At 58.5% G+C, this 461,373-nt stretch carries 361 protein-coding genes, 2 tRNA genes and 30 pseudogenes (2 of these 393 cut by a window edge); 174 read left to right on the top strand and 219 right to left on the bottom strand.

Annotation, left to right across the window (positions count from 1 at the left end; translation table 11 throughout):
• The 4 genes from ACNJYD_RS09360 to ACNJYD_RS09345 form a co-directional block, all read right to left on the bottom strand.
• A protein-coding gene (locus ACNJYD_RS09360) for a ferredoxin (protein ID WP_439366102.1) crosses the window boundary here: on the bottom strand, positions 1-44 show its beginning. Its footprint begins 151 nt before the window's first position; 44 of the gene's 195 nt are visible here — the first part of the coding sequence; its start codon is at positions 42-44; its stop codon lies off the left edge, out of view.
• A gap of 105 nt (positions 45-149) precedes the next feature.
• Positions 150-308 (bottom strand): ferredoxin, encoded by a 159-nt coding sequence (locus ACNJYD_RS09355; RefSeq protein ID WP_439366101.1) that lies wholly within the window; start codon positions 306-308, stop codon positions 150-152.
• Between the two features lie 52 nt (positions 309-360).
• Complete coding sequence (locus ACNJYD_RS09350; protein WP_439366100.1) at positions 361-1,248, bottom strand: cytochrome P450; 888 nt, start codon at positions 1,246-1,248, stop codon at positions 361-363.
• Positions 1,249-1,760: 512 nt separating this feature from the next.
• Positions 1,761-2,261 carry a hypothetical protein gene (locus ACNJYD_RS09345; RefSeq protein ID WP_439366099.1) on the bottom strand — a complete coding sequence of 167 codons (501 nt, stop codon included), beginning with the start codon at positions 2,259-2,261 and terminating at the stop codon, positions 1,761-1,763.
• Between the two features lie 420 nt (positions 2,262-2,681).
• Between ACNJYD_RS09345 and ACNJYD_RS09340 the strand changes: the two genes are divergently transcribed.
• The 3 genes and pseudogenes from ACNJYD_RS09340 to ACNJYD_RS09330 form a co-directional block, all read left to right on the top strand.
• Positions 2,682-4,121 carry an aldehyde dehydrogenase family protein gene (locus ACNJYD_RS09340; RefSeq protein WP_439366098.1) on the top strand — a complete coding sequence of 480 codons (1,440 nt, stop codon included), beginning with the start codon at positions 2,682-2,684 and terminating at the stop codon, positions 4,119-4,121.
• 167 nt (positions 4,122-4,288) lie between these two features.
• Positions 4,289-4,506: pseudogene (locus ACNJYD_RS09335) on the top strand (M24 family metallopeptidase); the annotation flags it as partial.
• A 206-nt stretch (positions 4,507-4,712) separates the two neighbouring features.
• Positions 4,713-5,411, top strand: a pseudogene (locus tag ACNJYD_RS09330) (amino acid ABC transporter ATP-binding protein); the annotation flags it as partial.
• Positions 5,412-5,421: 10 nt separating this feature from the next.
• Here ACNJYD_RS09330 and ehuD (ACNJYD_RS09325) read toward each other — a convergent pair.
• The 10 genes from ehuD (ACNJYD_RS09325) to ACNJYD_RS09280 form a co-directional block, all read right to left on the bottom strand.
• Positions 5,422-6,558, bottom strand: coding sequence for an ectoine/hydroxyectoine ABC transporter permease subunit EhuD (gene ehuD / locus ACNJYD_RS09325; protein WP_439366097.1), 1,137 nt, complete (start codon positions 6,556-6,558; stop codon positions 5,422-5,424).
• Complete coding sequence (locus tag ACNJYD_RS09320; RefSeq protein WP_439366096.1) at positions 6,486-6,755, bottom strand: ABC transporter permease subunit; 270 nt, start codon at positions 6,753-6,755, stop codon at positions 6,486-6,488. The genes ehuD (ACNJYD_RS09325) and ACNJYD_RS09320 overlap by 73 nt, the downstream gene beginning before the upstream one ends.
• 34 nt (positions 6,756-6,789) lie before the next feature.
• Positions 6,790-7,395, bottom strand: coding sequence for a transporter substrate-binding domain-containing protein (locus ACNJYD_RS09315; protein ID WP_439366095.1), 606 nt, complete (start codon positions 7,393-7,395; stop codon positions 6,790-6,792).
• A 36-nt stretch (positions 7,396-7,431) separates the two neighbouring features.
• Complete coding sequence (locus ACNJYD_RS09310) at positions 7,432-7,614, bottom strand: hypothetical protein (RefSeq protein ID WP_439366094.1); 183 nt, start codon at positions 7,612-7,614, stop codon at positions 7,432-7,434.
• 550 nt (positions 7,615-8,164) lie between these two features.
• A complete protein-coding gene (locus ACNJYD_RS09305; RefSeq protein WP_439366093.1) occupies positions 8,165-9,712 on the bottom strand; it encodes an acetolactate synthase large subunit in 1,548 nt (515 codons plus the stop codon).
• Between the two features lie 159 nt (positions 9,713-9,871).
• Positions 9,872-10,963, bottom strand: a complete 1,092-nt coding sequence (locus ACNJYD_RS09300; protein WP_439366092.1) for an ABC transporter ATP-binding protein — start codon at positions 10,961-10,963, stop codon at positions 9,872-9,874.
• A gap of 62 nt (positions 10,964-11,025) precedes the next feature.
• Positions 11,026-12,768: an ABC transporter permease subunit gene (locus ACNJYD_RS09295; RefSeq protein WP_439366091.1), complete on the bottom strand. Its 1,743-nt coding sequence runs from the start codon at positions 12,766-12,768 to the stop codon at positions 11,026-11,028.
• Positions 12,765-13,901 (bottom strand): ABC transporter substrate-binding protein, encoded by a 1,137-nt coding sequence (locus ACNJYD_RS09290; RefSeq protein ID WP_439366090.1) that lies wholly within the window; start codon positions 13,899-13,901, stop codon positions 12,765-12,767. Before ACNJYD_RS09290 ends, ACNJYD_RS09295 begins: the two co-directional genes overlap by 4 nt.
• A gap of 470 nt (positions 13,902-14,371) precedes the next feature.
• On the bottom strand, positions 14,372-15,769 hold the full coding sequence (locus ACNJYD_RS09285; RefSeq protein WP_439366089.1) for an aminotransferase: 1,398 nt from the start codon (positions 15,767-15,769) through the stop codon (positions 14,372-14,374).
• Positions 15,770-15,779: 10 nt separating this feature from the next.
• Positions 15,780-17,258 (bottom strand): NAD-dependent succinate-semialdehyde dehydrogenase, encoded by a 1,479-nt coding sequence (locus tag ACNJYD_RS09280; protein ID WP_439367439.1) that lies wholly within the window; start codon positions 17,256-17,258, stop codon positions 15,780-15,782.
• Positions 17,259-17,446: 188 nt separating this feature from the next.
• On the opposite strand from ACNJYD_RS09280, the gene ACNJYD_RS09275 reads away from it, so the two are divergent.
• From ACNJYD_RS09275 to ehuD (ACNJYD_RS09255), 5 genes and pseudogenes are all read left to right on the top strand, one after another.
• On the top strand, positions 17,447-17,923 hold the full coding sequence (locus ACNJYD_RS09275; RefSeq protein ID WP_225184983.1) for an Lrp/AsnC family transcriptional regulator: 477 nt from the start codon (positions 17,447-17,449) through the stop codon (positions 17,921-17,923).
• A 482-nt stretch (positions 17,924-18,405) separates the two neighbouring features.
• Positions 18,406-20,052, top strand: coding sequence for an MFS transporter (locus tag ACNJYD_RS09270; protein ID WP_439366088.1), 1,647 nt, complete (start codon positions 18,406-18,408; stop codon positions 20,050-20,052).
• A 639-nt stretch (positions 20,053-20,691) separates the two neighbouring features.
• Entirely contained in the window at positions 20,692-21,411 is a 720-nt protein-coding gene (locus ACNJYD_RS09265) for an SDR family oxidoreductase (RefSeq protein WP_439366087.1), read from the top strand.
• Positions 21,412-22,146: 735 nt separating this feature from the next.
• A complete protein-coding gene (locus ACNJYD_RS09260; protein ID WP_439367438.1) occupies positions 22,147-22,644 on the top strand; it encodes a transporter substrate-binding domain-containing protein in 498 nt (165 codons plus the stop codon).
• 538 nt (positions 22,645-23,182) lie between these two features.
• A pseudogene (gene ehuD, locus ACNJYD_RS09255) lies at positions 23,183-23,861 on the top strand (ectoine/hydroxyectoine ABC transporter permease subunit EhuD).
• Between the two features lie 478 nt (positions 23,862-24,339).
• On the opposite strand, the pseudogene ACNJYD_RS09250 reads toward ehuD (ACNJYD_RS09255), so the two are convergent.
• Positions 24,340-24,468, bottom strand: a pseudogene (locus ACNJYD_RS09250) (DUF7146 domain-containing protein); the annotation flags it as partial.
• A gap of 87 nt (positions 24,469-24,555) precedes the next feature.
• Between ACNJYD_RS09250 and ACNJYD_RS09245 the strand changes: the two are divergent.
• A complete protein-coding gene (locus tag ACNJYD_RS09245) occupies positions 24,556-25,743 on the top strand; it encodes an IS256 family transposase (protein ID WP_370090950.1) in 1,188 nt (395 codons plus the stop codon).
• Between the two features lie 273 nt (positions 25,744-26,016).
• Here ACNJYD_RS09245 and ACNJYD_RS09240 read toward each other — a convergent pair whose 3' ends face one another.
• From ACNJYD_RS09240 to ACNJYD_RS09220, 5 genes are all read right to left on the bottom strand, one after another.
• Positions 26,017-26,211, bottom strand: a complete 195-nt coding sequence (locus ACNJYD_RS09240; RefSeq protein WP_439366086.1) for a hypothetical protein — start codon at positions 26,209-26,211, stop codon at positions 26,017-26,019.
• A gap of 301 nt (positions 26,212-26,512) precedes the next feature.
• The gene (locus tag ACNJYD_RS09235) at positions 26,513-27,613 is read right to left on the bottom strand and encodes an ABC transporter ATP-binding protein (RefSeq protein ID WP_439366085.1); all 1,101 of its coding nucleotides are present in this window, start codon (positions 27,611-27,613) and stop codon (positions 26,513-26,515) included.
• A 171-nt stretch (positions 27,614-27,784) separates the two neighbouring features.
• Positions 27,785-28,597 carry an ABC transporter permease gene (locus tag ACNJYD_RS09230; protein WP_439366084.1) on the bottom strand — a complete coding sequence of 271 codons (813 nt, stop codon included), beginning with the start codon at positions 28,595-28,597 and terminating at the stop codon, positions 27,785-27,787.
• Between the two features lie 9 nt (positions 28,598-28,606).
• On the bottom strand, positions 28,607-29,431 hold the full coding sequence (locus ACNJYD_RS09225) for an ABC transporter permease (RefSeq protein WP_439366083.1): 825 nt from the start codon (positions 29,429-29,431) through the stop codon (positions 28,607-28,609).
• Between the two features lie 75 nt (positions 29,432-29,506).
• Positions 29,507-30,565 (bottom strand): extracellular solute-binding protein, encoded by a 1,059-nt coding sequence (locus tag ACNJYD_RS09220; protein WP_439366082.1) that lies wholly within the window; start codon positions 30,563-30,565, stop codon positions 29,507-29,509.
• A 176-nt stretch (positions 30,566-30,741) separates the two neighbouring features.
• On the opposite strand from ACNJYD_RS09220, the pseudogene ACNJYD_RS09215 reads away from it, so the two are divergent.
• Positions 30,742-30,924 (top strand): annotated as a pseudogene (locus ACNJYD_RS09215) (IS3 family transposase); the annotation flags it as partial.
• A gap of 11 nt (positions 30,925-30,935) precedes the next feature.
• On the opposite strand, the gene ACNJYD_RS09210 reads toward ACNJYD_RS09215, so the two are convergent.
• The 4 genes from ACNJYD_RS09210 to ACNJYD_RS09195 form a co-directional block, all read right to left on the bottom strand.
• A complete protein-coding gene (locus ACNJYD_RS09210; RefSeq protein WP_439366081.1) occupies positions 30,936-31,289 on the bottom strand; it encodes a hypothetical protein in 354 nt (117 codons plus the stop codon).
• Positions 31,290-31,431: 142 nt separating this feature from the next.
• Positions 31,432-32,511 (bottom strand): Gfo/Idh/MocA family protein, encoded by a 1,080-nt coding sequence (locus ACNJYD_RS09205; RefSeq protein WP_439366080.1) that lies wholly within the window; start codon positions 32,509-32,511, stop codon positions 31,432-31,434.
• A 629-nt stretch (positions 32,512-33,140) separates the two neighbouring features.
• Complete coding sequence (locus tag ACNJYD_RS09200; RefSeq protein WP_439367437.1) at positions 33,141-33,956, bottom strand: phosphoenolpyruvate hydrolase family protein; 816 nt, start codon at positions 33,954-33,956, stop codon at positions 33,141-33,143.
• Between the two features lie 31 nt (positions 33,957-33,987).
• Positions 33,988-35,196 carry a Tm-1-like ATP-binding domain-containing protein gene (locus ACNJYD_RS09195; protein ID WP_439366078.1) on the bottom strand — a complete coding sequence of 403 codons (1,209 nt, stop codon included), beginning with the start codon at positions 35,194-35,196 and terminating at the stop codon, positions 33,988-33,990.
• Positions 35,197-35,336: 140 nt separating this feature from the next.
• Between ACNJYD_RS09195 and ACNJYD_RS09190 the strand changes: the two genes are divergently transcribed.
• From ACNJYD_RS09190 to ACNJYD_RS09180, 3 genes are all read left to right on the top strand, one after another.
• On the top strand, positions 35,337-35,945 hold the full coding sequence (locus ACNJYD_RS09190) for a phosphoenolpyruvate hydrolase family protein (RefSeq protein WP_439366077.1): 609 nt from the start codon (positions 35,337-35,339) through the stop codon (positions 35,943-35,945).
• A 543-nt stretch (positions 35,946-36,488) separates the two neighbouring features.
• The gene (locus ACNJYD_RS09185) at positions 36,489-37,346 is read left to right on the top strand and encodes a sterol desaturase family protein (RefSeq protein WP_439366076.1); all 858 of its coding nucleotides are present in this window, start codon (positions 36,489-36,491) and stop codon (positions 37,344-37,346) included.
• A 152-nt stretch (positions 37,347-37,498) separates the two neighbouring features.
• On the top strand, positions 37,499-37,819 hold the full coding sequence (locus ACNJYD_RS09180) for a MocE family 2Fe-2S type ferredoxin (protein WP_439366075.1): 321 nt from the start codon (positions 37,499-37,501) through the stop codon (positions 37,817-37,819).
• 908 nt (positions 37,820-38,727) lie between these two features.
• On the opposite strand, the gene ACNJYD_RS09175 is transcribed toward ACNJYD_RS09180, so the two are convergent.
• The 6 genes from ACNJYD_RS09175 to ACNJYD_RS09150 form a co-directional block, all read right to left on the bottom strand.
• On the bottom strand, positions 38,728-39,807 hold the full coding sequence (locus tag ACNJYD_RS09175) for an NAD(P)-dependent oxidoreductase (RefSeq protein WP_439366074.1): 1,080 nt from the start codon (positions 39,805-39,807) through the stop codon (positions 38,728-38,730).
• A gap of 523 nt (positions 39,808-40,330) precedes the next feature.
• Complete coding sequence (locus ACNJYD_RS09170; RefSeq protein ID WP_439366073.1) at positions 40,331-42,148, bottom strand: phosphoenolpyruvate hydrolase family protein; 1,818 nt, start codon at positions 42,146-42,148, stop codon at positions 40,331-40,333.
• A gap of 1,085 nt (positions 42,149-43,233) precedes the next feature.
• The gene (locus ACNJYD_RS09165) at positions 43,234-43,719 is read right to left on the bottom strand and encodes a cupin domain-containing protein (protein WP_439366072.1); all 486 of its coding nucleotides are present in this window, start codon (positions 43,717-43,719) and stop codon (positions 43,234-43,236) included.
• A 1,690-nt stretch (positions 43,720-45,409) separates the two neighbouring features.
• On the bottom strand, positions 45,410-46,630 hold the full coding sequence (locus ACNJYD_RS09160) for an NAD(P)/FAD-dependent oxidoreductase (RefSeq protein ID WP_439366071.1): 1,221 nt from the start codon (positions 46,628-46,630) through the stop codon (positions 45,410-45,412).
• Positions 46,631-46,889: 259 nt separating this feature from the next.
• Entirely contained in the window at positions 46,890-47,084 is a 195-nt protein-coding gene (locus ACNJYD_RS09155) for a ferredoxin (protein WP_439366070.1), read from the bottom strand.
• A 303-nt stretch (positions 47,085-47,387) separates the two neighbouring features.
• The gene (locus ACNJYD_RS09150; protein ID WP_439366069.1) at positions 47,388-48,275 is read right to left on the bottom strand and encodes a cytochrome P450; all 888 of its coding nucleotides are present in this window, start codon (positions 48,273-48,275) and stop codon (positions 47,388-47,390) included.
• 2,199 nt (positions 48,276-50,474) lie between these two features.
• On the opposite strand from ACNJYD_RS09150, the gene ACNJYD_RS09145 reads away from it, so the two are divergent.
• The 5 genes and pseudogenes from ACNJYD_RS09145 to ACNJYD_RS09125 all read left to right on the top strand — a co-directional run bounded on the left by ACNJYD_RS09145 (position 50,475) and on the right by ACNJYD_RS09125 (position 53,021).
• Positions 50,475-50,996 (top strand): aldehyde dehydrogenase family protein, encoded by a 522-nt coding sequence (locus ACNJYD_RS09145; protein WP_439366068.1) that lies wholly within the window; start codon positions 50,475-50,477, stop codon positions 50,994-50,996.
• On the top strand, positions 50,993-51,220 hold the full coding sequence (locus tag ACNJYD_RS09140) for an aldehyde dehydrogenase family protein (RefSeq protein WP_439366067.1): 228 nt from the start codon (positions 50,993-50,995) through the stop codon (positions 51,218-51,220). Before ACNJYD_RS09145 ends, ACNJYD_RS09140 begins: the two co-directional genes overlap by 4 nt.
• Positions 51,168-51,326 carry an aldehyde dehydrogenase family protein gene (locus ACNJYD_RS09135; protein WP_439367436.1) on the top strand — a complete coding sequence of 53 codons (159 nt, stop codon included), beginning with the start codon at positions 51,168-51,170 and terminating at the stop codon, positions 51,324-51,326. The genes ACNJYD_RS09140 and ACNJYD_RS09135 overlap by 53 nt, the downstream gene beginning before the upstream one ends.
• Positions 51,327-51,627: 301 nt before the next feature.
• Positions 51,628-51,918: pseudogene (locus tag ACNJYD_RS09130) on the top strand (IS66 family transposase); the annotation flags it as partial.
• 8 nt (positions 51,919-51,926) lie between these two features.
• Positions 51,927-53,021: pseudogene (locus ACNJYD_RS09125) on the top strand (IS3 family transposase).
• 750 nt (positions 53,022-53,771) lie between these two features.
• Here the strand turns inward: ACNJYD_RS09125 and ACNJYD_RS09120 are convergent.
• Both ACNJYD_RS09120 and ACNJYD_RS09115 read right to left on the bottom strand, forming a co-directional pair.
• Positions 53,772-54,374 (bottom strand): annotated as a pseudogene (locus ACNJYD_RS09120) (transposase); the annotation flags it as partial.
• Positions 54,375-54,528: 154 nt separating this feature from the next.
• Positions 54,529-56,028 carry a UbiA family prenyltransferase gene (locus tag ACNJYD_RS09115; protein WP_439366066.1) on the bottom strand — a complete coding sequence of 500 codons (1,500 nt, stop codon included), beginning with the start codon at positions 56,026-56,028 and terminating at the stop codon, positions 54,529-54,531.
• A gap of 1,173 nt (positions 56,029-57,201) precedes the next feature.
• Between ACNJYD_RS09115 and ACNJYD_RS09110 the strand changes: the two genes are divergently transcribed.
• The 6 genes from ACNJYD_RS09110 (at position 57,202) to ACNJYD_RS09085 (ending at position 65,454) form a co-directional block, all read left to right on the top strand.
• On the top strand, positions 57,202-59,049 hold the full coding sequence (locus tag ACNJYD_RS09110) for a hypothetical protein (protein WP_439366065.1): 1,848 nt from the start codon (positions 57,202-57,204) through the stop codon (positions 59,047-59,049).
• A gap of 276 nt (positions 59,050-59,325) precedes the next feature.
• The gene (locus tag ACNJYD_RS09105) at positions 59,326-59,496 is read left to right on the top strand and encodes a hypothetical protein (protein WP_439366064.1); all 171 of its coding nucleotides are present in this window, start codon (positions 59,326-59,328) and stop codon (positions 59,494-59,496) included.
• Between the two features lie 905 nt (positions 59,497-60,401).
• Positions 60,402-60,656, top strand: coding sequence for a hypothetical protein (locus ACNJYD_RS09100; RefSeq protein WP_439366063.1), 255 nt, complete (start codon positions 60,402-60,404; stop codon positions 60,654-60,656).
• 602 nt (positions 60,657-61,258) lie between these two features.
• On the top strand, positions 61,259-62,308 hold the full coding sequence (locus ACNJYD_RS09095; RefSeq protein ID WP_439366062.1) for an NAD-dependent epimerase/dehydratase family protein: 1,050 nt from the start codon (positions 61,259-61,261) through the stop codon (positions 62,306-62,308).
• Between the two features lie 544 nt (positions 62,309-62,852).
• Positions 62,853-64,370: an FAD-dependent oxidoreductase gene (locus tag ACNJYD_RS09090; RefSeq protein WP_439366061.1), complete on the top strand. Its 1,518-nt coding sequence runs from the start codon at positions 62,853-62,855 to the stop codon at positions 64,368-64,370.
• Positions 64,303-65,454, top strand: coding sequence for an NAD-dependent epimerase/dehydratase family protein (locus ACNJYD_RS09085; protein WP_439366060.1), 1,152 nt, complete (start codon positions 64,303-64,305; stop codon positions 65,452-65,454). The genes ACNJYD_RS09090 and ACNJYD_RS09085 overlap by 68 nt, the downstream gene beginning before the upstream one ends.
• A gap of 421 nt (positions 65,455-65,875) precedes the next feature.
• Here ACNJYD_RS09085 and ACNJYD_RS09080 read toward each other — a convergent pair.
• From ACNJYD_RS09080 to ACNJYD_RS09065, 4 genes and pseudogenes are all read right to left on the bottom strand, one after another.
• A pseudogene (locus tag ACNJYD_RS09080) lies at positions 65,876-66,773 on the bottom strand (IS630 family transposase); the annotation flags it as partial.
• A 956-nt stretch (positions 66,774-67,729) separates the two neighbouring features.
• The gene (locus ACNJYD_RS09075; protein ID WP_439366059.1) at positions 67,730-67,963 is read right to left on the bottom strand and encodes a hypothetical protein; all 234 of its coding nucleotides are present in this window, start codon (positions 67,961-67,963) and stop codon (positions 67,730-67,732) included.
• Positions 67,964-67,978: 15 nt separating this feature from the next.
• Positions 67,979-68,236, bottom strand: a complete 258-nt coding sequence (locus ACNJYD_RS09070) for a hypothetical protein (RefSeq protein WP_439367435.1) — start codon at positions 68,234-68,236, stop codon at positions 67,979-67,981.
• A gap of 178 nt (positions 68,237-68,414) precedes the next feature.
• A pseudogene (locus ACNJYD_RS09065) lies at positions 68,415-68,732 on the bottom strand (transposase); the annotation flags it as partial.
• Between the two features lie 672 nt (positions 68,733-69,404).
• Here ACNJYD_RS09065 and ACNJYD_RS09060 point away from each other — a divergent pair.
• The gene (locus ACNJYD_RS09060) at positions 69,405-69,980 is read left to right on the top strand and encodes a hypothetical protein (protein ID WP_439366058.1); all 576 of its coding nucleotides are present in this window, start codon (positions 69,405-69,407) and stop codon (positions 69,978-69,980) included.
• Positions 69,981-70,297: 317 nt separating this feature from the next.
• Here the strand turns inward: ACNJYD_RS09060 and ACNJYD_RS09055 are convergent, their stop codons facing one another.
• From ACNJYD_RS09055 to ACNJYD_RS09020, 8 genes and pseudogenes are all read right to left on the bottom strand, one after another.
• The gene (locus tag ACNJYD_RS09055; RefSeq protein ID WP_439366057.1) at positions 70,298-71,470 is read right to left on the bottom strand and encodes a M24 family metallopeptidase; all 1,173 of its coding nucleotides are present in this window, start codon (positions 71,468-71,470) and stop codon (positions 70,298-70,300) included.
• A gap of 68 nt (positions 71,471-71,538) precedes the next feature.
• Positions 71,539-72,531 (bottom strand): ectoine utilization protein EutC, encoded by a 993-nt coding sequence (gene eutC / locus ACNJYD_RS09050; RefSeq protein WP_439366056.1) that lies wholly within the window; start codon positions 72,529-72,531, stop codon positions 71,539-71,541.
• Positions 72,531-73,517, bottom strand: coding sequence for a hydroxyectoine utilization dehydratase EutB (gene eutB, locus ACNJYD_RS09045; protein ID WP_439366055.1), 987 nt, complete (start codon positions 73,515-73,517; stop codon positions 72,531-72,533). Before eutB ends, eutC begins: the two co-directional genes overlap by 1 nt.
• A gap of 270 nt (positions 73,518-73,787) precedes the next feature.
• Complete coding sequence (locus ACNJYD_RS09040) at positions 73,788-74,972, bottom strand: M20 metallopeptidase family protein (RefSeq protein ID WP_439366054.1); 1,185 nt, start codon at positions 74,970-74,972, stop codon at positions 73,788-73,790.
• 720 nt (positions 74,973-75,692) lie between these two features.
• Complete coding sequence (locus ACNJYD_RS09035; protein ID WP_439366053.1) at positions 75,693-76,886, bottom strand: ABC transporter substrate-binding protein; 1,194 nt, start codon at positions 76,884-76,886, stop codon at positions 75,693-75,695.
• A gap of 371 nt (positions 76,887-77,257) precedes the next feature.
• A complete protein-coding gene (locus ACNJYD_RS09030; RefSeq protein ID WP_439366052.1) occupies positions 77,258-78,082 on the bottom strand; it encodes an enoyl-CoA hydratase-related protein in 825 nt (274 codons plus the stop codon).
• A 280-nt stretch (positions 78,083-78,362) separates the two neighbouring features.
• Positions 78,363-79,136, bottom strand: a complete 774-nt coding sequence (locus ACNJYD_RS09025) for a hypothetical protein (protein WP_439366051.1) — start codon at positions 79,134-79,136, stop codon at positions 78,363-78,365.
• A gap of 741 nt (positions 79,137-79,877) precedes the next feature.
• A pseudogene (locus tag ACNJYD_RS09020) lies at positions 79,878-80,104 on the bottom strand (IS256 family transposase); the annotation flags it as partial.
• Positions 80,105-80,739: 635 nt separating this feature from the next.
• Here ACNJYD_RS09020 and ACNJYD_RS09015 point away from each other — a divergent pair.
• The 5 genes from ACNJYD_RS09015 (at position 80,740) to ACNJYD_RS08995 (ending at position 85,583) form a co-directional block, all read left to right on the top strand.
• On the top strand, positions 80,740-82,665 hold the full coding sequence (locus ACNJYD_RS09015) for an ATP-dependent nuclease (RefSeq protein ID WP_439366050.1): 1,926 nt from the start codon (positions 80,740-80,742) through the stop codon (positions 82,663-82,665).
• A 14-nt stretch (positions 82,666-82,679) separates the two neighbouring features.
• Positions 82,680-82,898, top strand: a complete 219-nt coding sequence (locus ACNJYD_RS09010; protein WP_439366049.1) for a KTSC domain-containing protein — start codon at positions 82,680-82,682, stop codon at positions 82,896-82,898.
• Positions 82,899-82,925: 27 nt separating this feature from the next.
• Entirely contained in the window at positions 82,926-84,206 is a 1,281-nt protein-coding gene (locus tag ACNJYD_RS09005; RefSeq protein WP_439366048.1) for a DUF2130 domain-containing protein, read from the top strand.
• 822 nt (positions 84,207-85,028) lie between these two features.
• Positions 85,029-85,208, top strand: coding sequence for a helix-turn-helix domain-containing protein (locus tag ACNJYD_RS09000; RefSeq protein WP_439366047.1), 180 nt, complete (start codon positions 85,029-85,031; stop codon positions 85,206-85,208).
• Positions 85,209-85,507: 299 nt separating this feature from the next.
• Positions 85,508-85,583, top strand: a tRNA-Ile gene (locus tag ACNJYD_RS08995).
• 217 nt (positions 85,584-85,800) lie between these two features.
• Here ACNJYD_RS08995 and ACNJYD_RS08990 read toward each other — a convergent pair.
• Positions 85,801-86,805, bottom strand: coding sequence for a site-specific integrase (locus ACNJYD_RS08990; RefSeq protein ID WP_439366046.1), 1,005 nt, complete (start codon positions 86,803-86,805; stop codon positions 85,801-85,803).
• Positions 86,806-87,056: 251 nt separating this feature from the next.
• On the opposite strand from ACNJYD_RS08990, the gene ACNJYD_RS08985 reads away from it, so the two are divergent.
• Both ACNJYD_RS08985 and ACNJYD_RS08980 read left to right on the top strand, forming a co-directional pair.
• Positions 87,057-87,368, top strand: a complete 312-nt coding sequence (locus ACNJYD_RS08985; RefSeq protein WP_439366045.1) for a helix-turn-helix domain-containing protein — start codon at positions 87,057-87,059, stop codon at positions 87,366-87,368.
• 160 nt (positions 87,369-87,528) lie between these two features.
• Entirely contained in the window at positions 87,529-88,509 is a 981-nt protein-coding gene (locus ACNJYD_RS08980) for a hypothetical protein (protein ID WP_439366044.1), read from the top strand.
• A 23-nt stretch (positions 88,510-88,532) separates the two neighbouring features.
• On the opposite strand, the gene ACNJYD_RS08975 is transcribed toward ACNJYD_RS08980, so the two are convergent.
• A complete protein-coding gene (locus tag ACNJYD_RS08975) occupies positions 88,533-88,772 on the bottom strand; it encodes a helix-turn-helix transcriptional regulator (RefSeq protein ID WP_439366043.1) in 240 nt (79 codons plus the stop codon).
• A gap of 472 nt (positions 88,773-89,244) precedes the next feature.
• Between ACNJYD_RS08975 and ACNJYD_RS08970 the strand changes: the two genes are divergently transcribed.
• Positions 89,245-90,492 (top strand): DUF2939 domain-containing protein, encoded by a 1,248-nt coding sequence (locus tag ACNJYD_RS08970; protein ID WP_439366042.1) that lies wholly within the window; start codon positions 89,245-89,247, stop codon positions 90,490-90,492.
• 73 nt (positions 90,493-90,565) lie between these two features.
• On the top strand, positions 90,566-91,408 hold the full coding sequence (locus tag ACNJYD_RS08965) for a hypothetical protein (protein WP_439366041.1): 843 nt from the start codon (positions 90,566-90,568) through the stop codon (positions 91,406-91,408).
• A 368-nt stretch (positions 91,409-91,776) separates the two neighbouring features.
• Here the strand turns inward: ACNJYD_RS08965 and ACNJYD_RS08960 are convergent, their stop codons facing one another.
• From ACNJYD_RS08960 to ACNJYD_RS08950, 3 genes are all read right to left on the bottom strand, one after another.
• Positions 91,777-92,016 carry a hypothetical protein gene (locus ACNJYD_RS08960; protein WP_439366040.1) on the bottom strand — a complete coding sequence of 80 codons (240 nt, stop codon included), beginning with the start codon at positions 92,014-92,016 and terminating at the stop codon, positions 91,777-91,779.
• A 2-nt stretch (positions 92,017-92,018) separates the two neighbouring features.
• Positions 92,019-92,576 carry a hypothetical protein gene (locus ACNJYD_RS08955; RefSeq protein ID WP_439366039.1) on the bottom strand — a complete coding sequence of 186 codons (558 nt, stop codon included), beginning with the start codon at positions 92,574-92,576 and terminating at the stop codon, positions 92,019-92,021.
• A 163-nt stretch (positions 92,577-92,739) separates the two neighbouring features.
• The gene (locus ACNJYD_RS08950; protein WP_439366038.1) at positions 92,740-93,327 is read right to left on the bottom strand and encodes a hypothetical protein; all 588 of its coding nucleotides are present in this window, start codon (positions 93,325-93,327) and stop codon (positions 92,740-92,742) included.
• 847 nt (positions 93,328-94,174) lie between these two features.
• Here ACNJYD_RS08950 and ACNJYD_RS08945 point away from each other — a divergent pair.
• Positions 94,175-95,473, top strand: a complete 1,299-nt coding sequence (locus ACNJYD_RS08945; RefSeq protein WP_439366037.1) for a hypothetical protein — start codon at positions 94,175-94,177, stop codon at positions 95,471-95,473.
• Between the two features lie 64 nt (positions 95,474-95,537).
• Here the strand turns inward: ACNJYD_RS08945 and ACNJYD_RS08940 are convergent, their stop codons facing one another.
• The 3 genes from ACNJYD_RS08940 to ACNJYD_RS08930 all read right to left on the bottom strand — a co-directional run bounded on the left by ACNJYD_RS08940 (position 95,538) and on the right by ACNJYD_RS08930 (position 97,420).
• A complete protein-coding gene (locus ACNJYD_RS08940; RefSeq protein ID WP_439366036.1) occupies positions 95,538-96,737 on the bottom strand; it encodes a hypothetical protein in 1,200 nt (399 codons plus the stop codon).
• 10 nt (positions 96,738-96,747) lie between these two features.
• Positions 96,748-97,059: a hypothetical protein gene (locus tag ACNJYD_RS08935; RefSeq protein WP_439366035.1), complete on the bottom strand. Its 312-nt coding sequence runs from the start codon at positions 97,057-97,059 to the stop codon at positions 96,748-96,750.
• A gap of 64 nt (positions 97,060-97,123) precedes the next feature.
• Positions 97,124-97,420, bottom strand: coding sequence for a hypothetical protein (locus ACNJYD_RS08930; protein ID WP_439366034.1), 297 nt, complete (start codon positions 97,418-97,420; stop codon positions 97,124-97,126).
• Between the two features lie 413 nt (positions 97,421-97,833).
• Here ACNJYD_RS08930 and ACNJYD_RS08925 point away from each other — a divergent pair, with 413 nt between their 5' ends.
• The 5 genes from ACNJYD_RS08925 to ACNJYD_RS08905 all read left to right on the top strand — a co-directional run bounded on the left by ACNJYD_RS08925 (position 97,834) and on the right by ACNJYD_RS08905 (position 105,071).
• Entirely contained in the window at positions 97,834-98,157 is a 324-nt protein-coding gene (locus ACNJYD_RS08925) for a hypothetical protein (RefSeq protein ID WP_439366033.1), read from the top strand.
• A gap of 756 nt (positions 98,158-98,913) precedes the next feature.
• Complete coding sequence (locus tag ACNJYD_RS08920; RefSeq protein ID WP_439366032.1) at positions 98,914-100,377, top strand: Eco57I restriction-modification methylase domain-containing protein; 1,464 nt, start codon at positions 98,914-98,916, stop codon at positions 100,375-100,377.
• Positions 100,364-101,365, top strand: a complete 1,002-nt coding sequence (locus ACNJYD_RS08915) for a hypothetical protein (protein WP_439366031.1) — start codon at positions 100,364-100,366, stop codon at positions 101,363-101,365. The genes ACNJYD_RS08920 and ACNJYD_RS08915 overlap by 14 nt, the downstream gene beginning before the upstream one ends.
• A gap of 131 nt (positions 101,366-101,496) precedes the next feature.
• Positions 101,497-102,441 carry a HamA C-terminal domain-containing protein gene (locus ACNJYD_RS08910; RefSeq protein WP_439366030.1) on the top strand — a complete coding sequence of 315 codons (945 nt, stop codon included), beginning with the start codon at positions 101,497-101,499 and terminating at the stop codon, positions 102,439-102,441.
• Positions 102,441-105,071, top strand: coding sequence for a DEAD/DEAH box helicase (locus ACNJYD_RS08905; RefSeq protein WP_439366029.1), 2,631 nt, complete (start codon positions 102,441-102,443; stop codon positions 105,069-105,071). The genes ACNJYD_RS08910 and ACNJYD_RS08905 overlap by 1 nt, the downstream gene beginning before the upstream one ends.
• A 457-nt stretch (positions 105,072-105,528) precedes the next feature.
• On the opposite strand, the gene ACNJYD_RS08900 is transcribed toward ACNJYD_RS08905, so the two are convergent.
• Both ACNJYD_RS08900 and ACNJYD_RS08895 read right to left on the bottom strand, forming a co-directional pair.
• Complete coding sequence (locus tag ACNJYD_RS08900; protein ID WP_439366028.1) at positions 105,529-106,698, bottom strand: AlbA family DNA-binding domain-containing protein; 1,170 nt, start codon at positions 106,696-106,698, stop codon at positions 105,529-105,531.
• A 738-nt stretch (positions 106,699-107,436) separates the two neighbouring features.
• Positions 107,437-107,595, bottom strand: a complete 159-nt coding sequence (locus ACNJYD_RS08895; RefSeq protein ID WP_439366027.1) for a Fic/DOC family N-terminal domain-containing protein — start codon at positions 107,593-107,595, stop codon at positions 107,437-107,439.
• A 191-nt stretch (positions 107,596-107,786) separates the two neighbouring features.
• On the opposite strand from ACNJYD_RS08895, the gene ACNJYD_RS08890 reads away from it, so the two are divergent.
• The gene (locus ACNJYD_RS08890) at positions 107,787-108,026 is read left to right on the top strand and encodes a DUF1236 domain-containing protein (RefSeq protein ID WP_439366026.1); all 240 of its coding nucleotides are present in this window, start codon (positions 107,787-107,789) and stop codon (positions 108,024-108,026) included.
• 88 nt (positions 108,027-108,114) lie between these two features.
• Positions 108,115-108,270: a hypothetical protein gene (locus ACNJYD_RS08885; RefSeq protein WP_439366025.1), complete on the top strand. Its 156-nt coding sequence runs from the start codon at positions 108,115-108,117 to the stop codon at positions 108,268-108,270.
• 61 nt (positions 108,271-108,331) lie between these two features.
• Here the strand turns inward: ACNJYD_RS08885 and ACNJYD_RS08880 are convergent, their stop codons facing one another.
• The 9 genes from ACNJYD_RS08880 to ACNJYD_RS08840 all read right to left on the bottom strand — a co-directional run bounded on the left by ACNJYD_RS08880 (position 108,332) and on the right by ACNJYD_RS08840 (position 118,070).
• On the bottom strand, positions 108,332-108,796 hold the full coding sequence (locus ACNJYD_RS08880) for a hypothetical protein (RefSeq protein ID WP_439366024.1): 465 nt from the start codon (positions 108,794-108,796) through the stop codon (positions 108,332-108,334).
• Positions 108,797-108,843: 47 nt separating this feature from the next.
• Entirely contained in the window at positions 108,844-110,388 is a 1,545-nt protein-coding gene (locus ACNJYD_RS08875; protein WP_439366023.1) for a tyrosinase family protein, read from the bottom strand.
• A gap of 244 nt (positions 110,389-110,632) precedes the next feature.
• Positions 110,633-110,800 (bottom strand): hypothetical protein, encoded by a 168-nt coding sequence (locus ACNJYD_RS08870; RefSeq protein WP_439366022.1) that lies wholly within the window; start codon positions 110,798-110,800, stop codon positions 110,633-110,635.
• A 605-nt stretch (positions 110,801-111,405) separates the two neighbouring features.
• On the bottom strand, positions 111,406-111,918 hold the full coding sequence (locus ACNJYD_RS08865) for a hypothetical protein (protein WP_439366021.1): 513 nt from the start codon (positions 111,916-111,918) through the stop codon (positions 111,406-111,408).
• Between the two features lie 83 nt (positions 111,919-112,001).
• Entirely contained in the window at positions 112,002-112,997 is a 996-nt protein-coding gene (locus ACNJYD_RS08860) for a matrixin family metalloprotease (RefSeq protein WP_439366020.1), read from the bottom strand.
• A gap of 229 nt (positions 112,998-113,226) precedes the next feature.
• On the bottom strand, positions 113,227-113,796 hold the full coding sequence (locus ACNJYD_RS08855) for a phosphoglycerate mutase family protein (protein ID WP_439366019.1): 570 nt from the start codon (positions 113,794-113,796) through the stop codon (positions 113,227-113,229).
• Positions 113,797-113,916: 120 nt separating this feature from the next.
• Positions 113,917-115,035 carry a trypsin-like serine peptidase gene (locus tag ACNJYD_RS08850; RefSeq protein ID WP_439366018.1) on the bottom strand — a complete coding sequence of 373 codons (1,119 nt, stop codon included), beginning with the start codon at positions 115,033-115,035 and terminating at the stop codon, positions 113,917-113,919.
• Positions 115,036-115,053: 18 nt separating this feature from the next.
• Positions 115,054-115,659: a hypothetical protein gene (locus ACNJYD_RS08845; RefSeq protein ID WP_439366017.1), complete on the bottom strand. Its 606-nt coding sequence runs from the start codon at positions 115,657-115,659 to the stop codon at positions 115,054-115,056.
• Positions 115,656-118,070 (bottom strand): trypsin-like peptidase domain-containing protein, encoded by a 2,415-nt coding sequence (locus ACNJYD_RS08840; RefSeq protein WP_439366016.1) that lies wholly within the window; start codon positions 118,068-118,070, stop codon positions 115,656-115,658. The genes ACNJYD_RS08845 and ACNJYD_RS08840 overlap by 4 nt, the downstream gene beginning before the upstream one ends.
• Positions 118,071-119,327: 1,257 nt before the next feature.
• Here ACNJYD_RS08840 and ACNJYD_RS08835 point away from each other — a divergent pair.
• Complete coding sequence (locus ACNJYD_RS08835) at positions 119,328-120,818, top strand: NAD-dependent succinate-semialdehyde dehydrogenase (RefSeq protein ID WP_439366015.1); 1,491 nt, start codon at positions 119,328-119,330, stop codon at positions 120,816-120,818.
• Positions 120,819-121,013: 195 nt separating this feature from the next.
• Here ACNJYD_RS08835 and ACNJYD_RS08830 read toward each other — a convergent pair.
• Positions 121,014-121,148: pseudogene (locus ACNJYD_RS08830) on the bottom strand (pantoate--beta-alanine ligase); the annotation flags it as partial.
• Positions 121,149-121,553: 405 nt separating this feature from the next.
• Here ACNJYD_RS08830 and ACNJYD_RS08825 point away from each other — a divergent pair.
• The 6 genes and pseudogenes from ACNJYD_RS08825 to ACNJYD_RS08800 all read left to right on the top strand — a co-directional run.
• Positions 121,554-121,655: pseudogene (locus ACNJYD_RS08825) on the top strand (3-methyl-2-oxobutanoate hydroxymethyltransferase); the annotation flags it as partial.
• Between the two features lie 595 nt (positions 121,656-122,250).
• Positions 122,251-123,072 (top strand): hypothetical protein, encoded by an 822-nt coding sequence (locus ACNJYD_RS08820; RefSeq protein WP_439366014.1) that lies wholly within the window; start codon positions 122,251-122,253, stop codon positions 123,070-123,072.
• 1,559 nt (positions 123,073-124,631) lie between these two features.
• The gene (locus ACNJYD_RS08815) at positions 124,632-125,057 is read left to right on the top strand and encodes a hypothetical protein (protein ID WP_439366013.1); all 426 of its coding nucleotides are present in this window, start codon (positions 124,632-124,634) and stop codon (positions 125,055-125,057) included.
• 78 nt (positions 125,058-125,135) lie between these two features.
• Positions 125,136-126,323, top strand: coding sequence for an IS256 family transposase (locus ACNJYD_RS08810; protein WP_370090950.1), 1,188 nt, complete (start codon positions 125,136-125,138; stop codon positions 126,321-126,323).
• A 240-nt stretch (positions 126,324-126,563) separates the two neighbouring features.
• The gene (locus tag ACNJYD_RS08805; protein ID WP_439367434.1) at positions 126,564-126,893 is read left to right on the top strand and encodes a hypothetical protein; all 330 of its coding nucleotides are present in this window, start codon (positions 126,564-126,566) and stop codon (positions 126,891-126,893) included.
• Positions 126,894-127,042: 149 nt separating this feature from the next.
• Entirely contained in the window at positions 127,043-127,219 is a 177-nt protein-coding gene (locus ACNJYD_RS08800; RefSeq protein WP_439366012.1) for a hypothetical protein, read from the top strand.
• Between the two features lie 383 nt (positions 127,220-127,602).
• On the opposite strand, the gene ACNJYD_RS08795 is transcribed toward ACNJYD_RS08800, so the two are convergent.
• The 4 genes from ACNJYD_RS08795 to ACNJYD_RS08780 form a co-directional block, all read right to left on the bottom strand.
• Complete coding sequence (locus ACNJYD_RS08795; RefSeq protein WP_439366011.1) at positions 127,603-128,157, bottom strand: hypothetical protein; 555 nt, start codon at positions 128,155-128,157, stop codon at positions 127,603-127,605.
• A gap of 1,346 nt (positions 128,158-129,503) precedes the next feature.
• Complete coding sequence (locus ACNJYD_RS08790; protein WP_439366010.1) at positions 129,504-129,848, bottom strand: hypothetical protein; 345 nt, start codon at positions 129,846-129,848, stop codon at positions 129,504-129,506.
• Complete coding sequence (locus ACNJYD_RS08785; protein WP_439366009.1) at positions 129,845-130,078, bottom strand: hypothetical protein; 234 nt, start codon at positions 130,076-130,078, stop codon at positions 129,845-129,847. Before ACNJYD_RS08785 ends, ACNJYD_RS08790 begins: the two co-directional genes overlap by 4 nt.
• A 553-nt stretch (positions 130,079-130,631) precedes the next feature.
• Positions 130,632-131,141 (bottom strand): hypothetical protein, encoded by a 510-nt coding sequence (locus tag ACNJYD_RS08780; protein WP_439366008.1) that lies wholly within the window; start codon positions 131,139-131,141, stop codon positions 130,632-130,634.
• Positions 131,142-131,435: 294 nt separating this feature from the next.
• On the opposite strand from ACNJYD_RS08780, the gene ACNJYD_RS08775 reads away from it, so the two are divergent.
• Positions 131,436-132,020: a hypothetical protein gene (locus ACNJYD_RS08775; RefSeq protein ID WP_439366007.1), complete on the top strand. Its 585-nt coding sequence runs from the start codon at positions 131,436-131,438 to the stop codon at positions 132,018-132,020.
• A gap of 907 nt (positions 132,021-132,927) precedes the next feature.
• On the opposite strand, the gene panD is transcribed toward ACNJYD_RS08775, so the two are convergent.
• Positions 132,928-133,281 carry an aspartate 1-decarboxylase gene (panD, locus tag ACNJYD_RS08770; RefSeq protein ID WP_439366006.1) on the bottom strand — a complete coding sequence of 118 codons (354 nt, stop codon included), beginning with the start codon at positions 133,279-133,281 and terminating at the stop codon, positions 132,928-132,930.
• 864 nt (positions 133,282-134,145) lie between these two features.
• Between panD and ACNJYD_RS08765 the strand changes: the two genes are divergently transcribed.
• From ACNJYD_RS08765 to ACNJYD_RS08750, 4 genes are all read left to right on the top strand, one after another.
• On the top strand, positions 134,146-134,403 hold the full coding sequence (locus ACNJYD_RS08765; RefSeq protein WP_439367433.1) for an FCD domain-containing protein: 258 nt from the start codon (positions 134,146-134,148) through the stop codon (positions 134,401-134,403).
• 129 nt (positions 134,404-134,532) lie between these two features.
• Positions 134,533-134,877, top strand: coding sequence for a Dabb family protein (locus ACNJYD_RS08760; protein ID WP_439366005.1), 345 nt, complete (start codon positions 134,533-134,535; stop codon positions 134,875-134,877).
• Between the two features lie 116 nt (positions 134,878-134,993).
• Positions 134,994-136,385 (top strand): aminodeoxychorismate synthase component I, encoded by a 1,392-nt coding sequence (gene pabB / locus ACNJYD_RS08755; RefSeq protein ID WP_439366004.1) that lies wholly within the window; start codon positions 134,994-134,996, stop codon positions 136,383-136,385.
• Positions 136,385-136,978 carry an anthranilate synthase component II gene (locus tag ACNJYD_RS08750; protein ID WP_439366003.1) on the top strand — a complete coding sequence of 198 codons (594 nt, stop codon included), beginning with the start codon at positions 136,385-136,387 and terminating at the stop codon, positions 136,976-136,978. The genes pabB and ACNJYD_RS08750 overlap by 1 nt, the downstream gene beginning before the upstream one ends.
• A gap of 29 nt (positions 136,979-137,007) precedes the next feature.
• On the opposite strand, the gene ACNJYD_RS08745 is transcribed toward ACNJYD_RS08750, so the two are convergent.
• Complete coding sequence (locus tag ACNJYD_RS08745; RefSeq protein ID WP_439366002.1) at positions 137,008-137,895, bottom strand: LysR family transcriptional regulator; 888 nt, start codon at positions 137,893-137,895, stop codon at positions 137,008-137,010.
• Positions 137,896-137,999: 104 nt separating this feature from the next.
• Here ACNJYD_RS08745 and ACNJYD_RS08740 point away from each other — a divergent pair, with 104 nt between their 5' ends.
• A complete protein-coding gene (locus ACNJYD_RS08740; RefSeq protein ID WP_439366001.1) occupies positions 138,000-139,499 on the top strand; it encodes a CoA-acylating methylmalonate-semialdehyde dehydrogenase in 1,500 nt (499 codons plus the stop codon).
• A 263-nt stretch (positions 139,500-139,762) separates the two neighbouring features.
• Here the strand turns inward: ACNJYD_RS08740 and ACNJYD_RS08735 are convergent, their stop codons facing one another.
• The 3 genes and pseudogenes from ACNJYD_RS08735 to ACNJYD_RS08725 form a co-directional block, all read right to left on the bottom strand.
• A complete protein-coding gene (locus tag ACNJYD_RS08735; protein ID WP_439367432.1) occupies positions 139,763-140,314 on the bottom strand; it encodes a GntR family transcriptional regulator in 552 nt (183 codons plus the stop codon).
• A 30-nt stretch (positions 140,315-140,344) separates the two neighbouring features.
• Positions 140,345-140,407 (bottom strand): annotated as a pseudogene (locus ACNJYD_RS08730) (hypothetical protein); the annotation flags it as partial.
• 285 nt (positions 140,408-140,692) lie between these two features.
• Positions 140,693-142,405, bottom strand: a complete 1,713-nt coding sequence (locus tag ACNJYD_RS08725; RefSeq protein ID WP_439366000.1) for a thiamine pyrophosphate-binding protein — start codon at positions 142,403-142,405, stop codon at positions 140,693-140,695.
• 209 nt (positions 142,406-142,614) lie between these two features.
• On the opposite strand from ACNJYD_RS08725, the gene ACNJYD_RS08720 reads away from it, so the two are divergent.
• Positions 142,615-143,373: an SDR family NAD(P)-dependent oxidoreductase gene (locus ACNJYD_RS08720; RefSeq protein WP_439365999.1), complete on the top strand. Its 759-nt coding sequence runs from the start codon at positions 142,615-142,617 to the stop codon at positions 143,371-143,373.
• A gap of 215 nt (positions 143,374-143,588) precedes the next feature.
• Here ACNJYD_RS08720 and ACNJYD_RS08715 read toward each other — a convergent pair whose 3' ends face one another.
• The 3 genes from ACNJYD_RS08715 to ACNJYD_RS08705 form a co-directional block, all read right to left on the bottom strand.
• A complete protein-coding gene (locus ACNJYD_RS08715; RefSeq protein WP_439367431.1) occupies positions 143,589-144,041 on the bottom strand; it encodes a nuclear transport factor 2 family protein in 453 nt (150 codons plus the stop codon).
• Between the two features lie 854 nt (positions 144,042-144,895).
• Entirely contained in the window at positions 144,896-146,413 is a 1,518-nt protein-coding gene (locus tag ACNJYD_RS08710; RefSeq protein WP_439365998.1) for a porin, read from the bottom strand.
• A 162-nt stretch (positions 146,414-146,575) separates the two neighbouring features.
• Positions 146,576-146,761 carry a hypothetical protein gene (locus ACNJYD_RS08705; RefSeq protein ID WP_439365997.1) on the bottom strand — a complete coding sequence of 62 codons (186 nt, stop codon included), beginning with the start codon at positions 146,759-146,761 and terminating at the stop codon, positions 146,576-146,578.
• Between the two features lie 133 nt (positions 146,762-146,894).
• On the opposite strand from ACNJYD_RS08705, the gene ACNJYD_RS08700 reads away from it, so the two are divergent.
• A complete protein-coding gene (locus tag ACNJYD_RS08700; RefSeq protein ID WP_439365996.1) occupies positions 146,895-147,377 on the top strand; it encodes a MarR family winged helix-turn-helix transcriptional regulator in 483 nt (160 codons plus the stop codon).
• On the opposite strand, the gene ACNJYD_RS08695 is transcribed toward ACNJYD_RS08700, so the two are convergent.
• Positions 147,372-148,406 carry an alpha/beta hydrolase family protein gene (locus tag ACNJYD_RS08695; protein WP_439365995.1) on the bottom strand — a complete coding sequence of 345 codons (1,035 nt, stop codon included), beginning with the start codon at positions 148,404-148,406 and terminating at the stop codon, positions 147,372-147,374. The two genes, ACNJYD_RS08700 and ACNJYD_RS08695, sit on opposite strands and share 6 nt — an antisense overlap.
• A 1,182-nt stretch (positions 148,407-149,588) precedes the next feature.
• On the opposite strand from ACNJYD_RS08695, the gene ACNJYD_RS08690 reads away from it, so the two are divergent.
• The 5 genes from ACNJYD_RS08690 to ACNJYD_RS08670 all read left to right on the top strand — a co-directional run bounded on the left by ACNJYD_RS08690 (position 149,589) and on the right by ACNJYD_RS08670 (position 157,670).
• Complete coding sequence (locus ACNJYD_RS08690; protein WP_439365994.1) at positions 149,589-150,329, top strand: class II aldolase/adducin family protein; 741 nt, start codon at positions 149,589-149,591, stop codon at positions 150,327-150,329.
• A gap of 901 nt (positions 150,330-151,230) precedes the next feature.
• Positions 151,231-152,169: a cyclase family protein gene (locus ACNJYD_RS08685; RefSeq protein WP_439365993.1), complete on the top strand. Its 939-nt coding sequence runs from the start codon at positions 151,231-151,233 to the stop codon at positions 152,167-152,169.
• A 441-nt stretch (positions 152,170-152,610) separates the two neighbouring features.
• Positions 152,611-153,321 carry a hypothetical protein gene (locus tag ACNJYD_RS08680; RefSeq protein ID WP_439365992.1) on the top strand — a complete coding sequence of 237 codons (711 nt, stop codon included), beginning with the start codon at positions 152,611-152,613 and terminating at the stop codon, positions 153,319-153,321.
• Positions 153,322-154,087: 766 nt separating this feature from the next.
• A complete protein-coding gene (locus tag ACNJYD_RS08675; protein WP_439365991.1) occupies positions 154,088-156,763 on the top strand; it encodes an AMP-binding protein in 2,676 nt (891 codons plus the stop codon).
• A 43-nt stretch (positions 156,764-156,806) separates the two neighbouring features.
• Positions 156,807-157,670 carry a PhzF family phenazine biosynthesis protein gene (locus ACNJYD_RS08670; RefSeq protein ID WP_439365990.1) on the top strand — a complete coding sequence of 288 codons (864 nt, stop codon included), beginning with the start codon at positions 156,807-156,809 and terminating at the stop codon, positions 157,668-157,670.
• 564 nt (positions 157,671-158,234) lie between these two features.
• Here ACNJYD_RS08670 and ACNJYD_RS08665 read toward each other — a convergent pair.
• Positions 158,235-158,735: pseudogene (locus ACNJYD_RS08665) on the bottom strand (IS21 family transposase); the annotation flags it as partial.
• Positions 158,736-158,942: 207 nt separating this feature from the next.
• Between ACNJYD_RS08665 and ACNJYD_RS08660 the strand changes: the two are divergent.
• From ACNJYD_RS08660 to ACNJYD_RS08610, 11 genes are all read left to right on the top strand, one after another.
• Positions 158,943-159,956, top strand: coding sequence for a dipeptidase (locus ACNJYD_RS08660; RefSeq protein ID WP_439365989.1), 1,014 nt, complete (start codon positions 158,943-158,945; stop codon positions 159,954-159,956).
• A 739-nt stretch (positions 159,957-160,695) separates the two neighbouring features.
• Positions 160,696-162,291 (top strand): ABC transporter substrate-binding protein, encoded by a 1,596-nt coding sequence (locus ACNJYD_RS08655; RefSeq protein ID WP_439365988.1) that lies wholly within the window; start codon positions 160,696-160,698, stop codon positions 162,289-162,291.
• A gap of 7 nt (positions 162,292-162,298) precedes the next feature.
• Complete coding sequence (locus ACNJYD_RS08650) at positions 162,299-163,240, top strand: ABC transporter permease (RefSeq protein ID WP_439365987.1); 942 nt, start codon at positions 162,299-162,301, stop codon at positions 163,238-163,240.
• Position 163,241: 1 nt separating this feature from the next.
• Positions 163,242-164,123 carry an ABC transporter permease gene (locus tag ACNJYD_RS08645; RefSeq protein WP_439365986.1) on the top strand — a complete coding sequence of 294 codons (882 nt, stop codon included), beginning with the start codon at positions 163,242-163,244 and terminating at the stop codon, positions 164,121-164,123.
• A gap of 1 nt (position 164,124) precedes the next feature.
• On the top strand, positions 164,125-165,132 hold the full coding sequence (locus ACNJYD_RS08640) for an ABC transporter ATP-binding protein (RefSeq protein ID WP_439365985.1): 1,008 nt from the start codon (positions 164,125-164,127) through the stop codon (positions 165,130-165,132).
• Positions 165,129-166,124 carry an ABC transporter ATP-binding protein gene (locus ACNJYD_RS08635; RefSeq protein ID WP_439365984.1) on the top strand — a complete coding sequence of 332 codons (996 nt, stop codon included), beginning with the start codon at positions 165,129-165,131 and terminating at the stop codon, positions 166,122-166,124. Before ACNJYD_RS08640 ends, ACNJYD_RS08635 begins: the two co-directional genes overlap by 4 nt.
• Before the next feature lie 116 nt (positions 166,125-166,240).
• Positions 166,241-166,870 (top strand): helix-turn-helix domain-containing protein, encoded by a 630-nt coding sequence (locus tag ACNJYD_RS08630; protein WP_439365983.1) that lies wholly within the window; start codon positions 166,241-166,243, stop codon positions 166,868-166,870.
• 114 nt (positions 166,871-166,984) lie between these two features.
• Positions 166,985-168,259, top strand: a complete 1,275-nt coding sequence (locus tag ACNJYD_RS08625) for an FAD-dependent oxidoreductase (protein ID WP_439365982.1) — start codon at positions 166,985-166,987, stop codon at positions 168,257-168,259.
• 90 nt (positions 168,260-168,349) lie between these two features.
• On the top strand, positions 168,350-169,324 hold the full coding sequence (locus tag ACNJYD_RS08620; protein WP_439365981.1) for an ornithine cyclodeaminase family protein: 975 nt from the start codon (positions 168,350-168,352) through the stop codon (positions 169,322-169,324).
• A gap of 486 nt (positions 169,325-169,810) precedes the next feature.
• Positions 169,811-171,007 (top strand): M20 aminoacylase family protein, encoded by a 1,197-nt coding sequence (locus ACNJYD_RS08615; protein WP_439365980.1) that lies wholly within the window; start codon positions 169,811-169,813, stop codon positions 171,005-171,007.
• Positions 171,004-171,348: a hypothetical protein gene (locus ACNJYD_RS08610; RefSeq protein ID WP_439365979.1), complete on the top strand. Its 345-nt coding sequence runs from the start codon at positions 171,004-171,006 to the stop codon at positions 171,346-171,348. The genes ACNJYD_RS08615 and ACNJYD_RS08610 overlap by 4 nt, the downstream gene beginning before the upstream one ends.
• Before the next feature lie 1,012 nt (positions 171,349-172,360).
• On the opposite strand, the gene ACNJYD_RS08605 is transcribed toward ACNJYD_RS08610, so the two are convergent.
• Positions 172,361-173,764 (bottom strand): MATE family efflux transporter, encoded by a 1,404-nt coding sequence (locus tag ACNJYD_RS08605; RefSeq protein WP_439367430.1) that lies wholly within the window; start codon positions 173,762-173,764, stop codon positions 172,361-172,363.
• 391 nt (positions 173,765-174,155) lie between these two features.
• Here ACNJYD_RS08605 and ACNJYD_RS08600 point away from each other — a divergent pair, with 391 nt between their 5' ends.
• Positions 174,156-174,512: a hypothetical protein gene (locus tag ACNJYD_RS08600; protein WP_439365978.1), complete on the top strand. Its 357-nt coding sequence runs from the start codon at positions 174,156-174,158 to the stop codon at positions 174,510-174,512.
• Between the two features lie 560 nt (positions 174,513-175,072).
• Positions 175,073-175,807: a hypothetical protein gene (locus ACNJYD_RS08595; RefSeq protein WP_439365977.1), complete on the top strand. Its 735-nt coding sequence runs from the start codon at positions 175,073-175,075 to the stop codon at positions 175,805-175,807.
• A gap of 533 nt (positions 175,808-176,340) precedes the next feature.
• On the opposite strand, the gene ACNJYD_RS08590 is transcribed toward ACNJYD_RS08595, so the two are convergent.
• Positions 176,341-177,045, bottom strand: a complete 705-nt coding sequence (locus tag ACNJYD_RS08590) for a hypothetical protein (RefSeq protein WP_439365976.1) — start codon at positions 177,043-177,045, stop codon at positions 176,341-176,343.
• Between the two features lie 1,426 nt (positions 177,046-178,471).
• On the opposite strand from ACNJYD_RS08590, the gene ACNJYD_RS08585 reads away from it, so the two are divergent.
• Together ACNJYD_RS08585 and ACNJYD_RS08580 are read left to right on the top strand one after the other, a co-directional pair.
• Positions 178,472-179,371 carry a LysR substrate-binding domain-containing protein gene (locus ACNJYD_RS08585; protein WP_439365975.1) on the top strand — a complete coding sequence of 300 codons (900 nt, stop codon included), beginning with the start codon at positions 178,472-178,474 and terminating at the stop codon, positions 179,369-179,371.
• 100 nt (positions 179,372-179,471) lie between these two features.
• Positions 179,472-180,449, top strand: coding sequence for a cupin-like domain-containing protein (locus ACNJYD_RS08580; protein WP_439365974.1), 978 nt, complete (start codon positions 179,472-179,474; stop codon positions 180,447-180,449).
• 286 nt (positions 180,450-180,735) lie between these two features.
• Here ACNJYD_RS08580 and ACNJYD_RS08575 read toward each other — a convergent pair whose 3' ends face one another.
• The 7 genes from ACNJYD_RS08575 to ACNJYD_RS08545 all read right to left on the bottom strand — a co-directional run bounded on the left by ACNJYD_RS08575 (position 180,736) and on the right by ACNJYD_RS08545 (position 190,624).
• On the bottom strand, positions 180,736-181,038 hold the full coding sequence (locus ACNJYD_RS08575) for a hypothetical protein (RefSeq protein ID WP_439365973.1): 303 nt from the start codon (positions 181,036-181,038) through the stop codon (positions 180,736-180,738).
• A 222-nt stretch (positions 181,039-181,260) separates the two neighbouring features.
• Entirely contained in the window at positions 181,261-182,424 is a 1,164-nt protein-coding gene (locus ACNJYD_RS08570) for a M20 aminoacylase family protein (RefSeq protein ID WP_439365972.1), read from the bottom strand.
• Between the two features lie 2,054 nt (positions 182,425-184,478).
• Positions 184,479-185,339, bottom strand: a complete 861-nt coding sequence (locus ACNJYD_RS08565) for an acyl-CoA thioesterase (RefSeq protein ID WP_439365971.1) — start codon at positions 185,337-185,339, stop codon at positions 184,479-184,481.
• A gap of 1,064 nt (positions 185,340-186,403) precedes the next feature.
• On the bottom strand, positions 186,404-187,264 hold the full coding sequence (locus tag ACNJYD_RS08560; protein ID WP_439365970.1) for a MaoC/PaaZ C-terminal domain-containing protein: 861 nt from the start codon (positions 187,262-187,264) through the stop codon (positions 186,404-186,406).
• 141 nt (positions 187,265-187,405) lie between these two features.
• Positions 187,406-187,873, bottom strand: coding sequence for a hypothetical protein (locus ACNJYD_RS08555; protein ID WP_439365969.1), 468 nt, complete (start codon positions 187,871-187,873; stop codon positions 187,406-187,408).
• Complete coding sequence (locus ACNJYD_RS08550) at positions 187,874-188,134, bottom strand: hypothetical protein (RefSeq protein WP_439365968.1); 261 nt, start codon at positions 188,132-188,134, stop codon at positions 187,874-187,876.
• Positions 188,135-189,736: 1,602 nt separating this feature from the next.
• Complete coding sequence (locus tag ACNJYD_RS08545; protein WP_439365967.1) at positions 189,737-190,624, bottom strand: TauD/TfdA dioxygenase family protein; 888 nt, start codon at positions 190,622-190,624, stop codon at positions 189,737-189,739.
• Between the two features lie 1,362 nt (positions 190,625-191,986).
• On the opposite strand from ACNJYD_RS08545, the pseudogene ACNJYD_RS08540 reads away from it, so the two are divergent.
• Positions 191,987-192,244, top strand: a pseudogene (locus ACNJYD_RS08540) (ubiquinone-dependent pyruvate dehydrogenase); the annotation flags it as partial.
• Positions 192,245-192,869: 625 nt separating this feature from the next.
• Here ACNJYD_RS08540 and ACNJYD_RS08535 read toward each other — a convergent pair.
• A pseudogene (locus ACNJYD_RS08535) lies at positions 192,870-194,065 on the bottom strand (EAL domain-containing protein).
• A gap of 838 nt (positions 194,066-194,903) precedes the next feature.
• Positions 194,904-195,479, bottom strand: coding sequence for a hypothetical protein (locus ACNJYD_RS08530; protein WP_439365966.1), 576 nt, complete (start codon positions 195,477-195,479; stop codon positions 194,904-194,906).
• 889 nt (positions 195,480-196,368) lie between these two features.
• Between ACNJYD_RS08530 and ACNJYD_RS08525 the strand changes: the two genes are divergently transcribed.
• The 3 genes from ACNJYD_RS08525 to ACNJYD_RS08515 all read left to right on the top strand — a co-directional run bounded on the left by ACNJYD_RS08525 (position 196,369) and on the right by ACNJYD_RS08515 (position 199,051).
• A complete protein-coding gene (locus ACNJYD_RS08525; RefSeq protein ID WP_439365965.1) occupies positions 196,369-197,484 on the top strand; it encodes a hypothetical protein in 1,116 nt (371 codons plus the stop codon).
• Between the two features lie 242 nt (positions 197,485-197,726).
• Positions 197,727-198,656 carry a hypothetical protein gene (locus ACNJYD_RS08520; protein ID WP_439365964.1) on the top strand — a complete coding sequence of 310 codons (930 nt, stop codon included), beginning with the start codon at positions 197,727-197,729 and terminating at the stop codon, positions 198,654-198,656.
• Positions 198,657-198,778: 122 nt separating this feature from the next.
• Entirely contained in the window at positions 198,779-199,051 is a 273-nt protein-coding gene (locus ACNJYD_RS08515) for a hypothetical protein (RefSeq protein WP_439365963.1), read from the top strand.
• Between the two features lie 426 nt (positions 199,052-199,477).
• Here ACNJYD_RS08515 and ACNJYD_RS08510 read toward each other — a convergent pair whose 3' ends face one another.
• The 4 genes from ACNJYD_RS08510 to ACNJYD_RS08495 form a co-directional block, all read right to left on the bottom strand.
• Positions 199,478-199,729: a hypothetical protein gene (locus ACNJYD_RS08510; RefSeq protein WP_439365962.1), complete on the bottom strand. Its 252-nt coding sequence runs from the start codon at positions 199,727-199,729 to the stop codon at positions 199,478-199,480.
• Between the two features lie 374 nt (positions 199,730-200,103).
• Positions 200,104-200,460, bottom strand: coding sequence for a type IV secretory system conjugative DNA transfer family protein (locus tag ACNJYD_RS08505; protein ID WP_439365961.1), 357 nt, complete (start codon positions 200,458-200,460; stop codon positions 200,104-200,106).
• A gap of 1,441 nt (positions 200,461-201,901) precedes the next feature.
• Positions 201,902-202,747 (bottom strand): hypothetical protein, encoded by an 846-nt coding sequence (locus tag ACNJYD_RS08500; protein ID WP_439365960.1) that lies wholly within the window; start codon positions 202,745-202,747, stop codon positions 201,902-201,904.
• Between the two features lie 709 nt (positions 202,748-203,456).
• Positions 203,457-203,930, bottom strand: coding sequence for a hypothetical protein (locus tag ACNJYD_RS08495; RefSeq protein WP_439365959.1), 474 nt, complete (start codon positions 203,928-203,930; stop codon positions 203,457-203,459).
• Between the two features lie 586 nt (positions 203,931-204,516).
• Between ACNJYD_RS08495 and ACNJYD_RS08490 the strand changes: the two genes are divergently transcribed.
• The 4 genes from ACNJYD_RS08490 to ACNJYD_RS08475 all read left to right on the top strand — a co-directional run bounded on the left by ACNJYD_RS08490 (position 204,517) and on the right by ACNJYD_RS08475 (position 207,098).
• Positions 204,517-204,966: a hypothetical protein gene (locus ACNJYD_RS08490; protein WP_439365958.1), complete on the top strand. Its 450-nt coding sequence runs from the start codon at positions 204,517-204,519 to the stop codon at positions 204,964-204,966.
• Positions 204,963-205,718: a hypothetical protein gene (locus ACNJYD_RS08485; protein WP_439365957.1), complete on the top strand. Its 756-nt coding sequence runs from the start codon at positions 204,963-204,965 to the stop codon at positions 205,716-205,718. The genes ACNJYD_RS08490 and ACNJYD_RS08485 overlap by 4 nt, the downstream gene beginning before the upstream one ends.
• A complete protein-coding gene (locus ACNJYD_RS08480) occupies positions 205,715-206,407 on the top strand; it encodes a queuosine precursor transporter (RefSeq protein WP_439365956.1) in 693 nt (230 codons plus the stop codon). The genes ACNJYD_RS08485 and ACNJYD_RS08480 overlap by 4 nt, the downstream gene beginning before the upstream one ends.
• Positions 206,408-206,552: 145 nt before the next feature.
• Positions 206,553-207,098 carry a hypothetical protein gene (locus ACNJYD_RS08475; RefSeq protein ID WP_439365955.1) on the top strand — a complete coding sequence of 182 codons (546 nt, stop codon included), beginning with the start codon at positions 206,553-206,555 and terminating at the stop codon, positions 207,096-207,098.
• A 257-nt stretch (positions 207,099-207,355) separates the two neighbouring features.
• On the opposite strand, the gene ACNJYD_RS08470 is transcribed toward ACNJYD_RS08475, so the two are convergent.
• Positions 207,356-208,295, bottom strand: a protein-coding gene (locus ACNJYD_RS08470; protein WP_409241862.1) for an IS630 family transposase whose coding sequence is annotated in 2 segments (ribosomal slippage) — positions 207,356-207,958 and positions 207,960-208,295 — 939 coding nt in all. Because the reading frame shifts where the segments join, the coding sequence is not laid out codon by codon here.
• Positions 208,296-208,730: 435 nt separating this feature from the next.
• On the opposite strand from ACNJYD_RS08470, the gene ACNJYD_RS08465 reads away from it, so the two are divergent.
• A complete protein-coding gene (locus tag ACNJYD_RS08465) occupies positions 208,731-209,732 on the top strand; it encodes a hypothetical protein (RefSeq protein WP_439365954.1) in 1,002 nt (333 codons plus the stop codon).
• A gap of 685 nt (positions 209,733-210,417) precedes the next feature.
• On the opposite strand, the pseudogene ACNJYD_RS08460 reads toward ACNJYD_RS08465, so the two are convergent.
• From ACNJYD_RS08460 to ACNJYD_RS08445, 4 genes and pseudogenes are all read right to left on the bottom strand, one after another.
• Positions 210,418-210,528: pseudogene (locus tag ACNJYD_RS08460) on the bottom strand (hypothetical protein); the annotation flags it as partial.
• Positions 210,529-211,144: 616 nt separating this feature from the next.
• Entirely contained in the window at positions 211,145-211,630 is a 486-nt protein-coding gene (locus ACNJYD_RS08455) for an SMODS domain-containing nucleotidyltransferase (RefSeq protein WP_439367429.1), read from the bottom strand.
• 34 nt (positions 211,631-211,664) lie between these two features.
• Positions 211,665-211,865: an SMODS domain-containing nucleotidyltransferase gene (locus ACNJYD_RS08450; RefSeq protein WP_439365953.1), complete on the bottom strand. Its 201-nt coding sequence runs from the start codon at positions 211,863-211,865 to the stop codon at positions 211,665-211,667.
• A 111-nt stretch (positions 211,866-211,976) separates the two neighbouring features.
• Complete coding sequence (locus ACNJYD_RS08445) at positions 211,977-212,732, bottom strand: hypothetical protein (protein WP_439365952.1); 756 nt, start codon at positions 212,730-212,732, stop codon at positions 211,977-211,979.
• A 683-nt stretch (positions 212,733-213,415) separates the two neighbouring features.
• Here ACNJYD_RS08445 and ACNJYD_RS08440 point away from each other — a divergent pair.
• The 3 genes from ACNJYD_RS08440 (at position 213,416) to ACNJYD_RS08430 (ending at position 220,445) form a co-directional block, all read left to right on the top strand.
• Positions 213,416-216,640, top strand: coding sequence for a hypothetical protein (locus tag ACNJYD_RS08440; protein WP_439365951.1), 3,225 nt, complete (start codon positions 213,416-213,418; stop codon positions 216,638-216,640).
• A 122-nt stretch (positions 216,641-216,762) separates the two neighbouring features.
• Positions 216,763-218,118, top strand: a complete 1,356-nt coding sequence (locus tag ACNJYD_RS08435; protein ID WP_439365950.1) for a hypothetical protein — start codon at positions 216,763-216,765, stop codon at positions 218,116-218,118.
• Complete coding sequence (locus ACNJYD_RS08430; RefSeq protein WP_439365949.1) at positions 218,115-220,445, top strand: di-heme-cytochrome C peroxidase; 2,331 nt, start codon at positions 218,115-218,117, stop codon at positions 220,443-220,445. The genes ACNJYD_RS08435 and ACNJYD_RS08430 overlap by 4 nt, the downstream gene beginning before the upstream one ends.
• Before the next feature lie 597 nt (positions 220,446-221,042).
• On the opposite strand, the gene ACNJYD_RS08425 is transcribed toward ACNJYD_RS08430, so the two are convergent.
• From ACNJYD_RS08425 to ACNJYD_RS08405, 5 genes are all read right to left on the bottom strand, one after another.
• Positions 221,043-221,282, bottom strand: a complete 240-nt coding sequence (locus ACNJYD_RS08425) for a hypothetical protein (protein WP_439365948.1) — start codon at positions 221,280-221,282, stop codon at positions 221,043-221,045.
• A 41-nt stretch (positions 221,283-221,323) separates the two neighbouring features.
• Positions 221,324-222,766, bottom strand: a complete 1,443-nt coding sequence (gene rpoN / locus ACNJYD_RS08420; RefSeq protein WP_439365947.1) for an RNA polymerase factor sigma-54 — start codon at positions 222,764-222,766, stop codon at positions 221,324-221,326.
• Positions 222,767-224,177: 1,411 nt separating this feature from the next.
• Complete coding sequence (locus tag ACNJYD_RS08415) at positions 224,178-224,336, bottom strand: hypothetical protein (protein ID WP_439365946.1); 159 nt, start codon at positions 224,334-224,336, stop codon at positions 224,178-224,180.
• Positions 224,337-224,798: 462 nt separating this feature from the next.
• On the bottom strand, positions 224,799-225,584 hold the full coding sequence (locus tag ACNJYD_RS08410; RefSeq protein WP_439365945.1) for a helix-turn-helix transcriptional regulator: 786 nt from the start codon (positions 225,582-225,584) through the stop codon (positions 224,799-224,801).
• 1,152 nt (positions 225,585-226,736) lie between these two features.
• Positions 226,737-227,360: a J domain-containing protein gene (locus ACNJYD_RS08405; protein ID WP_439365944.1), complete on the bottom strand. Its 624-nt coding sequence runs from the start codon at positions 227,358-227,360 to the stop codon at positions 226,737-226,739.
• A 1,454-nt stretch (positions 227,361-228,814) separates the two neighbouring features.
• Here ACNJYD_RS08405 and ACNJYD_RS08400 point away from each other — a divergent pair.
• The 3 genes and pseudogenes from ACNJYD_RS08400 to ACNJYD_RS08390 all read left to right on the top strand — a co-directional run.
• Positions 228,815-230,167: a hypothetical protein gene (locus tag ACNJYD_RS08400; RefSeq protein WP_439365943.1), complete on the top strand. Its 1,353-nt coding sequence runs from the start codon at positions 228,815-228,817 to the stop codon at positions 230,165-230,167.
• Positions 230,168-231,317: 1,150 nt separating this feature from the next.
• A complete protein-coding gene (locus ACNJYD_RS08395; protein WP_439365942.1) occupies positions 231,318-231,737 on the top strand; it encodes an SET domain-containing protein in 420 nt (139 codons plus the stop codon).
• Positions 231,738-231,907: 170 nt separating this feature from the next.
• Positions 231,908-232,285: pseudogene (locus ACNJYD_RS08390) on the top strand (transposase domain-containing protein); the annotation flags it as partial.
• A 119-nt stretch (positions 232,286-232,404) separates the two neighbouring features.
• Here ACNJYD_RS08390 and ACNJYD_RS08385 read toward each other — a convergent pair.
• From ACNJYD_RS08385 to ACNJYD_RS08360, 6 genes are all read right to left on the bottom strand, one after another.
• Complete coding sequence (locus ACNJYD_RS08385) at positions 232,405-233,538, bottom strand: PLP-dependent aminotransferase family protein (RefSeq protein ID WP_439365941.1); 1,134 nt, start codon at positions 233,536-233,538, stop codon at positions 232,405-232,407.
• Positions 233,539-233,557: 19 nt separating this feature from the next.
• A complete protein-coding gene (locus tag ACNJYD_RS08380; protein WP_439365940.1) occupies positions 233,558-235,135 on the bottom strand; it encodes a class I tRNA ligase family protein in 1,578 nt (525 codons plus the stop codon).
• Position 235,136: 1 nt separating this feature from the next.
• Entirely contained in the window at positions 235,137-235,466 is a 330-nt protein-coding gene (locus ACNJYD_RS08375) for a cupin domain-containing protein (protein WP_439365939.1), read from the bottom strand.
• Positions 235,467-235,490: 24 nt separating this feature from the next.
• Entirely contained in the window at positions 235,491-236,270 is a 780-nt protein-coding gene (locus ACNJYD_RS08370; protein WP_439365938.1) for a phytanoyl-CoA dioxygenase family protein, read from the bottom strand.
• Complete coding sequence (locus ACNJYD_RS08365) at positions 236,260-237,540, bottom strand: MFS transporter (protein ID WP_439365937.1); 1,281 nt, start codon at positions 237,538-237,540, stop codon at positions 236,260-236,262. The genes ACNJYD_RS08370 and ACNJYD_RS08365 overlap by 11 nt, the downstream gene beginning before the upstream one ends.
• 412 nt (positions 237,541-237,952) lie before the next feature.
• Entirely contained in the window at positions 237,953-239,077 is a 1,125-nt protein-coding gene (locus tag ACNJYD_RS08360) for a SidA/IucD/PvdA family monooxygenase (protein WP_439365936.1), read from the bottom strand.
• 355 nt (positions 239,078-239,432) lie between these two features.
• Here ACNJYD_RS08360 and ACNJYD_RS08355 point away from each other — a divergent pair.
• A pseudogene (locus ACNJYD_RS08355) lies at positions 239,433-239,943 on the top strand (helix-turn-helix domain-containing protein); the annotation flags it as partial.
• 169 nt (positions 239,944-240,112) lie between these two features.
• Here the strand turns inward: ACNJYD_RS08355 and ACNJYD_RS08350 are convergent.
• The 4 genes and pseudogenes from ACNJYD_RS08350 to ACNJYD_RS08335 all read right to left on the bottom strand — a co-directional run bounded on the left by ACNJYD_RS08350 (position 240,113) and on the right by ACNJYD_RS08335 (position 246,171).
• A pseudogene (locus ACNJYD_RS08350) lies at positions 240,113-240,913 on the bottom strand (HipA domain-containing protein).
• Complete coding sequence (locus ACNJYD_RS08345; RefSeq protein ID WP_439365935.1) at positions 240,813-241,394, bottom strand: HipA N-terminal domain-containing protein; 582 nt, start codon at positions 241,392-241,394, stop codon at positions 240,813-240,815. Before ACNJYD_RS08345 ends, ACNJYD_RS08350 begins: the two are co-directional and overlap by 101 nt.
• Complete coding sequence (locus ACNJYD_RS08340) at positions 241,394-241,678, bottom strand: helix-turn-helix domain-containing protein (RefSeq protein WP_439365934.1); 285 nt, start codon at positions 241,676-241,678, stop codon at positions 241,394-241,396. The genes ACNJYD_RS08345 and ACNJYD_RS08340 overlap by 1 nt, the downstream gene beginning before the upstream one ends.
• A gap of 2,078 nt (positions 241,679-243,756) precedes the next feature.
• Positions 243,757-246,171, bottom strand: a complete 2,415-nt coding sequence (locus tag ACNJYD_RS08335) for a prolyl oligopeptidase family serine peptidase (RefSeq protein WP_439365933.1) — start codon at positions 246,169-246,171, stop codon at positions 243,757-243,759.
• A gap of 1,558 nt (positions 246,172-247,729) precedes the next feature.
• Between ACNJYD_RS08335 and ACNJYD_RS08330 the strand changes: the two genes are divergently transcribed.
• Positions 247,730-249,439: an outer membrane beta-barrel protein gene (locus ACNJYD_RS08330; protein ID WP_439365932.1), complete on the top strand. Its 1,710-nt coding sequence runs from the start codon at positions 247,730-247,732 to the stop codon at positions 249,437-249,439.
• A gap of 294 nt (positions 249,440-249,733) precedes the next feature.
• Here ACNJYD_RS08330 and ACNJYD_RS08325 read toward each other — a convergent pair whose 3' ends face one another.
• Positions 249,734-250,042 (bottom strand): hypothetical protein, encoded by a 309-nt coding sequence (locus ACNJYD_RS08325; RefSeq protein ID WP_439365931.1) that lies wholly within the window; start codon positions 250,040-250,042, stop codon positions 249,734-249,736.
• An 846-nt stretch (positions 250,043-250,888) separates the two neighbouring features.
• Positions 250,889-251,476 carry a hypothetical protein gene (locus ACNJYD_RS08320; protein WP_439365930.1) on the bottom strand — a complete coding sequence of 196 codons (588 nt, stop codon included), beginning with the start codon at positions 251,474-251,476 and terminating at the stop codon, positions 250,889-250,891.
• A 1,325-nt stretch (positions 251,477-252,801) separates the two neighbouring features.
• On the opposite strand from ACNJYD_RS08320, the gene ACNJYD_RS08315 reads away from it, so the two are divergent.
• Entirely contained in the window at positions 252,802-254,148 is a 1,347-nt protein-coding gene (locus ACNJYD_RS08315) for an MFS transporter (protein WP_439365929.1), read from the top strand.
• A gap of 1,838 nt (positions 254,149-255,986) precedes the next feature.
• Here ACNJYD_RS08315 and ACNJYD_RS08310 read toward each other — a convergent pair.
• Positions 255,987-257,228: a cytochrome P450 gene (locus tag ACNJYD_RS08310; protein ID WP_439365928.1), complete on the bottom strand. Its 1,242-nt coding sequence runs from the start codon at positions 257,226-257,228 to the stop codon at positions 255,987-255,989.
• Between the two features lie 370 nt (positions 257,229-257,598).
• Here ACNJYD_RS08310 and ACNJYD_RS08305 point away from each other — a divergent pair.
• Positions 257,599-257,776 (top strand): annotated as a pseudogene (locus ACNJYD_RS08305) (IS5/IS1182 family transposase); the annotation flags it as partial.
• A 470-nt stretch (positions 257,777-258,246) separates the two neighbouring features.
• The gene (locus ACNJYD_RS08300; protein WP_439365927.1) at positions 258,247-259,047 is read left to right on the top strand and encodes a glycoside hydrolase family 12 protein; all 801 of its coding nucleotides are present in this window, start codon (positions 258,247-258,249) and stop codon (positions 259,045-259,047) included.
• A gap of 712 nt (positions 259,048-259,759) precedes the next feature.
• On the opposite strand, the gene ACNJYD_RS08295 is transcribed toward ACNJYD_RS08300, so the two are convergent.
• The 7 genes from ACNJYD_RS08295 to ACNJYD_RS08265 form a co-directional block, all read right to left on the bottom strand.
• Positions 259,760-260,641 carry a pantoate--beta-alanine ligase gene (locus ACNJYD_RS08295; RefSeq protein WP_439365926.1) on the bottom strand — a complete coding sequence of 294 codons (882 nt, stop codon included), beginning with the start codon at positions 260,639-260,641 and terminating at the stop codon, positions 259,760-259,762.
• Positions 260,642-260,843: 202 nt separating this feature from the next.
• Positions 260,844-262,325 (bottom strand): pentapeptide repeat-containing protein, encoded by a 1,482-nt coding sequence (locus ACNJYD_RS08290; RefSeq protein ID WP_439365925.1) that lies wholly within the window; start codon positions 262,323-262,325, stop codon positions 260,844-260,846.
• An 869-nt stretch (positions 262,326-263,194) separates the two neighbouring features.
• Entirely contained in the window at positions 263,195-264,916 is a 1,722-nt protein-coding gene (locus ACNJYD_RS08285; RefSeq protein ID WP_439365924.1) for a dipeptide ABC transporter ATP-binding protein, read from the bottom strand.
• The gene (locus ACNJYD_RS08280; protein WP_439365923.1) at positions 264,917-265,780 is read right to left on the bottom strand and encodes an ABC transporter permease; all 864 of its coding nucleotides are present in this window, start codon (positions 265,778-265,780) and stop codon (positions 264,917-264,919) included. It abuts the gene before it with no gap.
• Positions 265,777-266,730 carry an ABC transporter permease gene (locus ACNJYD_RS08275; protein WP_439365922.1) on the bottom strand — a complete coding sequence of 318 codons (954 nt, stop codon included), beginning with the start codon at positions 266,728-266,730 and terminating at the stop codon, positions 265,777-265,779. Before ACNJYD_RS08275 ends, ACNJYD_RS08280 begins: the two co-directional genes overlap by 4 nt.
• A gap of 4 nt (positions 266,731-266,734) precedes the next feature.
• On the bottom strand, positions 266,735-268,423 hold the full coding sequence (locus tag ACNJYD_RS08270; RefSeq protein ID WP_439365921.1) for an ABC transporter substrate-binding protein: 1,689 nt from the start codon (positions 268,421-268,423) through the stop codon (positions 266,735-266,737).
• Positions 268,424-268,456: 33 nt separating this feature from the next.
• The gene (locus ACNJYD_RS08265) at positions 268,457-269,797 is read right to left on the bottom strand and encodes an NtaA/DmoA family FMN-dependent monooxygenase (protein ID WP_439365920.1); all 1,341 of its coding nucleotides are present in this window, start codon (positions 269,795-269,797) and stop codon (positions 268,457-268,459) included.
• A 2,332-nt stretch (positions 269,798-272,129) separates the two neighbouring features.
• Here ACNJYD_RS08265 and ACNJYD_RS08260 point away from each other — a divergent pair.
• A complete protein-coding gene (locus ACNJYD_RS08260; RefSeq protein WP_439365919.1) occupies positions 272,130-273,038 on the top strand; it encodes a hypothetical protein in 909 nt (302 codons plus the stop codon).
• Between the two features lie 973 nt (positions 273,039-274,011).
• Here the strand turns inward: ACNJYD_RS08260 and ACNJYD_RS08255 are convergent.
• The gene (locus ACNJYD_RS08255) at positions 274,012-274,455 is read right to left on the bottom strand and encodes a VirK family protein (protein ID WP_439365918.1); all 444 of its coding nucleotides are present in this window, start codon (positions 274,453-274,455) and stop codon (positions 274,012-274,014) included.
• Between the two features lie 694 nt (positions 274,456-275,149).
• On the opposite strand from ACNJYD_RS08255, the gene ACNJYD_RS08250 reads away from it, so the two are divergent.
• From ACNJYD_RS08250 to ACNJYD_RS08230, 5 genes are all read left to right on the top strand, one after another.
• On the top strand, positions 275,150-276,127 hold the full coding sequence (locus tag ACNJYD_RS08250; RefSeq protein WP_439365917.1) for a hypothetical protein: 978 nt from the start codon (positions 275,150-275,152) through the stop codon (positions 276,125-276,127).
• Positions 276,128-278,170: 2,043 nt separating this feature from the next.
• Complete coding sequence (locus tag ACNJYD_RS08245) at positions 278,171-278,860, top strand: response regulator (protein WP_439365915.1); 690 nt, start codon at positions 278,171-278,173, stop codon at positions 278,858-278,860.
• A 69-nt stretch (positions 278,861-278,929) separates the two neighbouring features.
• Positions 278,930-280,345 carry a type II and III secretion system protein family protein gene (locus tag ACNJYD_RS08240; protein WP_439367428.1) on the top strand — a complete coding sequence of 472 codons (1,416 nt, stop codon included), beginning with the start codon at positions 278,930-278,932 and terminating at the stop codon, positions 280,343-280,345.
• A gap of 10 nt (positions 280,346-280,355) precedes the next feature.
• Positions 280,356-281,018: a CpaD family pilus assembly lipoprotein gene (locus ACNJYD_RS08235; RefSeq protein WP_439365913.1), complete on the top strand. Its 663-nt coding sequence runs from the start codon at positions 280,356-280,358 to the stop codon at positions 281,016-281,018.
• 1,439 nt (positions 281,019-282,457) lie between these two features.
• On the top strand, positions 282,458-284,566 hold the full coding sequence (locus ACNJYD_RS08230) for a hypothetical protein (protein ID WP_439367427.1): 2,109 nt from the start codon (positions 282,458-282,460) through the stop codon (positions 284,564-284,566).
• A gap of 318 nt (positions 284,567-284,884) precedes the next feature.
• On the opposite strand, the gene ACNJYD_RS08225 is transcribed toward ACNJYD_RS08230, so the two are convergent.
• From ACNJYD_RS08225 to ACNJYD_RS08175, 11 genes are read right to left on the bottom strand one after another with little or no spacing between them, the layout of a single operon-like run.
• Positions 284,885-285,922, bottom strand: a complete 1,038-nt coding sequence (locus ACNJYD_RS08225; protein ID WP_439365911.1) for an EscU/YscU/HrcU family type III secretion system export apparatus switch protein — start codon at positions 285,920-285,922, stop codon at positions 284,885-284,887.
• Positions 285,919-286,740, bottom strand: coding sequence for a type III secretion system export apparatus subunit SctT (gene sctT, locus ACNJYD_RS08220; RefSeq protein ID WP_439365909.1), 822 nt, complete (start codon positions 286,738-286,740; stop codon positions 285,919-285,921). Before sctT ends, ACNJYD_RS08225 begins: the two co-directional genes overlap by 4 nt.
• 10 nt (positions 286,741-286,750) lie before the next feature.
• Positions 286,751-287,026, bottom strand: a complete 276-nt coding sequence (locus ACNJYD_RS08215; RefSeq protein WP_036014823.1) for an EscS/YscS/HrcS family type III secretion system export apparatus protein — start codon at positions 287,024-287,026, stop codon at positions 286,751-286,753.
• A gap of 2 nt (positions 287,027-287,028) precedes the next feature.
• Positions 287,029-287,694, bottom strand: a complete 666-nt coding sequence (gene sctR / locus ACNJYD_RS08210) for a type III secretion system export apparatus subunit SctR (protein WP_172787701.1) — start codon at positions 287,692-287,694, stop codon at positions 287,029-287,031.
• A complete protein-coding gene (sctQ, locus tag ACNJYD_RS08205; protein ID WP_439365907.1) occupies positions 287,687-288,808 on the bottom strand; it encodes a type III secretion system cytoplasmic ring protein SctQ in 1,122 nt (373 codons plus the stop codon). Before sctQ ends, sctR begins: the two co-directional genes overlap by 8 nt.
• The gene (locus ACNJYD_RS08200) at positions 288,805-289,341 is read right to left on the bottom strand and encodes a hypothetical protein (protein ID WP_439365906.1); all 537 of its coding nucleotides are present in this window, start codon (positions 289,339-289,341) and stop codon (positions 288,805-288,807) included. Before ACNJYD_RS08200 ends, sctQ begins: the two co-directional genes overlap by 4 nt.
• The gene (gene sctN, locus ACNJYD_RS08195; RefSeq protein ID WP_439365904.1) at positions 289,317-290,669 is read right to left on the bottom strand and encodes a type III secretion system ATPase SctN; all 1,353 of its coding nucleotides are present in this window, start codon (positions 290,667-290,669) and stop codon (positions 289,317-289,319) included. Before sctN ends, ACNJYD_RS08200 begins: the two co-directional genes overlap by 25 nt.
• Positions 290,666-291,286, bottom strand: a complete 621-nt coding sequence (gene sctL, locus ACNJYD_RS08190) for a type III secretion system stator protein SctL (RefSeq protein WP_439365903.1) — start codon at positions 291,284-291,286, stop codon at positions 290,666-290,668. The genes sctN and sctL overlap by 4 nt, the downstream gene beginning before the upstream one ends.
• Positions 291,283-291,921, bottom strand: a complete 639-nt coding sequence (locus ACNJYD_RS08185; protein WP_439365901.1) for a nodulation protein NolU — start codon at positions 291,919-291,921, stop codon at positions 291,283-291,285. The genes sctL and ACNJYD_RS08185 overlap by 4 nt, the downstream gene beginning before the upstream one ends.
• A gap of 11 nt (positions 291,922-291,932) precedes the next feature.
• The gene (gene sctJ, locus ACNJYD_RS08180; RefSeq protein ID WP_439365900.1) at positions 291,933-292,799 is read right to left on the bottom strand and encodes a type III secretion system inner membrane ring lipoprotein SctJ; all 867 of its coding nucleotides are present in this window, start codon (positions 292,797-292,799) and stop codon (positions 291,933-291,935) included.
• An 8-nt stretch (positions 292,800-292,807) separates the two neighbouring features.
• Entirely contained in the window at positions 292,808-293,308 is a 501-nt protein-coding gene (locus tag ACNJYD_RS08175) for a nodulation protein NolB (protein ID WP_439367426.1), read from the bottom strand.
• A gap of 183 nt (positions 293,309-293,491) precedes the next feature.
• Here ACNJYD_RS08175 and ACNJYD_RS08170 point away from each other — a divergent pair, with 183 nt between their 5' ends.
• Both ACNJYD_RS08170 and ACNJYD_RS08165 read left to right on the top strand, forming a co-directional pair.
• Positions 293,492-294,187: a secretin N-terminal domain-containing protein gene (locus ACNJYD_RS08170; RefSeq protein WP_439365898.1), complete on the top strand. Its 696-nt coding sequence runs from the start codon at positions 293,492-293,494 to the stop codon at positions 294,185-294,187.
• Positions 294,188-294,495: 308 nt separating this feature from the next.
• Positions 294,496-295,362 (top strand): hypothetical protein, encoded by an 867-nt coding sequence (locus ACNJYD_RS08165; protein WP_439365896.1) that lies wholly within the window; start codon positions 294,496-294,498, stop codon positions 295,360-295,362.
• A 353-nt stretch (positions 295,363-295,715) separates the two neighbouring features.
• On the opposite strand, the gene ACNJYD_RS08160 is transcribed toward ACNJYD_RS08165, so the two are convergent.
• A complete protein-coding gene (locus tag ACNJYD_RS08160) occupies positions 295,716-295,988 on the bottom strand; it encodes a hypothetical protein (RefSeq protein WP_439365894.1) in 273 nt (90 codons plus the stop codon).
• Positions 295,989-296,357: 369 nt separating this feature from the next.
• Here ACNJYD_RS08160 and ACNJYD_RS08155 point away from each other — a divergent pair, with 369 nt between their 5' ends.
• Complete coding sequence (locus ACNJYD_RS08155; RefSeq protein WP_439365893.1) at positions 296,358-296,561, top strand: hypothetical protein; 204 nt, start codon at positions 296,358-296,360, stop codon at positions 296,559-296,561.
• 601 nt (positions 296,562-297,162) lie between these two features.
• Here the strand turns inward: ACNJYD_RS08155 and ACNJYD_RS08150 are convergent.
• Entirely contained in the window at positions 297,163-298,608 is a 1,446-nt protein-coding gene (locus tag ACNJYD_RS08150; RefSeq protein ID WP_439365891.1) for a DUF1521 domain-containing protein, read from the bottom strand.
• Positions 298,609-299,534: 926 nt separating this feature from the next.
• On the opposite strand from ACNJYD_RS08150, the gene ACNJYD_RS08145 reads away from it, so the two are divergent.
• The 11 genes from ACNJYD_RS08145 to ACNJYD_RS08095 all read left to right on the top strand — a co-directional run bounded on the left by ACNJYD_RS08145 (position 299,535) and on the right by ACNJYD_RS08095 (position 311,118).
• Positions 299,535-299,843 (top strand): hypothetical protein, encoded by a 309-nt coding sequence (locus tag ACNJYD_RS08145; RefSeq protein WP_439365890.1) that lies wholly within the window; start codon positions 299,535-299,537, stop codon positions 299,841-299,843.
• Positions 299,844-299,885: 42 nt separating this feature from the next.
• On the top strand, positions 299,886-300,077 hold the full coding sequence (locus ACNJYD_RS08140; RefSeq protein ID WP_439365889.1) for a hypothetical protein: 192 nt from the start codon (positions 299,886-299,888) through the stop codon (positions 300,075-300,077).
• A 114-nt stretch (positions 300,078-300,191) separates the two neighbouring features.
• Positions 300,192-301,085 (top strand): SctD/MshK family protein, encoded by an 894-nt coding sequence (locus ACNJYD_RS08135; RefSeq protein ID WP_439365887.1) that lies wholly within the window; start codon positions 300,192-300,194, stop codon positions 301,083-301,085.
• A 33-nt stretch (positions 301,086-301,118) separates the two neighbouring features.
• Entirely contained in the window at positions 301,119-301,655 is a 537-nt protein-coding gene (locus ACNJYD_RS08130) for a hypothetical protein (protein WP_439365886.1), read from the top strand.
• A 2-nt stretch (positions 301,656-301,657) separates the two neighbouring features.
• A complete protein-coding gene (locus ACNJYD_RS08125; RefSeq protein ID WP_439365884.1) occupies positions 301,658-302,089 on the top strand; it encodes a tetratricopeptide repeat protein in 432 nt (143 codons plus the stop codon).
• A gap of 9 nt (positions 302,090-302,098) precedes the next feature.
• The gene (sctV, locus tag ACNJYD_RS08120; protein WP_439365883.1) at positions 302,099-304,198 is read left to right on the top strand and encodes a type III secretion system export apparatus subunit SctV; all 2,100 of its coding nucleotides are present in this window, start codon (positions 302,099-302,101) and stop codon (positions 304,196-304,198) included.
• A 30-nt stretch (positions 304,199-304,228) separates the two neighbouring features.
• The gene (locus ACNJYD_RS08115; RefSeq protein WP_439365881.1) at positions 304,229-304,819 is read left to right on the top strand and encodes a tetratricopeptide repeat protein; all 591 of its coding nucleotides are present in this window, start codon (positions 304,229-304,231) and stop codon (positions 304,817-304,819) included.
• Positions 304,820-305,669: 850 nt separating this feature from the next.
• Positions 305,670-307,118: a M16 family metallopeptidase gene (locus tag ACNJYD_RS08110; RefSeq protein WP_439365879.1), complete on the top strand. Its 1,449-nt coding sequence runs from the start codon at positions 305,670-305,672 to the stop codon at positions 307,116-307,118.
• A 59-nt stretch (positions 307,119-307,177) separates the two neighbouring features.
• Positions 307,178-308,551 carry a M16 family metallopeptidase gene (locus ACNJYD_RS08105; RefSeq protein ID WP_439367425.1) on the top strand — a complete coding sequence of 458 codons (1,374 nt, stop codon included), beginning with the start codon at positions 307,178-307,180 and terminating at the stop codon, positions 308,549-308,551.
• 1,039 nt (positions 308,552-309,590) lie between these two features.
• A complete protein-coding gene (locus tag ACNJYD_RS08100; protein ID WP_109145653.1) occupies positions 309,591-310,340 on the top strand; it encodes a hypothetical protein in 750 nt (249 codons plus the stop codon).
• 58 nt (positions 310,341-310,398) lie between these two features.
• Complete coding sequence (locus ACNJYD_RS08095) at positions 310,399-311,118, top strand: hypothetical protein (protein WP_439365877.1); 720 nt, start codon at positions 310,399-310,401, stop codon at positions 311,116-311,118.
• A gap of 275 nt (positions 311,119-311,393) precedes the next feature.
• Here ACNJYD_RS08095 and ACNJYD_RS08090 read toward each other — a convergent pair.
• Positions 311,394-313,035, bottom strand: a pseudogene (locus ACNJYD_RS08090) (NEL-type E3 ubiquitin ligase domain-containing protein).
• Positions 313,036-313,510: 475 nt separating this feature from the next.
• Between ACNJYD_RS08090 and ACNJYD_RS08085 the strand changes: the two are divergent.
• The 6 genes from ACNJYD_RS08085 (at position 313,511) to ACNJYD_RS08060 (ending at position 319,907) form a co-directional block, all read left to right on the top strand.
• Positions 313,511-313,924 carry a hypothetical protein gene (locus tag ACNJYD_RS08085; RefSeq protein WP_439365876.1) on the top strand — a complete coding sequence of 138 codons (414 nt, stop codon included), beginning with the start codon at positions 313,511-313,513 and terminating at the stop codon, positions 313,922-313,924.
• 287 nt (positions 313,925-314,211) lie between these two features.
• The gene (locus ACNJYD_RS08080; protein WP_439365875.1) at positions 314,212-314,541 is read left to right on the top strand and encodes a hypothetical protein; all 330 of its coding nucleotides are present in this window, start codon (positions 314,212-314,214) and stop codon (positions 314,539-314,541) included.
• Between the two features lie 311 nt (positions 314,542-314,852).
• Complete coding sequence (locus ACNJYD_RS08075; RefSeq protein ID WP_439365873.1) at positions 314,853-315,053, top strand: hypothetical protein; 201 nt, start codon at positions 314,853-314,855, stop codon at positions 315,051-315,053.
• A 1,508-nt stretch (positions 315,054-316,561) separates the two neighbouring features.
• Complete coding sequence (modC, locus tag ACNJYD_RS08070) at positions 316,562-317,755, top strand: molybdenum ABC transporter ATP-binding protein (protein WP_439365872.1); 1,194 nt, start codon at positions 316,562-316,564, stop codon at positions 317,753-317,755.
• A 1,042-nt stretch (positions 317,756-318,797) separates the two neighbouring features.
• Positions 318,798-319,352, top strand: coding sequence for a peroxiredoxin (locus ACNJYD_RS08065; RefSeq protein ID WP_439365870.1), 555 nt, complete (start codon positions 318,798-318,800; stop codon positions 319,350-319,352).
• Positions 319,353-319,358: 6 nt separating this feature from the next.
• Positions 319,359-319,907, top strand: coding sequence for a carboxymuconolactone decarboxylase family protein (locus ACNJYD_RS08060; protein ID WP_439365869.1), 549 nt, complete (start codon positions 319,359-319,361; stop codon positions 319,905-319,907).
• 242 nt (positions 319,908-320,149) lie between these two features.
• On the opposite strand, the gene ACNJYD_RS08055 is transcribed toward ACNJYD_RS08060, so the two are convergent.
• The 7 genes and pseudogenes from ACNJYD_RS08055 to nifH all read right to left on the bottom strand — a co-directional run bounded on the left by ACNJYD_RS08055 (position 320,150) and on the right by nifH (position 327,988).
• The gene (locus ACNJYD_RS08055) at positions 320,150-320,446 is read right to left on the bottom strand and encodes a ferredoxin family protein (protein ID WP_439365867.1); all 297 of its coding nucleotides are present in this window, start codon (positions 320,444-320,446) and stop codon (positions 320,150-320,152) included.
• A 38-nt stretch (positions 320,447-320,484) separates the two neighbouring features.
• On the bottom strand, positions 320,485-321,792 hold the full coding sequence (locus ACNJYD_RS08050) for an FAD-dependent oxidoreductase (protein ID WP_439365865.1): 1,308 nt from the start codon (positions 321,790-321,792) through the stop codon (positions 320,485-320,487).
• A gap of 11 nt (positions 321,793-321,803) precedes the next feature.
• Positions 321,804-322,913, bottom strand: coding sequence for an electron transfer flavoprotein subunit alpha/FixB family protein (locus ACNJYD_RS08045; RefSeq protein ID WP_439365863.1), 1,110 nt, complete (start codon positions 322,911-322,913; stop codon positions 321,804-321,806).
• Positions 322,914-323,885: 972 nt separating this feature from the next.
• Entirely contained in the window at positions 323,886-324,227 is a 342-nt protein-coding gene (gene nifW, locus ACNJYD_RS08040; RefSeq protein WP_370156227.1) for a nitrogenase stabilizing/protective protein NifW, read from the bottom strand.
• A 477-nt stretch (positions 324,228-324,704) separates the two neighbouring features.
• Positions 324,705-325,910 (bottom strand): homocitrate synthase, encoded by a 1,206-nt coding sequence (gene nifV, locus ACNJYD_RS08035; RefSeq protein WP_439365862.1) that lies wholly within the window; start codon positions 325,908-325,910, stop codon positions 324,705-324,707.
• Between the two features lie 396 nt (positions 325,911-326,306).
• Positions 326,307-326,981: pseudogene (locus ACNJYD_RS08030) on the bottom strand (nitrogen fixation protein NifQ); the annotation flags it as partial.
• A gap of 122 nt (positions 326,982-327,103) precedes the next feature.
• Positions 327,104-327,988, bottom strand: coding sequence for a nitrogenase iron protein (gene nifH, locus ACNJYD_RS08025; protein ID WP_027571409.1), 885 nt, complete (start codon positions 327,986-327,988; stop codon positions 327,104-327,106).
• A 573-nt stretch (positions 327,989-328,561) separates the two neighbouring features.
• Here nifH and ACNJYD_RS08020 point away from each other — a divergent pair.
• Both ACNJYD_RS08020 and ACNJYD_RS08015 read left to right on the top strand, forming a co-directional pair.
• The gene (locus ACNJYD_RS08020; RefSeq protein WP_439365860.1) at positions 328,562-328,975 is read left to right on the top strand and encodes an ArsC/Spx/MgsR family protein; all 414 of its coding nucleotides are present in this window, start codon (positions 328,562-328,564) and stop codon (positions 328,973-328,975) included.
• Positions 328,976-329,443: 468 nt separating this feature from the next.
• Positions 329,444-330,175 carry an OmpW/AlkL family protein gene (locus ACNJYD_RS08015; protein ID WP_439365859.1) on the top strand — a complete coding sequence of 244 codons (732 nt, stop codon included), beginning with the start codon at positions 329,444-329,446 and terminating at the stop codon, positions 330,173-330,175.
• 440 nt (positions 330,176-330,615) lie between these two features.
• On the opposite strand, the gene ACNJYD_RS08010 is transcribed toward ACNJYD_RS08015, so the two are convergent.
• From ACNJYD_RS08010 to ACNJYD_RS07965, 10 genes and pseudogenes are all read right to left on the bottom strand, one after another.
• Positions 330,616-330,963 (bottom strand): (2Fe-2S) ferredoxin domain-containing protein, encoded by a 348-nt coding sequence (locus ACNJYD_RS08010; RefSeq protein WP_439365857.1) that lies wholly within the window; start codon positions 330,961-330,963, stop codon positions 330,616-330,618.
• 61 nt (positions 330,964-331,024) lie between these two features.
• Positions 331,025-331,192 carry a hypothetical protein gene (locus ACNJYD_RS08005; RefSeq protein ID WP_439365855.1) on the bottom strand — a complete coding sequence of 56 codons (168 nt, stop codon included), beginning with the start codon at positions 331,190-331,192 and terminating at the stop codon, positions 331,025-331,027.
• A gap of 1,093 nt (positions 331,193-332,285) precedes the next feature.
• The gene (locus ACNJYD_RS08000) at positions 332,286-332,645 is read right to left on the bottom strand and encodes a DUF3024 domain-containing protein (RefSeq protein WP_439365854.1); all 360 of its coding nucleotides are present in this window, start codon (positions 332,643-332,645) and stop codon (positions 332,286-332,288) included.
• A 14-nt stretch (positions 332,646-332,659) separates the two neighbouring features.
• Positions 332,660-332,899 carry a nitrogen fixation protein NifZ gene (locus ACNJYD_RS07995; protein WP_439365852.1) on the bottom strand — a complete coding sequence of 80 codons (240 nt, stop codon included), beginning with the start codon at positions 332,897-332,899 and terminating at the stop codon, positions 332,660-332,662.
• Complete coding sequence (locus ACNJYD_RS07990; RefSeq protein ID WP_271596642.1) at positions 332,896-333,210, bottom strand: nitrogen fixation protein NifZ; 315 nt, start codon at positions 333,208-333,210, stop codon at positions 332,896-332,898. Before ACNJYD_RS07990 ends, ACNJYD_RS07995 begins: the two co-directional genes overlap by 4 nt.
• Positions 333,211-333,552: 342 nt before the next feature.
• A pseudogene (locus tag ACNJYD_RS07985) lies at positions 333,553-333,777 on the bottom strand (4Fe-4S binding protein).
• Positions 333,778-333,787: 10 nt separating this feature from the next.
• The gene (gene nifB, locus ACNJYD_RS07980) at positions 333,788-335,341 is read right to left on the bottom strand and encodes a nitrogenase cofactor biosynthesis protein NifB (protein WP_439365849.1); all 1,554 of its coding nucleotides are present in this window, start codon (positions 335,339-335,341) and stop codon (positions 333,788-333,790) included.
• Between the two features lie 681 nt (positions 335,342-336,022).
• A complete protein-coding gene (gene nifT, locus ACNJYD_RS07975; RefSeq protein ID WP_439365847.1) occupies positions 336,023-336,244 on the bottom strand; it encodes a putative nitrogen fixation protein NifT in 222 nt (73 codons plus the stop codon).
• A gap of 5 nt (positions 336,245-336,249) precedes the next feature.
• Positions 336,250-337,422 carry a cysteine desulfurase NifS gene (gene nifS, locus ACNJYD_RS07970; protein ID WP_439365846.1) on the bottom strand — a complete coding sequence of 391 codons (1,173 nt, stop codon included), beginning with the start codon at positions 337,420-337,422 and terminating at the stop codon, positions 336,250-336,252.
• A 329-nt stretch (positions 337,423-337,751) separates the two neighbouring features.
• On the bottom strand, positions 337,752-338,072 hold the full coding sequence (locus ACNJYD_RS07965) for a HesB/IscA family protein (protein WP_439365845.1): 321 nt from the start codon (positions 338,070-338,072) through the stop codon (positions 337,752-337,754).
• Positions 338,073-338,324: 252 nt separating this feature from the next.
• Here ACNJYD_RS07965 and ACNJYD_RS07960 point away from each other — a divergent pair, with 252 nt between their 5' ends.
• Positions 338,325-338,915: a hypothetical protein gene (locus ACNJYD_RS07960; RefSeq protein ID WP_439365844.1), complete on the top strand. Its 591-nt coding sequence runs from the start codon at positions 338,325-338,327 to the stop codon at positions 338,913-338,915.
• A 9-nt stretch (positions 338,916-338,924) separates the two neighbouring features.
• Here ACNJYD_RS07960 and ACNJYD_RS07955 read toward each other — a convergent pair whose 3' ends face one another.
• Together ACNJYD_RS07955 and ACNJYD_RS07950 are read right to left on the bottom strand one after the other, a co-directional pair.
• Positions 338,925-339,320: a Rieske (2Fe-2S) protein gene (locus ACNJYD_RS07955; protein ID WP_439365843.1), complete on the bottom strand. Its 396-nt coding sequence runs from the start codon at positions 339,318-339,320 to the stop codon at positions 338,925-338,927.
• 1,402 nt (positions 339,321-340,722) lie between these two features.
• A complete protein-coding gene (locus ACNJYD_RS07950) occupies positions 340,723-341,853 on the bottom strand; it encodes a host specificity protein (protein ID WP_439365842.1) in 1,131 nt (376 codons plus the stop codon).
• 56 nt (positions 341,854-341,909) lie between these two features.
• On the opposite strand from ACNJYD_RS07950, the pseudogene ACNJYD_RS07945 reads away from it, so the two are divergent.
• Positions 341,910-342,063: pseudogene (locus ACNJYD_RS07945) on the top strand (IS5/IS1182 family transposase); the annotation flags it as partial.
• Between the two features lie 610 nt (positions 342,064-342,673).
• Here ACNJYD_RS07945 and fdxB read toward each other — a convergent pair.
• The 33 genes and pseudogenes from fdxB to ACNJYD_RS07780 form a co-directional block, all read right to left on the bottom strand.
• Entirely contained in the window at positions 342,674-342,973 is a 300-nt protein-coding gene (gene fdxB, locus ACNJYD_RS07940; RefSeq protein ID WP_109142610.1) for a ferredoxin III, nif-specific, read from the bottom strand.
• Between the two features lie 12 nt (positions 342,974-342,985).
• Positions 342,986-343,186 (bottom strand): CCE_0567 family metalloprotein, encoded by a 201-nt coding sequence (locus ACNJYD_RS07935; RefSeq protein WP_271596649.1) that lies wholly within the window; start codon positions 343,184-343,186, stop codon positions 342,986-342,988.
• Between the two features lie 12 nt (positions 343,187-343,198).
• The gene (locus ACNJYD_RS07930; protein ID WP_439365841.1) at positions 343,199-343,663 is read right to left on the bottom strand and encodes a NifX-associated nitrogen fixation protein; all 465 of its coding nucleotides are present in this window, start codon (positions 343,661-343,663) and stop codon (positions 343,199-343,201) included.
• A 6-nt stretch (positions 343,664-343,669) separates the two neighbouring features.
• The gene (gene nifX, locus ACNJYD_RS07925) at positions 343,670-344,065 is read right to left on the bottom strand and encodes a nitrogen fixation protein NifX (RefSeq protein ID WP_439365840.1); all 396 of its coding nucleotides are present in this window, start codon (positions 344,063-344,065) and stop codon (positions 343,670-343,672) included.
• Positions 344,062-345,471: a nitrogenase iron-molybdenum cofactor biosynthesis protein NifN gene (nifN, locus tag ACNJYD_RS07920; protein ID WP_439365839.1), complete on the bottom strand. Its 1,410-nt coding sequence runs from the start codon at positions 345,469-345,471 to the stop codon at positions 344,062-344,064. The genes nifX and nifN overlap by 4 nt, the downstream gene beginning before the upstream one ends.
• A gap of 9 nt (positions 345,472-345,480) precedes the next feature.
• Positions 345,481-347,124: a nitrogenase iron-molybdenum cofactor biosynthesis protein NifE gene (gene nifE, locus ACNJYD_RS07915; protein ID WP_439365838.1), complete on the bottom strand. Its 1,644-nt coding sequence runs from the start codon at positions 347,122-347,124 to the stop codon at positions 345,481-345,483.
• A 91-nt stretch (positions 347,125-347,215) separates the two neighbouring features.
• Positions 347,216-348,772 carry a nitrogenase molybdenum-iron protein subunit beta gene (gene nifK, locus ACNJYD_RS07910; protein ID WP_439365837.1) on the bottom strand — a complete coding sequence of 519 codons (1,557 nt, stop codon included), beginning with the start codon at positions 348,770-348,772 and terminating at the stop codon, positions 347,216-347,218.
• Between the two features lie 66 nt (positions 348,773-348,838).
• Positions 348,839-350,341, bottom strand: a complete 1,503-nt coding sequence (gene nifD, locus ACNJYD_RS07905; RefSeq protein WP_439365836.1) for a nitrogenase molybdenum-iron protein alpha chain — start codon at positions 350,339-350,341, stop codon at positions 348,839-348,841.
• A gap of 110 nt (positions 350,342-350,451) precedes the next feature.
• Positions 350,452-350,895, bottom strand: a complete 444-nt coding sequence (locus ACNJYD_RS07900) for a hypothetical protein (RefSeq protein WP_439365835.1) — start codon at positions 350,893-350,895, stop codon at positions 350,452-350,454.
• 428 nt (positions 350,896-351,323) lie between these two features.
• A pseudogene (gene sufC, locus ACNJYD_RS07895) lies at positions 351,324-351,666 on the bottom strand (Fe-S cluster assembly ATPase SufC); the annotation flags it as partial.
• A gap of 5 nt (positions 351,667-351,671) precedes the next feature.
• A complete protein-coding gene (locus ACNJYD_RS07890) occupies positions 351,672-352,304 on the bottom strand; it encodes a cupin domain-containing protein (protein WP_439365834.1) in 633 nt (210 codons plus the stop codon).
• 322 nt (positions 352,305-352,626) lie between these two features.
• Positions 352,627-352,830 (bottom strand): 4Fe-4S binding protein, encoded by a 204-nt coding sequence (locus ACNJYD_RS07885; protein WP_036014930.1) that lies wholly within the window; start codon positions 352,828-352,830, stop codon positions 352,627-352,629.
• A gap of 737 nt (positions 352,831-353,567) precedes the next feature.
• On the bottom strand, positions 353,568-354,680 hold the full coding sequence (gene ald / locus ACNJYD_RS07880; RefSeq protein ID WP_439365833.1) for an alanine dehydrogenase: 1,113 nt from the start codon (positions 354,678-354,680) through the stop codon (positions 353,568-353,570).
• Positions 354,681-355,364: 684 nt separating this feature from the next.
• A complete protein-coding gene (locus ACNJYD_RS07875; protein ID WP_439365832.1) occupies positions 355,365-355,631 on the bottom strand; it encodes a DUF3551 domain-containing protein in 267 nt (88 codons plus the stop codon).
• Between the two features lie 552 nt (positions 355,632-356,183).
• Positions 356,184-356,333, bottom strand: a complete 150-nt coding sequence (locus tag ACNJYD_RS07870) for a transposase (protein ID WP_439365831.1) — start codon at positions 356,331-356,333, stop codon at positions 356,184-356,186.
• Between the two features lie 70 nt (positions 356,334-356,403).
• Entirely contained in the window at positions 356,404-357,075 is a 672-nt protein-coding gene (locus ACNJYD_RS07865; protein WP_439365830.1) for a hypothetical protein, read from the bottom strand.
• Positions 357,044-357,592 carry a DUF5695 domain-containing protein gene (locus ACNJYD_RS07860; protein ID WP_439365829.1) on the bottom strand — a complete coding sequence of 183 codons (549 nt, stop codon included), beginning with the start codon at positions 357,590-357,592 and terminating at the stop codon, positions 357,044-357,046. Before ACNJYD_RS07860 ends, ACNJYD_RS07865 begins: the two co-directional genes overlap by 32 nt.
• A gap of 19 nt (positions 357,593-357,611) precedes the next feature.
• Positions 357,612-359,060, bottom strand: coding sequence for a DUF5695 domain-containing protein (locus ACNJYD_RS07855; protein ID WP_439365828.1), 1,449 nt, complete (start codon positions 359,058-359,060; stop codon positions 357,612-357,614).
• A gap of 675 nt (positions 359,061-359,735) precedes the next feature.
• The gene (hypE, locus tag ACNJYD_RS07850; RefSeq protein WP_439365827.1) at positions 359,736-360,782 is read right to left on the bottom strand and encodes a hydrogenase expression/formation protein HypE; all 1,047 of its coding nucleotides are present in this window, start codon (positions 360,780-360,782) and stop codon (positions 359,736-359,738) included.
• Positions 360,779-361,921, bottom strand: coding sequence for a hydrogenase formation protein HypD (hypD, locus tag ACNJYD_RS07845; protein ID WP_439365826.1), 1,143 nt, complete (start codon positions 361,919-361,921; stop codon positions 360,779-360,781). The genes hypE and hypD overlap by 4 nt, the downstream gene beginning before the upstream one ends.
• Positions 361,918-362,106, bottom strand: coding sequence for a HypC/HybG/HupF family hydrogenase formation chaperone (locus tag ACNJYD_RS07840; RefSeq protein WP_439365825.1), 189 nt, complete (start codon positions 362,104-362,106; stop codon positions 361,918-361,920). The genes hypD and ACNJYD_RS07840 overlap by 4 nt, the downstream gene beginning before the upstream one ends.
• A 49-nt stretch (positions 362,107-362,155) precedes the next feature.
• Positions 362,156-364,411, bottom strand: coding sequence for a carbamoyltransferase HypF (hypF, locus tag ACNJYD_RS07835; RefSeq protein ID WP_439365824.1), 2,256 nt, complete (start codon positions 364,409-364,411; stop codon positions 362,156-362,158).
• On the bottom strand, positions 364,408-365,355 hold the full coding sequence (gene hypB, locus ACNJYD_RS07830; protein ID WP_439365823.1) for a hydrogenase nickel incorporation protein HypB: 948 nt from the start codon (positions 365,353-365,355) through the stop codon (positions 364,408-364,410). The genes hypF and hypB overlap by 4 nt, the downstream gene beginning before the upstream one ends.
• Positions 365,355-365,696 (bottom strand): hydrogenase maturation nickel metallochaperone HypA, encoded by a 342-nt coding sequence (gene hypA, locus ACNJYD_RS07825; protein WP_439365822.1) that lies wholly within the window; start codon positions 365,694-365,696, stop codon positions 365,355-365,357. Before hypA ends, hypB begins: the two co-directional genes overlap by 1 nt.
• Positions 365,689-366,780, bottom strand: a complete 1,092-nt coding sequence (locus ACNJYD_RS07820; RefSeq protein WP_439365821.1) for a hypothetical protein — start codon at positions 366,778-366,780, stop codon at positions 365,689-365,691. The genes hypA and ACNJYD_RS07820 overlap by 8 nt, the downstream gene beginning before the upstream one ends.
• A gap of 95 nt (positions 366,781-366,875) precedes the next feature.
• Positions 366,876-367,733, bottom strand: a complete 858-nt coding sequence (locus tag ACNJYD_RS07815) for a hydrogenase expression/formation protein (RefSeq protein ID WP_439365820.1) — start codon at positions 367,731-367,733, stop codon at positions 366,876-366,878.
• Positions 367,734-368,347: 614 nt separating this feature from the next.
• Positions 368,348-368,638: a HypC/HybG/HupF family hydrogenase formation chaperone gene (locus ACNJYD_RS07810; RefSeq protein ID WP_439365819.1), complete on the bottom strand. Its 291-nt coding sequence runs from the start codon at positions 368,636-368,638 to the stop codon at positions 368,348-368,350.
• Between the two features lie 16 nt (positions 368,639-368,654).
• A complete protein-coding gene (locus ACNJYD_RS07805; RefSeq protein WP_439365818.1) occupies positions 368,655-369,239 on the bottom strand; it encodes a HyaD/HybD family hydrogenase maturation endopeptidase in 585 nt (194 codons plus the stop codon).
• A gap of 11 nt (positions 369,240-369,250) precedes the next feature.
• A complete protein-coding gene (gene cybH, locus ACNJYD_RS07800) occupies positions 369,251-369,967 on the bottom strand; it encodes a Ni/Fe-hydrogenase, b-type cytochrome subunit (RefSeq protein ID WP_439365817.1) in 717 nt (238 codons plus the stop codon).
• A gap of 4 nt (positions 369,968-369,971) precedes the next feature.
• On the bottom strand, positions 369,972-371,762 hold the full coding sequence (locus ACNJYD_RS07795) for a nickel-dependent hydrogenase large subunit (RefSeq protein ID WP_439365816.1): 1,791 nt from the start codon (positions 371,760-371,762) through the stop codon (positions 369,972-369,974).
• A gap of 12 nt (positions 371,763-371,774) precedes the next feature.
• Complete coding sequence (locus tag ACNJYD_RS07790; protein WP_439365815.1) at positions 371,775-372,875, bottom strand: hydrogenase small subunit; 1,101 nt, start codon at positions 372,873-372,875, stop codon at positions 371,775-371,777.
• A gap of 779 nt (positions 372,876-373,654) precedes the next feature.
• Entirely contained in the window at positions 373,655-374,914 is a 1,260-nt protein-coding gene (locus ACNJYD_RS07785; RefSeq protein WP_439365813.1) for a serine hydrolase domain-containing protein, read from the bottom strand.
• Positions 374,915-374,990: 76 nt separating this feature from the next.
• The gene (locus ACNJYD_RS07780) at positions 374,991-375,680 is read right to left on the bottom strand and encodes a molybdate ABC transporter permease subunit (protein WP_439367424.1); all 690 of its coding nucleotides are present in this window, start codon (positions 375,678-375,680) and stop codon (positions 374,991-374,993) included.
• A 1,136-nt stretch (positions 375,681-376,816) separates the two neighbouring features.
• Between ACNJYD_RS07780 and dctA the strand changes: the two genes are divergently transcribed.
• The 4 genes from dctA (at position 376,817) to ACNJYD_RS07760 (ending at position 382,747) form a co-directional block, all read left to right on the top strand.
• Positions 376,817-378,139 carry a C4-dicarboxylate transporter DctA gene (dctA, locus tag ACNJYD_RS07775; protein ID WP_439365812.1) on the top strand — a complete coding sequence of 441 codons (1,323 nt, stop codon included), beginning with the start codon at positions 376,817-376,819 and terminating at the stop codon, positions 378,137-378,139.
• Between the two features lie 782 nt (positions 378,140-378,921).
• Positions 378,922-381,594, top strand: coding sequence for a PAS domain S-box protein (locus ACNJYD_RS07770; RefSeq protein WP_439365811.1), 2,673 nt, complete (start codon positions 378,922-378,924; stop codon positions 381,592-381,594).
• Complete coding sequence (locus ACNJYD_RS07765) at positions 381,591-382,274, top strand: response regulator transcription factor (RefSeq protein ID WP_439365810.1); 684 nt, start codon at positions 381,591-381,593, stop codon at positions 382,272-382,274. The genes ACNJYD_RS07770 and ACNJYD_RS07765 overlap by 4 nt, the downstream gene beginning before the upstream one ends.
• A gap of 86 nt (positions 382,275-382,360) precedes the next feature.
• Positions 382,361-382,747 carry a response regulator transcription factor gene (locus tag ACNJYD_RS07760; protein WP_439365809.1) on the top strand — a complete coding sequence of 129 codons (387 nt, stop codon included), beginning with the start codon at positions 382,361-382,363 and terminating at the stop codon, positions 382,745-382,747.
• An 854-nt stretch (positions 382,748-383,601) separates the two neighbouring features.
• Here the strand turns inward: ACNJYD_RS07760 and ACNJYD_RS07755 are convergent.
• Together ACNJYD_RS07755 and glmS are read right to left on the bottom strand one after the other, a co-directional pair.
• Entirely contained in the window at positions 383,602-384,006 is a 405-nt protein-coding gene (locus ACNJYD_RS07755; RefSeq protein ID WP_439365808.1) for a hypothetical protein, read from the bottom strand.
• Positions 384,007-385,078: 1,072 nt separating this feature from the next.
• Positions 385,079-386,905: a glutamine--fructose-6-phosphate transaminase (isomerizing) gene (glmS, locus tag ACNJYD_RS07750; RefSeq protein ID WP_439365807.1), complete on the bottom strand. Its 1,827-nt coding sequence runs from the start codon at positions 386,903-386,905 to the stop codon at positions 385,079-385,081.
• A gap of 1,231 nt (positions 386,906-388,136) precedes the next feature.
• On the opposite strand from glmS, the gene gmd reads away from it, so the two are divergent.
• The 7 genes and pseudogenes from gmd (at position 388,137) to ACNJYD_RS07715 (ending at position 392,873) form a co-directional block, all read left to right on the top strand.
• The gene (gene gmd / locus ACNJYD_RS07745) at positions 388,137-389,222 is read left to right on the top strand and encodes a GDP-mannose 4,6-dehydratase (RefSeq protein ID WP_439365806.1); all 1,086 of its coding nucleotides are present in this window, start codon (positions 388,137-388,139) and stop codon (positions 389,220-389,222) included.
• Positions 389,203-390,201: a GDP-L-fucose synthase family protein gene (locus ACNJYD_RS07740; protein WP_439365805.1), complete on the top strand. Its 999-nt coding sequence runs from the start codon at positions 389,203-389,205 to the stop codon at positions 390,199-390,201. The genes gmd and ACNJYD_RS07740 overlap by 20 nt, the downstream gene beginning before the upstream one ends.
• A gap of 353 nt (positions 390,202-390,554) precedes the next feature.
• Positions 390,555-390,812: a transposase gene (locus ACNJYD_RS07735; RefSeq protein WP_439365804.1), complete on the top strand. Its 258-nt coding sequence runs from the start codon at positions 390,555-390,557 to the stop codon at positions 390,810-390,812.
• 45 nt (positions 390,813-390,857) lie between these two features.
• Positions 390,858-391,109, top strand: a complete 252-nt coding sequence (gene tnpB, locus ACNJYD_RS07730; protein ID WP_439365803.1) for an IS66 family insertion sequence element accessory protein TnpB — start codon at positions 390,858-390,860, stop codon at positions 391,107-391,109.
• Positions 391,110-391,145: 36 nt separating this feature from the next.
• On the top strand, positions 391,146-391,832 hold the full coding sequence (locus tag ACNJYD_RS07725) for an IS66 family transposase zinc-finger binding domain-containing protein (RefSeq protein WP_439365802.1): 687 nt from the start codon (positions 391,146-391,148) through the stop codon (positions 391,830-391,832).
• A pseudogene (gene tnpC, locus ACNJYD_RS07720) lies at positions 391,777-392,624 on the top strand (IS66 family transposase). Before ACNJYD_RS07725 ends, tnpC begins: the two are co-directional and overlap by 56 nt.
• A gap of 45 nt (positions 392,625-392,669) precedes the next feature.
• Positions 392,670-392,873, top strand: coding sequence for a transposase domain-containing protein (locus ACNJYD_RS07715; protein WP_439365801.1), 204 nt, complete (start codon positions 392,670-392,672; stop codon positions 392,871-392,873).
• A gap of 126 nt (positions 392,874-392,999) precedes the next feature.
• Here ACNJYD_RS07715 and ACNJYD_RS07710 read toward each other — a convergent pair whose 3' ends face one another.
• The 5 genes from ACNJYD_RS07710 to panB all read right to left on the bottom strand — a co-directional run bounded on the left by ACNJYD_RS07710 (position 393,000) and on the right by panB (position 400,184).
• Positions 393,000-393,155, bottom strand: a complete 156-nt coding sequence (locus ACNJYD_RS07710; RefSeq protein WP_439367423.1) for a transposase — start codon at positions 393,153-393,155, stop codon at positions 393,000-393,002.
• A 302-nt stretch (positions 393,156-393,457) separates the two neighbouring features.
• Entirely contained in the window at positions 393,458-394,339 is an 882-nt protein-coding gene (locus tag ACNJYD_RS07705) for an Effector protein NopP (RefSeq protein WP_439365800.1), read from the bottom strand.
• A 319-nt stretch (positions 394,340-394,658) separates the two neighbouring features.
• Complete coding sequence (locus ACNJYD_RS07700) at positions 394,659-397,757, bottom strand: efflux RND transporter permease subunit (RefSeq protein WP_439365799.1); 3,099 nt, start codon at positions 397,755-397,757, stop codon at positions 394,659-394,661.
• A 674-nt stretch (positions 397,758-398,431) separates the two neighbouring features.
• Entirely contained in the window at positions 398,432-399,298 is an 867-nt protein-coding gene (gene panC, locus ACNJYD_RS07695) for a pantoate--beta-alanine ligase (RefSeq protein ID WP_439365798.1), read from the bottom strand.
• A 13-nt stretch (positions 399,299-399,311) separates the two neighbouring features.
• Positions 399,312-400,184: a 3-methyl-2-oxobutanoate hydroxymethyltransferase gene (gene panB / locus ACNJYD_RS07690; RefSeq protein ID WP_439365797.1), complete on the bottom strand. Its 873-nt coding sequence runs from the start codon at positions 400,182-400,184 to the stop codon at positions 399,312-399,314.
• Positions 400,185-405,691: 5,507 nt separating this feature from the next.
• Between panB and ACNJYD_RS07685 the strand changes: the two genes are divergently transcribed.
• Positions 405,692-407,584: a recombinase family protein gene (locus ACNJYD_RS07685; protein ID WP_439367422.1), complete on the top strand. Its 1,893-nt coding sequence runs from the start codon at positions 405,692-405,694 to the stop codon at positions 407,582-407,584.
• Here ACNJYD_RS07685 and ACNJYD_RS07680 read toward each other — a convergent pair.
• The 4 genes from ACNJYD_RS07680 to mnmA form a co-directional block, all read right to left on the bottom strand.
• Positions 407,541-407,617 (bottom strand) — tRNA-Met (locus ACNJYD_RS07680). The two genes, ACNJYD_RS07685 and ACNJYD_RS07680, sit on opposite strands and share 44 nt — an antisense overlap.
• Positions 407,618-407,893: 276 nt before the next feature.
• Positions 407,894-408,247 (bottom strand): hypothetical protein, encoded by a 354-nt coding sequence (locus ACNJYD_RS07675; protein WP_212254348.1) that lies wholly within the window; start codon positions 408,245-408,247, stop codon positions 407,894-407,896.
• Positions 408,248-408,515: 268 nt separating this feature from the next.
• Complete coding sequence (locus tag ACNJYD_RS07670) at positions 408,516-409,154, bottom strand: class I SAM-dependent methyltransferase (protein WP_172784657.1); 639 nt, start codon at positions 409,152-409,154, stop codon at positions 408,516-408,518.
• 193 nt (positions 409,155-409,347) lie between these two features.
• Positions 409,348-410,529: a tRNA 2-thiouridine(34) synthase MnmA gene (gene mnmA / locus ACNJYD_RS07665; RefSeq protein WP_439365796.1), complete on the bottom strand. Its 1,182-nt coding sequence runs from the start codon at positions 410,527-410,529 to the stop codon at positions 409,348-409,350.
• 349 nt (positions 410,530-410,878) lie between these two features.
• Here mnmA and ACNJYD_RS07660 point away from each other — a divergent pair, with 349 nt between their 5' ends.
• From ACNJYD_RS07660 to ACNJYD_RS07620, 9 genes are all read left to right on the top strand, one after another.
• Positions 410,879-412,486, top strand: coding sequence for a flagellar hook-length control protein FliK (locus ACNJYD_RS07660; RefSeq protein WP_439365795.1), 1,608 nt, complete (start codon positions 410,879-410,881; stop codon positions 412,484-412,486).
• A gap of 13 nt (positions 412,487-412,499) precedes the next feature.
• Complete coding sequence (locus ACNJYD_RS07655) at positions 412,500-413,207, top strand: flagellar hook assembly protein FlgD (RefSeq protein WP_212254345.1); 708 nt, start codon at positions 412,500-412,502, stop codon at positions 413,205-413,207.
• Between the two features lie 385 nt (positions 413,208-413,592).
• Positions 413,593-413,868, top strand: coding sequence for a CtrA inhibitor SciP (sciP, locus tag ACNJYD_RS07650; RefSeq protein ID WP_002714638.1), 276 nt, complete (start codon positions 413,593-413,595; stop codon positions 413,866-413,868).
• Positions 413,869-414,046: 178 nt separating this feature from the next.
• Positions 414,047-415,657, top strand: coding sequence for a flagellar basal-body MS-ring/collar protein FliF (gene fliF, locus ACNJYD_RS07645; protein WP_212254344.1), 1,611 nt, complete (start codon positions 414,047-414,049; stop codon positions 415,655-415,657).
• Between the two features lie 29 nt (positions 415,658-415,686).
• Positions 415,687-416,784: a flagellar motor switch protein FliG gene (gene fliG, locus ACNJYD_RS07640; RefSeq protein WP_172784662.1), complete on the top strand. Its 1,098-nt coding sequence runs from the start codon at positions 415,687-415,689 to the stop codon at positions 416,782-416,784.
• On the top strand, positions 416,784-417,407 hold the full coding sequence (locus ACNJYD_RS07635; protein ID WP_172784663.1) for a FliH/SctL family protein: 624 nt from the start codon (positions 416,784-416,786) through the stop codon (positions 417,405-417,407). Before fliG ends, ACNJYD_RS07635 begins: the two co-directional genes overlap by 1 nt.
• Positions 417,408-417,410: 3 nt before the next feature.
• The gene (fliN, locus tag ACNJYD_RS07630) at positions 417,411-417,761 is read left to right on the top strand and encodes a flagellar motor switch protein FliN (protein WP_172784664.1); all 351 of its coding nucleotides are present in this window, start codon (positions 417,411-417,413) and stop codon (positions 417,759-417,761) included.
• A gap of 51 nt (positions 417,762-417,812) precedes the next feature.
• Positions 417,813-419,198 carry a sigma-54-dependent transcriptional regulator FlbD gene (gene flbD / locus ACNJYD_RS07625; protein ID WP_212254343.1) on the top strand — a complete coding sequence of 462 codons (1,386 nt, stop codon included), beginning with the start codon at positions 417,813-417,815 and terminating at the stop codon, positions 419,196-419,198.
• Positions 419,199-419,452: 254 nt separating this feature from the next.
• A complete protein-coding gene (locus tag ACNJYD_RS07620) occupies positions 419,453-420,601 on the top strand; it encodes a M20 family metallopeptidase (protein WP_172784666.1) in 1,149 nt (382 codons plus the stop codon).
• A 115-nt stretch (positions 420,602-420,716) separates the two neighbouring features.
• Here ACNJYD_RS07620 and ACNJYD_RS07615 read toward each other — a convergent pair whose 3' ends face one another.
• From ACNJYD_RS07615 to ACNJYD_RS07575, 9 genes and pseudogenes are all read right to left on the bottom strand, one after another.
• Positions 420,717-420,872, bottom strand: coding sequence for a hypothetical protein (locus ACNJYD_RS07615; RefSeq protein WP_212254342.1), 156 nt, complete (start codon positions 420,870-420,872; stop codon positions 420,717-420,719).
• A 98-nt stretch (positions 420,873-420,970) separates the two neighbouring features.
• Positions 420,971-421,552 carry a flavin reductase family protein gene (locus tag ACNJYD_RS07610; protein WP_212254341.1) on the bottom strand — a complete coding sequence of 194 codons (582 nt, stop codon included), beginning with the start codon at positions 421,550-421,552 and terminating at the stop codon, positions 420,971-420,973.
• A 33-nt stretch (positions 421,553-421,585) separates the two neighbouring features.
• Positions 421,586-422,221 (bottom strand): annotated as a pseudogene (locus tag ACNJYD_RS07605) (ABC transporter ATP-binding protein); the annotation flags it as partial.
• A gap of 233 nt (positions 422,222-422,454) precedes the next feature.
• Positions 422,455-423,261 (bottom strand): aliphatic sulfonate ABC transporter permease SsuC, encoded by an 807-nt coding sequence (gene ssuC, locus ACNJYD_RS07600; RefSeq protein ID WP_172784670.1) that lies wholly within the window; start codon positions 423,259-423,261, stop codon positions 422,455-422,457.
• Positions 423,258-424,421 carry an FMNH2-dependent alkanesulfonate monooxygenase gene (gene ssuD / locus ACNJYD_RS07595; RefSeq protein ID WP_439365794.1) on the bottom strand — a complete coding sequence of 388 codons (1,164 nt, stop codon included), beginning with the start codon at positions 424,419-424,421 and terminating at the stop codon, positions 423,258-423,260. The genes ssuC and ssuD overlap by 4 nt, the downstream gene beginning before the upstream one ends.
• 135 nt (positions 424,422-424,556) lie before the next feature.
• Positions 424,557-425,507: a sulfonate ABC transporter substrate-binding protein gene (locus tag ACNJYD_RS07590; RefSeq protein ID WP_439365793.1), complete on the bottom strand. Its 951-nt coding sequence runs from the start codon at positions 425,505-425,507 to the stop codon at positions 424,557-424,559.
• Positions 425,508-426,034: 527 nt separating this feature from the next.
• A complete protein-coding gene (locus tag ACNJYD_RS07585; RefSeq protein ID WP_439365792.1) occupies positions 426,035-427,201 on the bottom strand; it encodes a cytochrome P450 in 1,167 nt (388 codons plus the stop codon).
• Between the two features lie 229 nt (positions 427,202-427,430).
• Positions 427,431-428,588, bottom strand: coding sequence for an ABC transporter substrate-binding protein (locus tag ACNJYD_RS07580; protein WP_439365791.1), 1,158 nt, complete (start codon positions 428,586-428,588; stop codon positions 427,431-427,433).
• Between the two features lie 401 nt (positions 428,589-428,989).
• Positions 428,990-429,190 carry a hypothetical protein gene (locus ACNJYD_RS07575; RefSeq protein ID WP_439365790.1) on the bottom strand — a complete coding sequence of 67 codons (201 nt, stop codon included), beginning with the start codon at positions 429,188-429,190 and terminating at the stop codon, positions 428,990-428,992.
• A gap of 339 nt (positions 429,191-429,529) precedes the next feature.
• Here ACNJYD_RS07575 and ACNJYD_RS07570 point away from each other — a divergent pair, with 339 nt between their 5' ends.
• Positions 429,530-430,642, top strand: a complete 1,113-nt coding sequence (locus ACNJYD_RS07570) for a helix-turn-helix transcriptional regulator (protein ID WP_172784676.1) — start codon at positions 429,530-429,532, stop codon at positions 430,640-430,642.
• Between the two features lie 342 nt (positions 430,643-430,984).
• A complete protein-coding gene (locus tag ACNJYD_RS07565) occupies positions 430,985-431,158 on the top strand; it encodes a hypothetical protein (protein ID WP_439365789.1) in 174 nt (57 codons plus the stop codon).
• 37 nt (positions 431,159-431,195) lie between these two features.
• Here ACNJYD_RS07565 and ACNJYD_RS07560 read toward each other — a convergent pair whose 3' ends face one another.
• A complete protein-coding gene (locus tag ACNJYD_RS07560; protein ID WP_172784678.1) occupies positions 431,196-431,978 on the bottom strand; it encodes a helix-turn-helix transcriptional regulator in 783 nt (260 codons plus the stop codon).
• A 221-nt stretch (positions 431,979-432,199) separates the two neighbouring features.
• Between ACNJYD_RS07560 and ACNJYD_RS07555 the strand changes: the two genes are divergently transcribed.
• The 4 genes from ACNJYD_RS07555 to ACNJYD_RS07540 all read left to right on the top strand — a co-directional run bounded on the left by ACNJYD_RS07555 (position 432,200) and on the right by ACNJYD_RS07540 (position 434,847).
• Positions 432,200-433,474, top strand: coding sequence for an SDR family oxidoreductase (locus ACNJYD_RS07555; protein ID WP_439365788.1), 1,275 nt, complete (start codon positions 432,200-432,202; stop codon positions 433,472-433,474).
• Complete coding sequence (locus tag ACNJYD_RS07550) at positions 433,474-433,953, top strand: DUF2269 family protein (protein WP_172784680.1); 480 nt, start codon at positions 433,474-433,476, stop codon at positions 433,951-433,953. The genes ACNJYD_RS07555 and ACNJYD_RS07550 overlap by 1 nt, the downstream gene beginning before the upstream one ends.
• Before the next feature lie 137 nt (positions 433,954-434,090).
• Positions 434,091-434,543, top strand: coding sequence for a YidB family protein (locus ACNJYD_RS07545; protein WP_172784681.1), 453 nt, complete (start codon positions 434,091-434,093; stop codon positions 434,541-434,543).
• Positions 434,544-434,583: 40 nt separating this feature from the next.
• Positions 434,584-434,847, top strand: a complete 264-nt coding sequence (locus tag ACNJYD_RS07540; RefSeq protein ID WP_172784682.1) for a GlsB/YeaQ/YmgE family stress response membrane protein — start codon at positions 434,584-434,586, stop codon at positions 434,845-434,847.
• A 187-nt stretch (positions 434,848-435,034) separates the two neighbouring features.
• On the opposite strand, the gene ACNJYD_RS07535 is transcribed toward ACNJYD_RS07540, so the two are convergent.
• The gene (locus ACNJYD_RS07535; protein WP_439365787.1) at positions 435,035-436,240 is read right to left on the bottom strand and encodes an LLM class flavin-dependent oxidoreductase; all 1,206 of its coding nucleotides are present in this window, start codon (positions 436,238-436,240) and stop codon (positions 435,035-435,037) included.
• A 267-nt stretch (positions 436,241-436,507) separates the two neighbouring features.
• Between ACNJYD_RS07535 and napE the strand changes: the two genes are divergently transcribed.
• From napE to ACNJYD_RS07505, 6 genes and pseudogenes are all read left to right on the top strand, one after another.
• On the top strand, positions 436,508-436,693 hold the full coding sequence (napE, locus tag ACNJYD_RS07530; protein ID WP_018318384.1) for a periplasmic nitrate reductase, NapE protein: 186 nt from the start codon (positions 436,508-436,510) through the stop codon (positions 436,691-436,693).
• Between the two features lie 26 nt (positions 436,694-436,719).
• Positions 436,720-437,064, top strand: coding sequence for a chaperone NapD (locus ACNJYD_RS07525; protein ID WP_439365786.1), 345 nt, complete (start codon positions 436,720-436,722; stop codon positions 437,062-437,064).
• A 16-nt stretch (positions 437,065-437,080) separates the two neighbouring features.
• Positions 437,081-439,593, top strand: a pseudogene (gene napA / locus ACNJYD_RS07520) (nitrate reductase catalytic subunit NapA).
• On the top strand, positions 439,590-440,060 hold the full coding sequence (locus ACNJYD_RS07515; RefSeq protein WP_260382177.1) for a nitrate reductase cytochrome c-type subunit: 471 nt from the start codon (positions 439,590-439,592) through the stop codon (positions 440,058-440,060). Before napA ends, ACNJYD_RS07515 begins: the two are co-directional and overlap by 4 nt.
• Positions 440,057-440,710: a NapC/NirT family cytochrome c gene (locus tag ACNJYD_RS07510; protein ID WP_172784687.1), complete on the top strand. Its 654-nt coding sequence runs from the start codon at positions 440,057-440,059 to the stop codon at positions 440,708-440,710. The genes ACNJYD_RS07515 and ACNJYD_RS07510 overlap by 4 nt, the downstream gene beginning before the upstream one ends.
• A gap of 284 nt (positions 440,711-440,994) precedes the next feature.
• Positions 440,995-442,110 carry an ATP-dependent DNA helicase gene (locus ACNJYD_RS07505; RefSeq protein ID WP_172784688.1) on the top strand — a complete coding sequence of 372 codons (1,116 nt, stop codon included), beginning with the start codon at positions 440,995-440,997 and terminating at the stop codon, positions 442,108-442,110.
• A 130-nt stretch (positions 442,111-442,240) separates the two neighbouring features.
• Here ACNJYD_RS07505 and ACNJYD_RS07500 read toward each other — a convergent pair whose 3' ends face one another.
• On the bottom strand, positions 442,241-443,929 hold the full coding sequence (locus tag ACNJYD_RS07500; protein ID WP_439365785.1) for a caspase family protein: 1,689 nt from the start codon (positions 443,927-443,929) through the stop codon (positions 442,241-442,243).
• 266 nt (positions 443,930-444,195) lie between these two features.
• Between ACNJYD_RS07500 and msrA the strand changes: the two genes are divergently transcribed.
• The 4 genes from msrA to ACNJYD_RS07480 all read left to right on the top strand — a co-directional run bounded on the left by msrA (position 444,196) and on the right by ACNJYD_RS07480 (position 446,127).
• Complete coding sequence (msrA, locus tag ACNJYD_RS07495; RefSeq protein ID WP_439365784.1) at positions 444,196-444,900, top strand: peptide-methionine (S)-S-oxide reductase MsrA; 705 nt, start codon at positions 444,196-444,198, stop codon at positions 444,898-444,900.
• A gap of 30 nt (positions 444,901-444,930) precedes the next feature.
• On the top strand, positions 444,931-445,350 hold the full coding sequence (gene msrB / locus ACNJYD_RS07490) for a peptide-methionine (R)-S-oxide reductase MsrB (RefSeq protein WP_439365783.1): 420 nt from the start codon (positions 444,931-444,933) through the stop codon (positions 445,348-445,350).
• 106 nt (positions 445,351-445,456) lie between these two features.
• Positions 445,457-445,621: a DUF3309 family protein gene (locus tag ACNJYD_RS07485; RefSeq protein WP_172784692.1), complete on the top strand. Its 165-nt coding sequence runs from the start codon at positions 445,457-445,459 to the stop codon at positions 445,619-445,621.
• Positions 445,622-445,833: 212 nt separating this feature from the next.
• Positions 445,834-446,127, top strand: coding sequence for a hypothetical protein (locus ACNJYD_RS07480; RefSeq protein WP_024337713.1), 294 nt, complete (start codon positions 445,834-445,836; stop codon positions 446,125-446,127).
• 224 nt (positions 446,128-446,351) lie between these two features.
• Here ACNJYD_RS07480 and ACNJYD_RS07475 read toward each other — a convergent pair whose 3' ends face one another.
• Together ACNJYD_RS07475 and ACNJYD_RS07470 are read right to left on the bottom strand one after the other, a co-directional pair.
• Positions 446,352-446,894: a DUF4112 domain-containing protein gene (locus ACNJYD_RS07475; protein ID WP_212254323.1), complete on the bottom strand. Its 543-nt coding sequence runs from the start codon at positions 446,892-446,894 to the stop codon at positions 446,352-446,354.
• 45 nt (positions 446,895-446,939) lie between these two features.
• Positions 446,940-447,365, bottom strand: a complete 426-nt coding sequence (locus ACNJYD_RS07470; protein ID WP_172784695.1) for a DUF5413 family protein — start codon at positions 447,363-447,365, stop codon at positions 446,940-446,942.
• A 143-nt stretch (positions 447,366-447,508) separates the two neighbouring features.
• On the opposite strand from ACNJYD_RS07470, the gene ACNJYD_RS07465 reads away from it, so the two are divergent.
• From ACNJYD_RS07465 to ACNJYD_RS07455, 3 genes are all read left to right on the top strand, one after another.
• Positions 447,509-447,751: a cysteine rich repeat-containing protein gene (locus tag ACNJYD_RS07465; protein ID WP_172784696.1), complete on the top strand. Its 243-nt coding sequence runs from the start codon at positions 447,509-447,511 to the stop codon at positions 447,749-447,751.
• A gap of 35 nt (positions 447,752-447,786) precedes the next feature.
• A complete protein-coding gene (locus ACNJYD_RS07460; protein WP_172784697.1) occupies positions 447,787-448,002 on the top strand; it encodes a hypothetical protein in 216 nt (71 codons plus the stop codon).
• A gap of 259 nt (positions 448,003-448,261) precedes the next feature.
• Positions 448,262-448,534, top strand: a complete 273-nt coding sequence (locus ACNJYD_RS07455) for a hypothetical protein (protein WP_246570588.1) — start codon at positions 448,262-448,264, stop codon at positions 448,532-448,534.
• 127 nt (positions 448,535-448,661) lie between these two features.
• Here the strand turns inward: ACNJYD_RS07455 and ACNJYD_RS07450 are convergent, their stop codons facing one another.
• Positions 448,662-450,251, bottom strand: a complete 1,590-nt coding sequence (locus ACNJYD_RS07450; RefSeq protein WP_439365782.1) for a hypothetical protein — start codon at positions 450,249-450,251, stop codon at positions 448,662-448,664.
• 37 nt (positions 450,252-450,288) lie between these two features.
• Positions 450,289-451,581, bottom strand: a complete 1,293-nt coding sequence (locus ACNJYD_RS07445) for an adenylosuccinate synthase (RefSeq protein ID WP_172784700.1) — start codon at positions 451,579-451,581, stop codon at positions 450,289-450,291.
• 423 nt (positions 451,582-452,004) lie between these two features.
• On the opposite strand from ACNJYD_RS07445, the gene ACNJYD_RS07440 reads away from it, so the two are divergent.
• A complete protein-coding gene (locus ACNJYD_RS07440; RefSeq protein ID WP_212254321.1) occupies positions 452,005-452,937 on the top strand; it encodes a DMT family transporter in 933 nt (310 codons plus the stop codon).
• Between the two features lie 167 nt (positions 452,938-453,104).
• On the opposite strand, the gene ACNJYD_RS07435 is transcribed toward ACNJYD_RS07440, so the two are convergent.
• Positions 453,105-453,506 carry a DUF1330 domain-containing protein gene (locus ACNJYD_RS07435; protein ID WP_439365781.1) on the bottom strand — a complete coding sequence of 134 codons (402 nt, stop codon included), beginning with the start codon at positions 453,504-453,506 and terminating at the stop codon, positions 453,105-453,107.
• Positions 453,507-453,599: 93 nt separating this feature from the next.
• On the opposite strand from ACNJYD_RS07435, the gene ACNJYD_RS07430 reads away from it, so the two are divergent.
• Together ACNJYD_RS07430 and ACNJYD_RS07425 are read left to right on the top strand one after the other, a co-directional pair.
• Positions 453,600-454,535, top strand: coding sequence for a DMT family transporter (locus ACNJYD_RS07430; protein WP_439365780.1), 936 nt, complete (start codon positions 453,600-453,602; stop codon positions 454,533-454,535).
• A 98-nt stretch (positions 454,536-454,633) separates the two neighbouring features.
• Positions 454,634-455,611 carry a Bug family tripartite tricarboxylate transporter substrate binding protein gene (locus tag ACNJYD_RS07425; RefSeq protein WP_212254319.1) on the top strand — a complete coding sequence of 326 codons (978 nt, stop codon included), beginning with the start codon at positions 454,634-454,636 and terminating at the stop codon, positions 455,609-455,611.
• Positions 455,612-455,722: 111 nt separating this feature from the next.
• On the opposite strand, the gene ACNJYD_RS07420 is transcribed toward ACNJYD_RS07425, so the two are convergent.
• Positions 455,723-457,408: a methyl-accepting chemotaxis protein gene (locus ACNJYD_RS07420; RefSeq protein WP_439365779.1), complete on the bottom strand. Its 1,686-nt coding sequence runs from the start codon at positions 457,406-457,408 to the stop codon at positions 455,723-455,725.
• A gap of 250 nt (positions 457,409-457,658) precedes the next feature.
• On the opposite strand from ACNJYD_RS07420, the gene ACNJYD_RS07415 reads away from it, so the two are divergent.
• The 4 genes from ACNJYD_RS07415 to ACNJYD_RS07400 all read left to right on the top strand — a co-directional run.
• Positions 457,659-458,702 carry a C-terminal binding protein gene (locus ACNJYD_RS07415; RefSeq protein WP_439365778.1) on the top strand — a complete coding sequence of 348 codons (1,044 nt, stop codon included), beginning with the start codon at positions 457,659-457,661 and terminating at the stop codon, positions 458,700-458,702.
• 85 nt (positions 458,703-458,787) lie between these two features.
• Entirely contained in the window at positions 458,788-460,128 is a 1,341-nt protein-coding gene (locus ACNJYD_RS07410; RefSeq protein ID WP_212254316.1) for an ABC transporter substrate-binding protein, read from the top strand.
• Positions 460,129-460,261: 133 nt separating this feature from the next.
• Positions 460,262-461,218, top strand: coding sequence for a carbohydrate ABC transporter permease (locus tag ACNJYD_RS07405; RefSeq protein ID WP_212254315.1), 957 nt, complete (start codon positions 460,262-460,264; stop codon positions 461,216-461,218).
• Positions 461,211-461,373, top strand: the start of a protein-coding gene (locus ACNJYD_RS07400; RefSeq protein ID WP_212254314.1) for a carbohydrate ABC transporter permease. 740 nt of this gene lie beyond the right edge of the window; only the first 163 of its 903 coding nucleotides appear in the window; it begins with the start codon at positions 461,211-461,213; its stop codon lies off the right edge, out of view. The genes ACNJYD_RS07405 and ACNJYD_RS07400 overlap by 8 nt, the downstream gene beginning before the upstream one ends.

Genomic DNA, 461,373 nt, shown 5'->3' with positions numbered 1-461,373 from the left:
TGTCCACCGCCCACGCACTTTTCCTTATCAACTTCGATCCGCATCCGCGAACTCCTTCCATTTTCTCGGTCACGTCCAACGACTAGGCCGCGCGCCGGGCCGAACATGTGGCGCTGCCACACTCACGCGCGGTTCGCCGGTCCTTACATCTAAGGTTTGTCACGGAGCGACAATGCTCCTGATGGGCATAACGCGACCGCTTGACGAGCAGCCTCGAGCTCCGCCCCATTTATAGCGCTTTCGGCGAGCAGCAGTACTCGACCACCCTTGTCCTGATCGAACAGATGCGGAGCTGTGAGCGCACACATGCCTGCCCCTACACATCGGTCCCGGTCTGCAATGACTCTCGTCACCATCGCATCACCAAGTAACGGACAGCCTGTCCGGCGCGTAAATGTCCCGATCTGTGTGCCAAGGTATATCTTCGGCTGGCACCGCAAGTCTGAGGCTTGGAAAACGCTGCGCGAGCTGGCAGAGCGCGATCTGTAGTTCCAGTCGCGCGAAGTGTTGGCCGAGACATTGGTGAATGCCAAAGCTGAACGTGAGATGCCTCCCAGCTTCATGTCGCGCTAAATCCAGCCGGTCAGGCTCGGCGAATACCGCAGGATCGCGATTCGCTGCTGAGAAAGAGATCGCCACAGTTTCGAAGGCCTTGATGACGGTGCCACCGAGCTCCACATCTTCCAGAGCCATTCGGACACTAAGCTGGGCAGCAATCGCGTGGCGCAGCAGCTCCTCGACAATTGTGCCGATCGAGCCCGGCTTGGTCCTGAGCACGTTCCACCGCTCTCGTTCTTTCAGGAGCATGTAAACCGAAAATGCCATAGTCCTGGCGATCGCCGCGTGAGCTGCCTGCAGCAGGGTGACGGCGGTAGCCACGAGCTCTTCATCGGTCAACGCGCGGCTGCGGACCAACTCGCTGAATATATCATCGGACCGCTGCATTCGCTTCCGGGCGAATACACTCCTCATAAACGCACGAAACTCTTCGTTCGTCTCTAGAATGTTCTCGGAGTCCGCATCCTTATTTAGCGCGAGTCCCGTAAGCCGTTCGAAAACGTCACGCTCACTTTCCAGTATGCCGAACATTTCGCAAGCCATTAACGATGGCACTTGACGCGAGAAGACTTCGACCAAGTCAACGGGCGGCTGTAGTCGCTCCATCGCATCGAGACGGCTGGCGACGATCCGCTCGATCGCAGCGCGATGCTCTGCGGCCTGTCGGACGGTGAAATAGCCCGCAAGCATACGACGAATCCGAGTATGCTCGGGCACGTCCTTAAGGAAAAAGGGTAAGTTGGTTAGGGGGCACTCACGAACCGTTCGGAGAACTTCCGGGTCCCGGAACGCGTCCGCGAGCCGGCCATCGTTCCGATAGCGCTCAACGAGCGCACGAAGGGCGTCCGGAAACACTGGGTCATGAGAAATTGCATAGTAGGCCTGGGATGAACCGCCCGCCGGAGCCAAACTCTGCGCCCCTAGCCGCGTGAAGCGATGATCACTCAGCACTGCGCGTGCAAGCTCCTGATTCGTCACTAGCCAGCCAGCGCGACCGTCGGGAAACCGAAACCGGCTAAGCGGTTGCGTTTCGCGTAGTTTATTGAGCTCGCTCGAGGGATCAAGCCACTCGCGCTCTGCCGGAAGGCGAACCGGTTCGGAGCGCCTCGCATCAGACGGCGGCGGAGTAGTCATCATCAAAAACCCTCCCTTTTCCCCGCGATAACGCGCTGATACGCCACCGCCGAGCATGTCAAAACCTATCAAAAAGGGGTGCGTGATTTCACGAAATCGGCGACATCAGGGAAGATTTGCTGTAGGTGCCGGCGATATTGCGCAGAAATGCTGCATGACTCCCTGGTTTGGCTGCCTCGTTGCAAGTCTCCTTCATCACGCAAGGGGCTGGTTGGATTGTCAGATGCTCCCAGCTCCTCACTGTCCGCCGAGCGATAAATCGAGAGCTCCCTTATCAGGGATACCATCCTGATTTGCGCGGTCAAAAAAGTCCCTTCCCACTCGGCTGCCCCGCATTGAAGCGATGCGGGGAAGAAGCAATTGGCCCGCATATCGGTGAAATCCGAAAGCCAAAGCCGGAAGGGCTTGTGAGCCGCCGAAATGGGACCTTCTGCTCCGCCTCGAGAGTGCGCGACGCGCAAATCTGCTGTTTGAGCGTGCGGCCGGTACCATGCGTTACGACAAAGCTTCACGATGTCCCCGCCGACATCGCCAACTAACGAAGCGGCGTGCCGGGAAGCTGCATCCACTCACTTCTTGTTGGAGAAAATGCGCGAAAGCAGCGCGAGGATTACTGCTAAGCCACGCGGCAAGAAGGCTATACGAGCATTATCGGAGCCGGTTGCAGCCGCCGAGGGTGCACCCTTGAACAGAGGCTGCTGTGAAGCGCCGGCGCCTCAGTGCAGACCTGCATCTGGGGGCGGGGCTCCGCTGGTGGAGAGCGTGCGATAATGAGTTCAGCACAAAGCGTAGGTCAACACCACAAACTTTGCCCAGAGGCTCAAAAGGCACTCTTAGGCGATTTTCTCCGGGACTGGTCTGCTCCATAGAGAGCCGCCATCCTTTTTAGGAAATTATGAGCCTAAGCGGACACAACTGAATCTAAAGAATGCAACCGCGATTCCGGGTGGTGGCGCCGCGCAAACTTCTAACCGACTCGAGAGGACAACATGGTCAATCGAATGCAATTTTACATTGACGGCGCGTGGGTTGACCCCGCCGTTATGAAAACGACGCGCATCGTCGCTCCGACGACTGCGGAGGAGACGTACGAGATTGCGCTCGGCTCAAAATCGGATGTCGACAAGGCGGTCATCGCAGCCAGGCGCGCGTTTGATAGCTTTTCTCGGACAACTCGCGAGCAGCGCGTCAGCATTCTCCAAAACATTCTCGAGATTTACAAAGGTCGTGCGAAGGAGATTGGGGATTCCATTTCGGACGAAATTGGCGCCCCGCTAGCGATGGCGCAGCAAAAGCAGGCTGGTTCCGCCATCGCTCACCTAGCTTCCACGCTTGACGTGCTCAAGAGCTACTCTTTCGAGGAGCGGATCGACAGTACAATCGTAGTTCGCGAGCCTATCGGCGTTGTCGGAATGGTCACGCCGTGGAATTGGCCAATAAACCAAATAACGTGTAAAGTAGCGCCGGCACTCGCTGCAGGCTGTACAATGATTCTCAAGCCGTCGGAGTTCGCTCCTACTTGTGCACTGATATTTGCGGAGATCCTACACGAGGCTGGCGTGCCAAACGGTGTATTCAACCTGATCAACGGTTTGGGACCTGAAGTGGGCGCCGCTATGAGCGAGCATCCAGACATCGATATGATCTCGTTCACCGGATCGACATGTGCGGGGATCGACGTCGCGAGGCGAGCCGCTTACACGATCAAGCGCGTTAGCCAAGAACTCGGCGGCAAATCCCCGTACATCGTTCTTGAGGACGCCGATTATGAAAAGGCCGTTAGCAAATGCATCGCGACGCTTTTTCAAAACTCCGGCCAATCTTGTGACGCACCATCGCGCCTCATTGTCCCAAAATCTAGAATGGCGGAAATCGCGAGGATCGCGAAAGCTATAGCGGAGAGGTACAGCGTTGGTCACCCGCGCGCGGCGGGCATTCATATGGGCCCCGTCGTACACCGCAGCCAATGGGAGAAGATACAGGCATTGATTCAGAGAGGAATTGATGAGGGGGCCACATTGCTCACAGGCGGACCAGGGCTCCCGGAAGGCATCGACAAAGGCTTCTACGTTCGCCCCACCATCTTTGCCGATGTGACAAACGAAATGACTATCGCGCGCGAGGAGATCTTCGGGCCGGTGCTTGCGATCATTGGTGCCGCGGACGAGGACGACGCGGTCCGCATTGCTAACGATACACCATACGGCCTCGCTGGTTACGTATTCTCAGGCTCATCAGAACGCGCGCGAAGCGTTGCCGGGCTAATTCGAGCTGGCACCATATATCTACAGGGTGGATCACTCGAGAGCTCCGCTCCCTTTGGCGGGTACAAACAATCCGGAAATGGTCGTGAATGGGGGCGCTTTGGCCTTGAAGACTACCTGGAAGTTAAGTCGGTCGCTGGGTTTGTTGAGCTGGATAAACCTTAACCTCTCTAGATTTTACATTGCTAGCTTTCGACTGAGTGACTTCGAAAGCTTGCAACCTGACGCTGGATTCTTCGGATGGGCAAGCTGGACCTGAGAGAGCTTGTGCGGAGCTCCCCTTACGAGTCAAACCAACCACGCTTATCACAATGCTCGAGAACGACTTGGGGTGGGGCTACGCAGTCGGAATCGAGTGGACTGAAACAACCGCTAGCCTCAAGCACGGGATTCGACGGTGCTTAAACCAAATATGACTTTCCACCTGATGCTTGGAAACTGGATTGATGAAGACCTCGGGTACGTGATTAGCGAGACTTTCCGCATTACCGAAACTGGCGCAGAAACATTCTCTCGCATTCCTCGGGAGTTATTCGAGATACCCGTTTGAAGCAGTCTGCTGGTGGCATCGCAAATGTGCGAGGCCGCCGGCTCAAGCCGCCGATATTTTGACCCGGCTTCGCCGCCTGCGCGAGCCCTGTAAGCTGGCGCTCGCCGACTTCATTGGTAATCACCAGCGTCCAAGAACGAGCCGAAACAGGACTATGGCTCCTCCACGTCCCGGCGCTCTATGCGAGGCACCGGTGTTACCCAGGCTTGTCTGATGGCGGTGGATTGAGCCAAAGGCATTTTCCCAAAAATCGGCTCATTCCGGGAAAGACGACGCTGCTGAGGGCTCTGATGACCCTCGAGCCGATAGACGGCGGACTAATCAGAGTAGAGGGCGAGTCGTTTACGCATGAGTCCGTCGACGGCCGCCTGGTGCCAGCGAAGGGAGGCGCATCTCCGCCGGAATCGCGGCAAGATCGGAATGGTGTTTCAGCCGTTCAACCTGTTTCCACATATGACAGCCCTGCAGAACATCATCGAGGCTCCTGTTCACGTCCTTGGTTTATCCAAGGAGGAAGCGACTGAGCGCGCAATTTCGTTCCTTGGCAAGGTCGGCCTTGTTGACCGCAAAGATCACTATCCTGCGCAGCTCTCCGGTGGCCAACAGCAGCGCGTTGCTATTGACCGGGCCCTGGCGATGCGGCCCAAAATCTTGCTTTTCGACGAGATCACATCGGCCTTGGATCCTGAACTCGTACACGAGGTTCTACAGGCATGCGTCAGCTCGGAGAGGAGCAGGACCTTACGATGTTGATCGTGACCCATCAGATGGGCTTTGCTTCAGAAGTTGCCGATAGGGTTTGCTTTTTCTCGGAAGGTGAAATTCTCGAGCAAGGCCCGCCCGAGGTGATCTTCCACAAGCCTGCACACGAACGAACGCGAGCGTTCCTTCGCGCGGTGCTTGAGGCTCGATTGCTCACACGCCGGCCAGGCCGACCGGCCGCTTGCCCCGGACTTGTCCAAATAGCCCCTCGAGTTGCCGGACAAAAAAGGACGCTCCCAGCGTCATGATAAGGAAGAAAGCGCCGACGATCGTCGTTGGCTCTGTATAACGGAAGCTCTCGGAGCCGATCATCTTCGCCCGCGTCATCATTTCCAGTACTGTGATTACGGACAAGATTGGCGTCGCCTTAAAGATGTCGATCAAATAGTTACCGAGCGCCGGGATCATAGGCGGAATCGCCTGCGGCAGAATGATCGCTCGGTATGCACGCCAGCGCCCAATGTTGAGGACCATGACGGCTTCCCATTGCCCGCGCGGAACGGCGTCGATACCGCTTCGGTAAACCTCTGCGATAAAACGAACCATAGTAAAGCCGATCGCCATAAGGCCGGCGGTAAGCGGTGAGAGCCTGATGCCGAATTGCGGCCCAACGAAAAAAATGAAGTAGAGCTGGATGAGGAGTGGGGTGGATCGAATGAATTCGATCACTGCCGTCGCAGGAATGAAGAGCAGGAATGATCGGCTGCGGCGGCCCAATGCCAGCGGTAGTCCGATTGCGAGGGCCAAGACGAACCCGATCACCGTTGACTCGAACGTGACCAAAGCGCCAGACGCGAGCAGCTGAAGGATCGACCAGGCAAAGGCCCAGTCAAAGACATCGCTCACAGCCCCCCTGGTCATTCCACTGCTCAAGCGCCGGTATAGGAAGGCGAGAGCCGGAGCGATTGCCTGCGCCAACACAAAGTACATGACAAGGGTCAACAAATAGAGCTCCCATGTCCGGAAGGTCAGCACGTTAAGATTATAAGCCTGAAACGTCAGGTCTTGCAGCGTGTTCAGGGAAACAAGAGTTGTGGATTTCAGAATGATTAGAAGATTGCCCCATGGCAGTAGCATCGTGATCAGGGCTTGTGGAGCGATGATACGACGCATTCGAAAGCTTGGCGACAGGTTGAGCGCGATCGCTGCCTCCACCTGCGACGCAGGTACTGCAACGATGGCTCCGCGCACGATCTCGGATCCGTGCGCACCAATATTCAGGCCGAGAACGAGCACCGCCACTGGAAAAGGATCCAGTCGCACTCCGAAGTTTGGAAGAACGAAGAACATCCAAAAAGTTGGACAAGTAAGGACGTGCCGCGAAACAGTTCGACGTAACCGACCGCGAGCCAACGTATCCCGCGGTTAGATGAAAGCCGGGCGAGGCCGGCCGTGAACGCCAAGGCAATAGCAACTACCGACGCGGCTGCGGTGATTTGGATTGTCACCACGACCCCTTTAAGCAGAATCGGAAGGAACTCGATCATTTCCGTATCGAAAGACTTTCAGCGTCGAACTTGCCTAATCGCGCTTACACAATTCTTCAGAAGTTACGTTTCCAGCCAGGACTTCATCGCCTCGACCAATCGTCGCGTTGATTGCTTTGTGTTCAGCAGAGCCCACGAACTCGCTGAGTGCCTTGTTGAAGGCTTTCAGCAGCGCCTCGTCTTGCTTGCGAAACGGAGGAGAGCTGTAGGAGATCGCCCCAGGGGGCCGAGTGGAACGGCTGCGCCTCCTCCACGTCGCCGCCGCCTTTTTCGGCCATGGACTTGGCTGATCCTGGCGAAACAGCGGCACATCGGCTCGCCCGGACTTTACAGCAGAAAGCAATACCCGAGGATCCTGCAAAGGCAGAATCCGATCATCCGGAACACCGGCTTTGCGAGCGCAGCCTTGCTCGGCTGCGCCTGACATGACCGCGACAATGACGCCCTTGTTCTTTGCGGCATCTTCATAGCTTTGGATCTGCTTGGGATTGCCATTCTTGACGAGCATCGCTGCTCCTGTCTTCGAAATCGGGTTTGAGAATGCGACTTCCCGACAGCGGTTGGGCAAGATGAACATTGGTACCACGACATCGAAGCGGCGAGCTTTAAGCCCAGGGATCAGTGATGCCCATTCAGTCAAGACAGGGCGAACTTCCGTTACCCTGCGACGGCTATCTCAGAACCAGGTGCCAGCAGGTTTGCCCTCAGCACTTAAGGACGCATAGAGCGGCTCATTCGAGAAGCCGAATACCACACCGTTCTTCTCGGCGCGCGCTAAAGAGTCATCTGCATGCGCCGTAGCAGCGAAAGCGACCGTTGCTGTGAACGTAAGGGTGGCTACCCGAATAAATAAACCCATTCTGAGCGTCCTCCTTCTCCTGTCTTTATTCAGGCTGGATGTTGACATGCCAGCGGCGCAAAACTCTATAGTTCTTGCGATTTGGAGGAAGGAATTTCGGCGCACCTCGGATTGTTTCCTCGAAGAGAGCTTTCGTAGTCAGTCTAGTTCAGACCTGCTACGTCCCGCGCCGGCGACGTGGCGGTGGATTCCGCCGCATGCGAGGTTTCTGGTTTAGCTGTTTTCTCGGTTTTCTTCGAGTGTTGCCGAACTAACCCCGATAGTACGGTCGCGCAGATACGGGGGAGCTTCGATGGCGTTGCTTGTCCCGAAGGGTCTGCACAGCTGCCCCGCTGAGACCTGATCAATCGCGGTCCGTAGCAACAGCCCCAAAAGCATGATGTACAGAGACGGGCAGTAACATCACTGGTTACGATCTCCGCCCACGTTTTTCTGAGCCAAAAAGCCGCCGCCTCATTCGGCAGCAGCTTACTCGCCATCGAATTCATCTCACAAGGGATAAAATGGGCTCTGATCCGACGATCGCGCGTGGCCCAACACCCAGATTTCCTCAAGCGATCTGCACCTCGACCAGATACGGCCCCGTTGTCGAAAGTCCGCGGGCCACTTCGATATTGAACTCATCCATCGTAGTCACCCGCACTGCCGCCATACCCATGCTTCTTGCAAGTCCGGCAAAGTCGAGGTCAGGCCGGCTCAAATCGAGCATGTCCAAAGCTTTGCGGCCGACATTTTGCGCCCCGACATTGGCGAGTTCATCCCGGAGGCAAGCGTATGACTTGTTGTTGAACAGCACTGTCGTAATGTTCAGACATTCGCGCACCTGTGTCCAAAGCGATTGAATAGCGTACATCGAGCTGCCGTCTGCCTGAAGGTTGAGCACAGGCCGATTTGGGCATGCGATCGCAGCGCCGGTTGCCATTGGCATGCCAAGCCCGATCGAACCGCCCATGTTCTGTAGATAGGTATGTGGCTGCGAATTCCAACTTGCAGCGAAAAAACTGGCGCTCGCCGAGATTGATTCATCGACGACGATCGCGTTTTCCGGAATGAGCGCGGCGAGTGATTGTGAGATATTGGGGCCGGTAATTGCGCCGGAAGCGAGCGATGGCGGTGCTAGTTTCGCCGCCTGGCTTGGAAATGATTGAGCATCCAGTTCGTCTGCAAGTCTCTCAAGCGCATCCAAGACGTCCTCTTCAGCACGTGCAAGCGTCAAAAACTCCGTATCGTCAGAAGCCATCAGGCTTGGTTTGTCCGGATAGGCAAAGAAGGCCACCGGAATGCGGCTACCCACCAGAACGATATGCTTAAGGCGGTCAAGTGTCGCGCGCGCTTGGTTGACCGGATATGGAAGCCGATCGACAGGAACGCGGCCAGCCCCGCGCTCGATGCGACCGGGAAAGGTTTGCGACATGATTTTCGCGCCTGTCTTGGCACATATGCGCCCCGCCAGATCAAGGCCGCGTTCTCGCAACGCAAGCCCCCCCAATAACATCATCGTGGGCTCTCCGGAGCGGAGCGCCCTGGCAATATCGTTGATGCACTCCTGCGAAACACGCGTTCGCTTTGGTGCCCCGGCCACAGCAGCCGGTCCACTGCCCTCGTTCCAGGCAGTGTCGGCCGGAAGAATAAGGGTTGCCACTTGACCGGGGGCGGTGCGCGCGGCCGTGATAGCCGCCGCACCATCGGCCGCAACTCGCGTTGCGTTCGGGGAGGTACGGACCCAACCAGAGAACGGCTTCGCTGCCCCCTCGATGTCGGACGTGAGCGGTGCATCGTAGCTGCGGTGGTAAGTTGCGTGATCTCCCACAATATTGACTATTGGCGTGGACGCTTTGGTAGCGTTGTGCAGATTGGCAAGACCATTCGCCAAGCCCGGCCCAAGATGTAGCAGGGTGGCGGCCGGCTTGTCGGCCATACGCGCATAACCATCCGCAGCGCCGGTTGCAATCCCCTCGAAGAGCACGAGCACGCAGCGCATACCGTCGACGCGGTCAAGGGCAGCGACAAAGTGCATCTCGGATGTGCCTGGATTTGCAAAGCAGGTGTCTACTCCTCCCGCAACCAGTGTACGAACTAGGCTTTCAGCGCCGTTCATGAATAGGTTCCTCGCATAAGTTTGCGCATCCCGAAGCATCGGGCAGAGCGTTGAAAAGGCTATCGCTGGCGAAAGCCCGCTACACTCGCCTCAAGCGGCGGTGCGGGTGCGAGCGGATTGAACCGGCACCACAGTGTGGCGCGGGTCCGATTGAGAAAGTTATTCCGTCAGAATCGTTGCGTCGTGAGCAGCCCACGATGCGACGCAGGCGTCGCCCACCTCCGGCATTGTCTCGGCCGACACGTTCAGCACCTTGGATAACAAGTGCAATCCAGCTTCGCTCCGGAATTCGAAGAGGGTCGCGTCGCCAACGAACGTCATGCCACTGATGCGCCCTTCAATTCCGCCGGAGCAGCCGGAAGCGCTGGCTTGAAGATGCAGGTGTTCAGGTCGCACGCACAGCGTCGCGTCCCTGTCTGCATGCTGCCAGGCTGGAGCCGGGAGGCTTTCGCCCGCAGGACCTTGCACGGTCCCGGATTTAAGCTTGACCGGAATCAAATTGACTTCACCCACGAAACCAGCGACGAACAAGTCGGCGGGCCTGCGATAGATGTCCTTCGGCGCCGAGACCTGGCGAATCCGGCCCTCGTGCATCACCGCGACCCGATCGGACATGGCGAGCGCCTCATCCTGGTCGTGCGTGACGTAGATCATCGTCTTGCCGACCTCCTTGTGCAGGGTCTTGATCTCGTTCCTCAGATGCTCGCGCAGCTTCTTGTCGAGCGCGCCCAGAGGTTCATCGAGGAGGAGAACGGGTGGATCGAAAACCAAAGCCCGCGCGATCGCCACTCGCTGCTGTTGACCGCCGGACATCTGGTGAGGGGAGCGCGAGGCCAAGGCACCAAGATGTACCTGATCGAGGATGCGCCGCACCCGCGTTTCGACCTCTGCCTTTGCCATACGCCGCATCCGAAGCGGATACGCGACGTTCTCGGCGACCGTCATGTGTGGGAATAGGGCATAGTTTTGGAAGATCACGCCGAGTTCGCGGCGGTGAGGCGGCAGGCGCGTGATATCCTTCTCATCGAGCAGGACCTGACCGCTGTTAGGCAGCTCGAAACCGGCTATCATCATGAGAGTAGTTGTCTTTCCCGATCCGCTCGGGCCTAGCAGCGAGATGAACTCGCCGGGTGCCACGGAAAGACTGATATCGTCGACGGCGATCGCGCTACCGTAACGCTTCTGCAGGTTGCGCAGGGCGATGCCTCCGGTTTTCACATCAGTGCCGCTCGCGGTCGCTTTCATCAACATTTCAGCTCCCTAGGGTGAATTCATCATTGGTTTGCAGGTTGACCCGCGCCCAGACAGGGCCGTCAGGTGGTCTTGCTTCGTCTGAGCAGGGTCCCGACGACAATTACGATCGTCGCAAACAGCATCTGCAGCGTCGCTACGGCAGCAATGGTGGGACTGATATCCTGTCGGATCCCCTCCCACATGCGCATCGGCAAGGTCGTAATCTTTCCAATGCCAAGGAACAGCACGTAGACGACGTCGTCGAATGAGGTCAGGAACGCAAAGAAGCTGGCGACGAGGAGCGCCGGCATAACAAGCGGGGCGACGATGGTGCGAAAGGTCGCCCAAGACCCGGCTCCAAGACTGCGGGCCGCGCGCTCGTAGCTCGGGTTAAGGTCGCGCAGATTGGCAACCACAATCACCACCACGTAGGGGATGGCGTGGACCGCGTGACCGAGTGCCAGGCCGAACTCGGTGCCCTGCAATCCGAACCGTGCCAGGAGGAAATAGGTCGCGACGGCCACGATAACAGTCGGCATGATAATCGGCGAGAGCAAGAGAGCGACCATTGCTCCCCGACCAGGCATAGCGCCGCGCGAAAGACCGAAGGCAATCATGGCGCCCAGCGTCGTCGCCATGGCAACCGCCATAAGCGCAATACGGATGCTGGTGACGGTCGCACGCACCCATAGCGTGTCAAACAGAAAGGCTTCGTAGTTGCGGAGCGAGTAGCCAGGCAGCGGAAAGACAAAGTAGGACGAGGCGCTGAACGACAAATAAGCGACGATCAGGACTGGCAGCAGGAGAAGCACAGCCAGAACGCATGCCAGGATCGGGACACCTCGCCCTCCTAGCGAAGGAAGCCAGCGATCAAGAGCGTTTGACGCGGAGCCGATCCGCATCAACATCTTGGCACCCATCTGGCGGCGGGCAGCGCTCGAACCGAGCTTGCCATCGGAGAAGCCCAGCAGTTGCTCTATCGGGAAAAAGCGCGAGCCAATCCACAATATGCTCAGAACGGCCACCAGCAGGACCACTGAAAGCGCAGAGCCAAAATTCCAATTGAGTTGCTCCAGGATCTGGGAGCTGATCGCCATCGTGATCATGACGTCCGATAGCCCACCCATCAAGGCAGGTGTAATGTAGAACCCGAGACAGTAGATGAACACGAGCAGCACTCCTGCAATCAGGCCCGGGAGGCTGAGCGGCAGAAAAATAGTGAGAAAAGCCGCAACTGGGCTGGCTCCGTTCGCCCTTGCAGCACGCATCAGCTTTGGGTCAATGCTGGACATGACCGTGTACATCGGCAGGATCATCATAGGCATGACAATGTGGGTCATGCCTAGAATCACACCAAACCGGTTGTAGAGCATTGAGATCGGTTGAGATGCCCAGCCGAGCTCGAGCAGGTACTGGTTAATGACGCCATTGCGCCCGAGTAGGACGATCCAGGCAAAGGTCCGAGCCAGAGTGCTGGTGAAATAGGGCAGCACGACTGCAATGAGCAGGAAGGTACGCAACGTTGTTCCTGCCGTCGTGAGAGCGTAGGCGATCGGATAGCTAAGCACGAAGGCGAGCGCAGTGACCGTAACGCTGATCTCGAGCGTGTTACGCATCACGGTCAGATAGACGGGGGTGTCGCCGATCCGCAGGAAATTGGCCAGAGTCCAGTTTGGCATCCCAAACGCGAGCAACAGAAGCCCCGTGAGCGGCACGACAAAGAGCACCACGAGGAAGATAGTGCCAGGCAGCAACAGCCAAGCCCACGGCGTAGGCCATGGCCGCGAATATTGCGTTTGGTCTTTGATTGCGATGGAACTCATTGTGCCCGCCATGATAGCCAGCGCTCCTGGAGGTGGTCCAAATTCGTCTTTCCGTCCGATCGCCTGTTCGCGAGCCAAGCGGAATCCTGTTCAACCACCGCCGATGCAATTGCCTGATTGATGTTAAGCAACGGAAGAAGATCAGACGGCAAGTGCTGAAGCTGGTTCGTATTAGGACCGGGGAGAAACGTCCCGAGTGTGAAATTGGCGGCGCTCTCGGCACGATTAACGAATGCGATTAACTTCTGCGCATTCGCGGTATTAGGACCGCCTTTCAGTACCGCCCAGTACACGTAAACCAAGTTACCGCCATCCCAGACGATACGAATGGGTGCACCCTGACGGATGGCCGCTAAAGCACGATTGTCTCCGCAGCTCGTCATCTCCAGTTCACGGTTCAGCAACAGCTGAACCGGCTCACCTCCCGCGCTCCACCACTTCGTGATATGCGGCTTGATCTGATCGAGCTTCTTGAAAGCTCGATCGAGCTTGTCCTCCGTCAAGGGCCACCGATCCGCTGCTGGTAGCCCATCGGCTAATAGCGCGAATGCCACATTGTGCCGGACGTTCGAGGCGAGCCCGCGCGGCCCCCGAAACGATTTCACGTCCCAGAATTCCGCCCAGCTTTTTGGCTGCTTATCTCGGAAGGCGCGAGCATCATACGCAAGCACAGTTGTTGCCCGGTAGGCGACAGCCGCATCCTTGAGACGATTACCCGCCGGAACGCCCACCAGGGATTCCGGATCCCACCAGCTGTAATCGATGGGCTCGAACATGCCGGCTTCGGACATAGCCGGATAACTCTGCGCGTCGATGAAAGCCAGATCCCAATCCATGCGCCCAGCTTCTTTCATCGCCTTTACTTGGGGTTCAGCAAAGTCTCCCGTCACATCGACCACAGCAATCCCTGTCGCCTTCGTGAAGGCCTCATAAACGTATTTTCGCACCCCCTGCGTGAACGATCCCCCGTAGCTGAAGACTACAACTTCCCCACTGCCGGCAAGCTTTTCCTGCGCCCAGGCTGCAGTCGCCTTCGCAACAAACGGCGCACTCAGTAAAGCCGCGGCTGATCCAACAAACGAGCGTCGGCTCAGGCCACGACATAACTGACCAAGACAGTTCTGTTCGGTCATTGCATCCCCTCCCTGCCGCAAGCACTACATGGTTTAAAGCATACATTTTCACCATCTACCGCGGCCCTGACGCTCAAAGACAGCACAGGAGGGCATGGCACTGAAGAAAACCTGCAGGTGCAGCGAACGTAACTGCGATTTCCCCCCGCGGTTATGGCGCCATGCGCCCGGGCACCACACACCACTCCATCCACGCTGGGAACTAAGATTGGGCGATATCGCGGACCGGCGCGCCCCACTGGTCAGGTGTCGCTGCCATTGCAATCATAGCACCGCCTTCGATGCGATGGTCGAATGGAGCGGAAACTCCGGCAACTCATCCATCATGGCACCGACGTGCGGGTCTTTGAGCACTTTACAAGGACCTTGCTGCAGCCGCGATCGAAACGGATCCTGGTTGTGGCCAAAGCAAGCGAACATGAACGAATCGACGAACCGGTCCGTCGCATCGGCAAGAATAGGTGTCGAGCTCAGACCGCAAATTCTTTGGTAAGCTCGTCCATTACTTGCTTCGTGGCGCGATAGGCGAGCTCAACGATCTCATCTATTTCATGTTCGGAAACGATGAGAGGCGGGGCAAACCCCAGAATGTCCCCATGCGGCATTGCCCGCGCGATTAGCCCCCTGTCGCGCGCCGCCTTGGAGATCCGGGCGCCCACCTTGAGCTGCGGATCGAAGCGCCGTTTGGTCTGGCGGTCGGCGACAAACTCCACTGCACCGAGCAAGCCCACGCCTCTCACTTCACCGACGATCTCTAGCTGCGCAAATCGCTCATTGAGGCGCTTCAAGAAATGAGCACCAACGGTTCTCGCGCGGTCCTTTAGTCGCTCCTTCTCCACGATATCGAGAACGGCATTCGCGGCCGCCGCTGCAATCGGATGACCGGAATAGGTATATCCGTGGGAGAACGCACCGACCCGATCGGCGGCCTCTTCCATGACCGCGTAGACCCTCTCGCCAACGATTGCTGCAGAGAGCGGCATATAGCCGGACGTCAGACCCTTGGCCACCGTTACGAGGTCAGGCTCCATCCCGTAAAGAGTGCTGCCGAACTCAGCGCCTGTGCGGCCAAATCCACAAATCACTTCATCTGCGATCAAAAGCACATCGTAGCGTCGCAGTACGGCTTGAATTTCACGCCAATAACCGTCGGGCGGCGGTGTGATGCCTCCTGTACCCAACACCGGCTCGGCAATGAAGGCTCCGATGGTTTCTGGCCCCTCACGCACAATCATGTCTTCAAGTTCGGCTGCACGTCGGCGAGAGAACGCCTCTTCCGTTTCACCTGGCTCCGCGCCCCAGTAGTGATGGGGGACTCCGGTGTGCAAAATGCCTGGAAGCGGAAGATCCATGTGATCATGATAGAACGACATTCCGGTCATTGAGCCAGAAACGACAGAGCAGCCGTGGTATCCGCGCTCGCGCGAGATGATCTTCTTCTTTTTGGGCTGCCCGCGCAAATTATTGTAATACCAAACCAGCTTCGCCTGTGTTTCATTAGCGTCTGACCCGGACAGACCGTAAAAGACTTTGCTCGCTTTGCCCGGCGCCATTCGCACGAGGCGATCGGAGAGGTTGGCTAGCTCGTCCGTCGTATGTGCCGCATACGTGTGGTAGTAGGCCAGCTTGTAAGCCTGCCGCGCAATTGCCTCGGCTATCTCGGTCCGGCCGTAGCCAATATTGACGCAGTAAAGGCCGGCAAACCCGTCGATGTAACTATGTCCCTGCGCATCCTCAATGCGGATTCCTTTCCCTGCGGTGACAATCGTCGGATCACCAGCTTTACCTGTGGCGAACTCCTTGAGCTGGGTGAAGGGATGTAGAACAGTCGCGCGATCTTTCTCCGCGATCGTCTTGATATCGTTCATACCAATTCTCCTAAGCCACCAAGTCGCCGAAACAGACGTACTTCAATTCCATATACTCCTGAATGCCATGCCGCGAACCTTCGCGACCAAGGCCGGACTGCTTCCAACCTCCAAACGGAATTGGCGGCCCAGTGAATGACGCCGTGTTAATGCCGACCATTCCGTACTCGATGTTCTCAGAAAGTCGCAGCGCACGACGCAAGCTGTCGGTATAGATGTAGGCGGCCAAGCCCATCTCACTGGAATTGGCTCTGGCCAGGACTTCTTCCTCCGAGTCGAATGGAAGCACTGCGGCGACCGGACCGAACGTCTCCTCCTTCGAAATGAGCATATCTTCCGTGACATCGCTCAGCAGAGTTGGAACGACGAAATTTGGCCCGAAGCCCTGATCCTGGCTCGCAGAAATAACGCGCGCCCCTTTTGCCGCCGCATCACTGATTTGACGCCTGCACTTTTCAGCCACGGACGACTTCGTCATCGGCCCGATATCAGTTCCAGCCTCAAGACCGTGGCCAACCTTGAGCCGAGTGATTGCCGCAGCAAACTTTTCGACGAAGGCGCTATAAATGCTTCTCTGTACGTAGATGCGATTAGCCGCCAGGCAGTCCTGGCCGGAGGTCGCAAACTTTCCGTCGATTGCGCCTTTGACAGCTTTCTCGATATCAGCATCATCAAAGATGATGAAGGGAGCATGCCCTCCAAGCTCGAGCGACACCTTCTTTACAGTCCGCGCAGCCCCTTCCAGCAGCAGCCGGCCAACTTCTGTAGAGCCTGTAAACGATAGGGCTCGCACTCTGGTATCTCGCAAGAGCGGCGTCGACAGTTCGACTGGATTACCAACCAGAACTTGGAAGACGCCGGGCGGTACCCCGGCCTCCTCGGCCAGTCTTGCTAGGGCAAGAGCGGAGAGCGGCGTTTCAGGGGCGGGCTTCACAATGACTGGGCAGCCGGCCGCCATAGCGGCGCCGGCCTTGCGCGTAATCATAGCGACCGGAAAATTCCAAGGAGTAATTGCGGCCGCAACACCAACGGGCTGCATTCTGACCTGAAGCAAACTTGCGGGCTTATGGCTCGGAATCGTCTCGCCATAAGCACGCTCTCCCTCTGCGGCAAACCACTGGAGAAATCCCGCACCATAGCTAATTTCGTACCTCGCCTCCGCAAGCGGTTTGCCTTGCTCGCTCGTGACTAGGACGGCGAGCTCTTGCGAATGGGCAAGCACTAATGAGGCCCAAGACCTCAGAATCGCGCCCCGCCTCTCTGGCAGCAGCCCCCGCCATTGTGCAAAAGATCGTTCGGCGGCCTCGATCGCAAGATTCATATCAGCAGCGCCGCAACGAGCAACTTGGGCGATCACTTCGCCAGTTGCCGGATCAACGACGGCATCTTTTTTGTCGCCCTCGATCCAGCGTCCGCCGATCAGAGCGGCCCCGGCGACAAAATCCCGACGACTTAGACTCTCCAGACGCCCTTTTGCCAGCCCGACCAGAGGTGGACTTTTGGGCCGAGCAACTTGCAAAACCATTTAGACGTCCCTGTCGGTCATTTTGTTGAAATTCTGCTGCCAATCAGGATACTAATGTTGCGAATAGATTTGCGTCGCTTATTACCGTCGTTTGGACGGTTTCCTGCAGAACCTCGCCATTTCGCGGCGGAATTCAACTGGAGCTCCGACTAATGCAATACGACCGAACAGACGCCCGCATCTTGGAGATTGTTCAAAAAAACAATCGCCTTACCTCTGAGATCATCGGAGAGCTTGCTGGATTGTCTGCAACTGCGTGCCAACGACGCCTGAAGAGGCTTCGCTCTGACGGAATCATCGAGGCGGACGTATCGATCGTTTCGGCGAAGGCCGTAGGAAGGCCCATTCAGATGCTGGTACTGGTAAGTCTTGAACGTGAGCGCGCAGATATCATCGACAGATTCAAAAAAGCGATTAGGTCATCAGCTGAAGTCGTCAACGGCTTCTACGTCACTGGAGACGCCGACTTCGTCTTGTATATTACGGCACGGACGATGGAAGATTATGAGCAGTTTACCAGGCGATTCTTCTACGAGAATCCGGATATCAAGGGGTTCAAAACGATGGTCGTCATGGATCGCGTGAAGGCTGGCTTTGCGATTCCGGTAGAGGCTCCCAACGAAGATTGAGTTGTGTGTCTTTGTCGGCGTTGACCCATGGCTTCCCGCCTTTTTTCATCGATTAGTCATGCCGAACGCACAAAAGTCGTGCAATCTCTGTGCTAGAGTTCTGGCGATGTTAAATTCGCACCAAGGTAGGGGCATGATTGCTCCAAGCCAGTGAATGGATGTCGCACATCTGTACGCGCACATCTGCAAGAGAAGGCAAAGGCCGTTCCTCTCAGATCGGCGCTGACAGCGTCGCGTCGGTTAGACGCTAAATCGGCTATCAGAAACACTCGGGGAGACCTCCGATCAAAGCGAGACAGATTATCACGAGATCTCGATATGGTGTTTGCGGGTTAATGTTGGCGGCAGCAAAGCGAAGAGCGGCACGGCGCGTATATTTCAAATGTTTGGGCGCATGTCAGAGCCGCTCGTCCACCTCCGCCTCAACGTTTCGCGAGTTTCTGAGCTGGGATCAGATTGCCGCGCGCGGGCCGCGAACCTAGATGCCAAAGACTTCTTACTTTCAGACATCCAACAGCATTGCCACGCCTCTGCAATATCCCACGTTCCGGCGCATTTGGTTGGCGAGTCTCCTATCGAACCTCGGTATACTTGTCCAAGGCGTCGGTGCGGCCTGGGCGATGACCGAGATGACGTCTTCCGCTGATAAGGTAGCTCTCGTGCAGACAGCCTTGTTGCTGCCGGTCATGTTGGTGGCGATGCCGGCCGGCGCTATTGCCGATATGCACGATCGGCGGATCGTAATGCTGGTTGCACTGTCGATCGCGCTTTGCGGGGCCACAGCCCTCACCGCGATTGACTGGTTGGGTTTCACGACACCAAATCTATTGTTGGTGCTTTGCTTTGTAGTCGGCACTGGCATGGCGTTGATGGGACCGGCCTGGCAATCCTCTGTCAGCGAGCAGGTGCCGGCCGAGAGCTTGCCTTCTGCGATCGCCCTCAATGGCATCAGCTACAACATCGCTCGGAGTTTTGGACCGGCCGTTGGTGGCCTAATCGTTGCGACTGCAGGCGCAGTTTTAGCATTTGCCGTCAACGCGCTTCTTTACCTCCCGCTGATAACTGCGCTGTTCCTGTGGAAGCGTGTGCCGAAGCCCTCGCGGCTACCGCGGGAAAACTTAAGCCGCGCCATCGTCTCGGGCGTGCGCTATATCGCCAATTCGCCGTCGATCAAGGTCGTGATTGCGCGCTCGATGATAACCGGAATAGTTGGCAGCGGAATCCAGGCATTGATGCCGCTGGTCGCCCGCGATCTGTTGCACGGAGGAGCGCAAACCTACGGCATCATGCTCGGTGCTTTCGGCGTTGGAGCTGTAATAGGCGCGCTCAACATCGGTGAATTACGCGCGCGGATGAGCAGCGAAGCCGCGGTTCGGGCCTGCACGATATCGATGAGCGGCGCGATAGCCGCGGTCGCGCTCAGCCGCGAGCCGATATTGACAGTCGCGGCTCTGGTTCTAGCCGGTGCCGTGTGGACAATCGTGTGGACGTTGTTCAACATCGGTATGCAGCTGTCAGCGCCGCGGTGGGTTGCGGGCCGATCGCTTGCGGCGTGGCAGGCATCGTTCTCGGGCGGACTTGCGATCGGCAGCTGGGCTTGGGGACGGCTCACCGATGGAGCGGGGGTCGAGATCGCGCTGCTTCTATCCGCTGCACTGATGCTGCTCTTGCCGCTGCTTGGCCACTGGCTGCGCATGCCGTCCGTCACGGAGAGGAGAGAGGACGCGGAGATGCTTGCCGATCCTAAGGTGCGGCTTCCGCTTACCTACCGCAGCGGGCCGCTGGTGGTTGAACTCGAATACAGGGTGGCTTCCGAGAATGCGCGCGCTTTCCACAACGTCATGCAGGATGTGCAGCTCTATCGGCAGCGCAATGGCGCCTATGGCTGGTCAATCGCGCGTGACATCGCGGATCCCGAGCTATGGACCGAGCGGTATCACTGCCCTACTTGGTTGGATTATTTGCGTCAACGCAACCGGTGGACCCAGTCGGAACGCGCGTTAGAAGAGAAGGCCATGGCTTTCCACGTCGGCCCTCAGCCTATTCGTATTCGCCGCATGCTGGAACGCCCATTCGGATCGGTACGCTGGAAGGAAGAGGTGCCCGACTGCGTTCCGAATGAGCTCTAGGCTAGTACACGAAGAAGCCCGATTCGGGCGGAGGTGGCGTCCGCCTCGGAAAACGGAGGTGGGCTTTATGGCGCATTGTCTAACGGAGTACGATGTTCGGCATCGCCTCACCGGGCGGGCGCAGACGATCTCGACTGAAGGTTCGTCTTGATCTGCATAAGCAGAAGAGCGGCCAGCGCACTGGATTTGCATGACACCTGCCAGTTGAATGCAGATTTTCACCCAAAATGGGGCTTAGCACGAGCGGATTCTGCCTCCTTTGCGCGCTATGCTCTCTTTATGCCGTCAGAAAACACACGATCTCCCGAAATCGTCAATCTCGAACGCGGACTGTCGCCGGGTGAGGTGCCGCCTCGGGGGCTGACTCCCGCGCGCCGAATCCGGCCACTTACGATTTCTCCGCTAGGGAAAACGTCAGCGCAGCTCAGAGCGATATCGTCATTGCTGCGATCGGACGCTGGAGCTCGCCTCCCCCTAGCCACCAGGCGAAAGAGGCCCAGTTCGGGTGATTTCGGCCCGACCGGGAGCTAGCACCTAAGAAGCCTAAGCTGGCGTTTGCCAAAGCTTCGGCGCTTGAAAGGCGTTCGAGTTCACAGATTTGCAGGCGCGAGGCGCGGCAATCATAGAGAGGTATTCCACATGAGGAGAGTTCTAATCACGGGTGCAAATCGAGGCATTGGCCTTGCTCTCGCGCGTCAATACGCCGCCGACGGCGCCGAGGTCATCGCGTGCTGCCGCGATCCGTCAACAGCCGTTGAGCTCAAGGAACTCGTGGCCTCGTTCGGTGAGAAGGTGCGGATCGTTCAGCTCGACTTGGCCAACGACGCCTCCATTACCTCGCTCAAGCGCTCAATCGCCGACCTGCCTCTCGACATTCTCATCAACAATGCGGGAATCAACGGAACACCTAAAGCACAGTCGGCTGAGCAAATTGATGTCGAAGGCTGGATGACTACGATGCGCATCAACGCACTGGCGCCCATGCTGATCGCGCAGGCGATGCGGGACAACTTATTGCGCTCCTGCGAGAAGAAGGTAGTGGCCATTAGCAGCGACTATGCTTCCACCGGCAGAAATTACGGCTCGAGCCGTGACAGATATGCTTACCGAGCCTCGAAGGCGGCACTCAACAATGGCATGCGCGGCCTCGCGCGCGACTGGGCCGAAGACGGGATACTCGTAGGAATACTCTACCCCGGATGGGTGCGTACCGATATGGGAGGGGAACGCGCGTCTGCCTCCCCCACTTCGATCTCTGCCGAACAAAGTGCGCTCTGTCTCACCCGACGAATTGCAGAGCTCACACCCGCCACTAGCGGTGCTTTCCTGGACTACAATGGCGAGACACTCGACTGGTGACCCGATTTTGGCGAACACCTCGATCGCCGAGAGCCAGACCGATTGAGGTCTGGTAAATGATTATTAAGCGCGGCCTTTTCCTCCAGCCGGATTGTCCGGCGAGCTAAGGCCGAGCTACCCCATTCCTTGGATCGAGCCGCCTGAGCGGAAAGGCACTACATGCTGTAAAAAACGCGACTGGCGCGCAGGATTCCTACAACAGGTAGCTAAAAATGGAGAATCCAGCGGCAGAGCTTGGCAATACTATTTAAGAAAAGCCCCATTTTCATCCGCGCATGACCGCGGGACAATGGCCATTCGGCGAGGTGCAGATGCACGACGCAACCGAATTCCTGTGCACTCGTGGGCGGCAGGCTCATCTCCATGAACAGCGACGCGTCAAAGCAAGTCGCTTGCCTTTTCCTCGAGATAATCTCACCAGCAGGTAGGCCTCCCTGCTTTGCTCGCGGGGCAAGCGACATTCATTCGGACAGCGATCCGCCCCAAGCTGCCCTCTCCTCAATAAGGCGCTTGAACGCACACCTCTACTTGCCCTGACTCGCGGAAATCGAAGGATGCGCAAATGATGAACCGAAGTGACGTTTCATGTTCGCTCCAGACTAGCGAAGGTGGCTATTAGCTGCGATAGCGGCCGGATCAATCTTCAGTTCGCAAGCCTACTCCGTTTCGGCCACAACGTTGGACGAAGCACAAACAAACGGAGTCATTATCGCAATTGCCAATGAGCCTCCCTGGATGAAGCTGGATTCGGATGGGTCGCCCGCCGGTCTCGGCCCTGAACGCGACAAGGCTATCCTACAGGAAGTCGGAGTGACCAAATTCACCGGCCAGATGATGGAATATGGCGCGATGATCCCGGCGATCCAATCGAAGCGAGCGACGCTGTCGTTGTCAGGCGCTCTCTTCATTCGGCCTGAGCGCTGCCAGGCAGTCATTTTTTCTAATCCCGTGAGTTGTGAAGGGGAAGCGTTTGTTCTCCCCGCCTCACTGGTCGGCAAAGTGAGCTCCTATAAGGATGTCGCCGAACAATCCTTGAGGATAGGTGTCTGTGGCGGCTGCACTCAACAGAAGCTATCGATCTCCGCAGGTGTGAAGGCTGGCAACATTGTGATATTCCCTGATGGCACTAGCGGAATGAAATTGCTGGCTGACAAACGTATCGATCTTCTGGCCCACGATACTGCAACTGCCGCTGACTTGCAGAAGCGACTTGGCGATCTCTTCCTGACATAAGTCATGCATGTGGCCGATACAAAACTTCCTGCGCCGCGGCTGCCTTTAGCAAGGACAGCGTGGAATTGAGAAACGCTTACAATGAGGGCCTCCGAAAGATCATCGCTAGCGGGAATATCTCGAGGGAGGATGGCACAGTCGGTGCTGGGACAATCACAACCGAAGAGCTGTATCTAAGTAGCTGCTCAGCAGAGCTTGAAACGCACGTCGAGGCGGGCGCGTCACTAAGGGCGAGCAGCTGGTGTGGTTGGCAAGCGTGATATCAGGGTCATCGGCTCTGCTCTGGCGTTCATACAGAGCTCTGTGTTGGAGGAGGCGCAATGACGCAGCCGATGATCCAGTTCAGCGAGGTCTGTATTGATGCGTCTGCTCGAGCAACGCCTCTCGCAGAACAGCGACAGGATGCAACTTTCAAAAGCTCCGGGGCGGTCATCCCGTGTATCGACATTCTGGAGCCGCGCCTCGGTCCGGCTTCGGCTATTTCGACGTTGACGCACTTCTTGAGCAACAGTGCACCCAAGCAACGGAAAGATGCAGAATGGATTGGAGCTGGTCCTTCGCTTTCGAGATCGTTCCTAAGCTCGTTGAGGGCGTAAAGATCACCGTATTCGCGAGCTACTTGGCTCCGCAGTCGCTATGGTAATGGCTTGTGCAATCGCGATCGGCAGACGGTCAGACTTGCCCCTGGTAGCCTCACTTCTGCGGTCCTTCGTGGAATTCGTACGAGTCACGCCGCTTCTTGTTCAGCTTTACGTCGTGTTTTACATGGTGCCAGACATTTGCATTTCTCTCAGCCCCCTGGCCGGCGGGTGATCACGCTTGGGGTGCATTATTGGAGTTACACGTCGGAAGTCTACCGCGCTGGCATCGACAATGTGGAACGCGGCAGTGGGAAGCTGCCAAAGCGCTGAACCTGACCCGTTTTCAGGTGTGGTGGCACGTCATCATTCCGCAGGCCGCACCTCCGATGGTTCCTGCACTCGCCAACTACGTGGTTTCCAGGTTCAAAGAGACTCCGCTATTGTCTGTGATCACCGTCGTCGAATTGATGTCTCAGGCGCGCATTGTTGCTAACATCAATTATCGGCATCTTGAGCCGATCACGATGGTCGGTGCCTTCTTCCTGGCTTAGTGTACCTGCTGTTGCAGACCTTCGTTTTCTCGAGCGACGCTATGCTTTGGGACGCAAGCGCAGTAGCGATCTATCGGTGCTCTGAAATCAGCTCAGCGTCTTCGCTCGAAGAAGCGTCGAGTCTGTTTGCGATCAATATGCTTTAGCGTCCTGCAGCCGAGCACCTTTTGATCAACGTTTTAGATGCGCCCCCTGCAGATCAGAGGCAAGACGATAAGCGTAGTCGTCTCGTGACTCAGCGAGCGAGAGTAAGTATCTCTCAAATATCACACAGAAGGGCGGTGTTTCGTCAACGTAGCGCGATAGTTGTTGAAATCAGCTGGGCGGGGAATCTACGGCTTCTCAGGTTCGAGGTAGACGCGCCCTCGCGTCGGCCATTGACGACCACGTGTGCGGCTATTCAACCCTACCCCTCTATCGAGCCGCAGAACTGCGACGGCGATCCATAGCAGGAAAACAGGATTGTGAGTGTCGGTGTCTCACCGAGTACGCCCACACAGTTGCTTGACATAGCAGTCCGGCAGCAGGGCAGCGCCATGCTCTAGGCGATAGAGACCGAAGCGGGCAAGGTGGTTGGCCAAGAGCGCGGCAGCCATCCGCATGACAGGCAGCGCACAGCCCAGCGACAGCATCGTCTCGATACCTTCACCGACAGCGAGGACCTTGTCGACCATGCCAAAGCGGACGGCATCGCAGGATAACGTACAGAGTCTTTCGCACTTTCAGGATTGACGGCTTCTTCTAGAATGAAGGAGCTTTGAATGAACGATGGGAATGCCATGGGTCAGGTGATCCAAATTGATGAGGCCCGGATTCGAGATCACCTGGGCGAGATGGTCCGCGGGACAGTGGAAGAGACACTGAACGCGATGCTGGAGGCCGAAGCGGACCAGCTGTGCGGTGCTGGGCGGTATGAGCGCAGCCCGGCGCGGCAGGACACGCGGGCAGGCAGCTACGAGCGAACGCTGCAGACCAAGGCGGGCGACGTCAATCTGAAGGTTCCGAAGCTACGGCGGCAAACCTTCGAGACGGCGATTATCGAGCGCTACCGGAGGCGGGAGAGCTCGGTTGAGGAGGCGCTGATCGAGATGTATCTGGCGGGGATTTCGGTTCGGCGGGTCGAAGACATCACGGAGGCGCTGTGGGGCACCCGGGTCAGCCCGAGCACAGTGTCGAACCTGAACAAGAAGATCTATACCAAGATCGAGGCGTGGCGGAATCGCAGGATCGAAGGCGAGCATCCGTATCTCTACCTCGACGGCATCGTGATGAAGCGCAGCTGGGCTGGTGAGGTTCGCAACGTGTCGCTGCTGGTGGCCTCGGCGGTCAATGCTGAGGGGTTCCGGGAGATCCTCGGCATCTGTGAAGGCGCCAAGGAGGACAAATCCGGCTGGTCCTCGTTTCTGCGGCATCTCGTCGATCGCGGTCTCAAGGGCGTGCAGCTGGTGATTTCCGACGCGTGCCGAGGTCTTGTCGAAAGCGTTGCGGATTATCTGCCGGAGGCACGCTATCAACGCTGCATGGTGCATTTTTATCGCAATGTCTTCAGCCACGTGCCGTCGACCCGGGTCCGCGAGGTGAGCCACATGCTCAAGGCCATTCATGCCCAGGAGAGCCGCGCCGCGGCCGACGAGAAAGCCAGGACCGTCATCGCGGATCTGCGGGCCAGCCGTATGGCCAAAGCTGCTGATCTCGTCGAGCAGGCGGTTCACGAGACGCTCGCCTACTATGCTTTTCCGGACATCCATTGGCGGAAGATTCGAACGAACAATCCGCTCGAGCGCATCATGAAGGAGATCCGGCGACGAACCCGTGTCGTCGGCGCCTTCCCCGACGGTCAATCCTGTCTCAACTTAGCGGCGGCCCGGCTGCGGCACATTGCCGGAACGGCGTGGTCGACCAAATGCTACATGAACATGCGACCGCTCTATCAGCCACAACTCTCTGAAACCGGAGCCGTCGCCTGATCAAAAGTGCGAAAGATTCTGGACAGTACCCATCGCAGACCAGCCCCCATTTCGCGGCGTCTCGATCGGTGCCTTCGAGCCATCGGCGACAGCCAGGATCGATGCACGCCAGTCATGGCGCCGGAAGGATCGGTGGCGGCAGCGATGATCGCGGCCAGGTCTCGGTCGCCTGTATTCGTCGAGACGATAGTAGCAACGCGGATGAAAGCGCAACGCCCACCTCGATGCCGCCATTGGTAGGTAGATCTCGACAAGAGTCCACCGGATCGGCCGCTAGACGGCAAAGAGCCGCCGTGCCGCTTCCAGCGATCCGACGGGACAGGCGCGCACGCGCGCTTCGGACTGGCCCCGCGGTTCTGCGCGGAGCAGAATCAGAAAACGCCGCCCTTCCTCAACAACATCGCGAAAGTGGGTGAAACTCCTGCGCATCACGTCAAGCAGATCGCCATGTTCGGTGGACATCGCCATGTTGACTCGGAATCGATCCAGCGCCTAGCGGCGCCAGGCCGGATGCCGGAGCGGCCCTGGCTCCTTCCGTTCGATAGCTAGTGACGACAGACTGCCTCGGCATCACGGGGCGACAGCTCGGAAGCGTCTGGAACAGTCCACCGCGATAGAGGTTTGGCTATTGCACTTAGCCGAGATCGACTATCGGAATGGCGCGGCGTAGCGGGAGCAAGAAAGTGCCCAGCTGAGTAAATTCCAAACGATCGAAATTGCTTATTACAAGTCATCTCCTTGGTAATTAGTGCTGTGCAAGAAAGGATCTTCATTTATCGACCACCACCATATCGACCGCAGACCAGTACAGTCGTACACGCGCGCCAGGTTCAGGCCGCGAATTGGCGCGGTTGGACATCATCTTGGCCGAAATGTTAAGGCCGTTGTCGGTCTTGACGGTCACGCACGTCATGCCGCCTATGAACGAAGTGCTTGCGACTTCGCCATCAAGAGCATTGCTGCCAATTGGAATACCCTCACCGAAGCCGCTAATGCATACTCTTTCGGGTCGAATCATAAGTAGCAGTCTAGAGCCTTCTGTCCATTCCCTGCTAGGAACTGCAATTGGCCGATTTCCGGCGATCAATACCTTGTCTTTGCCGACCACCTGACCGGTGATCAGGTTCGACTCGCCTATGAACTCAGCGACGAAGCGGTCGTTGGGGTGGAAGTACAATTCGTCCGGCGTCCCGAGTTGGGCAATTCCTCCCATCCGCATCAGGCATATGCGGTCGGACATATTCAAGGCTTCTTCCTGATCGTGGGTGACGTAGATGAGCGTCGTTCCCAAATCCTTATGGAGACGCTTGATTTCCCCTTGCATCTGTTCGCGCAGGTTTTTGTCCAGCGCACCCAAAGGTTCATCCATCATAATTATGGCCGGAGAATAGACGATGCAGCGTGCAATCCCGACGCGCTGTTGCTGACCGCCAGAGAGCTGGCGCGGTTTGCGATTTTCAAAGCCACGCAGGCCGACGCGCTCGAGCGCCTCCGTTACCTTGGTGCAGATCGTCTTTGCAGATTGGTGGCGGCAACGCAGAGGATATGCTACGTTGTCAAATACATTCATGTGCGGCATCAGAGCGTAGTTTTGGAACACCATCCCGATGCCCCTCTCACGCGGGGGCATATGGGTGATGTCGCGCCCGTCTAGCAGTATTGTGCCTGTGCTGGGGCTGGTCGCTCCCGCGATCAGGTTGAGCAATGTCGTTTTGCCGGACCCGGACGGACCGAGCAGAGTCAAGAATTCTCCCTTCACCATACTTAAATCGGTGGGGTGCAACGCCGTCACTTGGCCATAAGTCTTCGAAACCCCCTTCAGCTCGATCCCGTGGGCGATTGAGCCAGCAAGAATGGCGCTGTTATGCATCCGGATTATCTCTCGACCGGGACCGTTAGGGAAGTGCGTCCACGTCCGTTCATGTTGGCGAATGTCTTCATTTGATACCCCCTTTTCCATCCCTAGAACCATGCGAACTCATCCCTGAATCCATGCAAATCATACTGTAGTGTCCGTTCCGATCCATCGGGCCATTTTCGATCAAATATGGACCGGTGCCCCCTTCCTCAATACGATGGCGACGATGCTGACCAGCAGGGAAATTCCTGTGAGCAAGGCGGATATGGCTGCGATCACTGGCGACAGCTCCCACTGGAGGTCATTGTACATTTTGACCGGCAGGGTGATGGTATTGGGACCAGCTAAAAACCAGGAAATGACCACCTCATCGAAGGAACCCAGAAAAGCGAGAAAGGCAGCGGCCACGAGCGAGGGAACGAGTTGTGGTATCACGACAGTTAGGAACATGCGTATCGGTCCGGCCCCCATTAGTTCGGCGCCGAATTCGAGATTGCGGTCCAATTTGTTCACCCCTGCCAAGATCATGAGGATCACAAGAGGCAAGGTCCCCATCACATGGCCGAGCACAATCGACAGGGCCGTTCCGCTGATGCGAAAATAGGAGAAATACAAAAAAAGGCCCAAGCCAATAACGATGTGAGGAACGATCAGCGGGCTCATGATGACCCCGCTAATGAGTCCCTTCCCCATGAATTCATGGCGCGCGATCCAATAACCTGCAGGAACGCCGGCGAGAATCGCCATCGACATGGACGCCAGCGCAATCTTAAAGCTTTCGGAAAGTGGCCCCTGCCAACTAGCAGAATTGAAGAAGATCCTGAACAAGTCGAACGAATAGCTCGTCGGCGGAAAGGTCAGCGCATTCGTCGGACCGAATGCCATGGGAATCGCCACCAGCAGCGGCACCAACAAAAACAGATATATGGCTATCGCCAAGCCGGTACCCAAGGCCCGATAGCGGCGCGAGTGCGAATCATGAATGATGGCGGACATCATCCTCTCCTAGACCTTACGTCGGCGCCAAAGCGCCAGGGGCGCAGCAAAAATAATGGTCATGCCGAACAGAACCACGCTGATTGCCGAGGCTTTCGGCCAGTCTAATACATCGCGATTGTAGAAATTGACTAGATTCGACAGCATCTGGTCCTGCGGTCCGCCCAGCAGGCTGGGGACGATGAAGGCACCGAGCGACATAACGAAAATGCTCAAGAGGCCGGCGAATACGCCCGGCAGGCTCATCGGCAATGTGATCGTCCAGAAAATACGGGCAGGCTTGGCGCCCATGATCGAAGCCGCGCGGTAGAGCGCGCCGTCGATCGCGAGCAGGCTTGCGAGAACCGACAGGACGACGAGCGGAATGAGATAATTGGTCATGCCGATCAGGAGGCTGACCATGTTGAACATAAGCGGCAACTGGACTTTCGTGCGAAAGATCCAGCTCAGGAAAGTGTTCACGATCCCATCGCGCCCCAGGATAACGGTGAATGCGAAGCATTTGACCAGTACGCTGGTCCAGAATGGTAGTAGCACCAGGATCATGAGGAACGCTCTTCGCTGCGCAGGCTGGCGCGCAAGATGCAACGCAACGATGAAGCCCAATAGCAAGCTTAGCAATGACGAGAAGCCGGCAACCAAAATTGTCGTGCCCAGCGTTTGCCTGAACAACCTGCTGGTTAGAACGGCATCGAAGGCGGCCAGCGACAAAACTGGCCCATGGACGCTCGTGAACAGGACGTATAAAAGCGGCGGGAGCACGATAGCTACGGCCACCATTGTGGCCGGCGACATGAATATGGCGTGCGCGCGCAGAATGCTTGTTCGGTTCATGGGCGGTCCGACCGGAAAAGGTTGGCATTTCCGGGATGAGCCGAGTTGACCCTTTACCGGCGGCGACAGACGCAATCAGGTGAGTAGCCACTCTTGGAAGATGGGGTTTACCGCATCGTAGTTATCCGCCCAGTAGGCTCCATCGATGATGAGATTGTTGGGGCTATTCGGGTTCGGCAGCCATTTGTTCACCTCTGGTGACAACATCGTTGCAGCCTTCTTGGATACCGGCTTGCATACTACCAAATTCTCAAACCTCGCCTGCACCTCAGGGCGCAGGATATAGGCGATCAATTTGCTTGCGTTTTCCTTGTTGGGCGCGCCTTTGATGATTGCGAGGCAATCGTCATTAATTAAGTTCTGCTCGAAGGAAAAAGCTAGAGGCACGCCGCCGCCCGGGTCCGCGGTCAATTTGACCCTACCAGCGTAGCAGCTGCCGAAATCGGCCTCTCCGGTCTGCAAGAAAGAGATTAACTGGGGATTGGTCTGCGCCCAAACTATATTCGATTTGATCCGATCAAGCACCCTGAATGCACGATTCAAATCCAAAGGATAAACGTCCTTTGGCGCAACCCCATCAGCCAGAAGCGCCGCCTCCAGCGCAGCGCCGGGATTTTTGCGAAGCAGCCGGCGCCCAGGAAACTTTTTCACGTCGAAGAATTCCGCGAAAGTCGAAGGATGTTTGCCTGGACCGTATTTCGCCGGATTCCACGCCACGCCTTGGACGTACATGTCGTATGAAACATAGTCGTCTTTCGGCGGAATTACCATATCCTGGACATCGAACAATGCAGGATCCAGTTTCTCCCAGAAGCCCTTCTTGGATCCCGTAGCAGTGTCTAGGCCACCGCCCAGATAAATATCTATGTCGACATTACCCGTGAGCTGCATCGCCCGAATCTTGTCGAGTCCGGGGTACGGGGTAATATTGACCGCAACTCCTGTTTCGTTAGCGAATGGATCGTACACCTCTTGTTTAATGCTGGCATCGAAAGATCCACCAAAACCACATATTGTTACTGAATTGGATTTGGCTGCACCACCGCGGCCCCCGAGCACCATAGGCGCGGCAAGGAGCGCGGCGGAGCCGGCAAGGACCGCGCGACGGGATATTTTCGTGAAATATTTGCCCACTGATGCCCTCCCTGCGTTTTCACAAGAATGTTGTACCAAAAGCATGCGCATGATTTCGCCAAATTTTTCGCAGCGAAGCAGATTTCGCGCAGTGACTGCGCTATACCGCAGCAATACTGCATTCCTATCTTCAAGCCTCTAGGCGTGAGTTCGGTAGCCGTGACTGAGCGTGCAATGCCATGGAGAGCTCCTTCTCCTCGCTCAAAACCAAACGGACCGACGGCGAAACCCACAGGACCAGAGACGAGGCGCGAGCCAATGTGTTCGACGCCATCGAACGATTTTACAATGGGTCCCGGCACTCGGCCGTCCGTTGTCTCAGCCGGGTTGAGTTCGAGCGCAAGCTAGGACTAGCTTAGCCTGGTGTCCATCAAACTACGGCGTGCTCGACCATCCAACGCCAGAACTGCTCGCTGGTGTCACTGGCTGCTCTGGTCGGAGTGGTGCAACGGGCGTCCGACTTCGCCCCTTTGTATGAGGCAGGCGTATTCTCGTGGTGCCTTAAGGAATGGCGACCAGGTGCCAGAGTGCCGTTGAAAACCTGGATGCGAAAGTCCTCGCTGCTGTTGTCAGTTTCTGGAAACCCTTCCGAACCATTTTCGAAGCCCGGAGGAATCATCCACACGTCGCCAGATTCCAAATTGAAGTCTTGCCGCATACCATCGTGATCAACCCAGTAACCCTTGCCTCTCCTGAGAGAATTAGCCAATTTCTTCATAATCATGGAAGTGCTTCTCGCATGTCGGTAGCTCGAAACCTCCCCGCATCAGCCCCTTGTGCAGCGCCATTCGCTCAGTCTCCTTTGATTTAATTCGGGGTGGCAGCGGCATTTGGGCCTTCGGCCGGGCCCCCAACCCACGGTGATATTAGGCGCGAGCGCCCACTCGAAACGATTGGAGGAATTCCTGTACTTTGACAGGATGGCCGCTCCGTGCACTTTCGATGGCGGAGAACACGATCGCCGCAGACCGCAGGTTGTCCTCTACGTTTGTAGCCATCGGCGGGCCGCCGTCGAGCCAGCGGCAAAATTGCTCGATCAAGAGTGAATTCTGCCACTTTTTTCCGGAGAGCAGGGACACCTGCTGTCCCTTCCCTTGTCGGCTCTGTTGATAAATCCGGTTCGGATCCCGGTGGAATACCTCTACCTCGCGATGGTCGAGGATAGCCGTCCCGGATGCCGCTTCCACCCGAAAATACTCGAAGGACCAGTCGTTCAGCCCCGTGGATTGTGCTGCAGAGCCTTCATACACTCCATGCACGCCGTTGGCGAATTCTATCAATGCTATGACATCAGTGTCGCCCTTGTACTCCGCCCATTCCGGCTTCCAACTACGGGCGAAAATTGACGTGCAGGGCGCTCCCGCCAGATCGGCCAGGATATCGAGGTGATGCACCGCGCCCTCGATCAGCGTAGGGTAGGCCATTTCGTGACGGAAACGCCTCCAGGAATCGTGCATCCGGTAGTCACTCGCGTGTCGACACGATACCGTATTGATACGTCCGAGGGCGTCCCCACTTACGAGCTCCCTCAGCGTCGACTTGTCTTGATCGAACCGGTGACTCATGGTTACTCCCATTTTACGGCTGGCAGCTTTCACTTTATCCGCAATACGAACGGAAGCCTCAATGGTATTGGCGATCGGTTTCTCCGACAGGATATCTATTCCCCGATCGAGAGCCAAGTCGACGATGGACTCGTGCAGCGGGGGCGGAATCACGATCGTGCAGAAGTCGGCCTCTACGCTCTGGAAAGCCTCTTGTGCTGAGGTGAAGCACCGCTCCGGTTTTAAGCCGAGGTGACGCCGGCCCTTCTCCAGCGCTTTGTGATCGATATCCACCACGCCAACTATATCGATAGTCCCGTCAGCTATGTTCGCCGGCAGGAATGTGTCACACCAGCGCTCTCCAAAGCCGCCGGCTCCAATATGAAGGACTTTGTAGGTCATGAATGTTTCGTTTCCTTCAGATCTGTCGAGTCAGACTCAAACCCACTAGGCGCGAACGTCGGCAGGTCCGTGCTTGTGCTCCCAAAGGTGCTCAAATTGCTTTTTGGGCTTCGAGACTGGTCTCGAAATAGACCCTCTTAACCTCGGCCCGAAGTTGAGGAAAATCGCCGTGGCGCCGCAGCGGGATGGCAACGCAGTCACCCATCTCGACCTCGAAACTCCGCCATCCGACAACGATGTCTGCCCCTTCTATGATCACCCAGTACTCATCGCACTCGCGAGAAATCGAAGTTGGTCCACTTGGGATAGCTAACCGGGTCTCCCTTGCACCGAGCTGGGGTGCTCGGACTGACATGCCGCAACCGCCCAACTCAGCGCCCCGCTTCCCGGAAAAGATGAGGGCTTGCGCGGTTCGGTCGCCCACGTCCGCCCTAAGCGGACCATCGGCCTCTTCGAGCTCGCAGAACTGGCGTTAACTATGCGCCCCTACTCCGCTCGCAAATCGGCAAGATTCGGTCGGAGCTGCTCGGTGAACTCGGACAAATCGACCTCCGCGAATCCGTGACTTCGCAGGAACTCGGTGGCTGTGGTTGTTGTGTACTTGATATAGCGTGCCTCTCGATCTGAAATCAGGCTGTTTGGCGGCGGATTGCCTTGAAGGCGGCCGTCTGCAACTTGATTGCCTCCTCAGTAGGCAATCGCTCCATGCTGCTTGCTCCGTAGAACCCGTGGGAGCCCGGGCAGGCACTGAGAATGAAGCGAGCATCTTCCGGATTGGCAATCGGACCGCCATGGCAAAGAATGATGATGTCGTCGCGAATCGCTCGCGCTGCCTCTATGCACTGTCCAATCAGAACGACGCAATGATCCAACGACTTGCCCGAACGAGCACCGATCGCGCCACCCGTAGTTAGTCCCATGTGGCACACGAGAATATCCGCCCCCGCTTTCGTCATTGCTGCCGCATCTTCTGGACTGAAAACGTAGGGAGTGGTCAACAAGTCGAGTTTATTCGCCTCGGCAATCATATGGACTTCCTCCGCATAGCTCATTCCGGTCTCTTCGAGGTTTTGGCGGAATATTCCATCGATCAGACCGACGGTAGGGAAGTTCTGCACGCCGGAGAACCCGATCTCCTTCAGTTCGCGCAAGAAGCTCGGAACGACAATGAACGGATCCGTGCCGTTGACGCCGGCAAGAACTGGAGTGCGCCTTACAATCGGCAGGACTTCGCGCGCCATGTCGACGACGGTCTGATTGGCGTTTCCGTACGCGAGAAGGCCGGCGAGCGAACCACGGCCGGCCATGCGATAGCGGCCCGAATTGTATATAACGATGAGATCGATACCACCAGCTTCTTCGCTCTTGGCGGATAGGCCGGTGCCGGCTCCGCCGCCTATGATCGGCTCTCCGGCCCTGATCTTATTTTGAAAACGATCAATCAGCTCAGAACGAGTGGGACGTTCGAAGTAAGTATCAGCAGTCACGAACGACCTCCTGGAAGTTTGCAACAAGCAGCTCCGCAAATAGCGGATCGTTTATGTGGAGAGAGACCCGCGTAATGCGTCTTTTGTCGGTCCTACGCACTGTGCGCTCAAGCGCCGAAAATAGCGCAGCATCGGCTTCAGGATCATAGAAGGGCTGACCTGGTGCATCGATCGCCGAGACACCCAGTTCTGGAATCAGGAAGCGCACTGGCCCAGCACAGAGATTGAGTCGCTCCCCGATCCATTCGCCGATGCTGTTGCACTCGTCTGGTGTTGTCCTCATCAGTGTGACCTGCGGATTGTGGACGTGCAGCTGGCGATCACGAAACTTGCCAGGAACGGTCTCCCTTGCTCCGAAGTTGACCATATCGAGAGCGCCACAGGAGCCAACATAGGGCAAAGCAGTTCTAGCGAACGCACCGAAGCGGTCAGAAGTGCAGGGGAAGACTCCACCCACCAGGTAGTCGCATATCTCGGTAGTGGTCACGTCAATTCCGCCAGCCAGGAGCCCAGAGTCGGCGAGCTTCTCGAACGATTGCCCTCCAGTTCCCGTGGCGTGAAACACTAGACAGTCAAAGGATTTGTCCAGCGCTCGGGTCACAGCCTGAACACATGGAGTTGTGACACCAAACATCGTAAGGCCGATTGCCGGCCTGTCGTCACACGCAAGGCCGACCTTGTTGAGCACCATGCCGGCAATGGAGTGGCCCGCATTGGCGAGGACCACCCGAGAAATTCGGTTTAGGCCGGATACGTCGGTTACCGAATACATCATGCTGATGTCGGTGGGTCCTACATAAGGGGCGACATTCCCAGAGGCGACCGTCGAAACGAGTACCTTCGGGGTGCCAATCGGAAGAGCGCGCATAGCTGGGGATATTAGGGCAGTCCCACCAGAGCCGCCAGCACCGATAATGCCGTCCACCTCATGTCGCGATCGGATGAACCCCACGAGCGCCTCGGACATGGCAGCAACAGCCTTGCCGCGGTCCCTGAGTTCTTCGTACTTCGGCAGATTCGGATGGAAGCGCGCCACCTCAGCCGGATGGACGTCGACATCATCGATCTTAGTTTGGAGGTCAGACACTGAAGCATCGACGAGAACGACGCGGCAACCTGCATCTCGAATACAGTCGCGGAGATACCGCAGTTCGCTGCCTTTGGTGTCGCAGGTGCCGACCACATAGACTGTTTTCATTGGCTCTCCCCCACGCACTGCACTCGGCAGTATGTCCGCAAAAGCTACATGCCATGTCCGACAAAGCAATTGGCGCAGGCTGCCGACTTGGGTAGAATTGAGTAAATGACCTCATTGAGTAAATGACCTCGCAGAACGCAATGCAGCTCTTTTCAACTCTTCAACCGGTCAACGTCGTGACTAATCTGGTCGCCGGCCCTGACGAGTTCGCTGACCTCGTCACTGTTTACTGCCCTTCTTGTGAACGGCTCGGCTGCAGTTCCTTCGATAGTCTCGTTCTGCTTCCGATTCACGACGCGAATGGGCGTCTGCTTGCGGAAGTAAGGAATGGAATTACCCCCCGGCCACGCTTCTTTGCGGGGGTGTTCGCGCTTGATCCTTTCCGCCGCCACTCAGACATCCTGAAGGCTCTCGAGATTGTCGGCTGCCCAGGCATCGTTAACTTCCCGAGCGTCACTGGGATTGACGGCGAAATGCGTGCAAGCCTCGAGGACTTCGGGTTTGGGGTGAAGACCGAGATCGAATTATTGCGTAGGGCGGTCGCCCACGGGTTCAGCGCGCTCGCCTTGGTTGACGGTTTCGCTATGGCACAAGAAGCTGTCGCTGTTGGCGTAAGCGGACTAGTCGCTGCGCGGCACACGAAAGAGAGCGTGCTTGTAGACCTGCCCGAGCTTGCACGGGAAACGGCACTGGGGCTGTTCCGACTTCCTGACGCCGTTGGAGGGATTGAACAAGTTCTCGGCTCGTGATCCGGCCTTGTAGTATGGGACCAATATGTAATCGCACTCAGGTTGGGCGTCCAGCCGGATTTGCTCGCCTGGTCGAGCGCCTATCCGGATGCCAGGATTTGACCGCCACGACCAACCATGCCGAAGTGCTATGGACGGCAGTTCTGAGCAAACATCGAGCGGCACGTCCCGGGCGTTGGGGTAGCCATTGAAATCCGTCAAAAAAAACAGCGTCAGACGCAGGATTAAAGCGTCAAGAGCAGATCCCTGCAATAAACCACATTTAGGGAGTGCTACCTTCAACGCTGTCTTATGCTGGCGGATGGACCCACCACAAGTCTGAGTCTGGTGGCGGCGCGCTAGGGCGAACAACGTCCTTCGGAGTTAGTATTAGCGCTACCGATGACGTTCGCTCATAGAAATGGAGAGTAATGTGGACGACACTCTATGCGGCACACGTGACAAACGGGGAAACTGGGCGCCCAATACGAGGGCAACGCGCGCTCCGATCTTCGTCTGGCCGGTGCGGCCGAAAGCAATCCTGCGCTGGCTGCCGGGTTATTTGTGGCCACGGGCGCGATCTACTTTGCGACCGCTCTCGTCTCTTGGTATCTGACACCCTCGCTTGAAACGATGCGAGACTTTAGCCTCGGGTGGATTTCGCTCATTCTTTTGCGGAATGCTGCGCTTACACTGCTGTTCTATGGCAGCCTCCACACCTTGCTGTACATTCAGAAGCGCCAGCAGACAAGCTTCAAGTACAATGCTAAGTGGCCTGATACGAACAATTCAGCACTCATGTTTGGAAGCCAGAACGCCGAGAACGTGTTCCGGACAATGTGCAGCGGCGTGCCTGTTTGGACGGCGTACGAAGTGCTCACTTGGTGGATGTTTGCCAACGGCTACATGCCCTACATCGATTTCCTGCAACAGCCGGTCTATTTCATAGTGCTGACGTTGCTGGTGCCGATGTGGTATGATCTGCATTTCTATGTGACCCATCGCCTGATCCATATGGGCCCGCTATACCGCATTATTCACGAGGTTCACCACCGCAACGTCAATCCGGCTCCATGGTCCGGCCTATCGATGCATCCGTTTCAGCACATCATCTACTTCTCCGGTGTACTTATCTTTTTCCTTCTACCCCCGAGCCCGGTGCATGCAGTATTTTACCTTGTGCGTTCGGCGCTGGCGCCGGCGGGCGGTCACTCCGGGTTCGATCGGATCATTACGAGTGACGATAAATGCTTCAAAAACGGTCACTACTATCATTACCTCCACCACAAATACTTTGAGGTGAACTACGGCTCGGAGTGGATCCCGCTGGACGAGTGGTTCGGTACTTCGCATGATGGTTCGCCGGGAGCCGACGAAGCTGTGTGCAAGCGAATTAAGGCTAAGAAGTACGCTCGCGGGTAGTGCATGCCGAATTGTGTATGGGCCGCCCATCCAGCACGAGGCCTTCCACAGGGCCAACCGCATTCTGCCTAGGCGAACTCAAGCCTTCGTAGCCAGCGGTCTCAGTGTTAACTCTGGCCTCTATCGACAATCGAGATCAGAGGAAAGCCAAATTGACTTCCGAGGGAAATTGGGTGGTGGCCTGCGCCGCCGATGCATTGGAGCCAGAAGCGGCGCTCAGGTTCGACCACGGAGGGCGCACATTTGTTATTGCTCGCTCCCCCGAGGGCGACTATTTCGCGATTGACGGCCACTGCTCCCACGAGAAGGTCCATCTAGCGGACGGAATTGTCGACGGCTATATCATCGAATGCCCTAAGCACTTCGGAGCCTTCGACTACCGAACCGGCGAGGCACGCGCCCTGCCCGCATGTATCGACTTGCGCGCCTACGAGGTCAAGGTCAAGGGCGACACCGTCTTCATCAAGATCTAGCTGGACCAGCCCGGGAGCTTTTCATATGTCCACGCACCGCCTGATCGTACCGCAGTGATTTTGGCATGGAGCGGCGCCATGGCTGGCACGGGGCCCTCGGCGATCGAGGGCACGCGCCTCCCACAGAAGATCAATGAGGTGAAAAGGCGATCGATCTCGCCCCGCAACTCGGCGCTTTGCATCTAATCGTGCAAACCCAACGTCTGGCCACGCCATATTGGGATTCTCATACATTACTGAGGGCTGGATCAAGATGGCCGGCATCACGTGGCTGACTTTGGCCACGAAGTTCGGATCGGTCGAGAGCTTGAACGTCTCCATCCGGTGCGGCTGAAGTCAAGACCCATCAGATGCGCTGCAGCGTCGACACTGGCAGGCTGCTGGCCTTCTCGCGGGAACTCCAATGCGTCGCGTTCTCGGGGCAACCAACGTCTTCATGATCACAGCTTCGATGCGAGCATAGTCAGTCGTGCGGGGCGCCCCGTACCGGGCTCGTCGGGCCGCCATTCCACAAAACGCCGCCGCCACTTGCCGACCGTGCCCGTGTTCTGACCACCTTCCGCGCAGGTAAGCACGATGCGGGCTCTTAGAGCCAGTGCCTGGCGGTCTTCCGCCGCGTGGTCAGCGACGTCGATTCGGCACGCTCTTCATCGCTCAACGTCAGGGCGCAAGTTGCTCGACCGCTATAAGAGACCCCATCTACGTTTGCGTCCGTCCTTCAGCGACACGAATCTATTGCGTGTCTATGATTGCAAACTTGTGACTCGGGACATTAGGTATCCGCTTAACAAGGGCGAGTGATGAGATGGAGCAGGAAGTGACCACCCTGCGAGAGTAGGAGATGGCCCGGCTAGTCGAGAACGACAAAGTCCATCTGGGTTAGGTGATGGGCACACCCGCCATCGGCATCAGTTTGGCTCCTGCTGTTCTACCCTTCCGGATTGATCGATCCCGATGTACAGTGTTGCGTCAATTGGTGTAGCCTCAAAGCGTAGCTTACCGCCCTCGATGACTGCGAGCGCATCGCTGCATGCATCGGTAAAGCAGCGCTCGTGGCAATAGACTGCTCCTCCTGCAATGTGCGGCGTTGTCAACACGTTCGGATGGAACCGATAGGGTGCGTCGGGCGGGAGTGGCTCGGTCGAGAAGACATCAATTGCTGCGCGCAATTTTCGTGTGTTGACTGCCTCCCACAGTGCAGGCTCGTCAACTACCGCCATGCGGCTCACCAGCACGAAGATGCCACCCACCGGCAAAGCGTCGAAAACTGCTTTGTTCACTTGACGCAGCGAAGATTTGAGCGGCGGAATACCTACGACGAAGATCTCAGAGGCAGCGGCCAGCTCAACGAGCGACGACGTATATGCGAGTCCGATTTTTTGCGCGGCGGCTTTGTCGAGCATTGGATCATACACCGCAGTCGGGCACCCGAACCCACTGAGCAGCTCGTGATACCGGCGGTTGATGCTGCCGTAGCCGGCTAATCCTACCTTCTTTCCCGCGAGGTCGCCATAGATATAGCCGAAGCTATCCCAAGGACGCCTCCAGCCACCAGCACGCATCAAGGCTATCGCGGCGGGAACATCGCGTAGGAGATTTAAGGTTTGGGTAAGTGCGAATTCGGCCACGCTAGGTGTCATAGAACGCGAGCTGTCGATCAAACGGATATTGCGGCGCTGCAGCGCCTCAATCGAAACGAAGCTGGTGAAGCGGTTATCGAAGGTGCCTGCTATAGCGCGCAGCTTGGGCGCAAGATCGAGCAATTCTTCACTCATGAACATATTCGGTGTCATCCATGGCCCGACCAGTAACAGATCAGTTTTCGGCAGCTTGGCGCGCAACTCCTCTTGCCAGGCCGGACTGTCGAGCATGATGGTCGCGGTTGAGCCCTTGCTCTCGAGTAAGGTCTTGCCACGCTTAACCCAATCTTCGCGCAGCGCGTCAGAGAAGATGATGGATAGGAGCTCCGGATGTACCGCCTTTGACATAATTTCCTCTTTTCTGTGTACCGCATTGGTGGTGTTAATATCGAACCTCCCTTCGCCTGAACATGGCACGCGAGCTGGTCCTTGGGTAAAAACGTGTAGTGCTTAGCCCTCGCCCTATTGGTAGTCATCTAAAGCGGGATGAACTTAGGTTGAATCGATTCGGGAGCCCCAACGATCGCGGTCGAGTAGCTCGGCCATTCGGCTTTGCCCTCACAGATCCGTGCGGGCGGCTTTCCCGCCCGCGGCTCTTCCCGAGGGTAACACGCGTCATATCCGCGCCTGCGCCCATGTGCGAGTGATGCGTGGAGTTGGCAGTCGGAAATGTGCCGTCAGGGGTTTCGAACTCCGGCTAGCTCACGCGCCAACTTTTTGACTACGTCGTTCTGCGCTCCGCAGGAGCCAAGCTCTTCTGCCCAAATACTCTCCAGATCTGAATCGCATCGAACGGGCCTTTGCCAAGCTGAAACAGTTGCTCTAAAAAGCGACCGCCCCACTGGACGATAAACACCGCTAGAAGGCTCGATCATTTAGGTCCAAGCAGACTGTAGGCTTTCATTTTGGTGTATAGGGTCTTGCGCGATATACCGAGATATCGCGCAGATTCCCCGCGACGGAAACGATGTCGCTCCAAAGCGTCGAGAATCCATTTACGTTCGTCTTCCGGGTGCGACGGTTGTGCGATTGAGCCCCCCAAGGGAGGCAGATGCTCGGCCTGAATCCAATCGCGTTCGCAATTCATGGCACCAGTCTCCAGCACGGAGCGCAACTCACGAATGTTTCCGGGCCATTCATATCTCATGAGAGTGCGGTAAGCTGAGTGGTCAACTAATAGCTTGCGACTGCGACGATCCTTTCGGAGGCCTTGGAGAAAGTGTTCTGCGAGAAGTGGCAGGTCTTCAAGGCGGTCTCGCAGATTCGGAAGGAAGACGTGTGCAGGGGACAAAAGGGACGCTAGCGACGGCTTCAACAGCCCACTAGCGGTCAATGTTGAGAGCGGCCTCGTCGCAGTCAGGATTAAGCGGCCCTCGAACCGACCCTTCTCGTTATCGCCCAATCGCCGATAGACCCCCGTTTCAATGAGTTCTACCAACCGCTCTTGGGTCTCGACGCACAGCCGGTCGACATTCTCGATGAGTAGGGTCGCTTTAGGGTAGTATTGTAGCAGTCCAACTACTTTTTTGCGGCCGTCACAGGGGGCGCAGCCGAAGAGCGACACTTTCATTTGATCTGCACAGCTCTGACGAACCAGCGCGCTGTCAGAACGTCTAGCGACTTCGTGAAGCCCTCGCACCAGAAGCTTTTTGCCGGTTCCGCTTTCCCCAGTGATTAGGACTGGTAGAGCAGAGGCCGCAAGTTTCTCGATTCGATGCTTGATCAGCTGGATCGATGGTGATCTGCCAACTATGGAATATTCGCGCTGCACGGGCTCTAGCTGCCGTTCCAGTTTATCCATCCGCCTTTGCAAGGTGGCTACGGACTTGAATGCGGATGTCACCTGCTCCATCGAGGATTCGACAGGGAGCCGGTCAATTGTCGAACCACCGATATAACCGTCTGCTTTCGAGTTTGCCGAAACGTCGTACATTTGTTCGGGATTGACGATGGGGCCGCCCTCCAGGACGCAGAGTACATTCGGCGAAATGGCCCGTATCTGACGGAAGACGATCTTTGCATACTCAGCTGCTTGGGTCAGGCTAAGCCGGGTGCGGCTCCCGAGCGCTCCTCCGACGTTCCAACCAAGATTGAGATTGATGATGTCCACACCGGCTTGCGCAGCCTGTTGGGCTTCTGCAACTGTTCGAACGTAGGCGAGAGTCGACATGTCCCTCCGCTGAGCGGCGCGCAGCATCTCGAGCTCGCGACGGAATCCTAGCCCTGCCGCCTCGATGTCGGCCCGAAAACAACCGTCAAGAAAGATGGAGGAAGGGAAGTTTACGATGCCACCGAAGCCCGCATGCTCGATTCTCTCGACTTCAGCTTCAATTGAACGCCGTGGATCGCAAGCACTTGCACCAAAGAAAACCGGGATTTTGGTGAATGGCAAGATTTCGGACTTGGCAAATTCCATGACGAAGTCATTGCTGTGGCTTAGTGCGAGCAGGGAAAAGATCGACGGCGCGCCCATGCTACGTAAACGGCCGGCGTTCAGCGCGAGGATGAAGTCTGCGCCGCCCCTAGATGCCGCCTGGGCGGCCAACCCAGTGCCGATGGCGGCGCCCACCAGAGTGCTGTTAGGCTTGCCGAGAGTAGCTTTTAGTGTGGCTACTATCTCTGATCGGGCATGCACGGCAGCGCACCGCGTAGAAGGTGGTCGTCCTGAATGAAGGATCACATCAACCATTTAGCTGACTCCTAAACCAACCGTGGTGCACTTAAGCGCCCTGTCGGAATGATCGCGGGAATTCCTGCAATTTTGGAGGGGCTGACCGACCCGTGCACTTTACATCGCGGAGAACACCACCGCACTCATTGAAGATTATCGTCAACGTTTGTAGTCATTGCCGGACCGCCATCCAGCGATCGGCAGAATTATTCGATCAACAAAGAATTGTTGCCAGTATCTGCCGGTGAGAAGGGACACCTGCCGCCCTTTCACTGGCCGGCTCTTCTGACAAACTCGCTTTGGCTCCCCACGGAAAACTTCAACCTTGCGATGAAATGATATAGCCGACCCGGATGCCGCTTCCACCGGAAAATATTCGAACATCCTGTCATTGAGCCCGCTGGATTTGGCCGCGCACCCTTCACAGAAAGGGTGTGCGCAGTGGCAAAATCCATCAACGCTATGACGTCTGTGTCGCGATTGTATTCCGCCCATTCCGCTTCCCAGCGAAACAACAATCGAGGTGCTCCGCACTCCCGCTAGATCCGCAATGATGTCGAGGTGATGGTCTTCGTGATCGATCAGGGTAGGATAAGCTATTTTCGTGACGGAAATGCCCCAAGAGTGGAAAATCCGATAGTCGCTCGCGTGCCGGCACGATACCCTGTTAATACGTCGAAAGGCATTCCTAGTGACGAGCATTCTGAATGATGATTTGTCTTGGTTGAAACGATGGCTCATCGTCACTCCCATTTACGGCCCGCCGCATTCACTTTGTCTGTGATGCGAACGAAAGTTCGATGGTATCGCCGATTGGCATCTTCGACAGGATACCATGAGACTGTACGCGCCGACTTCTGTACGATCGTGATGTCGCCTGCGCTGCACGAGTCCACCGTCCGATTTGACCCTTGCTCGGGGCACAAGCCAAGGTGCCCGGCCCCTTTTCCAGAGCTTCAGAAGTGATATTCACAACCTAATCACCTCGATATTGTGCCCTACGTCGCCGCAGGAACGTGTCGCAGCAGCGCTTTACGAACCCGCAGGCTCCAATATGCAGGACCTTAGGTTATGAAGCGTTCCTTCAGATCGGGAAACCGGAATCATACACGGTCGGCGCGAACGTCGGCCGGTCCGTGCTTGTGCTCCCAGAGATGTCCAAACCGCTTCTTGCCTTCAAGAGTGGTCTCGAAATAGGCAGCCTTTAGTTCGTTCTTAATTTGAGGAAGATCGTGATGATGCCCCATGCCGATGGCAACACAATCACCCGCCTCAACCTCGAAACTGTGCGATCCGACAACGACTGTGCCTCCTCCTTCAATGATCACCCAGTATTCGTCGCAGTCGTGAAAGTGTGAGTCGAAGTTGGTCGACTTGGGATAGCTAACCGGGTCTCCCTTTGACGCAATTGGGGTGCTCGGAATTGCGTTGAAAACGCCGCATCCGCCCAACTCAGTGCCCCACCTGCCGGAAAAGATAAGGACTTGCGCCGTGCGATCGCCGGCATCCGCAGTAAAGGGACCATTCGCATCATCGAGTTCGCAGAACTGGCCTTCACTGAGCACTTGCGCTCCCTTCTCGCTCGCCACCCGACACAATCCACGCGTCACGAGTAGACGCTGCTTCTTAGCAGGGACTGCTATCGGCCGGGGTTGTCCTGCGACTTCGACCAACTCGAACCCCGTGACTTCGCACCAACGCGGGGGCTGCTCCCCACTTCTGAAAACTGACATCTTGTTCCTTTCTTTGTACAATCAGATTGCTTGACGACGAATTGGACCTGAAGCTGAGTGCCTGAGCCTCAATTGCTCCTTCGGCGCGTAGGCGCTCCATGCTGCCTGCGCGGTAGAAGCCGTGGCACCTAGCAGGTTTCGCGGGATTGGAAACTCATCGAACGCGCGTTGCAGATCAGACACTGAAGCATCAACGAGAACGGCGCGACAGTCGGCACCGCTCTACCGCTCTTGGTATCGCACGTACCACCTACATAGACGGTGTTCATTGTCTCTGTCACACCCACCGGCAGTCCTCCTCGTCAGCAAAACTAGGCACGTCGATACGCTGCCGCGCCAGGCCCGAGCGTAACGACTTTTCAGTTTTAATTGATGCATCAGGAGGGTGTTGGCGCCTTAATCCTGCGTTTGCCGCCCGTCTTCGCCAACATTTCAGCCGGCCCATTCAGGGGCGTATGTAAAAGCGCTCTCCAGGACGTAGACCGAGCGTTTAAAAAACGCTGGATCAAGCCGGCCCCCTTCCGCGCTAACGCGGCATCACTCGCCAGACTGTGGTCTGCCTACCACATTTGAAGCACGACCTTATGCTCGCGCCCAAGTAGCTCGATTGGCTTATTCAAACTGCGCTTGAGAGCGTCTCCGCCAATTGAAACGAAAACGTATTCGGCCGCCATATTGTCACACAGCGGAAACGATCTTACGTAGTGCGCCTGTCGGTTGATCGAGGAAAGCTGCAATCTCTGAAGATCGGGCTGTGATAGCCCGGGGAGGGCGAGACGCACCTCGCGATCATGCCCGAAAACCGGCCGAGCATTCGCTGAGAGCGATGCCAAGTGGCCGCACCTTGCGGCAATCCATGCGAATGGCAACGCCACAGACAGTCCCGTCCGCCTGCAAGGTCTCATCAACCAGACGGCCCCTCGCGTGTACGCCGCGGACCTTCGGCCCCAAAAGACCTTGCCTTCGCTAGGTGCCGAGACCTGAGGTCACATCCTCAGAGTGGCGACCAAACTACTCAACCGGCCACCGCCGGAGGGATACTTACGCCAAGCCAGGTCTCGGTCGCGGCGCAATGGCCCTGTCGAGTCATCCGTTGCAGATGTGTGTCCGATGCTGTTCAACGCTCTGAACGTTCGCCTAATCCCTAGCACGTCAGGAGCTTCGCAGCAGCCCATGTATACACACGGGTTCGGTCTCGAAGTCGATTTTATTATCATTCCGTTCTCCCAAATTACCCGGACCGGCCGAACCGGCGACGACCGGGCTCCGCCTTCTGTCGATGACAACGTCAGAGCGCGGCCATACAGCGCATGAGGCGGCCGGCTGGTGCCGCCAACTGCGCTTTTTTCGACAGCAATCCTTAGCTGTCATCGCTTTCGGTAAGCCTCGATGCTGCGGGTCCCAGTGATTGCCTGCTCGTCGTCCTTTCGGCGCAGGCTGTCAACGACAATTCGATTGAATACGTCCTTGCGCAGCCGTTTCGTTGCATCTGGCGGACGGGCGGAACGCTATAAGGACAAGTCCGCGCTGCCCGCCAATTTGCATCCTAGGCTAGCGCTCTCTTGAGCTCGAAGCTCTCGTCCGCGGCTCTTTCCGGAGGGAGTGAACGGTTCATTCGGAGCAGGCGGCGGCCGTACATGTGGTCCGATGCGCGGTTGACCGACTCGATACCTACAAGCTTGCCGGCCGTGTAGCAAAACACTGAGAATGCCTTTCGCGTGCGTGCGCCACGTAGAACAACCTGGTCATAACCCGTTATCAATCCTGCAATCTGCAACTTACTATCTCCTTGATCGCTCCAGAACCAAGGCTGTCCGTCATAAGGCTTTCTGTCGCCGACCAGTCGCGCCGCCACGCAGCGCGCGTGATCCATGGCGTTCTGCACGGATTCCAAGCGAAGTGACCCACCGAAGCGCAAGCTGGCGAAACGCGCGCAATCGCCGATGGCCGAAATATTTGGATCGGCGGTTAACAGGTACTCATCGACGACGACGCCTGATGCAACCGGCAGACCAGCTTCTGCTGCGAGCTCAACCCTGGGCATAACACCGACGCCGACGACAACCAAATCGGCCGCCAAATGCCGATTGTCGCTTAGCGAGACGCCCGTAACCTCCCCCCGATCAGCCTCAATGCCGGTGGCGTGCACACCGAGATGAATGCGGATGCCAGCCTCGCGGTGCCGTGCCTGGAAGTAGTCAGACACTTCAGCCGTCACGGTGCGCGCCATGACTCGCGGCGCGAGCTCGATCACGTCGACCTCCAAACCTTTGGCGCGTGCGACGCTGGCGAACTCAAGCCCGATGAATCCGGCACCGATAACCACCACGCGCTTTTTGGACGGAAGAATCCTGCGCAAGGCCTCGCTTTCTTCGAAGATGCGCAGATATCTTACATCGGGCAGATCGGCGTTCGGAAGGTCGACCAGACTATTGCGCGCGCCCGTTGCCAGCACTACGTGGCCGTAGTCGAGCGATTCGCCGGACGCAAGCAACAGCTTTAGGCGCTGTCGATCGATGGCGACAACACGGCTTTGGATAAGGTCTATGCTCTCTTCGCGATAGAAACTAGCTGGCCGGAACAGGAGGCTATCCGGGCCTACGGAGCCATTGACGTAAGCTTTCGAGAGCGGCGGCCGCTGGTATGGCGGATGCGTTTCGCCATTGACAAGACAAACGGGTCCCTTGAATCCGAACTGGCGTAAGTATGCGCCGACGTGGAATCCCGCATGGCCCGCGCCGACGATAATCACCGGCCCGTCCGTCATCGGAATAGCCGCAGGAGCCCACCACGGGAGCTACTCATGCTGTCTTCTCTCCACTGAATTTCGCCTGCTGCCGACGCCGCGCTCGCGAGCGCAGCAAGCTCCTGCGTATCCGAAAGCCTTAAACCCGAAAGGTTCGCAGCCAACGAAGAAAGCGATTTCTGGAATGCCGTCTTTGCACCTACCGGCTTATTAACGTGTTAGCCAGAGCCTCAACCGGCGTCCGACCAAACGGGGGCACAAAGCATTTCACGCCTGCTGTTCACTCGATAATTCGAATCGCAACAGCCGGGCACAGCGCCGCCGCAAGCCGAACCTTCTCATGCAAATGGGCGCGTGGCGATTCAGTGAGCAGTACAACAACACCGTCCTCATCGCGCTGGTCGAACACCTCCGATGTGGCGAGCACGTATTGCCCACCCCCTACGCACTTTTCCTTGTCAACTTCGATCCGCATGCGCAAACTCCTTCCATTTTCTCGGTCAAGTCCAACGACTCGGCCGCGCGGCCGGCCGGCCACATTCACGCGCGGTTCGCCGGTTCTTACATCTAAGGTTTGTCACGGAGCGACAATGCTCCTGTTGGGCACAACGCGACCGCTTACGAGCGGCCTCCAGCTCCGCCCCCTTTTACAGCGCCTTCGGCGAGCAGCAGTACTCGACCATCCTTGTCCTGCTCGAACAGGTGCGGAGCTGTGAGCGCACACATGCCCGCCCCTACACATCGGCCCCGGTCCGCAATGACTCTTGTCACGATCGCGTCACCAAGTAACGGGAAGCCTGCCGGGCGCGTAAATGTCCCGATCTGTATGCCAAGGTATATCTTCGGCTGGCACGGCAAGTCTGAGACTTGGAAAACGCTGCGCGAGCCGGAAGAGCGCGATTTGTAGCTCCAGTCGCGCGAAGTGTTGGCCGAGACATTGGTGAATGCCAAAGCTGAACGTGAGATGCCTCCCAGCTTCATGTCGCGCTAAATCCAGCCGGTCAGGCTCGGCGAATACCGCAGGATCGCGATTCGCTGCTGAGAAAGAGATCGCCACAGCTTCGAAGGCCTTGATGACGGTGCCACCGAGCTCCACATTTTCCAGAGCCATCCGGACACTAAGCTGGGCAGCGATCGCGAAGCGCAGCAGCTCCTCAACAATTGCGCCGATCGAATCCGGCTCCGTCCTGAGCACGTTCCACCGCTCTCGCTCTTTCAGGAGCATATAGACTGAGAAAGCCACACTCCTGGCGATAGCCGCGTGAGCTGCCTGCAACAGGGTGACGGCAGTAGCCACGAGCTCCTCATCGGTCAACTTACCGCAGCGGACCAACTCGCTGAATATATCATCGGACGGCTGCGTTCGCTTCCGGGCGAATACACTCCTCATAAACGCGCGAAACTCTTCGTTCGTCTCTAGAATATTCTCGGAATTGGCGTCCTTATTTAGCGCGAGCCCCGTAAGCCGTTCGAAAATATCACGCTCACTTTCTAGTATGCCGAACATTTCGCAAGCCATTAACGACGGCACTTGACGCGAGAAGACTTTGACCAAGTCAACGGGCGGCTGTAGCCGCTCCATCGCATCCAGACGGTTGGCGACGATCCGCTCGATGGTTGCGCGATGCTCGGCGGCTTGTCGGACGGCGAAATAGCCCGCAAGCAACGACGAATCCGAGTATGCTCGGGCGCGTCCTTAAGGAAAAATGGTAAGTTGGTTAGGGGGCACTCACGGAGCGTTCGGAGAACTTCCGGATCCCGGAACGCGTCCGCGAGCCGGCCATCGCTCCGATAGCGCTCGACGAGCGCACGAAGGGCATCCGGAAACACTGGATCATGAGAAATTGCATAGTAGGCCTGGGATGAACCTCCGACCGGGGCCACACTTGCGCCCCTAGCCGCGTGAAGCGATGATCACTCAGCACTGCGCGTGCAAGTTCCTGATTCGTCACTAGCCAGCCAGCGCGACCGTCGGGAAACCGAAACCGGCTAAGCGATTGCGTTTCGCGTAGCTTGTTGAGCTCGCTCGAGGGATCAAGCCACTCGCGCTCTGCCGGAAGGCGAACCGGTTCGGAGCGCCTCGCATCAGACGGCGGCGGAGTAGTCATCATCAAAAACCCACCATTCTCCCCGCGATACGCGCTGATACGCCACCGCCGAGCTTGTCAAAGCCTATCAAAGATCGGCGCGTGATTTCACGAAATCGGCGACATCAGGGAAGATTTGCTGTAGGCGCCGGCGACATTGCGCAGAAATGCTGCATGACTCCCTGGTTTGGCTGCCTCGTTGCAAGTCTCCTTCAGCGCTCATTAGGCTGGTTTGATTGTCAGACGATGCTCCCCACTCCTTACTGTCCGCTGAGCGATAAATCGAGAGGGCCGTTATCAATAGATCGGCTGCCCGGCATCGCCGCGGCGCGGGGAAGAAGCAAGTGGCCTCGCATGTCCGTGAAATCGGAAAGCCAAAGCCGGCCGGACTCGTGAGCTCGCCGAAATGGACCTTCTGCTCCGCGCGTCGAGAGGGCGCCACGCGAATCTGCTGTCTCAGCGAGCGGCCGGTGCCATGTCCCCCTCGGGTTTTCCCCTGTACGAATCCGCATCACGCTGCCGATTGCGACCGAGATCTCATCATATTCTGTCGTAGGGTCCAGCAACAGGAAGCGACTTACTGACGGTTAGACGAATAAGGCTGCATTCAGATGCATAACCGGCCGCTAGACTCGCTTATGCGCATAGATGGCAGGATACTCAGGTGCGGCCTCGTGCAGCGTCGAAGATCTCGGCGACGATCGCGGCGGTGCCGCGTTTCTGCAACAGTAGCGCCGGATCCGCTTGAGGCGGCCTGCGGTGCGGATAGACGCTTTCGCCGGAGGCAGGGCCATCGGTTGCTCTCTCTGAGCCTCAGTTAAAGTCTCCTCTGAACCACAACGCTCCGCGGATGTTCCCGCCGATATCGTCAAGTAACGAAGGGGCGTGCCGGGAAGCTGCATCCACTTACTTCTTGTTGGAAGAAAATATGCGAAAGCAGCGCGAGGATCACTGCTAAGCCACGCAACAAAGGGGTTGTACGGGCATCATCGGAGCCGGTTGGCCAGAGACCGCAACCACCGGGGTGCGCCCTTGATGGGAGCTGTCGCGAAGGGCCGGCGCCCCAGCGCACGGCAAGACCTGCATCTGGGCGAATGGAGGCTCAGCTAGTGGAGAGCGGGCGCAATGAGCAGCACAAAGCGTAGGTCAACGGCACGAATTGTCCTGGAGCCTCAAAGCACTCTTAGGCGTTTTCCTTCCCGGACTGGTCCGCTCCATAGAGAGCGGCCATCGTTTCTAAGAAACTATGAGCCTAAGCGGACACAACTGAATCTGGAGAATGCAACTGCTATTCAGCACGGTGGCGCCGCGCAAACTTTCAACCAACTTGAGAGGACAGCATGGTTAACCGCATGCAATGTTACATTGATGGCGCGTGGGCTGATCCCGACGTTGTGGAAAACGATGCGAATGATCGTCCGGCGACCGCAGAGGAGACGAGATTGCGCTCGGCTCAAAACCGGACGTCGACAAAGGCGCTCATCGCAGCCGCGCGCGCTTGATAGCTTTTCTCGGACAACGCGCGAGCAGCGCATTCCATTTCGGACGAGATAGGGGCCCCGCTAGCAATGGCGAAGCAGAAGCAGGCTGGCTCCGCCATTGCCCACTTGGCTACCACGCTTGACGTGGCTCAAGAACTACTCTTTCGAGGAGCAGATCGACAGTACAAACGTGGTTCGCGAGCCGATTGGCGTGGTCAGGAATGGTCACGCCGTGGAATTGGCCAATAAACCAAATAACGTGTAAAGTAGCGCCGGCGCTCGCTGCAGCGCTGTACAATGATTCTCAAGCCGTCGGAGTTCGCTCCTACTTGTGCACTGATATTTGCGGAGATCCTTACACGAGGCTGGCGTGCGAACGGTGTATTCAACCTGATCAACGGTTTGGGACCTGAAGTGGGCGCCGCCATGAGCGAGCATCCAGACATCGATATGATCTCGTTCATCGGATCACACGTGCGGGGATCGACGTCGCGAGGCGGGCCGCTTATACGATCAAGCGCGTTGGAAGAACTTGTGGGCAAATCCCCGTGCATTGTTCTTGAGGGCGCCGATTATGAAAAGGCCGTCAGCAAATGCATCGCGACGCTTTTCCAAAACTCCGGCCAATCTTGTGGCGCACCATCGCGCCTCATGGTACCGAAATCTAGAATGGCGGAAATCGCGAGGATCGCGAAAGCTATAGGGGAGAGGTACAGTGTTGGTCAGCGCGGCGGGCATCCATATGGGCCCCGTCGTACACCGCAGCCAAGGGCTTCTACGTTCGCCCCACCATCTTTGCGGATGTCACAAACGAAATGACTATCGCACGCGAGGAGATCTTCGGGCCGGTGCTTGCGATCGTTGGTGCCGCGGACGAGGACGACGCGGTCCGCATTGCTAACGATACACCATACGGCCTCGCCGGGTGCGTATTCTCAGGCTCAACAGAACGCGCGCGAAGCGTTGCCCGCCTAATTCTGAGCTGGCACCATATATCTACCTGCTGGCTCACTCGACAGCTCCGCCCCCTTCGAGGGCTATAAACAATCCGGTAACGGTCGTGAATGGGGGCGCTTCGGTCTCGAAGACTATCTGGAAGTTAAGTCGGTTGCTGGGTCTGTTGAGCTGAACAAAACGTACGCCCATTAACGGCCGCCTGCTTGACGGAGGCGAGCGCTGCAGGTCTAGGGGTAGTCCTAGGAGAAGCGCTATGACGATTTCGCGGGGAGAGGGATCACATCGCTCGAGCGGCGGAGTCGGTGGTCGCCGAGACGAGAAGGAACGGCAAGTTGCGGAATCGCTCGGGCCCGGAGCCACTGTTTCCGAGGTGGCTCGCCAGCTGTTCAGGTGGCGCAAAGAGTTTTGCAAGCAGGGTCAGACGAGTATAGCTCGGCTCGTGCCGGTCGAGATTGGACGGTCTGTGCCGCGGCGGGATCTGACCGAAGCGCCGCTGCCGATTGCGCCTGCGTTTTGCTTTCCCCATGCGTGGCGAGGCTTGTTCGAGCTGGCTGACATCGAGAAAAATGCTCGGGAAGGTAAGAAGGGCAAACCGGTCTCTCCGATCGCGCTGCAGGCGGTCAGACGCGCCTGGATGCATTCTTCGAGGAGCGTGCCATGAACGGCAGCGGCGCCGAGGAGCGGCGCGTCGTGCGCCAGGAAAGTGCAAGCCGCTTATCGAGGACATGCACGCCTGGTTGCTGCGTTAGCGCGGAACCTTTCGCGCTGCTCTGAGGTCCTGAAGCTGAGCCGATGAAGGCCTCAAGATTTTCGGACGCCCAGAAGGGGTTCATCTTGAATCACGGCGATGACGGGGTTGCGTGGCGGAGATCTGCCGCAAGGCGGGGATCAGCCAGCCGTCCTATTTCAACTGGAGGAGGAAGTATGACGGTCTGCTGGCGACCGAGATGCGACGGTTGAAGCAGCTGAGGAGGAGAACGCCAAGCTGCGAAAGCTGGTGGCGGACCTGTCGCTCGACAAGGAGATGCTGCGGGACGTGATCCGCCGAAAACTATGAAGCCCGGCCGGAACCGCAAGCTGGCCGACCAAATGTGCCGTGAGTGGCAGGTGTCGATCCGTCGGGATTGTGACGCTCTCGAGTTCGACCGGTCAGCCTACCATTACAGGTCACCTCGCTCCAGCCAGGCTGCTCTTGAAGATCGGATCAGGGGCGATCTGCCACGTTCGCTACGGCTATCACCGTGTCCACGTCTTGCTGCGCTGCGTGGGATGGCGCCACGGCCAGAACAAGACCCGTCCCATCTATCGCAAATTGGGCCTGCAGTTGCGCAACAAAACGCCGAAGCGTCGGGTTAAGGCCAAGTTGCGCGACGACCGCAAGCCGGCGACGCGGTCGAACGAGACCTGGGCGATGGATTTTGTCCACGATCAATTGGCGACGGGGCATAAGCTGCGCGTGCTCACGATCGTCGATATCTTCTCCCGCTTCTCACCGGTGCTGCAGCCACGGTTCACGTTCCGCGGCAGCGACGTCGTGGCGATCCTGGAAAGGGCCTGCAAGGAAGTGGGATTCCCGGCAACGATCCGCGTCGAGCAAGGCAGCGAGTTCGTGTCGCGCGATCTGGACCTATGGGCCTACCAACGCGGTGTCACGCTGGACTTCTCCAGGCCCGGCAAGCCAACCGACAACGCGTTCATCGTAGCCTTCAACGGCCGCTTCCGGGCCGAATGCCTCAACACTCACTCGTTTCTCAGCTTTGCGGACGCCCAACAAAGAGTGAAGACTTGGCGCAGATCATGCAGCGAAGAACGGCCCATCGCGCGATCGGCAACAGACCGCCGATTTTGCTGCGAAACCACGTCGGCGCATCTAGCCCGCTAACGTGATCAAGGCGAAAAACTCTAGTTCTGGATCGTCCAAAGTTCGGCCTCGCTGCACAATACGCTGCTGACGGCACCGAGGTGACGTTACTCTCGATGATTCAAGCGAGGCGGGACATTCGGGTCTTCCGAAGGCGAAGGTCACACGTGCGAATCGTGTCGGTCGCCAATTCCCCAGGCTCGGTGAACAGCAAAGCCCAAGTCGGGCCGCGCGCATCCTCATCGCCAGCCCGCGGCTGCTCTGTATACTGCAAACAGTGCTGAGACTTGTCCGATGGCAGCGTGGCCGTGCGGATCGCCGCGTCAGTGAGCCTCAAGTAGTTCGTCGTCACTCCAGCGCTGAGGCCTTTATCGCTCGCTTCCATCGTCCCTGGCCTCTCTCCTTGCCCCCGTTACACGTTGCCTACAAGCCGGCTCCATGTTCCCACCCGTATTGTGCCCGGAGGGAAAATTCACGGAGGGGCACAGCCGGGGCATACAAGATATGGGATGTTCAGCCATGGCCGATTCCGTTGAAAAAGCCGGCAGTACTCCGTTGTAACGGTTGGGCCGGCGAAGAGATCGAGGTGGGCCATATGCGGGCCTTGCTATAGGCATCGCGATCAGCTTGTGTGCGGTGGCTGCGAGAGTGAACTCGTCGCGTGCGCCGTTTGGGCCTGGTAATCGTAAACGGTCGAGCTTGAGAATGCGCTTGAGGTGCGGACACAGCATCTCGAGCTTCCGCAACCCGCGTGAGGTACGGCCCTCCCATGACCGTGCTATCTCGCGCGCCATGTCGCGAGCGCCCTCGCAGATCGAACGAGACACTTTGAGGACAACTTTTTGGAGCAGCAGCGAGCCTTCAAGGCGGTCAGCATCTTGCCACCGGGGCAGCTATAGATGTCGCTGGTGTGATCCTCGCGCGAAAATGTCCCGTCTGCGCGGGCTGACTTGTCGACCACAGCCACGTGCGGCTCGCTTCCGTGCTCGTAAACCAGCCGGCCGAGCATCTCGGCCGAGCCATAGCCGCTGTCGCCAACGAGCCGGGTGGGATAAAGGTCAAGCCGTTCGAGCGAGCGCTCAATCATGCGCTTGCGGCCAACACCTCCGCCTGCCCGATTGCCGTGGTTGCCTCGACATCGACGATGATCGCGTTCTCGAGGGTCCGACAAGGCAAATTCTTGAGCGCCGACCAACCACTCCTCGATACGAAGGTGCAAGACGTTTTCGAACACGCACGGAAGAGATTGCTTTCTCGGAAGCGACCACGTCTGTTCTTTGAGAACGTCGAGTGATCCGGCACCGCACCATCCAGGCCAAGCCGGCAGAACCACCGGTAGCCAAATTGAGGTGAACCTGATCGCTTGTTCGACTTGCCGATTATCATCATGATCTTCAGTCCTGCCGATCAGAGAGACTGAATCACTGCTATCTACGTGTGGCAACTGCGGCCTTGGACCGAGCACAACCGTGGCTTACCGCTATGAATTTGAACGCATGATGGCAACGCCACTCCGGAAAGGTGTAGAATGCCTCAAATCGCGATCACAAGCGCGAGAGCGATTGATGCGATGGCAATTGCACTGAAGCGGTCCCTCAGCGCAAAGACGACGGGGTCATCGTGCATTAGACGCCGATGCGCCATCATGAGCGCCCTGCCTATCCAATAAAGAAGGATCGGACAGATCAGCCATAGCACCTTCGGGTGTCGATAAAGTACCTGCACGTCGGGTGACGCAACATAGAACGCAAAGACCGTGATAGCGTTCATACCAGACGCGGCAGCGAGAGCAGCAACAATATCAAGGTCGCCAATACTGTAGTCACGGCCTGAACAATCCGGGAGGTCGCGGTCGACTTTCTTCGACAGCTCAACGTATCGTTTTATTAGCGCCAGGGACGTGAAGATGAACATAGAGAAGATGAAGAGCCACTCCGAGATTCTGATTTCGGTTGCCACACCGCCTGCGACAATGCGTGTCGTGTAGAGCACTGCTAACACAATTACGTCCAAAAGCATCTTGCGCTTCAGATATACAGAATATGCGCTCGTTAGCACAAAATAGCCGACCAACACCGCGACAAATTCAGGCGAGATTGTCGTCGCCAGTGTCACGGAAATCAGCAGAAGGGCCGGAACCAGGAGCAGACCGGTCCGAAGTTGGAGAAACCCACTCGCAAACGGACGGGCTCGTTTGGTAAGGTGCACACGATCAGACTTGAGATCTAGCAGATCGTTCAGCACGTAGACCGCCGACGCGCAAGCGCAAAATGCGAAAAAGGCAATCACATCGCTGACGATGTTAACTATCGCAAATTGATGTGAGGCTGCCAACGGCACAAAAACAAGGATATTCTTGACATATTGATGAACACGAAGTGCCTTGCACCACACTCGTCTGCCCGCGTTCAGTTCATCTAATGCGACATAGCCACCTTTGAGTGCGATGAGCCGATCCTTTTCCGAGTTAGAGAGGCCGACGGCATAGGCTTTATCGGCAATTTCCCACACTGGAAAATCTGAAGGACCGTTGCCAACATAGTCAAATCCATCCTTACCGAAGGCAGCTAGGAGTATGTCAACTTTCAAGGATCGCGAGAAATTTGTTCTTGCGTCAGAAGCAAACCAGCCATGGAAGATGCCGAAATGATCAGCGATGGCCTTCGCGTGCTTCGCGTCGGCTGCGGTAGCTAGGTAGACCTTTCTGCCGTGTGCTTTGGCCGAGCGAACTAGATCCACCACGCAACAATTATACGGGAGAGTGGAATAATCGAGTTGGGAAGCCAGAGCAACATGATGTTTTACGGCTGCTTTGCCGTTGATCAGAGCTCGGATTGCACCACAGTTCGCGTGAAATCCCGTAGTCACAATATTTAACAATGATTCATATAGCAGATCGGTTCGCAGCAAAGAACCGTCTAAATCTACGACTAGCGGCTTGTCGCTGTGAAACGCTGCGTAAGCGACAGTAGGATCATCTCTGGCTCGCCAGACGCAGCTCAGATTTTTCGGTAACTGGCCTTCGAGATGCATCGGACTGACCTCGTTGCACGCCTACTCGGCGGGAAGCTAGGGCATACGCAAGTAACAAACCGGGCGACTCACTGTTCGGACTTCAATCGGGATATCACTTTCTCGCGCAGGTCGACCGGCTCAGTTGCAACGTGGCATGTTTTGGAGATGTCGATCAATTACTAGCCTGGGTAGTTGACTACAGCCCGCATCGTTTGCATTTAGCTACTCAGGCCCTGCAATCAGCGGACTTCACCCGTCGTTGACGGAATTTCAAGGTCGCGCGCGTTACGGCCGAGAAAGCCCGACCAACGAGACTCCTTTATCGGCTTCAATATGATCCCGAACTTCTGAATTGCTCTTCGCTATTCGAACTCTGTTCCGCACAAAGCTAAAGCCAAAGCTGCCCTGGCGCTTTCCGGGCCGCCGGCGTCAAAGCCGAGTATCTCCCTGCCGAAATGGAATTAGGGCGGACGTTGGCAGCCATCCGTCCTTACCGGCCTACGCAGCCGTTGCATCGATCCCTCGTGCGTCGGCGCGCGACCGGTCGGCACTTGGCAAGAGCATTGGTTCGCTCTGCGCAATTCGTTATCAAACAGCTGCCGGATCTCCTGCCCCGCATGTTATTGTAAAGGCTTCTCGATCCAGCGCGCATGCCTCGAACCGATGACGGCGAGCCGCTGGCAAAACGAGTGCCAGCTCGCATCATCATGCGCGTGCCGATGTCTAATCAGACCTGAAACTTACCTAAATGTGACCCGCTCAAACCTTACGCTCCCCATTCACTGACCTTATGTGCGGCCTGCAAGTGGACGGCTGCCTCACGGTTGAGAGTGGCGGATCTTTTTGGATAGCGACCATGGTGAGGTCGAGCGTCGCCTGCAGCTCATTTTCTGGTTACCGGCGCCTTTCGCCGCTGGGCAGGATTTCCAGTCCGCCGCTGTTTTCCTACCATTTACACAAAGGGCTGCAGATTCCGTTTGCCGGCACAGGTCGGCTGCTTTCGCTAGTACTCATACTGCCACGCGCTCCGATGATCTGCTCTTCAGCGAACCGGCTGATATAAGGTCCAACCCATAGGGCGAGGGAGCTCACCAATTTTAGGAGGAGCTTGTAAGGTTCAATCCAGATAAAAGCTCCTGGAGGCCGACATTTCATTAGAATGGACTAGCTCAGGCTGTCGGGAAGGAGCCCATGCCCAAAGATAATTGCTTTGCTAAGGGACGGACGCCATCAATATTCCTGGATCAATCTTTGCTGAGCCTATCCGCAGTAACCACAGCGATCCTTTTCGGTCAGCTGTTATATTACTGTAGTTACGGGCTCGATATCAGCTCCGAAGGTTTTTACCTCACCTCCATCGCGAACCCATTCCCCTACGTAATCAATGTTTCGGCGTCCCTTTTCGGGTTTGTTTATCACTGGCCATATCAGTGGGCGGGTGGCGACGTCGCAGTGCTTCGTATGGCGAACGTCACGCTTACCATGGCATTGGGCTGGGTTCTCAGCTTCCTTTTGATCCGACTTCTGTGGACGACAGACCCGCTACAGACGACGGTGCTGTCGGCAGGAATCGCCTGCCTAACACTGTGCCATTTTAATGGCTGGGGGCTCTGGGGACGAACGCCCACCCACTACTCGCTAACCTTTCAATCGCTCTTGGTGGTGATGATCGGCCTCCTTTTACTCCACCAGCCAGGGCGTGTCCGTCAGGTCTTAGGCTGGATCTTGGTCGGAGTTGGCGGCTGGTGCTGCTTTATGGCCAGACCGCCAACCGCAGCGGCCGTTGCCATCCTGGTGGTGCTCTACGTTATCGCCTTGCGCCGAAAGTGGCTGCTGCCGATGCTTGGCTCGGCACTGATCGCTCTGGCTCTGCTGGATACTACCGCCTATTTGATTGATGGCAGCGTCACCGCGCTGGTGACTCGCATCGTCAAAAGCGCTGAAATGGATACCCTGAAAGAAGACGGACACGGGCTGGCTCTCATGTTTCGGATCGATTGGCTCCCCACCAGTCGCTCAGAAGTCGCTATCGCTATAATAGTCGCGATAGCCCTTCTGGTCAGCATTCTCAGTGGAGCTAAGCACAACGTGATCACGTCGCTTGTTCTCGCCGCTGGGTTGATCGCAACAATCGCGATTACGCTACTGGGGATCGATCCGATCAGCATCCAGCCCTCGACCCTGTTCCTGGTTGCGGCCTTCACATGCCTTGGCGCGATACTCTATCGAGTGGGATCGGTTCCGCGCATCGAAGCTCCCACTAGCATTGCTCTGGCGCTGGCCCTTTTGGTCCTACCGCACCTGTCCGCACTCGGTTCCAACATGAACTATTGGCTCGTCGGTTCGATGGACGCCTTGTTCTGGATACTCGCTGCCCTGGCTATCCTGAGCCTTCTTACACAACATGGACGCAGCGTCACCATCCTGCTCCCCTTGGTGGTCTTGGCACAGCTGCTCACTGCATCAATCATCAATGCTGGCATTCTCAGGCCGTACCGTCAGGTGAAAGATTTGCGTGCCTATACAGCTGTCATGCAGATGCCGAGCGGTAATGGATTGGTGCTCTCGCAATCATTCTACGACTATCTGGCCATGGCCAAGGCCCAGGCTCGTACGGCCGGCCTTGAAGTTGGTGCACCAGTCATCTATCTCACTGGCTTTGCGACGAGCCTGCAGTATTTGCTCCAGACTCGGCCGCTCGGTCTACCATGGCTGACCGGAGGATCTTCCGGCAGTAATGCAGCCGCCGTTGAAGCCCTGCGACTTGAAAGCTGCGCTGATCTAGCCAAGGCTTGGATAATAATCGAGCCGGATGGTCCAAATCATCTCGACCACGCGAATGTCATAGCCTCTTTTGGAGCCGTGCACGCGGACTACGCCACCGCGGCTAGGCTCACTCCTCCCATGCTGGAGGCGGGTTACCCAAATGCTGTGAGCCAGTTTCTGCTCAAGCCCATCCGCCCGGCCGAGTTGGCGCAGCAATCCTGCCGTGACGCCAGACGCCCCTGGCCGGATAGCCAGAAACTCAACCGATGGTGAAGCTCAGATCTTCCGTTAAGCCGCTAACATACGAGGATGTCCACCTTAAGTCCCAAAGTCCGCCTTACATAATATTGGTCTTCAGCCTCACCATTCGTGCCGCGTGCGCGACTCTTGCGTGTGGCGCTCGATCAGGACACAATGATTGGTCATCCGGCCCATGGAGCTGCCCATCGCCCTACTTCATGAGCAGATCCTCGCTCCTGGTCGCAAAAGTTGAGGCGGTTGAGCCGAGAGCCAGTGGGTTTGCGCAAAATCCATTCGCGGGTGGTGTGAATGTTGCGGCCGGTCGAGAGGTCCATCACGGTATCGGCGCTTGAGCGGATCGCCCATCATCTTGTCGTGTTTTCCTCGATGCAGCCCGATGTGCGAGGCGACACTGCTATCGTCGATGAAGTCGATCTTGTCGGCATCGGCCCAAAGGTCGCGTCGCGCCGGTGGCCGTAGGAGCATGATGGCCCCGTTTCGTCGTTTCGTTGTCCGTGAGGTGAATGCCGTCGTTCCGCAGAATCTCGGCGTTATGCAACCGTCGCCGTCACGCGTGCGTCGAGGGCGAGTTCGGTTCGGGTTCGGGGGGGGGGGTTCGGGTTCGATGAAATGCTCACAGTCGCCAAGAGCGACTTGTTTCAATCCCAAACTGCCGCGCCAAACGTGCTTCCAGCTCCACACCCGGCGTTCATGTGGCCGGCGAGAACGCGCTGGTTGTCGGCAATGTGGCACCGGGAAGTCCTACATCGCCAGAATGATTGCCTATAGGGCGATTCTGCAAAGCCAAAATGCCGAGTGTTTTAAGACCGACGACTCCTTCCACGCTACCCCATTAACTCTCCGAATCGAGGTCTGGCTGCGAGCCATCAACTGCTGCGATCTCCTCTTTCTGGACGATCTCCTGCTCGGACGCGCCATCTCTGACGGTACCGGCGCATTGCGGCAGACGCTGATCTATCGACGCTACATACTCAACCGCAGCATCATCTTCACCTCTATCGCTCCGTGCATGATTGGGAAACATATATCGCGGATAATACCATGAGGGCGACAATCCTCGATCGCTGATGCCACCAGCATCTGCTAGAGTTCGACGGATGCAGCTATCGGCTCGAAGAAACCGCTGAAGTCCTTGCCTATATCCACACCGGCGCAACCACCCCACCAGCTTGGTAGAGGCGCGAACTCTAGTACTGGGTAATCCAAACTCCCGTCTCGGCACAGAGGTGCACACCCAATTCCGGGGCCGTCTACACCTCAGTCTCGCTCATCTGAGTATGGCTTCTATCAATCCTTGGAGGCGATTGCGGGCTAAGGTCAGCTATAAGCTCGTAAGGCTGATACCGATTGGAATGGGCCCAGATATGACCCAGAAGAAGCTTATGCCCGAACTTGACGACTCTGCACAACGAACGCAGGTTGTTCAGTCTTGGTCATCGGTATTTACCCGTCTGTCCGCGACAGCAATTCCATTCGTGTACTACAGCATCGGTCTCACGGACGAAGGTTTCCACATCAAGACCTTCGCAAACCAACTCGCCTATGTCATGCCTTCGGAAACCAATCAACATTTTGCGCGATCATTAGGTGCTAGTGTGCTCGGCCAGCGGCCCTATTAGTCATTTATAGCAGCTCACGAATTCTACCAGCTCACAAAATAGTGCCGCGATCTTATATCTACTACTTAAGATACTTCAGGTCCGCGCTCACTTCTTCTAAGGCCTTTAGCCCCTCCACGTCACCGTGTCCGCGAGCTTGGCTATCAGGCCTATTTGAACAGATACACAGTTTGCACCGCAATCAACTACCAAGTCTAGTCATTGATCCAAATGACAAACCTATGTCAGGTTCAGCGAGAACCGCATCTGGGAAACATCACCCGCGTCAATTCGACTCAAAACATCTGACCATCAATTCCCAGTAACAAACCACAGATCCTCTCACTCAGCCCACAGAAATGGTAGGCCTCCACCCAACTTGAATAGCTGCCGTTCTTACCGAGGAACGGGCTTCTTCGCCAAATCGTCTCGAACGAAAGGACATCATAGATGAAAAATGTCGCTGCACGTACAACGTCTCGATGCGCGGTGTCAGTCCACTGGCGACACGAACGTCGTTCTCCGGAACAGGACCCTAACTTCTACCCCCAGCAGTCCTATGAACGACCCATCGGACGACACGCGTTGCCGGTCGTCTCTTTAAGATTTGTGTAGTCACAGAAATGGCGAATACAGCTCTAGTTACCGGCGGCTCGGGATATTTCGGGCAAGTGCTCAGCAAACAGTTGCTTGAGCGAGGAACCCACGTTCGCATGATCGACCTCAACTTTCCCGGCTTCCGTCATCCCAATCTGGAATTTTTCAAAGGCTCGATTCTGGATCGCAACGCGGTTAGACAGGCAGTCTCCGGCATAGATAAAGTATTCCACAACGCTGCTCAAAACCCTTTGGCCAAAGATGTAAACTTGTTTTGGTCAGTCAACAGGGACGGCACGCAGACCATTGCTTACGAATCGGCTGCGGCAGGGGTCGAGAAGTTGATATATACTTCCTCCACCGCTGTTTATGGCGCGCCGAAATTGAATCCCATCACAGAGAATACTGAACCCAAACCAGCCGAAGATTACGGACGCGCGAAGCTCGCTGGAGAAGTCATTTGTCGGAAAGCAATGCAAGACTACGGCCTCGATGTAGCAATCGTGCGTCCACGGACTATTCTTGGACCCGGCCGGCTTGGCACCGCTCATATCCTATTTGAGTGGGTTCAACGTGGTTTAGACATTCCGGTCTTGGCTAGCGGGAACAACAGATATCAATTCGTCCACTCGGATGATTTGGCTTGGGCATGCATTGCAGCATCGGGTGTGAAAGGGTTTGCAGAATACAACATCGGCGCCGCTGAATTTGGCACAATGCGTGAACTTCTGCAGGCACTAATCGATCATGCTGAATCCAAGAGTCGAATAAAGTCTATTCCCATGTGGCCGACTCTCCCAATTGCGCAGTTGGCAAGCACGCTCGGTCTTTCCCCCTTAGGCCCGTTCCATTTGCTGGCGTACGGGCGATCAACATATTTCGATATTTCGAAGGCGCAGGAGGAGCTTGGTTATGCGCCGAAGTATTCTAATTCCGAGATGATCATCGACACCTACGACTGGTATCAGGCAAACAAGTTCTCTCTGCACAAAGGCGGCGCTTCGTACCATAGGTCGCCAGTCAAACAGCAGATATTAGCACTGATTCCCTATCTACTGCGGATGATTCCGGGGTGAAATGATATGTCAGGTCCAGCCTATTTCCGCGGGTTCAGATCCTACCGTAATTTGTTCGTGGGAAGGGACCTTACTGCCTACCAAGCGGCAGCCAGATTCACAGCTGCACAAAAGAGGTTGGCCTAGGTTTGTTTTGACGGCGCCATTTCCCGCCTCAAGGAGACAACAATGGTCTTGGATCGAGCGATCGTGATAACACTGATGCCCGCGTGGCCGTTACTAGACGCGGATGAAATGTCAGCGGCAGTCGCTGACGTCGTACCAAACGTCACCCGGGCCATCGCGGGCGCCCCCTTTTATGTCCGGCTAGGAGTTCGCAGCGCCTCGCTCTTCCTGTACCTTTGCATATTATTTATCTCAATTGGCGCAGGTGGCCCATTAGCCACCGCGTTCCGCGCAGAACCGTTCTACACTTTTCTGCAGAGATGGCCTGGCCCCATCAGGTCCATCGTTCGCCTTTATCGATCGATGACGCTGCTTTCATTCTATGAGCAGACCTACGTGGCGGCAAAGCTCCTGTCTGCACGGAACTGAAAGGCTCACAATGAAAGGAAGTTTTCAACCGAGCAAGGCGCGGCACCTGGAGGCAGACGCGTTGATTGTCGGATCCGGTGCAGGCGGCGCCAGCGTCGCGGATGTTCTGACAGCCGCCGGCCTGTCTGTCATCATGCTGGAAGAAGGCAAGCACATAGCGTCGTCGTCAGCTTCTCCTGTTGCGACGGAAGCATTTTCGATGGCCTGGCGTAGCGGAGGAATAACCGCGACGATCGGGCGTCCTGCGATTACGTATGCGGAAGGCCGCTGCGTGGGGGGAGGCACAGAAATCAACAGCGCTATTGCACAGCGAGCCGACAGCGACCTCATTGATCAATGGCGCACGCTCAATAAGATCGAAAATTTTACGCCCGACGACTTGGCACCATATTACGAGCGCGCAGAGAGGGCGGTGAATGCAAGCCTGACCCCAGGACCACTCGGGCCTGCCACCGATATTCTGAGGCGAGGGGGCGAAGCGCTCGGCTGGAAGGTATCGGAGCTGAAACGGGCACAACGTGGCTGCAATGGCACCAACCGGTGTTCTTATGTTTGTCCGAGCGGCGCCAAGCAGTCCATGGCGGTGACCCTTTTGCCGAAGGCGGTGGACCGAGGCATGCGACTGCTCGCGCAAACGCGCGCGGACAAAATATTAATTGAAAAAGGCCGTGCGAAAGAGGTCCTTGCCCATTCCATCGAGGAACAAGCCATGCCGGTGCGAATAAGGGCCGGCATGGTGTTTGTTTGTGCAGGTGCAATTCGGACCTCAGCACTTCTACGCTACTCCGGCCTGCGTGAAGGCATAGGCAATACGTTGCGCGTTCACCCCACAATCAAGGTAACGGTGCTGTTCAACGAGCTCTTCGATGCGCATCTATCGCGACTTCCTCTGGCAGCAATTACCGAGTTTATGCCCGAACAACGTATCGGTGGATCAGTGTTCACGCCCGGGGTCTTTGGCCTTTCGCTCGCGGAAGACTGGAAAAATCGCGGCGATCTGATGCGCGACTGGCGTTTTTGTGGCTCATATTATGGCATGATACGGCCGCGCGGGGTGGGCTCGGTGCGATTGCTTCCCGGCGTAAATGAACCACTTGTCAGCTTTAAGCTTGCGCCTGAGGATTGGATTGCTCTGGGCCAGGTTCTTACCCGTGCTGGCCAAGTCATGTTTGCGGCGGGCGCTCGCAAGGTATTCCCGAGCATATTCGGCCATGAGGGCTGGACGAGCCCTGATCAAGTGCATGAGTTCTGGGACAAGCCTCTGCCCATAAGCTCAACAGAGCTGATGACTGTACATTTGTTTTCAAGCTGCCCACTTGGCGAGCATCGGAAAGCGTGCGGTGTCGACAGTTTCGGACGGGTCCGAGGGGTCGAAAACCTTTTTGTCGCCGATGCTAGCCTGATTCCAGAAGCGCCAGGCGTCAATCCTCAAATGACCATAATGGCCCTGGCGTTTCGGGTTGCGGAAGCAGCTCTCTCGCATTCCACTGAAGAACGCGCTCGATCAGCGGCAAGAGAAAGAAATTAAGAGGATCATTAATGTGCAAGCGACAATCCCGATAGACCTGAGTACGCCGCTTGTGCTTCTGACAGGAGCCACCGGCTGGCTGGGCCGGCGCATCGTGGCGGCGCTGAGGGGGGGGTTGCCTGAAGCAAAACTTGTCCTGAAAGAAGGCTTCCGTTTGAGGGCTCTCGTTCTTGCGAGAGAAGATGTATCGCACCTGCGCAAGCAAGGTGTAGAAATCGTCACAGGCGATATCGTAGATATGGAAGCCGTCCATGCATTCATGGCTGGAGCGGACGGAGCCATACTGATTCATATGGCCGGAGTCATTCACCCGAAAATAGTCTCTCAATTTGAAGCGATCAACACGCAAGGGACAATAAATCTCATCACGGCCGCGCAAAAGACCGGCGTGCGGCGCGCGGTTGTCATATCCTCGAATTCGCCGGTCGGCTGCAATCCGCATCCGGACCACCGATTCACCGAAGAAAGTCCCTACAACCCATATATGGCATATGGCCGCTCTAAGATGCTTATGGAGAAGGCGCTGCGTACGGAAATTACCGCTGGCAGCCCCATGGAGATTGTTATCGTCCGTGCACCTTGGTTTTACGGACCCGGCCAGCCGTCAAGGCAAACGCTCTTCTTCAGAATGATCAAAGACGGCAAGTTTCCTATAGTTGGTTCTGGGCGGAACCGCCGCTCGATGGGCTATACCGACAATCTGGTGCAGGGCATCGTGCTTGCCGCAGCACACAAAGATGCCGCGGGAGAGATTTTCTGGCTTGCGGACGACACTCCATACACCATGAACGAAATTGTCGAGACGGTCGGCAAGGTTCTGAATGAAGATTTCGGGATGACGGTCAAACCTAACACGATCCGTCTGCCAAGCGCTGCGGCCGAAATCGCTACGATGGTGGATGCGTCCCTTCAGTATGTCGGCATCTATCATCAAAACATCCATATCTTTTCTGAGATGAACAAGACGATTGCGTGCGATATCACCAAGGCCAAAAAAGTGCTCGGTTATGCGCCCAACATAGCCTTGCAGGAAGGGATGCGCCTCTCGATCGCTTCGTGCCTGAAGACCGGCCAGGCGATTTAGTCGGTCGTCCCGCCATGAAGCGGGATCGATTGCTGTCCATCTGCACCTTTGCCACTACTAGCGCCCGGTTGGTGGCAACGCCGAAATTCGTGGCCATGGAGGCGAGCATTGAGATGGAGTGCGTTTGTTTGAATGCGCCGAAGATGGGCGGCGCGGTGCTGAAACCTGCAAATTAGCACGCGCAACAACTTTCGTCTTTTTGAGATATCTACCGTGAGCTTGGGCGACTGATGCATAGCGGCGAGGGCTTCGGCGTAGAGCGCCGCGCGGGCCTCATCGACTGCGTCACACCGCGTTTTCCGGATTGCCGATCGACTCGTCGTTGCCGACCTCCACGCGAACGTCTTGTCGAAGGCGTGCAAGACGTCCTGGGTCACATAGCTCCCAATGCCCTCGGCGTGCAAACAAAGGGCTTCGCTTAGTCTTTGCACGCGTTGCCGTAGGCATCGATGTGATCCTGAAACTGCTTGAGGCTTGTGAAGGGTTCCGCTAAGCGACTGTGACCTGCAAGACAGAGCACTATACCTCGACCTAATTGAGCCAGGACCGCAGCTGTCGGCGTGAGTGAAGTTGCACGTTGGGATTGCCCTTCAAAGAATGTTCGCTTTCTTGTGGGTGTGATTGTTGAGGACGAAGTAATCTTTCGGCCCAGAAGACGCCACGACGTCGTTTTGGATGAGCGACAATGATCCTCCCGGTGGCCACTTCTAGCGCCGCAAGGAATGTTGTGGTGCGATGCCGCTTGTAGTGGTGGGTCTGGCCGATTAAGGCGGGGCCACCGGATAGCTTCAGATAACCCTGCGCTCGCTCCGAGATCGAGGGCTTCTAGCACAATGGCCTTCGCGGGTCGACGTAGCGCCGACGGCGGCTTTGGCGTAAGTTCAGGTCGGTGCTCTCGCGCCAGGACTTGGCCAGCCGCGAGATCAATTTTGTGGCTGCGCAAGAACCGTCAGGCATGCTGCGCGTGGACATCGCCCAGCGCCTCGGTCAGCGGCAAGACCGCCGGTCCAGCGCTCAAACCCTTGAGGCGGCTTATCCAGCAGCTTCAGAATCCGCTTGTCGGTCCCTCTTCCTATAAACCGGCCGCTTGCCAAACCTCGGCTTCTCTTGCAGCCCTTCTAACCCGCGGTCGGCATAGCCATGCGCTAAAGACTGAGAATTCGCGGCTGTACTTCAACTTCCTTAGCGATAGACGGGGTGCTACGCCGTCCGCTACCAACAGAACGATCCGGTCCCGTCCAAATCGCGCTCCGACATTCAGTGAACGACAAGACGTCTCAAGCACGTTGCGATCTTCTTCAAAGGTGGACTTCTCTTGCTTAGGGTATTATCAATATCTCGAATCGCGACTCACCGTATAAGAAACTTAGGTACTAGGCCGCGAGCTCCGCGCAAACTCCCTGCTGCGACCACCGGTCCCGGCAAATCAAATTGCCAAGCTCAACACGGGGCACAACGAAATGTTTCCAATCTAAGAACTCCTGAAGACGCCGCTTACCTTTTCCTCGACGATGACACACGCGAATCTCTTAGGTCGTAATAGCTCGCTGGGTGGCGTCTCAATTCGCGAGCCACATTCGAGAAGGCTGCCCTTTGCTAGCCTCTTCTCCAACGCCTCGTCGGACTTGCCTGTGGTGCGCAACAGTGATGGATGGGGTAGTATTGCCAATTTAAAGCCGTAGATCATTATCATTCGTAGCTCTCCGGTGGCCAGCAGCCCCGGTCGAAAAACATCGCTCACACGCCCGGTCAATTCACTGCTCAGGCGCTAGGAAGGGCGGCAGCGAGAGCGATGGTCTACGCCGGCACAAAGTACACGACAAGCGTCAGCGAATAGAGCTCCCACGTCCGGAGCGTTAGCACACTGAGGTTATAAGCCTAGAAGGTCAGGTCTTGCAGCATGATCAGGGATACGAGCTGTGGATTTTCAGAAGTATGATTGCCTCATGGCAGTAGCATCGTGATCGGGGCTTACGGAGCGATTCGAAGGCTTGGCGATATGTGGAGCGCGTCGCTGCCTCCAGCTGCGAGGCAGGTACTGCGACAATGGCGCCGCGCACGATCTCCGATCCGTACGCACCAATATTCAGGCCGCCGTTGGACTTAAGCCGGGCGAGTGCGGCCATCAATGGCAAGACTATAGCAACTACGCAGACTGCTGCCGTGATTTAGATTGTCAGCACGGCGCCTTAGGCAAAATCGGGGAGAAACTTCATCGTTTCCATGCCGAAGAAGCTCAGGTGCCGAACATCACGCTTGCACAATTCTTCAGAAGTTATGTTTCTAGGCAGGACTTCATCGCCTCGACCAATCGTCGCGTGTGTTCAGCAGTGCCCACGAACTCGCTGAGTGCCTTATTGAAGGCTTCCAGCAGTGCCTCGTCTTCCTTGCCAAACGGAAGAGCGCTGTAGGACATCGCCCAAAGGGGCGAGTGGAACGGCTGCGCCTCCTCAAGCTCGCCCGCCTTTTGGCATGGACTTGGGAGATCCTGGCGAAACAGCGGCAGCATCGGCTCGCCCGGACTTTACAACAGAAAGCAAGCCCCAGGATCCTGCAACGGCAGAATCCGATCATCCGGAACACCGGCTTTGCGAGCGAAGCATTGCTCGGCTGCGCGTGACACGACCGCGACAATGACGGCCTTGTTCTTTGCGGCATCTTCATAGCTTTCGATCTGCTTGGGGTTGCCCTTCTTGACGAGCATCGCTGCTCCTGTCTTCGAAATCGGGTTTGAGAATGCGACTTCCGGACAGCGGTTGGGCAAGATGAACATTGGTGCCACAATATCGAAGTGGCGAGCTTTAAGCCCAAGGATCAGTGATGCCCAATCCGTCAAGACAGGGTAGCTCGGCCATTCGGCTTTGCCCTCACAGATCCGGGCGGCTTTCCCGCCCCCGGCTCTTCCCGAGGATAGCCCGCGTCATATCCGCGCCTGCGCACATGTGCGAGTGATGCGTGGAGTAGGCCTCCTGTACCACGCCTGTGAGCGCCTTCTCGGCCATGCGGCGCGGCTCCAGGAAGCCCGGAAAGTAGGAGCCCTTGCGCAGCTTGGGGATGCGCAGCTCGACCGCGCCGGCGCGGGTCTCCCAGACCCGGTGGCTATAGCCGTTCCGTTGGCCCAGACGCTCGGGATTCTTCTCGCCGTAGACCGCCCCGGTCTGGCTTTCGACCTCCAGCTCCATCAGCCGCTGGGCGGCAAAGCCGATCATCTCGCGTAACAGATACGCATCAGGGCTCTTCTCCACGTGGGTGCGTAGGTTCATCATCTCGTCGGTCATAGGTGGCTCCTCGAAACAGGTTGGTGTCAGCAACCAGACCCTACCCACGAATCATCGATGACCACCGCAACGGGGCCTGCCCGCTACGGCGCTGTTTAGGGGCGCCCGTGCAGGCGGCTTTGCGCTACCGAGCTACACCATCGCTGGGGACACGACCGACTTGGGGCTTCGGGCATCTACCAGCCCTACAGTTTGGCGATTGATGGTTCGAGAGAACCGGAGCACCTGATTTGAGCGATGCGATTTGGGTTACCGGATGTCGTGCTGGTATTCCTCGACAGGGCAATTCGCTGGTTTGTATTTCGGAGCGTCTGGTGCAGCCTTGCGGAGAGGGCGCCTTGGCAACCCCATGGCACCAAGTCAAACGCCGCAAAGCGGGAAGGCCAAAGTGCGCGACGCCCCCGAACGCGGGTGCGGTCTCACCGTCTCCTGGAGGTTACGTGTGGCAAATGTGCAAAGTCTGAAGAACCCACAATGTGGTGCAGATTTCCGGCAAGATCCCCCTTAAATCGGTAAGTTACGTCAGCAAAGCGACGCTATACTTGTCACATGGCACCGACACCTTCTCTCGGAATTCTTAACCTTGAACAAGGATTGACGCCCGGCGCTCCTTCTCGGGCACCCCGCGCTCACTCTATTCTGAACCCGACTTCGTACGATTTCCCAGTCATCTTGGAAACCGTCGCAGGAGCTTGGGCAGAGATCGTCATTCGGGGAGATCCAGCACTTGAGCCAGCTTACATCTCAGCCGCCCAAAGATTGGTCGACCGTGGAGCTATTGTTATCACGGCGAACTGCGGCTTCTCTATTCGGCATCAGGCCGCAGTGGCCGCGTCCGTTGACGTTCCGGTCGTTACCTCCAGCCTACTCTTACTGCCAACCCTTCTTCGCCAGCTGCCGAAGGCTGCGAACATTGCAGTGCTGACAGCGGACTCCACCCATTTGAGCGAGGATCTGTTAGGGATTGATCCCAGCGACAGGTCGCGGGTTGTCATTGGCGGCATCGAAGGCGGCGAGATGTGGCAAAACGAGATGAGACGTCCGCCGCCACAGACCGATGTGAGCGTGATTGAACGGGAAGTTGCCGCATGCGTTGCGCGGCTTCGAAGTGAGCATCCAACGATTGCTGCCATCCTGTTCGAATGCACGGCTTTTCCCTTAGTCGCGCCCGCCATGCGTCGTGTGACGAAGTTGCCCATCTACGACATCACGAGCCTCTGTCGCTTGACACTCGCATCTGTTGAATGAGGAGCAATTTACCACGGCTGACCGATTGCGTGGGGGCCACACCCTCGGTCATGCGAACGTGCCGAGTGACGCGGCAATAGCTTGAAACGATGTTGCTGCCTTGATCTGGTAGCCACGCGCGAGGTCGTGGCGAATAGCCACGCCGACACGCGTCCAGAACGTTTGGTTGTATCTCGCACTTTGCAGCCCTCGTGAAGGCGACGGACACGGCACGCTCGAGTACATCCCAGAAGCGAAAACAGAACCTAGATAGGCGACGATGGGTCAAATGCCACCGCGCCAATTAGCAACATCCCCGTGAACTATGAGAACTTCAATTAAAGCTCGAACAGCTTTCGCGGCGCCTTAGTCAAAACCTCGACGCCAGACTCCGTCACCCGAAATGTCTCGCTGAGCACGTAGCCAAAGTCCTCATCGATCCAATTACCCAGCATCAAATGGAAGGTCATGTTCGCCTGCAGTCCTGTCTGATCCCCGTCCTGCAGGCTAGCAGTTGGCTCCAACCAGCCTATTCCGTGAGCGTAGCCGCACCGCGAGTCCTTCTTGAGGCCGTGCTTCGCAATCGTACGGTTAAATGCGTTGGCGACATCGCTGCAGGTCGACCCAGGCCGGATCACATCGAGGGCGGCCTCAAGACCTTCCATCTCGGCCTCGTGGACCCGACGAAGACGCTCAGAGGGTGCGCCGATCGAGAAGGTGCGCATGATCCCTGCGCAATACCCATGGCGTACCCCGCCGAGCTCGAGATTGATCTGCGAACCGTCGCGAAAGACGTCCTCGCTCCACGAAATATGCGGGGTGCCAGTCCGAGGAGAGGAGCACAAGCTGACGTTCGGAAATCTCGTCGTTCCGGGCTTGCCATTAGCACCGCGGGCCAGCGTTCCCATGATTTCGGCGATCACGTCAGCTTCCCGCACACCAGGCCGAATGACTTCGGCAGCGCGCATGATTGCTGCATCCGAAATAGCGGCCGCTTCTCGCATGACCGATATCTCGAGATCGGATTTGACGATGCGAATCCAGGTTACGACATTCGTACAGTCGACAATCTTGGCCTTGGGCAGCCGCGTCCTGAACTTCTCTGCGGCTTGCGCGGAAAGGCCCCTTAGCTCGAGGCCGATGCCGCGGTTTCCTGAGCCTATATCGCTGAGGAAATCGATGACTGTGTCGTAACCATCCATCGTCGGATTGCCAATGAGCGCCTCAGGATAGCCGATGATCTTGTCACGATCCATAAAGGTCTGATGGATCGCAGCCGGTGCGTCTTGGCGGCGCAGGATAAAGGTAGGCTCCTCTTTGTGAAGAGAAACCACCAGTGCTTGTGGCACATAGCCTGAGTTGGCCGTGTATCCAGTAAGGTAGGTAATATTATGCGCATCAGAAACGACAAGTGCTTCGATCTCGCGCCGCTTCATTTCTGATTTTACCGCGGAGAGCCTCCGCAGAAACTCCGCCCGCGGGAACGCCTGAGGTCCTTTGCTGATCGCCATTATCGTAGCTCCATTGCATCTGATTGATTGAGATTAGAAGTCAGAGATCGACTTCGTATGGCCGATCATCAACTCTCGAATTCCGAGCCGACTTTTGCAGCCACAGATCGCGCAAACGCAAGTGATGCGATAGCCGTGTCCTGGATCCCCGTCCCGGTAAGATCGGCGATCGTGATTTGCATGTCGTTCGCGCGCGCAGCCTTCAGGCCAGCGACAATTTCGCCGAGTTCTGGAAACCTTGCATCCTCGCGGACAGTGCCCACGGCTATGGCATGGTGCAATTCGCCAAGCCGTCGCGTCTGCTTGAGGCTGTCAGCAACATAAAGGTCGGCACGCTTGATCGCCTCTGGCTCGATCTCATTTTTGTGTTCGGCGTCAGATCCCATTGCGGTTACGTGCTGTCCAGGTTCAAGCCATGACGATCTGAGAATTGGTTTGTCGGCCGGCGTCGTTGTAATGACAACGTGCGAGCCGGTCACAGCCTGAATCGCGTCTTCACATGCGACTACAGGAAACTTCAACAGCGCCGAGAGCGCCTGCGCCACGGATTTACCCTTGGAAGCGTCGCGCGCCCAAATCCGTGCCCCACGGATCGGCCGAACCAGAGCAAGCGCCTGCAACTGCAGCTTTGCCTGAATTCCGGCACCGAGCACAGCAGCGACCGAAGCATCCTTGCGAGCGAGATACTTTGCAGCAACGGCACCCGCGGCGGCCGTGCGGATATCAGTCAAATAGCCATTGTCAAGCAAGAGAGCCTGCACCAGACCGGTTTTGCTTGAAAGTAGCACCATCATGCCGTTAGTGCTCGGCAATCCAATCTTTGGATTGTTGAAGAAGCCAGGGCTGATCTTAATGGCAAAGTTGTCGAGACCGGGCACATAGGCTGTCTTGACGTCAACCTCGCCTCGGTGTTCGGGAATATCGAGCCTTAGAATGGGCGGCATCGCCACGGCCTTTGTGGCGAGCGCAGAGAATGCGCCCTCGACACATTGCACTGCCATCAGGTCGAGAGGAACGATGTCTCTGAGCTCGCGTTCCGTGAGCACTTTCATTCTTGGCATCACATCTCCTGCCCCAAAGGATTGCTCTCCCTGTTTACGACACGGCAGTGCAGTTTCATATCGATATTGCGGCCTGAGAGCACCAGTACCACAGGCCCCATCAATCTTGGGATCTTGTTGGCTATCAGCGCGGCGATTCCAACAGCGCCGGCGCCCTCTAGAATTTCTCGTTCGTGCTCGTAAGCATGACGAATGCCCGCCGCAATCTCTTCTTCGCTTAGCAACACCACGTCATCGAGCAGAGCTCGACACATCGCGAAGGTCACCTTGTTGTTGAGACCGATGCCGCCGCCCAAAGAATCGGCCAAGCTTGGAAATTCCTCCACTTGCACCGGTCGACCAGCATCAAGGCTGGCCTTCATCGCGGCGCCGCGCGCCATGGTGAGCCCTATAACTCTCGTATGTGGTCGGATGCCTTTGACCGCTGCCGCGATACCAGCGGCGAGGCCGCCGCCAGACAGCGGCACGAGCACGGTCGCGACGTCTGGCATCGCTTCGACAATCTCGAGACCAATTGTTCCCTGTCCGGCGACAATGTTCGGATGATCGAATGGTGGCAGCATCACGAGCCCATCTTCATCGGCGAGGCGCTCGACCTCCTTCTGCGCCTCGTCTTGGGAACTGCCGATAATGCGCACCTCGGCACCGAGGCGCCGGACTTCGGCGACCTTGTTTTCTGGCACGAGCTGCGACATGCAGATCGTCGCACGCGAACCTACTGTGCGGGCCGCATGAGAAAGCGCTCGGCCGTGATTTCCGGTCGAGGCGGCCACGACTCCCCGCTCCCGCTCGGCGTTCGTGAGCTTGAGAATCGCATTTGTGGCACCACGCAGTTTGAAGCTGCCGGTCGTTTGACGATGCTCGAGCTTTAACCCCACGGTGACGCCGCAGATGTCGGACAGCGTCGGCGAGCCTACGAGCGGTGTGGAGAGAATGCGTCTGGCGATATGATTGCGCGCATCCTGAATAGCAGCCAGCCCAATCATAAACATCCCTTAGTCAAAGAGGCCAAGCATTAGCCAGCTGCACGATCGGCTGGTGGTTGCCGGCGTCAGTACCCGTCGGGCTCCGCTGAGACCGCGAACGTCGACGCTACTTGGTCTGGCGTCGCGCCCCCAAGGCATGTTCGTGATCACAATAGTGGGACGAACAAGGTGGCCAGCGAAGCAGGCGCAAAGTTTCTCGACATACTCGTCTCTCCGGTGGGTTCGGTCACCAGATGGGCCTCTTCGGCGTTTTTGACACCAAAATGAATCTCAAGCGCTCAGCAGATCGAAGATATAGCTCACCGTAAGCTCAGTAGCCGGAATGATGAGCTCATCGGACGCCCCAAAAGTGGGGGTATGCACATGCGATTCGTTGCCCGGCGCGCGTGTTCCCATCCAGAAGTAAATTGATGGCACGCAGGCCGAGTAGAAGCCAAAGTCGTCGCTTCCGGCTATCTCCTTCTTTCCGTTGAAGAAGGCGTCGTGCCCGACGCTCTCATGAACGGCGCGGCGGAAGCGCTGCACCATTTCGGCGTCATTGACAACGACGGGCTCCCCCATCCGGATGATACATTCAGCGTGTCCGCGATGCATCGCCGCGACACCTTCCGCTACTTCGCGCACGCGCTGGAACAATAGAGCTCGACGCTCCGGACTACGAGTCCTGATCGTACCTTCCATGACAACAGACGGGCAGATAATGTTCGTTGCCTCGCCTCCATGGATGGTGCCGACAGTGACAACAGCGGCGTCATCGGCCGGCATTTCGCGCGAGACTACCTTCTGCACCTCATTGACGAAGGCGGCCGCCATGGCAATTGCGTCGACACCCTTGTGGGGTGAGGCGCCGTGCGCCATTTTGCCGGTGAGAGTGAGCTTGAACTGGTCGGCGGATTTGGTCACGGCCCCTTCGCGCGCACCAAACATGCCCGCTGGAATATCGGGACTGACATGGAATCCGACGGCCTTGTCGAAGCCATCCAGCAAGCCCTCGTCTTGGATCGTGCGGCCGCCGAGGGGCTCCGCCTCCTCGGCCGGTTGGAAGAACACACGTACCTTGCCCGCAAAATTATCGCGCAGCCGGTGGAAGGCGAGCGCAGTTCCTAGCGCGATCGAGCCGTGCACATCGTGACCGCAGGCATGCATGACACCATCAACTTGCGATCGATAGGGCAGATCGGCGCGCGTCTCCTGGATCGGCAAGGCATCGATGTCGCCGCGCACGGCGATCGACCGCTTCGGGCCGGAGCCTGCGCCCTCAATATCAATAAAAAGCCCAGTAGTATGAAAGGTCTTCGCGCCGGTCAGCCCGAATTGCTGCAACGCGACACGAATTCGTTCCTGAGTCTTCCATTCCGCGTTGGAGAGCTCAGGCTCACGGTGCATCGCGTGCCGTAGCTCGATTACGGCATTGCGCTCGACATCCGATAGAAAGCCGTTGCTGTTCTTACTCATCCTAGATTGTTTGATCCACCTTGTTGGCTGGGCGCTATTCATCCGAAAACTACCGGCTAACGACGAAGGAAATCGCTAAGTTTAGGCCGCCTCCGCATGGAATTGAGCTAGTTTTTCACTTTTCACGCAGGAGTTCGCCTCGAAAATGGACTGTATTGAGCACCCGGCGCAAAGTCGGAAACGGTATAAGGGACCGCAATTTGAGTTTCGCTCCGGATCTTTGGCTGCATCTTCAGCCGGCTTCAATCGAGACAATCCACGGTACAATACGCGTAGTCCAACCGAATTCTTCAAGATTGCCTGTCGGCATTGCCGAATCTAAATCGCACCAGGCCGAGCCACTTAGTGATTTACGATCCGGTACGTGATGCCTCCACATTGGGCCATAGCGCAGCCGGTTGTGGTACTGAGCGTGTCGCCCAGATCCGCAGGTCCAGTTCGACCAGTCTGGCGAGTGCCTGAACTGCTCATTATTCGGAAATTGGCAATGCGCTGGACGGGCCCGCCGATCCTTCGATTTTTGTCGCAAAGCGCACTGTGGAAGGCATAGGGACACCCTTCGGCAACCGAGAACTCGTCACGATGGGACTCGGCAATTTGACAGCCGGTAAGAAGAACTCTGCCAGCAAGCACGCGGGCGGACGCGAGATGCATCTGCGGCTGCCTTTTCTTCAGCGGCTGCTAAGTTTGCTCACACGCCCGGCATTGAGTTTGCCCCGACTAGGACGATCGCCAAGCTAGCCACCGCTCCTGGATGTAATCTATGTTCGTCTTCCCGTCGGGACGTTTGGCGACGAGCCAGGCGTTATCCTGAAGCACGAGCTTCGATGCATTTTCGTCGAAGATGCTGAGGTTCGGGACAAGATCAGGCGGCAAATGTTTAATTTGGTTCGTATTCGGGCCTGGATACCCGACGCCCATTGTATAAGCCGCAGCGATCTCCGCCCGATTTACAAATGCTATAAACTTTTGCGCGTTCGAGCTGTTGGGACCGCCCTTGAGCACAGTCCAGTAAATGTAGTTTAAGTTCCCTCCGTCCCATACAATGCGCAGAGGAGAGCCCTGACGAATTGCCCCGATGGCGCGACCGTCCGGGCAGCTCGTTGCCGCGTATTCGCGGTTCATGAGCAGGGTAACCGGCTCCCCGCCGGCCACCCACCATTTCGGTATTTGCAGCTTGATCTGGTCGAGCTTCTTGAAGGCCCTCTCGAGCTTGTCGTCAGTCAGCGGCCACAGATCTGATTTTGAGACGCCGTCGGCCTGAAGTGCGAACACGAGGTTATGCCTCGCGTTGGGACCAAGACCGCGCGGTCCTGGGAAATTTTTGACGTCCCAGAACTCTTCCCAGTTTTTTGGTCCGCCCTTCGGAAATGCACGCTGGTCGTAGGCGACCATTGTGACAGACCGGAATGCGACCACCGCGTCTTTGATTCGGGCATCTTGCGACGTACCCTTCACCGCCTCATCGTCCCACAGACCATAATCGATGGGCAGAAACATGCCAGCCCGGTCCATGGCCGGGTAATTCTGTGCGTCGATCATGGCGATGTCCCAGTCGACGCGCCCAGCTTCGCTCATTGCCCTGACTTGCGGTTCGGCAAAGTCGGCCACCACGTCAAGCACAGAGATGCCGGTCGCCTGCGTGAATGGCTCGAACACGGCCTTGCGCAACGCCTTCGTATAGGTCCCCCCGTAAGAGAACACTACGACCTCTCCACTGCCGGCAAGCTTATCCTTGGCGAAAGCTGTGTTTGACCGCGCGATTGCCGGAATGCTCATAGCGGCAGCTGCAAACTGCAAAAGAGTTCGGCGATTGAGGCCTGAACGTCGGAGCCCTGTGGTGAGTACCTTCGGTGCTTTTGCAAGATCAACTGCGCGATTTCGAATGAAACCAGACGGACTTGAGCGCTTCATTAGTGCCCCTCCTCGGTCAGCTGAAACTCACGGTGATGGCACTACAGGGCGGGCCGAGATCAAATTACGCAGCTGTCACGAGCTTTTCGAGATTAATTTGGAGATTACGGGATGAACTTCTGCAAAACATCCGCCGTTAGGGCAGGTTTTCAACTTCTTCGCCTCCCACCAACTATCCGCACGAAGATGACCCGGCTCAATGGCAAATCACCACGCCCGCCAAACGCGGTCTGGATGCCATTCCCGCGCGCCACACCGTCTAAGCCTGCAAGATTCAGGATCGCAACCGCAACGGAATTCCGGTTGCCTCGAAACAGGTCACGGGCGGCGCAGGCCCTCCGCTAGCCAAGGCAACGCAGTTGTTCGGGTCGTTAGCTTCCCTGGAAAGCAGGATTACGCTTTTCCCCGAAGGCGCGGACGCCCTCCTTGTGGTCGAGACTTAGTTCGGTCCGGATCAGATTTTCCGCCTCATAGTCCATCGACTCTAGAAACTCGGCATTCACGGCGTGATCGAGGTTATTCTTCATGCAACCGAATGCAAAAGTCGGCCCTCGCGCAAGGCAAGTTGCGAGCGCAAACGCCTTCTCCTGCAAATCCGCGTCAGGAAGGCTTTGGTTGATAAGGCCCAGCGATTCAGCCCGACGTGCATCAACGCGCTCAGACAAGAACATCAGTTCGCGCGCGCGGGAGAATCCAACCAAGCGGGTCAGTAGCCAGGAGATGCCGCAATCGCCGGACAGACCGACGCGCGAATAGGCCGTGATCAGAATAGCTGACTGTGCGGCGACACGGATGTCACATGCTAGCGCGAGCGCGAGGCCCGCGCCTGCAGTCGCTCCCGGAATCGCCGCCACAGTTGGCTTCCTCAGACCAACCAACGCCCCCCACACAGCACGCTGGTTGGAGCGCAAATCGGAAACCCGCTGATCGGATGTTAGTGCGGCCGCGGGCGAATTCTGGCTCATCCCATTCACGTCGCCCCCCGCACAGAAGGCGGCTCCAGCGCCAGTTATAAGGATCGACCGGACTTGCGAATCCTCGCCGCAGCGCTTGATCACGTCGCCTAATGCCGCGCTTAGACGCCTGGATAAGGCGTTCCGGACCTCCGGTCGATTGAGTGTAAGGACCGCAACATGGTCGCGGACTTCCGCGATAAGCTCGTCAGTCCCCGTGTCGATCTGAAGTCGCTGCGACATGAGTGTTATTCCCGTCGTCTCTGTTTAAGCGCGTGGCTCTCGTCCAGTCCTGGATAGGCCGGCGCAAGCCTTCGATCGAAGAAAAGCTGGCTGTGTCACAGCCACCCTAGAAGGCGAGCACAGTCTCACCTCCCGCCAAGAATTGACGCCCGCGCAGCCCACCACAGAAGCCCATGAGCATCAATCTGGCGGAGATCGCGTCAACGCACGCCCATAACTCGCCCCATCCATTCAGGGACTTTCGCGACAGCAACAAACGCTTGTGCTGTCCGAAAGCACTTTAGCGGACCGACGCAGGCCACGGCTTCGGCCGGTGTGGCTGGCTGCGCAAGCGCCAATCCACCGGATATGGAACGAAGAACATGATTCCTTTGTCGCCCTCGTACTTGAGCGGAGTGCCCTTGGGAAGCCACACTACGTCCCCGAACTTCGCGTTGATTGTACGGCTGTAGTTCTCGCCTGTGCGGATGCGTAGGACCCCACCCAGGCAAATGGAGACTTGGTCGTACTCAGTCGTCCAATCGGCAGAGCTTTCGTTGTACGTAGCTATCGTGGCAGCAATGGTCTTACTAATTTCTGACGTGACTAGGCTGCAGGTAGAAGCAAATCCACCCGCATGGATTTGGATTTGCGAATAGATCATGTCCGTGCTTCGGAAATGATAGACCTCGGTCAGCGGTTTTACGCCTTCCATGGACTCGCTGCGTGAGCTCCAATCAACCGGGTAACGCGCGTAGAACACCTTTGCCTTGTCGCCCTGGTACTTCAGCCGAGTGCCCTTGGTAAGCCAAATCACATCACCAAATTTCGCTTCAATAGTGCGGCTGTAATCTTCACCCCAGAGTATTCGATATGTCCCACTAAGCACAACGGCAGCCTCATCGTAATTTACTGTGCGTTCGATCGAACAGTCGTCGTAGATGGCGATGCCGGCATCGATCGTCTTGCTGATTTTTGGACCGATCAATTCACAGCAAGCTGCCTTGCCGCTAGCATCGCCATGCATTGGCGAAAAATCCATCTCGTCGCTCTTGAAATGGAGCGCTTCAGTCATCGTCTTTCTCCTGTCTTAGATCACTCGCCCCCCTAAGACACCACGTCCTGCTTCGGAGCGCGGAGTTCACTGCCGCAAGGGAGCCACCGTTAATCCCTTTGGATCGTGCAATCGCTGCCTTCAACACCACTACCCGCTGGCACTGCGCTTACAGCTATCGGCGAGGCACTGCCCACCGTACGTTGCGCGAGGGCCCCCAGGTACCCCGTGGCTGATGAGGATGCCCTAGACAGGCACCGCCGCAGGCTCCTCGACAATCCTCTGGTCTGATTGCCCCACACGCCTGAATGCCTAACAACTCCGCGATCGGACATGAGCCTGGCCAATCCGCATTTCTTTCCCATTTACGCAATGCGCCACTTTGCGCCGACGACGAACAGACGTTTACGTGCTTGGTGTTACCAAACTAGATCTATCACAGCAGGATGGTGATGGATCCTCAGAAAACAGACGGAAATCCGCAGGAATACTGCGAAAATGGGCGACCTGCGTACGAATTTCGAAGCCGAACGGCAACGCGGCAGCGCTCCACGCTTCAATCTAGCGGGAGGAATTGTTAGCCACGCCATGTAGCTACCGGAGATTCAGATCCAATAGTCTGGTTGCGGAAGCGATATCTGGAGATCAAGCCGCTTGCAGGTTGTCGGTGGGCGGTGAGCGCCAGCAGCACCAAATTCGATGTGCCAGATCGATCAGCACCTCCTGGCGCGTCTGCCAGCGCTCATACTCGCTGTGGCATTACGCCTTTAGGCCTGAGATCGCTAATGGCCACAGATTCGGCGCATCCTTGCCGAGCCCCGCCGAGAGCGCTTCCTGGAAATCGCCGGTCCAGATGCCGCGCAGACAGAAGACCGGCAGCAGCGCACTCAGACCTCTTCGTCCGGCGCGCCCACAGCGGCAGGATCAGCCGAGGTGAAGCAGATCAGATCAGCTCCGGCCGCACCACGGTCTTTGACCTCGGGGCGAGCGCCATCGCTCTGACCCCCTTGGCCAATCCTACGAGCCTGCAGCTCGATCTTGACCAGCCGCGAACAACTCACGAGCTCCGCAGAATTTCTGTCAGTGACTGTCAACCGCAGACGGCTGACGCGAGGATCTTGTTAGTCTCATTCATGGCGTATCGCTCCTTGAGAGGTTCTCGCAGGTGCGACACCCGCCTCGATACGCCGCCTCTCTCAACCCGTCATTCCCCACTTTCTCGCATAGCTCTCGCAAGGCTCTTCTCTCGGTATAGGCTTTCGCCTAAGGGCTAGTACACGGCGAGGCACGTCGAGCTTCAACTGTAGCGAACTAAGACTGAAACGGTCCTCTCACCCCAGGAACGCGGGAAAGCTGCGCCGACCTCGATCTACGTGTTTCGGTTAAGCGTGCCCGACCGCAATTTGGTGAAAATGATGCGCCGCTGAGCAGTAAGTTCACGGAGCTCGTGCCAAACCCATGCTGCTATAGACGAAGAGCGGGAGAACGAACGCGCAAGCATTCTCGAGTGATGCATCGATTGCTCTCGCTTGCGGCGGCCGAACTCCACCTGGGTGTTGCCTGCAACAAGCAAGTTCGGTAAAGCTTCCACTACTTTAGGTTGTTCGACACTGGGGAACGACCCTTGAAAATAAAGTCTATCGCTATCAAGAATTTTCGTTCTTTCAAGAACATGGTGGTTGATCTGGATGACTATACTGCTTTCGTTGGCCCTAACGGCGCCGGAAAATCTACCGTTCTGTGCGCGCTGAATATCTTCTTTCGTCAGACAGAAGAAGCTCCGACCAATCTCATCGAGCTGGATATCGAGGATTTTCACAACGGCAACGTCAAAGAGCCGGTCGAGATTACGTTGACGTTTTACGATCTCGAACCGGAGGCTCAGGCGGACTTCTCCGAATATTATCGGTCAGGTATTTTGGTCGTGTCCGCGCTGGCCGAGTTCAGTGAAGCCACTCGCAAGGCGCAAGTCCGCCAGTTTGCGAAGAGAAGCGCAATGAAAGAGTTCAGTGAATTCTTCCGCAGGTACAACGATGGGGCGCCGGCGGGCGAATTGGCAGGAATGTATGAGGAGGTTCGACAGACGCACCCTGAATTTGGTCTGCCCAAAAAGGGCAGCAAAGAAGCGAATCGACAAGCCCTTCGATCCTATGAAGAAGATCATCCTGAGCGGTGTGTTCTGATAGACAGCGAAGATCAGTTCTACGGCTTCAGCAAGGGAGGCGATCGCCTATCCCGCTATATTCAGTGGGTTTACGTTCCTGCCGTCAAAGACGCGACGAAGGAGAACGTTGAAGGCCGCAACACTGCGCTTGGCAAACTCCTCGCCCGGACAGTGCGCTCAAAGGTCAATTTTGACGGAGAGATAGCCTCGCTCAGGGATTCTACACTCGAATCTTACAAGAAAATAATCCAGAAGCAGCAAACTGCACTAGACCATCTCTCGCAGGCGTTGACAGCCAAGCTCGGTGAATGGGCACATCCGGAGGCGGTTGCGAGGCTGGAATGGACCGAGGATCCGATCAAATCTGTACAAATAGCCGACCCCATTGCGCGGCTCTTCGCCAGCGAGGGAACGTTTTCCGGCGATCTTGCCAGATTTGGGCACGGCCTTCAACGGTCCTATCTCCTGGCTCTCCTTCAGGAGCTTGCCGCGACGAACGAAACAGCCCAGCCTCGGTTGATCCTTGGGTGTGAAGAACCGGAGCTTTATCAGCATCCGCCCCAGGCACGCCATCTGGCCTCTGTCTTTAAGAAGCTCAGCCAGAAAAACGCACAGATCCTGGTTTCGACCCACAGCCCTCATTTCGTGTCGGGGCGGCACTTCGAATATGTACGCCTGGTTCGCAGGGATGAGACGAAAAAGGAATCCGGCATACGTTGGACCACCTGCGAAAAGGTTGCCCATAGACTATCCGAAATCTCCGGAGACAAGATAGCGCCCATTGAAGCCGAGCGCGCCCAGCTCCACCAAGCCCTGCAACCCCACATAAACGAGATGTTCTTTACGCAGAAGCTGGTGCTCGTGGAGGGACTGGAAGATACGGCTTACATCACGGCGTGGCTGGCATATTCGAATCTGTGGGATGATTATCGTAAGTCTGGATGCAACATCGTCGCCGCGAACGGAAAGAGCTCGCTCATAGAGCCGCTTCTAATAGCAAAGGAACTTGGGATTCCGACGTTCGTCGTCTTTGATGCCGACGGCAATGTTCAGGACCCGGGGCGACGAAACCTTCATAAACTGGACAATCTGAAAATTCTCACCCTGTTAGACGGTGATGTAAACACGCCTTTTCCAGACAAGCCGCTGTGGACCAGCAGCTATGCGGTATGGCCGGAGAATCTCGGCTGTATTCTCAAGCAAGAGGCTGGCGCAACGCAGTGGGAGAGCTCCTATTCGGCGGCGACGAAGGGGTTGGGCAATCCGTCGGGCAGCTTCACCAAGAATACGGTCCATATCGGCGACCATTTGGCCATCTTGAGAAGCAAAGGCGCAAAGCTTCCCACGCTCGACCGGCTTTGTGCAGCGATCCTGGCGCTAACATAGGAGATTTTCGAGAAATGATGGATTACGTGAAAGTAAGGTCCAGCACCGTGGCCGCGGTCGGCTACGATGACTCGGCAGGGGCTCTCGGCGTGCAATTCCTCAATGGCAGTGAGTACCACTACTTTGCGGTCCCTAAGTCCCTGTTTGACCGCCTTAAAGGTGCGTCCTCGATCGGGAGCTACCTGAACAAATTTGTCAAGGATGCCGGTTACCAGTTCAAGCGAGTCAGATAGAGGAGCATGGAAGGACAGAGACACAATATGATCGAGCCAACCATCACCTGCCCGAAGTGCAGCAGCGAGATAAAGCTGACTGAGTCGCTTGCGGCTCCGCTACTTGCGCAGGCCCAGAAGCAATTCCAGCATCAGCTTGCTGCCAAGGAAACGGAGTTCGCAAGGAGATCCGAAGAACTTCGCGCACAGCAGGATGAGGTGGCAAAAGCACGGGAGAAACTCGACGAGCTGGTCGCGGCCAAGTTAAAAGGCGAGCGCTCGCAAATCATCGCAAGCGAAGCCAAGAAGGCCCGCGATGCAACAGCCGTTGAGCTCGAGAATAAAGACAGAGAAACGTCAGAGCTTCGGGAGCTACTGGCAAAGAATAACGTGAAACTTGCCGCCGCCCAGAAGGGCCAGGCAGACCTGCTGCGCAAACAGCGGGAGCTCGAGGACGCCCACAGGGAGCTGGATCTCACGATTCAGAAAAAGGTTCAGGAGGAACTTGCCAGTGTCAGGACGAAGGCCAAGCAGGAAGCCGAGGACGAGCTGAAGCTCAAGGTCTCGGAAAAAGACCAGCAGATCGCCGGTATGACCCGCACGATCGAGGAGTTGAAGCGAAAGGCGGAGCAGACCTCACAACAGGCTCAAGGCGAGGTCCTGGAACTTGAACTGGAAGAAGTGCTCAAGGCACGGTTTCCGATGGATGTGATTGAGCCAGTCGCGAAGGGCGAGCTCGGCGCCGATCTTGTTCAGCGTGTCAACGGCGCGATCGGGGTTCCTGCGGGGGTGATCTTGTGGGAGTCAAAACGGACCAAGAACTGGTCGGATGGATGGCTTCCCAAGTTGCGGGATGATCAGAGACGCTGCGGGGCCGATATTGCGTTGGTGATCTCGAACGCCCTTCCCAAAGACATCGAAAACTTCGACCTTGTGGACGGAATTTGGGTCGCCCATCCGCGCTGCGCAATCCCGGTCGCCATAGCCTTGCGGCAGTCTCTTGTAGCGGTCAACGGTGCTCGGTCGATGCAGCAGGGGCAACTCAGCAAGGCTGAGGAGGTTTATCAATATCTCACCGGAAAACGATTCCGGCAGCGCCTCGAGGCGATTGTTGAGCGCTTTAACGACATGCGTGAGGACCTGGATAAAGAGCGGAAGTTCATGACGCGGGTATGGGCCAAGCGCGAAAGTCAATTGACGAGCGTCATCGAGTCCACGATTGGAATGTATGGGGATCTGCAAGGTATCGCGGGCAAAGCCATGCCTGAAATAGAAAGCCTCGACACGCCACTTCTCGACGGTCCCTCACCTGGCTCTTTGGCCCAGTAGCGGTTGCGGTCCAAAACACTTCGGGCTTGTCAGGTGCGCAACCGCCAATCGGGATAAAATAGCCAGTACCGTCAGCCCCCCTCTGCAGCCGGGCCTAACGGCCGGGCTCCCTGCGCCGTGACTCGGCGTTACGCGGGCCCGAGCCGGTGGGCTGTAACCTGCCCAAGCAGAAAGGGAGCCGGTCATGGCTAGCCATGGCGGCCGGCCGAAGTCTGTTTACGTCAGCGGCTATTTGCGTTGGCGTTTTGGCTTGGAGCATGTTTGCTCCCATTTCCGGTCTCTTTGGGGACAACTTAACTTCGGCTTTTAACAATTTGGGTCCGGCTCAAATTGGCCATTGACGACACCGGGGACAGTCCCCGGTGAGAGTGCTGCGTGGCGAGACCTGGCCGATCGGTGCGGTCTCGTTCCGCTGCACCAGACATCCTTTTCGTTTCCGGCCCTTCCTGACGTTGCGCTTTAGCATGATAAGGTCACTGTTGGCCGTGAGGTATCGACCCAGAGACTGAATCGCTAAATGGTGCATCAACCGGATTTCGAAGAAATCCGCCCACGCTGAGATCCGGCGCAAATTCGGACATATGAGCCGCATTCCATTGGCGACCGCGCCAGATAAGAGCAGAGAACGGGACGTCAAGTCGTACCAAACTCGTGATGTGAGTTCTTACTCTTTCTCCGATCTCAAATTGGGCCTTCGAAATGACGAGACTTCTGGGGTTCTTGCTTCTCGCCCATTCGTTCTTTCTTTCCGCCGCGATCGATTCGCTCATTGCTTGGGCATAAGACTGCTCTGGAGCGCGTTGCCCCTTTCTTGCCGACGTTATGTCACTGCCAATATCTGAACGAGACTTCGCGGATTACCTTACCTTGACGGTCGAAACCGTTTCATGCGCAGTGTCGCAATTGCATAGTGATGGCGTTCTCGAACTTCAGCGGCAATACTCAACGCGAGTCATGGTTCTAGGCCGGCAGCGGCTCGCTAGATCCGGCCTGCAAAGTTGAGCGACGACCGGATGCATGCAAGTCCTAGTTCGGGACGCGGATAAGCGGCGCAGCACGGGCTTGTCAGACTCCCGCCCTTCGGAGGACGGCGATGTCAATGCGGCGGTGTGGCGGTGACTGCGCCAGCGCTTCCTCGATCCACGAGAGAGGCTCGCGTCGGCCTGTCGAACCATCATCAGCGAAATGAGAAGGCACGGCTTAATCGGCAGTCCTTTCAACTGGCATTGCCAGAATGCAAGCCGCGCTGTAAACGAGCCCCGCACGGTTCCGGGCTCTGTTTTCAGAACTCACCCGCAACGGGGCCTGTAGCTCAATGGTTAGAGCCGGCCGCTCATAACGGTCTGGTTGCAGGTTCGAGTCCTGCCGGGCCCACCAATGATTTCAAGAGCTTGGTCCGGCTTTTCTCGCTTCGCCTTTTCTTCAACCAACGAAACAACCAACCCTACGTTCTTGCTCGGTGCCGAGTGCGTTCCAATGACATTCGCAGCGCCTCGTAAGTGGTCGGGATGATGATGCCCATAGGTATCGCGAAGGGTCTTCTCGCTCATGCCAAGAAAGCCAGCAGCTTCCCACATGGGCGCTGCACGCTGCATTAACCAAGTCGCCGCGGTGTGCCGAAGTGTGTGTGGCGTGACATTGCCGCTGGACACATCAAGTCCAGCAATTCGGACCCCAGATGCAAAGCCCGTTTGACCGACCCCACAGGCCGGCCGTTCCATTCCACGAAGTAGCTCTTTGCAACGCCGAGCCGTGCCCACCTTCTAAGATGAGCAAGGAGCCTGTCCGGTAACGGGACCGGCGTCTGACGTTTTGTGCTGGCCCGCTTGCCGATTGCGAGTCGATTGAAGATGCCGCTTTCAAGATCAACGAACGATTTGCCCTCCGCGCGGAAGGGCGAAGCCGTCGCTATCGCGCCGGCACGTGTGCCAGTGTAGAGACCAATCAATGCGAACCGCGCCACGTGTCTTAGAGGCCGCTTACCGGTCTCAATTCTTTGCCCCTTGAGGGGCCCGACGTGGACTGTTTGGGTCTCGCGATACCTCCAACAAGCCCAAAGAAACTTGGCGGCCTCGTTGCGAGTCAACCACCGCTCACGCGGCAGCCCCTTCTCTGGCAAAACGACGCGAACTACTCCGCGATGAAACCCCTCCTTGGCGTGGTGATTAATGGCGGCGCGAAAGTCTTCTAGATCGCGGCGTGCCCCACCGTTGCTGCCACGGGACTTAGTGTATGCCCGGCAATTGGCGCCGTTGACCTCTGACAGCGTCTTGCCGCCCCACCATTTGTTTAGGCGCGCTATTCGCTCGTCAAATTTGACTTTGTTCGCGTACGTCTCGCGGCGGTCGTCGTCATAGATCGAAAGCACGTCCGCGATGTCGATTTCCTCGATGTCCTTGAGGCGCCGCACTGGGGCGTACTTCTCTCCGATGTAAGCGGCTAAGCGCTCCTGCGCTTTTCTATCTTCGCCTGCAAAGCATCCCGTGGCGATATGCTCGCGACCGTCGACAATGATCCACGTTCCCTTCGCGATGACCTTGCCGTGGTTGCGCCGCTCCCTTCGCCACCAAAGGCGCGGCCCTCTGCTTTGACGCGGCATAGCTTCCTCATTTCCCCGATATCGCGAAGAGTGGTGAAATCCTTATTGGCGATCTTTTCTATCGTGAGGCGGCCGGCCCTAGCCTCCCGTCGCAGTCCGCTTTCAGTCATGCCGCCGAACGGGAAGCCGTATGCGACCGCGTCCTTGAGCCGTAACGGGGCGTCAAGGCCAATATTGTCGTTGGCATGAGTCGGTAATGGACTTACGGACATGAATTCCCCAGTATTGCCGTCAAATATGTACCCGACATTTTGTCGGATTTCAATCGCGTTTCCACTCTAGAGGCGACCAGTTTGCGCGACCTGTCCCTGTTAGCAGCACAAATCAGAGCGGCACGCGGCCTGTTGGGCTGGTCGCAAGCCTACTTAGCTGAAGGCTGCAACATTCATCGAGGCACGCTCGTTGATTTGGAGTCTGGGAAGCGAGAGCCGCACGAAGCGACGTTAGCGGTGCTCATGAACGAATTGGCAGCGGCCGGGATCGTCTTTACAGAACGCGGGGTGGAGTTTCGGAAGTGGCCGCCGAAGTCGTATGTTCCGGCTGGAATCAAAAGCAAACGGTGAAGTCGTGGATTTGTACGCTGTCAAAGGATTTCGCCGCTCCCTTCGCTACTGTAATCGCCACGGTCACTTGCTGCAGGCGGCCATATGTTTCCGAGCGACGACCATGCGAAGGCCATGGACGCGAATCGCTAAGGAGCTGTTCAGTTAAAGGAGAATCGCCTTGGTAAAGGCCTCGCTCTACCGTACTGGCGCTGGACAGTTTGAGGGCTGGGGACGTGTCCACGTCCAGGAGCCGCGTGGATACGCCTATGCTGTCGGAAATCACTACGTGCATATCTACGGCCGCGGCGACGGGTTGTGGGGAATCTCACCTGGGCTGACCGTTAGCATGGGGAAACAATTTGCGCTGGTTGATTGGGTCAAGCAACAGTTCGGCGCGGAAGACATTGAGATGTCGCTATTCGATGTTGGCGAGTCGATAGAAGGCGTCTGGCGGCCGGGCATTTTCTTCGACAGTGATATGTTTGCTGGTCTTGGTCAAAACGAAAATGACCTGCGGTCGGCGGAGCAGCGTCTTTTACTGCTAATCCAGAGACTGGACGAAGTGCTGCTTTATATCGAACCTAGCACTCAGTCTTTGGAAGCCTTTGGCCAGAAAACGAGAGAGCTTCTCATCCTGGCCTGCACAGATGTCGAAGCCCAGTGGAAATATTATCTCGACAAGGCAGGTGCGGCCGCAACCGGCCAAGGATTCAAAACGACGGATTATATCCGATTGAAGGATCCGCTGTACTTATCGGAATACGAAGTGGCGTTCCCGCTGCATTCGGCCGTGCAGCCGATTCGGCCGTTCCTTCAATGGACCACTGTCCGCCCAACGCAGAGTTTAACTTGGTATCATCAGTACAACGAAACCAAACACGACGGACTCAATAAGTTATCGTCAGCCACGGTCTTGGCGTGTATCCAAGCCGTAGCGGCGAACCTTGTGATGTTTAGCGTCCGTTTCGGACCAAATAGGCTATTCGGCGGGCAGGGCATGCTATCAGCATTTGCTAATAGTCACTTTTCAATCTCGCTGCGTAACCCCGATCCGAAAACATTCTATACACCGATCGTCGATGTATCTGAGAGATTACCTTCAATGACTTGGGGGCATGCAAAACAGCTTTCACCGACCCCGAAGCCATTTCAACTTTGATCGGCACGCCAGCCAACCCTACCCTACGGCGCGAAATCAATAATCTCATCATCGAATGGCGTACTATTTTCTGGATCAAGCGCATCGAACGCCTTGTCGACGGCCTTTTTGTCCCAGATCGTGCGCCCATAGAACCGCTTAGGCTTTGGCATGTCACCGGCCGCAACCATCTTGTCCCAAATCGCGTGCGACACACCCACGTAGGCTGCAGCGTTTACGCGCGACAGCCCACGCGGCCAGTTTGGCAGAGAACGTTCAGCCATTTGTGCTTTCGCTATACACCACACCGCTGAATTCGATCCTGAGCGACTCGGTAGGCTGTTCACGCCGTTGGCTAGCTCGCACTTCAAAAACTATGTTTCCTACCGCGAGAGACTCGCCGTCTCTTATGTGCATGTCGGCGGCCTGTTGATCTATTCGACCGACTCTAACCAGGTCCGCGAGAAGCTCCCTGTTGGCTGCCAGCTGTTCTTCAATGGTGCTTTGCATTTTCTCAATCTTCCCCATGCCGTAATCGGCCCCATGCCTGAATCGGCTGAGAAAAGTTTGCGATGCTCAACGAGCCTCTACAACTACAACTGTGTTCCGATTCTAGCTAATTATGTCTGGTTGCCGCGGATTCTGTAGCCTTTATCGGTACAGACGCCCTCGCGCGGACGCTTCGCGCTCGTAGAAGCCCGTACTTGCCTTCCCGCGCAAGTTGCGAAACAATCGTCGCCGCTGGGGAGCGTTTTCATGTCAGATATTGCACCGCCAACGCCTAAGCGTTGGTATGTCGACGTAGATTCTAAGGTCTATGGACCGTACAACGAGTCCGCTATCTCGCAGATGGTGGAGCGGGGCCAAATATTACCCGGCGACTTCGTTGCGCCCGAAGGTTCTTCGGACTGGATTGAAGCAAAGAGCGATCCCATATTGCGCCGTCTGCTTGCTAGGCAGCCAACGCGCACGGACTCTGCTGAACCGCCAGTGCGCCGCAAGCGAAACGGATGGGGCGGAAAGCTTGCCGCGATCATCGGGCTGGCCACAGCCGGGTGGGTAGCGTGGCCCTACTATGCGGTCCTTAGCTTGATGCAAGCGGCCCGCGATGGCGACGTGTCGACGCTTGAGAAACGCGTCGACTGGACCACTTTCCGGCAGGGGTTGCGCGGCGACCTAAATGCACAACTCTTGCAAAACGTGAGAAGTAAGGACGCAAGCAACGCAACGGCTAACGGTTTAGCAGCGGTGGTTGGCCCGGCCGTGATAAACCAAATGATTGACGGTTACGTCACCCCTCAAGCTATCGCCGCACTGGTCAAATCAGAAAACGACAAGTCTTCCGGCGACAAGACACCTGAAGGCATCGACAAATCCGCCAGCCTTGTGCGTCGAATCCAATGGGATCAGGTCAAGTATGCGTTCTTCGCTGGAAGCCCGTTCAGCTTTAGAGTTGACATTCTTCCAAATAATGACTCGACCATCCACACACCCATTGGGTTCGAGTTCGCTTGGAGCGGAGATTGGCAACTTAAGCACATCGCCTTGCCAGAAGACGTTTTCAAGCCCGAGGGAAAGCGCTACGGCCGACCAGCGGCGAACGAAACTACCCCGAAGGGTCCGCCAGCTACGGTCGAACCTCCGCAAATCGCAATATCTATGCAAGCTAAGCGCTTCAAACCCACCGACGTCCGAAACAACGAGTTCGAAGCTGCCATTGTGTTCGACCTCTCTATTGTCAATAAGTCCAAAAAGCCCATCCGCGCTTTCGATGGATTGCTAACGTTTACTGACCTTCTCGATAACGAGGTTCTCTCGACAAAGCTTGCTATCAACGATCCAATAAATGACGGCTCCACCTACAACTGGACCGGTCAGATAAAATATAATCAATTCATGGACGACCACAACAGACTTAAGAACGAAGACCTTGCGAACCTCAAAACCCGGTTTACTGTGCGAAAGATTCTATTCGCAGATGGCACCTCGAAAACGTATCCCTAAGCTCTTGCTCGTCGCAGCATATTTTAACGCGCTTACAGCGCAAGCCTCTGCAATCGAAGGCTCGATATACATGATGGCTCCTTCGTCAGATGGAACGCTTATTGTGATAGCCGCGTCGAAGGATGGACTGGTCGTCGCATCCGACAGTCGTCAAACTCTCGGCGCCGGACTCTATTGTGATGGTGCGGAGAAGGTCTTGAATCCTTCTAGACCAGACCGATTTCTAGTTGCCGTGACGGGACGCCGCGGCTTCTATCCAGTTGCGATCAACGCCCATGTCGACGACATTTGCGCTTATGTTGCATCCACTCCACGGGAACTAGACATTGGAGAAATAGCAAGGACGTTCGTTGAAGAGACGTCTCCGGACGTCGACTTAAGAAAGCTGAACGTCCGAGAACTAGCTCAGCGCTGCAATGATGCGCTAATCGCGTACTTCACAACCCATCCGTATTGGTCGCCCGCGATATCCGGACAGGGGTTCAGCTCTTCCGTTGTGATTGCATCGTACGACCCAAACACGTCGCAGGCCTTCGTCCGCACAATAGAGATTTCCTCAAGCGCTGATCTAAAGCAGCTATCTATCAATGACAAGCTAAACGAAGTCTTCGGACCAGATGATATCGCAGAGCCGGTATTGTGTGGCGAAGGCGACTACCTTCGCCAACACGTACTTCCAACCATCAAAACTCAGCCGATTAGTCAGACGACTATCGATCAAATTGGAGACTTTCCGCTCGTCAACTTTCCGAAAGTTCGTGACGCTGCGCCCGATGACGCCGTCGCTTTAGCTGGTGACCTAGTTACTTCTGCATCACGAATGACAGCGAAGGTGCCAGCAGCTTCGGGCATTGGCGGCGCTACAGTAGTCTGGCGCATCGGAAATGAGCCCCGACCATCTAAGCTGAAGCCGTAGCACCAGCCCGTGTGTAGCCGCTGTTATCTCAGAGCCGTCGCGTCTGCCTCGCTCTAGTCACCGCACGCTCCGCGCGCCTTCATCCGCTAATTAGTTTCGGTGTCTCAAGACCCCCACGCGGCACGTAGTTGTTGACCGTAGCCACGACGTTGCGAAGACTTTCGAGCGCCGCGCCAGACTGCCGAGTCTGTTGCGCGTTCTCAATCATGAGCGCCGGCAACCACCTGTCGGAGCAATCGTGGGTGTCAACCGGCTGGCCCGTATTGGGATGTGAGCCGGTGACATGAATCCACTTTGGACAGTTGTGCTTAGTCACGCCGTCAAAGCAAGACGTTTTGAACGCGGTGTAAGGACACTTGATCTTCTTATCAGGCAACATTCTTTTGAGCCTCTAATTCCCACGCGTCTACTAGGTGTTGATAAGCGGCGAAGTCCGTGATGGTTTCGTTGGCCTTCACCGTCCCGGCCGTGTTCACGAATTCGATTTCGCCATGCTCGCCGTACCAATGGACCACATGAATGGCGGGGTCGAGGGATGAGCAATCAACGGCCTCGGAGAAGCCCTCGACGATGATGCGGTTTTCCAGCGGAATGATAGTGACTCGCATGGTCAATCCTTTGAGCAAATGATCAGGTCGACGTACTGGATGTCGATATTGTACGCGTGCGCGTGTGCGCCATCGCCGCCGGCGCTGCCGGTAGTCGTGCCGCTACCACTGTTCGGCAGGTAAAGGTTACCCGTGCCAGAAACGCGGGCACCCGAGTCGCCTGGATAGAGATAGCTATGATTATGCGAAGGCATGGTTGCAACCGTGATAGTCGTGTTGCCGACCACTCTTGCGCTATTCAAAGCCGCCGAGAACGCGTTGCTGCCGCCATTCCCGGCTGTGCCAGAGACGACTCGCAGTGCCTTATCATTGTGCGTGACTTGCTTTGTCCAGTAGAGCGGCGCGTTCGTTTGCTGGGACAGCATCAACGTTCCCGATGGGAACGTGTTGTCCATCACGTTCCCCTTGGACGCTGGCAACGCCATAAAGATGTCTTTGGTGCCGGCGCCGAAATTCGCCAGCGCGTTGCCGTTCGACGAGCGGAGGACTGTCGTGCGTTGCAGGATGTTGCCGGCTACCCAAGTGCCGATCCCCGTTTCCCACGCGCCTCCGGGCAGCACGCACGCCTAAGTTTGCATGAAGTCCTCGTTGTGAGTGTGCATCTGGCCTTTCCAACAGGCCGAAAAAGAACACCCGCCGCAGCCGCGAGGCTGGGCGGATCAAGTCTGTTGGGATGTGAGGCCCCTATGTTCAAGAGCCGCACGAAGTTGGAATAAGGGACAGCTAGGCAGCAAGTCGCTCTTTTAACTCAGAAAATGAGTTGCACGCTTCCAAAACGAGCCGTTTGCCCCAGCGCTCTGCCGTCTTTCCAGCCGCATACCCTAACCGAACGCCGACAGTTTCGAAGTTTGGGCTGGTAATGGCAGCGTCGAGCGCGCGGATGTGCTTGGGGTCGAGATTGTCGTTCATGGCAGACCTATACTCGCGTTCGATCAGGTGTTCTTCGGGGGTCAATCGTGGGGGCGGTGCAGCCGCGATCTTACGATTCTTGGAACCGAGCACTCGTGGTTTGTTCTTTTTCTGCTGTTCGGCTTGCCGACCCCAACTGATGATTGAGCCCAATGGCCTTAATTCGTCACCATCGATATCCGATATCTTTACATAATTGAGTTTGACGCTGGAATGCAGCTTACCGCCAAGAACGACGCGTGGTCGCGTGCGTTTCTCTCCCTTGTAAAGATACGTGATTACAGCCTCCCGATTTTCGGGCGCATCGAGGTCTACAATCAATCGTTCCCGCCAAGCATATTCTAATCCATAAAGGACGAGGTCGTGGGTCTTCTTGAACGCGATGTCATCAACCGATTTCACCATCTGTTCGGCTGTAGGGCCGTCATTCAAGCTACCAAGAAGGTCCCGCTCGACACCCTTTGTTTCATCGTTCTCGTCATCGAAATCTTCGTCTTTAGGGTGCTAAAGATAGTTCGTCTGCAATGGATCACCGGTATCATCCCGTATAACTTTCCATTCCTGGAGCGCTCGAAGGTCAGCACACAAGGCGGCGTGCCTTGGATTCTCAGAAACCTTCGGCTTGTCGGGTATAATGTCTGAGTCGTTAGGTGGAGCAGTCTTCTTCCACTCATTATAGAGCGTTCGATATTCGGTTGGGCCGAAGTTATCGTTAGCGTGAAACCGCAGCCTGATCACGTCAGGCGCGAGCGCTTGTCCTATCAAAATAGCCTCATGAAATGATCGCCCGCTGCCGTTCTGGCTAGTCAGGTCGGGTGGCAATGAATCGAAAAATTAGATCGTCGCCCACCAACACGGACGTTGAGCCTCCTCTGACAATGGCACGACGAAGCCTCCGCTTAGGCGGGTGCGCCGGCTAGTTGGTTCTCTTGGTGGCGTCCCGTGCCGCCAATGGCGGCGAAATCAAATAATCAATGTCGATACGCGTAGCCGAATCACTGGCCAAAATCCAGACTGTTCAAGGTCTTCACCTTGCGCTTTCCGGGGGGCGACCGTTCTCGATCGCGCGTGTGAGTGTATAGCCGCAAATGGAACCAAAATCGACCCCGTTTCCACTTCTAGGAGCCGCCGGTCTCTGGGGTTGCGAGTAACGAGTAAGAGCTATTCGACAGCTCGGAATTTCGCACTTTCCTCGTTCATCACCGTATGTTAGCCCAAGCTCGGGCAACGCAACCGGGGGGTGCAACCAATGAACAAGACCTTATTTCAAATTCGTGAAGCGCTTGAAAAGGTTATTGCAGCGCTACGATCCGCGATTCCAAGCGACGAGCCATTTTCGAACGCCCATGGCACTTGGACTAATCCAGGTGTTACTCGAAACGACTTGATACGCGAAGCTCAGTCCATTCTCGATCTAATCGAGAGCCACAGCATCGACGATCTTGGCGACAGCGAAGCACAATTGGCCGACTACGTTCGCCGTCTCGACTTCCTAGCGCAAACCACCATTCCAAACATCTGGGGTAACGCCGCACCCGGCGTGCCTGCGTTCATGTTCACAATGGATGCACTTCGCAACGCTCTCGAACCTGTTTTGAATCCTGACAATCAGAGAGAGGCGATCGTCAAGCTTAGGAAACTGACTGCTCAAGTGCGTGGAATGGAGGCTCGGCTGAATGGGCTGGAACCTCGCACAGCCTCTATCGCCTCGATGGTCGACGCAATCGAGCGCGCTTACAATGCTGCCGACCAGCTTCCGACAGATTTGGAATCTCTCGCCGAAGCAAAGAATCGGGTTGATACGATCCTTGCTGGCGTTAGGCAGGGTGAAACTGACTTTCAGCGACTGCGGGAAAACGCTGAGAAAATTGACGAGAAGCTCCATCGGAGCGCCAGTGAAGCTGAGGCTGTGCTGAAGCGTTCTGAAACTGCGTATTCAGCAGCCACGAGTGTGGGCTTAGCAGTCGCGTTTTCGGAACGATCCAAGCAACTTTCAACCTCAATGTGGGTTTGGGTGATCGGCTTGATCATCGCCCTCGCCGCTGGCGGGTATTTCGGGACACACCGACTTCAAGCTTTGGTCGAGCTGTTTAAGGACCCAAACCAACCGTCGTCCCTCATTTATCCAAATGTCCTCTTATCCTTGTTGTCGGTTGGTGCTCCAATTTGGTTTGGTTGGCTGAGTACGAAACAAATCGGGCAACGATTCAGACTCTCTGAGGATTATGCTTTCAAAGCTTCGATATCCCGCGCCTATGAGGGATTCCGAAGGGAAGCCGCGAGACTTGATCCAGATTTGGAGCATCGACTATTGTCATCGGCGTTAACCCGCTTGGACGAGCAGCCCCTTCGCTTGGTCGAGGCGGAAACTCATGGCAGCCCATGGAACGAACTCGCTAATTCAGACCTCGTGAAAGACGCGGTTAGATCGGTTCCGGGATTCGTTGGACAAGTTAGAGATTTGGCTGAGAAGACGATTGCCCGTGTAACCCCGTCCAAAGCCGTCACGACAACTGCCGCGCCAGAGGCAGCAAAAGCAACGGAGTAAGTTACCCAGAGACTGGGAAGCGCTCTAAAAACGCATCCCTTTAGTCCCGTGGGCTGATTGGGCTCTATAGCGATACGTACTCGACCCGTCCCATAGACTTCACGATGGCGCGTAGGGACTTGCCGTGGAAGTCGGAGGTGTCGTCAGGTTCCAGAACTCCGGTGGCTTCTCGAATCTGCCGGTAAGTGGCCATACCTTGATCCTGTGCGCTTTCGTCGGCGGACATGAGTTTGAAGGCATGCGAAAACTCTTTTCCTGCATGGTCTCCATCTTCGATCTTGAGTGACAGGACTAGTTCCCTTTCCTGATCCCAAGCGCCGCCCACTACTTCAGAGTTCACAATTTTTACGCTGTGTCCCCCGATCGGTGTTTTCGATGAAAGGCCCGACTTGCCGGCTTCGTTTTCTCTGGCCTTTCGAGGGCCGTTCTCTTTTGCGCGGGCTATCGCCGCCTCCTTTCGGTTTTCATATGGCTCTGGCAAGTCTTCAAGGTATCGCTCTTCAACAAGCCATGTGTGTAGGTGCTTCCACCATTTCTTTTCGGTGGCCGTTTGCTGATAGTGGGAAGCCCAAGCAGCGGCCCGCGTCACGAGGGTGGCATGGAGAGCCGCCGAGGGCGCCAACGCCCTGTACGCTGCCTGAGCCTTGGCCCTTTGGTGCTTACGAGGGAAGACGGCCCAAAGCTCTTCGAAGCCTCCCGGGTCCCCAGCCGTCTCCGCCGTGTCGGCGTTCACGCCGGACACGGGCGGTGCCGTAGGCACGGCGGGGGTATTTTCAGTTCTACTTACCGTAAGCCCGCTTGTCAGCGGGTTACGTAAGCAGGATTCGGTACTGTCTACAGGACCACTAGGCACGCTAGCGGTATTGCCTACGGGACCGGCAGAGGTATCGTCTACAGGACCGCTAATAGCGGTATCCTCTACAGGACCTCTAGCAATCTTGGTGACGAAATCAAAGTTCAGGCTGTATTCCGTCGGGCGGGTACCGATGCCTTGCCGTTTGACGGTGATGGCTCCTTGGTCGGTGATGCGGCGCAGTGACTCAATAATATTGGTTCGGGTCGCGCCAGTTGCCAATTCTAGGTAGCGAAGGCTTGCGCGAGCGACTCCGTACTTGCCAAAATAGCGATCTATGATGTGGCTCGTGATCTTGTGGTCTAAACGGGTTGCCCATGGTGCGTCGATGACAGCGCGCAGCAACTTGTATTGACTCAACAGAGAACCGGGAGCGGCGACTATTGTTTCGCCAGCTGGTGATTGCTTCATCTGTTGGCGATCAACCGCGCATCAGGTTCGAATGCAGGTTCTCAAGCCAACCCGCGAAGTTGGCAGGATAGGTTCGGAATCCAACATCTCGGTTCGTCTCCGAAATCGCTGCTAAGCAGGATTGATCAACCAGCAACGGAGCCAGCTTTGTCCAGTCCTCGTCTGAGACGAAAATTTGAGTTCCTAGTTCCCTGAGACGGTGAGCTGCGGCGGCGTTGCGCTGATCATGCTTATAGCGGCTCGCATTGCTATCGCGCCACCTCGCGGAAGTTTGGATTTGATCAGAGAGTGCAGCACTAAAATTTGCTTTGTTGTGAAACATAACTTCTTTCAATTTTATGGTGTTGTAGGACCCCCGCCGCTAACGCGGCGGGGTGGTCTGACCGTCAGCTCTGCAATTCGGCGACGAGCAGTTCGATGTATGAATCGAAGTCACGCGCAATTTTCTGATCGGCAATGATATCCGCATTCAGATGCATCACGGCCAACTGCAGCTTGGGCGCAAACGGATCATACAGCTGCGCGATACGTGCCCAATAGCCGTCTGAAATGTTCTCAGCCGTACGCACGATCTGATCAAGACGGCCGGCTGTCGCCCTGTCGGTCGGATTGCCGGCCAGCAGCTTGGCGGAGGCGGCGGTAAGCGTGGACTTAAGGTAAGTAATGAAATCGAGTTTGCTCATATCTTCTTGTTGGTGGTGCGCACGAAAAAACCCGCTCGTGGCGGTGCGGTGTTCTTGGGCAAAAATAAAGAGGCCGCCTCAGTTGGCGGCCTCTTACTGTCATTTGGTACTTTTCGCACTTCGGCGATGGTGTCGCGGCAGCGGCATTCTATTCCGCTTTTCCTTCCGACTTGCTCGGACTTCTCCGCGTATCGTCACTATCAACGTAACGACAGAGCTGATCACACCAAGGACCCCAATGAGGGTCGAAATGGAGTCTGATAACAATTTTCATTGCTCCAGCACCCCGCGGCCAGTGCAACTGCTTCTTATAACACACGCGACCTTGATTCGCCTGTGTCCGTCGTGTGCTAATGATCCGGGCCGTCGGCTAAGACGACCAGCGATACTCAATCATCGCTATCCGAGGCTAAATGGCGGTTTACCGTCCCCAACCAATGGATATCGCTTCCTATCTCCTCCTCCGAAGACTCGCGTCTTCCAAAGATAGAGTCGAAGAGGCGTTCCAACACAGTCCGCTTCTCTTCATTCCAGTCGCGGTCACTCATCAGAAGTCTCCTTTGATGGGTAGCCCCGCAATGATGCTCGGCGAGTCGATCGAGTTTCGCCAATCACAAAAGCCGGCACCAAAACCGTATGACTACGGTGGAGAAACCTGCCGCCAACCAATCAATAACCAATACTACGGCGCAACCAAACGCGAACGAACGCCACTAATCATCGCCAAATTCATCTGAGTTTTAAGTATCTTTCGGGCGCCCCTTCCCGCTCATAACGGTCTGGTTGCAGGTTCGAGTCCTGCCGGGCCCACCAACTTACCCCGCCTCCTCCTGCCGCCAAGCGAGTTGGCTGGCAGGCCCACCAACTTACCCCCTGGGTTAAGTTGGCGGTCCCTCGCTTGTGAGGTCCTCCGCTTGATTGGCTTCAGAGCGGTATCATCGAGACCCGCGACAAGTTTGATTTCCCGGAGTTGCTCTTCATCGCACATCGGTTCGTTATCTCCATTTGCAACATTTAGAATAAGCGCAAGATGTGTGCTGTAATACAGCACGCATCTTGGCAAAGGGGCGCGCTGGCGCGCCCCCGTTGCACCCCCCCCGACGCATGACGTTTGGCCGTTTCATCACCAGCTCGGGCGGAGCCTCCATGCTCCCCCGGCCCCCCATGGTAGGGGTCTTGCCCCTGAACCACGCGCGGGAGATTTCGCTCTCCCTGCACCCATCGACATGAAGGGCTCGCCGCCGCCCCTCATGAACCCTCTGCTAGACTTGGAGCCTTCCCGCTCCACCGGCACCCAACCATGGAGGACCGTTATGGCCGGTCCAACGCCCATCCCATACCGCGCGGTCATGCCCGAGCTTTTCACCCGGGGGAATTTCGGCTCCGACTTTTCCACATGGCGGAGCGAGCGCCAGAAATGTCTCGACGCATGCCACGTTGTGGGTAGCTCCACGATATGATCTGACATACCGCGATTCGTCGAAGGAGCTCTGGTGGTTCAGCCCCTCTCACAAAAAGCAGCCGGGGCGTATTACACACCCGACTGGGTTGTGCGCTGCCTGCTGAACTGGGCCGTCCGCTCGGACGAGGACCGCATGCTCGATCCCTCGTGCGGGGATGGACGCTTCATCGCGGGCCATCGGAACGCTGTGGGCATCGAACAGGACGCCCGGGCGACGCAGGCCGCCATTGAGCGCGCGCCGTGGGCCCTCGTCCACGAGGGCGACTTTTTCAGCTGGGCCGCTGAAACCTCCGAGCGCTTTGAGTGCGCTGCTGGCAATCCACCCTTCATCCGCTACCAGACCTTCAAGGGCGAGCAGCGGGCCCGGGCGTTGGCCTTGTGCCAGAAGCTGGGCGCAAACTTCTCCGGGCTGGCCTCATCATGGGCACCGTTCCTTGCCGCCACCGCAGGGCTTCTCAAGCCGGGAGGACGGATGGCCTTCGTGGTACCGGCAGAGATCGGTCACGCCCCTTACGCGGCGCCGCTGCTCGACTACATGGTCGAAAACTTCGCGACCGTTCACGTCGTGGCTGTGAAGGACAAGCTCTTCCCCGAGCTATCGGAGGATTGCTGGCTTCTCTATGCCGACGGATATTCCCGGAGGACCTCGCAAATCCGGCTTTCGGTCGTGGATCACTTCGAGCCGTCGCGTCGCCCTCCCGCGCCCACCCACACGATCGCCGTGCAGGAGTGGCGCGAGGTCTGGAACCGACGGCTCAGGCCGTTCCTGCTCTCCAACTATGCACGGCACGTTTATCAAGACGTCGCACGCGACAGTTCGATCCCGCGACTGGGTGACTTGGCTCAGGTCGGCATCGGATATGTCAGCGGTGCGAATGACTTCTTCCACCTCCGCCCGAGTCTCGCGGACCAATGGGACATTCCCGAGCAGCTCCTCCATGCGACCGTTCGCAACGGACGAGCACTCCCTGCCTCGCGGCTCACCCAGGGCGTTGTCAGCAAGTGGAAGCGTGCCGACGACCAGATCCTACTTCTGCGGCTCCCCAAGGGCGGCGACCTGCCACGCGGCGTCAGGAAATACCTCGAGACCGACCAAGGCCAAGAAGCGCGGCAGGCTTACAAATGCCGCGTCAGAGATCCTTGGTATTCGGTGCCGGACGTTCAGGTGCCGGACTTCTTCCTTTCATACATGTCGGGTCGCGAAGCGAGTCTCGTCCGGAATGATGCGGGCTGCACCTGCACGAACTCGGTTCACAGCGTTCGGCTAAGGTCCCCCGGTGCCGCAAAGTATCTGGACTCATGGGGCACCGACTTTGTCCAGCTCAGTTGCGAGATTGAGGGGCATCCACTTGGCGGCGGGATGTTGAAACTCGAACCACGCGAGGCGAGCCAGATCTGCCTTCCGCGTCTTGCTTCGCTTAAAAGGATAGACAAGCTCGCCGTCGCCGACGCGCTGCAAACCATGCGCAGTTGGAGGCATTATGCCGAAAGCTGATACATCCCCGTGCCAGTGGGTCAGCGGACCGCAAGCGTTCAACGCCTTCGCCACGCACGAGGGCAAAACGCAGAGCGCCCGGCATATCAAGCCGCTTCACTGGTACATTGCATGCCGCCTCCTCATTGAAGGCGGTTTCCCACCCGACGACATTACGCCGCGCCCCCCGTTCAGGATTGAGACCAAGAAGGTTCGGAAAGTTACACGTCACATCCTGCACTACGACCCGAAGCTTGGGGGCACCGGCGAGGAGGTGATTTTGGGTGGTCTGAAAACCAAGAATGTAGATGTCGTCTTGAATCGTCGTCCCGTTGGGCCTGTCCTTGCCGTGTCATGTAAAGGCGTAACGAAGGCGTTTCGCAATCTCACCAACCGCATGGAAGAGACCATCGGTGAGTGCACGAATCTTCACATCACATACCCGGCGATGGTGATCGGCTACTACGCACTCATGAGGGCGAACCGAACCGTCGAAGACGCCAAGTCGGCGGCAGACCTCGAAAAGGACGATACTCCGACCGAGGTCAGCAGCGATGCAGAAGAAACTGGCGAAGGAGAGACCAGCGAGCGCAGCATTGAAGCGATCAAGAAGAACGACATCGCAATCCACGAAAACGACCGGATCGCAGAAGGAATCGTTCGCTTTCATTCCGCGTTGCGCGAAATGACGGGCCGTCGTGGCATTCGCGACGAGATAAGCCGTTACGAGGCCATGAGCATCGCGCTCGTGGAGCCTCAAGGACCGACTGCTGGTTCGGTCTATCCCTCGTTCCCGCCATCCGATAGCCCGTTGCTCTCAACCAGCTTCTTTCAAACGCTTTATCAGCGTTACGAAGAGCGGTTTGTGTACGGGGCAGCATTGCTGGCCGAGCGTGGCATGACGACGAGATATGAATGGGATCCGTTGTCTCCGATATTCACGCGCGATACTACAGAAGCCGCGAATTGGCCGGTGCTCGATTATGAGCCGCGATTGGCTGCCGTCTAGTCATTGCCGCCGAGGGTCTCTCCTGGGGCAGCGGCCCCATCGCTTTCCATATTATTTCTGAATAAAAGAGCGACAGTTGCATCACCACTCCTCATAGTTGCAAGCCATTGCTATTCTTAGAGATGAAACTTTTGCCAGACATTTCGGTCGCGCAACTAGAAGAAATTTTGAGCGGCGACCCCGAAGAGCTAGGCGTACACCTCTCTCTGGTAAAGCGAGATGTGGCTGTCGCAGGCTGCAAGGCGGTAATGCATTGTCACTGCTTGTCCGTGGACGCAATGGGACGAGTTAATGTTGCGCGGCTTGCCGAATTCATGCGCGACACTCTCGCCGACTATGCCATCCCGAGGACAAAGCTGAAGGCTGCCCGGGATCGAGATAGCAAATTTAAACAAACGAGCGCTGTAGCGAAACTCCATCACGAGGCAATCAACCTGTTCACCGACCTCGCCAACACGGGCGAAGGCGGCGAGATGCTATTGTACCTACTTACCGAAAGATTTCTCAAGATCCCTCAGGTCCTCTGCAAGATGGATCTAAAAACAAGTTCTGCGATGCACTATCACGGCTCGGATGGCGTCTATGCTCACGTTGCCGATGACGGCGTGATCAAGCTCTACTGGGGCGAGTCGAAGATCTACAGTGATCCTTCGGACGCGATACGCGATTGCCTGGCAAGCCTTGCGCCTTTTTTAATCGAGCCGGAAGGCGAAGAGGCAAAGCGCGAGCGTGATCTAATCTTGCTCAGCGACAAAGCCGATTTGAGCGACAGCCAGTTAACAGAGGCGTTTCGCGAATACTTCACCACAAGCTCGCCCAAATCCAACCGCAGGCGTTACTGCGGCGTCGCGCTGGTCGGCTTCGATTGTAGTTGCTATCCGAGCGGAGACATCAAAGCCGTCGCAGCCGAGGTCGCTGCGAAGGCGGAGGAAGCTATCGCGGCGTGGAGCAAGCAAGTGCTAAACCGCGTGACTACCGAAAAGGTTGATCAGATAGAGATACAATTCTTTTGCGTCCCTCTGCCATCCGCGGACAAATTCCGCGAGGCATTTCTCAAGGCGCTGGGGAAGACCTGATGACCGAGCAAGAGCTGCACAACTGGCTTCTCGATAACGCGATCGCAGACGAGCTCACAGTTCTAACGAGCGCGTCGGTGCTATCGGAATTGGACAACGTCGATGACGAAGACAGTCTCGACGCGAAGATTGCGGAAATTGACTGGCAGAGACTGCTGCTCGCAGGAAGTATTCTTGCCAAGTCCAAGCGGCGCCCGCCCACGGAAGCCGCCCTCAGGATTGCGACGTCAGCCTTGACATTGCAGGACGCACCCAAGGTGAAAGACGCAGGGTCTGTATTGCTTCAAAAGCTGTCGAATTACCGCTCGGTCGAGTTAGCTCAAAAGCGCGGCCTTTTGAACGAAGCCGTGGAATCTCGGCTCGGCATCTCCATGCGCGTCGAATCTGTGACCCGCGCGCTGGAAAATTCTGTACTGGTCCAACACTCCGGCGAATGGCTGACAGTAAATCCGTTTCAACAAGAATTTTGGAACGAGGCCAACAGTCATATCTGGATTTCCGCATCCGCGCCAACGGCATCTGGCAAGACTTATATGGTTCTTCAGTGGCTCCTCGACCAGATAACCACGAGTGATACTCGCGTCGCTGTGTACTTGGCGCCCACCCGGGCGCTAGTTAGCGAGATTGAGGACAGTCTATTGTCCCGTATCGCAGGAGAGAATCTCTCTGGAATTGCGGTCACCTCTCTTCCGCTGATCGAAAAGTACAGCGATGCGAGGCTTGGCAAGGACAGAATAATCTTCGTACTAACGCAAGAGCGACTCCATTTGCTTGCCAATGCCCTTAACGAAAACCTTTCTGTTGACCTTCTTGTCGCAGATGAGGCACACAAAGTCGGCGACAAGCTAAGAGGCGTAGTCCTACAAGATGCTCTCGAGCGAGTTCTACGTATCAATCCAAAGGCCAAGTTCGTTTTCGTTAGCCCGGCCACACAAAATCCTGAAGCGCTACTCGATGACGCGCCTGCTACTTCCGATACCTCGTCAGTCGATAGTGATGCCCCTACCGTGCTGCAAAATGTTATCTTGGCGTCACAGAGGCCCTTGCGACCGGATCGCTGGCGGCTCGCTTTGCGATATTCGAACGGCGTCGAGGCGGATCTTGGAACTCTACGGCTGTCTGCTCGTCCAACGACCATAAAAAAGAGACTTGCTTTGATTGCGGCCGCTGCCGGCGCAAAAGGCGGTACACTTGTTTATACAAACGGCGCTGCCGAAGCGGAAGAAGTTGCCTCGCTTATCGCGCAAGCCGCCTCGTCTCCGGAAGCCGATATCGATGACGAATTGGTTGCCTTAGCCGACTTGGCAAAGCGTGGAGTGCATGACGCGTATTTACTCGCCCCGTTGGTCAAGAAAGGCGTGGCGTTTCACTACGGCAACATGCCTTCTCTGCTCCGCGAGGAGATCGAGCGATTATTCCGCCAAGGAAAGATTAAGTTTTTAGTTTGTACATCGACGTTGATTGAAGGCGTCAACTTGTCTTGTCGCACAATCGTAGTGCGGGGTCCGCGCAAGGGCAAAAAACAACCCATGGAGCCTCACGACTTTTGGAATCTGGCTGGTCGCGCCGGAAGATGGGGCAACGAATTTCAGGGGAATATTATCTGCGTTGACCCTGAAAATACGACTGCTTGGCCAAACGGCGTCCCACAACGTCAGCGCTACCCAATCCGTCGCGAAACCGACACGGTACTCTCAGATTCAACGTCGTTAGTGTCGTTTTTGGAAGCAAGATGGGACATCGAAACAAACGCTCTCTCCCGCTTTTCGCAGCAAGAGCAAGTCGCATCGTATCTGCTCACCCACTTTCTTCGCGAAGGAACGCTGAATTCTGCCACCTTCGTCAAACGGCATAGCCCCGAACTGGTCCAGAGGCTGAACGATGCCTCGGCAACGTTGGCAGGGAAGATTGAGATCCCCGCATCTGTCGCCGTGCGGCATGCATCGGTCAACGCCGTCGGAATGCAGAAGCTCCTATCTGCATTCCGCGCAATGGATAGCAATCCAGAAGATCTGCTCCCAGCTCCGCCGGAGAGCACCGATGCGTACGAGCGTATGACGAAGATCATGGGTTTGATCAACTCGTACCTCTATCCTGCATTTCTGCCAGCCACTCTTATTCCTCTGCACACAATCGTCGTTTTGGAATGGCTAAAGGGGTATTCACTCTCTGCTATCATTCGTGCCCGGATTGCCTATTACGAAAAACATGGAATCCCCTACCAAAACCCCAAAGTCATACGTGACACGATGGAGATGGTTGAACGAATTGCTCGATTTACAGCACCAAAATATCTTGCAGCTTACATGGACGTATTGAAGCACTATCTAGCCGAAATTGGAAAACTGGATTTGCTTCAAACCAACCAGCTCGACGTGGGCGTGGCGTTAGAATTCGGCGTTTCGACCCGAACGCTTTTGTCGTTAATGGAGCTCGGCCTTTCGCGAATGAGCGCTGTGGCAATTTCGGAGAAGATTGTTTTGGACAGTCTTGGTCGTGAAGAAGTGCGGTCTTGGATCGAAGAGCACAATGCTGAGCTGGATGGCCTCGAAATCCCGGCGATTATACTGAGGGAGATACGAAAGAAAATTTTGGGATTGATACCGGAGACCGATGTTGATCCTACATGATGCCCTGCATGTCATTCACGCTGCGGCCACAGTACTCGGCGTCGCTTCAACAATGGATGGCGTAGAAAATGCTCTAAAAGGGCCTCACTGACAGCCTTTTCCTTGCCTTGTTTCGCAAGTGCGAGGATTTGCTGGCCGTCTTTCCAGTCAATGCGCAGCCGCGTCCTCCGCTGTTTCTCAGTTGCTAAAAGCTGGAGCGCGTCCGCCCTAAAAATTCCGGATGTCCAAAGTTCAAAACAGCGACCAGCTTTTCCCTCAGGGGCTGATGGCCTTGTAGATAGCGCATTGAATGTCGGTATGCGCTTAACCAGTCCTCGACCTCATTGACGTGCACCACTCCGCCGGGCTGCTTTCCTTTCGTCGAAATGAAGACAGCGGCTGTCGTGCACGGCAGATCGAAGTGTGCGCCGGGCGACGAGCCTTCGTACTATTGACTCGCCAATAGTACGAAAGACGCCTAGCTTCCAAAATCAACCCGAAATTTCTTTTCGAATTTCGCTCTCAAGTCAGTTGGCAAATTCTCATATCGCTGGCGCCGCCCCGGCTCGCTGTCAATGACCCCGAAAATGCGATGCAGCGAAATGGCCTCATCCGTCGAGATATCCAGCAGGATCTTGTATCCGTCCCAGTCAAACTCATAAGGATCAAAAAATTGCTCGACATTCTTTAAAGCCTGCAGCGTGCGCTGCGACAGACGCAAGCCGCTACCATCCACCATCTGCGTGAGTTTTTCGGTGTCGCTCCTTAACCGCTCCAGGTGTTTTGTGAGCTTTTCGACCTTTTCGCTGAGCTCGTTGAGAGCCTTTACCTCGGGCGGCTTGATGATCGCCGACTCCAGTAAGTCTGTCATGTAAAACGAAGCATGATCGGTGACCGGCTGTTCCCGGAATTCGTAGTTCACGCGTACATGCAACTCAGCTTCAGCATTTTTCTGTAACATTCCAGGGATGGTGTCGAGTAGGAAGTAGCGCTGGACATCGGGTCGCAGCTCTCGCAATCCGCGTTGACAAAGGTGTTCTATCCCGTCCCGCTCAAACCTAAAGTTCGTTTCGACGCGGCATTTGAGATTTTTAATGATGTCTGTGGTCGAGTCATTTCGAAACCGCAGGAAGCCAAACGTATCCTCCGTAAAAAGGCTGATGCGCAATGGTGCTTGCGCCGACTTTGGCCGACTCCGGACATCCTCAATCTCGTAATGCTCCATTGGCTCGCTGTGCGAACCCTGACGCTTATAGTATCGACGGTCTTTGCTCTGATGGGGCGCATGAACGCTTGCAGTTGTGCTGATAACGTAATACGTGCCGTCGCTGTCCGGGATCTCAATGACCTCGACTGATTCCAACGGAGGGAATGTGTTCGCATTGATCGTCTTGTGGATCCAGTCGAGCTTAGAAGGTCCGGGGAGACCTCCATCAAGCTTCATCGGGCCGCCCGCGGGCGCTTCGATTCCGATGATGAAATGACCACCGACTGAGTTGGCGAGTGCAGTCACTGCCTTACAAATGGCACTGTCATCACGGTTCCTAAGCACGCTCGACCCTTTATATTCCAGCGTCACGCCTTCAGGGATGCTGTCAGCAATGATTCCTTGCAGGTCAGCCAAAGTTCTATAGGAAACATGCGCCATCGTTTGCTCGCCAGACCTCGCCTATCGGAAAACAAATACCAATTTATCTCCCAGCTCCCAGCCAATCAATGAACCCAGATTAGCGCCTACAGTACTTGAATTAACTTCCAATGAATTACGAATGTTTGCGCGTCCCTCCGGGACCGGGCTCTATTCGCTTTCGCTCACCAAGCCAGGCCGTTGCCGCGAAGGCGCGGAACGGCTATCTCGGCCAGGCGGTGACGATCCCTCGCGCGAGGGCATAATGAACCGCTCGCCGGAGGCACTCGGCCTCGGTCCCGCCGTGCCGGTCGTCGCTATCACTGCCCTTCGTCCGGGTGTCTTTTTAACCGGTCTCGCGGTCACAGTCGGTCCCGCGCCCTCAAGTGGCGCTCTTGCGGCTGCATATTCCCGCACTCTGCTCCTTAGAAGCTTAGGGGTACCGCCTCGAAATGGGTGTGCGCGATCGCCATGCGCGTGAACCCTTGCGTCAGCTGCTGCATTCCTCGTTCCGTGGTACTCAACCGTTTGGGCGAGACAATCGGCGACGTCCGCAGGAGGCGGAGGATTCAAACTGGAATATGCGATGTCTTTGTTTCCGCCGATCCAAACGACGCGCGTGCGGAGGTCGCCGGGAATGTCCTGGTAGTCAGGATTGTCCTTCATCACGGCGCGATGGAGGTCCTTGATCAGCTCCATCGTGAAGACGCCGTAGCCGCTCTTGGCGGCTCTCGGGATGAATCCGTCCAAGGCAACGGCTTAGTTGCGGACCTGGCGCGCTTCGTCCCGGGCGCCGTCGTCCCCCGTCTCTTCGACCGAAAGCAGTTCGTCGAGAGTGCTCTGGGTGCCCTCGATCGACGAGGAACTGACTGCCACGCGTCTGGTAAGGACCCGGCTGACGACGTAGGGGTCCTTCATCTGCGCCGGATGTTCCATCGACCACAACGGCGGCTACGTCCCTTCGCGCGCTCCGCGATCATGCCTCCTCCTCTGACCCGATCAGGGAGGCCACCCGCCCCCTTAAGTGGCCCGGAAAGCAAGCCGGCCGACTATCACCGCGACAGTTTCGGGCGCTCGTCACCACCACCGGTACCGGCCATGCCGCCGCCATGCAGATCGTGCCGGAACACGGCTCGAAAATCCGCACCTGCGTCACCGAGTACAAGGTGCGGCTGCTTCAGACCCGCGAGAAGATAGGGGTCGATCAGCCCGTGCCGCGCGAAGTCGAACTCGAGGCGGTGCCTGCCGACTGGGGTCCTTCGCTCACCAAGTACCGCTATGTCTACTCGGGCGAGCGCGGGATGCTGGTCAATCCGTCGACCCGCACGGTCGTCCAGGAGATCGAGTAAGCCTTCCCGGCGGGTCGCTGATTGCAGCGGCTCGCCCCTCCAATCCGGCCCCGCCGATAACTGATTTCTCATTCGCGAGCGGCCGTCCATGCCCATCATCCGTTATTTCATCTTCGTCGGCGGGCTGCTGCTGGCGTTGCTCTTCGCTGTGGATCGGTACCTGCCGGTTCGCGTGGAGCGCGCGGGCCCGTCTGATCCAGCAAGACCATCAACCGGATCGCCTCAGGGCGAACGCTTCCGCTAGCTAAGCGGATTCATGGCGCGAACACCCTCGCCGAGCTCAGCACCGTCCAATATCGCGCGGCTTACTGGATTTCCGCGTGCCCGATCTCTAGGCGCGCGCCCTCTCCTGTTCCGCGTTCCTTGTCGGGAACGACCTCGATTTTCAGCTTCACGGAGTCGACCGCCAACTCCTTCGGAAGCGGGAAGCTGAACGCCCTCGCTCGGGACGTCTCGGCCTTGAAAGCCGTGTCCGGAAACACCCCGAACGTTCCGATCTCCTGCTCCTTCCCGTCCGCCCTCTGCACCTTCACGACACCGCGGACGTTGCCCTTTTGTGCGGGCTGGTAACCGGTGACGAGCACCACGACGCGGGACGGTACCTTGTCTGCTGTCAGGCCTTCTCGCGGCTTCGATAGCTTGGCCGTCACTATCGCGGGTTTGCCGACGGTTGCGATCAAGGGATCTCCCTCTGCGGGAAGTGCTCCGATCACGACAAGGGTCGCGAGTGCGCTTCCCATACCCATTATCGAAAATCGACGAACTTTCATGACCTTAGTCCATCAGCTTTGCGTCACCCGCAACGCCTGATGTGGGATCACCCCGAGACAATCGCAACTTCGACGCTGGCAGGTCTGGCGCTGCCGTCCGCATTGCCGCCGGCCCGCAAGGCTACCGGCTGGATTTGCAGGCGCAACTTGCCAGGCGGCGTTGCGACTGGACCGTAAACGCGCGCAATCGTCGCCGTCAGATCGACGCTGATGGAAGGCTTTTTCGGCTCACCGCCGCCGTGGGAATGGCCACCGTGGCTGCCGAAGAAGCCGAACGACCCGACATAGTGCCGGTCAGTGGTCGGCGTACTCGCCGACAAATAATCGCAGTTCAAGAAGAGGCGATATTCGGTGTTCTTGTTCTTCTGGAAGTCGAAGTCGCGCAGGAAAGCAAAGCAGCGCGGTCCGTCGAGATAGTGCTGGCGGGCCGTGGCGAGGCTCAAACTCTCGAAGCCGCTTGGCAACGATGGCCGGGCGGCGACTGGCGCAAGTGCTGCGGCATCCACATCGATTGGAACCTCCAGATATTTCGCGAGGGTTGCAGCAGGCTGCGTCACCTGAGCAGAATAGGAAGCGATGCCTGCTGGCCTCGCGCCCCCCCTTGGCGTCGACCAAAGACTGGTGAACTTGTTGGATCGCATGACAAGCGCCGTCGACATTCCGCTGAGGGACACGGTCGCGATTGGCGTCTCGACGTAAGTGTAGCCCAACGGCTCCGGCGTCAGCATCTCGGAAACCCTTGGCGAAAAGCGCGTGCCGTCGGGGTTGAAGAAGTTGTTCTGGAATGTCATGCCGCTCCATAGCGGATCGGGAGAATCCGCACCGCCGCCCTGTCTCCACAGCCACCAGATGCGATCGATATTGCAGTGGTGCATCATAAAAATCGGGTCCCGCGACGAGCCGGCTGTTGCCATGATGCCACCGACAAAATTGTGCACGTTGTTGTGCGGGGTACCTTCTAACGTTCCGGACACGCCGCAGAACTCACAGACGATCCATGATTGGTCGACATTGTCCTGTCCGTCAGGGCGGCTAGTGCCAAAAGTCTCGAACGGCGACTCTTGGAGCATCTGGTTGATGACCGCCTGTCCGACCACGCTGTCCGGCAGGGAATCCGTCGGCGTCGCGTCGCGCTGCGGCTCGAACAGGGGATTCGGCTGTCCGTTGTAGGTCTGATCCGTGAACGCCTGCGGCATCTGCCGATCCAATGTCCAGTCCCAGTAGGGCAGCGCAAAATCACTATTGCCGGTGAGTTGCCGTACCGCACGCTCGTACATGAGAAGGTAAGCGCGATGCCAGGGCAAGAAATACCAGTTGCCGTGCGGACACAGACCCCAACCGGCGTCGTTGCCATGAATGGCAGCAAAGCTCGCCCAACTGACATCGCCATTGGCAGACTTCAGGAGCCGCACCCCATCGCGCCACGTCTGCAAGATTGGATCATTGAGCGACATGCCATGAAGCGAGCGCCGCAATTTTGGCGCAGGCGGCCCGTTCTGCGCCCACGCTTCCATGCCGGTCGTGTTGGCCGCGATAATACCTGCTCCGATCACTGCCCCTTGCAGCAATACGTCCCTGCGCGAATTTGCCATGACACCCCTCCCTAAAAATGCATTTAAGAATATTGCACGTTCATCATACGCTACCAAAAAGTGCATACAATAGTAATATATCTTTGAACTCGAATCGTCGAAGTGGCGTTGACGATTTAACGACTAAGAGAAGCGGCACCCGCGATCCTGCGGTGACAATCCGGGGCACCTCGGAGAAGCGGGCTGTCAGCGACGCGAATTGGCATCAACAATGGCAGGCAGCTTTCGCCTTCACCCATCGAGATTAGTTGGCGACCATCAAGGTCACCTCGACCTGCTTCAGATGCATCGTATTGCTCGCTGGGGCCAGCGGCTTGATTTCGATGATGGCGCCGCCCACGCCTTTTTTCCAGTGCTGACTTGACCTTGGCGATGCGAGCCAGGGCCGTTCCCGGTGCCGTTTGATCGGCATGCGCCAAGATGCTTGCGTGCTAGGATCTATGAAATCGCGAACCGGTTCAGCAAAAATTGTGGAGTTCTACCGGAGGATCGTCACCGGCAGCGGCATAGTTGAGGATGACAGGTGCTTGCAACAACGGCACCGGACTGGCGGACCGAGACGCCACATAGCACAGCTCGCCGTCGCGACGTTTGCAGAAACACCCAGTCGCTGGAAGACGAGATCAGAATGCCACGCGTCCCCTTATATGACTTTCCAACGGCGGCGCTTTCGATCGGCGAATCCCGCAGGGCGGTACAATCTTCCAACATTTCGACCTGCGTCGGGTGCGGGTCGGTCACAGGCGACGGGGCGGAATCCCTTTTCGCGCGCGCTTGAGCGGCGAAATACCCGGCCGGAAACTGTTGCAGGAAACGCCGATAGTCGTCGGCGCTCGCATTCGCCGGAATTGCATTCCAATATTTAATCTCGTCGGCAAAAGTCTGCACACTGGCCGGAAGAAGAAGTTTGCCCTCCATTGTTGGAGGAGTACGGATTCTGCGGGCCTTTGGCAAATGGTGGCATAATGCCGTGGCCTACAACGAGCAGTCATATTCCCCTGGCAAGTGAGACGGTACTCAGCACTTCTCTGGCTTTAGCTGCACGAGGTCAGCACCGGCTGAAAGGCGCTGCATTTGCATCCACGCTTTCCCCGCCAGATCTGAACTCACGAATTTGGCGCATACCCTCGTTTCGCCCTCGAGCCCGATTCTCGTGTCCGAAACTTCGACAACCTGACCTTCCGCCTTCATTTCACGCAAGAGCTGACGAAATCCTTCGAGGGCCTTCCGGCCATCGTCGGACAACCCCTTGCCCCGCGATAGCGCGTACAACGCAAAGCTCTGAAACTCGAGAACGGTGTCAGGGGCACCGGTGTCCCCACCCGAGTCAGCAGATCCAGCCGTGCGCGTAATCCATCCGCCGTCGATAACCGCAAAGTTCGCGGCGCGATCGGTTGCCGGATCCTGAGGTGCAGTCAAGTCCAGCGTCTTACGTAGCTGTGCAGTCTCAACCGTCAGGTGAGCGTGGCAAAGTTGCCAAGGAAACGATAAACTAACAAGTCCCGAGAGAAGCAAACGCGCCATCTTCATAGCGATACCTTGGGGAGGCCTCAACCGTTAGCAGCCCAGGCACTGGCCAGGCTGCTAACGGCATCATTCGTCAGGTCGCCGGATCACTGCTTCGGTTTGCAAATAGTCGTGTCAATCGTGAATCCAGGTGCCGGCCCGTACAGGCAGGCGATTCCATTCTTGTCCTGCACGGTCAGTGTCAGCGACCAATCGCCCTTCCCGTTACATTGGGGATAGTGCATGACCGAGAAGGCATCATAATCGGTCACACCTCTCCAATCGTTGTCCTCAAAACAAGTTCCTGACTCTGGTCGGGTTTGTTCATGTCGTGCGCCCAACGTATGTCCAAGCTCATGCCGGAGAATGCCCGTCAACGAGAGCTTTCCCCCAGCCGGGATCTCGAATGCCGAGTTATCAATGAGGACATTTCTGGCCTCGCGGTCATCGTTCGGAAAAAATGCACGCGCCAAATATTGGTTGAGATTGACCGGCCTGACGTCAAATTTGACGTTTGAGTTGGCCGGCGTACAGTTAGAATCTTCTGTATTTACGTGAACGTATTTGACGTCGGCAACTGCTTCCCATGCTCGCGTCGCATCGGCCATGGTGCTCACAACGGTGTTATAGCGGTTTCCGAACCCACCCGAATCCGCCGCAGCATTGCTCACGCAGTATGTGAGTGCTTTCTTATCCGCCGGTTTCCAAATGACGTCTACTCCCAGTATGCTCATGACGGCAAACTCAGTGGTCGCATGTCCTGCGACAACCACGTTCTGCTTGTAGAACTCTTCGAGGCCTTTGTCGGTGGAAATGGGCGTGTCCCCGTTCACAATGTATTTTCCGTTTTGAAACGGCTCTTTGGTGACGGATTTCTTGAATTCTTCAAACGTCTTAGCGGCCTCCTTCTGCTTCACTCTCGCCTTTTCGGCGGCGCTTCGCAAAAAAAGCTTGCCTTCGTCGGGGCTGAATGCGGGCTTATTGTCTTGCGCAAGAACATTGGAACCAGCAATCATTGAGACGGCCAAGACCAGGGCCGTCCCGGTTAGCGGGCGGCGAACTCGTTGCGGCAATACCGGCGAAAGACAAAATCCGACAATCATGATCTACTCCTTTCCAGAAGAACAAAGGTGGTAAAATTGATTCAAGGCAACCTTGATGATCCTATCACCGTATTGAGTTTTTGCCAGCGCGCTCTCGTCGCATGTTGCCCACGCAGCGCAACACACACGGTGAGTCCAGAGCAACGTTCAGCATAGTCCAAGCTTCGACGCCAAGGCCGCGGGATATAAAAAACCGGCCGGATAGTCTGGTCCGATGACAAAGCAGTCCTCAGTTGCAGTCGGCCTGCGAGTTGTGATCGGACGCTCCATAGTGAGACCGAACCACGCGTATTTTGGGGCCCCCGACCAGGACAAACAGGTTGGAATACTCGGACTCGGAAATCTCTCCCATATCAGGTCCGCCTAGACCGGCAATAATGCCGGGAATTGTGACAGTATGACCCACAACGAGCACGGCACCCTCGTTGGATGCGCGGACGGCATGCACAACCCGCCCGATGTGAGCGGGCAGATCGGGCGGGTCGTTCTTCAAATTTATGATAACGGGTTGAAGCGCAAGTGCCTGCGCCAAAGGTCCCGCGGTTTCGTTCGTTCGCCGAAAATCCGTCGTGATCACACGCCTCACCGCGGCGCTGGCGAGCGCAGCCGCAAGGGCCTCTGCGCGTTTCTTGCCGGCTTGCGACAATGGCGGATCGTCTGAATTCGTGCAGGCTTTTTCCGCGTGCCGGACGAGAATGACCAACGGAGCGAGGTCGGTCGAGGCTTGCGCGAGCGGGGGCGATACAAATCCCACCAAGAGCTTGGCTGCAGCCAAAGCGATGAGAAACTTCACGAGCATGCTTTGCTCCACACTGGCTCTCTGGCGCGCTGCTCTCTCGGAGGGCCTGCAGCTCTCCTCGTCACGGCAACTGCTGAAGACTTCGCGGCAAATCGGTCTCAAGCGCATCCATTGCGCCAGCTAAAGACCAAATCTTTCCCTGATGAAGCGTATCTGCACGGCCCTGTTCTCCGCACTCCACTTCTCGACCTGATCGACAAATCCCCAGTGATGGAGGCCCATCACCTTCAGATCTGCTCGCCTGAGTACCGGAGATCCGGAGCTACCATCCATGGTGTCGCACGAGTGACCGAAGTCGCTTTCCTTGCCAATCTTCACTCCGTCTGCCGGCATTGTGGATACGACGCAGTCTATGCGTGAAACAAATTTGGGAAAGCCTGCGGGGTGCTGGACCACGACAGCCGCCTCGTTGAGAGTTGGTATGGAGTCGCTGAACGAAAGGAAGCCCCAACGTTTGCCCGGCGAACCGGCGACCTCTATCAGGGCCGCGTCAAGGTCTTCGTCGTTGTCAACGAGCCGCAGGCATTTCTGCATCTCATCGCCGAGCGGAGAGTCGGATTTGTTGAAGCCGAAGATTACGTCCGCTGACTTGCAAATCTCGTCGGTGTTGATGCAGTGATGGTTGGTGAGCATCCAATCGTCGGTCACCATAAATCCCGTGCAAGCTGCGGGCCCCTCGCTGCTCACAAAAGAAATCTTTGCTACAGGACGACTAGCAACGAACATTTCAGGCTGATTTACCCGGATGTACTCGATATTCTCCAGGTCGAAGTCCCTGACAATATTGAGCGTCGGCTTTAAGGGTGGAACGTTGGAAGCGACGGCTCCGATCAAAACACGAAATTCGGCCCCCGCCTGCGGCTGCCCCGCCACTTCCACCTGAGCCGACGTCCCCTTTATCAGCGGGGTCCAGATCCTGCGTTCTTTGACCAGTTCTGCGCCGGCGTACCGGGCCACTTCGTTATTGCTGGCATCCCGTATGACAACGATCGCGCCGAGTGGGACATTCGCTCCGCTGATATGATCTAACCGGAGTTTGATCGTCGTGGCGCTAGGAAGCCCTTGCACGACGGCCGTTCTGTTTGCAGGCTGCGCATCTGCCAATGCAATCTCGAGCCTGACGTCCTGTGTCTGTCCAACAACGAGCGGGGCGCGTCCATTCTGGAAGGTTTGGGCCGCAACCTGCCGATTGAGTGACGCGGTCAAAACTGCAGCCACACAGAATATTGTCCGCAACATCGAACATTCCCCTGCGCACTAACGGTTCAGCATGGGAGCGACAAACCGGGCTATGTTGCCGACCGAGAACGTCCTGGGCCTCCATGCTCCGGGAGCGGGCGGGGTCTCTTCCCACACCTCTACCCTAAGCTGCGCACCCGCTTGGACCGACATACGCTCATCCTTTGACAGCGAGGCATTGCTGTTCTCAGGAGATCTTTTGTAGAAGATCGTGAACTCTTCCGGATTGCTGCTTTCTCGCAAACCACGAAGCTGCTTCGGAGGGATCACAAGGTGATAATTGTAGTCACTGACGACAGGGTCGAACCCAATATCCGGTTGCGCCGCAGCGATCACACTCCTGACGCGAAAAATTTCGTTTGAGTTCTTTTCCCGCAGTATGCCCTCCCCGTCGGAGCGAAGTGTGCAAGTCGCGTCCACTCGACCACCGAATATTGCATTTGTGGCTGCATTGGGGGTGTCCGGTGGTGCCGGTACGGGTTGTGAGCAAACGATGAGCCGCTCCTTGATGTCCCCCGGGGTGGCGCGCGGTTTTATCGTTCGCAGGATAGAAGCGATCGCCGCCACTTGGGGAGCGGCCTGGGATGTGCCGCTCAAAAGCCCGAGGTAATTTCCGTTGATCACGCCCAGGATATCGGCTCCGGGCACCGCAACATGCACCCGGCCCCCATAATTGCTTCCCCCAGCATTTCCTGCGAGCAATCCGGCAGTCTTGCGTCCAGCGCGGCCACAGAAATAACGTTTGCCAAATCCAGGCAAGCCGGTCTCATGTCGCAAATCGCCGTGAAATCCTCCCCATCATTGCCCGCAGCGACGACGAACAAGGTCCAATAACCGGCGCCAGATTGGATGACATCGAGAACCGGATCGCCGCGAGGACGACTCCCGGCACCACCGGGTCCCACGGGAGTTATACTCTCTTTCTGATAAAACATGCTGAGATTGACGACATCCAGACCGCCTGCCGAGCCCGCCTCATCGAGCATGTTTCCCAAGAGTTTAGCCAGTTCAAGACTTGAGACTTTCACCTGCTGGCCTATTGTCGTGGTCTCGATTTGTCCGGCAGAGAGCGTTGCAAAGGGGTTCAATCCCCACGATTGGTCGCTGATCTTACCGACCATCAGCCCGGCGACATGCGTTCCATGAACACCGGGGTCGATTTTCCCATTCGGCATTATCCACTTGCAGGGTACGTGCCCTGCACTCATCGGCGCCGGATTCGATATTATAGTGGTACCGATAAGCTTGAGGCGGTTCGCTGTCCTCAGGTGGTCAAATGCGCAATGTCCGAGTTCCAACCTCGTATCGATGACCCCCAGACGCTTCGCCTGGGTCTTAACGGCCGGTGGAAAGTCGACAAGGGTTCGATATGGAAAGTTGACGCCATCGAGGAACCGCTTTTGCAATTCAGAAAAGTCGATCGGGTCCAATTCGCATGGGCCGGCCTCGTTGCCATTGCATCGAGGCTGCCATCTGGAGTTCTGCTCGATGCGTGCCGAGCCGGAGGCCGTCGAACCGAGCGATTTGAGTACCCCGTCCAAACCTGTCGATATGCTGGCCTCGGCGGGAACCTGCAAAACGCGATAGTCGGAGTCCGACGATTGCGATGTCTTCCCGGGTGCTGCTTCGCTTGCGCGCAATATCAACGGACCGGTCTGCTCGGAGGATACCGGCTTAATTTCTTTCGTAGGGCCCGCGCCTTTCTCTGAAGCAGTCGAGATGTCGATATCCCGCGCGCTGAAGGATACCTTGGGCAGCAAAACCGTACCCGTATAGTCGCGGTTGAGTCTCTCGGCCTGGTTACGGTTCATTCCGAGTATGAGATTCTTGCACTGATCGTCGAACTGATCGCAAGCTCCAAACTCACGTACGATTTCGCTGATCTCCTGGCCCGCGCGTTTGCGATAGACCACCCAACCCCGCTGTTGCTCAAACCTGATACTAGGAAGCCACAACGACGTGGACGGTGCCACGGACCATTTACCGCCGGACGGCTTTGACATTCCACTCGGCCTGCCGGTATCAGGAATGACATCACGTATGTACACGCCCGACTTCAGTTCCTCCAAAGTCGCCGCGACCCTCTCTCGCGTGCAGACATTCGGATTTACATCACAAGCTATACTGTCGAGTTCTAGCGGGAACGGAGATCCATAGAATAGCTGATTGGATCGGAATGCGTCTTCAATACTTGTGAAGCTTCCCACTTGATAGGGCTTGAGAGGAAGTCGGCCATCATTGTAAAGCGACAGGTAGAGGCGCTTGAAATCGGAAGCTATCTCGCCAGGCTTGCCGCCGACCGTCCGGAAATCGATGATCGGAGTGGTCGAGGGTCTGATCGTCGCAATGTTGCGAATTAGATCGCTCTCAAGAGCAATCGAATACATTGCCGACGCTTGGTTGGATCGAGTATCGGCAGGCCCCATATGCAGACCGAGGATTGCCAGATCGTTGGCGGAAAACAGTAACGCGCCACTGCTGCCGGCCGTCGTGTCACAATCGTGAAGAACCAAGCCCCGGTCGTTTGTTCCAAGCACCGAACAATTTCTAGATATCGTCTGCTCACCGTCGGTATTCACAGCGAGGATGAATGCGCTTTCCCCTTTAACTGGGATGCGAAGCAGCAGCTTCGCAGCGTTAAATTGCCGGGACGGCGTCCCCTCGACTTCCAGGACGGCATAATCCCGATCCTTATTGATTTCGATTGGGCGCGTTACAGCAAACTTTGCACTCTCCTGGCCGTGGCCGAAAATGGTCGTCAGGCTTAGCGCATCAACAGCACAATGCGCTGCAGTCAGGATGTAGCCGTCGGATATGATCGCAGCCGTGCAGGCCCTTATCGAGCCACCAGGTAACTCTGCACGCAACAACCCGACTGGTTGCGCGACCTGTCGTATCGGATCGTTCGTTGCCAGCCCCGCGACCGGTCGCATTGCGCCGGCCTGGCTAACACTTTGAGCGTGGCCGGTCTCAGCGATAAGCACGGCAAACGCGACCAATGGAATACGGATGGATATTTGGATCGCGCGGAACATGGATCGCTCTCCGCAAATCGCGCTGCGAGCCGTAAAGTATTAGCATCGGACAATGAATCCAGCTTATCGACTCCCGGCAAATTCGACAACCACAAATCGTCTTAGGCGGCCCTGACGCCAGTACGCGCCGTTGTTATTCCCAATGCCGCGGACACCAGATGATCACGCGAGGAGGACCCTGCATCAATTGTTGGTTCGCATAAGTGGAGCCCGCTCTAGGCTAGCGCCCCCGGCTCTCGCGAAACGAAACGCGTCAAGTTTGCTTCCCTATTCGGCACCAGCGTTCGCCGTGATTCTGCTCAAACGTTTGCGGCAGCCGCAGCCTTGATCACCTGCAGGCACCCAGTTCCACGGCAAAAAGCTGCGGGGCGTGGCGTCAGCAGCAATATGCGCTCAGCCCTCGCTGATAAAATCGGTCGGCCTTAAGCGGCCTCAGGAAAGCAGATGGTTCTGTTCAGAGTACTTCATTGCTGTCACTATATCCTCCTGCCCTCACTCGGGTTGATCAGATATACCGAGCAAAGATAAAGATGGAGAACACAGAGCCGAGCGCACTTGAAAGGCACAGGTGCCCTCAACTCTGCCACGGCTGATCACTTATCGACCCCCTACTCCGAGGGCCGTTCCGGCGCTTCTGGATTGCGAGCCTGATCTCAAAAGTGCAGGAAGGCGGAGTAGATGGACCATGACCGAAATTCGTCGCCGGCGGACAAGGTGGCGCTGGCTCAAACTGCTCTCGGATCGCCCGTGATGCTCATGGCAATACCAGCGGGCGCGAATCGCAGCTTCGCTCATTCAGCCTTTCAATGACTTTGTCCGACACACGAAGCTGTCTGCGCTGTCGCCACACGCAAATGGTGCTAATTCGGGGCGCGCAGATTGATTTTCCCTGAAGCCGACGCCGCCACGCGCTGTCGAACGACTACTCGATGTCCTTCGAACAGCGCCCGAGCTCGACGCTTCACCTGCGAAAAGTTGCGTAGATGCAGTTGCTGCGAGCTTTGCTGCATTCGCGCACAAAAGCTGCAAGATCTCCCAGCGAACGCCGCCAATACTCGTGAGGAAATGAGTATGCGATGGGTGCTTGCACGAATTCACGACGTTTCGTGCCAGATTGGAGTTGCCGCGAGTTCATCTACCTTGCTGGAGCTCCTGTGCCCTTTGGGCCGTTTCCTCCCTGACTTGGCCGCGCGGTATGTCGCGCGGCCATTTTTCTAGAGCCGCGATCGAATCCACGCTTCCCTCAGGACCAACGCCATGACGCCGACGGCCGCCACACACACCCAACACACCTCCGCCTTGCACAACCGCCTTAAGGATCCGTCGCTGCTGCGGGACGCCTGTTACATCGATGGTACCTGGGTCGGATCGCCTTCACACGCGGTCACCAACCCGGTCGACGGCGTGGAACTTGCCAGGGTCCCGGTGATGAGCGCCGCCGAGACGACGCAAGCGGTCGAAGCCGCCGCACGCGCCTTCCCCGGCTGGGCCAAGTTGACCGCCAAGCAGCGCTCTAACATCTTGCGCAAATGGTTCGAACTGATCGCCGCGAATCGCGAGGACATCGCGCTGATCCTGACCTCCGAACAGGGCAAACCGCTCACCGAGGCGCTCGGTGAAGTCGACATTGGCGGCGCCTATGTTGAGTTCTTCGCGGAGGAAGCGCGCCGCGTCTACGGCGAGACGATTCCAACGCAGCGTGCCGATGCGCGGCTGCTCGCGATCAAGCAACCTATCGGCGTTTGCGGCGCCATTACGCCGTGGAATTTCCCTTGCTCGATGATCACCCGCAAGGTGTCACCGGCACTCGCCGCCGGCTGCACCGTGGTGCTCAAGCCCGCCAACGAAACCCCTCTCACCGCGCTGGCGCTGGTTGCTCTCGCCGAAAGAGCCGGCGTCCCGAGAGGCGTTTTCAACATTCTCACCGGCAATTCGGCGGCGATCGGCAAGGTTCTATGCGAGCATCCTGCGGTGCGCTTCATCGGCTTCACCGGCTCGACCGAAGTCGGCAAGATCCTATATCAGCAGGCTTCCGCGGGCGTGAAGAAGCTCGGCCTCGAGCTCGGCGGTAACGCGCCTTTCATCGTGTTCGACGATGCCGACGTTGATGCTGCGGTCGAGGGCGCCATGGTTTCGAAATACCGCAACATGGGCCAGACCTGCGTCTGCGCCAACCGCATCTACGCCCAGGACAAGATCTACGAGGAATTCGTCGACAAGCTGTCAAGGAAGGTCGCCGCGATGAAAATCGGCAACGGCACGGAAAACGGCGTCACACAGGGACCACTGATCAACATGGAAGCCGTTGACAAGGTCGAGAAGCATATCGCGGACGCGGTCAAGGGTGGCGCGAGGATCGTGACCGGCGGCAAGCGTCACGCGCTTGGTGGCAGCTTCTTCCAACCGACCGTGCTCGCCAATGTCAGGCCTGACGCTCTCGTTGCACGCGAGGAGACCTTCGGCCCGCTCGCGCCCGTATTCCGCTTCAAGGACGAAGCCGACGTGATCGAGATGTGCAACGCCTCGCCGTTTGGTCTGGCTTCTTACTTCTACTCTCGTGATATCGGCCGGGTCTGGCGTGTCGCAGAGACGCTGGAATCTGGTATGGTCGGCGTCAACACCGGTCTGATCACGACGGAGGTGGCGCCGTTCGGAGGTGTCAAAGAAAGCGGCCTCGGGCGTGAAGGCTCCCACCATGGCATGGAAGAGTACGTTGAGATCAAGTACGTTATGATGGCGGGGCTCTGAACTACAGTGGTGGTGGTGCATGGGTCCGCTTGTGTTCCGGCCGATTGAGGCATCGCCCACGGCGCTACCCGCACATCATCTCTGGCGCACAATAGCTGGGGACGTCTTTTGGAGCTCACGCCGGCAGCGACGATACCATATTGTCGATCAGCCGAGTTGAGCCGACGTAGGCGACCCTGACATCACACTCTGCGCCTTGCATGCTTCGATGAGGGCGAGGTGCCCGTCGTGCAGATAGCCTATGGTCGGAACGAAGCCGACCCGCTTGCCGGCCTTACGACTTTCAATAAGCGCCGGCCGAAGCTCCGCGACTGTCCTGATAGTTTGCATTTGAATGCTCTCACGTCTGACTGAAGCGTGTCCATTGTGCGGTCGCGTCGCCAAGACCCTCGGGAGTGGATGGGATTCTTCCGGGCTCGGAAATGAGCCGTCTCGAACATCGCTGGCCCAGCGCGACAGCACGTCTTGCAACAGCCCAAACCCTCTGCATAGGTTCGAACGAATTTGGGCACGGTGATCTGCGGTACGCCCCAACACATCGTGGAGTACCACCACCTGACCGGCCCGCGAGCTCGGCTAGAATGCCCTCAAGGACGAGAGCGAAGCATCCAGCTTCCTGCAAACTTTGGGCATCCTCCAGCAAGCGCAACGCGCTGCAGAACATGACTCTTTCTTTGCAAATCCTGTCTTGCGCTGCGTCGCGCTGACTGAGCGGCCGCACGGAGGAGCGACAGCTATCTCAGCTTTCACCTCAGCCCAGAGGAGACGATCCGAAATGCAGGTGGCTTTTTGCAGCGGGGCACCGACGCTGTGAAGCTCGAAGGTGGTGCCAGGCGCGCGGCACTCGACGTGCAGGACGGTCTTGCCGTGCGAAATAGCGCGCAGGCCGCCGAATGATTTCGGCAAGCGGCGCGTCGTCGGCCCGACTGCTATTTTGTCGGGCAGTCCTTCGTGCCCCAGGATGCCCCCCCTATCTTGCAGCGCCAGCTCACAACTTCGTCAACTCTGCAAAGCCCCAACGGGTTACCCGTCACTTTCCCCTGCCGAAATCCGGAAACGATAGGCGTTCGTCACGCCCCCCAGGGGCAGGAACCTACACGGCCGAAGGCGCGGCCCCCGCTGCCATTGTCGCCACCCCAGAAAAGTTCGCCGAATTCAGCGCGCGCCTGCGGGGCGCGTTATTCGGCGGCGAAGCGCGCCCAAGAGAGAATATCGAAGAGATGAGCTTCTTAGCTTTCGAGAGACACCGGGGAAAGCGACGAGCGAGGGGTGGCTGTCAACGTTGAAGCGGGCGTCGTCGTCGCCAACTTGGCGACGATTGCGGCCGCCAGCCTTGCACGAACCAAACCACGTCCTTGTCTTCGGCAGAAAATGCTTGGCCCCGCAACTAATAAGTGTGGTAGAAAGGATCGTTCACGACATGGAGCCTAGCATGTTTCACAATACATTGCTTCCAGTAGGTGTCCTCACGTCATTGCTTACGACCATTTTTACCGCTGCTGCTCAAACGGTCCGGGATGCGCAAGTAAGCGCCATCCGGCTGACAATCGCGGAGACCGTGCTGGCGACGAATTCCCAGCTCAGCGACAGGCCAGGCTTGCTTTTAAAGGAGATGAATTGGCACGCACAGCTGAATGATCGAAGCTGGTCTCTAACAATGACAGGCTTCGCAGAGACCGGACGAATTGAAATTGGCTTCGGTGGATTTCTTTGGGGCAGTGACACAGAGGACTGGATCGTGACCTACGCCGGAGCGGGGCAGGTCGCGGGCGAGCCGATAGAGATAAATGGCAAACTGGATTGGCCCTTCGACAAGCCGTCGTCCGACCGTCTTAAAGCCAATTTCAAACAGGTGGCGAAGTTTGGCAAGAATTCCACATGGGCTTGGATCGTCGGCACGGAAGTGATTGTCGGTGGGGCATTGGGCGGAGGTGCGGCAGTCCTTGTGTCTGCCGCCGCGCCGCCAGCCGCCATTGTGCTGGGTTTAGCGGGTGCGTTAACAGGAGCGAACGCGGCTGTTACTGTGAGCAACGCGGTTCGCAGCGCGATTGACGCAGACAGGCCGACTGCGCCGCCGGCCGCGCCGCCTGAGCCATCCCCAGGCAAGGATGAGCGTCTGTTGCCGAAAGATGGCATCCTTTATGCCGCCGTAGCACGAGACGGAAATGTGGTGGGAAGCGGGTCGGCCGCACGGTACATTCTCACCGGAACTGCACAGGTCGGTTATATGTCAGGTAGGCTGACGCGGCAGTGAAAGGACGTTTGGTCCGACTACTGAAAGCCACCTCCCAGCAAAGCTATTGGAACTAAACCTTGAGAGCTTTCATTTTTCTTTGAGAGTTTTCATTGTTCCAGGAACAACTTGCTGGAGGCATCCCGGTTGCGACAACCATTTCAAAGGAGGAACGTGCAACTCACAATGTTTATTGGCTCGGTCGCGCTCGGATCGGCTGGCATGTTCTGTGGTAGCTGGCTGCTGGCTAACGGCGATCTGTCCTTTGCGACAGGAGTTATCGGCAGCGTATTTCCGTTGGCAATCGGTTGTATTGGACTGCGCAAACTGTCCAAGTCTTGAGCGCCCAACCACAGGTCCGTCAAAACCAGCGGCTCGCGTCTTCGCGGCTTAACTGCGTGGCTTGACGCGACGACTTCGCCTTGGGTGGCCCGGACGGGGCAATGTCCGCTGTTTGAGAAGCTAGCGCTCGGCAGCATCGCCAAAATCAGCATAAAGCTTGCCGATCGCTTGGCTTCGGCAGCTGGTCAGGCACCCTTGCCCCGCTGACTATCGCGCAGGGCGAAGCTAATCGTCGTTGACGATGTCGAAGCTGTGAGCGACAGCCGCTTCGCCCAACGTCATTGCCCGGCGTCCAAATGCAAGAGACTTTCGCAGAACGTGTCGCCTGCGCGAGCATGACGTCGCCTGCCACCAAAGCCTTTTCACGAACGAAACACCACCCGGTCTCCGGCTGTCCGGCTCCGTGGATCTGCACAACATTGCTCACGGTACCATATTGAATTAGATACCGTCTGGCCGTGTGAGAGCCAGTGGCTTCGAAATAAAGATGACCGGCCAAGGATTTACACCCGTGACCCGAATTCCAGAAGGTGGCGATCGAAACAGACGAGATGTCAGTGCTCGCACTCGCCAACTGGATGATCTCGCCGAGACTGCCTCGATTGCCTCCGAGTGGTGCGCCGGGCCTATCAGGCTTGCTCATGGGCGGGGCCGCCGACGAAAGCGGCCGCCCCTTGCCGCGAAGGCATCAGTACGCGAAACAAGGACGCTCTTTGCGACTGCGTTAGCATTGGCGCCGCCGCCGGCAAGTGCATTAAGATACGATCGTAGCGTTACTTGGATGGCTTACGGGTCGTGTCGCTTCGTGCCGGCCTGCGCGAGGTGATCGCATCCACCTTCTTCAGCGTCTGTGCAAACTCAGATCGGAGAAGCTGTTCGTGCTTCGGGTCTGTAGGCTCCGAGAGGAATGTAATCTTCACGAGGAAGCGGTTCAGTAGCGATGCTATCACAAGATTGTCCGAGTGCTGCGAGCGCAGGGCCTTGAGTTGCCGACGCATCCCGATAAGGTCAAGCCTTCCGTAGTCTGACTGCTGTTTCAAATAGAATGGTCTGCAATCAAACGAAGCCGCCGCGTCGAACATATTGGCGCGACGGCTTCGCATGGGGCCCGGACCAAGGAGCAATGTCCAGCCATGAGAAGCTGGCGCCCCGCAGCTTTGCTGCAATCAAAGTCTGGAATTAAGCTTGATGTCCCCCTGGCGGGTTAATTCTGGAACTTCGCGCCTTCCGCTGATCAGTTGGGCTTCGGTAGCCTGATCGGCCAGCGTGGCGCCGCTGCAATCGCGCAGCGTCAGATCAGCATAGCCGGCGTCGAAAGGGGCGCGATCATCGTCCAACGGTCATTGTCCCTCATCCAAATCCAAGAGATTTTCGCTGAACGTGTCGCCTGTCTCGACAGCGGCGTTCAGGTTGATTTCCGAGATACGGCCTGGGTCAAGCGAGTGCCGCACCGCAAGCCGTCTCAGAAGGTCCGCGTTCTCGACACCGACGCGATAGACGCGGGCGCCAGCGTCTTCCTGTCGCGGCCGTCCACCCTGCCCCGACAGCTGAATATCGCAGGGCTTGCAAAGTCCGAAAATGCGCGGCGCTTGGTTCGCCGCCAGTCCGATGTCGAGCGCGATCTCGCGCGCGGTCAGCCGATGCTCTTCCGCGAGGAAAGATAACGTACAGAGTCTTTCGCACTTTCAGGATTGACGGCTTCTTCTAGAATGAAGGAGCTTTGAATGAACGATGGGAATGCCATGGGTCAGGTGATCCAAATTGATGAGGCCCGGATTCGAGATCACCTGGGCGAGATGGTCCGCGGGACAGTGGAAGAGACACTGAACGCGATGCTGGAGGCCGAAGCGGACCAGCTGTGCGGTGCTGGGCGGTATGAGCGCAGCCCGGCGCGGCAGGACACGCGGGCAGGCAGCTACGAGCGAACGCTGCAGACCAAGGCGGGCGACGTCAATCTGAAGGTTCCGAAGCTACGGCGGCAAACCTTCGAGACGGCGATTATCGAGCGCTACCGGAGGCGGGAGAGCTCGGTTGAGGAGGCGCTGATCGAGATGTATCTGGCGGGGATTTCGGTTCGGCGGGTCGAAGACATCACGGAGGCGCTGTGGGGCACCCGGGTCAGCCCGAGCACAGTGTCGAACCTGAACAAGAAGATCTATACCAAGATCGAGGCGTGGCGGAATCGCAGGATCGAAGGCGAGCATCCGTATCTCTACCTCGACGGCATCGTGATGAAGCGCAGCTGGGCTGGTGAGGTTCGCAACGTGTCGCTGCTGGTGGCCTCGGCGGTCAATGCTGAGGGGTTCCGGGAGATCCTCGGCATCTGTGAAGGCGCCAAGGAGGACAAATCCGGCTGGTCCTCGTTTCTGCGGCATCTCGTCGATCGCGGTCTCAAGGGCGTGCAGCTGGTGATTTCCGACGCGTGCCGAGGTCTTGTCGAAAGCGTTGCGGATTATCTGCCGGAGGCACGCTATCAACGCTGCATGGTGCATTTTTATCGCAATGTCTTCAGCCACGTGCCGTCGACCCGGGTCCGCGAGGTGAGCCACATGCTCAAGGCCATTCATGCCCAGGAGAGCCGCGCCGCGGCCGACGAGAAAGCCAGGACCGTCATCGCGGATCTGCGGGCCAGCCGTATGGCCAAAGCTGCTGATCTCGTCGAGCAGGCGGTTCACGAGACGCTCGCCTACTATGCTTTTCCGGACATCCATTGGCGGAAGATTCGAACGAACAATCCGCTCGAGCGCATCATGAAGGAGATCCGGCGACGAACCCGTGTCGTCGGCGCCTTCCCCGACGGTCAATCCTGTCTCAACTTAGCGGCGGCCCGGCTGCGGCACATTGCCGGAACGGCGTGGTCGACCAAATGCTACATGAACATGCGACCGCTCTATCAGCCACAACTCTCTGAAACCGGAGCCGTCGCCTGATCAAAAGTGCGAAAGATTCTGGACAGTACCCGAGGAAACGAACCCATGCGACGCTATCGTCGCTCCATTCAATGCGACGATGGACGGCGCTGGGGCTTCGACATTTGGGCCCCTCTTTTGCGGGGTCCGCATCGTGGCGCGATTGACGAACCCTGCGGTTTAGTCGGGCGAGCCGCGGCTTCCGGATCGGCGCTTGGACGTTCTGCGGTATGTGGTAGCGAGGCGGCTACGTTGGGACGCATGATGGGCGGGCGCGTACAACAGGAACTGATTGGCTGCTCCGACTGCGGCGGCAATGTCTCATTTTCGGCCGTCGCCTGCCCGCACTGCGGCTCGCGTGAGCCAGCCGGTCCTTATGTGCAAAGCTCCAAAGAGCAACGCCTGCACCGGATCCAAGAGCTGAACGATCAGACACTGATCGGAATGATTGTCTTGTGTACAGGTATCGGCTTCTTCTACGGCGCGGGGTTAATCGGTCCCGGTGGCGCCGCCCGCTATGGCCTAATCGGCGCTATCATCGGCGCACCGTCCGGTTTCATCATCAATGTGAGCCGCCGGCTGTTTGAGTGATCCTGCACAGGTCACGCCGCCGACACAAACACCGGGAAATATCCCGGCGTCACAACCAATGACCCAGTACGCCAATGCCGCCGCTGCTCAATACAGTTGTCGCCGATCTGGCGCCCTCCGGTCCGACCTTACCGTCTACGAAAGAGCACATGACCACGTATTCGCGCCTGCTCGAGGCCAATGCCGAAGGCGCTGACTGGCGCGAGGTATCGCAGATGCCCAAGCGGGCCCGGAAGGCGTTTGAAACCCATCTTGAGCGCGCGTTATGTATGGCCAACAGCGGATACCGTCAACTGCTGCGAGGCGGGCCTTCGAAGGCTCCGTAACGGCAGAGAGCGCGGACAGTCTCTTCGAGCAAAACGGCCGGCGGAGGTGTCATCCACCGCCGGCCATCTTACGCTGCCTTTGGGCTGGGGGGCTGATTAGGCAGCGATAACAGTGGCTGCAAGCCTGCCGAACGGCGGTTAATAACCCACTAACCAATTCGGGCGGGCTCCGGATCATTCAAAGGCCGGAAATGGGCCGCCTTGCGTCTTCAGGCGAGCCCCATTGTAATCGGCATTCAGCGCAGCATGGACCTGGGGCGGCCAAAATGTTCGGATGGGACGATCAAAGAAGTCGGTTTTGGCCTCTGCCGAAGAGACTTATAGGCGATCTCTTCGAACCTCTGACGCACCTGTCAGCCCTCGACAGGCTGCTTCCATGGTACCTAAAAGAGACCGACGAAGGGCGACTTGTGTATCCGGCGTGTAAACGCACCCTGAATGACGCCGATGGAAATGTTCGGGCAATTTGGGAACACATCCGGCTCGAAGCGTGCCGCTACGTGATCATGGTGCCGAGGCGCGACGTAGAACTTTTGGTTAGCGCTGTGCGCCAGCCCGAAATGATGGATGCCTTTCTCCGGTAGCCTCCACACGAAGAAACGATCGTCGATTTCAAGGGCGTTCCCGTTGTCGATTATTCGAGTGCAATCACCGCAGGCCTGAACTGGCTCGACCATTGCGCCTTCCTCGGCGGCGTTGACCCTGACAAGTTCAGCCGGACGAGACGGGACTTCCGGCGTCTCGTGGTGCTCGCGCAACAATGGTGGGCGATCGAAGATGCGGGCCCACGCTCCTACATGATGCTTGCGAACCGCGAGCTCCCGCCGCTGATGTTCTATCTCATGTGGCAGAGCTATACGCGCTTGGCCAAGGAGATTGCGATTGCGGCGATCTATGGATCGTCGCTCGATCGCGCTATAGAGCAGCAGCGACAGCATCTTAAGAAGACGCTCACTTCGCAGCCCGGTCAAATGCAAGCTGCCCTCTCTGCGCTGGCCGAAACCACGGCGAGATTCAAAAGCGCTTCCGATCCAGACGACTTGGTTCGATCGTAGCCTCCTCGATTTTTGCAGCTGGCAGGGTCGGCGCCTTTCGTGGTCGTGGATCCTCAGCAGGGCCCTAAGGTCTTAGGTCTTAGTCGGGACCCACCGGATCGTCCGTCTGCGGTCGCGGCTGAAGGAAAACGTAAGCGGAGGCGTCGCTCCCGCTTTTGGAAGTTGCACCCCCACGCGCGCTTTGCTCTCAGCCGATCGCAGCGACGAACGAAGTTCGCTGCTGGTCTTTCGAAGGACAAAATGGTGAGCGAGGCCGGCTTGATCGTTCAGTCCTATTGCGATCCCATCAGGTTGTTCGGTCGGGTGCGCCTGCACCCGACTGGCCGGCGTCATTCTTGTGAAGCCGGGCCCTCTAGTGGCCACGCTACTAACGCCCGCTGAAAGGGCGGTCGTCATGTCGTGGGCAAGCCGCGCCCCGGCGTCAGCGTCAAATCCAATATTGACAATCTTGCCACTCGCAAACGTGAATTGAAGCGCGCTCGTCTTTCCGTCTGCGCCGACCAGTGAAACTGCACTCGAATCAGTTAGATAAGCAGACTTTCTGCTGTGGGCATGTGTTGCGCTTCCTTTGTTAGGCCGGGAAATCCTTTTCGCGCGCAGAAAGCTCGCTGAGGAAGGACCATTGGTTTTCGGTTCGTTTTTCGCGCCCTTCTCGTGACTGTTTCAGAACCTTTTGGAGGATGCTGTAGTAGTCGAAGACGATATCGGCACGGACGCCCATATGCTTCGCGGAGCGCGGACGCGATCTCCCACGCCTCGGCGCCGCGCGCAGATGCTTGCTCGTCCAACGTTATGTCGAGATCGTCCATCGTATGTTCGCCGCACCCGACGATGGCGTTCTGACTGGTGTGAACTCGGCTGGGAAAATCCAAGCATTTCGCCAGGAGATTTCGGTCCAGCGCCCGCCAGGCCTCAGTGTCGGCAGGGTATTCGGGCAGCTCGGGCAATTTCGTGCGCCAAGATGGATAGGGTTCCTCCGGCAGCTGCTCGGCATTTGAGTTTTCGAAATAAAATCGCAGCACTCCGAGGCGTACGCCTCCAAGAGCACGGCTACCCGGAACGCGAGATATGCCGCCTTCTCGTTCTTCACGGCGCGTTCTCGATACAGTGTGACGCCGCCTTGTACCACGGCTGTTCCTATGCCAGCTCCGACCGCCGTCTTAAGCAAGGACAGCAATTCCAACGTGGTCGGGTCGAACATCGGGCTCACTTTGCGAGCTCGCACAAGGTCATTTATGGAAGATCGCCCAAGCGCAGCCGATCACCGCGGCGGCCGCGGCGACGGTCGCGGCCCAGGCCGCAACACTTGTCCAGAACACATGGTGACTGTGTCTCTCGGCTTCCAAGGCGTCGCGCTTGCGGTCATGCCACGCGAGCCATTCCTGCGCGAACCCGATCGTCACAACCTGCAATTCGCCGATAGCAATAGCACCGGCAGAACCGGCGTCAGTTTGCGCCAGTCGCGCCCGAACGTTTTGCGGGCCGAGCGTTTCAACTTCTTCGAACCATCGTTTGGCTTGTTCCGGTAGGTTACTCCACCGGGACCTCTCATAGGGAAAGCGGTCCGTCTTCATCGCGGTTGGTCCTTTGCGACGATGGCGCAGCCGCGTTTCAGTGCCGCCTCGAAGACTTGCTTTAGGCCGGGATCCGCTAGGATGGCCTCGCCGGGCAGGAAGTCCGCCATGACGTGCCACTCGAAGCCGCTGTGGGGATCGGGCAGCTTCATCGGATTGAGCACGTAGGCGGTGCGACCTGGACCTTCTCCGAAGGCGCCTCGCTCGACGAATTTCTGCAGCCTGTTCATTCTGTCCCCTTTAGACGAAGCGTTCAGCGGGCCGCGAGATCATGGTCGTTCTGATGCCATGGGCCTCTCAGCGAGAAGCCTCAGGGCGATCGGTTCGACGTCTTCGCGCCAGTAGTCGTCACCGTTCCGAAGGACGCTTCCCAGCATTCCGGGAGAATAGACAGCTGGCTCCGGCCGGCCGGGGTACGCCCTCCAGCGAGCATTGGTCGGCGTGTGGATGACCTCGTTTTCGTCGAGTTGAAACTGATCCCTGGTGACCCGCGTTCGCGCCATTACTTTGTCCCGGTTTGTGGGGCGACACTACACGCGCGGTCACCGGCCGGGCATGCTCCCGGCGCCGTTATCCCCGGCAAAACTCCGCCAACCTCCGGAATGTGTTGGTAGCGACTTTGGTATGCCGTCGATTTGCTTTAGAAATTCGTGTGAATCATTGGTATCTTACATCTTAGTTTCGATCCCATCAGCCGGCGTCGTGTAGCGTCGGAGGTTGGAATGCGAGCATCGAGTCGCAAGGAATGCTTTTCGCGAGCGCTGCTGATAATCAGCGCTAACATTACGGCCCCGCTTGCGGAGACTTAAAGTCAGCCACAGACCCCAAAGTGCCTTTAATCGCAGCCACATCGGCCGATATCTTTGTATTGAGCGAAGTGATCTCGCCCGCATGATTGGATGGAACGCCATTGGATCCGCCCGGACAACTGTCTTCCACGGCCAACTTGTTTTGAGCGGCTAGATCCTGCAGAATCTTTTCGACGTTCGAAGCCGCATCCTTAATAGCCCTACTTTGACTCGCCGCGATGGAGGCGTACTGTGTCGACGTGGCCGCATTCCCGCTCGATGTGGTAAATGCACCCGCCTTTGCCACGTTGTTCGTATACTCCAAGATCGCCCCGATAATTACGAGGACGATGGCAAATCCCTCGAACATATAGATCGAACTCAGGATCGACGATCGCGGCTTGACCATTCCCTGCTCCTTCAGAAGGAGCCTATACGCCAGCCAAGCAAGCAGAAAGCCCAACCCAATAGCGCCATAACTCAAGATGGATGATGCATAAGACATTCGCTGGCCCTCCGACGAAACGGTTGAACCTTAGCCAAACGCTGGAGCGTCCCACTTTGCAACATATAGAACCCACTTGAAAGAGATTTGAAACCTAAGCGGTCAACTCTTACCCCTCGCACCGGCGCCTCGCACTGCTTCGAACCCCTTCGCCCGCCGTGCTTCGCACCTTATATTCTTCCGGCCGGTGCGAAGCCCGGCCCCGGTCACCGACTGGCTTGCACGCTTTCCCCCATTTGACATTCATTAGAAACGTCAAAGCCGGAGGCCGGGATATCTGGAGTGTTACCAATAATGACGATGACGGATGATCAAGACGAAAGCGAGTTCCAGTTGCTGGGATTGGCACTCTATGCCGCGCAGCGCGTGGAATTCACCCTTTACGGACTCGCTGCCCACGCAGCTCACACCCCTACAGCTAAGAAGGAACGACGCTTTCGCGACCTGACACCAGAAAAATTTTTAAGAGGAGATGCTAGCGAGCTTAAGGCCACCCTGGGGCAACTAGTCACGACATTCGGAGAGGCTTTCCTTATCCGGACGCCCGAACTCATTTCATTCTACGAAGATCGCAATCTTCTAGCGCACGACTATTTCCGCACGTTTCGTACAAACATTCGCGGCACGCCAGATCGCCGTCAGGAAGGGCCTGAGTTCTTGCGAGACTTCATTAAGCGAGCCTTGTATTGGGAGACCGTGTTGCGCGGCCTCTTAGCCGAGATGATGAAAAGCGCGGCGCAAAAGGAAGGCCGAGAAGCCGAACTCGCATGGACGGCGGAAGACTTCGCAAGAATCGATCTATTCCGCGAACATGTAGCGAAATACCTAGCTGGCAATGGAGTCTCCGCAGAAGGATTGACTCCACGAAAGGATAGGTGACTAGCGCTCCATCGATGACGTATCGCAACCACGGCAGCGCGGCGTGCTAGTTTCAGCGGTGTCTTCTTCGCGGGTTTTTGGAAAACGAGAATTGCAGGGATCGACTACGATCTAGACCACTTGGATCCGTTCACGATTGAAGCGAAGGCCAAGGAGGAGGATGCTCCGCCATACATTGTCCGTGGCAGCTTTGGCTTTCACCGATCACCCGAGAAATCACCCCGGAAGATAGCCCGGCCCTCCATATGGTGCATGGTAAGGAGAAGCGTTGTTTCTGCCATCATCGCTATAAGCTCTCAAAAGACCAAGGCTTTGCCCTAAGAAATCATAATTGGCGAATTACAAAACAGGCCCCTGGAGGGACAGCCGGGCGCGCTGTCGCCGGGGCAGATCCCCCCACTGACGCCACCACCAGGCTGCTCCATAGCGCTGAGCCACGCCTGCACGCATGGCGCCAGCGGGGCCTGGGTCAACGCTACCGCACGAAATTCCGCCTCCGCCGCGCTTCGCGGAGCGGCGACGGTGAGAGTGCCAGGCTGCGAACTGTCTGCGTTGCGACCGCGGCCGACTGCGTTGCCGCTGGTCCCGTAGTCGGCGAACTCCTGCCGTTCTCTGCTGACGCGATTGACGTCCTACCCGAAGTGCTCGGTTGCCCAGCTTCCCCCACCCGCTAAGATTGCGCCGTGTCGCAGACACTCTTCAAGACGGATTGCAAGACTTGGTCCACAGCCGAAGCCTTATGGTGGTAAAATTGATACCTGCGCGCGGCTTGAGGACTCACAGCTGGCGGTCTCGTGCTGGGCTCCCACGTGCGCGGGCTACTCTCCTCGGAAACACCATCCGGATTCGTGCGAGCGCTTGGAACCCCTTGGGTAGGTTCTACGAAACCGATCGACGCGATCTTCGCTCAATCCGACAAAATCCGGTTGTCCCGATCAACTCTCACGACGCGCGGGCTAAACGTTCGTGCCTCGTTGTCGTTGAAGGAGGCGTATGCCACGATGATGAGCTTGTCTCCTGGTAGGGCCAGCCGTGCAGCTGCTCCATTCAGCCCGACTATTCCTGACCCCGCGGGTGCCTCGATGACGTAAGTGGCAAACCGTGCGCCAGTCTCGACATTATAGATTTCCACGTGCTCATTGGCCAAGAACCCCGCTGCGGTGAGCAGGTTACGATCAATCGAGATCGCACCTTCAGGGTGCAGATCGGCCTCAGTGACCGACGCGCGATGGATCTTTCCCTTCATCAAGGTAACCTGCATGTCCGACCTTCCAAGGACCTTTGCACACTACCGGTTACTGACGTCACCGGAACAAGTCGGAGGTGATGCCTAGCCTGCCCAATAGATATGGGGTTTGCATCGGAAATGTTCGCGATGAGCGCTCTGTGCTTGGAACATCAGATCGGGGCAAGGCAAGCCATACAGGCTTTCGGCCTCTACGCGCGTCCAATCACTGCGGACGGACCGGCTGTCGCCGAACGCCGCCGCTCCCACCGATACACGAACGTTCATAAGTCTCGCTTCTTCATCCACGACAGGCGATAATACTCGGGATTACGATAATCTCGGACCGGATGGATGCGGTGTGGGACGTCGAAGACAGCCCTTGGCAAACGTGCCGCCGAATGCCTTTGTTCGGTCCCGCAAGCTAATGATCGCATCATTCTAACACTAGTGCGATGCGAAACACCGCGAAAGCCGAGCAGCAATTGCAGAAATCCTGCGCGGACGCGCGTGTCCGTCTCTTCCGGCGTTGTGCCACCACGTGATAGATCATCTCAGTGAATGTGAGAATATCACAATCGCTGGGCTACCAACGCGATCGGAGAGCGGATCATCAGCGGGGCACTGCGGCCCGAGGCGCCGCTCCGTCAGGATGATATTGCGCGGGAAGCCGGTTCAAGCCGTGCTCCGCGATGCTTTTCGGCAACTCGGAGCCAAACACCCTGTTGTCGCTGCCGCGAAGGTGTTCGCGTCGCTCCCTTGATTACCCAATCGGTGAAGGAGATCGCCTACATCGCGCGGCGCTTGAGGTGGTTGCCTTGCGCAATTCGGCGCAAGACTCACGGCTTGGGAGCGCAAGAGCTGGCACTTCTTGATGGACAAGCTCGCAGCATCGAGGGTATGAGACCCCAACCGAGCATTCCACCAACGCTGGTTGCGCGTTGCCGCATGCCGCGTTCTCTTGAGAGTCTTCATGGATTGCAGCTTGCGAACTCGCGACTGGTTTTCGCGACGGCACGAAGTGGCGGTTGGCAAGCGCGATCCCATCAGGATCACCGCATGATTTTCCATGCTTTGCGTGCGTACGACGTCCATCGGGCTTGCAATCTGCTCGCCCGCCATATTCAAACGATCGAACGGCTTTCGCTTCCCCCCTGAACGTGAAATCGATCTTGTAGGCCCATTGCATAGAGACGAGACGCTGGGACGCGGCGGATCGCCCCTTGCTGCAGCGACCACTATCGAAGCTAATGATCTGACCATTCTTATGAAATCCGCCCAGACACCATGATACGTCACATCGTCTTGTTCAGCGCCAAAGATGACGCCAACATCAGCCAGATCATCGCTGGGCTTTCCGTTCTCACCCAAATCCCCCATGCAAATCGGCTCGAGATCGCTCGCAATCGCAAGAGCGATCAGATCGGCAACGATATCGACGTCGTCGTCTACGGAGAGTTCGAGAACGAGACGGAACTCGCGGCGTATAAAGCTCACGATCGATATCAGGAAGCGATCAGGCGCGTACGCCCCTTGCGGGAGCTGCGGTTTGCCGCCGACTATGAGGTACCAACAGATGCCCAGACCGGCCCAACGGTGGGGATTCCATTCGGTCCACACGCTACTTCATAAGCCTGTACTCGAGACGAGTGTACGGAGCCCCACGACACGATCGACTAGACGAATGCGCCCCGGAGTGCCGCGATCGAGCTACGCTACGCGCCGGCCTCCGACATTGCTGATGCCCGATGCATATTAGCGAATTCCAGTGGATCGAGCCCATCCACGCGATGCAACGGCTGGCGGGCCTGGCAAATCTGACATTTCTCGACAGCGCTGCTGGGCACGATGCGCTTGGGCGCTATTCGTATCTGGCTTGCGACCCGTTCGGCACGTTTATCGTCGTGGATGCTCAGGCGAGCTGGAATGGCCAGTTTGTCGAAGGCGATCCGTGGGACGTTCTGCGTGGTCTGCTGGCCAAATACCCGCAGGATCATCGTCCTGAACTCCCGCCGTTTCAGAGTGGCGCGGCCGGATTCTTTGGTTATGATTTGAACAGAACTTTGGAGCGCTTGGCCCCGCCGGCTACTTCGGGACAGCGCTTACCTGAGGCGATCTTGCATTTTTATGATGTGATCGTCAGCTTCGATCAAAGGTCTCAGAGATGCTTCATCGTGTCGACGGGCTGGCCCGAGCAGGATCCGGCAGCTCGCGCCGAGCGAGCGCGCGCCAGAGCCGATGAGCTAGCAGCGCTGCTTGCCGCCCGAACTCCACTGTTGCCGCCGGTCGCCGGCCCAGTAGCCGCATGGGAATCCAATTTTTCGCGGCGGGACTATATCGCCGCAGTCGAGCGGGTGATCGAATTGATTCTGGCGGGCGACCTCTTCCAGGCCAATGTTGCACAGCGATTCACGGCTCGCCTGTCGAGCTCGTTCGATCCGCTCGCCTTCTACGGTCGCCTTCGGTCAATGAACCCTGCTCCTTTTGCGGCGCTCTTGCGCTACGGCAAGCTCACGATTGCATCGAGCTCACCGGAACGTTTTCTCAAGCTCGATGGGCACGCTGTCGAAACGCGGCCGATCAAAGGCACGATCGCGCGCTCCGGCGATGCCAAGGAAGACCAACGCCGGGCCGAGCTCCTCCAGAACTCCGAAAAGGACCGCGCCGAAAATATCATGATCGTTGACCTTTTACGCAACGATCTGTCTCGCGTCTGCACCGCGGATTCGGTGGAGGTTCCAGTGCTGTGCGGTCTGGAGTCTTACGCCTCAGTACACCATCTCGTGTCGGTCGTTACCGCTGAGCTTGCACAGGGACAAGATGCCGTAACGCTCCTCAATGCGTGCTTCCCCGGGGGATCCATTACGGGGGCGCCCAAGGTGCGATCGATGGAAATCATCTGTGAGATCGAGGATGTCGCGCGGGAAATCTATTGCGGGTCAATTGGCTTTATCGGTTTTGACGGGCACATGGACACGAATATCGCAATCCGCACCGTCACTATCCGCGAGGACATGGCTATGTTCCACGCAGGAAGCGGCATAACGGTGCTATCAGATCCCGAGTCCGAATATAACGAGACGATCGCCAAAGCACAGCGCATCTTCGATGCATTTGATGATAACAATCATGGTGCTTGATGATTGTCATCATCGATAACTACGATTCGTTCGTTTTCAACATTGCTCGTTACTTCCGGAAGCTTGGTGAAGCAACCGAGGTGATCCGGAATGACGCTATTAGCGTCGGCGACCTCGCTCGCCTCACGCCACGCGCCGTGGTGATATCGCCAGGACCATGCACACCTATGGAGGCCGGCATATCAACTGCCGTTGTCCGGAAGCTCTCCGGCGTCATTCCAATTCTGGGGATCTGCCTCGGACATCAGTGCATCGGGAGTGCTTTCGGCGGAAATGTGAGGCGTGCAAGGCGGCCAATGCACGGCCGGTCCTCATCTCTGGCGCATGACGGTCAAGGACTGTTCGATGGACTCCCTTCTCCATTTAACGTCGGGCGGTACCACTCCCTAATTGTCGAGCTGGACGATTCTTGCGCGCCAAAGCTCGCCGTGCCGGCGCGCTCCGAGGAGGGCGAGATCATGGCGCTTACCCATCGCGACCATCCAACCTTTGGCCTACAGTTTCACCCTGAATCTATTCTGACGCAACAGGGGGAGGAAATCCTCAAAAATTTTCTTCGGCTAAGTATGAACTTCGGCGCGAGAGGATTGTAGAACAGGCGGGGGCTGGCTGGCGCAGCCGGTTAGTGCGCATCAAAGCTGGGGCGACACGATTTTACAGCAGCCACTATGAAGCGATGAACTTCCTGAACCCGCCGCACGTCGTGGGTATCGGGATGCGAGGTCAGCCAGTAGCTTCGAACGAACCGCACATCAGGGAGCAGACGCTGAAGCTCCGGATAGCGGCGGGCAGCATAGTCGTGCAGGATGCCAACGCCATGGCCGCTTCTCACCGCTTCCATTTGAGCAACCACGCTGCCACACTCGTAGCGGCGCGACATGAGCCGACCGAGTGCTGAGGCGTAGTCCAGGGCCCTGCTGTAAGCGAAATCCTCAACATGCGTCACGAACAATCGACCCGTCAGATCGCGCTGTGTCTCGATTTGGCCTTCGCGCGCGAGATAGCTCTCAGCCGCATAAACGCTGAGCGTGTAATCGGTCAATTTCGACAGGATCAATCGCCCCTGCTTCGGCCGGTCAAGAGTTATTGCAATGTCAGCTTCTCGGCGGGACAATGAAAAGGTGCGTGGAAGCGGCACCAATTGAATGATCAGACCGGGATGTCTGGCCGCGAGTGCCCCCAGCTGATCTGCTAGAAAGTAGTTGCCCAGTCCATCCGGGGCCCCAACGCGCACAGTGCCAGTGATCGCTTCAGCGGCGCCTCCGATACTTGCGCCCACCTTGAGCAACTCGCTTTCGGCGCGTTCCGCCGCCACGACGAGGGCGTCTCCTGCCGCTGTCAACACGCAGCCAGAAGTGTGGCGCTCAAGCAGCTTAACCTTGAGACTCCTTTCCAACGCCGTGACCTGGCGAGCGACCGTCGCATGGTTCAGCCGCAAATGCTTTGCCGCTTTCAAGAATTGCCCGGCACGCGCGACTTCAAGAAAGATCCGAACGCTTTCCCAATCCATCGACTACACTTTCTGCACAACGGAGTCGCGAATTTGGCCGTTGATGCGCAAATCTATGCATCCATTATGAGACCCGATCAAGCGATTTACAGGGGAGCGCTGCCGTGTCGGCAACCATTCGGAACTTCATCAATGGCGAACTGGTGCAAGGACGGAGCGGCAGGACTTCGCCGGTTTTTAATCCTGCAACTGGCCAACAATCCGCGACGCTCGGTTTGGCTTCGGCAGATGACGTGAGAACTGCTGTAGGTGCCGCGCGTGCCGCCTTCCCGGCCTGGGCCGCTACGCCCCCCCTCCGGCGAGCGAGGATTCTCAACCGGTTTTTGCGCATCTTGGAAGAGCGGACTGACGAACTCGCCCACGCGATCACAGCCGAACACGGCAAGGTGGTTTCAGATGCCAAGGGTGAAGTTCAGCGCGGAATGGAAGTAGTGGAGTTCGCCACGGGCGCACCGCAGCTCTTGAAGGGTGAAATTACGGAGAACGTCGGCTCGCGGGTTGACAGCCATTCGCTGCGGCAGCCCTTGGGTGTTGTGGCCGGCATCACGCCGTTCAACTTTCCGGCCATGGTCCCGATGTGGATGTTTCCCGTTGCGCTCGCCTGCGGCAACGCCTTCATTCTCAAACCATCCGAGCGCGATCCGTCTGCTTCGCTGATCATGGCGAAATGGCTCGAGGAAGCAGGCCTGCCCCGTGGCGTCTTCAACGTCGTGCAGGGCGACAAGGAAGCGGTTGACGCGCTTCTTACCCATCCTGATGTTGCAGCCGTGAGTTTCGTGGGTTCGACGCCAATTGCCCGCTACATTTACGAGACCGCGACCCGGCACGGCAAGCGCTGCCAGGCGCTCGGCGGAGCTAAGAACCATATGATTGTCATGCCGGACGCAGACATGGATCAGGCGGTCGATGCGCTAATGGGCGCTGCTTATGGCTCGGCCGGCGAGCGTTGCATGGCCATCTCGGTTGCTGTCCCGATCGGCGAGACGACTGCCCAGCGCCTGATCCAAAAGCTGGCCCCGAAGGTGCGCGCATTGAACATCGGACCCGGCACCGATCCCAATGCCGAGATGGGGCCCTTGGTGACCAAGCAGCATCTCGAGAAGGTTCGCGCCTATATCGATGCGGGTGTTGCCGAAGGAGCGGAGCTCGTGGTCGACGGACGCGACTTTAAGCGTCAGGGTTATGAAGACGGCTATTTCATCGGGGGCACGCTCTTCGACCGCGTCACGACGAAGATGAAAATCTATCGAGAGGAGATCTTCGGTCCGGTTCTAGCGGTCGCTCGCGCAAACTCGTATGATGATGCAGCGAACATGATCAACCAGCATGAATTTGGCAATGGCACAGCGATCTTCACCAGGGACGGCGATGCGGCCCGGGAATTCGCTCATCAGATTCAGGTGGGCATGGTCGGCATCAATGTGCCGATTCCGGTTCCGATGGCATTTCATTCGTTCGGCGGCTGGAAGGCATCTCTGTTTGGCGACCACCACATGCATGGCCCGGAAGGCATTCGCTTCTATACCAAGTTGAAGACAATCACGACGAGATGGCCAACGGGTATTCGAGCCGGAGCCGAATTCGTGATGCCGACGATGGGATAACCTTTTCCTTAGACAACAACCAAGTGCAGCGTTGTCGCGCGAACGAAGCAGAGAAGCAGGCCCCCCGTACGGTGGCTGAAGAGATGCCCAGAACGGTTATCCAGTGTCTCTTCGGCCGGGCAAATACGCGCCACAGCAGGTTTGCCGTGACGGCACCTGCGATGACCATCTGACCTACGAGATCCAGCTCGATCGGTCTGATGCGCGCTTGTTACACCTTGCCAAAGTGCCTTCAAATGGCGGTTAGTTGATCGAGCTGGTCGTCAGTTCGCGCCAACGGATGCAATCGAATTCCGCTTTTTCTTGTCTTCGACCGGCTCGTTGAGCCTGACGACGGCTTTCTCAAGATATCTGCTTGCCCACATGATGTCGTTTGCCAGCGCTAGCCGCGCGCCTGCACCATCACCTGCCGCCAGGCTCGCCAGGATCGATCGGTGTGGATGATCCCTCGCTGTTGCGGATGCACTGAAATCATTGAGCGTGAGAAGCGGGCCGATCTGAACCCAAAGGTTTACGATCAATCCGCAGACCACAGGCAAGTCTGACGATCTGTAGATTCTGAAATGAAATTCTTCGTTGATCGCCAAGACGGTCTGCACGTCGCGCTGCCGTCTTGCGACCATCAGCTGCTCCTGCATTTTCTCCAGCGCGAAGATGTCACTCGATGAGACGTTCTTTGCCGCAGCTTCTGCTGCACGACCTTCCAACTCAATTCGAATGTCGCGAATTTCCTTGAACTGGGCCACGCTTAAGACTGGAACCATCATCGTGCGCGACTGATGCGGAACAAGCCCGCGCTCGGAGGCGAGGCGCAAAAGCGCCTCCCTTACAGGAGTTACACTAACTCCAAGCTCTTCGGCCAATGGTTTCAGAAGTAGCCGCTGCCCCGGGCGAAACCGACCAGCCATAAGGGCTTTGCGAAGCATCAAATATGTTCGCGCGTGTAAGTTGTCGCGTCCGACGTGCAGCCAATCAAGTTCGGTGGGCATGGGCAATGTGGATGAGGAAGCAAGGGGGTCTGCGTTAGATCCTACCTTCCTCATTTTCTCTTCGTTCCCGTCTCTACCCGCGCGACTTCTAATAGACCCGCTCCTCATAGCAACTCCGTGTACCATGACAGTGCAGAGCCTCAAAAGGCAAAAGGGGCCGCGCGGGCCCCTTTTAGGCTATGTCTTTGGCCAGGGAGTACCGGCCTAGCTTCCGGACGGCGGGCTCCATGGCAATGGAGCAAGCGCCTCAAACTCCGTCACCACGTCGATGACTGCGGGCTTACCGGACCGGCGCGCATCGTCGAATGCCTTAGCCAAGTCACCGGGCTTCTCGACGCGCACACCGAAGCAGTCGAAATCGCGCGCGATTTGCGCAAAATCCGTATCTCGATAGGCAAAGATCTCCTCCTTGTTGCCCTTCCTTCCTTCGTAGGCCATGTCGATGTTTCTTCTGCCCTGTCCAAGGCAATGATTGTTGTTCACGATCGTGATCACGTTGAGGCCATACCGCCTGGCCGTTTCCAGCTCGGGCAGATGATACATAAAACCACCATCGCCGGTTAAGCAGACGATGGGACGATCCGGCATCGCGCATTGAACGCCGAGCGACGCAGGAAAAGCCCAGCCCAATGAGCCTGCGGCTCGCAGGTAGCCTTGAGCCGGGTCGGTCAGATAGACGAGCGTCCCGCTCCAGTGCGATGCGTATCCGGTATCGGCCACCAGCATTGCGTTCTTCGGAAGCCAGTCCGAGATCTCCCGGCACAGACGCTCCGGCCTGATCGGCGTCGCCTCAGAGGATCGCGCGATCTCAGCTTCCGCCCGCCATTCGGCGACGTAGTCAGCAACCTTCCGCTGCCAACCAGGTCTCGAACGGGATGGCAGTTCCGAGCCAAGACGATCGAGAGCCGCTTTCGGGTCGCCGTGTACACCAATGGCTTCGGGGAAGTTGCGACCAAGCTCCGCCGGATCGATGTCGATCTGTACAATTTGCGCCTCGGGCCTCGGCAGCTTCCAGTGGTTCGTAATCATGTCCCCGGTATCGCTCCCGACAAACAAGACAAGATCGGCGTCGTTCAGGATCTTGTTTGCACAGCTGCGCGAGTAGGTCCCGGCCACACCCCCATTTTGCGGGTGAAACTCCGGAAGAGCGTGTTTTGCGTCAAGCGACATCACAACTGGAATCTGGTGATGTTCAACGAATGCCTTCAGGGCACCCTCGGCGCCTGACATCATCAAGCCGGCGCCTGCAAGGATCACAGGGCGCTCTGAAGCCGCGATTGCGGCCGCGGCACGGCTGACCGATTCGGCATCCGGAGAAGGACGGAAAGCTGGTACCTTTGCGTAGGTCTCTTCGGGAAAGATGCTAGCTGTGAATTCGGCAGCACCAACGATGTCGCCCGTATAGCCGGTGATGTCGAGATGGACAGGGCGGGAGGCACCGGTGGTCGCCTCCCTGAATGCTTGACGAAGGAGATGGGGCAATTGCGCCACCTCATCGACTCGACCTCTAAACTTCGTGACCGCGGCGTAAAGCGGCTCGTGCGGAAGCTCCTGATACGCGTTTCGGTACTGGTAGTTGGCCGCGTGGCGCCCCGTCAACGCGACGACCGGTGCGTAGGCAAACCAGGATTCCTGGAGGGCCGCGGCAAGATTGGCGGCTCCCACGGATTGCGCCATGCAAACGGCAGGCCGCCGCAATGCACGCGCATAGCCGTCCGCCATGTATGCGATTCCCTTCTCGGAGTGCCCGAGAATTCGCTTGATTCCAAGGTCTTCCATTTCGGTGAGCGCGCGTCGCAGAACGGCATCCATGAAGAAGACGTGCGAGATACCCTTCGCCTTGATGGTCTCGGCAATGAAGCGACCTCCGGTCATGCGGCGGGCCGGCTCAGCCGTCGGCAACTTAAAATTGCTCATAGTGTCCTATCTCTCTAGTCGGTTTGGCGCTGAAATAGAGGGCTCAGGCCGGCATTTAGCTTTTTCTGACAACCGGCCGTCGAGCATTATCTCGCGTTGCACGAGCTTTTTATATGATATAAAACGTCTGTCAATTCGCGGTCAGTGCCAGTGGGGGCGCTGAGCTGCGCCCGCGCGGCTCGCTTATGAGAGAAACCAAAGGAGAGATCATGATCCGCTACGACCTGTCGGGAAAAAGAGCGCTCGTCACCGGTGCCGCCTCAGGCATCGGCTTGGCGACTTTGAAGCGGCTGGCAGAGTCGGGGTGCAGTGTTGCGCTGAACCACCTTCCAGATGATCCAAGGGCGCCTGAAGAAGTAAAAAAGCTTCGCGCGGAGGGTTACGATGTCTTCGGCGTGCCGGGCGCGATCGGTGATGGAAAGGAAGCAGAGCTGGTGAACGCCGCCGTTAACAAAATGGGCGGGCTTGACCTTCTCGTTAACAATGCTGGCACGCCGGGAGCACGACAATCCATTTCGTCTTCCGATCTCGACCTCATTACTGACGAGCTGTGGTCGAGGGTATTGGACACGAACCTCATCGGGCTTTTCCGATGCACGCGCGCGGCTGCACCGTCGTTGCGAGATACCAGAGGTGCTATCGTAAGCTTGGCGTCAGTGTCAGCATTGACCTCGAGAGGATCCAGTTTGGCCTATGCAGCAAGCAAGGCCGGTATCATTGCGATCACGCGTCATCTTGCGCAGGGTCTCGCTCCAGAGATCCGGATCAACGCGGTGGCTCCGGGCGCGGTTGACAGCACCTGGCAGATCGAATGGACCGAAGCGCAACGGCAAAGTTCTATTGAGCGAACTCCCCTGCGGCGCAGATGCATTCCCGAAGATATTGCCGAAACCATCGTCTATCTGGGCTTTGCAGCGCCCATGATCACAGGACAGACCATCGTGATAGATGGCGGTCTAACACTGTAGCTACCGCCCAATTCAATTCTGAAGCTTACGACATCATTGAACATCGTTCTGCTTTGGATTGGATCGAATGGCCGAGGCCGACCCTGAAATAGCTGCACCAAGTCGGATCGCGGCACCCAACATCCGACCCAGCCGCGCAGGGTAGCTGGTCGCTGACAGCAAAGTCGCTGGACCGGCTTTGCCGTCCCGAGCCTTGGTGTGCGGAGAAATCCTGTCTAACGCGTTTCCGCCACGCAGCTACCGATGTTCGGCAGATGAATTGAGCGGCCGAGGGCCTGCTCAACGAGGTCAAACGTGTCGATGAGCGCCCGCATATTGATGAGCCGGGCGGCCTCGAACTGGACGAACTGGGCAAGGCGCAACGCAATTGGTTTTTTGGAAGCACGCGTTAGTAGCGAAAATCGCAAAATGGAGGCCGCAGAATCCAACCCGAGTATAGTCGTCTCGCGGTCGAAACGCCGCACCTGGATATTGCCGGCAACATGACGGATGACTTCCAGCACGGCATGCTTGCCGTGCCGGCTGCCGAGAAACGGAAACATGTCAACAGGCCCGTAGAGCGACCACTCGACATTTTCATGAAGCAGACCTTCTATTTCCGCAAAAGATTGATCGTTGATCGCGCGATGCAAGGCCCGCGAGAAACGCCAATAACAATGTTCTGTCATGCGGGTACTTCCTGCAGATCCGACTTGAGAAGAGAAGCGGCTGTGTTGTCGTAGGAACTCAAACGTCATCTGATTTCATTGATTCGGGGCGCGTGAATTGTGCGTGTAGCAAAGCGGCGGCCGGTTAAGCCGATCGAGAATTGAATTGTGGCGCGTGATCGTGGATCGGTTATCGGAATCGACCCCAGACGTGAAACACTGACCAGCGGATACTCACACCGCGGCAATCCGGAAAGACGCCGCTATGGTGGCCCGCGTGAGTTCTGCGTTTCGCTCGATGCGCCCGCGCGCCACTCTTCGCCCGAGATGTAGGCAGTCTTTCCGCAGGACATTTCCCTCTGGACCCAGCCGGGATTTAGCAAAGAGACCAAAATGCCGTCTAGGGTCGGCGGCGTGACAGCCCGCGCATGCATCGGACTTATTTTGTCTGCTCGCGCGCGGAGAATATAGACAGGCGTGAGGCCGAATAGCTGCGGAAAATAAAACCAAGGTGCGGAAATTATGCGGATGCGACACCGGAATTTCCTGAGAGACGGTCCGGGGCACATGGTCCGCGGTAGCCAGCAGCGGTTGAGCGACATCCGGGGCTACAATGGCTCGCAAGAGCGGCCGAATTTCTTCTGCTCACGCCAAGGCTTGCCGGATCGAACCGTTTAGCACGCTCTATCGTTTTACGGGATAAACCGGATAGTCCATCATCGTTGGACCTAGTGGACCGCTCCTCATGGCTGTAATCAAACAAAACTTCGACGGCCTGCTTCTGACGGAGAAAGGCCTCCGGCGGGCATGCCGGAGGCCTTCTTGGAGGTTAACTCAAGAGCCTGTTGTTTGCTCCTTTCCTATACAGCGACGATCTAGAAATTGCGCTGAGCGCGGAGCAGCAGTACCAAGCTGTTCTGGTCCTTCAGCTCATACACTGCAGCCGGCTTTGCGACGCCCGACTGAAGCGGAAGCGTCACCGTGCTTCCGCTCGCATGCTTCTGGTCGAGCATCATATACGCAAGCTCACCGGTAAAGGTCAGGCCCTTGACCGGGGTCCATGACGTCTTTGTGCCGACCACTGCATAATTGAAATCTGGGTTACACCCGGCCGCGCCGCTCGATAGGGCGAGAGTGGTGACCATCGCGCCACAGATGTAGCCCTTAGCCGTGTTGTTATACCTCACAGCCGCCCACGCCCCAAAGATCGAACTATTCCAATATGGGTCCCAATTATGGGTGTATCCGCCATTGAAACCATAGGTCGTGGTCAGCTCCTGACCAGCGCCAGCGACAAACACCGAATCCGAAACCCCCGCGATACCCAAGCTCTGGTAAGCACCCGGCAATCCGGTGCTGCCATACATCGCGTATGACCGCGACATGTAGTCATGGAAGTTGTAGCTGCTCGCACCATGCGTATACACACCCGTCAGGTTGATTGTGTCACCCGGGCCGGTCGGGAGGTTCTTGATTGACAACGCCAGCTGTCCAGCCCAACCCCACTTGTCGTTGGGATGACCCGTGGGCTCGGACGCCCCGTAGTAGGCAGCATGGTTGTCGTGGGCGGCGACCGAAGCTTGGAAAAGGCCCCAGGCCTGATCAACACGAACCCTCGCGACGAGGTCAGGGGCTCGGGTCCCGCCAATGTCATTAGCACCGTAGGCTCCCACTGCAAGACCCGCGGCTGTCGCACCGGTGACGTTCCAGATGTTAGTCGTGTAAGCCTGAACCTGATCCTGGGCCGAGAAGGACGCCGTAATGCCCTGACCGAAGTCTGCGGTGTACGTGATCTGGTTGACAGGATCCCAACCGGCGCTTCCCGGCAGCTCGAAACTGTTCGCCGGATATTCGGCCCAGGGTGTCCTAAACTGCGACTCCGCCTTACCAAACGTGAACCCGGCGAACTGAATAAATGCGTAGTAGAGACCGACTCCACCTGTAGCAATCTGGGAACCGAGCGAGGTGGTGTAGCTTGTCGCCCCATTGACAGCGGACGTGCCGGCGCCAGAGTAGGTGCCGCTTGTCCACGTGAACGTCAGTTCAGCGAAGGTGCGAACGACACCGTACTCGGTGGCCGTTCGCGTATCAATCTGCAGATCTTGGCGAGCCCGCGCCGTGTAGTAGTTGCTGAGCCGATTGTGTGCGCCAGCTACACCACCAACGGCAGCGTCGAAGTCAGCGTTGGTCGCCAGCATGGTGTCCACACGCAGATACCCGCCGAGCTTGATACACGTCTCAGTGCCTGGGATGTAGTAGAAGCCAGCACCATACAGCGAGCAGATCTTCACGTACTCGATCGCCTTGGCCTTGACCGGGAGATCGGCGGCCTGCGCGCCAGCCCCCACGAACATTGCCGCAGATCCAAGAACAATACTCTTCATGACCTTCATCGATGAACCTCCAAGTTGGAAACCGCGTTTCCGTCCTTCAAAGATCCGCTACCAGCTCCACCCCAGGCGGACCGCTTGACGGAACGACTTCGAGGACCCCCTCGCTGTCCCAACGAGACATACTTTCGATCATCAATTGCTACAATCAATTAATTTTCGAAACTATACGTTTATGCCGCGCCGTTGCTGATTGGCAACACGCGCAGCAATCAAAACCGCCAAAGGACGGACTTCGCAAAAAACAAAGCCCTCGGGGGGCATCCCGAGGGCTTTCTTGGAGATTTTCATTGAGCAGACCGTGTTGAGAGCCTCAATGATGGTAATATTGATATCACCAATCAATTGCATTAGTCAATTGATAAATTCGATGGCGGGCATGCTCCGAGTACGCTATTTCAGACTTCCCGACATTGGATAGGATGCAGCGGACTCCGCTCAGGCTCGCCGCCGCGGACAATCAGAACTGGCACAAAGAATGAAGATGGCCACGCAACAGCAATTTGACAGGGCTGTAAGGGACCTGATCTGGAACATCGTCGAGATTCGCGCTCAACTGGAAGAGATCGATAAGAGTTGGGCGGAACTAATCGGTATAAGCGAACCTCAATGGCTGATGCTGATGGCCATCGATGAACTGGACGATGGCAGCGGTGTTTCGGGCATTGCAGTGGCGAATAAATTGGGGTTTCACCCCGCATTCATCACGACTCAGACGAAGAAACTTGAACAGCTGGAATTTCTAATCCGCGCCACCTCGCCTGATGATGCAAGATACTTGCAGATCTCGTTGACCCCAAAGGTGCGGACGGAAATTGCTAAGCTGTCGGACAAGAGACGAGCCGTCAATTCGACGATTTTAAATGGCTTGGATGAGGAGTCGCTTGCGTATCTCAATAAGCGGCTAAACGCGATTGCCAAGAACACTAGATTGGCATCTCAGAAACTAAGCCTGGGGCTGCTATGAAGCTGGCGCGCGATCGAGTTTGCGCTCGAGCCATTCGAAGACGGCCTCATCGCATGTTATGAAGTTCTCGAAAGCCCCCTCTGCGGTCTGTGGCATTAACAAATCCAGGTCAATGCTCGCCCAGGCGCAATCAGCCTCTAATTTGATTGCCTCAGACGCGTTGAAAACACTGCGCTCGCCAGCAACGACGAGAATGGGGCATCTTAACTTCCTCGCCAAACGCGATCGTTGCGTCGTGGACAGCCCCGCGCCGGGAGGCTCGGCAGTCCTAGTCATCCACTCAATAGATGACCGAGTCCGGGTCCAGCTCCAAAGCCCCCCGTCGCAAATCGCCGCAGACACGCGGCGGTCAGTCGCAGCAAAATTGGTCGCGAGCGCGGCTGAAAGGCCTTCTCCGTAGATTGCCATTCGAGACGCATCAATCTCCGGCAGGGTCGACAAATGATCCAAGCAACAAGAAAGCAATATGTCTGACGGTCCAACCCAATGACTTGAGACGTCATCGTAAGAGACGACGAGAACCGCCATGTTTCGACCAGTTATAAGGGGCAAGAGTCTACCAAGCAGGATCCCTGCCGTTTCTTCTTCCCGGCTGATGCAAACAATTGCGGGGACGCACGAAGTAGAAGTACCGGCGGGCACGTAGTAGGCAGACAACTCGCCGTGATCATAGAGTGTGATTTGAACACGCTCCACCCTCTGATCTAAGGATCCGAAGCCCTCGACGCTGGCCTCCAGCTTGGCCACAACGTCCACCCTTTGCGGGTCGTCTTCATCCGATAGTCGCCTAGCGACTTCAAATGCGGTCAGCGCGCAAAGCCAAGCATGGGCAGCCTCATCATGCGCACCTCTTTGGACGCTAAGATTGGCAAAGAGGCAATGAGCGTCTCCGATACTTGTCCATTTTGCAGCACAGTTTCTCCGGCTTGCAATGTCGCTTTCCTGATCAACACCATCAAGGAACACGACAGCACTTTGCCGCGTGGACGTAAGATTGCCTGTCAGTTCAGGCCAAGCAGCGCGCAACATCCGTTTCATCCCTTCAGCGCGAGTCCTCAAAACCGCTCAGGATTGCTCTAGACAACCCCAACGGGAGCTTCGTATAAGGCTAATCAATCCACGGTGACTGACCGGCCGGTGGGTTCCGCTATGCTTATTTTTCGATGATACGATTCCTCCGAGCTGAGGATCGCCGATGTGCGGCCATTTGCCGCCGAAATTCCGCTTCATTTTCACGAAATGCGCATTTTTCGAGTTCGAATCGGGTCGCACGCTCGATCGATCGAGAACACATCAAGTGCCGGTGCGCGTCCTGCGTTTCGCAAAAGCCCGCGTCTTATGCGCTTCCCGAATGGAGGCCTCTGATGGCGCAAAAGCGCGTAGGACAGTCTTGCGTCCCCACTGCCAAGCCGATCGTTCTAGCCGGTATCGTGCAAGATGCGCCGGTCAGATGAGCTATCGGCCGTCGAGGTTCTCAAATGACCCTGCGCCGTTGCCACATTCGTCGCCCGATGAAATCGCCCCCTTCGTCTGCGAAAGAGGCTTGATCTCAAAAACTGCAATTCCTCGTACGGGTATGCAGATTTTCGGCTACAGCAGTGAGAATATTCGGGGAATCCCGCCTGAAGCCGCCCTAAGCTGTGACGACACGACGATCGCGACGGCCCCGCGCGTAGGCACATGAGGCCGGTCGCGGCGATGCGGCACGTCGTCCCCGTAGCTGTCGATGTGCTGACGAGTAGGCGAAGGAGGAGCGGTTGCGGATCAGTTCGGCGCGTGGGTTCTCAAGCCGACGTCAGTGGCGATTGCGGCATCAGTAAGCATGTCGATGTCACCAGCGCCGCTCCGCCTATGGCCAGCCCTTGGCAAACTCGGCGCGTCAGAAGCGAACAATGGTGATCAGCGACATCGAAGGGGGCTAGGTCTTCAACGATGACTTAAACGTGCTCTGTATTGGTCCGATCAAGGCGGAATTTGCCACGTGCGCACGGCCCCACCCGTTCTGAGCTTACGGTCATCTGTTCGAGCGCGCGGCGCTAGTGATCGCGGCTCCGGCGTCTTCCTTGCCCCGGCGCATAGCAGTCGGACTTTCCAGCTGAGGTCCCTTGTCAAAGGCAGAAACAGACAAGTTGCGAGTTCTGAGTCGGAGGCCGCATTCTGCCAGGAAACACCCCTCGTGCAATGACAGGCTTATTTCAAAAGGAGATGAATATGCCCAATTTCATGCCCCAGGAATGGGAGATCCGCTGTGATCTGGCTGCGGCCTATCGACTGATTTCCCATTTCGGCATGGACGATTTGATTTCGACTCATCTGTCGGCGCGCTTGCCGGGCGCAGAACCTCGCTTTTTGCTGAATCCTTACGGCCTTATGTTTGATGAGATTACGGCTTCGAGCCTGGTCGCCGTCGATCCGGAAGGGCATGCGATCGAGAGGGAGGACGAGTCCAAGATTAACAACGCCGGTTTCACGATTCATTCGGCGGTGCATATGAATCGTGATGACGCTCACTGTGTCATTCACACACACACGCTCGCCGGCATGGCCGTGGCCGCACAGGGGCAAGGGCTGCTACCATTGAACCAGAAATCAATGTGCTTTTTCGGCGGGGTCGCTTATCACGAATATGAGGGCGTTGCGCTGGATCTTAGCGAGCGCGATCGCCTCGTACTGGATCTCGGAAAGAAGGATGTAATGATCCTCAAGCACCACGGTTTGCTCACGATCGGGCGGACCGTCTCCGAGGCCTTCCTAAACATGTACCTCTTGGAGCAATCTTGCCGCATTCAGATCGCGGCTACCCAGGGCGGTCAACAAATCGTCCTACCTTCCGAAGGTGTCGCCGCTCACACGGCATCGCAGTTCCACGAACACGGATATAACAGAAGCCCGCGCCCTTGGGCGGCACTCAAACGTCGACTCGATCGGATCAGCCCGGACTACGCAAGCTGACTATTCCCATCATGGACAATCCTCCGGCCCGACTGCTCGGTCGTTCCGTGCTGTTTCCAGGTGACGCTGGCCAAACAGCCGGAGCTCTCTGCAATTTGGCAATCGTCTCGTGGTGGCACCAGTGGAGTCCGGCGACCGATGCATACGATCGTTCTTCCAAAGTGGTTTGATGGCGCGTCACCTAGGGGACTGGAGGGCATCCAACGTAAGTGCTCGGATCAAGCTTGAGGACTCGAACTTGGAGAGCGGAGCTGGTTTTGCTATTCCGCCAAACGTCCTTCTCCCTCGACAGGTTGCATCATTCGCGCCGCTGCTGGTCGTTTTGCACGCTCGCTCCGCGAAGCCCTTCGGAGCCGGCGTGTTCAGTTCTGGGACCCTACACCGGTAATGAGCTAACAGCCGTCTCCCTTTCTGTAAGCTCTATGGCGATAGGGCTCTACTCGGATTGGACGATGAAACAGACGTCGGCGATCCTACAAGCAAAAAAAGAGCATGCGGCGATGCGGACCGGCTTTGGGATCGTAGAGTCCGCGCGTACCGAAAGAGCGCGCGCGGATGGATCTCCGCCGGTGGCTTTCTCGAACTGATATTGATCCAATCTTACTTACATGGAGCGCTTGATTTGTCCTCCTCGATCTCTGACAGCTCCTTACATTTCGATGCCGCGCGCTTTGATGAAATACTGCACGTCCCCTGCTCTGGCGCAGAATTTTCTTGTTAGCATCACCGATTTGAACAGCTTGGTGCCTCGGTAACCGATAACGTGCCTCGAGCAAAGCATGTTTGCATGGGAAGTGGTTTGTTCGCAGCGGGCTTGCGATGAACGAGCTCCTGTTGAGATGGGCATTTTGCCAGATCATCTGACGCTTCCCAAGTTGAAGACGAGAACAGGAGCTTCTCAATGCGGCCGGCCAATTTCGATCATCTCGCCGATAAGCTGCGCAACTGGGGGCGGTGGGGCGAAGCGGACCAGCGGGGTGCACTTAATCACATCGGACCCGAAACGTTGAGGAACGCAGCCGCCGAGGTGCGCCACGGCAAACTCTTCAATCTCGGCCTGCGGTTCGACCGCAATGGGCCCCAATTGGGACGCAAGCGGTTCAACCCGATGGTCTACGCAACGGACCTTTTTACGCCGATGGGCCCCGGAGCAGCGCCAGGTGTCTGTTTTTCCGACGACGTCATCCACATGCCTCTGCAGTGTTCCACACAATGGGACGCTCTCGGTCACGTCCACTATGACGGCCAGCTCTACAATGGGTGCAACGCACGCGAATGTCTCACCGAAAATGGTGCGCTAAAGATGGGCATCAACCATTTGGCAGCACCTGGCATTGTTTCGCGAGGCGTACTCGTTGACGTCGCGCGGCTAAAGGGCGTTGAGCGGTTGCCGCTTGACTACGCGATCACGGCTGATGATTTGAACGCCGCATGCGAGAAACAAGGCACAAGCGTCGGCACGGGCGACATTCTTTTAGTACATACCGGCCACATGCTTCGGTTCACCGCGGACGGGGACCGGGATAGCTTTATGGGGATGCAGCCGGGCCTCAGCTATACTTGCGCCGAATGGGCTTATGAGAAGTCGCTAGCAGCCGTAGCTGCCGATAACATGGCGGTGGAGATATTGGACGTCGAGAGCACGGGTTCGGAAATGCCCCTTCCTTTCCACATGCTGGCGCTACGAGACATGGGCCTTCCGTTGGGCGAGATGTTCAATCTTGAGGCGCTGGCTGCCGACTGCGCTGCCGACGGCCGCTACAGTTTTCTGCTCGCAGCTCCACCTCTGGAGGTGACTGGTGGCTTTGGTTCGCCCGTCAACCCGCAGGCGTTGAAATAGGCTGCACGTAAGATCGACGGACTGGCGGGCCTTTCGAAGTCGACGCTCATAAGGTTCACGTTTTACCCGGCGTTTGGTCGTGCCCCTTTTCGCAGGCCCACGTGGTTCCAGAATTCGCAGGGACCCTCTCGGAGCTCGCGCAAGGCCTTGCGGTGGACATGTCAACCGAATGTCTTGCCGAAATTTGCAGCGAGAAGCTCGGCATCGCCGTCGGCCGTCGGAATCCCTCGTAAGAGACACCCGCAATGAGAAATGGCGCTCGAAGATTGGCCGACTCGCATTTCGGTGATGAGAGAGATCGCTGTTTCTTGCGGATCTTGCCGGGAACTAGCTGTGATCACGGAGTGGCATAGACAGGAACGTAAGCTGAGCTATGCGGGAGAGGCGGCGCATCGAGGCGGGTGTCGAACCTGCCAAAACCTGTCAGGAGAGCGATACGGCATGAACGAGATTACCAGCATCCTCGCTTTCCGTCAGCCGTCTGCGGTTGAAGATCGCTGCCAGACATTTCTGCGGAACGGAGCTCGTCAGTTGCTCGCCGGCGGTCGAGATCGAGTTGCAGGCGTTTCTGAAGACGACGGCAGAGCTGAAGCTGGCGGATGGCCGTGCCCGGGCGGTGCGGCACGATTTGGTCCTGCGCGTAAGATCGCCACGGGGATCGGCGCGACCGTGGTCGGCCGGCCCAAGGTCAGAGACCGTGGTGCGACCGAGCTGATCGAGATCCGCTTCACCTCGGGCGATCGTGCCGCTGTGGGCGCGGCGGACCAAGTGCCTGATTGCCTGCTGCCGATTGACTATCTGCGGCATCTCGACCCCGATTTTAAGGACGCCCCTAGGCGCTGCTCGGCACGGATACGAGAAGCTGTCGCCATCGTGATCTCAGGCCTGAAGCCCCATGGCAGGGCGAGTACGAGCACTTGCAGAAGAGCGATGTGTCTGCGCGGCGCTATGTCTACGTCCCGGCGGACTACGTTTTCCTGCAGGCCCGGGATGAACGACCGCAGCGAGTGCACGCTGGTTTTGATCGGCGCCACGCCCGAGGGCAAGAAGGAGCTGATCGGCTTTGAGGTCGGCGTGAGCGAGAGCACCCAGAGCTGGCGCCAGCGAGCTCTGATCCACATTCGCCGGCAAGGACCGCAGGTAGGCGCCTGATTTGGCCATCGGCGAATGGCGCACTCGGCTTGCGGAACGCGATGAACGAAGTCTTCCCCGGCACGCGGCGGCAGCGCTGCTGGCAGCACAAGGCCGTCAACGTGGGTAACAAGGTTCCGAGCTCCGTGCGGAGCGGCATGGAGAAGGCTTTGCAGGACATCTCCATGGCCCAAAACCGAGCTGCCGGGAGCTTGCACTCGACGTCTTCACCGAGAAATATATCTCAAGATACGCGCGCACGTTCGATTGCCTGGTCAACAATCGCGAGGATCTGCTCGCATTCTATGACTTTCCTGCTGGGCACTGTGTCCACTTGCGAACCACGGTCCGATCGAAGGTGTTCAGCACAGTGCGACACCGACGGTTCGGACCAACACATCGTTGTCGCCACAGACGGCCAGGCTGATGGTGTTTGAGCTTATCGATGCAGCCTCGAAAAACCTGGCGTCGAGCACGAAGATAAGTGGCATTCGACGAAGTTGTCATCACGAGCCCCAGGAAAGAAGCTGGCCGTGACGTGTTCGCAAGTTGGACGGCCGAACGATCCGAAGCGTCCGCATCATCAATGGGCGGAACACACCAGATTTGGCAGTTTTTTGAATCGTCAGTACGCCATAATTAAGTCTCGTTAGCGGCCCTTCCAGCCAACTATGAAACGATGAGATTAGCTGTGCACTCTGCCGGCCTGCTCGTCTGCAGTTTGGGCCTCCTACGCACACTCGTTCCGATTGAGGAAACACCACAAGGCCGTCGAGGAAGAAACGTAATGGAAACCGTGGCGAAACAGATTCTGATACCAACTCTGCCCGGTCCTCTCCGGCCCTTACGTTTTGGCCGCGACAAAATGGCCGACGTTATCGCCAAAACATTTGAAAAGTATCCTTCGAATACCGCTCTACGTACTCACGAGAGGGATTTAACTTACCGGGAGCTGCGGACTTCCGTGCGGAGTCTTATGGAGCGGTTCGAGGCTAACGACGTCCTCGCTGGGGATGCCGTTATTGTCAAGCTTGCTCGATCGGTCGAATTGGTCACGGTCATTCTTGCTGCTCAGATGCTTGGCGTAGCCTTCGTGCCTGTTGATCCATCGGAATCGCATCAGCGATTGGACCACATTGTTAGAAATACGAACGCCCGTGCCATGATCAGTCTGAGTCCAAGTGGTTCGATGCGCATTGAGCACGTTTCGAAACGCCGGGGTGTGAATCCAGCCTTCTCTAACATCGCGTATATCATGCACACCTCCGGGAGCACGGGAATCCCGAAAGGGGTGCCAGTTTCCGGAGCTGCTCTTCTAAATTTAGTCGACTGGTATATCGATATGATCGATTTTTCGGAGAGCGATAGTATTTCGCAGCTTACGCGGCCAACGTTCGATGTCTCAATCCCGGAGTTCTTCGTGCCATTTGCGACTGGTGGAGCAATTGTCCTGCCATCTACCCAACTTCAATCGCAGATCGTTCAAACGATCGAGTTTCTAGTTCAAAGCAGAACTAACGTTGTTCAGATGGTTCCAACGCTGCTGAGACGCTTCCTAGCGACCCTCGAGCGTCTTCCCCACTTGGCGGAAAGGTTTACAGCTCTAAAATGTCTCGTGTGCAATGGTGAAGTGTTGCCTGATTCAATCAGGCGGCGTTTTTACTCCAGATTCCCAACTGCGACACTAATAAACAGCTACGGGCCGACCGAATGCTGTGTTGCCGTTAGTTACCACCGTTGTGCTCGTGGTGATGCGCCTATTCCGATGTTTATAGGGAAACCAGCGTGCAATACCGACTTCTATGTTCTTGACGAGACCCAGTCCAATGTTGGGCTTGGCGTCGAGGGCGAGCTCTGGGTTGGAGGCGTGCAGACTTCTGAACGTTATGTGGCTGACGAAGCCCAATCGAAACTCCGGTTCGTGCGGTGCATGACGCCCAACGGTGAACAAATGTTGTATCGCACGGGTGACTATGTCGTGGCGTCAGCGAAACATGGCTTGCGGTTTCTCGGACGGAAGGATGATCAGATCAAGTATCGAGGAACGCGACTCGAAAAGGGGGAAATTGTCAGCGCGATCGATAAAACGGGCCTGTGCGCGGATTCAGCCGTTGTCGTAGTGGATAGAGACGACGGTAGCGGCCAGGAGTTGGTATGTATTGTGACACCCGCGAGCGCCGATGTGGACCAAATTCGCGCACGGCTGTCGGGTTTGCTCCCGGCCGACCGTGCGCCGAGGTTCATTGTGCCAGTTGTTGAGCTTCCATCTACGCCTAACGGAAAGCTCGATCAGCTCGCTCTTGGGAGAACTGCCAAGGAGGCGCTCACATCTAACGTGCACGGTGCCGCAGCCGAGATCAATGATGCGGCTGCGTCAGCATTGCACCATCTGTTGAAAGCGGTGCAAGCCGTCACGGGAAGACCAGTGTCGTCCGCCTCTATAGTTCGGGAGTGCGATATTGATTCACTGAATTTTCTGGAGCTGCAAGTCAAGCTCGCCGAAACTGCCCTCGGGTTCAGCGAAGATGTGTTTCAACAGCAACACCTGTCACTCAAGGAGTGGGCAAAGCTACTTCAACCGATTGAACGCAGCTTAGATCCAGCGGCGGACAAGAGCGGACACGTCGCCGAATTTACAGACGAGCTCGCGCCAATCATCAAATACATTGAAACACGGGCTCCGAGCACGATTCTGTTGCATTCATCGCTTCTAGCATTGAGGAATGTAGCTGCAAGTGACATAGCATCCATTCTGCTTGAGGCAATAGAGCGCGTCTCCGCGTCGTCCACGGTGATTCTACCGGCGTTCACATTGAGCTACTACCGCACCCGGTGTTTTCATTGGATGAGCACTAAGTCCGAAACGGGAGCTCTGGCCGATCTTGTGATGCGACAGCTTCCCGCTGGGCGTACCAAGCATCCAGCGTATTCGATGGTCGTGACCGGCCCGAGAAGGCTCGAATTGTGCGAGATAGACTGGTGGAGATGCAGCCCATTCGGCGAAGATTCAATGTTCGGCGAGGTAAGCCGCTCAGATGGATTGATCGTCGGCTTGGGTACATCAAGTTTTACTCATGTTCACAGGTGTGAACTCTTAGCCGACGTGCCTTACAACAAGACAGTCACCTTGCGGGGGCTCGCCGACTTTGGAGGCGGGCCCGTTGATTTATCGACGGAGGTTTACGTTCGCGACATCGAAGGCCGTCCTGAGTATTCGTTTCTTGCGCACGATACGACGCGGGATGTCTACGAAATGAGAGATGTTCTGCGGGAGTTCGCAATAGCCGGAACTTACGCGAGGTTGGTAGATGCAAGAGACATGGAATCCAAGTTGGTGCCCCTCATGCTGAACGAACCCTATGGGTTCTTGCACGAAGGGGCTAGAGCGGCGGCGCAGCACGCATATCCGACCGAACTCCGGGGCAAAGGATCGTTAAGCTTTGACACTCAGAGCAGCGTTTGATGCAAGTGGTAGTTTCTGTATCGACGGCCTTAGGGGTTGAGACATGACAGCCAGAAAAAGGGGTTTCACTCTATTTCCGGCCTCAAGCGAGGAAATGTTGGATGCGAAGCGTAGCGAGTCTCCGCCAGTGGTGGTCTATGCGTTCGCGGATGGCCGCTTCGCTGGCAATCCTGCGGCAGTTGTGCTCTATCATAGGTTTCCAGCGACCGCCGAGTGCCTTCAGCTGGCGCAGCAGTTTCGTCAGCCGGTGACAGTGTTTCTTCGCCCTCTCCAAGAGACAGGCCATTTCGAGATTCGCTGGTTCACGCAAAATGCCGAACTGGATCTCTGTGGACATGGAACACTGGCAGCGACACATTGGCTTTTTCGTGCCGGCTACGTCCGCTCCAATCGGATCTCTTACCATTCCCCGAGCGGGATTCTCGATGCTTGGCTGCAAGGCGAGAATGTTCACATTGCGTGTCCTGCCATCGACACGACTCCGGTAGACCCGAAGGAATATGGAGCTATTCAACGATATTTGGAAGTGCCGGCTAAGGAAATTCGTAAGGCATATGACGATTACCTCGTTATCGTCAGCAACGAACGCGTCGTTTTTGATTATGAGCCAAATTTTAAAACTATAGCTCAGATCGACTGCCGCGGTGTCGTCCTCACGGCTCTCGCTGATCCGGAGGGAGTGTTCGGAGAATTTAATATCGTATCAAGGATGTTTTCGCCCAGAATCGCAATTGACGAGGATCAAGTCTGCGTGTCGGCGCATTGCAAACTGTACCCATATTGGGCGAGGGTTCTGGGTAGGACCGACCTACGCGCGCTGCAGGCATCTAAGAGCGGTGGCGTCCTCGAGCTTTCATCATTGGATGGTCGTGTCATCATCGGGGGAAAAGCGAAGTTGCTCATGTAACCTCGGCGTTTTAGTGCTCGATCCAAAGCTTTTTGTACGGGTGAGGTTCTGCACACCGATCCAAAATGAGAGCGCTCCATCGAGCGATATGCACTGCATTTGGGTATGTGGGAATCCCCCTCAAGCGGAGTGATTGAACTACTATGAGCAAACTCTGTTGCGTGATTAGCCGACCGCCGAATCGAGCGGGCCATACACGTGCTGGACGCCGAAACTTTGTACAAATCTATGACGGAGCCGGTGCACTGGCTCGAAGTGTTTACTGGGATCACCTGACGCCGGGCCTGCAGGGTGGAACGGAAAGCGCAGATGCTCTCCGAGCTGTACGCTGATGATGAGATCTAAAGGTGGCGGCGCGCCGACCTGATCTGACGCCCAGCAATTATTTGATTGGTGCTGGCAGACTTGCCGGGAGACTGTATGTGAGTCGGATAATAGCGGCCCGGGCTTTGCTTCCGTTCTCATCGAAGGGCGTCAGGGAGCTAGAGATACGTCCGTGCGGTAGCAGCACCGTGCAGCTCACATTTTTCTTGCGATCGTAATGGAACGGCCAGCGTACGCGCTCGCCTCGACCTGACGACGCGTGCTGCCCTGGATGCGCTTGGAGGCCGAATTTTCCTCTCGTGCCTCAAGCATTCGTTCTGGCCCCCAGGGTTTCGAAGCGCCGTCCGGCCGGCGCGTGCCCTTGTATGTTGAGTCGCATTCTCGACGCATCCTTTCCGATTGGATCGGCCACCCGAGCGGGATTGGCGACCGTAATGATCCGGCATCGCGCTGTAAATCGGGTTGAGCTGGGGCTAGTCCAAATCCGGGTTGAAGACGCCTCCCTTCAGGTCGTCGAAGACTTAGCGCCCCCAAAAAATACCGGCCCCCTCTTCGTAGAGTTGCGCCTAGATCTTGTTGGCTGAACGTCCAGACTAGCCGCGGGAAGCTGCGCCGCGAGTAGCGCAGCGTCAGCACGAACAGGCCGGGCGGCGATAGCGGCCACTCCTGGGATTCAATCGTCAGAGCGCCCTCCGCCACAGTCACTGTGGCCTCCTCGCGGGCGAGGAACTCAAGTCGATTCATCAGCCTGCGACGCCAATATTGCACCCTCGGCAGGGTTGGCTTTTGTGCGCTTTCAGTCAAGGCTGACTTGATTACGACAAATATGTTGCGAATAGGACAAAAATTTCCTAAAGGAAAATTCTTCCGATTTCGGTGCCGTCGCTGCTGTGATCGTATTTTGGCTGCTTCGACCCGACGGATGACAACGAATGGGAGAGGGGTTGGATGGGTTGCGCCGAGAAGGGGCTGCACGAGGCCGCCATCATCGTCGATGCTGTATGTCCGCTGCTGGACGATACGGGCAAGATCTCTGCATACAGGGCGGGTGGTCTGACCGCAGTCGCGCCGACCGTCGGGGGGTGGCAGGGAGCTGAGGTAACGCTGCAGAAGATTGGTGCGTGGCACAAACTTCTACGCGAGCGAGACGACCTGATCCTCGTCCAGTCGGCGGGCCATATTCGAATGGCCAAGGAGACCGGGAAGACCGGGATCATCTTCCACTTCCAAGGGCCAGAGCCGATTGAGGACAAGTTGAATCTGATCGACGCCTTCAAGGCGCTAGGCGTCGGCGTCATGCAACTTGCGTATAACGTGAAAAACCGGATCGGAGATGGGTGCGAAGAGCGTACGGATGCCGGTTTGAGTCGTTTTGGGGTGCAGGTAGTTGAGCGGATGAATCAAGCACGCATGATTGTCGATTGCGCGCATACTGGCGTTCGCACGACAATGGATGCAATCGAGCATTCTTCGGCGCCGGTAATAATTTCGCATGCCAACGCCAAATCAGTCTACCCCTCCCCTCGCAACATTTCTGACGAGTTGATCAAGGCAATCGCAACGAATGGGGGGACGATTGGTGTGGTGGGCTTCCCGGGTTTTGTCTCAAAAGATACACGGCCGACAATCGATCAGTTCATCGACCATCTCGCGTATATGAGCGACCTGGTCGGAACTAAGTATATCACGCTTGGCATCGACTATTACAGCGGTCAGTGGCCATATGCCGACGACGAGACGGCGCTGAAGATTTACGAGAAAGCGCTCGCCGATAACAGCTGGAGCCCGAAGGCTTATCCGAAACCTCCGCACTATTATCCCGCGGGCATAGAAACGCCCGAGGGCATGCCGGTTCTCACCGAACGGCTTCTTAAGCGCGGCTTCACGGAAGCGGACATTCGTATGGTCTACGGCGAGAACCTGTTGCGGATCTACGAAAGCGTCTGGGGTGAACAGCGCTGAAGAACAGAGTGTGTCGCATTAGGGCAGAAAAAGTAATTGCAATGAAAGAATACAATGCCCCTTTATTGCCGCCGCGTCGCCGCGCCGCTCCTCGACCATGCACGTGTGTAGATGCAACGGGGTGGAGTTACGGGAAACGCTTTCGGCGTTTGCCAGAACGGCTGCGCCGCGACGGCCAGACTAGCTGTAATGTTTTTGCTGCATCCGCAGCCGGTCGTCGGCGACACATTGTTCACCGTTACCGTCCTCTCGCGGCTCGTCGAGCAGGGGAGGCGCAATTTGGACGACCCGATCCGCGCCCAACTGGCCGAGTTCGCCATTGGGAATCCGGATGTCTTACCCTCTGCCACCATCCGCGATTGTTTAACTCACAGTTGCGGCTGGGGGGAGACGCCTTCGAGGACGCCGGCTCGGACGATGGCGCTCTGGCCGCCACGCTGGCTCGGATGGACAAGCTGGTTCAGGTGACGCCGCTTGGCTCATCGCGTCCAGCGCGGGCGGCCGGTCGGAGCCGCCTTGCGAGGCGGACAGCACGAGATCTGTTGGCTGGGCGTCAACCGCCGGGCCGTGCGCAAGTGAGCCGGAGCACGACTGGCGCGGCACGACCACCAACTAGACATCAGCAGGAAGGGTATCGTGATCGCAGATCGAATGACCAAGCCGGGCCGAACTACGCTCAGAGGCGGTCCAAAGAAATTTAAATTGAGTTGCAAGACACAGGGAATGGAGGAAATGGACCATGACAATTTCTCGACGCAACCTTGTTAAAGCCGCTATGGCCGCCGGAGCGGCTGCATTGATTCCCTCGGTCGCGCGGGCGCAAACGGCGCCGTCCGCCGCGCGGACAGTGCGCATTGTAAAATCCAATATTACCACCTTCGATCCATACTCTACGACCTCTTATGATACTGTCGACCATGCCTTAGCAATTTACGATATGTTGTTTGCTCTCGATTCCAAGTTTTCGCCGCAGCCGCAAATGGTGAGAAAGTGGAGTCTCTCCGAGGACAAGAAAACTTATACATTTGAGCTGCGTGACGGCTTGGGCTTTCATGACGGCACGCCCGTCACGGCGGCAGATTGTGTGGCATCGATCCATCGCTGGCTCCAGACCCCCGGCGGACAATTAGTCAAGGAACGGGCAAAGGACGTCTCGAAAACAGACGACAGGACTTTTGCAATCACACTCAAGGAACCGCTGGCGCTTTTGATCGATCGGCTGGCGCAGCCGTTAGCCTACCAATTGTTCGTCATGCGCGAGAAGGATGCAGACCGCCCCCCGACGGAGCCGGTAACCACACGGATCGGATCGGGCCCGTTCAAGTTCAACGAAGCGCTTTTTAAGCCGGGCGCGAGCTTTGTGTATGACCGAAACGAAAAGTATATCCCTCGCGATGAGCCGCCCGATGGGTTGGCCGGTGGCAAGGTTGTCAAGATCGACCGCGCTATCTGGGAAGTGATCGCAGACCCGCAGACCGCTGTGGCCGCCCTGCAAGCGGGCGAGATCGATCTCCTTACCCCGAGTGCCAGTCTCTTTCCGATTGTCGAGAGGGATCCTAATCTTGTGCTCGAAGATCTCCACAATTCGGGCGAGGATTGGATTGTGCGCATGAACTGCTTGCAGAAGCCGTTCGACAATGTGAAGGCCCGCCAGGCGCTACTTCATCTGATCGACCAGGACGCGTTCCTGCGTGTTATTAATCCAAATCCAAAATACCACCGGTCCATCACGTCATTGTTCGGAGCCGGTACCGCCTATGTCAATGATGTAAACACCGAATGGTATAAGAAAGGCGGCGATCCGGAAAAGGCCAAGCAACTCTTCAAGGAGGCTGGCTATGCCGGGGAGAAAGTCCTTATCCTCCAACCCACCGATTGGCTCTCGGCTAGTAATGTTTCGCAGCTCTTGGCGGCTACGCTGCGCAAGATCGGAGTTAATGCCGAGCTTGCGCCGTCCACCTGGGCTGCGCTTGGCCCGCGCCGAGCCAAAAAGGATTCGGTTGAAAATGGCGGCTGGAGCATTTTCGTCACGACCCCCTCTGATTTTAGCCAGAGCGACCCGCTCTCATCATCGTGGATGTTCTTGAATGGAGAAAAGGGTTGGTACGGCTGGCCGAAGAACGACGAATACGAGATCCTTCGAGCTAAGTGGGTGGACACCGAAACGCTCGAGGAGCGCAAGGCGCTTGCCCGCAAGATGCAGCAAATTTGGTGGGACACCGTTGGCTTCATTTTCTTGGGCCAAGTTATTTCGCCCATCGCACGCCGCAAGACCCTAGCCGGCCTCATTGGCGTGCCGGCGTTCAACCCAATGTGGAACATGCAGAAGGGTTGATGGCGCTTTGGGCACTTACATCCTTCGCAGGCTGATCTCGGCCATCGCAGTCATGGCGGCGGTCGGTATTTTCGTCTTTCTGCTTCTCAGGCTGGCGCCTGGCGATCCGGTAGCCATGATCGCCGGCGACATGGCTACGCAACAGATGATTGACGGCATCCGCGAACAACTGAAGCTGAACGAACCGCTGCCGGTTCAGTTCGTCCGTTGGGCGTGGGATATAGTGAGAGGCGATCTCGGCACCTCGATTTTCACTGGGCTGCCAGTTCTCAAGCTGATCTCACAGCGGCTTCAGCCGACGCTTTCGCTTGCGATCTTAACGATGATTCTTTCGGTCACGGCCGGTGTCTTTTTCGGTATTTTTGCTGCGTGGCGGGCTGGCGGCCTGGTCGATCGCATGCTCTCCGCGTTCGCGGCCATTGGCTATTCCGTCCCGGTGTTTGTCGTCGGTTATTTCCTTATTTATTTTTTCGCGATCGAAGCGCATTGGTTGCCAGTCCAAGGCTATATAGCGATAGACCAGGGCTTCGGCCCCTGGTTCGTGCATCTGATTCTGCCGACAGTGGCATTGGGGCTGCCCTATATTGCCTTCATCGCTCGCATTACGCGCGCGAGCATGCTCGAAGTTCTATCGGAAGATTACATGCGCACGGCGGCCGCCAAAGGCGCTTCGACCTATGCCATGCTTTTTCATCATGCTTTGAAGAATGCAGGCGCCCCAATCCTCACCGTGATCGGAACGAGCCTCGCCTATCTGATCGGCGGCGTGGTGATCACTGAAACGGTGTTCAACATTCCCGGCGTCGGCCGCTTGGTCGTCGATGCGATCAACAATCGCGACTATCCCGTCATACAGGGCGTGCTCATCCTCGTTTCGGGCCTTTACGTCCTGATCAACCTGGCTATCGATCTTGCCTACACGCTCGTCGATCCTCGTATCCGGTACTGATATGCCACTTCTCTCACAATCGATTGATGCCGCGCCCGCAGGCCGAGCTCGGCTGTTTGATCTTCCCCGTCGGGCAAAGCGGTACCCTTTGCTCCTTACCGGCGGCGGCCTGTTGGCTCTGGTAATCGCAATGGCGGTAGCCGCTCCACTTTATGCTGGCGACCCAATCAACATGGATCCATCCACACTCCTGCAACCTCCTTCGGCTGCACTATGGCTTGGAGCCGACAATCTGGGGCGCGATGTCTTTGCGCGAACCATGTTCGGCGCACGGATCTCCATTGTGGTGGGTTTGGCGTCCACCGCGCTGGCGGCCTCGGCTGGCCTCCTGATAGGACTCATAGCCGGCTATAGCCGCAGCTTCGATAACGTCATAATGAGAGCCATGGACGGCCTGATGTCGATCCCAACCATTCTGCTAGCCATCGCACTTATTTCGCTGACGGGTCCTGGGATCGGCATTCTTATCGTAGCGATTGCGATTCCCAGTACCCCATCGACCGCCCGGCTGGTCCGTTCCGTGGTCCTGAGTGTCCGGGATTATCCCTATGTGGTGGCCGCGATCTGCGGCGGCGCGCGGCTGCCCAAGGTGCTGTGGCGGCATGTCCTGCCCAGCGCCGTACCGCCGCTGATGGTCCAAAGTGCCAACGTTTGCGCTAGCGCGATTCTGACCGAGGCTGGACTGAGCTTCCTCGGCGCAGGCGTGCCGCCCGACATTCCCAGTTGGGGCAACATGATCGCAAGCTCCCGCTTGTATCTCTCCATCGCTCCATTGATGGTCTTCGCGCCCAGTATCTGCCTCGCCGTCACCGTCCTTGCAGTCAATCTGCTCGGAGACGGTTTGCGCGATTTGTTCGATCCCCGCTCGAAAGGCAGGCGTTGAGATGCCAGTACCCAAACCCGCAAGGGATAATGTGCTGCTCGAGGTTCGCGATCTCGAGACGCATTTCTACGGGGAGGACAGTGTAACGCGTGCGCTCGCGGGCGTCAGTTTCCAGGTCAAAAGCGGCGAGACGCTTGGCATCGTCGGCGAATCAGGATGCGGAAAGAGCGTCACCGCTCTCTCCATTTTGCGCCTGCTGCCGAAACTGACCGGCAAAATCGTGGGCGGCGAGATCCGCTTTCATGGGCGTGACCTGCTGAAATTCCCGGACCAAGAGATGCGAAAGATCCGCGGCAATCGGATCGCCATGATTTTTCAAGAGCCTATGACGAGCCTGAACCCCGTTTATACCGTCGGCAGTCAGATCGCCGAAGCGGTGCGAATTCATACGAAGGCCTCCCGTGCGGAAGCGATGGCAAAGGCACAGGAAATGCTCGGCCTTGTCCGCATCGCGGACCCCGACCGCCGGATCGAAAACTACCCACACGAAATGTCGGGGGGCATGCGCCAGCGCGCCATGATCGCCATGGCGCTGGCCTGTTCGCCGGAACTGTTGATCGCTGACGAGCCGACGACCGCGCTCGACGTCACCATCCAGGCGCAGATCCTGCGGCTGATCGTCGATCTGAAAGAGCGCATGGGCACGGCCGTGATGTTCATCACGCATGATTTGGGTGTTGTCGCCGAAACCTGCCAGCGCGTGATCGTGATGTATGCCGGCCGGATCGTCGAGCAAGCGAATGTGAGGGACCTGTTTGCACATCCTGCACACCCCTATACCCAGGGCCTGATGCGCTCGGTGCCCAATCCGCGGCTCGGCCGGAGACAGCACCTTCCGGAAATTCCCGGTATGGTGCCGACTCTGCGTCAGCCCATCGTCGGGTGCAGCTTTGCGCCACGCTGCCCTTTTGCAATCGGAAGGTGCTGCGAAGAAACGCCTACGATGCGCGATGTCGGTCTCGGCCATGCTGCGGCCTGCTGGCGCTCCGAGGAGGTCGCGAGCGCATGAGCAATCCGCTGCTGAAAGTCGAGAATCTAACCAAGCACTATGCGCTTGGGACGAGCCTCCTCAGGAAGTCCGGCCCGATGGTGCGGGCGGTGGAGGATGTCTCCTTTTGCGTCGAAGCCGGCGAGACGCTCTGCATCGTCGGCGAATCCGGCTGCGGCAAATCCACCGTCGCGCGGCTCCTGATGCGGATCGTCGAGCCCACGGGCGGGCGCGTGCTGGTCGACGGCAACGACATTGCGGGTCTCGATGCGCGTGCGCTTCGCGCATGGCGCCGTCGGATGCAGATGGTGTTTCAGGATCCCTATTCGTCGCTGAATCCGCGCCTCACGGCCGGGCAAATCATTACCGAGCCAGTCGAGAATTTCGAGCGCCTCAGCCGAAAACAGCGCCACGCGCTTGCCGCGGACCTTCTCCAAAGGGTTGGCATGCGGCCCGAAATGATGCACCGGTTTCCGTCCGAATTGTCGGGTGGGCAGCGCCAGCGGCTCGGCATCGCCCGGGCGCTGTCCCTTGAGCCGTCGCTCATCATCGCCGACGAGGCGGTCTCAGCCTTGGACGTCTCCGTGCAGGCCCAGATCTTGAATCTGCTGCAGGATCTCCAGCAGCAGATGGGCATCGCCTTTGTCTTCATCTCGCATGACCTCAGCGTCGTGGAGCATATCGGCCATCGCGTCGCGGTCATGTATTTGGGGCGGATCGTCGAACTCGCGCCGTGCGAGGCACTGTTCGCCAAGCCAGTCCACCCCTACACCGAAGCTCTGATTGCGGCGGCTCCGGTGCCGGACCCCACGCGGGTTCGCTCAGAAGTTCCGGTGGAAGGCGAGGTGCCAAGCCCCATCAATCCGCCGAGCGGGTGCGCGTTCCACCCGCGCTGTCCGCTCGCGGTCGAGCGTTGCCGTATTGAGACGCCGCCTCTGGTCCCAATGCCGGATGGGCGTATCGTCGCCTGCCACGTCCGCGCACCCACCAAAGAGAGGTCGACGTTGCCGTGACGGTTGCTTCTTTAACACGGGATTTCCCGATGCGATGCGTGGCATCTCATCCTACGTCCCTCCACAGTGCGGCGAAATGCCTTGGCCAATTGACCACCAATGGGAACGAAATAGAAATGGCGCAAGTGGATCATGTGGCACAGAATAATCACCCCCCGATTGGGATGATAGTTCAAAAATTGCGCAAGCACTCTGGGCTCACGTTGAACGATCTCGCTCAAAAGTCGGGCTTATCTCTTTCCGCTGTATCGAAGATAGAGAATGGTCAAGTTTCGCCGACTTACGAGACGATCCTGCGCCTTGCCGTCGGGCTTAACGTAGATGTGACGAAGCTCTTCGGTAGCACCACCGACAAACCCGGTGCGGCAGGACGGATGGTCGTGACCAGAAGGGGCGAGGGCATCCTGCAAAAGACCCCTCATTACGAATACGAAATGCTCAGCGCTGAGCTTTCAACGAAACAGTTCACTCCCCTGCTGACGAAGGTGCGCGCGCACTCAATCGAGGAGTTTTCTAAGATTGAAGGACATACAGGAGAGGAGTTCTTTTATGTAATATCGGGCGAAGTACTGTTATATACCGAACATTATGCGCCTGTTCGTCTTTCTCCAGGAGATAGCAGTTATTTCGATTCAGCGATGGGGCACGCTCTAGTCTCGGTAAGCGACGAGGATGCGTTGATATTGTGGATCGCGACCCGAGTTCATGGAGTTCTCGTTCAGGTGAGTATGTCCTCCGACAATTGAGAATGCCCTTGTCGTTCACAAAACGGCAGTGAACAGTTCTCGCGAATTGTTTCCGGCAATCTCGTTCAAATGTCGTGTATCTGCGCGTAGACGTCGATTTCTTGAGTGCTGGTTATGGATTACGCAACTCGCAAGGGCAGCATTGTCGTGGTCGGAGCGGGCGTGGCGGGGATTATGACCGCTTACGCGCTCGCGAAGCGTGGCTTAGACGTGACCGTCGTTGATGCGTTGTCCGGCCCGGCAGAAATGTGTAGCCGCGCAAATGCCGGTATTATCGCTGTAGGCCATGCAAAAGCTTGGGCGGGGCCTGAGGCGATCGGAGCCATGATAAGGGCCCTTGCCGGAAGCACCTCATCGGTGCGAGTAACTTGTTTGATGGATCCCGCGCTCTGGCGCTGGGGACTTGAGTTCCTCCGCAACTGCACCCGGTCGGCTCATCACTCAAATACCGAAAAGCTGCAGGATTTGAGTCGGTACAGCCGCGATCTGGTCGCGGTAGCCGAGGCGCAGATGAATCTGCCGAGGGAGACGCGGCATCAGGGATGTCTTTATTTGTTTCAGAATTGGACACAGTTTGGCGCTTCTATCGCTTCGATCGAAGACCACGGGGGTGGCTCCATTGAGGTGCTAGATTGTGCCGCGCTGATCGAGCGCGAACCGGCACTGTCCGGAATGTCCGACCGATTGGTTGGTGGGCTATTCAGCCCAACAGATTGCGTGGGTGATTGCCGGTTATTTACCCGGCGCACGGCTGACTATTTGATGCAGGCGCACAAATTAGATATGCATTTTAACACGCGTGTTACCGGCTTCCGCCGCACAAAGAATACGATCGAGGCCGTCGAAACCAACCGTGGGGAGATATCGTGTGGCGCAGTGGTCTTGGCCACCGGTGTTGAAACAGCTCACATAACCCGCCCCCTCGGCTTCCAGCCCAATATATACCCCGTCAAGGGCTATTCCGGCACGTGGAAGATTATCGATCCTGCTCGAGTACCTTCGCTGCCCTATGTCGATGAGACTGAACTTCTGGCAGTGGCGACCTACAGCGGGAATCTCCGTGTGACAGCCATGGCAGAATTTGCGGCGTACGATCGTTCCGTTCGCGAAAGCCGCACTTCACAGATCACGGATTATGTGCGGCGGTCTTTCGGGAACGCGGTGGATCTGAATACGACGGAATTTTGGGCCGGTCTGCGGCCGACTACAGCGGCTGGGCCCCCCTATCTGGGTCGGGTCCGCACATTCAACAACCTTTGGATCAATGCGGGGCACGGACAGCTTGGATGGACCATGGCTTTCGGTTGTGGAGAGTTCATAGCGCAGACAATGACAGGCGAACACACATCATTGAAAGACGTGTCGTCTACCGCGCAGTGGCTTACTTGATCTCCATCTTTTTGAGAAAACTAGAGGCGCTGAGCCGCCAGAGCTGTTTCATACGCATTCAACCGAAGAGGGAGCCGGAGAAATATTCGAATGACTGATGCTGAATTTAGATTCGTGGATACTGAGACGACAGCTGCGAACCTACCGTATGGCGCTCTTATCGATGCGCTGGAGGCTGGCTTTTCTCAAGGCTGCGTGCTGCCAGTACGGCATCATCATTATATCGAGAAAACCGGCGAACCTAATGCTACTCTTCTCCTTATGCCCGCTTGGTCCAAGCCGGACGATGCAAGCCAGTTCCTGGGAGTTAAGCTCGTTACAATCGTTCCGGGCAATACCGCTCGAGGATTATCCGGTTTGACGTCTACCTACATGCTTTATAGTGCCGAGACAGGGCAACAGTTAGCGTTGATGGACGGCAACGTAATAACATCAAGGCGGACGGTAGCGACGTCGGCCTTGGCAGCCCGTTTCCTTGCCCGCAAAGATGCACGGACGCTGCTCGTCATTGGTGCGGGTCGAGTCGCCAGCCTCATCCCCGAAGCCTATCTTGCTGTAAGGCCAATCGAGAAAGTGTTAGTTTGGGATATCAGCACTGAAAGTGCTGACAGGCTCGTGCGATCACTGAACGAGCGGAATATTGCCTCCGAGCTGGCCACTGACCTGGAGCACGCGGTCGACGCATCCGATATAATTAGTGCCGCAACGCTTGCGACGAGTCCGATCATCAAAGGAACATGGATCCGAAAAGGAACGCACGTCGACCTTATTGGTGGCTTCACTCCCAAAATGCGAGAGGCAGATGACGCGGCATTGGCTCTTGCTAGGGCTTTTGTCGACACCAAAGAGGCGCTGCATGAGGCTGGTGACCTTGTTCAACCCATTGAAAGCGGCTTGGTGGCCGAGGGTCACGTTCTAGGAACACTTTCGGATCTCGCTAGTGGCAGGGTGAACGGGCGAATTACTTCAGACGAGATCACTTACTTCAAGGCCGTCGGATCCGGACTTGCTGATCTTGTCGCGGCCCGCATGGTGTACGAACAAGTCTGTGTAAAGTGGCAGTGAGGATGGGCCTACGTAACGTCTTGCGCCCGCGCTTGGGCCCTACGTCTGATTATAAGCGGACAGCATCTTTGATATGTTCTGCTCGACACGGCGTCTCGATGTGCCAGATAGCCATGGGCTTGATCAGTATTGGGCATGGCATGTGAGGCAGCATCGAGAGGCATTCGCAACCGGCTGTTCGCATGTGCTTGCGAGAGGCCGCGCCAAAGGCGGACCGTGCAAAAGTCATATGAAAACTTCAAACGAGCGGGCCGATGTTCGCGGATCAAAAAGCCACGGAAAACACCTCAAGGCGTCACATCCAAGCAGCTCGCAAGCCGACCGCATCAGACAAGGTTTGTATAGTTTGGCATTGAGCTGCCCCTCAGCAGCTTCGATATGCCGCGCACACAAGCCAGGGGCGGGAAATCACATCCGGTCTCCCGGTATGAATAGCCGTAGCGTTTTCCGCCATTGCCGCGGCCGCGTTCCATTGAGGAGAGAACCATGAAACTCATAGACTCTATTGTGCGCGAAGCTCCACAAATCGCGGCGTTGCGTCGCGACATGCATGCCCATCCCGAACTATCGTTCGAGGAAGTGCGCACCGCCAGCCTGGTGGCCACGAAGCTTGCGGAATGGGGAATCCCTGTCAATCGTGGCCTGGGCAGGACCGGCGTCGTGGGGATAGTGAAGAACGGCTCCTCGTCGCGCGCCGTTGGGCTGCGTGCCGACATGGATGCGCTGCCGATGCAAGAGCTCAATACGTTCGAGCATGCGAGTAAGCATAACGGCAAGATGCATGCGTGCGGTCACGATGGCCACGTCGCAATGCTGCTGGCGGCCTCACAATATTTCGCAAAACATCGCAATTTTGACGGCACAGTATACCTGATCTTCCAGCCTGCCGAGGAATTCGGTGGCGGCGCGCGCGAGATGATCAAAGACGGTCTGTTCGAAAGGTTCCCGATGGAGGCCGTGTTCGGCATGCACAACTGGCCGGGGCAGCGGGTCGGGAGATTTGGCGTTGCGCCTGGGCTTGCTTGTGCGTCCAGCAATGAATTTAGGATCCTCGTCTGCGGCCGTGGCGGCCATGCGGCGCAGCCGCACAATGCGATCGACCCCGTGCCAGTCGCATGCGAGATCGTTCAAGCGCTCCAGACCATCATTAGCCGGAACAAACGACCAATCGACCCAGGCGTGGTCTCCGTCACCATGATCCATGCCGGCGAGGCAACTAACGTGATGCCAGATAGCTGCGAACTCCGGGGCACTGTGCGCACCTTCACTCTCGAGGCGCTCGATCTAATTGAAAAGCGAATGCAGCAGGTGGCTGAGCATGTGTGCGCAGCTCACGAGGCAACCTGCGAGTTCGAGTTCATCCGCGGCTATCCTCCCACCGTGAATTCGGCCGCCGAAGCAGAATTTGCACGGCGCGTGCTTGCATCCATTGTCGGCGAAGAGAACGTGATGCTGCAGGATCCAGGCATGGGCGCTGAGGACTTCGCGTATATGTTACAGGCGAAGCCGGGCGCTTACTGCGACATTGGAAATGGTGACGGCAGCCACCGGGACGTGGGCCACGGAAGTGGCCCATGTATGCTGCACAATCCCAGCTACGACTTCAACGATGAATTGATCCCGCTAGGCGCCACATATTGGGTCAGACTCGCGGAAGCTTGGCTGGCAAAAGATCGCGCATGACTGCCATTCTCGTCAGTTCTATCGCTGTAGCGGTCGGCGGCCGCGCGGACCCAATCGGGCTATCGGTCATTCTCGCATCGGTGATCAGATTTCCTCGCTCAGTTTCTGCGCTTAAGTATGAGAATCGATCCAATGCAAGCTCATGCCGCCCAGAACTCGGTGATTTTCTTCTTTACGGCACCGGTACGTTTTTCCTTTTTAAGCGGCCGCATTCGTGTTGCCGATCCTCGAAGTCAGTTACCCGCAAATCCGATGGACAATTGTCCGCCCTCTGCAGTCAACAGGCTTCAAGTTCGACGGAACTGGCGCTCGCGATTGCAGAACCGCTGTTGCGCGATTGAATCAAGTAGCGTTCGGACAGAGCCTTCGGAGCATATGCCATTTCCGAACTAGGATGCACGAGAGATCCGGGTCCTGTCCCCTCCATCGATTCGGCGCCGATCGGAGCGTCATCAAGTTGGGCGATCGCAAACTCAACGGTCTCTCGGCATCCTGCTCCTTGAACGCGGGCTGCCCCCCTGCCCCGCCCCAGCGCCGCTGGCCGACTGGTTGGTAGGCATTCGACTTTCACGTTGGGTAAAGAATGTTGTCCGCGGCAATCCGTCCTTAAAGGCGCAACCAGGTGCCACGCTTCCGCATGCGCTCGGCAAGGATGACATAGACATCGTCGCCCGTTCCTTGAGTTTTCGGAAATTCACGGCTTGGCTTCTTAGGATCATCGCGCATTGGCTTCGACAACAGTTTATCACTGGTTGCTCGCGAGTTCGTTCCTATCACCCTAGTCAAGACCGAAAGGAAGGACACGCATTGGTCGTACTCGGCTCAAGGTCTGGTGGTCCCGCCGAACGTGTGGGAGAAGCTGCAACGCAGCGACAACTCCAATCATGAAAATGTCCCCGGCACTCCTGACCGCACCCGACACCTCGAGACCTTCATCGGCGACAACGGGAAACCGCATGAACGGATGACTGGGGGCTCCGCTTCACCGCAACTCAGATGATCTCCACGGCGCCGGCGAGATCGCCAGTCTTGCAGCGCGCTTTGCCGCGCTTCTTTGGATTTCATCCACAGCAGCCGAAATTCCCGGGTCGGTCCCCGCGGGTGGCCGTGTTGGCCTTGGTATTTCATTGTGCCGCCTGCGACCTCTGCCCCGCCCGCCTTTTGCTCGGCAGGGGAACGGCCGTCGTCGTGTTCCAACGCGCCTGGTCAGCGATCGATTTCAGTAGCGGTCTGGCGCCAGCGCGAAACGGCATAGCTCGGCGCGCACCAAAGCGATTTATGCCGATGTGATCGGTTCCGAAGAACGGGCCTTCGTCGCCAAGGTGTTACTCAGTGGTTCTTCCGCAGGCGAGCTCATGCAATGGAGTTTCGACGGTGAAGAGCACGCCTGCTTGTCAACAACTGAAAGCGCCACGCGAGAAGTCCCGCGTAGATGATCGTACCGCTACATAAACCGATCCAGATACCAATCGCGCCAAGGCCTATCTTCAAACCAAGTACGTAACTTACAGAGAGGCCGATCAACCAATAAGCGATGCCCGCGAACAGAACCGGTACTCGCGTGTCCGTCAGTCCGCGCAAGGTGCCGGCCAAAACGTTCGCCACGGCATCGGGGATATAGAAGCTCGCGCCGACCAAAAGGAGGTCAGCAGCGAGTCGGATCGTCGCGTCGGCATCGCCGCCCGATTCTCCAAAAACGAATTCGGCGATCTCAAAACGAGCGGCGACCACTCCGACCGTCAGAGTTGCACCGACTACGATACTGAGCAGTGTCGCGACAAGACCTGCTCGCTTGGCGCCCAGGCTGTCGTTGCGGCCAACCGCATTACCAACGCGCACGACTGCCGCCATGCTGATAGCTAAAGGAATCATAACCAGTATCGCGGCGACCTGAACCGCTATCTGATGGGCGGCGACCGCAGTGGTGCTGATCAGGCCCGCTAGCAGCGTTGCGACGGAGAAGGATCCATTGACGATCAACCAAGTGACTGAAATCGGCATCCCGATTGCAAATAGTCGCCTCAGCATGGACCAATCGAATTGCCAGAAGTGTCCAAGCACGCGGTAATGTCGGAAAGGACGTCGCATTACGGCGACGCACAAACTGGCCGAAAAAGTCCCACAGTTCACGATCGTAGTCGCAAGACCCGCCCCGAACAACTCCAGCCGGGGCAGGCCAAGCTTCCCATAGATCAGCAGATAGGCCAGCAGAGCGTTGAGTGGGGGAGCTATAAGCGTGATCCACAAGAGTGGCCCAGGCCGATTGACTGCGGCCATAAAGTTACGGATGCTGTAAAACCACAGCGCTGGCGCCATGCCCCAAGCCAGTCCCGACAAATACTGGTGCGCTAGCCGTGCTGCGTCGTGTGGCAGATCAAGGGAGAGCAGTATCTGCTCTCCTCGAAATCCAAATGCCACCATCGGGAGCGAGAGCAGCGGCGCCGCCCACAGGCCCATGCGCAGCGAGCGCCGTACTACGCCTAGATTGTTGACCGCGAACGCCTGAGCCGCCAAAGGAGCGATTGCCGCCAGCGGGCCCGCGGCGAAGGTAATGCTAACGAAATAGATCCTGCCGGCCAGCGCAGCCGCGGCGAGTGCGTCAACACCGATCCTCCCAATCAGGGCAAGATCCGTCGTCAGCATCACGATCTGGCCAAGTTGCGTTACCACCATAGGCGACACGAGCTTCGCGGTTTCGCTGAGCTCGAGAGCGAGCCGATGGTTAGCGGCCCTCCCCAGGAGCCCCTTGCGCCACATCACCTCGCGCCTTCTCTCAGCCACACTGTCCATGAGATCTTGGCGACCGGCTTGAGGCTGAAGGCATCGACGTCTCGTGATTGAGATGCACTCCCGTGTCCTGCATTCGCGGCGGTCCGTTGGCTCTTAGATGAAATCTTCTTCAAGGCTCGTGCCAGTTTCGAAAGCTCGACTTCTCAACACTATTTGCTCCACCATGTGGTCGGGTAGACAGCAATGTCGTAAGCATGACAATCAGCAAAGAAGTCTGCATCTAGATGCCGCTGTTGCTTTCCAAGGCTTCAAGATCGGTGCTGACCGTTTCGGTGGCTCTGATCCGGGGCGAATAAACTGTACTATTTCGCTAGAGTTCTCGCTGCCGAATCCCCTCGGTCGGGAGGAGCGCATACCGATGAAGGCCTCAAAATCTCGGACCCAGAAGGCGTTCAGCTGGAAGAAAAGCCATGACGGCGATGGGCATAAGCTGCGCGTGCTCACGATCGTCGATATCTTATCCCGCTTCTCACCGCTGCTGCAGCCACGGTTCACCTTCCGCGGTAGCGATGTCATGGCGATCCTGGAAGGGCCTGCAAGGGAGTGGGATTCCCCGGCAACGATCCGAGTCGATCAAGGCAGCGAGTCCCTGTCGCGCGATCTGGACCTACCACCGACCCACGCGGTGTCACGTTGGACTTCTGCGGCCCCGGTGAGCCACCTGACAACGCGCTCATCGGAGCCTTCAGTGGCGGCATCCGGGCCTAATGCCTGAACCACTTGGCGCACGACCCGTCTAATGTCATCCTCTGTGCCGCCGGGCAAAACATCCGCTGCATCCTCTTCCGGCTCAGGAAGCTCTTGCTTTTCATCCTGACCGTTGTTTGGCCGCCTTCGAACCCGCAGTCGCTCTCACAGCCGCTTGTTGTCGGACGACTAACGAGGACTTCCAAGGCTCGGTCCCAATCGCGACTAACCCAATCGCGACTAATTAGTACTCATCGGTGGTCATGACCTTCCCGACAGGTGGCGTCATCGTTGTAGTATCCATCGCCTTTGAGTTAAGCGGCCGAGTTGAAATGCCCACGGCAGTACGGTTGTTGGCGGTACCGACTCCAGGCTTTGACGCCGATCTATGGACCATGCCTGTCCTGCAAGATGAAGCCGACAAAGCGATGTGGCGGCCCGAGCCAATCTATCCGTCGCCCAAGAGATGCTGTGTCGTGATTAACACGTCGACACGGTCACACAAGGACAGCATCCAATATCACCAGAGCAGGTAGTGTCGAACTCATTGCTAACGCAGTACCATCATTAATAACTCCCGATACCTAGATGCAGCTCATCAGGATAGAATATGGTGCAGCTATGACAGGCGTATCAAAGCTGCTTCAAGCCACACGTCTCATTCGAGTGCATGATGACGTCGCCGCGAAACACGGCATCGAGCTCTCGATAGGATTCGACTTTCGAGAGTATGTCTCAATCACGCAGGCCACAGCGACAAAGGTCGCCACACCTTCAATCTTCCAGCCGGATCGTTCACCAATTAAACCGGGTGAGGGATATTGGATTGTGGGCGTCGACAAGAATAACGACGTCGCACTCGTAGAGGCCGCTCGACTCTACGATCTCTCACACAGCAACCTTGCAGAACATTTTGAGTCTCTAAGGGCTTTCTATGCCGACCCGGCCATGCATGCACATCCTCAGGACTATTGTACTTGCACGGCACCGAGCGCGAGGAAGATTAAGGGGAAAGTCGCATACCATGGCGATCTTTGGGTCCGCGAAGACCTTAGAGGCCGGGGCATACCCAAGATCACGACAAGAGTAGGCCGCAGCGTCACATGCGCCATGTGGGATCCTGACTTCGTATGTTGGATTGTGCTGCGCTGCTTGCTGGATAAAAACATCCATAGATCAGCGCATCATGAAGCCGCCGGGGCGATATTGCGGCTGGTGGAACAGCAAATTGTAGGCGACTATTGGCTTGTTTGGCGAACCGGGGAGGAGTCGAGGAGCTTTGTTGATCGTCACGACAGAAGCGGGCCGATTTTTGCCCCGTAATTTCACCGGCGTCGTCGGACGAAAGCTAACCTTGCTTTCTTGAGGCTGCAAATGCTCGCCACGAGACCTTTTTGTGCCTGCACGAACATCCGCTTGCGGCGCGCCGACGGTGACACTTGTTTCGACATCTTCTCGCCGTTTCCTGGCGACAACGAGGTTCAGCCAACTAGAGCGGCTGAGCTCCAACTAAACGAAACTCAGGCCAAGATCGGTGCGGATGGTGGTCGGGCGGGCGGATCGTCCCTCTCGCCATCGGTGATCTGAGGCCTGAAGGCGCAATAGGACGCGGAAGATAACATTAAGGTCGCCGCGACCAACGGTTAAGTCAGAATGATGCGTAAGCCGCCTGAGCCGTGCGCCCGTCTTCTGACAGTTCCGAACCTAGGCAGTCCACGAGTAGAGGACCAGTCATGAGGTTTCGTGAAGCGCGCTCGAGTGGCCACATCCGAGCTTCCCAACATCACCCCCTTGACGAACGGTATGCTGTCATAACGCGCAACGTATCGTGTTGTTTGGGTGACACGTAAAACGCCTCAGGCGACGGACGCCATCGTGATCCGGCACAGACTTGTGATGTCGTAAATTGGCAGTTTTGTGATATGGCGGGTTGTCGCCGTTACCAACGGAAACGCTGTACATTCAAAAAGGAGTGCTGCGATTTCAGGATGCGCAGCACGAAGTCGCGCAGCGCAGGCGGCGACATCCGCCTGAATATCGGCGACATCGGTCGGCGATGGCGGACGTTTCATCTCGTTCTGCCACAACTTCCCACCTTCGACCCCTCCGACAACTACCCTCATCCGCTCGCCTTGATCACTGATCCCCAGCAGATCTTCGCCGCAATGCCTCGCGTCAGCGGTCAGCACTGCGAGCTTTGCGGCCGGCGGCAGTTGCCGGAGCAATGCCGGCACGAGCAGCAGGCTCGACATCACCACAGGGACATTCACCGACGCGGCAACTGCCCCCTGATGCCGCATAGAGAAACCGCAATTTGAGCTTATTGCGACAGCGCCTCGTTCGATCAGGCGCTGGGCAGCTGCGATGTAAGCCGGCTCGAGCGATGGATCGCCGTGGATCACAGCATCCGCCCAAGCTCCCGCGACAGTTTCCGTGATGACTGGGAAGTCGAAGGTGGTCGGATGCAGCAGCGAACCCGGCCGCGGGACCGGCGGGGCGGCATCCCGCGACAGTCCGATTTCGAGTTTTAGGACTCCGAGAGAGCGTTGGGTCGACGCCACTAAGGTCTCCTGGGCGTGAGGTCTACGATGATAGTGTTCCACCACCAGTCACATACCAGAGCAACAGAGAACACACCAACCATTAGTCTGAAAGTGCACCGAGCCCGCTGGACCCAACAAACATAGTGAAGGTCGCGAGCGCTTCAACGCGTCGGTCAATCCGCGGACCGGATCAACCAGGTTGCCAAAATGAGCATCGACAAATGGTAACGCATTCTGCGCATGTGCGTAAGAGATGCCCGTGCCTTCCTCTAGTGAGATGTGCCGTCATATTGTCCAGAAACGCCTCATTTGGCTTCTTGAGGCCAGGGTCACCAACAGCGCATTGATTTCCTAAGCTCCGATACTGAAACCTTGGCCTGATGCGCAGGCTGGTGACCACGCGTTTTACGACTGAGATGATCTCCGCAGTCCTTAACGAGCGGGTTCGCTCCGTAACCTCAAGAGACGAGATGGCTTGCACTTTAGATGCTTGGGCGGCCACCATTTGCTTGCTACGGTTGTGCATTGTTTAAGATGCTGGTGGCACGATTGAGTTCGTCATGCCCCGAATGCCACGCGTTAGGCCTAGGACGCGAATGCATCGTATTCATTCTAGCACTCCCCTCACGGCACTGTCCTTCGCAGGTAGCACCAGGGGAGTGCCCGTTGGCAGCGGTTCATTTCGGCTGAATTCATGTTGTAATACGCGCCTGCCGGAATGGCTCCGCCTACTTACCTGAGAAAAGAGAACAACGAAGCTACTAGGGCTGATAGTCCAGGGATCCGGCAGCACCTCCGAGTCCCGCCATCATCTGGAGGCCCTCTCGTGTTTCTGAGCGGTGCGTTTCGCTGAGCGGCTCTCAGAGCCCGAGCTTCAACACTGAATGTGCAGCTAACGTAAGCTGCCCGCGAGTTATCGATGTTGGGAGCCGTCACAGGCTCTCACGCTTTGCCCGAGCCTGTAGCTCTTGAGCCGAGCATTGGGACAGCCCTGCTTGTGAGAAAGCCGCGGAACCTTTCAAGGCATTCGAGCTCCCCACTCTGGCCCAGTGTTGTTGCCGCTCAGCAGCGAGACGCGAGCAGGTCACCGCCTTGAACTTTCTTTCGTGCTGGAAAAGAGCTCGCTCGCAATAGCGATCGACCAGTGATCTTGAACCCTGGCGCCATGTATTTTTGTCCGAAACCTGACAGATCAGCGGCTTTTGCGTGGACGTCTGTGATCGCGCCGATCCGCACTCCTGTCGCGCGAATTCTTACATGCACGGCCTTCATGCCTTTCTTAAAGATCTGACGAGCCGCAGCATTCGATTCGCGCCGTCGGATTCGTAAATCATGAGACGGAAAACTCTGCCACCCTCCCCAAGCTGGGCGTCGGCAACCGCGGACGTGCACGATATATTCTTATCTCCTGAGGCTTGTTGTCTTTGTTAGTCTGGAAACGCAAGTGCAGCATCTAGACCCCGGTCTTCTGCGGGCCTTCGTGATGGTCGCAGAGACCAGCAGCTTCACGAAAGCGAGCGAACACCTATTCCGGACCCAGGCGGCGATCAGCATGCAGATCAAGCGACTAGAAGAGCGCATCGGAAAGCCGCTCTTTGTGCGAGGTCCATGCGGCGCTCAGCTCACCACCGCGGGCGAGCTGCTGATCCATGACGCCCGCCGGATACTGCGTCTAAATGACGAAGTGCTTGCCAAGCTCTCGGTTTCTTCGTCGGACGACGTAGTGCGCATCGGCGCATCGGACGACTGCGCTCGGATTCTTTTGCCCCAAGTATTGCTGTTGTTCAATAACTTTTGTCCAAATGTACAACTGGATATCGTTGTCGATAATCGACTCGATTTGTTTCGGGAAGTTCGGGAGGGAAGGTTGGACCTCGCCCTAGTGGTCCGGCATTCGGAGACCAGTGACGGCGAGCTGCTCCGACGAGAGAAACTCCATTGGATTACGTCGAAGCAAAGCTCGCCGCACGGGTACGATTTATTGCCTCTAGCGTTCTTTTCTAGTGGTTGCATTCGTCGTGAGATCGCTCTGCGGGCACTCAAGGAGGCCGGCCGAAGGTTTAAAATCGTCTTGTCGAGCGGCACAATGGCTCCCATTTTCACTGCAGTGTCGGTCGGCGTGGCCGTCTCGGTAGCGGAAGAGTCTGTCATACCAGCCGGTGTGCGCCAGCTTACGGAGGCGGAGGGGCTTCCATCACTCCCTACGGTTGACCTTGTTCTGTATCGCGCTCCAGGCCATCAGCCTCGTTCCGCAGCAATGCTCGCGGAGCACATTCGCTTATCGTTAAGGAGATCGACACCGTCGTCGGAACCCTTCCAGGCGGCGCGGTCGGCGGCCGAATAGCTCGCCCATTAGCGAGACGTATGTTCCCATAAGTGCTTTTGATTTCTATCGATGAACGAGATTAGCTACCTTCAGCTGAAGGTTGCGGCTCAATCTGATCATGATGAAGGCGCATAGAAAAGTGGTGAACATGAAAGAAGCATCAACTCAAGCGTCACGGGATCGATCATCGTCGGCGCAAGGAGCCCCGGGCTCATCATCGATTGCTATTTTGGCGCAGCTTACTGAGTCGGACTTTGCGACGAATTACCGAGATGCAATGCGGCCAGTTCTCCTACGTGGCGGTTGCGCGACTTGGACGGCGTGCCGGCGCTGGTCCCCTCAGTATTTTGACCAGGTCGCCGGATCGCTTACTGTGCCAGTCAAGACGCTGAACAGTGGCGACATCAAAGTCTCGTCTTGGCGACTCGCAGAATACGTGCGGCTCATAATGGAGCAGCCGCCGCGCGAGGATGAAGTCCCATCAAATGCGGGGGCAATTCCGTATTGCCACGACATTCCATTACTGGGGTTAGTGGAAACGCTGGCGGCAGATTGTCAGCCCTTTCCCGCCGAGCTTCTTAGTCCCTGGTATCGTCAGCATTGGTGGCGGTATTCACAGTTCTTCATGGGCCCAGCAGGCACGATTACCCCGCTTCACTTCGACAGCCTACTTAGTCACAACCTCTTCTTCCAGATCTACGGCACGAAGACGTTCACAATCATACCTTCGACCCAAGCCGATCTTTGTGGACGCCGCGGTTGGAGGTGGTTTGATGTGGATCCGGAGCAACCGGACTATGTGCGGTTTCCGCAGTACCGGGATGCAACGCCCGCCGTAATCACCGTAAGTGCAGGCGATATGCTGTATATGCCACCTGGTACCCTCCACCATGTCCGTAGCTTATCGGCCTCGATTTCCTTCAACATCGATTGGCACAATGAGCAGAGCGTATTGGACGCGTTAGCGCAGCCCCCCGATGAAATCCCGACAGAAGTCAAATATTACAATGCGATCACAGCATTGGCCGTCATCGCCAAGATACCTGAAGCCATCACGTTTCCATTATACCGGCCCTATTTGAGCTATGTAAGTTGACGAGGCGAGTTGCAGGCGAGAGCGTCACCTCGGCCTTGCGGGTTTAGCTCGGACGAGCTGAGGCCAAGTGATAGGTGACGCGCGTATTTCGAGCAACAACACTTCGGCCCCAGATTGCATCCCGCCGACGTAAGATGCTGTGGCGTGCTGCTAAGGCATGCAAACGTTCAGGCGGTGTGAGCGTAGCCGCCCGGCAGCATTCTGCGGCATATGCCTGGCGCGATTTGTGTAGGGGACGTAGCGGTATATTGGGCGCGAAGTTCTCCGCTTGTTCATGGAGCAGAGGTCAATGCGCCCAGCGGCCTCTGACGAGGGCTGACTGAAACCCGGCTGCAATGCTCGTATGGATGGGATAGTCGATTAGCCATCGTGCCTCTGCTGCTTTCGCCGCTTCGCAGACGACATTCGCCCGGCTGGGTTCGTCGATCGGAATCTCGAGCATGATCACCGGAATCTGACGCTTCTCCGACGGCCCTTCCATCGTCGTACGCACAGACGTGCGGCACAAAAGGTGATGACCAGAGGATCTTGAGCCGGCTTCGCTCGGCACGCCCGCCTGCTCGCAACCTATCCCCTTGATGGTTCTCATAACCAATATCGTCAACCTTGCGCGGACTTTTTACATCGAAAGGTGGTGGCTAACCGGTCGAGCATCAAGAGGGCCCCAGCTTAACCACCGGCGGTCACGCGCGCTCACCTTCCAAGATTTGATCATCGCCTCAAGTCATTGAGGCAGTGACGTTTCGGAGCGTACAATCGATTTACTCCGTTCAGAGGATGGAGACGTGGCAGTGCCAGCGAAGTCGAACGTTCAGAGAGCCAGCACTGTCTCGACCAGGTTCACCCAATAGCCGATGCCATATGGCAAGATGTCATCATTAAAATCATATGCCGGGTGGTGCAAGCCAGCTGTCGATCCGTTACCAAGAAAGATGATGGCACCCGGCCGCGCCTCAAGCATGTAAGCGAAATCCTCTGATCCCATCCGCGGCAAGATCTTGTCATCTACTGAGGTCGGTCCGACAAGATTGCGTGCTGCCTTGATCGCCAGATTGGTTTCCTCCACGTGATTGATGGTGACCGGGCCGGATCGGCAGTACCTAAATTCGACATCTGCACCAAATCCGCGCGCAATGCCTCGAGCGGACGACAGAATCTGTCGTTCCGCGAAGTCACGCAGGTCGGGCACAAGAGTCCTGACACTGCCCGCCATTTCTACTTGGTCGGGAATGACATTGTAAGCCCGAGCTGCACTGAGTTTGGTGACTGAGATCACCAGCGCCTCGATTGGATTCGTGTAGCGAGAAACTAAGGTTTGCAGGCCGACGATGATCTGTGCTGCAATGACGACTGGATCAATGGCCTCGTGTGGTTTCGCGGCATGGCCGCCTCTCCCTTTTACGATCAGGTCGAACTCGTCCAGAGCGGCCATGATCGGCCCATGGCAGATGCCGAACTTGCCAACTTCAATTCCTGGCACATTGTGCAGTCCGAACACCTTGTTTATTGAAAAACGATCCATGATGCCTGCCTGGACCATCCTTTTGCCGCCCACCCCATCCTCTTCAGCGGGCTGGAAGATCAGGGCGACGGCCCCCCTGAAGCGCCGAGTAGCCGCAAGGTATTTCGCGGCGCCCAACAGCATGGCCATGTGACCATCATGCCCACATGCATGCATCTTGCCCGATACTTTCGATGACCAGAGCTTCTCTGACTGTTCAAGTATCGGTAGCGCGTCCATATCCGCGCGCAGTGCAATCGTTGGCCCGGCTCCGCATCTGCCGCTCATCAAGGCGACGATACCAGTTTCGGCTATCCCCGTTTCGATATGATCAACGCCGAAAGAACCTAGCTTCTCCGCTAAGAATCTGGCCGTATTGTAAAGCCGGTAGTCCAGCTCGGGATTTTCATGAAGATAGTGGCGCCAAGCAGTTGCCTCGGCCTGCAGATTTCGGAACGCTTCAACGCCATTCATGTGGATCCCACCTTATTGAGTACGGCGCCACCGAGCGGCCCCGTAGCCGTGCCTCACGCCACCAATTCGATCATCCTGGCTTCAACCTCTTAGATAGCATGAAGCGTCGGAAGGCCGTGCGGCATCTTCGTTCGACCACGAATAAGAGAGTAGCGGATTGCCAGTGCAAGATTCCAGTAGCCAAGTTCGAGACCTACTCTCCGATCTCGCGGCCGATCCTGACGAAGAACATCTGGGCAAGTTTGATAACATCGCGCTCGTGCGTACAATAAACGATCTTGTCGATGCATCCTTCGCCTTCTCATCGTACTCTCGCACAACAAACAATGGCGCAAGCCCCGGTGCTAGAATAAACTCGAACGGGCGTCGTCCCCACCAAATCCAGGATAGCCGGTAAGATACTTCGGGTGACAGGAGTGGTAATCAAGCTTGCATTAAGCTTGGCGAGCGCTACTGCATCCAGCACCTTTTTCTGCCGGCAACAGTACTCCCACTTGGAAGTGGAAGCCCCGCCCGAGGAATCTCCGAACCCGCCGTTGTGAGCATATATTGAAATCTCCATCTTCGGGCCGATGTCGCGCCTGCGCTTTCCTGTGACGAGCACGCGTTCTCGTCAAAAGCTCGGCGATCTGATAGAGCCAGTCTGATCTGTGTCCCGGCGGCTCCAGCTCACGTAGCGAACACTGAAGCGTTCCGCGACAGACATATCAACTGCTGGGTTTAGTAGTAGAATGGACCCGCATAGCTGGGCCGCTTGAACGATTTCTAGTTTGAGGCTGACCGTTCTCCCACTATTATGCTGCAAAGGCTATCGTCTGCTGTAGTTGCCGCTGTGGGCATGTGGGCCCCGGCGGCCTTGTACATTATGTCCAGACGGGGCATCCCTATTGCCGCGCGCCATACGCGATCGGCCGCCGTGTTTGGCCCGACCGTCGCCGAGCGCCGTCACGCAGAACGAGACATTCATCGTTTCGACGATCGCCACGCCAGCATTGCGCCCGCTCGCCAGGTCAACAATTACCACCAGATTGAGGACGCCCTGTCGGACGGAGATGTAGGTGATGTCGGCCGCCCAGACATGATTGACGCGCTCATTGTGAGGTTGCGCCGCAGATACGGATAGAGATCTTGTGGCCGGCGGCAGGCCTCGTTGTGCGAGGTCGTGGCCCGAGCGCCGCGATCCCCATCGTGCTCATAGCCGTTCTACACCCTTGCGGTTGATCCGCGGGCCTTGGGTGCGCAGCATCGGCGTCATGCGGCGCGCGCTGAGAAACGGCGACATCGTGAACCGCTCATCGAGCGGGCGCATCGGTGCGGCGTCATTGGCCGCGGTCGCGGCCGGTAGATGCCGGAACGCGCGACGCCGACCGGGCGCATCTTCTTTCTAATCGACAGCGCCCGAGCGCCGCGGTCGAGCATCGCTCCGGCGGTACAGCGCGGCTCATCCTCCGGACCTCCTGGCTTAAAACCTCCCGCTCTACCGTGAGCTGGCCAAACTTCGCATGCAGCTTGTCGACCTTTCGCTCGCGAAGGACTCGCCATCTCGGCCGATGCCCGCGTCGAAGGCTCGCCCTGCGTTCTCCAGCAGCTGCTGCTTCCAGGCACGAATCTGCTGGCGTAAACTTATAGCACTAGGCCAGATCGGCAAACGTCGCCTACTCGCGCACCACATCCACGGCAATCTTCGCGTTCATGGGCGACCTCAATCTTGCGCATCGTCTTCGTCATCGTTCGCTCGTTTATGAAACGGAGCGGGTCAATCTCCAACTTAGCCCCTGGTCCCCAAACCGGGTCCATTTCAATCCGAAGCACCTCAATCGGACCATTGCGTGACTCAAGTTGAGCGAGGATGACGCTGCGGTTTCAACCGCGACGGCTTCCGTACGATGCGGGAACGCTTAGACGTAGGTCGGGAACTAGCTGCTGAGAGTGGGGTGGCGACGCGGCGCTTAATAGAAAGAGCTGGAGTACTAGCGCCGCGGCATGCAAAGCAAGCTGGACGGGCTGTTTGCCGTTGGCTCACCCAAGCTACAATTTGCCCGTGCTGTGTAAGCTCAGCGTCGCTCGCGCACCGAGCCCTCTTGGGCGACCGAAGCTACAAGCGTGCCGTCGCGCCTGAAGATCAGCCCACGGGTAAAGCCACGTCCGCTCTGCGCGCTCGGCGATTCCTTGGCATAGAGTAGCCAATCATCGGCACGGAACGGGCGATGGAACCACATTGCATGGTCAAGGCTTCCGGACAAGATGCGTCCATCGAATAGCGTGCGCCCATAGCGTGCCATCACGGCATCCAGCAGGGACAAATCCGAGGCATAGGCCAGTGCGCATATGTGCAGCGCCGGATCGTCGGGCAGCGTTTGCGCGGCCTTCATCCACATATGCAGCCTTCCGTTCTCGATTTTTTGGCCAACATACCTACCGATCTCAACGGGACGAAGCTCGACTGGACGATCCGGTTCATAGTAGCGCCGGACAATTTCGGGCAGATCCGCATAGAGTGGCAGATTCGACAACTTTTCGGCTGCGAAATGTTCGGGCGCTGGCACCACAGGCATTTTATCCTGGTGTTCGAACGCCCCTACTTCGCCCTTGTGGAAGGAGACCATGATCGAAAAGATTGCGCTATCATGCTGCGTCGCCGTGACGCGCCGTGTCGAATAGCTCTTGCCATCGCGTAGGCGCTCGACTCTGTAGATCAAGGGTACCTGAGGATCCCCGGTGTGGAGGAAGTAGCAATGCAGCGAATTCGGCAGCCTGGCTTCGACTGTGCGAGATGCTGCAAACATCGCCTGACCAATGACTAGACCGCCGAATACTCGTTGCTCGCCGACGTTTGGGCTCTTGCCGAGAAATAGGTCGACCCCGATCGTGTCAAGGTCGAGAATGGCTGCAAGGTCGGTCCGGCTTTTTTGCATTCAAGAACTCTTAGCGTGTTCAGCGTCATCGCTGGAGCGGTGCGATCATGGACACCAGTGTCGTGGGCCTTCGAGAGATGAATCGCTGCAACCCGCGTTTTGGAGCCGGTAGCCGGACTGCTTCCCTCCCGTTACAACACACCGTACCACCGACAGTTCACATGACGGATTTTTCTAGTAAGGCTGATGCAATCGGCGTGCCGCTCCGCGCATCACCTGACGAGATGCACAATGAGGAAGTTTGTCGCGTCAACATTGGTAGCGCTGTGAGCGTTTGGTTTCGGACACGTCGTGAAGCAAACAGCTGGGATGCGATTGGCTTACGTAAGATACGATGCGAAACCGATTGAGCTGCTTCCTAGAGGCACACGTTGCTGCCGCAACGGCTCAAGGACGTCCTGATCTTCTAGGAAAGAAGCGGACGGCGGTTCAAGCCGAACTTAGCTCCAGCTCGACCGGGCTGATATAGCAGATGGCTGAATGTCCGCTGTGATTAGGCCCTCGATGTACGTGACGATGTCGTGCTCTGCATTATTGCGAATTGCATATTGGCGTCCGGTCTTGAGCCTGTGGAAGACGCTTTCCACAGGGGCACTGTCGCAGCATTCGACTCTGCGGCTCGTCTAAGGCCGGCAGCTCGCGGCCAGAAGGTTGAAGTCTCTTGGATGCCGCAATCGGGAGTGACGGAGGAGGTCGGCACCGGACTTTGCCCCTTGATCGCCTCTCCTCAATGGGGCGAGCGGCAATTCGGCACGCATATGCTGCGGATCTGCAAGCCCGCGCTTCAGAGAGTTTAAACCGCGCTTCGGCGTCGACCCACGCGTCTGCCTCGCTCCGAGAACGGCGAAACGCCCTACCGCGCTCTCTGTTGAAGCCCAAGAGCGCGATCAGCCGGGACGGTCCACGCATGAAGGCCGCAATTGGAGTGCTTCCCACATCTTCGGTTAGTAAGATTTGCGCTGCGCGGCGCATCCATGCGGACGTTGCCTCGGACCTTTGTATATCGGCAAGAACCGCTGAAGCGCGGCAAACTGGCGGCCGATTAGGTGACGGTCCGCCCCTGCTCAGTGCAGCACCGTGAGCCCATTCTTGACGACTGTAACCCGACGCTCTCGCACGCAAGCTTCGAATGAGATCGAATTGCCATCCTTCCAAAGATTGACGGTAACAACTTCTCCCGGGAACACCGGCGCCGAAAAGCGGGCGCGGTGGCGATGAAAGGCAGACGGATCGTAATCGGCGTAGCTCTGCAGGACCGCTCTGCAGGTCAGCCCATACGTGCACATTCCGTGCAGAATGGGCCTTGGAAAACCGGCCCGACAGGCAAACTCCGGATCACTATGCAAGGGGTTTCGGTCACCAGAAAGACGATAGATAAGGGCCTGGTCAGGTCGGGTAGGGATATCGAGGGATCTATCTGGTGGTCGGCGGGGCACTTGATGTGGCTCAGGCATCCCCTCCGATGGACCGCCAAAGCCGCCGTCCCCCCTCGCGAAGGTCGATGAAACGATTGTGACGATCTTATCGCCGCCCCTCTCTCTGACAACCACCTCGTTCTGAATGATCGCTCCTTTCTCCTTACCTTTGTCATAAATTCCCCTCACACGCGCATCCGCTGTCACGTTCGCCGCGACCGGCATTGACTTGTGAAACGTGATGTCCCGCTCGCCGTCAACAACCATGACGCGATTGAGATCAATGACTCCGGGGCGGGCGCCCCAAACGCAAACGGAAGCAAACGTCGGCATCACCTTTAATGGCTTGGAAGTTGCAAATGCTTCATTGACAAATTGCAGCTCCTCCTCATTCAAGGGATCTGAGCCCATGCCCACTCCAAGCGCATAGAGCAGTACCTCCCTGTCAGTCCAGGAATAGGGAGCCCCACAAGTCTTTAAGTTCAGTGCAGCGGGATAGTCGATCGGCATCCGCGTCTTTCTACCGTTGAGACCACGGCGCCGCCGGTGGCTCAACTTGAATGTCCTTCGTGGGGCGGCGCGCGTACCGAAGGCGCTCCATGTTCGTTGCGCTGGAGCGCGTGCGGCGGATCTCATTATGCGGGCAGATCATCAAGCCAGCAGGCTGTCGCGACGTGCGGTCGGGAAAAAGTTCTCACCGATCTTCTCGGGAACTTTATTCTGGTGGTATCGCATATACACGTGACCTTGTCCTAAGTCCAAAATCTCCATTTCTCCTGTGTAATGGGACATGATGTATTTAAATGTCTTCTCGATCCCGCTCAGACGTTGGTTGATGCCGCGCACAATTTCTAGTCCGCGCCCCAGTGCGACTTGGAAGTGCGAGGCGCCCTTCACCGCCCTCGCTTGAAATAAATAGTAGGGCCGCACTCCGATTTCGTGGCACTTGGCAAATGTCGCAGCCAATATCTCGGGATCATCGTTGACTTTGGCGAGAAGCACGGACTGGTTGAGGAATTGCACGCCCTGTGCTCGCAAAGCGCGCACTTTGCGCTCCGCGCTATTCCAGCGTATCCACAAGGCGGGTAAATCTCCAATCATCGCCGGATGAGATCTCACCTACGTGATCGAAATGCGCGACGGGGCGTACTTGTGCTGAAGTCCCGGCACGACCGTGTTGTCGTGCTCGCCGCTCGTATCCAAGGTGCCTGCGCTGTCGAACTCTCGGATTGATGGCTCCACAATGTACTTCAGCTGATCGTAGTACCCGCTCTTGACGATCTGTTCGCGATAAGACTTTGTGACATGATAAGGTATGATGTTGTTAACTTGCAGTTCACTCTCGCTCACGATGCGTGTTTCTTCGATGAGCTTCAACACGTGTGCCCTGCAATCCAGCTGACTAGCTGTGGTTTCCATTGCACACCTCGCCCGCGCTTATCAGCATGTTTCAGATTCACTGCTATCTTCCTCGTCTACAATACAGAACCATCAGTGGATCGATACCTACCTGGTGTGGTGAGGACCTATCGGGATCGACAATTGAGAAGAGTGCGCTGATTGGCCGCGAAGGACCGCAGCGACCTAAGTTGCGGCCAAAGAGGCGTGATGAGATCGAACTGAATTTCAAGGGATAACCCAAATCGGGCGAACCGTGATTATACCTTCGCGAGCATGGCCGATAGGAACGCTCTTCCGATTTGAGTGATCAGGGCGGTTTGAGGAAAGCCCCCCGAAGCAGCTTTGCCGATCGGGCGCTGGCCGACGCTTTCCCGATACCGAGATTAGCTCCTGCAACTGCGACCTAGTCTAGGAGCACGATCTCACGCTCGATGCGATCGCCGAACGCCTGCGTCCGCCCGCGCAGAGGGCAAGCCAACAAGTCGATGCTATCGCGGTTCTTCGCCGGCGAGGAGATCAGCTTCGAATAAAACCGTGCGGGCCAGGGATTGGCATCCTTTCGAAGTCGCTGAGCAACGGGAAGCGTGGCGGGGTGCGGAGGATTTTGGTCGCCGGTTGAGTATGCTCGATGAGACTTGATGACAAGCGTGACAGCACGCCGTTACACCCCGGGGCCGATGTCGGCGCAGGCGCCATGGGAGTGCGCCATAAGACGACCACGGTCATCGGGACCTCATTGCGAAGGGCCTGATTGCGCCTCGTGCTCGACGCGGCGGTCAATGCCGACTGGTTCCCGGCCGATGGCAAGCAAACCTCTTCTCCGTGGTGCACCAGAGCGACGCGGTGAGTCCTCACAATTTGCCGAGCAGACGAACGACGAGGCTACATGCCTCATAGCACGCGCTGGCGCGCCCCCATTGCTTCTGCCGTCGACAGCTCGGATCTCAATTAGGCCGAGATGACATTCGCCAAAGCCCAAAGACCTTTGCGCGGCAAGCGCGCGCTCGCCGTGGTCCCTACAAACACGCGGCCATCCTCATAAGCGAAGTCAGCGCTATCCTAAACTGCGCGAGGCGCGCGCTGCGCGATCTCGACCTGTTCCGTCCCGATCGCGACGCCTTCGCCTCGACGCGATGCTGTGCTCGATCCTAACCCACCGGATCCCGTCACCGCTTCGCCGCTGTGTTTCTCGCTCAGCGCATAGCTGCCCTTGTCGTCACCTTGAAGGTATTGATCAAGAATCAGGACGCCTGGTGTGCCGGGGCCCGAAGAGTTATTCCGGTGTGCGAGGTCGCCTTCAACTCGAATAGCGCCTCGAGCATCGCCGAGCTCGATGCGCTCCAGCTTTTCAACACCCCAGCACCGATAGGCAGGAGCCGGCTCGCATTGCACTCGGCTCTGACACGAGAATAGCACCGACTGCTCGCATCTTGAGTAATGCTACGGACAAGAAAAGAAGCAGCTTGCCCGCGCCGGTTAGCCAGTCCTGGGAACAAGAAGCCCCGCTCCGCTTGATATGTCGGGCCGCAACTCAGTCGCTGACCGCCTGGCGTCGTACGAATTCCGGACGTGCTGACTGCGCTAGGCAGCCTTAGCGGCCCGTGACTTCGGCCGTTTCATGTGCGGCACGCCGGCGTCGATTACACGCTGGTCCATGGCCCAATACGGATTGCCGGTTTTGTTGAGGGGGTACGGCTCAGCCGCGCGATTGTCCCAGATTACGACGTCGCCTGATTTCCACTTCCAGCGCAGAGTGTTCCGCGGCGCGACAAGGTAGGATCGTAGCAGTTCAACTAATTTTTGACTGGGATAGCGCCGCAGGCCGACAAAGTTCTGCACGGAACGACCAAGCGAGAGCATACGTTCGCCGGTTTCGGGGTGAACACGAACCATCGGATATGTCGTTTCGTGGATCGTTCCGGTAGATACGCCGTCCCATCCGCTCTTGTTGGCTTCGGTGACCCTCTCTGGCGAAGTGAGATCGAATGCGGCGCAGCTCACAGCCCAAAGGTTATCGGCCAACATCCGCAGGGGATTGGGAAGGTCGAGATAGGCGGCCGCCTTGCTCGACCAAGCGATGTCCGCGCCTAAAGATGGGCTCCCAGCGCCCCACAGCATTGAAATTGCTGGGCGGCCGGCGCAGAAGACGACCGCATTCTCCATTTGGTCGATATGACTGCCGGCGCGGTCAGGCAGCGTCTTCCCGGCTGTGAAGCCTCCCCTTGTATCCGCCATTGTGGGATTCGGTATCAGCGAATCGAGCCGAAACAAAAAGCGCTGTTGCAGGGCATCATCGAAATGTCCCTGATCACGGAAGAAGATAACCTTATGCTCCAGCACCAGCCGGTTGAAGGCTATGAAGACCTCGTCGGGTAAATCATCCGACAATTTAAGGTTCTTGATTTCGGCACCAAGCCGGTCCGCGTGCTTGACGATGTCTGCTCGCGAAATGACGTTATCAACGGTCATTGTGCCACTCATGACGGCGCCTTTCTCTGCGGATTGCTACAAACGCCCGCGTTTTGTGGTCGTGTTCAGGTCGTACGAACATGGCAAGGCCGTGTCGCGGACACGGATCCGAATTGTCTGATCGTGGGGGTCGCCGCGCCCACAATTAGGCGGCTGAAGTCTAATGCACACGACCATCATCTCAGGATCTCACTCCCTCTGAGTGCGGACTCGGCAATGCCGTTCCATGGAGGACGCTCGCATATACGGCCACCAGACCGATCTGCCGCCTGATCAACACTACAGATCATAGACGCAACACATGTCCAGTCCATGAAACGAAACCAGCTTTCTTTTCGAGCTTGCGCGACGTTCGCTTCGTCTAAGAGCTCGTGCGTGGAAACTCCTCCAATCAGCGACCGGGACGCGCCTCATACCAACCCGCACGGCCTCATCGGAGCGATGAAGATTGGAAGTGGTTCGCGGCCGCACCGGCGGCGGGCCTGCGCTTGCGAAGCGTCCAGGATGGACCGCCTCTCAGCCCTATCTACCTATAGATGTATAATATTTTTACGACTACTTCAACGGGCTCACAACTATTTGTTTATCGACCTTAAGTTGTTTTCATGGCGCGGCTTGTTTCGTCGGCCGATCTATTGGCTTGCTGCGATAGCTTGGAATAGCCGGAGAGCCGTGCAAACTAGAAGGCTGCAACTTCCGATGCAGTTTAAACAACGGGCTCAATCCCTCAATTTTCGAGATTTGCACTCGGCACGAATGCAGGTCGTCCCGCTGGGACCTGCCTTTTTGAATCTGCTCGAAGACGGAGATTTTGCTTATGGAGTACATGCTGTTTGACTTCGTGGCAGTTGAGCACACCACTAGAAACAGAGCGCCGACGGCCCGGAAATATCGCTCCTCTGAGACAAAAAGGCGTCTTTGCGCTCTTAGACTGCAAGCCGCAAATTCCGGCTCGCTATTTTTACCTCAGTATGAGCCATACGACACCGAACGCCACGTCGGATTTCAGATCATAGGCCGGGATTTCTTCTCCTTCATGATCGCTGTCTCTTACTCACCTCTATAACTTGAAGCACGTGAATGACCACACACGATCAAGGCCCGCACCATAAGCTCCAGCCTGAACTTTGGCGGTCGCGGCTCGAGGAGCGTTGGACAAGGCAGCTCAACAAGGTCAGTCTTTCAGGAGCCGTCGCGGCTCTTGCTCCTAGACCAGCTGTCTGGAATGAATCAGCACCGGCTCCGAGACCTTCACATTTAAGGCGGACAAGTCTATTTTTGTTTTGGTGGTGGCGCAGTAACCGGGAGCAGCGCAGGCGAGACGCTGTCGAAAGAAGGAGCTCCAAGTAGCTTCAAACTCACTATTTCCAGGAGACGCATCCGCAAAACCCGTTCCGCGAATGCAGCCATTATTGCGAGCTGGTGTCGGACACGAGCCAGCTGCCTTACGTGCTGGAGAACGCCATTCGCGCGGCGGTGGGCCTGCGCGGCGTTGCCGTCGTCGTCATGCCCGGCGATGTCGTGTTCCGTAGTCCTCCGAAGCGTGCGCTGTCGACCACGCGCAGCCTTGCGCCGGCTCCGCAGAGGATCGTGCCGCAGGCGGATGAGCTGAAGGCGCTGGATTGGCTTCGATACTGAAGCAGACAGTCACTCATGTTCACCAGGACTCAAGCAGGCGGGAACGATCCGCGCGGTTCATACGAATGAACTGACTACTATGGGCTGTCAGTCTCATAGTTACAGCATTCGCTGAAGGGTCAGCATAGCGCCGCCGCAAGGTGCCGGTGACCCCTCCGATAGTTCGGGGAAACCGGCTTGAGGCGGGCAGCGTGACGAGGGAGAAATATTGACCGGGCAAACTCAACCGCCGGATGCAAGGCATCGGGATGTTAGGTTGTCATCGGCTCCAGACCTGAGGGACGTCGCACCAACCCAAGCTTTTCCACGAGCGCGCCGCCCAATTCCATATGGGCGTATGCTCTCAGTGCTCGAACAGCTGCATTGCATGAGGTATCCGCAACGTAGATGAGGAAACGTGGATAGTCGCTCAGTTGTCGACAATGGGGTACACTGATGTTTACATGTCTTTGGCGCAAACAAATACGTGCGAGCATCAGACCAATCGCGTGCCTTATGCAGACAGCGGACGCCACGGGGCCGGTCGCCTGGAGCATAGTCGCCGCGGCAGCGCTGTTGGTCGTCTGCGTGTTCTTCGCGCGGCGCGATGTGTGAAGCCCTCGCGCCCTCACTGCTTCATCACGGTCCGTGTCAAAGCGCTTCTAGCAAACTTCTTTAGCGGCATCGGCTTGCCGAACAAATAGCCCTGGACGAGGTCGAAGCCGAGCTCGCTCACCGCCACCAGATCAGTCCCGCTCTCGACGCCTTCCGCTACGGCGCGCGCGCCGTACCCCTGTGCGAGCTCGACGATGTGACGGCACACCGTGCGTTTCAGCCGGTCCTTGGCACAGCCGGCGACAAATTGCCGGTCGGCTTTCAGCTTGATAAAGGGAATCCTGTCCAGTCCCATCAGCTCCGGCCAGTTGGCACCGAGATTGTCGATCGACAGGCCGATATTGTGGAAGCTCATCTCGCGAGCCAGGAAATCGAGCTCGTGGATCGCCTCATTGCTGGCGATCTCAATCGTCAGCCCACCGAAGGCTGGATGCATCGGCATCCGGCGGCACAGGTCACGGACGGCCTGCGGCTTTCTCAGATACGGTGCCGGCAGGTTGATCGATAGATCGACCGCGCTCTGCCGTTCCAAGATAATGCCAATCCTGCAGGGCGCGCTCAATCACGAACTCGGACAAGTCGCAGAAATATGGATCGTGCCCCTCCGGAATGAAATAAGCTGGCGGGATCACGCCCCAGGTCGGGTGCCGCATTCGCACCATCGCCTCGGCGCCACGGCGAACCAGCGAGCGCGCCTCGATTTTCGACTGATACCAGAGCTCGAGCCAGCCCCCATGCAGCGCCTCGCCGACGTGCACAGCCGGGCTCGGGACCGGCTCCTCGGGCAACAGCATCGCCACGCGCTCCCGGAGCGTGTCGGCGGCAAAGGGAGTGAGCGGCGGCAGCATCGTAAGCCCATATTCCTCGCCAACCTGCTGCACCGCCTTCACGATGATCGAATCGGGCGCGCCGACAGCGAGAACCTTTCCCTCGAAGGCCTCGCGTACAAGAATTTCGAGGAGTTGGCCGGGCTCGATGCGGTCGGCGGCAATGCTAAGCACGATCAGGTCCGGCAGATCGGCGGTAAGGATGGTTTGTAGCTCGCTCGCTGCTGCATTCGCTGGTGACGAAGCCGAGATCCTCGAGCACCTCGCTCATGAAAGCGCGCAGATGACGCTTGCTGTCGGCCACGCATACGCGCGGCGTCATCTTCAGACGCCCGAAAGTCTTCAGCCTCGGTCCGGCAATTTCACTAATCACATTGTCCATCGCTAACTACTCCCCGCTTCGCGGCGGTGTGTTAACGCCCCGGCGGGCTAAAATATGGAGAGCTTTCAGCACGATACTTGAATCGTCCAGATAGCCAACATTCTTAAAATTGTCTGGAATGCCGTGGCAAATGTTTACGGTTGCCCCATCCGGCGCTTTCGCGCCCCGTAGCCTCCCTTATATTTTCACCAGGGCCGTTGGTCGATGCTAGCGCGCGGGGTGTCCTGCAATTGGACGGGACCGCAAGGCGCTTCTGCGCGTGTTTGTTGGCAGGGTACTCCCGACTCTGGTCGAACGACACGTCCGAGGCATGTCGGGGGCGCGACGCAGTCGCGAACCCGGAATCCATCGGGCAACCGTCTCTGCGGCCGCAAGTCTGGCGCGAGGGATCGTTACCGGAAGTAATTTGGGGAGCAGGGATTACCAAGTCTCCTTCCGGCGGCTCACAACATCAAATCAGTTTTCTGGCGGCGCGAAGTGCGCAACTCTTGTTCAAGTTCCGACAGCGGCACAAAGCCATCGGGTTCAAAACACTGGTCGCGGTGAACTGCCGTTGAGCTATTCATGCGCAATTAGGCACCTAAGGCGCGCAGACGATCCTGGCACGGACGTTGCTACTAGGTGCAGCAGTACTGAAAGTGCTGAGCGCACCCAGGAGCGAGTCGAGCGATGCTCTCCCTCCTTGAACCGAGGCCTGCCGATCATTGGCCCGGGCCGCGCAAGCGGCCCGGCTCACCCATCAAAAATTAGCCGCGCGCCTCTCAAGCGCACTGCGTCGGGAGGGCAGAGTCGAACCGAGTGTCGCGAGAGCAAGGCCGACATGTTCGCCTACCAAGCTCTATGACTTGGCATTGGATGGCATCGCCTTTAGCACAATGGACAGGAGCGCGAACACTACAGCTCCGACAATGGATATGCAGATCGTTGCGAACTTCAACCACGTAAGAGCAGTCGCTCTCTTGGCATCGTCATCGCGGATAGCGCGTCCAGGCTGGAGAAGCATCCGAAGGATGATATCCTCACCCAGGTCGGACAGACCGTAGATGACGCCCGCCATTCCGCAGAACATCGCGAGGGACGACACGAACGACGAGCCGGCTTGCTGCGTAGCCACAACCCAAGACAGCAGGCTGAAAAGGCCCAAGGCAACGGCGAAACCCATATCAAGTAGCAACACACGGTCGCGATACAGATCGAGCGCAGATTTCCCGAGCGCTGTCGGCTGTTTGAGCGCGGCTATCCTGAACTCGTTCAGGTCCTGGGCGCTATATCCGCGCCATCGCCGCTCAGGGACCTTCATCGGGGCGACCGCCCGGTCGACCGCCGCCCTGAACTTATGGTTTGCACCGAAGAAGCCGATCGTCGCTACGCCAGTCACAACCAGGCCGACGATACAAACCGCGCTGAAATCCATCAGACCCCCAGCATAACCTTGCTAGACTAGTCCGCGACATGATTAGCCTGCAAGCGGCGCAGAACTTCAGCGATTCTCGCCGGTGTCGCGCAGTATTTCAACAAGCGAAGCCGCTGCCGACATCAACGTTGCCATTCGCGCGCTTCCAGGCGCGTTGACTTGAACGAATTCTCGCAGCAGGTTAACAACCTTTGCGAGACCGTGCTTAGATTAAAGGTGGTTTGAGTATCGATCGTTGATTGCGTCAGACCAGGGAGGCCTACAGCCAGTGGCTTGACGGCTGGCCGAATGCCATGGCTGGGCGCCTGAAACGTCGTGCGTTTGTGGCTAGGAATGTGCGTCGCATCCGCTTACAACGCAGTCTTTCGCATGTAAAATTGGCTTATGAGGCTGGGATTGAACGTCTCCTACCTGGCCAGTCTTGAGCGAGAAGCGAAAAATACAACAATTGACCTTCTCGACCTCATCTCCGGAACGCTGGGCGTCCATTTATCGAAGCTCTTTGATCGGCCACCCGAGCGTACGAGAACTCCCAAGAGCGTCCCTAAGGGCCTTCAGCCGTTGCGTCGCAGGAAGCGCGTATTACGTGGCCGATGAATTTGACGCCGGGTCGGCTCGGCCTACTTCTCAGGGGCGGCGCGGCTAGTGAGCTTTAACGCCGACTGCGGCCCCACCTTCACGAGCGCCTAACATCGCCTCGCTTCAAAAATCGCCGGAGGCAGCCAGGCCAGCGGAGAAACCAGAAGTACTATCGCCATCGGTACCGCGCGCGGTAGCACGGTTTGTATCTCCGATTTCTGAATTTCATTGCCTGTTGCGCGAATACGACATACACAACAACCAGAATGTGCGTACAATCAGAGGATTAGACGTTGCCAGGGGACATCCGATGTTTATTCGAATACTTGCCGCGAGTGCGGCCGCATTTCTGTTGGTGAGTTGCTCTATCCATCCGCTGCCAGAAGACGTCACAGGTGTAAATACGTATCATATTGCTCGACAAATCCGCTGTGAAACGCGCGAGGCCGCGTTACAGTTTCTGATCCGACAACTTACGCGACTTGCCACCGATCATGATGATCAACTCGGCGATCCAATCGCTCGACAAGTACTAGCGGATTACGAAGCGGACCCCGACTCGATTAGCAACTTCAATCCAGATCGATTTCCGGGTCCGAAATATGAACAAGTGCGAAATTTTTACCGGGTGATCTACTCGACCGCGATTGCTTACAATTTTGATCTCACCATGAGTGAACAAAATGATCTTGGCACCACCGTGAACCTGTTGGGTCCTTGGGCACGAAAATTGACACTTGCTGTGTCAGGCGATTTCAACAGGAACCGAACGAACGAGCGTTCCTTCACGATCACCGACACCTTCAGCGAGCTCTTAGTAAGAGTGAATGTGCCTGTTCGAGGTCACCGATACTGCGACGGGCAAATAAAGCAGGCCAACTACGTCTATCCTATCGCCGGCCATATCGGTGTCGACGAACTTGTGAAGACCTTCTTCGAGCTGGTTTATCTTGGGCAGTTGTCTGAAAAGGACGCCGCAGCCGGCGCGATCGGCGCTCCAACCATTGCAGATAAACTTACCTTCACGACGACAATTGACGGATCATCAACGCCCAAGGTCACCTTTACACCCGTCGGCTCAGGCTTCCAACTCGCCGACGCTTCGCTTACTGGTTCGCTAAACCGGACGGACACCCATAAAGTCACTGTGGGCCTTGCTGTAGATAAGGACGTCCTAGCTTATCTTACTTCGCTGCGTAGCTACCTCTTCTCCCGAGAACGAAGCGGCGATGCCTCCGTCGTCTCCCCTTCCGTGCGCATGGCAAGGTTGCCGCCCCGCCCTGTCCGCACGCCACGCCTACCGGCGGACGAGATATTTGTTGGAGCTACTCTTACTGCGCAGGCTCGTAATTGGGCCGAAGAACTTGCGGCCAGGGCAGTCGACCAACTGAAAAGTCGCGAGCTGCAACTCATTCGCGCTCCATAAGGGATCACCTCCGAATGGCAAAATCAACCTCGAAAGCCCAAAAGCGCGCCCCACCTCGCCCCTCCAGGCGCACAAAGAAGGCAAAAACACTGGTCATCAAGCGACCAAAGACGAAGACCCGAACGCCTAGGGTGGTGGACCCAATTCCGCGTGACAAAGATGAAGATCCATTTGGTGATTTGTGATTTCCCCCGCGCATGAAGACCTAACCCTTTTTAACCGCTACTCGAAGGAGCTTCGCGATGATTAGAGCAGCCGCATTCAATCAAGGGAAATTTCCGACCATAACTTTTGTCAATCTGGCGAAGGCACCCCTTGAGGTCGACCTCAAGAAACTGGTGGCAGCATTAGAAAAGCAATTGGAGCGAGATTTCGTACCCATATGGGGTTATCCTGCGAAGCTTCAGATTGCCGACAAGCCGAAGCCCGATGAATGGCAAATTGTCTTTCTGGATGATTCTGATGCGGCCGATGCCCTCGGTTATCATGATCTGACTAAGGACGGACAGCCTGTGTCGAAGGTCTTCGTCAAGAGTACCGTCGCGGCCGGGGAGAAGGTGAGCGTCACCACGTCCCATGAGTTGCTCGAAATGTTGATCGATCCCGGCGCGCAGATGTGGGCTCAAGGCAGCAACAGCCTTTTTTACGCTTACGAAATGTGTGACGCGGTGGAGGACGGGGAGTATGAAATCGACGGCATCGCCGTGAGCAACTTCGTCTATCCTTCTTTCTTCGAGTCCTGGCATAAGCCGCGGTCGGTCCGATTTGATCATCTTAACAAGGTCAGCAAACCGTTCCAGACTTTGAAAAACGGTTATCAAATCGTCAGCAACGGTTCAGCAGCTCGAGAAATCTTCGGCTCGCGCCACAAGGAGCGCCATTTTCATGAGGTCGAAGATCGCACTATGCATCGCAGCGAATATCGCAAACGAAGAGCGAATGTACGCGCTGCCAGAGTCGATCTGCCGACAGCACTTGTTACGGAAACCTGGTTAGCGGCCGACACGAGAACGCCTCGCGCGGCTGTACTGCATCATGCCGGGCGACTCTTGACGGAGTTGGCCGCCATGGTCGACCCGCTTCCAGGTGGCGATCCATTTGAATTGGCAAGACGCGGCCCTAAAAGCAGAGTGGTCGATCCGCTACCTGGTGGCGACCCGTTCGAATTGTGACGCGAAGCTACCGGTCGCACCGGTCTTTCCTGTGAGTACAAGAAAATCCCCTGCACCCGACGCAGAAGCCAATCAGTACTTGCAGCCGCTTATTTGAAGCGTTCTGTCGACTGGGCGAGATTGTGCTCGACCGTTCTGAGGGTCAGGAAGGAGTGCCTCGGCGAATCGCGCAGGATGGACACCTCGTTGCCGTTCCGACATCCTTGCTTGTCATCATGAAGGTGCAGCGGACCGGCTTCGAGGCGAAAGTGATCGGTGCCGGCAAGTTCTTGAGACATGAACTGCTTCTGCGCCGCTCGCAGCTGCCAGACTTGAAGAAGCTTGCGATGACCAAGGCAGCCAATCGTTTGCTGGCCGACACGGCCGGCTACCGCAGGCTGCTGCGGTTATCCTAGCGGGTATAAGCCGCAGATTTGCAGCTTATGGATCCGGCAGCCGTGCCCAGTTCAACTCAAGGGGCCTGCCGCGGACGCGCGATCCTCCCGCGGTCCCGCAGCAACTTCGGACTCCCGGATTTTCGCGACATAGTGAGCTTGACGCGCTCTCAGCCGGGGCGATGTGCCGCTGCACCCTCGTGGCCGAAGCCTGAAATTTCGAGCCGTTGAGGATAAGCCATTGAATTTGCGCAGCACGCTGACGCCCGTGCCAACGTGCGCTCCCAGGCTCGGAGCTTGACCAGTTGTTCTTTGAGCTTCTGCATCTGCGCGAGAACCAGCTTGTACGCGCAACGGTCTGGTCGAACCGCTTCGGGTACTCGCGCCAGGATCTCCCGCATCTGCATGTCAGGGGCGTGCGCGTCTTCGCTGGCGGGTGGCCACCGATCATAGGGCCTTCGCCAATGCCAGTGCGGCCAGGAGCGGTAGGTTGCCGACCATCACCCGCAGAAATCCTGCGTAGATGTCCAGCTTCTCCTCGTCGACCGCCAGGTAGATGGCCTTTACTTCCGTTATGAGCCTACCCAGGTCGCAGTCGGAGCAGCGGCTGATCTCGCTTGCGGGACCGCCTGCGGTCCAAACGCGGGTGCCTTTTTCGGCCTTGGAAAGCATGCTCCTGAACTCTTCGCTCTCGTCCATCGAGAGGAAGCTCGCGGCGATTTCGGCGGCGGCGCGGGAGCCGCTGGTGGCGTCTCGCGTAGCAGCTCCTTGAACGACTCTGGCGGCAGCGTCGACAGGGTTCGCACCTCGGCCAGATTGCGGCGTTCGTGCTCGAAGCGGACCACGTGGAGGATCAGGCAGGCCAGACCTTCGGCCTTGGCGTCCCAGTGGCTTGTCTTCTCCTTGGGGATGATCATCAGGCGCGCCAGCGCTTCCGCATCGTCGCGTTCGTGCAACGTGCCGGCGCGGATCATATCATGCGGGTTGAAGTGGACGGACCGGTCGGGAGTGGTGGTGTCAAGGATGCGGACTATGCCGACGCTGTCGCGGCGCCGCCGGGTGATGGCGCTGTTCTAGCCCTTGATGTCGGTGCAGACCACCGAGCCGCGATAGTCGAGTAGGTTGGGGATCACCACGCTGATGCCTTTGCCGGCGCCCATCGGGGCGAACAGGTGATCATGCCGTCCCAGTTGAAGCGCAAAAAAGAACGGCCTACCCGGCCGACGATGGGTCCTTCTCCTCGTCGTACGCCAGACCGGAAGAGCTCCCGCCGGCTCGCGAACCTCGCGGAGCCGAGAGCGCCCCCGGCGGCTGAGGCTGCCAAAACGAAGCAGAGCGTAGATGATCTTGCACGCCAGGCAGCCAGCCCGCAGCAGCAGGACGGCGACCAACCACGTGAAGCGCAACAAACCGCCGGCATGGAGCAACATGGCCGCAACATGCCGGCAAAGGCCGGACCCGAACGTCCGCTCAGCCGTGAACTTGGCTTCCGGCCTGAGCACAGAGGTGCACGCCCCGGAATCCGTCCGATGTCGAACCTCGGACCGCCACCTTCTCCATTCGCCGGTAGGAGGACGAGCGGTAGCGCCACCTTTCGGAAGGCGAGGCGAGATGGATTTTCGCCTCGACGTCGTGCTTACGTTTGGCTCCTCCGCGTCCAGGCTGGGTAACCTCGTCCCTGACGACAAAACCGATCCTGGCGCGGCTCTGATGCGTCCCATGGGTACTCCCGTTGTGGTCGTCCGACCCAACACGCAGCCAGAAGGACGGGGAAACTGGGCCCGAGGCGTACCCGTGCAAGGCATCCAGCCGTATTCCAGGGGAGCCCTCGGCCGAACCCTCCGTTGCGCCGCTGCTGTCTCCTCGTTCCCTCGAGATTTCCCGTCCGCCGCGATTGGCGCAGCCGGCAAAACCAAAACGGGAGAAGACAAATGAAACGCACACATCGGTGCCGCCTGGGAGCACCATGACGGCAAGGGCCTCAACATCACGCTGAGCGCCCTGCCCCTGAACGGTCGCCTGGTCGTTCGCGATCCGAAGGTCGACGAAGTGGAGGAGTAGCCCCATGCCCAGATCCCGAGCGATTGCGGAGCCAAGCCCGAATAAGGCTTGGCTCACCGCTACTGGCCGAGGCCGCGGAGACGCCCGGATCGCATTGCTCGAGGTAGAACTCGGCACCGGCTGATCCAGCTTTGCGGCCATCCGATCCGGTTGAAGCGCGAGAGCGGTCAGCCCCGCTGACGTTTCTGTCTCGTCGTACGCCGGATCGGAAGAGCTCCTATCTGCTCGCCATCGTCGCAGAGCCGAGAGCGTTAGCCAGGGTCGAACCCGCCTTCATCGACGGAGCGTGATCGCAATAGAGCTCAGCGCAGGGAGCGCGGAAGCCCGAGGATAGTCGCAGTAGCACCAAGCGTTAGACGATCACACGCCCCTACCAGGATAGCGGAGGAAAATGCGATAGCAGCCAACAAGCCGCTTGGCGATTGTCCCGCTGCAGGGTGGCCAGCAACTGCTTTCAACAACCGAACCAGCAACCGCTTGACCGGTTAGTCCACGGATTCAGATCTGCAAGAACTACGTCTTTCAAGAAAAACCCGGCTGACGTTAACTGTTTTGATCCTGAAACCTTCTAGCCTCAGTCGCAGCAAAAGCGTACAACTCCGTTGACGAGCATTGCATATTAGGTCAGCACAGATTACCTAATGTGCAAAGGGAGCCATCTTAATGAAGCAAGATGCACTGCTGTTGCTTTCTCTTTTTGGACCACTGCTAGTCGCATTCCTAACCGTGGTCGGAATGTACTTTTATACGCGGCACGAACGCCACTTGCGGCGCCGAAGCCACTCTTAGGTGTGAAGGTGGGGCGATGCCTTACCTCACAATACTATCAAAATAATCGGCATCGTTCATTTCCGCTCTCTCACGTATTCGGTAAAGGCCCGATAACACTCGGCCCGCGTTCGTAATCAAAAATTGTATAACTAAAAGCGACGAGCCTGCAGAATAAATACCCGCAAACAGTAACTGGTCGTCGGTACCGAACGAACCTCGAGAACCTTCTGCTATCGCTATCGTAGCAACCACAGAAATGGCAAAAAGAGGCTCCTTCACTAAGTAATTCCGACGCAGCGCCAATAGCAGTCGCCATTGAGTAGTATAGGTGCGATCGAGCTTTGGCTCAGGTTCTCGCTTGTAAACGATATCCTGCTCCAGCTCGAAACCTTGCGCGAGGAGCATTTTCCGAAAAGCCTTAACCCTTGTCGCCAAAAGAATCACCGTCAGCAACCAGGTTGCTGGCATAATGACCCACCAACGTGTTGGCCATTCCAGAACGATGAACAGTAAGTAGACTGAATAGAGGAATATCCATCCTAGCAGTAGGGGAAAATCATTCCTCCGTACGAAGAAACGATTCCAAACCACGTCGATGAACCTCATTAAAAAAATCCAGTAGATGAAGCTGTAAACACCGCTGCACACAAACCCAACTCCCAACATGATTGAGCGAGGCTTGTCGAAAAGATTCGCGGCCAACATCCCAGACCAATCATGCCTGATCGTTGCGGCAGCCGTATCCGGAAGAAGGGGGCGGGCATAAGAGCTGATGAAGAAAAAAATGAGAGAGACGACTATCGATGCCAACAAGGCGCTTGATGGGATCGTGTAAGTGCACTTAGATGCATCTTCTTCGGTCGGAAACAGAATATTGCTCTTCATCTGGTCGATCGGTGCTAAATAACAATGATAGCGGACGCTACAACCATCGAGCGAACAAATTCAAGGGCCGCCTCTGGACATTAGCTCGGAACGGCTCGCACCTGGCATTCCTTTCACGCGGCTCAGTCGGCTTAGTGTCGATGCCCTCGAATGGGCCTCGCACAGCCCTCAACGTGTCGGTGGGATACTGAAGATGATGTCGCCAATCTGCTTGACGACGGCGCCTCCGGCTTGGCGCTTCGCCACATCGGCCCGCGCCCCTTATGTCCCGTGCTGGCGGCTCCGTCGTACAGGGCGTCCGCTTCGCCCCAGGTTCGGGCGCGCAGATGTTGACGCGGATAGCATCGGCCAGCAAGATCATCGTCGCGGAGTGCGGCTCCGCCTCTCGCCAGAGGTTCTTTCTCGCGTAGAAGTGCCCCTTGTTGTCGAAGGCGGACGGGTAACCCGCTCTGATAAGCTGGTCGAGCAATGGCCCTGCCGCATCGTTGCCGGCGGCATCAAGCGCGCGTGCGCGCTGGTACAAGAAGCGCAGCTCCGATGGGAATTCGGCAATGGCCCTCTCGCAGGCTTCGATGGCGAGGCCGGGATTGCGCTTGAGGTCAGGCCATCTCGCGCCGAGTTCGGGCGAGACCCTCGTCGGGTCGTTCGAGTTGGCGGCGAGCAGGTCGCAATCGGCAATCCGTATCCGCGGTGTTGAAGGCACGAGCGCCTATGATTGTGGATTTGTCGGGGGCGCCGATTGTGGAGCGAGCTGCGGAGCCACGGCGGGCTGGGGCGGATTCCTGATCACCAATCTCGCGCTATCCAGCTCCTGTCGCACGGTGGACAGTTGCTGGCGCGTAGCAGCGTGAGCATCAATCTTGCGTCGGAGGTCGGCCCTGGCGTTGATTTCGTTGCACCGCGCCAAATCTCGGTCACGTTCGGCCGCATTGACGTCCTGCAGAAGGCTGGCCTTTTCCTTCGCCAACGCTTCGCGGGCGCCGACTAAGGCATCACGTGCCGATGCAAGCGAGAGATTGTCTTCACGCAGACACTCGATCTCGTTGCTCTGAATAACGAGCCACGCGAGCGCGCCGAGCAGCACCAGCAGTATCTCAGCCGATCGGGCTTCAAGGACCGCGCTTTCCTCCGCGCGTCTCCTGGCCTGCTCTTCTTCCGCGGTCCTTGCCTGATTCCACGGCATCGAGCAATCGTTCGAAGCCGGGGTCCGTCAGCAGCTCGCGGACAGCCGCCCTCGTGTGGCGGTTGACCTTTCCCGAGCAGTTGATGCCTCCCGCACCTCCAGCGGAGCATACCTCAGGATGGTCCGCAGGCGCTCGAAAAGCGCGAATTGCTGGTCGGTGATCGGCGGCTCGACATCCCTGAACCCCAGCCACCGCAGCACAAGCGAAGCCGGCCTATCCGACGAATAGACACGAGAACGGGGACGATAGCGACTTCGTCAAGCGCTTCGTCTAATCACGCTGTATGCGAGGCCCAACCCACGGTTTTCTGCAGGTGTTTTGCGCCGAGCGCAGTTTCTCGTCGTTATTGCGCCAAAAAATGCATTCTCTTTGCGCGGCTCTATGGCAACAATTACCGAAAATTGAGGGGCCGTACTGATTCCTGTTCTTCTCGGAAATTGAAAGGATCGGCTCACAGCCGCGATTCCTAATGTGTCATCCATCGGCTGCCCTATCGCCGGTAGACGCGACCTTCTCCATTGCTATCAGCGACGAGTGCGTCAATCCCGCAACACACGATCGATCCTTACGGCCTAGGATTAGTTTATGCACTATGTGTACGCGCTTATTTTCGGCGTTCTCATCAGTCCGATCGAGACGCTCGTTCGATACTTGGACGGCGCACTCTTCGGAACATGGGATTCCTTTCACGAGGCCATAACGACCGGCGCTCTTTTCGCCTACGCATCAATACTGAGCTGTGACGCGTTGATCAGGGCAAGCTTGCTCCCGCAGGCCTATCGCAAAATCGCCAAGGGAGCCCAACGCATTCACGCGACAGCACTTACGCTCTGCGTGCTTTCCCTGGTGATGTTCGTCATGCTTTGGGCTAAGCACAGCACCACCATATCGCAGGTGGTCCACGTGAGCGCAGTGGGCATTGCAGTAAGCGCCTTGATCCTGACCTTCGTGGCTATCTGGTACGACGCACAAAGCCGCGTCTTCGAGCAGATTGGATCTATCAGCAGGTCGGGCGGAGGACGTTCCACGCATTGAAAGACGCGACCGCCCTTTATGGAATCAATTTTGATAGAAGAGACGGTATGTTCGAGTTTCTAGCTGTCACCGCATTAATATTGTCTATCGGCGCAACCGTTTGGATGAGCTACCATTTCTATGGCGACTACCAAAACCGCCGATCGATAGCGGCTTTCGCTGCGCAATTCCCGAGCAGGTCAGGCGAAACCGTCGCCCTGTCTAAACTCGCGCACTTCGAACAGGAACTGCCTCCAGGGAGTACCGTGATCGTGCTCGCCCATAGAATCGAAGAGCCTCAGGAGGGACTGCGAGCCGCAGTCCAAGACAATTTCCAGCAGGGTATTCGCTACATCTTCCTGGTGTCGCAATCGCAGTACAACCGAAGCGTGACAGAGTTATCTGATTTCTTCAAAGCCATCTACGTTATCGCGAAGCGGCTTTCGCCGGCCGCAGGCCCCAATGCGAAAGTGCTGACACTGACGTTCGAAGAGCTGTTTTCCATTCTTCCGTTGAGCGGTGAGTGGACCAGCTGGCCTTACGTCCTTTACATGGAGCCGAGCGGGGAACGGCAAAGGGTTTGGGTGTTCCGCGGCAACCTCCGAAAGGAAGGCCTCGCTGAAACTTACGTCCAGCTTGGCAACATCGAGGCTGAGTCCTTCATGAACGCGATAAGGCTCGCGATGAAGGGCGCGAACCATGAACTGTTCGCGGCCGGCGCGGTAATTGACTTCACCTCCGACAAAATCGTTCGTATGAAGGAAGCAAGATGATGTCTTTTCGCGCCGACAAGCCCGATGCACAACTCAAATACTTTTGGCCGATCGTTCTCGCGTATGTAACATTCCAGCTCATTTCCGATGTCACCGCCGGAAAAGTCACAGCACTCGGACCCGCACAGTTTTCGGTCACCGTTCTCTATTTCCCTGTGACTTATGTCATTTCCGACGTACTGACGGAGGTCTACGGCTACGCACGGGCTCGCCGGGTCCTTTGGCTGGTGATGGCGAGCTCGGTCACGGCCGGCCTCGTTTACCAGCTTGTGGTGGTGCTGCCGCCTGCTGAAGGCTTTCCCAGCAATGCAGCCTACGAAACAGTGTTCGGTCAGGTGCCGCGAATCCTAGTTGCCGGCTGGATAGCCGTATTCGCCGGCGATCTAGCCAACAACTACGTTCTTGCCAAAATGAAGCTCTGGACTAAGGGCAAGTATCTCTGGACCCGTACCGTCGGCTCAACCCTGGTCGGGCAGTTCTTCAACACGACAATTTTCTACGTCGGTGCTCTTTCGAGCGTGTTGCCGACCAATGCGTTGCTGCAGGCCATCTTTTGGGGTTGGGCCGCAAAGGTTGCGGTCGAAGTGATGTTTACGCCCTTGACCTATTGGATTGTGAGTTTTCTTAAGAAGAGCGAAGGCATTGACTACTTTGACTATGATACTGATTTCACACCCTTGAGATACTGAACATCCGCTAATGACCCAGGCACCGCTTGCGCAGCCCCTTGCGACTTGTCGAGACATTCGCATAATCTTCACCCGCGGCATGCTCGATTGGCTGCCCGCCCAAGTCGTGCCAGTTTGATCAACATCTTCTTTTGGGGTCCGGCCGATGGCGAAGGAAATCGCTGCAAGGAGGATCAATTCTATTTCGACCCCCGTCTGGGCGGCCCTGTTCTTCACTTCGTTCGGCTTTCTGTTGATTGGCTTCGTGGGCTATCTGATGGCTCCTCCGCGCCTTTCGGTAGCTGAAATCGCAGCCTCCGCGCAGCATGATGTACCTGAGGTCCAGTGCCCTCCGCGCCCCGCTGGCCGGGTAGAGCAATCCACCGTTGCGAGGCAGGTTTGCACAGATGTCCCGAAGATCTCAGGCTTCCGGATCGAGACCAATCGGATTTGCACCAATATCCAAGAACCGACCGTAAGATTCGTTGACCCTCCCACCGATGAAATCAGCCGATGGGAGACGGATTGTAAGCAAAGGAAAGATGCTCGATCTGACCGTCTGCAGGCGCGAATTGCCGAGATTTCTGCGCGTCAGAGGAGCGAGCTGAAAGATTATGTCAACGACATGATCAAGATCGCGCTGGGAATTGTAGGTGTGATGGCAGCCTTCCTCGGTCTCTGGGCCGGCGGCAAAATGGCTAAAGGCGGATAAACGCAGCACTTTTTGTCAGGTGCCGGATATACTGTTCGTCATGTTTGTCTGGTCGCTTCGGGCGCTTCTCCGTTTAGGCGTGCATCGCCACGCAGCAAGGCTCGATTGCCGATCTCGGCCATCCTTGCGCCGTGCCTCGGTCGCGCCCTCTTCGCCCGTCCTACCCCAATTCTCCAGATCAATGTGGCGCAGCACAATGGGGACCGCCTAGCCAGCAATACGTAACCATTTTTTCGGCATCCTAAAGCGTGATGACATTAGGTTCGATAGCCTGAATTTTTGAGGTAGTTGGCGCATTCCTCTGAGGTAAAGGCATCGAGTGCGTGGCCGATTGCTGCGCAGACAGCGTCGACGGTTCGCGCGGCAGCTTTGCGGACCAGGTGCTTAAGCTTGGCAAAGACTTGTTCGATCGGGTTCAGGTCTGGCGAGTATTTTGGCAGGAAGAAGAGTTTGGCGCCGACCGAACGGATGAGCTGGCGAACCACTTTGCTCCTGTGGCTACCGAGATTATCCAAGACGACGATGTCACCGGGCTGAAGGGTCGGCAGGAGAACCTTCTCGACATAGGTGCGGAAGCTCACGCCATCGATCGGCCCCTCGATGAACCATGGCGCATCGATCCGGTCATGGCGCAGGGCCGCCAGGAAGGTCATGGTCTTCCAGCGGCCGTGGGGGACTTTTGCGTGGAGTCTGCTCCCGCGCGGCGCCCATCCCCGCAAGGGGGCCATGTCGGTCCTGGTCCAGGTCTCGTCGATGAAGACCAGCCGTTCAGCTTCGACGCGATCTTGATACTTTGCCCACTGGGCTCGCCGCCGCGCGACCTCGGGACGATCGCGTTCGCCAGCCGCCACGCTTTTTTTTGAAGCTGAGCTTCTCGGCATGCACGAAGTCCCATACCGAGTGATAATCGACTTTCAGGCCGCGCCCGGCGAGCTCAGCAACGAGACCGCGTATGGTGAAATCGCCGTCCTTGATCCGCTGCGACAGCCAGACCGCGTGCTCACCCGAGATTGCCTTCGGCTTGTAGCCGCCGATCTGGCTAGGCTCGACACTGCCAGTCTCATCAACCCGCTTCATCCAGCCGATGGCCGTGCTGATTGCCACCCCAAATTGCTTGGCGGCCTGATTGCGGGACATCCCGCCCTCGATCGCGGCCACAACACGCTTGCGAAGATCAAGAGAGTACGGCTTGCCCATCCATGCTGGCCTCCGTCCAGCCAGCATGGTGAATCAGAAACCGGCTGATTTGGGAATCCCAAATCGATTCAGCATAAACCCATCCCGCTTTAGAGCACCCGCGCCGGCTCGCGACGTACGGCATCCCGACATGGGCTCGAGGCCGACAAGCATTCTTAGGACGCAAACACCGACCGTCAGCGCAGGGCATGCATTCACGCGGCAGATGCTGCAGCGCTGCGGGTTGTCTACGAAGCCTCGTTCAGTCGAACCGAGGCTTTCCCCGTTGTTTTCACCGATGCATTTTGGCTTCGCCATATGGCGCGCCGCCCATTCCCTCTCGTCATGACGTCGCTGCAACTTGACGCGAAACTATCATTGACAACAGGCCGGAAACCATCCCATAAGTTGCTGTCCGAGCGCATCACAACTTTACATTGCCACGGGAGGGGAATAATGCTTGCTCAATTTTCGATGCTCGGGATTGCCGCGACTATTTCCGGAATTAGCTTTACGTCTTCGCAAGTGTTAGCCGACGATGCGCCGCCAGTGTGTGTAGCCGAACAAGCGGCTCTCGGTTCGGTGGCAAGCGAATATAAGCCTCGCCTGGATAGCATTAGCAAAAAAGGTGACGATCTCAAGAAGGATGTTGACGACAAGCACGATGTCAACTTCGAGATGAAGGTGGAGATGAAAGAGCAGAAATGGATATTCGATCTTCCCTCCGTCACGATGCGCGACCAAAGGATCATTTACTCACTTCCGGAATTTCGGATGAATACACGCGAATTCTCGTTCGACGTGCCAGAAACCGTCATGGTTCCCAAGAAGATTGGACAATACCCCGAGTTCAAGTGCAGCGGACTCAGTTGTACGGTGAAGTGGAGCGACATCATCACAAATGTCCCGGAAGTCCGCATGTCCCGCCGCTCGTTCAAGATGGACATACCAGAGACGAAAATGGCCGATCAGCAGATCATCATGGGCATTCCGGAATTTAAGATGGATCGGCAGACGTGGTTCGTGAAACTTCCCGAATTCATCTTGACGAAGATCGAGATCGGTAAAGTACCGGTCTACAGCGACTACGAAAAGCGGGGTAAGGAGCTTGAGGGCGAAGCGAACGCGCTTAAGGCCGAGATGAAGGGGACCCTGATTACAAGGACAAACGGCCTCTTTTCCTGCCTCAGGGCCGATCTTGCTCAGAAGCGCGGCTTAGCTGTGGCTCAAACCAAATCAGCCGTCGACCAACTGGACGGGACGATGAAAGCGTTCCGCGCACAAGGCGGCGATCCTGCAACGGTCAAGGTCACGGTCGACGGCAAAGAAGTCACGTTGGCGCAGCAGTACGATCAAATGGTTCGGAACCTGGCGGCGGTGGGGCAGCGATTTGATACAGCTGCCTCGAAGTTGAATGAGGACGAGAAGGCCGCAATCGCCCAAATCAGCTCGAACTGACTTGACGGCTTTTCTTCGGGGATGGTCCGTGTCGATACGGTCCCCCCCTTCACGCGAGAGCAGATGGTGGAAATTGCGACCTTATTCGAGACGAAGCTCCGTCTCGAAACCCATGTTACGGGAATACTTGGCAGTCGCTTTGATTCATCACCATCCATTTTCGTTTGATGCAGCCGCCGAAACTCAGCTGCAGAAGGCGCTGAAGATGGCGGGAGCAAATGAAGAATATTTCGTCAAAATGAATGGCGCCAGATCAATTTCTCAGTTGGCGCGCTGGCCGCCGGGTGCCTCTAGTCTTACACAAGCACAAACATGTTACCAGATATGTTCGCGGCAGCATCGAATGGAAAGAGGGATGGAGGGAAGTTACCGCCGTTGGTTGTGGAACGTCGTCGGGTGCTGAGGGTCTTCCTATGCCGTACAACATGTTTGAATGGTCGCCGACGACCAAGAAAATGGACAGCATCATTTTTTTCCGATCCTGGCCTGGGAACGCAATTTGAAGAGATATTTGTCACGCAGCATTCGGCGCACGTGAATTGAGCGGCACAGCAGTGCCGGCTGCGCACGACTCAGCTGTCCAGATCGGCGAATAAGCCAACGCTATCCCGACAGCGAAAGCAAACGAAACAATCGCATGGTGACTTGTCAAAGAGTCCTCAACGGTGAAAGGCACTGATTCCGCTCATCCGATTACGACCCGGAACGGGCCACTCTTGCCAACAAGGCGGCTATCGCGCTTACGAACAACGAAGGCTTCGACCATGTGCACGCCGCGATACGATAGCGCCTCCCAACGTCCGTTCTCCTTTGCGGGTCCGTAAAACTCCCCACGTAGCGCGTTGGCGCGATAGGCCCTTCATCCGTGTTTGTTACGCGCCAATAGACTCTATAGTCATTAGTGTTAAACGGAAGACCAGAGCTTGAAACGGCGCGGAAGTGAAGCCGCCGGCCGGCGGATAGCGGGTTAGGTCCCGAGACCGGCGCGACGAAAGCTCCTTCCTCCGATTCATGTAGATCAGCGTTGACCTGCACTGAATCCAACTGATCGGCTTCTTTCCACCTCGGCCTATCCATATAGGGCAACCGATAGAAGCGCGGCGGAAGGATTTTGAAGCCGAAGCGCTGCACAGCTTCAACGAGGTCGCCGGTGAAAGCGGAGTCTAGCGCCGTGCCGCTCTTCAACAAGGCAACGCAGGACTTCGTGATGCTGCGGGCCTCCTCTAGCACCTCGCCCTTAGCGAAGTCGCTACCGAAGACGCGGCGCCACTTTGCGATGCTCTCGTTTGGATCCTCCTCTTCGTAAGCATCATCAACCCATTCACGATACGTGTGGATCTTGTCGCGAAACTTACTGTAGTTTTCGTCGGTCCAGGTGTCCGCAAATCTTTCGCTAGAGAGGAATGGGTTCCTTACGGCCGGCTTCGTCTTGTTTGACTGAAGCCAGCTGTCCAGGCGACCAAAGTCGTTCGCAACGCCGTCGGCATGTCCGCAAACTCATCACCGTCTTTGTCAGTCGGTGCGATATGGTAGCCGCGCATCGTCGTGAGTAACACGGAGGAGCACGTGAAGCTCTCCTCAATGTCCCGCAGATACTTGATGAGGCGGGTGACCTTGCGGAAGCTGTTACTTCCAGAGTAACCGTTCTTCTCAACGAGCCAATCTGTATATTGCTTCGGCTCTGTCCGCTCGAACTCATCCTTGGTTCTATTGCAAACCTCGAGTTGATTTAGGATGGTGCGATTGGTGAGGCACGGCGCGACGTCGATCTTCTTGTCGTTTGCGTAGCTGATCGTTACGCAGTGCGAGGACCGGTTGACCATATCCTTGTATGTCGCATTCGCGCGAAACGCGGCGTAAAGCTCGTCAATATACGTTGCTGCCGTCCAACCCTGCACATGCTCCACAAAAACAATCAGATCGGCATCGAACTCACCTTGATCTACTGGCTTGATGATTCGTCTTATGCGCCCAAGATCCGTGCGCCATCCACCCCTTGATGTGGGGTTCCCAATCGGAAGCGCGTAAAGCGTCTTTGACTGCTTCAATGCTGGTTTCGAGGTCTTTGACCCGGCTTTCATTTAGATTGACGGTGTCGGTCGAAAATGCCTTGAAGATATCGACGTGCTTCATGCCGACCGCCCTTGTGCTGCCAACCCCCGCCTTTCCTCACGACCGCGCCGGTAGGTCGCCCATCCTTCGTTCAACTGATCGGCTTGCAATGAATAGGCGTATGGAACGATCTCAAGGAGCCGCCTCCACCGCGCTGTGATAGTCGGCGAACGCTAGCAATACATCCGCCTGAGGATAGTGAGCGTCCGCCGCGATCAAGCGCAGCCGGATATCTCTGATTTCTTTGGCAGCTTCTCGATGGGCACGATACGCCCCGAAAACGTCGGCAGACATCGCGAAAACAACCAGGGCCAAGAAGACCCGCGTGATACTTTGGCCTACGTCGCGCCCCACATATGGAGTTACGCCGAAGGCAATCATCGCTGAAATGATTGCAAACCCGACCAGAACCGCCAGCATTACCTTCGCACTCATCCGCTGAAGGCGCTCGCTGTAGAAGGCGGATTCTTCCAACATTTGTCCTAGCCTCGCTGGATCGGGCTCTAGTTTGGTCGTGTAATAATCGGCCTTCTCACACCTTTCCGCTTCGCTATCTTTTACGGTAAAGCGCTCGTGCAGGGCCTGGGCTTCACTTGGGGAAAGTGTTTCGTTCAAACCGCCCAACAGCAGAGCTCCCCTCAGGGCCGCCTGCCCGGCTCCCCTGATTCGCGTATACTGGGTGTTGACAAACCACCACAAGGCCGAGAGCGCGATGCTGAAGAACGCCAGCGCATAAAGCAAATCACCATAATGATCCGGGATCAAAACAGCGATTGCTGCCGGCACAGCCGCGAGCAATTGCAAGAGGAAGAGCCAAAGTCGGTATTTGGCACTCTTCGAAAATTCCGCCCGCAGGTAGCCAACTAGGTTTGCAGATGTAAGGGGCATAAAGAATTATTCTGAGTGTGGATCGCCGCCCATACGAGGAACGGTTTCAGCGGCCCATTCTCTGTCCCGAGAGCATCGCTCCTGGAATCGCTGTTATTCTTCAGCGACGGGGGCGGCACGAACCCAACGCACTTCGCCGACTGACTTCAGATCTCCTTAGAGTAGACCAGCGGCGGCGCCGTTTTTTATCGTTTCAGCCTGGACTCGCGATGAACAAGCGCGCGCGGTCTCGTTTGCACGCTGCAAGACGGCGCAATCAAAGGCCATTCTAGGAGCTTCGTCACGGACCATCTCGCACCTGTGCCTGGCAAGCGCGTATCCTTTTCTACAGTCAACGGCGCAGTTCGTACTGAGCGTCTGCGATCAGGCATTGCCAGCCTTCTCAAGGGGAGTCATACGTCGGCAATCATTTGCGCAACGATGCAAAGAAGTAGAGGCCAATCGGAGGAAAACTCTCTGATCGCCACGCAGAACATATCGACAAACCTGGCACACTCCTGTAGGGAAGTGCACAATGTTTGCCGCGCTACCTAAGAGCGTGTCCTAAAAGTCAATCGGTTTTCAAGTCGCCCGTACGCTACGGGCTAAACAATTTCAACGTGAGTGGGCGCGAATGCCTAATACCAGAGCCTCTTTCAGTGACTTGCCAGCAATCTCCATAAATATGTGAGGGAGATGACGCGATGAGTGTGCGCGAGCAGCTGTTTACACTATTGCGCAATCTTCGATGGATAATTGCTCTGTCTGCAGCTATCTCAGTATTGCTCTACCTGCCAGATCAGATCCAGGAGCTCTATCGGATAGCCGCGGACGACCTTGGTTGGGTGACGTTCAAGGAGTTCGCTGCCTTAGGTGTGATTGCCATCGCGGTTTGGGCAAGTGCGTTTCAGCTCACAACTGCATCCCTGCCGCAAATCCCTAAGCCTTCGGGGCGCCTAGCCTTCTATATAAGACTTGCGCCCGTCCTGCTTGGAGCACTGCCGATCGTCGCCGCCACAGCAGGCCAATTCGTCTCGCGACCGGCGCGAAAGATTGGAGAGGTCGAGGAAGTCGGCAGTATCTTCCGCATTCAGGACCAGGCGCTCGCGTTTGAGCGGAACGTGCTGCTCATCCTCGCGATCGCCATGCTGATCATGCTCGCCTGTTTCGTGGCATTTACTTGGCGAATAGGTTCAAGAGATCGCTCGATTGATATCGCGAGCCGCGCCAACAACGCCTACTTCATTCGCTACAGGTTTCTCGCGCTCTCGATTGGCGGCATCGTGCTGTTGACAACAGCATTCATCCTGCTGCCGGATAGGCTCGCACAATTTCTTGGATCGTTCGGCGTGATCGCTCTCTTTGCGGTTTGCGTCATTGGTCTGACAGTCCATTTTGCGCTCTTGACGATCAGATTTGCGTTTCCGTTTATTCCGGCTGTCTTTGGCGGCTTGTTTCTGCTTGCCTCCTTATTCGGAGGTGACAACCACGAACTGCGTACCGCCTCTGAAGAAAACAGCCCGCCGGAGAACGCGCGCATGTCCGCTGGCGGCGCATTCCGCGAGTGGCTTTTGCAGAAGCCGCGGGTAGAGGAAGCCAAGAGGCTCGGCGAATATCCCGTCTTCATTGTGGCGGCTCAAGGCGGAGGGATCTATGCCGCCAATAATGCGGCGCGGTTCCTTGCGCGGCTTCAGGATCTCTGCCCGGCATTTCGCCAACATCTGTTTGCGATAAGCGGTGTGTCCGGGGGCAGCGTCGGTTCGGCAATCTTCGCCGCTGCGCTCCACGCCGAAAATGCGTCCCTTGATTCGAATGCCGTCGACGGAAAGACATGCCCCAAAATCGCAGATTTCCTTGCAGGGGTTGGGCGGGCCCAAGATATTGATGCTCCCGGGCCAGTCGAGCAGCGCGTAGCAAGCGTCTTGGCGACCGATTTTCTGTCGCCTTTGGTTGCCGGCTTTCTGTTTACTGATTTCACTCAGATGTTTTCACCGTTTGCGATCCCCGCCTTCGATCGCGCGCGCTTTCTCGAATACACCTTGGAGAACGCCGGTGACAGAATGCTTGGCAGCCACAACGGCGGGGACGATCAATCCAATCTGCTAAAAGCCGACTATCAGTCCCATTGGGCGCCCGGCAACAACATGCCGGCCCTGTTGTTCAACACGACAGATGCCGGCAGCGGCAAACGGGCTGTGATCTCTCCCTTCGATTTCGATCCGCTGCATCCGAAAGACACGGACCTGTGTGTTCTTGCTGCGCTTGAACGCGCGGGCACTGGGGCTGACCAAACGGTCAAGAGCCACTCGCTTCGTATTCCGCTCAGCACAGCCGCTTTCACGAGCGCGCGATTTCCGTGGGTGACGCCGGCTGCGACCGTCTCGGTCAAGAATGACTGCATAACCTCTCATCCGCAGGCGCGCCTGGTGGACGGCGGATACGTGGAAAACTCTGGGATTGAGACCGCGCTCGGCCTGATTGAGAAGCTTAACGCCATCAAGGGCACCTCCGATGCGCCGAAATTCAGGATTTACCTGCTGTCGCTCGTGAGCGGACAATTCGGGGATCATGGGTCATTCATGTTCGGTGAGCTCATGGAGCCGGTACGCGCGCTTCTGAGCACGCGAACCTCCCGAACCTATGTCGCGCTCAATCATGCAACAAGCATTGATCGTCTGCCCGAGGCTGAGGTAACTCCAAGTGTGCAGCGCTTTCCGACGTTCGGGCGCACGGACATAACAGGCCTGTTTTACAGCCTTCCACTCGGCTGGACGTTGTCCCAGAAGACCGAGGATATCATCTCATTGAGCAGCGGTCGCTTTTGGGATTGCGTGCCAAAGGACGACTTCGATCAGTCCCGCGAGAGGCAGAGCAACGCTGATTGCCTGCAGGTGAAGTTATTCCATCTTCTGAATGGATCGGTCCCGTCCGCATTTGAAACGCTTAAGGACGCCAAGCTCGCACGGGCTGCTTACGCCGGCGAGCTAGCCAAGGAATATCAACCATCTCCAAAGATCAAGTCGCAGCCGTTGCTTGCCTGCTATGAGAGCAATTGGCTGCAGAAGCGCGGTTATGAGAAGTATCAGGAAAAACTCGCCGCCTACGAGCACCAGTTGGCCGAATCGAGCAAGGACCATTCACCGGCTCCTCCACCTGTTCCGCCATATCGCAAGAGCTACATGGCCTATTATCAGGCCGAGCAGGTGAAGGCCTTGTTGCAGGAATGGGATCGCGTCGAGGAGACGGATTCTCGTATCCTGGCCTATATTCTTGGGTCAGTGTCCTACGACAGCGCCGACTTTACGCGCAGTAGCGAGAATTTCTCGTACAGCGCGGCTTCACAACTCCCACAGAAATGGCGCGATCGCATCGACCAGAATAACGCAAAGCTTGCGGCCGCAAACAAGGCCGCGGTCGACATTAGTTCATTACTCAACCATCCCAAGGAATTGGCCAACTTCGTCCTTGGCTACGAAGGCAATCTGTTCGGCAATCAACCCGGAACGGATGACGGTTGGCTGTTTCGCCCGCGGGGAATGTATCAATTGGTCGGCCGCGAGCAATATCAGGAAGCGCAGGATCAAATGCAGCAGCTGGGCGAGCTCGACGGGTTCGATCTGCTGACGCTTCCCGACGCGCTCAGGGATGCCAAGATCTCGGCCAAGGTCACTTTCGCCCACTTCCGATTGCACCGGTATAGGGACGACCGATTATCTCCCCCCAACAATCGCCGAACACTGTTCGAGTTGCTCAAGGATCGTGCAAACGACTGGACGGCCGTACGCGCGTTGCAAGCGGACATGGCACATGCGCCGGTCGACAGCGCCCGGGTCAATGCAAGAAGTGAGATGTTCCTCGGCTGTATCGAGGAGGCGTTGCATCCGACGAAGCTCAAGACCTTGCAAAGCCAATTCTACGGTGAGGAATGAGGAGTTTAGTCCCGTCGCTCGCATTGCCGCAGCGAGAGAGTAGCGGCGGACCGCCGCTTTTGACAGCTGATGTTTGAAGTTTTTGATCTTACAGAGGGGTTCCAATGGTGGCGAGGGGTGAAATGCGCAGATTGATTTTTCGTCGGCGGCTTGCACGACTGTTTGCGGCGGGAGTGATGTTCGCATCGGCTTTGGACGTCACAACGGCTCCGGCGCAAGCTGCATCAAAGCCGCTTGCGCCTAATGATGTGTCCATTCTCTTTCCTCCGCCGAAGTCGGCGGGCGACCTCGCCAATCTGATCGCAGTGTCCGATCTCGCCGGTCCCTCGGGGTCCCTCCAGCGGCTGTTTTCCGACGCGGATTTCGCGCGCTTTATAGCCAACGCCGAAAATCCGGAGCGTCCGGGCGTGCCTGATTCGGGTGTACGTCAAATTCAGTTGCCCGATGCCGTGAAAAAGATCGACGCCTGGTTCGTGGCTGGCATCCGTATCGATCCGGGCGCGCCGGGATTGGCGCCGGATGTCATCGCCCAATTCGGCCGACAACCGCAAATCCGCCTCATCATTCAGCCGGTGACCAATGGGCCGGACGGCTTCAAGGTTCACGACACCGCCGGCCACCTGATCTTCAGTTTCACTCTCGAGGCGGATCCGCCTCTGGACGGTTGCGCGCCGTTCCCGCGGTTCAAACCGGACGACCAAGCCTTCAAGGCGATCGTTCGTGACGTCGCGACCTTGCGCGATCAGCTTGCAGCCGGACATTTTGGTAAAGTCAAAGTCTTGACTGCCGGTGATCTGAATGTGCATCCCGGTCTTGTAGGAGCATCGGCCAAGGCTTTTCGCGATGCGCTCAAGACCTTGCTTGAGAAGCATCTCTCGCCTCAGCGCCTCAACACCATGGCAGTGATGGGCATCGCACCGCCCGAGCCCTGGATTTTCGTATCGATGTTAAGGGTCCCGCAAGCAGGCCTGATACCTGTGCCCGGCCCGACGCTTGATGGCCTGCACGCAGCACAGATGTTCAGCATCATCGGCGGAAAACACGTCGTCCCGCAACCGGGTACGAACAATCACAATCCGATCACCTGTCGACACGCGGCGTTGCAAAATCCGCCCTTGCCCGCCGCTGATCGCAAGGGTGTTTCGACCTCCGAGTTTCTCGATGGCAACGTGCCCAACAGCCGAATCATCGAGATCGTCAATACCATTGCCGATCCGAACAAGAGCCACTTCTTCAATACCGATTGCGTCAGCTGTCACACCGAGACAGCGCAGCCACTCGCCAGGAAAATTGCAAACTTCGCAGTGCTTGGCGTGAACCGCGCGGTCTGGCCGAAAGAAGATTGGAATGTTCGCAATTTCGGTTGGTTCCCGTCGTTCTTACAAGGGGGCCCAGCGGCGGCGACAATAACCCGGCGCACGGCAGCCGAGACGACCGACGTGGTCGCCTTCATCAATAGCCGACTGCTGAACAAGTGACAGAAGCCGTGGCCGTTTGCGGCAGTCTGCCGGCTCGGCTTGACGCACGAAAAATTAATGGGGTACTTGCTATGGGGAGACCTTCTTTTGGCTCTCGTCTTTATTCCTGGGTGACGCGCTGGCCTCATATCACCAGCCTGTTGTTGGCAATCGCAATCGTCGTGATCGTGGCGGCCGGCCTGGTGTATTTCGCGCCGGAGAAGGTTCGCGATGCAGCCCTTAAAATCAAGAACGACGCAAATCTGGTCGCTCAATTATTGCCTGCGACCCTGCCGGAGCCATCAAAAATCGAAAGCGCTTATTGGCTGCCGCAAAACTGGAGCTCCCGTCAGCGTTACTGGTTTCACCACACGTCCCAGGGGACAGCGACCATTCCTGTCCCCTATCAGTGGTTCTTGGCCCTGGAACGCCCGGAGCTGTCCTTCTCTTACACGAGCTTGAGCGACGAGGACTATCTGCGCCGCCTGGGCTTCATCCCGAGTCCTAGCTCAAAGGGCTTTGCCGGTAATGCGCCCTCATATGGTTATCACGACGATGCACTGAATGGGGGTACCGCGACCCCCGGTTGGGCTCCAAGCGTGCCCGACAATCCGAACGCTTTGCCGGTCGGTTTTGCCATCCTCAAGGGCGGTGTCGATCCGACGACGGGCGCCCCATATGAAGATCAGATCGGACTAACCTGCGCCGCCTGTCATACGGGGCATCTCGAATACAAGAATGTCAGCATACGGTTCGACGGTGGGCCGGCGATGGTCAATCTCGGCGAAGTTGAAAGAGTCATCGGGCTATCGATCGGCTACACGCTGATGTTGCCATGGCGATTTGAGCGTTTCGCCAGCAAGCTGGAGCGGATCAAAGGGCAAAGCGTCGATCGAAAGCAGATTCGAGGCGATCTGGAGCTTGCACTTCAAAAGATCAAGAATCAAAAGGCAGCGACCGACAGACTTTTGACGGGACAGGGAGTGGCGGATCTCGACGAAGGGTTCGGTCGACTTGATGCGCTGAACCGGATCGGGAACCAGGTTTTCTATACGAACCTACTTGATCCCGTGACTGGCGAACACCGGGACCCACTCCTCAAGGGCAATTTCGCGCGGCACGATGCGCCCGTGAGCTTTCCGCCAATCTGGGGCACGCCGTATTTCCTTTGGGCACAGTATGACGCCTCTGTTCTCAACGAACTTGTTCGCAATTCCGGCGAGGCGCTCGGTGTCAGCGCGAAAATCAATATGACAGCGGCCGCGCCCGGACGGCCGCTTTTTGCCTCGTCGATACATCTATCCGAAGTCGCACGGTTCGAAGAGCTTCTTCGCGGCGCTGATCCGTTTTCGGCGGGCGATGCAGGCCGCAGAAAATTTACCGGTCTCGTGGCCCCCCGATGGAAGGACGCGCAGGAGAAGCTCCGCGGTGACCCGGCCTGGGCGATTGATGAAAAGCTCGTAGAACAAGGTCGCGATCTTTATCGCACTCACTGCTTTGAATGTCACCGGGGCCCGGTCAACGATACTGCCTTCGACAAGAAGTGGCCGGAAGATTCGTTCTGGAGCCCAGAGAACCCCGATCGCTCAGCCAAGAACGAGAAGAATTGGTTGGAGATCGGCGGACGGCATTATTTCAACGTGGTCCAGATGCCGGTCACAGCGATCGGCACAGACCCCCAACAATCCAGCGTCCTCACGACGCGGCGCGTTCACCTACCCGAATCACTCGGATTAAATCCTGCAGATGACCTCAACAAAGCCGGAGGTTGTGGCCTTCCGGCAGATAAAGGGACAGATCCTCTGTTTGTACTCGCACTTATGGACGTGGTCGGCAAGACGATTGACCAATGGATGATTGCGAACGGCACTTCTGAAGAAACCAAGCGTCAAATGTGGGGGCCGAGAAAGAACTGCCAAAACCAGCGGGTCTATGTCGGGGCGCGTGCAAGCCGCAACGGCAAGGACGAAGTTGTTCTCGCCCTTGAACCTCAGTACCGGGCGCGTCCGTTGGACGGTGTGTGGGCGACAGCTCCTTATCTGCACAACGGGTCCGTTCCGACGCTGAGAGACATGTTGGTACCGCAGGGCGAGCGGCCAACGTCGTTTTGCGTCGGCAGCCGTGCGTTCGACCCGGTCAATGTCGGACTTCTTACGAAAGCACAGTCGGCCGACAGCTGTGCGCCCGGCTTGACGAACTTCGATGTGTCTCTGCTGGGGAATAGCAATCGTGGGCATTCCTTCGAGGGCAAGGAAACCGACTTAAGGAGGTTGCCGCCGGGCGTGATCGGACCAGAATTGACCGACGCCGAACGGCGAGCGCTTATCGAGTATCTCAAGACTCTATGAGCAAGGCGTTGCTCGTCGACCTGTACGTCGGCGTGGCTACGTTGGATCTTCCGCCGAGCCGATTCATCTCTCTGTCGGCGGCGCGCACCATCGCCGCGAGGACGTCGACGCCGACTTCGCTTGGATCGCCCTCGAGCCTTTGGAGGCTTCGGATGACGCCGCCCCTCGCCTAGCCCAGAGCCCGATTGCCGCTCAGGACGTGGACACGGAATTTGGCTTCCCAACGACCTGCGAGATCCGGTGCCGGGTCGGCTGGCTCATGCGACGGTCAAAGCATAGAAGGCGTCAAGTGTCTGGCCGATTGGGGCGCAGACCGCATCAACAATGGATTACACGAATGCCGGCGCCACTCTAGAAGATGGGTCGCAAAACTCTGTCGCACTGTGTGCACCGTCACGCGTTTGTTCAGATCCGCTGCGATTTGGGCCGAGCGGCACGCAGCGTACAGAACGGCCGAATCAAGCGGGCGCTAGCTGTCCGGGTCGGCAAATAGCCTGCGTGCCGGTCGGGTTAGCCGCCAAAAGGCCCTTAGACTAGAATGTTAAGAAGTCGCGCGAGAGCATAACGTCCCTGCCGGCTTTGCCCGCGCGACCCGGATTACCATCCGCTCTGTCTGTCGATATCCGGCATCGCGAGGAAAGCCACTTCCGACACGCTTGATCCTGCGGCATAGACCTCGCCGGCGCTATGCGGCTCCTTAGGCTCAGGATTGCCTTTCAGAAAACTCACCATCTCCTCGGCAATCAGCACGATCGGCAGCTTGCGAGGCTCTCGGGCGTAGGCGATGCGCCCGGGAATCTCACTGTGGCCGAGCGTCACGCCGTCGAAAAAGTGCAACGCACAGACCATCTGGTTGAGATGCGGCCAAGAGATCCCTGTCACTCACCAAGTGAACCTGGAACGTCGATCGTTGACCACTGCTTGTCGCGGCGGCGTTGCACCGAGGAGGGTATGCGCATGGCTTCGCGGTACTTCGCGACCGTGCGGCGGGCAATATCAATGCCCGAGGCGCGCAAGCGTTCCACGATGGTGTCGTCCGACAGGATCGCGGAGGGCTCCTCCGAATCGATCAGCTGCTTGATGTGGTGACGCACCGCTTCCGCCGAATGCGCTTCGCCGCCGTCGGCCGAGGCGATCGAGGCCGTGAAGAAATATTTCAGCTCGAACGTGCCGCGGTTGGTCGCCATGTATTTGTTGGCGGTGACGCGCGACACCGTGGATTCATGCATCTGGATGGCGTCGGCGACGGCCTTCAGATTGAGCGGCCGCAAATGCGCGACGCCATGGGTGAAGAACCCGTCCTGCTGGCGCACGATCTCGGTCGCCACTTTCAGGATGGTGCGGGCGCGCTGGTCGAGCGCGCGCACGAGCCAGGTCGCGTTCTGCAGCGCATCGGTGAAGTAGGACTTGTCGCCGTCCTTGCCGACCTTCTTCGACAGCTCGGAATAGTAGGTCTGGTTCACCAGCACGCGCGGCAAGGTGTCGCTGTTGAGCTCGACATGCCAGCCGCCGTCGGGACCTGGACGGACATAGACATCGGGCACCATGGTCTGCAGGCGCGCCGAGCCGAACTTCATGCCGGGCTTGGGATTGAGGCGGCGGATCTCGCCGATCATGTCGGCGATGTCCTCGTCGTCGACGCCGCAGATCTTGCGAAGAGCGGCGACATCGCGCTTGGCGAGCAGATCGAGATGCTCGACCAGCGCCTGCATCGCGGGGTCGTAGCGGTCGAGCTCGCGCAGCTGGATCGCCAGGCACTCGCTCAGAGAGCGCGCGCAGACGCCGGGCGGATCGAATTTCTGGAGCACGGCGAGGACGTTTTCCACCTCGGCCTGCGACGCGCCCAGACGCTCTGCGGCCTGGCCGAGGTCGGGCGGCAGATAGCCGGCCTCGTCGACGAGGTCGATCAGGTACTGGCCGATCATGCGCTGCGCGGGCGCGGTGAAGGCCACCGAGAGCTGCTCGGCGAGATGGTCCGACAAGGTTGTCTCGGCCGCGACAAAAGCTTCGAGATTGTAGTCTTCGTCACCGGAGGCGCCGCCGCCCCATTCGGTATAGGTGGTCGGCGCCGCATCCTGGGCGTTTCGGGCGGTTGCCTCGGCCAGCTGTTCGCCGCTGACCTGATCGACTTCGGTCGGGGCTTCGGCGCCAGCTACATCGTCATTGGCTCGTTCGAGCAGCGGATTGCACTCGAGCTCCTCCTCCACGAAGGTCATGACGTCGAGATTGGACAATTGCAGCAGCTTGATCGCCTGCATCAGCTGCGGCGTCATGACCAGCGACTGCGATTGCCGGAACTCTAATCTCTGCGTAAGCGCCATGAAGCAAGAACCGTTACTGAAGTTGGCCCGCGTCTTGCTCATCTAGTCAAGAGCTGATCCACCCGCTTTGATGTCGCGCAAACGCAGATGCGAGGTGAGATTTTTGATGAAGGCAGCCCACAGCTGGACACCGAAACACTTGCGAAACTCCTTCGTTAAGTTCCGTTGTCCGTGAGGCTACAGAACTAGAGACTAGGACCTGGCACTTTGACCCGAGGACATGAACCAACAGGACAGTTTCACTGTGGCGACACTCCTGTGAACGACTTGGCAGTCCGCGGTAGTTTCGGTGACTTCTGAGGGTATCCGCGATCCTACACCATCCCGTAGGACCTCCGGCCATAGGTGCGCTGGGCTTCATCGGTCCCTGCCCGTCACTCCGACAGTCCATTAACATAGAGCCTTGCTGCACGCTCGGAATTGGCGCGAACTTTGAAGCCAATCATGGAAGAACGTTACCCAAACCGATTGGCACTAAGGCTGGCAGTCAAAACAGTTGAGGCGGCGGGTTGAACTGGCCGCCAGATCGGCCTTGCGCCAAAAGAGATCGCGAGGTGGTCGTCGCGTTTGGCTGCCTAAAGCCCGCCGCTTGTTAGCGCAGCGCCTTCCCCATGTGCGTCGAAAACAAGTCCCTTCCTCAAGTTGCTGAGGCCTCGGCGGAAGATCGAACAGCGGACACTATTGTGCCTGGGCTTCGGCTTATCCTGGCGAAGGTCCCAAAGTATTCGCGTTGTCGCTTCTGGGCCTCTCACGCATCCGAATCTGGGAAGAATGCCTCCTCCTCCAAATTGGCCGGCGTGACCAGGACGATCTTGTCGGTTGTCGAGAGCCTGCGCGAGTTGCTTCGCTAGCAGCAGACTGCCGACAATCACACGGGGCGAAAGGCGTCCGCATGCGCGTAGAGCGCCATGCTGTTGCCCATGACCTCGAGCACCACCTCATCGCGGGCCCGCAGAGTCTTCCCAGCCTTTGACGCACTCAGCGTCACATCAGTGCTGCCGGCGGACCCTGCCGCCACGCCAAACATCCCTCCGAAGCTTCGCTGGATACCGAGTCCAATCACTCGTCTCATCGGCATCTGAGCTGCGGCGAGATGCCAACTGCGAGTTAGCGCTCTTGCTACAACGCAGTGAGTCGCAGAGGTGGCCAGCTCCCAACTCGAACTCCCGGCTCATTTCCTGTATCGCCGGAGCCGCAATTCGTGCTCCCGCTGCCTCTGTGCCGATGGTAGCACCATACACCACGCTGCAGAACACCGCAGCGGAACGTTGGCACCGGCAGATCTCATACCGGTTACTAACACCATTGAGCGGCCGCACGAGGAGTTCAAGCGACGGATCAACATCAAGACAGTTTGCGATCAGCGGCCGCCACGGACAATATTGTCCTGGCCTGCTCACCTCCTGCCAGATCAACATGCGGCAAGGTCGATGGCTGGAGAACCCTTACCACAATGCCTAGATAGGCGATTGACCTCGCTGAACGAGCAGGTGGCTTCACGCTGATGGAAATCGCGCCACAATTGTAAGGCGGCGCTCTCCGCGGTGAAGCGCACGGCTTCGGCGACCATGGCTTCGTCCACCGGCAAGCCGCTGCCATAGCGCGAACCACCTTGCCTCGGCGAATTGCATCAGGCAGCGGCACCTCGATTGCCTGATCGATAAGGCCGGGACGGCTGGCGCGCCTCGATCGCCTCGGGACGGTTGCTGGAGAGAATGAAGATGATGTCAGCGTCTTCCGCCATCTCGTTCAGTAGCTTGTTTAGCAACATGAGATCGCTTGAGAGGCGGATTGAGTCTGGCGCAACGAGATTTGCATGCAACGACGACGCCCCAAGTCCACACCGGCCTCTGTTGAGGGACAGCGCATAGGCGCGCCTGATGCGCTTCCCTGCCCAGCTATCTGGTTTGAACCGCTTCCGTTGAAGTACATCGTCGAAGCCACTAGAGATCGATTGTCCCGATCCGCGGCAAGAACGGAAGAGCCCGCCCGAAGACGGGGCCTTTGATCGTGCCTTCAAACGGGCGCGGAGTTAAATGATGCGGCGTCGGGTTGCTTTGTGTACAGCATTTGTTCGGTTCGCCGCCCCTAGCTTTCTGACGACGTTCTTCATGTGAAAGTTGACGGTATTCTCGCTAACGTCCACAAGTCGCCCGATGACCCAGGCTGACTTTCCTTCTGCGACCCAGTATAGGCACTCCGTTTCTCGTTCGGTTAGCGGAATGTCTGTCTCGCAATCTTCATCAAGTGGTGGTGTAATCTGCGCGACAGCGTTGTGAAACGCCGACGCCAATGTCGTGAGATGAGCCATGCGATCCTGTGGATTGGCATCATCGAAGGGAGATGCAAACGATACGAACGCCAATCGGCCTTGCGATCCAAACAATGGCACGCTTATGCCATGCTTAAGACCTGCTTCTCTGGCCTCGCGTAAGACGCGCAGCTCACGGGGCTGCAGTTCATATCGACGGGTTAGTTCATCCCAAAGAAAGGGTCTTGGCAGCATTGCTGTCCGCCGGACTACCGGGTCGATCGCTCGATACTCTTGCTCAGCATAGCGTTGGCACCAATCAGACGGGAAGTTTATGGTTGGCGGTGGCGGCAGATAGTCCAGCAGACGACGCTCATTCGAGCAGGTGAGTGCTCCGTACGCGACCTTATTAAATCCTTCATGGCTCGCGCAATTCACAAGAAGCTCGAACAGCGCTTTGATTGATCTTGTCTGTGTAGCGCATTCGACGAAGCTGAATAGGTCTGGCCCGCGGCTTTCCCGTATGCTTGAAGATAGTGGCATTTCGCCGTGCGATTGGTCATCCATTTCTATTTCCATTTTACTTACACAAATGTTGGCTCTGCTTGTTGCAGCTGGACGCCCGCGCGAAGGAAAGCGCCGGGCCCGAGGTGTTTGACCCGGTCTAGGTGCGCACCGATCAGATAGGTGGAGCAAACCGGCGCGGACCGCCCGTAGGTTTGAGCCAACGCGGAGCTGACTTCGTTCGTTGCCGAGCGGTCGGATTACTATCCGAGCCGCCGAATCGTCGCGTGCGTATCCAGACTCTCGAAAGAATGACTGGCAAATGATGCAACCGTTGCAGCGGACAAGGTCAGCACTTCTCGTAAGAACATACCAGCGTCTCGAGCGGCGAGGTAAAGAAGTGCGCTCGGCACGGAATTCTTCGCGCAGCTCGGCACACCTCAGGTCACGGACCGGTGCAGCCCCTCTCAGGCGCTTGCGCATGTTGGGCCGCCGCTCGCGGACATTGACAACCAGCTGCTTGATAAGGACGACAGCGTGCATGCGATCATCAGGACTTCCAAGAACCAGCATGGTGGGCACAGCAATTCTCGTACCACTTTCCGATTTGGCAAAATGGCCCTTAAGAGAGAGGCACTCAGACAAACACGGCCTGGTCTGAGATGTTTGGAGCGGATGCGACATACGCCAAACATGCGACAACGTCTCAGGCGCGACCTCGAATTGATATGGATCAAGAGCGTGATTAAAGGCCGGTTGCCTCACCTGAATTAATGCGGAACGCGGATGGGCGCTGCCTGTGAGTGTGGTCCTAAGGCGCAAGCCAACTCCAGCAAGGGGCTTTCCGTTCTTGAAGTCGAGCAGCGGAGCGGCAGTTTAGTCTTGCGGAGTCTTTGAGCAGACGAGGAGCTGAGCTTTCGGCGTTTGCTGTGGCGCCCTTTGCGAACTGCCCCTTCAGGAGGCCTCGTGAGGACTTGCCCCCTCCTTGCAAAGCCGAGAAGAAAGCAAATGAAGGAGGAAAGAATCAAAGGCTCGTCGTTGATTGATCCGGGGCTCGCTGTTGATAAAGACTCAGGCTAACGTGACGGAGATGCTTCGCCTCTCGGGCGTAGGCGTGGGGGTCTGAAGCCGATTACACACCAGCTCGGATGCAGCCTTCACACGATAGGGCTACGTCGCGGCGTGTGGGGTGAGGCCGTTCAAGTTATGTCCGGGCTAGGTCTCGCGCACCATGGTCTTCAGATAATGGTAGGCCTTGATGATCTCGACCAGGCGATCCTCCGTAGAGCGGTCGCCGCCATTGGCATCGGGATGGTGCTGCTTGACCATCGCCTTGTACTTCGCCTTGATGTCGCCGAGCGTCGCATTGGCATTCAGGCCCATCACCTGCAACGCTTTCCGCTCGGCATTCAAAATCTTGCGCGCCTCAGGCTTGGCCTCCAAGCGGGGGCGGACACCGGCGCGTCCGTTCAGCTCGAGGAGCGTGCAGAGGGCATGCCAGTCGTCCTCGAAACCGGCCGCGCTGCCGGCCATTTTGCGGGCGCTGATGTTCTCGCCCATCTTCCAGGTCGGACGATGGCCGGTCAGCGCGTCGTTCTGGTAGCGCGCGACCGCTTCCGCGTCCATCCCCGAGAAGAAATCGTAGGACTGATTGTATTCGCGAACATGATCGATGCAGAAGTGCCAATATTCACGGGCATTGCCGCGGCCCTTGGGCGCCGGATGGGTCGCTTTGTTCTGGCAACCGGGCCATTCGCACAGCGCCGCGGTCTGGCGCTCCTGCGATTCCTTCTTGTTGATGCGAATGGAGTCGAAGATTTTCGATGTGTCGATCAGCATGACCGGGCTCCCTTGGCGGAGCGGCAGTTAACAGCGCCGCTTGTCTGCTAGAGAATTGGTTTCGACGGCAAGTTGGATCTGTCTTGGCCTTTGCGTCTAGTTAGTGGCATGATGTATCAGGCACTTCCTAGCAATCGACATGCCAGGACTCGCGAGCTTGGTTCAGGCAAGCATCTCTTTGCGATTCAGATCGACTCAATTGCAATGCTGTCGGGTTCTGTACATAGGGTCTTGAATGGGACCGGGTGAATACAAGGAGAGCGGCAGCTACACGGGATGGCTGGTGACGCGCTCAGAGAGGCAGCGTACCCAGGCGGATGGCGAACCTGCGAGAACTTCTCCAGGGAGCCGATGCGGGCCGAAGGAGACGATTAACATCCTGCCCTTCGGTCAGCCGTCTGCGGTTGATCATCACTGCTACAAACTCCTGCAACATAACGCGTGATCTGTTCGTCCGGGCCGTCGAGACGGAACTGCTGCAGTCCGGAGACGCCGGGCGAACCGAAGCCGCCGCGGATGTCGCGCCGGGCCGTGAAGGCACGGCTATCGGCGCGCACGCGCAAAGCATATCGGCGCGATCGAGGTTTCTAGGCCCAATGTGAGGACCGGCGTGCGAGCAGCTCGCCCCTTGGATCCGCTCCACCTCGGTGATTTTGCCAGTCCGAGTGGGCGTGGAGCAGGAGCCTCGATCCCCTGCTGCCCGCCCTTAGCTGGCGCTACGTCGACACGCGATCCAGGAGGCGCTCTCGGCCCTGCTGGAAAGCATGCAACGAACCTTTCGCCTTCGGTGATTTCTGGCTTGAATGACAAATCAAAGGGCGAATACGAGAGCTGGCAGCAAAAGGCCGTCAACGTGCTCAAAGATATCCCGAGCTGGTTCGGAGCGGCAAGAAGAAGGCCATGCAGGATCTCAATAGCGCCGAGCCGGGCGGTCGCGGAGCATGCACTTGATACCTTCGCCGAGAGCCGCGCCAAACATGCGCGCGACGTTGATTACCTGATAAGGATCGCCAATCTAGGCCTATCGGTTTTCTATGACCTTCCTGCCGAGCACCAGCGCCAGCTGAGAACTACAATCCGATCGAGAGCATCCGGCGCGGTGCGGCAACGGAGCGTGCGAGCCAAGGAACCGTTGTCGCCACAAACCGTAAGATTTATGGTGAAAGCTGATCGAGCTGGCGTCGAAGTTGGGTTGGCGAAGAGCCGCAATCAATTGCCGAGGTCGTGGCGTGTCGGAGTGCCGACGCCGTTGAGCTCGTCCCGAACACGCAAAGTATACCGCCCGCTCGGCGTCCTCATCAGTCGCGGTCAGGAGCGGCGAAATGACTGATCTGAGATCACAGTCCGGTAAGTATCTAAGCGCGTCAGCTTGTCGACAGCTGGTTCTAATAGAGCGAGACAGAGCGTCGCTATCGGCGGGGCATCGCCAACCGACTCAAACCCGGGGAGTTGACATGGACCCATTTAACCGCATCAACCCATTCGACCGTGACCAGGCCGCAGTGTCACAACCGCAACAGCAGCAAGCGGAGTTTGAGCCGTACTTGGATGAAGTGCCGCAGCTTGATTCCCCTGCCGTTCCAGAGCTTCCTTCTTCTTCAGATCGCTACTATCTTCCTCTGTCTGAGGAAGAGCGTAGGCTCATCGAGGCTTTGGAACTTGGGCACCAGGGGGCCCACGGTCCTCATCCCGAAGACGCTGTCACCAGACACCTCGGGGACACCGCTGCCCAGCACAGCGCGCCGCGGGAAGCTTGGACTTGGCCGATAGAGCTGCCTGCGGAGGGCCACGATCAGGACCCGCTGCGAGGGATGATGGACGAACCCATCCTAACATTGTCTCTCCCAACCGCGCGCGATCACCAGGGACCGGACCGCGGAAAAGCTGTTCTCCAGTTCAACTGGAGCGACGGCTACCAACCGGCTCGGAACGAGCTGACCGGGAGCGCTTCCTCTTCAAGTCACGCGGCGCTCATGGGTGAGGATTACACCGGGGAGTTGAACCCTGCGAAGAGGCAAAGAACACTAAGCCATACGGAAGGGGATGCCATCGGACGCCAGCTGAGCGTGCCCGGTAGTTCGGTCGTTCGCGAGCTGATGGAAGACGCCGTCGCACCGTTTCAGGCCAGCGGTCGGCTCGTCGTTCCTGCGGAAGGCTACGATCAGGATCTGCTGTCGGCGATGGTGGGAAACGCCGGACCATCGTGGTCGCTTGAGCCAACCGAGGGTTATCGCCAAGCCCTGGATTCAGAATCGGACGTTCTTCCCTTCAGTTTCCGGCAGGGCGGCCAGCACGCGTCCGCTGCGTTTGGTCGTAGCAACGTCCCGCCGAGCCAGGACAGCCGACCCAACAGTTTTATCGTTCACAATGACCGCTACACGGCGCTGTTCGTGCCCGCGGCAACGATGAGGCGAAGCACCCCACTCAATCCGCCAGGCGCTGCCATTGCTCTGGGATTTCGACCGGAAAACGTTCCGCAGCCCAGCGCGCAGCCAGCAAATCAAGCCTCATCATCGCGGCTTGGACGGTCGATGGGGCAAGCCGCTCCGGCGTCCTCCTCCAGGGGTGTGGGGACGCCCCCCGCGGCCCGCGAGTTTTATGCTGCATCATTCGCCGTTCCCGAAGATTTTTCGCACGGCACCCAAAAAGCTTCGGACGCGACGCGCTCGAAGCTCGGCCACTGGGGCCTCTTGCCGAACGAGGTGCAGCCCGTAAAACACTACGACATTCGCGGCGAGCGTTACAAAGCCCTCTTGGGGCCGGAAGGCCCCGATGACGTTTGGCTCATCCATCAGCCGAGAATGTAGATGCCGAGGGACAATCCCCCACGCTCAGAAGCGGTCCACATAGCTCCGGTATTGGAGGTCTTATTGGATCATAGCTTGCTAAAGCGAGTCTTGCGAGCTTGGCGCGGTGCCCGGGGGCGCGGGTGAGCGCTACCCTGCCCGATTAACCTGCGCGATCATCGCTGTGCGGCTCCTCGTTGAGCCGCACAGCCATCGCCCTTTGATCTTTCCGAACGCCAAAGCTGCGAAGAACACCTACGGTGTTCTTGCCGTTGCGTCTTACATGATTGGCATCGATCAGGGGCCTCGGCTCCGAGACAGGGGAAAGCATCATCCGAGTAAAGAGGCTGCTTCCCGCCCCCATCGAAAAGGCCTCGGCTGAGTTTAGCTGGCTGCAGATGGATGTGGTCGTCCATTAGCCTCAGATGCACATCCTGGTCGTGGCGTACCGCCAGAAAGCTTCTCTCGCCAACGAGGCGCTGCCCAGCATCTCGTCGACCGCCTCGAACCTATCAGCACCGTACTTGGGGATCAGCAATGGTCGGGTAGCGTGTGCGGACCTCTTGCTTACCCCAACCGACGAGTTCCGCACGGCAGCAGTTATATCTCGAGATTTTCAGGAGACCGAACTTTAGACCACCCAACAGTAGAGCTTTGTCCCGTGATCACGATGGCGGGCTGGTTGCGCGGACGTGGTCGTGCGGCAAAATCAGCATCCGACCGCCGACCGCCCACGCGCTGCGCCCTCGCCAACGATGTGCCCATGTCTCTTCTGTCCTGAGCATCCGCAAGGAACGGAACCAGTGGCCATGAGGCATTCGACGCGAAAGCTGCTTTTGAAGGCCTCGATGAAGCCGTTGTCGGCGGCTTGCCGGACCGCCGAGAAAGTAAGCGTATCGCGACGCTGGAGGCTTACAGTCTCGATCGCACGACATGAACTCGCCGCCTTGAGACGCGGATCTTTGCTCGGAATCCCACTGATTTGCAGCCCCTTCTAGCACCGCCAAGATGGCGGTACCGCGGGACGCGATCCGCAACAGCCGCTGCCGCGACGAATGCGAAGAAACTCCAATTTGGGACGTGAGGCGCGATTAGATGACCCTACCGATTTGTGCAGGAGATTTCGCGACTCAGGTCAGTTAGCTTTGCTGGGTGTTAGGAGATTTCTTCAATGTTGATTATTGAAACTATTTTGAAGCCAGACCAGTTTGGGGGTATCGGACTTTTCTCCGCTGCCCTTTTGCCCAAAGATTCGCTGATTTGGATTCACAACCCGATCGTTGACATCGCGGTGACGCCTGAGCAGTACGATACTCTAGTTCCGACATTTCAAGCTCTGCTAGATAAGCATGCCTATCCAAGAAACTACAAGGCTAATGATGGTGTTATAGAGTACAATGCTGACAACGCCCGCTTCATGAATCACAGCAGTCAGCCAAACACATATCAAGACGATCATTGCCGAATTTTAACGGCGCGTGACGTACAACCTGGTGAAGAACTTACTTGCGATTATTTGTCTTTCGATCCAACGTGTGACTTATCGTGGAATAGAGAACCATCGGTGAATGTTGATGCCCCAACGGGCTAGGCGGCACTCGCAGTGCGATGCGGCTAGGGGACGCGCCCGACGACTAGGCGCGTCCCAAGATGCGCTGATTGTGCAACGTCAGAGTCGCAGATGTGCTGTTCACAAACGCACTTGATGAGATCGCTTGCGGCTCGATCTTTGCTCCTCGATTCACTTCCGCGCGCAGCGCAGAGCAAAAAAGCAAGCCGCTTCTCGAGGACATGCACGCCTGGTTGTTGCGCAAGCGCGAAAACCCCTCTCGCGTTCCTCCGACGTCCTGACGCCTATGAACGACATGCTCAGGCGCTGGGGCGACTTCGCCGGCTTCCTCGACGATGGCAAGATCTGCTTGACCGATGCGCTGAGCGCGCATTGGAAGGCAGGGAAGGCGCAACTAGACCTTCGCTGGTAGCGAGCGTGGCGCCGACCGTGCCGCAATCACGCTGACGATGATCACGACCTGTCGTCTCAACGACGTTGATCCCAAGGCCTGGCTCGCCGAGGTCCTGGCCCCGGTCGCCGATCTTCCCGCGTCGCGCCTGCACGAATTGCTGTCCTGGGAATGGAAGCTCCTGCGCCAGGCAGATAAGCCCGCTAAGCCCGCTCTCTTCAGAAGTGTCGGCGTTTGGAGCTGGACCTGCGACCCCGCGTCAGATGGGAACACTCCGCTCAAACATACCACATGCATCTAGAGTTTAGCATGCAAATTATCTAAGCGCTCCAGCCCCTGCTCAATGAGAGATATTGGAAGATAGCTGAAACACAGGCGCATGTGACGGCCACTTCGTGGGCCATAGTTCCGACCGTTTGTAAGGTGCACGTCGTGCTCGCGGCTTGCAGCGTCAATAAACCTCTCCGGATCCGTACCCGCTGTAAGCCGTACCCAAAACGAGAAGCCCCCGCTTGGCACACTATAGTCCGGCTCGCAAAACCGGCCGCGCTGCAATAACCTATGTACGCCGTCTCGCTTCGCTCGGTAGTGCTCGCGCAAGCGAGTTATGTGCGAATCAAGAGCGCTCGATTGCAACAAACCCAAAACGACATTGCTTAGAACCGGACTTACGCCGCCGTCGCGTTTAAGGTGCGCAAGCCTGTTGATAATGTCCGACTCCGCAAGCACCCAGCCTACCCGTAGTCCCGGTCCCGCGACTTTTGAGATGCTATGGACATTGATCACGTTGTCGCCCGGCGCCAACCAATGCACTGGACCGTTATAGGGCAGCTCAGCATAGACAAGATCCTGCACCAAGAGAGCGCCACTGCGGGCTAGCAGTGCCGCCAATTTGGCCGCATGGTCGCACGACATCTGGCGCCCGGTTGGATTATGAAATGCTGGCATCGTGTAGAAAAGCTTCACCCGGGCAATGGACTGCAGCACTGCCTCCACTTCGTTCAGATCCACTCCCTCTGCAGCCAGACCTAGCTGGACGACGGTTGCACCCGCGATCGAAAACGTACGCAGTGCACCCAAGTAGGAGGGGTCCTCCGTCAGGACCACGTCACCGGGGTCAATCCAGCCATCAGCAAGCAATTGTAAGGCCTGTGAAGCTCCACTCGTAAGCATAATTTGGTCATGCCGCACACCATACCTCAGCGCGAGCCCTGTACGGAGTTCGGGCAAACCCGCCGCATCCGTATACTGGGGCAGATCGGCGAGAGCCACACCTGTACCTCCGTCAAACGCGCTTGGCCACGGCAGTTCTGCAAACATCACCGGGTCGGCCATCCCGTAGCCGAAATTGATACCATGCTTCGCACTTGAGAAGTCGAACGGCGCAAAACCCTGAGCGACAGCGCTGCGTTGTGAGATGCGGGAATTCATGGCTTCGTCATTCGGATCGTCATGATTGCGAAATCTGTTCTTTGCCAAAGCGCTTATTGTACTCTGCGGCAAAGCTTTCGGATATTGGCGCGCTGAAACGGGGAAAGTCCACCGACGGCTTTGGCTGAGCTGCTACGGCCGAAGTCTCGAGGGATGGCCGCCACGCACCGCCAAAGTAGTGCTGGCCGTAGCCCATCGCTAGCTCAGGTACTACGGGATAGAGTAGGCTCAGGAACAGCGAGATCTGCGCAGCATTCCATGTCCAATCGTCTGCATGTGCGAAGCCAGCTAGCTCGAAGTAGCTGTCGATGATATCAAGCGCATCCCAGAAACGCAGCGCGGTGACCGCATCGGCATAATCTTCAGCGAAGCGGCGGAAATTCGGGGAGAGTTCGGTGCTCTCTACTGTACGTGCGTTTTCTGCACACCGCCGTAACGCATCTTCCCAGACCCGAATGCGTGACGCTGCCGAGATGAGGCCATCGAGATCAAAATCGTTTGCGTCGGTTCCAAAGGGCTTGGCCACTCGCGCCAGTGCATAACGGAGTACGTTTGGCCCCACCTCACGCGCCACTTCGTCGGCCCAAAGAGCATGATCACGACTGGTGGAAAACTTCTCGCCTTCCAGCTTGTAGAAATCCTGGACGGAGTGATTTTTTGGAATTGGGTAGCCGCGCGCCAGCAGAGCGCCGGCCACACCTAGCGTGTAATAGAAGCGATTATCTTGCCCCATGAAGAAGACAAGCTCGCTGTTCTGGTCGTGCAACGTCGCGTTTGCGTCCAGACCTAAGCGGTCGCATTGCTCGCGAATTCCGGTGTCGAAGCACCAGAGGCCCTCAAACCATGTAAGCAGTGTTTGGCCAGTCAGAGAGTCAGGTTGTTTTACCTCAACTCCGTGCCTAAAATGGCGGGTCATCGGCAAGCCGCGCACCTCCCGCTGTAGCCAAGCGCGCGCCTTGGCGCGTATCGGCTCGGGCCACGCGCTTTCTCCAATGGCTTCGTCCAGCTGGCGAGCGAGCCGTGGCATGTCGAACACGGCCTGCTTGATGGCTCTTAGCACAAGATTGCGGCCGCAGGTGACGTGCCGTGCGTCACGGATTGTGCCGTGCTGAACAGCCAGCCCGCAGTTCTCACACAGATTGCTGTCGCAAGGCGATGAGCAGGCCGGGCAACGGCCAGTTGCGAGCGAGTCCGCAACGAGCTCATCGCAACGTTCGCAATACAGTTGGACGCCCGGCCGTACGTCGACGTAGCCGGCCTCTTGCAGCTCGCGGAATATCGCTAGCGCATTTTCCTTGTGAATCTCGCTAGATGTGCGCACGAACACATCAGGCGTAATTTGTACGGCACGCAAACACTCTAGGATCTGGTGAACGAATTGTTCTGCGACCTCGCTAAAGGATCGGCCGAGCTTTCGTGCCGTTTCGAGCGTATGTGTGCCGTGCTCGTCTGAGCCGGTGATGTAGTAGGCCCGATGGCCGGTCATGCGTTGGAAGCGGACGAAGATATCAGCGAGTAAATACACGCCGCCGATGTGGCCCAGATGTAGTTTGCCGTTAGGGCAAGGCGGCGCAGGACAGACAAAATAAGTGCGCACGTCAATCCCACCAGATCGAGATAAACTTGAGAGTGCTGTCTTGGCTGATATTGCGGATAGTGTGCGTCTGATGTGGCGACATGTAACACAAGGTCGCTTCGCTAACATTACGGACCTGGCCGTCGACTTCGAACTCTCCGAGACCAGAGATCAGCAGCCACAGCTCGTGCTCCTGATGATCGTGCGGGTCGACCGCATCGCCTGGAGCGAGCTCCACGACTGAAGCGCCAAATGCTAGGCTGAGACCCTCCGGGAGATGCTCCAAAAGGCGCCAGACCAGAACTCCGTATTCCGATCTCATCAGAGAATAATCGAGCTGCCTCGTGTACACGTTGGTCTTCCTCAGACGGGGCAATCAGTCGCGATAGAATATGCCATTGGGACGCTTTAGGTTTTCAAGATCGGCCACCGCTTCCTCTGGTGGGTTGTAGGCGCGTTTCATGCTGTTGTATTCGGTGCGTGTCGGCCCGCCAGTGGAGGCGCGCTGGAATACCAAGTGAATCGCACGACGCGACCGATCGCTCTTGTTTGGCAAGGAGTAATGGGGCGCATAATCGTCGAAAATGAAGACGTCACCAGCTTTCAATCGCACGGGCTCCCATGTGAAGGTTTCGGCGATCTCCGGGTAAATCACGCCGCCGGCATCCATCGGAAACATTCCCTCCTTATGGCGAGCTGGCGTGAAGAAGAGCCCACCGTTACCCGGATCGGAGTCGTCCACGGCGATGGATGCAATTGCGTGAACCATGCGGTCGGGTATCTTGTGCGGCACATGGTAGATGTCCTGATGAGGGCGGTATCCGCCGCTGTCCGGGTACTTGAAGATCAGAAGCTCCTTCAACATCCGTGTCTTCTCATTCAAGAGTGTCTCGACTGCCATACGAATGCGGCCATCGGCCAGGAGCGCCTCCCGTAGAGGGCCATGGTAGTGTAGGAAGTTCTCGGCCTTGGAGATAATCTTCCGGCTGTCACTCGTCTTCTCGAACCACAACATCCACTTATCGGAGCTTACATCCCAACGTGCAACTTCCTCAACGTAACGGGAGATCTTTCCGCGCGTGGCTGGATCGAAGAACCCTTCCAATCGAAGATATCCATCCTTACGCCATTTCGATTGTTGTGCCTCAGTCAGCATGTGTGAGCTCCTTCCTAAGATGGGGCGGATCGATTGCGCTTTGCCCGAGGCGAGTTGCCAGCACCGCATTAAGAGCGGTCGCGCTCAATAGGCTCAGCAACATCACGTCAAGGCCGAATCCACCGACCAACTGCCCTCCGACCAGGGGAAAGCCGAAGAGCCCGAGGAAGTATGCGAGGGTAAAGATCTGCGAGGTAGTGGGTACTGAGACGCCGTGATCGCCGGCGAGATTGACGGCGATCGTGTTCAAGGTTGAATAACTTAACCCATAGCCGACGGCAAACAGCACTGTGGCCACAATATAGAGTGAGGTGCTGCCACCGTTGAGAAGGAACAGCACCAGAGACGCAGCGGTCAATAGGATGAGAGTGATCGCCAGTCGGCGTAACGGCAGGCTGCCCATGAGGTGAGCGACTGAGAAGCGTAGCACCACGCTTGCAGCAGTAAATACCAGAAAGAACAAATCGGAATTCAAGTGACGTGATACGGAATACGCGCTCTGATATGTGGACAGCCCCGCGAAGATACAGGCTGAAATCGCAATCATGGCGATCGGGAGCGCTGTGCATTGCTGAAGCAGTGCCGTAGTCGCGGCAAGTGTAATCGCGATATCCGGCATAGCCATTGCCGATAGCTTCGACATCGCGCGTCTTGTCAGGTCTACGCAGGCGGCGGCAATCACGCACGCAATCGCAAGCACCACATAAATCGTGGCCAGCGAACCAGTGTATTTCGCAAGCAAGTGACCAAGTGGAGTCGCTAGGCCGAGCCCAGCCATTTGTGACCCGGATAGGACCGTCAAATACTGAATACGCGCTGATGGCCGTAGATGGCGAATGACCTGCAGCGGCGCCAGAATAAAGAACACTGACCAAGCAGCGCCCACCAGTAGTCCTCCAACGTACGCCGCTCGCGTATCGAAGGCAGCGCCGGCAAAGGCCAGCATGGCTACCGCCATAATGAGCGATGCGACAGTCAACGTGGGTAATAGGCCTATCTGCTTTGCCAGCCACCCAGCCAGGCAACAGGAAACGAGAGTAGTAGCCATGCCGCTGGAAATAATAAGACCCGCGGCTCCACCATCCGCTTCGAGCGCATCCATGTAGTCCGGTAATAGAAAGCTAGTGCCGTAAGCTGCTGCAACGACAATGGAGGCAATCAAAAATGGTACAAAGGCGCGGTAGTCGAGCGTGCCTGGAAGCTGGTCGGCGGGGTTGGCCGTTCCATCCGCAAACCGGCCCTGCAGCGGTGAGGTCGATCCGCCGTTCATGTGCTACCCAATACCTGTCGGGTTGATCGCATCGCAACCACACCGGTATCTCGTTCAGACGGGTCTGAAGCTGCGCAACCCTCAATCATCTGCCTGTCGGATGTATTCAAATAGAACGGTCGGCCGAGCAGGCTATTAATAATTTGGCTGTTGCGGTACGCCACCAAAGATAGATTGGCACTCTGCAATCCGTGCTGCACCCGGCTTTGATTTTGTAGATAAATTGGTCCTGGCATGTGCCGACCGAAGCGGACTGCGTAGTCCGGGCCGAGTACGGGCAGGCCATCTTCCGTACACGCGCCCTCGAGAAGGCCTTCCAAGAAGGGCGGCGTACGTGGCTGGAAACCTGTAGCAAGCACTATACGATCGACAACGATGCAGCTATTTCGCTGCGTTGCGATCTCATCTAGATCTACTCGCCAGCGCTTTTGTGGGACTTGATGTCTTTCACGACTACGCTGGACAACACACGAAAACGGTCGGCCAGCGTGCCATCCACGCTGCGTTCGTACAGCATTTCATACAGGCGATTGCACAAATCGACCGAAATACCATCGCTCGTAAGCATCTCGCCCTCGACCAGGTCCCGGCGCTGCTGAAGTGGTAGGGCGTGAAAGCGACGGCTATAGGAGGGCGTATAAGCCTCATTCACAAAGCTGTTGTCGTCGATCGAGAACAAGTTTGAACGCGACGTTGCCCACGTGATTTGGGTGGATAGAGAACGAGTAAGCATGTCCTCAATAATCTCAGCCCCGCTCTGACCACCTCCCACGACGAGCACATGCTCGTTTGCACGCGGAAGCTGCCGCTCGAGATAGTCGGCTGCATGGTAGACAGTGTCACATAGAAGAGATCTCGCGCAGGGAGGGATCTTGGGCTCTACGCCAACGCCCACAACAACAGCGCGCGCCAAGTATGTGGTTGTATTTGTGCTGATGCGGTAGCCGTTCCTAAACGGAACAACATCCGTGACGTCCTCCGAGAAGCGGAGCGTATTGAGTCGCCCTGCGACCCACCGGTAATACTCAATGAACTCCTGCCGGGACGTTGAAGCATTGCGCTTGTTGACAAAGCTGTAGAGCCGACCATGCAGTGCCAAATAGTTGAGGAATGAGTATGGGCTAGTAGGATCGACTAGGGTCACGCAATCCTTGAGCGGCGACACCTGCAGGCGGCTGTTCGGCAGTGCAAGGCCTGGATGCCAGAAAACTGCTTCTCGCTTCTCCAGGAAAAGTGCGCGGAGCGGAGTAGGTTCAATAAGCGCTGCAAGACTGAGGTTAAATGGGCCGATCCCAATTCCGATGACATCCAGCATTTCCACAGAAGTCTCTTTGAGCTCGTGTAAGTTCTTGCCCTTCGCGCTCGTGTAAACCCTCTCCGGGTCCTTCGCTTCATTACCGAAGAACGTCTGTGTGACTTGGGATGGGGCAGCGGCTTGGCCTGTAGCCGCGGGAGGCGTGGTGAATGACGCATCCGCAATAGCCGCGTCTGGCAAGACGTCTGTTGAAACCGGCAACAGTCTCATACGTGTGAACACTAAAGTCCGCCTGCTACCTTCTTCACCCACCTCATCCGGTGATCTCTGTGCTCATTAGCAACCGCCGTGCCACCCACAAAATCTCGAGCTGCGCCTTGTTGGACGAGAAGAACATGCCCACGCACAGCGTTTCGTGCGGAGTTGCTCCGACAGCTCCTGTCGGATTTACGACATTGAGGCGGCAATCGGACACAACATACAGAATACGAAGCGCGGAGGTCCGTGGGAGGAAATCAACACACCGGGAATGCCCATCTATGCCGACAATGCGCAAATCACCACGACCCTCCACGCATCATCAGCGTTACAACAAGTGTCGGTGACGATCTACATCGAGAGTGGACTCGGCGAATAGGTCTATCATGTCAGTAAAGGAGCGGTACGGGCCGACAAGCTGCCCTCCGATGGGCGACGCCAGATTGGCCCGTTTCATTTACCCGGTGATATTTTCGGATTCGAGAATGGTGGGGGACACCGATTTTGCCGCGAAGACCGTTACGCAGGGCGCTGTTCGGCTGGTTAATAGGCACACTCTTGATGCAATCGCCCACACTGACGCACTTGTCTGGCGCACGTTGCTCAGCATGACCATGGCTAAATTGCAGCACACGGAGAACCAAATGCTGCTGCTTGGACGTAAGACTGCTCTGGAGCGCGTTGCCGCTTTCTTGCATGAGATGGATGCGCGGCTCATGACTGCTGATGTTATGTCACTGCCAATGTCTCGCCGAGACATCGCGGATTACCTTGGCTTGACCATCGAGACCGTCTCACGCGCAGTGTTGCAATTGCACAATAATGGTGTTCTTGCTTTCGTCGACAACACTCAACGCGAGATCATAATTCTAGACCGGCAGCGGCTCGCTATTCGACCTGCAGAGTTGAGCGACGGCCGAGTGCTTGCAAGCCGTAACTCGGGACGAGCAAAGGTGACGCGGCTACGGCTTGTCAGGCAGCCGTTCGGCGAGCGGCGAATCAGCATGAACAAGCTCGTGGTTGCGTTAGACTCCCTTCAATTGATGGATGATCCGTATCCTAGATCCCCTTCAGAGCGTGTTCGCAATCCTTGGCTCGCGTGCCCAATGCCGTTGCCAATCGCGCGATGACAGCGTTTTCCAACCCCTCGTTTTGCGCGTCGGTGCGAATGTCCGTCACCAGGTCAGGAATCTGCCCGGCCATGGAGATCAGCCTGGTGATGAGCACGTCCGCATCGACGCGCGTCTCGCGTGCAAATTTTTGCCAGTGACGCAAGCCAATGTGATCGAGCTTATGTTCACCCCCGACTTTCATCGCGAGCTTGATTTTGCGCTGATCGACGTGGTCGTAAGGAAGAATGCTGGCGATGTCGTAAAGGGGAGCGAGACGCACGAGAGGACCGCTGCCCAGAAGCAATGAATAGTTCTTGGCGTGAGCATCGGAGCCTCCAATGAGCCAGTTGAAGATCAAAGCGCTGACGAACGTCTCAACGTCAGCCTCGCGGTCTGTCGAGTAGGTCCGCAAGAACTCGACCACATCGGCAGGCGCAGGTCCGCCCTCGCTCTGGTATTTCTTGGTCGGTGGGATACCCAGGGCCTGACAGATATCTTCCTGATGAACGCGGATAATGTCGTTCCCGCCGACCTGCCGATCGTAGCGTTAAACCACGATCGCTATTTCCTGTTCGAAGCGCATCACCTTGGTTTCGGCGGCTGGCAGCCCGAGTTCGCGTGCGAGCTGCAGGCAGATATGCTCATTCTCAGCGTGACCATCGAAATGGCCCGTCGGCGGTTTCAAAATGTGGGTGGTTGGTATGCGCCCGGACGGAATGCCCCATTTGTTGTCTTTGAGGACAAGCATCGGTTTTCGGCTGGGCGCCTGCAAGACTGAATTGACCCGTGTCGCGGAGCAGACGCCAGGCAGCGTGATCCTCGCGCAAGACTCGAAGCCGATTTGCTATTTCCGGCTTATCCAGGCATTCGATCTTGTCATCTTTGCCTATTTTCAGAGCCTCCAATCGATCAGTCGTGACGAACTGGATGGCCCCGGCGCAATCCTCTCCGACGTTAGAGATGAGGGCAAACACGTTGCGCGCCGATACCTGAAATTTCTTGGCCCAGCGCTCGAGCACCTGCTCATTGTCAGGAAGCAGCCCCCACAAGAAGGACTGAACAGTGGCTGGACCGTGCTCCTCGGCGGCAAGCGGCATCGAAAGCGGCAGGGGATAGGCCCCCTCCGAGTTGCGCCATGCATTGTCATAGACGAAGGTCAGCCGGCCGCGCGGGTCACTGCGGACGCGACCGACTTCGGTGCCATCCAAGAGTGCAATGAGCTCGGCCATTATGTCTTGCCTTTCTTGGCTTTGGTGACGATGGCGTTGATATCAACTGCGGAGGTTGACCCGCGGCTGGTGGACCCTCCACTATTGGCGTCCACCGGGATGCCGAGAACGTCGAGAGCACGGAGGACAAGGGCCAGCTCCGCGCGGGGATGACTATGCTCGACGTTAATCACCCATTGACGGCTGACGCCGATCCGCTTGGCGAGTGTCGCCTGATCTAGCTTGAGGCGTTTGCGTCTGTCTCGAATGACGGCGCCCAGGTCGGCAGGCGTACGGATAAGCATGGCAACCCTAAATGTCAGCGTTCACTTACATTAGCATATGTCGTCGCTCGTTGACAATTCAAGATGTCACCATTCGCCGACATTCTGATGTCGGCGATCGCTTTCGCCCCCGGAAATGCTAAGGTTTTCAGAGATATAAAGCAGACAACCTGGCAGGCCTTAGCGGTCCCCGCTCCGCCGGCAAGTTCCTCGCCTGTCGGTGTCTCCTTGCTCGGATGTGACACCGAGTGGCGGCACCTCGGGCCATGAGCCGCGCGCGCTCATGTGCCCCGATCAATCGGCATGAGCATTTCCTTCTCGCCGCTCGATACCTTTGCAGGGCTTCTTCACCGCTCTTCGCGGGTCTGAGAAGACGATGACGTTGCGAGCCCTGCTGTCCCCTCGCCGTTCGATGCGTGGCTGCACCCATGCCGAGGCGAGCCTCGGATCCCAAATTGCTCGTGGGATGCAAGGCGTCGGCTGCCTTAGGCACACCGCACGCCGACTATCAATCAGCATTTCCAAACGCATGGATTTCGACCATTCCGGACGCGCCTTAATCTAACCCCGGCAATTTTGAAGGATCTGGGTCATCGACGAGCAGCGTTACTCGCATCGCAAGTTTTGTCCGCTGATCCTCATGAATGGACGAGCCGTATTTCTCACCCTCAATGGCGGCTTACTAATTGCTTCTACATCTGGCTTGGTTGCCGTCCGGTAGTTCGTCGTTGCTGCACGAGGTTGCGGTCTATGTCGGCTGGAAAGGACTTGAAGTCATCAGGCTCGGCCTCGAGCCTTTCGCACACAAGCCGGACTGGCAACCCATCGTGGCGGGACGAGCGTCGCGAAGCATCTACGGACATCGTAGTATGCCAGGCGTGAGCAGGGCCGTTGCCCTCGCACGGTCGGTACGGTCGCCGCGATTTAGAGCGGGCCTCGCGCTTCAAACCCATGCATCCTCAATCAAAATGCTTGCAGCCGCCATGAATTTATCTATTTGAAACCCGTTCGAAAAATCCGCCCCGCTGTAAGTTAGATGACGCCCGGTCAATAACTTCGTCCAGAGTCCATTGGAGACCCAAGCTATTTGGAGCTAAAATGACGGGGTCCAGATCGACGAATGCCGCCGCGGCTCAGCGCACTACGAAATTTCTGGCCCGAAACCCATGCAGGAAGTCCGCCGTCCGTTGGGCATTGGACGAGATCGTGAAGATCGCGCGTCCGTTCTTCAGCACCTTGATTCAAGAAGCGATATAGGAGGCGTGATCCTCCCTCACCTCCGGTATTAATCGGCGGACAGGAAGGCCGCGCCACGAACTCGCGATTTAGGCGACTCTCGTGGCGGTATGTAGTGTCCCATTGCGCGCTGCGGCAGAAAAAGGAAGTACGTGACTCACCTAGGTGGTGTACCGACCTTCGCCAGAGTACCTGCGAAGCTTGTCGAGATAGCCACCACGATCGGTCGGAGCGAGATGTAAAGCAGTGCGGGTGCGGCTCGGTACTAACCGACCCGAGCGTGAAACCAGGCCAACTAGTCCCTACCACATCCGCACTGCCGTTGAGACTAGCGGAAAGTGACTCGGCGCGGATCGCGTCTGGAGCAAAAGCGCTGTCCCTGCCACATCCCGTTAACCCCAAGGGCTCTGTATCTGTGATAGCTTACCGCAAGCTGACATGCCTTTGCGCAATCGGTCAATGGTACGTGTGGGCTATCAATACCGGCTCAAACTGCCACGGTAATTCCTGCAACCACTCAGAACATGCTCTCAGTGCTGTTCTGGCAAGACTTTATGAGTAAGGCGCTATCCCTATCTGCATCCGCACTGCCAACGAAGTTGGCCATGGGATCGAGAGGCTAACGCACCGGCTTTGCCCTGAGGGCTGTTCACACGAAATGCCTCTTGGGCATTACGAGAACTCGGCCTTGAGTCACCTACAGAGACTGATAGGCGAGACGGCGAACGTAGCTGATCGCTGGCATTCATCGTCAGCGAGATACTATCGCCCGCCGAGAATGAGCAAAGACGGGCTTGCTGACGCCGCTGCTGATAACGTCGTCCGTCAAGCGTCATCATTGAAGTAGATCTTAGTCCTCGCCATCACTCATCGACAAGCCGCCGGGATGCGTACGTATATTCCAAAGCGATCCGGCGTGCCTGTTCAATTAGGTTGGCGGTGGCGCTATGCCCCCCGTCGGTATTCTCATAGTAGAGGTACGGTTGGCCCAACGCAGCGAGCCTTGCCGCTGCCTTGCGGCCATGCGCTGGATGCACGCGATCGTCCTTGGTGGACGTGAGAATGAAGGGGGCTGGGTAGGTCTTGCCTGGCACCAACCTCTGATAGGGCGAGTAAGCCTCGAGCCACTTGCGCTGATCGGGAATGCTGGGATCGCCATACTCGCTGATCCAGGAGGCCCCGGCGCCCAGCTTGGTGAACCGAACCATATCGAACAGCGGAACCTGTAAGATGGCCGCATTGATGAGGTCGGGTCGTTGGGTGATTGCGGTCCCTACCAGGAGGCCTCCTTGGCTACCGCCGACCACGCCTAGCCGGCGGGGAGAAGTGATTTTGCGCCGAATCAAGTCCTCCGCGACGGCGATAAAATCATCCCATGTCCGCTGCTTCGTTGCTCCTTGGGCAGTCTGGTGCCATTGGGGCCCGAACTCACCGCCGCCGCGCAGGTTCGCGACAACATACGCGTTGCCCTGCTCGAGCCAGAGTCGTCCGGTGAGGCCGGCGTAAGAGGGGATGAGCGGAATCTGAAACCCACCATAGCCGTAGAGAAGCGTTGGAGTTGATCCGTCAAACCTTGCGCTCGTGGGTCGTAGCAGAAAGTAAGGAATGCGGGCGCCATCGCGCGAGATTGCCTCGAATTGTTCGACGACATGTCTCGAGGGATCGAACCTAGGAGGTGTCGTCTTCAGGGTCTCAAGGCGACCGGTTGCGGCGTCGAAGTACCAGAGCATCGTCGGGCTAAGAAGGCTAGAGACGGTGAACATCGCCTCGTCGGTTTCACCCGATGCCGCAGCTATACCGACACTCGCATTATCTGGAAGCGGGATCGGCGTGGCCTGCCAGGCGCCTTGATGGTACTTGTAGACAAACGCCCTACTCTGAACATTGTCGAGAATCGTCAGGATTAACAAGTTTCTTGTGGCGGTGAATCCGCTGATCGCTTGTCGAGGCCCAGGCTTGAAAACGAGGGTGGGCGTGGCGCGCAGCGGATCCTGCTTCCATTCGATCAGGTCATACGAGATGATCGAGCCGGCTGAGAAGGGGGTGTCTCCGGACGGCGGCATCCAGTCTTCATTTAGCGTCACTAGCAGGCGACCACTCGCGATGCCCCCGATGGTCGACTTCTTTGGCAGATTGAGCTTAATCGGCTTGGAGCCAAAGAGAACATACTCATGCTCGAACGAACTGATGCGGCGGTCGGCGCCGGTCGCATGGATCGTGCCTTCACTGTCGCGCAGCACGAATGGTGTAGCCTCGACATCGGTCGGCTCGCCACGGAAGACCTCGTGCGCTTCCGCCAGCGACTGAGCGCGCTTGAGCTCCTTCACAACGAAAGGGTAACCGGCTTGCGTCATGGTCCCTTCGCCCCAATCGCGTGCAATCAGGACCGTGTCGCTATTGACCCAAGTGACCTGCTGTTTTCCCTCGGGAAGTGCGAAGCCGTTTGTGACGAAGGTTTTGGCAACTGCATCGAACTCCCGGACGAACACAGCGTCCTTTCCGCCCTCGGACAGGTTGAGCAAGCATAGGCGCTCTTCGGGCGGAAGGCAGCTCACCCCTTTAAAAACCCAGTTCTTCTTGTCCGCGTCAGCGAGAGCATCCACGTCGAGGATGGTCTCCCATCGGGGAGCTTGGCTGCGATAGCTTTCAAGCGTCGTACGCCGCAAGACGCCGCGCACATGGTTCTCGTCCTGCCAGAAATTGTCGAGACCGCGCCGTCCCATTGAGACGTACGGAATCCGGTCCTTGGCCTGAAGAATGTGGAGCGCTTCCCCGTAGAAGCGCTGGTAACGTGGATCAGATTGGAGCGCACTGAGTGTCCTATCGTTCTCGGTGTGAGCCCAAGCCAATGCGCGCGGCCCTTCGATCTCCTCAAGCCAAAGAAACGGATCTTCAGCCCCGCTCGCAGGCGCTAGCGTCGGGGATAGCCCCGCGGCCATCAAACAGCTCATGGATAGCGAGGCTGCGATAAAAAGAGAGTTTTTCATGGGAGTTGTCCTGAAGTAGCCAGCCTTGAGCATCTTGCTAGGTGAGTGGAAGCATTCGGAGGATGCACACTCGGCTTCAAAGCGCAGGCATGCCGGAATTGCGTCCGCTGGTTTTCGATGGAGCAAGCAGCATGCCGCTTTAAATGCGAGGTTCTTCGGCGTTCCCAACCCATTTAAGTGTCGACTTTCGGACGTCAGTCTCAAACCTGACAGGCGGTTCTTGGTAAAGGCGACATGTTGCAGAACGGCCACCTTGCACATCGTCGCGCTACGTAAATCTTCGACCATCATTAGCGCCTTTCGTTCGGCCACTCGCAACTGTGCTAGGCATAAATTGCCTTAAGCATGTGGCTCACCTCGCAAACCTTGCGCGAAGGGGGTATCGCTGAAAACGTTGCGGTAAAGGTAAACCATGCAGCGCTTTGGGCGCGCATCGAGTAGGACTCTGCTAAGCTCTCGACGAGGTCTCCGCAGACATCCGAAATGGCAGTTCCGGTCCGGCAACGATCGCGAATGCTGACAACGCCGCTTCATGAACAACAGCAATCAGCCAAACACATATCCACACGATCATTCCTGACTTCTAACGGCGTGTCACGTACAACCTGGTAAAGAACTGACTTACGATTACTTTCTTATTCGATCCGACGTGCGACCTATCGCGGAATAAAGAACCATCCGTGAGTGTTGATGCCCCAACGGGCTAGGCGGCATGAATCGAGTTCGCGGTCTGAAGAACTTGATTTCGCCCGCGAAATTTACGGGAAGAGTTTCGCCAACTCATTACGGCCATGGACCGACCCAGTTCTTCTTGTGGGCTGCCTCCTCGAGCTTAAAAATTGTTGCGAGCGCTGCGTTGTTCGACATCTCTGGCGTGCAGAGTGCGGTGGCCCAAGGCTCGGAATGTGCTTTCCATGCCGTATAGCCGCGACGTGGATTTCACAACATCTGTAGAGCCTAACGTAGGCAAGATCTCCGCAGGTGTGCCCGATCTCGCATTTACTTTACAATCTGATGATGCTCAATCAATTCCCAACCGCAGCGGACATGGCTGCAGAAACTATGCCTGATAGCATCTTAGCATACGCTGATTGTGCCGCTTGACATCAGTGTCGCAGATGTGCTGCTCACAAACAGCACCTGATAAGGGTCGCTTGTGACTCGATCTTTGCCCCTCGATCTACTTTCGCGCAGCGCAGAGAAGATCCTTTCCGATTCAGTCGCGACCCTGAGACCTGTTTTGGCTATGACATCAGCCACTAAAGAGTGATCCAGCTCGGCCCGCGCTCCATCCGATCTTGCCCTCGTTCCGGTCAACTATTCTTACGCGATCAAGGACGCAACGAAGGCGACGAAAACCGCAAGACGACGGGCGCCGCTAAAGCGGTCCGAGCAGGACTCTTAGCTTTCTTGCGCACTCACGCTTCCGAAAATTAAGACGAGCTGTACTCGCAACGACCAGCTGCTTGCCATCACCGCAGCTCGCGCGGAGACAAGAAGATTGCACTTTTGATTACGCAGTAAGAGCGGAACGGGTGCGCGCACACTTCAATGAACAGAAATAAACGTCGCACATGCGCGCGCGTTCTTGCTGCGCAATGTAGGGCTATCGACGCTCAATTGTTCGCGTTCAAACCACCGTAAGGAAGTTGACGCGACACACTCTTAGAAAACGCGTGCAGAAGATACGAATTAGTCCGGCACGCCGCTTGCTTCGTTCAGGACCTCATCAGCAATCGTAGTGCGGTGATCTTCGGAGCCGCCCCGGCGCGTCATTACGTGTCTGGTCGCTCCGACGATTTGCCGTGCGGCGATACTTAGCGAGCGGGACCGCGTTTCGGGAAAGTGCATGGCAATCATTATGCGATCAGGAGTTCTCTTTTTGGGTGCTACGACGGTGGCGCTCGTCACAACGGGTAGAGCTATGGCGGAGCTCGAGCGACAAGTACTGCCAGCAGCGGTGTGGAACTGGTCTGGAGGCTACATTGGCGGGCACGGCGGCGGCGGGTACGGCCGAACCTCATTTAGCAATCCCTTTGGTCCGTCGATCTATGGCGGCGTCGTCGATGTTCCATCGTTCGTCGCGGGTGGCCAGATCGGCTACAATTGGCAGAATAACAGTTGGGTGTTCGGCCTCGAACTGGATGCCAGCGCAGCTGCCGCCAACGGCTCAAACACCTGCCTAGCCGCCTCCCACTTGATTGTAAGCGCAAACTGCAACGCAGGTCCCAACCTCTTTGCGACCGGGACCGGCCGCATCGGCTACGCCTTCGGCGCGCTCGGGAAGACGCTTGCCTATCTCAAGGCAGGCGTCGCCTGGCAAAACAATCGGGGCGACGTCGTCAACAACGTGGAACCGAAGGACAAGCTACAGGAGAAAACCCATTTCGACTATGGCCGAGTTGGTGGCGTCATCGGGCTCGGTCTCGAGCAAGCCCTTACGCCTGCATGGTCGGTGAATGTCGAGTACGAGTATCTGCATTTCGCCGGACCGAGTGTCGCCACCGCTTCGACGGTGCAATTGTCTCCGCCTGCGATTCTGCCGGCGAACACAACCAGCCTGTCCAGCAACTATCACATCGGAAGAGTTGGTCTGAACTACCACTTTGGCGTGGACCCAGAGACCGCACCAAGGCCCGATGCGCCGTATGCGAAATCAGCGGGCAGCGTACCACCCATTCCCTACGCGCCCGGTTGGTCGTTCGAAGGCGGCTCGCGGCTCTGGCTGAGCCGGGGACGATTCCAGTGGGATCACGGCGCACTTGAGAGTAGCTATGCCGGAGACCCCAGCCTACTCCTATCGCGGCTCACTTATCACGGACTGGACGGGCTTTCGGGGGAGGTATTCGGCCGTGTCGACAGTCCCTGGGGAGTGTTCCTGAAGGGAAACCTTGGCATCGGAAGCTTCAACAAAGGGAAGATGAACGATGAGGATTGGCTGGTCCGGCACAAAGGGTACCCGTACGAAAATACTCTTTCAGGTCAGTCAAACGGAAGGTTCGCATATTACACGGCGGACGCCGGTTACGATTTCCTGCGCAGCGCGAACCACAAGGTCGGTGCATTTATAGGCTGGGCCTATTACAGCCAGAGCTCAGACTCCATGGGTTGCGTTCAGGTCGCCCCTCAGGATGAAGCATGCCTGAAGCCGGGCGACACTAGAATCATCGGTGCGGAGGATACTCAATGGAATGCGCCTCGAATCGGCTTGAGCGCCGAAACTATGCTGACCGGGCGCTGGCGGCTGAATGCTGACGTCGCTTACCTGCCCTGGACCGATTTCAAAGGCCGCGACTATCATCTCTTGCGAGATAAGACCACCTTTTCTGAACAATACGGCAATGGTGGCGGCGGAGTCCAAATTGAAGGCCTTTTGTCGTACTTTGTCACCAAGAATATCAGTCTAGGCGTTGGAGGACGCTATTGGGCCATGTGGACGAATAAGGAGGCCGAAAGCAGGAACTGCGAACCCGGCTGCGACAGGTTACCGCCAGGATTTGCGAAGTACAGCATGGAACGGTGGGGCACATTCTTTCAGGCCTCTTACAAGCTCGATTAAGGACCTCACTAAGGAGGCTCCAGACTTCAGATTCTTTATGCCGTTCTGAAGTTTGCTGATGACCAGTCCTCGGCGCGCAATTGCCGCCGAGGATTGGTATGTCGAGATCACGCTATACCCCGGGTTGCTGCGATTGCATATCACCCAACTTGGACAAGGGGAGCGCAACTCCGTCCCCCGAACAAAAGCTCGTTCCACCAATAACAGCTCGATCTCTTAGCCCGGACGGAGCTCGCTTCTGGCCGATTGTGCGCGCCATTGCGACCGAGCTGGGACGCGCTCGATGCACGATTTCTAAATTCCGCAGCGGGATCTCTCCTGGGCAACCGAGACCGCGGCGAGCCCCAACATCACGTCGCCGGTGAATCCGAAATGGAGACGATAGAGCCACCAGATTGCGCAGCACCGGTCGAGATCGTACATGGCGAACGCGCGCCTTGTTGCTGCGACCATCCGCGCCATCGGCTTCATTCCGCGTGTCATCTGGAAACCTCGACGTCTCGGGGCCAGCGCTCTCCATTTGATGACTTTTAGGGCGGTGATGGCTCGCTGTCCGGCGCGTGCACCTGCAATCGATTGGGAGCTGAGATTGATGTTCGCCATGGCGTTCTTTTCCGCGTTTCGAAGCTGTTTGCGCACACCTATGTGCATGCGCTCTTTGCCGTGATCCTAAGGCGAAGGTACTGCTTGCAAAACGCCCAGATCTGGTAGTGCCAATTGGCCGGACTGCCGACCGAAAATACGCTCACGCGATCCCACCGCTGCGCGCAGCCACTTGCGACAGTCGTTGCGGCTACGCACCTTTGCTGCCAGCTCCTTGAAAATACCTCGCGCGTCCGCCAAGGCTATCTAGGCTCGCATCGCCAGAGCCTACGCCGTTTCCGAGTAACCCCTTCCAGGTCACCGGTTTTGCTACCCAACTTGCGCGGACCTGCGGACATCGAGTGCTGGCTTGCGGCCGAGCCCGGTCTGACCGCGCATGCAATTCCCGGTCGCCTCCCGAAGCAACGCTCCGAACAGTTCGGCCTGCACCACACCATCCTGCAAAGCTTGTTGGGATCGCTCAGAAGCAAAGCAGCCGGGACGATTATGCCCGGCGGCTAAGGCTGCGGCGCTGGCCACGTGGAATGAGCATTCCGCGCGTCTCCAGTAACTTCCGATCCTGCGCGGCATGCTGCCATCCCGGACCGGCCGATAGTCGGAGCTACATCGATCAAGCGAAAGTAACATCCTCAGATGAGGCAATACCGGGGCAATATGGCAGGGTGGGATTGACGGGCCGGCGTCACGAGACGAAACGGCCAGGATGACCGTTCATCTCGTGGGCTGCCAGTGGGCCCGGGGATGCGTACCCACTGGCGGCGCGATTAATCCACTATTGGGCGGCGAAGGTCTCTCCAGCTAAGGACAACCGAAGTGATCGCAGCCCTCCAGCCCCGCGCGATCGGTTCACAGCCGGGTTGGCTCCCGTGTAAGCCTAACGAACCCTCCTTCGGTTAATTCGGCCTTGTAGGCCCGTCCGTTGAGTAGGATTGTGGTGGAGTTCTCTGCGGTCGGCATGAAACCTTCTTGGCGCAGCTTGTCCATTAGGGCAGGTGTCGCCCATTGCTGTGGTAGCGGCGTTCCGAAGCGCCGGTTCTCCGAGAAGAACGCTCCGAAGTCCGGTACCCCCGCCCGGCCGGCCCCAACCACTTGGTCCTCCGCAGGGTTAAGAACAAGACGAACACGATTGGACTCATCCAAACCGGCCGTGTAGCGGTGACCTAGGATTTCATAAGTCATCGTCCGCTGGTCCGCGTCCGGCAAGAGACCATGGTGGAATAGCCTCTCAACCATCGCGTCGGGGGCGATTTGCGAACCGTGTGAAAACCTCTGTGGAACGGCGAATGAGACATCTACCGCTTCCTCAGGTGCGGCAGATGATGATGGTCCAGCTTCATTCATGATCTGACTGAACAAATCACGATCTTCCTGCGTCCAGACGTGCGCCGTAGGCGATTCTGGTGAACGGGCATTATCGATCGGGTTCGGATCCATAAAGCTCTCCTTCCTGTTATGAGAACAACGGCCTCTTGAAGATCTCCCCCAAGGGATGAACTGGGTTCGTCACGAATTCAGAGATGGGTAGCTGCGTCATCGAGAGGCCAAGTTCAAGATGCTAAAGATGCTGGCTTTCGGGAAGCTGACAAAGGTCGAAGAAGGAGATAACCCGCGGCCGCATCTGCCACGTCGGATGCGATCTCACCGAGCCAAGTCTCATTCCGCTTGGCCTCGCAATCGGGGCGCGGGTCTGCGTCGTGCATTGCGTTCATTTGGCCATAAAGCCGGTTACGAGGTCCAGGTGATGCGGACCGCGGCCAGACCCAGTCTTGCACCGAACATGTCTATTTCGCCCGCTGCCCGCGACCTGTCGTTCTGGCTGGCGCTTCGCGCCTATGCTCGCGGCCGCTAACCAGAATGGCCGGATAGCCGCGCCAGCGCGAGAACAGACGAGAGCGAGACCTACGTAAGATTCCGGTAGCGCGGCCTGAAGTGCTCGCTTGATGAGATGAAGAACGAAGTCGCCCAGACGCAAGGCAGCCGACGATCATCCCGCATACGGCTAAAGGTGCGGCGGTGCGGGTGATCCCGGGACTGCGCCTGCCGCTGCTGTGATGGGCATTCCGCGAGGTCCCCTTTGCCTCCGATCTGCGCCTATGATGCAACCTCGGCCCGGCAGTCCGGAGCTACATCGGTCAAGCGGAAGGTTACATCCTCAGGTCAGGCAATACGACCCGCCAACTTTGTCGCGATTTCTATTGACGCTCTGCGTCGTGCAGGTGGCGCTCGTGTCAGGGTGTTGGAAAGAGAATTCGCTCGAGCCTGAATAAGGCGACCCGGCCGCGACGCAAAGGTGGAGCACCGATGACTGGTGGATCTTGTCCACAGCGCGAGCGACCGCCGCAGGCGCGCTGAGCGGCGGCGAGCGCCTTGACGACGAAGGGCGTGGCACGCTGACTGCTTCAGGCGCGAAAGCAACCTGGAATCGGCTGAAATGGCGCGAGGCACCGCCAATCGTGTTCGGTGTCCTCCAATTTGTCGCAAACTCCCCACAGCAGCGCAATGTCTGCGGCGTCCGACAACCGCAGCAGGTTTTCATATTTGTCTTGCCGGCACGGCTAGCGATCAGACCAAGGGTGAAGTGGACCACGAAAGGCGGGCATTTTTATTGCAGACGTTACCATGAGGTTCGTCGTTGCACGCTTCAGCCTACACGTGGACAGGCGATAGCTGTGAGGACGAGCTAGGGCAAGTGAAATGCAACTTTGCGGGTCTGGTCGAAATGTTCGAGCTAGGCATCGCGCTCGAGATTAGGTCGAGGAATGGCGAGGCAATTTACTCGAGAGAGGCCGGATCCCCTCCTCGGTCCGGCAGACGGACGCTTGACACGCCGCGCGGTGTTGGGCGCAACCATCGGCAATATTTTCGAATTCTACGACTTCGGGACCTACAGCTTTTTCGCAATACAGATCGGTCAGGCGTTCTTCCCGGCAACTGACCAGTTCGCCAGCCTCATGCTGTCACTCGGAACTTTCGGCGCGGGTTTTGTGACCAGGCCGATCGGGGCCGTCGTGCTCGGCTCGTATTCGGATCGGGCTGGCCGCCGTCCCGCGATGACCGCCAGCTTTGCCATGATGAGCGCCGCTGTCCTGCTATTGGCCATCACGCCATCGTACGAGACAATAGGACTCGCCGCTCCGTCACTAGCGATCGTCGCGCGTTTGCTGCAAGGCTTTGCTCTCGGAGGTGAGGTCGGTCCGACGACGGCCTACTTGATGGAAGCAGCCCCCATCAAAGCCCGGGGGCTTGCTGTCTCTTTTCAGCCCGCGAGCCAACAGCTAGCTGCGACGGCCGGAGCGTTGGTTGGAGAGATACTCTCGCTCACCATGACAAGCGAGGCGCTCAATGCCTACGGATGGCGGATCGCGCTGTTGCTCGGCGCCGCTACGTTGCCGTTTGGACTTTGGTTGCGGAGCGCCCTGCCTGAAACGCTGCACTGCCCCGAGGCGCCGGTTCCGGTCACCCGGCCTGTGGGGCGATCGCCTCCCGATGGCCGCATCATGAGCTTGGGATTCATCATCTTGGCCAGCTGCACGATCACTACTTATGTTACAGGATATATGACCACCTACGCGTTGAACACCCTCCGCGTTTCCGCGCCTCTTGCATTTGGCACTACGCTCATCAGCAACACGGTGGGGATTGCCGCAGCACTGTTGGGTGGCCTGCTCGCCGACCGCGCAGGCCGTCGACGTGTCATGATATGGCCGCAGGTCACTGCATTGCTCATGACCTATCCGGTATTCTTGTGGATTGCAGAGAGCCGCAGTGCCTTCGCACTTCTAGGAGGTCTCGGCGTCCTCACTCTGATCGGAACGATTCCGTATAGCGCCTTCTACGTGAGCATGGCCGAAGGTTTGCCCAGGCACATTCGTGGTGGCGCCTTCGCGACGATTTACGCTTTTGCAATAGCGATTTTTGGGGGCACCGCTCAACCGATCGTCACCTGGCTCATCCACCTTACCGGGAGTGCACTCGTGCCCGCCTGGTACATGCTTTTCGCGGGCGCGACCGCGCTCTGTGCCATGCTTATGATGCCGGAGACGGCGCCACTCAATTTAGTGCCCGACCATAGACGAACGTCCGTAACGCCACGACCGCTGCCCTAAGCATACCCGAACAGGTAAGGATGACATCTATGATGTCCGAAATGCGAAACATCCAGGCGGAGGACGGCTATGGGGCCATAGCACAGAAAGCAATCTGTCCCGAAGATTGGAGCAGCTTTACATTGAGCAGGGTTCCTGTCGGAACGCGGCGTCGCCGTCTGAAATGATTTGTTGCCGTTTACCCAATTTTCGCCGATGCGGCAGTTGCGCAATTGGCGGACGTCACCGACTGGCTGTAAGGGAGCCGTCACTCTGATGGTCTAGAGAACAAGAAGGCGCGGCTTGCACCATCTGCCAGCGCAACCGTACGCCATGAGGATGCGACCGCTGTCGGAGCAGCGGCCGCACGAGGCTCGATCCTCATTCTCTGCTTGACATGTTTGCCGTTGTCAGTGTCGGACGCACGAGGGATCGGTCAAGCAAAAAAACAGATCGCAGATACCGTTTAACGGGTCATCCACGCACTCAGGATATGATGTATCGGCTACCGGCGCCGGCTGCGCGGCAACTTTTGCAGCAAAAGGAGGCAGCACCGCCGTTGCAAGCGCGAGGGCGCTCGCGGTAACCAACACAGACTTTTTCATTCGAGACATCGCTTTCCTAGGTTAGCCCCAGCCGCTCTCGACGATCTATATGACGACGCTGCAAGCAGTAAAATTGATTTTCTTGATCTGATCTATAGACTGAATGGATAAGTCCGGGCATCACCGCCGAACAGTCGAGAGTGCGCAGCCTGTCTGGGTAGACCGCCTTGCTGACGACTAGCTGATCAAGAGCATTCATCCGGGTGCACAAGAAAGAAAATCTCGCCTTGAGTTCCTCTGCCATCCCAGCTCCTCGTGTTGCTGAACTAGCCGCATCAGTGCCCGAGTGATCAGCTGAGACGTGACCGGGGCCCGATCTGCCCTGCTCGCGAGATAATCCCGCCCCAATGCGGTGCCTCTGTTCACGCGAACTGGGCCACGTCATCTCCAACGGCCTTCTGGACGGCAATTTTTGGCCGAGCAGAAATGGCCGGCGTATGTCGATCGGCGGCCCTGCGCTCGCAACATGCGTCCCGCTATCAGAAAATAGATTTCGACCTAAGAGCTTACCAATACACGGTTATGGCGAGACGCCGGAGGCCGTCAGCAACAACATTCTCGCCGTCCGAACTGAGCAGACTCGACGTTGCGCAGCCTTCCAAACTATCGCCCAGGTCGGTTAAATCACCCTCATAGAAATATAGCAGCAAGCGTACTGAGCACACCGAGCGTCACCCTGATCAGCGAACCGCCTGACGGCACGGCTCTAAAGAGCAGAAAGGTGAGTTTGGGCTCCACTACCAGAATAGCTCCCACTAGTTCGGGACAATGATCCAGATATTCTTCAGATGCATGTCGCCCAGCGCTTATCGAAAAATAACGAACAGGCCACCGAAGGATATCAGGAGACACGTCGGCCGCAGGCATTGCCAAATTACTGACGGCCTTCCCAAGGTGCCTTGAGGCAATCACTTCGGGGAACAACCAAATCGCTTCGCCAAGGAGAATCGCTGCAATTCGCCACAATCTTCAGTATCAATTCGTCGGCCCCAACGGCTCCGGCTATCCAAGGCAACCCGAAAAGCCGGCGTCGGAGTTGCCGTTGAGGCCCTTTCGGCATTTCAGGCTTTTGAAGTCGAGAACCCGCGCCTGAGATGTCACTTCTCACAGGCACTCCAAACGTCTGTCCGGTTTATGAGTATCGGCGACAGCAATTGTTTCGGTCGATCGGACCATCTGCGCAGCTTGAACAAGATAGTTCAGATCAATCCACCCCGACCGCGCACCGGCGGTCCGGACTGGCGCGACCAGGGCCTAGGCTTCAATCCGCACGGGGAGCGCGGAATAGCCGTGGACGAAGTTGGATGCAATTCGTTCGGGTTCGCCGACGACCTTGACCTGCAATCTCGCACCCAAAATCTCTTCCCAGAGGACTCTCAACTGCAGTTCCGCAAGATGTCGACCAAGACAGCGATGGATTCCGAATCCGAAAGAGAGGTGCTGCCGCACATTCTTCCGGTCAATTACGAAACTGTGGGCGTTCTCAATGACCTCTTCGTCTCTATTGCCGGAGATGTACCACATGACGACCTTGTCGCCTTTCCGGATCTGTTTCCCGCCTACGATGCTGTCGACCACGGCAGTGCGGCGCATATGTGCGATTGGCGTCTGGTACCGGATGATCTCGGACACGGCGCTCGAGACCAGCTTGGGACTGTCAGTTAGTTTTCGCAATTCGGAGGGGTACTCGCTCATGAACAGGAGGCCGCCAGTAATCGAGTTGCGCGTCGTATCATTTCCTCCAACGATCAGCAGAATCAGATTCCCGAGAAACTCACTCGGCTCCATATTGCGTGTGGCGGGCGAATGCGCCATCAGGGAAATCAGGTCGAGGCGCGGCTCGCCATTAATGCGCTCGTTCCAAAGGTCTGTGAAATAGTCCAGGCACTCGGACAAGATGGCGCTTCGCTTGTCCCAGCTGTCGATCGCATGGCCTGCTTTCGGAGCTGTAACAGCTACGTCTGACCAATACGTCAGGAGTCGCCGATCCTCAAACGGAAAGTCGAAGAGCGTGGCGAGCATTTGCGTCGTCAATTCTATCGAGACCAAGTCTACCCAATTGAAGGCTTCATTGCGCGGCAAGCCATCGAGAATCGCCCTAACTCGAGAGCGGATCAAGGTTTCGAGTTTCGTCAGGCTTTCCGGTCCGACGATCGGGCTCACGGTATTGCGCTGCTCGGCGTGCTTGGGAGGCCCCATCTTGATCAAACTCTGCATCCAGTGCTCATCAGGCACGTCGACAATTGTGACACCTCGCTCTGATGAGAATGCTTTGTGGCTAGTGTCTACCGCAACGATGTCCCGGTATTTCGTCACGGACCAATATGGACCATGAGCGCTGTTTTGACAGTAGTGAACGGGATCTTCCTTTCGCAACCGCTCGAAGCAAGCCCATATGCGGTCATCCTGAAAACGCTTGCTCTCACTTACATCCAGCTTGCTGAGCGGGATAACACACGTATCGTCGGCCCTATCATCTTCCAAACGCCTGGTCATGATCATCTCTGCAGATTCTGCTCTCGAGAGCTTACGGCCTAGGGGCGCCTCATCGCTTCGAGCTGCCGCGGCGCTTGGCTGCGACGGGCTTCTCGACCAGACTACCTCACAGTCAGCTCGCCTGGCCCTACCATGTCGGGCAGCAAAAATTGCATTGACTTTCGGACTGTCTACTCAGTGGAACACTGAGAGCTGCCAGCACTGGTTGGATAAGGATTGTGCGCGGAAGACAACGTCAAGCGAACAGACACTCACAAGGCTGGCCCCATTTTTTCTACCTTTCGCCGCTTCCACGAGCTTCTTTGATCGTCCCAACTCTTCCCGGCTGCGGGACAAGCCACAACAGTCGGCTTCCATCTGTTCGCGGGTTGTTGGGCTTGGTGCGGACGATCCGGACTGAGACCCATTCGACCTTCCCGAAAACCCGCGAGCTGCTGCTCGAGGCGAGATTGCAGCCAAGTTCCTGCACGCCCTTGGAGCCCAACCGAAGGTCAAGCGTCCGCTATCGAGCGATCATTTCTCGGTGGGCGGTACGTTGATTGAGCCTGGTCTCGATCAAAAGCTCCGGCAGCAGAATGGCAGCGACAAAGGTGAGGATAGACCGGAGCCAAATTCTGAGCGCAACCTCCATAAGGAGAAGCGATTCAGCGAGACCATGAGGGCACGATCGATACTGAGGCATGACTTTACAACAACCAATTTTGAGAACTCGGGCAAATGAAATGAGAGGTCCCACTCCCAGCTTGACGTTCGCTTTGACTATGTTCGAACGAGGCCGCTCATCTAATGGAACGGTCTCTCCGTCTCAGGCCCGACGGCCCGCATCTGAGACGGAAAACCGTGATCGAGCCCAATTATTCGCCCCGAGCTCGTCAGCTTCTTGAAAGCCAACCTTCCTAGCATCCCAGCTTAGTCTCTGAGTATCGATGCCCACCTCGGGTTGAACCGCCCACGAAGCTAGGGCACGTGCTCGGCGGGGACACAGGAGACTTGTTTTTACAACGAACAGGAGACACTTTTGGAGACCAATCGGATACGTTGTGCCGGCTCGCCCGGGTCCCCCACGGAAAACCTCCAAACACAGGAACATCGTGACCCATTTATGCAGGCCGTGAATGAAGTCAAAACATCATCTGCTGCCGCCCCAGGATTGGCGAAAGCTCCGATTTGGAAATCTAGCGCTCCATACGGGAGCTTTTCACTCGGCATCTACTCTTGGAACAACGACGTATGGGGGCCGGGCGCTGGGCCTCAGACGATTTCAGTGAACGCCGCAAACCAGTGGGACGTGTGGTCGAACCAGCCTAACACTCCTGGCATCAAGAGCTATCCGCACGAGACTTTCAACATCGAAAGGCCGCTCAGCTCCATAAAGAGTTTGACCTCGAGCTTCGATCAGCAAGTGCCTAATGGCGGCGCTTGGGACACTGCTTATGATATTTGGGACAGCTCAAACGAGCACGAGATCATGCTCTGGACAAACTACACCGGAACTCCGGAAGGTGGCGGCAACGTTAAGCCAATTTCCTATCATTACGCCCCCTCCGGGGCCGCGATCCCGATCTACAGCAATGTCAACGTAGGTGGATCAACCTGGAACGTGTTTGAAGGCTTCAATGGTCACAAAGTCATCTCGCTGCTTCGCACATCGAAGACCAACAGCGGCACGGTGGACATCAAGAGTATCCTAGAGTGGATCAAGTCGAAGGGCTACTTTGGCGACATAAGGGTTGGAAGCGTCCAATACGGCGCCGAGATTACGTCGTCACCAGGAGGAATGAACTTCAATTTCAATAACTGGACGGTCACCTCGAAATGAATATCCACGGGATGAGGCTCAGCTGCAGTCTGCCATTGAGCCACGGTGACTGACGGACTCCGCTTGCTTCCAATTACTCGTAAAGCTTACCGCGATTGCGGCTCCCTGTTCGATGTCGGTCAGTCGCGATAGTCCGCGCCAGATCACGGTATTTGCTGAAGGCGGATCGTTGGCTTCTGCCAAGTATCCTCCGAGTCGCACGATCTTGACGACATAGTGCGAGAGCGTGATTCGTCGAGAAGCAGTCGCCGGTTCGGCCTTTTACCCAAAATCAAAAAGCCTGATTTCGATCTGTCACACTGTTTTGCGGTACAACATTCGGGGAGGAACGATTAAACATTGTCATACGAGAAGCCCGCCAGTTCAAAAATACAGAAGACCGCAATCAGATCGACCAGACTCGCAATTTTGACTTCTCCACCCTGCAGCGCGATTGAGGCCGCTATTGGAAGGCTTCAAAAAGCTGTTTCTGGCGCCTCCAAGGCGCTTGGCGACCGCTTCGATCATATGGAAGGTCAGAATAGGCACGCTTAGGAGCTCACGTCTGCTCACAGACCCCACACCCGATGGCCGATCGCTCATCCCCCGGCAGATGGTGGTCGCTTTGCCGCTTCACTGCCGACGATCAGCTCAGATTCTGTTCGACATGTTGCTTCAATGCCAAGCTAGCGCACTCGTTTTATGAAGATCATGCTATCAAATAACGGCCTGCCTAGGACCGCTCAGGCAGATCGATCCACAGATCCGGAGCACCGTTTTGGAGTGTATCCTGATCTGGAACGTAGATATTGTCGAATACCCTCAGGCCATGAGCCGTTGCCGCCCCAATAATTATGAAAGGGAGCTTGACCTGCTCTAGATCTTCGAAGCTGTCGGCGCCGACAATCCGAAGAAAATCGAATTTAAACCGTCGAAACTTTATCTGGGATGTAGCCGACGCTACCAGGTCCTTGACGCTCGACTCCCCTCGGACGATCTCTTCCCTTAAATGGTTGAGGGCCGTGAAGAGGCACGACAGCTCATCAAGCTCGGAACGGCTAAATCGCCTCAAGCGCGACGAAATCGGCACTCCGTTCTTGTATCTCACGGTCGGCACAAACCTTATCTCGCAATCGAGAAGGAGGTCTGCGACGGCGCGCTTCACCAGGATCGCCTGACCGATATCTTTCAGGCCGAAGTAGCTGCGAGTTGGCCGCGCATAGCAGATCCAGCGGACTGCACCGGTTACGGCTTCCTTCAAGCATGCCTCAGGCCCATCTAAACGCAAATGATAGTCACCTTGCGATACAAAGGTTCGATAGCCAGGCGGAAACATTTCAGTGTCGTTCGAGGAAATCACGGCAGTCGCTCCCGAACGTAGGGCGAGTCCAATATCATCGTCCAAATTGAAATCGTAGCTCCCACCTGGTCTAAGCTGGATCTTGTTCGGGTACACTGTGACAATAGCGACATCATTCTCCACGGCCGCTCTTCTGATCAGTTCTGCATGCCCAAGATGCAGGGCGCCGAGAGTGTGTACCGTGCCAATGGTCTGACCTGTTCTTGCGACCTCCCGGATGAACGCCTTGCCTGCGGAAAGACCTGCCAGATGCATTTTGTTACTCCAGTTTTCTTGAACGCCAAAAGAGTGGAGCGCTTGGATCTCGGAAGATGCGCGGCCGGGGCATCCCGCGTGAGGCCGCGCAGGCAGACGAGCTCCAAAGAGCTTTAACGCCCGCTTACAGCTCGAACCACCGCAAACTGTTCTAAGCGCACTGGCACGTTGGCTCCCTCTATTCTTGCGGTTCTCAAACGAGTCAGGTTGACCCTTCTCGGCCACGTCTGATCAACGATGAGAATTCAGCCAGATAGTTTGATGACTCGCTCCGCTGCCCCCTCTCCAGAGCCACCTGCAGTCCCCGGCAACGGTCAGCAAAAAACGGTGGCTCGAAAGTGGTTATCTTAGCACCTGAAAAGTCGACCTTCACGAAGCTGGCCTGGAACGGCGATATCCCACTCAGGTTCGCATTGCGTAGGGACGATTGGTTCATGCGAACGTATGCGACGCGTGTTGCCTCCAGGTTGCTATCGGTCATACCCGCGGCGACATATGCCTGAACCAGATTGGCCCCCTCGAGATTTGCATGGTTCAATGCCATTGATGGCGGCGGATCACCAGTGATCATCGACCGGTAGAGGTAAGCCTGGGACAAGTCCGCATGTTCGAGATCGCAGTCGCGTACGAAGGCGCAGCGGCCGCGAAAACCGGTGAGTTTGGCGGCTCGCATTGTGCTCTCTGTTATCGAAATGCTTTCGCCCGATGCCTGAGATAGGTCCGCCCCATCTAGCTGACAGGAATGAATAGATGCACCATTGAGCACAGCACCGCGGAGATTCGCGTCGGACAAGCCTACGGACAGAAGCCGCGCCTCGGTGAGGTCCGCATGTTCCAGCTCCGCGCTCGCGAGATTTGACAGGTGAAGATCAGCGAATGGGGCGCTCAGGGCTCTCGCCCGAATCCGCCCGCTCACCTTTGAGAGTCTCAGATACGGAAGATGAGCACCTTCCAAGAGAAGGCCATCGATGGAGGTGGGACGCACGATCGATAAACATTCTCCCTTTGACTGGAAGAACGAGCAATCCGCCAGATGCGCCTTCGTGATCGTGACTTGGCTCAGCTTTGCAGAGCGAAAAGAAGCGGAAGGAAGGAAGCATTCATTGATAGTTGAACCCTGCAGCTCCGCGCCATCAAATGCAGCATTACTCGCGTCGCACTGATAAAGGAGGAGACCGCTGAGCATCGCGTTGTCAAAGCGTGTTCTTTTCATGCTGCATCCATGAAACAGACTGCCGGTTGCATCAATTACATTGCGCAGACTGGCGTCATCGAAGTTGCAGACTTGCGCTGCCACCGCGTGCATATAGGCAAAATCAAGCTTGGCCCCGAGGAAACTTGCCCGCTCCAGCCCCGGGCAGATAAGGTTCGCCTCAGAAAGATCTGCACGATCCAACTTTGCCCCGTAGAGCTGCGCACGATTGAGAGTACAGCGTCGCATTGGAAAATCTGAGAGGTCGTGATCGCTAAAGTTCTCGGAGGATAGCTGCAAGCCAATCCCGGTCCTTTTGATCGCCTCCTCGGTTCGCCTGCCGACAGCAGCCACTGCGCGCAGCCGATCGGCAGCTCGGCTCCAGTATCGAACGAACTCGCCATCTGATGAAAGCTTGTTCTTCGGATCTGAGCAGTGCTCTGCCCCTTCATTCACGGTGCACTCGGTATCAGCGCCGATCCTATGCGACATGCCGAGGGTTCCGTATTGCCCGGATTTCGGAGGTCCTGTTATTGACCTCTTTGTGCTGGGCCTGCACCCAAGCTATGCGCTTTGTGGTGAACTCGTCTGCGAATTGGCGCCACGATGCGTCGATGAGGCTCCTGTTGCGTCGGTGTCCTTCGCAGCCGACGCTTGAACACGTCAGCCGAATTCTCGTCATGCGTCCCCACTGCTACTCGGTGCGCTTGTTCACCAAGCCCGCCAACCTCGATAACGATCCGTTGACCGTGCCCATATAGCTGACAGCGCGATTGACTGCGTCGGCTCTGGGAAATTCCACATCATTCTCCTTCAGATCGAATGCGCAAACTAGGTCTTGCTTCTTTTTCAGAATGGATCCGCGGCTTGCGGGCGGAAAAGTGACCGTTCATGAAGGGCTGCACTTAGCACGGCGTTACCTCATCGGTAGCAACGAGCGTGCCAGCCGCGTCAGTCGAAATTAGCGAGCTGAATAGGGCGTCATAAATTCGAGATTGACGCCGAATGTTTCGAATCTGACAAACACGGTCTTTGTCGGGAACGCACCATGGCTAGGCTGTCGTGAAGCGAGACCCGAGCTCGTTTGCAGGAGAGCAAGAGCCGCACTCCTTGCAGGCAGGAAATCGACAGCTTGCAACTCCACACGTGCGGATCGCCCGGCCTCTAGCTTAACCAATGTTCGAACTCGGCCGGGTCTGCTCCGTGCGCCGGCCGGTCCCCACTTTAAACCTGGGGTCCACCGATTGTCCCGACGAAGCGATGAGCGAGGGCGCAATTCGCGACCAAATCGCAGGCAAACGCGGTTGCCCCGCGATCGGCGACAGATAATTTTTGAGAAAGGAAGTCGAATTCGAAGGCATTCACACGATACCTTCTTCGAGATTCGTAGCTGAATGACCACTGCGTTGAACACGCACAAGGCGCGGCATGGCCGCGATAAGGCTCTTCGTATAATCAGACTGTGGATTACGAAATATCTCTTCAGTGGCCCCGCTATCGACGATTCTCCCGCGGCGCATAATGATGACGCGATCGCTGATATGCCGAACGACACCGAGATCATGCGAGATGAAGAGATAACTTACGCCCAGCCGGTCCTTCAGATCGCCCAGCAGATCCAAGACCTGTGCCTGGATTGAGACATCGAGCGCCGAAACCGGTTCATCGCAGACTATTACGGCAGGATTTGGTGCAATCGCGCGGGCTATCGCAACGCGCTGGCGCTGGCCGCCGGAGAGCTCGAGCGGCCGTCGGTCCAGCAACGCCTCGGATAGTCCGACCATATCGAGCAGCTCGATAACGCGCTCTCGCCGCTGCCATTTCTCGATGTCGCCCGAAAGACTATCGGATATGATGCGTCCGACCGTCCATCGTGGATCAAACGAACCAAGAGGGTCCTGGTAGATGATCGATATCGAGCGCCGCCGAAGCCGTCGTTCGCGTTCGGCGAGCGTGGTCCAGGGCCGGCCTGCAAACTCAACCGCTCCCTCGTCAGGCACATCGAGCGCCATGACCATGCGCGCCATCGTCGACTTTCCTGATCCGGACTCACCAATGATGCCCAAAGTCTCTCCGGATCGCAGTTCGAAGGAGACGCCGTCCACAGCCGCCCGTAAAGTGCCATCCAGGCCCTCAAAGCGCTTCACCAGACCAGTCGCTTCGAGCAGGATGGAACGAGCTTGCGGCAACGATTGCACGGGTCGCTGCGCTTGCCGGCCAGGTGAACGTAGAACAGTCGATGGTGACAGCCGTGAGCCGCGTGGCCGGCCTGATGGCACAGCATCCAGCAGCTGACGAGTATAGGGGTGTCGCGGATCTTTGAATATCTGGACGGCGGGGCCGCGTTCGACGACCTCGCCTCCTCGCATGACGAGGATCTCGTCCGCCACGCGGGAGACCACTGCCAGATCGTGACTGATCAGGATCAGCGCCTTGCCCCTCGTTTTGGTCTCCTCGAGGAGTGCCAGCACATGAGCTTGCGCCATCACGTCGAGAGCGGTAGTCGGCTCGTCGGCGATAAGGACGCTTGGATCGAGTGCAAGTGCCGCAGCCATGAGAGCTCGTTGGCGCTGGCCGCCCGATAATTGATGCGGCAGCTGGGCGGCCTTGGTTTCGGGCTCAGGGACACCGACGAGCTCAAGGAGAGCAATGACGCGCTGCGCGAGCTCCTCGCGCGATGATACCGCATCGTGGAGGAGTAAGCCTTCAGCAACCTCTTTGCCGATCGGGCGAAGCGGATCAAGCGCGACGAGTGCGTCTTGTAATACAAAGCCGATCTTGTTGCCGCGGATGCGCCGCCAGGCACGATCGTTGAGGCCGATCAGGTCCGTCCCCTCGAAGCTCAGCTGGCGTGCATGAACATCGGCGTGGCGACCAGCGAGCCCTATGAGAGCCCGCGCACTTACACTTTTGCCCGAGCCGGATTCACCTACGATCGCAAGACATTGTCCCGGCCGCAGGGAGAAGGATAGACTGCGCACAGCCGCATTCTGGGCGCTGCCCCGCCCGAAGGAAATGCGCAGCGAATCGACCGTGAGGAGGTCTGCCTGCTGCAAGAGAGGCTGGGGGCGGCCCTGCGACATTCACGTTTTTCCTTCCAGGCGGTCCTGTAGATGGCGCCCGACGATGGTGACGCTGAGAGCAAACGCCGTCACCGCCAAACCGGGTATGATCTCCAGCCACCAGGCGTAGATCACATAGTTGCGCCCGGCATTGAGCAGCGCGCCCCATTCAGGCGCCGGGGGAGCGACGCCAAGGCCTAGAAAAGCAAGACCCGAGGCCCATATAATCGCTTGACCTACGCCGATCGTCATCATTGCCGTCAGCGGGTTCATGGCGTTCGGAAGAATATGCCTCCAGACAATACGGGGAAATGGATGACCCATCGCCTTGGCGGCCTCCACATACCCTGTCCCTTTGATGGCAAGCATCTGGCCCCTGATCATGCGCGCATAGCCTGGCGCTGTGCCGATTCCGACAGCTATGACCTCAGTCAATACCGCCGGGCCAAAAACAGTCACGAACACAAGGGCGAGCAAGAGCGTGGGAATCGCGAAGAGCACGTCGACAATCCGGCTGAGGATGCTGTCCACTACGCCACCAGAGAGCGCTGCGCCGACGCCGAAAACGATCGCAATGGACATGCTCAGCGCCGTTGCGCCAAGTCCGATGGCGAGGGATTGGCCCGTCCCTTCGACTAGTCGAGAGTAAAGATCTCGCCCTAACTGATCAGTTCCGAACCAATGAATGATCGACGGAGACTGCAATGACGATCTCAAATCAATAGCGAGCGGATCGTGCGTCTGCAGTACCTTTGGGGCCAAGGCCGCGAAGGCAAAGAGGCCAATTATGACAAGAGAGACGGTAACCCGGAAGGGAACATGGCGCGTGATGGCCAGGACTTCTTTGAGCGAACGAGATATGGTGACTTCGGCGAACATGCTCATGTCAACTTGATCCTCGGATCGACCAGCCGGTAAGTCAGATCGACGATCAGATTGGCAAGAACGAATACGCCCGCAGAGATCAAAACAGCTCCCGAGACAATCGGAACGTCTCTCGAGGACGTTGCAGCGACGAGGACTCCACCTAGGCCTTGACGGGCGAAAACCACCTCGATCAAAATCGCGCCTGAAAGAAGTTTGCCCAGCGCCCAGCCTGACAAAGTAATCCCGGGCAGTGCGGCGTGGCGCAGGACATGGCGAAGCCTCACGCCAAAATCAGTCATACCTCGGGCCCGCGCGGACGTAACGAAGGGCTGCTCGAGCACGCGCGTGAACTCGTTCTGAACGACTTGTCCGAAAAAGCCCGACAGTTCAAGAGCCAACGCGAGCGTCGGCAGAATGAGCCCGACCGGAGAATTTCCACCGATGACCGGAAGGATGCGCAGCTTTACCGCAAAAACAACCATTAAAATTGTGGCCAGCCAGTAAGGCGGCACTGTTGCCAAAAAGACTTGCGTGTCATTGAGCAGCTTCGACCATATGTTGTCTCTGCCGGCGATGAACAAGGTTGTCAGAATGGCGATAAACCACGCGATCAGCAGTGCGGTGACCGCCAGAATAATTGTAGGCCCGATCTGCTCCGCGATGATCCCTGCGACTGGCCGATGCTGCTGGTAGGATTCACCAAGATCTCCATGCAGGATTCCCAGTATGTATTTTCCGTATTGAACCAGGAGCGGCTGATCAAAGCCATATTTCGCATTGATCGCCGCGAGTTCTGCCGAGGATGCCGGTCCGACGTTGCCACTTGTCACATTAATGATGATCTGGGCGCGATCGCCAGGCAGCACACACTGAATTAAGAACGCAAACGTTGCGGCAGCCCACACCACCACGACACCGGACAATATCCGGTGCGTGAACCAAACAATGGGATGACGGGCTATCTTCATGGCATCATTTCTTGTCGTCAAAATGAGCATCATAGAAGACAGGTTCGCCAACTGACCCACGGTCCAGCCAAACGTCTTTCAGGCTCGGCTTGGTCGCCAAAGTTACGTCCAGCACAGTAAGGCCAATAACGGGTGCCTCATCCACGATCTTCCGCTCCGCCTGCTGATAAAGCGCGGTACGTTCAGCTCCATTGAAATTCTGTTCCGCCTTTTCAATGATTTCCCAAAGCTTCAGATCCTGGTAGCGCGAGGGATTGAAGCGATTGGGCTCGCCATTCTGATCGGGCTTCCACGAGATCCGGAATATCTCAGCGCCGGGGGCAACCCAATAGAGGAGAACAACCTCATAATCATCGGGTCCGAGGTTTTTTCCGGCGAAGAAATCAGCCGGATTGGTGGGTTGGAGATGTACGTCAAAACCGACCGCCCGCGCCTGCTGCTGGATAACTTGCAGGGCTTGCTCGCCATCCGGCTTCAGAAAAGCGTTCGAATAGGAGATACGCACGATCAGCGGACGACCGTCCTTGACACGAATGCCCTTAGGATTTCTCTCAGACCAACCAGCCTGATCAAGCAGCTGATTGGCCTTTCGAATATCGTACCCATAGGACTGCCCGAGTTCACGCAGGTATTCCGGCGAGCTCTGACTTAGCGCACCGTTACCTTCAAATGGCAAAGAACCGAGGAAGGATGTGTCGACCGCGGCCTTTCGGTCAGTAGAATAGGCAAAGGCCTTGCGGACGAGCATGTCGTCAAAGGGGGGCCGAGCCGTATACAATGCGAGGCGCAGAGGGGTACCCCCGGTCAGGTGCCGCAATACTGGAAATCGGGAGTTGGCGTCCTTCCATGCGACAGCCGGAATGTCATATATGGCATCGGTCTCGCCCGCGATCAGCGAGCCGTATCGGACAGTCTGATCTGGCAGAAACTTCCAACTAATCCCGTCGACGTAAGCCGGCCCTTGATGTTTTGCGGTGGCCGGCGCCGAATTGTAGTCGGGATTGCGGCGGAAGGTGACTTCTCGCCCATGGTGCCACTTGTCGACAATGAATGGACCTGAACCGACGGGGTTCTCGCAATTGACCGAAAGTCCACGTTTGAGTGCCGATGGCGAGAGAATGCCTTGTGAGGATTGGGCGAACACGTTCAGCAAAGGCTGGAAGGGCACCTTCAATTTTACCTGCAACCTCAGAGGAGCAATTGCCCTTGCCGATTCGAAGCTATCGCCGAGATAAGGAGCGGCAGTCGGATTGCGAAGATCGGGGTCATTGCTGAGCCATCCGTTGATGTTGTCAGCGATGGCCTGCGCATCGAGGGCAGTCCCGTCGGTAAACTTTACATTCGGCTTTATCTCGAATGTGTACACCTTTTTGTCGTCGGAGATGGTCCAAGACTCGGCCAGCCATGGCAAAATCTTGCCGTCCTCGTTGCGCGCAACCAGATTATCGCTGTACTGGCGTTGCAGATACCATTGTTGGACCCATCCTCCGAACAGGCAGGCAGGCTCTTGAAAATGCCCGTAACGAATAACGCCTCCGCGCTTGACGCTGCCGGCTAAGCCTTCCTGAGCGTGAACGCTGGGCGCTAAGTGCGACAGGCCCAAGAGCATGACAAGGGTAGCCGCAACCGTTCTTGCTTGAAGGTTCGACTTGCCAGTGAAGCGCCTCGCTGACGGCGCATTTGAGAAATGCATTTCAGTCTCCAGAGCATTGGTGTTGAGGAAGCGTCAGAGCGGTGAGCTAGCTGTGGCTCGTGCCGGCACAAAAGGAATAGAGATCCCAAAATGCTCTCGCAGAGTCTGTCCCAGATACTCTTTGCGAAACAGCCCGCGCCTCTGCAGGATCGGAACCACATTGTCGACAAACGCTGAAGTGCCATCGGTCAGAACGTCCGGAATGATGTTGAAACCATCGACCGCGCCAGCGCGGAACCATGCCTCAATCGAATCCGCGATCTGCTCGGGTGCACCCACGAGCAGGCGGTGGCCAAAGGCCTGAACGCTGCTAATGATCTCGCGAACCGTCCGGCCTTGACGCGCCAGAGTTTCAATCGTGCGATGGTGACCGACGGAAAACGGAACGTGATCTGGATCAGGCAAAATCTCCTCCGGGATTGGCCTCTCGAGGCTGAGCTTCTCGACTGCCACGCCCATGCTTCGTGCAAGAGCGGCGATGGCGCGCTCCAGATCGATCAATCCATCAAGCTCGTCTTTGCGGCGAGCCGCTTCTTTCTCGGTGCCCCCGATACAGGTGACAAGGCCTGGCAGGATGAGCGGAGCCGCAGGGCGGCCGAATTGCCGAGAGAGCGCGCGTAGGCGCTCTGCCTCCTGCAGCGCCGTTGTCAAGTCTCCCGCCGCCGCAAACACGACATCTGCACTGCGGGCACCGAGCCGTAGTCCGGGATCCGAGCCACCCGCCTGAACGATGACTGGGTGACCTTGGGACGAAGCGGGATGCGTCAGCGGGCCTCGGATGCCGAAGCTATTGGTATCGGGATCGAGCAGGCGGAATTGGCTTTGATCTGCGTAAACTCCCGCAGCCTGATCGGCGATGACCACCTCGCCGCTCCAGCTCAACCAGAGAGCACGGACAGTTTCAACGAAGTCCTCGGCGCGTCTGTAGCGATCCGCTCGCCCGACTTCTCGACCGCCAAAGTTTGCTACCGTCGCCGGGCTCGACGTCGTGACCGCGTTCCACGCAACGCGGCCACAGCTGATGACATCGAGCGATTGGAAACGCCGGGCGAGATTGTAGGGTTCATTGTAGGTCGTCGACGCTGTCGCAATCAGGCCAATCCGGTGCGTTTCTCGTGCAATCACGGCGAGAACCAGGGTCGGTTCGAGCCCATTAAGCGGTGGCTGGTGCGTAATGTCGAAGCTTATCGCGGGAGTATCGGCGAGGAATACAGCATCCAGCAGACCACGCTCTGCAACCTTCGCAGCCTGGACGTAGTGCTCGATATCGAAAAAGGCGCTTGGATTTGTGCCCGGCCAGCGCCACGCGGCGGAATGACCACCAGCGCCATGAAGATTTAGGCCAAGATGAAGCATGGAGCTAACCGAAGACATCACAGCCCCTAATGCGGCCTGTGAGCCACTTGGTAGACCTTGAGGACAAGTCAAACTCGGCGACGACTCTGCCCTTTGTCGCAAGCTCACGGTGAATGTGCGCCGGGCAGCCGATTCGAGGCATGGATAACAAACGGTCGGCTGATGTTAGAGGACCCTCACCAATGTAGCCTCGGCCACGTCCTGTGATGTTCTGCGAGCGGGCGCGGCCGCAAAAGGATTCGACCACGCTGGCTGCCCATTGACGCCGTCGTGACAGCCAGCTTCCGGCGGCCAGTTGATTCCACACGAGCACACTCAATTCGGCTCTCCAGAATTCATCAAGAAGGCACCCCTTCACAGGAAGGTGTTGCCCATTCACGTTCGAACCTCGATGATCTTTAGAGGTCGAGACCACGCAAACGCAATAGTTGAGTATTTCAATCTACTCTCGTCTGGTGGGATCCTCTTCTATTGCGACTGTCCATCCTTCCATCGCTCGCTTAACCCAGACGGCCTCTGATCAGGCTCCCCGAACGCGTGCTGCGTGATTGCGCGACTTCAATTGGCAGCGTCGGCTAAAGCGAAGAACATGCATTGATGCGTTCGAGAGCACATGACAGATTTCGGGACATTGTTGATCAATCGCATGCTGCCCTCGCTGCAAAGCGACATCCGATCATTAAGGCCGCGCCAAGCCAACCATCTAATAATGAGATGAAACATTCTAGATTATAGATGCCTCGTTGCGCCAACGCTTGGAAACCGAGCTCTCTTCTGCACCACCGTCCCGCCCGCTGCATTGGAGTATGTGCATGGGTTCCGTTACCTTCGAAGACAGGCCGCCTTGGAGCGTCAAAACTCGCGGGCATCAACGTTCGCAGAATCACCTGGTTGGGTACGGGGAATGTGTCACGTAATGGCGCATGGGGTGGGGCGCGTCGCTCCCGCAGTATCGCGGGCTATACTTCAACAATGCCGGATCGAACCGCCTGCCCGGCGCCGAGGTCTGCGGCAACCGTCGGCGAGGAAGATCACGGACGACACGCTCCGCGCCAGCTTGGTGGAGGACCGCAGCCCCGGCGTTCTGAACTAAGCCATCACCGTCCTGCTACCGTCCTGCCATGAGCCCCCCGAGCGCCAAGAGCGGCTTCCTTGTGGCATCCCAGCTGGTCGATTTTGATGACGTAGGAAAACTGATGCTAGTCAACTTCTTCATGCGTTGGGTTCGGCACCACTTATTCTGCGGTTCGGGAGCAAGTCTCCGCCGCTTTGAATAGATCAGGCCTTTTTTACCTGAACGCGGCGCAGGCGGTCCATCACTGGTCTGGGGTCTGGAGCTACGTTGGCTGGAAACGCCCAGCTCAGAGAAGGGAAGGAGGGGCCGGTATGACCGACTGCGGACCGCTCTAAGTCTTTTGTTCGACTACGCCTGCAGGTCACACCACAGGCTTTCGCGGCGATATGTTTGTTAGGCGCGACCAACCTTGTTGTGCACTGTGTGGCGCATCGACTGTAAGCGTCAGCTCCCCAGTCAGTCCTGTTCGAGCTGAGGCGCCCCGTGCGCCGATCTTCACCGCCACGGCTCTCATGTACCCGAATCGCTCGGGCCTCGCCACGTCTGGTTGGCGATTCAACCTCTCGCGGCCGCGCAGCCTCTCAATGTTATGAGTTCAGCTGTTACCCACCTTATTTGCGGATGCCTGGATCGAAGTCACACGCGCCGCTCTTGTTTTTCGACCAGCGACGCGAACCCTCACGTCAGTAACCCAACAGAGGACACTGAGCTTCACACCACCATCGGTCCGGTCACGAGCCCGATGGCTGCGGCCAGATCCAGCTGTTCAGATCACAGCCAACATCTCGACGCAATTTCGAGGACATTCACTCGCACCAATGCAAGCTAACCCAGACAGACTTCTCCACGCGAGCTCGAGCTCACCGATAGCTGGGTTTGCGCCGGGCCGCCTCTCCCGGACCTTTCTCACGGCGCTGCCATCGAGCGCGACAGCGACGATGACGCCATCTCGCCAGACGTAGCTCTGCACTGAACAACAGGCTTGCCAGCACAGTCACAAGGGATCCGAGTTTCCTAGCAATGAATGTGGTCAGCTGTTCGACAGCTAAGCCTTCTAGCATACCAACATTTCTGTCCGGGCAGGAGGGCCGACTTGATTTCAAACTCTGGAAGAGAAGATTGACCAGGACCCGGGTCAGTCCCACCCGTACGCCCTCAACACAACTTCGAGAAGCAGACCGGCGTATTTTGTAGCAGCGCGCGCGGCTCGGTTTCTGCGCCTTATTGATCAACTTTGTACGAGTGAGATTGACACGCTACCAAAGGGAGAACGAAATGGACCCATTTGACAACGTCAACCCATCCGGGGCTCAGATGAATTACCTCGAGCCGCAACAGGAAGAGACAGCGCAAGCAAACCTTGAGCAGCGGATTAGAGAGGCTCAGCCAATCCTCGCGACATCGGCTTCGCCCGAGACTGGATCGAACCGGACCGTGACCGATGGCAACAAGAGAGCGCAAGCCATTCCGGACAACGAACGCTGCGCGGCTGTACCCTTTGTCAGAACACGCGCGCAGCTTGCCGCAACGCTGACCTGCGCGAACCTTCCGGAACTCAGAAGAGAAATTGAACTCGCTGCGCAAAGATCAGCAAAATGGTCAAGAGCGAGTGGATCGTCAGTCGACCGCGTTGATAGTGGGCGCGTTTACGACGACGCGGTAGCATCGTCATACATGGAGCTGAAGCGGTTTCAAAACCACGCCAGTCATTGCAAGCCACATGCGTTGGACGGTCAAAGCGCGATGGCCCATTTGCGCTTTATGGCGGCTTTGCGTTACGACGCTGCCCCCTGGAATATCTGGGGAGGACAACGACTTGATCTGGGTCGCGCAGCGGCAGAGCACATGAGGGGCGATACCAGTTCTTCGCCTTTTGTGTCGCTGTCCGAGGAGGCCTCACAAATGCTCCTTTCGCCGGACGATGACAACCAGTATGGCGCCAAAGTCATCGCAGAAAACGCGAATGAGTTGCACACCTACACGGTGCCGAGGGTCACAACTTGGACGGCGGAAGAGCTCGTCAGTAGTCTCGAGGACGGGACTGAGGATGATGAACCCGATCTGGCATGGGTGAGTGATACCCCAACTGAGGAGCATGAGGTCCTATTTCTGGGCGGGAACCTGGATGACTATCGGACCGCTAGCGCATCTAATCCATACAGAAAGTCAGGAACAAAGGGCTGATGGTGCAGGCTTGGGAAAGGGTGATTTCCTTTTCCGACGCTCAGAAACATCGAAAGCAGCGTTTCGCGCTACATTACTACTCCGGTCCAACCGGCCGGCGCGGGGACTGGCCGCGTACCGCGCTTAGAAAAATGAGAGTTTCTGCCCAAACTTATATCGTCTCCTAAGTTTGGGGCACTCCGATCATTATTCATTCTAGCTTTCCGCGCGCGGCCAGATCGGGTTCCGCGAAGCTGACATGAGTAGCGATAGAACGAGCTAGCCATGCCCGCCGACAGCAGCATGGATGGATACAACGCGATCAGCTCAACCTGGCCGCGCTCTTCTCTTCCGTTGGCCGCAATTTGGCCGAACGAGGTGCTCGTCGGCACCTCGGGCAGCTGCTCGAGCTCCCGAATCGACGGACCGTTTGCTCAGAGAGCCTAGATCTGGGCCCGAACGCGGTTTGCGAGCGGTGAGCAAACCCATAGCGGCCAGCTCACATGATCTTAAACGGGATGGTTCAATCACTTTGTGGCTGCATTCGGCAGCACTGTGATTCAGGTGAAAGGACCCCACGAGAGGCCGATGAAAGGTACGAGCGCATCGTGGGGGCCTAGGGTCCAGTGTCATCATCGCGAGCCCGCGGCTGGATCGAACTTGGACATAATGTTCGCACCAGGACCGCAGACAGTGTGCGGACGTCCTTGGCGAGCTCATCTGAAGCGTTCAACTGAGAGCCTTGACCCCACCCCATACGACGACGGCCGGAACCACCGCCGATCTACCAATCCCTGAGATCGAATGGAGATCGGCGGCCCTCATGGCTTACCTGAGCAGCAAGTTCGTGCAACTTGATCCTCGCCCCACGAAACGGCGGCCAGAAAACACCTGATCGTTCCTGACGAGCGAAAGGATCCGTATCATGCCGTGCGAAGGTGCCCGCACGTTTGAAGGATCTAGTTTTTGAACCCGCCCTGCTCTGTGCCTTTCGTTACCAGATGAACTTCGCGCCATCCGGAAGTTCGCAGATGAATTCGCCCTGGTTCACGAGTTCGGTGGTTCCGACGACCAATTTCGAGGCCCGCACCGTCAGCTTGCCTTCGCGGCTAAGGCTATGGCGGATGTACTCGGTCACGGCATGTCCGGAGCTGTCGACGGTTTGATGAGCATTGGCAAAGCTGATGCCGTGCTGGGTGGTCACCCTGAAGGCTGTGATGACCAGACCGGCTTGCGTCGCCGACGCAGGCTTGCCACCCTCCGCCGCGGTACAGCGGCTCATGTCCAGTATGAGCTTCACATTCTTCCCCGTCTGGAGCGCACTGAGCACCTCGGTGTATTTCGGCGAGGGCTGCTCATCGGCTCTCACCGGCACGGTCACGCTCGCGGCCGAAAGCAAGGCCAACAGGATCGTTAGTGCTCGGCCAGTATACTTCATGTGCTCTTCTCCCTCGGTAAGTACTGCCGATTGCGCTTTTAAAGACGTCGTGCTCGCAAGCCGTTCGTCTGAGTCCAGACACCACGCGCGCTCGCACCTGTACCAAAGCCGCCTGTTGCAACGAGGCGCAAGTCGCTGTGACGCTATTCCAACATCACAACCTCGTAGGTCAGGTTTGCTGAAGTGGCTTAGCCTCGCCCGCGTCGACTAGAACGATTTGATCCTGCGTCGTCCTCCGCTTGGAAACCACAGAACGCAAGCCGGTTGTGCTTGTCCATGGCAGTCCTAACGGGTGAGAGAATGCAGTTTTCACATCTGCATAAGGAGACGATCTACGAAAGCAATTCGACTAGCCGTAAGCGTCAGCTCGTCCGTCTTGCTGTGCAAGGGCGCCCTCCCAAGATGACGCGTCCACAATGAGGTGGTGGAGCGAAGCTGACGCGGCGGTCCGAACAAGCTCAGTCCGGGGACCCCTTCTTGGTCTGATCGACCACCAATGCCGGAAGGCACAAGGCAGCGCCCTATTATGACTGGTCGATTCGCGCGGCTTCCGTCCAGCTGACCGTTCGCCTCGTTGACCGAATCTATTCGACTCATTCCGAAGCTAATGACCTCCCTCCTGGTCCGTCAGCTTCTCGAAAGCTGCACCTGCAACATTCTACGCCGACCGCCTGCACTTCGACGGGAGCGAAAGATGAATGTCGATCCAGGAAATGCCGCAGACACTCCCTTTGAGGCTCACAACTCGCTACAGGAGCCGCGCCGGGTCCACGGGCCACAGGACGAGCTTAACACGCAGATCAGCGCACCGGCGCACGGTTCAGACGATCAAGAAAGCTTCGAGCAGCACCTGAATGACTTGAACCTAGATGACGTAGATTCTCTCTACCCAGCCTCGGCTTCACTCCCCTTAGCGGCAAATTCCGCGATCGCCAGGTCCTCGTCTGCTCCAGGCGAGGAGGCTTCGGAAATCGATCGCTATCCAGCCCCATCATTTGTCAGCGCGCGCGCCCAGCTTGCGGCAACGCTGATGGGCGCCACGCTCCAAGAGCTCAAGAACGAGATTGTCTTCGCCGAAAAGCAGTCAGCGCGATGGGCGCCAGCGGGAGACAACGGCGTCGACCGGGATCGCATTTACGACAATATAGCGGACTCGACATATCTCACGCTGCATCGTTTCCAGAACCAGAACAGCGATTGCAAACCGCGCACGGAAGCCACCACATCTGCAATCTCACACGTCCGTAACACGGCGCGAGATCATTCTTCCATTGGACATCCTCTGGAGCGATATCCCCTGGACCTGGCACGCCAGGCTGGATGGCATATGCGCGGTAAGACCGCTTCTCCATTCGTATCCTTGGTCGAAGATCCATCGAAACTCAGCGTTTCCCGTGACCACTGGGCGAGAGCGATCGCAAACGAAGTCAACACGCTGCATACCTACGTCGTACCGAAGCCTGCAGTCTGGACGCCCGACGACGTACTGAGCAGTATTGGCCTTGGAATGAATGTGGAGGATAAGGACAACATCGATGCGGACATGGATTTGATGTGTTCGCTTGGCAGAGCGCCAACCCGTGAGACGGAGCGCTTGTTCCTGGGCGGCAATTTGGAAAGCTATCGAGTCGCCAGCGAAGACAATCCATTCAAGCGGGAGACTGGACAGTAACGATTAGCCAACTGGCGACTGCGCCATGCGCGCAGGTCCCTTAATGATGACGAGATGACCATTCGAAGGAAGGGTCATCCCAACGGCGTCGCTTCACGAACAACGGCAATGGCTTGGCCACACGTTCTGATCAACCTATCTCTTCACCTACGCGGGGGACGACGGCGCGCCCGCATTGCAAGAGGTACCCTCGATAGTGTGGAGGAGGACACACTCGCGCCATTGCTCACTCTTCCACGCCCCTCATTCGAGTGCTGCGGCCTCTTCTCGCATCAATCCGGTCGCCGCCGGCACATTGGAAGACAGTTCAGATGACATGAGCCCTAAGGCCGCGCATCGATCGTTTCCGCATCGCGACCTGCCATCGATGGTGCGATCAATCTCAAAAGCTCGAACGCGATCGCATCAAAGATCAAGTCAACAGAGTCTCGCTCACGCGGCAAGTCCTGCCGTCGCACAATGGTCTATTCGCTACCTGGATGCGTTCCATCAAAACAATCGATTTTGCCGATCTTGCCCAAAAGCTCCATAGTCGCTCGTGATCTATGGAGGTAGCATTCAAGAATGTCGTTTGGCAACCCTTCCAGTCCCTTGCCGGTCAAATCAGCTTGCGCGCTCGGGCGCCTGCATTCCAGAAGTTAGCTCCTGCGCTTCACATAGAAGCATCAAGAGGCTCGCCACCGTCTCCCTGCTGCATTCGCATGCATGAGGTCGACCGGACGATCGTGACCTCGAAGCTTCACGGACAGCAAAGAGGACTGCCTTCACGCAGCGTCATCGCCTTTAGCTCGCGCTACGCTCATTGGACCGACGAAATGCTCATGACATTGGGGAGAGGGACAAGCGTTCCGCGCAGGTCAATCGTCTGGTTTCGGACGTGCAGTCATCGCTTCAGGCTCGTTGTGAGTACTAGAGCACTGCTACTTACCAGCGGTCGAAAGCACTTGAACCTCACATAGCGTCAGATTGTAGGATTTCTGACAGTCGCGACACAGAATCCGCTCGCGTGAACTCTTCCTGACAGGTAGCAAGAATTGCGAACGTCTCAAAAGCACAATGCCCGCCGCGGCTCCAAATCATGCTGCTGGTTGGCTCCTCTCCAAGGTCAGCGTCCCACATCGCCCATGTGCAGATCGAGGACGCAGCGCCGATCCTATCGCAAGCAACTCAAGATGCACGGCGCGAGAAGAACGCTTACGGCCGCAATATGGGCCCTGCCGGGCACACTCCAACTCCACGATCGAGATCGGATCATTCTGGCGCCGTGTACTCTGTGGGACGAAATGACTCTGGGTAGCCACCGGGATCTGTGCGTGATGACAACACCTTGGAGCTCGATTCGGCATTCGGTCGCAGCTTTCGCTCGGCTGGAACATATGACGGGACCTCGTGCGCGGCAGAACTTCAGCACGGGCACATCTTGCGTGCGAACAATTGCGAGCGAGAGGGTGCCCTTCCGGCGCATTGATCGTTTCGGCGCGCATCTTGGCTGGTGAAACCATTGGCCAGATGCGTCGCGTGATGTGCCTTCGAATGCAGGAAAGACTTACATTGTCGTGACTTCACGACACGAGAGGCTCGACAGCTCAGCAAAACTGGCCACAGACCAACACGAATTGGGGAAATTTCCATGTCGGTTCCGCTCATCTGTTCAGCCACAAATCCGATCGTCTCGCGCGTTCTGGTTTCGATTGCGCGGCTAGGCGCTGTTCGTACTGCAGGGGGCGGGTCGGTGCGTGCAAGAACAATTTTGATCGGCCCACGGACGCGTCGGTGGGCTGCCGCGGCAGTTAGCCTCATAAACAAGGTCAGATCTGGCATGAGGGGCATGTTGAGCGGCGCCGACACCGTAAGCAGTTGGCAGCGGCCTGGGGTCTATCCGATGACAATCGGCCCGCAGATATTGAACGCCCGTCAAGATGCCCCGCCCTCTCGTGTCGGGCTGTCCAAACTCGCACCAGTCCAGCCTCCTCTCGGTTCCACCGAACCCCATGCTCGATCGTGACGCGCTCAGGTCTTCGTGGATGGACAAGAGGCAATGAAATGCGAATTCTCCTGGTTGATCATCATGCGGACTTTGCCCGCCACGTGAAGGAAGTGCTGTTAAATTGCGGCTTCGCGGTCGACGTAACACGCACGCTGGATGAGGCGGCGGCCGCGCTCGATTGCGCGAACTACCACATGGTCCTGCTCGAATCGGCTTTGCCCGATGGAGACGGATTGGACTGGCTGAAGCAGTTGCGGCGCGAGGGACGGTCAATGCCCACTATGATGATGAGCAGTTTCAATGACCTCGGCCGGCGGATTGCGATTTTTAATGCGGGCGCCGATGATTTTCTGCCTAAGCCCGTCTCCACCGACGAACTCATTGCTCGCATGCGAGCGATTTTGCGACGGTCAACGCAAATGACGGCGCCGGTGGTGACATTCGGGAATCTGCATTTCGATCCGATCGCGCGACAAGTATCGGTCGGTGGTCGCATCCTCAGAATTGCGCGCCGGGAAGTGTGCATTCTTGAGCATCTGCTCAACCGCGCGGGCCGTACCGTACCGCGCGCATCGCTCGAAGATAGCTTGTATGCATTCGACGACGAGGTCTCGACCAATGCGCTGGAAGTCGGGATCTATCGCTTGCGAACGCATTTGAGCCAGGCGGGTGCAACGCTCAGGATCAAGACCGCGCGCGGTGTCGGTTACACACTTGAACTCATTGGCGCAGCCTCCGCTGCTTAGCCAATCGAACTTGAAAGCGATACTCCCTTGAACATCGTTGACAATGCCGCCGGCGCCGACAAGCCGTCCATGGTGGTGGCAGACCTCTCGCACCATGCCGGGTTTCGCCGCCTCTGCTACGCCCTGTGCGCAGTCGCTCTGTTATTTCCGTTTGCTGCCACAGCTCAGACAAAGCGAGATGGCAACGCAGAGCAGCCACGCGCGGCGTCTGGCAGCACCACTGGCACGCTCAGCCTTACATCCTCACAGGGCAAGACAGTTCATCTGACCGGACCGGCTGCGAGCATTTTTGTCGCGGATCCGGCGATTGCCGACTATCAGGCGCCGTCGAACACCACGATCTTCGTCTTCGGCAAAAAGTCGGGACGGACGAGCCTGTTCGCCCTGAACGACAAGGGAGAGGCTCTGGCTGAGCTGCGTATTGTCGTTACTCAACCGATCGAGGATCTGCGGGCCGCGCTGAAGGCCGAGGTCGGCGACTATCCGATACAGGTCAGCTATACCCCCCGCGGCGCGATTCTTAGCGGGATCGCGCCCAGTGCCGATGTTGTCGAGAACGCCAGGAAGGTCACTGAGCAGTTTCTTGGGGCGGGCGCGTTGGTTGCAAACAAGATCCAGGTGGCTGGCTCGTTGCAGGTGAATCTCAGCGTACGGGTGGCAGAAGTCTCCCGCAGCGCCGTCAAGGATCTCAATATCAACTTCACTGCCTCCGGCCCAAACGGCGCTTTCCTCATTAGCGGCAAAGGGGGCGGGTCCGGCGCGGCCGGCGGCGGCGGCACGATCGGGATCGGGGTTAGCGCCGGCAATACCAACCTCAGCGCTGTTCTCGACGCTCTCGCGAGCGAGCACCTCGCCTCAATCCTGGCTGAGCCGAATCTGACGGCAATGTCCGGCGAAGCCGCAAGCTTTCTCGCCGGCGGGGAATTTCCGATTCCGGTCATGCAGGACAATCGACAGGTTTCGGTCCAATTCCGGCAGTTCGGCGTGAGCCTGGAATTCGTCCCGACTGTGCTTAACAACAATCAGATCAATATACGCGTGAAGCCCGAAGTCAGCGAATTGTCGAGCGAAGGCGAAGTCAGAATCAATGGCATGGCGGTCCCTGCACTCTCGACGCGACGCGCGAGCACCGTTGTCGAGCTCGCCAGCGGTCAGAGCTTTGCAATCGGCGGCCTCATCAGGCGAAACTTCAACACTGACATCCGCGAGTTTCCCTGGCTCGGCGATGTGCCGATCCTGGGTGCGCTGTTTCGCTCCTCATCCTTTCAGAAACGTGAAACCGAGCTGGTCATTATTGTCACGCCCTACATCGTGCGACCGGCATCGAACCCAAACAAGATGAGTGCGCCGACCGACCGCATCTCACCGCCCTCAGATGCGGGGCGCATTTTGACGAACACGGTGGCCCGCCCGCCGCGAGAGCGCGATGCTCCTCGCACCAGCGCACCAGGATTGACCGGCAGCGCCGGCTTTATCATCGAATGAGGATCGTCAAATGACCTTGCGACATTTGTGTCACTTGATCGTTATTGGGGCAACATTGGGCGGCTGCGCCAATAGTGCGTCCACCCATCTCGGGCCGGCTGAACCAGCAATACAGGTCGAGCAGAAGAAGCGTATCTTGTTGCTGCAGAGCCTCCGTGGCTCCGAAAAGCGTCAGCTGCGGAGCTTCCTCGCGAACGTCAGTGGCGGTCGGCGGGATGCACTCCATGTGGATGTCACCGGCTCACCCAGGCTCATTGTCCAGGTGGCGCACGAGGCCCGCGCCATGGGCGTTGCTCCTTATAACATCCGCCTGTCCGCTTCCCCCATCGATTTGCCGCCCCGTTCCGGCGTGAGGATCGAGGCGATCACCTTTGATGCCCATCCTCCGATTTGTCCGTCGCTTTTGATCGTCGGACCAGCCGTGAACGACAATTCGTTCGAACCCGCGCTTGGTTGCTCGACCAAAAGCAATCTGGCAGTTATGGTAAACGATCCGCTCGACTTCCTGGATAATCAGTCTGTCATCACAAGTAATGGCGATCGCGCCACCATTCCTCTGGCCAATTATGGTACCTCCTCCCCGCGAAACAAGAGCAACGCAGAAGATGGAGCAGGTACGGCAGCCCCGAACGCGGCGGGAACGACAGCACAAAATGTGCAGCCGCTCAGATAGCGGCTTTTGGCGAATGTTTGGAAAAATCACAATCCCTGCTGCCATGTTGCCAAAGGAGAGGCGACTCGATCGTGACACACAAGGCCGCGCTATGTTTCGAAGTGGTGACGATCAAGCGCAGTGCTGCACAGGATTTAGCTCTCAGCGAGAACAGATCGCAGATCTGTTCACCCCGACCAATGGATCTCGTCCAGAAATTCCAGGTGGCGTGCGCGTGCTCCACAAGGCGGCCATCACCGCCCTGAGCGCTTCGGCGTGAAAGCGTGACCGGACGTGCCTCTGCGAGATCGACGCCGGAAGAGAGACCCTACGATCTGTCGGGCGTGTCCAAGAGCGTGACTTAGGCATGGCGACCACGTCGATCGTTGGCCACGCTGTGATGGCTAGGGAGCACCTATTTCTGGCTCCAGTTCAGTAACGCGCTCGGCAGCTGGTCTGCATCATCGTCGTCCTATCCGATCAGTGGAATGCCCACTTGCGCGAGCACCACACTTGCCGCCCGGTGGACACTATCATGGGTGCACATCGGGTTAAGCGAATAAAAGCATGGTTGGTCCTGGGTGTCTGAATGCACGCGGCTTCACGGGCTAGCGTTGCCTCTCAATAGCAACGACCGGGCCATCAGCAGTCAAAACGCGCTCGGCCTCTGGCTCATGGATCAATGGCCCTCGGTAATCCCTGAGCCAATCTGCCGCCCCAGCATGTCGGAGCCTGTCTTGAGAGCGAACATGGACCGTGAGGTGGCATACGAATGGCTTCGTTTCGCTGCTATTCTCGCAGCAGGCGACCACGAACCAGAGATCGCGAGCTTTGTTGAAAGCGCGCGTTCCTGCGGATGTGGTCAGGAACGCGCAAAAGTGCGCTCAACTCTGGTGCAGCCGATATCGATATCTCGTTCTTTCAAGGAGCGAGCGACACGTCGCCGCCCCACGCCCGACCTCCGAGTAATCGAAAGCCCCCCAATGGCCCGGTCCTCGCGATCATAGCGTTGTGAAGGGACGAGATCTGACGATCAAGACGATCGCGAACGACTGTGGCGCATCACACCACGCTTGAGTTGAAGAGGCTGGTTTTTATCCGGCGCTTTCCTTTTCCCGCTCGAGCGAGGCTGCAGCGCGCGCCGGCCGTTATTCACCTGTCATTCTACTTTTCCGCCCGGCCGCGTCAGATTTTGGAAAGCTAACGTGAGTAGCGAACTAGCGAAAGAGCATGCCAGCGGACTGACCATGGATCGATCCAACACGATCAACCCAGCCGATAGAGCGCCTACTGCGTCAGATGCCAGCGTGGAACAGCCGCAACAGCCGCATGTTGCGTTTGAGCAGCACCTGGCAGGCGCGCGAGAGGGGGGCCCCGTATATCCTCACGCGGCGCTATATGATGTCACTGAGGAAGACGATCGCCTCATCCAAGCGGCGTCGGCTGCTGCTCTCGATCGAGTGCCACCGTTGAGTAAAATCACTGTCGAAATTTATGATCGTCGGCTTCGCAACTTGGCGGACGCACTGAAGAAGTCTGGCAAATCAATCTCTGGACTGGATGACGATACGTTGGCCGATCACGCTAAGAAGCTGCTGCCAGGCGATAAGATCATCGCCCCAGCATTGTCAATGGTCAGTCAGTACCGCGAGCCTGACGCCGACGCTGGCCCTATCTCAACACATTATCGTCCTTCCAGGGAAGATCAGAGGCTCATCAGGAAGGCCGCCAATGCAGGTTTTGGTCGACGGATCGGCAAGAGTACGGCCGGGACCTATGCGAGCCATCTGCGGAAACTGGCGGTAGCTCTCCGACCCTTGTCCATAGCCGAGCTCAGTGATGATAGGCTGCTTGGCCACGCGAACAAGTTGTTTCCAAAGAACAATACCCTCATCGTCGCCTTGAACGGCCTCCGCGATTATCGCGCGACTACCCTGCAGAACAATTTGGGCGGGGAAGGAGGCAGCTCGCCTCATTTCATTCATCCGTCCACGCCCTCGCCCATGCCGCCGGCCGATGGGCAGCCGATGGAAAGCGTTGCGGATGGGGGCGGCTCATTGCCGCCCGGGTTTGATGTTCCGCAGGTCATGCATGCAATGGGTTTAGCGGCCTATTCTCCTATACAAAGTGTCGCCCAGGACGAGCTTTTCGATGCGGCGGATCGCGAGGGCCTCTTGCTGGCGACCACACATTTGCCAGTGCCTTGGCCAACAATGGGTTCAATCGCCCCCTCGCCGGTGCAAAGTGTCGCTCAGGAAGAGCTTTTCGATGCCGCGGATCGCGAGAATCTATTGCCGCCGCGGACCTTCGATGCACCGGTGCCTTGGCCAACGATGAGTCCAGCCATCTCCTCGCCGGTGCAAAGTATCGCTCAAGATGAGCTCTTCGATGCCGTGGATCGCGAGAACGTCTTGCCGGCCCTGACCTTCCATGCACCGGTGCCTTGGCCAACGATGAGTCTAACAATCCCCTCGCCGGTGCAAAGTGTAGCTCAGGAAGAGCTTTTCGATGCCGCGGATCGCGAGAACCTCTTGCCGGCCCTAGCCTTCGATGCACCAGTGCCTTGGCCAACGATGAGTCTAACAATCCCCTCGCCGGTGCAAAGTGTAGCTCAGGAAGAGCTTTTCGATGCCGCGACTTGGCAGCCGAGCTCGCGGCAGCCGAATTCCGCCTCTGAAGACCATCCTGAACGGATGATGATCCAAGGCGCTGCGGCCCAGACCACGCTTGAGCAGACGTTCGCGGCGGCCGGCGACGTCTTTAATGCAGCTTTGAGCGTTCCCGAGGATTTCTCCCACGGCACCCAGGGCGCGCCCAATATGATACACACGCTTCGCCGCTGGGGGCTCCTGCCGGATGCAGCACAGCGGGTAAAGACCTACGACATTCGCGGTGAACGCTATATCGCCGTCTTGGGACCGGGAGGGCTCAATGATGTTCAGCTGGTCCATCTGCGGTCGCCCGCTGTCGGCGACACGTTCGACGTTTCGTTCGCCGTTCCCGAGAATTTTTCCCACCGCACCCAGCTGGCCCCCGACATAATGCTGTCCACCTTGGGGGATTGGGACTTCTTGCCTGTTGCGGAACATCCGATCATGAACTACCAAATCGGCGGCGAACGCTATACGGCCATCTTGGGACCGGAAGGCCCCAAGGACGTTCAGCTCATTCATCACCCTCGGCCCGCTTTGCCGGGTGAAACTACGCCTGCGGCCCGGAGGACTTCCTCAGATATTTACGGCGGTCTTGCGCCCGGCTTTGATTCGCCGGCACCTTTCGAATGGCGTGAGGACCCTCCCTCGGCACCGGCACCAAACCTTCCCCTGCCATCTGCCGCACCGGCATCAGCCCATCAGCCCTCCCGCCAAGTGCCTGAACGAGGAGAATTGTTGGGGGACGACTGGACGCACGGGCCGCAAGAGGCTTCGCCTGCCGTGATCGACACATTGCAGATGCTTGGCCTTCTGCCGAGCCAGGACGTCCCCATGACCGTGTTTTTGATCCACGGTCAGCACTACACGGCCGAAAGCCTAGCGGGAGGCGGCGTTCTTCTGTTCCATCGGCCATAATTTGGCTGAACGAGCGGCTCGTCGGCAGACCGGCTGAGAGCGTGCTCCAGATCGGAGCCGTCCTAGTTGATGATCAGCAGTACCGACTCATCCAAGTGGCAGCCCCTCTAGCTACCGTACAAGTCGACGTCCTCGAGGGTGCGGGCGCGGAAGCACTCGAATCGGCGAACAAGTTGTTCCGCTTGGCGTCGCAGCTGATCCGGTGATCCGGTCGGCGAGGCCGTGGCCCAGAGGCTATCTGCGCGAGCCCATCGGCCCCTCGCGATCCGAGCGTCCATCGGGCGCACGTTGCAAATCGCAGCGTCAGGACAGGATGATCTAGACTAGCCCGGCCGCATAGAGTGCTTTTGCAACCGACTCGAAATATTGCGAGGGAACCGGGTTGCCGAGCTTTGCTTTGCCGAGCAGCTGACGCGCCAGAACATCGTCATCCACAATGGTAAGGCGCAGCGCGCGCGCCTCACCAAGCAGCTGTGAAGCAGCTTCGCCCTCGCCACGGCAGACCAAGACCGGCACGCCCGTCTCGCCGCGAACATAGCGCAGCCCAATCAACGTTGCCGATCCCCGCAATATCAACGTGGCACGACTGATGCCGAGCGGAGCCTCGTTGGCCGACTCTTGCCGCAGACGCCGGTGCTCACGCTTCACCTGCGGATTGCCTTGCTGCTCCTTGTTCTCCCGCTTGGCCTCCGTTTCCGTCATGCGCATGTCCTGCATAAACAACCAGCGCTGGATTAGGAGGTCAGCCAATCCGCCGACCAGAAAAGCTCCAGCGGCAATCCCGGTCAGCAGTTTAACCTCGGTGAAAACGAAGCCAAAACAGCTCATGCCGCAGACTGGCAGGTACACCAGCGCTTTCCAGCTGGCGGTCACCGTGAGAAGGAAGATCGCACCAAGCAACACCACTTTAACCAGTGTCTTGCCAAGCTCGATGGCCGAACGTTTCGAGGCGATACGTTTCAAGCCTTTGATGGGATCCAGTTTCTCGAGCTTCGGCTTGAGCGGCTCCGAAGCAAACATAAAGCCGCCATTGGCCAGGACATTGGCCAGAAGAGCTGCTGTCACGGCAGCGGCGAGCAGCGGAGCGACCGTGGCAATCGAAAGTTCTAGCAAGCCGCTGAGCGCTTGTGGCACCGCGTTTGTGAACGGCTGCTCCTGCAGTTTATCGACCAGTTGGACCGTCTCTTGCCACTTGTCCTTGATCGCACCCGCTCGCCACCACAGGCAGCCGAAACCGGCACAGGCGCTGACGCCGCTCACCAGATCCGAGCTGCGCGCGCTCTGCCCCTTCTTGCGGGCATCGCGCAGCTTCTTGGGCGTCGGAGGAAGCTTTTTCTCCTCACTCGTAGAGCTCATTTCAACAGCTTCTTCAGATCCTCGAGCATGTTGTTCGAAGTCAGGATATCAGCTCCGGCGTATTCAAGCAGATAAACGGCGTAGCTGACCATGATGACCCCGAATGCAACATTCTTGATCATTGGGGACAGATCGTTCAGCTTGAGCTGCGATGCAAAACGGCCGAGCATCATGACCGAGACATCGACCAGCAGCAGCAGGGCCAGCACCGGCCCGGCGACTAACAAGGTCGTCATCATGATACGATCGAGAAGGGCCAGACATTCCATTGCCCCTTCCGCTGTCACGGCAGGCAGAAACTGATAGACAGGCCACACTAGGTAGCTGCCATAGAGGCCGCTCACCATGGTCTGCAGCCCGCCGACCAGAACGAAGATCGTAACCGCCGTAACGCCGAGAAAAAGCCCGGTTCCGGACGCTTGGCTGTGCGTCGCGGGATCCTCCCCCGCAACTTGGCTTGAAATTCCGCGTTGTGTATCGATGATGTCGCCGACTGCCTGTATGCTCCATAGTGGAATACTGAGCAGGATGCCGAGCATAAGACCGACGAACACCTCCTTCAGGCCAAGCATGGTAACGCTGACTAGGCGCGTGTTCGGGTCCAGGGCCTGCAGACCGAGCTTGATGTGAGCGAGGCACGGCAGGCCGATCGCAATCGTCAGACTTCCCCGAACCAGACCGCTGATGCGCGGCCGGGTGAAGACGGGAAGCACCATCATGATGCCGAGGGCGCGGGCCGCACTCAGGCCGGTGGCGGCGACGAACTCGATCGTGCCCTGAACGAGAGCTTGCGCCTCCGCGGGTGACAGGCCAGCCATTCAAGCGCTGCTAATATCTTGCGGTGAGCGCTGGAAACTCGCTGAAGATGTGCTCGGCCTGGTCGATCAGTGGCGCGCTGAGCACGGGAGAAAACCCGGCGAGCACGGCGACGACAACCAGAAGCTTGACCGTCAGTGGCAGGGTTTGATCCTGGAGCTGAGTTGCCGCCTGGATGAGGCCAATGATCAGTCCAGAGATGAGAGCTGCGAGCAGCGGCGGCAGAACCCAGATCATGAAGAGCACGAGCGATTGACTCAGGTGCGTAAGGATGCTGGCTTCGTTCATGGTCAACCTCCTGGCGTCGTGTAGCTTAATACCAGCCCGTGCATGAGACGTGACCAGCCGTCGATCGTAACGAACAAAAAGAGCTTGAAGGGGACAGATATCACCGTAGGGGATACCATCGACATACCCATGGCCATCAAAATCGTCGTTACAATGAGATCGATCGTGATGAAGGGAAGATAGAGAAGAAAACCGATTTCGAATCCACGCTTGAGTTCGGAGATCAAAAACGACGGCACGAGTATCGCAAAATCATCTGCCGTGGCGCTGCCGCGCATGTCCTCCGACCAGACGTGTTCCGTTGAGGACAGGAAGAAGCGGCGCTGCTCTTCATTGGTGAATTTCTTCAAATGAGCTCGGAGCGGCTCCTGTCCCTCCTTGGCGGCCGTCACCCAGTCATCGAAACTTTGGTAGCGAAGTTGCGGATCGGTAAGGCGATTATAGGTCTGCTCGAAGACCGGAGCGCTGATGAAGACGGTCAGGATCAGTGCCGCTCCGTAAAGGACGATGTTCGGCGGTATCGATTGAGTCCCCAGCGCATTGCGCACGAGGAAGAGAACAACCGAGACCTTGATAAAGGCGGTCGTTGTCACGACAGCAAAGGCCAGGAGGCCAAGGCCGACGGTAATCGCAAGAAGCGCAAGGATGCTGGGTTGAACCTCAGTCATTAAGCGCCAACCTGCTGCGCAGCCTGACGGCCAGCTCGTCCCCGATCCGCACGATGTCGCCCCGGCCGATACGTTGGCCGTTGGCAAGGATATCGACCGGCCCATCCAGAGACCGGCCAAGTTCGAACACGTGGCCTTCGTTGAGGGTTCGCAAGGTTCCCAAGGGCATCGGCCAGCGGCCACATTCGAATATGAGTGTGATCTCGATGCTGTCGATATCCGCCTCTGACGGAGGCTGCTGTTGCACCTGGCTTTGGGGCATAATGTCTTCACTTGTTAGGGGGTGGGATCGCGAGCTGAATGGCCCTCGCAGCACCAGCCTGTCGCCGCCGATCTCTGCAGGGGCCCACAATCGGTCTGCAGCGAGAATGATCTGGCCTCGCGCGAGTGGAATTACGTCCGGGAGCAGCGCGTCGCCTTGCTCTGCTCGGCGAAGAATGCCGATCGCGACGCGAAGCGAACCGACTTGGCCTGCAACGATGACAGGGAGTTCGGAAGGCAGCCTGGCCGCCTGTCGCGGCAATCGGCCGAGCAGCTCGCCGAGCGCGGCGAAAGCCGGCGGAACAGGACCGTCAAGTGGCGAGAATAGAAGCAGCCGCGCCTTGCTGGCGAGCTCACCATAGGCGACGTCAAATTCAAGATAAGGCCTGATATTCAGCGCTTCCTCGGTGCGAACAAGCTGCAGATTGCGCTGCGTCATTCTTTCCAGCGGGGCAAGCAAGGGTTCCAGCGCAAGTTCCAGGACCAGCGAACGCGTCGGCTCGGAAGGTAAGGTAAGGCGATCCTGCACGGTCGCAATCAGCGCTTCCGCAAGCGGAGCTGGCAAGGACAGGATCAAGGTTTCCCCATTTACGTCGAAGACGCAGTCAAGCATCGACGTCGCAGCCGGCTCCGCCTGCCAGACGGTTCGGCTCACGCGCACAGACATCGGCCTCTCGCCGAGGCGCGCTTGCAGAGGCGCACGCGACGCTGCGATCTCGTTGAGCCACGAGGTCACGGCGTGCGAGAGGATCAGCGTCGGCATGAAGGCTGCGCCTTCCGCCGGCCGATATGGCGCGGATGCGGCTTCCGCGTCGCAGGCCCCTAGCTCGCGCGGGAGAGGATCTGCAATCATGTTCGCTCACCTCCCGTCTGCCCTGATCGGCCTCGCCGGTAGCGGAGCAAGACTTCATCATCGGCTTCGATTTCGGCGGCAGCCTCGAAATGTGCATTCGTGATGCGCCGAACGTCGTCATCGATCTCACGCCATTTCTGGCTCGCCGCTGAACGCTTGGTCCAAACGGATCGGGCCTTAAGAACCGCAGCCTCAGCTTGCTCTTGAGCAGCACGGGCCTCGTCAAGAACGCGCTGCGCCGCTTTGATCTCGTCTGTGAGCCGCCCGATGATGAGATGATAGCGTCGCTGCAGTTCGCACACAGATATCGCATCGGCCGCTAGCATCTCCCGATAGAGCTCCGCCTCGAGCTTTGCGCGGCGCTCTTCGGCATGTGCAAGATGCTCGCAAGCTTGTTGGACAGCTTGAACCGCGAGGTGGCGCTTGGCTTCCATGTTGGACAATTCACGAAGGGCGCTTCGTTCCCGCATATCCTTTACGAGCCGCAGCTTTGAGGCGTGAACGGGACTTAGGCCGTTAGACGCGATATCCATGCGACCGTCTCCTCAAAGCTGCACGCCTCACCCTGCCCCTGGCGCAAAAAGGCCCGCAGCTGCTCGATTGAGGCGATTGCTCGATCGGTCAGCGGATCAGAGCCTTGCTTGTATTCACCGACCTTGATCAAGAACTCGGCCTCAGCGTAGCGTGAGAGCAGATCACGGAAGAAAGATGCCGCCTTGCGATGCGGCACCGACACGATCGCATCCATGACACGGCTGCGGCTCGACAGCACATCGATAGCCGGAAAATGCTCCCGAGAGGCCAGCGCGCGGGACAGAATAATGTGGCCATCAAGGATGCCGCGTGATTCTTCCGCTATTGGATCGCCGGTGCCGTCACCTTCGACAAGCACCGTATAAAAGGCCGTAATGGAGCCATGCTCGCCCATGCCGGCGCGCTCCAACAAGCCCGGCAACAGCGCAAAAACGGAGGGCGGAAATCCGCGTCGGGTCGGCGGCTCTCCTGCGGCGAGGCCGATTTCACGCATGGCGCGGCTAAAGCGCGTCAACGAATCCATCATCAAAACGACGCGAAGCCCCTGATCCCGAAAATATTCCGCCAGTGCGGTCGCCATGTGGGCGCATTGGGCCCGCTCCATCGCCGAACGGTCGGAGGTTTCCACCACAACGACGGAACGATGAAGGGCTTCGCCAAGATGACGCTCGATGAATTCACGCACCTCTCGACCGCGCTCGCCGATCAGCGCAACGATGGTGACGTCGGCCGCCGCGCCTCTTACGATTTGCGATATCAGCGTCGACTTGCCGCAACCCGCATCGCCATAGATTCCAATCCGCTGACCTTCTCCACATGTCAGAAGGCCATCCAGGACACGAACGCCTAGCGGGAACGGCTGTTCAATCCCGCGCCGTTTCATCGGATTGGGCGCCCTGCCGCGTAGCGGTCTGGCTTCGCCGGCTTTTATCAGGCCCTTGCCATCGAGCGGTCGGCCAAAACTGTCGACGACGCGGCCGAGCAAATCGGGGCCGACAGCCACTTCCTGCATTCGCCCGGTCGTCACCACCTCCGCACGATTGGATAGCCCCACCATCTCCCCGATGGGCGTGAGTAGCACCCCGTCCGGCAACAGGCCGATCACCTCGGCCTCGAGCGACCAGCCGCTACGAGGATCCTGCAACAGGCATAGCTCTCCGACCCGAGCCTCCGGCAAGACGGCGTGCAGCAGCGTGCCCACCGCCCGCGTGATCCGGCCGCGGACGGCGCGTGTATCGATGTGCTTGGCGGAAGATCTCAGGGACGAGAGTGCGGCCTCTACAGTACCTTCTGCGGCCGCATCGTGGGTTGGTCGCTGCACGGTCACGATTCAGCTTCCTCTGACAAGCCAAACCCGAGACGCAGCGCGCGGAGCTGCGCGACAAGTCCAAGATCGACATTGCCAAACTCGCTCCACAAGACACATTGGTCCGCACTCAGCGCCGGATCCGCCTCAATCCTGACCTTCAGCCGGCCCTCAAGTCCGTCATAGTCCTTGAACTCACTGGCGAGCAGGTCGGCCCTCAGTGGGGATACGTGGAGGCAAACCTCCGTGTTCTTATATCTTTGCTCGATGGCATGACGAACGCCGTGGACCAGCAGCTCACCCGGGTCGAACGCGCCAAGCAGATCGCGAACGATCTCGAAGACCAGTTGCGGCAATTCCCGCTCCAGAACCGCCTTGCGCTGGGCCAGTTCACAAGTCGCTCGCGCGATCAGCCGCGCCATTTCCTCTGCGCCAGCCTTTGCACCCTCGACGCGACCCCGCGCCCGTTCCCGCTCATAAGCCTGGCGTGCCCACCCGCGAACCCGCTGCAAATGCCGCTCGGCAGCGGCTCGCGCCCGCACGGCATCGTGCCAGATCTCAAGTTGCGCAGCTGGGATCAGCGGTCCAAGTGGCCGAATCTGCGGGGCCGCGGGTGATGCGGGGTCATCGGCCGTCATGCTCCGACAGCCTCTGTACGCAAATGCGCCATGACGAGGGAAAGCAGGGGGCCTGCTGCGCTACGGTGTTCAGAAGTTGGACTCTCGGCCGCCGTCCCAACAGGCAAGCGTAGAAGCACGCGGATACGACCAAGCGATGAAGTTTCTTCCAGCCAGGCGCCGAGACAAGCGTGCCCGTCATATTCGACTTGTCGCGACAATTGCTCTGGATCCACGGTCGGGGTCGTTGCGACGGCACTGGATAAATGCCGGACTGCGAAGGCATGCGCTTCGGCACCGATCACCTGCACCAATATCGGCAAATCGTGCCTGGAAACCAACTTGAGGATGGAGCGTGCATGCCAGATGCTGCCCGCGAGCAGCGCAGCCCGCCGCGGATCATGCCCAAGGAGAGCATCTTCGTCCCAGTCGGCGCAGCTCACATCCACCTTGCTGCCCAGCAGCAGCTCGGCGAGCCTTGCCTGCAGCCTGGCACTCTGCTGTAGCCGAGCCAACGTGGAAGGCAAAAGCAGCGGGTCAAGAAGCCCAGCAAAACGACCGGGATCGACCGAGGCAGCAAGCTCGCGAAGCCGATCGGCTGCGAGCGTGAACGAATTGTTGGGTTTTGTGGATGACATTGACATTGATGCCGACATGAGCGTCCTGACTATGTCGCATCAGCAATCAACTTTTTGTCCGCCGCCTGCTCAGCAGACGCACGCGAGCCTCTACCAAACATGCTCAGCTTGCGCGATGATCGTCCAAACTGACGTATGCGCGGACCCAGCAATACGCAAGATACGATGCCGAATAGGGCTCCGGCGCCTCCCACAGCAAGCGCAAGCAACGGCGCTGAGCCGGCTCTTGCTGACTGAACCGTACGGGGTACCGGCGCGGCAGACTGCTCGATTGGAGCGCGCTCGACCGGCACGAAGACGACGGCGACCTTGTCATAGGACAGACCTTCAATGCCGTTTGCGACGAGCATCTTGATCTGCGGCAACAGTGCCGAGAGTTTCGCGCTGGAGCCATGGCGAATGAAGACCGAGGCTGAGGACGGGGTCGCATCTTGTCGCAGCAAGTCGTTCTTCGGCAGAACGACGTGGACGCGCGCTGAAAGGACGCCATCTATATCGCTGATCGTGCGCGACAATTCTTCGCTTAGAGCATAAACGTAACGTGCCCGCTCCTCGATCGGCGAGGCAACGAGGCCCGATCCCTTGAACACCTCGCCGAGATTCTTGAAGGATTGGCGTGGCAACCCCTCGACATTTAGCAGGTCAATTGAATAAGCGAGCTGCTTTTCCTCGACTTGGATTGTACTGGTTCCGTCCTTGGCGACAACGCGGACAGCATCAACGCCCTTGCTAAGGAGAAGCGCGAGCATCTCATTAGCCTCGCGCTCCTGAATTTTGGTGTAGAGATCAGCCTTACAGCCGATCAGCGAGAAGAGAAGGGGCATCGCAAGACACATGCGAAGCCACCGCCACGATTGACGGCCGCCACAGCTACCCCTTTTCATGTCGCCGGTCATCAGCTTACTCAGCCGGCCGATAGCAGCTTGTTTAGCGACGAGCTGACAGCGCTGGTGCCCTTGGAGACGAGGGAAACCTGAATAACGTCCCTGTATACGTCTCGCAGATTCGTCATCATCGATTCAAAATCGGCTCCAACCGGTTTACCAGTCGCATGTGCACCGACGTTATCCGTCTGCAGAAGCGGCTGCGTAGCCGGTCCAGGCGCCACACCAGTCACGGCAACCGACGCAATCGCCGGAGGAACGGCGCAGCCCTGGTACATACTGGAAAGGGTTTGAAGGATCCGGTCACCCGGGGGACTTGCCAGAACATTCGTGCGCTGGACCTCCAATATCGGCGGAGCCGCTACGGGCCGATCGGCGGGCGGGAAAGCGGATCCCTGATTTGCAGCTACTTGCGCCAGGGACAGCTCAAAGCGCGCCTGCTCGCCAGCAACTGCGGGCGAGCAGGCATTGGAAAGACAGTCGGCCGAGCTTGGAGAAATCGGCGTTGCGCCTAACGGCATGGAATGAGTCATTGTGCTCGTGTGATGAGACCTAGGCGTTTACCGATGAACCGATCAACTTCATAGGCCGGCGAGCTGACGAAAACCTGACGGAGATCGGTCTGACTGCGTCATCTAAAGATCATGTTTGGCTTTCAAGCTACGACGAAACTCCACTTGATGATGAGCGGAAGGCGTCCGGGAATGCTCGCGCGATCTACGATGGTACATATTCTAAAAAGAACCCTTTGTGCCGGCGTTTTAATCTGTATCGGCATAATGCGCTCGTCTGCTGCATCCCTTTCCCTGCCGTCTGCCCCATATAGCTACACCGTTCTCGATCAGGATCTTCCTGCGGCGCTGCAGGAGTTCGGCAACAATCTCAACATCAGGGTTAATGTCAGCGCCGAGGTCAAGGGCCGGATTCGCGGACGAATGCCTGACCTACCGCCACGAGAATTCCTTGACCGTTTGACCTCCCTGTACAATCTTCAGTGGTATTACGACGGGCTCGTCCTTTACATCTCCGCCGCCCACGAGGCGCAAAGCCGCCTCATCGTATTGAACCCGATCAGCTTCGATGCGTTGAACTCCGCGCTCGACGCCCTCAACATCTCGGATGTGCGCTATATCGTGAAGCCGGCTCCGGGAGAGGGCCTCATCCTTGCTTCTGGTCCACCCCGATTTGTTGCGCTGGTGGATCAGACCCTTAAAGGCCTTGTGGCGGAAGCGCAGGCCCGACGCAGTCCCGTCGCAGCCGAGAGGCCACAACGCGAGTCGGTTTTGATGTTGTTTCGCGGCTCCTCGAGCACGGTCTTGCGAGACGGGCGGCCGGAAGGTTCTCCCGAAACGCCGCACCATGAGGGCATTTTGCGCGAAACCGGTCCAGGCCAGAAGTGAGGTCGAAGATGCAAGGCCGCTCCGAGCAAAGTCGGTCCGGCCGGCGTACGCCTATATTCATCCGATCGTCAGCTTTTCGAAAGCTACGGTCCCCAACTTGAGCATGCGAGGTTTGGACGGCTGCCTTGCTTGGGGCAACCCTGATAGAGGGATCAGAGACCCAGACGCTCAAGGGAAACTTAGGTAGTGCCGTTTTTGCAGGCGGCGCGAGGCAGCAGAGATCAATGCGGACCTCCGCACGCGTGCTTCCGAGCTAGCTGAGGCTTCGCGTAACTCGATGCGCGTCATCAGTTGGAAGGAGGAACAGGGTGGATTTCAATGCAGTCGCCCCGGCGAATACGAGCCCGGAGCCCGACACAGCACAACCGGCTTCAGATGCAACCGAATTCGAGCAGCAGCTCAGCGGCGCACAGGCTCCCGCTTTGGCGCGGGGCGTCGCCCATCCAGTGCTGCAGGGCGAGGCTTATTCACCCTATCTGAACGCGGGCCATCCGTACTCTCCATACTTTGATACCGGACACCTGTATCCGCCTTACGAAGATTTAGCGCATCCCCATTCGCCAGACTCGGGTTGGCAGGATAATCTACATGCCGCGCCTGCGGCTGTCGCGGCGCCTGAGCCGGAAAACGGCCGGCAGCATCTCTCGCCGCAGACCATCGCTCAGGCGATCGAGGAACATCCCGGCTTCGATCAAGATCTGATATGGCAGAATCTGGATGCCGGCCCGTCTCATGGCGAACCACGGCACAGTGAGCCGCAAACGGGCCCATCGCATGCAGGACCATCGCACACCGCCCCTTTCCAGGGTGACCCCTCGCACGCCGGCCCATCCCATGCCCGGCCATTGCAGGCGGGACCGCCCCAACCTGGGTCTTCCGCAGCTCCGCCAGAACTTTCCGAGTTCCGCATGTGGGACGGGCATCTCGCCAAGGACACTTGGGTGTTTACGCCTCAAACAGCCACCGGCGCTCAGATCGACATGCTGGAGCGCAGCGGAGTGAAGCCAAGCAAAGACAACCCGGCAACAGTTTTCGCCATGCTCGGTGTGCCTCATACGGCCGAATGGAGAGAGGAGGACTTCATTCGTCTCACACCTTCGCTCGATCCGACCCTTTGGCCCGAAGCGTTAGAGCAAGACCAACCTGTAGATGCGGAAGATCCGCCCAGCCGCTAACGGTTGCAGCCGTGCCACGGGTGATCTCCCCGTGGCCGACCAAGACTTAGAGATGGCAGGACACCTGGTGAGAGGCGACCCGGGGGTATTCCGCGGCCACTCTTCTCTTTTCCGGCCACTCATATGACCAGCTCGCGAGGGGAGCGGCCTAGTCAAAGACCGCGCGAGCCGGATGCATTAAATAGCTTTTCATATGGTTCGCTGAGAACACAACGGCCCGCAGAGAAGAACATTGCAATTTAGCTGCGAATTCAGGACTGGCTCGCCAGCCCCGCGAGTCACGCTGCAATTTAAGAGCACCGCGAGACGATCATGCGTCCAGACGAGGGTAAGGGCGTTCCGGATCAGGAGAGTCAGGGTATGACCGCCCCCTGAGCACGTTTAACATCAAACTGCTTCGGCTGCCGCTTGTCCTCGTTCCTTGGCAAACGATTGATCATTCGCAAAGCGAGGACTCTAGCATCTGGCGTTAATGGCCTGCCGATAGCAGCTCTCAGAGAGTATGCCCCTGGATCATCCAAAGCATAAATATCATCAAGATCGTCGGATTGATCCGCGAAAACTCTGCCCGCCACCCAAGGTCTCTCATCTTCTTTTGCAGCCCGGCCGAAGGCAGCTGCTTCCACGCGCTGGCCTGCTTCAGAAGCCGCGCAAGGCGCACCTCTGTCGTGCGCTTTCTTAGCTCGTATCGTGAGATAGAGGCCAGCTCTCTATCGCAGCGGAACGCAGATGCCCATCCGATCCACAGGCTCTCAGCCGCGCCTGGAGTCGAACCGAACGCGCCGATGTTCCGCAGCTACGCAGCGGCCGAATGATTCCACCCGGCAGCGTCCTTTGCACATCAAACTCCAAGGGCGGAGCCACCCGAGTCACTGAGCACAGGGAATCACGGCATCAATCCAGCCTCACTCTTCGTCAGCTTCTTGCAAGCTGTCCCTGCTAGAACGGCCGGAATACGTCATCTCGCGGCACCGCCGCTATCTCGGTTTTATGACATGGACACAGGCGCAGCCGATATCGCAGCAACGGCGCCGGAAGCTGGCGCAAACACCGATAACGCCGCGAACGGCGGCGAAAACTCGCCCGCAGCATTGTTGCAGCGAGCCTTCGAAAAGGCTCTGGTTGCCGTCGCCACCCAGGTCATAAGCGATTCCCAGTCAGACATGGATGACGCTATGAGCGAGCTAGATGATGGGTGAAGGCCCGGATTATCAGACGCGCACAGGGAAGGATCTTCGGAGGGCAAGCCGCACCGAGAACGACCGGCGAAGCGGCCGACTTGCCAAACCAGCCGCTAGATGCGTCTTGGGTGATCCTCCAGCTCGGCGGTGCGGCCGGTCGCAATCCGATCGCACTTGGAACTCTCGGAAGACGCCGCAGCGACTAGCTTACGCGGCGGTGCGCCACATTCCTCAATGAGGGTTCATCACGAGTGCTTTTCAGTCAGCACATTTCAAAGCGGAACCAACCGCTTCCCCCTTTATGATCAATTCCGTCAGCTGGCTGTCCTGGATCGGTTCTGCAGCCGCCGCGAAATCGCGCGCCAGAGAGATCCTCTAAGATCGTAACTTCGGCAGCTTTGGCGCTCGCTGCGCAGATACGTGCATAGCTCCCGGATTGGCGCCCAAGCTTAGGCGGCCCCGATTGCGAGATGAGAGGGGCGATCCTGATCGATACGCCGCCGCATCTACTATCTTCATTTCCCTCGCCGAACACGAAAAGCGGGCGCTAACGCCCGCTTCAGTGACTTACCCGATAATCTGGGAACGCCTCGCAGGACCAGCCAGGCTTGCGGCCAACTCAAGCGTCCGACGGTGTGCCTGGATTCTCATTGCTGTCGATGATCGCCTGGTTAACCTGGCGTCCAGACCGATCAACCCAGCCCGAGCCTGGCTGTTCATAAATCGTCTGGGCTCCATCTGAAGTCAGCTGATCAAGCGTACGGCCTGCATTCGACTGCGTCACCTTAAGATTGTTCTTACCGTCGAAGCGATCTCCAAGCCCTTCGACGACCATGGCGTTGTCGCCGTTGGTAATGGTCAGCTTCGAGGCCATCGTTTTGCCATTGCCAATATCAACGGTGTCGATGGTAATTTTCGTGCCGTCGTCGAGCTGGAAGGTCATGTTCTTTTTAAAGTCAAAATCGATCTTGCCGTCGCCGTCGGCATCGACGTGGGGGTCGCCCTTGATCGCTGTGATCTTGCCCGTTTGATTGTTGCGAATGAGCACCGTTCCGTCACGTTCGTCCACGAGCATCGAATACTTGTCACCAAGCTTGATCTCAGCCCTGCTTCCCCTGACCTCATGCGACCAGACTGGCGCCGGCTGAGACGACTGCGTGGGCGCCTGGGCGACCGCAACAGGCACCATCGCAAGAGGCGGCGGCGGAGGAGGAACGAAGAAGACGGGGGCGGTAGAGGCAGGCGCCGCGCTTGCATACTGGTAGTTACCCGGCCCGCGCCCTTGTTCGCCTGCATCGATACTCGCCTGATTCACCGCGCGTCCGGCCCCATCGACCCAGCCTTGGCCACTCTCATGGATCGTTTGGGCACCATCGGACGTCAACTCGTCAAGGGTCATGCCAGCATTGGACTGCGTCACCTTTAGATTGTTTTTTCCATCCTTGTCGTCGCCGAGCCCCTCGACAACCATCGCGTTGTGGCCGTTGGTAATGGTAAGCTTTGAAGAGATGGCCTGACCATTACCGTAGTCAACATTATTGACGGTAATTTTCGTGCCGTCGTCGAGCTCAAGTGTCATATCCTTCTTGAAATCGAAGTCGTCTTTGCCGTCTCCGTCGGCATCAACGTGGGGATCGCCATGAATTACCGTGACATGACCGGTCTGGTTGTTGCGAACTATCCAGGTGCCATCCTTTTCATCGGCCGTAATCGTATACTTGTCCCCAAGGTTGATCGTGGCCTTGCCATCCTTGACCTCGTGCGTCCACACCGGATCCACAGCAGGCTCAGAATTTTGATTCAGCTGGCTCATCAGCATGGTGGGAGGAGGAGGCGCCATCATGTACGCTTGGGTCGTAACGACGGCTGGCGTTACCACGACCGGAACGGCGACCGAACTGACGAGGGCTGGTGAGGCTACCGGTAGGTACTGGTAGCTCGCCGGAGCATACTGTCCCAACAAGGCGTTGAAGGCGGGAGTGACAACCGCGCCTTCTGGCACCACTCCGTTCATCGAGTCGGGCGCGCCCACCACCGGAAGGCCAGCCACGGGAAGATACGGCATTTAGTTTACTCCTGTTGCATAGACGAAATCTGTAAACCTGCGAACGCTGCGCGCATAGTCAACCAAGGTACGCTGCTTCGATTTGCATGAGGGCGCGCCATTAGCTCATCGACGAACGACTACTTCTCTTCCCAGAACCACCAGCCCTAATGAGATCTTCTTTTCGCCGCGTCACAGTATTGCACGATCACATCACGCCCATTTAACTCACAAAGACTGTAGCCCGAATACCTGTCGAAAAGCTGACGACGATGAGCGAGCAAAGCCCCATCTACTTTGACACCGATCGAACGTCCGAGCCGCATCCTTGGCTGAGCTGTATCGCAAGCTTCAACGCACCTCTTCGCAAGATTGGTCTAGGATCAGAGCTCGCCCTATGTCTCCGCGATAAGTGACGCGACGTCTGCCCGTTATTAACCAGTGATCCCACCCTCACCGCGCAATCAGCGCTCCCGCCGGTCGCGCGCATCATCTGTGAGCAGCGATCGATCGGTTGAAGACGCGCGCGGACCAGTCTCTCCGGTATAGAGGATCTTCGCGGAACCCGACTTTTCGCAAGCCGCCTGTGTTAACGAAACGAGTCAAGCGCGGGCCGAGACCCGCACAACTCCATGGCCTTATTCCGCTTCCGCGCTCGATCCGGCTGGCCACGCGCCAGCGCAGGCTCCGCACGGTAAACTCATTCCTGAACGCGCAGCAAAGCACTGCGCAACCCGGCCTTGAGCCAAGCCGACTATGGGCGGAACTAGGAACGCCCGGGCGATGCGATGATTGCGAACAGTTGCAAGCTGCCGAAGTATCAACCCACTCGTCGCAACATGAGGCTCGTCAGCTTTTCGAAAGCTAGCGCCCCTAGCATGAGGCCGCTGAGATCTAGGCGAGCAGTCGCCTATTGAGCGCAACAAGACGAGGATTAGGAGAATGCGATGATCGGAGAAATGATCGGAAGCGCTGCCGGCGGATACCTTGGCGGCCCTGCCGGAGCGGCCATTGGTTCGGCACTGGGCGGGACCGTGGACAAGGTCTTTGACAAGGTGGTCCACACCTTGGTGCCCGACGAGGGTAGCCATGATAAGCCCGTAGACCACAAAGACGCCGGCGACAAGAGCGAGGTACAACCCAAGTCCGATACTCTCAGCAAGAGCCCGGAGCTAAACCTTGGGCTCAGCACGCTCGGCGGTACGCCCATGCTCCTTTCAATTCCTGCGATCGTCTCGCCGGCCCAAAACTCGTAACAAGTCAGAACCAAGGTTATCCCAACAGAAAGGTAAGTAGACATGGCAGTTGACAATGTTGGCGGAAATGGCGGCGCTGCTGGTGCACAGCCGACGGGCGATGCGGGCTTCCAGAACCAGATGGCTGAATTCGAGCGTGTTAGCCAGAAGGTTCAGGCCCAGGCCGTGGCAATGCGTCGAATCACGACCGAGCTCTCGTCCGAGAAGAAGGTCGCCGACGAACGCGTTCAGTAATCTGCAAGACGGCTGGCTCACCGCGTTGCTACCGTCGCCGCGCTGTGAATGACGAAATCTGGATGAGCCGTACGGCACTGCCGTACGGCTTCTCTCGTTATTCAGGAGGTTGTCGTGAAGGGCTCTGTTTCGCTCGAGTTCGAGGTGCTTTCGGGACTCTATACCGGGCTCAAGGGGAAGGCAGCGGGCGGCGACAGCATTGTTGGCAGCGGCCTCGATGCCGACATGATCTTCGTTGAACAAGGGCTTGAGCCGCATCACCTTCGTATCATCGCGCAGCACGATTCGATCGAGGTCGAGGCGCTCGCCGCCAATATCAGCATAGACGGTCTCGCGAGCATCGCTTCAGGTGAGCGCGTCAGAGTGCCCCTCCCCGCAGTCGTTCATGCTGGCGCGATGTCCATCCGCTGGTCGACAAAGGATGTCCAGCCGGTTTCTTCGAGCAAGCGCTCTCGCAGCTCGATCATCGCACTCAGTCTGGTTCTGCTCAGCTCTGTCGTGATCGGCACCGTCTCAACTATCTTCGCCCCCGGCGATAGAGCGGTGGTGCCAAGTACACAGTCGTCGCGCACGGTCGAGATTGCCACTAAGCCAACCGTCCATCATTTTGATCCGAGAGGTGCTGATGAAATCGCCGTATCGCTGCGGCAAGAGATCGAACGAGCGGGCCTTCTTGACGTTAAGATCGGGCGCGGCCCCGGCGTTTTGACCGCGGAAGGCACGATTACGCCGAACCTCGCCGCAAAATGGAAAGAGATCCAGCAATGGTTCGATCGTCAAACCAACGGCACCACGACCCTTGTGAATGCTGTCACGGTGAAAGAAGAGAAGATGCCGACTTCGATTGCTGTCCAAGCCGTCTGGCGCGGAAGCGAACCTTATCTGCTTATTGCCGGGCAGAAGTATTTCGTCGGCGCGCTCTTAAGCAACGGATGGACCGTTGATCGAATTGAGGATGGACGTGTTCTGCTCAGTCGCAACGGCCGATCCGCCGCCTTGCCATATTAAGGTCTCTACCCTGCAAGAAAGAAGGAGAAGGCGATGGCTAGGCTGCCCCAGCACTCTGTAGGGCCCGGCATCTCATCGCAGGGATTAGATGCGGGCCAGCACGCACCGGTCATCGGCTCGTCTCCCTCGCGAGGTGATAAACTCGAGGTCGGAGGCGCCCATGCGGATAGCGGCACGAAGCGCGCGTCGTGGCGGGATGCGGTTTCGCATGATCTGCCAATTGATGTTGCGAGCGACGCGGCGCTCGAGGTCAACTCCGTCGGCGCCATCTCACGCGTCACTTTATTCGAAAGCGAAGCAGGGGCAAATGAGGTAGATCCACGCGCGGTATTGGCTTCGCTCTATGGTCCCAATCTGTCCCGCGGACTACTCTCCTTCGTCGTTCCACGCCTCCGTCATCCGGACGTACTGCGCGCCGACAAGCATGGTGCTCTTCTGGAGCGCTTGACGCGAACGTTGGAGACGACGCCAGATGACAAGACGGCGCGAGAGTGTTTGGCAATCCTGCAGCAGGAACTACAGCGGTTACTAATGCTCCGGCAAAATCAAAACAGCTTAATCAAGGGCTAGCCATGGCCGATCCTGATGGATTGCAGCATGGGCCCGCTCCCCTGGTTCCAGAAGTCTCCAAATCCGGCGATATTCTGTCGATCTCCGGGCCGGAGCGCGACCTGCTTTGCGCGCTGTCGTATGTACATCTCGCGTGCGGGCAGAGCGCACAAAGTCTGGCTCTGTTGCGAATTGCAGCTCGCGAGCATTCCAACGACATCGGTTTACTCCGCATTCTAGCCTACGCGCTAATCTCCGAGGGCCTTGGCGATGAAGCGCTCCACGTGTTGGACCGGCTGGACGCACTCGATACGCAACCTTCTTCGCGCATACCGATGACGCTGTTGCGCAGTCACGCCCTGCGGCACGCTGGCCGCATGCCCGAGGCTCGCGAGATTTTCCAGCGCTATGTGTCACTGCGCGCGAGCAGGGCCGCCCTCATCAAAAAGCAATAGGGAGTTATCATGACCAACGTCTTGCGTGACTTCATCGTGCGCGCTCCGGCCCACCCGGATTTCATGGTTGCCTTGATGCTGCTTCTAGCGATCGGCATGATGATCATGCCAATCCCAATCATCGTGATCGACATGCTGATCGGCTTCAATCTTGGCTTTGCCATATTGCTGCTGATGGTTGCGCTCTATCTCACCACACCGCTTGATTTTTCGTCGCTACCGGGCGTCATCCTGATCTCCACCGTATTTCGACTGGCGCTAACGATTGCAACAACGCGGCTGATCCTTGCCGAGGGCGACGCCGGCAGCATCATTCACACCTTCGGTGACTTCGTCATTTCAGGGAATATCGCGGTCGGAATCGTCATATTTTTGATCGTGACCATGGTGCAGTTCATGGTTCTTGCCAAGGGTGCCGAACGCGTCGCAGAGGTGTCTGCGCGCTTCACGCTTGACGCGCTACCAGGCAAGCAGATGGCGATCGATGCGGAACTGCGCAACAACCACATTGATCAACACGAAGCACGCCGCCGACGTGCCGCCTTGGAGCAAGAGAGTCAACTTCATGGCGCGATGGATGGCGCCATGAAGTTCGTTAAGGGAGACGCGATCGCAGGACTAATCGTGATCTGCATCAATATGCTGGGCGGAATCAGCATCGGTCTGCTCTCAAAGGGTATGTCGCTCGATGACGCGTTGCATCAATACACGCTTTTGACGATCGGTGATGCGCTCATTTCGCAGATTCCGGCGTTGCTGCTGTCAATTACCGCTGCGACCATTGTCACGCGCGTCAACGGGCCCTCCAAACTCAAACTCGGCGCCGATATCGTTCACCAACTTACCGCAAGTACGCAGGCGCTTAGGCTAGCGGCCTGCGTCTTGATATTCATGGGGCTTGTTCCCGGCTTTCCTTTGCCCCCGTTTGTCGTGCTGGCCGTCCTGTTCGCTGCCGCCAGCTTCGTCAAGATCGGCGCCAAAGGCGACAAGCCTGCCGCTAAAATAGGAGCAAGCGCCGCTGCTTCGGCGCCGGCTCCGGCAGCGGCCCAGAAGCCGACCGCACATGCGGAAGCACTTCCGATCGCGTTGTTCCTTGCACCGAACCTGACGGATTCAATCGACAAAGACGAGCTGGAGGAGAGCATTTCGCGTGTTTCAAGGCTGGTCTCGGCGGACCTTGGCATCACCATTCCGCGCATCCCGGCCCAAATCGGCGAGAGCTTGTCCTCGTCGCAATTCAGGGTGGATGTCGATAGTGTGCCAGTTGAGCGCGATGTGATCAATCCCGGGCACCTGGCGCTCAACGACGATGTGGCGAACATCGAGTTGAGCGGCATCCCCTTTCAGCAAGACCCGGAAACCAATCGTGTCTGGATCGAAGAACGGCATGCAGCGGCCCTCAAGGCCGCTGGAATCGGATATCATCGCCTGAGCGAAGTTCTTGCCTTACGTCTCCATTCCACATTGACACGCTATGCACAGCGCCTGGTAGGTATCCAGGAAACCCGCCAATTGCTCGCCCGGATGGAGCAGGAATATCCTGACCTGGTGAAGGAGGTGCTGCGTACGGCCACCGTTCCTCGGATCGCCGAGGTCCTGCGCCGATTGCTCGATGAAGGCATTCCAATCCGCAATACCCGCTTGCTCCTGGAGGCATTGGCAGAATGGAGCGAGCGCGAGCAAAACGCCGTCCTGCTCACCGAATACGTTCGTGCTACCTTAAAGCGACAAATCTGCTTTCGGTATGCTAACGCCCATCGCGTCGTGGTCGCCTTTATCATCGAGCGTGAGAGCGAGGAAATCATCCGCGGCGCAGTACGGGAAACTGCCGTCGGCCCATACCTCGTCTTGGATGAATGGCAGAGCGAAAAGCTGCTTGCACAATTTCGTCAGATCCATGCCACCATCGCGCAAAGTAAGAGCCAGCCTGTCGTCCTTGGGTCGATGGATATCCGCCGTTTCGTACGCGGCTTTCTCACGCGCAACGGGATCGACCTGCCTGTTCTGTCCTATCAAGATCTCGCCGCCGACTTCACGGTCCAACCGATTGGATCCGTCAAGCTCCCCAAGGCGCCTTCCTCAGGAGGGCTCCTAGCAGCTGCAAACTAAGAACGCGCAGCACTTCCCCGTGAGTCGCCGATGAAACAAAATGAAACCAGGTGCCGCCGGCATTTGTGCTCCGCCAGTCGAGGGCCGCTGCCCGCTCTGCTTGCGATGCTGGCTATTGTGCTGCTCGCTGGCTGCGCTGCCCCAGATAAACATAGGCTTTCACCGCAGCAGACGTCCACATCTGACCTCGCACACAGCGAAGAAATCGATCCCGCGGTACGCGAGCGCATTTCATACGCGCTCGGCCGGGATTCTGATGAAGGGGCTCTGCTCGATGCATTGAAGCAACAGCCGAACAACATCGATGCGGCGATTCCTCTTGCGCGAGTCCTGCTGGCCCGCAACCGTCCGAATGATGCGCTCGAAGTGCTCGACGGCGTGTTATTGGCAGCCCCTGGCGACCTCCGCGCATTGAATGCCAAAGCGGTGGTCCTCGATCACGAGGGCCGCCATCGGGAGGCCCAAGAACTATACCGCCAAGCTCTCGCAGCGGAACCCGCAAACCCGATGTTGCGCAACAATTTCGGACTGTCCCTCGCCCTTGAAGGCAAGAAGGAGGCTGGCGATGCCAGCTCAGCACCGCAGGCGGGCGGCCGGAACGCATTGGCTCGTTCAAGATAAGCGTGGCGATGAGGAGCGAGGCGGAATTAGCGAAGCTTGATGCTCAGCTTGCCGACCGCTGGGCTTACCCATCCGCTCGTCGATGACGCGGGCGATATCTTGCTTGAACATCAGGTCCAGATCGACGGTAACAAACCGCTTGTGCTCTCCCACTTTCCAATCCGGAAGCGAAATCCCGCGCAGCAGCGTTGAGCTTTCTCGAGGTAAGTGACTCGATCATGGTGCTTGATCCCGCCAAGCACGGACAAATGGAAGAACAAAGAAGGCAAATGGCAGTGAGCGGGTAAATCGCCTTAGTATCTTGCCGCGATTGAAGACGATGGCAGCAATGCCAGTTTGTGGCAAAGCCCACGAACGATTCGTATGATGATGACTATGACTTTATGTAGAGCGTACACGAACCACGTGAAGAGCGATTGGCCAGATCGCCTTTGGTGAGCTGAGGCTCGCACTGAATACCTAATCTGCGCGACCGATAATCTACGTTATTCTGGCAGCCTCGTCCTGGATTACTTCGACGCAGCATACTCCAAGCTGCTGCTCGCCGAGTGCCACCTCGCGGCCACGAGAAAGATTGTCAAGCCACTCATCTTTTAGAGCGAGACGTGTGATGGCTAGCCTGCCGGGTGTTGTGCTGACGTCATATCGTGCTCGATTGACCTGAAGTCTCGATTGGACGCGAAGTTCTCCTGACGCGTTGCGCGCAACGTCGTTGTGTGCCGTTGCGTACGCGAGGCGCCATCCGGCGATTGGTCCGGATTTTGCTCCACTGTTTGCCAAGACGAGGTGCGGCTCCCCGCCGTGTCGGATTTTCTACCATAATGACGACTATGAAACGAAAGGCGATGCCATGAAGAACCGGCTTTCGGTCACCGGCAAGGCGGCAAGCAGCGCCGCTGAAGGGTCGGATTCGACGACGCGCACCGCCCCGGCGGTCGAGCGCAAAACGGAGAATGGCACCGGCTTATACCTTCCTGACGAGGCTGGCGTCTTTGCCGACACGGGCAAATCAGATCAACCAGCATGCTTCACGCTTCAGAACGGCCTGCAGGTCGTCGTGATCCCGGATCATCGCACACCCGTCGTGACTCAGATGATTTGGTATAAGGTCGGTTCCGCGGACGAACCACCTGGCAAATCGGGGCTTGCGCATTTCCTCGAACACCTGATGTTCAAGGGCACATCCAAACATCCGGCGGATGAGTTCCGCAAGGCTGTGCTGCGCGCCGGCGGCTATCAGAACGCCTTTACCGGATTCGACTTCACCAGCTACTTCCAGCACGTGCCTCGCGAGCACCTCCGCAAGATGATGGAATTTGAAGCCGACCGCATGATCGGTCTCATTCTCAAGGACGAGGATGTGCTGTCCGAGCGCGACGTCGTGCTGGAGGAATTCAATATGCGCGTCGCCAACCAACCAGGTAACCGGCTTGCTGAGCAGATGATGGCGGCGCTTTACCTTAACCATCCCTATGGCCACCCCATTATTGGGTGGCGCCAGGAAATCGAAAAGCTTACCCGAGAGGACGCGCTTACCTTCTACAAGCGCTTCTATGCACCCAACAACGCAATCCTGATTGTCGCTGGCGACGTAACCAGCACGGAGATGCTCTCGCTGGTGAAGGAGACGTTTGGCGACATCCCTGCGCAACCGTCGATTCCCGTGCAGCGCCTGCGGCCGCAGGAGCCGACGCCGGCCGCGCAGCGCAGAGTGACGTTGGCCGATTCCCGCGTCGAGCAACCAGCCCTGCACCGCTATTATCTCGTACCGTCGGCTCGCACCGCCGCCGCTGGGGAGGGTCCGGCGCTTGAGGTGCTCGAGCAGTTGCTGGGCGGCGGTGTCAACTCATATCTCTATCTCTCGCTCGTCGTCGAAAAGCAGCTCGCGGTTACTGCCAAAGCGAGCTACCAATCTGCCGCACTCGATCCCTCGCTATTGGAGATTTCCGCCATACCAAAACCTGGCGTCCACCTCAGCCTGCTCGAGCAGTCCATCGACGAGGTAATCGCCGACATTGCCCGTAATCCCGTGAGCAGCGAAGATCTGCAGAGGGCGAAGACGCGGCTGATTGCGCAAGTCACCTACGCCCAGGACAGTCAGGAAATGCTCGCGCACCGGTATGGCCGCGGCCTGACGACGGGACTATGCATCGAGGATATTGAACGCTGGCCGGACGACATCCGCGCTGTCGGTGCACGGCAGGTGCACGAGGCAGTGCGGAAATGGCTCGACAAGAAACGAGCGGTGACCGGCTATCTCATAAAAGAGTCTACTCCACGACACTGGGAGAAGCTCTAGTGATTTATCCTTGCACACGACGTGGGATCCTTCTCGGCGGAGCGTCGCTCTCCATCGCTATGCTCGCTTCGCCAAATTCGGTTGCCGACGCGCGGTCACTTGGCCGAACCAGGATCAAGCGCCTAATTTCGTCTTGCGGTATAGAAGCCTGGTTCGTGAAGGATTCTGCCGTCCCATTGATCACGATGGAATATGCCTTCACCGGCGGCGCGACTCAGGACCCCGCTCAAAAACCTGGCGTCGGTCACATGGTGTCTGGCCTGCTCAAGGAAGGTTCCGGCGACTTTGACTTCAGGACCTTTCATCAGCGGCTAGACCGTCGTGCCATTGAGTTGGGCTTTCATGTGACCCCTGATCACTTTCGCGGTGCCTTGTGCACGCTCCAGGACAACGCGGACGAGGCCTTCGAGCTCTCACGGACGGCGCTGACCTCGCCGCGTTTCGACTCGGCCGACGTCGAACGGACCCGTGCTACTGTGCTTGCGCGCCTTCGGCACGCCTCGAGCGATCCTTCGTCTCTGGCTCATCGCAAGTTTCTCGAAGTCGCGTTTAGGGATCATCCTTATGCTCGCCCCGCCGAAGGCTCGCTGGAAAGCGTGCCGAAGATCGAGGTCACGGATCTCAAGGGTTATGTCCGACGCGTGATCGCAAAAGACACGCTCAAAGTCGCTATTGTCGGCGACGTCGATCCAGCGGTCGTCTGCAACTTGCTCGACAAGACATTTGGCGGCCTGCCGAGCAATGCAGAAGCTGTGCCGGTTGCGGAAGTCATCGCAGCAAAGCCGCCACAGCGGGTCTTCATTCCGGTCGATGTGCCGCAAACAGTTGTGACTTTTGGGGGTCCGGCCGTTCGTCGGAGCGAGCCGGATTTCATGGCCGCCTATATCGTCAACCACATCCTCGGCGGCCCCGGCCTTACGTCTCGCCTGTTCCGCGAAGTCCGCGATAAGCGCGGGCTGGCCTATTTCGTCCGTGAGCACCTTGTCTGGTTGGACCATTCAGCCATTTTTCTCGGCAACAGCGGCACCTGCGCAGATCGTGCCGGCGAGACGGTCGAAGAAATCGAGAAGCAGGTCCGCCACATCGCCAAGGAAGGACCTACTCAGCAGGAGCTCGATGACGCAAAGTCCTACCTAAAAGGCTCGCAACAGGTGGCTCTCAACACATCATCTAAGCTTGCGCGAACGCTACTGCAGAATCAGATTGACAAGCTTCCCATCGACTATTTCGAAAAGCACAATGCCCTGGTCGATGGGGTGACGCTGGAGGACGCCAGGAGAGCAGCGCAGCGGCTGTGGGGCGAGGGTCTGCTCACAATTATCGTTGGTCGCTCCTCGAACGACGCAGCGCAGTGCACCCCCATGCAAACCGGGACCACACCCCCGCCAGGTGCCGATCAGCCAGACGCCGGGCCGACAAAGCGCCAAAATTAAGCTTTCTGGCAGCGCCGGCCGCCTAGCAAGCGCATCGCCTTTGCGCGTAGAGTGCATCTAGCACCCGCCTTTAGCTCGTGGAGATCCGTCGTTAAGCCATTACCATACGGCCGCTCGAGGCCGCTTCTACGCAAATGCGTTTAAACAACCTTTTCAGGTTGTCAAAGTGGGCGCTTTAAACCGGAGCGTACGCGGTCTGCCGCTTCAAGGAAGCGGCTAACGAGAGTGCCATGGCTATCGATCATTCCAGTAAGAACCTCCTTGACAGGTAGGACGTAGCTCGGCGAAATCCGTGTCCAACACAAAGATCGCCGTTCCGGCCACCAGACGCGCGCTTCTTCTATCGGAGCGTCCGATATCGCTTCACCTCCTATGATGCGGGTCCGCCGGCGCCCCGCTCCTCCTTCGATCTTGTTCTCCGTGGCCCGATAATCCCGCCGCAGAGCGAACAGACGCATGGTTGCTATTGCGTCACCGACGCGCTCCAGCTTTCGCATATCCCGATATTCATCAGTAGAGTGAGAGTGCGAGCTCGGTCGTTCAGGGTGATCTTTCAGAAATTAACCAGCCGCTTCGCTCTCTGCCGAAAAGACGACCATCTGATCCAGCAGACCTTTGTGGTCTGCCAAGCGATAGGCGCACCGCGTGGCATCGCCTTGATCTGCGCCTTCATCGAGCTCCCAATCTGACGCCACGTTAGTTTCCGTCGCTCCATGAAAAGTCGATAGCGGCAGCAACGGCATCTATGAATAACCTATGTCGTTACAACGATCACAACAGGCGGACAGTTGATTCTTGCCCGCGCATTCCAACTGCCCACAAACCTCACGTAGATCACCAATACAAGCGATTACTCCCATTCGCCGGGCTGCATCATCGGACGATGCTACTCGCTCAATGTTGAAAACGTTTATCAGTTGCAGAGCTCCAGCATCGAAGGTTCATTGCCCCTTCTTTCTGCCATGATCGCACCCAAAAGCAGAGACGCGCCGATTGCGCACTTTGCGCGCGGCAATAACGAGTGTCTCGGGAGATGTTGATGGTTAAGCCAGTTGTAATTGTGGTCGGTGCGGACAAGGGAGGAGTCGGCAAGACGACCGTATCACGAACGCTACTGGACTACTTCAGCGTCAACAACGTGCAAACACGCGCATTCGACACAGAGTCGCCCCGCGGAACGCTGAAACGCTTTTATCCCGAGATTACTGAGATCGTCGATATGACCACGACGGCGGACCAGATGAAGATCTTCGATACCTTGAACTCAGGGCTATCTGTCACTGTCATCGATGCTCGGGCAGGCCTACTGTCCTCTGCGTTGGCTTCCTTGCGGGACATTGGCTTTCTGGACTCGGCCCGATCGGGCCAGATCACATTTGCCGTGTTCCACATCCTGGGATCATCCATCGCTTCGCTAGACGAGATCGCTGAAACCGCGACTTTCATGAGCGGCGCAAAGTACTACCTGGTCAAGAACTTCATCAACGACACTCAATTCTTCCAGTGGGATCAAGCGACATATAATTCCTATTTTCACCGCATCAAACATGCGACTGAGTTGACCATACCGAAGCTCAACGAGATGGCCTATGAGCAGGTGGAAGTCGCATCCGTCCCATTCATAGACTTCGTGGCAAACAAGGGACGGAACGATGAACCCGCGAACAACTCCTTCGTCCTGCGCGGCTATGTCCGGCACTGGCTGGCAAATGTCTGGAGCGAATTTGATCGCATCAACTTGACGGAATTGGCGGGGGCCAAGTCCGCCACCCGGGCCGGCGAAAAGTAGCGGCATATCCGGCGAGCTCCGGTCGGGCCCACGTACGGAACGAATTGATCTGCTGGCTATGTTAGCGACCCCCATCTACATCATCTGCTCTCCTAGCCCGCAGGTCGGTAAAACCCTCATCGCTCGGGCCATGAGCGAGTTCTTGCTGCTGAAAAACGGCACAGCGCTATCGTTCGATGTCAACTTGAAAGAGCCGTCATTGCTCGACTACCTGCCCAACATCACGGAGACCGCTGATGTGATCGACACTTACGGCAAGATGCAGCTGATGGACCCTCTGATCATCCACGATCGGGTACCCAAGGTCATTGACCTCGGCTTTCACGTCTTCGACGAATTCTTCAAGATGTGCGAGGAGATAGGCTTCATGAAGGAGACAGCGCGCTGCTATGTCACCCCTATCATCCTCTTCGTCGCGGGCGCAGACCGCATCTCCTTTCGCGCTTATGAAATGCTGCGGCGGCGAATTCCGCCGGCGTCGCTGGTCACCGTCCACAATGAATTCGTGCTGCGTGGCGAATTGCCGGAAGTAATGGATCACGAGCGGGTGATTCGGATTTCCGCACTTCCCCTGTTCCTTAAACGATATATAGACCGGCTGAGCTTTTCCTTCACTGGATATCTGCGCGACGAGAAGGATTGGTCCACCGAGCTGCATCAATGGATTCGACGCAATTACAGCATGTTTCGCGATCTGGATTCGAGTGTGACGCTGCGAAGGCCTGACCGTCGACGGGGAACGGATATCGATAGCCTACGTTGCACAAGGGCTACTTAAGAGTTCGGACTGATCGCCATCTGTTCGTCCGGCCTATGAGTGGTCGTTGACCGCTGACTTCAATGGCGCTCGCAACGCGAACGCATAAATTGCGGTATACGACTTTCCGCTTGGATCTCCATCCTTACAATCGTGCGCACGGACAGCGCGGCCGGCAATCGGCGGCAGCTCATTGGCCAATGGCTGATGCAGGCAGCCCCGTCCTCGAAGAAACGATGAATGCCTTGACATTGTGAGCGATTAGGCGGGTCGACGAGGCTTCCTTCGGGAGGCGCTCATAGCTTCAGGCCCAATTTGCCGAGCACCTGATGCATGACCGCGCCTTTGATCTCGCGGGCGATCTCGTCTCGTATGTGGGCGCCGAGGACCCGTTCGGCATCGGCATCGCCTGTCAGACCATGCTCGGCCAGTCGCTCAACCAAGCGGGTTTCAAACGGTACGCCCATCGCGTCAACGAGCCGCTCCTGCATGTCAGCATAGTCTTGGGGTGCGATGCGCCTCACCACGCTTTCCCATGGTTGCCAGCGCGCTGCCAAATAGTCCGGAAATTCCGCCGCTTCCTGCTGCCGCACCAATACCTCGGCCCTGGCCACATCGCCCTCGGTCACGTGAGAGACATTCATGAAGCGCATGTCAGGAGCCGTGTGCCGCAGCTCCAGCGCGTCCCGCAGCCGGGTCTGGTAGGCAAGGTAGACCTCGATCTCATCGACATCCGTGTCGGGATCGGCACGACGAAGTGAATTGCCCCTCTCGCGCGCGATCCCGTCCAGCGCTTCCAAGCGAAACATGACGCGGCCGTTCTGGAGCAATTCGCCCAGTCGCCCGTCATAGACGCCGTCCTCGACATCAGCGTTCAGGCGTGCAGTCTGCATGCCGTTCCAGACCAAAGTAATGCGATCTTCGCAGCTCTCGCTCGCTCCCGAAGCCAATTCGAAATACTGCTCACGCAAACGCGGCCTGACAGCTGCCTGCCGCAGATCTTCAGCGACCGCCTGACGGAACGCCTCATGATGGTAGTTCACGGTGCCCCGGCCGGTCGAGGAAGCGTGCATAGTCCGCGGCCCCCGCCTCATGGGCGAAGTGCTGCCAAGTGGACATTGCTGTGGGCTCACCCTCAAGCCAGTCCGCGGCGACCTCTTGCAGGGACCGCGGCTGAACTTCCACCGCTCCAGGGGTGGTCGAGAAGAAAACCTGAGGGCCGGCATAGTGTCCGGCATGCATCGCTGTTGCCAGGCCGGCCTGCACCCAATCGGCGAGCGGATTATTCTCCAGATTAACACTCGACTCACGGCCTAGGTGCGTCAGCAGGGTCTCGGGCACGCTGGTCAGCAGATTGTCGCTGGCACCGAACCATATCAGCTGGTGCGGGACCGTCTCAGGCAGGCTGGTCAACCGGTTGTGGCTGGCGCTGAGCCATTCGAGCTCAGCCGGGAGAGGCTCGGGCAGGTCCGCCAACTGATTGTGCTCGACGTTCAGACGCTGAAGCCCGGCTGGAAGGCGGGGCAGGTGGGTCAGGCGATTACCGCGCGCGTCCAACTCCTGAAGCGTTTCTGGAAGGCGTTCGGGCAGGCTTGCCAGCTGATTGTTGTCGACATTCAGGCGGCGCACTCCGGCCAGAATCGGCGCAGATAAGGCGGTCAGGGACAGGGACGACAGATCTAGCAGCTCATTGAGATCACCCGTGCCGCGCCAAGCTCTCGTTCGACTTACTGCCTGTTGCCGATCCTCATGTTGCCCCTGCCCGTCTTCGGCAGCCCAGTCGGCCAGCAACTCGGGCCGGGCAGCCTCCTCGGCGGCGGACCCGTGCATGTCCCTCAACGCCTCTCCCCACTGCGATGCGGCCGCGGAGCCGGGTTCGGAGCTTTCTGAATCGGAAGTTGCGGAAGGAGCACCAGCCCCGAGCTGTTCTGCGTTCATCGATATCGTTTCTTGGTGTAAAATAGAGCGAACGCGCCGGGACGGCGCATCTTACAACTGGTAATCCCCCACTATGGCTGACGCTCCACCGGCCAACCGAAATGAGGTGCGATCTCACAACCGGGCAGTCCCGCACGACTGGCGCGAATACGCCTGCGCAAGTACCGCCGAGCAACTGCAAGCAGTGCAGCGAACGAGGCGACGTCTCGCTCGCGGACCGGTTGATATCGGAATGCACCCCGGTCTCGCCTGCGGGATCTGCACCCTTCCAAGCCTGCAAAGCGAGTAGCGACGTTCGTGATACGAAAGTTAGCTGTCGATAAGCTGACGGACCACGGAGCGATAGAAAGGCGCGGCTTGGCTGGGTCAGACACATTTTATTGCCCGCATCAATCCATCATCGACGCCGTCTCGCGGTTCCAACTGGCAAGTGTACTGACGATGCCGGCCGGGCGCCCCGTGCCGACCATCTTAAATGGCTTTCCTGGCCATCGCCCGCAGGCAAGAAAACTGGAGATCAACAGGTCGTCGTCGTCGTGATCTCCATTTGGGAAGGGACATCAACGCCTGCCCATGTGAGCCTTTATCTTTTACAAATCAACAACGCTACAAGCTGGTGCAGCGTGCGATCCAAGCTATTCAATCGATCTTTCAGAGGTGTGCGCAGCGGATGTCGACGGCAATGACCGTCTGTGGAATGCTCAACTGCCTCGACCCTGCGTCCATCGACATTTTGCCTTTTACTACCAACCGCAACCGCGCTTCTTTGATTGGCTGGCGCGTGCCGTGGATCGCAGTCAGGCTGGTTTGCCCTCCTCAAATTCGTTGTCATGGCTTTCCCATGTTGTTGATAAGGTCCACCTCGCCCGTAGATTGGTTATCGGGTTAGCGATTGTGAATGCCTATAGCAGGCCGGATCTACTTAACTGCTGGTCGGCCAACCAATCTTGTAGAGCGCTGAAATTGTGCAGGACACACGATCGGGACGCCGTGAAACCGCGAAATTCTGCCGCGATTTGTCGTCACACGCGCGGCGTAGCGTGATATTGATTGGTAAGAGTTGCACATATCTTGGTCGCCGCCTCCGGGGACGAACGCGCGGGACGTCGTAAATCCTCGGCTCAACTATTCGGTAGATAAATCCGGAGCCAAGCAACGGCCGCTCAGACGATCGTCATGCTTGATGCCCAGGGACGAATATCTGTGATGACTTCGATTGATGATACATTAAGTGAGATCAGATGGTTGCGAAACGAAATCTGGCGTTGCCGTCGATTGCTTGGCACTGAACTCCCTGCCGCGCAGCGGGAGACCGTTGAGAAGCGTCTGCATGAACAGCTTTCTGCGTTTGAACGACTTATGTCGACGGCGTTCCCTTTAGCCCTGAGCTCTAAAGTGTATTCGTTCAAGAGCACCACGATCGGGCGAAGCGACTCCCCTGAAGCGCCCATCGAGAACGCCGCAATCGCATCAAGCGGATGCCTTGAGAAGTCGATCAGCGGCTAGCAAGAGGTTTTCCTACCTCACTTTGCTACCTTGAGTCCGGCAGTCCAGCCCAAGGTAGTCCCAAGCTGAGACTCTAAGGAAACCGCAATGAAACAAACCTTCGACGCAAATATTCGGGCGAATCTTTTGCCCGTTCCTACCCCATGGCCACCTGCCCAAAAACACCTAGTCGCCGACCACAACGGTGTAGATTGGTGCGGAGTACGGATTTCCAGCATATGTCCGGCCATTCCTCCCTCAGCTGACGCGGTTGTCGGTCGGACCCGTTACCGCGAACCAATAGCAACGTGACGAAAGCTCGAAGTCGTCGAATGGCTGCAGCGCTGATCGAAGCGCAACTGCTGCCAATCGATCCGCGGATCAGCCCTCAGATAGTTGAACTTCGCATCGGCAGGCTGATGCTCCAGTCCGATCAACTTGCAACCACCGAGCTGGCCAAAGCCGGAGACCCCGTCAGGCTGAACACCTCACTATCGTTCGACTTCGCAATTGCCGTGCTTCACTCTCGATGAAAGCCTACCGGGCGCCTGTTGAGAGATTGTCTCGACCGGTCGTTTCTGTCCGCGGCGGCGGTCGGCATCACGCGTCGGCATTCGCGGCGTAAGTTTTTGAAGTTTTCCGTTAGACAAAACATGGCCACGTCAGCATCGTAACGGCCTGTAAAGCGATCACAGAAGCGGATCACGTCTGGTTTGCACGACACCAACACTTCCTCGGCCCGACGATCTCGCGCGCAAGCGTATCCTGTGCACCACGTCGCTGCGATCGCGATCGTAGCGAGGACGGCTGCATAGCGATGCGCATTGCAAGTCCCGCCTATTCGTCGCACTTGATTCACAAAACCTCTCTTAAGCCGCATATACTTCACTGTTTTTTCTTTGCCCCGCCAGGCTGATCTGTTTACCGGATTGGAGCGTCTCGGCAGCCACTGGCTCGCTGTTCCGGGCGCCGCAATGATACAGGCGCTCGGAATCATCGTACCGCTAGGCGCAACACGCATTGCGAGGACCGGGATCAAACAGAGATCGGCCGTTTAGCGCTTATGTGCCGATGTTGGCTCCCAATATGGCGTTCTGCTTCGCAATGCCTACATCCTGACGTTACGATCGATTCAAGCACTTTGAACGAGCGGGCAGCGGATATCGTCTCATATCAGCGCTTCTTCCAAGCGATCGGCTGCCGACCTTCTCCTTCGCGCAGATCGGAAGGTGCGTCGGCCGGAGGCAGGGACTTGTGCATCACTGACGCGTGGCCGCACATTCGCCGAAGCACCATCTCCAACGCGAGAGGCATGGTTTCACCCTCAGGTGCCATCTCATAGCCCTGCATGTGCGGGTGGCGACGCGAACGTCCAAAGTCATACACTACAATGCGGCGATCTAGGACGAAGGGTGGACACCGATGCAAAGCCTCCCTTGCCAATAGCTGGCCAGATACTCCTTAAAACGGCACGCCGATTGCTGGGTAAGCATCAGCAAGTTGCCGCGAAGGAAGCGGTCGCGGCGGAGCCGGGATTCCAATGAGGTTTATTCGATTCATCCTGATCGACCTAGCTTTGATGCTACTCGCACCTGAGAGTGCAAGGGCCACCATTGTGGCGACCGACGCAAACTTCAAATCGGCTCGGCAAGCTGTGGGATCCGTCATGCCCAATTCTGGCCCCGAGCCAGTATCCGGCTCCGGCGTGTTCCGACAGCTTCACCGCCAAGCTTCTCAAGTCGCGCTAATCCAACATTCATCAGAGACCCTCGGCCCGCCAAGCAGACTGACAACCTCGCGCTGCTGGAAGGGCGCTTACCTCTCATTGGCAAGCGCAGCGGGCAACGTCCGGTTGCCACAATCCTAGCGGCGCGGAGCTGCTCAAGAGCTTGATACCAATCTGCAGTCCGCCCTCCCCCCCTAGGCCCCTCACGTGAGCGGAAAGGCCGTGCTGCCGCGCCATAGACTGGATCGTCGAAAGCATGGCCATTAGCTCCACTGCAGCCATTGGCCCCCTGACTCAGATGAGAAGATACAGAACATGCGAAGCTTCATCAGAGAAGCCAAAAAGGGCTATATCGAAGTTGCCTTCAACGGCTCTCTCGGAAGCATTCCGCTAGATACGCAATTCAGCGTACCGGCCAAAGGCGTCACAGCGATTTCTGGTCCGCCCGGGTGCGGCAAAACTACACTTGCGCGCTGCATCGCTGGGGTCCAGCGCCTGCCGAATGGATTCTGCGCGATTGACGGGGAGATCTGGCAGGATGAGACTACGTTTCGACCGCCTCATCTGCGTCACGTCGCATATGTATTTCGCTTACCGATTCTCTCTTCTCATCTGTCTGTACGACGCACACTCTTATACAACGCGTCAAAATCGGAACCGACACTGATCGATTTTGATGGTGTGGTCGAATTGCTCGCCTTGGCGCCACTGCTCGAGCGGTTGCCATCACTTCTTTCCGGAGCGGAGCGACAGCGACTCGCCCTTGGCCGCGCGCTGCTGGCCCAGCCTCGGCTACTCTTGCTTGACGATCCACTCCTTGTGCTCGACCGCTCCGCCAAACGCGAGATCCTGCCCTTTCTCGAGCGCATGCGGCAAACGCTTCCATTGCCGATGATTTACTTCGGCCATGACATCGCTGATATCGAGCGTTTTGCCGATCATCTCGTCATGATGAAGGATGGCGCCGTGACTGCGGCCGGTCCGCTCAGTGTCCTTCAGAGTGATCCGGCGCTTGCCAAGCGCGGCGAAGCGGCAGTCTGTCTTGATACTACGGTCGGCGGCTATGACGGGCGCTATGGGCTGATCATGCTCCGCCTCAAAGCTGTTCGCTTTCTGATACCTGGAGTGCCGCTTACACCGGGAGCGCAGCTGCGGCTGCGCATCGCTGCCGACGACGTCAGCATCGCGCGCGAGCCTCGGCGCGCAAGCTCTATCCTCAATGTTTTTCCAGCACGCATAAAAGCCTCTCTGCCGCACGGCGAGGCCGAGGTCACCTTGGTTCTGACTCTTGAAACCGGCCGATCTGGCGTGCCGCTTTTGGCGCGCATCACACGCCGCTCCTTTGATGCGCTACGGCTTAGCAATGGAGGGGAAGTATTCGCGGAGGTCGCGCGCGCCGTTCCGCTCGGGCTGCCGAGCGGTTTCTTGCAACGCCTGCCACATCCGCATGAGCACCTTCGACAGCTATGCCCCGATGCGAGAAGAACACCAACAAGATCCCGGCCGTGATCGATGGTCTATGTGAGATAATCCGAATAATGTCCCGGGCAGCTCTTTGCCTTCCAAAAAACGATCTCGATAGGCTACTGGCCGATCTGGCTCAGGACTCCGCGCACCAAGGCGTACGCATCGGTAGCAGGTGCAGCGACAGTCGAGGCGAGCAGATGGCACGCAGCTGATACTCGCAATCGATGTTGCCAGGGGAGAAAACATCTCGATCGCAACCACCCGCAGCAGAGCAATGTCCTGTAGTCTTGATATAAACAGGCTTGCCGAGGCCGCATCCGTCGGCCCGGCCAGCTACTTCTCGTTCTTTTGGCGAATTTGCTGATTGGGAGGTGATCGGTCTTATTGCCAAGCGAGCGGGAACTGCCGACCGGCGAGCCTCACCGCGGAGTTGGCACGCTGCTGCCTTGATCGTGGCGCGCACCCGGGCCTCAACCCGAGCTGCGGCTTTTTGGTTACAACGATACCGGACGACCTTAACGCGACAGTGGGGCCGCCGAGCAGGTCGGCTCCGCGATCGTCCATCAAACTCTTCGCCATTTCGGAAGCCGCCTTAGCTCTGGCGTCCGCTCCTGCGCCACCTTGATGTCTTGCGAATGTACCGATTGTGGACGTTCAATGGCGAGACGTCGCAGTTCGATCAGCTGCGCGCGCTAAATAGCACGAGCCCACGTTAAGTCCATAGTCGGCTTTGCAGTGCCTGCTGGTCGATGACGAGACCGCTACAGTTCAGGTCAGCCATCTTCCTGCCAAGCGCCTGACCAGCGCCCGCGTGCCGTCGAGCTCAAAGGCACCGCAACCGTTGCCGTTGCTCTGCTGACGTATAGCGGTGTTTTTTGCAGGTTGTCCCCGCGCCTTGTGCGAACCTACGTGCTCTAGATGACCGTCAGCTTAGTGCTGATCGAGCCACTAGCGCGCGAGCATGCCCGCATCTAAGCCGCTGGGCCGGCCTTGTTGCGCCCATTCTGGACCTAAGAACGGGTGGCATATAGTTTGCTCCATTAGTGACGTCACGACCTACAAAAAGCAAGTTTGTGAGGACAGCATGCTCGGAATTGGAAGTCAGTTGCCGCCATTCGACATCACAGGCGTGAAGCCAGGTTTTCATGCGCAGGAAGAAGAAGGGCAGAGTGCATTTCAGACGCTGACCGAAATGAGCTTTCCGGAAAAATGGAAGATTATCTTCTTTTACCCCAAGGACTTTACATTCGTCTGCCCGACAGAGATCGCCGAATTTGCCCGGCTTTCCAAAGAATTCGCTGACCGCGATGCGGTTGTACTGGGTGGTTCGACTGACAACGAATTCTGCAAGCTTGCTTGGCGGCGGTCACATGTCGAACTGCACAATCTACCAATCTGGCAGTTTGCCGATACAAAGGGAACGCTCGTCGATGGTCTCGGTGTGCGCTCACCCGAAGGGGTCGCCTATCGTTGCACCTTCATTGTTGACCCAGAAAACACGATCCAGCACGTTTATGCGACCAATCTCAGTGTGGGGCGCAGCCCGAAGGACACGCTCCGCGTTCTGGACGCGCTGCAAACCGGCGAGCTCTGTCCCTGCAACCGCCAAATCGGCGGCGAAACCTTGAAAGTTGCTTGAGCCAGCATGTCGTGGATCGAACAAATAAGCGGCAGGATTCCTGACTTTGCGAAGGATGCCAGGCTTAACTTGGTCTCCGTCGTCGAGGATGAGACGTTTTCGCCGCAACGAAAGTACGGGCTTCTGCTAGCGAGTGCGGCTGCCACCCGCAATGCAGCCCTGGTGGCCGCTATGGAATCCGCGGCGTCCGCCGTGATGACCTCTGTAGAGATCGCCGCAGCGAAAGCCGCGGCCACTGCGGAGGCAATGAACAACGTCTACTACCGCTTCGCTCACCTCGTTTCCGATCCGGAATACAAGACGATGCCGCCACGGCTACGTATGGACGTGATCGGCAATCCGGGCGTGGACAAGACAGATTTCGAGCTGTGGTCGCTTGCGGTCTCCGTCATAAATGGTTGCGGAGTCTGCATTGATGCCCATGAGAAGACACTGAGGGCCGCAGGCGTTGATCCCGGAGCGATACACACCGCCGTGCGCTTTGCTGCGATCACGCAGTCAGTGGCGATCGCTATGGAGGCCGCTGGGCCCGTTCCCGCTCAGGCGAGAGGCTGATCTCTACTCTCTCATTCGATCAACGCAGTTGGGGCGCGCCACGCAATAGCACCACAACGAGGCCTTTGCGGCTCCCGAACGAGCGTCACGGCGGGTCACGTTGGCAAGCCACGTCGCGCAGCGTCCTCATGAAAAGCGTCGTGGTCGAATTCCCGCCGTCCGGCAAATGACATGCCATGCGGCACGGATAGCATGAGTTCCCCTCGCCTAGCCTCGGTCGTCCGACGGCCTTTTGTTCACCATCATCCAAACTTGAACAGCACACCATACCCGCCGCGTGGATGGCTCCATTGGATGTCGCCGGTCGGCTCCGCGATAACGCGACAGGTACCGCACTCGATGCAGCCGTCAACCGCTATCTCGACCTGGCCAGCGTCGTTGAGCTCGTAGCACCGCGCGGGGCAGACTTTCAAAAGTGCAAGTAGCTGCGGCGATGGCGTTGTGTGCGCACGGACCTTGACGTGAGGGTTTCCGACGTCGACAAGATAGCGGTTGTAATACAGCTTGTCTTCGACGCGCACCGCGGGTTCGGAACTCATGCTTTGGCTTTCCATTGTTGGACTTCACACTGTTGCGGTCAGCGCCAGGCCCGAGCAAGACGACAAGCATCGCCGAATAGACCTGACCATGACCGCGCCTTGACAAAGGATTTCAGGCTCGCTTTCTCCTTTTCAGCCTTGGGCGTACCATCGACGCGCACAAAGTTCTGCATCGCCTTGGAGATGAGCTGCGGATAGGTGAGAAAGAAGTTCTGGGAGTGAGTATGCATTAGAGGCGGCAAATCCTTGTACTTCTTCAGATCTTTGATAACGAACGAATCGTCCAACATCTTCTTGTAGATCGACAGATTTGTCGCACTCATCGGGTCGCCGCGTGATTTGACCAGACCTATCGCTTCGGCGGCAATACGGCCGGAAGTCATCGCGAGATTCGAGCCCTCACGATGAATGGCATTGTTGAGTTGAGCCGCATCGCCCACCACGACCCAGCCTTCCCCATAAAGCTGAGGGATCGACTTGTAACCGCCTTCGGGAATGAGATGCGCCGAATATTCCTTGACTTCGGACCCTGCTATTAGGGGCGCCACAGAGGGATGCCTCTTGAATTGATCGAGCAGTCCGTACGGCGTTTGGCCCGTGCGCTGGAAGTCGTCGACGAGACAACCGATGCCAAGCGAAATGCACTCTTTATTGGCGTAGATGAAACCCATCCCGGTCATGCCACGAGAAATGGTGCCGGCCGCCTCGATCACGACGCCTTCATCGCCCCTGAGATTGAAGCGCGCCTCGATAGTCTCGCGAGGCAGGAAATGCATTTCCTTAACCGCGAGCGCAACGTTGTCGGCTGTCGGGCGCGCGCGTAGGCCTGCACGTGTGCCGAGCAGGCCATTGACGCCTTCGGCCAGGACGACGATGTCGGCATGTATTTCGCCGTCTCTGCGATCCGTACGAACACCGACGATCCTTTCATGATCGTCCCGTACGAGCTCGGTGACGGTGGTCTCGCACAGCACGATCGCACCAGCTTCACGCACCTTGGAAGAAAACCATTTGTCAAACTGAGCACGTATGATCGTATAGCGGTTCGGCCGCTCCTCGTTGAAGTCCTCCGAACGGTAGTGCATGCCGACATGGGAGCGGTCGTCCATCATCCAGAACCGCTGTTCGATCAGGTGGCGCTCGAGCGGCGCCTCCTCTCGAAACTCCGGGATCAGCTTTTCCATCATATCGGCATATAGGATGGCGCCCTGCACATTCTTCGATCCGGGATATTCGCCCCGCTCGAGCTGCAGCACCTTCATGCCGCGTTTGGCCATCGTCAATGCCGCCGCGTTTCCGGCCATACCGGCTCCGACCACGATCGCATCGAATTTCTCTTCAATCATCCTCATCTCCTCTAGACCGCGATCCGGGCGCGCGACTCTGGCAAAAGCCGCGCGCGGAATGCAGCCGTCAGCGTCGGCAGCAATTGAATGGCATCACTGACGATCGCGAGATGGGCGAAGTCGAAGATCGGAGCGTTCTTGTCAGTATTGACCGCGACGATCAGATCCGCGCCCTCGACGCCAACCCGGTGCTGGATCGCCCCCGAAATGCCCGCGGCAATATAGAGCTTCGGCCGGATGGTTTTGCCTGTCTGGCCGATCTGCCGGTCGGACGTAACCCACCCTTTTTGCACGAGAGGACGCGAGCAGCCATATTCAGCCCCAAGCAGACTTGCGAGCTCGCGCACCAACCGAAAGTTCTCAGGCGATCCTAGTCCTAGGCCGCCCGCCACCACGACATCGGCATAGGCCAGATTGGACGTTTGCGCATCGCGATCGGGCAGGAATGACAATACTTTTGTGACAATATCGTCTTCGAAAAGGCCGAGCGGATGAACGACGATACGAGCGGCATCGCGCTCGACACGCACAGGCATCGGCATGACCCGCGGGCGGACGGTGGCCATCTGCGGACGATAATTCAGGGTGTAGATCGTGCAGAGCAGCGAGCCGCCAAAGGTCGGACGCGTCGCCGCAAGCGAACCATCGGCGTCCACGTCCAGCGCGGTGCAGTCGGCAGTGAGCCCCGTCGACAGGGTCGTCGCCACGGAACCTGCGAGATCGCGACCGAGCGTCGTCGCTCCCAACAGCAGGATCTCGGGCTTGTAGGTGTTGACGAGTTCGGTTAGCGCCTTGGTATAGGATTCGTTACGGTAATCCGATAAAACATTGTCGCTCACGAGATAGGCCAGATCGGCGCCATAGCAAAAGGCTTCAAGCGCGGCGTTACGTGTGTGCTGCCCCTCCGGACCGATAACCACAGCGGCAAGATTCACTTTTAGCCTGTCGGCAAGGCCGCGCCCTGCACCCATAAGCTCCCAGGAAACGGGATGCACTTGACCACGCTCAAGCTCGACGAAGACCCAGACGTGCTTGTACGACTTAAAGCGCTCCGGCAGCTCTTTTTTGGCTGCTGCGCGGCCGGCGGCCGCTGGCATGGCCGTTCTGCTGACGTTGCTCATACTTTCAAATTCCTCCTCAACGATAGGGGCGCCGGCGCCATGGGTTGCTTGTTCGCTTCGTTAGCTGAAGATCACTTTCGGTTAGCAAGTGGCTGGCTGCTCTGCCCCGCCTGCGTGCTTGGACCGGCCGGACAACAATACACGTCGTCGCAATAGAAGCACCCGTCCGACTGAATTTGGAGGGCTCCGCCAAACCGAACCGTTACTCGCCGGGTTCGACGAGCGCCACCGCGGCTCGGCAAGGCGCCGTGGTGATTCTAACCGATAGCTTCGATACCTGAGTAGGCGAGTTCGTACGCTGCGCAGTACCTGCGACCCAGTTCGGCCCAACGACTCCAGATTCGCGGCGAAAACGAGGGCGATCCTGGCAACACTCCTGTCACGCAATCCATCCCGCCCCCCAAACGAAAGCATTCCGTATGGGCCGAAGCTGGCGCTGTTCGTGGCACAGTTCCCATCCGCCAAGAGATGGGCACCGATCTGAGCGGGATCGGGGACCGCTTTGATGCAGATGTTGTTATGCATACCGACTGCAGGAGTAACGCGAAGCGACGACTTACCATTGACCATCATCTGACCGACGCTGCAGAGCTCTGATCGCGTCAAAACCCCTATCCAAGGAAGCTAACGCGACTATGGGCCTCGGAATGGTAGCGCAGATCTCAGCAGGTCGTAAAAGCAGCATCATAGGTCCTCCTTCAAACTTATGCGGTCGACTGCCATCTGTCGGCTTCGATGGCAGGACAACAGCAAGTGTCGTACCAGTTGCAAAGACCATTGAAAGCCAGTCGAAAGTAATGTCCTGCGACACAATTCAACGAACGGCTGATACCTTTGACGCGATCAGTCCAGACATGGGTCGGGAATACGACAACCGCCGCTCCGGTCATTGCTTCAGATAGTTGAGCACGAAAGAGAAGGCCCCGATATCGGATCGCCTCGGCGCCGGTCGGTCGCAATTCGCTTACCGTGTCACTCCAACTCGCTCAACGGGACAAAGGCCGCGGCCTTCTTAGGGTCTGCGACGGCATCCTTCAAAACCTTGAACACTCGCTGATCGATCGGTGACGATGTCACGAAATCTGCATAGGCTTGCTCCAGTATCGCCTTGCACCTAGCTCTGATTTCCGGCTCTTCGGCGCCAGTAAATTGCTCTTCAGCAAAATATTGTCCCATGCGCTTTAAGATGTGAAGGCGCGCGACATTCACGATTTTGGGGTCGTAATCGACGCCAAGCAGCGAGAAAAACTCCTCTGCCGACGAGGCCTTGCTGAGCCGATCCAGGATACCGGCTGGCATGGATGAGCTGATCATCGAAAATTTCTCCTTCGGATTAGCTCTGGACAGTCAGTGAGATGGGGTGGCGCCTGTTGACTGCTGCCGTCCTGCCTCGCACAGCTGGTGCGCATCGCCACGGCCTGACTCCGGAAAGCGGTGCTCTCAACTTCGCTGCCCAGATCGGCAGGTCCGCCGGTGACGAAGCAAGCCCCGATGAAGATCCGGAATCAAGGACCACACCATGATCTAGGTTGACGCTCGTCCGGACGGTCGTCGGACCAGAAATTAGCCGCGCGAAAAGATGCCGATTGGCAGACCGGGGATGGCTGGTCATTGCGTAGGAGATCACGGCATGCATGGCGGAACGGGAAGTAAGATCTGGAGGTGCGATCGCGCCAGGGGATCTGACGTGCCAAAGCTGGACGCCGATCGCGTCATCAGCGACATCGGACACTGTCCTTGCGGCGCGTCGGTTTGCGAAGGGTCGACGCAAACGTTGCTGGACACGGCTCTTCACGCGGGGTCGGTTGCCAAGCATCCGCACACGTCGCGCCAGATCGCCGCCACGGTTTCGCGCTCGACCGGCAGCTTGTGCTCGATGGCATATTTGCGGACTTGAGACAGGATCTGCCTGGCTTGATCGTCGCTGGCGACGAGCTGCAGTTCATTGAGTAACGCGGTGATCGCCGCAAGTCCGGAATGCTTGCCGAACACAAAGCGGTTGCAGCGGCCAAGCAAAACGGGATCAAGCGATTGATAAGTGCGTTGATCCTTCAAAAGGCCAGCGACATGAATGCCGGATTCGTGCGTAAATACATGTTGTCCGACGATCGCCTTGTTCATAGGAATCGCACGTGCGGCCGCGGCTGCTACCACCGTGGCGACGTTCTCGAGCTCCGGGAGAATGATGCCGGTCTCGCGCCCGTAGAGCTGCTTGAGTGCGACCGCAATTTCCTGGAGCGGTGCATTTCCGGCCCGCTCGCCCAGCCCGATGACGGTCACTGAGGCGTGGCTCGCGCCAGCCCTGATGGCGGAGAGCGTGTTCGCGGTTGCGAGTCCTAGATCATCGTGACCGTGAAATTCAAGTTCGAGATCGGTAGTCGCACGCAAATTTCCGACCAGCGCGTAGGTTGCGTCGGGATCGAGCACACTGAGCGTATCTGCAATACGAAAGCGGCGCGCGCCCGCGGCTTTTGCAGTCGCCATCAGTCTGGTGAGAAAATCGACCTCGGCGCGGGAGGAGTCCTCACCACCGACGGCGACCTCAAGTCCGCGCTCACGGGCATAGCCTACCAATCGCTTCACCCGTTCTAGCGCCAGGTCGCGATGACCACCTAGCTTGGCCGCAATCTGGACATCGGAGGTCGGGATCGACATATTGATCATGGACACCTTCGCTTCGATCGCCGCGTCGACATCAGATTCCCGCATCCGGCACCAGCCTATGGTGGTCACCGGAAGATCTGCTTCGACAATGGCGCGGATGGCGGCGATCTCCTCGTTGCCCATCGCCGGCGTTCCCGCCTCGATCTCCGTGATTCCGGCCCGCGCCAGCGCCTGCGCGATAGCCAGCTTTTCCTCTGTGGTGAACGCAACGCCAGGTGCCTGCTCGCCGTCGCGCAATGTCGTGTCGTTGAGCACGGTCGGCTTGGCGCGCACCTGGTCGGGCCGAGACGATTTGGCGGCGGTGCTGGCGGCGCTCACGCGAGAGCTCCTCATTGTTTGACCTACCTACGATTCAGCAAACAGCATGCCGGCCTGCCGTCCCGGCCAACCCATTGATGACCCTACCGCTTCCGCCCTCGACCTTCTTGAGCAAATGAATTGTCGCAAATGCGACAGGTCATGAAGCGGACGCCTTGCCTGTTGTTACGTCGAGTTCGAACGTTAGCAATTGCGGCTCGCCACGATGTGAGGAATTGTCGCCGAGACTTGGGGGCCGCCGCGGCCTTGAACACATGTTCACTCGCTCACATGTAACCGGCGTCAGCCGCGCGCTCAACGTCCTGCGCGGCTTACCAAATCCGGCGAGGCTTTCTCGGATGACTGGGCGATAGCGGACCTTTGCGGCAGTTCAGATGGCCAGTCGCCGGCAACCACCGGCCGAACCGCCTACAACAGAAACTCGCGCCGGCGCTCGGCCATCCGGCTCTCACCGCTTTCTTCACCGAAGCAGATGTTGAAGTCGGTACATTGATTGCACACGGGTGTTGTGCACATCACGAGACCTTCATTCTCACAAAGCATGCGGTAGAAGAAGCGCTTCCAGCGCATATTGTTGAAATTGCGCGCGGCGAGCGGCGCGAAATGACAGCTCAGCAGCCGAGAGAGTTCGCCACGATTGCGCAAGCCGAGAGCTTCCCACAGATGGTCCGGCTCTATCGCGCGGCGCGCGATCATCGAAGCCAGCCAGCGGCCGATATCCCCTTCCGTCGATCGTTGCTTGAGCAAGAGATCGCGCAGCATTGCGATCTCGTCGTCCTCTTCGCAGTTGAAAGCCGAAAGCTGCTCCGCGAGCTTGATCTCAAGCGTGGGAAAGTACTGCTCCAGCAAGGCCACCAGTTCAAGGCCGGACAGGCCAGCCTTCTCGGGAAGGGAGCCACCATCCATTGTGGCAGCCGCCAGGATAGACGCCACGACATGGCGATCGAATTTGCTGTCAATGGTAATATCGGCATCTGCAGGATGCACACCGGTGAGCATGCGGTAGGTTGCAATTCCCCTAGGCATATGGCTGTTGATATCAACGGCACAAGCAGCCAGCGACGGAAGGAAGTGCGCGTCAGACATAATTTGCGGGTCTCCACAATGGTCAGGTTTGCGCGCCGCAACCTGGTTTTGATCAGGGTCGCTCGTCAGAATGCCGGCCTCCCGGGATGGGCGGTGAGGAGACCGGCATCCGTCGCGCGCCTTTACGAGGCCGCGAGTTCGGCGGCGGTCTTGCCGATGATGGATTCGTCCACCGGCTTCATAATGCCGTGCTCCATCAGCATGTCCTCGAGCTCGTCCATGGAGATCGGGGTGGGGATGATGCCCTTGCCTCCATTATTGTGAACCTTGGTTGCAAGATTGCGATAGTGATCAGCCTGCTTGGAATCGGGTGCATATTCGAGAACCGTCATCCTGCGCAATTCTGCATGCTGCACCACGTTGTCGCGCGGCACGAAGTAGATCAGCTGAGTGCCTAGCTTCTTGGCTAACGCTTCCGCTAGCTCCAGCTCCTTGTCAGTCTGCCGCTCGTTGCAGATCAGACCGCCCAGCCGCACGCCGCCAGAGTTCGCGTATTTTAGGATGCCCTTGGAGATGTTGTTCGCGGCATACATCGCCATCATTTCACCGGACATCACGATGTAGATTTCCTGCGCCTTGTTCTCGCGGATTGGCATCGCAAAGCCGCCGCAAACAACGTCGCCAAGCACATCGTACGAGACATAGTCGATGTTCTCGTAAGCGCCGTTCTCTTCCAGAAAATTGATCGAGGTGATGACACCGCGGCCGGCACAGCCGACACCTGGCTCAGGACCACCGGACTCCACGCAACGAATGTCCTTGTAGCCCACCTTCATGACGTCTTCCAGTTCTAGGTCCTCCACGCTGCCTGCGCTCGCGGCAAGGCTCAAAATCGTGTCCTGCGCCTTGGCGTGCAGAATCAGGCGGGTCGAGTCCGCCTTCGGATCGCATCCTACAATCAGGATTTTCTGACCCATCTCGGCTAACGCCGCCAGCGTGTTCTGCGAAGTGGTGGACTTGCCGATTCCGCCTTTGCCGTAGAACGCGATTTGTCTCAGTGAAGACATGTTGCTCTCCATCAACCGATTTGCCAAAAGTTGCGCGCTTCTTGTGCGAGCTTGGTTCTCTCACAGAAGCGGGGGCACACGGGTTCAAGGGAAGGAGCGCATCGCTCGCCTTGGGCGTCGGCGTGCACTCAGCCCTCACTCAGTGTTGCTGCAGCTCATTAGCAACAGCCGTGCCAGCGCCTGAACCACGCATTAAACTTCTGATTACACATAAAAAGCCAACCAGCCGGCGCGTGATCGTTGGCTGTTGCGGATGTGACGGGTTCTACGCGGCCTGTCGGAAAGCAAACAAACAACCACAAACATCAACGACAAAAGCCGGCATCACGGGATCTATTCCGCTCTCTCCAATTGTGGAACGGAGCTTGCTGTTCCTCTCGCAACCCGAGCGATTTCGAGAGAATGAATATGCCGGACGGGCTCGAAACCTGCCGGACCAGCGGCGAGTGTTGCAAATCCGGAATGGCGCTTGGTGCGCAGATATCGGGGTTGACCGAAGAACTTCAAATGGGCCCGCGGGTAGCCGCAGCGGCTTGCCACTTGGTCAGCTCAGCACCCCTACATAGGTCGGCCATGGCGACAATGATCGTCTATCAGAAACCCGGCTGCGCAAATAACGCGCGTCAGATTCAAGCGCTCAAGACCGCCGGCCATGACGTGGTCGTGAAAGACATCTTGAAGCAGCCATGGCATGCGGACGAACTGCGCGGCTTCTTTCGCAATACGCCCGTTAACTCCTGGTTCAACCGAGCCGCGCCCCGTATCAAATCAGGCGAAGTCAATCCCGATGCTCTCGACGCGGCAAGCGCACTCGCATTGATGGTGGGCGATCCGCTCCCGACACGACGACCGCTGGTCGACGTAGACGGGGCACGAAGTGCCGGACTCGATCGTGAGCCAGCGCTGTCGCTGCTTAACGGCAAGACGCAAGATGATTTCGAGGTATGCTTGCACGAAGGACACTGCACGCCCGGCCGGCGGGTGTGAAGACGCTGAGCGTCTCTGCCAGCCAACAAGCGAGGCAGAAATGTGGTTCTTCTCTTCGGGCTTGCTTCACGCGAAGTAACCGCGGGAACCTGCACCGAGACGTCCTGCGCGAGTGATTTCTGGTAGCGTGGCATCGCCGATATTGCACGGTAATGCAGCGCCCGCCGCTTTGTAACGCGTGAGAGACGTAGCCGCATTTGCTACCTTTATCACGCTCGACCTCCACGGCCCGCCTCGGAGTGCCAACGCCGCGAAGCAGATTCTTCAAAGGATTCATTCAAACTGACTACTGGATTGAATAACGATCAAAACAGAAAAAGCTTCGTGGCCGTGATCCTAATGCAACTTAGCGGGCCAATCGTGCTAACGGTCGCTTCGATTTTGATCGGCATCAAATACTACTCCGTTCATCATGTGTGACAGAGATCTCGCGCGGCTGCTCGCGCGAGTTTTGGAATGGAGACTTAGATGAGAGTACTAACAGTTCTGGCGAGGGCATCGATCCTCGCGCTTGCGAGCTCGTTGGCTAGCAACTCGGTCCGAGGTGCGGATCTGCGCCCGGCACCGGTCTACTATAAGGCGCCTCCAATTGTTGCCTCCAGTCCCTGGATGATCCGCCTGCGCGTGCTCGGCGTTCTGCCGGATACCGCAGATAGCTCAGTCAACGTTGCCGGAACGCCATCGCTGTCATCACCGAGTTCAGGGCTTTCGCTCAGCGAGCGAGCCATACCAGAGCTCGATATCACCTACTTCTTCACAGAAAACGTAGCCGCTGAACTTATTCTCGGCGCGACTCGCCATCACATCAGCGGCAATGGCGCACTCACGGGGGTCGATATCGGCACCGCCTGGCTGTTGCCGCCAACACTAACCCTTCAATATCACTTCACCGATTTCGGCCCGATAAAGCCGTATATCGGCGCAGGCATCAACTACACTGCATTCTTCAACCAATCGGCAGCCAATTTGTCGTTCGGCGGTCTTACCGTTACGGATCTACACATCAGAAACCAATTCGGCGCGGCGGTCCAATTCGGCTTCGATTATATGCTTGACCGTCACTGGGGCCTCAACCTCGACGTGAAAAAGCTGTGGCTGCGGCCGGAGTACTCCGCGACCGTAAACAATGCGGTTGCCGTCACCGGGCGCGCCAATATCGACCCATGGCTCGTCAGCGGCGGCGTCGCTTACAGGTTCTGAGGGCGAGGACAGGGTCAAGGAGACTCCGTTATCGACTCGGACGCTGCGAGCGCGTCAAGCGTGTCTCCTACCTTCACCGTGTGCAGTGGGAAGCTAGCTGACACGTCATCGCCGCGTCAGCCGGCCAGAGGCAGACAATCATTACCAGCATTGCTCTCGCTGTGAGCTACGGATCGGGCGGCACGTAAGTGACGATACGAACAGATGGGCGCGTTATAATTCTATTACTGCGCGGGCGCGCGTTGCAAAGGCGAAACTTTGCCTATTTGGCCTCAGAAGAGGCGATGCGCCGCGCCCATGTCAATGACCTACTGTTAGCGACCCGGAGCTCGAGTTGGACGGTCAACCTCAGACGATCCGAGCTCCGAGCGGCCGAGCAGCTCCTGGACGAGCACGCCGTCCATGCTTGCGGGTCCGGTAAGTGGTCGCCAAGGACGCCTCTAACTTCGCTTGAGCACCATCACAAGGCGGTCGACACGTTTGCCCTGCTTGAGATGGGATTTGACGATCTCGTCAACGTCCTCAGGCGTGGTCACGCGGTACCAGATTCCGCCGGGATAGACCACCAGCAAGGGACCAGAGTTACAAAACCCAAGGCAGCCCGCCATCGTGAAACCGGTATCGTTGAGGCCTTGCGCTTCGATCGCCTTGCCCATTCGATCCCACAGGGTTTGCGCGCCTGAGGCGCCGCAACTGCCATGCGGATGTCCTGGTGGACGCTGCGTGTTGCAGGCAAAGACATGATGCCGATACAGCTGCGGAAGCTCCATTTCTTCTTCTGAGTTCATGCGCCTATCCTCTGTTGATGCTGAAGAAATGGGGTGCGAGCACGTAATGCCCAGTAGTCTCTTACGATTGAACGCACCATAGTTCCCAGTCGCGCTTGCGGAACAGGCGCGATGAGCCGGCGCCATAGTGGTTGTCGTCGCCAAAGAAGCGCAATAGGACCTGCGCGTACCGGCGCCGCCCATTGATCAATTTCAAGCTCGCTCCTGTCATGTCGATCTGTTTATCCACCCGTCGCTTATTCTCGATCCAAGTCAGGTAAGTATCACATCAGATGTGCAACGTTCACTTCTGCAACGATCCTTTGCTTTGGGCGGCGCGCCTCGCAAGTAATGCCGAAGTAGGCGATCTGTCGTTGGCTTCTCGCTTCTATCAGCGGTCCCCAACCGGCTAACAGCCCCACGGCTTCTTTCAGGTCAATGGCATCGGCTGGAAAGACGCCCAAACCCTCTGACCTATTCGCTCATCAGGTCCCGCCGGTATGCTGTTCGCTCATCTCGGCCTCGCAGTTTCCTGCCTGAAGGCATCGACCGCAGTCCGACTCAGCCGAAACACCCCGCGGCCACGAGTGAGCGGCCGATAAGCCGAGCTGGCACGGGTGTTGAGGACATCAAACCATTGGTCTGGCGTGAGCTGTGCCGGACGCTCGCTGATTTGTATCACCCTCCCGTTCGGGGCGAAGCGGACGTGGATGACGATTTCTTGCGAATTCATACGATCCCTATTTGGTAACACTCACGATCACGGGCCGAAGGGACCAACGATCTCGATGATAGCGTGCTTGCCCTGGGGCACTCGGCGCAGGCCTCAAGGCGAGCCCTTGACGCCGATACTTGTTATGATTGAGCAGGTCTTCTCCGCGCTCGCCTGGAACATTTTTCTTCCCCCTTTCCTGAACGCGTACATGCCGCCGGTGCCATTCCAGCGCGGGTCACGATGTACAAAGCACGTATCCCCGCTTGCTCATCTCCTGCGATGATAGGTGTGCGCCCATCCAGCTGACACTCCGCAAATTCAGTGCTCACCGCACAACATTCCTTTTGCGCCATCGGGACGCTAGTCGGTCGCTTTGGGTCGGCCGTAATCTGCACGCAGCGATCCGATCGATCGAGCATATGAAGATCGAGACGATGAAATTGTCGGAACGGGCTGATTTGATCGTCTGACGCATCGCAGCGGCCCAATAAATCTGCGACAATCGGTACCGCAGCCCAACAAACGGGCCCAAGCCGGCGCCATCCGCAGCAAGCTGGTCGTTCGATTTCGATCAATTCTCTCGCAGTGAGCGCCATCGTGGCTTCTTTTCAACTAAAAGGCCGGTCCCTTATTGCCAGAACAGACGCTCTGGATCCGCGTTCAATTCGTCGATTGCAGAAGGCAAACGGAGGTAAAGGCTGTAAAATTCCCAGACTCCCTGGGCATGATTCTTGCGAAAAAGCTTCCAGATCCCGCTCACGGTATCATAAAGAATTAGGGCGACATCGATGAGAGCGCCATCCGTGTCGATGTTGCGCGAGCAACAAGGGCTCTCGACGAGGTAGCCCCCTCTCACCGGCCCAACTTTCGGCGAGACGTAAAGATAGCGCTTGCGCGCGCTCAAGCCGCGCTCAATTCGTTTGCGATCGAGCTCGTTTGGGTGAGGCAGCAACCCCTTCTTTGCTTTCCTCATCAGCGCGGCATTCATGGCGGAAGCCTCCTTCAAAGCACTGCTATTTCTTCTTCAAGACAGCCGATCAGCAGCGCCTCACCAAAATCGACAATATAGACCGGCACGTTCGCTTCGGTGTGGATAGCGACCTTGATGATTTCGCCGGTCGCTCCGGCCGCGAGCAAGACTCCCTCGGGCTCCGCGTTCGGAAATGAGCTATCGTTGGTGAGGTCGACTGCGGCTTTGACTCGCTGGCCCCGCCGATATTTCGGAACGGCTTGCTGAGTCATGACTCCTCCGGCAACGGCAGATCATCGATCTCCTCGCAGGTTTCCACCGGCTCTAGTTCCTTGCGTTTCATGCCAACCCGGTGGCCGCTGTCCAGAAATGCCACACCGTAGATGTAGAATTGCTGCAAGAAAGTGCCGATCGAGACGACGTAACCCACCTCCCCCTTCTTGACTAAGACGTCACCAATCTCCTTGCCGGGATAGGTGCCATCGTTTCGGATGGTGCGATTGGCTCGGAGCTTTTGGCCAAAGCTGAAGACGGGTGGGTCGCTGAGCTCGACGATGTCGCTGTCACGAACAATGCTGCTCATATACCCCTCCTCATGCGCCGCTCCCTCTTCAGATGCAGAGAAGCCGCCTAGCCTACGCGGGCAACACTCTGCATCATTTCGTGCCCACCCGCCGGATCGTCAATCGCATCGACGATGGGAGGGCTGCCTCGGAGGGCGCTCTCGTACTACGAAGCGCCCTCACACCGCCGAGATGCCGCCAGGCCGTGCTGCCGACCCAGCAGCACGACCGCGGGACAATGCAGAGCAGGCGCCGTCCGGAAGAGCGCGAACGCCGGCACCTGCGACGCCGCCAAGCCCGAGGGCGACGCTTGCGACGGATTCAGCACTAGGTCCTGGCATGCCGTTCATGAGATCTCACCTTTAGCCTGGCGCTTGATAGCGGGGCAAGGACTTGTCAACCACGCAGGTATTGTCGACGGGACAGGCGGCTACACATTAAGGCTCGTCAAAATGGCCGGCGCATTCGGTGCATTTCGTCGCCTCAATGACAAAGCTCCCTTCCTTCTCCGATATAGCAACGTTCGGGCATAAGGGTTCGCAGGCAGAGCAGCCCGTGCACTGCGAGACGATGATTTTGAACGGCACATATTCCTCCTTATGCCGCAGAGATCCGAAGCGGAACCGCGGCGCCGCCGCGCTCCACATGCTGGACTTCCCCGCGCCTCACCTTGTCGAGATAGGATCTGAACCAAGCGATCGCCGACTTCTCAATGAACTCATAGGCGAATTGATCGACCGGCTCGATGCCCGCCTTGATCAAATTGCTTTTCGGGCCGCCGCCAATCTTGGCCACGAAGACCGCATGGCAGTTACGGATGCCGCGCACGATGGTGGAAAGTCTATCTTCCTCGCCATAACCGCCCTGGCAGTAAACCTCCACACGGCGTCGGCCAACGAATTTGGCGCCGGATGTAGAGAGCTCGTACATTTGGAATTCTTTTGCATGCCCAAAGTGCTCGTTGATCAACCCAGAGCCCTTGGTTGCAACCGCCACCAGAAGAGTGATCGCGCTGATCTCTCCGGAAAGCTTCTCAAGCTCCTTTTGGCACGCCTCGGCTTTGGCGACGCGCTCATTCTCTACTCTTTGCTGATAAGCCTTGCGCATCTCTAAGTCATACTGGACGTCCATTTTCATCACCTGATCAGTGGTGAACTCTGGGCCTCGATCGTCCCCGAGTAGACCAACCGCGTCGGCGCGGCACTGGCGACAATGCCGCATCATGTTTATCCGCCCTTCACAAGCATCTTGCAGCGCTTTCAGTTCTTGCGCGGTCGGGCCGCGCTGACCGCTGAGGCCAAATGCTGTGCCATGCTCGGGTGCGGAGATCAGCGGCATAATATTGTGAAGGAAGGCGCCGCGCGACGTGACCGCCTTGTTGACCTCGACCAAGTGGTCATCATTGATGTTGGGGATCATCACCGAGTTTATCTTGCACAAAATACCCCGTTCGCTAAGCATCTCGAGGCCTTGCAGCTGGCGATCAGTGAGTATCTTTGCCGCCTCAATGCCCGTGTATCGCTTGTGGTTGAAGAAGATCCACGGGTAAATCTTGGCTCCGATTTCGGGATCAACCATGTTGATGGTGATGGTGACGTGGTCGACCTTGGACCTGACGATGGTATCAACATAGTCCGGCAGTGCGAGTCCGTTGGTTGACAGACAAAGCTTGATGTCGGGAGCCGCCTTGGAGACCAGCTCGAACGTTTCGAACGTCTTTGCTGGATTGGCCAGAGCATCGCCCGGTCCAGCGATGCCAAGCACTGTCATCTGAGGGATGGTGGTCGCGACCGCGAGCACTTTTCTGACCGCCTGCTCAGGGGTGAGCTTCTCGCTCACCACGCCCGGACGCGATTCATTGGCGCAGTCGTATTTTCGGTTGCAGTAATTGCACTGGATGTTGCAGGCAGGCGCGACCGCGACATGCATGCGAGCGTAATGATGGTGCGCGTCTTCGCTATAGCAGGGATGGTCTTTAACCTTTTCCCAGATTTCGGTTGGCAGATCGCCTTGGCCGGCCTTCGAGCCGCAGCTCGCCTGCCCGGTCTTAGCCGAAGCGCAGCAGCCCTTATGATCGGTGGTGGGCTGCATCATCTTGCCGTGATTTACTGCAGCTTTGACATATGTTCTGCGTCCGACGACCGCGTTCATTCTCTTTTCCCTGGAGACATCGTCGCTCTCCCAGGACCATCCGTGAGCGAGCCTCATAAAGCTGGGTAGCAACTTGCATGCCATGGCCAGAATGATGCAATCGCAGCAGCAGGCCATCGAGTTAGCGCTACGTTAGCACTGGCGCATGCAACAACAGCCATGATGAGCTTGTTAGCGAAACGACAGATACGTCGCTATTCTCACCCAGAGCTTTATGCCTTGCGCATTCATTCTCGCGCTAAGCTCCCCCGAACGCCGCTCCATCTAACGCGTTTGCCGCGTTGCGGCTCTCGCAAGCCCGATACACGCGGGGGGATCCGGGCTCGACAAGGCCAGTAGTGGCTACCACGGATCGTGCTGGACACCCAACGACGGGGCGCAGGACGGAGTGTAACCGCCTCGGCTCAACTGAGCGAGCGATTGTCTGCGTCGTCAATTCCGTTGCGACGGCGCTATGTTTGCTAATTTCGATATGCTGGGTCGCCGCTGACCGTATTGCCCCTAACTTCCCGCGGCGGCGCAAACTGGCTGACGAAGAAGCCGACCACTGGCGTGGTCGGCAGAACGGGTCTCCGCCATTCAGCGTGGCCAGGACGATATGGAACGATGCTCGGGGCCCTCAAACCACGAGAGCGCCCCATGCGGCCGCCGCAACGACAAAGTCGATCTGCGGGAGTGTCTTCACGGATTGTGCCCGGTCTCGTCCCGCTTTTTCGCATTGATTGTGATCGGCAACCGGGTGTCGCTCGCCATCTCAGGCAAATCGAACACCCAGCCATTAGCCACTTTGATCCAGCCGCCCCATAGAGTCTCGTACTCGGATTCCACGATTTTCTCTTCGAGATCCTTTTTTGGCACGTAGATGGATAGGCCCTCCGGAGACCGGCGGATCATGATCTTCACGAGGTCTACTCCCTAACAGTGGCGCCGGAGATGGCGCGCATGCGAGCCACAACGTCGGACACAGCGCACACGGCCTCATCGACCTCCGCCAACGAGGTCTCACGCGACAGAGAAAAGCGCACGGCGCCGTGCATCCGCCACGTCGGCACCTGCATAGCACACAGAACATGCGATGGCTGCATTGAACCGGAGTTGCAGGCTGATCCGAGCGACACGGCTATGCCCGCCCGATCGAGATGGTGGGCGATGGCTTCGCCTTCGAGGTGGTCGAAGGCAATATTGGCCGTGTTCGCCAACCGATTGCTGACGTCACCGAGCACAACGCACTCCCCATTGCGCAACACTCCACGTTCAAGGCGGTCGCGCAAAGCGCCAATGCGAACGCGCTCGGGTTCAAGCCGCTCCGCCGCAAGCCCGGCAGCCTTTCCCAGGCCGACGATCGCGGGAACATTCTCGGTCCCGCCGCGGCGCCCTCGTTCCTGTGATCCGCCGCAGATTAGCGGCCGGAATTTAGTCCCTTTGCGCAAATATAATGCGCCGACCCCCTTGGGGCCGTGCAGTTTGTGCGCGGATAGCGACAGCATGTCGATCGCGCCTTCCTTTAGGTTCAAACGCACCTTCCCAATTGCCTGGACCGCATCTGTGTGAAACAGCGCGCCCGCCTCACGCGTCAATCCTGCCAGAAACTCCACAGGAAACAACGTTCCGGTCTCGTTATTGGCCCACATCACGGAGGCAACGGCTGTGCGTGGCCCAAGCGCGCAGCGAAACGCCTCGATATCGAGCCTGCCGCAAGCGTCTACGGGTACTATGTGCGTCTTGACTCCCCTTGTCGCCAATTGCTGAGTTAGCGCAAGTACAGCGGAGTGCTCAACCGAAGTAGTGACAATTTCGTCTCGATCTTCCTGCGTCGCCAGAGCAGAGAGGATCGCGGCATTATTGGCTTCGGTCCCTCCCGACGTGAAGACGATTTCATGATCGTATGTGTTACCTAACAGGTCCCTCAGGCTTCGCCGGGCCTGCCTCACAGCAACTGCGACGTCGTTGCCGAAGGCATGCCTGGATGAGGCATTGCCGAAGTTCTCAGTGAAGAACGGCAACATCGCTTGCACGACGGACGGATCAGTCCGTGTCGTTGCATTGTTATCGAGGTAAATCGGCGCTCGATCTTCGGTCAATCCACTGCCCCACCAGTACCAGAAACGAGGATTAGCTGACCAAATCCGCGGATTTTACCCACGGGCCGCGCGTGCGTACGTCCCACGCTCGCCCTCGAAAGCTTACACGACGTACAGGCACCGGCCAGCCTAGCCATAAACAGGCTGCCATCGATGCCGATCAGCTGCCAGCCGCCACCGCGGAGTTGTAGAATGAGGCATGATATGTTCGAGCGCGTCGCGAATGCGACGCTCCCGCTTTGTCGTAGTGGACGACGATTGCCTCAGTTGTTTTGGCTCGGCCGGCGCGCTTCGATGTTTTCTTCTCATCACCTGAACAATGTTTTTCATCAACAGAACGATTTCCCGCAGGAGCAGTTTGCGGTGGCGTTCGGGTTGTGAAAGGTAAATCCAGAGCCCTCCAGCGCCACGACGAAATCGATGGTCGTCCCGACTAGATGATCGCAGCTCTTGCTATCGACGAACACCTTCAGCCCATCGCATTCGATCACGGTGTCGTCAGGCTTCTGTTCCTCGGCCAGACCCATCTTGTATTTGAATCCACTGCAGCCGCCTGCTTCAATCATGACGCGCAGACCGCCGGACGGACGCGTGGACGATGACATCGCACTCTTGATTGCATTCACTGCGCTATCGGTCAGGTTGATCAAGTCTTTCCCTCATCAGCTTGAACGTAGCTAAGAGCAAGTCACGTGCCAGCGCGCAGACACTTAATGGTGCGTGCCTTCGCACGTCGGCTTTGGAACAGAAGTCGGGTTTCCTACAAGACTACTCGAGGCGGTGCCAGCCAATGACGCGTTGTCTTCTTAGGCGGGGCCGCTACGCTGCGGCGGCAGACAATTTGCATCGGATCTGGCACCGACCAACGGGTCGGTGAAGAGCTTAGATCAAGGACGCATTTTATGACTGCAATCGAGAACACCGCACTTGGCAGACTTGAGAAGGAGGGCCGCTTGCTTAACGCCGTACTCAAAGGTGCGACTACCAAGCCGGGCCGGTTCGGCTTTCGTGGCGACGTCGCACTGAAGTTCCAGACTCAGGTCGCGGACGAGAAGCGACCGCCAGACTATTCGATCGAGCAGGTTCTGACGTTCGCGCAGGACGGAGAGCGCACTATTCCGGTGCTGGCCGGTTACCTACATTCCTTTGCATATCTTGCTGACGTCGCGACCGTCCTTGACGGCACCTTAAGCCCAACCGGCGGTTACTTTATGTTTTGCAACAACATCGATTTGCTGGCGAAGTACAGAGTGAAGTTCGGCGATATTAACTTCCACGTCTTACCCTGCGATGAATCCACCGTTTGGAAGGAGATGATGGACCTGGTCGGGCTGAACAAGGATGATATCAAGAAGCTCGATCCGCGGGGTAAGCTTGATTGCCTCCTCGATGCCACGAAGGATCTCGATCTGCCGTGTGAGGAGATCTCGTATGACGACGGGCTAAAGAGGATGGAAGCCGTGAAGAACCGCAACGAGAACCGGCCGGTCTAAGCGCAGTCTTCAGTTATTCGCCCATGCATCGTCTTCGACAAGATGCACACCAACGATGCAGATATCGCCGTCCAGAACTGCCAACGCGATCGGCGTGAGCGCTCTACCCTCACATGGACCTTCGACGCACCGCCCGGTGCCGAGTTCGAAGGTCGAACCGTGCTTGCCGCACATCAACCGGGTGCCGCAAGAATCGAGGAATTGGTTCTGATCCCAGTCCAATTTGACGCTATTGTGCGGGCATTTATTGACATAGCCAAGCACCTCTTTGCCCCAGCGCACCACGATGATGGACCACGGCCGGTGCTTGCCGTCATCTTCGACGACCATAAGATGGAATCCCATGGCTTGGCGGCTCGGAATGTCGTTAAAGCCGCAAATTGTATAGATGGAATTTGGCTGCATTCATCACCCGGTTGTTGCAAGGCGCTTTTCATTGTCGTTGTGCAATCACCCTGCAAGAAGCGTACAAGTGCCGGAACGTGTTTCCGGCATTCCAATCGTAAGCTTCGCCGTCGCAGCATACCAATTTCTTTCGCTTGCGCGCACAATTCAGAACAATTCGCAGGAGCAGTGAGCCTTGCTGCCCTTTCCATGCCTGGCTGCGCAGCATAGCTCCAACCTTTCTGGACCATTTGCAGGACTGCTAAACTTGACAACTGGTCTTTGCTGCTCGCCAATCGCCACGCTGCGGAAGGCCGGTTCCAATGCCCTGCGATGGCGTATCCATCGCGGAATCGCAAGTGCCTCCCACAAAGTGAACGCTCGCTCCCAGCCCGCAACGGCGCACGCGGCGAACATGCGCCCCCTTTAGGCTAGCCCTTGCGCCCGCGCATGGAACGGCGAAAATGTCCGCCTTCTGGCCCGCTGCTGCTGTTGCAGCCACTTTACCCTGCAAGCGGCCGCCTAGCCTGCGAAAACCTCTCGAGCAGAGCGATACGCAATGAATGACACTACCAATACTGTTCAGGCGCGAGCTCCTGATCGACATCAAGCAAAGCGCGGGTTGCCAGATCGGCCCGGAAATTGCCGTCGGCGACGGCGCGCTCGGCTTTTGGAAGGCTTCCCGCGCCCGACACCTGCGATGCTAGGTGCACAACACCGCCAATATCCTGGACAAGGTACCGCTCTCGGTGCCAGCCGCCATCAGGAGGGATTCGCGCCAGGTCTATTGGGAGCCGACCCGGACGTCCGCCCGCAGCGGCAATCGACGTCTTTGCGAACAATACCGCGCCAGATGCGGACCGGGGAGTCGAATGATCGCCGCAATCGTCGTCTCACCATGAAGAAATCGCTAGTCTAACTCATCCTTCGTTCGCAGTTGATCCCAATGCTCGGCACGGAAGTCGTAGAAGGCCAGCAGGGTTTCGCGATCCTTGACCAGGCTCGCGGCCAGGTTTGACCGTCCCGCAGAGAGACCATATCATTTCCAAGTTGCTTATCCTCGATCGGCTTTATGATCCCTTCCCGGCTCTTTTTGAGCGCCCGCCGCCTCTTTCGGGCTCTGCTTTGGTGCATTGCCGATGTCGTCGATCGCATCAAGATGCCCCACTCAAGCAGGATTGGTCGATAGACCGCTCCCTAGCCAACGCGGTGGGGGAGCACCGGGCTGCGCAGCGCAAGCGCAGGCAGCTGAGGGCTAAGCCGCGTTGGCGGCGAGCGGCCCCGCGCTGCGTCGGTGCAGCACTCGGGGCGCGATCCCGCCGCCTGACGCCGGCGCGTGTTGAAGTGGCGAGCCATTTCTGCAGCAACATCCTCGATGAGCTCAAGTAGCCACCGCTTTCAGGCCCGACCTCGTCCCCAGCGACTATTCTGCAGCCGACCCCGGACCTAGATTTAGGCGCTCGAAGTACCAAGACGTGTCATCGCCTGACGACTCTGTCTCATCACTTGCTTCACTCGAAGCTCTCTTGATGTTTGCCTGAGCACCACTACTCTCGGCGGCAAGATATCCTTCAGGTTTGCCTACACGTTGCCATTTACCTTCGTCGTTATGCGTCCACTTGTCGGGATGCTGGTGAGGATCAAGTACCCAGTGATTCTTATCACTCACAGGAACAAAGCCCATCTGAGCCAGGCGGGACTCGATGCCTGGGAGCGCAGGTTTTGACATAATCAATGCTTGTTCGCCGTCTTGCCGAAGCTGATGTTCGAGTAGGATATCGCCAGCGTTCTCGACGAGCGGATGAGTAACCCGAAGATCTACTTGGGATGTGACCTCGTTTCGACCGGGGAACTGGGCGCTGAATCGCCTTCCTCCTACCCGAAGTTTGCCTTCTGTCCTCAGAAGCCCGACAGTTTTGTCACCCAAGCGATAGGCGTAATATCGCGCCTGGTCCGTATCTTCGTCGGTGTGGCCATAGGTTCTAGCAACGTTTGCCGCGCGCTGAGCTTTCGTGGATATGAAATCCGAGTACTCCAGTGGACGCTCGGCAATGTACTTGATGTCCTCACCATAGAAGGCCTTCACTTCTTCCCCGAACTTATCGATGTCGATCTCTTCGATCGGAGCTTGGGAGCTAACGGAGTACGGCCGTGTCGCCGCCTGAGACGAACTCGGGCCAGCATCGGGCGCCATGCCTGCAAGCCTTTCCGCAAAGCCCTCGTCATCTGAATGCTTTGATTCATCACCCTGGGTAGCGCTTGTGGATTGGCTAGATGAGCCAACAATTCGGCCATACATCGGATCGCTCTCCTGTCGGTACGGTTTGGTGCTGAGCTCGCGTTGCTCGAGCCCTACCGAAGATTGTAAGATGTCTAGCTGACCACGAGCTGACGCGCCGAGGTTGAGCATCTGTCGCCGGCTTTTGTGAGAGGAAGCAAACTCCTCGTGAGTGAAGAACGGTTGAGCAAATGAGCTAGAACCCCATCTCCTCGTTTGTGGACTGCTGCGAATGCACGGTTTGGTACACCAGACATGGAAGTCTTGGAATTTCATTTTCAGGATTCCGTCGAATCGACAGCCATAATTCCGTCGTCGCATCAGAGGTGGCGATGCGGACGAAGAAGCACAGGACGACGGGCTCGGGCAATCCGTTCCGGGCGAGGCTGGATCAGATCATCAATATGCAGCACTCGCGGTTCAGCTCGCCACCAAGGTCGATTGGGACTGGATCCACATCCGCCGCTGTACAGCGAGAACAGCCGTCGCGCCGCAGCTCCACGAGCTTGTTTCGAGCGGCCAGCATCGGGCCACACAACCACAGGCGGCTCTCAGCGGCAGCTGGGCATCTTGCACGCCTGGCTGAAAACTCTCTGGCGTCTCTTCCTGACCGCCGATGGCACTGAGTTCCGGCCACAGGTGAGGGCCGGATGAGGCAGTCTTAAACCACACCAGATGCGCCTTCGGCGGAACAAGCGTCCCTGCCGGGACGAAGGTCGTGGCAATCTTGAAGTCGTGCCTGCGGGCTTTACGCGCCGCACTCTCCACGTCGAGATGCACACCTCTTGAACGCGATCATGCGGCGGCCCCCTGTGGAGACGACCGCCGAAAGACCCATGAACTCGGTAGTGGATCACGTTTACTATCGGGGTTGACACCGTAACTGCGATTAAAGCACGGACGACCTCGTAGGCCCGTCGACGCGCGTCCACTCGTCGTTCTCGTTCTTCACACTTCGCCCGCGTTCTCGACGGGGATGAGTAACCTGAAGACCTACCAAGGACGTGATATCGTTGCGGCCCAGCTGTTCCTGCAAATCCTCTCCTTTAATCCGAGCCGGGCCTGCTGCACTTAACGGCCCGGAGAGCGCCTTCGCTCATGCAGCTTCGGCTGCAGCTGAAACGTGGGTCTGGCAGTCGGCCGGGCAAACCCTGGCGCACGCACCGCATCCGATGCAGGCACCCTGATCGTCCAAGACCATGATCTTCTTCTCGATCTCATCGTCCTCGTCATTGTCGAGGTCGACAAGTTCGCCTTCCTCGTTGATTCCTTTCAAGGTCATGACATCTCGACCGCACACCTTGAAACAGCGGCCACAACCGATGCATTTCTTTGCATCGATCGTGACCAGGTATTGTGGCGTCCAGTCGCGTCCGTCTCGTGTTTGAAACGACATGCATTGCCCCCTCTAGGTATTCTCCAGCGCTTTTAAGGCGCGGCTCGTGCGATCAAGTTCGGCGTAAGAATCGTACGCTTTCTGAGCGACCACCATGATCGAGGTCCAGTTGATGGGTAGTTCTTCCGAAAGATCGTGCAAATCCATCTTGGCCTGTATCGCCTTGGCGGACACTTTCCTCAGTTCGGCCTTCAGTGTTTCACGATCGCCCATGAGTGAGTATCCTCAATAGTTTGCCACGTCTGGGAACTTCCGAATCAGGTCGATTCCGTCCCTGACATATTTATCCCCCTCCTGCGCCAGCTTGACGAAACTGTCGAATCCGAAGCGATGCACGTCGCGCAGCTGCTTGTTTACGGCGACCAAGCGCCCTGCGATGAGCACTATGCGCCCGAAGCCTTCATGATGCAGCTTCAGAATCGGCTGAATCATCACGCCGGTCTCCCTCTCTACTGACAGCGCAACCGCATTGAAGAACAGCTCAAGCCGCCACAGTGTTTTGGGATCGGGATCACCGATAATCGGCAATGCGCGCCGTTTTTCCATGTTCAGGATATAGGGTTCGAGCAGATCACGATCGCTCCTCCCTTCCCAGGCTCCGTTGGTATCCTGAGCACGCCAAATCTTGACCAAATCGATGAGGAATGGCGCGTCGACCAGGCTGGCCTGCCGCTCTATTTTTGCGGTCATATCACCTCATTCATCAAACTCGAACGTTCTCCGCTGGTCCTTTGCCATGACTTTGCGCAGCCAGGGAGGTGGTGTGCCCTTCAGCACCCGCTGGAGTTTTTCTAGGAGCACCAGAATGTTTTCAGGTTTGCTCACCTTGATAGGATGGACTTTGTTGGCCACCACTCGCGCAGCCGCTGCACCACCAATGGCAGCGACGTAAAGGATTGTGCAATCCTTGATGGCCTCGATCTTTGGCGCCAACTTATCATCGCTGCCGTCTTCCTTAAGATCGCCCTCAAACTCGATCGCTGCAACAAACACGTGCCCGCCAGGAGCGACATCGTAGATTGCGATATTCTTTGCCCAACCAAAATGAGCATCGACGCGTCTCAGGTCCTGAGTGGCAAACGCAACTTTCATGCAACCGACCTCTCAGTCGCGCCGGCGGAGCTGCGATAGCCTGGGCATAGTGGCAGTCCGGGCGCAGTTCGCCACCTATCTGGCGTAGGCTCATCGTTTTTGTCGCGATTCGCGATCACGAGATTAGCGATTTCGAAGATCAGATGACGGGTACCACGATAGCCTACTGACAGCTGGTGTCCCGCGCCAAGTCGATCGAATATCGGAAAACCTGCACGATAGAACGGCACGTTCAGCCGCGCCGCCGCTTGCCTTCCATGCGAATGCGTGATCAGCAGGTCGCAACACCTCTCTTTGGCAAGGTTTTCCAGATCTTCGAGATCGCCAATGATCACCTCCTTGGTCTTGATCCGCTCGATCACCTCCGACTGAGTAGTCGTCACGGCAACGGTCACCTGCGCGCCCATGTCGCTCAGCATGCCGGACAAATCGAGCAGAAGGTCTGGCTCAGCACCGATTGCGAGTTTGCGGCCGCCAATATGGAAGTGTGCATCCAGCATGGCATCTGCGAGCTGACTGCGCTGGCGTCGATATTTCAAGGGTATCGGGCGGCCGCTGATCTCGCTCAAAAACGTCATGAACTCATCATTCGGACAGAGACCACACAGCCGCTCGAAGATACGAAAAGGCACGCCGGTCTTTGCCTGCATGACCTCTGCAGCTCGCCGCATCTGCGCGCCGATTGCAATCGTGCAGCCCGCGCGGCCCATATCCGCAATTTGGCTGACGCCGATGCCGCCGATGGTCGTTGGCGTAAACTCATCGGGGATATGCCCATCGAGCGATCCCGCCAGGTCAGGGAGGAAGGACGGTGACAACCCGAAATCCTCCAGTATGACACGGAGTTCATCAAGATCGCCGGGCGTGAGGTGACATCCCGGCAGAACATTCACCCTCGATGGGTCCCTCAGGCGACTGGCATTTGGCCCATCCACCAGGACCTCCACAATGCGCGCGACAGCCTTCTCCCAGCCGTCCTGGAGCGCACCCTTGAAATCAGGTGTCGAGACGTAGACGAGCGGCAACTTTGCGAGTTGCGGATGCTTGCTCCGGATCAGCTTGAGGTAGGCATCCACATCGTCGCCGTTGGTTTCGGTGACACCAGTCGAGCAGATTCCAATGATCTTTGGCTTGGCTCGCTTGTAGATGTTCAGTATCGCCTGCTCGAGATTCTCATAACCACCAAGTACCGTCGTGACCTCGCTCATCGCGGTGGTCTGCAGCGGTACAGCCTCTTTGAAATGCCGGACAAAGAGCGTGAGCCCGAAGGATGTGCACCCCTGGGAGCCGTGCAGAAGCGGCATCGCCCCGCCCAGCCCCATGAAGGCGAATGCGCCGCCGATCGGCTGGCTCATCTTCAGCGGGTTGACAGCGCAGGCTTTTGTTGGCGCCGTGACGATGGCCATGACGCCTCCCTACTCAGCGGCCTGTCGCATGGCAGATGGCTCGGACGCCAAGATATCCTCGATACGTCTTTGGCAGCAGCCACCAACCGCATTGGTATGCTTCCTGACCGCTTCGACGCTTCTCAGGCGATGCGCGTAGATTGCATCCTCGATCGTGCCCAGATCGACCTTGTTGCACATGCAGATCTTCCTGGCGCGGCGCGCCTCTTCGGCGAGCGCCGGGTCGGCGAGCGCGGTCGCGGGCGATTGCATCTGCTCCATCGCCTTGGCCAACGCCTCCCAAGGCGCAGGTCGACGTAGCTGCTTCCACATCGGACTGGAGAGCGACTTATCGATCTCCTCCACCAGCTTGACCATTCCGACATAGCCCATATAGGCGTGGCAACGCTCCTGGTTGATATCGAGCCAAGGCACCGCTGCTTTCAGTGCGACGAACTGCGACTTGCCGCCCGATAGCATGATGTCCGCTTTTGCGCCCTTCAACATCTCGTACATTTCGCGCGGCGTCATATTCTCGATCATGTGGGCATCATGCCCCATGAGCTCCTTAATGCGCTTCTTATCTTCCTTGGTCGATTTTTTCACACTGGTACCGACTAACTCAAGCCCGGCTTCCTGGAGTGCCGCAACGACCGACCATGACTTGACGCCGCCGGTCATTAGCAAGGCCTTTTTGCCTTCGAACCGTGGCTTATACGGCTCGATCGCACCCCAGGCCCACGCTTCCTCGCGCGCGATCAACGATTCGGTGCGCCCGAGCAGATCTGTCGGGGCGCCGCGTTCAACCAATAAGCGGGCAATCTGCCGTAGCGATTCGCTCGAATCTTGAATACCGTAGAAAGACCCCTCGAAGAATGGAATCCCGTAGCGTTGCTCCATCTTGCGTGCAACGTTGATCATGGACTTTGAGCACACCAACATCGACGCCCGTGCGCGATGAGATGAAGCGACTTCGCGATATTTGCCATCGCCTGAGATGCAGCAGAGAATTCGTACTCCAAGCTCGTCTAGCAATGGCTTCACTTGCCAGAGCTCTCCCGAAAGGTTGTATTCTCCGATCAGATTGATGTCGTACGGGGTGGTGTAGTCCGGTTCTCGCGTACCGATCACATAGTCGAGCAAGGCCTCGCCGGCCAGCTTGTTGCCGAGGTTCTTCGAACCGACGAAGCCCGGAGAATTGATCGGGATCACCGGCTTTGAGAATCTTCGAGATGCCGCCTTGCAGACTGCGTTGATGTCGTCGCCGATCATCGCCGGGATGCAGGTTTGATAAACGAAGATTGCGGACGGATCGTACTTGTCGATGATCTCCTTGATCGCCTTGCAAAGCCGCTTCTCGCCCCCGAATACAATATCGGTTTCGCTCAAATCGGTTGTAAATGCGGTGCGCCACAGATCCGAGCCGGACGACGCTGCACCCCGATTGTCCCAGGAATTGCCCTCGCACGCGATCGGACCATGTACCAAGTGAGCCACGTCGGTGAACGGCTGCAGCGCAACCTTGGCGCCATCGAAAGCACAGCCGCCGGCAGCACTACCCGGCTGCAGCTGTTTTGTGCAGCCGTTCCTGCGTTCAGCCTCCGACTTACTGCCATTCTTGGCGCAGCCCGGCTCGTCGAAGATATTCTGGACCGTGGCCGCCAGTGAACTCATCCTGTTTCCTCTCAGGGCGAACAAATTGCAAAGTCGACCATGTGCCCGTGCCATCGCCCATTGCATGGACGACGGCACGCGCAGTCCCTCATCAGCGAATGATGTCGAAGCTGTAGTCCGTTTTGCCAAGAACGTTGGTGTTCTTGTCGATCTCGTCGAAGATCTTGTCCAGGATCTTCACCAGCACATTCAGGCCGCCCTGATAGCCCCATAGGGGGGAGCGGTGATGGTGATGCCGATCAAAAATCGGAAAGCCGATGCGGATCAGTGGCGTTCCAGTATCACGCTCCAGGTACTTCCCGTAGGTGTTGCCAATCAGAAAATCGACCGGCTCGGTAAACAGAAGTGAGCGCATGTGCCAAAGGTCTCGGCCGGGATAGGCTTGGCAGCCCTGTCCAAATGGCGAGCTTGCAAGCAGCGCCTGCATTTTTTCCTGCCATGCCTTGTTGCCGTTGGTAGACAGCACATGGGTCGGTTCGGCGCCGAGTTCGAGCAGAAACGCAGCCAAACCATAGCAAAGATCCGGATCGCCATAGATCGCGAACTTCTTGCCATGAACATGCGCGCTGGAGTCGGCGATGGCGTCCACCAGGCGGCCACGTTCTAGCGCAAGTTGCTCGGGAATCTCCTTGCCGCTGAGGCGTGACAGCGCGACGATGAAGTCATCCGTTGCAGATAAGCCCACCGGGTAGTTGAAGGATAGGACGTCCTGGCCATGCTCCGCCACGAATGTCAGCGTCTTTTCCGTGCACCACTGTTGCATGGAGATAGTCGCCTTGGCATGAATCGCGTTCGCCGTATCCTCCAGAGTCGTACCACCGTCATACATCCGGAATTCGCCATCGGTCGGAGTATCAAAGACTTCGGAATTGTCGGCGAGAACCGTATGCTGGATGCCCATCAATTCCAAGACGCGCTTGATCTCGCGAAGGTTCCCGACGGTATAGCCATCGAACCCGCCAATGATGTTGATCGCCCCATTCTGTTTGCGCTCAAGCTTCGGCGCTGTTCCGGCCTTGCCGTCCCAAAAATGCTCCAGAATGCCCTTGAGCGCATTATCATAGCCCGTGACGTGGCTGCCGACGAACGCCGGCGTGTGGGCGAACGGCACGTCGAAGTCCGCCGGAACCGAGCCCTTTTCTTTCGAAGTCTTGATAAAGGCGTTGAGGTCATCGCCGATCACCTCGGCCATGCAGGTTGTGGAAACCGCAATCATCTTGGGCTTGTACATGTTGTAGCTGTTCGCGAGCCCGTCGGTCATGTTGTTCAGACCGCCGAATACGGCAGCGTCTTCCGTCATTGACGAAGAGACACAGGAGCTGGGCTCCTTGAAGTGCCGCGACAAATGACTGCGGTAATAGGCCACACAGCCTTGCGAGCCGTGGACGAAGGGCAACGTACGCTCAAAGCCAACAGAGGCGAATACGGCGCCAAGCGGCTGGCACGCCTTGGCCGGATTTACCGCTAGCGCCTCCCGCGCGAAGTTTTTTTCGCGATACTCGGCGGTTTTCGTCCATTCCTTGATACGTTCGACCTCGGCAGGATCGCGAGGGTTCTCGAATATCTTCTTCTTGGCCAGCATCTGCTGGTATTCTGGACCGCGGAACAGTTCGACATGATCGAGCACGTGCTCGGCACTCTGCGCCATTGGTGAAATCCTTCGCTATCGTCGGGATTGTTATCGCCTCGGCTTTCCCGAGCGAGTTGACTTGCTTTATTCGGCAGCCTGGAGCTTGGCGCTCGAAGCTTCCTTCCAGGGGGCCTTGGTTTTCTTCCAAACCGGCGAATTGACCGCCATGTCCATGTCGCGGGCAAAGATCGCGAATCCGTCATAGCCGTGATATGGACCCGAATAGTCCCAAGAGTGCATCTGCCTGAACGGCACACCCATCTTTTGAAAAACGTACTTTTCCTTGATCCCCGAGCCGACGAGGTCAGGCTGGAGCTTTTCGACGAAGCGCTCGAACTCATAGCCATTGACGTCATCGTAGATAAGCGTGCTGTCCTTCACGTAGTGCTGAGCTGTGCGCTGATAGTCGTCGTTGTGACCGAACTCGTATCCGGTGCCAATGACTTCCATCCCCAGGTCCTCATATGCGCCAATCACATGACGCGGACGGAGCCCGCCGACGTACAGCATCACGGTCTTGCCCTCCAAGCGAGGCCGATATTTAGCGATCACCGCGTTCGCGAGCGGCTGATACTTCTCGATTACCCGCTCGGCGCCTTCCTTGATCTTGTCGTCGAAATAACCCGCAATCTTGCGCAATGACTCTGCGATCTTTGATGGTCCGAAGAAATTGTACTCGCACCACGGAATACCGAACTTCTCTTCCATGTGGCGTGAGATGTAGTTCATTGAACGGTAGCAATGCAGAATGTTGAGCTTTGCCTTCGGCGTTGCTTCGAGCTCAGCCAGTGAGCCGTCGCCGGACCACTGCGCGATTACCCGCAAACCCATCTCCTCCAGCAGAATTCGGGATGACCAGGCGTCGCCGCCGATATTGTAGTCTCCGATAATCGCAACATCGTACGGCGTCGGCTCGAACTTGGGTTTGGCATCGTCCTCAAGATGGCCGAAAATCCAATCGCGCACCGCATCGTTCGCAATGTGATGGCCCAGTGACTGCGACACGCCCCGGAAGCCCTCACAACGGACCGGCACGATGGTCTTGCCTCCATACTCCTTGGATTTCGCTCGTGACACGGCTTCGATGTCGTCACCGATCAATCCGATCGGGCATTCCGATTGGATCGTGATGCCGTTGTTGAGTGGAAACAGCTCTTGGATTTCATCAAGAATTTTGACCAGTTTTTTGTCGCCTCCGAATACGATGTCCTTTTCCTGGAAGTCGGAGGTGAACTGTAGGGTCACGAAGCTATCGATACCTGTGGTGCCAACGTAATAGTTGCGACGCGAGCCCCACGAATACTGACCGCAGCCGACGGGGCCATGGCTGATATGAACCATGTCCTTGATTGGTCCCCAGACCACCCCCTTTGACCCCGCATAGGCGCAGCCTCTGATCGTCATCACGCCCGGTATGGATTTGATGTTGGACTTCACGCCGCAGTCTGACTTTCCGGCCTGGTGAACATTGAGGTGCTTGGCACGCCGTTTCGCGGTTTTCTCCGGATAGACCTTCAGCACCTCCTCGATCAGCTCTTTGTTGCGAGCCCTGATTTCTGCGATGCTCTGGGTCGTGGCGAGACTCATCTGATGTCCTTCAAAGGTTAGCTGTTGCGAGGGCGGCTTCTTGATCCAAGACTTTTGCAACCAGCATGCCAGCGTCTCGTGAGCACCAAAACCGCAACAATCAAAGCTACTTAGCGCGCCTCGTGCGGTGAAAAGGGCGTTGTTGCGAATCCGACATGGCGCTTTCGCAGAGAACTCTTGGTGTGGCCCCGTTCGAAATGGAACAAGGCGGGCTCTGCCTGAAATTCCCCCACGCGGTTCTGGAGCCTATCCGCGACTGCAGTGCTCTGCGATTGAAGGCGGAAGTCGGCCGCAAGCCCGGCTGGCCGACACAGGCTTACCAATGCTTTTAACTTACTGAAATTAAAGATGCTCACCTGCCGCGATGATGATGACGTGCACGATCCGAAGCTGCAGAGCTCAACTCGAGCTGCCTTGCCACGTGTACGCTCGCCGGTCACGCGACACACCTTGATAAGGGCATGCAGGAGCACATCGATCTCTTCGCGTGTATTGTAAAGTCCAAGGGACACACGGCACGTCGCCAGCAGGCCGAAAAACTTGACCAGCGGCATCGCACAGTGCGCCCCCGCCCGCACGGTTACACCGGCGCGGTTCGGCCGGCGTCCCGATCAGGCGCACGAAGTTGATGGCCTGAGCCCCTCCTCCGGGTAAGCGAGCAGCATCTTCTCGGGACGTGAGGATCTGCAACTTGACTATTGAACTGATGTAATCGACAGCGGCGACCGACGGGCTTCGACGATCGGCGACGTACCCGCTTTGAACCGGTGTGGCGGATCGCCGTAAATGACACTGGAATGCCCGACCACGCAAATCATCTCCTCGCCGCCATTGAAGGGCGACATCGAGGCCAGTGCTCAGACTTGCCGTAAAGTACCTAGAACCCCTGTCGGAACATACAGTTTTTGACCCGTCATGACTTAGAAATCGCAATCGATGTCGCAGAAGTCGGCGTTCAGATGGACGCATTCATTGCGAACCGTCGACCCGGCGAACGCAAGCCGTTGATTGCGTTGGCGACGATACGCAGCGCGTCGATGCAGAGGCCAGCATCGATCTCGTGCAGGACGCACAGGCTCGGCTCGAACAGTGCCATCTGTAAAACCTCGTTGCGCCTGTTCTCGCCACCGGAGAAGCCGAATTGAAGCCGCGCTTGAGCATCTCCTCGGCAATGTTAAGCCAACCGTCTCTTTTCAGAAATTCGCGGGTGGAGAATTCCTGCTCGCCGCGCGCCTTGCCCTGGGCGTTTAGTGCCCCCCGCAGAAAGTTCATTGTACTCACGCCGGAAACTCGACAGGATACTGGAATGTCAGGAACACGCCTTGGCGCCTCAACCCGCCGCCGCATCGGTCTGGCGCGGCGTCGTCACCCAGATCACGCGCGCCACCTGCTGGGTCGGGTTGTCGAACATGTGCGGCACGATGCTCGGAAAGCGAAAGCTGTCGCCGGTTTCCAGCACATAGGCCTGATTGTCGAGCCACAGCCTTAGGCTGCCCGAGAGGATGTAGCCTGCCTTCTCGCCGGTGTGCTGCAGGAAGTCGGTGCCGGAGGAGGCGCCGGGGTTGAGCGTGAGCTCGTAGAGCTCGAGCTCGCCCTTGCCTTCCGGGGTCAGCGCTTCCTTGACGACGCCGCTGGCGGTGAGCCGGAGCAGCCGCCGGTTGCTCTTGCGCACGATGTAGCGCTGCCCGTCGGCGGGATCGCTGCTCTCGAAGAAATAGGAGATGGGGACATCGAGCGCGATGCCGAGCAGGCGCAGCGTGCGGATCGAGGGCATCGCGCGCGCGCGTTCGAGCTGGCTGATCATGCCGGTCGACAGGCCGGTCTTGTTGGCGACGTCCTGGATCGAAAGGCCGGCGCGCTGCCGCAGCAGCCGCACGGTTTCACCCAGGCGCTGGTCGACCGCATCGTCAGCTTCGATCGTGGAAGCGTCCTTGGTGCCGTTGGTATCGCCGCGACCATCCATGTCGCTCTCCCATGCATCTTCAGCCTCAGGGCATCGCGCCCATGGCTTCAGTCAGAGTGAAAAGCTGACGCATTCTAACAATGTGGCGACGGCTGTTTAGTCGTGAAGAACTTTGCCAGAACAATTTAGTAGCACTAAAGCCCACTCCTGTCCCTTTGCCGGGGTCTCGGGGCGGCGCGGTCGTTATGTCCCAACGCTCTGCGAGCGGCTCGCGCAAGTCACCACGAACTCGCGGCTAGCAAGTGAGAAAAACAGGAGACGGATAGGAAAGGCGGCTGTGTCGATAGCGTCTTATGTTTCGTGCGGGAGCTCCTCTCGTCGGCTACCCGACCTTTGCCGGCACGCAGGTATCGGGCACCGGGCAAACGACGGCGCATTGTGGCGCGTCAAAATGCCCTTCACATTGGGTACACTGGGACGGATTGATCACATATATGTCGTTCTTCAGGCTGATCGCGGCATTGGGACACTCGAACTCACACGCACCGCAGACGGTGCACTGGGATGCGATTATCTTGTAAGCCATCACTGCGATTCCATAAGCAAAAGGTGCGGGACAGCTTCTTGCTATCAAGTCTTGTGCCAGACAGTTTGAGCTTGATTCGTCTGGAGTATTTTCGATAACGCAAATCGCCGCCTCGACACGCTGTCGCAAATCCTACACTGGGCGTGGCGGCTTGATCTCGATGCTTTGATTTGCGCATGGTCAATTCACAGCAGTTAGCGATCAGATGAACCACCTTCGCCAGACTCAGCGGAACGATCTGAGATGCTCCCCAACGCCCGCCGTGCCACGGCTAAGATCGATGCGTCGCGCGGTATCATAGAGTTCCCCGCGGGTCTAACCCAGAGCGCATCTTGTTGATTCCACTCACCGGGACAGCCGCGGCTTACGCGACAGCATCACGGGCAGCAACCGGCAGGTCCTCACCAGTCTCCCTCGCCACAGCCAGTCAGAAGGTCGCGGCGGCCTTCCAGATACAATCACACCCGTGATGCGCGTCCCTCTCGGGGCCCGCGGGACGCATTTTCAGTTGCCCCGGATTGCCGGCAAACCGGCATTCACATGCGCTGTATGGGGCAAAAGTACACTGTCTCCCCCTCGCGCGGGCGATCGAAGCCAGGTGTTCGTCTGGTGATCCTCCGCTACGCTTCGCGGTCAGAGTAGATGCCGGCGGCGGTCAGGCGATTGATGTGGCCGAAAAAAAAGCCACCCAAAAGGGTGGCTTAGTCGCGGAGGAAACAGCATGAGGGCCTTTGGGATCACGCCGCAGCCTGTTCGATCGGTGAGAAGGGAAGCCCGAGGCTTTCGGCCACCGCTTTGTAAGTTAGCCGGCCCCGATGGACGTTGAGGCCTGCGCGCAAATGTGGATTTTCCAGTACGGCGGAAAACCCCTTGTTGGCCAGAGCCAAACCAAACGGTAGAGTTGCGTTATTCAGTGCTTGACTCGAGGTCAGCGGAACGGCGCCGGGCATATTGGCCACACAGTAATGAATGATGCCATCTACTTCGTAAGTTGGATCAGCGTGAGTGGTTGGGTGTGATGTCTCAAAGCAGCCGCCCTGGTCGATAGCGACGTCCACGAGTACCGCCCTCTTGCGCATCGATCTCAGCATGCTCCGGCGGACCAGCTTCGGCGCGCTCGCACCTGGAACGAGCACGGCACCAATCACCACATCCGCCGCAAATACCTCTTCCTCTACGGACTCGATGGTTGAAAACCTGGTGCGAACGCGCCCTTCGAATAGCTCGTCCAGCTCGCGGAGCCGGATTAACGAACGATCGATGATGGTCACTTCTGCGCCCAGACCGATCGCCATGCGTGCCGCGTGCGTACCGACGACGCCACCTCCGATCACCACGATTCGTGCAGGCTGAACACCGGGCACCCCACCGATCAGCAGCCCTCGTCCGCCTGTACTCCGCTTTAGGGCGCTACCCGCCGCTTCGACCGCAAGCCTACCCGCGACCTCGCTCATCGGCGCCAGCAATGGAAGACCACCATGCGCATCAGTTACCGTCTCATAGGCGATCGCGGTGCATCCAGATTCCAGGAGGCCGGTAGCTTGGTCCAGGTCGGGAGCCAGATGCAGATAAGTGAAAAGGATGTGGTTCTCACGCAGCTGAGACCATTCGGACGGCTGAGGCTCCTTGACCTTTACGATCATCTCGCTCAAGGCGAATACTTCAACGGCGGAAGTTAGAATCGTTGCGCCAGCATTGCGATAATGGTCATCGGTTGCACCAATGCCAGCGCCCGCATTGGTCTCGATCATCACGCTGTGGCCTGCTGCCACGTATTCGCGGACAGCTCCAGGAGTAAGGCCCACGCGATATTCGTGCGCCTTGATTTCCTTTGGGACTCCCACCTTCATTTGAAAACTCCCTGCCTGACGCGCCCTTCTTATCGGAAGCGAGCAGCGATATCGCGACGCAGCCGATAAAATCCTGCAGGAATTCAGCGATATTTGACAGGCTTCGCAGGATTTCAAACCCACGGCTGCCGAGCGGACCGTGGGGACCTTGCTCCCTGAACTTAACGCGTCGACACGCGCGATACTGATAAATCGTTCCGAATTGTTGTTTCGGCTCGGTGCGGAAGGTTCTTGCAGAGCTCGTCGAGAACCACCGGTAAGAGGCAGTGCTGGGGTCATCCAACATTTGGCGATCTCCCTCATCTTCTGCAGCTAGCGGTAGATTCGCGCTGGAAAGCCTCACGTCAAACACTACTCAAAGTAGATTGGTTGCGCGGTCACCATGGAGAAGGAAGCTGACAAAAACGCAACAAGCAGATGTCTGTTTGATGGTTCGCGTTGCTTTCTCTTGAATTGAATAGAGAGCGACGCCCGGCTGCGTGTGACGCCGATGAATCACTGCAGCCTGATGCTTTTGCTTTGCGTCCGACGCACCTGAGGTGACGCATCGCGTGGCGTGCTCGATGCTCGAACGGGGGAGGTCCGGATCGGACGGCAGGGCCAGGTCCCTCAACCCGGCACGGCCGGTCCATTTATCTAAGCACGCCTCAGACTGAGGTCTCTAGCGTGCTCGACCTTCGCACGCTAGCGCGATTGCGCTCTCTGTCGCGCGAACGCGTACACCGGATTGATACCACAATAGGCGTAGGTGCCTGATGCAGTGGCCATACACTGCTCATAGGTCGAGAACTGGCAATTGCCCGGATATCCCCAGGTACGTCCCTGCAGACAATATACGTCCTGCGGGGCCGGGGGGATGTACGAGCGACCCCGCGAAGCGGCGCTCGAAGCCGATCCGAAGCTGACGAGCATGGGGATTGCAAGCACACCGATAAACAGAAGTTTGCGCATGATCTCGCGTCCGCTAAATCTCGCCGAAGGATAGAGGATTCGGATTTGATGTTTTGATCTTAGTCAATGGCAAATAGCCGGTCGCCATCGTGGGACGATCACTTAGTCTAGAAATTCAAGTGTGACAGCGCTCCGAGTTCAGAGCAGCAATCCGGCTGCTTTCAGAGAAGAACGCATTTTTCCGGCGTGATGTGCCGCATCTGGGCGCAAAAAAACGCGGGAAGTAGCGAATCGGCATATTACTCGCGCTCGCGCATGCGCGTTTGTAGCGATCAGACCGCCTGACTCACTGCGCTTCGAGCGCGAGAAATTGATTGGGCGATTGCTTCCGCGGATATCGACGTGGCCAGCCGCCAAGCGCCCCGTTTACAGGCCGAACATATGACGCACCGTCGTCCTTGTTCAACAAGAGAAAGATCTTGCAGCCGGGCCGTTCTAACGATGAGTCAGAGACCCTTTTGGACGCCGGTGGGGGTCCGAGTCCAGTGCCGATTGACTCTAGAGGCTATTCTCCCGGGAGAGGGCGGCCATGGCGTTCACTCTTTCCATATTTCAACGGATATTGAATTTGTCGTCGATGCCCTCCAGCACGATCATGTGGATGTGCGGATGGTAGTTCATCATCGAACCCGAGGAATGCAGCACCACGTTGATGCGGATACGTGCGCCGAGATGCTCGGGATTTGCAGGGATAATCGTCATCGCCTCGGAAGCAGCGTGAAACAGCAGGCCACAAGTGCCGATCGCACCCGATAATCGGCAACACTAGAGTCTAGCGAACCTGCCCCCCCGGTAAGCGCGCCGCAGGCAAGCGGATGACGATCTGGCTGTCGGTGATGTTGACGACTTCCTCGCGCTTTCTCCCGTCATCGTACCGCAATTCGAACGTCACTCCCGATGCAGATGGGGCAAAGGGCTCAGGCGTAAGGCTGATCCACCCCTCCCCCAAATTCAGAATGATCGGTCGGTCCGCCCGAAAGCGGGCGTCGAGCAGCACCAAGTCCAATCGGAGAGACTGGAGCCGAACGTTGAGCCGTCGACGCACGCCATCACGTGGCCAAATACGCAGGGTGTGAGCGAACGTCTCCATGATGCCACCGTGACAAACCTGCCCAAAGATGGGATCGTCGGCAACGATCGTCGCAGCAGCGCGGACCGCCCCACAAAATCCCAGGTCGATCTCGCACGAGTAATACCACGTTCCACGGTGATGCGGTTGACCTAGCCATGTGGTCCCGCTCGGCGCCGGCTCGAAGCCGCCACCGGCTGCGCCGTCATTCTCCTCGCCCGGATACCAATAGCCATGACCGGCCGACGCAGGGCCGCTGTTCAGCAAAGCCCACGCGCTGAGTTGTGACGCATAGCCGAGACGAAGGAGCGGATGCGGGTCGTCTGCATCGTTCAGCACATGATTAAGCAGCGCCCAGCCACCCATCTGCGCCATGTAAGTTAGCGTATAGGCGTCGCCCGCCGTGCGGCGATAATCGCTGCCCAAGTAGTAATAAGCAGGCTCCAACCAGCCTCGGCAGAACAGATTTGCAGCGATCTGACGCTCCGCGAAAGCACGCGCTGCCGCCTTCGAAAACCCCCATGGCGACAGGGTCGTCCAGGGCCGAGCGCGCCAGTGCCTGCGTTGATTCGAAGGCTGTGGAATCGAACGGATATTCAGACTTGAACAGGTCCGCCTTCGGATCGACGAAGGCGCGCACCTTACGCGCCCAGTGCGCCTCCAACGTCGCCGCCTCGCGCGTCAAGCCCGCCGTCGTGAGCGCCGAAACCAGTTCGGGGATCACACATTCGTTGGTGCAGCCGGTGTGGTAGGCAGACCACATCACAACGCGCATCGGCACCGTGAACATGGCCAGCGCCGTACCGTAGGCGCGTACCAAATAATCTCGCGCGCTCTGGCGGGTGGGTATCGCGGGACGGTCACGCGCGATGCGATGCATGGCCAAATACATCGCGAAGATGTGCGGATAGTCATAAGGCCGCCAGATATGCAGGCGGCCCTTTGGTCTGCTTCCAATCGGGTATGCCGTACAGGCCGTAGGCGTATGCCTCATGTGTGGTACGTTGCAGCCCGCCCCAGACGAACGTATCTATATACCGATCCAGCGCCGCCACTTCCGCCACATCAGGATGCTCGGCATTCTTGGTCGCGAGGTAAGCGGGCTTGCTCAGCCCGGGATCGTCGCACGTCACCTCGTAGATGCGCCAGCCCTTGATCCGATCGTAATTGTCCGGGCCAAGCAGGACCTGCGTCTCCATATTCCACTCGCCAAACAAACCGTCGTACCATTTGGACGGGTCACGATGCTGCCGCTTCACGATGAAGGTTGCGCGCTTCTTCATCATCGTCTCGACGGGCTCGGTAGCGAAGAATTCAAGAAAGGTCTGGCGCGCACCCGGCTGGTGCAGGGTCAGCCGGTTCTCTCCCAATCGCGAAAAGCGAATCCGCCACAGTCGCCTGCCAGCCCGATCCGGCAACCGTTGCACCACCGTATCGCCGGTAAATTCCGCTTCGATTCGCTCCACCGGAATGGAGGACGCGAGCGCGATGTCGACGTGCAGGTCGTTGGGAACGGTCATGCCAGGCATTACTTCCACGTCCACCAGACCGGCGTCCGCGATAGCCCTGCGCGCCGCCTCGTAATCGGCAACCCACTGGAAGCGGAGACGGTAACGCCGTTGCTCGGTCGGCGACAGGAACAGGGAATGGGTCGGCTGGCGCCAGCGAGTGCCGCCTGCCCCTGCCTCGCCAGCGTCTGCCCCGGCTAAGATGTAGGCGCACCACGTCCCACTGGCTTCGGCCGAATCCTTGTGGACATCCCAATATTCCAGTGACGTGTCCGCTTCCGGTAAGAGCATGAGGAAGGGACCGGTGCTGTTGCCGCGAATCCAGAGGATGTGCGATCCATGCCCCGAGACGAAGCTGTGCTTCAAAACAGCCACCGATACCGGTTGCCCTGCCGGAAATTCGGTGTTCATCGGCATGGGTAAATAGAGGTCGCCAACCTCCACGCTCGTCGTGCCATCGTTCCGCAGCATGATCTCCCACGTCAATCCAGCCTCGTCGACTGCGAGGCGAGTCGTGAGAAGGACGCCGGCATCGCGGGCTGCCAGTTCAAGGGCCGCGCTATGCATCGGCTTCGTTGCATCAACGCCGGTTCGAAGCGTATGCCACTCGGATCCGGCACGCCGAACTCTAGCGTGAGCCGTCCCCAGCACGGCTCCAGGCAGAACATAATCCGTGTCATACGCATCGTTACGATAACGCAACGAGGTAATGCCGTCTTGTGTGCACCCAACGATGAAGGGAGAGTCGGCCGCCTTCAACACCATGACAACCTTGCGCTGCGACCGATTGGGTGTAGGCACCGTAAAGCCTGCTAACAACGCGCTACCCAAGAAGCTACTGCCGAACAGCATCGTACGACGCGTATACCTTCAGGCCTTAGACTGCCTTTGGTCTTCGCCATCAACCATATCCGGTATCGCTGTTAAAAGAGCTGGAGCCTATATCCAACAGGCGAACTTCTCGCCGGACCTCCGTGGAGTCGTGGATCATCCCTGTGGCGGCAACTTGGCAGTCACAGGCTCGCTCTCGAGAGTTACGCTCGTTCTGCGGGCGACGACCTTCCGGCCGGCCCTTTCTGCTGCTGAGGCTGGCTGTATGGGAGTCGGCGGCCGTTAGGCGGATTCGGTTGCTGCTCGTGCGAGTTGCGGCCGTGCACGATCAACCTTGTGCCGATCGAGCGCCTTCTCGAGAAACAGCGTCGCAAACCATGGAAAGCCAGGCGCTACCAGCGGGCGCGGGTTAACTTATGGGGACGATGGCTTTGGTGATTGGGGCCGTGCTCACGCCGCGTAGAAGTTTCAGACAGCCGCGCTCGCCCATGGCGGTGAAATTATGAATGTGCCGGTTAGCCTTGGGGCGGGCATGCGAATCCACTCGACCAAAGGACGCTGGGCGTGGTCGGAGGCGAGCACCTTCGCTGCCACGTCTTGCGGGCCACCGCCGAGGTCGTGGACGTCGAAGGCTTGAAGGAGTTGTATCAGTCGAGGTTTCTGAAACGACGTCGGCCGCAGAGTGCGGCACCCTTTTCAACATATCCGAGGCAATTGTTCGCCCCACAGCCAGTCGACGACGCGTCGCCCGCCGAAACCGGTGGTCATCTGCACAAATTTGTGATCGTCAGCCACCGCCTCGCCAATATCAGCTGCATCGGACGCGAGCGGGTGGGCCTTCATGGCAGCAAGCACGGCATCGGCCGAATCAGGCGCGACGATCGCAACGAGCTTGCCCTCGTTGGCGACATGGATCGGCTCAAGTCCAAGAAGTTCGCAGGCAGCCGTAACCGCAGGCTTCACCGGAATGCTTGATTCCTGCAAATGGAACCCAACGTCGGATTGATGCGCAATCTCGTTGAGAGCCGCAGCGAGCCCGCCACGCGTGGGGTCGCGCATCACCCGGATGCCGCCAGGGCCGGCGGCAATCATGACCGCTACGAGATCATGCAAGGCTGCTGAGTCCGAGACGATTTCGGTTTGAAAAGCGACGTTCTGACGTTTTGACATAATCGCCACCCCATGGTCGCCGAGGCTTCCGGACACCAGCACACGATCCCCGACCCTTACCTTGTCGGCGGACAGATCCAGCCCGTCGGCCACAAGCCCGATCCCGGCCACAGAGATGAACAGACTGTCTGCTTTGCCGCGCTCGACGACTTTGGTGTCTCCAGCAATGATGTGAACGCCGCCCCCGCGAGCTGCCGCGCCCATCGAATCCGCGATCGTCTTCAGATCCGAAAAACGGAAACCCTCCTCGATGATAAAGCTGGCTGACAGATAGAGCGGACGCGCACCGGACATCGCGACATCATTAATCGTGCCGTGCACAGCCAATGACCCGATATTGCCGCCGGGAAAGAACAGTGGGGTAACCACATAGCCGTCGGTCGTCATCACCATCCTGCCTGCCGAAACGTCAAACGCCGACTGATCATTGCAGCGAGCGAGCCATTCATTACCGAAGGCTTGGTGAAAAAGGTCGGAGATCAGCTGCGCCATGGCACGGCCCCCGGATCCGTGGGACAGTTCAACGCGCCCGTTCTTTACGTCGAGCTTGCGTGGATAGGCTTTCACGCTCATGACCTTTGCCTCACCTGTTCACCACGAACTCGGCCATAGGTCCAATACGCCGCACAAGCGCCTTCTGATGATACCATGCAGGCGCCTATGGGAGTTTCCGGCGTGCAGATCTTTCCAATCAACTTGCAATCGGCCGGCCGTTTGGCGCCACGCAGGATCGCGCAGCATTCGCACGCCGGATTGTCTGCGACACGCATGTCATGGATCGCAAAACGCGTCTCGGCGTCGAATTTTGCGTAAGACCGCTTCAGCTTCAGTCCGCTGTTGGGTACGAGTCCGAGCCCACGCCATTCAAACTGATCACGCAGTTCGAATACCTGCGACACCTCGTCCTTGGCCCGCAGATTGCCTTCGCGTGTCACTGCACGGCGGTATTGGTTTTCTACCTCGTAGCGGTGTTGATTCACCTGCCGCACCAGCATCAATATAGCTTGCAGTACGTCGAGGGGTTCAAATCCCGCGACTACGATCGGCTTCTCGAACTGTTCTGCCAGAGGCTCGTAAGGCTGCGTACCGATAATGGTGCTGACATGCGCAGGTCCGATGAAGCCGTCAATTGGGACGCCGCCGGTATTGCGGATCTTCGGGTTATCGAGAATACTGTGCATCGCAGAGGGTGTAAGCACGTGATTGCAGAACACGCTCAGGCCCTCCAACCGCTTGCTCTCGGCAATCCGGATCATGACCGCCGTCGGGGGCGTCGTGGTCTCAAAACCGATGGCAAAGAAGACCACCTCGCGGCCCGGTATCTGTTCGGCGAGCCGGATAGCGTCCAGCGTCGAGTAAACCATCCGAATGTCAGCGCCCAGCGCTTTGGCTCGCAACAGGGACTGTCCTTGCGACCCGGGAGCACGCATTAAGTCGCCGTAGACGCAGAGAGTGACCTCTGGTCGCTCGACGAGCCGGATCGCCATGTCGATTCGGCTCGCGGGCAGAACGCAGACGGGACAACCGGGCCCGTGGATCATCCGGACGTTCGCGGGCAGCAGATCCTCGAGGCCGTAGCGGGAGATCGCATGAGTGTGTCCGCCGCAAAATTCCATGAACCGATAGGCTCTTTGCGAACTGACCTCAGCGTCAATCGCACGCGCAAGTCCCTGCGCGATGGTCTTGTCGCGAAATTCGTCAGAATATTTCATGATCGGCATTCCTGCGCGGCGGTGCTTAGCTCCTGCAGGAGCTCCAGCGTGCGCTTGGCTTCCGCCTGATCGATCTTAGCGAGCGCATAGCCGGCATGGACGAGGACGCAATCGCCGACATCGAGCTCGTCGACGAGAGCAATCGATATCTCCAGGCTGATGCCATCGATGGACACGAGAGCCATGTCGTTGGGTAGAATTTTCGCGATCTTCGCCGGAACCGAAAGACACATATCAGGCAGTTATTCCCGTGGCGGACGACTGTTGAGCAATCTGTAGAGCGGCAATCCAGGCCTGGCCAAGGCTCAAACCGCCGTCACTGGGCGGCAGCCGCCGCGGCACCAATGGGGTAAGACCGGCTGCGCTGCAACCGCGCGGGATCTCGTCCGACAGCACCGTGTTCAGGAAGCAGCCGCCGCTCAGAACGACGGTATTGACGCCGGTTGTTCGCGCAGCGCGCGTGACCCAGTCGACACAGGCGGCGGCGAAAGTGCCATGAAACAGCCCCGCTCCACCTGCGGCGTCAATGTCATCAGCAATCAACCGCGAAAATAGCGGACGAAGCGACAGCACGCCGCCGTCGATCGTCCAGCCGGCTTCGAGAATCGTTGCCCGCCGCACCAGCGCTTCGAGCTTCATCGCTGCTTCGCCCTCATAGCTCTGCAAATGCGCAATACCCAGCAGCGCGGCTGCCGCGTCGAACAACCGCCCCGCACTGGTGGTGGTGGTCCCGCCCGGCTGATCGAGCAAGTCCGACACACACACCGCTTGCCGTTGCGCCGCAAAGCGCTGCCCGATTTCGTTAGCCCTGCCGAGCCCGTGTAGTACTGCGCTCGCCATACGCCACGGCTCGCGGGCTGCACGATCTCCACCGGGCATCTGCAGGGGCGCTAAGTGCCCTATGCGTCGGAACCACGTCCCTTCGCACAACAATAGTTCGCCACCCCAGTTACCGCCGTCGGCGCCGAAGCCATGGCCATCGAGCACCAGCGCAAGCGCTGGTCCCGTATGGCCATGCTCGGCGATTACTGCGGCAGCATGTGCGTGGTGATGCTGGACCGCGACCAGCGCGTGAGCATTTGCTTCCGCAAACCGGGTAGAAGCCATATCGGGATGCAGATCATGGGCGTAAGCCACAGGCTCCACGTCAAGGATCGATGTGAGATGTCGTATCGTCTTCTCGAACGCACGGATGCCTTCGGCCGTATTTAGATCGCCAATATGCTGAGAGACGAACGCTTGGTTGTCCCGGGTGATTGTGACGGTCGACTTCAGTTCGCCGCCGACGGCGAGCACGGGCGGGACCGATCTCGCAAGCCGGATCGGCTCGGGAACATAGCCACGAGCACGACGAACGAATTGGGGCCGGCCAGCCACCACCGAAACCACGGAATCATCAGCACCCGTCAAGATATCGCGATCATGGGTCACGATAAGATCGGCGATTCCGTCGAGCCGCCGCAGCGCCTGCGCGTTGTCAACCAGCAGCGGTTCGCCGCAAAGATTGGCACTGGTGGCCACCATGACGGGGCTGCAACCCGCACGCACACCTCGCGAGCGAAGCGCATGGAAGATGAGGTGATGCAGCGGCACTACGGGCAGCATGATACCCACTCGCGATAAACCAGGAGCTATGGCGGGCGCCAGATTGTGGCGCGATGGCAGGAGGACGATAGGGCGTGCTACGGATTCTAGCAGTGCTAGCTCGGGCGCGTTCGCTTCCGCGATCTCGCTGACGCGCTCGATGGAATCGACCAAAATCGCGAACGGCTTCTGAAGGCGGTGCTTTCTCCTGCGCAAACGCTGCACGGCGTCTTGATTACGCGCATCGCAAAGAAGCTGGTATCCGCCCAGCCCCTTTATCGCCACGATCTGCCCCCGCGCGATTGCCGCGACAATATCGCTGATCCCATGGCTGAGCCGAGGACCGCATGCTGGGCATGCGATCGCCTCCGCGTGAAACCTGCGGCTTGCCGGATCGGCATAGTCAGCCACGCACGCGGCGCACAAACTAAACGCCCTCATCACAGTGTTGCGACGATCGTACGGAAGCCGTTCGGCGATGGTGTAGCGTGGGCCGCAATGGCAACAACTGATGAAAGGGTAAAGGTAATGCCGATTTTCTGGATCGAATAGCTCTTTAAGGCATCGCTGGCAGACCGCGGCATCAGCGACGATCTGCGTCGACAATTTGCCGGCTTCGCTCGTACCGATCGAAAAACCCTTCTCCGCGAGCGCGACAGTCTCGCGAACGCAGACGTCGACTATGCATGCCAATGGAGGCGCCTCGAGCGGCAACGTGGCGACAAACTCCAACGCACGGTGGCCCTCAACCTCGATGATAACGCCCTCAGCGCCATTGATGACAAACCCCGCCAATCCGTACCGAATGGCAAGTCCATAGACGTAAGGACGAAAGCCGACCCCTTGCACTGCCCCAGTCACGATGACGCGCAGCCGTGTTCGGTCGCAGGTGGCTGCGGCGCTCATCGCCCTGTGTCCTCGCAGGCGCGCCTCAGACGGCCCGCCTGTCTATCGATCCAGGCGTAGAGCGCGGCAAAGCCTTCGCCAGTCCGAGCCGAAACTGCAATCACGTCGATCTTCGGGTTGACCCGTCTGGCGTATTCGATGGCCTTGCCCAAATCGAATTCGAGCGCCGACGCTAGATCAATCTTGTTAATCACCATGAGCGACGAAGCGGCAAACACATCGGGATACTTCAGCGGCTTGTCTTCACCTTCAGTAATCGAAAACACTACGATCTTGCAGGCTTCGCCAAGATCGAAGGCGGCGGGACAGATCAGATTACCCACGTTTTCGATGAAGAGAATACCGCCTGAGAGCAGCGGCAGGCGGCGATAAGCCTCGCCAATCATTGTAGCGTCGAGATGACAATTCTTGCCGGTATTGATTTGAACGGCTGGCACGCCGGCGGCCTGAATCCGTCTGGCATCGTTCGAGGTCTGCTGGTCCCCTTCGATGACCCCGACCCACCGGTTGCACTTGAGCTCGGACACCGCGCGGACGAGCAGCGTCGTTTTGCCGGCACCGGGGCTGGACAAAAGATTAAATACAAGCAGGTCATCGGCTGCGAAGAGCGCGCGATTGTTCGCCGCTATTCCATTATTCTTGTGCAGGATATCGCGCTCAATCTCAACGAGCCGTTTCCCGCTCCTGCCACAGCCCCTCAAATCAGGCGGAACGACGCCGTTCGGAAGCGCTCGCACGTTATGCGCCTGGTGATTGGCTGAGCTAGGAGAGCGATTATAGCTCTCACCAGAGTGGTTTGACGGCGGCGGCCGTCGGTCCCCCGGCGGAAGAGCAGAATGGCAGTCGCGATCTTCCTGAAGGGATCGTTCATGGCTCTGCGCATCATTCTCCTCGGCGCGTTTTGTGGACGGCGTCCGTTCGTGGCAGCCGCAAACAGTACACATCAATCGATCTCCAGCTCTTTCACCCGCATCTGTTCGCCCGCGGTCACCTGCAAGTGATAGCTGCCGCAGCAAGGGCAGCACTCACCGCGCCGAGCAATTTCGACGCTCTTCGAACAGCTCATGCACCAGGCAACGCCTGGCAGTTCGACGATATTAAGTGCCGCGCCCTCGGCAACGGTCCGCGTTGCAGCGGCAGCAAAGCAAAACCTGATCGCTTCAGGCGCCGCATGACTCAGCGCTCCCATCTCCAGACAGATGCTCCGCACCCGCGAGGAGGATCGCTCGTGTACCTTCTCCTCGACGATCTGAACGATGCCAAGACAAATCGCCATTTCATGCATCGCGAACTTCGCTAAGGTTGAGGGTGAACGCGACGCACGGATCGAGCGATGCAATCACCGCATGGACTGCATCTCCGCGTTTTCGAGCCGTCAGCACCGCGCCTTGCAGGTTCCGTACAAGCGGCCCGCGCCGGTGGAAATTCCACTCCGTCGGCGCAAGAAATTCGAAGCGGGATATTCTACCCTGAGCGTCGAGTTCAACCGCGTGGTAGAGACGGCCCCTGGCGCATTCGACCGCGGCCGCTGCACGGCGCGGCCCTAGCTTATATCTTTCGATAATCCCATGCTCCGCGGCGCCAATCTGAGCGCCGGCCTTAAGCCAGGCACATAGCCGGACGATTTCATTAAATCTTGCCATCAGCCGCTCGGCCGCACCGAAGGGTCCTAGCGGGACCCGATCCCGGCTGATCTGGCGCGCCCATGGACCCGTCTCGGGCACATGTCCGTCAACATCGGGACAATGGCAGAACGTCGAGTCATCTCCGAGCAATCGTTTCGTGATGTTGGGGTCGTCAGCAACAGACAGGAATGAGTGCCCCGCCGGAATTGACTTCACGTCGACGTCATTAAGCGCCGCAACGCGAACCGCCAGCGGGCTACCAGACCTCAGCGCCCCCCCCTCATGTAGACCGAGCGCGGCAAGCGCAGCGACAATCCGCGCGATAGCTTCGCGTTGAGCGGAGCTCCAGGCTGGCTGTGCGGAGCGGACAAATGCTGACAATTCCGACATCAGGGAGCGGATCGTCACCGCACTGGCGACATCTAACGTAAGATGTCCGACAAAAAGGCTCCGGGCCAACTCCGCGATCCGCTCAGTAACGATAAGTGCAATACGCTGCCGTCTTGTTGCGCGGGTGATCACCTCGTCGCGCGCCGTCTCGATCGCGGACAAGAATGCAGTTTGCTGCGCAGCGACACACAACGCGAAAAGCCGCGGCAGCACGTTGAGCACTGTCGAGGGCTCCTTCCCGGCGAACATCCGCGCCAGCGGCGGCCGGACTCGCGGCAGGATCTCTACCGAGGCGACTACGTCGGCAGCTAGCAATACGCGGACATCGATTTTGTTGCGGGCAACGAGACTCATGGGCAACGCTCCGTCATCATCCCGCGCAATCTATAGTCCACGCGCTTGCGCCGTCTGCGGGATCCCACCCGATGCCGAATGCCCAACAGAGCTCTTCATGTGAAGTACGCCTCGATAATTTCCTGCATGCGCTCGGCTGAGTCCTGGAAATCCTCATCGGCAGCCAACGCAACAATCGGCACGCCGCCGACCTCCAGCGTATCAAGAATGATGTCGTCCGTAGAATTGAAGAACTGCACGGACCAGACATTCCTAATCCTGGTTGCCTGTACTCGGCAGGTGCCGTAGCCGTGCAACATGAGCTGGACCGGTCCATTGCCCAAGCTTTGCTGTAGGAATGCCAGGTCGATAATGCTCATCGGCAGTGACGTCAGATTGATAACATGGGCGTGCATGCCCAATTGCCAGACCCTCGCCCGCTCCCGTATTTCGGCCAGCACCGGTTGAACGTTCATCGCGCCATTCGGCGGCGAGCCGATCACAAGCTCGGCCGACGTCAGGTCAGTTGCGGCACGCCGGACAACCTGCGGAATCGACCCGACCTCAACATATTCATGCGCGGGCTCAGTGCCGATGCGCAAGCGCCAGATTCCCGCAAGCACAGACTCCCGGATTTGCGCCAAAGAGCCATCTGGCAGCGCAACCACGCCGGCCACCTCACCTTCTCCGAGCAGTTCGTCAATCAACTTGCGTTCGCCATCGCCGAGATTTGCGAGTCCGTACAGTTGTGTCCGAGCACCGCTTCTCTGACCGCGAACGGCAGCGGCGGCGTTTGCTAACAGCAAGGTGGCGTTCGGATAGTTCCTTCCACGCTCGTCCGCGTCGCGCCAGGCGGGGCCGGCGAGCGAACTCATTGGACCGGTATGGAATAGATCGAGACTCGCAGAGCCAGTGGCAAGCTCGTTCGTCGCCCGCTCAGCGCCGCTGGGTAGAACGGGGGTCGCTGGTTTCATGATGCGATGCTCCGTTGTCCGCACCGAGCGGCAATGCACTTGCCGAAGCAAGGGCTGGCGGCGTGTGCCCGAATGATCGGTACGGAGATGCGGTTGATCGCAAGCAAACGGTCCGATCTCTTGCTGAGCAGGCAGACTTCATCGTGCCTAGGGCATAGAGTCCGCATCGACGGTCTACGTCGGCCGAGCCCGCCGACCCGTGTGCCGCTAACGCCGCGGGAACCCACTGCGTCTTGCATGCCTTGTCGAAACCTCTTGACAACTTCAGGAAGGAAGAATGCGAGCTGGATGATCCGGAGCTCGGTCGCGGACAGCGGCATCACAGTCACCGTCACTTGAGCGTGCGCGGCTAGGCGCGCATCGACGCTGACGCCCTCCACGTCGGACGGAGGGCGTCGCGCCGAACCATGCTGCGCCGGCTGCAATTTCATCAAACGCCTTTCTGATGATGTTCGGTTCTGCTAGCAGACCGTTAGCAAGGCGCATGCCAATCACCGTCTGGCCGCGGCTCGCGCTCGGACCAACGGCAAAGCGCCTGATATTTTCCAGGCAAACGTTACGTGCGACTGGAATTCGATTGTGAGAACCCTCACTCGCTCAAGCGAGCAGAACGGCTACCGTAAGTGCTCCGGCAATTGTGGCTCGTGACCAATCAAGTCTGCAAAGAATCGATTGCTGTCCTGGCCGTTGAGGCTGGCCTCAAGCCCGTCAAGTGCTTCCGAGATCAGCCTTGCTTCATTGTCGTCCAAAACCCGCACCGCGCTGTCGATATGGACGAGCACCTTGGCGCCGACCGCTACGTCGGGGAGCAGCATGACCGAGACGCGCCGCTGTTCATTGCCATACTTGCACAGCGCCGTGATACCGTCGGTCTCGGCAATCGTCATTGGCAAGCCAAGGCACATTGTCAGTCGCAGGCCGCTAGACGGGCTGCGCCCTCATCTCATAACTCGCATGGTCAATATTGTTTGCCAACAGCCGTTCTGATGCAGGCAGCGGCGCGCCCCGCGGTTTCACCGGCGAGCCCCACTGCGCTAGAAGCTTACAAGCCAGTTCAATCGCAGGCGCAATCTGAAAGCGCACCGGCGCTGTCAGAGGACCGCCCCAATTCTCCACGTCCAACGGCTGACAGCCGATGAGAGCGAGCTGTCGCGGGCGGCGGCCAAGAAAGTCGGCCGCGCTTAAGACTTCCTGAAAACCGGTCTGATGTAGGCTCACTTTCTTGGCACCAGTAAATCTTGGCACTTCGTCATCTCGTACAAGCTCCAACTGCCCGGGCAGCAATCCATAGTCGATGGCATCGAACACGATCAGGCAATCGGCCTGTTCAAGAAAACTGACAAGGTAGAGCCCTTGGGTGCCGCCATCGAGGACGGTGACATTATGGTCGACCACGTAGCGGCTATGAAACTCCTCGACCACACGCACGCCGAAGCCCTCGTCGGCCCACAGGATATTCCCGATGCCGAGCACGAGGATCCTTTTTTTGTCTTTCGAATCGAGCATCCGCTTCCCGGTCAATCGCCAAACCCGCGCTCAGCCGGTCTTTTGGAAAAGAAGCTGCGGCGCGAGATGATGTCTTCCCGCATCACCGCGTAAATGTGGACCAGCGCGAACATCACGATCACCCACAGGCCGAGATGATGCAGAGTGTGGACGTCCTGACTGTTCGGCCAGATTGAAAACACCCAGCCGAACATCTTGTACTGCCAGCTGTCAGTACCGGCACCTTGCCCATACAGTGCAAAGCCTGTGACGACCATGAAGGTGATCGTCTGTGTAAACATGAAGAACATTGCGAGCTGAGCAAGGCGATCGTGCCCGAGGTGCCTGTCAGCCCCCCCTGTAAGAAACGCATACCAGCGAATCTCCTGATACACCTCCCGCCAAAAGCACCCGCGCCAGAGCGGCACGCAAAAGATCTGCATGGCATGCGCATTTCCCATCAAGGCCCAGTAGATGCGCAGAAGAAAGCTAATGCTGGCCACATATCCCGCCGAGAAATGGGCAAAGCGGATATAGCCGAACAGGAAATCATCGCTTGCCTCTCCCTTGATCGCTGGTGTGCCGGTCCCAATAAGGTAGCCAGTTAAACTTAGTACCAGAATGGCCGCCGCGTTAGCCCAATGCCACAGTCGCACCGGCGCATAAACGTAGGAGACGCCACCGCCAATGCTGCGATCAGTCGGTGCCGCACCGTCGGCGGCGAGGAGCTTCCGAGCCCTATCCAGCATGGACTTAACGCACTTTGACTGAAGCCATTTCTTGGCCCTCAGGACTCATCACGTGAGTCGAGCAAGCCAAGCACGGATCAAAGGAATGGATGGTGCGCAAGATTTCCAGGGGCCGCTGCGGATCGGCCATCGGGGTACCGATCAGCGAGGCTTCAAAAGCGCCGATATTGCCTTTGGGATCCCGAGGAGATCCGTTCCACGTCGTCGGAACGACACATTGATAATTGTCGATCTTAGCGTCCTTGATCTTGATCCAGTGGCCGAGTGCACCGCGAGGCGCCTCAGTGAACCCGTAGCCCTTGGCCTCCTTACGCCAGCTTTCCGGGCCCCACCTGCTAACGTCGGCAGTTGCCGTATTGCCTGCCTTGAGCTGGACTATGAGCTTATCCTGAAAATAACGCATTTGTTGCGCCGCCCACTGGCATTCGAGCGCCCGCGCCGCTGTACGGCCAAGCGTCGAGAACAGCGCAGTCAGAGGGAGATTGAGCCCCTTGAGCAGTCTCTCGGCGGGCTCCTTGAACTCGGCTTTGCCTTGCGCATAACCAATGATGTATCGCGACAACGGCCCGACCTCGACGGCGTGGCCACGCCACCGCGGCGCTTTGATCCAGGAATACTTGCCGCCTTCGTCGAGTTCCTTGATATCTGTCTTGCTGCCTTTGAATTCTGACCCAAGTTCAAAACTCGGCTCGGTGATGCCGTCCCAGGGATGGAGCCCACCGCTATCACTGGGGTATTTATACCATGAATGCGCGACGAATTCCTGGATCTGCTCGGGATCACCATGGTCGATCGGCAGTATCTCATTGAGATTGCCATTAAGAATGACCCCGCGCGGCAGCTTGAGACTTTTCGCAGAACAGTCATTGGCGTTTTCGGGGATGTCGCCATAGGACATCACGCTTTTGCTCGACAGGCCACCGCCGTGGAGCCAGTCCTTATAGAACGAGCAGATTGCAGCAATGTCGGGCAGATAGACCTGCTCGACAAACTCGATTGAGCGGTCGATGATCAAAGATACGATATTCAGTCGCTCCATATTGATCGCGCCCACCGCACCGATTCCATCGATGTTGATCGCGCAGGGCACGCCGCCGACCAGCCAGTTCGGATGCGGGTTTTTGCCACCATAGATAGCTTGGATCTTGACGATCTCCTTCTGAAAGTCGAGCGCTTCCATATAATGAGCTACCGCCATCAGGTTTGCTTCTGGTGGTAGCTTGTAGGCCGGATGCCCCCAATAGCCATTCTTGAACGGACCGAGCTGCCCTGACCCGAAGAATTTGCTGAGCCGGATCTGCAAATCTTTAAAATAGCCGGGGGATGACAGCGGCCAAGGCGAGATAGACTGTGCGAGTGCGGAGGTTGACTTGGGATCGGCCTTGAGCGCGGAAACCACATCGACCCAATCCAGCGCATGCAAGTGATAGAAATGTACGAGGTGATCATGCACGAGCAGGCACAACTGCATGATATTACGGATCGAATTGGCATTCTCCGGAATCGTAATTCCCAGTGCATTTTCAACCGCGCGCACGGAGGCGAGCGCATGGGTGCCGGTGCAGACCCCGCAGATCCGCTCGGTGAACGCCCAGGCGTCGCGCGGATCGCGCCCGCGCAGGATGACTTCGATGCCACGCCACATCGTCCCGCTTGAGACCGCATTGCGAATTACATTGTCGGAATCGAGATTGGCTTCCACGCGGAGGTGGCCTTCGATCCGCGTCAGCGGATCGATGACGATTCGCCTGCCGGAACGATCGAGACTGAACCCATTCGGCGTCTGGACGACCACCGTCGTGTCTCCTCAACTCGGTTCGCCTTTATCGGCCGCGCGATCCGGCTTGTGGGTTAACCGCTTCACGGCGGTGACCGCCGCATGAGCAGCGACCGTTAGCCCGACCACCCCGGCAGCGGCCATGCCGATCTTGTCGGCGTTCTCCTCGATGCCGAACTGCTTGATGGTTGTGAGTCGGTCGTAAAATGACCCTTTGTCCCAGAAGCTGTCCTCAGAACAACCGAGGCAGCCGTGACCGGATTGAACAGGAAATGAGACGCCACCGTTCCACCGAACGGCCGAACAGGCATTGTAGGTGGTTGGCCCCTTGCAACCCATCTTGTACAAGCAATAGCCCTTGCGGGCGTACGTATCGTCCCACTCTTCGACGAATTGGCCAGCGTCGAAATGGGAACGCCGATAGCACTTGTCGTGAATGCGCTCGGAGTAAAACATACTTGGACGTCCTAGGCGATCGAGCTCCGGAAGTTTTCCGAACGTGACTATGAAAGTCACGAGACCACTCATGATCTCTGCGATAGGAGGGCACCCAGGCACCTTGATGATGGGCTTGTCGGTGATCACCTTATCGATCGCCGCCGCGCCAGTCGGATTGGGCTTGGCCGCTTGCACGCATCCCCAGGACGCACACGTGCCCCAAGCGATGATCGCCATGGCCCCTTCCGCCATCCACCTGAGCTTTTCAACGAACGGTTTGCCGCCGTCAATGCAGAACATGCCCCCCTCCTTCAACGGCGGATTGCCTTCGACCGCGAGCACATACCGGCCTTTGTACTTGGCACGGGTTTCTTCCAGGATGGCCTCAGCCTGGTGTCCAGCCGCCGCCATGAGCGTATCGTCGTAGTCGAGCGAAATCATCGACAGCAGCGCGTCTTTAATCAAGGGATGGGCCGAGCGGATAAAGCTTTCCGAGCAACAGGTACACTCGAGCCCGTGCAACCAGATGACGGGCACACGCGGTTTGGTTTCCAGGGCGTGGGCAATACTGCTTGGGGTGAGCGAACCAAGCCCCAAGCTCGCGGCCGTCACACTACAGAATTTATGGAAACTACGACGCGTGATACCCTGGCGTCTGATCACGCTGTAGAACGTTTCCGTTGCATCATCCATGAAACCTTCCAAGTGAGTAGTCGTGGCCGTTACGAATTGCTGACGGTTTAGCAAGAACCAGGCCAGCGAAGCGAAACACTTAAGACATCAAGCGACCACTGAGATTTGCGAAATTGTGAACCCAGCCACCCACCAGTAGCTTTGCCATGGATCTGTCATGCTAATGGTGTTCAGTTTCGGAGATGTGAGCACATGAACAAATCAGTACGATGGCTCACCTCTGCACGGAGACTATCCTACAATCGCTACACTCATCAGCCTTATTGTCGAATAGAATTGGTGCAGTTGACGGGCACTGCACTGCCCGCCCCCAATCAGGCTTGCCGATTGCTGACCAACGAGGCGTTCAAGCTCTCATGATCGCGACTGCACAGGCAGCCTGTCCAAAAGCGGCCGTCGAGCGAGGAAGAGAGGCGGCAATGGACCGAGCTGCGATGCGCCCCGCTGACGTTGCTTTAGGGTCTGGCTCGATTCGATCTGACTTTGGTAATAGCGGCTGGTCTCACGTCATCGCTACGGCGATGTAGGCAAGAGATAAAGTTATGATCAAGAAGCGTTCATCACGCAAGCCAATCGTTGGAAAGGCGCGACGTCTGGGCGCATCGCGACACTCACCGGCTTGCAAGGGCTTCTTCGGAAGGCGATCGCGTCTTGAAGCATTGGTCCAATCAATCCGACACGGATAGATGGCAACGGCAAAACTCAGTCGACATCCATCCGTACTAGCAACACTGTCTACCTAGTACCCAAAACGGATCATCAAGCCTTTTGGCGGAAAGTCATCGGATTATCGCGGCATAGACGATATACTGGACTTGTTCGCGGTAGTACTTCCGGATTTCCCCGGGCGCTGCCGTTCCGACCACCACGACCAGACGCTCTTTTGGGTCGCAGAAGAATTGTGTGCCGTAGGCGCCGGTCCAGGTGAACTCTCCTGGATTGCCCGGAACCGCTGAGAGCCCCCCGGTTAGCCGTACAGCCACTCCAAGCCCGAAGCCGAAGCCGGCACGATGCGGCTCAACATTGGCGACTTTATTTTTGATCTCTGGCCCAAGGTGGTTGGAGATCATGTGGCCCACCGTCCTCGGACCAAGAATTCGCTGCCCGTCCAGCTCCCCGCCATTGAGCAGCATTTGTCCAAAGCGCACGTAGTCACCCACTGTCGCAAATGCGCAGGCTCCCCCGCAGTCAAACTTCGTCTGGCTTTCGAGGAGTTCGATTTCTTGCGGCTTTCCCGTCAGGGGGTCCTCCGAAAATGGACGCGCGAGGCGCTCGCGTTGCCATTCCGACAAATGGAAAGTGGCATCTCGCATTTTGATGGGCTTCCATAGGTTGCGGGTGAGATAGTCGCCCAATCGGTGTTCGCTGACCTGTTCAATGACAGCTCCCAGCACATCGGTCGAGAAGCCGTATTCGAATTCAGTCCCCGGTTGGTGCGCTAGCGGCAGCTTGGTAATCGCTTCGATGAAAGCCTGCTTATCGCCCCTTAGGGGCGGATCGGCGAAACCGGGATAGACACGCGCCACTTGGTCTGAGCTGCTGGGCGCACCGTAGGTGAGTCCGGATGTGTGACGATAAAGATCGTGGATGTAGATCGCAGAACTCTGTGTTCGCAATTCTAATGAGCCGTCATGCTGCGGCACTGCCACCTTCATGTTTGCGAATTCCGGGTAGTAATCCGTAAGCTTGGCTTGTAGAGGCAGGCGACCTTGCTCCATGAGGATGAGCCCCGCAACGGCCACCATCGGTTTGGTCATAGAAGCAAGCGCGAAGATCGCATCGAGGCGCATCGGCCTTCCTTTTGCGGGGTCGAGTTGGCCGTACGCTTTGTAGTGAATCAACTTTCCGTCTCTTGCGATTGCAACCACCGCGCCTGGCACACGTTTACTTGCGATCTCACGAGCGAAGAAGTCGTCTAGCTTGGCAAGGCGCTGCTGAGAAACGTCTAGCTCATCGGCCGCTGCTTCGGGCAGAGGCGCGGAGTGCACCGAATTGAAAGCGACTCCAGCAGCTGCCGTGGCGATAGCAAGCTTGTTCATTGTACCCTCGGAAGGTTGACTGGGCGCAGTTTGCTAGACTGCTGCCCGGCATTATCGGATATGTCGGACGGCAGCGCTAAGACGATTCGGTGCCCCTCCTGGCACAGTGTCTGTCGATGAGCGCCAAAGTGAAGATTGTCGCAAAGGCGAACATCACCATACCGCCCGCAACCAAACTTGCCTCACGCCAGCGCGACGCTTGGACGAAGTCTACGACGTAGGCCGACAACACCTTGGTGCGCCCAGGAATATTGCCGCCGATCATCATGACGACGCCGAATGTGCCGATCGTATGAGAAAAGCCAACCACGGCGGCTTTAATGAATTCCAGTCGCGCCAGTGGCGCGGTGATGGCAATGAAGGCATAGAACGGCGGAACGCGCCCGGTCGTATCCAAGGGGAGATCGCCTATCGCAACAAAGGCGTTACGGATCAGCTGCACGACCAACGGCAGCGCCGAGAGGACCGATCCGACCACGATTCCGGCGAAGGTAAAGGCAAGCGTGTGCTCGCCCCAGAAAGAGGCGAGAACGCCACCCGGTCCGTGGGGGCCGAGCAAAACGAGGACGCAAAAGCCGAGAGCCGTTGGCGGCAGCACCAGCGGCAGGACGATCATCGTGGCCACCGCCTCGCTCGCAAAGGTCTTTGAGCGCGCTAGCCACCAAGCGAGGGGCACACTGATCAAGAGAAGGATCACGGTCGTCACACTGGCGAGCTCAATCGTGAGCGCAAGGGATTGCGAAATCTCTGCCCAAACCACATCCATCTGCGTCAGCCCGCCAGGGAGCGCGGGCCGACGTATCGTGACAGTGATGGCCTGCACGTGCGGCTCACGCGGCGAGGTGGCGCGAATCGCCAGTTGGTCGCGCCGCAGCTCGTGGCGGCCGCCAAATTCACGCGCTTCGTTTGTGCGAGCAAGAGCAGCATCGCAAGTCTCATCGACAACTCCAGTGGCAGGTCCGCTTCGGTTCATATGACGGCGGCAACTTCTCATTTGTCATCAGCAATTCCTGTGCCGGGTGCGAACAGTGGCAGCTCTATGAATGCGAGAGACATTCGCGTGGACGGCGACGTCACTTTGGAGGGGACCTAACACTCTGTCAGGTTTTCGGCATCTTTGTTCCCGAGCAGACAGCGACGGCCCTGCAACGAAGCGTTAGAATTTGTCGGCCGAAGAGATGCCTGTGTAGTTGGTCGACGGCTCGCCGCGCCGGTAGTGGAGCGGACCGCAGGAAGCCCGCCGTTTGGCAGCAACACGAACGCGTTAGCTGAGAACTCGTTGTAAGGCTGCTTCTGCGACGGCGCAAAAGGCGCGAGGGGCCGCGAGCGAGACGGCCTCGTGACCGCCCTGGCCAATGCGGATCGTCAGCACAGGCCTGGAGACAAACGCCCCGTGCACACCGAGCTTTGCCGCCACCCACAACGCAGTTCATCCATCAAAGGCTTTTACGAACAATCTTGTTTCCCAAGCCGCGCTTCCATCCGGCAAATGTATGCAATCCAAACTATCGATTTTACGGATGCCCCGGGTTGTTGCATCGATCTCAGCACTGTGTGCATATCGAGCACGCTAAGGCCCCCAGTCGAGACGTAACTCCGCCGATGCGCGCTACGCTGCAATTATTTGTTCGACCTTGCGAATGCGGTCCGCGCTCGACTCAGCCAATGCCGCCCAGGCAGACGACTTGTCCACGACTGATCAAATCGGCCGCAGTTTAGGCATCTGGTGCATATCTTGCTTAACGAGAATGGACAACGTAACTACACGCCTGCCTTTGGAATGACGCGCCGGCTCCCGGAACCGTCTTCAATCGGACACGGCTAAAATGATGAGTCTCGTATGACGCTGCCGCCTCTGAAGCGCGGCGGCTCACATTCGAGTATATTCGGGAAGGAAGCGTCATGACCACCATGGCAACTGCGGCGCCTGCACGCGCGTCGCAAGTTTGGTATAAGATACTCTACGTTCAGGTGCTGATCGCGATCTTTATGGGCGCCGTAGTCGGCTGCCTCTGGCCATCTCTAGCCACCAACGACTGGATCAAGGCTCTCGGTGACGGGTTCATCAAGCTCATCAAGATGGTGATCGCGCCGATTATTTTCTGCACCGTCACATCTGGTATTGCGCATATTCAGGATGCGAAGAAAGTTGGGTGCGTCGGCGTCAAGGCGCTGTTCTATTTCGAGATCGTGTCCAGCTTTGCCTTGCTGTTGGGCCTTGTTATGGGCAATCTCGTCCAAATCGGCCATGGCCTTGCGGTCAAGCCGGATGCTGCGGCGGTCGCCAATTACGTCAAGCAGGCGGAAGCTTCGAAGACCGTCGACTTTTTTCTCAACATCATTCCCGATAGCGTGGTCGGCGCCTTCGCTCGCGGGGATGTTCTGCAGGTTCTCCTGTTCGCGATCCTTTTCGGCTTTTCTTTGATGGCTCTGGGAAAGCGTGGGGAGCGGCTGCGCGGCATGATTGACGACGTCGCGCACGCAGTGTTCGGCGTAATCGCTATTGTAATGAAAGCGGCCCCGGTCGGCGCCTTCGGCGCCATGGCGTTCACGGTCGGCAAGTTTGGGCCGGCAGCACTCGGTAATTTAATCGGTCTGATCGCGCTTTTTTACTTAACAGCCGCGCTGTTTGTTGTGGTGGTGCTCGGCCTGATCGCGCGCCTCGTCGGCTTTTCAATTTTCAAGTTCCTTGTCTATATCAAAGACGAGATTCTGATCGTGCTCGGTACTTCGTCCTCCGAAAGCGCGCTGCCGCAATTGATGGAGAAGCTCGAGCGGCTGGGCTGCTCGAAGACGGTCGTCGGACTGGTGGTGCCAACTGGCTATTCCTTCAACCTCGACGGCACTAACATCTATATGACGCTTGCAACATTGTTCATTGCCCAGGCACTCGGGGTGGATCTCTCCTTTAACCAGCAGCTCACGATCTTGCTCGTGGCAATGCTGACGTCGAAGGGAGCAAGCGGCGTCACCGGCGCTGGCTTCATCACCCTCGCTGCGACATTGTCGGTGGTAAACCCGGCGCTTGTGCCGGGCATGGCAATCGTGTTTTCGATCGACAAGTTCATGAGCGAGGTGCGCGCCCTGACCAACATCATCGGCAATGGCATCGCGGCCGTGTTCGTATCCTGGTGGGAAGACGAGCTAGAGCATGGGACGCTGCAGGCTCGGCTCAACCAGCCCACAGCTTCGACCACTATCGACCCTACAAGCACAATGAAGTAGGTCCCGGACCTCAACCGCCACCATCCGACACGAATTGACTCAATCGGCCAAGCCGACTTAAGGCGAGCCGGCACTTTCTCCTGCGCTCTCCAGTGCACAGCTGTTGCTCCCGCGTCGCGGCCGGGCAGCTCCCCCTGAAAAGCACGCGATCAAAGAAATAGCGGCTTCCTCAGGGCGCCTCTTTGGCGGTCCAGGCTATCTCCATTTGAACTGCGGCGTGCCGCCCACGGCACCGTCGGTTCGGCGTCATGTCGGCGCTCGATTCCAGCGAAACCAATTGGAAATGAGTCCTCCGCAGCTAGGCGTGATGGCTTAGTCGCACAGGCAACACTCGCGCAACTTTTCGTTCCTGTCTCGGCACATGAAGGTTGCGCTTTCCTTCGCAGACTGTGCCGGGGTCGGCCGCTTGTTTTCTGTTCTTTGCCGGTTCGGAGCGGCGCCTGATCGTTTAGCTTCAACCTCTCGGCTGAACTAGATCTTCGGCCCTCGTTCCGGGGGCGTAAGGAGGGCGCATCGGGGGGCAGGCTCGAACGAATGCCGGGAGGGCTATCGGCAGGGGCGGAAAGCAGAAGTTTCAGCTTCGAGTGCTGCCCGTCAGCCGCACCTCATCGAAAGTTTAGGACAACTATACGCATGTTTATAATGCGTTTTTTCCCCGCACGTGCTGAGTTCGGCAGTAGGTGATCAATCTCGGACACGCTCGACCAAAGCGTCGAAGATTGCCCCATTTTTGCCTAAAATGCTATAGCTCTCCCGCCGGAGAACAGCCGGACGGTCTCAAAATGTCTATCCAGATCAGCAGTCTTAAACGTTCAGCCCCTCAGTTGACCTTCGGCGGCATAACGCTAGCCGCTGTTACATTAAGTTGCGTATACCTTAATGCCCATTTCGCCGCGACGGCGTTCGCCTATTTGTTAGTAGTCTTGCTATTTTCGTTGATGGGCAGCTTCATCGCGTCATCCGCGCTTTGCATCATGGCAATCGCTGCTCTCGCATACTACTTTGCGCCGCCGGCGTTCAGCCTGCAAATCGATGCCCCCCGCGATCTTCCAGTGGTTGTCGCATTCTTTGTTGTCTCAATTGTAGGAACGTACCTGATCGGAAAGCTCCGCCAGGAAAGAGAGGCTGCGCGTGTGGCTGCGGTCAAGCTTCAGCGTAGCGCGGCGGATTTGGAGGATCGTGAAAAACGGTGGCGAGCAATCTTCGAGCACAATCCGGCCATGTACTTCATGGTGGATGAAGCCGGCACTGTCCTTAACGTCAATACATTCGGCGCGACACAACTCGGCTATGCTCCTTCAGAACTGATCGGCCACTCCGTGCTCGGCATATTTCTTGAGGAGGATCGCGCATTCGTTCACAAATGCATTCGGGCGTGCCTTGAGGATATTGGACAATCGCGCACGTGGGACGTCCAGAAAGTCAGGAAGGACGGCTCCGTATTGTGGGTACGTGAAAACGCCAAGGCCATGCTTTGGGCCGACGACCGGCCCGTTGTCCTTATCGCCTGCGAAGATGTCACAGAGCGAAAGCGGACCGAACTTGCCCTGCAGCGGAGCGAAGCGCATTTGGCTCAAGCGCAGGAGTTGAGTCATACAGGCAGCTTCAGCTGGAACGCCACCACTGGCGAGGCGTTCTGGTCAAAGGAAACATTTCGGATTTTCCAATTAGATCCTCAAACGATCCCCTCGCCGCAGCTTGTCGTTGATCGCACTCACCCAGATGATAGGGCTTCGGTTAAAGAGGTTATCGATGCAGCGATGCGAGACTTGAGCGGTTTCGAGCACGAGTATCGATTGCTGCTGCCAGACGGCTCTGTGAAGCACATCCGTGCAAAGGCACGGCTCACGAGAGCCGCTTCTGGTGAAATCGGGTTTGTTGGGGCAGCTACCGATATTACGGCAGCGAGGAGAGCAGAACAGCAGTTGCGTCGCAGCGAGGCCTATCTGGCCGAGGCCCAGCATCTCACCCACACAGGCAGCTGGTCCTGGGACGTGCACGGGCTAGATTTCGTTTATCGGTCCGCGGAAGTTGATCGATTGTTCGGCTTTGAACCACAAGAGCCGGTATCGATAGAGACCATTCGCTCGCGCATCCATCCGGAAGACTTGCCACGGTTACAGGAGGTGCAGCGCCAGGCGAGAGAAAAGGAGCAGGAGCGGTTCGAATATGATTTCCGTATTCTTCTGCCAGATGGCAGGACAAGGCGCATACACTCCGTTGCGCATGTTGTCGCCGCTAGCGATGGTAAGGTCAGCGAGCTGATCGGAACCCATATGGATGTCACCGATCAACACGCAGCTAGGGAACGCCTGGAAAACACACTTGTCGCGCTGCGCGAAAGCGAACAGCGCTTTCGCGACTACGCCGAGACAGCTTCCGACTGGCTCTGGGAGACCGGTCCAGATCATCGGGTCACCCGCTTATCCGAGCACACCAGCACTGCAGGAATTTTGGCCACAGGATTGATGGACCTGCTTCGCTGGGAGATTGCGTGCGACGTCGAAGACGAGCCCGAAAAATGGCGGCAGCATCGGGCGACGTTGCAGGCGCGACAGCCGTTTCGGGATCTCGTCTACCGTACCGTGAATCGCATGGGATCTCCGATCTACGTCCGCACCAGTGGCAAGCCTTTCTTCGACGGAAACGGTAATTTTCTGGGCTACCGTGGCGTCAGCACTGACATCACAGCCATCATTCGCGCCGATCAGGCCGAACAAGACCTGAGAAAGGCACAGGCGGAGCTTGCACATGTGACGCGTGTAACGACGTTAGGAGAACTGACAACCTCCATCGCCCACGAGATAAACCAGCCACTCGCCGCTATTCTCACTAACGCCGATGCGTGCCTCGGCTGGATGGCTCGCGAAACTCCCGATCTTGCCGAAGCGCGCTCTTCAGTGGAATGGATCATCGAAGATGCGATCCGGGCAAGCGAGGTGATCCGGAGTGTTCGCGCACTCGCGAAGAAAGGCGAGATTGAGATGGTGCCGCTCGGCATTAATGATGTCGTAAGGGACGCCATAGCGCTGGTAACACGAGAGCTGGTGAGCCACCGGGTGACGTTGCGAACCGAGTTGGCGACCGTGCTGCCCAGGATCCTCGGTGATCGAATTCAGCTACAACAGGTGATCATCAATCTGGTAATGAACGGAATCGAGGCGATGGACGCAATTACAGACCGGCCGCGCGAACTTCTGATTCAATCATCCAAGGACGATCTGGGGCGCGTGCAGCTTGCCGTGGCCGATTGCGGCGTCGGGATCGCTGAGAAGGACGCTGACCACGTGTTGGACCCCTTCTTCACCACCAAGTCGAGTGGCCTTGGAATGGGACTTTCGATCTGCCGATCTATCGTGGAAGCTCACGGAGGGCGGCTGTCGCTTCTTCATAAAGATGAACCGGGCGCGACCTTTCAGTTTGTCCTGCCCGTGCATAAGGAGGCCCTCCAGTGACAGGACCATTTGACTCGCTAGGTGAGAGTAGCAATGCCGAGGCCTCGACGAAGGCGATCGTCTTTGTCGTTGAGGATGACATCTCCGTGCGCCGCTCGCTTACTAACCTTTTTCGCCAGGTAGGATTGGAGGTCGTTGCGTTCGGATCGGCCCGGGAGATGCTGCAGAGCACAATTCCGGACGTCACAAGCTGTCTAGTTCTTGATGTCCGGCTGCCAGGCCTGAGCGGCCTTGACTACCAGACCGAGCTGGCCAGGTTGAACATACACATCCCGATCATTTTCATCACCGGTCACGGCGACATTCCCATGACCGTCAGGGCCATGAAGGGAGGTGCGGTCGATTTTCTCAGCAAGCCGTTCCGCGATCAGGAATTGCTTGATGCCGTCGTTGCGGCGACCGAACGCGATCGCAAAAGACGGGAAGCTCAGCGAACCGTCGCGAACCTGCAGTCTCTATTTGAGACCTTAAGCCCGCGAGAGCAGGCCGTGATGAAACTGGTCACGGCCGGCCTGATGAACAAGCAGGTAGCCGCCGAACTTGGGCTCGCCGAAATTACCGTCAAGATCTACCGGGGTCACGTCATGAAAAAGATGCGTGCCCGGTCGCTGGCCGAGCTGATCAGAATGAGCGAGACGCTGGGACTTCGTGCGAATCGTCCTGAACAAACGCAAGTATGATTTTACAGTTTCATCGCTCCAGCCCATGTTCGCCGAAGGTGGCTAACGCTTTGGCAGCCACTGTTCCTGCGTCAGGAGGGCTCATCTTGTCCACGCCTTTGATTTCCGTCGTTGACGACGACGCCTCAGTCCGCGCAGCGACAGGGAACCTCTTGAAATCGCGTGGCTACGTTGTGCAGATATTTGCGTCGGCCGAGGCGCTCCTGCGGTCGCCGCAGTTGAACGAGATATCCTGTGTCATTACCGATGTGCAGATGTCGGCTATGAGCGGGCTGGAGCTGCTGGCGCAAATGCGGACGCGTGGTTACGAAGCACCTTTCATTTTCATTACAGCGTTCCCCAGCGAGCGTGTGCGCACGTCAGCCCTGGAGGCGGGCGCAATTGGCTTCCTCGCCAAACCATTTGGCGGACAAGAGTTACTTAAGTGCCTCGACAACGCACTGAAGGCATATAGCGCCCGAGGCGGCATCTGATTCCAACCTGCAGCTTGAGTTCATGCCCGATCTAAAAGCTCGTGGGCAACAATCAAGCTGGCAAGGAATTCTCAGTCCAAACCCCAGCTTACCTCAAATATGCTAACGGCTAGCAATTTCTTACGCCTCCAGGCTTTACGGATTTGGGCGGCTGCAGAACAGACTATCCTGCGAGAGACGCTGGCGCGGACTCATTCCACGCCTACGCTCATGGTAATGCTGCCCCAGAGCCGTCGTTGCGCCTAAGCACTTCTTAGCTTCATCTGGAGCGAGGTTACCTATTCCATTGCAGAGCGGAGTTGCCCGAGTGCGCCCGGAACGCACGAGATTGGCTATGCTGGGCCCCACCGCGGTGACGACAAAAATGGAGCTTCGCTCGTAGCCCTCATGTCTTGCGCACCGCTTTTCTGGTGAGAGTGTTCTGCACGATCCTCGTGCTCACCGGATCGTTACGCCCGTTGACGCTTGCGGGCCCGGGTTGACCATTGGGCGCAGCTTCGCTGTACATTGTTGCGACCGACTCTCATCAGGCGTCCACGCCATTATTTGTTCGCAACCTTCATCGCCGGAAGACTTGTGGTCCAAGCCGTCCAACGTGCTCGGCGCCACACGTCTCGCCCCCCGGTTAGCGCGGGGGGTCAGAACAGGTCGTCGCCGCAGGCAAGCATTCTCAGCAATAGGCTTGTTCGATAGGCCCTATTTCGCAGGCGCGAACAATCAGCAACTGCTCAGCCAAGGAGAACTGAGGCGAGAGCATTCTGAGCCAAACAAGGCACTCTGAGCTAAACGGCGCCGGCGCAGAGGAGTGCGGAGCAGACTAGATCACTTCGGGCCAGACGCCCGGTGATTCATGGTTACATGAAATCATCCTCGTAATCGTATGTTGTAGCACTCGCTGGCACCTCGATTTTACGATCTTGGCTGTCGTCAGCTTTGCGAAGATACCGCGAAACGGTGCCTTCTCGCTGCCACTTGCCGTCGCCATTCCTCACCCACTTGTCTGACTTCACTGGGTCGAGGATCATGTTATCGGCGTCAATCTCGACGAACCCCATCTTTGCAGCACGGGCTCTTGCCTCCGGATTAGCCGGACGCAAATTCAGCAGTGGCCGTTCACCGGCGATTCCAAGTTGATGCTCGAGCAGAATATCGCCAGCGTTCTCGACAAGCGGATGAATGACCTGAAGATCTACAGTAGCGGTCGTCCCAGATCGCCCGGGAAACAGCTTCTGCCAGTTTTCGACCTCGAAATTCGTCATGCTGTCGCCCCCTTCCATTCGCAGAAGTCCGACACTCTCGCTTCCTAATTGATAGCTGAAGTATCGCGCGTTATCAGAATCTGAGCTTTTCCATACTTCTGTGCAACCTCTGCAGTTCGTGCCGCTTTCCGAGAGACGAAGTCCGAATATTCTTGTGGGTTATCGGCGATTTTCCTGATTTCGTCGCTGTGATAGCCCTGTGCTGCCATTCTGAACGACCTTATGGAGCTCTACGATAGGCGGGCTTGAATCAAGCCAATAGGGCCGTGTTGTCGAAGACGAAGTTCCGCTGGAGTTTGACGGGGCTAAACGCAGCTGCCGAAACGCATCGGCGAAACTGGCCGCGTCGTTTTGCTCATCAGCCTCGTCAAGGAAGAGGATGTGAAATAGGACGAGCCATTGATCCGATTATAGCAATTGGTGCTCCGGTCGGACATGAATTTCCACGTCTGGTTCAGGCTTGCTAGGCCCTGCGGCGCAGAAAGGGACTCAGGCTTACGAAAATCTAACGTGATGCTGCTGGCTGCCCTAACGTTAGCTGAGACAGGGCCTGCTTCTAATGGAACGACGGCGCGCTCGCGCATTGCCATTCACTAGGTTGGATGAGAAGCGAGTCGGATCCTCCTCGGTTGGGAACGGTCGATCCACGATTCACTGACGACGCCAATCGGATCCTTTTGCATCGATCGCGATACTATGCAGAAGGGCATTGTAGAGCGCGCGCTTCATGACGACTGCATCGCTACCCGTCCAATCCCAGCATACGGTTTGGAGCATCATCAGGGCAACCAGGGTGGAACTCCTGGCATCCTGAGCGGATTGCAAATGGCTCCTGAACGGCTTCGCCAGCACATTGCAAGCCGACGGCACCCCGAGCCGCCGCTAGGGTGGCCGATCCTACTACGCAAGGCGGGCTGACGGTAGCATCGCTCGAGGTTGCGAGACCGCACCGCAGCTACCAGCGACTCCGATTGGGAACTCGTGAGATCCATGACCCACAAACCGAGGAAAGGAGACGCAAGCCGAACGCGTCGGCACCGAAACTTGACGCTTCGATAGCAACACTGCATCCTCATTCCACAGTGACGGATTTCGCGAGATTACGCGGCTGATCCACGTCCGCGCCGCTTACGAGGCCGGTATGGTAAGCCAAGAGCTGGACCGGAATGGCATAGACCATCGGCGTAAAGCTTGCGACCATTGTCGGCAGAACGATGGTCACGAGCGTGTCCACCGTCGCTTCCGAAGCGCCCTTCGCATCGGTGATCAGGATGATCTTGCCGCCCCGAGCCGCCACTTCTTGCATGTTCGAAATGGTCTTCTCGAAAACGCCGTCGTAAGGCGCGATCACCACCACAGGCATAGCCTCATCAACCAGTGCGATCGGCCCGTGCTTGAGCTCGCCGGCGGCATAACCTTCTGAGTGGATATAGGAAATTTCCTTCAGCTTGAGCGCGCCCTCCAACGCCAGCGGAGCCGATGTGCCACGACCGAGGTAGAGTGCCGCCCTCGCGCCGGCGATATAGCGCGCGAGCTTCTCAATCTGCGGCTCGACCAACAAGGCCGCAGCGATCAACCGCGGCACCTCGACGAGCTCTTGCACGAGCTTCGATTCATCTAATTCAGACAGCTTACCTCGCTCTCTCCCTACTGCGATGGCAAGCACCGCCAGTACCATCAGCTGGCAGATGAATGCCTTGGTGGAAGCGACGCCGATCTCCGGCCCCGCCAGCGTCGGCAGAACGGATTCGCTCTCGCGCGCAATCGTCGACGTCGGGACATTAACTATAGATATCGTATGCAGGCCCTGGCCCCTGGCGTATCGCAACGCAGCTAGTGTGTCGGCCGTCTCGCCCGATTGCGAGATGACGATCGCGAGATCGCCCCGGCGCAGAGGCGCCTCCCGATAGCGGAACTCAGAGGCTACATCTATCTCGACAGACAACCGCGCCAGCCGCTCGAACCAGTATTTGGCGATGTGCCCGGCGTAGCTTGCCGTGCCGCACGCAGTAATTGAAATGCGCTGAATGGAATTGAAGTCGAATGGCAATGCGAGCGGCAGCGCTACCCGCTTGGCCGCCACATCGAGATAATGCGCCAATGTCTGGGCGACCACTGTCGGCTGCTCGTGGATTTCCTTAGCCATGAAGTGGCGATAATTCGCCTTGTCCGCAAGGAGAGACGACACAGCAAACTTTGATGTTTCCCGTCGGACGACACAGCCGTCTGCACCATAGATCACGCACGTCGCGCGCGTAAGCACGGCCCAGTCGCCGTCCTCAAGATAGGTAATGGTATTGGTCAGAGGCGCGAGCGCGATCGCATCAGATCCTAGATACACTTCGCCGTTACCATGTCCGATCGCGAGGGGCGACCCCTTGCACGCACCGATCAAAAGATCGTCGTGGCCCTTGAAAAGGAATGCCAACGCGAAGGCACCGCGCAAGCGCGGCAACGACGCCTGCACCGCATCCTGCGGTGAGTAGCCGTTTTTGAGGTAGAACTCGACGAGATGCACCACAACCTCGGTGTCCGTCTCTGAGTAAAACTCGGCTCCAATTCGTTCCAGCTCCGCTCGCAGCTCGCGGAAATTCTCAATGATCCCGTTATGAACGACCGCGACATTTTCCGTCGCATGCGGATGAGCATTGCTCTCGGTCGGCTTTCCATGAGTCGCCCAGCGGGTGTGACCGATTCCGCTTTGACCCACAGGAGGACTATAGCGCAACTGCTCCTCAAGGTTTCTCAGCTTACCTTGAGCGCGGCGGCGCTCGATACGGAGACCTTCGAGAGTAGCGAGACCCGCTGAGTCGTAGCCACGATATTCCAGTCGCCTGAGCGACGCGACCAACTTCCCAACGACCGGACCACGTCCCAAAATGCCAATAATTCCACACATATTAATCCATGCAGCCCAACTTCGAGGAGTCCGGCGTCCGCGCTATAGGAGCCCCGTGACAAAACTCGCTTGCCCGATAACAACGGGTTTCAAGTTCGGAATCTTCCGCGGGCGCCTTTATCGCATCTGCATTCGCCCGCGTGATTTAGATCTTTTCCAGCCATCGGCTTCATTTGTTCCTTTAGGTAGCTAGTCGAATAGACGCTGCGATGGTGTCGCCAACGCCGTAACCGCCTCGACGAAAGCCGAACGTGCAGTTGCGCCTGCACGCCGACATCCTGCTCGGCACAAACAGACTCACCCGGACTAATGAGCCATCTCGCGACCCTCCTTCTAAGTTTCCAAAAAAATGAGCAGCGATACCGGCCCCCGCGATGAAGTTGATGCGCAACAACTGAGTCTATGCATCTCCAGGATCGAGTCGAGAGAGCGGTCACGTTTGGTCTCGGCTTCTCTCCGCTTCAGACAGGAAAAGAACGCTGCCACATCCTCTACATGATCTGCTGGTGATACACGTGCGCGGCGGCTCTAGCTTCAGTTGTCCAGTTCTCCTGAGACAAATTTCCGGCGCGGGCTTAAGAGACTTGTCATACTCGGACTGGGGCAACTTACGTTCGCTCAAGATTAGAGGATCGGCGTCGAAGCTCCATTGTACTAACGTAAACTTTCGATATCGAAACGTTCGACGGTCTATACCAACGTTTGCCAGTCCTTATCATTTTGTCTTGCGTCGGCTGTGCATCGCCAGCTGCAAACCAGCTATTGAGGCGGCGTGGATTATAGTTGTTATACCGACCGTTAAGCCGGGCCCCCTGTTCGGAAGCCGCAACCCGCCGCTCCTCCGCGCCTCCCTGAGAGCGCGCGGATGCATACATGCGCATGAGAATAGATAAGGCTCACAGATGGACGCCATCTATCTCATTGGAAATATAGCCAGGCGGCAAGCGCCCCGGGCAGGCGTGTCGGCGCTTACACTTCGTCTCACCTGCCTAGGATCATCGCCGTTGCGACGTCGCCTGACTTTCATCTCTTGAGATCGATGTTTGGCATACATCAGTCCACCTATAAATCAATGTATGTGGTGTGTATTTCTTCATGATGTGTATGACAGGGGCTAACGGTCGCGCTCCTTTGGTTGACGGTGGAGCGCGCGTACGCATCTCGATTTCCGGGAAGCGACTACGCAACGGTTTTTCGGAGCGAACTCTTTCCGGCGTAACTAAGCGAGATCATGGCGGCTCACGATTCAAAACGGCGCGTTGCGCTGATTACCGGCGTCACCGGGCAGGATGGCGCATATCTGGCGCAGCATTTGCTCGGTCTCGGCTACACCGTGCATGGGATCAAGCGCCGGTCGTCCTCCTTCAACACCGCGCGCGTCGATCATCTCTACAAGGACCCGCATTTCGGCGATGTGCCATTCCTAATGCATTATGGGGACATGACGGATTCGTCCAACCTGATCCGGCTCGTCCAGCAAATTCGGCCGACCGAGATCTATAACCTGGCCGCACAGAGCCACGTCCAGGTCAGTTTTGAGAGCCCGGAATACACCGCCAATGCCGACGCGATCGGTGTGTTACGCCTGTTGGAAGCTATCCGCATCCTCGACATGAAAACGGAGACGCGCTTCTACCAAGCCTCGACATCCGAGCTTTACGGCCTCGTGCAAGAGGTGCCACAGAAGGAAACCACGCCATTTTATCCGCGTTCGCCCTATGGCGTCGCCAAGCTTTATGGCTACTGGATTACGGTGAATTACCGTGAGGCCTACGGTATGTTCGCGAGCAACGGCATCCTGTTCAACCATGAGAGTCCCATCCGCGGCGAGACGTTCGTGACCCGCAAGATCACCCGCGCCGTTGCCGGCATCGAGGTCGGCCTCGAGAACAAGCTCTATCTCGGAAATCTCGACGCCAAGCGCGACTGGGGCCATGCCCGCGACTACGTCGAAGGCATGCACAGGATCCTGCAGGTGGATGAGCCCGGTGACTTCGTGCTTGCGACCGGCCAGACACGGTCTGTCCGCGAGTTCGTCGAGCTGGCGTTTGCCGAGGTCGGACGCAGCATCGAATGGCGTGGTAAGGGCATCGAGGAGGTCGGCGTTGATAAGGCTTCTGGCAAGACCCTGGTACAGGTCGATCCGACCTATTTCCGTCCGACCGAAGTCGATCTCCTGATCGGGGACGCCAGCAAGGGGCGCGCGAAACTCGGCTGGGCGCCGAAAACGTCGTTCTCGCAGATGGTGAAGGAAATGGTCGCCAGCGATCTCGTCCAAGCCAGACAGGACGCAGCAAATGGCAAGCGCGGCGTTTGAGCTGAAAGGCAAGACCGTTTTCGTCGGCGGCCATCGCGGCATGGTTGGCGCGGCGCTGACGCGCCGACTGGCACGCGAACAGGTCGATCTCTTGACGGTGTCACGAAGCGAGGTTGATCTGCGTGACCAAGCCGCGGTGACTGCCTGGTTTGCAGCGAAGAGGCCGCAGGCCGTGTTCCTCGCCGCAGCCAAGGTCGGCGGCATCGTCGCCAACAACACGCTGCGCGCCGAGTTTCTCCACGACAACCTCTCAATATCGAGCAACGTGATCCAGGCGGCCCATGCCAACAGATGCGAGAAGCTGATGTTCTTCGGCTCCTCCTGCATCTATCCGCGCCTGGCGCCGCAGCCGCTGCGAGAGGACTCGATGCTGACCGGCCCGCTGGAGCCGACCAACGAGCCCTATGCAATCGCCAAGATCGCGGGCATCAAGATGGCCGAGGCGTATCGCAGCCAGTACGGCGCCGATTTCATCAGCGTGATGCCGACCAATCTATACGGGCCTGGCGACAATTATCACCCCGAATACAGCCACGTCATGGCCGCGCTGATCCGCCGCTTCCACGAGGCCAAGATTGAGGGCGGAAGCAACGTCGTGGTGTGGGGTACCGGCAAGCCGCGCCGCGAATTTCTCTACGTCGACGATCTCGCCGACGCCTGCATCCATTTGATGAAGACCTATTCCTCGCCGGAACCGGTCAATATCGGCACCGGCGAGGACATCAGCATCGCCGAGTTATCACTCATGGTTGCGGCCGCCGTCGGCTTTCGCGGTGAGATCAGCTTCGACACGTCGCGCCCCGACGGAACGCCGCGCAAGCTGCTCGACGTCAGTCGGCTATCCGGGCTCGGCTGGCGCGCCACCACCTCGCTCAAGGAGGGCATTCAGCTGGCATACCGGGCGTTTCGCAGTGAGGGCGATCGACGGCACAAGAGTGATCGGCTTGTTCTCGAAAAGGAAGCCTGCATCACGGATTAGAGCAACCCCACCAACGATCCGAGTGGCGGGCCGAGCCATTCACGATGATTGGTAAGCCCACCTTTTTATCAAGAGAGCGCCAACTGTCTTTTGCCTCTCCCGTGGGTCGAGCTTGGTTCCGAAGCCGTGAATATCCGGCACCGCTTCGCCTAGCAGCCAGCAGCGGACGTAAGCGGCGCTCTGCCCCAACCTTGTAGAGTTCGAGCTGATCGGCAAGATGCGAGCCGACACATACAGTTCGCATATATGGCTGAGCATATAGTTGACGCTTCCGAACCGCGGGGGCGGGTGGAAATTCCACGTGGGTGCGGGACATTCGCCGGCGGTGGAGCGACGAGGTCAAGGGGCGAATCGTGGCCGAGTCGTATGCGCCGGGCGCGGTCGTGTCCGAGGTGGCGCGCCGGCACGGTATCTCGCCGCAACACCTGTTCGTTTGGCGCAAGGCGGCGCGCGCCGGCATGCTGAGCCTGCCGGCCGACGAGGCGCCCCTGTTCGTTCCGGTGGTGACGGAGCCGCGCCCCGCTGGGACGGTCGCGGAAGTGGCAACGCGGAGCTCGACAAAGATCACCATCGAGATTGGCGGCGGTGGTTCACGCCGCGGCCGGGGTTAACCCGGCATGGCTGCGCGATGTGCTGCGGGCCGTGAGGGCGGCAACATGATCGCAGCGTCGGCCGGCGTGAAGGTCATGGTCGCGACGAAGCCAATGGACTTCCGCAAAGGTGCCGACGGTCTCGCCGCGCTGATGCGCGAGCAACTCCGCCAAGATCCATTCGCGGGAACGATTTTTGTCTTCCGTTCGAAGCGAGCGGACCGTTTGAAGATTTTGGCGTGGGACGGGTCCGGACTTGTGCTGCTGTGGAAGCGGCTGGAGCATAACGCGTTCCGGGTGGCCGCCGATCAGCGATGACGTGATGCGGTCTCCGCCTCGCGGCTCGCCGCGCTGATGGACGGCGTGGTTTGTGCGTCTGCATGCCCACGAAGTTGCGCCGCCAACCGCAACATCGTGCCTCGCGACGGATTGAATCGGGTCGGCCGCGGTATTCCACAACGACCCGCGAATCAGGTTGAGTGGGTGCGTGAGCGAGACCGCAGAGCAGCTTCCGATCGATATCGATGCGTTGCAAGCGCTTGTTACGGCTGCGCGCGCGGAGCACGACAGCGCGATCGCAAAGTACGACGCTGCGATCGCAGAGCGCGACGACGCGCTGTCGCAAATGGATCGCCTGCGGCACCTCTTGCGCCAGCTAAACGCGCGCAGTTCGGCCGCAGCTCGGAGAAGCTCGATCCTGAGCAGCTGCAGCTGGCGCTCGAGGACATCGAGCAGGCCGTGGCCGGCGACGAGGCGGTCGAGGACAAGAAGGATCCTGCGGGCGCTCACAGGCGCGCCGACAAGCGTTGTACCAGTCGCGGCGCGCTTCCGCCCCATCTGCCGCACGTCGATGTCACGATTGCCCCGGAAGATACCAACTGCCCGTGCTGCCGCGTGCCGATGCATGTGATCGGCGAGGAGACGTCGAAGCGGCTCGACCTCGCTTCGGCGCAGTTCCGCGTGATCGTCACGCATCGTCCCAAATATGCCTGCCGGGCCTGCACGGATGGCGTGGTTCAACCCCAGCACCGGATCGGCTGATCAAGGGCGGACTGCCGACCGAGGCGATGGTCGCCACGTAGTGGTCGCCAAATATGCCTGGCATCTGCCGCTCTACCGGCAGGCCCAGATGCTGCTGGCGCAGGGCATCGACATCAAGCGCGCGGTGCTTGCGTTCTGGGTGGCCTATGCGGCTGCGGAGCTTCATCCGCTGTGGCTGCGGCTGCGCGAGATCATCTTGACCGCGGGGCAAGATCGCGGTCGACGAGACCACGGCGCCGGGCTCGATCCTGGCCGCGGCCGCAACAAAAAGGGCTTCTTCTGGGCGATTGCGCGCGACGATCGGCCGTGGGGCGGGACCGACCCGCCGACGGTGACCTATACCTACGCGCCCGGTCGTGGTGCTGTCCATGCGCTCAAGCTGCTCGACGGCTATCGCGGCAATGCGACGGCTATAGCGTCTACAAGACCATTGCCGAAACCGCGCCTGACGCGGCGATCACGCTGGCTTTCTGCTGGGCGCACCTGCGGCGGCGGTTCTTCGACGTTGTCCAGGCCGGTCCTGCCCCGATCGCCAGCGAGGCGCTCGAGCGTATCGCCGCTCTCTATGCCATCGAGAAGACGATCTGGGGTAGCAGCGCCGATGAACGCCATGCCGTCCGCCAGGAACGCAGCAAGCCTCTCGTGCTGGCGCTCAAGGCCTGCCTCGAGCATCAACTCACCCGCGTCTCGGGCAAGGCGACGATCGCTGAGCATATCCGCTACGCCTTGAACCACTGGGACGGGCTCACGCGGTTCCTCGACGACGGCCGCATCGAGCTCGACACGATATAGTCGAGCGAAGCATTCGCCCTCTCGTCCTCAATCGTAAAAAACGCATTGTTTGCAGGGCATGATCAGGGCGCGGAGAACTGGGCCTGCATCGCTTCGCTGATCGAGACCTGTAAGCTCTGCGGTGTCGAACCCCAAGCCTACCTGACTGACGTCCTCACCAAGCTTGTCAATCTCTGGCCGACCTCCCGGCTGGATGAACTCATGCCTTGGGCGTGGGCCAAAGGGCACGCGGCACACCTCGCCGCTTGACGAGCCAGGATCCTGGATCGCGGCCGTTCCGGAGGGCCCCGTTGCCAGCGGCTCAGTGCGGTCGGCCAGCTTCGACAAACCGTCGCGGGCCGCCTTGCGCCAGGCCAGAGGTTGCTGCGGCGAGATCTAGTGCTGACGCGCGACTTCCGACATCGCCGCGCCAGGTCCAAAAGATTCCGTCACGATCTGTGCCTTGACATTGTCGCACCAACGACGGCGCCGGGCCCGAGCCCGTAGTGCGTCAACGACATCCGTACTCACGTTTCGATCCGCTCTCTTCATGACGGAACGCATATTGCAGGCCAGCCCGACTACAACCTCGCCAAAATCAAGGCCGCGTGCCATCCCTGAGATCAATCTTCGCAGGCTCATCTCAGGTTTTGGTAAGCCGGGGCCACCTGTCAGTTCCACAGCGCCTTGCCCCAACGTAATGTGGGTATGCCTGATGGGAGCACCAATCGATCGGGCCGATGGCTCGTCCTAACTTTCAATCCTCGCGCTCTTGCCAAGGACCTACCGGCTAACGGGATGCTGACAGCTTCGCGGGGGCGTATTGGACCCTCGCGACGCGCCGAAACGTCCCTCTACATAAAGTCATCGTCTTCCCAATCCGGCGCGGTATTTTGTGCTCCCTCGGAACGTTGCGTAGCCCTGCCTTCACTCTCCTCCGCTTTTAGATAAAGTCGAGGTTTGTTCTCTCGCTGCCATTCACCGTGGCTGTTCTTGCCCCATTTGTCGGGATGCCGGGTGGGGTCAAGGACCATCAGCGAGTTACTTATCTCAACAAAACCCAACGCTGCCGCACGGGCTTTCGCTTCCGGATTCACAGGATGAGAAAGGACCAAGGGCTCGTCGCCGTCAAGCCGAAGTTGATGCTCCAGCAAGATGTCGCCTGCGTTATCGACCAGGGGATGCGTAACCCGAAAATCTATCGTCGATGTGATGTCAGACCGTCCGGGAAACTGTTCCTGCCAGCGGGCGCGCGCCTCTTCCTCTTCGAACAAATCACTGGCGGTAGCTCCTCCTTCCGTCCGGAGAAGTCCAACGCTTTTGTTTCCTAGTTGATAGCTGAAATGTCGTGCGTCGCCTGAACCGGCCTTCCTGCCATGATTATAGGCGACGTCCGCAGCGCGTTCCGCTTTCAACGCCACCGAACGCGAATACTGCTGGGGATTGGCCGCGATACGCCCGACTTCATCGCCATAGTAATCTTCCAGTAGTCCCTGAAATGAGGTGCTTGAGATCTCCACGATGGGTGGTTTGGCAGTTAGTGAGTACGGCCGCGCTGCTGCCGAAGATGAACCAGTGTAAGACCTCGGTGGCGCTATCTGCATACCGGAAAAGACGTCCTCGAAGCTTCGGCCTTGATTTGTTTGCGTACCGCCGGTTTCAGCTTGTGTCATTTCATCAAAGTCGGAACTACCCATCCACGGAAAGCCGGGTGAACCATCTAGTCGGTTGTACATGGACGTTCGCGCTCCCATCCAAGAAAGCTGTGTTGAGTGTCAGGCTACACATGCCGAGCGGGACTTTGATAGTCAGATTCTCTGACGAGAAGCTGACTGGAAGTGTCAAGCATCTTGCAAATCAGTTGTACATAAGCTCAAGCGATGGGGTGTCTTTGCCGCTTACCAGCGGACCACCGACGTGTTCTTCTCTCCGAGAAGATGAGGCGCCCACCTCGGCACCAAGTGCGCGAAGATCTCGATGTCACAGGAAGCGTGAAGCGGTCGTAGGCTCCTTCGCGCGCACCACGGAGCAAACCCACATTTTATTTGATGGTCATTACCTGACCATCTCGGTATTAGCAGCGCCGGTGAAGTCGAGCTCGGCTAGGTTCGCGCGGTCGGCGCTCGCGTCGTCACGGTGATCGGACGCGATCGCGACGTAGAGCGCTGGGAGCACGAATAGCGTGATCAGAGTGCCGACAGACATGCCGGCGGCGAGGACCAGCCCGATCGAGAAGCGGCTCGCCGCTCCAGCTCCCGTTGCAGTCAATAAGGGTATGAAGCCCGTGACCATCGCCGCCGTCGTCATCAATATTGGGCGCAATCGGACGCGCGCCGCCATCTCTATAGCCGAGCGACGGTCAAATCTCTCCTTCAGCTGCAGCTCATTGGCGAACTCAACCATTAGGATGCCGTGCTTAGAAATCAACCCGACAAGTGTCAACAGTCCAACCTGGGTGTAGATGTTCATGGTCGCCCAGCCAAAGAACGGCGGAATCAACGCGCCGACAATTGCCATCGGCACGCTGATCATGATGATGAGCGGATCGCGCAGACTTTCGAACTGCGCCGAAAGCACCAAGAATATGATGATGAGTGCAAATCCGAATGTAATGACCAGTTGATTACCCTCTTCCACATACTGGCGCGCGTCGGCCAGGAAGTCGTGGCTGAAGCCTGCTGGCAGATTCTTCGCCTCGGCTTCCAGGAAATCCACAGCCTGTTCGATCGTGACGCCGGGCATCGGCACTGCCTGAAAAGTCGCGCAATTGAGCTGATTGTAGTGGGTGAGCGCGTTAGGATCGGTGGCGGTCTCGATGGAGACTACGGTAGACAGTGGAAGCATTGAACCTGCCGCGGTCTTTACGTAATAGCTCCCGATTGCTTGCGGCACCAGACGTTCCTCTCGGGGAACCTGCGGGATCACCTGGTAAGAGCGGCCCTGCAAATTGAAGCGGTTGACGTAGTTTCCCCCCAGTAATGTGGCAAGCGCATTCCCGATGGTCTGCATGGTGATGCCAAGCTCGTTAGCCTTGGATCGATCAACCTTGATTCGTACCACCGGCTGGTTGAACTCGAGGTCGGAGTCGCTCACCATGAACAGGCCGCTCTTACGCGACGCATCCTTCAGCTTTGACATCTGCTCGTAGATGGATTGGAAGCCAAGGGTCGAACTGATCACCATCTGCACTGGTAGCCCGTCCGAACCGCCCGGAAGCGGAGGCAAGCTAAAGGCAAACGCGTTGATGCCTTCGATTTTTGACAGCTCGGCCTGGACAAGGGACTTTAGTACAATCGATGATCGCTTGCGCTCGTCCCACGGCTTGAGCAGCATGCCCGCTAGGCCACTCTGCTGGCCGCTAACGCCATTGAGCACGAAGCTCAAGTCAGTCTCTGGGAGTTTCTGGAACGCGTGTTCGAGCTTGGTGCCGTAATAGTCGAGGTAGTCGATATTGGCGTATTTCGGCGCCTTCGTTAAAGCGAATACGATCCCTTGATCCTCCTCGGGGGCAAGTTCTTTGGCAATGTGCATATAGAGAAAGCCGACGAGTCCAAGCATGGTTAGCGCAAACAGGCCCGTAACCGGTCGATAGTCAAGCGAGCGGTCGAGCTTGCGGCCGTACCACTGTGTCATGGCGCCGAACGCACGGTTCACAAATCTTGCGAACCGCCCCTCCTCGTCGCGCTTCAGGAGGAGCGAGCACATCATCGGCGATAGCGTCAAAGCGATCACGCCCGAGACGATCACCGCTCCCGCTAGCGTAAACGCGAACTCGCGGAACAGCGCACCGGTGAGGCCGCCCAGAAATCCGATTGGGGCATATACCGCAGCCAAAGTAATCGTCATGGAGACAACGGGGCCGACGATCTCGCGCGCTCCCGCTGTGGCAGCCCCTCGAGGCGTTGCACCTTCTTCTAAATGGCGGTGAATGTTCTCCACCACCACTATCGCGTCGTCGACTACGAGACCGATAGCGAGAACCATTGCAAGGAGGGTCAAGAGATTGAATGAAAACCCCAGCACCAGCATCATGCTGCAGACACCAACGAGCGACAACGGAATAGTGACAACAGGAATGATGACCGAGCGCAGCGAGGCAAGGAAGAGGAAGATCACGACCACAACGACCACGACGGCCTCAATGAGCGTCTTCTCAACTTCATCGATCGATGATTGAATAAATTTGGTGGAGTCGTAGGCTACCTTCATCCTCAGTGACGGCGGCAGGTTACGCTCGATTTCTGGAAACAGACCTCGAACGCCTCGCGCTATGCTTAGAGGATTTCCTTGCGGGCTCGCCTGCACGCCGACAAAGACCGCGTGCTCACCATTCATCGCGACACTAATGTCAGCAGTCTGCGCGGCAAGCTCCACTACCGCAATGTCCTCCATGCGCACAAAGCCACCGTCATTGGCCTTCACGATCATGCGCTTGAAATCTTCGACACTCCGCAGATCCGTGTTTGCCGTGACATCGGAGATAGTGAAATAGCCCTTGGTCTGGCCCGCCGCGGCCTGGAAGTTGTTAGCGGCGATTGCAGCCGAAACCTCAGCCGGCGACACGCCGTGCCCAGCCATTTTGGCACTATCGAGCCATAGCCGCATCGCAAAATTCTGGCCGCCCAGAATGTCTGCCGCTGCAACGCCGTCGACCGTTGAGATAACCGGTTGCACGACGCGTGAGAGATAGTCGGAGATCGCGCTTGCCGCCAGTTCCTCGCTGGAGAAGGCGATGTACATGACAGCAGTCTTCTGACCCGTCGACTTCGTGACAACTGGATCGCTTGATTCCTTCGGGATCAGGTATTTGACTGAGTTGACCCTGGAGAGCACCTCCGTGAGCGCTTCGTTGGGATCAAAATTGAGCTTGATGTAGACTTTGATGGTCGAAGTACCAAGCACAGACGAGGAAGCAATGTAGTCAACCCCCTCGGCGGACGCGACAGCCTGCTCCAGGGGAGAGGTGATGAACCCCTGAATCATGTCGGCAGAAGCGCCAGGATAGGAAGTCGTGATATTGACGACCGTATTAGATAGCTTGGGATATTGCCGGATCGGCAGTACGGCGGCCGCGCGCAAGCCGATCAGCAAAATCAAGGAACTGACGACGATAGACAATACCGGACGTTTGATGAAAAGCTCGGTAAATGCCATATCGACTCATGTATCAAGAGTGGGATGCAAATTCGCCGCAACTTATAAAGCGGAATGATCACCAATGCTGCGGCTGTGCTAGAGCCCCCGGCATGAGGGACGCGCTATTGGCTACTCTAAGAGCTCACGCGCTCGCGGGTGCGGACGCCCTATCCTTCGCTTCCATGTTCATCGCTCGAGTAAATGTTATTCCGCTGCTCTGATGGCTAAATCCCCATCTCGATGATCGGCGCCTGCTATAAAGCTCCTGCCTTCTCAGCCGGAGGTCCTGACTCCAGATGTTCGTCGTAACGATTGATTGGGACTCAACGAATTATAGCAAGGCAGCAGCCCAGGTTTCGCACTGACCCGCAGACCAATGATCGAGGTTCGACGTCGAAAGTACAGGCGACGTGACGGGTGCTCAACCCTACAAAGGTCAATGGGTGATATAGCCTGGGCTGTAGAGCACTATACGAAGGTTTGTCGAATTGATCGCTGATCGCCGTAGAGCAAATCTCGTGATGTTGTCGGACACAAAGTTTTAGGTCCCACAATATTCCGTACGCACCGGCTACCTATCCTCGCTAAGTCGCTAAACAAAGTCGCGTTGGAGTTGGCCCTTCGCTACCAGCTCGACGCGCCTTTCGGAGATGCTTTGAGCATTTCTTGCCGCTCAATATGCTGCGCGCGGTTTAGCCACGCATTGCGCTACCGAGTTGGCAACCCAGTAAGACGTTGTCGATCAGCCGCGTTGAGCCAACGTAGGCTGCCGCACAAAGCGCCGCGGGGCGCCGCAGTGGACTATCGGCGGTTTTGAGCGTGTCACCGTCGACAAGTTCAAGATACTGCAGTCTGTCAACTGCCTCTAAATGCCCCCTGGCGACCGCAATCAGCTTTTCTACGTTGCGCTCTCCCGAGCGAAATTCGTCGAGCGCGGCGGATAGTCCCCGATTGATCGCAAGGGCCCGCTGACGCTCTTCTTTGCTGAGATAGCGGTTGCGGCTGCTCATTGCGAGCCCATCCCGTTCGCGAACGGTTGGTACAGTGACCATCTCGATCGGGAGATTGAGATCAATTACCATGCGACGCACGACTGCGCATTGCTGAAAATCCTTCTGCCCAAAAAATACGACATCGGGCTGCACCATATTGAACAATTTGCATACGACGGTCGCGACACCGCGAAAATGCCCAGGCCTGAAGACTCCGCACAGAGGTTTGGCGAGGTCGCCCGGTTCAACGAAGGTTTCGAAATGGCTCCTATAGACTTCCTGTGTATCCGGCGCGAAGAGGATCGCAACACCGCCATCACGGCACAGTTCCTCATCACGTAGAAAGTCGCGCGGGTAGCTGCTGAGATCCTCGTTTGGTCCGAACTGAGTGGGGTTGACGAAGATGCTGACGACGGTGACGTCGCATTGCGCCTGGCTCGCCGCGATCAGCGCCATGTGACCATCGTGAAGATAGCCCATTGTCGGCACCAATCCGACCCGTCGATCGGCGCCGCGGGATTTAGCGAGAGTACTGCGAAGTTCAGCAACCCTCGTGATTGTTTGCATGTGGAGCTCTATATCAAGCTGGGTTGGACGGCGCCCAGGTGGCAATTGCCTCTCCGACGCCTTCGGGAAGCCTATAGGACTCTTGCGGTCCTGGGAATGCACCACCGCGGACATCCGCGGCCCAGCGCGAGAGCGCATCATGCAAATACTGAAAGCCTTCTGCATAGGCGCGAACGAATTTGGGGCGATGACCTCCAGTGAGGCCCAGCACGTCGTGAAACACGAGCACCTGGCCCGAACAGTCCGGGCCGGCGCCGATCCCGATTGTCGGTATTGTCAAGGACTTGGTCGCTCGAGCAGCAAGCTCGGCCGGAATGCCCTCCAACACCAAAGCGAAACAACCGGCCTCCTGCAGACGGTGAGCATCATCGAGCAAACGCAACGCTTGATCCGCTTTCCGACCCTGCACTTTGAAGCCGCCCATCACGTTGACGCTCTGGGGCATAAGACCGAGATGACCCATCACAGGAATCTCGCAATCGACGAGGGCCCGTACCATTTCGATTCTCTTGCCACCGCCCTCGAGTTTCACTGCAGCTGCGCCTCGCTGCAAGAATCCGCCGGCATTGCGTATCGTTTCCTCGACGCTGACGTGGAAGCTTAGAAATGGCATATCGGCGACGACTAAAGCACGAGGCTTGCTGCGTACCACGGCTTCCAGATGATGGTTCATCATCGCAACGCTCACTGGAAGCGTATTTTCGAATCCAAGGCAAACGTTACCCACACTGTCACCAACGAGAATGATGTCGACGGACGGATCCGCGATACGCGCCGCAACCGCGTCGTAGGCAGTCGTCATGACGAGACGCCGACTGTCCTGCTTCCACCGCTGCAGCATGGGAATTGTGATGCGATCGATCGGCTGCTCCGAAACGTGGCTCATTTGGACCTCAGTTCGATTTTGCGGTGCGAATGTGGCAAAGCTTGAACTTCGCTTAACTCGCCGACGACTTCGAAGTCATAGCTATCCACAGCGACGAAATGATCGAATATGTCGGGTGATCAGCAGTCTAGGCGCTGCGAAACGCAGGTGAACCTCTGGGCTTTAACTCAACTAATTTGCTGCTCATCCAAGAAGGAAAAACAGCAAATAATGAGTTAGTCGGGATTAGCAGATCCGCGCAACTGCGGCGTTGAGAGCACAGCAACGCGAGCCCTGCGCTGAGAATTGGTGGAAGGGCCGCTGCGAGACAATGGGGTGGCATCGAGGGGTGATGGAACCGTGGTAATGAAGATTGCCTCCGTCTCATGCTTCGCAGCGTATACTGTTCTCGTTTGAAGAATGTTCGGCCTGCGGCGCAAACGGTACTTCCTAGGGAGCGTGGAAGAAAATTGTCAACTTGCGCAAGAGAAAAAGAAATCGACGGCTCAAAAATGGCCCGGGAATGGATGAAAATCCTTTTGGTTGCGCCATCATCGCCGCGAGACTTTCTTCGCTTGTCTGTTAGTTATGCAGGCCTGCGTCGGCTTCCGCCGATTCGCCGACCGGCTACCGCGGTCGGCGACCTAGAGCAGCTCATGGGCTGGATTGACGATGTGCAGTGTAGAATTCTTTGAGGTCCGCCGAGGTGACGCAATAACTGCGGCCTGACAAAGATCGTATTTCCAAGCAGCGCAGCAGCAGATCTCGATCGCTAAAGAGCCCCTATAGAGCTTGGTGCCGATTTACTCGAGGCCGAGGCGTTCGCCCGCTTTTGGGGAAGCAAAGGTTCGTAGCGGGGTCCGCTGTCGGTCATGACCTGCTAACCTTGACGCCGACGCTTGTGGCGTCCCCGCCTTGAGGAGGGCCGCGGCGCAGCCCTGACGATCGCTCTTCATCGCCTTGCTGAACGTATTTCGGGAGGCATCCTCGATTCAGGTGTCGACATAATCCTGGCCAGGTTCTTCGCCGCGTACCCGCAGGCTGCTCTTTCAACCGGCCGGCACGGTTGGACTTGGCCAGCTTTTTTATATCGATGTGTCAGCTCACCGGGATGTTCACGTTCATAGCGCCGCACCGGCTCGGCCGGGTCAATCTGCGCAATCGGCGTAGCGCGGTCGTCGCACTCCGACTTCGGCGCATGTGGCAGGCAGAGTTTGGCTCGGCGTTCAAAGAAACTTATAGAGCGATCACGCTCCATCGACGCCTGCCCTTGCGGAACGCTTGACCCACTTGGCGACGGACTTGGCCGAAATATTGAATTGTAGCGCGGTTGGCCTTTGTCAGGCTACTATGATCACGCTCGGCACCATGGCTTCCCGATCTCTCGGCGTCAGAGCCGCATCCTTATGCGTGCCTATCAAGTCTCCAGGAGTGGGCTAAAGCTTCGCTAACTCCAGCTTCCTCGTTCACGACCTGTTGGACAATCTACCGAAAGCTCACACTAGTGGGCTCACAGACATGCTACCCGAACCGGCTGACACTCATGCGCCCCCTCTAAAAGCGCGCGTATGCGCGCAGCGATCTGCCGTGCTTCCTTCGGCCGCAGGTTGGGTTTCATGCAATCGAGTATGGTTAGCATTGCCTGAACTTCGTCCATGTTCAATGTGGCGACCTTGCGATCTGATAGTCCCAGAGACTGATCGGAGGCACGGACCTGATTGGATACAAGCACCGCAAGCGCTTGCGACCGCAGGGTCGTGATATGCCGCTCCAATATATGCATTTTTGGCCTGTAGCTGCCCTAGGCATGGTGTTGTAAGCGCTGGTGGCCAACCCGGTCACAAAGACTGGGGCTGGCCACCTTTGCTCCCATGAGGCTCAAATTCTCAAGGGTGACTAAGTTATATCTGCGAGAAGTAATGAAGGGCACCTACCAAAATAGGTCGGCCCCATCTCATCGGCGCCCCTCTAAACTGAGTCTTTGCCTTAAAGCAATTGGAGACACCAGCATGACCAGACACGTGGGCGTGCATAGAAAACAGTGCATAAAAGACAATGTCAGGCCAAACGCACATGAGAGGCGCAAGAATGTTGGCAGGGCAAGTCCAGACGAAGCGCGGTAGAATGAGAAGATTATCCGAGACCTTGAAAGCCGCGACAGGGAGTACCGCGTTGAAGAATCGACGACGCTGTGAGCGTCGTCGCCGCCACACATGGCGGACACAATTGCATCAAGACAACAGCGGACCGGACTAAGCCAAAGCAGTCTCCTTTCCCTTCCTGAGTATTGGCGAAAATTGATCGGAAGCAGTGTGGGTGCGACTCGGCGCCGTTTGGTTGCGCTGGAGCAGACGCTGTCCCTACCCCGCACTGCCAGTTGAACTTAGCAGAACTTGAATCAGCACTTTTCCCCCCATGCATGCAGTTGGCAACGCTTTTCCTGCCACCCAGCTAACTGCTCCAAACTGAGCTTTAAGCGGCGGCAAGAAGCTGATTACTTGTAAAAACAATCAAAATCGAAAGGAGAACTAACCCGCGAGTTGGAAGCATTGCGGACGCGACTCGGCGCCTGGCAGCCTGGGGGGCATCATGAGGCACTATTCTGCCGCATCCGCAATGCAATGAGCTTAACGGAAGCGTGACTCGGCACATGGTGGTCCTTCAGCTCATGCGCTGTCCCTGCCACGCCCCGTTAAACCCAACGGTTTTTATCGGGGCTCGCTTACCGAAAGCTGACAGACCTGCGCAATCTATAAAACGAAGGCGACCCATGTGGGCGGGCCGCTTGCCGTTGGCAGCGATATCGCCGTTACGCCTCAGATCAGCCATTCGGCGCGCTTGCGATCAGCGGCAACCGCATTGGGACGACGCGCCGGATTGACACTCAGCCAATCCACCGCGTTTAATGACTGATCGACGTATGACTTCACGCCCCCTGCTCGTGGGCTCTTCGACCATGCAGGATTGGCCATTCGGATTGCGCACACTTGCTTTCGAATTCGAATACCTCGCGCCGTTACCGGCTCGTGCTCCAGGCTGAGTTCGCGTGTGGAGGACGATTGGGTTCCGATTCGTCAAAATGCTTAATGAGCTCGTCAGCCTATCTCCCTGTAAGGCGCGAAAGCTAGACGCAATTAGCGAGTTCGAGAGAAAGCAGCGCGGATGCGACTCGGCGCCGATGTCCACCAGGGAGGGTGGATAAATGCGCTATCTGTCGCATCCGCTTCGCCGGAACGCTGGGGGCGACGTGACTCGGCACCCCCCATTGGAGGAAGGAAGGCGCTGTCCCTATCACGTGCCGCTGGCTTAGTAGTCAGCCTCGGGGATCACAAGGCTAACCCACCCGGCTTTCCCGTGAGGCCCGCCGCCTCAGGGTACAGTGGGACTTTAGCGAGAGAGCGGCCTCGGGCAACCTACCAGTATTGGTAGTCATGCACAGCACGGCGGCGCAAATGGACAAGCATACCGCGTTTAACTACCTGCATGAAGGCAGTAGGCTTCGGCCGGTTCGGCGGTATCGGCCGCTCCGTAACTTCGTTATCCAGAGCGTCTTTGCGTATAAGCACTGGAGCTCCCTCACTACACCGCGGCCTTTGTCGGGCCGATAGCTCCCGGCGCTGTTCGCCATTCTGGCAAAGTTCTCGTTGCCCACCGCCTCTACGCTGCCCTTGATTTGCGAGAGATCAAGGTGCGGCGGCGAGCGTTGGCTTCGAGGCGTTTGTCCCTCGGGCTAGCGTCTGCGGCAGGCTTCCTGCCCTTTTGGAGCGCAGTTGCGCGATGAAGTTCGCGGCGAACAGCTCGATGTCAGGCACAGCCCTTGATTTTGTAGAGGCGCAAGCGTCTGCATGCTCTTCTTTCACCAAGCATCGGTCAATTCATTCTCTCGCGGGCGACCAAACGGCTTGCGTTCCCAAAATGAAGCCACACGAGCAACGCAATGACGACTATGCGTGCCGCAATGCAGTCGCGCCTTTTGCGTACAGTCAGCGCGTGGCTCCGAATTCCCGCAGGATCTTCCGCGATGGATCCCGAGAATTCGCGCGGCCTCAACCTGTGAGGCTGCGGGGCGATCAGCGTTGATGTTATCTGTGCTCAGCATAGCTTTGAATTCGCGTCTGCCGGTTCCTCAACGGCATGCCACCATTTTGGTTCGCCGAAACTCGGCGGAACGACTCGCAACATCGAAAAGTGCGCATGTGCGGGATCGGCTGCGAAAATACACGCGGAAGAGAAGTGCTGCCGCCGTCGTCGAGCGGCCCGCCATGATCTGTTCGGCGAAGGCGATCGAAAAGGACCCTTAGCTGCGCAATGCTAAGGTAGACTATCTGATTTACGCGCTTGCCTCTTCGGCTCGCCAAAAACTGCGATGTATCGTACGCGCGGCAAAGATCCGTCGCCTGCCGAACCGCAATCGGCGGCGTTGGCGGCGTTGGCGGCACCACGATAATTCAGCCTCCTCTGCAGCTTAAGCGAGGTCAAAGGAAGCTGTGACCCATAAGAAGGCGCAAATCGACGTCGCTGATCCAGATCAGAGAAACCCTCCCTTGGTGACAAAAAGCGATCTCCAGCGGCGCTCGACATGGGGCGGCGGCCTCGACTCATGCTGACGCTTGCCAAGGAACGTGTCCGCCAGCTTATGCAGCAGATCGCGAGAGCATCCCAAGGTTCTGGCTGACAGCAATCGACAGCCAGGATCGGGCATGGCTCACCCATTAGTGTGTTGAGGTATTCCGAGCCCAGAAGGTTCGAATTAGAGGGGAGGCAGCGCGGGCCGGCCCTCCGCGCTGTTCAAAGCTCTGAAACTGCCAACTCCGCGCTGCCAGCGGAGTTAAATGACGATGTGACTCGGCGCTCGTCAAAGGGGCCCTCGGAAAGCGCTGTCCCTATCACGTGCGCCACTAACTTCGCTCGCCAGCGTCGCGGTACTGCAACGCTGCCACCTCGCACCCTTGGGCGGCTGCCCGGGGCACCCTGCCTTTTATCGTCGAGACGTCCCGCAAGGCACCTGCCAGATTTGGTCGGCTGAGCTGGCTTGCGAGGGAGAAACTGAAGCGTTATGCCGACCACTCCTGCCCCCGCACCCAATCCTGAAGCCGCTTATCGCGAGGGGGCAATTATGAGCTTCTGGCCTGTTCACCGTAGGCACGCATCCGATTCCAGACTTCCGCATCATTGGAGCGCACCTGGAGATAAAGACGCAATATCCAGGCCATAGGTCGAGCCATAGCAGTCTGTCTGATCGTTGCGAGAACCGCGAAGGCCATTTCCGCTCGCTAGGTAGACCTGCCTAAGGACGGTTGAACCATCCACCGCCTCCTCGCCCACGGTCTAGCTAAGGACTCCAATCAGCCGAACTGGTGGCGAATTCGACAGCGGAAATAGAGTCCTGTGGCGAAGCCCGGGGTTTCCACTTCGGTATCGGCTAGATGGAGAGGTTGTGCGGTTTCTAGCAGTATCAGTTCCACGCACGCAAAGCCGTTCGCTCGTGTCTTTTTCTTCGCCTGGGCATCCGATTGCACGACGAGCTCATGGCGGCCGTTACACTTGGTCATGATCCGAGCAAGGATGCTCGAGATGATCAGTTCCCCCCACGTCGTCTTGTCGAGTGGCGCCAGCGCAGGTGCGTGCACCTCGTTGGGGTGCGCGATAACCTAGAGGTTCGATCGTGGGGGAGGCCGATTGCAAATTTTCCTTGCAGACGAATCCAGACAAGGCGATCTTACGTCTCGCGCGAGTACTTGCCCGTGTGGCCGCGAGGGAAGATCATGAAAGACAGCTCATCGATCGAAGCGAGGAAAAGAGCGACGATCTATGCTCGATTCTCAACCGATCTTCAGAACGAGCGATCGATTGAGGATCAGCTTTCACTTTGTCAGATCTATGCCGAGCGCGAAGGATTAATTGTTGTCAGTACGCATGAAGATCGAGCTCGTTCGGGCGGGTCTGTCATGGGCCGCGAAGGCCTTCTACGGATGTTGGACCAAGCGCGGGAGAGATCCTTTGACGTGGTGATCGTCGAAGCGCTCGATCGCCTCTCTCGCGACATGGAAGATCTGGCTGGCATTCATAAGCGGCTGTCATTTCTCGGGATCGAGATCCGGGCGGTCCACGAGGGCGTCGTTAACACTGTGCTGGTGGGCCTTCGCGGCTTGGTCGGACAACTTTATCGCGAGGACAATGCGCACAAAGTGCGTCGCGGCCAAGCGGGTCGGGTTAAGCAAGGTTTGGCTGGCGGGGGCCTGACGTACGGATACGCAGCGGTCCCTGGAAGAAGTGGTGAACGAGTGGTTGTCGAGGCCGAGGCACAAGTGATCCGGCGCATTTTTCAGGAATACGTGGACGGTCGTACGCCTCGGGAAATCGCGTATGATCTCAACAACGAGGGGGTACCACCTCCGCGGGGGCGAGGCTGGAATGCGTCAACAATCAATGGCAATCATGAGAGGGGCGCCGGCATTCTACTAAACGAACTTTATGTGGGACGCCTTGTCTGGAACAAAGTCAGGATGGTGAAGGACCCCGACTCCGGAAAACGCCTGTCACGACCTAATCCGAAGAGTGACTGGCAGATGGCTGAAGTTCCACATCTTGCAATTGTCAATCCAGGGCTATTCACGGCTGCTCAGCAACGCAAGGAAGAGCGCGGTCACATCCACCCCAGCCACCAACGCCGGGCTCGTCGGATGCTATCCGGACTGCTCCGGTGCGGCTCATGCGGTTCGGGTATGGCAACCAATGGACGCGATAAGTCAGGGCGCATTCGTATTCGCTGCTCCGCGTCGAAAGAGAGCGGCACATGTTCTGATGCCAAGACCTTTTATCTAGACGCGGTCGAGAGTGCAGTCCTCAGCGGGCTCAGGGCCGAACTGCGTGCACCGAAGGTGTTTTCGGAATACATACGAACGTATCTGGAGGAGCGGAAGCGCCTCCTAGCTACATCACATGCAAAGCGACACCGCCTTGAGCAGCAGCTAGGGCAGTTGAGTCGAGAAATCGAACGACTGGTGGATGCGATCGCGAAGGGACATGGCGATCCGTCCGTTCTCGGGCCGCGATCAACTACCTTAGATGCCGAACGAAAGCGGATATCTGAGGAGTTGCAAAGCGAACCACCCGCCCCGAACGAAATTGCGCTGCATCCGGCCATCCTCAAAAGATATGAGGAGCAACTCGGTAGGCTTGAAGAAGCAGTGGGTAAAGGTGTCAGTGCAGGCGACGGAGAGGCCGCGGAAGCCATTAGAGACTTGGTCGAGACGGTCACCGTGTTCCGCCAACCGGGACGCCCAGGTGGTTTAGCCGTCGAGATAGCAGGCCGGCTGAACTCCCTGCTCGGCGAAAAGGCCTATCCAAATCAAGTCAAAGGAGTGTGGGGAAAGGTGGTAGCGGGGGAGGGACTCGAACCCCCGACCCCAGGATTATGATTCCCGTGCTCTAACCAGCTGAGCTACCCCGCCACAGGGATCGCGGCGGCGAATAAGGCCGATCTCGCGAACGCGCGGCATATAAGGAAGGGGGCGGGGGTAAGTCAATCCGCCTTCGCTAAAGCTTCCGCCTTCGCCAAGGCTTCGGCGCGACAAGTCGGCGCGACAAGTCCGCTTCGGCCCGATTTCTCACCAGAATTTGCGATTTTTTACGGCGCCGGTCTCGTGGAGGGTCCCCCTCACCCGGAATCCGCGCGTCGCGCGGATTCCGGCCTCTCCCCGGCGGGGAGAGGCGAAGGGAAGCGGCCCTTATTTCGGCCTGACGTTCGGGTCGCCGCCGGGGCTGCCGGGGGGCGGGATCACCGGGGTGTTGCCGCCGGTGCTGGGCGCGGGGGCGTGCATATCGGGATCGACGCCCGAGGGCGGGCAGAGCACGCCGTCGGTCTTGGCGAGCTTGTCGCCGAGCGGTTCCCGGGACTGGCCGGTCGTGGTGCCGTCGGGGGTGGTAGCCAGCCGATCGGATGGCGCACAGCCGGCGGCGCGTTGCGGGGATGGCGGCGCGGTCTGTTGTGGCGGCGTCGCCGGGGCGGGCGGGGCCTGCGCGATCGCGCTGCCAGAGGCGGCGATCAGGAGGCCCGCAAGAATGAGGTTTGTCGTGCGCATGGGACGGAAACGCGCAGGGAGGGCGGGCTGTTCCCGGCGCGGAGTGCGATGTGATCGGGCCCCGTCTCCGGTTTCCTGCCTTGTCATTGCGAGCGCAGCGAAGCAATCCAGAATCCCTCCGCAGAGACAGTCTGGATTGCTTCGCTGCGCTCGCAATGACGGGATGACTCGCGAGATATCGCGCTCGGAGAGAGCCCTCTCCCCAACCCTCCCCGCTCGCGGGGGAGGGAGCGCACTGCCGTCTTGGCGGCGTGCCGGGCTCTCGCAGCTAGGTCTTGCGGTAGCGGATCAGCGAGAAATGGCCCATCGGCGGCATGGGCCTGCGCTCGGTGAGCGCGACGCCGCCGTGCCTTGTGGCCCAGCCCTCGAGGCGGGCCCACGGGAATTCCGGGCGCCAGCCGAGGCGGCGGGCGATGGGCGCGAAGGCGAGCTCGAACAGCTTGCGAGGGCCGCTCTCCGCACCGATGTGGTTGACCAGGATCAGCTCGCCGCCCGACTTGAGCACGCGCACGAACTCGTCGAGCGTGCCTTCGGGATCGGGCACGGCGGTGATGACATATTGCGCCACCACGGCGTCGAAGAAATTGTCGGGAAAGGCGAGGTTCTTCGCATCCATCACCGAGAGCACTTCGACGTTGGACAGACGAAGCGCGCGGACGCGCGCCTGCGCCTTGCGCAGCATCGGCTCGGAGATGTCGACGCCGCAGACCTTCGTGGTGCGCGCGTAGTCGGACAGCGAAAGACCCGTGCCGACGCCGACGTCGAGGACGCGGCCGCCGATGCGATCGGCTTCCGCGATCGTCGACTGACGGCCGGCGTCGAACACCTTGCCGAACACGAGATCATAGACCGGCGCCCAGCGGCCATAGGCCTTCTCGACCCCGGCCCGCGAGATGTCTGCTGCCATGCCCCCTGCCCTTGCTTACTTCACCTCTCCCATAGGGAGAGGTCGGATCGCATCGCAAGATGCGATCCGGGTGAGGGGTTGCAGTCTCAACGGGAGTTGCGGCCCCTCACCCGGATTGCTTCGCAATCCGACCTCTCCCCGCTGGGGAGAGGTGAACCCGGCCCTACCAATTGCGCTTAAAATCGTCATTCCGTCAGCCGCGCACGGCTTCCGCGAGCGGGCGCGATGTACCCGCACCGAGCTTGGCTGCGGCGCTCTGGATGAAGCCGCCGCCGAGCACGTGGGCCTGGCCTGAAGGTGCGTCGTAGAACACGCAGGCCTGTCCCGGCGAGACGCCCTCTTCGCCGGCGACGAGCTCGACCTCGTAACGGCCATTGCTGCCGCGCAGCCAAGCTGCTTGCGGACTGCGGGTCGAGCGCACGCGCACGAACATCTCGAGGCCGGCACCGATGGCGCGGTCGATGTCGCCATCGCCGATCCAGTTGACGTCGCGCAGGGAGATGCGATGCATCTTCAGCGCATCGCGCGGGCCGACCACGACGCGGCGGGTCGCCGCGTCCAGCCGCACCACGAACAGCGGCGAGCCGGAGGCGATGCCGAGGCCGCGGCGCTGGCCGACGGTGAAATTGGCGATGCCGTGGTGCCGGCCGAGCACGCGGCCCTCGAGATCGACGATGTCGCCGGGGTCCATCGCATTGGGGCGCAGGCGCGTGATGATGTCGGTGTAGCGGCCCGTCGGCACGAAGCAGATGTCCTGGCTGTCGTGCTTGTCAGCGACCGCAAGCCCGAAGCGGCGCGCGAGCTCGCGAGTCTCGGGCTTGGTCATGTCACCGAGCGGGAAGCGCAGGAAGTCGAGCTGCTCCTGCGTCGTCGCGAACAGGAAATAGCTCTGGTCGCGGTCGGCATCTGCCGCGCAGACCAGCGCGCGCGAGCCGTCGGCCCGACGGCGCGAGGCGACGTAATGACCGGTGGCGAGCGCCTGGGCGCCGAGCTCGCGGGCGGTCTTCAAGAGGTCACGGAATTTGACGCTGCGGTTGCACTCGATGCAGGGCACCGGCGTCTCGCCGAGCGCGTAGGAATCGGCGAAGTTGTCGATGACGGACTCGCGAAAGCGATCCTCGTAATCGAGCACGTAATGGGGAATGCCGAGCTTGGCCGCGACGTCGCGGGCGTCGTGGATGTCCTGACCGGCGCAGCAGGCGCCCTTGCGATGGGTGGCCGCGCCATGGTCGTAGAGCTGCAGCGTGATGCCGACGACGTCGTAGCCCTCAGCCTTGAGCAGCGCAGCCGTCGTCGAGGAATCGACGCCGCCCGACATGGCAACGACGACCCTGGTGTCCTCGGGACGGCCTTCGAGATCCAGACTGTTGAGCATCGGCCCTGAAGCGTTGTGACGGCGGCGAAGCGCGATCCGCGATTGCTGTGCTTTCTCGGGGGACAGCGGCGATCCCCCGGAACCTTGGTTCCCGAAGAGCACGACTGCCCAAGTCGAAAGCGGCTGAGAGTAACCTCTTTAATATAGGCGGCATTCCGGTGAAGCAATCACGCGGGCCCCCGGTTAGGGCAATTCTTGCCGGGGCGGCAGAAATGGCGGGGTCGCGGCCAGCCGCCCGGCATTGCCCCTGCATCATCAAAACCTTGATTATATTGATGAAATACCCGATTTCGGAGGCTGGCCCACTCCTTGCTCCCTCTGGTCCGAAGTTGCTTGCAAGGGGTTGCCTGTGGTCGGTCGGATGTCAGATGTCGTGGCAAGCGTGCAAATCCAGAGCGCGCAGCAGAAGCCTGCCCGCTCGCAAGCCCCGAAGGACGCGCCGGCAAGCGATGATTTCGGCTCGCTGGTCGACAGCAACACGCAGGCCATCAGCAACAACGCGCCGGCGCAGGACACCCCACCGCGCCGGAGCGAGCAGACCTCGTCCGCCCCGGCGCCCGAGCGGCCTTCGCGCGACAGCTCGTCCACGGACCAGTCGTCGCAGAGCAAGGCGAGCGACGACACCGACCCGTCTGCACCGGTCGAGAATGACAGGGCCGAGGCGTCCAGCGATCCGGCCAAGGACGCCGGCAAGGTCAAGGAAAAATCCGAGACGGCGGACGCCAAATCGGCGGACAAATCCGACGAGACCGAGGGCGAAACGACCGACGGCACCGAGGTCGTCACGGCCGCGGTCGACGCGGCTGCCGCCGCGCCGCAAGATGTGACGCAGACCGCCCTGCCCGATCCCGGAATCATCGTTGCCGCGCCGGTCGTCCCGGTCGATCCGAATGCAGCTGCGAACCAGGCTGGCGATGCCGCCGCCGCGCCGCTGGCGATCGCCTCGGCCGCTCTTGCCGCCAGCGCCTCCACGGCGGCGCAAATCGCCGGCACCAAGACCGATACCGCCACGACGAGCGACAAGAGCGCCAAGGCCGCGGGCGCCGAGGTCGATGCCGACACCACGACGACGCTCGGCGAGGCCGCAGCCGGCACGACCGAGACCACCTCGACCGATGCAAAAGCTGGTGGCGGACTGATCGCCGCCGTCAGCCAGGGCACGCCCAAGACCGCGTTCAAGGACGCCGCTACGGCGCAGGCCAACACCGACGTCTCCAATATCGGCCAGGATACCGGCAAGGCGAACCTCGCCACGGCGCAGGCACCGGCCGCCAATGCCGCACATGCGCAAGGCTTGGAGCCGCAGGCCGATAACGTCGCGACCGAGGCGAAGGCGGGCCCCGCCGACCGCGCCGCCGATCCGGCCCAGGGCACGCCGCCCGCGCATGCGGGCGCGCAAGCCACGATCGCTCCGACGGATATTAGCGCGCAGGCCGCCTCCGCCGTGCAGGCGCCGCTAACCAATACGACCTCGGCCGCCACAGCATCGACCGCGACGCTCACCGCGACCGCGGCGACCCACAATGCGGCGGTGCCGGTCAGCGGCATCCCGATCGAGATCGCGGCCGCCATTCGCGCCGGCAAGTCGCGGTTCGACATCAGCCTCGATCCGGCCGAGCTCGGCCGCATCGACGTGCGCATCAACGTCGACCGCGCCGGCAACGTCACCTCGCATCTCACCGTGGAGAAGCCGGAGACGCTGCAGATGCTGCGCCAGGACGCGCCGCAATTGCAGCGCGCGCTCGACGATGCCGGCTTCAAGACCGGCAGCAACGGGCTGTCCTTCAGCCTGCGCGACCAGAATTCATCGGGCCAGAACTCCGGCCAGAACAACGACAATGGCGGCAATGCCCGCCGCCTGATCGTCAGCGAGGACGACAGCGTTCCCGCAGCGCCCATCGGGCGCGGCTATGGCCGCATGCTCGGATCGAGCAGCGGCGTCGATATCAGAGTGTGAGGAGTATCAGGCAATGACCACCACGAATGCCGCCACTGCGCCAGCGGTCGTCTCCGGAACGACCGACATTCCGAAATCCTCGTCGAATTCGTCGATGAGCTCGACCACGGGGTCGACGCTCGCCGGCAATTTCCAGACCTTCCTGACCCTGCTGACGACGCAGCTGCAGAACCAGAACCCGCTCGATCCGCTCGACACCAACCAGTTCACCCAGCAGCTGGTGCAGTTCGCCGGCGTCGAGCAGCAGCTCAAGACCAACGATGCGCTGTCGCAGCTCGTCACCCTGCAGCAGACCACGCAAGCGACCCAGGCGCTGGGCTTCGTCGGCAAGACCGCGCTGGTCGACGGTTCGACCGCGACCATGAAGAACTCGTCGGCGACCTGGCATCTCAACGTGCCGACCGATTCCACCGTCGACATCACCATCGCCAATTCCAGCGGCCAGACCGTGTTCACCGGCAAATATAGCGCCGCCGCCGGCACCGACATCCCCTTCACCTGGAACGGCATGGGCAATGACGGCACGCAATGGCCGGACGGCAAGTACACGATCTCGGCCACGGGCAAGGACGTCGCGAACAACAATGTCGGCATCGCCGCGCAGGTGCAGGGCGTGGTGTCGTCGGTCGACCTGACCCAGTCGCCGCCGCTGCTCACCATCGACGGCGCCAGCTACACGCTGAGCCAGGTGAAGAGCATTATTGCGACGACGAGCAATTGATAGTGGAACACTGCCAGCGACGGATTCAGTGTCATCCCCGCGAAGGCGGGGATCCATAACCCCAGGACGTCGTTTTCGCATGAGGTCTTAACCGGAGTCGTCGCCCAACTACTCCCTGGGGTTATGGATCCCGGGCTCGCGCTGCGCGCGCCCCGGGACGACAAGAGAGGGCCTTGCGGCATCCCCGAAGACCCCGTTCGTTAGTAGAGTATTTACCTTCTGCCCCGCTCAGCCGGCCGAGATTGCGTCTGCCGGCCGCCGCGCCGGCCGCGTTCCCGCAAGTTTCAACGAGAATTGTATTGAACCCTTAGGCTTAGCGGATTTTTAAGCCGCGGGGGTTACGGTTACGGCGTGAGTTCAGTGGTTGAGAGTTTGTGAGTACGCCATGACAGAACCCCATCGCCCGAGGGTGAAATACGTCATCGGGCCGGACGGCAGTCCGTTGACGATCGCGGACCTGCCTGCACCCGGCACCAAACGCTGGGTCATCCGCCGCAAGGCCGAAGTCGTCGCCGCTGTCCGTGGTGGACTTCTCTCCCTCGAGGAGGCCTGCAGCCGTTATACCCTGACGGTCGACGAATTCCTCTCCTGGCAGTTTTCCATCGACCAGCATGGTCTGGCGGGTCTTCGCACCACCCGCATTCAGCAATATCGCCAGTAGGCGACCCGGAAATCTGCGGCTTTTGACGAAAATCGGCCTCGCCCTGCGAGGCCGATTTTTTTCATGATGCACTTTTGTCCGACCTCTTAACCTTCGTTAACCATATCGAAACCATCACCTAGGCAATAATTGCCCAGTCGGCCGCTCGGTTGCGGGTCGGATTGGTCGGGGCGGTTGCTTGCAAGGTCTTGGGGACTTCTTAAAAAGTATCGGCGCCGCCCGGTTCGGGGCGATGATCGCGGTCACCGCCGCGCTCATCGGCTTCTTCGCCTTCGTCATCATGCGCGTCACCACGCCGCAGATGACGACGCTGTTCACGGACCTGTCCGTCGAAGATTCCTCCAGCATCATCAAGGACCTGGAACGCCAGGGCATCCAGTTCGAGATCCGCAATGAGGGCTCCATCATCATGGTGCCCAAGGACAAGGTCACGCGGCTGCGGATGAAGCTCGCCGAGGGCGGCCTGCCCAAGGGCGGCGGCGTCGGCTACGAGGTGTTCGACAAGTCGGACGCGCTCGGCACCACCTCCTTCGTCCAGAACATCAATCATCTGCGCGCGCTCGAGGGCGAGCTCGCCCGCACCATCCGCGCCATCGACCGCATCCAGGCCGCCCGCGTCCACCTGGTGCTGCCCGAGCGGCCGCTGTTCGCCCGCGAGGCGCCGGAGCCGTCGGCCTCGATCGTGGTGCGCGTCCGCGGCGCGCTGGAAGCCCAGCAGATCCGTGCCATCCGCCACCTCGTCGCCTCCGCCGTCAACGGCCTGAAGCCGCAGCGGGTCTCGATCGTGGACGAGGCCGGCCAGCTGCTCGCCGACGGCGCCCAGACCGATCCGGAGCAGGCGCTCGGCGACGAACGCCGCATCTCCTTCGAGAAGCGGATGCGCAAGCAGGTCGAGGACATCGTCTCCTCGGTGGTCGGTTCGGGCCGCGCCCGCGTGCAGCTCTCCGCCGATTTCGACTTCAACAAGGTCACCCAGACCTCGGACAAGTTCGACCCCGAAGGCCGCGTGTTGCGCTCGAGCCAAACCCGCGAAGAGCAGAGCATGACCGCCGACAACAACGGCCAGGTCACCGTCAACAACGAGCTGCCCGGCAACCAGCAGAACAACGGCGTCGCGGCCAAGGACCAGAGCAAGAAGACCGAAGAGACCAACAATTACGAGATCTCCCGCACCACCAAGACCGAGGTGACCGAGGCCGGCCGCGTCAACCGCATCTCGGTCGCGGTGCTGGTCGACGGCATCTACACCAAGAACGACAAGGGCGAGCTCGCCTACCAGGACCGCACCAAGGAGCAGCTCGACCGCATCGCCACCCTGGTGCGCTCGGCGATCGGCTTCGACCAGAAGCGCGGCGACCAGGTCGAGGTCGTCAACCTGCGTTTCGCCGACGCGCCCTCTACCGCCCCGATCGGCGAGCCCTCAGGCTTCCTCGGCATGCTGCAGTTCACCAAGGACGACGTCATGTACTTCGTCGAGCTCGGCGTGATGATGCTGCTCGGCCTCGTCGTGCTGTTCCTGGTGATCCGCCCGCTGGTCAAGCGCATTCTCGCCTCCGACGAGGTCGCCGCCGCCATCTCCGGCGTGCTGAGTGGCCCCGCCGCTTCGGAAGAGGCTGCGCCGGCCAGCCAGCCGCTGCTGCCGAGCGGCGCCGCCAGCGCCATCGACGTCGCCACCATCCAGGGCCAGGTCCACGCCCAGTCAGTTCACCGCGTCGGCGAGCTCGCCGAACGCAATCCCAACGAAACCGTCGCCATCATTCGCCAATGGCTCACCGAGCCAACCAAGTAACCGCCAAGTAAATCAAGAAGTGATCTGACATGGCCGCCTCCTTGCAAAACGCCAACTCCAACGACATCACCAGCGTGATCTCCACGCTCGGTCAGCGCGCCGGCAGCCGTGCCGCCGACGGCAAGGGCGCCGCGCAGCTGTCCGGTCCGCGCCGCGCCGCGATCCTGATGCTGGCGCTGGGCGAGCAATATGGCGGCAAGATCTGGGGCCTGCTCGACGACGACGAGGTGCGCCAGCTCTCGCTGGAGATGTCGACGCTCGGCACCGTCGAGGTCGACACGGTCGAGGACATGCTGCTCGAATTCGTCTCGCGCATGTCGGCCTCGGGCGCGCTGATGGGCAATTTCGACGCCACCGAGCGGCTGCTGCAGCAATACCTGCCGCCGGAACGCGTCAACGGCATCATGGACGAGATCCGCGGCCCCGCCGGCCGCAACATGTGGGAGAAACTCTCCAACGTGCAGGAAGAGGTTCTCGCCAACTACCTCAAGAACGAATATCCGCAGACCATCGCGGTGGTGCTGTCGAAGCTGAAACCGGAGCATGCCGCGCGTGTGCTCGGCATCTTCCCCGAGGATCTCGCGCTCGACGTCGTCAACCGCATGCTGAAGATGGAGGCGGTGCAGAAGGAGGTGATCGAGAGCGTGGAGAAGACGCTGCGCACCGAATTCATGTCCAACCTGTCGCAGACCCGCCGCCGCGACGCCCACGAGGTGATGGCGGAAATCTTCAACAATTTCGACCGCCAGACCGAAACCCGGTTCATCACCTCGCTGGAAGAGGACAACCGGGAATCGGCCGAACGCATCAAGGCGCTGATGTTCACCTTCGACGACCTGGTGAAGCTGGATTCCGGCTCGGCCCAGACCTTGATGCGCAACGTCGACAAGGACAAGCTCGGCGTCGCGCTCAAGAGCGCCAACGAGGACGTCCGCAACTTCTTCTTCGGCAACATGTCTTCGCGCGCGGCCAAGATGCTCCAGGACGACATGGCCGCGATGGGGCCCGTGCGCCTGCGCGATGTCGACGAGGCCCAGGCGCTGCTGGTCAATCTCGCCAAGGACCTCGCCGCCAAGGGCGAGATCATGCTGACCAAGAACCGCGCCGACGACGAGCTGGTGTACTGATGGCCGCTCCGGCAAAATTCCTGTTCGATACCGACTTCGCGGCGCCCGAGCGCTCGCCGCGCGAGAAGGCCGCGACCGCGGCCGAAATCGCGCAGAAGGTCGCGGAAGCCGAGGCGCGCGCCTATCAGGACGGCTTTGCCGCCGGCCAGCGCGAGGCCAAGGCCGAGAGCGACCGCCGCGTCGCGCTCGCGATGGAAGAGATCAACATCGCCATCCGCGGCGTCGCCGCCGGAATCGGCAACATCGAGACCAGGATGGAGACGGAGGCCGTCGAGGTCGCGGTCGCGGTGGCGCGCAAGCTGTGCGCCGACCTCGTCGCCGCCGAGCCGCTCGGCGAGATCATCGCGCTGGTCAAGGACTGCTTCTCGCATCTGGTCGCGACGCCGCATCTCGTCGTCCGCATCAACGATGCGCTCTACGACAGCGCGCGCGAGAGGATCGAGCGGCTCGCCAAGCAGAGCGGCTTCGAGGGCCGGCTGGTGATCCTGGCCGAGCCGGACATTGCCACCGGCGACTGCCGGATCGAATGGGCCGATGGCGGCGTCGTGCTGGAGCGCGGCGCCATCGCGGCCAAGATCGACGAAATGGTCGGACGCTACATCGCGTCCCGCAGGGGGAGCTAAGCCATGAGCGACACTGACGGACAGGTCCCGCTGCCCGATCTCAACGGCCCGATGCCGCCTGCCGGCACCGACGTCGGCTACAACGAGGACGAATATGCGGCGCGCGCCGCCGCCGACCTCGAAGCGGTGTTCGACGTGCCGGTGCAGGTCTCGGCCGTGCTCGGCCGCTCCAAGATGGACGTCGGCGAGCTCCTGAAGCTCGGACCCGGCACCGTGCTCGAGCTCGACCGGCGCGTCGGCGAGGCCATCGACATCTACGTCAACAACAAGCTGGTCGCCCGCGGTGAGGTCGTCCTGGTCGAGGACAAGCTCGGCGTGACCATGACGGAAATCATCAAGGCCGACCGCGGCTGACACGCAAGGACATGACGCGCGCCGGCGCGAACAGACGGACAGGAGACTGACATGCGGCTTCTCATCGTTGGCACATTGAAGGGCCAGCTCACCACCGCCACCAAGATCGCGATGGAGAACGGCGCCACCGTGACCCATGCCGAGGATCACGAGCAGGCGATGCGCGTGCTGCGCGGGGGCAAGGGCGCCGACCTCCTGTTGGTCGACGTCGCGCTCGACATCCGCGACCTCGTGCTGCGGCTGGAAGCCGAGCACATCCACGCCCCGATCGTCGCCTGCGGCATCACCAACGACGCCCGCGCCGCCGTCGCCGCGATCCATGCGGGGGCCAAGGAATACATCCCGCTGCCGCCGGATCCGGAGCTGATCGCCGCGGTGCTGGCCGCCGTCGCCAATGATTCCCGCGAACTGGTCTATCGTGACGATGCGATGGCGAAGGTGATCAAGCTCGCCCAGCAGATCGCCGGCTCGGACGCCTCGGTGATGATCACCGGCGAATCCGGCACGGGCAAGGAAGTGCTGGCCCGCTACGTCCACACCCGCTCGGCCCGCGCCAAGCGTCCGTTCATCTCGATCAACTGCGCCGCGATCCCCGAGCATCTCTTGGAATCCGAGCTGTTCGGCCACGAGAAGGGCGCCTTCACCGGAGCGGTCGCCCGCCGCATCGGCAAGTTCGAGGAGGCGACCGGCGGCACGCTGCTGCTCGACGAAATCTCCGAGATGGACGTCCGACTGCAATCCAAGCTGCTGCGCGCCATCCAGGAGCGCGTGATCGATCGCGTCGGCGGCACCAAGCCGGTACCGGTGGACATCCGCATCATCGCGACCTCGAACCGCAACCTGGCGGAAGCCGTGCGCGAAGGCACGTTCCGCGAGGACCTGTTGTTCCGCCTCAACGTCGTGAACTTGAAGATTCCGCCGCTGCGCGAGCGTCCCGCCGACATCCTCGAGCTCGCTCAGCATTTCGTGAAGAAATACGCCGAGGCCAACGGCGTGCCGATGCGCCCGCTCTCGGCCGAGGCGCGCCGCGTGCTCTCCGCCAACCGCTGGCAGGGCAACGTCCGCGAGCTCGAAAACACCATGCACCGCGCGGTGCTGATGGCGCAGGGCGACGAGATCGGACCCGACGCCATCATCACGCCGGACGGCGACCGCCTCGACCTCGCCAAGACCGCACCGGCCGTGGCGCATGCCACCATGGCCGCCGAGCAGGTGACGCGCGCGCTGGTGGGGCGCACCGTCGCCGACGTCGAGCGCGACCTGATCCTGGAGACGCTGAAGCACTGCCTCGGCAACCGCACCCATGCCGCCAACATCCTCGGCATCTCGATCCGCACGCTGCGCAACAAGCTCAACGAATATGCCGACGGCGGCATTCCGATCCCGCCGGCGGGCACGCCCGGTGAATATCCGCGGATGCCGATGATGGGGGCGTGATCCCTCGAAGCACACGAGCTGACGACGAATGCCCGGGCTAGACCCGGGCATTTTTGCTTGATGCAGGCCGCCAGCACGTCATTGCGAGCGCAGCGAAGCAATCCAGAATCCCTCCGCGGAAAGACTCTGGATTGCTTCGCTGCGCTCGCAATGACGGCGTTGAGAGCGCTCGTCGCATAACGGGCGCGCGCCACGCGACTAGGTCGCGCCTGCGTCAGGCCCTATAACCCGCCCGAAACCACGCGAGGGACCACATGTCTGAAGCTCAAATCACGGATTGGCTGGCGTCGCAGAAGCAGGCGATGATCGACCTGCTCCGCGACGTCGTGAACATCGATTCCGGCTCCTACGACAAGGAAGGCGTCGATACGGTCGGTGCGCGGTTCGAGCGGCATTTTGCCGAGCACGGCATTCCGTTCCGACGCGAAGCCAACGCCACCTTCGGCGACGCGATCCATGCCGAGGTGGCAAAGCCCGGCAGCAACGAGAAGCCGGTGCTGTTGATGGGGCATCGCGACACCGTGTTCGGCAAGGGCGAAGCCGGGCGGCGGCCGTTCACGATCCGGGATGGCCGCGCCTATGGACCCGGTGTCGCCGACATGAAGTCCGGCCTCGTCATGAACGTGTTCGTGGCCACCGCCTTCCACAAATTCGGCAGCTCACCGCATCCGATCAAGGTGCTGATCACCTCGGACGAGGAGATCGGCTCGCCCTCCTCGCGCCCGGTGATCGAGCGCGAGGGACGCGCGGCCCGCGCGGTGTTCAATTCCGAGCCGGGCCGGCCCACGGGCAACGTCGTCACCGGGCGCAAGGGCGGCATCTTCATGCACATGGCCATCACCGGCAAGGCCGCGCATTCCGGCGCCAATTTCGCCGCCGGCGTCAGCGCCATTGGCGAGCTCGCGCACAAGATCGTGCAGATCCACGCGCTCACCGATCTCGACAAGGGCATCACGCTCAATGTCGGCCTCGTCTCGGGCGGGCAGTCCGTCAACACGACGGCGCCTTACGCGGAAGGGCAGATCGACTTGCGCTATGTCGATCCGGCCGATCGCGCGCGGATCATGGCTGCGATCGAAAAGATCGTCGCGACCTCCTCCGTGCCGGGCACCAGCGCGACGCTGTCGATCAAGGGCGAGTTCGTGCCGGTGGTGCAGAGCGCGGAGTCGAAGGCCCTGTTCGAAGGCTATCAGGCGGCCGCAAGGCAGGTGGGCCTCACCACGCTGCAGGGCGAGTTCTCCGGCGGCTGCGCCGATTCCGGCTTCACCGCCGCGGTCGGCACGCCGACCATCTGCGGCCTCGGCCCGGTCGGCGGGCTCGCGCACACGCCGGAGGAATATCTGGAGATCGACAGCATCGTGCCACGCGCGCAGGCGCTGGCGCTGGCGATTCTAAGGGGTTGAGCGCGGTGCCGTAGGGTGGGCAAAGGCGCACTTGCGCCGTGCCCACCATCTGGCTTCGCTGGGTAGAAATGGTGGGCACGCTTCGCTTTGCCCACCCTACGAGACCTTCCGAGCCTCACGAATAACTCGGCGCGTCCGGCTTGCGGAAAATGTGGATGGGATCGCCCGGCACGATCGGAGAGCCGGAGAACATCGCATAGGCGTAGAGCGCGAGATAGGCGATCGCGAGCGCGCCGATGGCGTAGAAGGCTAGAGTCGCGACGCGCTTCATCGATCCGCTCCATGGTCATCCCGGCGGGAGGCTCAAGCAGCGCTTCTAGAGCGATGAGGCGGAAAAGACCAGCCTTGCGCGAGGCGCGCCGTCGGCGGTCAAATGCCGCGCCGGCCGCGCGCGGGAAGACTGACATCGGCGAGCCTGGCCGCGTCTTCGTCCTGATCGACCGCCACGTACTGGCCGTGCCAATAGGCCAGGGCGGCGGTGCGGGTCGAGCTCCTGATGTCCCTGACACGGCCGATGACGATGCCGTGTGAGTGGCGCTCGACGATCTCCTCCACTTCGCAATCGAAGGCCGAGAGCGCGCCGGCCAGCAACGGAACACCCGAGACCGCGGTCACCCACTGGCTGCCTGCAAAGCGATCGGCGCCCTTCAGCCCGCCCTTGCCGGCAAAGCGTTCGGCGACGTCAAGCTGGTCGGCATTGAGGATGTTCACGCCGAAAGCGCCGTGGCGGCGGATCAGCGGGAAGGACGAGGCGTCGCGGTTGATGCTGACCAGCAGCGTCGGCGGCTCGACCGACAGCGAGGCCACCGAGGTCACCGTCATGCCGGTGATGTCCTTGCCCCGCCCGGCGGTGATGACGCTGACGCCGCCGGTGAGGTGGCGCATGGCGCCGCGGAAATCGGCGGACGAGACGGGAATTTCGGTCATGAGATCGCGGGGCACTACATTCATGGCGTTGCTCCCCGAAAGCGGGGTTCCCTTTATCTAGGTACGATCGTCCGCCGACAACAGGTGGCTCAGGATCGAGCCTTCGAGGCCTGCCAGCTCGGCCGAGCCGCGCTGGCGCGGCCGGGCGGCGTTAACCGTGACGTCGTGGGCGATGCGCCCCTCCTCGATGACCAGCACACGGTCGGCCAGCGCGACCGCCTCGGCAACGTCGTGGGTCACCAGGATCGCGGTGAAGCCCTGGTCGCGCCAGACCCGCTCCAACAGGCGCTGCATCGAGATGCGGGTCAGCGCATCCAGCGCGCCGAGCGGCTCGTCGAAGGCGAGCACGCGTGGCCGGGAGACCAGCGCACGGCCGAGCGCGACGCGCTGCTTCTGGCCCCCTGAGAGCACCGAGGGCCATTGGTCGCGCTTGTCGGCGAGGCCGACCTCGATCAACGCCTTCTCGGCGCGCGCATGCGCATCGCTGGAAGCACGGTCGCGGCCGAGGCCGACCTCGACATTGGCGAGCACGCGGGCCCAGGGCAACAGCCGCGGCTCCTGGAACATGACGCGGATGTCCTCGGGCTGGATCTCCTGACCGAAGCTGATGCTGCCGGCGTCGATCTTCTCCAGCCCGGCGATCAGGCGCAGCAGCGTGCTCTTGCCGCAGCCGCTTTTGCCGACGATGGCGACGAACTGGCCGGCGGGAATGTGAAGGTCGATGCCGCGCAGCACCTCGTTGTCGCCGTAGGACTTTCGCAGGCCGCGGATGCTGAGCGGCAGACCGCTGGCCTGAACTCGGCGTTCTTCTTGCCGCTCCTCGCGCGCCACGCGGGCGTGAGGCGCGAAATTGGCGCGGCTGGCGAGCTCGGTCTCGGGAAGAGAGGTACGAAGCGCTGTCTGCATGTGATTCCCAGTATTTCTGCTCAACGTTTCTGGAAGGCGGGGTGCCAGGAGAGCGTCAGGCGCTCCAGCACCCGGGAGGCGCTGTCGGCGAGCTTGCCGAGCAGGGCATAGATCAGGATCGAGAGCACGACGACGTCGATCAGCATGAACTCACGCGCCTGCATCGCCATGTAGCCGAGGCCCGAGGAGGCCGCGATGGTCTCGGCGACGATCAGGGTCAGCCACATGATGCCGAGCGCGAAGCGGATGCCGACGAAGATCGAGGGCAGCGCGCCCGGGAAGATGACGCGGCGGAACAGTTCGCCGTCGGTCATGCCGTAGATGCGGCCCATCTCGATCAGCTGCGGATCGACGGTGCGGATGCCGTGCAGCGTGTTGAGGTAGATCGGGAAGAACACGCCCAGCGCCACCAGGAAGAGCTTTGCGCTCTCGTCGATGCCGAACCAGAGGATGACCAGCGGGATCAGCGCCAGATGCGGCACGTTGCGCACCATCTGCAGCGTGGTGTCGGTGAGCTTGGCCGAGAGCTGCGACAGGCCGTTGGCGAGGCCGAAGGCGAAGCCGATGCTGCCGCCGATCAAGAAGCCGATCGAGGCGCGCCAGAACGACACCCAGATGTTACGGACGAGCTCGCCGGAGAGCAGCAGCTTCCAGCCGGAGAGCACGACGTCGCTGGGCGCCGGCAGCACTCGCGTCGGCACGAAGCCGGTCACGCTCGCGACCTGCCAGATCGCGATGATGGCGAGCGGCACGATCCACTGGATCAGGCCGTCGGCGCGCGGCAGGCGGATGCTGCGCGGAAGCGAAATGCTGTCGATCAGGCTCATGATTGCGACACCCGGTGCTGCGGACGGAAATCGCTGCCGACCGTCTCGCCGAACGGACCGCCGTTGAAATGCAGCTTCGTCACGTTGCTCGGCTGCTCCAGCGCGAGCAGCGGGAACACCAGCTCGGCGAACCGATAGGCTTCCTCCAGATGCGGGTAGCCCGACATGATGAAGGTATCAATGCCGAGATCCTGATACTCCTTGATGCGGGCCGCGACGGTCTGGGCGTCGCCGACCAGCGCGGTGCCGGCGCCGCCGCGGACGAGGCCGACGCCGGCCCACAGGTTCGGCGCGATCTCGAGCTTGTCGCGCTTGCCGCCGTGGAGCTGCGCCATGCGCTGCTGGCCGACCGAGTCCATGCGGGCAAAGTTCTTCTGCGCCAGCGCGATGGTGTCGTCGCTGACATGCTTGATCAATTCGTTCGCGGCACGCCAGGCTTCTTCATTGGTCTCGCGGACGATGACATGAAGACGGATGCCGAAGGAGAGTTTTCGGCCGCGCGCGCTCGCGACCTCCCTCACCTTGGCGATCTTCTCGGCAACGAGCGCCGGCGGCTCGCCCCAGGTGAGATATTTGTCGACGGTATCGACGGCGACGTCGATGCCGGCATCGGAAGAGCCGCCGAAATAGAGCGGCGGGCGCGGCGACTGCACGGGGGGAAACAGCAGCTTGCCGCCCTCGATGCGGATGTGCTTGCCCTCGACGTCCACCGTCTTGCCGGCGAGCAGGTCGCTGTAGACATTCAGGAACTCGCGGGTGACATCGTAGCGCTCGTCGTGAGCGAGGAAGATGCCGTCGCCCTTGTTCTCGACGGGATCGCCGCCGGTGACGACGTTGACGAGCAGCCGGCCGTTCGAGATGCGATCGAGTGTCGCGGTCATGCGCGCGGCAACGCTCGGCGATTGCAGGCCGGGACGAACGGCGACGAGATAGCGCAGCCGCTCGGTGAACGGCGCGACCGAAGAAGCGACGATCCAGGAATCCTCGCAGGACCGCCCGGTCGGCAACAGCACGCCGAAATAGCCGAGCTGATCGGCGGCCTGCGCGATCTGGCGCAGATAGTTGAAGTTGACCTCGCGGCCGCCGATGCCGGTGCCGAGATAGCGGCCGTCACCATGGGTCGGCAGGAACCAGAGGATGTTGGCGTTGGATTGGGTCATCGATGTGCCCCTAGCCGTAAGTCGTGCCGACAGCGGCGGCGACGATGCCGATCGAGAGCACGATGGCTGCGATCATGCGTTGAACGATACGCCTCATGTTCAGACCTTTGGAAATGGGAAGAGTTGTAGGCACGGTCAGGCTGCCGGGTTGCGCCAGACGATGTCGCGGATATGAATCGGCTTCGGGATCAGGCCGAGCTTGTAGAAGCGGTCGGCGACGCCCTGCTGGGTCGCGACGATCTCGTCGGTGACCGGACCGATCACGAAGTTTGCGCGGTTGGCGGCGACGGTCTGGATATCCAAGGGAACGCCGGTGATCGCGGCGAGCGATCTGGCGACCTCGTCGCGATGCTGCTCGGCCCATGTGCCGGCCGCAGCAGTGACCTCGACGATCTGCTGCAGGATGGCACCGTGGTTCTTCGCGAACTCGCGGTTGGCGATGAAAAAGGAATTGGTCTTGGTGACCTCGCGCGCATTGATCAGGATGCGGCCGTTCTGCTTGGTCTCGCCGATCGCGAAATAGGGATCCCAGATCGCCCAGGCCTCGATGCTGCCATTGGCGAAGGCGGGCCCGGCGTCGGGCGGCGTCAGGTAGACCGGCGTGATGTCGGCGTAGGTGAGGCCGGCCTTCTCCAGCGTCTGCACCACGACGTTGTGAGCGCTGGAGCCCTTGGTGAAGCCGATGCGCTTGCCCTTGAGGTCGGCGATGTCGCGGATCGGCGAATCGTTGGGCACCAGGATGCCCTGGCCGTTGGTGATGGGCTGGCCGGCGGCGTAGACGATCGCCGCGCCCGCGGCCTGGGCAAACACCGGCGGGGAATCGCCGACCGCGCCGAAATCGACGCTGCCGACGTTCATCGCCTCCATCATCGGCGGACCCGAGGAGAACTCGATCCATTTCACCTCGATGCCTTGCGACGTGAAATGTTTTTCCAGGGCGGCCTGCTGACGCGTGATGACCAGCACGCCGGTCTTCTGATAGCCGATACGAATTTCCTTCACCGCGCCTTGCGCGATCGCGGGGGACGCGAACGCAGCGGCGGCGACAGTTCCAACCGACAACTTCAGAAAGTCTCGACGCTGCATTCCACACTCCGGGCCGCGTGCGGCCGTCATCATTCACGTGTGCGGAATGATGGTGCGGGCCGTCAGAAGTGTCGAGACGTCCGGGAAAATAGCGATGCGAGCACTGCGGTTCATGCTGCGCGCGTGATCAATCTTTCAAGCGGCGAGGCGAATGAGGATGGAATTTTTCTGCACGCAAATGTGAGAGCTGCACGGATTTTGTCCAGGCCAGACGAACGGAACACAAAAAGTCGCAAAACAACCCCATGCACAGTAGCCGGGGCGCGCGAAAACAATGACTTACGTATTATCCGAAGCACGTTTGACTCGTCGGGCAAAACAGGAGCAGAATGGCATGATCGCGGATCAAGGGCTGAGGTGTGAAGCCCCCTCTCCCACTTCCACTGTCATTCCCCGCGAAGGCGGGGAATCCAGTACGCCGTGGCCCATCGATTCAACCACAACTGTCTCGGAGTACTGGATCGCCCGGTCAAGCCGGGCGATGACACCGAACGTGTGACGCGCCACGTGCCCCAAGCACTTCCGGCCTAATGCAGCCACCTCACCGGCAGATTCTGCAGCCCGCGAAAGGCCCAGCCGCCGATCCGCACCTCTTCATCGTCGGCGAGCTCGATGCGCCCCGCGCGCGCGAACAATGTCGGCAGCGCGACGTCGGCGATCATGGCGCGCGAGGCGAAGGCGCCGGCGCAGAAATGCGGGCCGGCGCCGAAGGCGACGCTCTTGGAGGTGTCGCGCCGCACGTCGAACTGATCGGCGCGCTCAAAATGCTTCTCGTCGCGGTTGGCGGAGCCGAACATCAGGAACACGCGTTCGTCGCGCTCGAACGAGACGTCGCGAATGGTCCAGGGCTTGGCGATGCGGCGCGGCGACATGCCGATCGGCGAAATCCAGCGGGCATATTCCTCGAAGGCCTGCAGCCAGGTCACCTCGCCGCCCAGGACCAGATCGAGCTGGTCGGGATGGGTCAGCAGCGCCCAGACCGTGCCGGCGATCGCCTTGCGCGGCTCGTTCTGGCCGCCTGATATCGCGAGTTTTACATTCGCGCGCACGCTCTCCATCGGCATGCCCGAGCTAAGGAGCACGCCCAAAATGCTCTGGTCGGGATGCTTGCGCATCACCGGCAGAATGTCGTCGATCGCGGCGTCGATGCCCGCGGTTGCCGCATGGCAGCGCGCCTCGACCTCGGGATCGCCGGCATAATTGGCAATGCCCTCGATCATGCCTTGCGACCACGCGTCCATGTCCTGAAAGCCGATATTGGTGAGGCCGGTGATCGACTTCAGGCATTCGCCGGAGAACGGCAGCGCGAAGTCGCGCATGAGATCGATCCGTCCCGGTTCGAGCGAAGCGATGATGCGATCCGCATGGTCCTGGAACTGGGCGGTCCAGTGCGCCTTCACCGTCTTCGGCGAGACCGTCGGAAACATCGCGCGACGCTCGACGAGATGCGCCTCGCCGTCCTTGCGCATCATGTTGTGGCCCATCAGCCGGTTCATCAGGCCGGCGGGCTGGTGGGAGGAGAACACGTCGATCTGCTTCTCGGAGATCGAGATGTCGTCGCGGCTCGCCAGCAGCGTCGAGCCGAGCTGCGGCACGAACGCGATCGGCGCCTCCTTCCGCATCCGGGCGAGCATCGGATAGGGATCGGCCCAGAAGGCGGCCGGGTCGATGTCGATGCGCGGCGCGGTGCTCAAGCTTCGCTCCCTTGTCGTCTCCTTGATGCCAAGGCTAGCGCCTTCGCGAGCCGCCGTCTGTCCCCAGCGATTGGGACGGGCGGCCTCGGGGGGCGTACCTTCAAGACCAAAGTACGCGCGGGCGAGACAGCGAGGTCCGCATTGCCCACAACGGCGGATGCTGACGATGCATAGGCGAACTTTCGTTAAGGGCCATTTTCAGCCCCTTGCACCGCAGCAAATGGCTTCCTCATTCGATGACCTCGTCGGCACGCGCAAGCAGCGTCGGAGGCATTTCGAGGCTCAAGGCGCTGGCGGCCTTCAGGTTGATCACCAGGTGGAATTTGCTGGGCCGGTAGATTGGGATGTCGCCCGGCCTGGTCCCGTTGAGAACCTGGTGGACATCAACGGCAAGTCGTTCGGCAAGCTCACCGAGATCCGGCGCATAGCTGATCAGCCCACCCGAATCCGCATAGTCGCGGAAGGGATAGATGATCGGAAGATGAAGTTTCCCGGCTAGCTCGGTGATCGAGGCGCGTCGTGCCAAAAAGCTGCCGCTCGCGTCAACCATGGCAGCGTCGAACCGCTGTGACGTCAACTCGGCAAAGGTCCGTCGGAGTTGCTCTTCGTTCACCTCCGGAAGGAAATTCCAGCTCAGCACGATGCCCAGGGCCTGCCCTGCCTTCTGAAGCGACAATCCCAGGGGAGTATCCATCAAGGTACGCGACGATGTCAGGTAAGCGACCTTAGCGGCCGAGGGCATCGCCTCCTTCAGGATTTGCAGGCGCTTCGCGATGATTTCGTAACCTGCATCGATGCTGACGCCCGTCAGGTTGCCTCCGGGATGCGCGAGGTTTGCAACCAATCCTGTCGCGATCGGGTCTCCCATGATCGCGACAATCGGTATCGTTGTCGTGGCCGCGGCGAACGCTTCGATCAGCTCGTTAAGATTTACAACGATCACTTGCGGATCGCTGCCAACGACGGCAGCGGCGAGAGACGTAAAGTGCTGGGAGCGCCCCTCGGCTGAATAACGCTGGACGACGATATTGCTGCCTTCGGCATAACCGAGCTTACGCAACGTTTGATAAAACCGCCGCACCCAGAAGGGGCCAGCAGTCTCGGTCAACTGATCAGCAGGGATACCCGAATGAACCAACGCAATGCGGTGTTGCCGCCGCGCCTGCTGTGCTCGCCCCGCGAGCGGCCAGGCGGCTGCCGCACCGCTCACAAGCGTGATGAACTGCCGTCGCTGCATCGCCAATCCCCGATGCTCCCAACCCGAGCGTAAGCAATATTTGGCGCAGGTCCAGGCGGATATACGCACCCTTGCATCAACGCATATCGGCGTCCACGAACGTCGGTACGCTCCCGTCAGGGCCTGGCCCAGCTCGACGGGTTCGGCCATCGTGTATCCTTGTCTGCTTCCAACTCAGATGGCAGCTCCGGCCAGCAAGAAAACGCCGCCAAGCGCGACCATCACAAGTCCGGGCCAGTTCGATTTGACGCCGAAGCCGCTACCGGGCCTTTCAGGCTCCAGCGTATCACTCCCGGAGCGAAGCCACTTCCCACCGCTGAACCGGCCTCGCCAAATGGGCTGATACGCCATTTGGAACACGCCTCCGAAAACAAGGAGCACTCCAAGCAATATGAGAGTCATGCTCACCTCCTCTACCCGCGAACGCCGATAGGTTGCGGCGCCGAGAACCGTGGCCCATTCAACGTCTGCCCGCGGAATCAGACCGACCTTGAAAGCCGCCGGGCGGACCAGCGCGCTGCACGCAGGCTGGAGATCGCGCTCACCGAAGCTCAGACCATGTCCAAGCGTCCTGCCGAGTCCTCGTCCGGCTCGCGCACGACCGCCGGTTCGCCGGTTTGGCTTTCTTCATCGTCTTGCTCGTCCTCATCCTCTTCGTCGTCATCAGGATCTCGCGGCGGCATCGTGTTGGTCATGACCGCAAAGACATGCCGGTCGGTCCCGGCGGTAACCAGCTCAGGAAGTAGGGTCATGTTGTTGCTCCTCGGATGTGACCCTGGGACACTCTGTCCCTATTCGGCGGAGCAGACACGAAACGCCCCGCCAACGGCCCGCTGGAGCCCGGATCACCCGGGCCTCCAGGTCCTGAGATCGCGCGACGCTGGGATAACGCAATATCTCTCAAATAGTTGAAATATGAATATGATTTCTGCTAGGCGTCTATTGGTGCCCACCCGGGAAATAGTAGCAATTGAGTTCCGCTGAAGCGGGTTGGTATCAAGGGCCTTGGACGAGCGAAGCACGAACGCTCCTGCAAAGATGCACGCCGTGCGTCTGAAAGATCGGTCGAATCTGATGGGTCCAGCGCAGCAATGACGGGCATCGATTTCGAGCAGATCGTGGACCGCATCCACGAGGCAGCGACCGTTCCGGAGCTCTGGCCTGATGTCCTGGAGCAAATCGCACATGCCGCGGGCGCGCATGGCATGGTCATGATCACCACGGACTCCGATCAGTGGTCCGGTGTCTGGAATGGTGTCGTGACGTCGCCGTCGATCCGCGAGGCCTTCTCGGCGTTCCTGCGTAGCGACCTCTCCAGCCGGACGGAGACGACGCCGAGACTCCTGGCGCTTGATCATCCAGGCTTCGTCGGCGAGCAGGAGGTGTTTTCGCCGGAAGAATGGGACCGCGATCCATATCGGGTGGAATGGAACAAGAAGTGGGGCTTCGAGCATGCTTGCGCGACGGCGGTCCGCAGCCCGTCCGGTGAGATCATCGTTTTCCATATGGAAAGACTGGCCGGCCGGCCCGCCTTTTCGCGGCAGGACCTCGATTTTCTCGACCGCTTTCGCCCCCATCTCGCGCGGGCAGCTTTGCTGTCGACGCGCTGGCGCCTCACGCGGATGCGGGCGGCAACCGAGGCGTTGTCGCTGGTCGGTCTGCCGGCCCTCGCGATCACGCGCTCCGGGCGGGTTCTGGCCGCGAACGCCTTGATCGAAGCCATGACGGATGTTCTGCAATGGCTGCCGAAGGACCGGATCGCCATCAGGGACCGCGCGGCCGACACCCTGCTGCGCTCCGGCCTTGCTCAACTCGATGCGCCGGACAAGGCCGTATGCTCCTTCGCCGCGCGCCGCACCAGCGATCTCGATCGGGTGGTCCTTCATCTCGTTGCGATGCCGGGCGAAGCCCGCGATCTCTTCGATGGGGCGGTTGGCCTTCTCATCGCGACACCGGTCGCCGCCTCGCAAGCACCGAGCCTCGCCCTCATTCGTGGCCTGTTCGATCTCACCCCGAGCGAAGCGCGCGTTGCGCGCGGAATTGCGCAAGGACAGACGATCGGCGACATCGCCGCGCATCACGGACTCAGCCGCGAAACCATCCGCACGCAGGTCAAGGCCGTCCTCGCCAAGACGGGAACGCGGAACCAGAAGAGCGCAGCTGCACTCTTCGGCGCGATCCCCAAATTGCCGCTGAGGGACTGACGCCAGACTTGTCGCCCGTGACTCGTAGCAGCGGCCTGCGCGCACGCCTCGTCCTTCGAGACGGCGCTGACGCGCCTCCTCAGGATGAGGCTCATCGGCTTCAGTTCTCGTTGAAACTGCTGCCGCGAACTCTAGCCTCATCCTGAGGAGCCCGCCTTAAGCGGGCGTCTCGAAGGATGGCCGCAGGGAAAAGCTCTGCAACAGCCTGCCCCGGCAGGAGCAAGCTCCGCTTCACCCAAATGGGTGAAGACACAGGCCGACGCTCCGGGTTCAACTCCGCCCAAATTGGATCTCTGGCGAGAAGCGGCGGCGATGGCGGGACCGGAATTTCCGATTTTCGAGATGACCCTGGCGCAGCGCAGGCGCAGGAAATGGAACTGGAGCGTCTGCACCGTTCAAGGCGCGGTCGTGATGCAGGGCCGGGAATCCAGCCGAGCGGCCGCAAAGTACCGGGCCGAACGAGCGCTTTTCATGCTGCTGCTCACCGCGCCCTATCGTTCCCGACTTTCCGCATAGCAAGGCTCTCGTCGAGGGCTGCAGGGTTGCCGACGCCTTAGTTCATGCTGCGCGTCAGCAGGCGCAGCACGATCGCAAACAATTCGCTCTGCGAGGAGATGCCGAGCCGCTCATAGGCGCGCTTGCGGTAGGTCAGGGTCGAATGCAGGCTGATGCCGAGCGCTTGCGAGATCGCCTCTGAGCTGAAGCCTGCGAGGATGCGGCGGCAGACCTCCTGCTCGCGCGGCGTCAGCGCGGAGAGCGGCGCGCGCGTGGCGAACAACGCGGCGATGTTCTGGTCGGGTGTCGCGGTCTCCGCCTGCTGGAAATGGCGGGCGACGCTGGCTGCGATCGCCGGCGCGATCGTCCCGAGCCGGTGGCGCTGGGCGGCGCTGAAGCGGCCCTGCGCGGCGATGCGGTAGAAATTGACGTAGAAGCAGGTATCGCCGGCCCAGATCGCGGTCGCGCATTTGTCGACGATGCCAGAATCCTGGAAGAAGATTTTTCGGTAACGCGCCCCGTACATGCGCGGCGCGAAGTGGGGCAGCACGATCGGCGCGCCGCCCTCGCCTTCGAACAGCGCGTCGCGGTTGGGATCCGTTTCGTGAAACTGGCCGGCATAGGCGGCGCCGAGATCGCCGCCGATCGGGATGTTGCCGGCATCGAGCAGGCAGCTTGCCGCGCCGGCCCGGCTCAGCGCGAACACCATGCAATGGCCGACGTCCGCCTGCCGGCGCAGCGTGTCGATGAGAACGTTTGGAAAATTCGAGCGGCCGATGGCGAGCACCGCGGGCGTGACATCGCCGGCCGCAAAGCCTGAACCTGTCCCGTTGGGTGGCATCGCTCTCTCCCGGTCGCCTTCCTTATGGCTTGTGCCGATTTGTAGCAGCAGCTCTCGATGGCGTGAATGACTCATCTTTCTCGGGGTCTTCCGGCATAGAGCCAGTGAGGTTCGTCGGGCTAACCGGTTCCGCCTGGAGGAACAAGTGCGGTGGCCCCGCCTTGTCCAACCGATGAGATCAGCCGTTTGTCGGCATTCGGTTGCCTATCGAAGGAGGAGTCATGCGAATTCTCCTCGTTGGCGGTACAGGGTTTCTCGGCTCGGCGATCCACGCCAGGCTGTCGGCCGAAGGCTACGAATGTATGTTGGTGTCGCGCCACCCGGCAGCAGAGCGCGATCGACGCCATACCAGCCTCGACGTCGCCCGCACAACCGATCCCTCGCAATGGAAGGGCGTCCTTGCGAGCGTCGATGCGGTGATCAACCTGGCCGGAGCGCTCCAGGGACGGGATCTACACGGGGTTCATGTCGCCGGAAGCGCGGCACTCTACAGTGCCTGCGAAAGCGCAGGCGTCCGCCGCGTTGTCCTGTTCTCGGCCATCGGCAGCAATGTCGATGCCCCCAGCGATTTTTCTCGTACCAAGCGGGAAGGCGAAGCCGCCTTGATGGCGCGCGACCTCGATTGGGTCATCCTGCGCCCCTCCGTCGTGATCGGCCGCGCCGCCTATGGCGGCAGCGCGCTGTTGCGAGGGCTGGCGGCGCTGCCAATTCTGCCGGTCATGCCCGACACGGCGGCGATTCAACCGGTGCATCTCGACGACGTCGTTGAGACCGTGCTGTTCTTTCTGCAGCCGGGCGCGCCTTGCCGCATCGCCATCGATCTGGCCGGCCCACGGCAGATCGCCTTCAGCGACGCGGTCGGGCTGTTTCGGACCTGGCTGCGCTGGAGGCCGGCGTACCGCCTGCAGCTGCCATCCTGGGCAGCTTCGGTTGCTTTCCGCGCGGGGGACGTTGCGCAGATGCTGGGATGGCGAACGCCCATCAACACGACGGCACAGGCGGAAATGCGCCGCGGTGCGACCGGCGATCCCGAGCCCTGGCGTCGATTGACCGGCACTCCACCGCGCGATCTCGAAGTCGCGCTCGCACGCGAGCCTGCGTCGGTGCAAGAACGATGGTTTGCACGGCTGTATACGCTCAAGCCGCTGATCTTCGGCGTCTTCGGCGCGTTTTGGATCGCCACAGGCATCATCTCGCTGAGCGCGGGCTGGAATATCGGCATGTCGTTGCTGCTTGAAGGCGGGCTGCAAGGGAACGTCGCGGCGCTCGTCGTCACCGCGAGTGCGCTCGCCGACATCGTCATCGGCCTTGCCATTCTCTGGCGGCCTCTGAGCCGCTACGGACTCTGGGCAGCACTGATCATCTCGCTCACCTATGCCGTGATCGGCACCGTCCTGGTGCCGCGACTGTGGGCCGATCCGCTGGGACCGATGCTGAAGATCTGGCCGGTGATCATGCTCAACCTGGTCGCCATGGCGATCCGGGAGGATCGCTGATGCTCTACTTCCTCGTGAAGATGGCGCACATCATCGGCGCTGCCGTCCTGCTCGGCACCGGGGCCGGCATCGCCTTCTTCATGCTGGTGGCACATCTGCGCGGCGACCCGCGCGAAATCGCGGGGGTCGCGCGGACGGTGGTGCTGGCTGACTTCCTGTTCACGGCGAGTGCCGTGATCCTGCAGCCAATCACCGGGACTTGGCTCGCCTGGTCGAGCGGGTATTCCCTCGGCGACGGCTGGGTGGCGGCGTCGATTGCATTGTATCTCGTGACGGGCGCCTTCTGGCTCCCGGTGGTGTGGATGCAGATGCAGATGCGCGATCTCGCCGTCGCAGCGGTCGCGAGCAACAGCGAGCTGCCCGCCCGCTATAACCATCTCTTCCGATGGTGGTTCGCCTTCGGCTTTCCGGCTTTCGCGGCCGTGCTGATCATCTTCTGGCTGATGATCGCCCGTCCGGCCATTCCATTCTGGGATTAGATCGGCACCCTCCAGCTTGATTGGCTTCTCATTGCGCCTGCTTCCAAATGACCGGCGCCGGATTCGGCAAGCTTCAGGAACAGAACCGGACCGGCCGAGTTCGACCTGTTTGGCGCTACATACAATGGAGTTACACGATGAGCCGCGGAATGCCGTCGATGACCGCACTTCTCGGACTGCTCGCAATCGCGGGATATCAGAATCGGGACAAGCTGGCGGAGTTGCTCAGAGGTCCGGGGGCCGGATCCCTCGAACCGTCCAGCGGCCAACAACCGCTTGGCGGCCTGCTCGGAAACCTGACGGGCATGCTGAGCGGGGCCGGGGTTGGAGGACTATTGCAGGGAGGAATTGGCGAGCTGCTGGAGAGATTCAACCAAAACGGCCACGGTGATGCAGCCCAGTCGTGGGTCGGCACGGGGCCGAACAAGGACATCTCGCCCCCGCAATTGCGGGAAGCGATCGGGCCCGACGTGCTGGACAAACTCGAGAAGGAGACCGGGCTTTCGCAAGAGGAAATTCTCGCGAGGCTCTCGCGCGAGCTGCCGCAGGCGGTCGACAAGTACACGCCCGAGGGGCGTCTGCCGAGCTGACGGCCTCGTCATTGTCGCCATTGATCAGGAGGAGTGGAGAATGGGCATTATTTGGACGATCATCATCGGCTTTATCGCGGGCATCATCGCGAAATTCATCATGCCGGGTGACAATGAACCCTCCGGGTTCATCCTCACGACCATCCTGGGCATCGTCGGTGCCTTCGTTGCCACTTACCTCGGCCAGGCCCTAGGCTGGTACCGTCCTGGAGAGGGTGCCGGGCTGATCGGAGCGGTCGTCGGCGCCATCATCGTCCTCTTTGTGTATGGTCTCTTCGCCGGACGACAACGGCGCGCGATCTGAAGAGCAGCAGGCCGGCCCGGTCGGTGGCGACCTGCGTGCGAGCCGATGAGACCTGCCCAAATCCCAGCGGGCGAAGGGGCGCCATTGACCGCAGCCCCTTCGCTTTCTTCGTCTCAAGGAGACTGCACCCCGGCTCGGGCAGCTGCCGCAGCAGCGCCACGAAGCAGGAGCTGTCGTTGCTTATACGCTACCCCGCCGCCGCCTTCGCGGGGGCCACGTTGATCGCCAGCTTGCCATAGCGATCGGTGAAGGCCTCGGTGTCGATCTCTTCCAGCTCGATCTCGCCGCTCATCACGCCCTGCTTCCAAGCCGCCTGCGCCGGATCGTCCTGGAACTCCGGCATCACCTCGCGGCCGAACAGCTCGAGCGATTCGCAGATGTGCTCGTGGCTGTTCTTGCCGGCCTGATTGAGCAGGATGACCTGGTCGATATGCGAGGACTGGAAGCGCTTCAGCTTCTTCCGGATCGTCTCGGGTGAGCCGATCAGGCCGCCGCGCAGCGCCGCCTCCTGTGCTTGCGGATTGTCGCGCTTCCACTTGTTGTACTCGTCCCACATGTTGACGGTGTAGGGCGCCGGACGCTGGCGGTTCTGCGCGGCGCCGTAGAAGCGCAACGCGAACTGGAAGAAGGTGGCGCCGTCGGCGCGGGCGCGTGCCTCCTCGTCCGTTTTCGCGCACATGAAGAACGAGACCAGCGCCATGTTGGGATTGATCTCGTAGTCGGCGAGCTTGTGCAGGCGCTTGGTGATGGCGTTGTAATAGGCGTGCACCCAGGCGTGCGCGGCATCGGCGCTGACGAACTGGAAGCCGAGCGCGCCGAAACCGTGGCGGCCGGCGCGCTCGATGGTCGGCAGCTGCGAGCAGGCCATCCACAGCGGCGGGTGCGGCTTCTGCACCGGCTTCGGCACCACATTGCGCAAGGGGATGTCGAAATATCTGCCGTGATGCTCGCTGCCGGCGTCCTTGAACATCGGGAAGATGGCCGCGACCGCCTCCTCGAACACCTCCTTCTTGGTCTCCATGTCACGGCCGAACGGCTCCAGCTCGGTGATCGAGGCGCTCTCGCCCATGCCGAACTCGCAGCGGCCATTGCTGAGCAGATCCAGCACCGCGACACGCTCGGCGACGCGCGCCGGATGATTGGTGGTGAGCTGGAGGATGCCGTGGCCGAGCCGGATGTTCTTGGTGCGCTGGCTTGCCGCAGCCAGGAACGATTCCGGCGAGGGCGAGTGCGAATATTCCTCGAGGAAGTGATGCTCGACCACCCAGGCGTGGTCGTAGCCGAGCCTGTCGGCGAGCTCCATCTGCGAGAGCGCATTCTGATAGAGGGCGAGCTCGTCGCCGGCCTGCCAGGGCCGCGGCAGCTGCAGCTCGTAGAAGATGCCGAACTTCATGGCGTCGCTCTCTCCCGCTTGTTCTTGTTGAGCTCATCTTAATGGGTGAGGCGAAGCTGTCTACGCAGTGGCAATTCCGCTGCGCGGGAGAATGATTTCGTCGCCCGGCTGCGGAGCGGGGCTCGTCTTGCCCCGGGCGCTGCGACATCCGCGCAAGCGGCAGGTTGATCCAGATCAACGCCGTGGCGGCCCGGATGCATCAGAAGTGCAGCAAGGCAACGGCCCGGATGCCGTCCCGATTCCCATCCCATCCCGAAGAGACCGAATATGTCGGCCCCTGACGACACGACGTCGCGCGTGCGCCGTAAGCGCATGGAGATTTTTGCGTTCCTGTTCCTGACCGCGATCGTGATGCCCGTCCTCGCGGTCGGGACCGTCGGCTCCTATGGGCTCGGCGTCTGGATCTACCAGATGTTCGCCGGCCCTCCGGGCCCGCCACCCTCCCCGCATTGATCCGCTCAAAGCGAAAGACAGGCATCATGGCCCAAGCCACATTCAACAATGCCACATTCAAAAGTGCCAAGCTCAACCGCCGCGCCCTGATCACCGGCCGCGTGCTCACCGCCGAGCGCATCGTGCCGCCGCCGGGCGCCGAGATCGCCAGCATCATCGTGCAGGCGCGGCCCGAGCGCCTTGCCGAACTGGAAGCGGAGATCGCGGCACTTCCCGGCTGCGAGATCCATGCCCGCGACGCGCGCGGAAAGCTCGTCGTCGTCGCCGAAGCGCCGGATGCCGGCAGCCTCGGCACCATGCTCAACACCATCCAGTCGCTGCATCATGTCTATTCCGCGGCGCTGGTGTTCCACGCCATCGAAACGACTTAAGGGCCGGAGAGCCATCATGACATCGCCGAAGCTCGACCGCCGCCAGATGCTCAAGCTCGAGGCCGCCGCGATCGCCGCGGCCGCCGCCGGCCTTCCTGCACCGGCGCTCGCCGCCAACCTCGCCGCCGAGCGCGAAGTGAGCGAATTGAAATGGGACAAGGCCGCCTGCCGCTTCTGCGGCACCGGCTGCTCTGTGATGGTCGCGACCAAGGACAACCGCGTCGTCGCCACCCACGGCGACATCAAGGCCGAGGTCAATCGCGGCCTCAACTGCGTCAAGGGCTACTTCCTCTCCAAGATCATGTACGGCCACGACCGCCTGACGCAGCCGATGCTGCGCAAGACGGGCGGCAAGTACGACAAGAACGGCGAGTTCACGCCCGTGTCCTGGACCGAAGCCTTCGACATCATGGAGCAGAAGTGGAAGGAGGCGATCAAGAAGCGCGGGCCCAACGGCGTCGCCATGTTCGGCTCCGGCCAGTGGACGATCTGGGAAGGCTATGCGGCGTCGAAGCTGTTCAAGGCCGGCTTCCGCACCAACAACATCGACCCCAACGCGCGGCACTGCATGGCCTCGGCCGTCGCCGGCATGATGCGCACCTTCGGCATCGACGAGCCGGCCGGCTGCTACGACGACATCGAGGCCACCGACGCCTTCGTGCTGTGGGGCTCCAACATGGCGGAAATGCACCCCATCCTGTGGACGCGCATGGCAGACCGCCGGCTGTCCGCGCCGCATGTCCGCGTCGCCGTGCTCTCCACCTTCGAGCACCGCTCGTTCGACCTTGCCGACATCGGCATGGTGTTCAAGCCGCAGACCGACCTCTACATCCTCAACGCGATCGCCAACCACATCATCAAGACCGGCCGCGTCAACAAGGACTTCGTTGCCGCGCATACCGTGTTCAAGCGCGGACAGACCGACATCGGCTACGGATTGCGGCCGGAACACCCGCTGCAGAAGAAGGCGACGGGCGCCGCCAAGGTCAACGACTCCACCGACATGAGCTACGACGAATTCGTCAAGTTCGTCTCGGAGTACACGCTGGAGAAGGCGGCTCAGATGTCGGGCGTGCCACTCAATCGCCTGGAGGCGCTCGCCGAGCTCTATGCCGATCCCAAGACCAAGGTGATCTCGTTCTGGACCATGGGGTTCAACCAGCACACACGCGGCGTCTGGTGCAACAACCTCGTCTACAACATCCACCTCCTGACCGGGAAGATCTCCTCGCCCGGCAACAGCCCGTTCTCGCTGACCGGCCAGCCCTCGGCCTGCGGCACCGCGCGCGAGGTCGGCACCTTCTCGCACCGCCTGCCCGCCGACATGGTGGTGACCAACAAGGAACACCGCACCAAGACCGAGCATCTCTGGCTGCTGCCCGAGGGCACCATTCCCGACAAGCCCGGCGCGCACGCCGTGCTGCAAAGCCGGATGCTGAAGGACGGCCTGATCAACGCCTATTGGGTGCAGGTCAACAACAACCTGCAGGCCGGTCCCAACGTCAACGAGGAGACCTATCCGGGCTTCCGCAACCCCGACAATTTCATCGTGGTCTCGGATGCCTATCCGACCGTGACGGCGCTCGCCGCCGATCTGATCCTGCCCACCGCGATGTGGGTGGAAAAGGAAGGCGCCTACGGCAATGCCGAGCGGCGCACGCAGTTCTGGCACCAGTTGGTCACGGCACCAGGCGAAGCCAAATCCGATCTCTGGCAGCTCATGGAATTTTCAAAACGCTTCAAGATCGAGGAGGTCTGGCCCGCCGAGCTGATCGCCAAGAAGCGGACGTTCGCGGCAAGACGCTGTTCGACGTGCTCTACAAGAACGGCCAAGTCGACAAATTCCCTGTGACGGAGATCGAGCAAGGCTACGCCAACGAGGAAGCCAAGGCGTTCGGCTTCTATGTGCAGAAGGGGCTGTTCGAGGAATATGCCCAGTTCGGCCGCGGCCATGGCCACGACCTCGCGCCGTTCGACACCTATCACCGGGAGCGCGGCCTGCGCTGGCCCGTCGTCAACGGCCAAGAGACGAAGTGGCGCTTCCGCGAAGGCAGCGACCCCTACGTCAAGCAGGGCACCAACGTGCAGTTCTACGGCTATCCCGACGGCAAGGCGCGCATCTTCGCGCTGCCCTACGAGCCGGCGGCGGAATCGCCCGACAACGAATATCCCTACTGGCTCTCGACCGGCCGCGTGCTGGAGCACTGGCATTCCGGCACCATGACGCGCCGCGTGCCCGAGCTGTTCAAGGCCTTTCCCGAGGCCGTCTGCTTCATGCATCCGGACGATGCGCAGGACATGAAGCTGCGACGCGGCGACGAGGTGAAGGTGGTCTCCCGCCGCGGCTTCATCCGCGCCCGCCTCGAGACGCGTGGCCGCGACCGGCCGCCGCGCGGCCTCGTGTTCGTGCCGTGGTTCGACGAATCCAAGCTGATCAACAAGGTGACGCTCGACGCCACCGATCCGATCTCGCTGCAGACCGATTTCAAGAAATGCGCCGTGCGCATCGAGCGGGTGAACATGTCATGATGAAACGATCCGCAATCGTCCTGCTCGCCTTCGCGGTCGCAGCGGGGACGGGCTCGCTGACGGCGCAGACCGTGACCTCCGGCCTGCGCGGCCCGACCCCGCTCAACGACGAGGGCCCGGCGCCGCCGATGCTGCCGAACCGCAACACCTCCGAGAAGGAGGTGCGCAACTATCCGGAGCAGCCGCCCGTCATCCCGCACAATATCGACGGCTATCAGGTCGACCTCAACGGCAACAAATGCCTGTCCTGCCACGCGCGGGCGCGCACCGCCGAGTCGCAGGCGCCGATGGTCTCGATCACGCACTTCATGGATCGCGACGGCCAGTTCCTGGCCTCGGTCTCGCCGCGCCGCTTCTTCTGCACCGAATGCCACGTGCCGCAGAACACCGCCAATCCGCCGGTCAGCAACGATTTCACCGACATCGACACGCTGCTGTCGCGTGCAAGTCCGGGTGGCCGGCGATGACGACGACTGCTGACGAGCCCAATGCGGAGCTGAAGGCCAAGCGCGGCTTCATCGCGCGCAGCTGGGCATTTCTGCTCGAGCTCTGGCAGGTGCTGACCCGGCCGAGCTCGGTGTTCGCCCTCGGCACCCTGGTGCTGGCCGGTTTCGTTGCGGGCGTGATCTTCTGGGGCGGCTTCAACACCGCGCTGGAAATCACCAACACTGAAAAATTCTGCACCGGCTGCCACGAGATGAAGGACAACGTCTACGCCGAGCTGAAGTCGACCATTCACTTCTCCAACCGCTCCGGCGTGCGCGCGACCTGCCCGGACTGCCACGTGCCGCACAACTGGACCGACAAGATCGCGCGCAAGATGCAGGCCTCCAAGGAGGTCTGGGGCAAGATCTTCGGCACGATCGACACGAGAGAGAAATTTAGGGATCACCGGCTCGAGCTCGCCGCGCACGAATGGGCGCGCTTCAAGGCCAATGATTCCCTGGAATGCCGCAACTGCCACAGCGCCGATTCCATGGACATCACCAAGCAATCGCCGCGGGCCTCGGTGGCGCACCAGCGCTTCCTGTTCACCAAGGAAAAGACCTGCATCGACTGCCACAAGGGCATCGCCCACCAGCTGCCCGACATGCGCGGCGTTCCCGGCTGGCAGTAGGGGCGGCCTGTTGAGCTCAGGCTCGCTTATAGCGGGGCCCGAGCAAGCGCCTCGTCCTTCGAGACGACCGCTTTCAGCGGTCTCCTCAGGATGAGGCTGAGCGGCATCTTCGCCTGCCGAAACTGCTGCCACACGCTCCGCCCTCATCCTGAGGGCCCGCCAAAGGCGGGCGTCTCGAAGGATGGGCCGCGGGGGAACGGCCTCCCTACGCTTGAACGGGCGGGGCGAATGGTTAGTTTTGGGGGATGGCGAATCGCCTCATTCGCCGCTCCCTCAAGACAGACATGGCCACTTTCACCCCGCATCAGGATGCTGCGCTCAAGGCCGTCGGCGACTGGCTCAAGGCCAGGCCGGGACGCGGCGGCACGCCGCCGGTGTTCCGCCTGTTCGGCTTTGCCGGCACCGGCAAGACCACGCTGGCGCGGCACATCGCCGAGGGCGTCGACGGCGAGGTGAAGTTCGCCGCCTTCACCGGCAAGGCGGCCCTCGTCATGCGCAACAAGGGCTGCGACGGTGCCTCGACCATCCATTCGCTGATCTACCGCGCCCGCGAATCCGGCGAGGAGCAGCCGAGCTTCGAATTGTGGGACGATGCGCCGGCCTCGAAGGCGAAGCTGATCGTGATCGACGAATGCTCGATGGTCGATGCCGAGCTCGGGCGCGACCTGATGTCGTTCGACTGTCCGCTGCTGGTGCTTGGCGATCCCGCGCAGCTGCCGCCGATCCAGGGCGGCGGCTTCTTCACCAACACCACACCCGACGCGATGCTGACCGAGGTGCATCGCCAGGCCCAGGACGACCCGATCGTGCGGATGTCGATGGACGTCCGCGAGGGCCGCGAGCTCGACATCGGCCGCTACGGCGAGAGCGAGGTGGTGTCGCGGAAGGAGCTCGACCCCGATCGCGTCATGGGCGCCGACCAGATCCTGGTCGGCCGCAACAACACGCGCCGCGCCTACAACATGCGGGTGCGCCAGCGCCAGAACATCGAGGATCCGTTTCCGGTCGCCGGCGACAAGCTGGTGTGCCTGCGCAACAACCGCAAGAAGGGCCTGTTCAACGGCGGCCTGTGGCGCGTGAAGTCGCGCAACACCTCGCGCTCGAAATCGCGCATCCTCTCGATGCGGCTATCGCCGGACGAGGATTTCGGCCACAAGGTGACCAAGGTCTCGGTGCGCGCCGATTGCTTCGAGGGCGGCGTCGAGCAGATCGCCTGGGAGCAGCGCAAGCCCTATGACGAGTTCGACTACGGCTACGTGCTGACCGTGCACAAGTCGCAGGGCTCGCAATGGGACGATGTCGTTCTGTTCGACGAGAGCTTTGCGTTCCAGGATTCGCGGGCACGGTGGCTGTACACGGGGATCACGCGGGCGGCGAAGCGGTTGAGCATCGTCGTCTAGAGTCCGCTGCCGTAGGGTGGGCAAAGCGCAGCGTGCCCACGCACTATTGCTTGAGGAGAGAGATCGTGGGCACGGCGCGTTGCGCCTTTGCCCACCCTACGGCACCGCAGATGTGGCGCGAGTATTCCCCTCACTTCCCCGCGACGAAGTAAAAATCCTCCCGCCCCGGCGGCGATCCATATGTGAACGGCTGCTGCTCGTGCTTGGTCGCGGCCCAGACGTCGTCGCGGACGATGTCGAACAATTTTCGGATCTCGACGCGCGGCTGCTTGATCTCGCGGGCGAGCGCGGTAGCGAACGGGCTGTTGGCGGCACCGTCGCCGTCCATCGCGGTCTCGCCGTGCTTGGCGGCGTAGACCACCATGAAGCCGGCACCGGGCTCGATGTTGGAAAAGCCCTTCTCCACCAGCTTCAGCGACAGGGTGCGTTGCATGGCCGGCGCGAACGGATTGTCGCGGCAGGCATCGAGGACAACGAGGCGAACTTTCCGCGCGGCGCCGACCGCAGCGATCACCTGCTCGAGCGCGACGGCCTCGGTCTCGGCGTCCTTGTCGGCGGTGAGCCTGGCGTCGACCGGGACGAGATAGTTCACGCCGCCGATCTCAAAACCATGGCCGGCATAATAGACCACGGCCCAATCGGCTTTTTCCGCTTCCTCGGCGAAGGCCTTCAGGGTCTGAAAGAACGTATCGCGGGTGAGGTCCTTGGTGTCGAGCACGGTCTGGAAGCCGAGGTCGCGCAGCACGCCCGCGATCAGCTTCGAATCGCGCGGCGGATTGGGCAGCGGGTGGGCGTTCTTGTAGGCGCCGTTGCCGATCACAAGCGCGACGCGACGGCCGGTCGTCGCGCTCGCCGCTGCTTTCGGCGACAGGGCGGCGAGCCGCTCCTGCGCGATGGCGCGGGCGCGCGCAACCTCGGTGTCGTCGAACCTCGTCAGCGAATAGGCCGCGGCGCGATAATCGGCGCGGGCCTGCGCGAGATCCTTCCGCCGCTCGTAGATCTGGCCGCGGCCGGCATGGGCGCGGACGTTGTTCGGGTTGATCTGGATGGCCGTGTTGTAATCCTTCAGCGCGGCCTCGAGGTCGCCCTTCATCATGCTGACGTCGGCGCGGTTGTTGATCGCGAACACGTTCCTGGGCTGCTTCTCGATCAGGCCGTTGCAATCGGCCAGGGCGCGGTCGAACTTGCCCATCATGCCGTAGGTGACGCAGCGATTGCCGGCGATCTGCGGCGCGGCCGCATCAATCTTCTCGGCCTCGGCGAAATCGGCGATGGCGCCGTCGAAATCCTTCATCAGCGTGCGCGCGCGGGCGCGATTGGTCCAGGCGAGCAGGAATTTGGGCGTGTACTTGATCGACAGGCTGAAATCGTCGATCGCGCTCTGCAGCGCGCCGCGGCGCGCATGGATGACGCCGCGGTTGTTGTAGGGAACGCCATAGGCCGGGCGCTTCTGGAGCGCGAGGTTGTAGTCGGCCATCGCGAGATCCTCCTGTCCGCTGCGCTCATAGGCGAGGCCGCGCAGGTTGAGCGCGACGACGTTGTCCGGATCGAGGTCGATGGCCATGGACAGCGTCTCGATCGCGTGGACATGGTCGCGCTTGTTGAGCAGGATATTGCCGCGCACGGACAGGGCGATCGCCTTGTCCTTGCCGGTGAGACGATCGGCGTTCAGCAGGTTCTCGCAAACCGTGGCGCGGGCCTGCAGCTCGGCCTGACGGTCGCGGCACAAAGCGAGATCGTCGCCGGGTTGGGGATCGGCCGCGGCACTGCAAGTGCCGGCGGCGAGGACGGCGAGGATCAGGAATACGACGCGCAGCATGTTGTCAGGCCAGCTCCAGCCACCATTTGGTCGATCGTCGATCGCGCCGGTTCATCTAGCGCGGAGTTCCGCACCCCGCCAAGCGGGCCGGTTGCCGCGTCACCCCTGCGCGTCCTCACGGTCTCGTGTCCGCCCCGGCGTAACAATCGGCGGCTCGGCCCGTATCTCGGATGATGCGAAAACGTGGCCTGGCAGGCTGTTCGCCCGGTCCCGTCCCCCCTAGACTGTCAGACCTCCCAAAAGAGGATTGCCGAAAGAGGATTGCCATGCGCCGAACCGCCCTCGCCACCCTGCTCGCCGCAACCACCGCCGTGACGCTGGCTTTCTTGATGCCGTCCCGGGCCGCGGAGGAGGCGGTCGTGATCCCAGCTCCCGCATTGGACGCTTCGCCCGCAAGCGGCATCCAGACCGCCGTGCTCGCCGGCGGCTGCTTCTGGGGCGTGCAGGGCGTCTTCCAGCACACGGCCGGCGTAGTCAACGCGGTGTCCGGCTATGCCGGCGGCACCAAGGCGACCGCAGACTACCAGGCGGTGACGAGCGGCCGCACCGGCCATGCGGAATCGGTCGAGATCAAGTACGACCCGAAGAAGATCTCCTACGGCAAGATCCTCCAGATCTACTTCTCGGTGGTGCACGACCCGACCCAGCTCAACCGCCAGGGCCCCGACGTTGGCCCGCAATATCGCTCGGCCATCTTCACCACGTCGGACGAGCAGAAGAAGGTGGCGGAGGCCTATGTCGCCCAGCTCAACGGCGCGAAGGTGTTCAACAAGCCGATCGTGACCAAGATCGGCGCGCTGGAGGCGTTCTATCCGGCGGAGGCCTATCACCAGGACTATCTGACGCTGCACCCGAACCAGCCTTACATCGCCTATAACGACATCCCGAAGGTCGAGAACCTGAAAAAGCTGTTCGCGGATAACTACATTGAGAAGCCGACGCTGGTGAATGCCGGCAAGGCCACCAACTGATCGAAAGATCACCAAAGCAACGGGAGACCCATGCCCGACACCAAGACGAAAGCGACCGAGGACAAGGTCATCAAGAGCGAAGAGCAGTGGCGGCGCGAGCTATCGCCGATGCAATACGCCGTGCTGCGCGAGAAGGCGACCGAGCGTCCCTTCTCGGGCGAATATGAGCACGAGCACCGTGTCGGCACCTATGTCTGTGCCGGCTGCGGCAACGTGCTGTTCGAGTCGGACGCCAAGTTCGATTCCGGCTGCGGCTGGCCGAGCTTCACCCAGCCCGCGGTCGAGAGCCACATCGACGAGGAGCGGGACACCAGCCACGGCATGATCCGCACCGAGGTGCTCTGCTCCAAATGCAGCGGCCATCTCGGCCACGTCTTCCCCGACGGCCCCGGGCCGACCGGCCTGCGCTACTGCATCAATTCCGCGGCGCTGAAGCTCGAGCCCAAATAACGCGGCGCGCCGCCGGGTTCCCCCGTGGAACCCGGCGGCGCGATGTGCTTTTCTGCTCTGGCGGTGCGGCCGATGATCGCATTCGGCGGCCGCCAGGGAGGATGCCATGACGCTTGGGACCATCCTGATCATCCTGGTGATCATCTATCTCGTCGGCGGCCTGTCCGGACGGTTCGGCGGCTACGGCTATGGCCTTGGTCATTCCGGCATGGGGATCGGCGGGGTCGTGCTGGTCATCCTGGTCGTGCTGCTGCTTCTTGGCAAAGTTTAGACCATATAAGTTATTGAAATATAAAGATTTTATTGGTCAGCGGAGCTGCCATGCGCGGATTCATCATCTCGCATCGCGGGGGTCGCATTTTTGTCAAATCGGCCTATATTAGAGGGCGACAATGACATGTGGCGGGCCCGCTCGATTGCGGCCCCTGCCCTCCCCAACCCCACGCGCTTAAAGCCCCAGAGAAGATCACGAGGTCTTTGACCATGCGTCCACTGCGTCCGTTCAACTTCAACACCTCCGCCGAGCTCTTCCCCGCCGCCATCCGCAAGAAGAAGCGCGCGGGCTTCACCTATCGCCGGTTCGGCACGGCGGCCGAGGCCGTGCAGTTCGCGATGGAGCAGTTGCCGACGGACTCGCTGAACGGCGCCTATCTCCAGGTCGAGGAAGCGCGCTTCGACCAGAACGGCATCCGCTCGCTGTACGAGAGCGATGCCTTCCCGCTGCCCCGCCGGCCCAAGCCGGCCCCGGCCGCGGAGACCGACGCCGACGCGGCGTAAGCTTTCGCAACAAAGTTCGATGTGCGCAGAAGGCGCGATGGCCGAAAGGTCGTCGCGCCTTTTGTGTTTTTGGGCTGTCCGGCCGTCATTGCGAGCGCAGCGAAGCAATCCAGAGTCCCTCCGCGGAGAGATTCTGGATTGCTTCGCTGCGCTCGCAATGACGACTCTGGGAGATCCGGCGCATTGTCGACCAGTCGGACTCGCGGCGAGCGCTCTCAGCCAGACTACATCCGCGGCTGCTTTTCCAGCCAGCGGCGCAAGAGGCGGACGTTGCGCATGTTGGCGCGGAACATGACGTCGAAGGCGTCGCCCGCGAACGGGACGAGGCCGACCACGCCGTCGACCGCGACATTGCCGAGCATGCGCGCCGTGATGTGCCAGGGCGCGCCCAGCGCGCGGGCCTCGCGCACCAGCCACAGCGAGATCGCGGTGGTGATGATGTCGCCGACGACGGGGATCAGGCCGATCAGCCCGTCGATGCCGTAGCGGATGTTGGTGCCGGGCAGGATGAAGGCGACGTCGAGCAGCTTGGCGATCGCCTCGAGCCGTGCGATCCGCTGCTCGCGGGTCAGATTGCCGAACGGGCCGCCTTGACCGAACTCGAAGCGAAACTCGCGAAATCCCTGCTCCAGGCTTTCGGGCCTGATCTCGTGGCCTTCCTGGTCGATGATCGGCCCGCGGGCCTCGTCGCGCGAAAAGCGCGCACGCGAGCTGCTCCCGGAACGGGATTTGCGCGGAGCGAGGATGTCGTCGTCGGGCATGCCCATGGCCTCGAGTGAACGCGCCAGCGCGGCGGAGGTTGCTGCCGCGCGTCAGGTCGGCGCCGGCGCGGCTTGCGGCTCCTCGACATAGCGATGCACGAGCCAGGACGAAATCACCGCCGGCACGAAACCCACGAGCCCGTACAGGATGAACTGCACCGCGCCCGAATCCGGGCCGCGCGAGCTGTAGGTGAGCGAGGCCAGGACGAAGGCGAACAGGCCGACCAGGAGCATCCGCAAGCCGGGACCGATCCGGCGGATGTGGAGCAGGATGTCGTCGACCGCGCCGATCATCAGCGAGGGGAGGAAGCCGAACAGGTAGCTGTATTGCAGAGTCTTGAAGAACACCGCGAAAAGCTTGCCGACCTCGGCGAGATTGGTCTGCGCCCAATAGCCGGACTGGTAGGTCGTCGTCAGCAGCAGCAGGAACCCGCCGACGAACGGGCCGACCAGCGCAAACACCAGATAGCGTTTCATCAAGCACCTCACACTTTGCCGGCGTTATAGCAGCGCAGCGGGAACCTTGAACAGCGGGCGCCGGGCGCCTCAAGGGGAACAAGTGGCAAGGCGATGAGTTCATGCTGGACCTGAATTCAACCCCTGACAGACTGGAGCCGCCGATGGCCCGCAAGATTCTCCTGGCGACGATCGCGCTGGCGGCCCTCAGCGGGCTGTCGACGTCACCCACGTTCGCCCAAGGCCATATGGGCACGCCGCAGGAGCAGCAGGCCTGCTCGCGCGATGCCCAGCGCTTCTGCCGCAAGGACCTCGGCAATGACGGCGCGGTGCAGAGCTGCCTGCAAGCCAATCGGGCCAAGCTGTCGAAGCCCTGCAGCAAGGTGTTTCAGAGCCACGGCATGTGAGGACGAACCCATCCCCGCGAATGGAGCGTGAAGCCATGTTGCACGACGAAGAGCTCTCGATCCTGCGGGACATCAGCCAGTCCGTCGCCTTCGCCGACGACCGGCAGGGCAAGATGGGGCAATTGATCGCCGACGGCTACGTGATGAAGGACGGCGATCTGTTCGAGCTGACGCCCAAGGGCGTCACCGCCGTCGAGGAACACGCCGCGTCGCTCGGCGCGAGCGATGCGGAACAGGCACGGGCGTCGTAGGCTGGCTGATCTGATCGCGCACGAGTGACTGGCGTGCAACAATTGCGAATTCCTTTGTGCCGGCCATTGCGGGCGCGTGACATTGGCGCATACTTCGCTCGGGCGGCGCAGCACTTTCGATTCGAGCATCACGAAATCGAGCGACCACATGCGGGATTGAAGCTCCCGGCGTGAAGGCTGTGACATGCGGCAGATCAAGCCGCGTGCGGCGCCCCAAAACCAAGTGGCTCAACCCACGGAACTCGGGGACGCAACCTTCATGACGCGCTATCAGACCATCACCTCTCTCTTCGCCTTCGCCACTACCTTCGTACTCCAGACATCACCCAGTCTCGCCTTCTCGCAACAAGCCCAGCAGATGTGCTCGGGTGACGCGATGCGGCTGTGCTCCAGCGAGATTCCCGACATCCCGCGCATCACCGCCTGCATGGTCCGGAACAAGGCCCATGTCAGCCCCGGCTGCCGCGCCGTGATGGACCGCGAGCACGCCGCCGCGGCGGCATCGCGCAAGCGGGAAGCCGCGGCGCAGTAGTCGTTCCATCCAAGATGTCATTCCGGGGCGGTGCGCAGCACCGAGCCCGGAATCCATCAGGCGGCATGTGACACGGTGAAATGGCTTCCGGGCTCGCGCTACGCGCGCCCCGGAACGACAGAAGGGCTCAATCGCCCCACTGCGCGAAGGCGTCGTTGAAGGCGCGCTCGCCGGGGGCGCCCTTCTCGATGGCGATGATGGCACGGCGCTGGTTGGCGTAGACCAGCGGCACGTCGAACCAGGAGCGCTCCTTCAGGAGCTGGACGTTACGGGCGCGGTCGGCGTCGACATTGGAGAGGCCGACCAGGAAGAAGCCGTCGGTGACCTTGACCGCGAGGCCTGCGAGCGGCGTGCCGCGGGCCTGCTCGTTCGACTTCATCAAGATGCCCGGCACGTTGGAGACGCTGCCGCCGGGGAAATCCTGCGGCAGGATGAAGGTCAATTCCGCGGTGTGGCTCGCCGGCAGCGAGGAGTCGGTGTTGCGGCGGAACGACATCGTCATCTTGAACTTGCGGTCGGGGATCTCGATGTCGGCGCGCACGGCGAGGTCGGCCTTCTGGTTGCCCGAGGCCTTGATCGGCTCGAGCCGCCATACCACCGAGCCGACATATTGCTTGCCCTTCGGGTCGGACGGATCCTCGTCGTAGAGCACGACCTTCTGCGCCACCGGCGCGACCGGCTGGTCGCTGGCCGAGGGCTGGCCGACGCGATCGGGAATCTTGGGCTTGCTCTGCGGCTGTGCCGGGGTCGGCGTATCAGCCACTTGCGTCGCGGACGGCTTGAGAAAGCCGTTGACGATCTGGACCAGCTGCTTGCCCCAGAGGATGCCGGCGCCGACCAGGATGAGCACGATGCCGATGGCAATCGCGCTCTTGAACGGAAAGGCGGAGCGGGTACGGGCGCGCTTCTTGACGTCGCGGTCGGGGGCAATGCGCGCACGCGGCGACGGCGGCTGCGGCGTGTAGCGCTCGGCCTCCTCGATCGACTCGTCGTAGGAATAGGGCGCCTCGGATTCGCCGGTGCGGTTTTCCAGGCTCGGCTCCAGCCGGTCGAATTCCGGCGAGGGCGAGGGCACGTTGGCGTAGGTGCGGCGCGCGGCGCGGCTGGCCTGCGCGGCGGCACCGCCGAGATCATTGGCATCGGCCGTGATGTCGCGGAAGCCGCGCACGCCGGGCGAGGACGGCAGCGGCGGCGGCGGTCCCACATCGGGCGGACGGCGCGCACCCTGGCGATCGCGCCCGGCCGGCGGCTCGGGCGGCGCGGGGGGAGGACCCGACGGGCGCGGGGCGTCGAAACGGGGCGCGCGCGGCGGACGCGGTGCCTCGCCCTGCTCGTCGACGTTGAAGGACGGGCGGTCGGCGCGCGGCGGCGTCGGGGCCGGACGCGTGCGCGGCGGCGCCGCAGCCGGGTTGCCCTCGGTGGCACGGGTGCTGGCGCGGCGGAAGGCATCGCCACTGCCGCCGCTACGGGCGCCGCCACCGGGACGCGAGGCCTCGCGGGCACGCTGGGCGGCCTCCGATTCGACCTTGCGGACGGCCTCCTCCAGCGACAGCCGTTCGCGGGTGATCTCGGATTCGGAGAGCGGCGGCTGCACGCTGCGCAGCTGCGCGATCAGGGCCGTGCGCGCCCGCTCATAGAGCGCGCGACGGCTTTCGCCGGGAGCGTTGGGGTCCAGGGCGGCAATAGCGCGGGCGATCAGCGGGTAGTAATCAGCCATTTCTACTCAACTATACGCGCGTCCCGGTAAGATATCGTTAAGCCTCAAACGGATTTTGCACCAGGATAGTATCTTCGCGTTCCGGGCTGGTGGAAAGCAGCGCAACCGGACATCCCACCAATTCCTCGATCCGCCGGACATATTTGATGGCCTGCGCCGGCAGGTCGGCCCAGGACCGCGCATTGGCGGTCGGCTCCTTCCAGCCCTCGATGGTCTCGTAGATCGGCTCGACGCGGGCCTGCGCGCCCTCGCCGGCCGGGAAATGGTCGATCTCCTTGCCGTCGAGCTTGTAACCGGTGCAGACCTCGATCGAATCGAAGCCGTCGAGGATGTCGAGCTTGGTCAGCGCGAGGCCATTGATGCCGCAGGTCCGCACCGCCTGGCGGACCAGCACGGCGTCGAACCAGCCGCAGCGGCGCGGGCGGCCGGTATTGGTGCCGAACTCGCGGCCGCGCTCGCCGATCTTGCGGCCGATCTCGTTGTCCTGTTCGGTCGGGAACGGGCCCTGGCCGACGCGGGTCGTGTAGGCCTTGCACAGGCCGAGCACGTAGCCGACCGCGCCCGGTCCGAGGCCGGCGCCGGTCGCGGCCTGGGCCGCCACCGTGTTGGACGAGGTGACGTAGGGATAGGTGCCGTGGTCGACGTCGAGCAGCGCGCCTTGCGCGCCCTCGAACAGCATGCGCTTGCCGGCGCGCCGCTCGATATCGAGCAGCCGCCAGACCGTCTCGGCATAGGGCAGCAGCTGCGGCGCCATCGCCATCAGCTCCTTCAGGATCACGGCGCTGTCGAATTCCGGCAGGTTGAGGCCGCGGCGCAGCGCGTTGTGGTGCGCCAGAAGGCGGTCGATCTTGTGCGGCAGCGTCTGATGATCGGCGAGATCCATCAGGCGGATGGCGCGGCGGCCGACCTTGTCTTCATAGGCCGGGCCGATGCCGCGGCGCGTGGTGCCGATCGCGGTCGCGGCGCTGGCGGATTCACGATGCGCGTCGAGCTCGCGGTGCAGCGGCAGGATCAACGTGACGTTTTCCGCGACACGCAGATTGTCGGGGCTGACATCGACCCCCTGCGACCTGAGCCTGGCGACCTCGTCGAGGAAGGCGGCGGGGTCGAACACCACGCCGTTGCCGATCACCGACAGCTTGCCTTCGCGCAGCACGCCGGAGGGCAGGAGCGCGAGCTTGTAGGTCTTGCCGTTGATCACCAGCGTGTGGCCGGCATTATGGCCGCCCTGGAAGCGGACGACGATATCCGCCTGCTCCGACAACCAGTCGACGATCTTGCCCTTCCCTTCGTCGCCCCATTGGGCGCCGACGACGACAACATTGGCCATTCGCGGGTAATCCTGTTCAATCTGTCTCTAGAAGGCATGATCCTCGCGGAAAACCGGTGCCCACTCTTCCGGGATCATGCCTGCGCCCAGCCCAATCGGCGGCCGGAGCCGCCCGCACGCAAGGCAGCCAACCGGATAAAGGAAGCAGCCCCTCTAGGCAAGCAAGAACGGGGCTTTTTCGGGGTCCAAAGCCCGGTCCAAGCCCTTGATATCCGCGGAAAATCCCGACCCTTGCGGGCCGGCGTAGGCGGCTTCGACCAAAGCGTGAGAGGCCCCTTCGCCGCTGGCATGGTCGCGATGCGTCCGCCCCCCGTTGCTGCAACCTCGTTTTCCGTGTCTTTGGACCTGCCGGGTGGATCAGCCGGCCCGGACCTCGCCGGGCCGGAGGGCTCGGCGTACTCGACGCGGGGCCCAACCATCACAATGTCCGCCACCGGCCACACTACGCATGCGGAAACATCCGGCCACAGCTGGATCGCCAACCAGCCTTACCTGCTGCTCAGCATCACCGCGCTGTGCTGGGCCGGCAACGCCATCGTCGGGCGGCTCGCCGCCGGCCACATTCCGCCGGTCACGCTGTCGTTCCTGCGCTGGTTCTTCGCCTTCCTGCTGGTGCTGCCGTTCGCCTGGAAGCACCTCATGCAGGACTGGCCGGCGATCCGCGGCAAGCTCGGCCTGATGATCACGCTCTCGATCACCGGCATCGGCGCCTTCAACACGCTGCAATATTGGGCGCTGGAGCATACCCAGGCGCTCAACACGCTGCTGCTGCAATCGGCCGCGCCGCTGCTGGTGGCGCTGTGGTCGCTGGTCATCCTCGGCATCCGTCTCACCGCGGCGCAGGCCTTCGGCGTGCTGCTGTCGATGTGCGGCGTGCTGACCATCCTGCTGCACGGCGATTTCACCACGCTGTCGAGCATCGACTTCAACAAGGGCGACCTGATCTTCCTGCTCGCGCTCCTGATCTTCGCACTCTATTCGGTGCTGTCATTGAAACGGCCGCCGATGCACGGCCTCTCGTTCCTCGCCTTCACCTTCGGCTGCGGCGCCGCCTGTCTCATTCCGCTGGAGATCTGGGAACTGTCGGCACGCCCGGTGATGAAGCTCGACGGGCCGAACCTCCTGACCCTGTTCTACGTCGCCGTCTTCCCCTCGGCGCTCGCCTATCTCTGCTTCAATCGCGGCGTGCGCCTGATCGGCGCCAACCGCACCGCGCCGTTCTTCCACGTCGTGCCGGTGTTCGGCTCGATCATGGCGATGGTGTTTCTGGGCGAGCACCCGCAGGCGTTCCACTTCATCGGCTTTGCATTGGTGCTGTCGGGCGTGTTCGCGGCGTCAAGGAAGCAGACGACGTAACTCGCCTCGTAGGGTGGGCAAAGCGAAGCGTGCCCACGGCTTCTGCTGTGCGGGGTCATGGTGGGCACGGCGCAAGTGCGCCTTTGCCCACCCTACGAGTCTGCCCGCCTTCAACTTCGATGTGCGAATGCCGTAGCCTCCAAGGGAGGGTAAGCAAGATCGCCCCCCTACTTCGTCCTGAACTTGCTGTAGGCCTCGCTCGTCGCGATGATCACGTGCTCGGCGCAGCCGTTGACGCGATGCGGATCGGCTTCGCGCTCGTAGGCTTCCGAGGTCATCATGTCGAGAAAGGCCGAGACGGACGGGTAATGGACCAGCGCGACGAAGTCCCAATCGTTGCCCGCGTGAGGACCAAGCGCGACCGCCTTGGCTTCACCGGTCCAGAGCAGCGTGCCGCCGCGCGCCTTGATCATCGGCACCGCGATCGCGCTGTAGCGCAAATATGCGTCCCAGCCCGACCCGTTGCCGTCGCGCGAGCGCGCGTGGAAGCGCATCAGGTTCAGCATCACCACCGGCGCATTCGGATCGAGCCGCTCCAGGCCCTCGATGTTCAACATATTGACCGCCAACGGCACCTCCTTAAGGCTCGGCTGCATTGTAGCATTGCGGCGCTGTGACTTGTGCCACGGCGCCGATCCGGCGCAAGCTTGCACAAAACGCCCATGACAATTGCTTCGCCCGCGCCACCGGCCGCCAATCCGGCCAGCTGGCTCAACAACCAACCTTATCTGCTGCTCAGCCTGAGCTCGCTGTTCTGGGCCGGCAACATCGTGCTCGCGCGCCACGTCGGGGCGCATGTTCCGCCGCTGACGATCACCACCATCCGCTGGTTCGGCGTGTTCCTGATCCTGTTGCCGTTCGCCTGGCCGCATCTGAAGCGCGATTGGCCTGCCTTGCGCAAGAGCCTGGCCCTGATGCTGTTCCTGTCGCTCGTCGGCTTCGCCTTCAACAACGCGATCTCGTACTGGGCGCTGCAATACACCGAGGCGCTGAATGCGCTGCTGATCCAGTCGGCGGGTCCGCTGTTCGTGGCGCTGTGGTCGCTGGTGCTGTTCGGCGTGCGGCTGACCGGCGCGCAGCTCGGCGGCATCGCGATCTCGCTGCTCGGCGTGCTGATCATCATCCTGCGCGGCGATCTCGCGGCGCTGGCAAGCATCAGCTTCAACAGGGGCGACATCATGTTCGCCTCCTCGCTGGTGGCATTCGGGCTTTACTCGGCCTTCATCCCGCGCCGGCCGAAGATCCACCAGCTCTCGTTCCTGTCCTTCACCACCTGCTGCGGCGCGACGATGCTGCTGCCGACCGCGATCTGGGAGGCGGCAAGCGGCAGCGTGCTGCAATTCGACGCGATCACGCTGGCGACGCTGGGCTACATCCTGATCTTTCCCTCCACCCTCGCCTATCTCTTCTTCAACCGCGGCGTGGCGCTGATCGGGCCGAACCGGGCGGCGCCGTTCTTCCATCTGGTGCCGGTGTTCGGCTCGGCGCTGGCGATCCTGCTGCTGGGTGAGAAGCTCCAGCCGTTCCACCTGATCGGTTACGCCCTGGTGCTCGCCGGCGTCGTGCTTGCATCGCGCCGGGGCTCGACGATGAAGTAATTCCGCGCGACGGACGCGGTCACGACCTATAGCCATCTTCCGATTCCCCCTTGGACAAGCTAGGTTCCCCGCCAACCAAAAAGAGGGAACGACCAGACATGATTTCAGGGCTGATCCGAAACCTGCGGACCGTCGCCGCGGCCGCGCTGTGCCTCACGGCAGCATCCACCGCTCACGCCGACACCTATCCCAGCCGCAACATCACGCTGGTGCTGCCGTTCGCGGCCGGCAGCGGCACCGACACCACGACGCGGCTGATCTCGCAGCATCTGTCGCAGGCGCTCGGCGTTCCCATCGTGATCGAGAACAAGGCGGGGGCCAACGGCATGCTGGCCGCGACCTATGTCGCGAAGGCCGCTCCCGACGGCTACACGCTGCTGGTGACGACCAACACCACGCATTCGGCCAATCCCTATCTGCTCAAGAGCCTCACTTACGATCCGGTCAAGGATTTCACCCCGATCGCGCGCACCGGCGACCTGCCCTTCATGCTGGTCATCAATCCCGATGTGCCGGCCAAGACGGTCGGAGAGCTGGTGGCCTACGGCAAGGCCAATCCGGGCAAGCTGAGCTACGCCTCCGGCTCGTCCTCGGCGATCGTGTCGGGCGCGACCTTCGCGCACAATGCCGGGCTCGACCTCTTGCACGTGCCCTACAAGAGCTCGCCGCCGGCGCTCAACGACGTCATGGGCGGCCGCGTCTCGATGATGTTCGTCGACATCCTGACCGGCCTGCCCCACGTCAACGGCAACGCCCTGCGCGCGCTCGCCGTCACCACCAAGGACCGCTCGCCGCTGGTGCCGCATCTGCCCTCGATGCAGGAGGCCGGCGTGCCGGACTTCGACATCTCGTCCTGGCAGGGCTATTTCGGCCCCGCCGGCATGCCGAAGGAGATCGTGACGCGGCTCAACACCGAGATCCGCAAGATCATCGAGAATCCGGAGGTCAAGGCCAAGCTCGCCACGCTCGGCATGGACGCCTTCTCCGGCACGCCGGAGCAGCTCGGCACCTTCGTGAACGAGCAGCTGGTGCTGTGGGAGAAGCTGATCACCAACGCGAAGATCGAGAAGCAGTAGCGCGGTGTCGTAGGGTGGGCAAAGCGTAGCGTGCCCACCAACCGTCGCGAATCAAAAGAAAAGGTGGGCACGACGCTTCGCGTCTTTGCCCACCCTACGAATACAGCGCACTTACGCCGCGCGGACCTTGGCGAGGAAGCCATCCACGGCATTGCGCAGCGCGCCGGACTGATTGTCCAGCTCGCGGGCATTGCTGAGCACGTCGGTGGCCGCGCTACCGGTCGCTTCCGCGGCCGAGGTGACGCTGCCGATATGGGCGTTGATCTCGCTCGATCCGGCCGCGACCGACTGGATGTTGCGCGCGATCTCGCGCGTCGCTTCGCCCTGCTGCTCGATCGATGCGGAAATGCCGGCGGTGATCTCGCTCATCTCGGCGATCGTCTGGGTGATGCCGGAGATGGCCGCCACCGCGTCGCTGGTCGAGGTCTGCATCGCCGCGACCTGGGCGGAGATCTCTTCGGTCGCTTTCGCCGTCTGGTTGGCGAGCGCCTTGACCTCGGAGGCGACCACGGCGAAGCCGCGCCCGGACTCGCCGGCCCGCGCCGCCTCGATGGTGGCGTTGAGCGCGAGCAAATTGGTCTGCGCCGCGATCGAGTGAATGAGCTTGACCACCTCGCCGATCTTCTCGGCTCCGGTGGAGAGCTCCTGCACCGTGGCGTTGGTGCGCTCGGCATCGGTGACGGCACGGCCCGCAACTTCAGTCGAGCGCGTGACCTGGCGGGAGATTTCCGCAACCGAGCTCGACAGCTCTTCGGCGGCGGCCGCAACGGTGCCGACATTGCCGGACGCCTTCTGCGAGGCGGCACCGACGGTCGCCGCGCGCGAAGAGGCGTCGCTGGCGGTCGCGGTCATCGATTGCGCCGTGGTCTGCATGCCGGCTGCGGCCGAAGAGACCGAGCGGACGATGCCGTTGACGCTGCGCTCGAAGTCGTCGGCGATCTCCTCCATGGCGCTGCGGCGTTCCGCCGCGGCGCGTTCCTTGGCGTCCGCCTCGGTCCTCTCGAGGTCGCGGATGCGGACCGCGTTGTCCTTGAAGATCTGGACGGTCGCCGCCATCGCGCCGACCTCGTCGCCGCGGCCGACGCCGGGGATATTACCCTCGAGCTTGCCGTCGGCGAGATCCTTCATGCGGGTGCCGAGCCGGGCGAGCGGAGCACTGATGCTGCGGCCGATCAGCCAGGCGACGCTGCCGGCAACGATGACTATGCCGAGCACCGCCAGTCCGAGCAGCCAGTAGACCGGGCCCATCTTGGCGTCGATGTCGTCGAGATAGGCGCCGGTGCCGAGATACATGTCGAAGCCGGGCACCGCGACGGCGTACCCGATCTTGCGGATCGGCGTTTCCTGGCCGGGCTTCATATAATCATAGTGAAGCAGAATCTCGCCGTTGGCCTTGACGCCGTTCATCAATTCCAGCGACAGCTTGCGGCCGTTGGTCACGACGTCCATTCGGTTGGTGCCGATCACCTTCGGATCGGGCGCGAGCTGGGTGAGACCGTCATAGGACGTGCCGAACAGGTAGCCGGCACCCTTGTCGTAGGTCATCGCGTTGCCGTAGCGGCGAAGCTCGGCCATCGCGGCGTCCTTCGTCATCTCGCCGGCATCGACGCGCTTCTTCAACGCGGCGGCATAGTTGCGCGCCAGCTCGACGATCGCCTTGGCCTGGTCGATGCGCGCATTCACCATCTCGCGCTTCATCAGGTAGCCGGCGAGAACTCCGGAGATGCAAAGGCCGAACAGCGTGACGCCGACGAGAATGCCAAGCTTCGGCGCGATCTTCAGATTGCTCAACTTCACGGGTTAGCTCCGGCAATAATGGTACGGGCGCACGACGAGATCGATCAAATTCGAATCAAGGTTTAGTGGCGGAGCCCTTAGCAAGTTACTTACGTACCTCCGTAAAAGCCCCGACCTTTGCTCGGAAAAGCGGAAAGATACCTCGCTCGCAACAACCATGAATTGTACGCACCCGCCCCGATTTCGCGTAAAAGACGCAAAGGCCCGTCACGAAGGCGGGCCACGACAAGAAACCAATCGGGAGCAGAGAATGCCGAAATACAGGGTGGTGACGCCGAAGGGTGCGAGCTTCACGGTCGCGGGCAGCGATTATTCCTATGAGCGCGAGGCGCTCGATCCGATCGATGCCGAGATCGTCGAGGCGCCGGCCGACGAGGCCGGGTTCATCGCCGCCGCGAAAAATGCCGACGCGATCTACGCCAAAGGCATCCCGATCACCAAGTCGATCATCGACGCACTCGAGAGCTGCAAGGTCATCACGCTCGGCTCGGTCGGCGTCGACAGTGTCGACGTCAAGGCCGCCACTGCCCGCGGCATTCCGGTCACCAACATCCCCGACACGTTCATCGAGGAGGTCGCCGACCACGCCATGATGCTGCTGCTCGCGGGCTTCCGCCGCCTGGTCGAGCAGGACCGCATGGTGCGCGACGGCCGCTGGGCCGAGGGCCGGCCGGCGCTGCTCAAGATCCCGAGGCTGATGGGCCAGACGCTCGGCTTCGTCTCGTTCGGCCGCGTCGCGCGCGCGGTTGCGAAACGCGCAGCGCCCTTCGGCCTGCGCATGATGGCCTACGATCCCTTCATCCAGGAAACGCTGATGTACGACCACGGCGTCATCCCGGCGACGCTGAACGAGGTGCTGTCGCAATCCGACTTCGTCTCGATGCATGCCCCTGCACGGCCCGAGGTGCACCACATGCTGACCGAGAAGCACTTCCGGCAGATGAAGAAAGGCTCGATCTTCATCAACACCGGCCGCGGCGCCACCGTGGACGAGGAGAGCCTGATCAAGGCGCTGCAGGAGGGCTGGGTCGCGCACGCCGCCCTCGACGTGCTGGAAAAGGAGCCGCCCTCGCACAACAATCCCCTGCTCGGCATGGAGAACGTGACCCTGACCGCCCATGTCGCCTCGGCCTCGGCACGGTTCGACGAGGCGCGCAAGCGGCGGGTGGGCTACGAATTGTCACTGGTGCTTCAGGGCATGTGGCCGGTAAGCTGTGTCAATCCGTCGGTGCTGCAGAACACCGCGCTCCGCCGCTGGCAGCCCGTCAGCATGGATCGCGGACCGAACAGCTAGGCGGCCGGCGCAACAGCGCCCACGACCGAAACGGCCCTTCACCGGCGATCAACGCCGGGAAGGGAGACATCATAGGGAGGAACTGATGAGGAACGACATCACACGTCGTGATGCCTTGGTGCTGGGCCTGTCCGCTGCAACGCTCGCGGCCACCGGTGCTGCTGCGCAAACATCGAATATCAAGGCTGCCGACGTCCCGGCACCCAAGCTCGACATCGAAAAGGGCGCGTCCTTGCGCATGCTGCGCCCGGTGCGTTTCGTCCAGGCGGACGAGGACGTGTTCCGCGCCAATGCCGCAAAGTTCACCAAGGACACCGGGGTCGAGGTCAAGGTCGACTTCGTCGGCTGGGAAGACATCAACCAGCAGACCGCGGTGACCTCGAATTCCGGCGCCGGCCCCGACATCATCATCGGCTTCTCCGACGCGCCCCATATCTACATCGACAAGCTGATCGAGCTCACCGACGTCGCCGACTATCTCGGCAAGAAGTATGGCGGCTGGCTGCCGCTGGCGCAACGCTACGGCAAGAAGAACAAGAGCGAATCCTGGATCGGACTGCCGTTCGGCGCCACGGCGGGTCCCCTGATCTACCGCAAGTCCGTCCTGCAATCGGTCGGCTTCGACAAGGTTCCGGAAGACCATGCCGGCGTGGTCGACCTCTGCCGCAAGCTGCACAAGGCCGGCAAGCCGGCCGGCTTCGCGCTCGGCAACGCCAAGGGCGACGGCAACGGCTTCGCCAACTGGGCGCTGTGGTCGCACAACGCCTCCCTGCTCGACGAGGAGGGCAACGTCACCATCAACAGCAAGGAGACGATCGCCGCGCTCAACTGGGTCAAGGAGCTGTATCCGACCTTCATCGCCGGCACGCCGTCCTGGAACGACGTCAGCAACAACCGGGCGTATTCCTCGCAGGAGATCGCGCTGACGGCCAACGGCGTCTCGCTGTACTTCTCGCTGAAGAACGATCCGGCCACCAAGGCCATCGCCGAGGACAGCGAGCATCAGCTGCTGCCCAAGGGCCTGGCCAAGGTCTCGCCGATGGCGGGCCTGACATTGAACGCCATGGTGTTCAAGCACAGCCCGTACCCCAACGCCGCCAAGGCCTTCCTGCAATACATGCTGGAGAAGGACCAATACGAGCCGTGGCTCAATGCCAATTCCGGCTACTGGTCCCAGCCGCTGGCCGCCTATGCCGAGGCTGCCGTGTGGTCGCAGGATCCGAAGGTGAGCCTGTTCAAGAACACGATGAACAGCACCTATTATGACGGCTACAAGGGGCCGATCTCGACGGCGACCGGCGCGGTCAGCGCCGATTACGTGCTGATTCAGATGTGCGCGTCCGTCGCCACCGGCGCTGCCACGCCGGAAGCCGCGGCCGCCGAAGCCGAGCAGCGCTGCAAGCGCTACTTCCGACGGCAGAAGTGACGGCCGATAGGCCGTCATTGCGAGGAGCCCTTGCGACGAAGCAATCCAGACTTTCACCGCGGAAGCAGACTGGATTGCTTCGCTTCGCTCGCAATGACGGCGTGTTGAATTTCAAGAACAGGACAACACACTAATGTCCGTGACCACCCTCTCCTCCGCCGCACTGGCACAACGGCAGCCGAACTGGATCGTGCGGCTGTTCGACTACAAGCCGTTCCTGATCGCGATGTGCCTTGCGCCCGCGCTCGGGCTGCTCACCGTGTTCCTGACCTATCCGCTCGGGCTCGGCGTCTGGCTCGCCTTCACCGACACCACGATCGGCCGGCGCGGCATCTTCGTCGGGCTCGAGAATTTCCAGTACCTGCTGACCGATCCCTTGTGGTGGAACGCGGTATTCTACAGCGTGTTCTACACGGGGGTGGCGACCGTCGGGAAATTCGCGCTCGGCTTCTGGCTCGCCCTGCTGCTTAACAACCATTTCCCGTTCAAGAGCCTACTGCGCGCCATCGTGCTGCTGCCCTGGATCGTCCCGACGGTGCTCTCGGCGCTGGCGTTCTGGTGGATCTACGATCCGCAGTTCTCGATCATCTCGTATCTCCTGGTCGACGTTCTGCACTGGAAGTCGAGCAATATCGACTTCCTCGGCTCGCCCTGGCCGGCGCGCTTCTCGCTGATTGCCGCCAACATCTGGCGCGGCATTCCCTTCGTCGCGATCTCGCTGCTGGCGGGCCTGCAGACCATCTCGCCCTCGCTCTACGAGGCCGCGATGCTCGACGGGGCCAGCGCCTGGCAGCGCTTCCGCTACATCACCTTCCCGATGATGATGCCGATCCTCGCCATCGTCATGACCTTCTCGATCATCTTCACCTTCACCGACTTCCAGCTGGTCTACGCCATCACCCGCGGCGGCCCGGTGAACTCGACCCACCTCTTGGCGACGCTGGCGTTCCAACGCGGCATCGCCGGCGGCGAGCTTGGGGAAGGCGCGGCGATCGCAGTGTCGATGATCCCGTTCCTGGTGTTCGCGACGCTGTTCTCCTATTTCGGCCTGGCGCGCCGCAAATGGCAGCAAGGAGAGGCCAATGACTGACACCGTCGCACAAGGCTCCACGGTCGCCGACGCGAAGGCGCCACCCGACACCATGGCCTGGGATTCCGGGCTGCGGCGGCTGATGATGATCTACCTGCCGCTCGGTTGCTTCGTGCTGATCCTGCTGTTTCCGTTCTACTGGATGGCGATCACCT

It is taken from the genome of Bradyrhizobium sp. SPXBL-02, assembly GCF_051853065.1.
In the GTDB taxonomy this organism is placed as follows: domain Bacteria; phylum Pseudomonadota; class Alphaproteobacteria; order Rhizobiales; family Xanthobacteraceae; genus Bradyrhizobium.
Note: the sequence above shows the minus strand (reverse complement) of the source record. Positions and strands in the feature narration are given on the sequence as shown.

Excerpts from the sequence above, each read along its gene's own strand:
- ACNJYD_RS08075 (WP_439365873.1), top strand. The coding sequence starts at position 314,853 with ATGGCTGCAGCGCTGATCGAAGCGCAACTGCTGCCAATCGATCCGCGG.
- ACNJYD_RS07505 (WP_172784688.1), top strand. The coding sequence starts at position 440,995 with ATGGCCACTTTCACCCCGCATCAGGATGCTGCGCTCAAGGCCGTCGGC.
- ACNJYD_RS07780 (WP_439367424.1), bottom strand. The coding sequence starts at position 375,680 with ATGGATGTGGTTTGGGCAGAGATTTCGCAATCCCTTGCGCTCACGATT.
- nifH (WP_027571409.1), bottom strand. The coding sequence starts at position 327,988 with ATGTCTTCACTGAGACAAATCGCGTTCTACGGCAAAGGCGGAATCGGC.
- ACNJYD_RS07705 (WP_439365800.1), bottom strand. The coding sequence starts at position 394,339 with ATGTACAACCGACTAGATGGTTCACCCGGCTTTCCGTGGATGGGTAGT.
- ACNJYD_RS07840 (WP_439365825.1), bottom strand. The coding sequence starts at position 362,106 with ATGGCTCTCGTGTCCATCGATGGCATCAGCCTGGAGATATCGATTGCT.
- ACNJYD_RS07510 (WP_172784687.1), top strand. The coding sequence starts at position 440,057 with ATGACGACGACTGCTGACGAGCCCAATGCGGAGCTGAAGGCCAAGCGC.
- nifW (WP_370156227.1), bottom strand. The coding sequence starts at position 324,227 with ATGATCAGCTCATCCATGCCAGCCGGTATCCTGGATCGGCTCAGCAAG.
- modC (WP_439365872.1), top strand. The coding sequence starts at position 316,562 with ATGCGAAGCTTCATCAGAGAAGCCAAAAAGGGCTATATCGAAGTTGCC.
- nifN (WP_439365839.1), bottom strand. The coding sequence starts at position 345,471 with ATGGCCATCGTCACGGCGCCAACAAAAGCCTGCGCTGTCAACCCGCTG.
- msrA (WP_439365784.1), top strand. The coding sequence starts at position 444,196 with ATGCGCCGAACCGCCCTCGCCACCCTGCTCGCCGCAACCACCGCCGTG.
- ACNJYD_RS08415 (WP_439365946.1), bottom strand. The coding sequence starts at position 224,336 with ATGGTCGCCGAAGCCGTGCGCTTCACCGCGGAGAGCGCCGCCTTACAA.
- ACNJYD_RS08645 (WP_439365986.1), top strand. The coding sequence starts at position 163,242 with ATGCCACTTCTCTCACAATCGATTGATGCCGCGCCCGCAGGCCGAGCT.
- ACNJYD_RS08885 (WP_439366025.1), top strand. The coding sequence starts at position 108,115 with ATGCCCATCATCCGTTATTTCATCTTCGTCGGCGGGCTGCTGCTGGCG.
- ACNJYD_RS08260 (WP_439365919.1), top strand. The coding sequence starts at position 272,130 with ATGGACCCATTTGACAACGTCAACCCATCCGGGGCTCAGATGAATTAC.
- ACNJYD_RS08865 (WP_439366021.1), bottom strand. The coding sequence starts at position 111,918 with ATGAAGATGGCGCGTTTGCTTCTCTCGGGACTTGTTAGTTTATCGTTT.
- ACNJYD_RS07960 (WP_439365844.1), top strand. The coding sequence starts at position 338,325 with ATGACTGCAATCGAGAACACCGCACTTGGCAGACTTGAGAAGGAGGGC.
- ehuD (WP_439366097.1), bottom strand. The coding sequence starts at position 6,558 with ATGTTCTTCGTTCTTCCAAACTTCGGAGTGCGACTGGATCCTTTTCCA.
- ACNJYD_RS07425 (WP_212254319.1), top strand. The coding sequence starts at position 454,634 with ATGATTTCAGGGCTGATCCGAAACCTGCGGACCGTCGCCGCGGCCGCG.
- ACNJYD_RS09010 (WP_439366049.1), top strand. The coding sequence starts at position 82,680 with ATGATGGATTACGTGAAAGTAAGGTCCAGCACCGTGGCCGCGGTCGGC.
- nifE (WP_439365838.1), bottom strand. The coding sequence starts at position 347,124 with ATGAGTTCACTGGCGGCCACGGTCCAGAATATCTTCGACGAGCCGGGC.
- ACNJYD_RS08015 (WP_439365859.1), top strand. The coding sequence starts at position 329,444 with ATGAGAGTACTAACAGTTCTGGCGAGGGCATCGATCCTCGCGCTTGCG.
- ACNJYD_RS08050 (WP_439365865.1), bottom strand. The coding sequence starts at position 321,792 with ATGATTGAAGAGAAATTCGATGCGATCGTGGTCGGAGCCGGTATGGCC.
- ACNJYD_RS07685 (WP_439367422.1), top strand. The coding sequence starts at position 405,692 with ATGGCGGCCGTTACACTTGGTCATGATCCGAGCAAGGATGCTCGAGAT.
- ald (WP_439365833.1), bottom strand. The coding sequence starts at position 354,680 with ATGAAGGTGGGAGTCCCAAAGGAAATCAAGGCGCACGAATATCGCGTG.
- flbD (WP_212254343.1), top strand. The coding sequence starts at position 417,813 with ATGCGGCTTCTCATCGTTGGCACATTGAAGGGCCAGCTCACCACCGCC.
- ACNJYD_RS07620 (WP_172784666.1), top strand. The coding sequence starts at position 419,453 with ATGTCTGAAGCTCAAATCACGGATTGGCTGGCGTCGCAGAAGCAGGCG.
- ACNJYD_RS09210 (WP_439366081.1), bottom strand. The coding sequence starts at position 31,289 with ATGATTATGAAGAAATTGGCTAATTCTCTCAGGAGAGGCAAGGGTTAC.
- ACNJYD_RS07440 (WP_212254321.1), top strand. The coding sequence starts at position 452,005 with ATGTCCGCCACCGGCCACACTACGCATGCGGAAACATCCGGCCACAGC.
- dctA (WP_439365812.1), top strand. The coding sequence starts at position 376,817 with ATGACCACCATGGCAACTGCGGCGCCTGCACGCGCGTCGCAAGTTTGG.
- ACNJYD_RS08840 (WP_439366016.1), bottom strand. The coding sequence starts at position 118,070 with ATGTTCCGCGCGATCCAAATATCCATCCGTATTCCATTGGTCGCGTTT.
- ACNJYD_RS07865 (WP_439365830.1), bottom strand. The coding sequence starts at position 357,075 with ATGGCGCAGATGGGTGGCTGGGCGCTGCTTAATCATGTGCTGAACGAT.
- ACNJYD_RS08925 (WP_439366033.1), top strand. The coding sequence starts at position 97,834 with ATGGCGGTTTACCGTCCCCAACCAATGGATATCGCTTCCTATCTCCTC.
- ACNJYD_RS07885 (WP_036014930.1), bottom strand. The coding sequence starts at position 352,830 with ATGGCTTACAAGATAATCGCATCCCAGTGCACCGTCTGCGGTGCGTGT.
- ACNJYD_RS07550 (WP_172784680.1), top strand. The coding sequence starts at position 433,474 with ATGCTCTACTTCCTCGTGAAGATGGCGCACATCATCGGCGCTGCCGTC.
- ACNJYD_RS08490 (WP_439365958.1), top strand. The coding sequence starts at position 204,517 with ATGCACTATGTGTACGCGCTTATTTTCGGCGTTCTCATCAGTCCGATC.
- ACNJYD_RS08795 (WP_439366011.1), bottom strand. The coding sequence starts at position 128,157 with ATGCTGTCGCTGCTGCTCTATAGCGCGATCGAGCGACGATCCATAGAT.
- ACNJYD_RS08155 (WP_439365893.1), top strand. The coding sequence starts at position 296,358 with ATGGACACAGGCGCAGCCGATATCGCAGCAACGGCGCCGGAAGCTGGC.
- ACNJYD_RS08370 (WP_439365938.1), bottom strand. The coding sequence starts at position 236,270 with ATGCTGACTGAGGCACAACAATCGAAATGGCGTAAGGATGGATATCTT.
- ACNJYD_RS09055 (WP_439366057.1), bottom strand. The coding sequence starts at position 71,470 with ATGGCGATCAGCAAAGGACCTCAGGCGTTCCCGCGGGCGGAGTTTCTG.
- ACNJYD_RS08325 (WP_439365931.1), bottom strand. The coding sequence starts at position 250,042 with ATGGCGAACATCAATCTCAGCTCCCAATCGATTGCAGGTGCACGCGCC.
- ACNJYD_RS08855 (WP_439366019.1), bottom strand. The coding sequence starts at position 113,796 with ATGCTCGTGAAGTTTCTCATCGCTTTGGCTGCAGCCAAGCTCTTGGTG.
- ACNJYD_RS07870 (WP_439365831.1), bottom strand. The coding sequence starts at position 356,333 with ATGACGATTATCCCTGCAAATCCCGAGCATCTCGGCGCACGTATCCGC.
- ACNJYD_RS07545 (WP_172784681.1), top strand. The coding sequence starts at position 434,091 with ATGAGCCGCGGAATGCCGTCGATGACCGCACTTCTCGGACTGCTCGCA.
- ACNJYD_RS07770 (WP_439365811.1), top strand. The coding sequence starts at position 378,922 with ATGTCTATCCAGATCAGCAGTCTTAAACGTTCAGCCCCTCAGTTGACC.
- ACNJYD_RS09275 (WP_225184983.1), top strand. The coding sequence starts at position 17,447 with ATGCAATACGACCGAACAGACGCCCGCATCTTGGAGATTGTTCAAAAA.
- ACNJYD_RS08850 (WP_439366018.1), bottom strand. The coding sequence starts at position 115,035 with ATGTTGCGGACAATATTCTGTGTGGCTGCAGTTTTGACCGCGTCACTC.
- ssuC (WP_172784670.1), bottom strand. The coding sequence starts at position 423,261 with ATGAGCCTGATCGACAGCATTTCGCTTCCGCGCAGCATCCGCCTGCCG.
- ACNJYD_RS08940 (WP_439366036.1), bottom strand. The coding sequence starts at position 96,737 with ATGAAGCAATCACCAGCTGGCGAAACAATAGTCGCCGCTCCCGGTTCT.
- ACNJYD_RS09095 (WP_439366062.1), top strand. The coding sequence starts at position 61,259 with ATGGCGAATACAGCTCTAGTTACCGGCGGCTCGGGATATTTCGGGCAA.
- ACNJYD_RS08365 (WP_439365937.1), bottom strand. The coding sequence starts at position 237,540 with ATGAACGGCGGATCGACCTCACCGCTGCAGGGCCGGTTTGCGGATGGA.
- ACNJYD_RS08635 (WP_439365984.1), top strand. The coding sequence starts at position 165,129 with ATGAGCAATCCGCTGCTGAAAGTCGAGAATCTAACCAAGCACTATGCG.
- ACNJYD_RS08275 (WP_439365922.1), bottom strand. The coding sequence starts at position 266,730 with ATGAAGATAGCCCGTCATCCCATTGTTTGGTTCACGCACCGGATATTG.
- ACNJYD_RS08760 (WP_439366005.1), top strand. The coding sequence starts at position 134,533 with ATGATACGTCACATCGTCTTGTTCAGCGCCAAAGATGACGCCAACATC.
- ACNJYD_RS08580 (WP_439365974.1), top strand. The coding sequence starts at position 179,472 with ATGATGAAGGCGCATAGAAAAGTGGTGAACATGAAAGAAGCATCAACT.
- ACNJYD_RS08185 (WP_439365901.1), bottom strand. The coding sequence starts at position 291,921 with ATGTCGGCATCAATGTCAATGTCATCCACAAAACCCAACAATTCGTTC.
- gmd (WP_439365806.1), top strand. The coding sequence starts at position 388,137 with ATGGCGGCTCACGATTCAAAACGGCGCGTTGCGCTGATTACCGGCGTC.
- ACNJYD_RS07675 (WP_212254348.1), bottom strand. The coding sequence starts at position 408,247 with ATGCGCACGACAAACCTCATTCTTGCGGGCCTCCTGATCGCCGCCTCT.
- ACNJYD_RS08670 (WP_439365990.1), top strand. The coding sequence starts at position 156,807 with ATGACAGCCAGAAAAAGGGGTTTCACTCTATTTCCGGCCTCAAGCGAG.
- ACNJYD_RS07710 (WP_439367423.1), bottom strand. The coding sequence starts at position 393,155 with ATGAAGAGAGCGGATCGAAACGTGAGTACGGATGTCGTTGACGCACTA.
- ACNJYD_RS07525 (WP_439365786.1), top strand. The coding sequence starts at position 436,720 with ATGGCCCAAGCCACATTCAACAATGCCACATTCAAAAGTGCCAAGCTC.
- ACNJYD_RS08110 (WP_439365879.1), top strand. The coding sequence starts at position 305,670 with ATGAAGAACCGGCTTTCGGTCACCGGCAAGGCGGCAAGCAGCGCCGCT.
- nifV (WP_439365862.1), bottom strand. The coding sequence starts at position 325,910 with ATGAGGAGCTCTCGCGTGAGCGCCGCCAGCACCGCCGCCAAATCGTCT.
- ACNJYD_RS08880 (WP_439366024.1), bottom strand. The coding sequence starts at position 108,796 with ATGAAAGTTCGTCGATTTTCGATAATGGGTATGGGAAGCGCACTCGCG.
- ACNJYD_RS07470 (WP_172784695.1), bottom strand. The coding sequence starts at position 447,365 with ATGAAACGCTATCTGGTGTTTGCGCTGGTCGGCCCGTTCGTCGGCGGG.
- ACNJYD_RS08010 (WP_439365857.1), bottom strand. The coding sequence starts at position 330,963 with ATGAACTCAGAAGAAGAAATGGAGCTTCCGCAGCTGTATCGGCATCAT.
- ACNJYD_RS08020 (WP_439365860.1), top strand. The coding sequence starts at position 328,562 with ATGGCGACAATGATCGTCTATCAGAAACCCGGCTGCGCAAATAACGCG.
- rpoN (WP_439365947.1), bottom strand. The coding sequence starts at position 222,766 with ATGGCGCTTACGCAGAGATTAGAGTTCCGGCAATCGCAGTCGCTGGTC.
- ACNJYD_RS09140 (WP_439366067.1), top strand. The coding sequence starts at position 50,993 with ATGACTATCGCACGCGAGGAGATCTTCGGGCCGGTGCTTGCGATCGTT.
- ACNJYD_RS08225 (WP_439365911.1), bottom strand. The coding sequence starts at position 285,922 with ATGAGCTCTACGAGTGAGGAGAAAAAGCTTCCTCCGACGCCCAAGAAG.
- ACNJYD_RS08290 (WP_439365925.1), bottom strand. The coding sequence starts at position 262,325 with ATGTCGCATAGGATCGGCGCTGATACCGAGTGCACCGTGAATGAAGGG.
- ACNJYD_RS09235 (WP_439366085.1), bottom strand. The coding sequence starts at position 27,613 with ATGCATAACAGCGCCATTCTTGCTGGCTCAATCGCCCACGGGATCGAG.
- ACNJYD_RS08625 (WP_439365982.1), top strand. The coding sequence starts at position 166,985 with ATGGATTACGCAACTCGCAAGGGCAGCATTGTCGTGGTCGGAGCGGGC.
- ACNJYD_RS08965 (WP_439366041.1), top strand. The coding sequence starts at position 90,566 with ATGGCTCCTTCGTCAGATGGAACGCTTATTGTGATAGCCGCGTCGAAG.
- ACNJYD_RS08330 (WP_439365932.1), top strand. The coding sequence starts at position 247,730 with ATGGCAATCATTATGCGATCAGGAGTTCTCTTTTTGGGTGCTACGACG.
- ACNJYD_RS07445 (WP_172784700.1), bottom strand. The coding sequence starts at position 451,581 with ATGGCCAATGTTGTCGTCGTCGGCGCCCAATGGGGCGACGAAGGGAAG.
- ACNJYD_RS07700 (WP_439365799.1), bottom strand. The coding sequence starts at position 397,757 with ATGGCATTTACCGAGCTTTTCATCAAACGTCCGGTATTGTCTATCGTC.
- ACNJYD_RS09225 (WP_439366083.1), bottom strand. The coding sequence starts at position 29,431 with ATGAACCGAACAAGCATTCTGCGCGCGCACGCCATATTCATGTCGCCG.
- ACNJYD_RS07570 (WP_172784676.1), top strand. The coding sequence starts at position 429,530 with ATGACGGGCATCGATTTCGAGCAGATCGTGGACCGCATCCACGAGGCA.
- ACNJYD_RS08575 (WP_439365973.1), bottom strand. The coding sequence starts at position 181,038 with ATGAGAACCATCAAGGGGATAGGTTGCGAGCAGGCGGGCGTGCCGAGC.
- fliG (WP_172784662.1), top strand. The coding sequence starts at position 415,687 with ATGGCCGCCTCCTTGCAAAACGCCAACTCCAACGACATCACCAGCGTG.
- ACNJYD_RS08800 (WP_439366012.1), top strand. The coding sequence starts at position 127,043 with ATGACCACGTATTCGCGCCTGCTCGAGGCCAATGCCGAAGGCGCTGAC.
- ACNJYD_RS08250 (WP_439365917.1), top strand. The coding sequence starts at position 275,150 with ATGAATGTCGATCCAGGAAATGCCGCAGACACTCCCTTTGAGGCTCAC.
- ACNJYD_RS08215 (WP_036014823.1), bottom strand. The coding sequence starts at position 287,026 with ATGAACGAAGCCAGCATCCTTACGCACCTGAGTCAATCGCTCGTGCTC.
- ACNJYD_RS08395 (WP_439365942.1), top strand. The coding sequence starts at position 231,318 with ATGTTGATTATTGAAACTATTTTGAAGCCAGACCAGTTTGGGGGTATC.
- ACNJYD_RS08970 (WP_439366042.1), top strand. The coding sequence starts at position 89,245 with ATGTCAGATATTGCACCGCCAACGCCTAAGCGTTGGTATGTCGACGTA.
- ACNJYD_RS09300 (WP_439366092.1), bottom strand. The coding sequence starts at position 10,963 with ATGTTGATGAAAGCGACCGCGAGCGGCACTGATGTGAAAACCGGAGGC.
- ACNJYD_RS08435 (WP_439365950.1), top strand. The coding sequence starts at position 216,763 with ATGCGCAGATTGATTTTTCGTCGGCGGCTTGCACGACTGTTTGCGGCG.
- ACNJYD_RS07410 (WP_212254316.1), top strand. The coding sequence starts at position 458,788 with ATGAGGAACGACATCACACGTCGTGATGCCTTGGTGCTGGGCCTGTCC.
- ACNJYD_RS08975 (WP_439366043.1), bottom strand. The coding sequence starts at position 88,772 with ATGGCTGAACGTTCTCTGCCAAACTGGCCGCGTGGGCTGTCGCGCGTA.
- ACNJYD_RS09205 (WP_439366080.1), bottom strand. The coding sequence starts at position 32,511 with ATGACCTACAAAGTCCTTCATATTGGAGCCGGCGGCTTTGGAGAGCGC.
- ACNJYD_RS08820 (WP_439366014.1), top strand. The coding sequence starts at position 122,251 with ATGTTTCACAATACATTGCTTCCAGTAGGTGTCCTCACGTCATTGCTT.
- ACNJYD_RS08930 (WP_439366034.1), bottom strand. The coding sequence starts at position 97,420 with ATGAGCAAACTCGATTTCATTACTTACCTTAAGTCCACGCTTACCGCC.
- ACNJYD_RS08705 (WP_439365997.1), bottom strand. The coding sequence starts at position 146,761 with ATGCAATTGATTGGTGATATCAATATTACCATCATTGAGGCTCTCAAC.
- ACNJYD_RS08240 (WP_439367428.1), top strand. The coding sequence starts at position 278,930 with ATGGTGGTGGCAGACCTCTCGCACCATGCCGGGTTTCGCCGCCTCTGC.
- ACNJYD_RS08655 (WP_439365988.1), top strand. The coding sequence starts at position 160,696 with ATGACAATTTCTCGACGCAACCTTGTTAAAGCCGCTATGGCCGCCGGA.
- ACNJYD_RS08680 (WP_439365992.1), top strand. The coding sequence starts at position 152,611 with ATGAACGAGATTACCAGCATCCTCGCTTTCCGTCAGCCGTCTGCGGTT.
- ACNJYD_RS07990 (WP_271596642.1), bottom strand. The coding sequence starts at position 333,210 with ATGAGCAGCATTGTTCGTGACAGCGACATCGTCGAGCTCAGCGACCCA.
- ACNJYD_RS08335 (WP_439365933.1), bottom strand. The coding sequence starts at position 246,171 with ATGATGGTCGAAGATTTACGTAGCGCGACGATGTGCAAGGTGGCCGTT.
- ACNJYD_RS08605 (WP_439367430.1), bottom strand. The coding sequence starts at position 173,764 with ATGTGGCGCAAGGGGCTCCTGGGGAGGGCCGCTAACCATCGGCTCGCT.
- ACNJYD_RS08915 (WP_439366031.1), top strand. The coding sequence starts at position 100,364 with ATGCCGAAAGCTGATACATCCCCGTGCCAGTGGGTCAGCGGACCGCAA.
- ACNJYD_RS07500 (WP_439365785.1), bottom strand. The coding sequence starts at position 443,929 with ATGCTGCGCGTCGTATTCCTGATCCTCGCCGTCCTCGCCGCCGGCACT.
- ACNJYD_RS08080 (WP_439365875.1), top strand. The coding sequence starts at position 314,212 with ATGCTTGATGCCCAGGGACGAATATCTGTGATGACTTCGATTGATGAT.
- ACNJYD_RS08600 (WP_439365978.1), top strand. The coding sequence starts at position 174,156 with ATGAAGGCCTCAAAATCTCGGACCCAGAAGGCGTTCAGCTGGAAGAAA.
- ACNJYD_RS07480 (WP_024337713.1), top strand. The coding sequence starts at position 445,834 with ATGCGTCCACTGCGTCCGTTCAACTTCAACACCTCCGCCGAGCTCTTC.
- ACNJYD_RS09160 (WP_439366071.1), bottom strand. The coding sequence starts at position 46,630 with ATGACGGACGGGCCGGTGATTATCGTCGGCGCGGGCCATGCGGGATTC.
- ACNJYD_RS08780 (WP_439366008.1), bottom strand. The coding sequence starts at position 131,141 with ATGTCTTATGCATCATCCATCTTGAGTTATGGCGCTATTGGGTTGGGC.
- ACNJYD_RS09230 (WP_439366084.1), bottom strand. The coding sequence starts at position 28,597 with ATGTCCGCCATCATTCATGATTCGCACTCGCGCCGCTATCGGGCCTTG.
- hypF (WP_439365824.1), bottom strand. The coding sequence starts at position 364,411 with ATGAGCGCCGCAGCCACCTGCGACCGAACACGGCTGCGCGTCATCGTG.
- fliN (WP_172784664.1), top strand. The coding sequence starts at position 417,411 with ATGAGCGACACTGACGGACAGGTCCCGCTGCCCGATCTCAACGGCCCG.
- ACNJYD_RS07635 (WP_172784663.1), top strand. The coding sequence starts at position 416,784 with ATGGCCGCTCCGGCAAAATTCCTGTTCGATACCGACTTCGCGGCGCCC.
- ACNJYD_RS08045 (WP_439365863.1), bottom strand. The coding sequence starts at position 322,913 with ATGAGCAACGTCAGCAGAACGGCCATGCCAGCGGCCGCCGGCCGCGCA.
- ACNJYD_RS08905 (WP_439366029.1), top strand. The coding sequence starts at position 102,441 with ATGACCGAGCAAGAGCTGCACAACTGGCTTCTCGATAACGCGATCGCA.
- ACNJYD_RS07610 (WP_212254341.1), bottom strand. The coding sequence starts at position 421,552 with ATGAATGTAGTGCCCCGCGATCTCATGACCGAAATTCCCGTCTCGTCC.
- ACNJYD_RS08765 (WP_439367433.1), top strand. The coding sequence starts at position 134,146 with ATGAGACCCCAACCGAGCATTCCACCAACGCTGGTTGCGCGTTGCCGC.
- ACNJYD_RS09025 (WP_439366051.1), bottom strand. The coding sequence starts at position 79,136 with ATGACTGAAGCGCTCCATTTCAAGAGCGACGAGATGGATTTTTCGCCA.
- ACNJYD_RS08105 (WP_439367425.1), top strand. The coding sequence starts at position 307,178 with ATGCTCGCTTCGCCAAATTCGGTTGCCGACGCGCGGTCACTTGGCCGA.
- ACNJYD_RS07860 (WP_439365829.1), bottom strand. The coding sequence starts at position 357,592 with ATGTATTTGGCCATGCATCGCATCGCGCGTGACCGTCCCGCGATACCC.
- ACNJYD_RS08440 (WP_439365951.1), top strand. The coding sequence starts at position 213,416 with ATGAGTGTGCGCGAGCAGCTGTTTACACTATTGCGCAATCTTCGATGG.
- ACNJYD_RS08315 (WP_439365929.1), top strand. The coding sequence starts at position 252,802 with ATGGCGAGGCAATTTACTCGAGAGAGGCCGGATCCCCTCCTCGGTCCG.
- ACNJYD_RS09260 (WP_439367438.1), top strand. The coding sequence starts at position 22,147 with ATGAAGCTGGATTCGGATGGGTCGCCCGCCGGTCTCGGCCCTGAACGC.
- ACNJYD_RS08200 (WP_439365906.1), bottom strand. The coding sequence starts at position 289,341 with ATGGATATCGCGTCTAACGGCCTAAGTCCCGTTCACGCCTCAAAGCTG.
- ACNJYD_RS07820 (WP_439365821.1), bottom strand. The coding sequence starts at position 366,780 with ATGAGTCTCGTTGCCCGCAACAAAATCGATGTCCGCGTATTGCTAGCT.
- ACNJYD_RS08505 (WP_439365961.1), bottom strand. The coding sequence starts at position 200,460 with ATGTTGCTCCATGCCGGCGGTTTGTTGCGCTTCACGTGGTTGGTCGCC.
- ACNJYD_RS07900 (WP_439365835.1), bottom strand. The coding sequence starts at position 350,895 with ATGCCGCTGGTCAAGTTTTTCGGCCTGCTGGCGACGTGCCGTGTGTCC.
- ACNJYD_RS08310 (WP_439365928.1), bottom strand. The coding sequence starts at position 257,228 with ATGACCAGGCGTTTGGAAGATGATAGGGCCGACGATACGTGTGTTATC.
- ACNJYD_RS07430 (WP_439365780.1), top strand. The coding sequence starts at position 453,600 with ATGACAATTGCTTCGCCCGCGCCACCGGCCGCCAATCCGGCCAGCTGG.
- ACNJYD_RS08785 (WP_439366009.1), bottom strand. The coding sequence starts at position 130,078 with ATGAACAGGCTGCAGAAATTCGTCGAGCGAGGCGCCTTCGGAGAAGGT.
- ACNJYD_RS08480 (WP_439365956.1), top strand. The coding sequence starts at position 205,715 with ATGATGTCTTTTCGCGCCGACAAGCCCGATGCACAACTCAAATACTTT.
- ACNJYD_RS09355 (WP_439366101.1), bottom strand. The coding sequence starts at position 308 with ATGTGTGCGCTCACAGCTCCGCATCTGTTCGATCAGGACAAGGGTGGT.
- ACNJYD_RS07575 (WP_439365790.1), bottom strand. The coding sequence starts at position 429,190 with ATGACCCTACTTCCTGAGCTGGTTACCGCCGGGACCGACCGGCATGTC.
- ACNJYD_RS08125 (WP_439365884.1), top strand. The coding sequence starts at position 301,658 with ATGGCCGATCCTGATGGATTGCAGCATGGGCCCGCTCCCCTGGTTCCA.
- ACNJYD_RS09040 (WP_439366054.1), bottom strand. The coding sequence starts at position 74,972 with ATGAGTAAGAACAGCAACGGCTTTCTATCGGATGTCGAGCGCAATGCC.
- ACNJYD_RS09115 (WP_439366066.1), bottom strand. The coding sequence starts at position 56,028 with ATGCATCTCGAAGGCCAGTTACCGAAAAATCTGAGCTGCGTCTGGCGA.
- ACNJYD_RS08130 (WP_439365886.1), top strand. The coding sequence starts at position 301,119 with ATGGCTAGGCTGCCCCAGCACTCTGTAGGGCCCGGCATCTCATCGCAG.
- sctV (WP_439365883.1), top strand. The coding sequence starts at position 302,099 with ATGACCAACGTCTTGCGTGACTTCATCGTGCGCGCTCCGGCCCACCCG.
- ACNJYD_RS08145 (WP_439365890.1), top strand. The coding sequence starts at position 299,535 with ATGATCGGAGAAATGATCGGAAGCGCTGCCGGCGGATACCTTGGCGGC.
- ACNJYD_RS07790 (WP_439365815.1), bottom strand. The coding sequence starts at position 372,875 with ATGGATGATGCAACGGAAACGTTCTACAGCGTGATCAGACGCCAGGGT.
- ACNJYD_RS08805 (WP_439367434.1), top strand. The coding sequence starts at position 126,564 with ATGATGGGCGGGCGCGTACAACAGGAACTGATTGGCTGCTCCGACTGC.
- ACNJYD_RS07455 (WP_246570588.1), top strand. The coding sequence starts at position 448,262 with ATGACGCGCTATCAGACCATCACCTCTCTCTTCGCCTTCGCCACTACC.
- ACNJYD_RS08170 (WP_439365898.1), top strand. The coding sequence starts at position 293,492 with ATGCTCGCGCGATCTACGATGGTACATATTCTAAAAAGAACCCTTTGT.
- sctL (WP_439365903.1), bottom strand. The coding sequence starts at position 291,286 with ATGACGGCCGATGACCCCGCATCACCCGCGGCCCCGCAGATTCGGCCA.
- ACNJYD_RS07805 (WP_439365818.1), bottom strand. The coding sequence starts at position 369,239 with ATGCTCGATTCGAAAGACAAAAAAAGGATCCTCGTGCTCGGCATCGGG.
- ACNJYD_RS08410 (WP_439365945.1), bottom strand. The coding sequence starts at position 225,584 with ATGGATGACCAATCGCACGGCGAAATGCCACTATCTTCAAGCATACGG.
- ACNJYD_RS09285 (WP_439366089.1), bottom strand. The coding sequence starts at position 15,769 with ATGAACGATATCAAGACGATCGCGGAGAAAGATCGCGCGACTGTTCTA.
- ACNJYD_RS09295 (WP_439366091.1), bottom strand. The coding sequence starts at position 12,768 with ATGAGTTCCATCGCAATCAAAGACCAAACGCAATATTCGCGGCCATGG.
- ACNJYD_RS07580 (WP_439365791.1), bottom strand. The coding sequence starts at position 428,588 with ATGGCCGAACCCGTCGAGCTGGGCCAGGCCCTGACGGGAGCGTACCGA.
- panD (WP_439366006.1), bottom strand. The coding sequence starts at position 133,281 with ATGCAGGTTACCTTGATGAAGGGAAAGATCCATCGCGCGTCGGTCACT.
- ACNJYD_RS08545 (WP_439365967.1), bottom strand. The coding sequence starts at position 190,624 with ATGACCGTTGATAACGTCATTTCGCGAGCAGACATCGTCAAGCACGCG.
- hypD (WP_439365826.1), bottom strand. The coding sequence starts at position 361,921 with ATGAAATATTCTGACGAATTTCGCGACAAGACCATCGCGCAGGGACTT.
- ACNJYD_RS08345 (WP_439365935.1), bottom strand. The coding sequence starts at position 241,394 with ATGGCCGAGCTCATTGCACTCTTGGATGGCACCGAAGTCGGTCGCGTC.
- ACNJYD_RS07890 (WP_439365834.1), bottom strand. The coding sequence starts at position 352,304 with ATGGATGGTCGCGGCGATACCAACGGCACCAAGGACGCTTCCACGATC.
- ACNJYD_RS09110 (WP_439366065.1), top strand. The coding sequence starts at position 57,202 with ATGCCCAAAGATAATTGCTTTGCTAAGGGACGGACGCCATCAATATTC.
- ACNJYD_RS09035 (WP_439366053.1), bottom strand. The coding sequence starts at position 76,886 with ATGAAGCGCTCAAGTCCGTCTGGTTTCATTCGAAATCGCGCAGTTGAT.
- ACNJYD_RS07855 (WP_439365828.1), bottom strand. The coding sequence starts at position 359,060 with ATGCTGTTCGGCAGTAGCTTCTTGGGTAGCGCGTTGTTAGCAGGCTTT.
- ACNJYD_RS09190 (WP_439366077.1), top strand. The coding sequence starts at position 35,337 with ATGCAGCTCTTTTCAACTCTTCAACCGGTCAACGTCGTGACTAATCTG.
- ACNJYD_RS07535 (WP_439365787.1), bottom strand. The coding sequence starts at position 436,240 with ATGAAGTTCGGCATCTTCTACGAGCTGCAGCTGCCGCGGCCCTGGCAG.
- ACNJYD_RS07950 (WP_439365842.1), bottom strand. The coding sequence starts at position 341,853 with ATGAAATTCCAAGACTTCCATGTCTGGTGTACCAAACCGTGCATTCGC.
- sctJ (WP_439365900.1), bottom strand. The coding sequence starts at position 292,799 with ATGACCGGCGACATGAAAAGGGGTAGCTGTGGCGGCCGTCAATCGTGG.
- ACNJYD_RS08630 (WP_439365983.1), top strand. The coding sequence starts at position 166,241 with ATGGCGCAAGTGGATCATGTGGCACAGAATAATCACCCCCCGATTGGG.
- ACNJYD_RS09310 (WP_439366094.1), bottom strand. The coding sequence starts at position 7,614 with ATGGGTTTATTTATTCGGGTAGCCACCCTTACGTTCACAGCAACGGTC.
- ACNJYD_RS09350 (WP_439366100.1), bottom strand. The coding sequence starts at position 1,248 with ATGCTTGCGGGCTATTTCACCGTCCGACAGGCCGCAGAGCATCGCGCT.
- ACNJYD_RS07955 (WP_439365843.1), bottom strand. The coding sequence starts at position 339,320 with ATGCAGCCAAATTCCATCTATACAATTTGCGGCTTTAACGACATTCCG.
- ACNJYD_RS08640 (WP_439365985.1), top strand. The coding sequence starts at position 164,125 with ATGCCAGTACCCAAACCCGCAAGGGATAATGTGCTGCTCGAGGTTCGC.
- ACNJYD_RS08895 (WP_439366027.1), bottom strand. The coding sequence starts at position 107,595 with ATGAAGGACCCCTACGTCGTCAGCCGGGTCCTTACCAGACGCGTGGCA.
- ACNJYD_RS09170 (WP_439366073.1), bottom strand. The coding sequence starts at position 42,148 with ATGGTTGATGTGATCCTTCATTCAGGACGACCACCTTCTACGCGGTGC.
- ACNJYD_RS07755 (WP_439365808.1), bottom strand. The coding sequence starts at position 384,006 with ATGACGAATTTCGAGGTCGAAAACTGGCAGAAGCTGTTTCCCGGGCGA.
- ACNJYD_RS08615 (WP_439365980.1), top strand. The coding sequence starts at position 169,811 with ATGAAACTCATAGACTCTATTGTGCGCGAAGCTCCACAAATCGCGGCG.
- ACNJYD_RS08340 (WP_439365934.1), bottom strand. The coding sequence starts at position 241,678 with ATGCTTATCCGTACGCCTGCCGACCTGGGCGCCGTCATTCGAGACAGA.
- ACNJYD_RS08525 (WP_439365965.1), top strand. The coding sequence starts at position 196,369 with ATGTTTATTCGAATACTTGCCGCGAGTGCGGCCGCATTTCTGTTGGTG.
- ACNJYD_RS07815 (WP_439365820.1), bottom strand. The coding sequence starts at position 367,733 with ATGAAACCAGCGACCCCCGTTCTACCCAGCGGCGCTGAGCGGGCGACG.
- ACNJYD_RS07995 (WP_439365852.1), bottom strand. The coding sequence starts at position 332,899 with ATGACTCAGCAAGCCGTTCCGAAATATCGGCGGGGCCAGCGAGTCAAA.
- ACNJYD_RS08175 (WP_439367426.1), bottom strand. The coding sequence starts at position 293,308 with ATGCCGTTAGGCGCAACGCCGATTTCTCCAAGCTCGGCCGACTGTCTT.
- ACNJYD_RS08285 (WP_439365924.1), bottom strand. The coding sequence starts at position 264,916 with ATGTCGCAGGGCCGCCCCCAGCCTCTCTTGCAGCAGGCAGACCTCCTC.
- ACNJYD_RS08710 (WP_439365998.1), bottom strand. The coding sequence starts at position 146,413 with ATGAAGGTCATGAAGAGTATTGTTCTTGGATCTGCGGCAATGTTCGTG.
- ACNJYD_RS07450 (WP_439365782.1), bottom strand. The coding sequence starts at position 450,251 with ATGGCTGATTACTACCCGCTGATCGCCCGCGCTATTGCCGCCCTGGAC.
- ACNJYD_RS07560 (WP_172784678.1), bottom strand. The coding sequence starts at position 431,978 with ATGCCACCCAACGGGACAGGTTCAGGCTTTGCGGCCGGCGATGTCACG.
- ACNJYD_RS07615 (WP_212254342.1), bottom strand. The coding sequence starts at position 420,872 with ATGAAGCGCGTCGCGACTCTAGCCTTCTACGCCATCGGCGCGCTCGCG.
- ACNJYD_RS08700 (WP_439365996.1), top strand. The coding sequence starts at position 146,895 with ATGGCCACGCAACAGCAATTTGACAGGGCTGTAAGGGACCTGATCTGG.
- ACNJYD_RS09340 (WP_439366098.1), top strand. The coding sequence starts at position 2,682 with ATGGTCAATCGAATGCAATTTTACATTGACGGCGCGTGGGTTGACCCC.
- ACNJYD_RS07655 (WP_212254345.1), top strand. The coding sequence starts at position 412,500 with ATGACCACCACGAATGCCGCCACTGCGCCAGCGGTCGTCTCCGGAACG.
- ACNJYD_RS08255 (WP_439365918.1), bottom strand. The coding sequence starts at position 274,455 with ATGAAGTATACTGGCCGAGCACTAACGATCCTGTTGGCCTTGCTTTCG.
- ACNJYD_RS08900 (WP_439366028.1), bottom strand. The coding sequence starts at position 106,698 with ATGGCGCATGTTTCCTATAGAACTTTGGCTGACCTGCAAGGAATCATT.
- nifD (WP_439365836.1), bottom strand. The coding sequence starts at position 350,341 with ATGAGTCTCGCCACGACCCAGAGCATCGCAGAAATCAGGGCTCGCAAC.
- ACNJYD_RS08320 (WP_439365930.1), bottom strand. The coding sequence starts at position 251,476 with ATGGATCCGAACCCGATCGATAATGCCCGTTCACCAGAATCGCCTACG.
- ACNJYD_RS08405 (WP_439365944.1), bottom strand. The coding sequence starts at position 227,360 with ATGCTGATCGACACATCGAAAATCTTCGACTCCATTCGCATCAACAAG.
- nifB (WP_439365849.1), bottom strand. The coding sequence starts at position 335,341 with ATGAACGCGGTCGTCGGACGCAGAACATATGTCAAAGCTGCAGTAAAT.
- ACNJYD_RS08725 (WP_439366000.1), bottom strand. The coding sequence starts at position 142,405 with ATGAGCAATTTTAAGTTGCCGACGGCTGAGCCGGCCCGCCGCATGACC.
- ACNJYD_RS08265 (WP_439365920.1), bottom strand. The coding sequence starts at position 269,797 with ATGTCTTCGGTTAGCTCCATGCTTCATCTTGGCCTAAATCTTCATGGC.
- ACNJYD_RS08775 (WP_439366007.1), top strand. The coding sequence starts at position 131,436 with ATGACGATGACGGATGATCAAGACGAAAGCGAGTTCCAGTTGCTGGGA.
- ACNJYD_RS09000 (WP_439366047.1), top strand. The coding sequence starts at position 85,029 with ATGTCACTGCCAATATCTGAACGAGACTTCGCGGATTACCTTACCTTG.
- ACNJYD_RS09270 (WP_439366088.1), top strand. The coding sequence starts at position 18,406 with ATGCCAAAGACTTCTTACTTTCAGACATCCAACAGCATTGCCACGCCT.
- ACNJYD_RS07670 (WP_172784657.1), bottom strand. The coding sequence starts at position 409,154 with ATGGCAGCAGACATCTCGCGGGCCGGGGTCGAGAAGGCCTATGGCCGC.
- ACNJYD_RS08060 (WP_439365869.1), top strand. The coding sequence starts at position 319,359 with ATGTCGTGGATCGAACAAATAAGCGGCAGGATTCCTGACTTTGCGAAG.
- hypA (WP_439365822.1), bottom strand. The coding sequence starts at position 365,696 with ATGCATGAAATGGCGATTTGTCTTGGCATCGTTCAGATCGTCGAGGAG.
- cybH (WP_439365817.1), bottom strand. The coding sequence starts at position 369,967 with ATGCTGGATAGGGCTCGGAAGCTCCTCGCCGCCGACGGTGCGGCACCG.
- ACNJYD_RS09005 (WP_439366048.1), top strand. The coding sequence starts at position 82,926 with ATGATCGAGCCAACCATCACCTGCCCGAAGTGCAGCAGCGAGATAAAG.
- ACNJYD_RS08385 (WP_439365941.1), bottom strand. The coding sequence starts at position 233,538 with ATGAATTCCCGCATCTCACAACGCAGCGCTGTCGCTCAGGGTTTTGCG.
- ACNJYD_RS07785 (WP_439365813.1), bottom strand. The coding sequence starts at position 374,914 with ATGAACAAGCTTGCTATCGCCACGGCAGCTGCTGGAGTCGCTTTCAAT.
- eutC (WP_439366056.1), bottom strand. The coding sequence starts at position 72,531 with ATGCCAAGAATGAAAGTGCTCACGGAACGCGAGCTCAGAGACATCGTT.
- ACNJYD_RS08475 (WP_439365955.1), top strand. The coding sequence starts at position 206,553 with ATGGCGAAGGAAATCGCTGCAAGGAGGATCAATTCTATTTCGACCCCC.
- ACNJYD_RS08620 (WP_439365981.1), top strand. The coding sequence starts at position 168,350 with ATGACTGATGCTGAATTTAGATTCGTGGATACTGAGACGACAGCTGCG.
- glmS (WP_439365807.1), bottom strand. The coding sequence starts at position 386,905 with ATGTGTGGAATTATTGGCATTTTGGGACGTGGTCCGGTCGTTGGGAAG.
- ACNJYD_RS08115 (WP_439365881.1), top strand. The coding sequence starts at position 304,229 with ATGAAACAAAATGAAACCAGGTGCCGCCGGCATTTGTGCTCCGCCAGT.
- ACNJYD_RS08810 (WP_370090950.1), top strand. The coding sequence starts at position 125,136 with ATGGGTCAGGTGATCCAAATTGATGAGGCCCGGATTCGAGATCACCTG.
- eutB (WP_439366055.1), bottom strand. The coding sequence starts at position 73,517 with ATGATTGGGCTGGCTGCTATTCAGGATGCGCGCAATCATATCGCCAGA.
- sctT (WP_439365909.1), bottom strand. The coding sequence starts at position 286,740 with ATGGCTGGCCTGTCACCCGCGGAGGCGCAAGCTCTCGTTCAGGGCACG.
- ssuD (WP_439365794.1), bottom strand. The coding sequence starts at position 424,421 with ATGACCCAATCCAACGCCAACATCCTCTGGTTCCTGCCGACCCATGGT.
- ACNJYD_RS08140 (WP_439365889.1), top strand. The coding sequence starts at position 299,886 with ATGGCAGTTGACAATGTTGGCGGAAATGGCGGCGCTGCTGGTGCACAG.
- ACNJYD_RS08675 (WP_439365991.1), top strand. The coding sequence starts at position 154,088 with ATGGAAACCGTGGCGAAACAGATTCTGATACCAACTCTGCCCGGTCCT.
- ACNJYD_RS08095 (WP_439365877.1), top strand. The coding sequence starts at position 310,399 with ATGTTAGCGACCCCCATCTACATCATCTGCTCTCCTAGCCCGCAGGTC.
- ACNJYD_RS08990 (WP_439366046.1), bottom strand. The coding sequence starts at position 86,805 with ATGCCGCGTCAAAGCAGAGGGCCGCGCCTTTGGTGGCGAAGGGAGCGG.
- ACNJYD_RS08530 (WP_439365966.1), bottom strand. The coding sequence starts at position 195,479 with ATGGATTTCAGCGCGGTTTGTATCGTCGGCCTGGTTGTGACTGGCGTA.
- ACNJYD_RS07935 (WP_271596649.1), bottom strand. The coding sequence starts at position 343,186 with ATGGGCGATCGTGAAACACTGAAGGCCGAACTGAGGAAAGTGTCCGCC.
- ACNJYD_RS07725 (WP_439365802.1), top strand. The coding sequence starts at position 391,146 with ATGGACGGCGTGGTTTGTGCGTCTGCATGCCCACGAAGTTGCGCCGCC.
- ACNJYD_RS08565 (WP_439365971.1), bottom strand. The coding sequence starts at position 185,339 with ATGCAAAAAAGCCGGACCGACCTTGCAGCCATTCTCGACCTTGACACG.
- ACNJYD_RS08495 (WP_439365959.1), bottom strand. The coding sequence starts at position 203,930 with ATGCCGTGGAATCAGGCAAGGACCGCGGAAGAAGAGCAGGCCAGGAGA.
- ACNJYD_RS08890 (WP_439366026.1), top strand. The coding sequence starts at position 107,787 with ATGCAGATCGTGCCGGAACACGGCTCGAAAATCCGCACCTGCGTCACC.
- ACNJYD_RS08945 (WP_439366037.1), top strand. The coding sequence starts at position 94,175 with ATGAACAAGACCTTATTTCAAATTCGTGAAGCGCTTGAAAAGGTTATT.
- ACNJYD_RS08235 (WP_439365913.1), top strand. The coding sequence starts at position 280,356 with ATGACCTTGCGACATTTGTGTCACTTGATCGTTATTGGGGCAACATTG.
- ACNJYD_RS08745 (WP_439366002.1), bottom strand. The coding sequence starts at position 137,895 with ATGGATTGGGAAAGCGTTCGGATCTTTCTTGAAGTCGCGCGTGCCGGG.
- ACNJYD_RS08570 (WP_439365972.1), bottom strand. The coding sequence starts at position 182,424 with ATGAATGGCGTTGAAGCGTTCCGAAATCTGCAGGCCGAGGCAACTGCT.
- ACNJYD_RS07465 (WP_172784696.1), top strand. The coding sequence starts at position 447,509 with ATGGCCCGCAAGATTCTCCTGGCGACGATCGCGCTGGCGGCCCTCAGC.
- ACNJYD_RS08935 (WP_439366035.1), bottom strand. The coding sequence starts at position 97,059 with ATGTTTCACAACAAAGCAAATTTTAGTGCTGCACTCTCTGATCAAATC.
- ACNJYD_RS08085 (WP_439365876.1), top strand. The coding sequence starts at position 313,511 with ATGGCTTTCCTGGCCATCGCCCGCAGGCAAGAAAACTGGAGATCAACA.
- ACNJYD_RS08690 (WP_439365994.1), top strand. The coding sequence starts at position 149,589 with ATGCCCAATTTCATGCCCCAGGAATGGGAGATCCGCTGTGATCTGGCT.
- ACNJYD_RS08750 (WP_439366003.1), top strand. The coding sequence starts at position 136,385 with ATGATTGTCATCATCGATAACTACGATTCGTTCGTTTTCAACATTGCT.
- mnmA (WP_439365796.1), bottom strand. The coding sequence starts at position 410,529 with ATGCTCAACAGTCTGGATCTCGAAGGCCGTCCCGAGGACACCAGGGTC.
- ACNJYD_RS09030 (WP_439366052.1), bottom strand. The coding sequence starts at position 78,082 with ATGTCGCAGCGACTTCAGATCGACACGGGGACTGACGAGCTTATCGCG.
- ACNJYD_RS08150 (WP_439365891.1), bottom strand. The coding sequence starts at position 298,608 with ATGCCGTATCTTCCCGTGGCTGGCCTTCCGGTGGTGGGCGCGCCCGAC.
- ACNJYD_RS08445 (WP_439365952.1), bottom strand. The coding sequence starts at position 212,732 with ATGCCCCTTACATCTGCAAACCTAGTTGGCTACCTGCGGGCGGAATTT.
- ACNJYD_RS08695 (WP_439365995.1), bottom strand. The coding sequence starts at position 148,406 with ATGTTGCGCGCTGCTTGGCCTGAACTGACAGGCAATCTTACGTCCACG.
- ACNJYD_RS08295 (WP_439365926.1), bottom strand. The coding sequence starts at position 260,641 with ATGCATCTGGCAGGTCTTTCCGCAGGCAAGGCGTTCATCCGGGAGGTC.
- ACNJYD_RS07415 (WP_439365778.1), top strand. The coding sequence starts at position 457,659 with ATGCCGAAATACAGGGTGGTGACGCCGAAGGGTGCGAGCTTCACGGTC.
- ACNJYD_RS09240 (WP_439366086.1), bottom strand. The coding sequence starts at position 26,211 with ATGGCGATGTCCACCGAACATGGCGATCTGCTTGACGTGATGCGCAGG.
- ACNJYD_RS07405 (WP_212254315.1), top strand. The coding sequence starts at position 460,262 with ATGTCCGTGACCACCCTCTCCTCCGCCGCACTGGCACAACGGCAGCCG.
- ACNJYD_RS08065 (WP_439365870.1), top strand. The coding sequence starts at position 318,798 with ATGCTCGGAATTGGAAGTCAGTTGCCGCCATTCGACATCACAGGCGTG.
- ACNJYD_RS07485 (WP_172784692.1), top strand. The coding sequence starts at position 445,457 with ATGACGCTTGGGACCATCCTGATCATCCTGGTGATCATCTATCTCGTC.
- ACNJYD_RS07555 (WP_439365788.1), top strand. The coding sequence starts at position 432,200 with ATGCGAATTCTCCTCGTTGGCGGTACAGGGTTTCTCGGCTCGGCGATC.
- ACNJYD_RS07565 (WP_439365789.1), top strand. The coding sequence starts at position 430,985 with ATGACCCTGGCGCAGCGCAGGCGCAGGAAATGGAACTGGAGCGTCTGC.
- ACNJYD_RS07875 (WP_439365832.1), bottom strand. The coding sequence starts at position 355,631 with ATGCGCAAACTTCTGTTTATCGGTGTGCTTGCAATCCCCATGCTCGTC.
- ACNJYD_RS08270 (WP_439365921.1), bottom strand. The coding sequence starts at position 268,423 with ATGCATTTCTCAAATGCGCCGTCAGCGAGGCGCTTCACTGGCAAGTCG.
- nifX (WP_439365840.1), bottom strand. The coding sequence starts at position 344,065 with ATGAAAGTTGCGTTTGCCACTCAGGACCTGAGACGCGTCGATGCTCAT.
- ACNJYD_RS08875 (WP_439366023.1), bottom strand. The coding sequence starts at position 110,388 with ATGGCAAATTCGCGCAGGGACGTATTGCTGCAAGGGGCAGTGATCGGA.
- ACNJYD_RS09320 (WP_439366096.1), bottom strand. The coding sequence starts at position 6,755 with ATGATCGAGTTCCTTCCGATTCTGCTTAAAGGGGTCGTGGTGACAATC.
- ACNJYD_RS08835 (WP_439366015.1), top strand. The coding sequence starts at position 119,328 with ATGACGCCGACGGCCGCCACACACACCCAACACACCTCCGCCTTGCAC.
- ACNJYD_RS08510 (WP_439365962.1), bottom strand. The coding sequence starts at position 199,729 with ATGGACGAGAGCGAAGAGTTCAGGAGCATGCTTTCCAAGGCCGAAAAA.
- ACNJYD_RS07930 (WP_439365841.1), bottom strand. The coding sequence starts at position 343,663 with ATGACCGCAAAAATAGAGCGGCAGGCCAGCCTGGTCGACGCGCCATTC.
- ACNJYD_RS08000 (WP_439365854.1), bottom strand. The coding sequence starts at position 332,645 with ATGAATGCCGCGCTGATGAGGAAAGCAAAGAAGGGGTTGCTGCCTCAC.
- ACNJYD_RS08715 (WP_439367431.1), bottom strand. The coding sequence starts at position 144,041 with ATGACAGAACATTGTTATTGGCGTTTCTCGCGGGCCTTGCATCGCGCG.
- ACNJYD_RS07460 (WP_172784697.1), top strand. The coding sequence starts at position 447,787 with ATGTTGCACGACGAAGAGCTCTCGATCCTGCGGGACATCAGCCAGTCC.
- panB (WP_439365797.1), bottom strand. The coding sequence starts at position 400,184 with ATGAGCCACGTTTCGGAGCAGCCGATCGATCGCATCACAATTCCCATG.
- ACNJYD_RS09265 (WP_439366087.1), top strand. The coding sequence starts at position 20,692 with ATGAGGAGAGTTCTAATCACGGGTGCAAATCGAGGCATTGGCCTTGCT.
- ACNJYD_RS08450 (WP_439365953.1), bottom strand. The coding sequence starts at position 211,865 with ATGAAGCACGTCGATATCTTCAAGGCATTTTCGACCGACACCGTCAAT.
- ACNJYD_RS09175 (WP_439366074.1), bottom strand. The coding sequence starts at position 39,807 with ATGTCAAAGGCGGTACATCCGGAGCTCCTATCCATCATCTTCTCTGAC.
- ACNJYD_RS07740 (WP_439365805.1), top strand. The coding sequence starts at position 389,203 with ATGGCAAGCGCGGCGTTTGAGCTGAAAGGCAAGACCGTTTTCGTCGGC.
- ACNJYD_RS09290 (WP_439366090.1), bottom strand. The coding sequence starts at position 13,901 with ATGACCGAACAGAACTGTCTTGGTCAGTTATGTCGTGGCCTGAGCCGA.
- sciP (WP_002714638.1), top strand. The coding sequence starts at position 413,593 with ATGACAGAACCCCATCGCCCGAGGGTGAAATACGTCATCGGGCCGGAC.
- fdxB (WP_109142610.1), bottom strand. The coding sequence starts at position 342,973 with ATGTCGTTTCAAACACGAGACGGACGCGACTGGACGCCACAATACCTG.
- ACNJYD_RS08860 (WP_439366020.1), bottom strand. The coding sequence starts at position 112,997 with ATGATTGTCGGATTTTGTCTTTCGCCGGTATTGCCGCAACGAGTTCGC.
- ACNJYD_RS08055 (WP_439365867.1), bottom strand. The coding sequence starts at position 320,446 with ATGAGTTCCGAACCCGCGGTGCGCGTCGAAGACAAGCTGTATTACAAC.
- ACNJYD_RS09245 (WP_370090950.1), top strand. The coding sequence starts at position 24,556 with ATGGGTCAGGTGATCCAAATTGATGAGGCCCGGATTCGAGATCACCTG.
- sctQ (WP_439365907.1), bottom strand. The coding sequence starts at position 288,808 with ATGATTGCAGATCCTCTCCCGCGCGAGCTAGGGGCCTGCGACGCGGAA.
- msrB (WP_439365783.1), top strand. The coding sequence starts at position 444,931 with ATGCCCGACACCAAGACGAAAGCGACCGAGGACAAGGTCATCAAGAGC.
- ACNJYD_RS08685 (WP_439365993.1), top strand. The coding sequence starts at position 151,231 with ATGCGGCCGGCCAATTTCGATCATCTCGCCGATAAGCTGCGCAACTGG.
- tnpB (WP_439365803.1), top strand. The coding sequence starts at position 390,858 with ATGATCGCAGCGTCGGCCGGCGTGAAGGTCATGGTCGCGACGAAGCCA.
- ACNJYD_RS08960 (WP_439366040.1), bottom strand. The coding sequence starts at position 92,016 with ATGCGAGTCACTATCATTCCGCTGGAAAACCGCATCATCGTCGAGGGC.
- pabB (WP_439366004.1), top strand. The coding sequence starts at position 134,994 with ATGCATATTAGCGAATTCCAGTGGATCGAGCCCATCCACGCGATGCAA.
- ACNJYD_RS09075 (WP_439366059.1), bottom strand. The coding sequence starts at position 67,963 with ATGCTGCCGCTGTTTCGCCAGGATCTCCCAAGTCCATGCCAAAAGGCG.
- ACNJYD_RS08100 (WP_109145653.1), top strand. The coding sequence starts at position 309,591 with ATGGTTAAGCCAGTTGTAATTGTGGTCGGTGCGGACAAGGGAGGAGTC.
- ACNJYD_RS09305 (WP_439366093.1), bottom strand. The coding sequence starts at position 9,712 with ATGAACGGCGCTGAAAGCCTAGTTCGTACACTGGTTGCGGGAGGAGTA.
- ACNJYD_RS08400 (WP_439365943.1), top strand. The coding sequence starts at position 228,815 with ATGGACCCATTTAACCGCATCAACCCATTCGACCGTGACCAGGCCGCA.
- hypB (WP_439365823.1), bottom strand. The coding sequence starts at position 365,355 with ATGTGTACTGTTTGCGGCTGCCACGAACGGACGCCGTCCACAAAACGC.
- ACNJYD_RS07515 (WP_260382177.1), top strand. The coding sequence starts at position 439,590 with ATGATGAAACGATCCGCAATCGTCCTGCTCGCCTTCGCGGTCGCAGCG.
- ACNJYD_RS09195 (WP_439366078.1), bottom strand. The coding sequence starts at position 35,196 with ATGAAAACAGTCTATGTGGTCGGCACCTGCGACACCAAAGGCAGCGAA.
- ACNJYD_RS08660 (WP_439365989.1), top strand. The coding sequence starts at position 158,943 with ATGGGTTGCGCCGAGAAGGGGCTGCACGAGGCCGCCATCATCGTCGAT.
- ACNJYD_RS08245 (WP_439365915.1), top strand. The coding sequence starts at position 278,171 with ATGCGAATTCTCCTGGTTGATCATCATGCGGACTTTGCCCGCCACGTG.
- ACNJYD_RS09090 (WP_439366061.1), top strand. The coding sequence starts at position 62,853 with ATGAAAGGAAGTTTTCAACCGAGCAAGGCGCGGCACCTGGAGGCAGAC.
- ACNJYD_RS07590 (WP_439365793.1), bottom strand. The coding sequence starts at position 425,507 with ATGCAGCGTCGAGACTTTCTGAAGTTGTCGGTTGGAACTGTCGCCGCC.
- ACNJYD_RS07810 (WP_439365819.1), bottom strand. The coding sequence starts at position 368,638 with ATGTGCCTTGGCTTGCCAATGACGATTGCCGAGACCGACGGTATCACG.
- panC (WP_439365798.1), bottom strand. The coding sequence starts at position 399,298 with ATGCAAACAATCACGAGGGTTGCTGAACTTCGCAGTACTCTCGCTAAA.
- ACNJYD_RS08870 (WP_439366022.1), bottom strand. The coding sequence starts at position 110,800 with ATGCCGATCAAACGGCACCGGGAACGGCCCTGGCTCGCATCGCCAAGG.
- ACNJYD_RS09100 (WP_439366063.1), top strand. The coding sequence starts at position 60,402 with ATGACCCAGAAGAAGCTTATGCCCGAACTTGACGACTCTGCACAACGA.
- ACNJYD_RS08500 (WP_439365960.1), bottom strand. The coding sequence starts at position 202,747 with ATGAAGAGCAATATTCTGTTTCCGACCGAAGAAGATGCATCTAAGTGC.
- ACNJYD_RS08280 (WP_439365923.1), bottom strand. The coding sequence starts at position 265,780 with ATGAGCATGTTCGCCGAAGTCACCATATCTCGTTCGCTCAAAGAAGTC.
- napE (WP_018318384.1), top strand. The coding sequence starts at position 436,508 with ATGTCGGCCCCTGACGACACGACGTCGCGCGTGCGCCGTAAGCGCATG.
- ACNJYD_RS08610 (WP_439365979.1), top strand. The coding sequence starts at position 171,004 with ATGACTGCCATTCTCGTCAGTTCTATCGCTGTAGCGGTCGGCGGCCGC.
- ACNJYD_RS07475 (WP_212254323.1), bottom strand. The coding sequence starts at position 446,894 with ATGGGCATGCCCGACGACGACATCCTCGCTCCGCGCAAATCCCGTTCC.
- ACNJYD_RS09155 (WP_439366070.1), bottom strand. The coding sequence starts at position 47,084 with ATGCGGATCGAAGTTGACAAGGAAAAGTGCGTAGGGGGTGGGCAATAC.
- ACNJYD_RS07540 (WP_172784682.1), top strand. The coding sequence starts at position 434,584 with ATGGGCATTATTTGGACGATCATCATCGGCTTTATCGCGGGCATCATC.
- ACNJYD_RS08790 (WP_439366010.1), bottom strand. The coding sequence starts at position 129,848 with ATGAAGACGGACCGCTTTCCCTATGAGAGGTCCCGGTGGAGTAACCTA.
- hypE (WP_439365827.1), bottom strand. The coding sequence starts at position 360,782 with ATGAGCGTGAAAGCCTATCCACGCAAGCTCGACGTAAAGAACGGGCGC.
- ACNJYD_RS08720 (WP_439365999.1), top strand. The coding sequence starts at position 142,615 with ATGATCCGCTACGACCTGTCGGGAAAAAGAGCGCTCGTCACCGGTGCC.
- ACNJYD_RS08560 (WP_439365970.1), bottom strand. The coding sequence starts at position 187,264 with ATGCCGATCGACTATCCCGCTGCACTGAACTTAAAGACTTGTGGGGCT.
- ACNJYD_RS09105 (WP_439366064.1), top strand. The coding sequence starts at position 59,326 with ATGTTGCGGCCGGTCGAGAGGTCCATCACGGTATCGGCGCTTGAGCGG.
- ACNJYD_RS09145 (WP_439366068.1), top strand. The coding sequence starts at position 50,475 with ATGATTCTCAAGCCGTCGGAGTTCGCTCCTACTTGTGCACTGATATTT.
- nifK (WP_439365837.1), bottom strand. The coding sequence starts at position 348,772 with ATGGCGCAGAGTGCCGAGCACGTGCTCGATCATGTCGAACTGTTCCGC.
- ACNJYD_RS08595 (WP_439365977.1), top strand. The coding sequence starts at position 175,073 with ATGCAGCTCATCAGGATAGAATATGGTGCAGCTATGACAGGCGTATCA.
- ACNJYD_RS08465 (WP_439365954.1), top strand. The coding sequence starts at position 208,731 with ATGCTTGCTCAATTTTCGATGCTCGGGATTGCCGCGACTATTTCCGGA.
- ACNJYD_RS08520 (WP_439365964.1), top strand. The coding sequence starts at position 197,727 with ATGATTAGAGCAGCCGCATTCAATCAAGGGAAATTTCCGACCATAACT.
- sctR (WP_172787701.1), bottom strand. The coding sequence starts at position 287,694 with ATGACTGAGGTTCAACCCAGCATCCTTGCGCTTCTTGCGATTACCGTC.